Here is a 461,373-nt window from a genome sequence, read left to right on the forward strand (position 1 = left end):
CGGCTCGGCCGGCTCGTCTCGCTGAGCGAGGGCGAGTCCGTGCGCCCCGGCCCCGGCGGGGCCGCCCCCGCCCTCGCGGCCGAGGACTCGGGCGTCCCCATGGCCCCGGGCGAGATCGAGGAGCAGATCACGGTCTCGGCGGTCTTCGAACTGCTCTGACGGCTGCTTCGACGGCTGCTTCGACGACTGTTCCGACAGCCGCTTCGGAGGCTGCTCCGACAACTGCTCGGGCGGCTGCTCCTCCGGCCGCTCCGGCGAGCGCCGGGGCCCCGCCGACCGGCCCCGGCGGCTCAGGAGCCTTCCGCGCCGCCCGCTGCCCTCACCCCCGGCCCTCCCCGTCCGGGAGGCCCAGTTCCCGGACGAGGGCGGCGTCGGCCCAGCGGAGCATCGCGGTGCGGGAGAGGGAGCCGGCGTAGGCGGTGGTCTGGACGGCGAGGCCGTCGAGGAGGGCGGTGAGCCGCCAGGCCGCCTCGGCCGGGTCCGGACAGGAGAACTCCCCGGCGTCGGCCCCCTCCGCGATCACCCGGGTCAGCGCCGCCTTCCACTCCTGGTCGAGGGAGGCGGCGACCCGGCGCAGCTCCGGATCGCGCAGCGAGGCCGCCCAGCCCTCGATCCACAGCCGCCAGCCCTTGGCCTGCCCGGTCGGGGCGTACCAGCGGACCGCCGACCGCAGCCGCCGCACCGCCGTGGTGCGCCGGCCGAGCAGCCGCCGCAGATGGGCGAGATCGGCCTCGGCGGCGTGCGCGAAGGCGGCCGCGACCAGCTGCTCCTTGGAAGCGAAGTGGTAGAGCACGAGCGCGTTGCTCACGCCGAGCGCCGAGGCCACGTCGGCGATCCGCACGGCCGCGACCCCGCGCTCCTCGATCTGCTCCACGGCGGCCCGCAGCAGCTCCTCCCGCCGCTCGGCCACGCTCAACCGCACTCTCGTCACGCCCGGCAGCCTACACAGCACATGACAAGAGCATGATCAACAATGGCTCCGGTGCGTACGCGCTCCCGCACCTTCCGCGGTCGCCGCCGTCCGCCGCCTCCTGCCGGGGCCGGGGCCGGGGCTCCGGTCCGGGGCCTGGATCGGGGGCGGGGGCCCGGCACCGCCCCGTTCCCCCGCTCACGGGCCGCCCATAATGGAACGACCCCCAGAGATCAGGAGGTCCCTGTGACCGGTACAGGCCCCGACCGTTCACCGCGGACCCGGCCGCGCGTGCCGCGCCCCGAGTCCTTCGGCGCGGAACCCGCCGGTGAGCGCCTCGCCCGCATCCGCCGCTCCCCGAACTTCAGGAACGGGATCTTCCAGAACCCCGAGGAGGCGCGGCGGGGCCCGTCCGGCTCCGCCGTCGCGCTGGCCAAGGTCTACTTCGAGAAGGAGGGGCGCGCGAGCCGGGCCCCCGCCGGCCCGATCCCCGTCCACCCCACCACCGTGGCCGACCTGGCACGGCCCCCGGCCACCGGCCTGCGCCTCACCTGGATGGGACACTCCGGCGTCCTCGCGGAGATCGACGGCCACCGGGTCCTGTTCGACCCGGTCTGGGGCGACCGCTGCTCCCCGTTCCCGTTCGCGGGCCCCAAGCGGCTCCACCCGGTGCCCGCCTCGCTCGCCGCGCTCGGCCCGGTCGACGTGGTGGTGATCTCGCACGACCACTACGACCACCTGGACCTGCCGACGATCAAGGAGCTCGCCACCACCGACACCCTCTTCGCGGTGCCGCTCGGCGTCGGCGCGCACCTGGAGCGCTGGGGCGTACCGGCCTCCCGGCTGCGGGAGCTGGACTGGAACGAGTCCACGGAGATCGGCGACCTGCGCCTCACGGCCACCCCGGCCCGCCACTTCTGCGGCCGCGGCCTGCGCAACAGGCAGCACACCCTCTGGGCCTCCTGGGTCGCCGAGGGGCCCGGGCACCGGATCTTCCACAGCGGCGACACCGGGTACTTCTCCGGCTTCCGGGACATCGGCGCGGACCACGGCCCCTTCGACGCCACCATGATCCAGCTCGGCGCCTACTCGGAGTTCTGGACCGACATACACATGACCCCGGCCGAGGGCCTGCGCGCCCATCTCGACCTCCAGGGCGGGCGCCCGCACGGCGTGCTGCTGCCGATCCACTGGGGCACCTTCAACCTCGCCCCGCACCCGTGGGCCGAGCCGGGGGAGTGGACGCGGGACGCGGCCGGGGAGGTTGGGCAGGCGGTGGCGTTCCCCCGCCCCGGCGAGCCGTTCGAGCCCGCCGGGAAGCTGCCCTCGGCCCCGTGGTGGCGCGGGATCTCCCGGCCCCTCGCCCGCCCGTGGCGCCGCACCCGGCCCGTCGGGACCGCGCCCGGGCCGCGCGGCGGCGACCTCGACCTCGCGGGAGACCGCTGACACCGGCCGGAGGCGGGCCCGCGGAGGGCCGGCCCCTCGGGGCGCGGCCCGGAACGCGGGGGCGTCCGGCACCACGGCCGTGCTCATGGCCGGCCCCTCAGGGCGCGGCCCGGAAACCCAGCAGGTCGCTCACCTCGACCGACAGGGGGAGGAGGACCTCGTGGTCGGCCGGGGGGACGCGGAACCCGTTCTCGCGGGCGGCGCGCAGGAAGTCCTCGGGAAGGGCGATCCGGTGGTGCCCGACGTACTCCGCCAGGTCCGCACGCCAGACGAACGCGCCGTCGGTCAGCACGGACGAACCGCCCGGGACGCGGAACGCGCCGCCGATGACGTCGGTCGTGAGCTCGGTGACGTCGAGGAGGGGGTGGCCGGAGGCGAGGTAGCCCGCCAGTTCCGCGACCGGATACCTCCCCTCGCCGGATGCGGGCGCGGGGACGGACCCGCCCCAGGCCGCGTCGTAGTGCGCGTCCATCTCCCGGTAGAAGCCGATCGGCTTCACGCGGGCCTGCGGCGACGGGCGGGAGGGGCCGCCGGCGGCCGCCGGCGTCGCTCCGCGGCGCCCGGCCCGTGCCGGGGCGGCCTCCAGGGCCACCACGACCATCACCGGGAGGTCCGTGTCGTGCTGGACCACACCGGCGGTCAGGGTCCGGCCGTCGAGGGTCCACCTCCTCAGCGCGATGAACTCGTCCTCGTCCTCCGCCGTCCGCCCGGCCTCGGCGAGGCGGCCGGCGAAGGAGGAGCGTTCGATCGCGGGGAGGAAGCCGGCGAGGACCCGCTCCCCCTCCTCGTAGACGGCCTCCAGGTCGTCGAAGTACCCCGACTCGTCGACGTCCCGGATCCAGACGGCGAACGAGACGCTGACCGTCCCGCCGCCTGACGTCCGGATCCAGGCACCGACGCCGTCCTTGTCCCAGGAGGTCTCCACGCCGCCACGGGGCCTGCCCCCGGGCGTCCATTCCCGAGCCGAGAAGCGCGCCGCCGCTTCCTCGGCGGTCAGCGGGACGAGGGTCCCGAGCTCCTCCAGCATCACGATCACCGCAGTCATGCACCCATTCCACTTCTCGTCGGGGCGGCGGCTCATGAGCCCGGTGCCCGCTTCCTCGCGATCGTTCCGCATCGTTCCGTACCGCTCCCCACTGCGGCGACGACTTTCGGCCGCCTGTTCTCGGCCTGTTGTACGAGGGGCGATACCAGACCGGGTCGCTCTACGGGTAAGTTTGCCAACTGCGCACCGCACATGAATGGTTGACGACTACAGTGTGTGGTTGATGATCATCGGTAGGCTCACCACACTCCTGTAGACGACCCCTGTAGACGGCTCCTGTAGTCCACCCCGGTAGAACACCCAGCACGCCCCCCAGCGCCCTCCCCGCAGTACGCCGACCCCTGGGCACGTACCAAGGACACCCATGTCTCAACTTCGCGCACCCGCCTCGCGTTCCGACCGACGCGAGGGCGGGCGGCACGGCCGGCCCGGCGCCCGCTCCGCCACCGGCAACGGCAGCAACTCCACGGCGCAGCCCCCCGCGCCGCTCCCCGCGGAAGCCCGCATACGTCCCCAACTCCTGCGCACCTCCGTGCTCCCCGCCGTCGCGGTGGCCCTCGGCGGCGCGGCGGCCGTCCTCTTCACCATCCGCTCCACCGGAGCCACCCCCACCCCCGGCCTCTGGGCCGCCCTCACCGGCGCCGCCGCCCTCACCGTCGCCTCCGTCGCGGCCGCCGCGCTCGGCGCCGACCGCGCCGCCAAGGCGGTCCTCGACCGTTGCAACGCCCTGCGCCGCACCAGCGCCCGCGGCCAGAGCGAACTGCGCGCGATCGTCGAACAGCTGCGCAGGGGAGAGGGGGTCCCGCCCCGGCCCACCCCGCCGGCCGCGTCCACCACAGGTGACGAATTCGACCTCCTCACGCAGGAACTGACGCGCTCCCACGAAGCCGCCGTGGCGGCCGTCGTACAGGCGTCCCGGCTCTCCAGCAGCGTCGGCAACGAACAGAAGGTCGAGGTCTTCGTCAACCTCGCCCGGCGCCTCCAGTCCCTGGTCCACCGCGAGATCCAGCTCCTCGACGAGCTGGAGAACGAGGTCGAGGACCCGGAGCTGCTCAAGGGCCTGTTCCACGTCGACCACCTGGCCACCCGCATCCGCCGCCACGCCGAGAACCTCGCCGTGCTCGGCGGCGCCATCTCCCGCCGCCAGTGGTCGAACCCGGTCACCATGACCGAGGTGCTCCGCTCCTCCATCGCCGAGGTCGAGCAGTACCCGCGGGTGAAACTCGTACCCCCGATCGACGGTACGCTGCGGGGCCATGCCGTGGCCGACGTCATCCACCTCCTCGCCGAACTCGTCGAGAACGCGACGCTGTTCTCCGCGCCGCACACCACGGTCCTGCTGCGCGCCCAGTACGTCACGGCGGGCCTCGCGATCGAGGTCGAGGACCGCGGCCTCGGCATGCCCGCCGCCGAGCAGAACAAGATGAACGCCCTGCTGGCCGACCCCGACCAGGTCAACGTCTCGCACCTGCTCCAGGACGGCCGCATCGGACTCTTCGTCGTCTCGGCCCTCGCCCGACGGCACGGCATCGCCGTACGACTCCAGTCCAACATCTACGGCGGCGTCCAGGCCGTGCTCGTCCTCCCGCAGGGCCTCCTCGGCGCCGACCCGGAGGGCCTCGCCCAGCACGAGCGCCAGACCGCCGCGACCGCCGGGTCCTCGGCGATCCCGCCCGGCCAGGTGCAGATGCAGCCCCAGCCCCCCACCCAGCCCGCGGTCACGGCCCCGCAGACCGCACCGGCCCAGAACCCCGGCCACGCACCGGACCGGACCCCGGGCCACGCACCGGCCCAGCTCCCCGGCCACGCACCGGACCCGGGCCGGCACCCGGCTCCCGTACCGGCCGGGGCACCGTCCCACCGGATCCCGTCCCCCGCCGACCCGTCCCACCCGCAGGCCCCCGTGCCCGCACCGGCGAACGGAGCGTCCGTCCCGTACACGCCGGCGCCCGCGCCCTCCCCGGAGCGGGCCGCCGCCCACCACGAGGAAGCCGTCGCCACCGGCTCGCACGCGTACCCCCGTACGACCGAACGGCAGGGCGGATACGGGGACACCGGCCACACCCCCGCGGCCCCGGACCGTCCGGCCGACACCGGACACCCGGGCCCGCCGGCCTCCCTGGTCGCGCCGCTGCCCCCGGCACCCCCCGCCGAGGACGGCGGCCGGCCCCTGCTCCCCAAGCGGCGCGCGCAGGAGCACCTCGTCCCGCAGCTGCGGGAGGAGCCCGCGGCCCGCAGGAACGAGGAGCACGCCCTGCACGATCCGGGTCTGATGGCCGCCTTCCAGCGCGGCATCGGGCTCGCCGAGTCCCAGCCCGCCCCCCATGAGTCGCCGCGTCCCGGCGACGCCCACAAGGAGTAGATGCACCATGGCGAGCAATGCGCCGACCGGCCATTCCTCGGACCTCGACTGGCTGCTGAGCGGACTGGTCCAGCGGGTCCCGTACACCCGCAACGCCGTTCTGCTCTCCTCCGACGGCCTCGTCAAATCCGTCCACGGACTCGACCCCGACGCCGCCGACCACATGGCGGCGCTCGCCTCCGGCCTGTACTCGCTCGGCCGGAGCGCGGGTGCCCGCTTCGGCGACGGCGGCGAGGTCCGCCAGGTGGTCGTGGAGCTGGACTCCACCCTCCTGTTCGTCTCCACCGCCGGCTCCGGCACCTGCCTGGCCGTCCTCGCCGGGCGCGAGGCGGACGCCGCCGTCCTCGGCTACGAGATGGCGATGCTCGTGAAGAGCGTCCGGCCGTACCTGGTCACGCCCGCCCGGCAGGCCGCCGGCGCCCTCGGCGGCTTCGGGCAGTAACCGTGACGACCCCTCAGGAAGGACCCTGGCTCGACGACGCGGCCGGCCGGCTGATCCGCCCGTACACCGTCAGCGGCGGCCGGACCAGGCCCACCACCGCCCTCGACCTCCTGTCGATGGTGATGGCGACCGGTTCGTCCCCCCAGGCGCACATGGGTCCCGAGCACAGCCTGGCCCTCGGGCTGTGCGACGGGCCCACCTCGGTGGCCGAGGTGGCGGCGCACTTAAGGCTCCCGGCCGTCGTCACCAAGGTCCTGCTCTCCGACCTCGTGGACTGCGGGGCGCTCACCGCCCGGGCGCCCCGGTTCCACGCCAACCCAACCGACCGTTCCTTGCTGGAGGCAGTGCTCGATGGCCTACGACAACGGCTCTGAGCGCCACGAGAGCTTCGCGGCCGACTCCTTCCCCGCCGACTCCTTCCCCACCGCGGTCAAGATCCTGGTGGCGGGCGGCTTCGGCGTGGGCAAGACGACCCTCGTGGGCGCCGTCAGCGAGATCGAACCGCTCAGCACCGAGGAGCTGCTGACCTCGGTCAGCGCGGCCACCGACAGCCTGGAGGGCGTGGAGTCCAAGACCACGACCACCGTCGCCATGGACTTCGGCCGCATCACGCTCGACAACAACCACGTGCTGTACCTCTTCGGCACCCCCGGCCAGGAGCGCTTCTGGTTCATGTGGGACGAGCTCTCCGAAGGGGCGCTCGGGGCGGTCGTCCTCGCCGACACCCGCAGGCTCCAGGAGTGCTTCGCCGCCGTCGACTTCTTCGAGCGGCGCGGGATCCGCTTCGTCGTCGCGATCAACGAGTTCGACGGCGCCCACCGCTACGAGCCGGACGAGGTGCGGGCCGCGCTCGACCTCGACCCGGAGGTCCCGGTCGTCCTCTGCGACGCCCGGATCTCCAGCTCCGGCATCAGCACCCTGCTCACCCTCGTCCAGTACCTGCTCACCACCCTCCCGGACACCGTGCCGAGCTACGGAGCCACGCCATGACCTACGACCCGACCGGTCACCTCCTGCTGACCCCGAACGACAAGGACGCGCCGGCCCGGGTGCGGCGGCTGCGCGAACTCGGTCTCGGGGAGCGGCCGGAGCCGGTCTTCGACGACTTCGCGCACCGGCTCGCCGAGATGACCGGCGCCCCGTTCTCGATGGTCAACTTCATCGACGAGAACCGGCAGTTCTTCGCGGGCCTGCACACCCCCGAGGGCACCCACTCCGGCAGCGACCTGGGCGCCGCCGCCGCGGGCGGGGGCGGCGTCGGCCGCTTCATGGCCCGCGACCACGGCTACTGCCCGCACGTGGTGGTGCGGCGCAAGGCGCTCGTCCTGGAGGACGTCTGCGACTACCCGCGCTTCGCGGGCAACCCGGTCGTGGACGAGATCGGCATCCGCTCCTACATGGGGGCGCCGCTGATCGACCGCACCGGGGTCGCGCTCGGCACCATCTGCGTGGTCGACACCGACGTGCGCCCGTGGGGGCGCGCCGGCCTGGAGACGATCAAGGCGATGGCCGCGGAGCTGATGGAGCAGATCAACCGCCGTGAGGACGGCACGCTCTGACCGCGGGTGTCCCACGACGGCCCGGGGCCCGGTACGGCGATCGCCGTACCGGGCCCCGGGCCTTTCGGAACCGGTCGCGGATCAGACGGGCAGCGGCTCCGGCTCCGGCGTGCGGACCAGCTCGGACAGCCGCTCCGACCAGCTGCCCTTGTCCTGGCCGAGGGCGACCTCGGCGAGGCGCAGGAGCTGGATGTCGGAGGTCCCGGCGGGGGCGAAGATGTGGTGCGCGTCCCGGAGGTACCGCTCGATGGCCCGGTCCGTGAAGAGGCCGGCGGCGGCGTGGATCTCCATGGCGTTGCGCCCGGAGTCGAGCGCCGACTCGACGTTGACGAGCTTGGCGTTCATCAGCTCGGCGTCGCAGGAGAGGCCCTGGTCGAGCAGGTGCACGGCGTGGTACGCGGCCAGCCGGGCGGTCATCAGCCGGGACTGCATCTGGCCCAGCTTCAGCTTCACCGTGGGGAGGTCGTGGAGCGGCTTCCCGTAGCGGATGCGCTCGGAGGCGAAGCGGGTGGTCTCCTCCAGGATCGCCTGGTGGATGCCGAGGGAGACGGCGGTGAGGTTGGCCCGCCCGTACAGCACGCTGGAGGAGTACGCGACGGAGAGGCCGTCGCCCTCGTCGCCGAGCCGGTTGGCGGCCGGCACCCGGCAGTTCTCGAAGATCAGCTCGCCGAAGCTGAAGCCGTGGAGCCCCATGGCCGTCTGCTGCGGACCGGTCCTGAAACCCGGTCGATCGGATTCGACCAGAAACGCACTGAGGCCCTTCGAGCCGGGACCCGTCCTGACCACGACGCCGTGCAGGTCGCCCACGTGGCTGTTGCCGACGTAGACCTTGCTGCCGTTGAGGACGTAGTCGTCGCCGTCCCGGACCGCGCTGGCGCTCATGCCGAGGACGTGGCCGCCGGCGTCGGGCTCGGTGACCGCGATGGTCGGCAGGCACTCGCCGGCGGCGATCGCCGGGAGCCAGGTCTTGCGCTGCTCGTCGCTGCCGAAGTGAACGATCTTGGCGGTGCCCAGCTGGGAGGCCTGGACCATGGCGCCCATGGCGCCGCTGACCCGGGACAGCTCCTCGATGATGATGGTCTTGGCCAGGTGGCCCGCGCCCATGCCGCCGTACTCGGGGCTGATCGTCGCGCCCAGCCAGCCCTGCTCGGCGATCATGCGGGACAGCTCGTGGTGGACGGTCCGTGACGCCTCCATCTCGGCTATCCGCGGTCGGACCTCACGCTCCGCGAAGTCCCGGACCGTCTCCCTGAGCTCATGATGCAGCCGGCTGGTGAAGTAGTTGTCCATGACGAGTTCCTCCCGCGAAACGCCTGACCGGCGGTTGTCCGGTCAGGTGGTGCATCGGCAGTGGTCCCGTCCCGAACAGGCCGACCTCTTCATGGTGTTGATCTTTCTGTGATGGATCAATAACGGAACGAAGTTTGTCTGAAACAGGAGCGGTTGACGATCGGGAATGACTATGTTTCGGGTGGACTTGGCCTGCTCGGCCCGATCCGCCCTCCCGCGCCCGTGGACATGTTTCTGCCACATGCCAGGGGCAATGAGGTTCCGGGCATATGGCCGCGAGCCCCCTGGCTTCACCATATGAGCCGCCTCTGTCGCAGAAGAGCGGCATTCCGCCCCTCCCGCACCTCCTGTCACTCCGGGGGATGGTGCCTCCCGGGCGGGCGCCGGGCAGGCTACGGAGAGTGACCGAAACTCCTCCGACCTGCCTCCGAAACCCCTCCGATCCGCCCCCGGCGCGCCTCCGACACACCCCCGGCGCGTGCCCGCCCGCCGCCCCCGGGAAAGGCGTTCGTGACCACCGGGGAAAGTGCGGTATTGTTCTCATGCGCGTTCGGCCGGGGGAAACCCCAGGTCAGACGGGCACCGGGACGTGGCGCAGCTTGGTAGCGCACTTGACTGGGGGTCAAGGGGTCGCAGGTTCAAATCCTGTCGTCCCGACTCGTGAGAGTCGTAGCCCGAGGGGCCGCTTCGGAGAGATCCGAGGCGGCCCCTCGGGCGTTTCGGCGTCACCGCGTCCGGCCCGCGCCTACGTCAGGTGGGGCAGCAGGCGGTCCGGAGTCAGGGGCAGGTCGCGCAGGCGCACGCCGGTCGCGTGGTGGACGGCGTTGGCGATCGCCGCGGCCGTGCCGACGATGCCGATCTCCCCGATGCCCTTGCTGCCCATCGGATTCAGATGGGGGTCGTGCTCCTCCACCCAGTGCGCCTGGATCGCCGGCACGTCGGCGCAGGCCGGCACGTGATAGGAGGCCAGGTCGCGCTCCGTGTAGTCGCCGAACGCGGGATCCATGGTGCTGTGCTCGGTCAGCGCCATGCCCAGGCCCATCGTCATCCCGCCGATGAACTGGGAGCGGGCCGTACGGGGGTTGAGGATCCGCCCCGCCGCGTAGACGCCGAGCAGCCGGCTCACCCGGACCTCGCCGGTGACGGTGTCGACGCGGACCTCCGCGAAGTGGGCGCCGAAGGCGTGGCGGGCGTACGGGGAGTCCTGACCCGTCTCCTCCTCGGTGTCGGCCTCGGCGGTCACGCCCTCGGACGGCAGCGGGCCGGAACGGCCGGCCAGCTCCTCGCGCAGCGCGGTGCAGGCCTTGTGGACGGCCCAGCCCCAGGAGCCCGTGCCGGAGGAGCCGCCCGCCACGGGGGCGTCCGGCAGGGCGCTGCTGCCCAGCTCGACCCGTACGGAATCGAGCGGGACGCCCAGGGCCTCGGCGGCGATCTGGGCCAGGACGGTCCGCGCGCCCGTACCGATGTCGGTGGCGTCGACCCGTACGGTGTGCAGCCCGTCCGGCCCGGCGTGCGCCGACGCCTTGCACGGGCTCAGGAGGACCGGATAGGTGGCCGAGGCGACCCCCGTGCCCCACAGTAGGTCCCCGTCGCGGCGGACGCCCGGCCGGGGGTCGCGGCCCTCCCAGCCGAAGCGCCGCGCACCCTCCCGCAGGCAGTCGGCGAGGCCCCGGCTGCTGAACGGCTTGCCGCTGTCGGGCTCCGCGTCCGGCTCGTTGCGCAGCCGCAGCTCCACCGGGTCGACGCCCGCCGCCACGGCCAGCTCGTCCATGGCCGACTCCAGGGCGTACATGCCGGACGCCTCGCCCGGGGCGCGCATCCACGACGGCGACGGCACGTCCAGGGCCACCACCCGGTGACCGGTGAAGCTGTGCGGGGAGGTGTACATGGTGCGGGCCGGGACGGCGGCCTGCTCCACGAACTCCTTCACCGTCGACGTCTGGGTGACGACCTCGTGGGAGAGGGCACCGATCACGCCCTCCTCCGACGCGCCGATCCGCACGCGCTGGACGGTGGGCGCGCGGTGGCCCACCACCGCCGCCAGCTCGCGGCGGGGCAGGACGAGCCGCACCGGGCGGCCGGTGTGCCGGGAGGCCATCGCCGCCAGGACGCACGGGGGCCGGGGCGTGCCCTTCGAGCCGAAGCCGCCGCCGACGAAGGCGGAGACGACCGTGACCCGCTCCGGGGGCAGCTCGAAGAGGCCCGCCAGGGCGTCCCGTACCGTCGACGCCCCCTGGCTGGAGTCGTACACGGTCAGGCCGCCGTCCTCCCAGTGGGCCGTGGACGCGTGGGGCTCCATCGGATGGTTGTGCAGGGCGCTCATGGAGTACGTGGCGTCGAGCCGTACCGGTGAGGCGGCGAAGGCCGCGGGGAAGTCGCCGCGCTCGCGCACGGCCGGGTGCCCGCCGTTGGCCTCCTCCGGTGTGTAGAGGTCCGGATGGTCGGCGCGCAGCAGGACGTCGTGGTCCTCCACGGCGTAGTCGACGCCGAGGGCCTCGGCGGCCTCGCGCGCGGCCTCCGGCGTGTCGGCGACGACCACGGCCACGTACCAGCCCCGGTGCGGGACCCGGTCGTCCTGGAGCAGCAGGAGCGTCGGATCGTCCGCCTCGCCGAGCCGGGGCGCGTTCTCGTGGGTGAGCACGGCGCGCACCCCGGGGCGCTTCAGAACGGCTTCGGCGTGCACGGCGGTGACCCGGCCGCGGGCGACCGTGGCGGGCACCGGGCAGGCGTGGAGGCAGCCGGGCGGCGTCCGGTCGACGGCGTAGCGGGCCTCGCCCGTCACCTTCTGCCGGGCGTCGCGGCGGACGGCCCCCGTCGTCGGACGCACGAGCTGGCTGGTCATGGCGCGGTGCCTCCTGCAGTAGTCATCCGGTGGTGTCGGCGCGGGACGCGAGGTCGTGCAGCACGCTCACGGCGAGGTTGCGGGCGAGGGGGACCTTGAAGCCGTTGTCGCGCAGCGGCTCGGCGGCGGCGAGCTCCGCGTCGGCGGCCCGCCGGTACGTCTCGGCGGTCGCCGGGGCGCCGCGCAGCACCTCCTCAGCCGCGAGGGCCCGCCACGGCTTGTGGGCGAGACCGCCGAAGGCGAGGGCCGCGTGCCCGATCCGCCCGTCCTCGACGGTCAGGACGGCGGCGACGGAGGCGAGCGCGAAGGCGTACGAGGCGCGGTCCCGGGCCTTGCGGTAGGCGCCGCGCGCACCGGGCGGGGGAGCGGGCAGCGTCACGCCGGTGATCAGCTCGCCGTCCTCGATGACGGTGTCCCGGTCCGGGTGGTCGCCGGGCAGCCGGTGGAACTCCGCGACCGGCACCGTCCGCTCGCCCGCCGGGCCGCGCAGCCGGACCTCCGCGTCCAGGGCGGCGAGCGCGACCGCCATGTCCGACGGGTGGGTGGCGACGCAGTGGACGGAGTGGCCGAGCACCGCGAGGTCGCGGTGGACCCCCTCCCTGGCGGGGCAGCCGGAACCGGGCACGCGCTTGTTGCACGGCTTCGACGCGTCCTGGAAGTACGGGCAGCGGGTGCGCTGGAGCAGGTTGCCCCCGGTGGTGGCCGAGTTCCGCAGCTGCGGGGAGGCGCCGGCCAGGAGGGCCTGCGAGAGGACGGGGTAGCGGTCGCGCACGAGCGGATGGGCCGCCACGTCGCTGTTGCGCGCGGTCCCGCCGATGTGCAGACCGCCCGCGGCGGTCTCCTCGACGGCGTCGAGCGGCAGCCCGTTGATGTCGATGAGCAGCGGCGGCCCCGCGACCCCCAGCTTCATCAGGTCCACGAGATTGGTCCCGCCCGCGAGGAACCGGGCGCCCGGCCGGGCGGCGAACCGCTCGATCGCCTCCTCGGTGCGCTCCGGCCGGACATAGGCGAAGGGCCTCACCGCGCGGCCTCCTCGATCGCGTCGACGATGTTCGGATAGGCGCCGCAGCGGCAGATGTTCCCGCTCATGCGCTCGCGGATCTCGTCCGGCGTGAGCCGCACCGGGCCGTCCGGCCGCTGCTCCGGCGGCGTCACGTACGACGGCTGACCGGCGGCCGCCTCGTCCAGCAGGGCGACGGCCGAGCAGATCTGCCCGGGGGTGCAGTAGCCGCACTGCAGGGCGTCCCGGTCGACGAACGCCTCCTGGACCGGGTGGAGCCGGTCGCCGTCGGAGAGCCCCTCGACGGTGGTGACGGACGCGCCCGCGCAGACGACGGCGAGCAGCAGGCAGCTGTTCACCCGCCGCCCGTCGAGCAGGACGGTGCAGGCCCCGCACTGCCCGTGGTCGCACCCCTTCTTCGAACCGGTGAGGTCGAGGTGGTCGCGCAGCGCGTCCAGCAGGGTGGTGCGGTTGTCGACGGTGAGGGTACGGGCGGTGCCGTTGACCCGCAGGGTGAGGGTGGAAACGGCCTCGGCGGCGCCTTCCGGGATCTCATCCGCCGATGCGGTCCGGTCCACGGGTTCCACGGGCCTTCCTCCTCGTCCTCGGGTCATGTCTCCTCCGATGGTGCGCGAGGGGCGTCTGCCCCGCACGGGGGGAGGCATGCGACTGGTTCTTCCGGGGCCACCGGGGTCGGTGGCGGGCGGCCCCGGCGCGCGTCGTCTCGGCGCCGAGAACCTCGACCGGTCCCCCGACGGGCAGTTCTACGTCGACCTGCGCGGATCGACCGGCGAGAGCGGCCCCGAACCGGCCGCCGTGCGTGATCACGTCCGTCGACTCCAGGTCCCCGGCGTGGGCGGGGTCCGGACGATGCTCCTCCGGCGTCCGTTCCACCTGCGGACGCAGCGGCACGTACGGATCGAGCCGGGGCGCGCCGGACGAGCTCCGCGAGCGGGGCCTCGGGGCCGAGCCTCTCCCGCTCGTCCGCCGTCAGGAGCACGGCGGTGCCCAAGGCCGCCGAGTGGTAGGCCACCGCCCCGAAGTCCCCCAGGACCGGGTCCGCGGCGAGGAGGGTCTGCCGCCATCCGTGGACGGGGTCGATCAGGGTCGGTCCGCCGCGCCGGGCCCGGTCCAGCCGGGCCCGGATCTGGCCGGGGCCGTGCCAGATGTTCGGGTGGAGGACGACGGCCAACCGGTGGCCGTCCGCGGGCGGTTCGGCGGCGAGCCGGGGCGGCGGACCGGACAGGACGTCCCGGCCCCCGCCGCTGCCGAAAGAAGACCTCGGGGTTCCGGGCGGAGTTCAGGGCGACGAGCCGCTGCCCGCGCCGCACTCCCAGGACGCCCCGGTCAGCAGGGCCTCCGCCACACGTCCAGTTCCGGTCTCTTCAGCATCGACGACAGGCGGAGGGAGCGGGACTCGGGGCAGAAGGCGGACGGGGACTCCTCGTACTCCACGTGGAAGACCGCCTTGCCCGCCGCGACGAAGGGTTCGAGGAGGGCGCACTCGCCGAACTGGGCGCACTCCTCGTTGACCGCGAAGTCGAAGTGGTCCACCAGGAAAGGGATTTGAGCGAGGTCGTTCTTCAGTCCCACCGCCAGGCCGCGTGCGTGCGCGATGTCCGCGATCATGCGGTTGTAGCGGAGCTGGTCGTCCGCCGTCAGGGGGAATCCCGTGTCGTTGCCGTAGCCCTCCACCAGATCCGGTTCCACCGCGTCGAAGCCCTTGTCGCGACACATGTCGAACCGGCGCTCCATCAGGGGCCGGAGGACGTCGAGGCGGCGGATGTCCAGCCAGCGTTCGCCGTGCCAGCCGTTGGGGCCGCCCAGGACGGACTCGGGGAAGGCGTCCCGGTCGGGGCGGTAGTCCTCCCACGCCCCGACGTTGATGTAGCAGATCACCTTGCGCCCGTCCCGGTGCAGCCGGGCCACGTCGGCCGCGCTGTTCTCGAAGCCGTCGATGTCGTACACCGGCACGTCGACGGACGGCTCCACCTTGCCGTTGAGCTGCCACTGCCAGGCCAGGCCGGGGCGCGGCTGCCAGCGCGCGCCGGTCGCGGGGCGGCGGGTGGGGGTGCGGTCCGGGGAGGGCCGGCCGGCCGTGGGGCTCGGCGGGCGGGGCGTCGTCGGGCCGCCGGTCGTGGGGGCGGGAGAGGGTGCGGCGCTCGTCGGGAGGCCGATCGCGGGAGGACTCGCCGCCGCACTCGGACCCGTACCCGGGCCCGTACTCCCTCCCGCGCCCTCGGCCGGTCCCTCCGTACCCCCCGAGCAGCCCGCGAGGACCGTCAGGGCCAGGAGCGCGGTCGCCAGGGCCGCGCCCGGGCGCCGCCTCACCGGTCCGCCTCCGCCAGGGCCGGGGTCAGCCCCGCCCACGGGTTCGGCGGTTCCCCCGTCACCGGGCCGCAGACCCCCGCGCCCCGTTCGCGCGCGGTGCGCACGGCCAGCGGGACGAGCGGGGCGGGCACCCCGTACACCAGGTGGCAGAGGCGTTCGGACGGCAGGCGTGCCGTCCACGACGGGCGGCTGAACGTCGAGACGTACGTCGACCAGTGCCCCTCGAAGGTGACCGTCAGGTCCGCGAGCCGCACGTAGCCGGGCGCGGGGTGCACCCCCGGGTTGATGACCACGGGGGAGATGCCCTCCCGGCGCAGCGAGCGCACCGTGCGCCGGCAGGCCGGCAGGCCGTCGCGGCCCGCCGTCGTCTGGTCCAGGAAACAGCCGTCCACCCCGTACCACTCCCGGTGCCGGAGCGCCTCCTCGGTGATGACCTCCGCGTCGCGCATGCCGTAGTCCGTGTCCACGTAGCCGAGCAGCCGGGCCCCCGCCGACCGCAGCGCGCGGGCCGCGGCCACGAACGCCGGGTCCGGCGCGTCGCCGGGGCCGCTCGCCGGGTTGAGCACGACGGCGTACGTGTGCGCGGCGCCGGTGATCAGCCGGTGCCAGGCGTCCGGGTCCTCGGCGGGGTGGACGTACAGGGGGATGAGCAGGCTCACGGTGCCGCCACCCCGTCGGGCACGAAGGAGCGGGACCGGGCCTCCCACAGCGCCGCCACCGACGCGTCGAGCGCGTGGGCCGGGGCCCAGCCCAGGGCCGCCGCGGCCGCGCTGATGTCCGAGCACTGCCAGGACACCCGCGCGGACCGCTCCGAACCACCGCCGCCCCCGCTCCCGTTGCCGTCCCCGCCCGTCTCCGCGATCCGGCCGCGGAAGCCCGCCGCGTCCGCGAGGCGCCGTACCAGCTCCCGTACGGGAAGCGCCTCGCCGCCACCGACGTTCAGGACCGGCGGCAGCGGACCGGGTGCGGTCGCCGCCAGCTCCACCGCCCGCGCCACGTCCCGTACGTCCACGAAGTCGCGGTACGCGGAGAGGTCGCCGAGCCGCAGCTCCCCCTCCGGGTCCCCGGGGTCCGCCACCTCGGCGAGGAGCGCGGCCACCCGGCCCGGCAGGCCCGTGGCGGGCGCCCCGGCCCCCACCGGGTTCCCCACCCGCAGCACCACCGCGTCCAGACCCGACGACGCCACCGCCACCGTGCCCGCCAGCTTGGTCGCGCCGTACGGTCCCGCCGGGGCGCACGGCTCCGACTCCGCCACCCGCAGACCGGGCGTCCCCGCCCCGTACTCGGCGGCCGACCCCAGATGGACGAGGCGGGCCCCGGGCGCGGCCGCGCGCAGCGCCGCGCACAGGGCGGCGGGCCCCCGCGCGTTCACCTCCGCGAGCGTGACGGCGTCGCCGCCGGTCGCGCCCGCGCAGTTGACCACGGCGTCGGGCGCGGCCTTCGCGAGCGCCCCCGCCAGGAGGCGGGGGCGGTCGGCGGCGAGGTCGACGGCGACGTCGGCCCCCGGGGAGCGGCCGCCGACGAGGACCCGCGCGCCCGGGAGGGCGCGCAGCCGCTCGGTGACGTGGCCGCCCAGGTATCCGCCGGCGCCGAGGACGAGGATGCGCATCGCTGTTCAGGCTCCCTTGAGCAGGAGGGACTTGCGGCTGGTGAACTCCGCGTTGGCCCGGTCGTAGTCGTCGGGACGGCCGATGTCCAGCCAGTAGCCGTCGAAATCGTAGGCGTGCGGCGGGGTTTCGGCGGCGAGCAGGTCGAGCACCAGCTCGTCGAAGCCGAGGGGCAGCCCCGGTGTGTAGGCGTCGAGGGTCTTCCGGGAGACGCCGTAGACCCCCATGGACACCCGGTAGTCGATGCTGGGCTTCTCGGTGAAGGCGACCACCCGGCTGTCGTCGGTGGTCAGCACCCCGAAGTCGATGTGCACCTTGCGGGCGTACGTGGCGATGGTCAGCGGCGCGCCCGACACCTCGTGCCGGCGCAGCACGTCGGCGTAGTCGAGGTCGGTGAGCACGTCGCCGTTCATGACGAGGAAGTGCTCCGGCAGCCGGTCGCGCAGGTTGAGCAGCGGGCCCATGGTGCCGAGCGGGTTCTCCTCGGTGGCGTAGTCGATGCTCAGGCCCCACTGCGAACCGTCGCCCACGTAGGCGCGGATGATCTCGCCGAGGTGCCCGATGGCGAGGGTGCAGTGGGTGAAGCCGGCCCGGGACAGCTGGCGCAGCACGATCTCCAGGATCGCGTGCTCGTCGCCGATGGGGACGAGCGGCTTGGGCAGCGCGGTGGTGTACGGCCGCAGCCGGACGCCCTTTCCACCGGCCAGGATCACAGCGTGCATGGCATACCTCCTGCGGGACGTGCCGGACGGGTCAGATGTTGTAGATGCCGGTCTTGTAGCGGGCCAGGTTCGCGGGGTCGGTGAACCACTCGGCGGTCCGCGCGAGGCCCTCCTCCAGGGAGTGGTCCGGCTGCCAGCCGGTCGCCGCGGTCAGCCGGGAGGCGTCCGCGACCAGCCGCATCACCTCGGAGTCGGCGGGGCGCAGCCGCGCCGGGTCCTCGCGGACGTCGAGCGGGGTGTCCATGACCTTGCCGATCAGCGCGACCAGGTCGCCGACGGAGATCTCCCCGCCGGTGCCCGCGTTGAGGGTGCGGCCCACGACGTCCTCCGCCGGGGCCGTGCCCACCGCGAGGAAGGCCCGCGCGGTGTCCTTCACGTAGGTGAAGTCCCGGGTGGGGCGCAGGTCCCCGAGGGTGAGGGTGCGCTCCCCGGCCGCCACCTGGCCGATGACGGTGGGGATCACGGCCCGCATCGACTGCCGGGGGCCGAAGGTGTTGAACGGGCGGAGCGTCACCACGGGGGTGCCGAAGCTGGCGTGGTAGCTGTCCGCGAGCCGGTCGCCGCCCGCCTTCGAAGCGGCGTACGGGGACTGGGTGTTGATCGGGTGGTCCTCGGTGATCGGGACCGTCTGCGCCGTGCCGTACGTCTCGCTGGTCGAGGTGTGCACCAGGCGGGGCGTCCCGAGGGCGCGCACGGCTTCGAGGACGTTGAGGGTGCCGGTCACGTTGGTGTCCACGTAACTGTGCGGCGCCTGGTAGGAGTACGGGATCGCGATGAGCGCGGCCAGGTGGTACGCGCAGTCGGCGCCCTCCAGGAGGCCGCGCACCGAGCCCGGGTCGCGGACGTCGCCGAGCACGATCTCGACCTGGTCGAGGACGTCGGGGGAGAGGGTCTCCAGCCAGCCGTAGGAGGAGAACGAGTTGTACTGGGCCATGGCCCTGACCCGGTGGCCGGAGGCGACGAGCGCCTCCGTGAGGTGCGAGCCGATGAACCCTTCGGCCCCGGTGACGGCGGCGAGCGGTGCGGAGGTCAACTCTTCGGTCCTTTCGGAGGAGAACAGCACGGTGGTGCGGGAGAGGAGCGGTGGGCGGGCGGTCCGGTCAGGCGTGCGGGGACGGCCGGCCCAGGAGGGCGACGACGCAGGCCGCCAGACAGACCGCGGCCGCGGCGCAGACCGACGGCAGCACGCCGGCCCCGCCGGACGGCCCCGCCAGGGCGACGACCCCGGCGCCCGCGGCCGTCGCCAGACAGACCATCGCAGGCGGCCAGGCCACGCCGAACGCCTGGAGCAGGAGGGCGGTCCACAGCACCGCCGCCAGGGACAGCAGCGCGACCGGATCGGAGTCCAGGACCAGCGCCGGGACCAGCAGGAGCAGCAGGTAGCAGACGAGGCAGAGGGCCAGGACGCCCCAGGAGCGGAGCAGGAACGCCCGGAGCGTCGCGCTGGCGCGCAGCGCGGCGACCGACCAGCCCCGGTAGCGGTAGAGCAGCCACTCGGCCGGGCCCATGCTCAGGGTCAGGACGATGACCGCGTACGGGTCCTGCCGACCCTCCAGCATCACGAGCACCGCAGCCGCGAGCCCGAACAGGCCGTACGGCACGGAGCCCCGCAGCCGGGGGCGCGGGCCCTCGGCGGCCGGGGCGGCGAGGCCGGAGGCCAGGACCCGCAGGGCGACGGCGAGCGTGGCGAGGAGCGCGAGCAGCGGGAAGGTGAGCCGCAGCAGGGTGCCGGGCTCCCACCAGGGCAGCACGGCGGCGCCGGCGATCAGCGGGCTGAGCGCGGCGAGCAGCAGCCGCTCCCGGCCGAGCACGAGCAGGACGCCCGCCGCCGCCAGGTACAGCGACTGGGCCGCCGCCGCGACGGTGGCCGGGCCGCCCCCGGCGGGGACCGCGGCGAGGCCCGTGGCCACGCACGCCCCGAGCACGGACCCGGCCAGCAGCGTGCGCGCCGCCTCCCGCCGGCCCGTGGTGAGCCGCAGGTGCGCCCGGTGCCCGAGCGCCTGCCCCCACGCCCAGGAGACGATGCCCGCCGTGACCAGGACGGAGGCGTGCTCGTCGATCCGCCACAGCGGGGCGGTGAGCAGATAGGCCAGGGCCGGGAGCGCGAACAGCAGGCCGCGCAGCAGGCACCGCACGGTGTCGGGCCGCCACGGGTCCGGGGGCGCGGCCGGCTCGGGGAACGCCCGGGGCACCCGCTCGTACAGCGCCGCCGCCAGCGAGAACAGGGTGGGGTGGCCGTACCGCTCCTTGATCACGGAGGCCGACAGGCCGTCCGCCTCCAGGAGTGCCGCCACCTCGTAGGGGTGGACGGCCGGGCCGATGCGGTCGGCGAGTTCGGCGGCGAGCGCGCTGACCGCCTCCTCGTCGGGGCCCTTCGAGGGGAGCCGGATCGCGAGCGTGGCGTCGTCCAGGAACCGGCGGGGGCGCGGCACGGCCAGGCGGATGGCGAGGGTGTCCTGCTCGGCCCCGCCGGGTTCGAGGGACATCGGGCCGCTCATCCGGCGAGGCTCCCCGTGCCGCTGACCGCCGGGACGGGCAGGACGATCCTGGCCGGCTCCGGCCGCCGTACCCCGGAGGCCAGTTCGTGGTAGATCGCGCGGAAGGTGTCGACGGTCTGCCGGAGGGTGAACCGCTCGATCACCCGCAGTCGGGCCGCCTCGCCCATCGCCCGGCGCCGTGCGGCGTCGCCGAGGAGCGCGAGCGCGGCCTCGGCCATCGCGGCCGGGTCGCGCGGCGGCACCACGAGCCCGGTGTCCCCGACCGCCTCACGCACGCCCCCGACGTCGGTGGAGACGGTCGCGCGCCCGCACGACATCGCCTCGATCAGGGTGAACGGGAAGCCCTCGCTGATGCTGGACAGCATCACGACGTTCCCGGCCGCGTAGGCGTCCTTGATGTCGTCGACGCGCCCCTCGAAGGTCACGGCGTCCGCGTGGCCGAGCTCGGCCGCCAGCGCTTCGCAGCGCTCCCGGTAGGCCTCGCCGCCCCGGGGCGTGCCGCCGAAGAGCCTCAGCCGGACCTCGGGCATCCGCTCCCGGACCAGGGCGAGGGAACGTATCAGCGTCTCCAGGTCCTTGATCGGGTCCACGCGCCCGGCCCAGCTGAGGGTGGGGGCGTCCGGCTCGGGCCCGGCGGGCGGGAAGGCGGCGGGGTCGACGCCGTTGTAGACGGTCCGGATGGACTCGGGGGCGGCGCCGCCCTCCTCCTCCCACAGGCGGTTGTAGCGGTTGCCCGGGGTGATCAGGGCCGCCTTGCGGTAGCTCTCCTCGGCGAGCAGCCGGAAGAAGCCCAGGACCACGGCCTTCACCGGCCAGCGGTAGGGGGCGGTGCGGTAGCCGAGGTACCGCTCGCGCAGGTAGACGCCGTGCTCGGTGAGCAGCAGTGGCACCCCGTTCCGCTCCAGGGCCGCGAGGCCCGGCAGGGCGGCCACCCCGCCGCTGACGGCGTGCGCGACGCCCTCCGCCGGCGGCGGCGCGGACAGCGGCCGCAGCGCGTGCTCCAGCAGGGCCGTGGCGGTGATCGCGTCGTGCAGGGTCGGCCGGGCCTCCCGCACGGCGAGCCCCGGCCGCCGCCACACGGAGGTGAGCACCGAGATCGCCGCGTCGCTCCGCAGGAAGGGACTGAGCCGCCCGTCCCCGGCGGCGTGCGCGAGGGCGTACAGGGCGGGGCCGAAACCGGCCTCGGCGCCCGGGTCGAGCAGCGCCGTCGTGAACTTCTCGTAGGCGTCGGCGAGCCGCCGGGCCGCCCTGCCCCGGGGCGGCCGGCCCTCCGGCGCCGGGCCCCACATGGGCACGGAAAGGACGTGGGAGACGTGGGACGGCAGGTCCCAGGCGAGCGGCTCGCGGCCGGAGCCGGTGACGGCGAGGACGTCGAAGTCGACGTCCGGCATGCCGGTGACGAGCTGGTCGCACCAGACGCTGACACCCCCGTGGCTGTGCGGGTAGGTGCCTTCGGTCAGGAGGGTGACGCGCGGGGCGCCGGAGCGCCGCGCGCCGCGGTGAACGTGCATGGGTGTGGACTCCACGGCCGTGGTGGGAGTGGTCGTGCCGGTCCCGGCCGCCGGTGGGCGGCCGGGACCTCGCCGCCCGTACGGGGCCGGCGCCGGTGGTGCGGCGGTCAGCCGCCCGCGCCGGGGGAGACGGGCTCGGTCACACCCGCGGGGACCCGGGCGGCCGGGGCCGGAGCCGCGACCCGGGCCGGGGCGGGTCCGTCCGCCCGCAGGGCCTCGACGTAGGGCAGCTCCAGGGTCAGCCGCGCGCCCGCCAGGGACGTCCAGCCGGAGCGCCCGCCCGCGTACGCCTCGCCGAAGAGGGAGCCGGAGCCCGAGCCGGAGCCGAAGTGCAGGGTGCCCTCGGGCACGGTCACCGGGACCGCGGTGCCGCTCGGGCCCTCGACGGTCACCGTGTCGCCGACGCGGTACGCGGTGACCTGGCCGTTCTGCACGGCCGTGCGCCAGGCGGAGCGGCGCTGGAGCTCCTGCCCGATGTCCTTCATCCGCAGGTTCACCACCGGGGTGCCGGGGGCGAACAGCGCGTCGTACGCGTCGAGGACGCCGTCCAGGACCGGGTAGGCGATGCGGTCCTCGGCCAGGTTCGACTGGTGGATGAAGTGCGGCTTGGGGTCGTTGGCCAGGACGTGGCCCAGGGCGATCTGCCGCTCCAGGGGCACGATGTGGTCCGCGTAGCCGGTGGCCGGGTCGAGCGGGGCGGGCAGGCAGGTGGTGGTGGCCGGGTTGTCCTCGCAGATGCCGCTGCCGCCCTGCGCGCGGCTGGTGTAGATCCAGTTGTACTCGTCGACCTGCTCGGCTGCCCGGCCCGCGTTGTAGAAGACGTTCATCGGGTAGCGGGGGACGGTCGTGGCCGTGCCGACCTGGCGCTGGCCGGGCTCGCGGGAGTTGTCCGAGGCCAGCCAGCCGATGTTGTTGTCGCCGAGGGCCGGGCCGAGGTTCGGGTTGTCGGTGTTCTGCTGGGGCAGGACGCGCAGTCCGGAGTGCTCGCCGGTGACCAGCTCGTCGTTCTCCAGCGGGAGTCCGGCGGTCTGGCCCCACACGCGGTTGAGGGCGATCTCGTCGGAGACGTCCTGCCGGGAGACCCACTTGATCGAGCCGTCGGGGTTCGTGGCGCACTGCCACGGCACCGTGCTCGTGTTCTGCTCGCAGCCGAGGAAGGCGTGCGTGTAGGTGTGGTTGATCCAGCGGAAGTCGTTCCGCTTGGCGACGAACCGGTCGGCCAGCGGGTCCGCGCCGTTGTTGTCCGCGCGGAAGTCGACGGTGCCGGCGGCGTTGTACGCCATGTCCAGGGTGAAGTTCCGGGAGGTCTGCCAGGCGGCGGCGTGGTCCACGTCGGCGGCCGTCATCCGGATCGGGTCGGGTACGGCGTCGGGATCGGTGCAGTCCACGTCGCCGGGCGTGCAGTTGAGCGTGGAGTTCCAGCGGTCGTCCGCCGCGAACACGTCGTCGACGTGGACGGCGAAGTAGTTCCGGGAGGCGCCCAGGTGCGTCCCGCCGGTCATCCACTCCACGATGCCGCGGGCGAGGAGGCGGAACTGCTGCTGGTACTGGTTGTAGACGAAGGTGACGACCAGCTCGCGGCGCCCGTCGTGCCGGTACTCGCCGACCAGGGACCCGCGCTTGGTCGTCCCGGGTATCGCGGCCTCGACGTACGGGGTGAAGTCCGAGCCCGCCACCGGCGTCGACAGGTAGGCGTAGCTCTCGCCCACGGTCGGCGAGTTGTCCTCGAACGGCACGGCCCCTTCGAGGTAGCCGAACGGGCCCGAGAGCCCGGCCGCGGTCGTCTGCGCCGCCACCCCGTCGAGGCTCCCCGCGTACCCGCCGAGGACGGCGTACTGGAGTCCGACCTCGGGCCGGGCATAGGTGTACGCGTCGACCTGCGGGATGTCGTAGGCCCGCTCGTAGTTCACGAGGGCGGCCATCTCCGCGGAACCGGCCGGGAACGGGTTGTCGTTGGGCAGGACGACGGCCTGGAACTTGGCCCGGTTCCGGTCGCCCGAGGTGTCCGCGAGGTAGCCGGCGTCGATCACGGGACGGTCGGCACGGGTGAGGTCGATCTCCGTGTACGGCGTTCCCGCGGCGTCCAGTTCGGCGGCGATGGCGTCGGTGGCCGGGCCGCCGTCGGACACGACGAGGACCCGCAGGTCGATGCGGGGCTCCCGTTCGGACGCCTGCGCCGGGGCGCCCGGCAGGACGAGGGCGGCGACGAGCGCGCCCGTGGTGAACAGGGTGGTGCCTATGAGCCGCTTCATGCGGTGGTGTCCCCTCCCGGAGCAGGGGTGGGCACGGCTCCGAGGAGCGGACGCACCCCCTCGTGGGCGCCGGCATCCCCCTCGAAGGCCGGTCGTCCACGCATCCGTCGCGTCAAATGGTGAGGTATCTGTGGAGCTTTTGTGGTGCCGCCGCGAAAGGTGACGGAAAAACGCGGGCGCCCGGGACGGTGGTTCCGGTGTGACGATCGGACCGGAGGGCGTCCCGGGACCCGGCCACCCCTCCCACCCGGGGCTCGATGGCCAGGTGGGAGGGGGAGGAGGGGCCTCGGCGGACCGGACGGCCGCCGGGGCGGCCGTCATTGGTGTAGACCGTTGGGCCGGGCGGGGCATGGTCTGTTTCCGGACGCGCCCCGCCCGGCCGACGGGCCGTCAGGCGCAGAGGACGCGGGTCTCGGGCGTGTAGACCGGACCGCCGCTGGTGCTGGAGCTGTCGCTGAACTCGGCGTAGAAGTACGAGTAGAAGCCGATGTTGCCGTTGCAGCCGGAGTCGGCGGCGACCTGGAGCGTCAGGGTCACGGTCCTGCTCTGACCGGGCGGGACGGTGGCCCCGTAGTTGCCGCCCAGGTTGGCCGGGCCGGTGCCGGCGCAGGGGGTGCTGCCGCCGGGGCCGGCGAGCGAACAGCCGGTGAAGGAGTACTTCAGGTCCGGGCGCTGCGTGGTGAGCCAGGTGGGGTCGATCGTCTGGTAGACGAACCAGATGTCGTAGGAGTTGTTGTTCGTCAGCGTCACGGACAGGTTCACCGTGCCGCCGGGGGTGGTCGTGGCGGCGTCGGTGCTGAACGTCAGCGCGGCGGGCGGGGCCGGCTCGGCCGCGCCCGCGGCCGGGGCCAGGCCGAACACGGCGAGGAAGAGGGCGAGGACGGCGGTGAGACCCAGGCGTCTCGTGAGGTGGGATCGCATGGCCCGGGAGGCTAGGGACGGGCGCGCCCCGGCGTCTGCCCCCGCGCGGGCGCCCCGGGCGGCCGACGGCCGAAAGTGTGCTTCCCGTGAAGGAGCTGCGGGGGAGGCGTGACGGGGCCCGGCCGGCCGCATCCGCGCACGCCGTGACGGGTGCGCTCCCGCGCCGCCGGCCGGGCCCGTGCCCGGCGCGCCCGCGCGGCGTGGGCTACACCATTGGCGCGTACGCGGCAGTCCTCCGCCCCCGACGGTCCCGCCGCACGGGCCGGGCACCGGACACTCCCGGCCAGAAGGCCGACTTCCGGCCCCCGGGCGCCGGGACCTGGGTCCCGAGAAGAGGGGCCCTAAGACCCGGCCTTCGGATGAAACCTTCCCGCCGTTCCCACCGTCCTCTCACCCGGGAGAAAGACCTGATGGACAACGGGGAGCGGGCGATCTACATGCGGCGGAACAAGTACACAGCGCACATGGCCGTGGTCGCCTCCGCGGTCGGGCTCAGCCTGGCGGTGTGGGCGGCCAGTGCGGTGACGCAGTCGGAGGCGGAGGCCGACGCGGGGAGCGGGCGCCCGGCGGCCGGGCAGTCGCCGGCCGCCGACGCCGAGGGGCCCGCCCAGGCGCCGCCGAAGAAGATGCCCGAGAGCATCGCGCACGCGGCCGAGGCGGGCGGCACGGCGGTGAACATCACCATCGACGACGGGCCCGACCCGCGCTGGACGCCCCAGATGCTGGACATCCTGAAGGAGCACGGCGTCAAGGCCGTGTTCTGCATGGTGGGGCCCGAGGCGAAGCGCCACCCCGACCTGGTCGGGAAGGTCGTCGCGGACGGGCACCGGCTCTGCGACCACACGATCTCCCACGACACCACGATGGACAAGAAGTCCGTCGCGTACCAGAAGCAGCAGATCCTGGACGCGAAGAAGATGATCGAGGACGCGGCCGGGGGCGCGAAGGTCGAGTACTACCGGGCGCCCGGCGGCGCCTTCACCCCGGACAGCCGGCGGATCGCCGCCGAGGCGGGCATGCGGCCGCTCGGCTGGAACGTGGACACGAAGGACTTCGAACTGCCCGGCACGGCCGCGATCGTGAACACCGTCAAGAACGAGCTGTCCAACGGGCCGACCATCCTCTTCCACGACGGCGGCGGCGACCGCGCCCAGACCGTCGCGGCCCTGCGGCAGGTGCTGCCGTGGCTCAAGGAGCAGGGGCACACCTTCAGCTTCCCGGTGCGAACGGCTCCCTGAGGCCCGCGGCGGAAATTCGGAGCCGGTCAGTTCCGGGAAGCCCCGGAGCCGGTCCGTGCCGGAAGCTCCGGAGCCGGTCCGCACGGAGCCCCGGAAACGCGAGGAGGACCGCCCGGCCGGTGCCGGGCGGTCCTTCCGCTGTTCGGGCCGTCCTCCAGAGCGCGGTACGGCGGCCCGAGCGTTACAGGAGGTGCGAGCCTAGGAGTCGTCGCGCTTGAGGGAGTCGCGGACGCCCTCGACCTTCCCCTGGGCCTTCTCGCCCACCTCGCGGGCCTGGCCCTTCATCTGGTCCGCCTGGCCCTCGCTCTTCAGGCGCTCGTTGCCGGTCGCCTTGCCGGCGGCCTCCTTGAGCTTGCCCTTGGCCTTGTCCATGTGGCTCTCACCCATGACTGATACGCCCCTTTTCTGGTCGACTGGGGTACTTCGGTCACGTTAAGCGGGTTCCCGGAATCCCGCGCGCCAACCATCCGCTTCCGATCCCGGCGCACGGGCCCGGTCCCGGTCGAAAACCGCATGCACGTGCGTGCGGAAGAGCGGCAGTATGCCGGAATGGACCACACCCTCGAACATCTGGTCGTCCGGCACGCCCGTCGCCTCCCCGTCCCGGCCGGCCCCGCCGGAGACGGCGCCGCGGCGGCCCGGCAGCTCGACGCCGCCCTGATGTCCGTGGGGTTCAAGCTCTCGGCCGACCTCCTCGCGGCCCTCTCCGGCCTCGCCGAGGAGACGGTCCGCGCGACCGCCGCCCGCGCCCTGGACGCCGTCCGGGAACTGGTCGGCGACCACGTCCGGCACAACGCCTACTTCAAGGACTTCCCGGCCGGCGTGCCCGACACCCGCGACTTCTGGGCGCGGTGCCTCGCCGAGGCGCTCGTCGACCCCTCCGCGCGGAGGAGCGTGGCCGAGCGGCTGCGCGACGGCGTCCTGAACCTGCTCGACCTGCCGTCGTACGGCACGTACCGGCACACCTACGAGGAGATGCTCGCCGCCCACGACGAGCTGGTCGCCGCCGCCGGCGACCGCCTGACCGTCCTGCACCCCGGCCGGCCGCTCGACGAGGAGGTCACCGCCCTCTACCTGTCCCTGGCCGGAACCACCACCCCGCTCGGCGACGCCCACCTGCGCGACCTCGCCCTCCTCGCCGGGCACCGCGCCGACGGGCCCCAGCCCGGGGAGATCCCGGTCCGGGAGGTCCGCGCCGTCGTCAACCGGGCCCGCCTCGCGGCCGGCGCCGACCCGCTCCTGGACACCGTCACCGACGTCCTCCGCCTGGCCTGTGCGCTCGCCGACGGCGACGTCACCCTGCGGGAACCGACCCGCTTCCGCGCGCTGTCCCGGCCGCTCCGCCGCGCCCTGCTCGGCGGCCTGGACGCCGTCGTCGCCGCGAGCCCCGGCAAGCTCGCCGACGTCCCCGCGCACCGCGAGGCCTGGAAGCGCCTGGGCGAGCGGCTGCACCCGCACGAGTACCCCCGGTGGCCGCACGCCGCCGAGGTCTTCGCCGTCGCCCGCGGCGAGAAGGCGGCCCCCTCCTTCGACAGCCGGGTGGAGGCGTTGCTCGGCCGGAACGACGTCACCGGCGCGGCCGAACTCCTGACCTCGGCCCCCGGCCGGCTCCTGCGCGCCCTCGACCGGCTGCTGCGCACGGCGGAAGGCCCCGAGGAGCTGGAAGCCGTCGTCACCGCGTGCGAGCGGGTCCTCCCGCAGGCCTCCGGCCGCGTCGTCCTCTCCCTCCGCGAGCACTTGTGGAACCGGACGGACGAGGGCGGGAAGCGCCGGATCTTCGTCAACCGGTTCGGCGGTGCCCGGACCACCGTCGACACCAGGCCGCCGCTGCCGGACGCCGTGCGAGAGCGCCTGTGCGCCGCCCTCGACGCCGAGACCCGGCGCCGGCTCCCCGACCCGGGCCAGCTGCTCGTCGACCCCGCCGTCCTGGACGTGGCGCTCCCGCTCAGCGGCAGGGCCACCGCCGACGGCCTCGGCGTCCTGCCGCGCGGCTCCGTCTCGCCGGTGGAGGGCGACCTGCTGCGCTTCTTCACGTACTGGAAGCAGACGGCCCGGAGGACCGACTACGATCTCTCGGCCCTCGTCCTGGACGCCGACCACCAGACGGTCACCTGGCTCTCGTACACCGCCCTCACCGCCGTCGAGGGCGCGCACTCGGGCGACATCACCGACGCCCCCGAGGGCGCCTCGGAATTCATCGACCTGCGGCTCGGCGCCGTGCGCGGCACCTACGTCGTCCCGCAGGTGAACATCTACTCCGGCGAGGGCTTCGAGGAGGTCGAGGAGTCGTTCTTCGGCTTCATGCTGCGCGACGCCGAGCAGAAGGGGCGCCCGTTCGAGCCGCGCACCGTCCGGATGAAGTCGGACCTGCGCGGTCCCGGCCGGGTCGCGCTGCCGCTCGCGTTCGCACGGGACGACGACGGCCGCTGGCACGCCCGCTGGCTGCACCTCCACCTCAAGGGCGAGCCGTCGGCGAACCGCGTCGAGGAGAACCGGGTGTCGGTCACGGTCCTGCTCCGGGGGCTGCTCGCCCGTACCCCGCTGACGGTCCGCCACCTCGTGGACCTGATGGCGGACGGCACCGCCGCGCCGACCGCGTGGGACGGCACGACGTCCGTGCCGGACGGCCCCGTCACGTACATCGGTCTGGAGCGCCCCGCCGGACTGCCCCCGGGCTCGCGCGTGTTCACCCCGGAAAACCTGCGCGACCTGATCCCCGCCTGAGTGCTACGGTCGTACCGGGCGAGGCCATGAAGGGGCTTCCTTCTCACCTTCCATGAATTCAGTCCCTTCGCTTTCCTCGCCCCTCGACTTCCACAGCGGCCCCCCGTTCGAGCGGTGGGAACGGGGGCGGCCGTGTCCGCCGCCGGGCCGGGCGCGTTGGTGAGGGCATGACCTCAGCACGACGCATCTCCTCCGTCCTCGCCGTCGCCGCCGCCTTCTCGTGCCTGGGCGCGTCCGCGGCGAGCGCGGCCCCCGCGGCCGGCCCGCTCGGGCCGCCGATCAACCCCGTCACCGAGCTCGACTCCCTCGCGGCGACCGGCCTCCCCGAGGAGCAGGCCGCGCAGCTCCCCGGCATCGCCGAGCAGCTGGGCGGCCTGAACCGGATCCACGACCTCCAGCAGCTCCACCAGCTCACCGACCTGGCCGCCCCGGTCACCGGCGTGCTCCCCGCCGTCTCCGTCTGATCCGTCCCGATCCGCCCGCCCCGGGCCGGTCACGGCCCGGGGCTCACCAGCCGAAGCGGCGGTTGACCAGCGTCGCGAACTCCTCGAAGGACAGCACGCGGTCGCCGTTCATGTCGGCCTCGTCGAACAGGGCCGACGCGTCGTCGTCGGTCCCCACGCCCCAGAAGGGGATCACGCCCCGCGCGGCGAGCGTGGGGCCCTTGGACCGCAGGGCGTTGATGACCTCGGTACGGGTCAGGGTGCCGTCCCGGTCGAGGTCGAGCGCGTCGAAGAGGGTCCGGGCCTTGTCGCTCATGGGATGTCCTGGCTCCTGGGTCGGGGGCCGCCGGGCGGCGGGGGTCCTGTCCGGAAGGACGCGACGCGGACGCGACGGGTTGCCCCGCCCCTCCGGAGGCCGCGGAAAACACGTGGACCACGGAGACGTTTGCGCGGAATACTCCCGTTCCCCACCTTCAGCACGACAGAAAGGGGGTTGGGCATGGGATCACCTGAAACGGGTGAAGGATTACCGTCCAAGGGGTCGGTACTGCTCGCACTGCGTCACTACGGACGGGAGCTGCTCCGTCTGCGGTGGCTGACCGCGCCGGCCATGCTGCTGCCGGCACTCGGCAACATCGGCGTCTTCTACGTCGCGCCGCTCGTCGTCGCCAAGCTCGTCGGGCGGGTCGCCGGGGACGGCGCCGGCCCCGACGGCATCGGCGCACACCTCCCGTACGTCCTCGGGTTCGCCGGCGTGCTGCTGCTCGGCGAGGCGCTGTGGCGCGTCGGACTGCACTGCCTGCACCGGGTGGAAGCCCGGGGCATCGAGCACCTGTACATCGTCGGCATGGACGAACTGTTCGCCAAGGACTCCTCGTTCTTCCACGACAACTTCGCCGGCTCGCTGACCAAGCGGGTCCTCAGCTTCGCCTCCCGCTTCGAGGTCTTCGTCGACACGCTGACCTTCTCGGTCATGGGCAACGTCGTGCCGCTGCTCTTCGCCTCGGTGGTGCTCTGGCAGTACGACCCGCTGCTCGTCGTCGGCCTCCTGACGCTGATCGTCTTCACCGGCGTGTGCGTCACCCCGCTGATCCGCCGCCGCCAGGCGCTCGTCGCCCGGCGCGAACAGGCCATCGCCCGGGTGTCGGGCCACGTCGCCGACAGCCTGACGAACATGGACACGGTCCGGGCGTTCGCCGCCGAGGACCGGGAGGCCGCCGAACACCGCTCCCGCGTCGCGGAGTCGCGGCGGCTCACCCTGCGGTCCTGGGACTACGGCAATCTGCGCATCGACACGCTGGTCGCGCCGATGTCCGTCCTGACGAACGTCCTCGGGCTCCTTCTCGCCGTCGCCCTCGGCGGGGGAGAGCACGGCGTGGAGGCCGTCATCGTGGCCTTCACCTACTACTCCAACGCGACCCGGATCATGTTCGAGTTCAACCAGATCTACCGGCGCATGGAGAGCGCGATGACGGAGGCGGGGCAGTTCACCGAACTGCTCCTCGAACCGCCCACCGTGCTCGACCCGGAGGTCCCCGAGCCGCCGGCGCCCCGGGACGCGGGCGTCCGCTTCGAGAAGGTCACCTTCGCCCACGCGGGCGCGAAGCCCCTCTTCGAGGGACTCGACCTGGACGTGCCCGGCGGGGCGAAGGTCGGCTTCGTCGGCAGGTCCGGCGGAGGAAAGACCACCCTCACCCGACTGCTGCTGCGGATGGCGGACGTCGACGGGGGCCGGATCCTCATCGGCGGGCAGGACATCAGCCGGCTGCGCCAGGCCGACCTGCGGAGCATGATCGCCTACGTGCCGCAGGACCCGGCGATGTTCCACCGGAGCCTGCGGGACAACATCGCCTTCGCCCGGCCGGACGCCACCGAGGCCGAGATCCGGCGCGCGGCCGAGGCGGCCCACGTCACGGAGTTCACCGACGCGCTCCCCGACGGCTTCGACACCATGGTGGGCGAGCGGGGCGTGAAGCTCTCCGGGGGCCAGCGTCAGCGGGTCGCCCTCGCCCGGGCGATCCTGCGGGACGCCCCGGTCCTCCTCCTGGACGAGGCCACCAGCGCCCTGGACTCCGAGAGCGAGGTCCTCGTCCAGGAGGCGCTGTGGCGCCTCATGGAGGGGCGGACCGCGCTCGTCGTCGCCCACCGGCTGAGCACGGTGGCCGGGATGGACCGGCTCGTCGTCCTCGACCGGGGCCGGATCGTGGAGCAGGGCACGCACCGGGCACTGCTCGACGCGGACGGCGCCTACGCCAGGCTGTGGCAGCACCAGTCGGGCGGCTTCCTCGACGACAGCGGGGACGACGGCGGGGACGACCACCGGAACGGCGTCCGGGACGACGCGCGGGAGGGGGCCGACCTGCGCCGATGACTGGGCCGTCGGGTCGGCCGGGGGCGGCCCGGGAGGGCTCGCGCGGGCCTCCGGGGCCGGGCCGACCGGGTTCTCCACAGGGTGGCCGGGGCCCGGTCGGCCGGGTTTTCCACAGGTTGCGGCGGGCGGGACCGGGGTGTCGGCGCGGACGGATACGCTTCACGAATGGTCCTCTCCGACGCTTCCCCAGAGATCTCCGAGCCCGCCCGGGTGCTCCACCGTGTCTTCGGCTACAGCTCCTTCCGCGGGGAGCAGCAGGAGATCATCGAGCAGGTCGTCGGCGGTGGCGACGCGCTCGTGCTGATGCCGACCGGCGGCGGCAAGTCGCTCTGCTACCAGATCCCGGCCCTGGTCAGAGACGGCACGGGCATCGTGATCTCGCCCCTCATCGCGCTCATGCAGGACCAGGTGGACGCGCTGCGGGCCCTCGGGGTGCGGGCGGGCTTCCTGAACTCCACGCAGGACCCGTACGAGCGGCAGGCCGTCGAGCAGGCGTTCCTCGCGGACGAGCTGGACCTGCTCTACCTGGCCCCCGAGCGGCTGCGGACCGAGGGCACGCAGCGGCTCCTGGACCGGGGCCGGGTGTCGCTCTTCGCGATCGACGAGGCGCACTGCGTCGCCCAGTGGGGCCACGACTTCCGGCCCGACTACCTGGCCCTGTCCATGCTGCACGAGCGGTGGCCGAAGGTGCCGCGGATCGCCCTGACGGCGACCGCCACCGAGGCCACCCACGCCGAGATCGCGAAGCGGCTGGGCCTGGAGGACGCCCGGCACTTCGTCGCCGGCTTCGACCGGCCGAACATCCAGTACCGCATCGTCCCCAAGAACAACCCGTTCAAGCAGCTCCTGGAGCTGATCAAGACCGAGCACGCGGGGGACGCCGGGGTCGTCTACTGCCTCTCGCGCTCCTCCGTCGAGAAGACCGCCGCGCTCCTGGTGGAGCAGGGCATCGACGCCGTGCCGTACCACGCCGGCATGGACGCCCGCACGCGCGCCGCGAACCAGGCCCGCTTCCTGCGCGAGGACGGGGTCGTCGTGGTGGCGACGATCGCCTTCGGCATGGGCATCGACAAGCCGGACGTGCGGTTCGTGGCCCACCTCGACCTGCCGAAGTCCGTCGAGGGCTACTACCAGGAGACCGGCCGCGCGGGCCGCGACGGCGAGCCGGCCACGGCGTGGCTGGCCTACGGCCTCCAGGACGTGGTCCAGCAGCGCAAGCTCATCGACTCCTCCGAGGGCGACGAGCAGCACCGCCGGGGCCTCGCCAGGCACCTGGACGCCATGCTGGCGCTCTGCGAGACCGTCGACTGCCGCCGGGTGCGCCTCCTGGAGTACTTCGGGCAGAAGGGCGAGCCGTGCGGCAACTGCGACACCTGCCTGACCCCGGCCGAGTCCTGGGACGGCACGGTCCCCGCGCAGAAGCTGCTCTCCACGGTGTGGCGGCTCGCCAAGGAGCGGCGCCAGAAGTTCGGCGCCGGCCAGATCATCGACATCCTCCAGGGCAAGCGGACGGCCAAGGTCATCCAGTTCGACCACGACGCCCTCTCGGTGTTCGGCGTCGGCTCCGACCTGGGCACCGCCGAGTGGCGCGGGATCGTCCGCCAGCTCCTCGCCCAGGGGCTGATCGCCGTCGAGGGGGACTACGGGACGCTCGTCCTCACCGAGCAGAGCGGTGAGGTCCTGGGCGGCCGCCGCACCGTCCAGATGCGCAAGGAGAAGGCGGTCGCCCCGGCCCGCAAGGAGCCGGGGAGCCGTTCCGGCAAGGGCGCCCGCGTCCCGGTCGACCTGCCGGCCGAGGCCGTGCCGGTCTTCGAGGCGCTCCGCGCCTGGCGGGCCGCGACCGCCCGCGAGCAGGGCGTCCCGGCGTACGTGGTCTTCCACGACGCGACCCTGCGGGAGATCGCGACCCTGCGCCCCGGCACGGTCGAGGAGCTGGGCACCGTCGGCGGCGTCGGCGAGGCCAAGCTGACCAAGTACGCCGAGGGCGTCCTGGAGACGCTGGCGGAGGCCGGCGCCGCCGCCCCGGCCGGGCAGGACCCGGCGCCGGCCGGAAGCGCACCGGCCCCGGCCGTTCCCGCCGCCTCCGGCCCGGCCCCGGCGGCGCCCGTCCGGGGAGCCGGGGCGTCCGGGTCCGTGCCCGCGCCCGCCGCCCCGTACGACGACGAACCGCCCTTCGACTTCGACGAGCTCGAACCGCCTTGGGACGAGGAGGAGTAGGGGAGCGGCGGGGGAGGCTCACTCGGGCTGCGGAGTGAGCCGGCGCAGCCCCCTGCGGTCGTAGTAGTGGGTCATGGCGAAGCCGAACAGCAGGGCCGCGACCACACCGACCGCGATCATGATCCAGCCGCGCGCGAGACCGGCGTCGGCACGGGCGTCGAAGTACAGGATGGCCCTGACGCCCTCGCTGAGCTGGTGCATCGGCTCGAAGATCCCCAGGAAGCGGTAGAAGCCCGGGGTGGCCTCCAGGGGGACGGTCGCCCCGGAGGAGGGCAGGGCGAGGGCGATGAAGACGAACATGGAGACGAGCTGGCCGATGCCGCCGAAAGCGGCGTTGATGGCCTGGACCCCCAGTCCGACGGCGACCGTGGCGCAGTAGGAGAACAGCCACAGCGTCGGCAGGTGGGAGGCGTCCATGCCGAGGATCCCGATCGTGGCCACCATGACGAGCGTGGTGGTCAGGACCGAGATGCCGGCCGTCATCAGCATCTTCAGGAGCAGCGTCTGGGTGCGGCTGACGGGCACGGTCGCGTGGCGGGTGTGCCAGGGGCCGAGCTCGCTGTCCGCGTAGCCGAGCGCGGTGTCCACCCCGCTGCTGATCGTGTTCCCGCCGATGAAGCCGCCCAGGACGAGCAGCAGGGTGTAGTAGAAGGCGGTGAGGCCCAGGCCGCTGTGCCGGCCGATCGGATGGCCCACGCTCGTGACGACCTCCACGGGGTCGGCGAGGAGCAGTCGCGCGGTGGGGGCGGCGGCGGAGGCGGATAGCTGCTCGCCGATGTCCAGAGAGGCCCGGTGGGCGGCGGTCTGGGAGATCTGGGACGCCATGGACGAACCCAGGCTGCCGACACCGGGGTTGGTGAGCACGTCGAGCCTCGGGCGGGCCGTCGCCCGGTTCGTGGTCAGCGCCGCGACGGACGCGGTGAAGCCCTCCGGGACGACCAGCGCGCCGTACACCTTGCCGGAGGCCAGCGCGTCCCGGAGCGCCGCGCGGTCCATCCGGCGCCAGTCGACGGCGGTCTCCGAGGAGCCGGCCGCGGCGATCGTGTCGGTGATCCGCCGGCCCAGGTTCTCCCGCTGCCCGGACGGCGGGCCCTGGTCCTCGTCGACCAGGGCGATGGGCAGCCGGTGCAGGTTGTCGGACGGGTTGAGGATGCCACCCATGTAGAGGAGCGAGAGGACCAGGGCGACCAGGGCGCTCAGAACGGTCGGTACGAGCCACAGCCCGGGGCGCCGGACCAGCGTGGCGGCACGGACCTGCGGGCCGTGGGGATCGGGGTGCGGGGGGATCGCGGAGCTCATGGAGCCATCGTCGGCGGACACGACCCCGGGACCCGGGAACACCCACGGCGAGGACAGGACGGGCGTGTCGGGCCCCCGCCCCCACCGGGCCCGGACCCGCGTCCGCACCGGCGCCCGGCCCGCACCCGGCCCCGCGCCCCCACCAGGCCAGGCCCCGTCTCCCCACCGGGCCCGGACCCGCGCCCGCACCGGGCCCGGCCTCCCCGTCCGTTCCGTTTGCGGAGCGGTGGTCATGGCGTTTCAGTGAGAAGGATTCCCCCCGCGCTTCTCTGGAGCAGACATGTCGATGGCGTTCGGTTCACCTTTCGGTTCCTCCGATCCGTTCAGCGAGATGCTGAACCGGTTCTTCGGGATGTCGCCGGCCTCCTCGCCCCCGGCCGTGCAGCGCGTCCCCATCGGAAGGCTGCTCACGGAGTCCTCGCACGAACTGCTCAACCTGGCCACCCGCAAGGCGGCCGAGGACGGCACGTCCGACCTCGACACCGAGCACCTGCTGTGGGCCGCCACCCAGGTCGACCCCTCCCGCAGGCTGCTCGCCCAGGGCGGCGTGGACCCCGACGAACTCGCGAGCCGGATCGCCGAGGTGCTGCCCGGCGAGTCCGCCGAACCCTCCTCGGAGCCCGGCCTCACCCCCGCGGCCAAGCGGACCCTCGCCCTCGCCCACGCCCGCTCGCAGGCCTCCGGCGTCTCGTACATCGGCCCCGAGCACATCCTGGGCGCCCTCCTCGGCGACCCCGACTCCGGCGCCTCCCGCTTCCTGCGCGCCGAGGACCTGGACGTCTCGAAGCTGCGCGGCGCCGCCGACCAGGCGGCCTTCGGCGGCGAGGGCGCCCCCGCCGCCCCGAAGCAGCCGGCCACCACCCTGGACGAGTTCGGCCGGGACCTCACCGAGGAGGCGAAGGCCGGGAAGCTCGACCCCGTCGTCGGACGGGCCGAGGAGATCGAGCAGACCATCGAGATCCTCTCCCGGCGCTCCAAGAACAACCCGGTCCTCATCGGCGAGCCCGGCGTCGGCAAGACCGCCATCGTGGAGGGCCTCGCCCAGCGCATCGTGGCGGGCGAGGTGCCCGACACCCTCAAGGACAAGCGGGTCGTCTCCCTCGACCTCTCCGGGATGGTGGCCGGCGCCCAGTACCGGGGGCAGTTCGAGGAGCGCCTGAAGAAGGTCATCGAGGACGTCCAGGAGGCCCGGGGCGACATCGTCCTCTTCATCGACGAGCTGCACACCGTCGTCGGCGCGGGCGCCACCGGCGAGGGCTCGATGGACGCCGGCAACATGCTCAAGCCGGCCCTCGCCCGCGGCGAGCTGCACGTGGTCGGCGCGACCACCATCGACGAGTACCGCAAGCACATCGAGAAGGACGCCGCCCTCGAACGGCGCTTCCAGCCCGTCCTGATCCCCGAGCCGACCGTCGAGGAGACCGTGCAGATCCTCGAAGGGCTGCGGGACGCGTACGAGGCGCACCACCGGGTCCGCTTCGCCGACGGCGCCCTCGCCGCGGCGGCGGAGCTCTCCGACCGCTACATCAGCGACCGCTTCCTGCCCGACAAGGCCATCGACCTGATGGACCAGGCCGGGGCCCGGGTGAGGCTGCGCAGCGGCGGCCGCTCCACCGAGGTGATCAGCCGCGAGGACAGGCTGGCGAAGCTGCGCCGGGAGAAGGACCAGGCCGTCGCCGCCGAGGAGTTCGAGAAGGCCTCCGACCTCAAGCGGCAGATCGCCGAGGTCGAGGGCGAGCTCGCGGGCATCGAGGAGCGGCGCGAGGGCGTCGTCTCCGTCACGGCCGGCGACATCGCGGACATCGTGTCCCGCCGTACCGGCATCCCGGTCTCCCAGCTCACCGCCAGCGAGAAGGAGAAGCTCCTCAAGCTGGAGGAGGAGATGCACGCCAGGATCGTCGGCCAGGACGAGGCGGTCACGGCGGTCTCCGAGGCCGTGCGCCGCAACCGGGCCGGCATGGGCGACCCCAACCGCCCCGTGGGCTCCTTCCTCTTCCTCGGACCGACCGGCGTCGGCAAGACCGAACTCGCCAAGACCCTCGCCGACCTGCTCTTCGGCGACGAGGACCGGATGATCCGGTTCGACATGAGCGAGTTCCAGGAGAAGCACACGGTCGCCCGGCTCGTCGGGGCGCCTCCCGGGTACGTCGGCTACGAGGAGGCCGGGCAGCTCACCGAGAAGGTGCGCCGCCAGCCCTACAGCGTGGTCCTGTTCGACGAGATCGAGAAGGGGCACCCGGACGTCTTCAACACCCTGCTCCAGATCCTCGACGACGGGCGCCTCACCGACGGGCAGGGCCGCACGGTCGACTTCCGCCACTGCGTCGTCATCATGACGTCCAACATCGGCGCCCACCGCATCCTGGACCACCAGGGCGACGCGGCCGAGCTGAAGGACCAGCTGATGGAGGACCTGCGGGGGCGCTTCCTGCCCGAGTTCCTCAACCGCATCGACGACATCATCGTCTTCCACAGCCTCACCGAGGAGGACCTGTCGGAGATCGTCGACCACCTCCTGGACCGCAGCAAGCACCGCGTCCACGCGCAGGGCATGACCCTGGAGGTCACCGAGGCGGCCAAGAAGCTCCTCGTCGCCCACGGCTACCAGCCGGCGTTCGGCGCCCGGCCGCTGCGCCGCACCATCCAGACCGAGCTGGACAACAGGGTCGCCTCCCTGCTGCTCGGCGGCGACGCCGAGCCCGGCGACACGATCGTCGCCGACGTGGTGGACGACTCGATCCACTGCACGGTCCGCAAGGGCGACTCCGGGGGCGGCGCGCACCGCGAGGACGCGGAGAGCCCCGCCGAAGCGGCGTAGGGTCGCCGGGCGCCCGGTGGCCGGTGGCCGGTGGCCGGCCTCAGGCCACCGGCACGGTCTCCAGGCGCTCGTCCCCGCAGTACACGTTCATCGACGTGCCGCGCAGGAACCCGATCAGGGTCAGGCCGCTCTCCGCCGCCAGGTCCACGGCGAGCGAGGACGGCGCGGAGACGGCCGCGAGCATCGGGATCCCCGCCATCACCGCCTTCTGCACCAGCTCGAAGGAGGCCCGGCCGCTCACCATCAGGACCGTCTCCCGCAGCGGCAGCAGCCCCGAGCGCAGGGCGTGGCCGACGACCTTGTCCACGGCGTTGTGCCGGCCGACGTCCTCGCGCAGGCACAACAGCTCGCCCTCGGACGAGAAGAGCCCGGCCGCGTGCAGCCCGCCCGTGCTGTCGAAGACCCGCTGGGCCGCCCGCAGCCGGTCGGGGAGGGCCGTGAGCACCTCCGTCCCGATCCGCAGCGGATCCTCCGCCACCGACCAGGCGGCCGTGGTGCGCACCGCGTCCAGACTGGCCTTGCCGCACAGGCCGCACGAGGACGTCGTGTAGAAGTTCCGCTCCAGGGAGGCGTCGGGGGCGGTCACGCCGGGGGCCAGGACGACGTCGACCACGTTGTACGTGTTGCCGCCGTCGGAGGTGGCGCCCGCGCAGTACCGGATCCCGGCCACGTCCCCGGCCGCGTGCACCACGCCCTCGCTCACCAGGAACCCGGCCGCCAAGTCGAAGTCGTCGCCCGGGGTCCGCATCGTCACGGTCAGCGGACGCCCGCCGACCCGGATCTCCATCGGCTCCTCGGCGGCCAGCGTGTCCGGGCGGTAGGAGGCCCCTCCCTCCCGCACGCGCAGGACGCGCCGCCGCGCGGTCACTCGTCCCATGGTTCTTCCTCCCTCTGGCTCCGGCCGGTGGACCGGACGCCGGATCCCGGGGCCGCGGTGTCACGCCGCCCGACCGCCGACGGTAGCCGTCCGGGGAGGGACGCGCGCGACGCGGGGTGCGTCCAGGGGGCGTACCCCTGTCGTCACGCGGTCACGCGGGAGCACCCGCCGGAACGATGGTGACCCTGACGTGCTTCATGATCGGCTGGTCGCTCTGGGTGCTGTAGTCGTCCAGCGCGCACAGCACGTTCATCTCGGGCATGTAGCCGGCCGCGCACCCCCGGGGGATGTCGTACGGGACGGCGAGGTAGCCGTTGAGGCGCCGGTGGCTGCCGTCCCGCGCGGTGCTCGTGATGTCCACGGGCCCCATGTCGGCGATGCCGCGCTCGCGCATGTCGGCCCGGTTCATGAAGACGAGCGTGCGCAGGTTCTTGACGCCCCGGTAGCGGTCGTTGTCGGAGTAGATCGTGGTGTTCCACTGGTCGTGGGAGCGCATGGTGCCCAGGGCCAGTTCGCCGGGGGCGGGCACCACGTCGGGCAGCGCGGAGGAGGAGAACTCGGCCCGGCCGGACTCCGTGAGGAAGACCAGCTCGCGGGCGGGCTGCTTGATGCGGAAGCCGAGCGGCAGGCGCACCCGCCGGTTGAAGTCCTCGAAGCCGTCGAGCGCCCGGGCCATGGTGTCCCGGATGCGGTCGTAGTCCTCGACGTACCACTCCCACGGCGTGGGGCTGTCCGGCAGTGCGGCCCGGGCCATGCCCGCGATGATCGCCGGCTCGGAGAGCAGGTGCGGCGAGGCGGGGCGCTTCATGCCGACCGACATGTGCACCATGCTCATCGAGTCCTCGACCGAGGTGCTCTGGATCCCCTTGCGCTGGTGGTCCTTCTCGGTCCGGCCCAGGCAGGGCAGGATCAGCGCCCGCCGGCCGTGCACGACGTGGCTGCGGTTCAGCTTGGTGCTGACCTGGACGGTCAGCTCGCAGGTGCGCAGTGCCGCGTAGGTGGCCGGGGTGTCGGGGGCCGCGAGCGCGAAGTTGCCGCCCATGCCGACGAAGACCTTGATCTCCCCGTCGCGCATGGCCCTGATGCTCGCGACGGTGTCCTTGCCGTGCTCGCGCGGCGGGTCGATGCCGCAGACCTCGGCGAGCCGGTCGAGGAACGCCTCGCTGGGGTGGTGGTCGATGCCGCAGGTGCGGTTGCCCTGGACGTTGCTGTGCCCGCGCACGGGGGAGGGGCCGGCGCCCTCGCGGCCCAGGTTGCCGCGGAGCAGCAGCAGGTTGACGATCTCGCGGACGGTGTCCACGCCGTGCTCGTGCTGGGTGACGCCCAGGCACCAGCTGATGATCGAGCGGTCGGCCTCGCGGTAGACGCGGGCCGCCTTCAGGATGTCGTCCCGGCTCAGCCCCGACTGGGTCTCCAGCTCCTCCCACGGGGTCGCCTCGCACAGCGCCCGGTACTCCTCGAAACCGGCGGTGTGCCGCTCGATGAACTCCCGGTCCAGGGCCTTGGGGTCGGTCGCGGACTGCTCCAGGACCGCCTTGGCCATGCCCCGCAGCAGCGCCATGTCGCCGCCGATGCGCACCTGGAGGTCGAGGGTGCCGGTGCGGGTGGAGTGGAAGGTGGCCATGTCCTTGAAGTCGTGCGGGATGATCGCGCGGGTGGCCGCCGCCTCGACCAGCGGGTTGACGTGCACGATCTGCGCCCCGCGGTGGTACGCCTCCGTGAGGGCGGTCAGCATCCGGGGCGCGTTGGAGGCGGCGTTGACGCCGATGATGAACAGGGCGTCGGCGGTCTGCCAGTCCTCCAGGTCCACCGTGCCCTTGCCGGTCCCCAGCGCCGTCTGCAGGGCCCGGCCGCTGGCCTCGTGGCACATGTTGGAGCAGTCGGGCAGGTTGTTGGTGCCCAGCTCGCGGGCCATCAGCTGGTAGAGGAAGGTGGCCTCGTTGCCGAGCCGGCCGGAGGTGTAGAAGGTCGCCTCGTCCGGGTGGTCGAGGCCGCGCAGCGTCTCTCCGACGAGGGCGAAGGCGTCCTTCCAGGTGATCGGCACGTAGTGGTCGGCCTCCGGGTCGTAGACCATCGGCTCGGTGAGCCGGCCCTCGTTCTCCAGGTCGTAGTCGCTCCACCCGTCGAGCTCGGTCACCGAGTGGGCGGCGAAGAACTCGCGCCCGACCCGCTTGCGGGTCATCTCCCAGGTGACGTGCTTGATCCCGTTCTCGCAGATGTCCAGGTGCAGGCCCTTGGTGTCGTCGGGCCAGGCGCAGCCGGGACAGTCGAACCCGCCGTTCTCGTGGTTCATCTTCATGATCGCGCGGGGCCCGTCGAGCGGGAGGGCGCCCTCGCGCACCATGAAGCCGGTCACGCTCCTGGCGGCGCCCCAGCCGGCGGCGGGGTGGTGGTACGGGTGGAACTCGGGGTCGCCCTCGGGGGCAGGGCCCACGCGGGGCTCCAGGGTCTCGGAGGTGTCCTGGAGGGTCTCCGGCTTTTCCTGGTCGGTGCTCAAGGTTCCTCACCCTCTCGCCCCGCGGGGCATGGGCGGTACGGGACGGAACAGCCCCTTCGGGCAGGCTATGTCCGCCTCCGTACCCATGCCACTCGGTCCGGAGGGGCCGGCCGCGCGGGCCGCCCGGCCCCGGAGACGGCCGTCGTACGGGGCCGTACGCCGCCCGGTCCGGAGGCGGCCGCCGTGCGGGCCGCGCACCGCTCGCCCCCGGCGGGGTCGCCGCGCCGGGCTGCGCGAGGGATCACGCCCGCCTACGCTGGCGCTGTCTCCTGGGCGCCTTCTACCTGTTTGTCCTTTTGTTCGTTTGCCCGACTCGCTCGTTCTCGTTCCGCTCTGCGGAGCCGTTCTCCGGCGGGAGCGCCATGGCCGTGCCCCAGCCCGTCCTCATGCCCCCCTCCCGGGCGGCCCTCTTCCTGGTGGTGACCGTCCGCCCCGGTGCCGAGGCCGCCGTGCGGGACGCCCTCCAGGACGTGACCGGGCTGGCCCGCTCGGTCGTCTTCCGGGCCCCCGCCGACGGCCTCACCTGCGTCGTCTACGCCCGGACGCCCGCCGTCACCGAGCGCATGCTGCGCAACATGTTCCTCGGGGACCCGCCCGGCGACACGGACCGCATCCTCGACTTCTCCCGGGCCGTGACCGGCGGCCTCTTCTCCGTGCCGAGCGCCGACCTCCTCGACGCGCTCCCCGGCGCCCCGGACACCGGCGGCCTGAAAGGAGCCTGAGCCCATGACGACCCCCGAGGGCACCACCGACCCGCACCGCGAACCCGCCCGGATCAACCCGATCAACCCGACCACCCCGACCGCCCGGGCCGGGACCGGGGAGCAGGCCCACCGCACCTTCCGGCGCCACGTCACGGGCCGGCGCGCCGCGGACGCCCCCGACCCGGCGGGCCCGGCGCTCGCCGTCGTCGTCGTCCCGGAGGCCTGAGCCGTGCGCGCCCGGCTGCTCGGTGCCGTGCCCCGGCTCGTCGGGGCGGCGCTCGTCGGCGCGGCGGCCGGCGCCGTCGTCGCCGTGGCGACCCACGCGCCGCTCGGCGTCCTCGCGGGCATCGCCGCGACGGAGACCGCCTTCGTCGTCGCGGGCTGGACCGTGCTGTGGCCCATGGACGCCGCCACCACCCACCGCAACGTGCGCCGCGAGGAGTTCCGGCCCGTCGTGGAGGAGCTCGCCGTCGTCTCGACCTCCCTGGCCGGCCTGGTCGGCATCATCGTGCTGCTCCTGGTCGGCCGCACCGACCTGAGCCACGCGGCGGCCGCGACGGCCCTCTGCGGCGTCTTCATGGCCTGGGCGGCGCTCCACCTCATGTACGCCACCCGCTACGCGTACCACTACTACGTCCTGGAACCGGACGGCGGGATCGACTTCAACACCAAGGACCCGCCCCGGTACAGCGACTTCCTCTACTTCAGCTTCAACCTCGGCATGACCTACCAGGTCTCGGACACCAACGTCTCCACCGCCGGGCTCCGCGCGATCGTCCTGCGCCACTGCCTGCTGTCGTACGTCTTCGGGGCCGGCATCCTGGCCACCACCATCAACCTGGTCACCGGCATCGTCACGGGCTGAGCCCGCCCCGCCTCCGCGGAAGGCTCAGCCGCGCCGCCACGACCCGCGCGAGGCGGCTCCCCTCGGCCGCGCGGTGCCGTCAGCCGACCGAGACCACGGTCGCGGTCGCCCGGCCCTCGGGCGTCTCGTACGTGACGGTGTCGCCGGCGCCGCGGCCGAGCAGTGCCTTGCCGAGCGGGCTGTCGCCGGTCACCAGGCCGGGGTCGAGCGCGTCGGCCAGCTCGGCGATCCGTACGGTGGACTCGGTGCCGTCCTCGAACCGCACGGTCACGCTGCTGCCGACGCCGACCGTGCCGGCGGCCGGGGGCGCGGCGACGGACGCCTCCTCCAGTCGGCCCTCGATCTCCCGGATCCGCCCGTTCAGCCGGTCGGCCTCGTCGGCGCGCATCAACTCGTCGGCCTGGTCGGCCCTGTCGCCCGTCTGGTCGCCGCCGCCGTCCCGCAGGGTGGCGGCTACGGAGTCGCGTTCGGCGCGCAGCTCGGCGAGTTCCTTCTCGAGCTCCTTGCGGGCGTCGGCGTCGACGGGCTCGGGTCCACCGGTCATTCCTGCTCCTGTTCGTACAAGGGTTCATACAAGGATTCGGGTGAAGAAGCGGCATGATGCCGCAAAAGCCCCACATAAGGACTTTTCGACGTTAGCAGGCGCGGCGCGAGCCGGACGCGAGGACCGCCCGCGCGGCCTCGTACGGTGGCCCCGGCGCGATCCGCACGAGGATCCGTACGAGAGGGAGAAGCACACGATGGCCGTCATCCACCGCACCACGATGCAGCCCACCAAGATGGAACTGCTCGGCGCGTGGCTGCCCACCCGCCCCTGGTACGCCGCCGGCGCCGGCGGCCCCCTGCCGGTCAGGGCGGGCGGGTTCCGGCTCGACGACCCCGAGGGCGAGGTGGGCATCGAGTTCATGGTGGTGACCGACGGCACCGGCCCGGACGCGGTCGCCCACCACGTCCCCCTGACCTACCGCGCGCACCCGCTCCCGGGCGCCGAGCACGCCCTCGTCGGCACCTCCGAGCACGGCGTCCTGGGCAGGCGCTGGGTCTACGACGGCGCCCACGACCCCGTCCTGGCCGAGCGGTTGCACGCCCTGCTCGACGGCCGCGCCGAGCCGCAGGACCAGACCGCGACCGATGCGCCCGACCCCACCATCGCCGTCGTGCCGCTCACCCCGGACGGCACCGGCGCTGGCGTGGAACTCGTACGGGTCGAGGAGGGCCCCGACCGCACCGACGTGGTGGTGCGGCGGCCCGGCGCGCCCGCGCCGCTCGTCCTGCGGGTGCGCCGCGTCCTGCGGGCCGACGGGGACGGCGGGACGGCCGACGGCGGGACGGCCCGGGTGACCGGGGAGTGGCAGCGTCCCGACGGCACCACCGCCCGGGGCACCTACGTCACGGCGTTCACGGAGCTCGCGGCGTCCACGGATTTCACGGCCTGAGCGCCGTCGCGAGCTGTGCCCGGGAGCGGACGTCGAGCTTCTGGTAGATGCGGGTGAGCCGCGCCTCGACCGTCTTCACGCTCAGGTACAGCTTCGCCGCCGCCTCCTGGTTGCTGGCGCCCTGCCCCACCAGCCGGGCCAGGCGCAGCTCCGCCTCGGTGAGGGAGGAGAGGGCGGGGGCCGTCTCCTCGCCCCCGGGGCCGCCCGCCGGACCCTCGCCCGCCGGGGTCTCGCCCGCCAGGGCCAGCCACGGTGCCGCCCCGGCCCGCTCGAACACCGACGCCGCCTCGTGCAGGGCGCTCTGCGCCGCCGACCTGCGCCTGCGGCGCCGCTCCACCCGGGCCAGGGCGATCAGCGCCCGGCCCCGCTCAAGGGGCAGCCCGGCCCGTCCGAACTCCCCGGCCGTACGGGTCAGCAGCTCCGCCGCCTCGTCCGTACGCCCCTCGGCCGCCAGGCACAGGGCGTACGCCCTGTCGCAGCCGAGCAGGACCGTGGACCGCCCGAGGCGCTCCGCCACCGGCCGCACCTCCGCGAGCAGCGCCAGGGCCTCGTCGGCGGCGTCGTTCGCGAGCAGCGCCTCGGCCAGCTCCTCGTGCCAGCGGAGCATCGACGGGTCCACGGTCGACTGGGCGCGCTCGTCGGCCTGCACCCGGCGCAGGGTCTCCAGGGCGGCGGCCACGTCCCCGTTGACCAGCTGGACCCGGCCGAGCGCGTACCGGCTGCGGGAGAGGAAGACCCGGTCGCCCTCCTCCTCCGAGGCCTGCGCGCTGCGGCGCGCGTAGCTCGCGGCCCGCGCGAAGCTGCCGCCCGCCGTCTCCGCGAGCGCGAGCGCGTACCAGGCGGGACCGGGGGAGAGACCCGCCTCCAGGGTGAGCGCGAGGGACTGCCCGGCGTGGGCGAGGGCCGCCGAGCACGGCCCGATCCGGGACTCGATCTCGGCCAGCGTACGGAAGAGCTCGATGGCGTCCTCGACGGAGCCGCGCCGCTGCACCAGCGGCAGGAGCGCCCCCAGTTCGTCGCGGGCCTCCACCAGGCGGTCGTCGAACAGGGCGTGACGGATCGTCAGGATCTGGGCGGCGTTGCGGATGCCGAGGGGCCGCTCGGCCAGCTCCAGGGCCCGCGCCCGGTCGAGCACGGCATCCGCGTCCGGCGAGCCGAGCGCCCGCTCCATCCGCGCCTGCACGGTCAGGGCCTGCGCGGCCGTGCGCGGGTCGCCCATCGAGGCGGCCAGCGCGGCCGATTCGACCGCCGCCGTCCGCGAGCGGTGCGGATCGCCGTCCGCGAGCACGTACTTGAGGGCGAGCCGGAGCTGCACGGCGGCCCGCAGGGCGGTGTCGCCCTCGGAGTCCTCCATGGCGTGGACGTACATCTCGTCCAGGCCGGTCAGGCCCTGCCCCGCCGTGTCGAGCACGGCGAGCCGGGCCCGCACCCGGTCGGCGGGCACGGCGTCCCGGGCGAGCAGATCGGTCGCGGCCCGCATCGCGAGGTCGGCGCGGGCCGCCCGCGCGGCCTCCTCGGCCGCGTCCACGAGCCGCGCGATCCGCCGGGTGCCGTGCCGCCCCGGCGTCGACTCGGCGGCGAGCAGGGCCAGTTCGGCGGCGAGCGCGCTGTTCCCGCGCCGCCGGGCCAGATCGGCGGCGGCCGCGACCTCGGCGGCCAGCTCCTCGTCCGGACTGTCGGTGGCGAGCGCCCGGTGCCGTACGGCCTCCACGGGGTCGTCCACGACCTCCGCGAGGGCCGCGTGCCCGGCGCTCCGCTCGGCCCAACAGGCGTCGTGCACCAGGGTGGAGGGCAGCAGCCCGGCGGTGAAGGTCACCGAACCGTCCTCGGCCAGCGACACCAGATCGGCCCGCTCGGCCGCCGCCAGGTCCGCCTCCGCGTTGGGCCGCCCGGCCCGCCGCACCAGCGTCGCCGAAGGCCGCAGCGCGAGGGCCGCGAGCAACAGCGTCTCCCGTACGGCGGGCGGCGCGGCGCCCAGGAGCTGTCGGGCCAGGTCGCGGGCCCGCCCGGAGAGCGTCAGGGCCTCGGCGTGGTGCACGGGGGTCCGCGCGTCGGCCAGCGAGCGGCCCACCGCGAGCGCGAGCCGCGGATTGCCGCCGCTCGCGCGGTGGATGCGGCCGGCCATCCGGGACGGCAGCCGGTGGTGGATGAGGAGTTCGGCGATCTCGTCGGCGTGCAGCGGCGGGACGCGCAGCACGTCCGCCTCCGACGGCACCCAGAGGTGGCTGGCGTGCGGGTCCTCGGAGCGGTGGGGCTCGCCGTACGGGTCGCGGGCCTCCCCGTACGGCTCGGGGGTCTCCACGGCCACCACCCGCAGCGCGGGCGGCGCCAGGTGGAGGGCGAACCGCAGCAGGTCCGCGCTGTCCGGGTCCACGTGCTGCACCCCGTCGACGACGAGCAGCACCGGCCCCCGGCAGGTCAGGGTCCGCAGGATCTGGGCGATGCCGAGGCGCAGCGCGATCGGGTCCCAGCCGTCCGCGTCGATCGGCGCCTCGCGGCAGAGCATGGCGACGGCGGTGCGCTGGGGACCGGGCAGTTCGTCGAAGACCCCGGAGGCGAACACACCGGTGGTGTACGGGCCCGTGGCGTACGCGCCGGTGGCGTACGGATCGGTGCCGTGCGCCCCGGCGGCGTGCGCTCCGGTGCCTCCCGCGACGGGAGCCGGGGCGGGGTGCGGGGCGGCGGCCCGGTCCGCGGGGGCCCTGGGGGAGCCGAGGGCCGGGAGGACCGGGGCGGGCGCCCCGGGCACGGGCGCGTCGGACGGCTCGGGGCGGACGGACCCGGATCCGGGCGGGGCCGCCGTCGCCGCCACGGAGGCGACGAGCGCGGCGGCCGAGGCGCCGGGTATCTCGCGGTCGGACGGCAGGGACGCGAGCCACAGCACGGTCTCGCCGCGCGCCTCGGCGCGGGCCGCCGCGGCGAGCGCGACCTCGGTCTTGCCGACGCCGGCGGGCCCGGTGAGCAGGGCGCGGCCCCGGGTGTGCAGGGCGCGTTCCAGCCGCGCGAGGAGTTCTTCGCGGCCCACCGGCGCGGGGTGCGTCCCCGCGCCCGCGGGGCGCAGGGCGACGTGCGGAGCTGTCGTCACTGTCCACCACCTCCGGCCGCTCGGGCCCCCGGCCCACGAGCCCCGTGCGCAGAGAATACGGAGCCCACCGGCGGAGTCCAGGCCCCTTGTCCGGCATACGGACAGCGCGCTCCGGTCGCGCACGCTCCCACAACGCCAGGACGCGCCCGTGGTGTAGACCACGAGCGCGTCGCTGACCAGCAATGATGCTGATGTGGGGGGTGGGTCGAAGGTGGTGCGGTGGTGCTTTAGAAGGTGAGGCTCCACGCGTCGATGTAGCCGGTGTCACCCGAGGCCACATCGCGGACCCGGAGCTTCCAGGTGCCGTTGGCGACCTCGTCCGACGCGTTGACCGTGTAGGTCGTCACGACGTTGTCGGCGCTGTCCGAGGACGACGAGGTCTTCAGGTTGCGCACCGTGCCGTCGGGGGCGACCAGGTCGACGACCAGGTCCCCGCGCCAGGTGTGCTTGATGTCCACGCCGACCTTGAGGGTGGCGGGCGCGTTGCCGGTGCGGCCGGCGACGGCGATCGAGGACGTCACGGTGGTGTTGTCCGGGATCGCCACGCGGGTCGCGTTGCTGAAGACGTTGCCGGCCGGCGGCGTGGTGCTGGTGACGGCGTTCACCGTCTTCGCCGCGTCGGCGATGCCCGCGCCGCAGCCGCCGGAGCAGGTGCCCGGCAGCGGACGGGCGTTGGCCTTGATCGCGGACTCGATGTCGGCCGGGGTGAGGGTGCTCTTGGCCGACTTCAGGAGGGCGGCGAGGCCGGCGATGTGCGGCGCCGCCATCGAGGTGCCCTGGTAGGGCTTGTAGTTCTCGGTCGACTGGGTCGTCGAGCCCGAGTTCAGCGTCGAGAGGATGCCGTTCTCGGGGGTGGTGACGGTGCCGGGCGTGTCGGTGGCGCGGCGGGTCTCGCCGCCGGGCGCGGACACGTCCACGACGGTGCCGTAGTTGGAGTAGTACGACCGGTTGCCCTCGCGGCTGGTCGACGCCACGGTGATGACGTTCGAGCAGTTGGCGGGGGTGAAGCCGGAGGTGTTGGCGTTGCTGTTGCCCGCGGCCACGACGACGGTGGTGCCGCGCGCGACGGCGCCGTTGATGGCGGTCTGGTAGACGCTCGGGCAGGTCGAGCTCGCGCCGCCCAGGCTCAGGTTGACGACCTTCGCCGGGGTCGGGTTGGCCGGGACGCCCGGCACGGTGCCGCCGGAGGCCCAGGTGATGGCGTCGGCGATGTCGGCGGACGAGCCGCCGCACTTGCCGAGCACGCGCACGGGCTGGATCTTCGCGTCGTACGCGATGCCCGCGATGCCCTTGGCGTTGCTCGTGACGGCGCCGATGGTGCCGGCCACGTGGGTGCCGTGCCAGGAGGAGGTGGAGGCCTTGGAGCCGACACCGCACTCGTTGTCGGTGGCGTTCCAGTCGCCCTCGTCCTTCGCGTCCGCGTCGCGGCCGTTGCCGTCGCGGGCGTCGCCGGAGGAGGAGATGAAGTCGTAACCGGAGACGACGTTGGCCGCCAGGTCCGAGTGGGCGGCGTAGCCGGTGTCGATGACGGCGACGGTGACGCCGGAACCGGTCGTCTTGTCCCAGGCCGCCGGGACGTTCATGCCGCCGGTGGGCTCGAAGAGGTCCCACTGCTTGGCGTAGTCGGTGTCGTTCGGCGTGACCGCCATCGCGTAGGCGCGGATGTCGGGCTCGACGGAGGCGACGGCCGGGTCGGCGCGGAAGGCGTCCATGACCTTCGTCACGTCCTGCTGGGTGGTGCTGTCGCCCAGGTCGACCAGGGCGGAGCCGGCGGCCAGCCGGCGCTCGAAGGAGAGCTTCTCGCCCGTCTTCGCGGCCTTCTCGGCCGTGTCGCTCTTCGCGGCGGCGTTGGAACCGGCCTCGGCGGCCTGGGTCTTGTACGTGACGATGAGCTTCTCGACCGGGGCGCTGGGCAGCGCCTGGATCGCCTGCGAAACCGGGGCGGGCTTCGGGGTGGGAGCGGCCGGGGCGGCGGCGAACGCCCCGGAGGTGGTGGCAGCGGCACCGAGGATCGCGGCGCCCGCGACCACGGATATGACTCTCCGCCTGGAACCGTTCAAGGTGTGGCCCTTTCGATTACGACGTAACTGCGGAGCAGTGGCGGCGGCGCGGGACACAGGGGCGAAGTGGGGGTCGCGGTCCGGTGTTCCCTGGGCTTGGGGGGCCCGTGCGCCGCCACCGGCGCGACGGCCCGGGTCAAGGCCGTCACCGGCGGACGCCACCCTTCACATGCACCTGTCATGGTGCGGCGCGGAGGATGATATCTGCCGGTGCGGAGGACAGTAGGGAACGGGGGGGTGAACCCGATACGGGGAAAACCCTTGTCACCCCTCGGGGGCGGCGGGGGGTCGGTGAGGGGGAAGGGGCACGGGCCCGCCCCGGCCCCGTCGGACGCCCTTTCCTTCGCCCCTTCGCTCGTCCCCTGGCTCGCGCCCCGGGGCGCCCCTTCGCTCAGCCCAGTTCGAGCGTGGTGACGCCGAAGACCCGCTCGCGGGCGACCGGGCGGACGGGCCCGGTGTACATCCGGGCCGTCTCGAACGTCGGCTCCAGGCCGCGCTCCAGGGCCAGGCGCGCCGCAGCCGGGTTGACCTCCGGCATGTCGACCGCGATCCGGTCCGAGCCGAAGTCCCTCGCCTCGGCGGCGAGTCCGTCGAGCAGGGCCGCCGCGTCCGCCGGACCGTCCGCGAACAGTGGCCCGATCCGAGCCTCGTCCTCGGCGGGACGAACCACCCCGTACCCGGTCAGACGCCCGTCGACGACCCGGGCGAGGGCGCGGTGCCCGGGGGTGGTGAGCCAGGCGGAGAGGAACCGCGGCCGGTCGGCGTGGTGGCAGGCGCCGTCGTACGCCGCGAGGCCGGCCGGACCGATCCGCCCGGCGGGCACCAGACCGGCCGCCGGGCGCTCGGGGACCGGGACCTCGCCCACGTACCGCGCCGTGCGGTACGCGGTCGTGAAGCCGGAGCGCCGGTAGTTGTCCTGCTGCGCGGGCACGCCGTCGAGCCCGACGGCCCGGCCGCCCGCGTGGCCGAGTGCGGCCCGCCAGGTGGCCAGGCCGTGGCCGAGGCCCCGGAGTCCGGGGCGCACGAGGTAGAAGCCGAGGAAGGCGTAGGCGTCGTCGTAGTCGACCACCGAGACGGCGGAGACCGGCTCCCCGCCGATCCGGCCGAGGAAGAACCCGCCGGGATCCTGCGCGAAGAACGCCGTGACGTCGGAGACCCCGGGGTTCCACCCCTCCTCGACGGCCCAGGAGCGCACGAGCGCCCAGTCCTGCGGCGTGGCGGGGGAGACGGTCAGCGAGCCGGGGGCCATGGGGGTGTCCTTCGACGGCCGGGAGGGGCGGGGCACGGGCGGGCCGGACGGCCCGGCCGACGGGCGGATATCCGGGCAAAGCGCGCCGAGCATAACGCCGCACGGGCTGCCGCCCGGCTTGCACCGATCGGATCCGGCCGTGGTTGGCGGGACTGAGGCGCTCCCGCGCCGGGGGCCTGCGCCCGGCGCGGCTCGGGTTGATCGGACCCGGCCGCGCCCGGCAAGGCCGGAACACCCCCGTCGTGTCCCCCGTGCCCGGCCGGGGCCCGGCTCAGTGCACCAGGCGCAGGCGTGGGGCGGCGACGCCGAGGTGGATCGTCTGGCCCCACGTCAGTTCCAGCGCGTCCGACTCGACGCCGTCGCCGAAGGCGACCAGGCGGTCCGACTCGACGGTCAGGCGCAGGCCCCGGCCGGAGTCGAGGAGGCCCTCGACGCGGGTGGTGCCGGTGGTCGGCGACGGCCAGGCCTCGCGCACGAACCAGGCCAGCCGGGGGTCCGACGGCGCGGGCAGCGCGAGCGAGCTGGAGCGCTGCTCCCACAGGGAGCGCAGCCAGCCCGTGGCCCCCGTGCCGGTGCCGACGAGGACGCCCGACGACGCCTGGGCCTCGGCCGGGGCGTCCGTCCCGTCGAGCCCGAGCGTGTACCGGGCGGTCTGGTGTCCCGGCGGCCCGACGTAGACCTCGTTGAGCGCGAGGAGCCGCTGCGCGTCGTCGGTGACGGCCTCGACCATCGTCAGCTCGTCGACCGCCGCGCCCTCCCTCGCCGCGTACGGCAGCAGCCGCCGCGCCTGCGCCGCCCGGTGCCGGACCAGGACGCCCGGATTGCGCCCCGGGTCGGCGTCGATGCCGACGACGGGCTGCCCGGTCAGGTACTTCGCCGCGTTGGCGACCAGGCCGTCCTGCCCGACCACCACGACGACGTCCTCGGGCCCGAAGAGGAACCGGTCCAGATCGGCGCGCTCCACCCGGGTCTGCCGCCACGCCAGCGGCACCGCGCCCGCCACCTCGGCGAGCGCCCGGTGGGCCCGCTCGTGCCGCTCCCGCACGGCCTCGACCGAGCGGCCGCGCGCGGAGAGGAAGAACGCGGCCTGCCCGTGCGTGCCGTGCCGGGCGAGCAGCTCCTCGTACTCCGTCGTCCGGTGCACGAGCACCGCGCGCGGCGCGAGGCTCACGACCGGGCCCCGCCCGTCCCGCCCTCGCCGCCCAGCCTGGCGAGCAGCCCGGTGAGCACGTCGGGGGAGAGCGTCAGGTGCTCGATCCGGGGCAGGTTCTCGGCGGCCCGCTGCACGGCGAGGGCGTGCAGGACGGCCGGATCGGCCTCCGCGTGCGCCCGCAGCCACGCGGACTGCGCCCCGGCGCGCGCCTCGCCGACCTCGCGCGCGGCCTCCGCCTCGGCCCGGGCGAGCCGGACCTTCCGTACGGCCTCGGCCTCGGCCCGCACCGCGTCGGCGGCGGCGTTCTCCTCGGCCTCGCGGCGTGCGTTGGTGCCGCGCTGCTCGACCAGCCGCTCCTCCTGCCGGGCCAGCTCGATCTTGCTGGCCAGTTCGTTCTCGGCGATGGCGCGTTCCCGTTCGACGGCGACCGCCCGGCGCTCGTAGGTGGCCCGGTCGGCCTCCTGCTGGATCTGCTCGCGGGCGGGGGTGCGCAGGGCGCGCTCGACCTCGGGCTCGGGGCGGATCGCCACGACCCGGACGGCGACGACTTCGATGCCGGTGTCCGGCAGGCGCGGCTCGGCGGCGAGGCCGGTCGCGATGCGGTCCCGTACCGCCGCCACGCCGTCGACGAGCGCGGCGGCGAGGGTGGTGCGGGCGAGGACGTCGAGGGCGTGCTGCTGGGCGGTCTCGGTGAGGAGGGTGGCGATCTGCTCCAGCGGGGTGCCGCGCCAGGCGCCCGTGTCGGGGTCGATGGAGAAGTCGAGCCGGGTGGCCGCCGCGCCCGGGTCGCCGATCCGGTACGTGACGGTGGACTGCACGCTCACGTCCTGGAAGTCGGCCGTGCGGGCGTGGAAGGCCATCGCCAGCTCCCGGTCGTTCACCGGCACCTCGGAGAGGGCGGCGGTACGCGGCCGGAACCAGAAGCTGAGCCCCTCGCCGTCGTGGACGAGCTTGCCCCGTCGCTGGTGGCGGATGTGCGCGGTGGGCGCGGAGCGCAGATGGCGCCAGCCGGCCCGCCGGGTGATGTCGGCCATGGAAACCCCCTTGTCGTCATGCTGACGATAGGGGGTGGATTCAGTTGTCGTCAAGGTGACGAATGGAGGCGTCGTCCGCCCTCTCACCGCACGAGCGGGACGCCCGCCGGCTCGGCCTCCGGCGCGGCGAGACCGGCGATCCGGGCCGCCGGAAGGCCCCCGGACTCGGCGACGGCCCCGGTGCTCGTACCGACGACGGCCCCGGCGCCCGTCCCGGTGGCGACCCCCGCCTCTCCCGTCCCGCCGCCGCCCTTCGTCAGGAGCACCACGCCCCGCGCCGCGATCAGCGACGCGCCGCCAGCGGCGAGCCAGCCCCACGCACCGGCCCGGAAGGTCTCGCCGAGGAGGGCCACGCCGATCACCGCGGCGGCCGCCGGGTTGGAGAGGTTGACGACGGCCAGCGGCGCCGCGAGCCCGCCCCGGTAAGCGGCCTGCGAGAGCAGCAGCCCGCCCGTGGCGAAGCCGGATATGAGCACCGCGAGCAGCGCGGTCTGCCACCAGGTCGGCTCGGCGCCGGGCAGGTCGAGGGCGAGCGCGGCCGTCAGGGTCTGGGTGAGCGCCGAGGCGACGCCGGAGGCGATCCCGGAGGCCGTGGCGTGCCCGAGTCCGCGCCCGGCCCGCCCGCCGTTCCCCTGGCGGCGGCCCGAGGAGAGCGCGGCGATCAGGAGCGCCGTCGCCGCGGCGACGGCCAGCGCCTCGCGCAGGCTCAGCGCCTCGCCGGGGGCCGCGGGCCCGGTGACGGCGACCAGGCCGACGAGGCCGGCCAGGGTCCACAGGGCCCCGCGCCACTCGGTACGGGTCACCCGCCGGCGCGCGCAGTACGCGCCGAGCGGCAGCGCCGCCACCAGGGTCAGCGCACCGAGCGGCTGGACCAGCGTCAGCGGCCCGTGGTGCAGGGCGGCCACGTGGGCGAGGGCCCCGGCGGCGTTCAGGCCGACGGCCCACCACCACTGCCCCCGGGCGAGCAGCGCGCGCAGCGCCCCGCGCCCGTCGGGGGAGGCGGGCGCGGCGGCGGCGAGCCGGGACTGGGCGACGGCGGCGAGCGCGTAACCGGCGGCGGAGACGAGGGAGAGGAGCACCGCGAGCGCGGTGCCGGCGGCGGGGTTCATCGCAGGGCTCCGACCGGGAGGGCCGCCGCTCCGGGCGGGCGGCGTACGGATGGGGTCGCCGTCCGGTGGCCGGGGGCGCGGACGGCGAGCAGCGCGAGGCCGAGGAGCGCGGCGGCGGCGAGCGCGTCGAGCCAGTAGTGGTTGGCGGTCCCGACGATGACGAGCAGGGTGACCAGCGGGTGCAGCAGCCAGAGCACCCGCCACCGGGAGCGGGTGGCGGCGATCAGGCCGATCGCGACCATCAGGGCCCAGCCGAAGTGCAGCGACGGCATGGCGGCGAACTGGTTCGCCATCGAGTCCGTCTCCGGCACGGCCCCGTACACGGAGGGGCCGTAGGCCCGGGCGGTGTCGACCAGACCGGCGGCGGCGAGCATCCGGGGCGGCGCGAGCGGCACCAGCAGGTGCAGCGCGAGCGCGGCGGCGGTGAGGAGCGCGAGCACGCGGCGCGACCACAGGTAGTGCGCCGGGCGGCGCAGGTACAGCCAGACGAGGAAGGCGGCCGTGGCGGGGAAGTGCACGGCCGCGTAGTACGTGTTCGCGGCCCGGATCAGCGGCTCGCCGTGCATCAGGAGCTGCTGGACGACCCCCTCGCCCGGCAGGTGGAGCGCGCGCTCGGCGTCCCAGACGCGGTCGGCGTTGTGGAAGGCGCGGACCTCGTGGCCGTTGGCGAAGAGCCGGCCGACCTTGTAGACGAGGAACAGGGCGGTGACGAGCAGCAGCTCGCGCAGGAGGGGCGGTCGCGGGCCCCTTCCCGGGGCCGTTTCGCCCTCCCCGGCCGCCCCGGCCTCCGCGCCGACGTCGGGACGGACGGGACCGGGGGTGGGCTTCGCCCCCGGTCCCGCAGGACGTGGTCCTGGTATCCCGCGTATCCCGGCAGCCATCGTGCGGCCCTCTAATCCGTCAATCAGTCAAATCGGCAACAAACGGAGGAAGCCTAGATCCGTTCTCATCGAGACGCAAGCGTATCGATACGTTTGCGTCTCGATTGTGCGCCCCCTACTCTCGTATGTGCAGAGCCAGGCCCGCGCGGGAGGGACGCCAGACCCGCGCGGAAGAGACACAGCGGGGACACGGAGGTGTCCGTCCGGGAGGGACCGATGTCCACACAGGCCGCGACCGCCGCCGCCCGGCGCAGCAAGATCACGCCGGAGCGCGAGACCGAGCTCTACGACGCGGTGCTCCGCCTCCTCCGCGAGGGCGGCTACGACTCGGTGACCATGGAGGGCGTCGCGGCCCTCACCAAGTGCGGCAAGGCCACGCTCTACCGGCAGTGGGGGACGAAACCCCGGCTCGTCACCGCCGCCCTCGCCCGGCGGCGCTGCGTCGTCTTCGGCGGCATCGACACCGGCACCCTCGCCGGCGACCTGCGCGAGGCGGCCCGCGTCGCCGCCTCCCACCACGAGCGCGACGCCGGCCTCATGGAGGCCGTGGCCCAGGCGTACATCCAGCACCCCGACCTGCGCGCCGCGCTCCGCGAGACCGTCATCGCCCCCGAGATCGCGTCCATCGACGCGATCGTGGCGCGCGCGGTCGAGCGCGGCGAGGTCGAGGCCGGGAACCCCGCCGCCGACCTCGTGGCCCCCGCCTTCCTCGGCATGCTCCGCATCGAGCGGATCTGCGAGGAGCGCTTCACGGACACCTCGGCCATGCGGGCCTTCGTGGACGCCGTCCTCCTTCCGGCGCTGCGCGCCACCGGGTGAGCCGGGGTGCCGTCCGGCACCCCGGGCCCATGGCCGCACACACCCCCGCCGTCCGCGTCCGCCGCGTCTACGGGACCCCCTCGCCCGACGACGGGGTGCGCGTCCTGGTCGACCGCCTCCGGCCGCGCGGCCTCGCCAAGGCGGACGCGCACGTCGACGAGTGGCCCAAGGCGCTCACGCCCTCCACGGAACTCCGCCACTGGTACCACGGCCCCGAGGGCGCGTACGAGGAGTTCCGCCGCCGCTACGGGGCCGAACTCGCCGCCCCGGCCGCCGCCGAGGCCCTCGCCAGCCTGAAGGACCTCGCGACCCGGCAGACGGTCACGCTCCTCACGGCGACCAAGGACCCGTCGACCAGCCACGCGGCCGTACTGCGCGAGGAGATCGAGGGAGCGGAGGAGTAACCGGCTCAGGGGGCCGGGAACGGTCCAGGGGAGCCGGGGCCGGCCCAGGGGAGCCGGGGCCGGCCCCGGAAGGCCGATGTCGGCCCGGAGGAGCCGGGGCAGCCCAAGGAGGTCAGGGGCCGGGCCAGGAGGGCGACGTCGGCCCATGGAGCCGGGGGCCACCCCGGGGGAGCCGGAGTCGGCCCAGGGGGAGGCGAGGCCGGTTCGCCGGGGAAGCCGGAGTCAGGCGGCGTCCCGGCGCAGCCTCGGCGCCTCGGCGGCGGCGTCGACCGCGCCGGGGCCCGCGCCCCCGTCCCCCTCGCCCCCTTCCGTACGGGCGGCCAGCTCCCGCGCCCAGGAGACGAGCCCGCCGACATCGATCCCGTACGGGCCGGGGCCCGGAGAGCCGCCCGCAGGCGAGCCACCCGTCGGCACCCCGCCCGCCGCCAGCCGGTCGGCGCCGCGCCGCAGCAGCCGCGCCCCGCCCGCCGCGTTGCCGCGGGCCGCGTGCGTCAGGCCCACGGCCAACTGGGCGAGCCCTTGCCACAGGTCCCGTTCCGCCTCCGGCCCGGACTTCCAGGCGTCCTCGAAGACCTCGTGCGCGTGGAAGGGCATCCCGGCGTCGAACAGCCGCTGCGCCTCGCGCAGGGTCGCGCCGGGATCCCGTACGACCCCCTCCGGCTGCCGGGGCACCCCCTCCGCCCCGTACGGCAGCGGCCGGCCGAGCCCGTCGCGGGGGCGGGCGCTGCGGGCCCGCCCCTCCTCGTCGCGGTCCCTGCCCCGATCATGCGTGGTCCGGTTCACCCCGCCATTGTCACCCCCGGAACGATCAGGAACGCTAGGCTCGTCCGACAAGCGCTTCGTGCCGGTCCGTGTGGGTCTCACCGGCCGCGGCGCGCAAGAAGCTCGGGTAGGGGAGTGAGTCACCGGTGTCGTCGGATCCCGAACAGCCGTCGCCCGTCACGCCGTTCGCGCCCATGGTCCCGGACGGGTCCCACGGCGGGCTGCTCGAACGCGACCCGGAGCTCGCCGCGGCCGCGCACGCCGTGGACGAACTCGTCGCCGGGGCGACGGCCGGCGGCCCGGTGCGCGGCGGCATCCTCGTCTACCGGGGAGAGGCGGGCATCGGCAAGACCACCCTCCTCCGCGAGATCCAGCGCACCGCCCGGGACCGCTGCACCGTCCTGACGGCCCGGGGCGGCGAGACCCTCACCTCGGTCCCGTTCCACGTCACCCGTCAGCTCCTCCAGCCCGCGCTCGACCGCTTCGACGAGGAGGACGTACGCCTCCTCTGCGGCGGCCACTTCGACCTGCTCGCCCCCGCGCTCGGCCTCGCCCCGCCGCCTTCGGCGTCGGCCGCGCCCGCCGACCCGCAGGGCGTCCGGGACGGCCTGGCCAAGCTCCTGGAACGGCTCGCGGACCGGCTGCGGGACCGGCCTCCGGTGCTGCTCGTGGACGACGCGCACTGGGCCGACGCCGAATCCCTGGCGTGGCTCGACGCCTTCACCCGGATCCGGCGGGACCGCCGGCTGCCCGCCCTGGTCGTCCTCGCCCACCGCCCCCTGTCGGAGGGCCCGCAGCGCACCGGCGTGCCGGCCGTCCTCGCCGCGCTCGCCGACCGGGCCGTCGTGACCCTGGGCCTGCACGCCCTCACGCTCGACGCCACCGCCGCGCTCGCCCGGGAGACGCTGGGCGGCCACGCGGACGAACCGTTCTGCCGCGAACTGTGGTCGGTGACCTCGGGCAACCCGTACGAGACGGTCGAGCTCCTCGCCAAGGCCCGCGACCGGATGCTCGAACCCGTCGCGGGCTCCGCCTCCCTCCTCCGCGGCCTCGGCGCCGAAGCGCGCGGCGGCGGGCTCGTCGCCCGCCTCGAAGAACTCGGCGTCGGCCCGACCCAGCTCGCCCGGGCGATCGCCGTCCTCGGCGCGGACAGCACCCCGGGCCTCCTGGCGTCGCTCGCCGGAATGAACCCGACCGAGGTCGCCGAGCACGCCGAACTCCTCCGCCAGGCGAGGATCGTGACGACGCGGGCGGACAGGGAGGCGCAGACCGGACGGGCACAGGGGAAGCCGACCGGGCCGGACGCCGACCCCGGCACGGAGGACGCCTCCACCCCGACGACGACGCGGGAACCCACCCACCCGGAACCGGCCTTCCCGGAGCCCACCCACCCGGAATCGGCCCCTTGTGAACCGGCCCTCCCGGAGCCCGCCCACCCGGAGCCCACTCACCTGAAGCCCGTCCATCCGGGGGCCGCCAACCCGTCCCCCGCCCACCTGGAGTTCGCGCACCCCCTCATCGCGTCCGCCGTGTACGGCTCGATGTCACCGGCCGCGCGGACCGCCCTGCACGGGCAGGCGGCCTGGGTGCTCACCGCGGCGGGCCACGGGCCGGCCGCCGTCTCCCGGCACCTCCTCGAAGTGCACCCGGACGAGGACCAGGACGTCGTCGCCCAGCTGCGGGCCGCCGCCGTCGAGCACCTCGCGGTGGGCGCCCCGGACGCGGCCCGGCGCTGCCTGGAGCGGGCCCTGACCGAACCGCCGGGCCCCGACGCGTACGCCACGGTGCTCTACGAACTCGGCTGCGCCTCCCTGCTGACCGCGCCCGCCGCCACCGTCCGCCATCTGAGCTCCGCGCTCGGCCTGCCGGGCCTGGGCGACGACCTGCGCATCGACGCGACCTACCGGCTCGCCCAGGCCCTCGCCCACAACAACCAGCTCCGGGAGGCCGCCCGGGTCCTCGCCGCCGAGGCGGCCCGCACCCCGCCCGGCACCGACCGCCGCCGCCTGCAGGCCGCGAACTTCATGTACGAGGGGTTCCAGGCCGTGGAGGAGGACGGCCCCGCCCGCTCCCGCCGCCTGGCCGACCTCACCGCGCACTTCACCGGCGCGGACAACTCCGAACGGGCCCTCCTCACGGTGCGCGGGTTCGACGCCATGATGCGCGGCGAACCCGCCGACGAGGTCGTACGCCTCTGCGACCTCGCCCTCGTCGACGGCATACCGGCCCGGGGGCTCGGCTGGACCGACCCCACGTGGGGCTTCGAGATCCCGTCCCTCACCGGCATCGCGTACGCCTTCTCCGACCGTCCCGACCAGGCGGGGATCCTCTTCACGGAGGCGGTCCGCGCCTTCGAGATCTCGGGCTGGAGCGGCGCCCACCTCGCCTTCGCCCACACCCTCCTGGGCCTGGTCCACCGGCGCCGCGGCAACCTGCCGCGGGCGCAGCACTACCTGGAGGAGGGCCTGCGCCTGGCCGACCGGGTCGGCAACGGCCTCCCCGTCCACTGGGACACCGCCTGCCTCCTCTGGTCGACACGCTCGTCGCCCGGGGACGCACCGCGGAGGCGCGGAGCGTGGCCGACCACTACTCCTTCGGACCGCCGTGGCCGGGCGCGATCGTCCTGCCCGACGGCCCCAGCGTCCTCGGCCGGCTCCTGCTCGCGGAGGGCCGCGTCGAGGAGGCGGTGGACACGCTGGAGGCGGCGGCCGAGGCCCTGGTCGGCCGGGGCCGCCACCACGTCGTGTGGGCGCCCTGGCCCCTGGACCTCGCGCGGGCGCTCGCCCCCACGGACCCGGACCGCGCGGCCGGGATCGCCGCAGAGGCCCGGGCCCACGCCGAACGCATCGGCACCCCCACGGCCCTCGGCGAAGCCCTCCGCTGCACGGCCCTCGTCGCCGACCCGCCCGAGGCCCGCCGCCTCCTCACCGAGGCGGTCGCCCACCTGGCCGCGTCCCCCTCCCGCTACGAGGAGGCCCGCGCCCACCTCGACCTGGCCCGCGCCACCGGCTCCACCGCCGCCCTCGCGAAGGCCACCGAGCTGGCCGCCGCCTGCGGCGCCTCCCTCCACACCCCCGACGCCGTGACAGCCCGTGCGTCGTTCCACCCGCCGGAGTGAGGTAATGTTTTCCCTGCACGCCGACGCGGGAACAACCCGCCGAGGACGCGCATCGGGACGTGGCGCAGCTTGGTAGCGCACTTGACTGGGGGTCAAGGGGTCGCAGGTTCAAATCCTGTCGTCCCGACTTTTCGGAGTCGTGTGTCGAGGGGCCTTTCGGAGAGATCCGAAAGGCCCCTCGACCGTTTTCAGGACCGTTCGCACAGGTCGTGCAGGCCGCACAGGGCCGTCAAGATTTCGCCCCGGCGCTCCCTCCAGAGGAGCCACCGGCCTTCTGTCGTCGAGAAGCGTCAACTCGCTTGGCTCGCACTGTTGGTGATGGTTCGAAGGGGTGTCGTCCCTCGCCCGTATCACCATATGGACTAGACCAATATGGCGATCGGGCGGCCTCCACCTGGGGTGCTTCGAGCGCGACCTGCGGCGTTCGCGGCGAACCGTGAGAGGCGGGAGTGACCTGGGGAGGCTATTGGTCTAGACGTTTCGCGTGGGGCGTCGTTACATGGTCTGCGCACGATCAAGGGAGCTCCCGCACCATCGTTTTCGTCTCTCCACGCAATCGGAGGAAACTCATGGTCAAGAGTCTGTCCGCCCTCGCCGGCCGCGCCTTCGCGCGGGTTCTGCCCCAGGAGACCGCCGCCGCCGCGTGCGCGTGCCCGGCCGGCAGCTCCAGCTGGTGTTCGGGCGAGAACCTGTACACCCGTTTCTGCTGCTCCTGGAACTGCGCCGCCAAGCCCACCTGCACGGTGACCGTGGTGTACGGGGCCTGCTGACCGATCGGCCCGGCACCGGGTCCCGGTGGCGCAGGAGCCGCCGGGACCCGGCACCGCCGGCGACGAACTCCCGCCCGCACCCCGGGACGAGAAGGGGACGCGAGACATGGACTACCTGCTCTTCGGCGCCCGGTGCGCCCTGACCCTGACCCTGCTGGCCTCGGCCGTCGGCAAACTGCGCGCACCCGGCGACCTCGGCCGGACCGTCGCCGAGCTGGGCTTCGTCCCGCGACGCCTCACCGGAGCCACGGCCGCGGCCGTGATCGCCGCCGAGGTGGCGGCGGCCCTGCTGGTCTGGCTGCCCGGTACGACGGGCGTCGCCGCCTTCCTCGGCGCCGGCGCGCTCCTCGCGGCCTTCACCGCGGTGCTGGTCGTCCTGATCCGCAGGGAGGACGACGTCTCCTGCGCCTGCTTCGGCGCCTCGCGCACCCCTGTGGGACCCGCCCACCTCGTACGCAACGGCGTCCTGCTGGCCGTCTGCGCACTCGGGGTCCTCGCGGCGGCCGGCGGAGCGGGTGCCGTGGTACCGCCCGAACCGTCGGCCGCGTTCGCGGCCGGGGCGATCGCGGTCGTCGTCGGCGTCCTGGTGATCGCCACCGACACCCTGACCGGTCTCTTCGCCCGGTCGGAGTGACACCGGCCGGAGCGGCACCGCCCGGAGTGACACCGGCCCCGCCCCGCACGTACCTCCCGCGCAGGCGCACCCGTCGAGAACACCGGCACCGCGTGTGCCGCACCGGTGGCCCTCCGACCACCCCAGCACACGGAAATGAGGCACAGTTGTCCGTCACCACCACCGTCGTCGTCTGTCTGAACGCCGTCGTCGGCGTCCTCAACCTGGTCCTGCTCCTGGCGCTCGCCCGCCGCATCGCCGACTCGGGCCACGGCCACGGCGGAAGCGCCGGGGAGGCCGCCGTCACGGTGCCCGAGAACAAGCTGGCCGACGGATCGCCCGCCCCCGCCTTCCGGGTGGCGACCCGTCAGGACGGCGTGCTCACCGGGGCGGACCTCCCCGGGCCCGCGGCCGTCGGCTTCTTCTCCACGACCTGCCGCCCCTGCCGCGAGCAGGCCCCCGGCTTCGCGCGGATCGCCTCCACCGTTCCCGGCGGGCGCGACCGGGTCCTCGCCGTCATCAAGGGATCCGGGCAGATCGCCGACGACCTCGTGGAACTGCTCTCCCCCGTGGCCCGCGTCGTCGTCGAGGCCGACGACGCCAACGACCCCACCCTGCACCCCGGCATCGGCCCGGCCTCCGAGGCCTTCGGCATCGTCCGCTGGCCCAGCTACGTGGAGATCGGCGCCGACGGGCGGATCGCCAACCGGGAGTCGGCGACCGAACTGTTCGGCGACTCCGCCGCCGAACTCGCGCCCCAGACGGTCTGAGCACCGCCGTGGACACCGCACCGGACGACGGCACGCGTCGCCGCACCCTCGAAGCGCTGCGCTCCGCGGCCGCCGCCTTCGCCCTCGCCTGGCGGTCGAGCCCGGCGACGGTCGGCGCGTACGTGACGGTCAGCGTCGTCGCGGGCCTCCTGCCCACCGCGGCGGCCCTGCTGGTGAGCAGCCTCCTGGACCGGCTCACCACCCCCGGCGGCGGCTCGCTGGTGCCGGTCGCGCTGCTGCTCGTGGCCGCGACGCTCGGCACCTCGCTGATCACCCCGGTCTCGGAGTTCCTGCGCAGCGAGAGCACCCGGGCCCTGCGGGTGCGGGTGCAGCACGAGATGCTGGACGGCGTCAACCGGCTGCCGGGCATGCGCCACTTCGAGGACCCCGCCTTCCAGGACCGGCTGCGCCTCGCCCAGCAGGCCGCCGGCAACGCCCCCGACCTCCTCGTCGGTTCGGTGGTCAGCGGCCTCCAGGCGGCGGTGCTGCTCACCGGCTTCCTCGTCACCGTCTTCGTCATCAACCCCGTGCTCGGAGCGGTCACGGTCCTCCTCGCGGTACCGGCGCTGCGGACCCAGCTGGCGGCCGGCCGGCGCCGCGCCGAGGTGCTGCGCGAGACGATGGGCAACAGTCGCCGCGAGATGTTCTACGGAAGCCTGCTGTCGGACACCGACACCCTCAAGGAGGTGCGGCTCTTCAATCTCCAGCGCTACTTCACCGACCGGGCGGCGAGCGAACTGCGCACCGTCGTCCGCGCGGAACGCGGCACGGACCTGCGCAATCTGCGCGAGCGCGTACCGGACCTGGTCCTCGGCGCGGCGGTCTTCGCCGCCGGGCTGCTCTGGGCGGTCCGCGCCGCCGACCGCGGCGAACTGACCGTCGGCGACCTGTCGGTGTTCGTGACGGCCACCGCCGGCATCCAGCGCGGCGTCGCGCAGCTCGCCTCCACGGCCTCCACGGCGTACCAGGCGGCCCTCACCTTCACGTTCTTCCGGACCCTCCGCGACGTCCCCCCGGACCTGGTGCTCACCGAAAGCCCCCGCCCGGTGCCCGGCCTGGCCGGACACATCGAGCTGCGGGACGTGTGGTTCCGCTACACCCCCGAGTCCCCGTGGATCCTGCGCGGGGTCGACCTGAGCCTCCGGGCCGGCGAGGTGACGGCGCTCGTCGGCGTCAACGGCACCGGCAAGAGCACCCTGGTGAAGCTGCTCTGCCGGCTCTACGACCCGACGCGCGGCCGGATCCTGTGGGACGGGGTCGACCTGCGCGACGTCGACCCGGCCGACCTCCGGGAGCGGATCGCCGCCGTCTTCCAGGACTACGGCCGCTACGACCTGACGGCCGGGGAGAACATCGGCATCGGCCGCGTCGCCGACGCCGGACGCGAGGACCTGGTGGCCGAGGCGGCCGGCTCGGCCGGGGTGCACGAACGACTCTCACGGCTCGGACAGGGTTACGACACCCTGCTCAGCCGGATCTTCGCCTCCGCGGGCTCCGCCGGCGCGGCCGTGGGCGAACTGCTCTCCGGCGGCGAGTGGCAACGCGTCGCCATCGCACGGGCGTTCATGCGCCGCGACGCCGACCTGATGGTGCTCGACGAACCCAGTTCCGGCCTGGACGCGGCGGCGGAGCGCGAGATCCACGACAGCCTGCGCACCCTGCGCGCCGAGGCCACCGTGCTGGTCATCTCGCACCGGCTCAGCACGGTCCGGGACGCCGACCGGATCGTCGTCCTCGGCGGGGGTCGCGTCACGGAGAGCGGCACGCACGACGAACTCCTCGCCCGGGACGGCACCTACGCGAGGCTGTTCCGCCTCCAGTCGGAGGGGTACGCGCCCCAGGAGCCGCTGGACGCCCCGCTCTTGCCGCCGGGGCCGGGCGGAGTCGCTGGATCGGGCGGTGCCGGAGGGCCGGGCGGTGCCGGTGGACCGGGCGCCGACGGCGGACCCGGTACGGGCGGTGGCTCCGACGCCGCCGACCCGCCACGTACCGCCGCCATCCCCCGTACCACCGACACCGTCCCCATCGCCGACGTCCCGGTCGGCTCGCGGCCACCCGTGGACGCCCGACCGGCCGTCCCGCGATGACCGCCCCGTCCGTAGCGTCCCCGTCCGTACCGTCCCCGGGCCGGGCGCACCGGACCCCGGCGCGCGGCGGGACGCGGCCGCCGCGCACCGTACGCCCCGCCGGGCGCCCCGGCCCACCACGCGAAGGACACCCGCCGATGACCGCAGTCACCGTCGCCCTGATCGCCACCGCGGCCCTGATCGTCGGGGGCCTCGCGGCGGCACGGCACGTCCTGATCGCCGTCACGGTGCACGGCGCCAGCATGTACCCGGCCCTCGCGCCCGGAGACCGCATCCTGGTCCGGCGGGCCGCGGCGCCGGCCGCGCGCCCCCGCGTCCGCCGGGTCGTCGTCCTGCGCCGCGACCGCATCCCCGGGGCGGGCCCGGACGGCCTCGTCGTCAAGCGCGTCGCCGCGGGCCCGGGGGACCGGATGCCGTCCGCGGTCGGCGACGGCGTCGTCCCCGACGGCCACCTCGTCGTGCTGGGCGACAACCCGCACGTCAGCACCGACTCCCGCGTGTGGGGGCCGGTGCCCCTCGACAGCGTCGTCGGGACCATGGTCGGCCGCCTCGCCCGTCCCGGCCGGCCCCGCCCGGCCGGGACGGGCGAACGGACGAGGGGCTGACGCCCACCGCGTACGACGGGGGCTCCGGCCGTGGCGTCCGGAGCCCCGGCCCGGTCACGGAGGCCGGGCGGCGGCAGTCGGCGCGGGGAAAGTCTTCCCGGATCCGGCAATGAACCGGCGCCCCTCCGTGTGACACCATGATCCGGCCCGCGTCGGCGCCCCCGTGAGGGGACGTCACGGGCCGGGCCGGGAGCGGGGATCGGCGTCCGAGGGGGAGACCATGACCGTAGTGCCCCAGGCGAACGGGCGGCTGCAGACCGGCGGCCACATGGTCGTGTGCGGGGACGACGCGCTCGCGCACCGGATCGCCGCCGAGCTCGCCGACGTGTACCGGCAGGCCGTCACCCTCGTCGTACCGCCACCGGCCGGTTTCGAGGGGGCGGGGAGCCCGCCGACGAGCCTCTCCCGGGCCTCGGCGCTGCTCGGGCGGATGAGCGCGGCGGTCGGGCGGCCCGGCGGGCCGCCCCTGGACGGCGCGGACACCGGGCAGGGCGCGGGGGTGCGGGAGGTGACCGCCGCCGTCCCCGACGCGCAGGTCCTCGCGGCGGTCGGCGTGGCGCGGGCCGCCGCCCTCGCCCTCCTCTACGAGGACGACGAGGCCAACATGCGGGCCGCGTTCCTCGCCCGCCGCGTCAACCCGAGGATCCGGCTCGTCCTGCGGATGTACAACCGGAACCTCGGCCGGCGCATGGCGGAACTGCTCGACCAGGCCACCGACCTCACGGTCCCCGAGAACGTCCGCGGCCGGCACGACACCTCGACCGTCGTCCTCTCGGACGCCGACACCACCGCCCCGGCGCTCGCCGCCACCGCCGTCGTCGGCACCCGCAAGATCGTCCAGGCCGACGGACTGCTGCTGCGCGCCGCCGAACGGCTCCCCAGCAGCCCCGGGGACGTCGCCGCGCCCGGCCTCGCGACCCTCGCCCTGCTGTCCTCCACGACCAGCGACCCCGCCGGCGCCGAGGGCTCCGACCGCAGCGGCCCGCAGGCCCCCCAGCTGCTCCCCGACGACGACGCCGTACGAGCCGCCGCCGGGCGCGGCACCATCGTCCTGGAGGCCGTCACCCACGAACCGGCCACGCCCCGCAGGCGCACCAGCCGGGGCGCCTCCTTCAAGGAACTCCTCTCGCGCCGGCTGCGCTGGGCCCTCGCCGGCGTCGTCGCGGCCGTGACCGTCCTGGCCGTCGTCTCCTCGGTCATCACCGACGAGTCCCCGCCGCACGCCGTCTACGTCACCCTGCTCGACCTCTTCGCGATCGCCGAGCCCGCCGTCGAGGAATCCGCCCCCCGGCAGATCCTCCAGCTCCTCACCGGGTTCGTCGGCCTCGCCCTGCTGCCGCTGCTCGTCGCCGGCGCCCTGGAGGCCCTGGGGGCCTACCGCAGCGCCGCCGCGCTGCGCCGGCCGCCGCGCGGGCTCGCCGGCCACGTCGTCCTGCTCGGCCTCGGCAAGATCGGCACCCGCGTCCTGGCACAGCTCCGCGAGCTGGACATCCCCGTGGTGTGCGTGGAGGACGACCCCGACGCCCGGGGCGTCGCGCTCGCCCGCAGCCTGCGCGTCCCCGTCGTCCTCGGCGACGTCACCCAGGAGGGCGTACTGGAAGCGGCCAAGGTCCACCGCGCGCACGCGCTCCTCGCCCTCACCAGCGCCGACACCACCAACCTGGAGGCCGCGCTTTACGCGCGCACGCTCGCGCCGGACCTGCTCGTCGCCCTGCGCCTGTACGACGACGACTTCGCCACCGCCGTCTACCGCACCCTGCGCGCCGCCCACCCCGACGCGCTCACCCGCAGCCGCAGCGTCTCCACCCTCGCCGCGCCCGCCTTCGCCGCCGCCATGATGGGCCGTCAGATCCTCGGCGCCATCCCCGTCGAGCGGCGCGTGCTGCTCTTCGCCGCGCTCGACGTCGCCGGACAGCCCCAGCTGGAGGGGCGGACCGTCCGGGAGGCCTTCCGGCCCGGCGCCTGGCGCGTCCTCGCCCTCGACACCACCGCCCCGCAGGCCCGCCGCCCCGACCTCACCGCCGCCCACGACCGCGACGACCCGCCGGGCCTCCTGTGGGACCTCCACGCCGGCTACGTCCTGCGCCCCGAGGACCGCGTCGTGATCGCCGCGACCCGCGCCGGCCTCGCCGAACTCCTCGAAGGATCCCGTACGCCCTCCGGCCGCGGGCGGTGAGCCCGGACCGCCCCCGTCCCCGGACGGAGACCTGACGGCCGGAGACCTGACGGAGTCGGTGCGACGGGGCGCGCCACACGGCAGAATTCGTACCGGACAAGGCCGCCGTGTCCGTACCGTGATCTACGGTGGGTCTCCGAAAGGTCCCACGGGACCGGCGAGTTACCGATCGGCCTAGGCTACGGGGGAGTGTCGTGCGGACCGAGTTCGTCGACCGTGTGGAGCACATGGCGGAGCTGCGCGAGCTGGCGGCGGGCCTCTTCGCCGGGCGGGGCGGGGCCCTCGTCCTGGACAGCATCGCGGGGATGGGCAAGACCTCCCTGCTCGGCGCGTTCTCCCGGCTGTCCGCCGAGGACCCCGGGCTCCGGCGGCTGCGCCTGGTGGGCGCCCGCTGCCATCCGGGCATTGGCCCCGGCCTCGTGTACGGCCCCGTCGTGGACCTCATGCTCCCCCTCGCGAAGGGGGTGAAGCAGCCGGGCCCGGTGCGCCAGTTCCTGAGCTTCACCCGCCGGGGCGTGGTGAGGACCGCGCCCGAACTCCTGTCGGCGATGGTCCCCGGCCTCGGCATGGCCTTCACCATCGGCCAGGAGGTCACCCAGGCGTCGCTCGCCACCGGATCGATGCCCTTCGACAGCCTCCAGCCCTTCCAGCAGGGAGTGGCGCTGCAGATCGTCGAGGCCCTCGTCGACCTCGCCCGCTCGGGCGACCCGATCCTGCTCACCGTCGACGACGTCCAGCACATGGACCCCAGCAGCATGCTGGTGGTCGACCGGCTCCTGCACCAGCTCTCCGACGCCCCGATCGGCCTCGTCCTCAGCCACACCACGGACGCCGTGGCCGGCGGCGGCCACGCCGCCATGGTCGAGGAGATGCTCCAGCGCTGGGCGGACGACGGCGTCCTGACCCGCCGGCGGCTCGGCGGCCTGCCGCCCGACGCCGTCCACGAACTGGTGCGGAGCACCCACCCCACGGCCCCGGCCGCCTACTCCGAGAAGCTCACCCGGCTGACGGACGGGCACGCCGTCTTCGTACGCCTCTGCCTGGACGAATGGCGTCCGGACGCCGGCGACGAGGTCGGCCTGCCGCCGAGCCTCACCCGGATCGTGGAGACGCGCATGGGGGTCCTCCCGGCGGAGGACCGCGAACTCCTCGCCGTGGCCGCCACCCAGGGACCGGTCTTCCTCTCCCGGGTCGTGGCCGGCGCCCTGGGCGCGCGCGACGAAGACGTGATGGAGCGGCTGCGCCGGATCGCCGGCACGGGACTCGTCGAGCTGACCTCCCCGCCGGCCTGGGCGACGGAGGAGGAGTCCGACTGCTACCGGTTCCAGCACGGCGCGCTGTGGCGCGTCGTCTACGAGCGGCAGACCCCCGGACAGGCCTGGGCCCGGCACGCCGCGGTCGCCCGCGCCCTCACCCCGGAGCGGCCCCGCGACGACGTGCCGCTCCCGCTGCGCCTGGAGATCGCCGGCCATCTGCGGCGCGGCGGCCCCCGCTGCCTCGCGGCCTCCGCCGAGGCCCACGCCGAGCTGGCGAGGACCGCGGCGACCGAGGGCCTCTCCTTCGCCGAGGCGGAGCGGCACTGCGAGGAGGCCCTCCGGGCCGTCCGGGCCCTGCCCGCGGGCGACGCGGCGCGCGACCGCCTGCTGATCCAGGTCACCGAACTGCTGCTGTCCCTGACGGAAGTGCGGTGGCGCGGCAGCAGCACCCCGGCGGGAGGCCCGGACATCGACGCGCTGGCCGCCGACGCGGAGGCCGCCGCCGCCCGGTGCGGCCTGCCCGAGCTGCGCATCCGCACCGCCCTCCTGCGGGGCAAGACCCTGCTCGCGACCCGGGGCCTGGTGCCCTCGCTCACCAAGCTGCGCGAGGCGGTCGACCTGGCCGAGGAGCACGGCGACCCCGTCGCCCTGTTCGTGGCCCGGGTCGAGTACGGCCGCCAGGTCTCCAAGCGGCGCCTCTCCGACGGCCTCGCCCAGCTCCGGGAGGCCGAGCGGCTCTACGCCACCGACCCCCGGCTCGGCGACCGCGAGGACCCCGTGCTCCAGCACGCCCGGAACCTGGGCGAGATGCAGCTCGGCGTCTCCCTCTTCGACAGCGGAGACCTCGGTGAGGCCCTGGAGCGGCTGCGGCGCTGCACGGAGCGGCTCGCCGGCGAGACCCTCCGCGCCGAGCTGCCGATAGCGCTCAACTACCTCGCGCAGGTGTACACGGCGCTCGGCGAGGAGGCCGAGGCCGAGGAGGTCCTGCGCCGGGCCCTGGAATTCGAGGCCGAGCGGGGCGGGGACAGCGGCTGGCACGCCTACAACGCCGCGCTGCTCGCCCAGCTCCTCGTCCGGCACCCCGCCCGCGGCGCGGAGGGCGTCCGGCTGATGGAGCAGGCCTGGGCGGAGACCGAGCGGACCTGGCTGGCCAACCTCGTCCCGATCGTCCGGAACCTGTACGCCCAGACCCTCCTGGAAGCGGCGGAGCCGCCTGCGGACGCCCTGGAGCGGGCCGGACGGCTCGCCGTGGACACCGTCCTGGAGACCCGGAACAGCGGCATGATCCGCAGCGAGATCGCCGCGCTCTCCCTCCGCAGCCGCGTCCTCCTGGCCCAGGGCGACCGGACGGAGGCGGAGGTCTCGGCGCGCGAGGCCCTCCGCGTACTGGACGAGGTCGGCGACATGCCGGCGCTGCGCACGGAGGAGGTGCTGTACCGGGCGGCCGTCGTCCTCCGGGAGACGGGGAACCACGCCGAGGCCCGGTCCCTCCTCGGGCGGGCGCGGGCCGTGATCGCGCGCAAGGCGGAGAGCATCCCGGACGAGCGCCTGCGCGAGGGGTTCCTGCGGAACGTCCCCCTGAACCGGGCCGTCCTCGACGCCGAGTGGGGCGAGCGGTGACCCCGGGGCACCGCGACGCGGCGGCCCGGGGCCGCCGTGTGAGACTGGGGCGGCCATGCTGACCATCACCAAGGAGTTCCACTTCTCCGCGAGCCACGTGCTCGACCGGCTGCCCTCGTGGCACCCGTGCGCCCGGATGCACGGGCACAACTACGTGGTCGTCCTGGAGCTGTCCGCGCCGCGCGACGCGCTTACCGAGGCGGGGTTCGTGCGGGACTACCGGGAACTCGACGCGTTCAAGAAATGGATGGACGACACCCTCGACCACCGTCACTTGAACGAAGCGATGGGGGGTGTCTCCCCTTCCGCCGAGAATCTCGCCGTGTGGATCTTCGACCTCTGGAGTGAACGCCTGCCGGAGCTCACGGCGGTCCGGATCTCGGAGACGCCCAAGACCTGGGCCACCTACCGGCCGGCCGCCCGCGGCGGCGAGGACGCGCCGTAGGCGACGGGCACGGCCCGGTGGCTCTCGGGCCGCGGCCTTCAGGGCCTGTCACAGCTCCTGGTCCGGCCAGCCCAGGAACCGGGCGCCGATGACGGCGGTCTGGAGGGTGTAGCGCTGGGCGGGATCGCCGGGGTCGGTGCCCGTGAGGCGGTGGATCCGGTCGAGCCGGTAGGTCACCGCCCGGACGCTCAGGGAGAGCTGCCGGGCCGTCTCGGCGGCGACGCAGCCGGTGTCGAAGTACGCGGTGAGCGTGTCGAGCAGCGGCCGGGCGCCGCCCCGCGCCTCCTGGAGCGGGCCCAGGACGCTGACCACCAGGTCGGCCATGGCCTGGCGGTCGCGGGTGAGGACCGGATAGACGAGGAGGTCGGCGGCGCGCAGGACCGGGTCGTTCAGGTCCAGGCGGGCGGCCAGGTCCAGGGCGTTCAGGGCCTCCTCGTACGACTGGACGACGCCGCCCGGGCCCGAGTGGGGGCGCCCGAGGGCGACCTGTCCGCCGTCGGTCGCCGCGTACGCCTGCTTCGCGAAGAAGGACAGCACCTCCGGCTGGTCGGCCGGGGCGACGCAGACGAGGCGCCCCTCCTTCGTGGTGATCAGGATGCGCCGCTGGCCGAACCGGGCCACGAGGGACGCCTCGACGTTCCGCGTGACGGAGGCGCCGTCCTCGTACGGCTCCCTGCCCTGCGCCACGGCCACCGCGTGCGCGTGGGCGAGCAGCAGGCCGAAGCGCTCGGCGCGCTGGGCGAGGCGCCCGAGGTCGCTGCGTCCGTACAGCAGGTCGTCGATGAACTCGCGCCGGTACGCCTCCTCCTGACGCACCGCCAGGACTCCCGCCCGCTCGTGCCCCTCCGCGAAGGCGTCGACGGCCTGCTCGACGGCGGCGAGGAGGTGGTCGCCGGCGGCGCGGGGCAGCTCCGCCCGCAGCTCCCCGGCGGCCGAGAGGTGCGACCGGATCAGGGCGCGCAGCCCGATCCCGGCCTCGGCGGCCCGCTCGCCCCGGGCCCGCAGCGCCTCCAGCTCGTCGCGGGTCAGCCGTCGGCCCGTCGCCGAGGCCTCCGCCAGGATCTCCGCGTACCCCTCCAGGTACTCCCCGGACATCACTCGTTCCACCGTCGTCCTCCCCGCCCCTGTGTGCCGACCGCCCCCCCTCGACGCACGGACCCGGTCGCGGGCCGGACGCCGCCCCGGGGCGGTCACCGGCATCAAGGATGCGTCAAGATTGCCGGAAACCGGAAACGCGAACAAGTGGATGGCCGTGCCACGATGTTTCCACGGAGGGCACGTCCACCGGCGGATGCCGTGGACGGGCAGCGGCAGCCGCGCGTCGAGGGGGAGGGGAGCACGATGAGTGAGTCCCCGACCGATGCCCGCTTCCCGGCCGGCGCCCTCGCCCCGGCCCGTGAACGCTTCACGGCCGGTACCCGCTTCCCGGCCGGCCGCCGCTCCCCGACCGCGCCGGCGCGCCGTGGTCTCGCACGGCGTACGGCGAAGCTCTTCCCCGACGAACCGTAGCCGTCCCGGGAGGCTCCGGCCTCCGGGCACGGGGCCTGCCCACGCGGGACGGCCCCGGCGCGGCCGACCCTCGGCCGGCGGCGCGGACGCGGTGCCGCCACACCCCCAACCACCTTCATACACACGGGGTTTCACATGGATGCCATCACCATGGGCATCGGCGTGCTCGTCGCCGTTGTCCTGCTCTTCGCCCTCGTCCTGGTCTTCGTGGTCAGCCGGCTGTTCCGCAAGGTGGAGCAGGGCAAGGCGCTGATCGTCTCGAAGATGCGGAAGGTCGACGTCACCTTCACCGGACAGGTCGTCCTGCCCGTGCTGCACAAGGCCGAGGTCATGGACATCTCGGTCAAGACGATCGAGATCTCCCGGACCGGCCGCGACGGCCTGATCTGCCGGGACAACATCCGCGCCGACATCCGGATCTCCTTCTTCGTCCGCGTCAACAAGACCGTCGAGGACGTCATCCGGGTCGCCCAGGCCATCGGCACCGCCCGCGCCAGCGACAAGGACACCCTCCAGGAGCTGTTCAACGCCAAGTTCTCCGAGGCCCTCAAGACCGTCGGCAAGCAGCTCGACTTCACCGACCTCTACACCAAGCGCGAGGAGCTGCGCTTCCGGATCATCGAGATCATCGGCATCGACCTCAACGGCTACAGCCTGGAGGACGCGGCCATCGACTACCTGGAGCAGACCCCGCTCGCCCAGCTCGATCCCGGCAACATCCTCGACGCCCAGGGCATCCGCAAGATCACCGAGCTGACCGCCGCCGAGAACGTGCGCACCAACGAGTTCCGCCAGCACGAGCAGAAGGAGATCACCCGGCAGAACGTCGACGCCCGCGAGGCCATCCTGGAGCTGGAGCGGCGCCAGGCCGACGCCGAGATCAAGCAGAAGCGCGAGATCGACACCGTACGGGCCCGCGAGGAGGCCGAGACCGCCCGGGTGGTGGAGGAGGAGCGGCTGCGGGCGCAGAGCGCCTTCCTGAAGACCGAGGAGCAGCTCGGCATCCAGCGCGAGAACCAGGCCCGCGAGGTCGCGGTCGCGCAGAAGAACCGCGAGCGGGTCATCGCCGTCGAGAACGAGCGGATCGAGAAGGACCGCCTCCTGGAGGTCATCGCCCGCGACCGGGAGACCGAGCTGACCCGCATCTCCGCCGAGAAGGAGGTCGAGGCGGAGCGCCGGGACATCGCCGAGGTGATCCGCGAGCGGGTCGCGGTGGACCGTACGGTCGCCGAGCAGGAGGAGTCCATCAAGCGGCTGCGGGCGGTCGAGGAGGCCGAGCGCAACCGCCAGGCCGTCGTCATCGCCGCCGAGGCCGAGGCCCAGGAGAAGCTGGTCAAGGACATCAAGGCCGCGGAGGCCGCCGAGCAGGCCGCCGTGCACCGGGCCGCCGAGGAGCTGACCCTCGCCGAGGCCCGCAACAAGGCCGCCGACATGGACGCCCGCGCCAAGATGCGCCTCGCCGAGGGCATCCAGGCCGAGGCCGCCGCCGAGGGGCTCGCGGCGGTCCAGGTCCGCGACAAGGAGGCCGACGTCATCGAGAAGGCCGGCCGCGCGGAGGCCGGGGCCACCGAGGCCCGGCTGCGCGCCGAGGCCGCCGGCGCCCGCGAGAAGGCGCTCGCCGAGGCCGAGGGCGCCAGGGAGAAGGCCCTCGCCGAGGCCACCGCGATCGGCGAGAAGCTGAAGGCCGAGGCCGCGGGCCTCACCGAGAAGGCGGCGGCGATGGCCGCCCTGGACGAGGCGTCCCGCACGCACGAGGAGTTCCGCCTGCGCCTGGAGGCCGAGAAGGACGTCCGGCTCGCCGGCCTCGACGTGCAGCGCCAGGTCGCCGAGGCGCAGGCCACCGTCCTCGCCACCGGCCTGGAGAACGCCGACATCAACATCGTCGGGGGCGAGTCCGTCTTCCTCGACCGGCTCGTGCAGTCCGTCTCGCTCGGCAAGTCCGTGGACGGCTTCGTCGGCCACTCGCAGACCGCGCAGGCCCTCGCGGGGCCCTGGCTGGACGGCTCGCAGCCCTTCACCGAGGACCTGACGAACGTCCTCGGCTCGCTCTCCAGCTCCGACGTGCGCGACCTCAGCGTCTCGGCGCTGCTCGCGAAGCTCATGAAGTCCGGCGCGCTCGACGGCCACCTGCCGACGCCGTCCGCGCCGGTCGAGACCGCCGCGCTGAACGGCGCGGCCAAGGGCTGACCGCCCACGGGGGTGGCGGTCGGCACGGGTCCGGTGCCGGCGAACGGGGGAGTGGCCGGCACCGGACCCGCAGTCACTACGGTACAAGGGAGCACAGGGATGAGCGGCGGAATCGACCAGGACACGTACGCGGTGCTCCGCGACCGCCTCACCGCGCAGGCCGGCGAACTGGCCCGGCGCGCCGAGGCGCTCAACACCGCCCGTACCGCCGCCTTCGGCTCCGGCGGGCTCGCCCTCACCCGCACCGACCGGGTCCGCACCGAACGCCCCGGGGTGCTCCTCGACGTCGCCGCAGTCGGGGACGACGTCCTGCTGTTCGGCGGCCGCGCGGTCGCCACGGGCGGTGAGGGGCCGGCGGTCGCCGACGTCCTCACCCTGCACGACCGGAACCTGAACCAGCTGCCCGGGGACGCGGTCCCCGGCCTCCTGGACGACCCCGGCTTCGTCCGCGAGTTCGCCGCGCTGCACCGCTACTTCCGGGGCGCGCGGCTGCTCCGGCTGCGGCGCGTCGAGGACCGGCTCCTCGCCGTCTTCCGCACCGGGGAGAAGGCCGACGACCTGCGGGTGCTGCGCTGGGCCCTCGAACCGTCCGGCGGGGCCCGGTTCCTCGACGCCCGGGGCGAGCGCGACCACGCCTTCCCGCCCCCGCACGACCTGGACTGGACGGAGAGCACCCGGGACGACCACGTCTCCGGCCGGCACCCGCACATCTCGCTCGGCGGACGGCTGTACGTCTCCACGACCGGCGGGGCGCTCACCGTCAAGACGGAGAACGACCCCGAGACCGCCGACGGGATCCACTCGGAGCCGGTCGCCGAGCCGCTGCAGTCCCTCGCCGACGCCGAGGTCGCCCACGCCGTCGTCGGCGCCCTGACCCTGATCCGGGTCCGCCCGTACAAGGAAGACGCCGTCCGGTACCTCGTCTTCAACGCGCTGACCGGGAGCGTCGTCCGGCTCGACGGCATCGGGCAGGCCTGTCTGAGGCTGCCCGACGACGAGGGCGTCGTCTTCCCCGGCGGCTACTGCCTTTCGTCCGGGGCCGTGAAGACCTTCGACACCGACACGTCCGGCCTCGCCTTCGAGCGGGCGGTCCGCTCGCCCAACGGCGAGGACCTGCTCTTCGCCTTCCACGCCGAGGCGGAGGGCCGCGGCCTCCTCCTGCCGTACAACCTGATCCGCAAGGAGATCGCCGCCCCGCTCGCCTGCCGGGGACACGCGCTGCTGGACGACGGGACGATGGTCGTCCTGCGCGGCGAATCCGGCGAATCCGGCGAACCCGGCCGGGTCCACCCCGTGCAGGTCTGGGCGACGCCGTACGTCTCCGACACGCACGTGGCCCCCGTGAGCGACGACCCGCTGGCCCGCATCGGCAACGCGGACCTCGTCCGGGGCGTCTCCGACTGCCTGTCGATCGCCCGGCAGGCCACCGAACTCACCCCCGCCGGCGAGGTGTACGAGGCGCTCGTCGCCGCCTGCGAGCGGGCCACCGACGTCCACCACTGGCTGGGCGACCCGGAGACCGGCGACCTGCGCACCCCGCTCACCGCGCTCCGGGACACCGCCGGACAGGTCCTCGACGAGTTCGCCACCGTCACCACCCTCACCCGGCAGGCCGCCGACGCCCTCGCCGAGACCACCGAGCGGATCGCCCGGCTCGTCCGGCGCGTCCGCGGCGAGGCGCCCGCCACGGCGGAGGAGTGGATCTCCCGCATCACCGAACTCCGTCGCTCCCAGGGCCATCTGGTGACCCTGAAGGAGATGCGGTACGCCGACACGGACGCGATCGACGCCCTCGCGGCGGACGTCGAGTCCGACATCGCCGCGGCCGGCCGGCGGGCCGTCGCCTTCCTGCGCGGCGAGGACGCCTTCGTCGCGCAGCACGCCGAGGCGGAACGGCTCGCCGCCGAGGCCGGGGAGGTCGCCACCGTCGCCGGGACAGGACCGGTCGGCGACCTGATCGAGGAGCGGACCACCGGCCTGCGCACCCTCAGCGAGATCGTCGCCGGGCTCGACATCGGCGACGCCACCGTCCGCACCGCGATCCTGGGCCGCGTCGCCGACGTCCTGGGCGCCCTGAACCGCGCCCGCGCCGTCCTCGCCGCCCGGCGCGCCGAACTCCTCGACCGGGAGGGCCGGGCGGAGTTCGCCGCCGAACTCGCCCTGCTCGGCCAGGCCGTCACCGGCGCGCTCGCCGCCGCCGACACCCCCGACCACTGCGACGACCAGCTCGGCCTCCTGCTCCTCCAGCTGGAGAACCTGGAGTCCCGCTTCGCCGAGCACGACGGCTTCCTCGCGGACATCGCCGAGCGGCGCACCGAGGTCTACGACGCCTTCACCGCCCGCAAGCAGTCCCTCCAGGACGCCCGCGCCCGCCGCGCCGAGCGCCTCGCCGGTTCGGCCGACCGCGTCCTGGAGGCCGTCGCCCGCCGGGCCGCGACCCTGACCGACCTGGACGAGGTGCACACGTACTTCGCCTCCGACCCGGTGGTCGCCAAGGTCCGGCGCACCGCCGCCGAACTCCGCGAACTCGGCGACCAGGTACGGGCCGAGGAGCTGGAGGGCAGGCTCGGCGCCGCCCGCCAGGAGGCCGGGCGCGCGCTGCGCGACCGCACCGAGCTGTTCTCCGACGGCGGAGACACCCTCCGCCTCGGCAGGCACCGCTTCGCCGTCAACCGGCAGGCACCCGAACTCACCCTCGTCCCGTACGGGGACACCCTCGCCCTCGCCCTCACCGGGACCGACTACCGCGCGCCCGTCACCGATCCGGAGTTCGCCGCGACCCGCCCGTTCTGGGACCGGACGCTGCCCTCCGAGTCGCCCGCCGTCTACCGGGCCGAGCACCTGGCGGCCCGGCTGCTCGCCGAGCACGGCGCGGCCGGCCTCGCGGGCGCCGACCTGCCCGCGCTGACCCGGTCCGCCGCCGAGGCCGCCTACGACGAGGGGTACGAGCGCGGCGTCCACGACCACGACGCGGCGGCGATCCTGGACGTGCTCCTCGGCCTCCGCGAGAAGGCCGGACTGCTGCGGTACCCGGCGGCGGCCCGGGCCGCCGCCCAGCTCTTCTGGGCCCACACGGCCGACGAGGAAGCCCGCGACCAGTGGACCCGCCGCGCGGTCTCGCTGACCCGCGCCCGCGACCTCTTCGGCGCCGCGCCGGCCGTCGACGGACTGCGCGCCGAACTGGCCGGGGAGATCGGCGACCCGGTGGCCGCCGCGTACCTGGTCGAGGAGCTGGCCGCCGCCCCGAGCGGCTTCGCCGTCTCCGACGCGGCCCGCACCCTCCTCGCCGCGTTCCGCCGCGCCGTGGGCGGTTCCGCGTACGACGACGCCCTCGCCGGGCTCACGGACCTCGGCGCACGGCGCCAGCTGGTCGAGGCCTGGCTCACCGCCTACGCCTCCGCCACCACCTCCGGCGCACCGCTCGACGGGGGAACGCTCGACAGGGGAGTGCTCACCGAGGCCGTCGCCGTCGAGCTCTGCCCCGGACTCGAACGGTACGAGGTCGACGCCCCGACCGCCGCGACGGTCACCGGCCTCCTGGGCGCCCACCCCCGCGTCCGCGACCGCGCGCTCGACGTGCGGCTGGACGAATTCCTCGCCAGGACGAGGGAGTTCGCCGAAAGCGACGTGCCCGCCTTCCGCGCCTACCAGGAGCGCAGGGCCGAACTGGTCGCGGCCGAGCGCGCCCGCCTCCGCGTGGACGAGTACCGCCCCCGCGTCATGTCCTCCTTCGTCCGCAACCGGCTCGTGGACGAGGTCTACCTGCCGCTCGTCGGCGACAACCTCGCCAAGCAGCTCGGCGCCGCCGGGGACGCCAAGCGCAGCGACTCCCACGGCCTGCTGCTGCTCCTCTCCCCGCCCGGCTACGGCAAGACCACCCTGATCGAGTACGTCGCCGACCGCCTCGGCCTGCTCCTCGTCAAGGTCGACGGACCGGCCCTCGGACAGCGGACCACCTCCCTCGACCCGGCCGAGGCGCCCGACGCCACCGCCCGCCGGGAGCTGGAGAAGATCGCCTTCGCGCTGGAGGCCGCCAACAACGTCCTGCTGTACGTGGACGACATCCAGCACACGTCGCCGGAGTTCCTCCAGAAGTTCATCCCGCTCTGCGACGCCACCCGCACCCTGAACGGGCACGACCTGCGCGGCAAGCGCTTCGCCGTCTGCATGGCCGGCAACCCGTACACCGAGTCCGGGCAGGCCTTCCGGGTGCCCGACATGCTCGCCAACCGGGCCGACGTGTGGAACCTCGGCGACGTCCTGACCGGCAAGGAGGACGTCTTCGCGCTCAGCTTCGTGGAGAACGCCCTCACCTCCCACCCGGCCCTCGCCCCGCTCGCCGGCCGCGACCGGGCCGACCTGGAACTGCTCGTCCGGATCGCGGCCGGCGACCCGACCGCGCGCCGCGACCGGCTCGCCCACCCGTACGCCCCGGCCGAACTGGAGCGGATCCTCGCCGTCCTCGGCCGGCTCCTCACGGCCCGCGAGACGGTCCTCGCCGTCAACGAGGAGTACATCGCCTCCGCCGCCCGGAACGACGCGGCCCGCACCGCGCCGCCGTTCCGGCTCCAGGGCTCGTACCGCACCATGAACAAGATCGCGGCCCGGATCTCGCCCGCCATGAACGACGCCGAGCTGGCCGCCGTGATCGACGACCACTACACCGCCGAGGCGCAGACCCTCACCACCGAGGCCGAGGCCAACCTGCTCCGCCTCGCCGAACTGCGCGGCACCCTCACGCCGGAGCAGGCCGCGCGCTGGGCCGAGGTGAGCGCCGCGTACGTCCGCGAGCGGGCCCTCGGCGGCGCCGAGGACGATCCCCTCGCCCGCGCGGTCGCCGCCCTCGGGCTGCTCGCCGACCGGGTCGCCGCCGTCGAGTCGGCGATCGACCGGGTGGCCGATCCGAGGAACCTGCTGCGGGCCCCGCACCACGGATGAGGGAGACGGTCACATGAGGAGCGCGCCCGGGTCCCGGACCAGCGGAGCCGTACCGACGGAGTTGCTCACGTTGAAGGTGACGCTCCCCGCCCGGTAGCGGTCCTCGGTCCACTCGATGGGGCGGCCGTCCGGATTGCTGGTGAGGTGGCGCTGGCGCAGGAGGGGGCTGCCCCGGCGGACCCGGAGCAGCCGGGCGTCGTCGCTGCCGGCCGGCACGGCGTCGATCAGGTGCTCGCCGTAGTGGGCGACGATCCCGGCCTCCTCCGCCATGCTGTCCATGATCGAGACGCAGTCGACCGGCAGGGCCTCGACCGCGGGGGCGACCCAGGCCGCGTACGCGGTGCGCTCCACCATCACCGGCTCCCCGTCCAGGTACCGCAGCCGCAGCACGTCCAGGACCCCGGCCCCCTCCGGCAGGACGAGCCGGCGCGCCTCCTCGGGGGTGGCGGGCCGGCGCTCGCGGTGCAGGAAGCGGCTCGTGGCCCGGTAGCCCATGGCCCGCGCCCACTGGGCGAAGCTGTGCAGCTCGGCGAAGCTGTGCCGGCGCTCGCGGCGCAGCACGATCCGGCGGGCGCCCTGCCGGGAGCCGATCAGCCCCTCCGAGGTGAGGAGGGCGACGGCCTGGCGCACGGTGCCGCGCGAGGCGGACCAGCGGTCGGCGAGGTCGCTCTCGGACGGCAGGCGGGCGCCGACGGGGTACTCGCCGCTGAGGATCGAGCGGCGGAGTCCCTCCGCGATCTCCACGTAGAGCGCCGTCACGGCCTCCCCCTTCTCGCACGTGGCTGCGCACACCCGGTCACGGAGCGCGCCGTCCTTCCGTCCACCCTAACCCGAGGTACGGGAACGGGGCAGGTCGCCAGGTGTCCTCAACTCACCTCAGTTCACCTGGGGTTCACCGCCACCGGCTCTTCCGGGAGGCGTGGCGGAGCCGACACGCGCCGTTCACCCGCCGGACAGGAGGCACGGGCGAACTGGGGGCGTCTTGTCCAGACAAGTTCCATCCCCGCTCCGGACAAGCCCCACCCTCGCTCCTGGGAGAACCCGTGCGCAGAACCCCCGTCCGCGGTGCCGCCGTCCTGCTCGGCGCCGTCGTCCTCACCACCGTCACCGCCTGCGGCGCCGCCCCCGAGGGCGAGGCCGGCACGAAGGGCGACGGCGCGAAGGCCGCCACCGCGACCTCCGCCGAGGGCTTCGGCGGCCTGGACGCCCTCGCCGCGGCGGCCAAGAAGGAAGGCGCGCTCCACGTCATCGCGCTGCCGCCGGACTGGGCCAACTACGGCGAGCTGATCGAGGCGTTCGAGAGGAAGTACGGGATCAAGGTCGAGAGCGAGAACCCGGACGCCTCCAGCGCCGACGAGATCGCCGCCGTCAAGTCCCGCAAGGGCCAGAAGCGCGCCCCCGACGTCCTCGACCTGGGCATCGCCTTCGCCCGCAGCGGCGCCGACGAAGGCCTCTTCGCCCCGTACAAGGTCCAGGCCTGGGACAAGATCCCCGCGGGTCAGAAGGACGAGGCCGGCCGCTGGTACAACGACTACGGCGGCTACGTCTCCATCGGCTGCGACGCCAAGCGCATCCCGAACTGCCCGACGACCTTCGCCGACCTCCTCAAGCCCGAGTACAAGGGCAAGGTCGCCCTCAACGGCAACCCGACCAAGTCCGGCTCGGCCTTCGGCGGCGTCTACGCGGCCGCCCTCGCCAACCAGGGCTCCTTCGCCGACATCCAGCCCGGCATCGACTTCTTCGGCGAGCTGAAGAAGAGCGGCAACTTCATCCCCGTCGAGTCCACCCCGGCCACCGTCGAGAAGGGCGAGACGCCCATCAGCATCGACTGGGACTACCTCAACGCCGGCTACGCCGACCAGTTCCGCTCCAAGGGCGTCGACTGGAAGGTCGCCGTCCCCACCGACGGCGTCTACGCCCAGTACTACTCCCAGGCCATCAACAAGGACGCCCCGCACCCGGCCGCCGCCCGCCTGTGGATGGAGTTCCTCTACAGCGCCGAGGGCCAGAACCTCTGGCTCAAGGGCTACGCCCGGCCCGTGCTGCTCCCGGCCATGACCGCCGACGGCACAGCCGACAAGACCTTCGTCGCCAAGCTCCCGAAGGTCGAGGGCCCCCCGTCCTTCCCGGCCTCCGCCGAACTCGACAAGGCCAAGGCCACCCTCGCCGAGAAGTGGGACAAGGCCGTCTCCTGATGTCCTCCGCCTCCTCCACCCCGGGAAACACCGCGGAAAGCCCCACGGGAACCGCCGGCGGCACCCGCCGCCGGCGGCGCGGGCCCCGCCCCTGGCTCGCCGCCCTCCCGCTGATCGCCTTCACCGCCCTCTGCTTCGGGCTCCCGCTCGGCGCCCTCCTGTACGGGGCCGTGACCCGCACCGACCCGGCCACCGGCGCCACGACCGCGACCGGCGAGCACCTGGCCCGCTCCCTCCAGGGCCCCTACCTCGGCTCCCTGATCGGCAGCGTGCAGCTCTCCGCCCTCACCGCGCTCCTCGGCGCCGTCCTCGGCGTCCTCATCGCCCAGGCCGTCGTCACCTCCCGCTCCCGGGCCCTGCGCGGCGCGGTCCTCACCGCCTCCGGCGTCCTCGCCAACTTCGGCGGCGTCCCGCTCGCGTTCGCCTTCATCGCGACCCTCGGCATCTCCGGCGTCGTCACGCAGCTCGCCGACCTCACCTCCCTCGGCTGGAACCTGTACTCGTTCACCGGCCTCGCCGTCGTCTACCTGTACTTCCTGACCCCGCTGATGGTCCTGGTGATCACTCCCGCCCTGGACGGCCTGCGGCCCCAGTGGCGCGAGGCCGCGCGGAACGCGGGCGCCGACGGACGGCAGTACTGGCGCCACGTGGCCCTCCCGGTCCTCGCGCCCTCGCTGCTCGGCGGGTTCGTGCTGCTCTTCGGCAGCGCCTTCGCCGCCCACGCGACGGCCGCCGCGCTCGTCGGCGGCTCCGTCCCCCTGGTCACCCTGAAGATCGCCGACGCGCTCTCCGGGAACGTCCTGGTCGGCCAGGAGAACGTCGCCCTCGCCCTCGGCCTCGACATGGTCCTCGTCGCCGGACTCGTCATGGCCCTCTACCTCCCCCTCCAGCGCAGGAGCGCCCGATGGCTGCGATGACCCCCACCGCCCCGGAGACCGGGGCACGGGTGGCCCGGCCCGCCACTCCCGTACGGAGCCCCCGCCGGCGCCCCCGCGTGTGGCGCGGACTCGTCCTCGGCCTCGGCGGCGCGTACTTCCTGGTCCCGCTGATCGCCTCGTTCGTGTTCACGGTCCACACCCCCGGCCAGGGCGTCTCCTTCGCCGCGTACACCGAACTCCTGGGCGCCGAGGGCTTCCTGAGCAGCCTGCTGCTCTCCCTCGGGCTCGCGGCCGCCACCATCGCGCTGTCCCTGCTGCTCGCCGTGCCCGCCCTGGTGGCCGTCCGGCTCGGCGCGCCCCGGCTGCGCCCGGTGATCGAGGTGCTGTGCACGCTGCCGCTCGTGGTGCCGCCGATCGCCCTGGTCACCGGCATCACCACGGTCCTGCGCTGGGGCCCCGACCACCTTTCGCGGACCCCGCTCTACCAGACGTTCCTCGCCGTCCAGAACGAGGACTTCCCCGTCGTCCTGGTCCTCGCGTACACCGTCATGGCCCTGCCGTTCGTGTACCGCTCCCTCGACGCCGGGCTGCGCGCCGTCGACGTCCCGACCCTGGTCGAGGCCGCCCGGAACTGCGGGGCGGGCCGTACGTACGTGATGCTCCGCGTGATCCTGCCCAACCTGCGCCCCTCGCTCGCGGGGGCCGCCTTCCTCACCCTGGCCCTGGTCCTCGGCGAGTTCACCGTCGCCTCGCTCCTCGGCTTCCGGCCCTTCGCGGTCTGGATCGTCTCCATCTCCGGCGCCCAGGCCCGCATGTCGGTGGCCGTCTCCCTGCTCAGCCTGCTCGTCACCTGGGCCCTGCTGCTCGTCCTGTCCCGGGCGGGAACAGCGCCGACCAGCGCGCCCGGAGAGGCCCGCACCCCTCGCCGTACCTCCCGCCGTACCTCCTCCAAGGAGTCCTGACCGATCATGACCTCAGCAACAGCGGAACGGACGGGGACCGCCCCCGTCACCGGGGCCCGCGTCGAATTCCGCGGCCTGCGCCGTTCGTTCGGCGCCACCACCGCCCTCGACGGCCTCGACCTGACGGTGGAGCCGGGTGAACTCCTCGCCCTGCTCGGCCCGTCGGGCTGCGGCAAGACCACCGCCCTGCGCGTCCTCGCCGGCTTCGAGCGGCCCGACGCGGGCGAGGTCCTCGTGGACGGCGCCGACATCACCCACGTGCCGGCCCACCGCCGCGACGCCGGGATGGTCTTCCAGTCGTACAGCCTCTTCCCGCACCTCACCGCCCGCGACAACGTCGCCTTCGGCCTGCGCGTACGGAAGGCCGGGGCGGCCGAGCGGCGCGCCCGCGCCGCCGAACTCCTCGACCTGGTGGGCCTGCCGCAGCACGGCGACCGCTACCCGCACCAGATGTCGGGCGGCCAGCAGCAGCGCGTGGCCCTGGCCCGCGCCCTCGCCCTGCGCCCCCGCGTCCTGCTCCTGGACGAACCGCTCTCCGCGCTCGACGCCAAGGTCCGTCTCGGCCTCCGGGAGGAGATCCGGCGGCTCCAGCTCGACCTCGGCATCACCACGGTCTTCGTGACCCACGACCAGGAGGAGGCGCTGTCCATGGCGGACCGCGTCGCCGTCCTCAACGCCGGGCGCCTCGAACAGTGCGCGACTCCGGCCGAGTTGTACCGGCGCCCCGCGACCGCGTTCGTCGCCTCGTTCATCGGCACCATGAACCGGCTGCCGGGCCGCCTCGCGGACCCCGGGCTCGTGGAGGTCGCGGGCACCCGGCTGCCCGTCGACGGCGAGGCGCCGAAGGGCCCCGGGGTGGACGTGCTCGTGCGCCCCGAGAACCTCACCGTGGCCGAGGACCCCGACGGCGACGTGACGGTGGTCTCCACCTCCTTCCTCGGCCCGGTCACCCGCGTCCACCTCGACCATGCGGGTACGCCCGTCAAGGCCGACCTGCCGTCGCGGGACGCCGGGGCGCTCGCCCCGGGCGTGCGCGTCGCCCTCGGCGTCGTCCACCACCCCGCCCTCGTCGTGGCGAGGAGCACGGGATGAGCGAACTCGCCGCCGTCCTCCTCGACATGGACGGCACCCTCGTGGACACCGAGACCCTCTGGTGGGACGCCGCCGAGGAGGTCGCCGCCCGGCTCGGCCACCGCCTGACGGCCGCCGACGCCCCCGAGGTCGTCGGCCGCGCCGTCGAGGACACCGCCGCCCACCTCGTACGGGCCACGGGCATGGCGGGCACGGCCGGGGTCGCCTCCGCGCTCACCACCGCGTTCCGCCGGCGCGTCGACGCGGGCGCCCCGCTGCGCCCGGGAGCGGGACGGCTGCTCGCCGAACTGGAGCGCGAGGGCGTGCCGTTCGCCCTGGTCAGCGCCTCGCCCCGGTCGGTGGTCGACGCGGTGACCGGCGGCGCGCTCGCCCGCGTCCCGTTCGCCTTCACCCTCTCGGCCGACGACACCGCCCGTACGAAGCCGCACCCCGACCCGTACCGAACGGCCGCCCGGCGCCTGGGAGTTCCGGTGGAGGCCTGCGTCGCGGTCGAGGACTCGCCGGACGGAACCGCCTCGGCCGACGCGGCGGGCTGCGTCGTCCTGGTCGTCCCCTCGCTGCTCCCGGTGGAGCCGGGGCCGGGGCGGGTCTTCGCCGAGAGCCTGGAGGAGGTCTCCCTCGCCACCCTGCGCGGCCACGCCCGGCACGGCCGCTCCCCGGCCGTCAGCCCGCCCAGCGTCCCGACATGAACGTGATCGCCAGGACGGTGCTCAGTGGCGCGACCAGGCACAGGTAGGCGATCGCGACCCACCGCCGGCGCACGCTCCAGACGGCGAGGCCGACCCACAGCGGCCACCACAGGAGGGTGCTGCGGGCCACGGACATGTACCAGTACGAGGTGCCGAGCGCCCACAGCGTCAGCGCGAGGTACACGGCCTCCGGCCAGCGCCGCCGCACGAGGAGGACGCCGAGCAGCAGCAGGCCGAGCACCATGGCGAGCAGGTCCGCCTGGAACTGGGCGGCGTAGCCGGTGGCCTGGGTGCGGTCGAAGGCCTCGTGCCAGGTCTGCGACCAGGCCTCCCAGGGGGCGCGGAAGTGCCGGTACCAGCCGCGTTCCTGCGCGTGCTTCCACGCCATGGGGTCGCCGGTCCGCCCGTACAGGTACCAGAAGTAGAGGAGCGCGGGCAGCCCGGGAAGGACGAGCCAGGCGGCGTCGCGCTTCCGGCTCGTCCCTTCGTCCCGCCGCGTCGGCGGGGTCGTCGGGGTCGTCAGGAAGAGGACGACGAGCGCGGCGGCGAGGAACAGTCCGCTGATGCGGACGGTGGTGGCGCCGGCGGCGAGCACCGAGGCGAGGAGCCACCGCTGCCGCCGGGCCGCGAGCCAGGCGGGCAGGGCGAGGGCGAGGAAGAGCGCCTCGCTGTACCCGGCGGCCAGGAAGACCGCGCAGGGCGACACCAGGAGGAACAGGGCGGCGCGGCGGCCCGCGCGGGAGCCGGGCAGGTGCAGCTCGGCGATCCGGGCGAGGGCCACGGCGGCGACGGCCCCGGCGACGAGGGAGACGAGCAGCCCGGCGACGGTCCAGTGCGGTATGAGGACGTGCACGGCGCGCAGGACCAGGGGGAGGCCGGGGAAGAACGCCTCCCGGTTGTCCCCCTCGCCCGGCCCCTCGGGGAAGTAGCCGTCCCTGGCGATGTTGAGGAAGTGCCCCCAGTCCCAGTGCTCGAAGGGCGCGAGGACCGGCGCGGGCACCCGGGCGTCACCGGACGCCGGGAACAGCCAGCGGGTGCAGTACGCGGTCGTCCACACGGCCACCCGCGTCAGCAGGTACAGCCACAGGACCTCGCGGTCGGCGGGGCGGAGGCGGGGCGTCGGAGGCGGGGCCGCCACGGGCGCCGGGCGCACGGGGGAGTCCGCCCGTACGGGGGTGTGCCCGGGGGAGGGGGGTGCCGAGATCGGCATGGATGAGGTCTCTCCGTGAGGAAATGGGTACGCACGGTCACGCCCGTGGGGCGACACGGGCGGGTACGGGGGTACGGGGAAGGGCGGGGCGGCCCGGTCGGTGCGGGCCGCCCCGGGAGCGCGGACGCGGCCGGCCGTCGGGTCTCGGCCGGTCTCTCGATCTCGGCCGGGCCCGTCCGGTCTCGCCAGGGCCTGTCCGGGCCCGTCCGGAAAGGGGGAGGGGGGGCGGGTCAGTCCTGCGGAGGCGTTGTCGTCGCCGTCGCCGTCGGCGGTGTCGTCCGGCCGGAAGTCGTCGGCGGGTAGGTCCGCCGGCCCTCCGTGGTCGTCGTGCTGTCGGGGGTCGGCGGAGCGGTGCTCGCCGTCTCCTGCGGCAGGAGGTCGGAGGGGCTGGTCGCGGGCAGGGCCGGACCGGCGGGCCCGGGGGCGAGGGAGACGGCCGTCGCCAGGCCGAGGAGGGCGACGACGCCCGCCGTGGCCGTGCCGAGGGCCAGCCGACGCCGGTGGGCCCGCCTGCCCCGTTCGACGACCCGGGCGACCGGGAGCGTCGCGGCCTCCCGGCTGCCGTGCTCGGCGGCGGCCCGGAACAGGGCCCTCAGAGAGGGGTCGGAGTGCTCGTTCACCGGGATCCGGCCTCCTGCTCGGTGTCCTTGAGCCGGTCGGCGAGGGCGGCGCGCCCCCGGCCGAGGTGGGTCTTGACGGTGCTGGCGGACAGCCCGGTCTCGCCCGCGATCTGCTCGACGGTGAGGTCGCACAGGTAGTGCAGGGTGACCGTGCGCCGCTGCTGGGCCGGCAGGGTGCGCAGGGCGTCGACCAGGACCACGTGCTCCGGCCCGGGCCCGGCCGCGTGGGACGGGGTCGCCCGCCGGCTCCAGGCGTCGGCCGTACGCCTCCGGAAACGCCACCGGCTCACGGCGAGGCGCCAGGCGACCGTACGGATCCACGCCTCCGGTCCGCTGTCGCGGTCCAGCCGGCGCCGCCGGCTCCAGGCCTTGACGAACGCTTCCTGGACCACGTCTTCAGCCTCCTGCAGATCGCCGAGCATGACGTAGAGCTGCCCGGTGAGCCGCCCGACCGACTGGACGTAGAACGCTTCGAACTCTTCGACGGTCAACGGCAACTCCCGGGTCTCTCGCTTCACCGGGCATACGCCCGGCGCGGCCCCGACGGTCTACACGGTTTCCGAAGAAGGCGCGTGAGCCCGGTCACACCGCGGATCCGCGCGGTCGTCCGCCGAGCGTCGACCCTAAGGCCTGAGGGGTGTCCTGTCGCTCGGGCCTTGGGGGAGGCGTCCCGTACGGGGTGCTCGCTCGGGATCGACACGCGGTCGAAGGCGTCGACGGCGATCACCACCCGGAGCACGGCGGAGACCTCGTCGTCGGCGAGGGCCCGGCGCGTTCGCCGCTCGGGGTCCTCGGGGGCCCCGCCCTGTCCTGGAATCCGTGGGGAACGGGGAAGGTGAAGCGGATGAACTGGTTCTGGGCGGTTCTCATGCTCTTCTGGACCGGCGGCTTCGCGTGGGCGGCGGACAACGTCCGCACCGCCCTGAAGCACCGGCACGAGCGCAAGACGGAGCTGCTGGAGGCCGCCAGGCAGGAACGGCTGGCGATCGAGGCGGCGCACAGGTCGCCGGAGCCCGTGTGCGGATGCACGCACCACCTCGCCAAGCACGACAGGCAGGGCCGGTGCCACGAACGCGTCGAGGTGCCGACCGCCTGGGACGAGAACAAGAAGCCCCTGCGCTACGAGGCCGGGCGGTGCAACTGCCAGCAGTACGTGGGGCCGCAGCCCCTCTCCCGGGTGTTCGCGGAAGAGCTGACGGACCGGGCCTGACCGGATCCGGGCGTACGAGCCCCCGCCCTCAGGGGCTCGCGGGGTCGAAGCCGTGGCGCGGGCTCGCGGACCCACCGGATTCCCGTCGGTAGACGTAGACGGCGGCCGCTCGCACATCGCTGCCGGAGGCCTCGACCCGGCACGGCACGGTCACCTGGATCACGTCGGGGGACCCCCGCACCTCTATGCGTACGCCGTCGGCCGGACCGCCGACGAGAAGGGCGGACCCGTACGCGTGCTCGTCCTCGTTCCTGGGCGTGGTGGCACCTCGAAGGCCGTACGAGACGTCTCCCGCTCCCGTACGGGAGCGGGAGGGCACCGGACCGCGGCGGCCACCCCCGAGCGGCGTGGGGGTGCCGGGCGGAACGGGCGGGAACCACTCGGCGGCGGCAGGACTACTCGGCGGTGGCGGGCGCGGCGAGCGCCTGCGCCCAGCGCGCGTACTTCAGCTCCGCGAGGTCGGCGACCGTCTCGACCCCGAAGGCCTCCCGCAGCAGTTCGCCGTCCCCGTCGGACACGCCCTTGAGCGCGGCGACCGGGGCCGCGAGGATCTCGGGCAGGCTCTTGTCCGCCCACGCCTTGTCCAGCACCTCGTCCAGGTCGATCGAAGCCATGACACCCTCCCGAGGGGAACGAATGAGCACGGTGAAGGACCCGCCCGCCGACACGCGGACGCCCCGCCGCTCCCGTCGCCCCGTCGCGCCGGTCGCCCCCCGGCCCTCGATGCCCGTTCGCCTTTCCTCTACAGTTGAGTAGAGGCCTGTGTGCTTCCACGATCGTCCCCCCGGAGTGAGAAGGAGCGAGCGACCCGCGATGGGTGAGCCTCCTGGTACGCGCCGTGCTCCCACCTGCCCGGACGAGTCGTGCCGGGAAGGGGCGCGCGATGACCGAGGTGCCCTCGTCGCTTCCGGCGCCGGGCTCCGCCCCGGCGTGCGCGCTGCCGACGGCCGCCTCGCCGCCGTCACCGGCGCGACGGGCGACGTCGTCCCGGGCCACGTGACGACGAAGGACGTCCCGGGGGAGCCGGTCGGCCCCGCCGCCGTGTGATCCCGCGCCCTCGTCACGTACCCGCAGATACTCGGGTTCCGATCACCGTCCCCAGAAGGAGCACCTTCTTGTCCGCCAGAACGACCCGCCCCCACGTGCCCGGGGGCGGTGGCCGATGAACGCCGCTCTCGGCCTGCTGGCCGTCCTCGTGCTGACGGCCGGCACCGGCTACTTCGTCGCTCAGGAGTTCGCCTACGTCGCCGCCGACCGCCTCGCGCTCGCCCGGGAGGCCGAAGCGGGCGACGAGCGGGCGGCCCGCGCGCTGAAGGTCCTCGAACGCCTCTCGTTCATGCTGTCGGGCGCACAGCTCGGCATCACCGTCACCGGCCTGGTCGTCGGCTTCCTCGCCGAACCGTCCGTCTCCGCCCTCCTCAGGCCCCTTCTGGAGGGCACGGGCCTGTCCAGTGGCGCGGTCTCCGCGATCTCCGTCGTCCTCGCCTTCGCCCTGGCCACCGTCCTGCAGATGGTCCTGGGCGAACTCGCTCCCAAGAACCTGGCACTGGCGGTGCCCGAGCGGCTGGCCAAGTCGCTGGCCCCCTCCACCCTCCTCTACCTGAAGATCGTCGGCCCGGTCGTCCGCGTCTTCGACGGCGCCGCCAACAAGCTGCTGCGCAAGGTCGGCATCGAGCCGGTCGAGGAGCTGCACCACGGCGCGACGCTGGAGGAGCTGAGCCATCTGATCGGCGAGTCCCACGAGCAGGGCGAGCTGCCATCCGCCACCGCCGAGCTGCTCGACCACGCCCTGGAGTTCTCCGAGCGCACCATGGCCGAGGTCATGGTGCCGCGCGCCGACGCCGTCTTCGTACGCAAGGACGCCACCCTCGCAGAAGCCGTGGAGCTGATCGCCCGGCACGGCCACTCCAACTACCCGGTCCTCGGCGACCACCCCGACGACGTCACCGGCGTCCTCGGCGTGAACGAACTGATGCGCCTGCCGGGGATCGCCTTCGACACCACCACCGCGGGCGAGGCCGCCCGCCGCCCGCTCCTGCTGCCCGACACGCTGCCGCTGCCGAGGGCCGTGGCGCAGATGCGCGAGCGCGACGACGAGTTCGCCGTCGTCCTCGACGAACACGGCGGCGTCGCCGGCGTCGTGACCTACGAGGACATCGCCGAAGAACTCGTCGGCGACATCGCCGACGAGAACGACAGGATCGTCGCCGTCGCCGCCCGGGACGGCGAGGGGTGGCGGGTGGACGCGGGCCGGCGCCTCGACGAGATCGAGCAGGCCACCGGCATCGCCCTGCCCGAGGAGGACGACTACGACACCGTGGCCGGCCTGATCATCGACCGTCTCGGCCGCTTCCCGACCATCGGGGACCGGCTCACCGTGGACGACGTGCGGATCGAGGTCCTCGGCCTCGACCGCCACGTCCCCGAGCGCGTCCGCATCGAGAAGGTCCGCGCCGAGCAGGCCGAGGAGGCCCGGGCATGAGCTTCCCCATGGCACTCTTCGTCACCGTCCTGCTGCTGATCGGCAGCGGATTCTTCGTCGCCGCCGAGTTCGCCCTCGTCGCGGCCAAGCGCCACCGCATCGAGAAGGCCGTCGCCGAGGGGCGGCGCGGCGCCAAGGCGGCGCTCGCCGGTATGCGCGAACTGTCCCTGATGCTCGCCGGAGCCCAGCTCGGCATCACCCTGTGCACCCTCGGCCTCGGCGCGATCTCCAAGCCGGCCGTCTCCCACGAACTCGACCCCCTGCTGGTCGGGCTGGGCCTGCCCGCGGGCCTCAGCTACGGGATCTCCTTCGCCGTGGCCATGATCGTCGTGGTCTTCCTCCACATGGTCGTCGGCGAGATGGCCCCCAAGTCCTGGGCCATCGCCCGCCCGGAGCGCTCGGCCATGCTCCTCACCCCGCTCTTCAGGGCCCTGGTCAAGACCGTGCGCCCGCTGATCTGGCTCCTGAACAAGGTCAGCAACGCGCTCGTGCGCCTGTGCCGCGTCCAGCCCCGCGACGAACTGGCCGCCGTCCACAACCGCGAACAGCTCACCCACCTCGTCGTGGAGTCCGAACGGCTGGGACTGATCAACAAGACCGACTCCCAGCTCATCACCCGCTCGCTGACCGAGCCCCAGACGCCGGTGGCGAGCCTGCAGACCCCGACCGCCGACATCGTCACGGTCCCGGCCGGCGCCGGCCTCGACGCCCTCCTGGCCCGGGCCTCCGAAGCGGGCCGCTCGCGCCTCCTGGTCCGCGACGGCGACCGGTTCCTCGGCTCGGTCCACGCCCGCGACGCCCTGGTCGCCCGCACCCGAGGCCGGGACCTCACCGCCCGCGACCTCGCCCGCCCCGTACCCGAACTGACCACCGCCACCACGGTCTCCGAGGCCGTCGAGCAACTGCGCCGCCGCCGCTCCTCCCTCGCCGTCGTGCGCGACGACGAGGGGACCCTCACCGGGCTGGTCAGCCTCGACGACCTGCTGGTCCGGCTGATGGGCCCGCAGACGACCTGAGGTCCCGGGGGAGCCGGACCCCCGGCCCGTCGTCCGGCCGCGTCGCGGTGGCGGATCCGGTGAGATCACCCGAACGGGGCGTTCCCTTCGGCTGGTGAGGTCGTTGGGGAGTCTGGAATTCCGAAACCGATCACAACCGAAACCGATCACGACCGACCGTTGCTCGCCCGAGCCACCGCGATTCCCTTCGCAGGAACGTATCTGCGACTCCGCTTCGGGGTGGCTCACCGGCTGGGTTCCACACCTCGGCGTGGCGTCCCGCCGACGAGACGCCGCCGGTCGCACCGCAGGAGTGATTCCGGCGGCCCCGTCAGGCCGCGTCCGCGCGCGCGGCGATCGCGTCGAGGAGCAGCCCGAGGGTCGTCTCGAACCGGTCGTCGTCGTCGGCCTCGGCCAAGTAGGGGGCGACGGCGGCCAGATGGGGGTGGAGCGCCGGCGGGACGGCGAGGTACTCCCGGCGCCAGGCCATCCTGTCGCCCTCTCTGGAGCGGCCGTCGAGCGCGGCCGTGGCCGCCTCGTACGAGGAGAGCGCGAGGGCCGTGTCGACCAGGGAACGGTAGTAGCGGGCCGCGTCCCGCTCGTCGAAGCCCGCCGCGCGGAGCGCGCCGACGACCACGTCCGCGCCGCGGAACTCCGCGGCGCGCCGGGACACCCGGGTGGTGGAGAGGAGGGCGACCTGGGGGTGGGCGAGGCAGGCCGCGCGCATCCGTCGCGCCAGCGTCTCCAGCGTCCGCCGCCAGTCGTCCGCCGGCGCGAAGCCGTCGAGGGCCTCTTCGACCAGCCGGTCCGCGAGGCCGAGCAGGATCTCGTCCTTGCCGGAGAAGTGCCGGAGCACCGCGGTGTGGTTCGCGCCCAGCTCGGCGCCGAGACGGCGGAGCGTCAACGCGTCGGGGCCCTCGCGCTCCACCAGGGCGAGGGCGGTGTCCAGGATCCGCTTCTGGTTCAGGGCGGTGGTGGGCGGACGGCCACGGCGGGCTTTCCCCGGAGGCGCGTCCCGCCCTGTGGACTCCGTCATGGCCGCCATCCTACCGGCCGCCACCAGGGCTTCTCCGGTCCGTTCAGCCGTCCTGGGCCAGCCGGGCCGTGAGCGCGGTGAGCGCGGCCACCGTCTCGGCGTCCCGCTCCGGATCGTCGGCCGTCGGCCAGGCGCTGGTCTTCACCACCACCACGTCCGCGACGGGATCGACCCAGAGGAACTGCCCGTGGATGCCCAGGCCGGTGAAGGCCCGGTGCTCCCCGCCCAGCGTCCACCACTGGTTCGCGTACCCGTAGTGGGCGGGCAGGCCGCCGCCGAGGGCCCCGACCTCCAGGTGCGGCAGCCCCGCCCCCCGGCTGCGCTCGGCCCACGCCGCCGGTACGACCCGCCGTCCGTCCCAGATCCCGCCGTGCGCCATCAGCACCCCGAGCCGTGCCAGGTCCCGGACCGTCGCGTTGAACGAGCCGCCGCCGAGCGCCGTGCGCGGACGTCCCCGGGTCAGGAAGTAGTACGCGTCGCTCTCCGCCCCGACCGGCTCCCACAGGCGCCGAGCCGCGTAGCGGGCCAGCGGCGTGCCCGTCGCCGCCTCCAGGACCTGGCCCAGCACCTGGGTGTCCAGGGTGGAGTAGTTGAACGCGGTCCCGGGCTCGGCGGCGCGCGGCAGCGAGCGCAGGACGTCCAGGACCGACCCGCCCCCGGTCACCGCCCGTTCGAAGCGGCCGATCGGCGCGTCGGGGTCGGTGTAGTCCTCGACGCCGCCGGCGCCGCTGCACATGTCGAGGAGGTGTCCGACCGTCGCCCCGTCGTAGGCGGAGCCCGCCAGCTCGGGGAGGTGGGAGACCGCCTGGTCGTCCAGGGAGAGGGCGCCCTCCTCCAGGGCGATGCCCACCAGCATCGACGTCACCGACTTCGTCAGGGAGAACAGCTGGAACCGCGCACCGGGCGAGGCGAAGCGGCCGGGGTAGCTCTCGTGGACCAGGACGCCCCGGTGGACCACGGCGAACCCGGTCGTGTGGGTGCGGCGGTGGAGGTCCTCCAGGGTGCGCCGCCGCCCGTCGAACTCGTAGGAGCACTCCAGGGTCCGTACGCGCCGGACGAACGGCCTCGGCCGCGGGGAACGGGGCACGGTGTCCGTGGGCATCAGGGCCGACATGTGTGTGAACGTCCACTCGTTGACCGGCCGCCCGGTGGCCACCACCCCCTGGTTGCGCCAGAGCCACACCGCCCCCGCGGCCAGACCCGCCCCTGCGACCGCCGCGCCCCCGAGCCCTCGCGCGTTGAGCATCATGCCGTCCTCCACTCTCGCCCCATCATTTCGAACCAATGGTGACACCGATGGTGACGAAAGGGCGAGGAGGGGTCGTGTCGGTGGCCGGTGGCAGGATCGGGGGATGCTGATCGAGGGATACGACGACGGCCCGTTGACGGCGGGCGAACCGCTCCTCGACCGTCCGGGCTTCTGGTCGAACCACCTTCTGGTGCTGTGCGGCTACGGTGACCGCGCCGAGCGGCCGGATCCGGAGTGGTTCGGCGACGACGGCGCCGATGCCGATGCCCTGTCCGAGGTCCTCTTCGATCCCGGGCACTGGCCGGTGTTCCGGGTGCCCGCCGGGACCGGCCCCGGAGCCGTGGTGGTCTACCGCAACCTGGCCGGCGATTACGGCACCGACTACCTCCTCACCGGCCCGGACGGGAGCGGCACCCGGCGGATCGCCCGCTGGGACGCGGACTTCACGGGCGCCGGGCTGACGTGGCGCGAACTGACCGGCATCGCCGACGGCCACCTCTCCACGACCGAACCGACCGAAGAGGCCGAATCGCCCGAACCGGCCGAAGGCGTTCGGGACACCGCGTCCCGCCTCCTCCTGCTCCTCCCCCTCCTCACCGACCCGGAAGTACCGGAAGAGGCCTCGGCACGGGTCGCCACCGCCCTGACCGAGGTCGGCGCGCCCGCGTACACCGCCTCCGCCACGGCGGACCACCTGCTCGCCCACCTCGAGAGAAGATCCCGACACGACCCCGCGTGGGCGTCCCCGCTCAGCGGAGGCCGGGAATGAGCACGGGCCACCCGTCACGCACCGGCCCGCCCCCACCACCCCGGACGCCGTACGCCCCTCACCCCAGCCAGGCTCCGTCGCGCATGACGACCCTCCCGCGCAGTTCCGGCTCGCCCCGCCACGCGCGCACGGTCCCGGGGACCACGCGTACGTACAGGAAGGAACCCTCTTCCGCGCGCGGATCCCAGCCGAACTTGCCGGTGAACGCCCGTGCCGCGTCCGCGGGCACCTCCCGGTCCGGGAAGCACTCCGCCACGCCCTGCAGCAGCACCACGTCGGAGGTGTCCGGCAGTGCCAGGCGCACGCGGGGCTCCGCCCGGACGTTCCGCGCGGTCGCGGAAGCGGCGCCGGTGCACATCCACACCGCCCGCCCGTCCCACAGGAACCACAGCGGCACCTGGTGCGGCCCGTGGTCGGGGTGGGCCGTCGACACCCAGATGTCCCGCTCGGCGCCGAGCCGCTCCAGAGTGTCGCGTACGCGCTCCGCCGTCGGACGGCGGACGATTCCCGTGGTCTCCATGATCACCGACCCTAGCCGCGCGAACCCGAAGCGCGCCCGGGGCGCCGGGCCCGCTCCCCGTGACCGAGAGACACCCGCCTCTCGTCCCGGAGCGCCCGCCCCCGCCCCCGGCCGCCCCCAGGAATAGCCCCGGTCCCCACCGGAGTTGCCACGATCATGACGACCGATACGCCGCGGCCCGAGGTGCTGCGCTACACCGCCTTCTCCAGCGCCCCAGACGGCGGAAACCCCGCCGGTGTCGTTCTGGACGCCACCGGCCTGGACGACGAGGCCATGCTGGCCGTCGCGGCCGGCCTCGGATACTCGGAGACCGCCTTCCTGACCGCGCCCCCGGAGGGCCTCGGCGGCCGGGAGGAACGGGCTTACACCATCCGTTACTTCAGCCCCAGGGCCGAGGTGCCGTTCTGCGGGCACGCCACCGTCGCGACCGCCGTCGCGCTCGCCGAGCGCACGGGCCCCGGGAAGCTGGTCTTCGAGACCCCCGCCGGCACCGTGCCGGTGGAGGTGGTCCGGGAGGGCGGGACGCTCCGGGCCACGCTCACCAGCGTCGAGCCGCACGTCGAGGAGATCGCCGGCGCCGACCTCGCGGAGGCGCTCGCCGCGCTCGGCTGGCCGGCCGCCGACCTCGACCCGGTCTTCCCGCCCCGTATCGCCTTCGCCGGCGCCCGCCACCTCGTCCTGGGGGCCGCCACGCGCGCCCGTCTCGCGGACCTCGCCTACGACTTCGCGCGTCTCGAAGCCCTGATGCGGCGCCTGGATCTGACCACGGTCCAGCTGGTGTGGCGGGAGTCGGCCACCGTCTTCCACGTCCGCGACCCGTTCCCCGTCGGCGGCGTCGTCGAGGACCCCGCGACCGGCGCCGCGGCCGCCGCGTTCGGCGCCTACGCCCGTGAACTCGGCCTGGTCCCCGAGGACGCCGTCCTCACCCTGCGCCAGGGCGAGGACATGGGCCGCCCCGGCGAGCTCACGGTGACGCTGCGCGCGGGCGACCCGCGCGTCCGGGTCGGCGGCGAGGGAGCCCGTATCGGCTGAGGCGTCGAAGGCGACCGCCGCGCGGCACCCGGCGGTCGCCGTTCCCGCACGCGCGCGGTCCTGTGGGGCATGTGAGCCGGTCCGTCAAGTGTTGCGTGTACCTCACCGGCGGGTGCTGTTCAAGGAGAGGTCCCGGCGTCAAGCTGAGCGGCGTGCTCCGGATCATCGCGGGCGCACTTCTGATCGAGTCCGAACACGCCGTCGACGGCCAGAGCAGCGAACGGAGATCACTCGTGATTGTCGGAGTCCTCAAGGAAGCGCGGGCAGGTGAGAGTCGCGTTTCGGCCACGCCGGCCACGGTCGAACAGATCCGCAAACTGGGGTACGAGGTCGTGGTCGACCCGGGCGCGGGCGTCGCGGCCGGCTTCACCGACGGCGCCTACGAGGCCGCCGGCGCGACCGTCGGCGAGGCGGTGGCGGCGGACGTGGTGCTGGGGGTCAACGCCCCGGACCCCTCCCAGCTGGACCGGGTCCGGCCGGAGGCGACGGTGATCGCCCTGTTCTCCCCGGCCTTCGACCCGGCGATGGTCGAGGACCTGGGCCGCCGCCCCTTCACCGCCCTCTCGATGGATGCCGTGCCGCGCATCAGCCGCGCCCAGTCGATGGACGTGCTGTCCTCGATGGCGAACATCGCCGGCTACCGGGCCGTCATCGAGGCGGCGCACGAGTTCGGCCGGTTCTTCACCGGCCAGGTGACGGCCGCGGGCAAGGTGCCGCCCGCGAAGGTGCTCGTCGCGGGCGCCGGCGTCGCCGGCCTGGCCGCGATCGGGGCCTCGGGCTCGCTCGGCGCGATCGTCCGCGCCACCGACCCCCGGCCGGAGGTGGCCGACCAGGTCCGCTCGCTCGGCGGCGAGTACCTGTCGATCGAGTCCCCCGAGGCCGAGGTCTCCAAGACCGGCTACGCCAAGGAGATGGGCGACGACTACAAGGCGCGCGAGGCCGAGCTCTACGCGGCCCAGTGCCGCGAGTCCGACATCGTCATCACCACCGCCCTGATCCCCGGCCGCCCCGCGCCGAAGCTGATCACCGCCGAGATGGTGGCGAGCATGAAGCCGGGCTCGGTGATCGTCGACATGGCGGCCGCCAACGGCGGCAACGTCGAGGGCACCGTGAAGGGCGGGAAGACCGTCACGGAGAACGGCGTGACGATCATCGGCTACACCGACCTCGCGGGCCGACTCCCGGCGCAGGCCTCGCAGTTGTACGGCACCAACCTGGTGAACCTGCTGAAGCTGATGACCCCGGACAAGGACGCCCGCCTCGTCCTCGACTGGGAGGACCCGGTCCAGCGCTCCATCACCGTCGTACGCGAGGGGGAGACGGCCTGGCCGCCCCCGCCGGTCCAGGTGTCGGCGGCCCCGGCCCCCGCGCCCGCGGCGGCCCCCGCGCCCGCGCCGAAGAAGGCGCCGATGACGGCGGGGCAGAGGTTCGGCGGGGTGGCCCTCGGCGCCCTGGCGCTCTTCCTCCTCGCCGCGTTCGCCCCGGCGGCGCTGCTGCCCCACGTCACGGTCTTCGTCCTCGCGATCGTGATCGGCTACTACGTCATCGGCCACGTCCACCACGCGCTGCACACCCCGCTGATGTCGGTGACGAACGCGATCTCCGGGATCATCGTCGTCGGCGCGCTCCTGCAGATCGGCCACACCAGCACGGCGGTCACGGTGCTGTCGTCCGTGGCGATCCTCCTGGCCAGTATCAATGTCTTCGGCGGCTTCGCGGTGACGCGTCGCATGCTCGCCATGTTCAACCGGAGCTGACATGTCTGCGACCATTGCCGCCCAGGCGGCCTACCTCGTTGCCGCGCTGCTGTTCATCCTCGCGCTGGCAGGACTCTCCAAGCACGAGACCGCGCGGCTCGGCAACGCCTTCGGCATGCTCGGCATGGGCGTCGCGCTCGTCGCGACGGTCGTGCTCGCGGTGGACGGCGACGTCAGCACCGCCGGCCTCGGCCTGATGGGCGTCGCGATGCTGGTCGGCGCCCTGATCGGCCTCCAGCGGGCTCGCGGCGTCGAGATGACCGGCATGCCCGAACTCATCGCGCTGCTGCACTCCTTCGTCGGTCTGGCCGCCGTCCTGGTCAGCTGGAACGGCTTCCTGAACGTCGAGTACGACCCGAACGGCCACGAGGCCAAGGCCCTGGACGCCCTCGGCACCCTGGGCATCCACCACGCCGAGGTGTTCATCGGCCTGTTCATCGGTGCGGTGACCTTCACCGGCTCGATCGTGGCGTATCTGAAGCTCGCCGCGAAGATGGACTCCAAGCCGCTGGTGCTGCCGGGCAAGAACGCCCTGAACCTCGGCTCGCTCGCCCTGTTCGTCGCCCTGACGGTGTGGTTCGTCGTCACGCCGGAGCTGTGGCTGCTCATCGCCGTGACGGTCCTGGCGCTCGCCCTCGGCTGGCACCTGGTGGCCTCGATCGGCGGCGGCGACATGCCGGTCGTGGTCTCGATGCTCAACAGCTACTCCGGCTGGGCCGCGGCCGCCTCGGGCTTCCTCCTCGGCAACGACCTGCTGATCATCACCGGCGCGCTCGTCGGCTCGTCCGGCGCCTACCTGTCGTACATCATGTGCAAGGCGATGAACCGCTCCTTCTTCTCGGTCATCGCCGGCGGCTTCGGCATCGAGGCGCCGTCGGGCTCGGACGTCGACTACGGCGAGCACACCGAGATCACCGCCGAGAGCGCCGCCGAACTGCTCGGCTCGGCCCGCTCCGTGGTCATCACGCCCGGGTACGGCATGGCCGTCGCCCAGGCCCAGTACCCGGTCGCGGAGCTCACCTCGAAGCTGCGCGCCAAGGGCGTCGACGTGCGGTTCGGCATCCACCCGGTCGCCGGCCGGCTGCCCGGCCACATGAACGTGCTGCTCGCCGAGGCCAAGGTGCCGTACGACATCGTCCTCGAAATGGACGAGATCAACGAGGACTTCGCCGAGACCGACGTCGTCCTGGTGATCGGCGCCAACGACACGGTCAACCCGGCCGGCGCCGAGGACCCCAGCAGCCCGATCGCGGGCATGCCGGTCCTCACCGTCTGGGAGGCCGGGAAGGTCATCGTGTTCAAGCGCTCGATGGCCTCCGGGTACGCGGGCGTGCAGAACCCGCTCTTCTTCAAGGAGAACACCTCGATGCTCTTCGGCGACGCGAAGGCCCGGGTCGAGGACATCGTCGGCGCCCTCTGAGGCACGACGGGGAGCGGGGCCTTTCGGCTTCGGCGCGGGCGTTCCGCTCCGCGCCGGAGCCGGGAGGCCCCCGAGTCCCACCGCACCGCCCCCGGACTACTGTCACGGGCATGGTCGAACACGATGCCCCCGGAGCCACCCGCGCGGCCTACGACGCCGTCGCCGCCACCTACGAGGAGCTGTTCCGCGACAGCCTGCGGGACAGCCCCCTGGACCGCGCGATGCTCGGCGTCTTCGCCGAGGCCGTACGCGCGGACGGGGCCGGCCGGGTCGCGGACCTGGGCTGCGGACCCGGCCACGTCACCGCCCACCTGGACGGGCTCGGACTGTCGGCGTTCGGCGTCGACGCCTCTCCCGCGATGATCGAACTGGCCCGGCGGGCCCACCCGCACCTGCGGTTCGACGTGGGCTCGATGGCCGCCCTCGACATCGCCGACGGCGCGCTGGACGGCGTGCTCTCGCGCTGGTCCGTCATCCACCTCCCGCCGGGCGAACTCCCCTCCGTCCTGGCGGAGTTCCACCGCGTCCTGGCGCCCGGCGGCCACCTCCTGATCGCCTTCTCGGGGAGCGAGGGCCCGGCGCACCCGACGCAGGTCTTCGACCACACGGTCGCGCCGGCCTACCGCTGGTGGCCCGACCACCTCGCCGCGACGCTCCGCGAGTCCGGCCTCGCGGAGACGGCCCGGATGGTCCGCGAGCCGCAGCCCGCCGACCGGCGACAGTTCCAGGAGATCCATCTGCTGGCCCGCAAGGCCTGAGCGGGAGGCGCGCGGCCGGGTGCGGTGCCGGCACGGTCGCCGGTCCGTCCGCCGCCCGCGTCGAAGCCGTACCCGGTCCGCCGGGGGAGATCCGGTCGACCGGCGCGATTCCGGGCAGACGACGGGCGTACCGGGCCCCGCCCGGACCGTCGTCGACACCAGGAACGGACAGCCCCATGGACCTCCTCGACCGCATCGCCTTCCGTACGGCACGGGCCGCCGCCCGCCGTCGCGGGGACCGGCCGGCCCTGCACCCCCGCGGGACGTTCCTCGCGGGACGCCTCGCCGTGCCAGGACACCGGGACCCCTGGGGGGTGCCGTGGCTCGACGCGCCCGGCTCCCACGCGGTGACGGCCCGCTGGTCCCGGGGCGCCGGGCTGCCGCACCCGCTGCCGGACGGACTGGGCCTCGCGCTGCGGGTGGAGGACGCCGGCGGGCCGGGGCGCCCCCTGGACCTGCTCCTCACGACCGGCGGCCGCGGCCGGTGGACCCGCCACGTACCGCTTCCCCGCACGTCCGCCACGGCCGGTCCGTACTCCAGCCTCCTGTCGTACGTCGTCGGCGGACGGCGGGGGGTGGTGGCCGCGTTCCCGGCACCCGGATCCCCGCGCATCCCCGCCGACCCCGCGACGGTGGGGGCCGCCGTCGCCGGGCGGCCCGTGGTGTTCCGGCTCTGCTTCGGAGCGAGTGGAGCGGACGGAGCGGGCGTGGCCTGGCGGCCCCTGGCCCTGCTCACCCTCCACGGGGAGGCGCCCACGACCTCTCCGGACGGCGGCGCGTTCGATCCCTATCTCAATTTCCTGCCCGGCTTCCGCCCCGTCGACCGCCTCCGGTCGCTGCGCCTCGCCGCGTACGCGGGATCACGGGAAGGGCGGCACGCGGCGCCGCCTTCCTGAAGGGTCCGCACGGAGCCCGCCTCACTCGGTGTTCTTCTGCAGCAGGCAGTCGTATCCGAGCTGCAGGGCGTCGGCGAGCGCCAGGGCGGTGAGGCCGCCGGTCACGGTCCGGGTGGCGCGCGGCCACAGCAGGCGGGCGCCGGTGAAGGTGGCCGTCAGCCAGACGCTCAGGCAGAACGGACAGGTGATCAGCTCGCCCACGGTCGACCTGACGGCACCCCCGCGAGGGCTCTCGCTCACCTCTGCCGGGGCCGTCGCCGACTCGTAACGCGTGAAGGGGGCCCGGAGGGGGCTGGTGACGGACCCCTTGGCGAGCAGGCGGCTCAGCCGGAACACGGCCGCCGCCGTCAGCGGGAGGTCCCACGGGTCGTGGCGGTCGGGCAGCCCCGTTCCGTGCCTGCGGACCGCCGCGCCCCAGGCGGCCGTGTAGGCGCCGAACGCGACGACGGCCCCCAGGTGCCCGCCGAGCCGGCGGTCCTCCTGCGGCGAGTAGGCCCGGCCCAGGCTTCGGACCGCTTCCTTGAACTGGTGCACGCAGGTGCCTTTCCCGTGTACGGAAGTGGGGCGCCGCGACGGTTTTCGCCGGACGGCGGGACGTCACGCCCGGCCGGGGGAGGGGGCCGTCTCCGGAGCGCGCAGTCGCACTTCGAGGCGGCCGTCGGTGACGCGGGTGTCGAAGACGGGCTGGGGCGCGGTGGCCGGGCCGTGCACGTTCCAGCCGTCCTCCAGCCGGAAGACGCTGCCGTGCCAGGGGCAGCGCACACAGCCGTCCTCGACCGTCCCCCGGGACAGGGGGCCGGCCGCGTGGCTGCACGAGTCCGCCATGACGTGTACGCGGTCCGATTCCTCGCGTACGACCAGGACGGCCACGTCGTCGACGTGCCGCCGGACCGGCCGCCCGAGGGGAAGGTCGGCGACCTGCCCGATCCCGTGCCACCCGGGCTCCACGAGGTCCGGCACCGACGCGGCGCGGTTGACGCCGGAGCCCTGCCGGTAGGCCAGGTGGCCGCCGATCGCGCCGCCGACGCCGACGGCGGTCAGCCCCGCGAACCCCAGGGCCTTGCCCCGGAGGCCGCGGCCCCGTGCCCGTGCGGCCAGGGAGGCCGTGTAGAGGCCCACTCCCGCGATGTTCGCCGCCGCGTGCACCAGCCCGACCCGCATCTGACGGCGCCGCAGCTCGGCCCAGTCGACCCAGCCCGCCACGGCCGCCGGGGCCGCCGCCGCGAGTCCCACGCCGATCAGCACGCCCGCCGCCCGTCGCTGTCCGGGCAGCGCGTCGAGCACCGCCGCCGAGAACCAGGCCCCGATCGGCACCTGCACCATCACCGGATGGACGGGGTGACCCAGCCAGCGTCCGTGCAGCACGTCCCTCCCGCGGCCCAGGGGGAGCGCTCTGATCACGCCGCCGAGCCGTTCGGCCGGTCCGTCGAGGACGGTGGAGCGTTCCAGGCGGTCCATGGCCCGGAGGACCCTGCCGGGGCCCGAGGCCGACGGCAGGGCACGTTCCAGTAGTCGCCGCACGGGTCCGCCCGCGGGGGCGTGGCCGCCAACAATCGGGTCGTATGTCATGAATCCCGTATAACCCTCTGCAAGTAGACGAAACGAATCGTGGTCCTTCTTCAGTACGACGGACCGCGAGGGGGCGCCCGGCGTCCGGACGCCGTCGCTACGCGCTCTCGTCGTCGTCCGGATCCCGCTCCCCCTCGGCCTGCGAGGGCGTGGTGCGCTCCGGTCCGGCGTCCCGGCCTTCCGTCCCCTCCGGGCGACTCTCCTCGGGACGCTCTCCCTCGGCCTGTGACGGGGTGCTCTCCTGCATGGCGCTGATCCCTTCCTCGGCACGGTTCGTACGACTTCGCGGCAACCGGGTACGGGTGCTCCGAAGGCGAGTACCCACCGAAGCGCGGTTCACCGGCCGCAGGAGGACGTACGGGGCGGACCCCGGGCGCCAGGAGCGGACCCCGCCCCACCACATGGCCCACACCGACCGGGGTAGGGGCCGGGCATGGCAGACAAGAAGCGCTACGCGGTGGCCGCGTCGGGCAGCTGGACGGACGAGGAGGACGGCCGCCGTCTGCCCGCCGGCGAGGTCCACGCCTGGGAACAGGGCATGAACCAGACCGTCTGCGGACTCTCCTTGCACCGTTCACGGCTCACACGGCTGTCGCACGTCGCCTGGACCGACACGTTCCCCGAGTCCGGCGGCGCCGCGGACCGGGTGCGGCGGGTGTGCCCGCGCTGCGCGTCCGTCGCCGGACGCCGCGGCCCCGACGCCCGCCCGCGATGGCAGCGCGTGAATCCGCGCCCCTGACCGGGGCGGGAGCGCGTCGAGTACCGAAAAATCCAGATACTGCTCCGATGTCCGGGCGTATGAGCGGACCGGAAGGGGGCAGATGCGGGATTCAGCAAGCAGGCAGAACCCCTTCCAGCACTCAGGAGGAGCCTTGAGTGACTTCCAGGACTCGAACCGGCAGAACGAGAGCAGGGCGGCGGAAGTAGCACGGACCGCCCAGGACAAGGCGGGAGACAGCGCTTCGCTGGTGGGCGGAAAGGCCGCGGAGGTGGGCGGCACGGCGAAGGAGGAGGCCGGCAACGTCGTCGGCGAAGCCGCGGCCCAGGCCAAGGACTTGGCGGGCGAACTGCGCACCCAGCTGCAGGGCCAGGCCGAGACCCAGACCCAGCGCCTCGCGGAGAACGTACGGCGCCTGTCGCAGGAGCTGCGCGAACTGGGCGACAACGGCAAGCCCGACTCCACGATGGCCGACCTGGCCCGCCGGGCCGCCGACGGGGGCCACCAGGTGGCCTCCCACATGGAGAAGCGCGGCCCCGACGGCCTGGTGAGCGACCTGCAGAGCTTCGCCCGCCGGCGCCCGGGCGTCTTCCTCGCCGGCGCGGCGCTGGCCGGCTTCGTGGTGGCCCGCGCGGGCAAGAGCATCGGCGCGGCGTCCTCCGGCAGCACGGGCGGGGAGCCCCGCTCTCCGGAACCGCGCGCCGGGACGTACGGGACGGAGCGACCCCTCGCGGCCCCCGACCCCCTGCCGCGCACCACGCCGGGCACGTACGAGGACCCGCTCGACACCTACGGCCAGTCCCAGCCCCCGCACGTCACGCCGGCCCCGCCGAACCACCCGCCCGCGGGCGGCGGGCAGACGTACGGCGGCCCCTCGCGTCCGGCGGGAGGGATCTGACCATGGCCCTCTCCTTCCAGGAGCGCCCCACCTCGGCGGCCGTGCCGCCGGGCGAGGCGCCCGAACCGTCGATCGGCGATCTGGTCAGCGAGATCGGTCAGGACCTGTCCCGCCTCGTCCGGGACGAGATCGAGCTGGCGAAGGCCGAGGTCAAGCAGGAGTCCGTCAAGGCGGGCAAGGCGGCCGGCATGCTCGGCGGAGCGGGCTACGCGGCCCACGTCGTGGCGCTGCTCGGCAGCCTGACCGTCGTCTTCGCCCTGGGCAACGTGATGAACCTGGCCTGGGCCGCACTGATCGTCACCGTTCTGTGGGCGGTCGTGGGCGGCGTGCTCTACTCCGCCGGGCGCAAGCGCCTGCGCACCGTCAACCTCAAGCCGGAACAGACCGTGGAGACCCTGAAGGAGGACGCCAAGTGGGCACGACACCCGACGAGCTGAGGAACGACGTGGAGGAACGGCGGGCCCATCTGGCCCGCAACGTCGACCGCCTGGCCGACCGGATCACCCCGGGCAGGGTCGCCCGTCGCAAGGCCGATTCGATACGGCACCAGGTGAGCGGAGTGAAGGAGCGCGTCATGGGCAGCGCACACGACTCGGCGCACGGGGCGTCCGAGGGTCTGAACCGGGCGGCGAGCAGCGTCGCGGACACGGCGCGGGAGGCGGGCGGCAACGTGAGCGAAGCGGTCCAGCAGGCTCCGGAGCGGGTGCGCCGGCAGACCCAGGGCAGCCCGCTGGCCGCCGGCCTGATCGCCTTCGGCGCGGGCATGCTCGCCTCGGCCCTCCTGCCGACCACCGAGGCGGAGGAACGCCTGGGGCAGCAGCTCAAGGAGCACTCCGACGAACTGCTGGAACCGGTGAAGCGGACGGCCGTGGACGCGGCGCAGGAGGTCCGGGAGGAGCTGCGCGGCCCCGCCGCGGACGCCGTCGAATCGGTCAAGAGCACGGCCCAGGAGGCCGTCGGGACGACCAAGGAGCACGCGCGGGACGCGGGCCGGGAGACCGCCCGGGAACTGCGTCAGGTCGGCCGTGACGCCGCTGACGACATGAAGCACACCTCCGGCGGGGGACGGACGGGACGCTGAGAACCGCGTCGCCGCACGGAACAGGGGCGGCTGCCGACCCGTGAGGTCGGCAGCCGCCCCTGTTGTCGGGGAAGCGGCGTCCGCGGCGCGGCGCGGTCGTCGCGGTCAGCCGACGAGCGCGAAGTCGATCTCGGAACGGGCGCGGGCCAGTTGACGGCAGGAGGCGGTCAGGGCGGCGTCGATGTCACGGGTGCCGGTGGACACGCACAGGGTGTAGGTGACGTCCTCGAGCTGTCGGCGCACCTCGGCCGAACCGTTCTCGGTGTACAGGGCCCGCAGCGTCCCGTACTGCTCGACGAGGTTCTCCAGCACCATGGGGTGGGCCATCAGCATCAGCCGTCTCCTTGCTCCGAGTACTCCGAACGGGGGATATCTCGTTCGCGCGTGTGCCCCGGACCGCACGAGGGAAACCGTGCGGTCCGGGGCGTCTCGGAGCGGTTGGGGCGTTCGCGTCCAGGCCGGTGGGTCCGGCGCCGTGGTCGTGTCCGTCCGTCGATGGCGTCAGTGGTCGCCGGGCACTCCGCGGCGTCCGCGCGCGCCCGAGCCGCCGCGCGCGTCGCCGGCGTGGTCCCGGGCCGCGGAGGCGGCGGCGAGGGCGAGGAGGGTGGCGACGGCGCCGGTGATGAGGTTGCTGGTGATGGAGCGGGTGTGGGCGACGTCCCCGGCGACCACCCAGGGGGCGACACAGGTCCAGATGCCGATGGCGGCGGCGGCCCATGCCATGGAGTGGGTGCGTTCGTAGGAGTTGCCGAGGCCGCCGAGGAGCAGCATGTAGGCGATGCCGGCGATGAGGTTGGTGACGGCGAGGGTGGTGAAGCCGTTGAAGCCGGCTATCCACGGGGACGCGGCGAGGTAGAGGCCGGTGACGAGGGCCAGGGCCTCGATCATCTGGGCCCGCGGGGTTGCGGCGGCACGGTCGTGCCGGGCGCGCAGCTCCATCAGGTCGGGGTGCTCTTCGATGGGGGCGCGATGGGTTGACGCCATGATGACCTCCAGAAGGACGGTGCTTGCTCTGCACTTACCCGTAAAAGGGACATAAACCCACCGAACGGGTCATTCTTCTCGTGGTGTCGGCAGGTGTCACTCGTGGCGGGGCGTGCGGGGGGCGCGGCGAGCCGTCGTGCGCGCCCGCCGTGCGGGTACTTCTTGTCCGCCTCGACCGAAAAGCGCAGGTCGCACCTTGAGTGATGAACCTATTTAGACCGAGTGCCCGCATTTGTTCGTTTCGGTGGAAAAGTTGATCTACGGTCGCCCTGCCCGCGTGCTTTCCCCCGAGCCCTTCGCAGGAGTTTCCATGACCGTCGCCACGGAACCGCCCACCCTCGTGCCCGTGAAGGGGAGAGGTCCCGGAAGGGTCGTCGTGGACTGGATGACCACGACCGACCACAAGAAGATCGGGCACCTCTACCTGATCACGTCGTTCGTCTTCTTCCTGCTGGGAGGCCTGCTGGCGCTCGTGCTCCGGGCGGAGCTGGCGCGGCCGGGCCTGCAGATCGTCTCGCCCGAGCAGTACAACCAGGTGTTCACCCTGCACGGGACGGTGATGCTGCTGCTGTTCGCCACCCCCACGTTCGCCGGTTTCGCCAACGCGATCATGCCCCTGCAGATCGGCTCGCCCGACGTCGCCTTCCCCCGGCTGAACATGCTGTCGTACTGGCTCTTCCTCTTCGGCGGCCTGATCGCCTTCGCGGGGATCTTCACCCCCCAGGGCACGGCGGACTTCGGCTGGACCGCCTACACGCCCCTGAGCGGTGGGGAGCGCACGCCGTACGTCGGCGGTGACATGTGGATCATGGGCCTCGCGCTCGGAGGCTTCGGCACGATCCTGGGCGCTGTCAACTTCATCACCACGATCATCTGCATGCGCGCGCCGGGGATGACGATGTTCCGGATGCCGATCTTCACCTGGAACGTGCTGCTGACCTCGGTGCTCGTCCTGCTCGCCTTCCCCGTCCTCGCCGCGGCCCTGTTCGCGTTGGAGGCGGACCGGAAGTTCGGGGCGCACATCTACGATCCGGCCAACGGAGGGGCACTGCTGTGGCAGCACCTCTTCTGGTTCTTCGGGCACCCGGAGGTCTACATCATCGCGCTGCCGTTCTTCGGCATCGTCAGCGAGATCCTGCCGGTCTTCTCCCGCAAGCCGCTCTTCGGCTACATCGGCCTGGTCGCCGCGACCATCGCCATCGCGGGCCTCTCGGTGACGGTGTGGGCACACCACATGTTCGCCACCGGAGCGGTCCTGCTGCCCTTCTTCTCCTTCATGACCTTCCTGATCGCCGTCCCGACCGGAGTCAAGTTCTTCAACTGGATCGGCACGATGTGGAAGGGATCGCTCTCCTTCGAGACCCCCATGCTGTGGTCGATCGGCTTCCTCGTCACCTTCCTGTTCGGCGGACTGACCGGGATCATCCTCGCCTCACCGCCGATGGACTTCCACGTCACGGACAGCTACTTCGTCGTCGCCCACTTCCACTACGTCGTCTTCGGCACGGTCGTCTTCGCGATGTTCGCCGGGTTCTACTTCTGGTGGCCCAAGATGACCGGCACGATGCTCGACGAGCGCCTGGGCAAGGTCCACTTCTGGACCCTCTTCGTCGGCTTCCACGGCACGTTCCTCGTCCAGCACTGGCTGGGTGCCGAAGGCATGCCCCGGCGCTACGCCGACTACCTGTCGGCCGACGGCTTCACCGCCCTGAACACGGTCTCCTCCATCGGCGCGTTCCTGCTGGGGGCCTCCACCCTGCCGTTCTTCTACAACGTCTGGAAGACCGCCAAGACCGCTCCCCGCGTCACCGTCGACGACCCGTGGGGCTTCGGCCGCTCCCTGGAATGGGCCACCTCCTGCCCGCCGCCCCGGCACAACTTCGTCACCATCCCGCGCATCCGCTCCGAATCCCCCGCCTTCGACCTCAACTATCCCGAGGTCGCGGCCCTCGACCAGGGCAAGGGAGACAAGCGGGACATGATCGACGACTCCGGCGCCGCCACCCACGACGGCCCCGACGCGGGCCGGAACGCATGACCGCGCACGAAACCGGAGAACCGCAGGCCCCCGCGGGCCGGGCCGGCGACGGCGCGCGCGGGGCGGTCGCGGACGACCGCGAGAGGCCGCGCGCCCTGACGGCGGAGGCGGCCGCGGGCATCGCCCGACTGGAGGGGTACCTGCTGGCACGAAGGGCCGGGGCCGAGGCCGCGGAGGCCGGCGCCGTCTTCGCCGACCGGTTTCCGTGGCTGAGCCCCCGGGAGCGGTCGGAGATCGCCCGGGAGTTCGCGCGGGAACACCTGGCCGTACGGCGCCGCATGCTCCGGGACGCCGTGACGCGTGCGGGCGAACTCCGCCGGGAGTACGGCGACCGCTACGACCGCCTCCGCCGCCGGCTGTTCGCCGTCGCGCTGGGCGCGGCCGGCGCGACGACGGCCGTGGTGTCACTCGTGGTGAGAAGCGCCGGCTGACCCCTTCCGGCTCCCGCGGTCCGACCACCAGACCGCCGCGGACACCAGGCTCAGGACGACCAGGACACTGCCCGCCACGATGCAGAGCATGCGGTCCGCCGTGTGGACGGCGGTGTTCTGGGCGTCCAGCACGAACGGCGAGGCGATCAGCCACGCACCCGCGAGCCCCACCACGGCGTCGGACCACACGCCTCCGCCGCGGTACAGGCGCGCACCCGCGGCGAAGGCGACCACGAGCCCCACCACCAACTCGTTCACCTGGGCGTCCTTGGGACCGTCGTGCGTGGCCATCGGGAACAGCAGCACCACGACGGAGACGGCCAGCATCAACAGGCCCAGGATCTGGTCGTGCACCCCCTGACGCAGTACGTGGGTCCGGTCCGGGACGCGCGGGGTCGTTCCCCGGTCGACTTGGATCGCCATGGCGCTCATCTCCTCGGATAGGGGTCACCCGCGACTACCCGGCGGCTTGCGCCCCACTCTCCCGTACGACGGTATGAAAGCCGCGAACCCGGGCAATCGCGTACGGCGGGGACACGAGCGCACCCACGAGGAGGCCGGCATGGGCCCGTCCGGCTCGGACCGTCTCGAGATCGAGTTCATCGGCAACGCCACCCTCCTCCTGAGGTACGGCGGGGCGACCCTGCTGACCGACCCCAACTTCCTGCACAAGGGCCAGTACGCCTACCTGGGGAACGGCCTGGTGAGCCGGCGTCTGCGCGACCCGGCGCGCGAGGTCGACGCACTGCCCGCCCTGGACGCCGTCGTCCTCTCGCACCTGCACGGAGACCACTTCGATCGCGTCGCCCGGCGCGGCCTGGACCCCGGCCTCCCGTTCCTCACCACGCCCCACGCGGCCCGCCGGCTGAACACGCTGCCGGCTTCCGCCGGTGCACTACGAGGAGTACACCGTGATGAAGTCGCCCCTCTCCGCCTTCCTCGACGCCGCGCACCGCGAAGGGCTGGGCGAACGCCTCGTGCACTGCCCGCCCGGCGGCACCACCGTGCTGGCCGCAGCACCGCGCCCGGCCCCGTGACCCCCCGCGCCGAAGCCCCTTCAACCGCCCGGAGGAACCGGGCCGGGTGCGGGGCGGAGGCGGCCCCGGCGGGCCCACGCCCGCCCGGTGGAGGTGTACCACTGGACGGCCAGGACGAGGGCGAGGGCCAGTTCGGCCAGGTCCCCGCCGTAGTACATCAGCCGCGCTCCCGCGTGCAGGTCCGCGGGGGAGAAGGCCGTGCCGGGCGGGCCGTCGGCGTACAGGCCCTTGGCGAGGACGGCGTGCGCGGTCCCCCCGGCCAGCAGGGCGGCCCCGCGCACCGCGGTCCCCCCGCCCCCGCGCCGTACGGGATCGAGCCGGCAGACGGCGAAGGCGAAGAGCAGCCCGGCGGCCACGACGTGGACCTGCACCGCCGCGTGGAGGAGGGGCCGGTCCTGAGCCGCGGCGAACAGCGGCGTGCGGTGGATCAGCCACAGGCCGCCGAAGTCCAGCAGGGCGGCGACGGGAGGAAGGACCAGCAGGGCCGCGGGCCGGGAGTGCGCGACGGCCAGCAGCCCGCGGCGCCCGTGGCCCGGCGGCAGGGCCCGCAGGACCAGGGTGAGCGGACGGCCGAGGACGAGCAGGAGCGGGGCGGCCATGCCGGTGAGGAGATGGTGGACCGTGTGCGCCGTGAAGGGACCGCCGGGCAGGGGGACCAGGAACGCCGAAACGAGCACGGCCCCGCCGGCGGCGAACGACGCGTCACGGCGCCACGGCCAGGCGTCGCCGCGGCGCCGGAGCCGGACGGCGGCCGACAGGTACGCGACGACGGCGAGCAGCGCCGCCGCGGCGAAGAGGAGACCCGCGCCCCCGGCCGGACCGGGGTGGCCGTGGCCGGGCGTCACCCCCGGCCGTCCCGCCGCGCCCGGCGGCGCGCCCTCACGGCGAGACCGCAGCCGGCCAGGAGCACCATCGCGCCGAACGCGTTCCACGCCCAGTCGTACGGGGTGAGGTCCACGCCGTAACGGATCTGGTGCAGGCGCAGCAGCTTGTGGTCCACGACCCCGTCGAACAGCTGGAAGCCCCCGGCGCCGACGAGGAACCCCGCCCACGCGTGGCCGGGGGACAGCGCCCGGCGTCTGCGCAGGTCCGCGTAGAGGAAGAACCCCGCGACCAGCGCGAGGAGTTCCGCCGTGTGGAGCAGCCCGTCGGACAGGAGCCCCACCGCCGGGGTGGAACGGTCGTAGAAGTGGTGCCAGCCGAGGACCTGGTGGAAGACGATCTCGTCCACGGCCGCCATCACCGCCACCCCGATCAGGCCGCACGCCACGGCCGACCGGCGGCCGTCGCGCCGTCCGCCTCCCGGCGGGGAGTCCGTCATGGTCCGCCTCCTGGTTCCCGTTCACGTCCGTCGCTCTGCCCGGCACCCGTCCGGTCCGCGGCGCGGCCTTCCCACGGGCCCTACAGGCTGGTGAGCAGCTGCGGCGACAGGTTCTTGATCATGGTGTTGGTCCAGCGCATCTGACGCAGCGTCCGGGGGTGGCAGAACGAGGCGAGCGCGAGGAGCCGGTGGTCCCTCAGGGCCTGTGCGGCCTGGGCGAGCATCTCCCAGTGCAGCGAGTTGTACGCCGCGGCCAGATGCGTCCCGCGCAGGTCGCGCAGGAGCAGCAGCCCGGGTCCGAGGCCGTCGTCCGCACCCTCCGGCGCCTTCCTCCCGGGCGCCGCGAACGGACCGGGGGAGGGGCCGTCGGACGGGCCGTCGAGGTCCAGGCCGTAGTGGGCGGCCGTGTCGGCGAGTCGCCGGACGTGCTCCCGGGACCAGTCGGCGACGTCGGTGGCGACGTGGTGCACCTCGTGTTCGGCGCGATGGCGCTCGGACAGGGCCACGAGACCGTCGACCAGGTCGCGTTCGCCCTGGTGGAGGGCGTGCAGAACCATCGTGACGCCGTTCACCGGTCGTCCTCCTTCGTGCCCCACGCGGGGTGCGGGTCCTGGGCGACGCGCGCGGCCGCCCCGCCCGCGGTGGCCGGCACGCCGTGCGGGTCCGCCGGGGCCGAGGCGCCGGTGGTGGGCGCCGGCGACGGGGTCTCGTCGCCGCGCTCCACGAGGGTGAGCGAGGCCGCGGCGGTCTTGAACATCGGCTGCTTGGACGCGGGGTCCCAGTCGGTGATCGTGGCCTCGTTGGCCGCGCGCCCCGGAGCGGCGGGGTCCGGACCGTCGCCGGCGGGGGTGTCCCAGTACCCGTAGTGGAAGGGTACGAAGAGCACGCCCGGCCGCAGACCGGTGACGCGCAGCCGCCCCCGCAGGGCGCCGCGGGGGGTGCGGACCTCGACCAGGTCCCCCTCGCGCAGGCCGGTCCGCGCCGCGTCCTCCGCCGAGGCCTCGACCCACACGTCGGGGGCCGCCGCGTTCAGCTGGGGCGCGCGGCCGGTCTTGGTGCGGGTGTGGAACTGGTAGACGGTCCGGCCCGTGGTCAGCTGGAAGGGGTACTCCTCGCTCGGGCCCTCGTGCGGGGGCAGATAGGCGGCGGCCTTGATCACGGCCTTGCCGTCGGGGTTGAGGGCGCGGTACTCCGCCGCGCCGTCCGCCGCCCCGGTCACCAGGTCCTTGCCGTAGTCCTCGCACACGTCGGGGTGCGCCCAGTCGACGCCGTCGGCGTAGAGCCGTTCGGTGCCCCCGGGCGCCCGTTCGTTGACCGGCCACTGGACGCCGCTGCCGCCCCGCAGCATGGCGTAGGTCAGGCCGGTGTAGTCGCACGGGCGGCCGGCGCTGCACCGCTTCCACGCCTCGAACGCGCTCTCCGGGTCGTGCCAGGTGACCAGCGGACCGCCGTCCTTGTCGCGGAAGTCCATCCGCCGGGCGTAGTCGAGGAAGACGTCGAGGTCGGGCCTGGCCCCGCCCGGCGGCTCGACGGCCTTCTCCGAGAGGTGCACCGTGCGGTCGGCATTGGTGAACGTGCCGGTCTTCTCGCCCCAGGTCGCCGCGGGCAGCACCACGTCGGCGTACCGCGCCGTCTCGGTGAGGAAGAGGTCCTGGACGACGACGAACAGGCGCTCCTGGGCGAGGATCGCGCGGATGCGGGACAGCTCGGGCAGGGACACGGCGGGGTTGGTGCCGCTGATCCACAGCATGCGGATCGAACCCTGTTCGGCGTAGCGGAACATCTGCAGGGCGTGGGTGGGCGGGGCGTAGTGGGGGATCGCGGACGGTTCGACGTTCCAGACCCGCGCCAGGTCCTCGACGTGGGCGTCGTTCTGCCAGTTGCGGAAGCCGGGCAGGTCGCCGTCGGCCCCGCACTCGCGGGTGTTCTGGGCGGTGGGCTGCCCGTTCATCTGGAGCACCCCGGCGCCGGGCCTGCCCAGCATGCCCCGGATCAGGTGCAGGTTGTTGACCTGGACGGCGGCCGCCGTCGCCTGGTGGGACTGGTAGACGCCCTGCAGCACCGTGGACAGCAGCCGGTCGGCGGTGCCCAGGAGTTCGGCGGCCTCGGTGATCCGGGCGGCCGGGACGTCGCAGACGCCGGCCGCCCATTCCGGCGTGCAGTCCGCGACCCGGGCCGCCAGCTCGTCGAAGCCGACCGTGTGCGCCCGTACGTAGGAGTGGTCGACGCGGTCGGTCCTGATGATCTCGTGCAGCAGGGCGTTGAGCAGCGCCACGTTCGTGCCGATCCGGGGCGCGAGGTGCACGGCCGCCCTGCGGGCCACCGGGGTGGGCCGGGGGTCCACGCAGAGCAGCCGGGGCGGGTCGGTGCCCTCCAGGCGGTCGAGGACGCGCATCCACTGCACGGGCTGCGTCTCGGCGATGTTGTGGCCGAAGAGCGCGATGACGTCGGCGTGGTCGATGTCGTCGTAGCTCCCGGGCTGCCCGTCGCAGCCGAAGGACTCCTTCAGCGCCTCGGCCGCCGTCGAGGTGCACAGGCGCGTGTTGCCGTCGAGATGGTTCGTCCCGATGCCGGCCCGGGCCAGGACCGCGAGCGTGTAGTACTCCTCCAGGAACAGCTGCCCGCTGGTGTAGAAGCCGAGGGAGCCGGGGCCCCGCTCGCCCAGCAGCGCCCGGGAGCGGGAGACGACGCGGTCCATCGCGGTGTCCCAGTCGGTCTCCACCAGGCGCCCGCCCTCGCGGACCAGCGGACGGGTCAGCCGGTCGGGCGAGGCGTTGGCCTGCCAGCCGAAGAGGTCCTTGGGGCCGAGCCTGCCGCGGTTGACCCGGTCGACGGCCCGCCCCCGCACTCCGACCATCCGGCCGTCGACCACCGCGATGTCCATGGCGTCCCCGTCGGAGTGCAGGATCGAGGCCGCCTGCACCCAGCGCTGCACCATGTCCGGCTCCACGCCCTCGGCGAGGTGGGTGTCCACCCGGGCCGGCCACGGCTCGTGGCGCCGGTGCGGCACACGGCCACCCCAGGGATCGGCGATCCGGTCCACCGAAGAATCCATCACGACCTCCACCGGGCGACCTGCGGACCGGTCACGGGTACCCCCCGATCCCCGCCCCCTAACCCGACCGCCCGGGAAGCCACTCCGGTGCCGCGCCGCAGACCGCCGGAGCCTCCTCGGCGGCCCGATCGGCGGCCCGGCCCAACGGTTCGGCGGACCCCGACGCGCCGTCAGGAACCCGCCGCGACGGCCCGCAGCCGACGACAGTGCAGGAACACGTGCGGTTCCGGGACCGCCTCCGGGTGGGCCGGGGTGAACAGCGCCTCCTCGCGCTCCAGCACGTCGAGACCGGCCTCCTCGGCCACGGCGACGAGGTCCGGTACGGCGAAGCTGGTCACGCGCACGGGCTGCCCCATGAAGACGGCGTCCACGCCCTCCACGTCCAGCGGCACGGTGGCCAGGACCAGGTGACCGCCCGGCGCCAGCGCCCGGACCAGCCGCCGCACCGTCTCCGCCTGCTCGCGCCGGTCCAGCTGGAGCAGGGAGAAGTACACGCAGACCGCGTCGAACGAGGCCTCGTCCAGCGGCAGTTCCCGGACGTCGGCGCACCGGAAGGAGGCGGCCGGCACCTGGCGGGCCGCCAGCTCCACCATGACGGGGGAGACGTCGACGCCGAGGACCTCGTGACCGGCTTCCGCGAGCGCCTCGGCGGTGGGCCGGCCCGTGCCGCTGCCCACGTCGAGGACCCGGCTGCCCGGCGCGAGCCGCCCGAGCAGCCACGCCAGCGAGCGCCGGTGCGCCTCGGAACCGGCGAAGGCCTTCTCGTACTCCGCTCCCAGCGCGTCGAACACGACCGCCGCGGGCGGCCGCTGCTGCTCGTCGGTCACGGGGGTCCTTCCGGTCGGGTCGGGCGGATGCCGTCGCATCGTTCCACCGGCGGGAACCCGCCCACAAGAGTGCCGACGGGCGGGCAGTTTTTGGTAATGAAAACCGTTGTCATATACTGGCCGCATGGCACGCAACGAACTCCGCCCGGTCGTCAAGCTCCGCTCCACCGCGGGCACCGGCTTCACCTACGTCACCCGCAAGAACCGCCGCAACGACCCCGACCGCATGGTGCTGCGCAAGTACGACCCCGTCGCCCGCCGGCACGTCGACTTCCGCGAAGAACGCTGACCCCGCCCCGTACCCCACCGCCGAAAGGTCCCCGCCATGAAGCCCGGCATCCACCCCGCCTACGGCCCCGTCGTCTTCCGCGACTCCGCCTCCGGCACCGCCTTCCTCACCAGGTCCACCATGACCGGTGACAAGACGATCGACTGGGAGGACGGCAACACCTACCCGCTCGTGGACGTCGAGATCTCCTCGGCGAGCCACCCCTTCTACACCGGCACCGCCCGCGTCCTGGACACCGCCGGCCGCGTCGAGCGCTTCGAGCGCCGCTACGGAGCCCGCTGATGGGGCACGCGCGCGAACTCCCCGTCGTGATCGTCGCCGGGCTCCACGCGGACGCCCGCAGGGAGGTCGTCGACCGCCTCCTGCGGGACGTCCCGGGGAGCGTGGCGCTCCACCACGACCTCGCCTCGGCCCCCGAGGGCACCGTGCTCCGCCTCGTCCGGGACGCCTCCGGACCCGTCTCGCACGGCGAGACGCCGCTGGTGAACGACTGCGCCTGCTGCGCGCTGCGCGAGGACCTCGTCCCCGAGCTGGAACGCCTGGCGGACGACGGCCTCACCCGGCTCGCGGTGGTCGAACTGTGGGACTCGGTCGAGCCAAGGGCCATGGCCGAGGTCGTCGCCGCCCACGGCGGGGGCCGCCTGGCCGTGACCGGCGTGATCACCGCCGTGGACCCCGCGCTCGTCCTGCCCTGCCTGGCCAACGGCGACGACCTCGCCGAGGCCGGACTCGCCGCCGCCCCCACCGACCGGCGGACCGTCGGCGACACCTGGGCCCGCCAGCTGGAGTACGCCCCCGTCCTCGCCGTGGTCGACAGCGCCGAGGCCGACGACGAGGACCACGCCCTCCTCGCCCAGCTGCACCCCACCGCCCGCCGCGTGCGGGCCGCCTCGCCCGACCTCGCCCGGGCCGCGTTCGCGGGCTTCGACGTCGAGGCCGCCGCGGCCGCCCAGCACCCCGCCTGCGCGCTCCTGCCCCAGGACGCGGACGAGGCCGGCGTGACCACCTTCGTCTGGCACCGCCGCCGCCCGTTCCACCCCGAGCGCCTCTACGAGGCCCTGGAGGACCTGTGCTGCGCGGCGGCCCGCAGCCGCGGCCGGTTCTGGCTCGCCGACCGCCCCGACACCCTGCTCGCCTGGGACGCGGCCGGCGGGGCGCTGTGCGTGGAGAGCGCGGGCCCCTGGCTCGCCTCGCTGCCGGACGCGGCCTGGGAGATGGTCCCGCCCGTGCGCCGGGCCGCCGCCGCGCTCGACTGGCACGCCGAGCACGGCGACCGCTGCCAGCACCTCGTCTTCACCTCGCCCGGCCTCGACCGGGACGGCCTCGAACGGCTCCTCGACTCCTGCCTGCTGACCGACGCGGAGTACGCGTCGGGGCCGGAGACCTGGAAGCGCCTGCCCGCGGCCTTCGCCCCCCTGCTCGACGCCGCCTGACCCCGCCCGACCCCGCCGTACGCACGCCCACCGAAGGAGCAGCCCCCGTGGCACGCCGCCCCGAGCCCCGCAAGCCCGCCAAGTCCCGTCCCAACCCGCTGGACGCGGCCGGGATCACGTACATCGACTACAAGGACACCGACCTGCTCCGCAGGTTCCTCTCCGACCGCGGCAAGATCCGCAGCCGCCGCGTCACCCGCGTGACCGCCCGGCAGCAGCGGGCCCTCGCCGCCGCGATCAAGAACGCCCGCGAGATGGCCCTCCTGCCGTACGCGAGCCGCTGACGCGGTACGCGAGCCGCCGGCGCCGGTCGCGGTCGGGCCCGCTCATCCCCCGGCGGGGAAGCGGTCCGGTGCGAGCGCGGTGAGCAGGGAGTCCAGGGCGAGCTCGGTCGACACGGCCATATCGACCGAGCCGGGGTCGAGGAGCCACTGGACCTGGAGGCCGTCCATGACGGCGATGATCGCGTTCGCGGCCGGCTCGACCCGGGCGTCGTCCTCGGCGAGGCCGCCCGCCTCGCGCAGCGCGTCGGCCACGAAGGCCCGCAGCCCGGTGTAGCGGTCGCGGAAGTAGGTCTGCGCGGGATGGTCCTCGGTGACGGACTCGGCCGAGAGCACCGCGTACAGGCGCACGATGCCCTCGCGCTCGGCGTTGCGCCGGGCGGTGTCCACGAGGTGGCGCAGGAACTCCGTCCCGCGCGGCCGGTCCGGCCCGAGCTGCTCGATGCCGGACTGGTCGCGGAGCTCGAGGACGCCGGTGAGCAGCTGGGCCTTGGTCCGGAAGTAGTGCAGGACCCCGGCCTGGGTGAGCCCGGCGCGGTCGGCGATCTCCTGGATCGGCGCGTTGTGGTAGCCGCGGGCGGCGAACGTGTCCATGGCGATGTGCAGGATGTCCTGCCGGCGCTGCTTGGCCTCCGCGCTGCGGGGCGTACGGGGCGGACGGCTCGTCTTACCTACCGGATGGTTGCTCACGCGCGCCAGCATAGGTGTCCCCGGAAGCCGGGGGACCGGCTCCGGGGAGGCCTCGGAGCCGTGTGACCCCCACCACTTACTAAGTACTTAGCGGGTGTGCTTTCATGTGCCCGTCACCACGGCGGCACGCCGTCCTCGCCCCGGCACGTCCTCGCCGTCCGGCACGCCGTCGCCACGGCTGGAGGGAACCCCATGTCTGCCCCGTCGCCCGCACGTCCCGCCCCTCCGGCCCGGCCGGAGGCGGCGGACGAGAGCCGCTGGGCCGCGCTGATCGAGGCCCTGGACCCGGCGGCCAAGGTGCGGCTGCTGACCGGGGCGAGCCTGTGGGCGCTGCACGGCGAGCCGAGGCTCGGACTCCACCCCGTGGTCACCTCCGACGGCCCCCAGGGCGTACGCGGCACCGGCGAGGTGCCCGGCGAGACGGGCCTGCTCGCCCCGGCCCCGAGCGCCACCGGCGCCACCTGGGACACGGAACTCGCCGAGCGCCTGGGCCGCGTCTTCGCCGCCGAGGCCCGCCGCAAGAACGTGGACGTCGTCCTGGCCCCGCTGGTCAACCTCCAGCGCACCCCCGTCGCCGGCCGCCACTTCGAATGCCTCTCCGAGGACCCCCTGCTCTCCGGCGCGCTCGGCGCCGCGCTCGTGCGCGGCCTCCAGGACGAGGGCGTCGCCGCCTGCCTGAAGCACTTCGTCGCGAACGACTCCGAGACCGACCGGACCCGCTACCGCGCCAGGATCGACCCCCGTACGCTCCGCGAGGTCTACCTCGCCCCGTTCGAACGCGTCCTCGCCGAGGCCGGGCCGTGGAGCGTGATGGGCGCGTACTCGGGCCTGGACGACGGCACCGAGTCGGCCCCGGTCCTCGAACACCGGCGGATCCTCCGGGGCGTGCTGAAGGACGAGTGGGGCTACGACGGGGCGGTGATCAGCGACTGGGCCGCCGCCCGGACGACCGCGGCCACCGCCGTCGCCGGCCTCGACCTGGTGATGCCGGGCCCCGACGGCCCCTGGGGCGACGCCCTCGTGGAGGCGGTCCGCCGCGGCGAGGTGGACGAGGCGGTCGTCGACGACAAGGTCCTGCGGCTGATGCGGCTCGCCACCCGGGTCGGCAAGTTGACCGAGCCCTGGGCGCCCGGCGAGCAGCCCCCGCCGCTGCCGGCCGCGCCCGCGCCCGCCCCGGCCGGCGAGGCGGACTTCGCCGTGCTGCGCGAGGTCCTCACCCGGGGCACCGTCCTGCTGCGCGACGAGCGGGCCATGCTGCCCCTGGACGCGCACCGGCTGAACCGCGTGGCGCTGATCGGACCGAACGCCGTCGACGCCTACCTCCAGGGCGGCGGCAGCGCCTACGTCCCCGCCGTCCGCACGGTCGGGTACGCCGAGGGGCTGCGGGCCGCCCTGCCGGAGGGGGTCGAACTGACCGTGCACCGGGGCGGCTCGTCCCGGCGGCACGCGCCCTTCGTGGACCCCGCGCGCCTCACCGGCCTGCGGGCCGCGTACCTGGACGGGAACGGCACGCCGCTGGGCGAGGAGGTCCGCCGCACCGGCGACTGGGGGGCCTTCGGCGTCCCGGACGGAACCGCCGACGTGGTCCTCACCGGCCGGATCACCCTCGCCGAACCGGGCGACCACCTCCTGGAGTTCGGCTGCGCCGGGCGCTTCACGGTCTCCCTCGACGGCGAGCCGGTCCACACCGGCGAGGACGACCGGGGCGTCGAACTGATCCTGGAGTCCGGCCACCACCACCCGGAGACCCACCGCCGCACCGTGCGCGTGGGCGCCGACCCGGTCCACCTGGACCTGCGGATCGACCTCCGGGTCGTCGACGCCGACGGCTACGGCCGCTTCGTCACCGCCCACGTGCGCCACCTGCCGCCCGGCCCGGGCGTCGAGGACGAGATCGCCGGGGCCGTCGCGGCGGCCCGCGCGGCCGACGTCGCCGTGGTGGTCGTCGGCACCAACGAGGAGGTGGAGTCCGAGGGCTGGGACCGCCCCGACCTGGAGCTGACGCCGCAGCAGCACCGGCTCGTGCGCGCGGTGGCCGCCGCCAACCCCCGTACCGTGGTGGTGGTCAACGCCGGAGCCCCGGTCCTGCTGCCCTGGGCCGGCGAGGTGCCCGCCCTGCTCTGGGCGTGGCTGCCCGGCCAGGAGGCGGGGCACGCCCTCGCCGACGTCCTGTTCGGCCGCGCCGAGCCCTCCGGCCGGCTGCCGTGGACCCTGCCCGCCCGCGCCGAGGACGTCCCTGTCCCCGACGCCGTGCCCGTCGACGGCGACCTCGACTACCGCGAGGGGCTCCACATCGGGCACCGCGGCTACGACCGGGCCGGCACCGAGCCCGCCTTCCCCTTCGGCCACGGACTCGGCTGGACCACCTGGTCCTACGACCGCGTCGAGGCCCACGGAGCGTCTACCCCTGCCGATTTCACCTTCGGCCCCGCTCCCGCCGACCCCGCCCCGGCCGGCCCCGTCCTCGCGGACGGCGACGGGCCCCGGATCACCGTGACCCTCACCAACACCGGCCCCCGGACCGGACGGGAGGTCGTCCAGGCGTACCTGGACGCCCCCGACGGAGCCACCGACGACCCCGTCCGCGTCCTCGCGGGTTTCGCCGTCGCCGAGGTCCCCGCGGGCGGCACCGCGACGGTCGTCCTCACCCTGCCCCGGCGGGTCTTCCAGTCCTGGGACGAGGAGCACCGGTGCTGGCGCACGCCCACCGGACGCCGCCGCCTGCGCGTCGGCCGCTCCAGCCGCGACCTGCGCCTGATGCTCGACCTCGACCCCTATTTCGCCCCCGATCTCGACTGAAACCCGCCCCACCCCACGGTTCGCACGGACGCACCACCCCCACGTGTCAGGTCATCCCCACCGAAGGAGAGCCGCACCGTGTCCCACCGAACGACCTCACGGGCCCGCGCCGCGGGCGCCGCACTCGTCCTCGCCGTCGCGTGCCTCGGCGCCGCCGGCACCGGCAGCGCCCAGGCCGCCGACCCCACCGCCCAGGTCTGGGTCACCACCCCGGACGGCTCCAGGAAGCTCGCAGCCGAGACAGTCCCCTTCACCGGTACGGTCCAGCCCGTCGACATCCGCGTCGACGCCGGCAGCCGGGGACAGAGGTTCACCGGCGCAGGCGCCTCGGTCACCGAGGCGTCCGCCCACCTCGTCCAGAGCCTGCCCGCCGACAAGCGGGCCGACCTGATGAAGTCGCTGTTCTCCCCGGGCGAGGGCATCGGACTGAACTACCTGCGCCAGCCGCTGGGCAGCACCGACTTCAACTCCGGCGGCTTCTACACGTACGAGGACACCAAGGGCTCGTTCTCGATCGCCCGCGACCAGCAGGAGATCATCCCGGTCGTCAAGCAGGCGCTCGCCCTCAACCCCTCGATCCGGTTCATGGGCTCCCCCTGGTCGCCGCCCGCCTGGATGAAGACCGGCAACTCCCTCAACGGCGGCAGCCTGCGGACCGACCAGTACCAGGCGTACGCCGACTACCTGGTCAAGGCGGTCAAGGCGTACGGGCAGCAGGGCGTCGCCCTCACCGACCTCACGGTCCAGAACGAGCCCGAGTTCGCCACCGGTTACCCCTCCATGTCGATGACCCCGGCCGAACAGGCCGCGTTCCTCAAGGTCCTCGACCGGACCCTCACCGCCGGCGGACTGCCGACCAACGTCCTCGCCTACGACCACAACTGGGACCATCCGAACTACCCTCTGGAGGTCTTCGCCGCCACGCAGGGGATCCAGCGGGTCATCGGGGCGGCCTTCCACTGCTACGGCGGGGCCCCCTCCGCCCAGCAGCAGGTGGTCGATGCCGGGAAGCGCGTCTTCTTCACCGAGTGCTCCGGCACCGACAGCGCGAACACGGCCACCACCTTCGCCGACACCCTCCGGTGGCACGCCGAGAACCTCGTCGTGCGGAACATGCGCAACGGCGGCGAGACCGTCGTCAACTGGAACCTCGCCCTCGACCGGAACGGCGGCCCGCACCAGGGCCACTGCGCCACCCGCTGCAACGGCGTCGTGGAGATCGCGGACGGCACCGTCACCCGCAACGCCGAGTACTACGTCCTCGGCCACGTCACCAAGTTCGTCAAGCCCGGCGCCACCCGCGTCGGCTCCACCAGCCAGGGCGCCGGAGGCGTCCAGAACGTCGCCTTCCAGAACCCGGACGGCTCCTTCGCCGCCTACGTCGTCAACACCGCGGGCGGCGCGCAGCGCTTCTCCCTGACCGAGGGCGGAAAGACCCTCGCGTACACCCTCCCGGCCGGCGCCGTGGCGACCGTCGTCTGGACCGCCGCCGCCGCCCCCGGCGGCCCGATCGACCCGGCCGCCTGGTACCGCGTCGCCAACGCCCACAGCGGCGCCTGCCTGGACGCCGCCGACTGGGGTACGGCGGACGGAACCGCCCTCCAGCAGTGGGGCTGCACCACGGGCGCCAACCAGAAGTGGCAGTTCCGCCCCACGGGCGACGGCCACTACCAGGTCGTCAACCAGTACAACTCCCGCGTCTGGGACGTCGACGGCGGCCCCGGCGCCACCGCCTCCGGCACCAGGGTCCACCTGTGGAGCTACGCGGGCGGCACCAACCAGCAGTGGCGTCCCGAGCCCGCCGGCACCGACGGCCGCCACCGCTTCGTCGCCCGCCACAGCGCCCAGTGCCTCACCGTCGACAACGCCTCGACCGCCGACGGGGCCCGCCTGTCCCAGCGGCCCTGCGACGGCTCACCCGCCCAGGCGTTCACCCTGACGTGACCCCCTCCCGTTCTTCCCCGTCCCCGGAACCGGCCGTGGCGAGAATCTGTCCCTGTGGGGGGAGAGCCGCCGAACTGCCGGGGAGGGGACGGGGATGAGCGCATGGGTGGTCCCGGGGTACACGGAGACCCGGGAACTGGGGGCGGGCGCCAGTGGCCGCGTGGTGCTGGCCGTCCACGACGCGACCGGCACGCCGGTGGCCGTGAAGTACCTGGGGGAGCGGCTCCGTTCGGACGAGGCGTTCGTGCGCGGCTTCCGGGCCGAGGCCCGGCTGCTCGGCGCCCTGGACAGCCCGTACGTCGTGGGGTTCCACGAGTACGTCGAGGCGCCGTCGGGCGCGGCCATCGTGATGGAACTGGTGGACGGCGTCGCACTGCGCGCCCTCCTCGCCCGGGAGGGCGCGACCGGCCCCGAGGCCGCCCTCGTGGTGCTCAAGGGCTCGCTCCTGGGCCTCGCCGCCGCCCACCGGGCGGGCGTCGTGCACCGCGACTACAAGCCCGAGAACGTCCTGGTCGCCGCCGACGGCTCGTCCACCCTGGTCGACTTCGGGATCGCGACCGGACACGACAGCAGGCCCGGCGTCGCCGGAACGCCCGCCTACATGGCGCCCGAGCAGTGGAGCGGCGCCCCCGCCTCCCCGGCGGCCGACGTCTACGCGGCCACCGCGACCTTCTTCGAGTGCCTGACCGGCCGCAAGCCCTTCGCGGGCGGCAACTTCGCCGAACTCGCCCTCCAGCACCTGGAGGCGCCCGTCCCCGACGGACAGGCTCCGGAACCGCTGCGCCCGCTCATCCGCCGGGGCCTCGCCAAGGCCCCGCACGAACGGCCGGACGACGCGGCCGCGTTCGTCGCCGAACTGGAGGCGGTCGCCACGGCCGCGTACGGCCCGGACTGGGAGGAGCGCGGCCGCGGCCGCCTCGCGGCCCTCGCCGCGCTCCTGCCGCTGCTCTTCCCCTCCTCCGGCGGTACGGCCCAGGGCGCGACCGCCCTCGCCACGACCACGCTGCCCCGGCCGCCCGCCCCGCGCCTCCGGCGCCGGTTCCCCCGCGGACTGCCCGCCGGGGCGGCCGCGCTCCTCCTGGCGCTGCTCCTCGCCCTCGCCGCGCGGGCCGGGGGAGAGGAACCGGACGGGGACCGGGCCGCGCGGGCCTTCGCGACGACGGACACGGCGGCGACCGCGCTCCCGCCGGACCCGGGCGCGCCGCCTTCCCCCTCCTCGGCACCCCCGCCCACGGACACCCCGACCCCGACCGCGACGCCGACGGGCCCGGAGCCCTCCGCCCCGTCGGACACCCCCACCCCGACGGACGACACCCCGACCGCGACGCCCACCCCGACGGCTCCGGCCACGGAACCCCCGCCGGCCCCGCCGACCACGACTCCGCCCACCACCCCGCCGACCACGCCTCCGACGACGGAACCCCCGACGACGCCGCCCGTCTCCGTGACCTCCGTCTCCGTCACGGGCCTGCGGCAGACCGGGCCCGCGACCGCCGAGGCCACCGTCGAGATCACGACCGACGGCACGGGACCGGTGACGCTCCTCGTCGCGTGGTCCACCGGCGATGAGAAGGGGGCGCCGGGCACGCCGGACGGCTCCGAGACCCTCCGGCGCGCGGGCGACACCCGGTACACCCTCACGCTCCCGCACACCTTCCGCGGCACCGGCTGCTACTGGGGAGCGCGCGCGACCACCGACCCGGCCGCCGCGAACGGCGGTTCCCTCCAGCAGATCCTCGTCCGACGGTGCGTGATCTCGTGAACGACGACGACTACAGCGCCACCGAACTCGGCAGCCACTGGTTCCAGCGCCCGGAGCCGGACCCGGCGCCCGACCGGCGGGAGGGCGAGGTCCTGCGCTTCGGGCCGGGAGTGACCGCGGCCGCCGCCCGGCGCGCCGGGAACACCCCCACCGCCGTCCAGATCTGGCACGGCACCCTGCCCGGCACCCCGCCGCCGCGCCCGCCCCGCCCCCGGCGGCTCCGCCGCTACGCACCCGCCGCGCTGATCCTGGCCGCCGTCCTGGTCTTCCTCGCCTGGCGGGAATACGGCCCCCGGGCGGCGGTCCGGGACGTCGCAGTCACCGCCCCCGGGAGCCCGCTCGGCTGCGACGGCACGGCGGACGTCGTGGGCGTCGTCCGCACCGACGGGCGGCCCGGCACCCTGACGTACCACTGGGAGCGCAGCGACGGGACCCGGTCCGCGCCCCTGCGCGAGACCCTGGCCCGGGGGCAGGAGGAGGCCCGGCTCCACCTCCTCTGGACCTTCCACGGGCCCGGCGCCCACCGGGCCGTGGCACGCCTGGTGATCACGTCGCCCGCCACCCGCACGGCCGAGGGGACCTTCACGTACCGCTGCGGCTGAGCGGACACGCCCCGGGCGCACACCGCCGGGGCCCGGTCGCGGACCCGCGGATATCGTCGGGCGCGCGGGGAACGGACGATCGTCGGGCCGGTGGGGCGCGAACGATCGGTTCCGGCCGCCCCGCTCCTCTCCCGTCACCCGAAAGGCACCCCATGACCCAGCAGGAAGCCGCCCCCGAGGTGCGCCGCGTCGACGACCGGCACCGCTACGAGATCCTCGTCGACGGCGAACGCGCCGGTCTGACGTCCTACCGCGACCGCGACGACCGGCGGGTCTTCTTCCACACCGAGGTCGACGACGCCTACGCGGGCCGGGGCCTGGCCGGCGTCCTCGTGGAACGGGTCCTCGCCGACGTGCGCGCCTCAGGGATGCGCGTCGTCCCCGTCTGCCCGTACGTGGCGAAGTTCCTGGAGAAGCACGAGGAGTTCGCCGACATCGCCGACCCGGTGACCCCCGAGGTCCTCCAGTGGCTGGACGCCCGGCTGGGACGTTGATCCCGGCCGTTGGCCGACACGCGAACAAATGGCGCGAAAACCTATGTTCGGGCGGGTAAACCACGTTCGGATCAAGATCACTGCATGGAGGTAAAGCCCTCGTTCCGATAGGGCGGGTCGGGTGTGACGGCCGTTACTGTTCCCCGGGATCCGGGCGGATTGCCGGATCTTCGCACCCTGTTTCTCCTTTCGGCGGTGTGACGCGCCCCGGCGCCGATCACCGCCTTCGCGGAAGAGAGCTCGCCCGATGACCGTTGACGACCGCCCGGACGTACGGCTTGAGCCGCCCCGGCAGTCCAGTCTGAGCACCGCGGCCGCCCGCAAGCTCACCCACACGGCCAAGTCCGCCCCGCAGATGCAGGAGATCACCTCCCGCTGGCTGCTGCGGATGCTCCCCTGGGTGGAGACCAGGGGCGGCGCCTATCGGGTCAACCGCCGCCTGAGCCACACCGTCGGCGACGGACGCGTCGAGTTCGTCCAGGACGGCGCCCGCGTCCGGGTCGTCCCGCGCGAGCTGGGCGAACTGGCCCTCCTCCGCGGCTTCGAGGACGAGGAGGTGCTGACCGCCCTCGCCGCCCGCTGCGTCCAGCGCGACTTCCGCGCCGGCGAGGTGCTGGTCCGGCACGGCGAACCCGCCGACGGCATCCACCTGATCGCCCACGGCCGGATCAACCAGACCTCCCCCGGCAGGTACGGCGGCGAGGACGCCGTCGCCGTCCTCGCCGACGGCGACCACTTCGGCGAGCCCGCCCTCCTCGACGCCGGCGCCGCCTGGGACCGCACCGCCACCGCCGAGACCCCCGGCACCCTGCTCACCCTCTCCCGCGCCGACTTCGCCGCCGTCCTGGCCTCCGCCCCCGGACTCCGCGACCACGTACGGGAGGCGGGTTCCCGGGCGGGCCGGCCGCAGAACAAGTACGGCGAGGCCGCCATCCCGATGTCGTCCGGCCACAAGGGCGAGGCCGTCCTGCCGGGCGCCTTCGTCGACTACGAGCTCGCGCCCCGCGAGTACGAGCTCTCCGTCGCCCAGACCGTCCTCAAGGTCCACACCCGCGTCGCCGACCTCTACAACGGCCCGATGAACCAGACGGAGGAACAGCTCAGGCTCACCGTCGAGGCGCTGCGCGAGCGCCAGGAGTACGAGCTGATCAACAACCGCGAGTTCGGGCTGCTCCACAACGCCGACTTCAAGCAGCGGATCCAGCCGCACTCCGGCCCGCCCACCCCGGACGACCTGGACGAACTGCTCTGCCGCCGCCGGGGCACCAAGCTCTTCCTCGCCCACCCCCGGACGATCGCGGCGATCGGGCGCGAACTCAACGCCCGGCGGATCTACCCGGACCACGTCGACCTCGACGGACAGCGGGTCCAGACCTGGCGCGGCGTCCCGATCCTGCCCTGCGACAAGATCCCCATCAGCCCGGAGAACACCAGCTCGATCCTCGCCATGCGCCTCGGCGAGGACAACCAGGGCGTCGTCGGCCTGCGGCAGACCGGCCTGGCGGAGGAGTACGAACCGGGCGTCTCGGTCCGCTTCATGGGCATCGACGAGAAGTCGATCATCTCCTACCTGGTCACCACCTACTACTCCGCCGCCGTCCTGGTGCCCAACGCGCTCGGCGTCCTGGAGAACGTGGAGATCGCCCGCAGGCGCTAGGGCCCCCGGCGCCCGCCCACCCCTTCGGCGCGCACCCGTTCGGTACAAGCCGGTTCAGCACAAGCCCGTTCAGCACAGCCCGGAGCCCCCGGGCCGGGCGCGCACGCCCGGAGCCGGGCGGCCCGCCCATCCCTCCGAGGAGTCACGGATGCCCGATCCCGGGCCTTCCCCCCTGTGGCCGAGCCTGCCCACGGCCGCGTCCCACGCACTCACCCTGCCCACCGCCCCCGTCGTTCCCGCCGCTCCCGAAAGCGTTCCCGAAGTCGCCCCCCAGGGCGTCCCCGCGCCCACGCCCCCGCCCGCCCTCGAACGCGTCCTGCGCGGCCCCAGCGGACTGGGCACGGCGGGCCTCTCCCTGGTCCCGCGCCTGGAGGCCCCCGTACCGGAAAAGCCGACGGCGCCGGCCGATCCGGCGGAGGGCCGCCCGATCCCCGGCCTCTACTTCCACCCGGTGCCGGAGCCCGACCCCGCGCGCGTGGCGGAGGTCAGCCGCCGGATCAAGGAGTGGGCGGTGGACGAGGTCGACCTGTTCCCCGACGACTGGGAGGGACAGTTCGACGGCTTCCTGGTCGGCCGCTACATGGTCGCCTGCCACCCCGACGCCCCGACCGTCGACCACCTGATGGTCGCCACCCGGCTGATGGTCGCCGAGAACGCGGTGGACGACTGCTACTGCGAGGACCACGGCGGTTCGCCCGTCGGCCTCGGCGGCCGCCTCCTCCTCGCCCACACCGCCCTCGACCCGCTGCACACCACGGCGGCCTACCAGCCGCAGTGGGCGGAGTCGCTGCACGCGGACGCCCCCCGGCGCGCGTACCGCTCCGCCATGGAGTACTTCGTCCGGCAGGCCACCCCCTCCCAGGCCGACCGGTACCGGCACGACATGGCCCGGCTGCACCTCGGGTACCTCGCCGAGGCCGCCTGGGCCGAGACGGACCACCTGCCGGAGGTGTGGGAGTACCTCGCGATGCGGCAGTTCAACAACTTCCGCCCCTGCCCCACCATCACCGACACCGTCGGCGGCTACGAACTCCCCGCCGACCTGCACGCCCGGCCGGACATGCAGCGGGTCCTCGCACTCGCCGGCAACGCCAGCACCATCGTCAACGACCTGTACTCGTACACCAAGGAACTGGACAGTCCGGGTCGCCACCTGAACCTGCCCGTGGTGCTCGCGGAGCGCGAGTCCCTCTCCGAGAAGGACGCCTACCTGAAGGCGATCGAGGTCCACAACGACCTCATGCGCGACTTCGAGGCCGAGGCCGCCGCCCTGGCCGCCGCCTGCCCCGTCCCGAGCGTGCTCCGCTTCCTGCGGGGCGTGGCCGTGTGGGTCGACGGCAACCACCACTGGCACCGGACCAACACCTACCGCTACAGCCTGCCCGACTTCTGGTAAGAAACGGAAAACTCAGTGACCAGCACCGACACGACCACCACCCCCGCGTTCGTCCCCGGCCCCGCCACCCCCTACCAGGGCGACATCGCCCGCTACTGGAACGCCGAAGCCCGGCCCGTGAACCTGCGCCTCGGCGACGTCGACGGGCTCTACCACCACCACTACGGCGTCGGCGCCGTCGACCACGCCGCCCTCGGGGACCCGGAGGACAGCGCGTACGAGAAGAAGCTCATCGCCGAGCTGCACCGCCTGGAGTCGGCGCAGACCGACGTCCTCCTCGACCACCTCGGGGACGTCGGGCACGAGGACACGCTCGTGGACGCCGGCTGCGGCCGGGGCGGTTCGAGCGTCATGGCCCACCAGCGCTTCGGCTGCAAGGTCGAGGGCGTCACCCTCTCCTCCGCGCAGGCCGACTTCGGCAACCGGCGCGCCAAGGAGCTGGGCATCGAGGACCACGTCCGCGCCCGCGTCTGCAACATGCTGGACACCCCGTTCGAGAAGGGCAGCGTGGCCGCCTCCTGGAACAACGAGTCGAGCATGTACGTCGACCTGGACGACCTCTTCGCCGAGCACGCCCGGTTCCTGAAGGTCGGCGGCCGGTACGTCACCATCACCGGCTGCTGGAACCCGAAGTACGGCCAGCCGTCGAAGTGGGTCTCGCAGATCAACGCCCACTTCGAGTGCAACATCCACTCCCGCCGCGAGTACCTGCGGGCGATGGCCGACAACCGGCTCGTCCCGCAGGCCGTCGTGGACCTGACCCCGGAGACCCTGCCCTACTGGGAGCTGCGGGCCACGTCCTCGCTGGTCACCGGCATCGAGGAGGCGTTCATCGAGTCGTACAGGGACGGCTCCTTCCAGTACGTCCTGATCGCGGCCGACCGGGTCTGACCGCGGTCGCACCGGAAGAACCCGCCGGGGGCGACGGGACCGACCTCCTACGGTCCCGTCACCCCCGGCGTCCGTCGTTCCCGGCGCGTCCAGGGCGCGTGTCGAAAGTAGCGTCGTCTGCCCGAAGGGCAGGCGGGACTTTCGACACACGCCCTAGGGCTTGTCCCCGAACGCCTTCAGGACCCGCTCGGCGGCCAGCGTCGCCGTCAACTCGCCGTCCCTGACCTGCCGTTCGAGCAGGGGCGTGAGCTCCTGGACCGCCGGGTTCGTGCGCAGCCGGTCGAGGAGTTCCTCGCGGACCATGGTCCAGGTCCAGTCGACCTGCTGGTCCTGGCGCTTGGCCGTGAGGCGGCCGGTCGAGTCGAGCAGGGCGCGGTGCCGCTCCAGACGCCCCCACACCTCGTCGAGGCCCGAGGACTCCCGGGCGCTGCAACTGAGCACCGGCGGCGTCCAGAACGCGTCGGCGCCGTGCATCAGCCGCAGCGCGCCCGCCAGTTCGCGCGCGGCGGCCCGCGCGTCGCGCTCGTGCGGGCCGTCCGCCTTGTTGACGGCGACAACGTCCGCCAGCTCCAGGACGCCCTTCTTGATGCCCTGGAGCTGGTCGCCGGTGCGGGCCAGGGTGAGCAGCAGGAAGGAGTCGACCATGTTGGCGACGGCCGTCTCCGACTGCCCGACACCGACCGTCTCCACCAGGACCACGTCGTACCCCGCCGCCTCCATGACGACGATCGACTCCCGGGTCGCCTTCGCGACCCCGCCGAGCGTGCCGGCGGTGGGGGAGGGGCGGACGAACGCCGCCGGGTCGACGGCGAGCCGCTCCATCCGCGTCTTGTCGCCGAGGATGGAGCCGCCCGTACGGCTCGACGACGGGTCCACGGCGAGGACCGCCACCCGGTGGCCGAGCCCGGTCAGCATCGTCCCGAACGCGTCGATGAAGGTCGACTTGCCGACCCCGGGCACCCCGCTGATCCCGATCCGCACCGCCCGGCCGCTGTGCGGCAGCAGCTCGGTCAGGAGCTCCTGGGCGAGGGCCCGGTGCTGGGGCCGGGTGGACTCGACGAGGGTGATCGCCCGGGCGATCAGCGCGCGCTTCCCGTCGAGCACCCCCTTCACGTACGTGTCGAGTCCGATCACAGGTCGTGCCCGAGGCCGGCGGCGAGGCGCGTCACCAGGTCGTGGGCCGCGTCCGGGATGACGGTGCCGGGCGGGAAGACCGCCGCCGCGCCCATCTCCAGGAGCGTCGCCACGTCCTGCGGGGGAATCACCCCGCCGACCACGATCATGATGTCCTCGCGGCCCTCGGCCGCCAGCTCCTCCCGGAGCGCCGGCACGAGGGTCAGGTGACCCGCGGCCAGCGAGGAGACCCCGACGATGTGCACGTCCGCCTCGACGGCCTGGCGGGCGACCTCGGCCGGGGTCTGGAACAGCGGGCCGACGTCCACGTCGAAGCCCAGGTCGGCGAAGGCCGTGGCGATCACCTTCTGGCCGCGGTCGTGCCCGTCCTGGCCCATCTTGGCGACCAGGATGCGCGGACGGCGCCCCTCGGCCTCGCCGAAGGCGTCCACCAGGGTCCGGGTGCGCTCCACGGAGGGCGACTCCCCTGCTTCGTTGCGGTACACACCGGAAATTGTACGGATCTGGCCCGCGTGGCGCCCGTACACCTTCTCCAGGGCGTCCGAGATCTCGCCGACGGTGGCCTTCGCGCGGGCCGCGTTCACGGCCAGTTCGAGGAGGTTGCCGTCGCCGCCCGCCGCGCGGGTGAGCGCGTCGAGCGCGTCCCGGCAGGCGGTCTCGTCGCGCTCCTCGCGCAGCCGGCGCAGCTTGGCGATCTGCTGGGCGCGCACGGAGGAGTTGTCGACCTTGAGCACGTCGATCTGCTCGTCGGTCTCCACCCGGTACTTGTTGACGCCGATCACCGGCTGCCGGCCGGAGTCGATCCGGGCCTGGGTGCGGGCCGCGGCCTCCTCCACGCGCAGCTTGGGGATGCCCGCGTCGATGGCCTTCGCCATGCCGCCGGCGCCCTCGACCTCCTGGATGTGCTGCCAGGCACGGCGCGCGAGGTCGTAGGTCAGCCGCTCGACGTACGCGCTGCCGCCCCACGGGTCGATGGTCCGGCAGGTGCCCGACTCCTGCTGGAGGAGGAGCTGGGTGTTGCGGGCGATGCGCGCCGAGAAGTCGGTCGGCAGGGCGAGGGCCTCGTCGAGCGCGTTGGTGTGCAGCGACTGGGTGTGGCCCTGGGTCGCGGCCATCGCCTCCACGCAGGTGCGGGTGACGTTGTTGAACACGTCCTGCGCGGTCAGCGACCAGCCCGAGGTCTGCGAGTGGGTGCGCAGGGAGAGGGACTTGGTGTTCTTGGGGTCGAACTGCTTGACGAGCTTGGCCCACAGGAGGCGGGCCGCGCGCAGCTTGGCGACCTCCATGAAGAAGTTCATGCCGATCGCCCAGAAGAACGACAGGCGCGGTGCGAACGCGTCCACGTCGAGCCCGGCCTCGCGGCCCGCGCGGATGTACTCGACGCCGTCCGCGAGCGTGTACGCCAGCTCCAGGTCGGCCGTCGCGCCCGCCTCCTGGATGTGGTAGCCCGAGATGGAGATCGAGTTGTAGCGCGGCATCCGCTGCGAGGTGTACGCGAAGATGTCGGAGATGATCCGCATCGACGGGCCGGGCGGATAGATGTACGTGTTGCGGACCATGAACTCCTTGAGGATGTCGTTCTGGATGGTCCCGGCCAGCTTCTCGGGCGGTACGCCCTGCTCCTCGGCGGCCACGATGTAGAGCGCGAGGACCGGCAGGACGGCGCCGTTCATCGTCATCGACACCGTCATCTTGTCCAGCGGGATGCCGTCGAACAGCTGGCGCATGTCGTAGATCGAGTCGATGGCCACGCCCGCCATGCCGACGTCGCCGGTGACGCGCGGGTGGTCGCTGTCGTAGCCGCGGTGGGTCGGCAGGTCGAAGGCGACCGACAGGCCCTTCTGGCCGGCCGCCAGGTTGCGCCGGTAGAAGGCGTTGGACTCCTCGGCGGTGGAGAAGCCCGCGTACTGGCGGATCGTCCAGGGCTGGTTGACGTACATCGTCGGGTACGGGCCGCGCAGGTACGGCGCCATGCCCGGGCGGGTGTCCAGGAAGTCGAGGCCCTCCAGGTCCTGCCCGGTGTAGAGCGGCTTGACGCCGATGCCCTCGGGGGTCTCCCAGAGCAGGTCGTCGCCGCCGGCGGCCTTCTTGACGGCCGCGCGCCACTCGTCGGAGCCGGCGCCGCGGGCGGGGGACCCGAGTTCGATCCCGGAGAAGTCGGGGACGGTCATCGGGACACTCCCATGCGGTCGAGGGCGGTGGAGAGGAGGGCGACGGCGTCGCAGCCCGCGAAGAGGTACGTGTCGACACCGGAGTACCGCCCCCGGCCGGCGAGGAGGACGTGCTCCGCCCCCGCCGCGCGCAGCTCGGCCGCGGTGGCCTCGGCCCGCTCCTCGTAAAGGGCGTCGCTGGAGCAGAGGCAGACCTCGCGGGCGCCGCTCTCCTCGAACGTGCCCTCGGTGACCGGCTCGATGCCGCCCGCCTGGAAGAGGTTGGCGGCGAACGTCAGGCGGGCCGAGTGCGCGGCGGCCGGGCCGAGCGCGGCCAGGTAGACCTTCGGCCGGGCGCCGGTCGCCGCGAGGTGGGCGTCGGAGCGGGCGCGCAGCGCCTCGTACGCCTCGTCGCGGCGGACGCGGGGCAGGCCGCCGGAGGGCGGCTCGGGCGCGGGGGCGCGCTCGACGGGCTTCTCCGCGAGGTGCGGGAACTCGCTGACGCCGGTGATCGGTTCGCGGCGGGTGGCGAGCTTCTTGCTGCGGGCGGCCCAGGTCTCGGCGAGGCGCTCGCCGGTGAAGCCGGAGCGCAGGGCCGCCTCCTGGCCGCCCTCCCGCTCGATCGTACGGAAGAACTCCCAGGCGGCGTGCGCCAGTTCGTCGGTGAGCCGCTCCACGTACCAGGAGCCGCCGGCCGGGTCGATGACCCGGGCGAGGTGGGACTCCTCGATGAGGACGGTGGAGGTGTTGCGGGCGATGCGGCGGGCGAACGCGTCCGGCAGGCCGAGCGCGTCGTCGAAGGGCAGCACGGTGACGCTGTCCGCACCGCCGACCCCGGCGGCGAGCGTGGCGATCGTGGTGCGCAGCATGTTCACCCACGGGTCGCGGCGCGTCATCATCACCGGCGAGGTCACCGCGTGCTGGCGCTGCGCGCCCGCCTCCGGGGCGCCGGAGGCCTCGGCCACCCGGGCCCAGAGCCGGCGCGCCGCGCGGAACTTGGCGATCGTCAGGAACTGGTCGGCGGTGGCCGCGTAGCGGAACTCGATCTGCCCGAGCGCCTCCGTGACGCTCAGGCCCGCCTCGGTGAGCCCGCGCAGATAGGCCACGCCGGTCGCGAGGGAGCAGCCCAGCTCCTGCGCGGCCGAGCCGCCGGCCTCGTGGTACGGCAGGGCGTCCACGGTCAGGGCCCGCAGGCCCGGGTAGCCGTCGGCGCACCGGCGCGCGAGCCCGGCGACGGACGCGAGGTCGTACGTCTGCCGGCCCGTGCGGGCCTCGTGGCCCAGGGGGTCGGCGCCCAGGCTGCCCCGAGCCGCGTCCGGGGCGACGCCCCGCTCCTCGTACAGGCGGAAGAGGCGCTCGGCGGCGGCGGCCGTCTCGTCGCCCGCGTCGAGGACGACGGGCGCGAGGTCGAGGTAGACGCCGTCGAGGACCTTGTCCAGGGAGGCGACCGGGATGCCCGTGCCGCCGACGCCCAGCCACAGGGAGGTGACGCCGTTCTCCAGGTCGGAGAGGACCGCGCCGTTGTCGGCGGCCAGGTGGCGCTGGCGCACGTCCCAGCCGCCGGTGGTGTTGCCCTCGGCCCGGCCGCCGCGCACGAAGGGTGCGAAGCCGGGCAGGCCGGGGTCGGGCGCGGCGTCGCGCGCGGTGTACAGCGGGCGCGTGTCGAGGCCGTCCTCCAGCAGGGTGGACAGGGCGTCCTCGGCTTCGGGGCCGGAGACCTCCTTGCCCGATTTGCGCAGGACGCCCGCCACGAGGTTTTGCCACTGCTCATGTGGCGCGTCTGGGAATTCGGACGCCAGGGAAAGCCCGTCGTCAGGCAGGACCGTCATGTTTCGGATGCTAGGGGAGATCGACAAGAGAGCAGGAGAGCGCACGACTGTGACCTTCTTCTCTTCACCCCTTGTGGCTTAGGTTAGGCTTGCCTAAGTTTTGACTCCGGTCTTTCCGTCCCCTGCTCCGGGAGAACTCGCATGCGTCCCTTCAGCACCCGCGCCACCCGCCCCATCCCCGCCGAACGCGTGCGCTCCATCCTGACCGCGGCCCACTCCATGACCGTCGTCACCGACGGCGGCGAGCAGGAGGTGCACCGCCTCGACGGCACGGGACCCATGGGCCACATCCACCTGCACGACCCCTCCGAGGACTGCCCCGCCGGACGGGCCGCCCGCCTCCCCGTGCGCCTCGAACTCACCGACATCGCCCCCACCCCGGTCCGCGAACGCCTCCGCGCCCGCGTCACCCTCACCGGACTCCTCGACGCCCCCTACACGTCCGACGCCGGCCGGAGCACCTGCATGGAGTTCGGCCAGGCCCTCCTGGAGGACGCCGACGGGCGCACCTTCGTCGCCCTCGACGAGCTCCGGGCGACCGAGCCCGACCCGCTGGCCGGCTGCGAGGCGGCCATGCTCACCCACCTGGTCGACGACCACGCCGAACTCGTCCCCCTGCTGCTCCGCCTCGTCCGGCCGCGCCCCGACCGGGACATGGTCCGCGCCCTCCCCGTCGCCCTGGACCGCTACGGCATCACCCTGCGCCTCGAACACCCCACCGGCCACCAGGACGCCCGGCTGCCCTTCCCCACCCCCGTCAGGGACATCGAGGAGGCGGGTCCCCGCATCCACGCCCTCCTCGCCGCCGCCCGCCGCTCCTCCCACCCCAACCGCCTGCTGACCTGACCTGATCGGCCCCGGACCCCGCGCACCGCCGAGATGCCGGAGCGCCCGCACGGGCGAAGAACGGACGGGTGGACCGCACACCACCGGCGCCGGAACCGCTCGGGGACCCCTGCCCGGACGCGGCCACGCCATGAACACAGGAAGCCCGGCCGAGGGCCGGAACCGGCCCGCCCCGCCGCCGACGACCGCACCAGCGAGGCCATCGGCTTCGCCGTCCTCCTCATCGGCTTCGGCAGCCTGATCGCCGCCGTCCTGCCCCTCGTCACGGCGCTCATCGGGGCGATCTGCGGCCTCGCCCTCCTCGGCCTCATGGCCGCCGCCTTCACCGCCGTGCTCTCCGCCCTCACCCTCGTCCCCGCCCTCCTCGGACTCGTCGGCCGCCGCATCGACCGCTACCACGTCCGCAAGCCCGTCGCGGAGACCGACGCCGAACCCGGAGCGCCCGCCCACGGCACTTGGCACCGCTACGCCCAACGGGTGGAGAAGCGCCCCTGGTGGTTCCTCACCGGCGGCGTCCTGGCCCTCCTCGTCCTGGCCTTCCCGCTGCTCTTCATCCAGCTCGGCCACATCGGCGACGGAGCCGATCCCGAGTCCTTCACGGACCGGCGGGCCTACGACCTCGTCGCCACGGCCTTCGGCCCCGGCGCCAACGGCCCCCTGACCCTCGTCGTGGACCAGTCGGCCGTCTCAGAGGCCTCCTCGTCGCGCTCAAGGCCGCCGTCCTCAACGTCCTCTCCATCGCCGCCTCCTACGGCGTCGTCGTCGCCGTCTTCCAGTGGGGCTGGGGAGGACCCGCGCTCGGCGTCTCCGGCAAGGTGCCCATCGAGAGCTACGTCCCGATGATGATGTTCGCCATCGTCTTCGGCCTGAGCATGGACTACGAGATCTTCCTGCTCTCCCGCGTCCGCGAGGCCTGGCTGCGCACCGGCGACCCCAAGGCGGCGGTCGCCCACGCCCTGGAGATCACCGCCCGCGTCATCACCTGCGCCGCGCTCATCATGGTCGGCGTCTTCGCGGCCTTCGTCGTCTCCGACGACATCGTCGTCAAGATGCTCGGCCTCGGCCTCGCCGCCAGCGTCCTCATCGACGCCACCGTGGTCCGGCTGCTCCTCGTCCCCGCCGTGATGACCCTCCTCGGCAAGCACGCCTGGTGGATGCCCCGCCGCCTCGACCGGATCCTGCCCCACCTGGACACCGAGGGCGAGGGCGAACCGGAACGGACCCCGACGGGCGGCGCCCCGCCCGCGCCCTGACGGCCCGTCGGGCAGACGGAGGACCGGCCGGCCGTACGGACGCCTCTGCGAGCGGCCGGCCGTGCGTCCCGGTACCCTGTCCGGTCGCGGCGAGCGGCGCCGCCCGGAAGGAGCCAGGCCGTGATCCTCCCCGAGGTCCGTGACCCCCGCTTCGTGACGATCCGGCGCGGCGGCACCCTCACCGACGCCGACCACCGGCTCCTCGCCCTGTGGGCCGCCACCTGCGCGGAACACGTCCTCCCCCTCTTCGAGGCGGTCCGGCCCGGCGACCCCCGGCCGCGCGGGGCGATCGAGCACGCGCGCGCGTGGGTACGCGGCGAGGTCCGGATGACGGAGGCCCGTGCGGCGGGCGGCCACGCCATGGGAGCGGCCAGGGACCTGCGCGGGGCGGCCCGGCACGCCGCCTACGCCGCCGGTCAGGCCGGGGCGGTCGCCCACGTCGCCGCACACGAACTGGGCGCGGCCGCCTACGCGATCAAGGCGGCGCGCGCGGCGGCACCGGCGGACCGCGCCGAGGCCGCGGGACGCCTCGAATGCCGGTGGCAGCGCGACCGGCTCCCGGAGGAGATCCGCGCGCTCGTCCTCGACGACCAGAGGCTGCGCAACGACATCTGCTGGTCGGTCTTCGACTGCTGAGCCCCGCCTCGGCCGGTCCCGGTCGGACGGCGGATGCCGAGGGCGGGCCCGAGGCCGAGCCGAGCGTCGCTCCGAGAGCCGTGCCCCCGGCGACGGGCCCGACGCGCCCCGCGATGATGGGGGCATGAAGACTCTCGCCGAGGTGGACGCACTGGCCGACCGCGCGCACGCCGGACAGGTCGACAAGACCGGCGTCCCGTACGTCGAACACGTCCGCGCGGTCGCGGCCGGCCTGGCGCCCCTCGGCACCCACCTGGCCATGGCCGGCCTGCTGCACGACGTCGTCGAGGACACCGACTGGACGGCGGAACGGCTCCGCGCCGACGGGATCCCGGACCGGGTCGTCGCCCTCGTCGAGGCCGTCACCAACCGGGCGGACCTCACGTACGAGGAGAAGATCCGGCGCATCACCGCCGACCCCGAAGCCACCCTCGTGAAGATCGCCGACAACGCGCACAACAGCCGCGCCGACCGGTCCGCCGCGCTCCCGCCCGACCAGCGGGAACGCCTCGCCGCCAAGTACCGCGCGGCCCGCGCCGTCCTCTGGCCCGCCGCCGACCCCGACCGGATCGCGACGATCCTGCGCGTGGTCAACCCGGACCTCCTGGCCGAACTGGACGGCCGCTCTCCGGACATCGGCACGCCTTCCTGACCCGGTGTGACCCGGCTCACGGGAACCCGTTCCGGGGGCCGGACAGACGACAGACGTGAACAACGACACGCGCGCACGCATCCGGGACGGGGACCCGCCGGCCTTCGCCGAACTCTTCGACACCCACGCCCGGAGCGTCTACAACCACGCCTTCCGGCTGACCGGCGACTGGTCGGTCGCCGAGGACGTCATGGCGGCGACCTTCCTGGAGGCGTGGCGGCTCCGGAACAAGGTCGACCCCGACGGCGGATCGCTCCGCCCCTGGTTGCTCGGCGTCGCCACCAACGTGGCCCGCAACCACTGCCGGGGCAACCGCCGCTACCGGGCTGCCGCCGCCGCGTACGCCACGGCCGTCCCCGAGCCCTCCGTGCCCGACCACGCCTCCGAGGTCGCCGGACGGGTCGACGACCGCCGCCGCATCGCCGCCACCCTGCGGGCGCTCGGCACCCTCCGCCGCACCGAACGCGAAGTCCTCGTCCTCTGCCTCTGGGAGGGTCTCGCCTACACGGAGGTGGCCCGGGCCCTGCGCGTCCCCGTCGGCACCGTCCGCTCCCGGCTCTCGCGCGCCCGCGCCAAGCTGCGCGACGGCGCCGAGGCGGAACTCGCCCGGGAGGGAAGGCGATGCGACCCCCCGGGACCCGGCCCGCGGAAATCCGACCCGGAAAAACGGGAACCCGCCGCCCGCCCCCGACAGACAACAGGTGATCGCGTGAACGCGGTCCGGCCCGCGCAGGAAGGAATCCGATGAACCCCGAACCGACCAACCCCCGTACGGCGAACCGGCACGAGACCGGAGACCCTTCGGCGATCCTTCCGGTGATCGGGGAACGAGACCTTCCTCCGGGCCGCCACCAGTTCCACAAGGAGCGCCTGATGAACCGGATCCACGACGACCGCCGCGCCGCCGCCCCCCGCAACCCCTTCCTGCGGAAGGCCGTCTTCCTCCCGACCGCGCTCGCCGGGGCGCTCGCCATCGGCGTCCTCGTCCTCACGCCGGGCGGAACCCCGGACGCCGGCGACCGCGCCACCGGACCCGCCCTCACCACCACCATCGGCACCGCCGACGCCTACGGCGCCCCCCGCCTCCTCGACCGCATCTCGCTCGCCGCCGCCGGAGCCGAGGCACCGCGCCCCCACGCGGACCAGTACGTCTACATCGAGACGCGCAGCGCCTCCACGCACGTGAAGACCGTCGGCGACGTCAGCACCCTCGTCGGTGTCCCCCTGCACACCCGGCAGTCCTGGCGGTCCCCCGACGGTCGCAGGGGCTGGCTGATCGAGCCCGGCACCACCGGCCCCGAGGGCATCACCCTGGAGGGCACCGACGAGAAGGGGAACGTGCCGGAGCCGCACCTCGGCGCGCCCTCGCACGACTACCTGGCCGCCCTGCCCACCGACCCCGACGCGCTGCTGCGGAAGATCTACGAGGAGACCGAGGGCCAGGGAAACGGCAAGGAGCAGCAGGCCTTCACCACCATCGGCGACCTGCTCACCGAGAGCTGGCCGTCCCCCGAACTCACGGCCGCGCTCTACCGGGCCGCCGCGAAGATCCCCGGCGTGGTCACGGTCGACGGCGCCACCGACGCCGTCGGCCGCGAGGGTGTCGCCATCGCGCGGCTCGACGAGACCAGCGGGCAGCGCACCGAATGGATCTTCGACGACAAGACCCTGACCTTCCTCGGCGAGCGCACGGTCCAGGTCGTCGGCAGCGGCGGCGAGGAAGGCCTGATCAAGCCCGGGACCGTCGTCTTCACCCACGCGATCATGACCCGGGCCTTTGTCGACGACATCAAGGTCACGCCCTCCGGCACCGCCTCGTAGCCGCCGGAGGGGGGTGCGACCGACAGGACACCTCCTAGCCCGCGCTCCGACCCGCGGTCCAGCCGCCCAGTTCCGCCGGACGGTTGGTGATGATCCCGTCCACGCCGAGGTCGTCCATGGCCTTCCAGCGGGCCGGGGTGTCGACCGTCCAGACGTTCACGGCCACGCCCGCCGCGTGCAGCGCGCCGACCACCTCCGGGCGCCGGGCCAGGGCGACGTGGGAGACGTTGTACGCGGCGAGTCCCAGCTCCTTCGCGACCGCGACCGGATCGGGGTCCAGGGTGTCGCGCAGGAGGCCGAGCGGGAGTTCGGGAGCCAGCTCGTGCGCGTACCGCAGGGAGGGGACGTCGAAGCTCTGGACGAAGACCCGGCGCGTTATGGCCTGCTCCCCGACCTCCCGCACGATCCGGGCCACCTCGGCGCGGCTGTGCCGGCCCTTGATCTCCAGGAGCAGGTTCCCGCCGCGCTCCCGGAGGTCCGCCAGCTGGGCCGCCAGGGTCGGGACGCGGGCGCCCGCGTAGGCGGGCGCGAACCAGGAACCCGCGTCCAGGGCGTCCAGCTCGGCGGAGGTCAGCGACCGGACCGCACCCGTCCCGTCGGTCGTCCGGTCGACGGTCGCGTCGTGCAGGACGTACGGCACGCCGTCCTTGCTCGGCTGGACGTCGTTCTCGATCCACTTCGCCCCGCCCCGCCGGGCGACCTCGTCGGCGACCAGCGTGTTCTCGGGCGCGGCGGAGGAGGCCCCCCGGTGGGCGAACACGGTCGGCGGAGCCCCGGCGGGCCGGATCCAGGGGCTCTCCGACGCCTTGGCGTCCGGCTCCACGGAGCGGGGCGCGGACGGGCCGGACGGCGGGGAAGGCTCCGAGGACGGACCGGGGGCCGAGGGAGCCGCGGAGGGCGGGAACGGCGGGGACGGGGCGGTGACGAACGCGGCCGAGAGCGCCGCCACGGCGACGGCCCCGGCGGTGAACCCGGTGGTCCGGCGGCGACGCGACCGGGAAACGGGTGAAAGAGCGTCTTTCATGAGCGCACACCCTAAAGGCGATGTGTCGGACAACGTCGCGTTCGCGCCACGACGCGCGGTCCGAACCCCTTCGCCGGAACATCCGGTCTGCGGCATGGTGGGAGGCGTGCCCGGAGCCGTGCCGTCGGGGGGTCACGGCCGGGCGTGCGACGTGAGGGGGACTCATGGACACGGACACAGGCATGGACACGCATGCGGGGGCGGGAGCGGACGGCGTCGGGGTGACCGCGACGCGGGACGGGCATCGGCGGACCCCGCGCGGCCGGGGCGTGCTCGAAGGGGCCTTCGCCCTGCTCGACGCCCTCCGCCGGAACGGCGACGAGGCCGGGGTGACCGAGCTGGCCCTCGCCTGCGGGGTGCCCAAGGGCAGCGTCCACCGGCTGCTCGACCAACTGGTCGGCGTCGGCGCCGTCGAGCGGGTCGGCAACCGCTACCGGGTCGGCCCGCAGCTCTACCGCCTCGGCCAGGCCTGGGAGCCGCACCCCGGCCTCCGGCCCGCCGCCCGGCTGCCGCTCCAGCGGCTCCGGGCCGTCACCGGCGCGAGCGTGGTCCTCGTCGTCCTGCGCGAGGAGGCGGCGCTCACGGTCGGCTCGGTGCCGGGAGACCTGGAACCCCTCCTGCCCGTACGGAACGGCCTCGCGTTCCGGCTCGACACGGCCGCCGGAAAGGCCCTGCGCGGACCCCTGAGGAGCGGCGCCGTCCTCGACCGGGAGGACGTGATGGAAGGAGTGTGCTGCGCCTCGCTGCCGGTCCGCACCCCGGACGGGCGTACGGTCGCGGCCCTCGCCGCCCTGGTCCCGGCGGGCCGCCGGCTCGACGGGCTCGCCCACGCCGTCGCCGGAGCCGGAGCCGCGATCACCCGGGCGCTCGCCGGGGGCGGTGGTGGCGGCCGGCGAAGACCGCTCCCACCGACCGCCCTCGTCCCGTGAGAAGGCCGTCAGGCGGCCCCGTTCCGTCCAGTGGAACGCGCGTAGAGCCGGGCCGGGGGCGCCGGGCACAGTGGATGCCGTGCCGGGGGGAAACGGCACACCGGGACCGTCGGCACGGCGGACCGGACACCACGTCACACCCGTGACCCGATGTGTGGGGGGACACCACATGCGCAAGAACCGAGCCGCCCGACTGGCCGCCACCGCCCTGCTCGGACTCGGCACCCTCGGGGCCTTCGCCGGCACCGCGCACGCCGAGCCGATCGACTACGTGAGGATCGAACTCCTCGAACTGCACTGCCAGAAGAACAGCGAGGGCGACCACGACGAGGCCTACCTCAAGATCACCGACGCCAACGGCAACGCCGTCAAGGTCTGGCCCGGCGGCGGCCTCAAGTACCAGACCATGGGCACCGGTTACGTCCGCTCCATGGCCGACGGCAACGGCAGCGCGGCCCTGATCCTGGGCAAGCAGCAGGCCCGCACCCTGACCCTGTGGGACTACGACTCGACCAGCGGCGACGACAAGCTCGGCGCCACCCTGGTCACCGGCTCCGAGGTCGGCGCCGAGACCCAGTGGCGCACCGTCGAGGGCTCCGGCGGCGTCTACGTCATCGGCTACCGGGTGATCGACATCTGACGTCCCGTCAGGAAACCTGAGGGCCGTGCCGGATCACCGGCACGGCCCTCGTGTCACACCCGGGAGGCTCAGCCCGCGTCCGGGGCCGTCAGCTCGCCCGACCGCGCCACCCGCGCGTACCAGCGGGCGCTCGACTTGGGCGTCCGCTCCAGGGTGTCGTAGTCCACCCGGACCGCCCCGAACCGCTTCGCGTAGCCGTACGCCCACTCGAAGTTGTCCAGCAGCGACCAGAGGAAGTAGCCGCGCACGTCCACGCCGTCCGCCATCGCCCGGTGCACCGCCTCCAGGTGCGCGTGCACGTAGGCGGCCCGCTCCGGGTCGTGCACGGAGCCGTCCGGGGCGACCACGTCCTCGTACGCCGCCCCGTTCTCGCTGATCACCAGCGGAAGACCGGGGTACGCGGCGGACACCCGCTTCAGCAGGTCGTACAGCGCGCCCGCGTCGACCGGCCAGCCCATCGCCGTCCGCTCGCCCGGCGCCCGGTGGAACGCGACCCGGTCCGCCCCCGGCCACGGCGAGTGCTCGCTGTCGCCGTGCCCGTCGTCCTGCGGCTTCTCGGCGCCCTCCGTGACCTCCGACACCAGGGTCGGCGCGTAGTAGTTGATCGCGAGCAGGTCCAGCGGCTGCTTCGCCGCGGCCGCGTCCCCGTCCCGTACGAAGGACCAGTCGGTGAGGTGCGCGGTGTCGGCGAGCAGGTCCTCGGGGTAGGCGCCCTCCAGCATCGGGCCCAGCCAGATCCGGTTGCCGACGGCGTCGATGCGGCGCACCGCGTCCAGGTCCCCGGCGGAGCCGGTCAGCGGCCGCACCTCGTGCAGGTTGAGCGAGACGGAGAGCTGCTGCGGGCGGCCCGCCGGCAGCGCGGCCCGCAGCGCCTGGACCGCGAGCCCGTGCCCCAGGTTGAGGTGGTGGGCCGCGCGCAGGGCGGCCACCGGGTCGGTGCGGCCCGGCGCGTGCACCCCGGAGCCGTACCCCAGGAAGGCGCTGCACCAGGGCTCGTTGAGCGTGGTCCACCGCGAGACCCGGTCGCCGACGGCGTCCGCGACGATCCCCGCGTACTCGGCGAACCGCTCGGCGGTCGACCGCTCCGGCCAGCCCCCCGCGTCCTCCAGCTCCTGCGGCAGGTCCCAGTGGTAGAGCGTCAGGGCCGGCTCGATCCCGGCGGCCAGCAGCTCGTCCACGAGCGCCCGGTAGAAGTCCAGGCCCTTCTGGACGGCGGGGCCGCGCCCGGTGGGCTGCACCCGGGACCAGGAGACGGAGAACCGGTAGGCGTTCAGGCCCAGTTCGGACATCAGGGCGACGTCCTCGCGGAACCGGTGGTAGTGGTCCACGGCCACGTCGCCGGTGTGGCCCTCGAAGACCCTGCCCGGGGTGTGCGAGAAGGTGTCCCAGATGGACGGGGTGCGGCCGTCCTCCGCCGCAGCTCCCTCGATCTGGTACGCGGCGGTGGCCGCGCCCCAGAGGAAGCCGGGCGGGAACGAGCGGGTGGCGGTGAGCGGCCGGGTTTCGGACGCGGTCATAGGAGGGCGCTCCCAACGCTGGTGCGGGATCGGTACGTTTTGGTGGGGGAGGGGGCGGTACGTCGTGCGGGGAAGGGGCCGGTCAGCTCTTGACGGCGCCGGCCGTGATGCCGCCCACGATGTGCTTGCCGAGGAAGGCGAAGACGAGCAGCAGCGGCACGGTGGAGATCAGGGCGCCGGTCAGCACGATGGCGTGGTCCACGCTGTGGTTGCCCGCGCCGAGCCCGGCGAGCGCCACCTGGAGGGTCGGGTTGCCGTCCGGGGTGAGCGCGATGAACGGCCAGAAGAAGTCGTTCCACGACTGGACGAAGACCAGCATGCCGAGCACCGCCATCGCGGGCCGGGCCACCGGGAAGACCACGTGCCAGATCACCCGGAGGCTGTGCGCGCCGTCCATCCGGGCCGCCTCCACCAGCTCCACGGGCAGCGCCTCGACGAGGAACTGACGCATGAAGAACACGCCGAAGGCGGCGACGAGCGAGGGCAGCACGACCGACTGGAGCTGGTCGACCCAGCCCAGGTCCGTGACGATCTGATAGAGCGGGATGACGCTGAGCTGCGGCGGGATCGTCATCGTGGCGACCACCAGCGAGAGCAGCATCGTCCGTCCCCGGAAGGGGAGTTTGGCGAAGGCGAAGCCGGCGAGGGTGGAGAAGAGGACGGTGGACACGGCCACCAGGCTCGCCACGATCGTCGTGTTGATCAGGGCCTCGCCCATGTCGACCTGGTTCCAGGCGAAGGTGAGGTTGTCGAAGAGGCGGGGGCCGGGCAGCAGCGGCGCCGGGGCCTCCACGACCCGCTCGCCGGTGTGCGAGGCGGCGACCACGTTCCAGTACAGCGGGAAGAGCGAGACCACCGCGGCGAGCGCGAGCAGGACGTACGTCAGCGGTCCGGCGTGGTGCTGCCGGCCGGCCGACTGCCGGAAGCGCCGGCCGGGCGCGGGGCCCCCGGCCGCCGGGCTCGTCGGCCGGGGCGTGTCGAGTGTGCGTGCCATGGGTCAGCCCCCCAGCTTCTTGCGGTTGCGGCGGGAGACGAGCGCCTGGACGCCGCCGACGATCAGCAGGAGCAGCAGCATCACCCAGGCGATGGCGGAGGCCTGCCCGAGGGCACCGGTGATCCAGCCCTTCTCGTACATCAGCAGGCTCAGCGTCTGGAACTGGTTGCCGCTGCCGCCGCTGATGCCGACGCTGCCGCCGTAGAGCATCGGCTCGCCGAAGAGCTGGGTGGCGCCGATGGTGGAGACGATGATGGTGAAGAGGATGGTGGGCCGGATGGAGGGGATGGTGACGCTGAGGAACTGGCGCCAGCGCGAGGCCCCGTCCAGGGAGGCCGCCTCGTACAGGTCCTGCGGCACGGCCTGCATGGCGGCCAGGTAGATCAGCGCGTTGTAGCCGGTCCAGCGCCAGGTCACGATGGTCGAGATGGCGATCTGCGCGGGCCACTTGGACGACTCCCAGTCGACCGGGCCGATGCCGGTCCACTCCAGGAGGCTGTTGATCATCCCGTAGTCGGTGTTGAACAGCTGGGCGAAGACCAGGGTCGCCGCCGCGATCGAGGTGGCGTACGGGGCGAGGATGGCGACTCGGAAGAAGCCGCGGCCTCGGAGCTTGTAGTTCAGCAGGTGCGCCAGGCCCAGGGCCATGAGCAGCTGCGGGACGGTCGAGATGACCCCGATGGTGAAGGTGTTGGCGAGGGCGTTCCAGAAGAACTCGCTGGTCGCGAGGTCCGTGTAGTTCTCCAGGCCCTTCCACTCGGCTCCGCCGCCGAGCTCCACCCGGTGCAGGGAGAGCCAGCCGGTGTAGATCAGCGGGAAGAGGCCGAAGGCGGCGAAGGTGAGGAAGAAGGGAGCGATGAAGACGTACGGGATCGCCTTCAGGTCCCAGCGGTAGAGGGTGCTGCGCCAGCCGCCGGGGGCGGGGCGGCGGCCGCGCGGGCCGGGAGAGGAGGGCGGGGCGGCGGGCGGCGGGGAGCCGTCGGACCGCGCCCGGACGGAGGTGGCCACGGGGGCGTCCTTCCAGGTCGATGCGTGCGCTGGTGCGGACGGTGCCGGTCCGCCGCCCGGCAGGCGGCGGCGGACCGGCACGCGGCCCCCGCTACTGGTCGATCTTGTCGTCGACCAGCTTCTTGACGTTCTCCCAGGCCTTGGCCGGGTCGGTGCCGCGCTGCTCGATGTCGAGGATGCCGTTGTCGGTGAGGAAGGTCTTCACCTGGCCGTCCCAGCGGCTGATGCTCGCGGGCGTGATCCGGGCCGCGGCACTGGAGAAGATCTTGCCGACCGGGGTGTCGCCGAAGTACGGCAGCTTGGCCTCCTGGACGGCGACCGAGGTGAGCGTGTCCTTGGACGAGGGGATGTTGCCGTTCACCGCGAACACCTTGGCGTGCTGCTCGGGGGCGGTCAGCCAGGCGGCGAGCTCGGCCGCCTCCTTGGCGTGCTTCCCGGACTTCGGCACGGCGAGGAAGGCGCCGCCCCAGTTGCCGGCCACCGGCGGCGCGGCGATGTCCCACTTGCCCTGGTTGGCGGGCCCGGCCTGGTCCTTGATGATGCCGGTCATCCAGCTCGGGCAGGCGACGGTGGCGAACTTCGAGTTCTTGAAGGCCGCGTTCCAGGTGCCCTTCTCGTCGAACTGGCGGAGTTTGGCGGTGAGTCCGCCCTGCGCCGCCGCGACGGCGGTGTCCCAGGCCGTCTTCACGCCGGGGCTGTTCTCCCAGTCGAGCTTGCCGCTCGCGTCGGCGTACTGCACGGGGTCGCTGGAGACGACCGCGTTGAAGAGGCCGCTCGCCGAGTCGTGGAAGGCGGTGCCGGCGGGCGCGTTCTTCTGGTAGGTCCTGCCGGTCTCCAGGAACTTGGACCAGTCGCCGGACCACAGCTTCGCGACGGCGTCGCGGTCGGTGGGCAGCCCGGCCTTGGCGAAGAGGTCCTTGTTGTAGCAGACGGCCATGGGGCCGATGTCGGTGCCGAGGCCGATCACGCTGCCGTCGGCGGTGGTGGCCTGCTTCACCTTCCAGTCGAGGAAGGCGTCGAGCTTCGCGCCGCCCTCCTTGCCCAGGTCGACCCACTTGTCCGCCATGGTGGGGCCGGTCGCCTCGGCGATGTAGCCGACCTCGATCGCCTGGATGTCCGCGAGACCGCTGTTGCGGGAGAGGCGCAGCTTCAGCGTGTCCCAGTACTTCTGTCCGTCGGCGACGTTCGACTCCTCGATCTTGATGCCGGGGTGGGTCTTCTCGTACTCGGCGTAGAGCTTGGCGCCGGTCTTGTCGTCGTAGCCGAAGGAACCGAAGGTCCCGACCCGCAGCGTGATCGTGCCGCCGCTCTTGGCGTCGTCGTCGTCGCTGCCGCAGCCGGTGAGCAGGCTCGTACCGGTCATGACGACGGCGACCGCCGCGACCGCCGTGCGGCGTCCGCGTCTGCTGCTGGAAGTGCGCATTCCACTCTCCTCGTCCCAAGGTGGTGCTCGTTGTGCGCCGGGGGGTCCGGTCGGCTGGACGCGGCTCGGCGGCGGCCGGCCCGGACCCGTCGGGGTGTGCGCTCCATGTATGGGAGCGCTCCCACGTCGTTGCCGGAAGGTTGCTGCCTGCCGGGTGCGGGTGTCAAGACATGAACGCGGATTCGTTACGGGAAGGTGTTCCGGGGGTTTCGCGCCCCTCCGGCGCTCCCGGTCGCGTCACCTCCTGAACGATCTCCCGGGTGCGCCTCGTGGCGCGGAGGGGTGGGGATGATCTAATGTGGGAGCGCTCCCATACGGATGGGGGCCGGATGAACAGAGCTTTGGCCCACGAGGGGAGTCGGCAGAGTCGTGAACGGGCGGCAGAGCGGCAGACCCACCCTGGAACAGGTCGCGGCCAGGGCCGGAGTCGGCCGGGGCACGGTCTCCCGGGTCATCAACGGCTCCCCCCGGGTGAGCGAACGGGCCAGGACGGCCGTCGCCCGGGCCGTGGCGGAACTCGGCTACGTGCCCAACCAGGCCGCCCGCGCCCTGGCCGGCAGCCGCACCGACGCCATCGCGCTCGTCATCCCCGAGACCGAGGCCCGGCTCTTCGCGGAGCCCTACTTCCTCGACATCATCCGTGGAGTCAGCGCCGAACTCGCCGCATCCGACAAGCAGTTGCTGCTCACCCTGGTCCGCAGCGAGCAGGAGCGGCAGCGCTTCGAGCAGTACCTCGCGGCCCAGCGCGTCGACGGGGTGCTGCTCGCCTCCGTCCACGGAGACGACCCCCTGCCCGACCGGATCGGGGAGCTGGGCCTGCCGGTCGTCATGAACGGGCGCCGCACGGAGGCCGAACCCGTGCCGTACGTCGACTCCGACAACATCGGGGCGGGCCGGGCGGCCGTCGCCCACCTGGTGGGACGCGGCCGGAGCCGGATCGCGACCGTCACCGGGCCGCTCGACATGTACGTGGCGCGCGCCCGGCTCGGCGGCTACCGGGCCGGGCTCGCGGAGGCCGGTCTCGCCCCCGACGAGGGCCTGGTGGCCGCCGGCGACTTCACGGAGGAGGGCGGCCGGCGGGCCACGCGGCTGCTGCTCGACCGCAGACCGGACCTGGACGCGGTCTTCGCCGCCTCCGACGTGATGGCGGCCGGGGCGCGCGCGGTCCTGCGGGAGACGGGCCGCCGGGTGCCCGAGGACGTGGCCCTCGTCGGCGTCGACGACTCGCCGGTGGCACGGCTCATGGACCCGCCGCTGACCAGCGTGCGGCAGCCGATCGAGGAGATGGGCCGCACGATGGCGCGGATGCTGGTCCGGGGGATCGCGGAGGAGCGGACGGAGCCCGCCCGACGCGTGCTGCCGACGGAACTGGTGGTGCGGGGGTCGTCCTGAGCGGGCGGGACCCGCGGCCCGGTGGATTCCGGACCGCGGGCCCCGCCCTCGTACGGGGCGCCGCGGCGTGGACGCCGCGGCGCAGGCGTCACAGCGCCGGGTGGGCGTTCTTCAGGAGTTCCTGGAACTGGGCCGAGAACCAGTGGCCCGAGACCGGGGCGTCCGGCAGCGCGCCCGACATGCTGTTCCCGTTGCGGGCGTTGCCCGTGTACGTCGGGTCGCACATCCGGTCGAAGCCCTTGCCCTCGTCGTTCGGGATCTCCTTGCTGGCGCCGTCGGACTCGCCCGGGGGCTTCATCCAGACGTACGCGTCGATGCCCGCGGCGGGCGCCGCCTGGGGCCGCTCGCCGAGTCCCGCGCCGGCCTGGTTGCACCAGTTGCCGAGGTGGATGCGCCGGTCGTAGCGCCCGCCGTTCACATACGTGTCGACGTTCGTCGTCGCGCCCGGGGCGGTGGGCCGGGCGGCGCCGCCCCAGCCGTTGCGGGAGGTGTCGATCAGCATGCCGAGGTTGGCGTCGAAGCCGAGCGAGACCAGCTTGGCGCGCATGGCCTGGGCGTACGACAGCTCGTCGGTGTACCGGTTCCAGTCGACCCACTTCGACTGGCGCACGGAGACGCCGTTCACGCTGTCGCCGATCCCGAAGTGGTCCTCCTTCAGGGCGCTGTAGTTGGCGGTGTTGACGATGAAGCCGTGCACGTTCGCGACCGTGGAGCCCTCGGCGGTGGCGGCCTGCTTGAACAGTTCGGCGGAGGCGCCGAAGTTGTCGTCCCAGCCCAGCCAGCCGTGGTGGCCGGCGTCCACGTAGTTGTAGACGTTGGCGATCGAGCCCAGCTTCCGCAGGGCGTAGCCGACGCCGGTGACGTAGTTGCCGTTGGCCTTCATGACGTCGCAGTTGGCGGTGGCGGTCGGCCGTCCGCTGACGTTGGTGACCAGGTTGGGCAGCGAGTCGATCTCGACGGTGGTGACGATCCGGAGGCCCGCGTACTTGGGGTCGGCGAGGATCGCGGCGATCGGGTCGATGTACTCGGTCTTGTAGCGGCCGATCTCGGTCGGGCCCAGCTCGCCGTTGGAGGCGAGCGCCGCGCAGTCGCGGCCGGGCAGGTTGTAGACGACCAGCTGGACGACGAGCTCGCCGGAGCCCTTCTGCTTCAGGGCCTCGTCCAGGTGGGCGCGCAGGCCCATGGAGGTCGCGGAGCCGTTGATGGCGGCGATCCGGTCGAGCCAGACGCCGGTGGGCTGGTTCGCCACCTTGGTGCCGCCCGGCTCGGCGGCGGCCTTCGCGGACCACTCGGGGTTCACGTACACCTTGGCGCCGGCGTAGGGGTTGTCGGCCTTGGAACCGGCGGGCGGGGTGGTGGGCGGGTCCGTGGGAGGAGTGGTGGTCGTGTTGCAGGTGACCCCGTTGAGCTTGAAGGTCGCCGGCACCGCGTTCGTACCGCTGTGGGAACCGTTGAAGCCGAAGGAGGCCGAACCCCCGGTGGTCAGCGTCCCGTTGTAGGAGAGGCTCTTGGCGGTGACGGCGGTGCCGGACTGGGTGATCGTGGCGTTCCAGCCCTGGGTGACCTGCTGGTTCCCGGCGTAGGACCACTCGACGGTCCAGGAGGCCACCGGGTCGCCGGTGTTGGTGACGGTCACGTCGGCGCCGAAGCCGGTGTTCCACTGGTTGGTGATCCGGTAGTCGACCTTGCAGCCGGGGGCGGCGGCGCCGGCGGTGGCGGCGCCGAGGACGGTGGCGGTGGCGCCGGTGGCCGTGACGAGGCCGAGCGCCGCCAGGAGGGCGGTGCGGCTGGTGCGACGGGTGCGGTTCATGCGGGTGGGGATTCCTCTCGGACGGGAAGGGACGATCACCGGGAGGGTGATCGGGGGAGAAGGGACGATCGCCGGGAAGCGGCGATCGGGAGGGAGGGGACGATCAGGGGGCGAGGGCGCGCAGGTGGTCGCGCAGCCCGATGCCGAACGCGGTGGGAGTGCCGTCGTACGAGCTGATCAGGGCGGGCCCGGAACCGCAGTCCCAGGTGTTCCAGGTCCAGCCCAGGTACGACAGGCCGCGGTCGTCGAACCACTTCATGACGCGGTCGACGAACGCGTGTCCGCAGGTTTTCTCACCGATCTCGCCCGCGAGCAGGGGCACTCGCGCGGCCACGGGGGCGAGGGTGTCGTTCCAGCACGTCTCGGTGGAGCAGGAGTTGAAGTCGTAGACGTGCCAGGCGGCGGCCAGATTGCCCGCCGGGTCCGTGGGGGCGTGCGCGAGCCACTGGCTCAGGTCGTTGGAGTACGCGATGCCCGGCACGAGGACGAGGTTCTTCGCCCCCGTGGCGCGGACGGCGTCCACCAGGTCCTGCATGCCGGCGACCTCGTAGCCGATGCCGGGGCAGGTGCCGCCGTCGCGCCAGCAGGACCAGGCCTGCGCCGCGGTGGGGGTCGCCCGGTCGGGATAGGGCTCGTTGAACAGGTCGAAGACGATCCGCCGGTCGTGCTTGAAGGTGTTCGCGACCGAGGTCCAGAACGCCGGGGTGTACCGCGCGCCGGGCATCGGCTTCTGGCAGGAGGCGTGCACGTCGGAGCAGCCCGCCGAGTCGCCCGTGTACCGGCCGTGGGTCCAGTGCAGTTCGACGACCGGGGTCATGCCGTGGGCGAGGACCCGGCCCACCAGCTCCTCGACGGCGGCGACGTAGTGCGCGCCCCGGTACTCGGGCTCGATGTTGTCGAGGCCGAGCCAGCACTCCTCGTTGAGGGGGATGCGGACCGTGTTGGCCTTCCAGCCGGCGATGGCCGCGATCGAGGCGTCGTCGACGGGACCGTCGAAGAAGCCGTGGCCCTGGACGCACATGAACTCGCCGCCGGAGCGGTTGACGCCGAGGAGTCGGCGGACGGCGCCGTTCTGGTCGACGAACTTGTTGCCCAGGACGCCGAGTTCGGGTGCGCCGGAGACGGGGTCGGGGGCGGGGGGAGGAGAGGTCGGTCCGGTGGGTGTGGGGGTCGGGGTCGGGGTGGGGCCCGGGGGAGTGCCCGTGCCGCAGGGGACGCCGTCGAGGGTGAACGCGGTGGGGGTGGTGTTGGTCCCCGACCAGGAGGCGACGAAGCCGCCCGTGACCTTCGCTCCCGTGGCGAGGGAGCCGTTCCAGCTCTCGTTCACCACGGTCACGTCGGCGCCGGACTGGGACCACTTGCCGCCCCAGCCCTGGCCGACGACCTGGCCGGCCGGGAGGGAGAAGCCGAGGCTCCACCCGTTCAGCGCGGCGCCGTCGTTGGTGACGGTGACGGAGCCCTGGTAACCGCCGGCCCACTGGCCGACGACCGCGTACTCCACCGTGCAGGCGGGTGCGGCCGCGGCTCCGGAGGCCGTACCCATGAGGGCGAGAGCGGTGCTCGCCGTCGTGAGTGCCGCTCCTGCGAGCAGCGCGGACGGACGTAAGAGGCGTGAGCCGTACGGGAAGTGCGCGGAACGTGCGGGGCGTAAGGAGCGTGCGGGATGCGCAAGGTGTCGCATGAGCGAGTCCTCACAGCGAGGGCACACCACGAGGATGTGCCGACCGGACGGAATCGCTCCCACTGGGTCCGGCAGACCGTAGCGCCGACGGCGGCCGAGGAGAAGAGGGGCAGAGCAAATTCCTCGCCGACTGCGTTCGACTCTTCGCGCGACTTGACGCCGTTGCGTCCCGACTGCACAGTGGGAGCGCTCCCACTGGTTCAGGACTTGTCACCGAGCGCACAACCCCTCCCCTCGACACCGGCGCTTCCCCCTCTGCACCGTTCCCTCCCTCTCCGAGCCGCGAGGAGAACCGCCCCATGCCGCACCCCCACCCGCGCCATCGCCCCGGACCATGGACGCGGTGCGCCCCGACCCGCCTGGACGGCCCGTCGTGCCGCCGCCTAGGGTCGGCACCCGAAGCGTCGGGCGGCAGCCCGTGACATCGGGAACCGTCCAGGAGCGCGCACGTGGTCATCCCTCTCCACGCCCACCGGGAACGCCCGTGGACGTGAAGGAGGTCGAGGGCGACGACGCCGCGGCCGAGTTCCGGGCCTTCTTCGAGCGTCACTACGCCGAACTCGCCCGCCTGGCACACCTGTTGACCGGCGAGACGGACGCCGCCGACGACCTGGCGGCCGACGCCATGCTCGCCCTGTGGCACCGCTGGGACCGGGTCCGCGCCGCCGACCACCCCGCCGCCTACGCCCGGGGCGTCGTCGCCAACCTCGTCCGCACCCGGATCCGGAGCACCGTCCGCGAACGGCGCAGGATCACCGCCTTCTGGGACCGGCGCCCCGAACACACCGACGGCCCGGACGTGCCCGCCGTCCTCGACGTACGGACCGCGCTGCGCGCCCTGCCGTTCCGCAAGCGCGCCTGCGTCGTCCTCCGGCACGCCTTCGACCTCTCCGAGCGCGACACCGCCCTGGCGCTCGGCGTCTCGGTCGGTACGGTCAAGAGCCAGACCGCCAAGGGCATGGCGGAACTCCAGCGGCTGCTCGGCGACCGGGCCGCGACCGAACTCACCGCGGGAAGGCGCTGATGGACGACACACGGCTCCGCCACGAGCTGCGCGAGGCGGCGCTCGCCCACCGGCCCGACCACGCCCGCATCCTGGCCCGGGTGGAACGCGGCCTCGCCACGCCCGCCCCGGAGGCCCGGCCGTCGCGCCCCGCGACCCGGTGGGCCGGCCGCCGCTGGGCGGCGGTCGCGGCGGTGACCGCGGCGGTCGCGGGAGCGGTGGGCCTGGCGGGAGTGATGACGACGGCCCCGACCGACCGCGCGACGGCCCCGGCCGCCAGTGCCACCGCCCCCGCTCTGCCCGCGCCCGGCCCGGCGGCCGGGGCGGTCGGCACGATCAACCCCGGCAGCAACCGCTGGTGGGCGCAGAGCGACCTCGGCGTGACCACCGGATCGCCGGTCACGGGCCTCGTCGTCGAACTGCGGATCGCCCGCACCGCCGGCGTCGTGAGCACCGGCCACTGGCGCACCCGCCCCGCCGGGGACTTCACGGTGACGGTGACCGAGGAGCCCGGCTCCCTGGTCTACCGCTGGACCCTGAAGGAGGGCCGCACGCTGCCGCCGGGCCCGCACGTCTTCGCGGCCCAGTACAACCACGCCGAAGGGGTGCGGGACGCCTCGTCCGACACGTACCGCGTCACCCTGACGGCCCCCGACGGCGGCCTGACCACCCTGCGGGGCGGCTTCGGAACGCCACCGCCGAAGTGACCGGGGCCGCCCGCGTGGAGAGTTTGAGAGGGCCACCGGGTCGGCCACCATGGGGTCATGAGCCACGGATTCGAGACCCGCACCCTGGACGTCACCACCGGATCGTCGGAGACGGTCCACGACCTGACCCGGGAGTGCGCCGCCTTCCTGGCGGAGGTGGCCCAGGGCCGGGACGGCCTCCTCAACGTCTTCGCACCCCACGCGACCACGGGCATCGCCCTGATCGAAACGGGAGCGGGCAGCGACGACGACCTCCTGTCGGCCCTCCACCGCCTCCTCCCCGCCGACGAACGCTGGCAGCACCGCCACGGCAGCCGGGGCCACGGCCGCGACCACGTCCTCCCGGCCCTCGTCCCCCCGCACGCCACCCTCCCCGTGCTCGACGGCGAACTGGCGCTCGGCACCTGGCAGTCGGTGTGTCTGGTGGACACCAATAAGGACAATCCCGACCGGCAGGTCCGTTTGAGCTTCATCGGTCAGTGAGCCGCTGCAGTGCCCGGGACGACGGGGCCCTGGGGGTGGCCGCCGATTCCCCTTACGCGCGGGCGGAACGGGAGGAAGGCGTGCGACGCCGCCACGGACGTGATCGGGCAGCGGCCCTGTGAGCCGGGTGGGCCACGTGGGTCTGCGCCGTGGTGCGGGGTCAGACGTCCCGATCGTGTCGGGCGGGCCTTCGGGTCCGTCACGGACGAGCGTGAGGACGTCGTCCGAGCCGCGGCCTGCCCGGTGGGGGCACCAGCGGCGCGGTGGATCGTGGCGCCGTTGCCGTGTGGGCGAGACGCGCACCGGAGGAGCCGGATCGAGTTGCCGGACCGTCCCGGGACGCGACCGTCACCGCTGGGGCGGCCGCGACGACGGTCGGCCCGGGCGCGGACCGTCACAGGGGTGCCGGCTTCCGCGCCCGAGCCGGTGGTTCTACCAGTAGTGACGGCGTCCGCCGACCGCGTGACCGGCAGCCCCGAGGACCCACAGGACGACCCCGATGACGACCAGGATGATTCCAATGGTCCACAGGACGGAAATGCCGGCCACGAACCCGATGACGAGCAGGACGACCCCGAGAACGATCATGATGGCCTCCGGTCTCGCGTGCTTCTCCCTCTCAGGTTAGGCGCACCTCGGGGCGAGAGCCTGTCGTACCGGGTGGCAACGAGTCGTCGGGCGCGGATCCACTGACAGGGCGCTCGGCGGAGTGCCGCTCCGCCCGGCCGGTCCGGCGGAAACCGACGGCTTCCGCTCACGGGGCCCCGCGAGTGGGTCGCCGTCACCGGCCGACGGTCCTGGAGGCGCGAGGGGCCGAGGCGTGGTTGCGGGTGATGGTCAAGAAAGTGATGCCGGTGGAGTCACAGGAGGTGAGGCCGCCGAGGCCGAGGACGAGCTGCCCACCCGGATGCGGGACGAGGCCCGGCGGGGCGGCGTGGGCCTCGGGTGCGGTGTGGTGGTCCGGTTCTCCTCCCGGTTCTCCCGCAGCTCGATCACGGGCCCTGCGGACGGCGTGGGGCGGGGACGACACGTCGTGACGTTTCCTCCGACTCATGGGCGCAGCATGTCTCCACTGTTTGTTAGCGCTCACAAGCTTAAGGGTCAATAGCGACGTGCGATCTGCGGGCTGAAGCCCAGGGGTGAGGGAGATCGCCCCGGCCGGGCTCCCTGCCGACTGGAAGGGGGAGGGAGCTTCTGGCGTGAAGTACGGCTTTTCCCGGGCTTCGAGCCACTTCGCCATTGAGCTTCTCCTCATCAAGAACGCGTAACGGTGGTGCGAACTCTTGAGTTACGTCTGTGTTAGCGCTCACAATGTGTCGCACTCGGCGACCCACTGGTCGTCGAGGCCGACGTTGCACGTGTCTCGTTCGCCGCAACCGGCCCGACCGCACCCACACACCCGCCGGGCTCATCGCCTTCACGGCCTCCGCCCGATGGCAAGCGCCCTTCGAGAGGAAACACGACATGGCCCACAGAGCCCTCCGCACCCTCGCTGCCACTGCCCTGGTCGGCGGCCTGTTGACCGCCTGCACCACCGAACCCGTGAACAACGGCAGCACCGGGAAGGGCTCCTCCGGCGGAAAGCTGGTCCTCGGGTTCGCGCAGGTGGGGGCCGAGAGCGGTTGGCGTACCGCCAACACCAAGTCCATACGCGAGGCGGCCGAGAAGGCCGGTTTCACGCTGAAGTTCTCCGACGCGCAGCAGAAGCAGGAGAACCAGATCAAGGCGATCCGCACGTTCATCCAGCAGAAGGTCGATGTCATCGCCTTCTCCCCGGTGGTGGAGTCCGGCTGGGACACCGTCCTGAAGGAGGCCAGGAACGCCGGCATCCCGGTCATCCTCACCGACCGCGCGGTCGACTCGCAGGACACCTCCCTCTACCGGACCTTCCTCGGGTCCGACTTCGTCAAGGAGGGGGAGGAGGCCGGCAAGTGGCTCGTGAAGGAGTACGAGGGCACCTCCGAACCGGTCAACGTCGTCGAACTCCAGGGCACCACCGGCTCCGCGCCCGCCAACGATCGCAAGGCCGGCTTCGCCGCGGTCGTCGAGGGCGACCCCAAGTTCAAGGTGGTCGCCTCCCAGACCGGCGACTTCACCCGCGCCAAGGGCAAGGAGGTCATGCAGGCCTTCCTCAAGTCCCACAAGGACATCGACGTCCTCTACGCCCACAACGACGACATGGCCCTGGGCGCCATCCAGGCCATCGAGGAGGCGGGGAAGAAGCCGGGCACCGACATCAAGGTGATCTCCGTCGACGGCATCAAGGACGCCTTCGTCGCCATGCGGGAGAAGAAGATCAACGTGGTGGTCGAGTGCAACCCGCTCCTCGGCGACCAGCTGATGGAGCTCGCCAAGAAGGTCGCGGCGGGGGAGAGCGTGCCTCGACGGGTCGAGGTCGAGGAGGGTGTCTTCACCCAGGACCAGGCCGCAGCCGCCCTGCCCGGCCGCCAGTACTGACCCGACGCCCGCACCGACCGGGGCCGGCCTCAGTGCCGCCCCGGCCCCCTCAGGAGAGGAGGGCGGATGGCAGCCCCACCCACCCCCCGCGCACACACCCGTACCGACCGACCGGTCCTGGAGGCACGCGGCATCCGCAAGGCCTTCCCCGGAGTCCTCGCCCTCGACGGCGTGGACCTGCGCCTCTTCCCGGGCGAGGTCCACGCGTTGATGGGCGAGAACGGCGCCGGCAAGTCCACCCTCATCAAGGTGCTCACAGGGGTCCACCCGCCCGACGCGGGAACCATCTCCGTCGACGGCGGCCCCCGGCGATTCGTCGAACCGCTGGAAGCGCAGCACGCCGGAATCAGCACGGTCTACCAGGAGGTGAACCTGTGCCCCAACCTCTCGGTCGCCGAGAACATCCTCATCGGTCGTGAGCCCCGGCGCCTGGGACTGGTCCACTGGTCGGCCCTCCACGCGCGCGCGGCGCGGCTCATCACCGAACTGGAACTCGACCTCGACGTCCGCCTGCCGCTGAGCGCGCACTCCCTCGCCGTCCAGCAACTCGTCGCGATCGTACGGGCCGTGGACGTCAGGGCGAAGGTCCTCGTCCTCGACGAACCCACCTCCAGCCTCGACCGCGACGAAGTCGCCCAGCTGTTCGCCCTGGTGCGCCGGCTTCGGGACCGGGGTGTCGCGATCCTCTTCGTCACCCACTTCCTCGACCAGGTCTTCGACCTGTGCGACCGGGTGACCGTCCTGCGCAACGGACGTCTCGAAGGCGAATACCGGATCGACGAGCTGACTCCCGCCACCCTGGTCCACCACATGGTCGGCAGCGAACTGAGCACCCTGGACGAACTGGCCGAGACGTCCCACACCGGTACCACCGCCGCCTCGGGCTCCGCGGAAACCCCCTTCCTCAGCGCCCGCGGGCTCACCCGGACCGGCTCCGTCCAGCCGTACGACCTGGACATCCACCGCGGCGAGGTCATCGGCCTGGCCGGACTCCTCGGATCCGGACGGACCGAGGCCGCCCGGCTGCTCTTCGGAGCCGACCACGCCGACGGCGGCGAACTGCGGATCCACGGCGAACGCGCCGCCCTGCGCTCGCCGCGCACCGCGATCGCCCACAAGATCGCCTTCTGCTCGGAGAACCGCAAGGCGGAGGGCCTGATCGGCGAACTCACCGTCCGCGAGAACATCGTGCTCGCCCTCCAGGCCGCCCGCGGTTGGACCAGACCCCTCTCCCGCGCCCGGCAGGACGAGATCGCCGCCCGGTGGACCGAGGCCCTCGACATCCGCCCGGCCGACCCCGAGGCCCAGGTCCGCAACCTCAGCGGAGGCAACCAGCAGAAGGTGCTGCTCGCCCGGTGGCTGCTCACCGCCCCCGAACTGCTGATCCTGGACGAACCCACCCGGGGCATCGACATCGGTGCCAAGACGGAGATCCAGAAACTGGTCACCCGCCTGGCCTCCGAAGGCGCGGCGGTCCTCTTCATCTCCGCAGAGATCGAGGAGGTACTGCGGCTGAGCCACCGTGTGGGCGTCCTGCGCGACCGCCGGCTCGTCGCCACCCTCCGCAACGACCCTTCTCTGACGCCCGACCGGATCCTGGGCGCCATCGCCACCGGAGCCACCTCATGACACCACCTGACGACACCGGTGCCGGGGGGCGTCCGGCCCGGGCGCGCGGCGCCCGGCGGCTCACCGAGCACCGCCTGTTCTGGCCCGCCGCCGTGCTGGCCGCCCTGCTGCTGGGGAACGTCGCGCTCACCCACGATTTCTTCGCCGTCCGCGTCCAGAACGGACACCTGTACGGCAGCCTGATCGACATCCTCCAGTTCGGCGCCCCGCTGATCCTGGTCTCCCTCGGCATGACGCTCGTCATCGCCACCCGGGGCATCGACCTCTCGGTCGGCTCGACGGTCGCCATCTCCGGCGCCCTCGCGTGCGAGCACATCGCCACCGCCGAGAACCCCGGAAGCCTGTCCACGCTGACGACGGCGATCGCGCTGGCGGTCGGCGTGGCCGCCGCGATCGGCCTCCTCAACGGCTTCCTCGTCGCCCGCCTCGGCGTCCAGCCCATCGTCGCCACGCTGGTTCTCATGGTCGCCGGACGCGGCGTGGCCCAACTGATCACCGACGGCCAGATCATCAGCGTCTCCAGCAGCGCCTACAAGATGATCGGCGGCGGCTACTGGCTCACCCTGCCCTTCTCCGTCCTGCTCGCCGCGGCCCTCGTCGCCGCCACCTCCCTCGTCACCCGGCGGACCGCGCTCGGCATGCTCATCGAATCGGTGGGCGGCAATCCGGTCGCGAGCCGGCTTGTCGGCATCCGGGCGTCCGGCCTCCTCGTCACGGTGTACGTCGTCAGCGCCGTGTGCGCCGCGGTCGCCGGCCTGATGATCAGCTCCAACGTGTCCAGCGCCGACGGCAACAACGCCGGCCTGTGGATCGAACTCGACGCGATCCTCGCCGTGGTCATCGGCGGCACCGCCCTGACGGGCGGCCGCTTCTCCCTGGGCGGTACGGTCCTGGGCGCGCTGATCATCCAGACCCTCTCGACCACGATCTACACCCTCGGCGTGCCGCCGGAGACCACTCTCGTCTTCAAGGCCCTGGTCGTCATCGTCGTGTGTCTCGTCCAGTCGTCCGCGTTCCGCGCGAGATTCTCACGCCGCCGCGGACCCGCCGTCCCGACCACGGCCTCCCCGGCCGGTGGCGAGGGAGTCCGCAAGCAGGAGGCCCACCCGTGAGCACCACTCTCACCTCCCTCACCAAGCCGATCCACCGCTTCTCGGCGCGGCACTCCACCCGTCTGCCGCTCATGGTGACGGCCACCCTGCTGGTCGCGATGTTCTCGATCGGTTCCCTGCAGTACGAAGGCTTCTTCTCCGCGCAGGTCCTTCTCAACATCCTGATCGACAACGGGTTCCTGCTCGTCGTGGCGATCGGCATGACGTTCGTCATCCTCACCGGCGGCATCGACCTGTCCGTCGGCTCCATGGTCGCCCTGTCGACCATGCTGACGGCCTGGCTCGTCGAGCAGAACGGCCTTCCGCTCGCCCTGGCCGTTCCGTTGGTGCTGCTGGTGGGCACCGGGGGCGGTGCGGTGATGGGCTGGGTGATCCACGCCTTCGAGATCCAGCCCTTCATCGTCACCCTCGCGGGAATGTTCCTCGCCCGTGGCCTCTGCTACATGATCAGCACCGAGTCGATCTCCCTCACCGACCCGACGACCACGCGGATCGCCCAGACACGGGTCCTCCTGCCCGGAGGCCTGTTCGTCTCACCAGCCGTGATCATCGCCCTGGGCGTGCTCGCCCTGGCCTTCGTCGTCCTGCACCACACCCGTTTCGGCCGTACCGTCCACGCCCTGGGCGGCAACGAGTCCTCGGCCCGCCTCATGGGCCTCCCCGTGGGGCGCACCAAGGTCGCGGTGTACGCCGTGAGCGGTCTGTGCTCCGCCCTGGGCGGCCTCCTGCTGACCTTCTACATGCTGTCCGGCTACGCCCTGCACGCCGTCGGCATGGAACTCGACGCCATCGCGGCCGTCGTCATCGGAGGAACGCTGCTGACCGGGGGGTCCGGCTTCGTGCTGGGAACCGCGCTGGGAGTGACGGTCCTCGGACTGATCCAGACCGTCATCAGCTTCCAGGGCACGCTCAGTTCGTGGTGGACCCGCATCGTCATCGGTGGCCTGTTGTTCGTGTTCATCCTTCTCCAGCGCCTCTTCGGCGGATCCCGCCAGGCTCAGTAGCCCCCTCACCGCCCCCGGCGTCAAGAACCTCACGCCGGGGGCCCGAGCACCACTTCCCCGGTCGAGGGGGCGGGGTCCGACCCTGCCCCCTCGCCGGCCTTGTCCCACGTCGAACGAGGAATGTCCATGCAGCCGTCCCCACCCCCCTTCGCAGGAGGCCCGCCGATCTGCCGACCCGACGCGGAGGCCGGGCAACGATGGACCTTCGGCTTTCCCGGCGGCCTCACGGCGGAGCTGCACACCCGCGGTGCCCGCCTCCACGGCCTGTGGGTGCCGGACCGGCACGGCACCCCGGCCGACGTCGTGCTCGCCCCCCGCGACCCGGCCCGGACGTCCACCACCGCCCGGTACTTCGGCGCCACGGTCGGCCGCTACGCCAACCGCATCGCACACGGCCGGTTCACCCTGGACGGCAGGCCGTACCGGCTCACCACGCAGGACGACGGCCACTGCCTGCACGGCGGGGCCGAGGGGTTCGACGCCCGGATCTGGGAAGCCGAGGCCGTGCACACCCCCGAGCGCACCGGCGTGCTCCTGCACCTGCACAGCCCCGACGGCGACCAGGGGTTCCCGGGGAACCTGGACGTCACCCTCAGCTGTCTCATCGGCCGGAACGACGAACTGGTCCTCTCCTACGCGGCGGTGACCGACGCTGCCACTCCGGTCAACCTGACCAACCACGCCTACTTCAACCTCGAGGGCGAGGGAGCCGGTGACGTCCTCGACCACGAACTCGCCGTCGACGCGACCCATTACACGCCGGTCGACGAGGACCTCATCCCCCGGGGCGACCACCGCCCGGTCCACGGCGGCGCGTTCGACCTCCGCCGGCCGACCAGGATCGCCGAGGCGCTCGCCCGCCCCGACCGTCAGCTCGCACAGACCGGTGGCTACGACCACAACTTCGTCCTGCGTCCGCACGACGGCGACACACCGCGGCGTTGCGCCGTCCTCCACGCGCCGGCCACGGGCCGGTCCATGGAGGTGCTGACCACCGAGCCGGGGCTCCAGGTCTACACCGCGGGGCAGTTCGACGGAACCGTCATCGGCAAGAGCGGCACACGCTACCGGGCGGGTGCCGGCATCGCGCTGGAGACCCAGCACTTCCCCGACTCCCCGAACCGCCCCGCCGACCCCTCCCCGGTGCTGCGTCCCGGGGAGGAGTACCGCTCGAAGACGGTCCTGCGGTTCACCACTCTCGGCTGACCGCGACGAGAAGACACCGACACGACTGCGCCCGCCGACTCCTCGCCGGCGGGCGCAGTCGTGTCCGGAGCGGGGTCAGGCACCCGCCCTCCGCTTGTTCCACACGTCGAACCCGACCGCCGCCAGCAGTACGAGCCCCTTGATCACCTGCTGCCAGTCGGTCCCCACCCCGACCAGGTTCATGCCGTTGTTGAGCACGCCGAGGACCAGACCGCCGATGATGGCTCCCAGCACGGTGCCCACTCCACCGCTCATCGACGCCCCGCCGATGAAGGCGGCGGCGATGGCCTCCAGTTCGAAGTTCACACCGGCCTTCGGCGAGGCGGCGTTGAAGCGCGCCGCGAAGACGAGCCCGGCGAGCGCCGCGAGCATCCCCATGTTGAGGAACACCGCGAAGGTCACCTTCCTGTCCTTGACCCCGGACAGCTTCGCGGCGGACAGGTTCCCCCCGATCGCGTACACGTGGCGTCCGATCACCGCGTTGCGCATCACGTACCCGAAACCGACCAGCAGCACGGCCAGGACCAGGAGCACCACTGGCGCGCCCTTGTAGCTGGCGAGAAGCAGGGTCGTGACCAGGACCGCGGAGACCAGCGCCGTCACCTTCAGCGCGAACAGGCCCGTGGGGAGCGGCTCCAGGGCGAACTCGCGCCGGCGCCGACGGTCCCGTACTTCCTGGAACACCACGTAGGCGGCCAGTCCCAGGCCCAGGAGCAGGGTGATGTTGTGGTAGTTGGTCTCCGGCCCCACCTCGGGCAGGAAGCCGTTGGCGACCTTCTGCAGCCCGTCCGGGAACGGGCCGAGCGTCTGCCCCTTGAGGAAGATCTCCGTCAGTCCGCGGAACAGCAGCATGCCGGCGAGGGTCACGATGAACGACGGTATGCCGACGTACGCGATGAAGAAGCCCTGGAGCGCGCCGGCGACGGCTCCCAGCAGCAGGGTGAGCAACACCGCGACGGGCCAGGACAGGTGGTGCTCGACCATGAGCACCGCCCCGACGCCGCCCACCAGGGCCATCAGGGAACCCACCGACAGGTCGATGTGCCCGGAGATGATGACGATCATCATGCCGATGGCCAGGATGAGGATGTAGCTGTTCTGCAGCACCAGGTTGGAGACGTTGCGCGGCAGCAGGAGGTCGCCGCCGGTCCAGACCTGGAACAGGAGCACGATCAGGCCGAGCGCGAAGAGCATCCCGTACTGGCGCATGTTGCGCCGGACGCCGTCCAGGAGCACCCGGACCACCGGGGTCCCCGGGGACGGGGCCTTCTCGCCGCCCGGGTGCGGGGGAACGGTCGTGTTCGTGCTGACGTCGGTGCTCATGCCTGTCGTCCTTCGCTGGGGGCGGCGTCCGTGGCGGCCGCCGGTGGTGCGGGAGCGTCCCGGGTCATGTGCCGCATCAGCACTTCCTGGGTGGCGTTCTCACGGGTGACCTCGCCGGTCAGCCGCCCGGCGGCCATGGTGTAGACGCGGTCGCACATGCCGAGCAGTTCGGGCAGCTCGGAGGAGATGAGGAGGATCGCCTTCCCCTCGGCGGCGAGCCGGTCGATCACGGTGTAGATCTCGAACTTGGCTCCGACGTCGACCCCGCGCGTGGGCTCGTCGAGGATCAGGACGTCCGGGCCGGCGAGGATCCACTTGCTGAGAACGACCTTCTGCTGGTTGCCGCCGGAGAGGCGGCCGACCGGCTCGAGGACGTTCGGAGCCTTGATGTTCATGGTCCGCCGGTACCGTTCGGCCACCTTGCGTTCCTCGTGACCGTCGACGACGCCGCGCCGGGCGAGGGAGCCGAGGGAGGCGAGCGAGATGTTCCGGCTCACGGAGTCCCCGAGGTCGAGGCCGTAGCGCTTGCGGTCCTCGGTGACGTACGCGATCCCGTGGGCGACCGCCTCGGGAACCGTGCGTGTCCGTACTTCGCGGCCGTTCTTGAACACGGTGCCCTGCTCGTAGTGGCCGTAGGAACGACCGAAGACGCTCATCGCGAGTTCGGTCCGGCCGGCACCCATGAGTCCCGCGACACCGACGATCTCCCCGCGGCGGACCCGGAGCGAGACCCCGTCGACGACCTTGCGGCCGCGGTCGAGCGGATGGCGCACGGTCCAGTCCCGGATCTCCAGGACCGGCTCGGTGCCGACCGCACCCGCGTAGGGCGTTCGCTCGGGGAACCGGCTGTCGAGGTCCCGTCCCACCATGCCGCGGATGATGCGTTCCTCGGTGGTGGCCGGGTCCCTGACGTCCAGGGTCTCGATGGAGCGCCCGTCGCGCAGGATGGTGACGGAGTCGGCGATCCGCGCGATCTCGTTCAGCTTGTGCGAGATGATGATCGACGTGATGCCCTGGCTCTTCAGCTCCCGCATCAGTCGCAGCAGCTTCGCGCTGTCCTCGTCGTTGAGTGCCGCGGTGGGCTCGTCGAGGATCAGCAGGCGGACGTTCTTCGCCAGTGCCTTCGCGATCTCCACGAGTTGCTGCTTGCCGACACCGATGTCGGCGACCCGGGTCCCGGGATGCTCGTCAAGACCGACGCGCTGGAGCAGCTCGGAGGCACGGCGCAGCACTTCGCGCCAGTCGATGACCCCCCGCCGGGACGGCTCGTTGCCGAGGAAGACGTTCTCGGCGATCGACAGGTGGGGAACCAGCGCGAGCTCCTGGTGGATGATGACGATGCCGCGCTGTTCGCTGGCCCGGATGTCCTTGAAGCGGCACGGCTCGCCGTCGAAGAGGATCTCGCCCTCGTAGGTCCCGTGCGGGTGGACACCGGACAGGACCTTCATGAGCGTCGACTTGCCGGCACCGTTCTCTCCGCACAGGGCGTGCACCTCGCCGCGCTCCACGGAGAGGGTCACCTCCGACAGTGCCCTGACCCCGGGGAAGGCCTTGACGATGGACCGCATCTCGAGGACGGGGCCGGCCGGGGACGAGGCGGAGAAGGGAACCTCGGGGGAGTGGGGCACGGCGGGGTTCACCGCAGTTCCCCGGCGTCGATGTAGCCGGAGTCGACCAGGACCTTCCGGTAGTTCGACTCGTCGACGCTCACCGGGTCTAGCAGGAAGGCCGGAACCACCTTCCTGCCGTTGTCGTAGGTGGTCTCGTCGTTGGTCTCGGGCTTCTTGCCGTCGAGGACGGCGGCCACCATGTCCGCGGCGACCTGCGCGAGGGCACGCGTGTCCTTGTAGACGGTCTGCGTCTGCTGGCCCGCGATGATCGACTTCACGGAGGCGACCTCCGCGTCCTGACCGGTGACGATCGGAAGGGGCTTGGTGGCGCTTCCGTAGTCGTCGGACCTCAGGGCGGACAGGATGCCGATGGAGATGCCGTCGTAGGGGGAGAGCACGGCGTCGACCCGGGCCGTGGAGTAGGCGGAGGTCAGCAGGTCGTCCATGCGCTTCTGTGCCGTCCCTCCGTCCCAGCGCAGGGTGGTGACCTGGTTGAGCCGGGTCTGGCCGGAGCGTACGACCAACTGCCTCTTGTCGAGGTAGGGCTTCAGCACCTTCATGGCGCCGTTGAAGAAGTACTTGGTGTTGTTGTCGTCGTTGGAGCCGGCGAACAGTTCGACGTTGAAGGGGCCCTTCTTCGAACCCGTCTTCAGCCCCAGCTTCTCGACGATGTACGTGGCCTGGAGCTCGCCGACCTTCTCGTTGTCGAAGGAGGCGTAGTAGTCGACGTGCGGGGAGCCCAGGATGAGCCGGTCGTAGGAGATCACCGGGATGCGGGCGTCCGCCGCCTGCTGCAGGACGTTGGACAGGGCCTCGCCGTTGATGGCGGCCACGACCAGGGCGTCGACGCCCTGGGTGATCATGTTCTCGATCTGGGCGACCTGCTGGTCGGGGTCGTCCTCCCCGTACTGCAGGGTCGTGGAGAAACCGGCCTTCTTCAGGCTCGCGGTCATGTTCCGACCGTCGGCGATCCACCTTTCGGAGGACTTGGTGGGCATGGCGATGCCGATGGTCAGGTCCTTCTTGTCCTTCGATTCCCGGCTCCCCCCTTCGCTGTCCTGCCCGCAAGCGGTCAGGAGCAGGGCACAACCGGTGGTCAGGGCCAGGAGGGCGGATGCGGATCGGAACTTCTTCATGGGCGTTACCCGGCAATCCCGTCGTCGAGGGCGGCTCTGTCCGGAACGGCCTCGACGGCAGTACGAGGCCACGTACTGCCGGACGACGCCGTCCCGACTCCGAGGCCGGGGTCGAGGAGCCCGGCCGACCTAGATTGTTAGCGCTCACAACAGCGTGGTACAAGAGGCGCTAGGCTTTTTCTCGCATTGATACCCAGCCGTAAGCAGGGAGAAGGGAGGCAGACGTGGCGCATCCCGCGGAAGACGTTCGCCCGCCGACGATGGCCGACGTCGCGCGAGAGGCGGGCGTGTCCCACCAGACCGTCTCCCGGGTCCTCAGCGATCACCCCAACGTGCGCGCGGCCACCCGGGAGCAGGTCACCCTGGCCATCGAGCGGCTGGGCTACCGGCGCAACTCCGCCGCACGCGCGCTGGTGACGCGCCGCACCAGGACGCTGGGCGTCATCGCCGTCAACACCACCCTCTACGGACCGGCCAGCACCATGACCGGCCTGCAGGAGGCGGCCAGGGAGGAGGGTTACCTCGTCTCGACCGTCAACCTCCGCACCGGAGGAGGGCAGGGGCTCAAGGACGCCATCGACCACCTCGCGTCCTGGGGCGTCGAGGGAGTGGTCGCCATCACCCCGCAGCGATCGCACGTGCGGGCGCTCGCGGAGCTCGACGCGCCCTTCCCCGTCGTCACGGTGGAGGGCGGCCATCGGCTCGACCTGCCCGGGGTCTCCCTCGACCAGGAGCTCGGCGCCCGGATGGTCACGGAGCACCTGCTCGCCGCCGGGCACGGCACCGTCTGGCACGTGTCGGGACCCGAGGACTGGCTGGAGAGCGAGGCCCGCACCGCGGGATGGCGTGCCGTCCTGGAGGAGAGCGGCATCCGGCCTCCACGCGTACTGAAGGGCGACTGGAGCCCGCTGTCCGGATACAGGGCGGGACAGGAGCTCGCGGGGCTCGCCCTGGCCCGTCGCGGGGCGACGCCGGTCACCGCCGTCTTCGTGGCCAACGACCAGATGGCGCTCGGCGTCCTGCGGGCACTGCGCGAGGCCGGCATCCGCACTCCCTCGCAGGTGGCCGTCGCCGGCTTCGACGACATTCCCGAAGCCGAGTACTTCCCTCCGCCGCTGACGACGGTCCGCCAGGACTTCGCCGCCATCGGGCGCCGGAGCATCAGACTCCTGGTGGACCACATCGAGGGGCGCGCCGACGGGCCCGAGCACCTCCTGGTGGAACCGCAGCTCATCATGCGCGCGAGCACGCGTCCCGCGGGCGAAGCCTGACGCGACCGGCGGCTCCCGGCGTCGGCTTCCCCGCCCCCGTGGCGGGGGGTGCCCGCTCCGCCGGTCGGGTCCGGTCGCCCGACCCGATGTTCCCGCCGTCTCCTGCCGGGCGGATCCCGCCCCGGTCATCCCGCGCCGACCGCATCGGATGTGGCGTGACGGTCCGCCCCGATCCGTGAGTGAGCGCTCACTCCAGTGGTTCCGTCCCCTTTCGAATGTCAGACAGAAGCGCACGCAGCCCTTGTCGAACTCAATTGTGAGCGTTAACAATCTGCGGGAGTGCTTCTCTGCCCCTGCCCATGACGAGAGAGACCGCATCGTGACCACACACGCCCTTCCCGGTTCCTCGGATCTCCACCACCCCGAGGCCTGCACGATCGGAGTCGACTTCGGCACCCTCTCCGGGCGCGCCGTCGTGGTCAGGGTCCGGGACGGCGCCGAACTCGGTTCGGCGGTCCACGAGTACCGCCACGCGGTCGTCGAGGACCACCTCCCCTCCACCGGCGCCCCCCTGCCCCCCGACTGGGCCCTGCAGCACCCCGAGGACTGGCTCGACGTCCTCCGCACCGCCGTCCCGGCTGCGCTCGCCGAAGCCGGGATCCGTCCCACCCGCGTCATCGGCATCGCCACCGACTTCACCGCCTGCACGGTCCTGCCGACCACGCCGGACGGCACCCCGCTGGCCCTGACACCCGAGTGGGCCGCCCGCCCGCACGCCTGGCCCAAGCTGTGGAAGCACCACGCGGCCCAGGACCAGGCCGACCGCATCAACGCCCTCGCACACGCCCGGAGCGAGAAGTGGATCGCACGGTACGGAGGCAGGATCTCCGCCGAGTGGCAGTACGCCAAGGCCCTGCAGGTCCTGGAAGAGGATCCCGCCGTCTACGCCGCCTGCGCCCGCTGGATCGAGGCGGCCGACTGGATCGTCTGGCAGCTGACCGGCACCGAGTCGCGCAACACCTGCACCGCCGGCTACAAGGGCATCCATCAGGACGGCGCCTACCCCTCGCCCGACTTCCTGGCCCGGCTCCACCCGGGCTTCGCCGACTTCCCGGCCACGCGACTGGAACACCCGCTCTCACCCCTGGGCTCCCGCGTCGGCGGACTGAGCGGCCGGGCCGCGCACTGGACCGGCCTCCCCGAGGGCATCGCCGTCGCCGCCGGCAACGTCGACGCCCACGTCGCCGCGCCCGCGGCGGGCGCCGTGGAGAACGGCCGGATGCTCGCCATCATGGGAACCTCCACCTGCCACGTCCTCAACGGCGCCTCCCTCGCCGAGGTCCCCGGCATCTGCGGAGTCGTCGACGGCGGCATCGTCGACGGCGCCTACGGCTATGAGGCGGGCCAGAGCGCGGTCGGCGACATCTTCGCCTGGTGGCTCCGCCAGGGGGTCCCGGACCACTACCGCACCGAGGCCGCCGCGGCCGGCGAGGACCTGCACCAGCTCCTGACCCGCAAGGCCGCCGACCAGCCGGTCGGCGCGCACGGCCTGGTCGCCCTGGACTGGATGAACGGCAACCGTTCCACCCTGGTCGACCACCACCTCTCCGGAGTCGTCGCCGGCCTCACCCTCGACACCCGTCCCGAGGACGTCTACCGGGCCCTGCTCGAATCCACGGCCTACGGCACCCGGACGATCGTCGAGGCCTTCGAGGACGGCGGGGTCCCCGTCGAGGAGTTCATCGTCACCGGAGGCCTGAAGAAGAACGCCCTGCTCATGCAGATCCACGCCGACGTGCTCCGCCGTCCCGTCTCCCTGGGCACTTCCGAACAGGGGCCCGCCCTCGGCTCGGCCATCCACGCCGCCGTCGCCGCGGGTGCCCATCCCGACGTCCGCTCCGCCGCCGCCGCCATGGGCGGCGTCCGGCGCCACGCGTACGTGCCCGACCCCGCGCGGGCGGACGCCTACGACGCGCTGTTCCGGGAGTACCGCGCCCTGCACGACCACTTCGGCACCGGCGCGGACCTCCTCCTGCACCGCCTGCGGCGGATCCGCAACGCCGCGCGCACCGCGACCGGCGGATGACCGGGCGGCCTCCCCGGCCCTACCGGTCCGACCTCTCCACCCCAGCACCTCCGAGGAGCACACCCGACATGACGCTCGCCCAGCCCGACCGCGAGATCTGGTTTCTCACCGGCAGCCAGGCCCTCTACGGCGACGAGACCCTGGTCCAGGTCGCCGAACAGTCACGCGTCATCTGCGAAACCCTGGCCGACCGGCCGCAGATGACCGTCCGCCTCGTCTGGAAGCCGGTGCTCACCGACGCGGCCGCCATCCGCGCGGTCTGTCTCGAGGCCAACGCCGACGACCGCTGCATCGGCCTGATCGCCTGGATGCACACCTTCTCACCCGCCAAGATGTGGATCGCCGGCCTCGACGCGCTGAGCAAGCCCCTGCTGCACCTGCACACCCAGGCCAACCGTGAGCTCCCCTGGTCCACCATCGACATGGACTTCATGAACCTGAACCAGGCCGCCCACGGCGACCGCGAGTTCGGCTTCGTCCAGACCCGTCTCGGCATCCCGCGCAAGACCGTGGCCGGCCACGTCTCGACCCCCGACGTCGTCGACCGCATCGCCGGCTGGGCCCGCGCCGCCGTCGGCCGCTCAGAACTCACCACCCTCAAACTCGCCAGGTTCGGCGACAACATGCGCGACGTCGCCGTCACCGAGGGCGACAAGGTCGAGGCGCAGCTGCGGTTCGGGGTCTCGGTCAACACCTACGGCGTCAACGACCTCGTCGCCGCGGTCGACGCCGCCGACGAGGACACCGTCACCGCGCTCGTCAAGGAGTACCAGGACCTCTACGCCCTCGCGCCCGAGCTGCGGCCCGGCGGCGAGCGCCACGCTTCCCTGCGCTACGCCGCCCGCGTCGAAGCCGGCCTGCGCGCCTTCCTCACGGAAGGCGACTTCCGGGCCTTCACCACCAACTTCGAGGACCTCGGCGGCCTGCGCCAGCTGCCCGGCCTCGCCGTGCAGCGCCTGATGGCGGACGGCTACGGCTTCGGCGGCGAAGGAGACTGGAAGACCTCCGTCCTGCTGCGTGCGCTGAAGGCGACGGCCCACGGCCTGCCCGGCGGCACCTCCTTCATGGAGGACTACACCTACGACCTCACGCCGGGCCGGGAACTCATCCTCGGCGCCCACATGCTCGAGGTCTGCCCCTCCCTCACGACGGCCACGCCCAGCTGCGAGATCCACGCGCTCGGGATCGGCGGACGCGAGGACCCGGTCCGGCTCGTCTTCGACGCGGATCCCGGTCCGGCCGTCGTCGTCGGCCTCGCCGACATGGGCGACAGGTTCCGCCTCGTCGCCAACCACATCGACGTCGTCGCCCCGCCCGAGCCGCTGCCCCGGCTCCCCGTCGCCCGGGCCGTCTGGCGTCCCCGCCCCGACCTCCGCACCTCCACCGAGGCCTGGCTGACGGCCGGAGCCCCGCACCACACCGTCCTGACCACCGCGCTCGGAGGCGAGGAGCTCGAAGACCTCGCCGAGATGCTGCGTACCGAACTCGCCGTCATCGACCGGGACACCACCATCCGGCGCTTCACACGCGAGCTGCGCTGGAACCAGGCCTACCACCGTCTGGCGCAGAGCCTGTGAGCGCCCCCGCCACTCCCACCAGGACGGAGCCCTCCGTGAGCACCGCCGTTTCCAGGGACCTGCGACGAGAGGTACTGGAGGCCAACCTCCGTATCCCCCGGGCCGGCCTGGCCACCCTCACCTGGGGCAATGTGAGCGGGGTGGACCGACAAGCCGGAGTCTTCGTCATCAAGCCCTCGGGCGTGGCCTACGACGCGCTGAGCGAGGAGGACCTCGTCGTCGTCTCCCTGTCCGACGGGAAGGTCGTCGAGGGGCACCTGCGTCCGTCCACCGACACGGAGACGCACCGCAGCCTCTATCTCGCCTTCCCCTCCATCGGAGGCGTGACCCACACGCACTCCACCCACGCCGTCGCCTTCGCACAGGCCCGCCGACCCATACCGGTGCTCGGCACCACGCACGCCGACACCTTCAACGGGCCCGTCCCCGTCACCGAAGCCCTCACACCGCGGCAGTGCGCCACGGACTACGAGTACAACACCGGCCAGGTCATCGTGGACCTCCTGGACCGCGACGACACCCGGGCGGGCGAGGTCCCCGGCGCCCTGGTCGCCCACCACGGTCCCTTCACCTGGGGCGCCGACGCCACCAAGTCCCTGGAGCACGCCGTCATCTGCGAGGCGGTGGCCGAGATGGCCCTCCACACCATCGCCCTGGGGGCGGTCGAGCCCCCGCAACACCTGCTGGACCGCCACTTCACGCGCAAGCACGGGCCGGGCGCCTACTACGGCAATCCCCGAACCGTGTGAGCGCCCCGACGCGGCCGCGGCGCACCCGTCGGCGCGCCGCGCCGTGAAGGTCCCGGGGAGGCGAACGCACACACCCGGGCGACGGGAGTCCGGATGCCGACGAGCGCCAGAGCCCCACCCGTACCGCACAGCGCACCGAGAGCACGACGCCCAGAACCGTCCATCTCAGGGAGAGCCGCCTTGCGCACACGCGACCGCAGCACGAGAAGACCCGGTGTCATCGTCAGCGGCCTGCTCGCCACATCGCTGGCAGCAGGTTTCCTCACACAGGCCCCGGCGGCGGCGGACGCCGCCGTGACGGACTACACCCTCTCCGTCGACGCCGACCGCACGGGGCCGGCGATCGACCCCACCATGTACGGCGTCTTCTTCGAAGACATCAACAACGCCGCCGACGGCGGCCTCTACGCGGAGCTCGTCCAGAACCGCTCCTTCGAGTACGGCCCCGTCGACAACCGCTCCTACACCCCGCTGACCTCCTGGCAGCACACCGCGTCCGGCGGCGCCACCGGCACCCTCCAGGTCGTCGACGACGATCAGCGACTGAACGAGCGCAACCGCAACCACCTGCGTCTGAACCTCGCGGGCACGGGTGGCGGCGCCGGCCGCTTCGGCATCACCAACAGCGGCTACGGCGCGGGCATGTCCCTCAAGGACGGCGCACGCTACGACTTCTCCGTCTGGGCGCGCACGGACAACCCGACCGGCACACGCCTCACCACCGAACTGCGCACCGCCGACGGCGGCGTCCTGTCCGCGCCGGTGGACATCACCGTGCGCGGCGACCGATGGACCAAGTACACCGCCACGCTCGTCTCCGAGGTGACCACCACCACCGGGCGGCTCTCGGTGACGGCCGCGGACTCCGGAACCCTGCGCCTCGACATGGTCTCGCTCTTCCCCCGCGACACCTACAAGGGCCGCAAGAACGGACTGCGCAAGGACCTCGCCCGGAAGATCGCGGCACTGGACCCCGGCTTCCTCCGCTTCCCCGGGGGCTGCCTGGTCAACACCGGCAGCCACCACGCCTACGAGGCGCCCGACTGGGAGCGCCGCCGCTCCTACCAGTGGAAGGACACGATCGGTCCGGTCGAGCAGCGGGCCGTCAACGCCAACTTCTGGGGCTACCACCAGAGCTACGGCCTCGGCTACCACGAGTACTTCCAGTTCGCCGAGGACATCGGCGCGATGCCCCTGCCCGTCGTGCCCGCGCTCGTCACCGGCTGCGGACAGAACCGGGCGACCGACGACCCGGCCCTGCTCAAGCGCCACATCCAGGACACCCTGGACCTGATCGAGTTCGCCAACGGTCCGGTCACCTCCACCTGGGGCCGCAAGAGGGCCGAGATGGGGCACCCGAAGCCCTTCGGCCTGACCCATCTGGGCGTGGGCAACGAGGAGAACCTGCCCGACGCCTTCTTCGCCCGCTTCACGGAGTTCCGCAAGGCCATCGAGGCCAGGTACCCCGAGATCACGATCGTCTCCAACTCCGGCCCCGCCTCCGGCGGCGCCACCTTCGACCGCCTGTGGGACCTCAACCGGCGGGCGGGCGTCGACCTGGTCGACGAGCACTACTACGAGGCCCCGCAGTGGTTCCTGGAGAACAACGACCGCTACGACTCCTACGACCGCACGGGTCCCAAGGTCTTCCTCGGCGAGTACGCCTCCCGCGACAACCGCTTCTCCAACGCCCTGTCCGAGGCCGCGTTCATGACCGGTCTCGAGCGCAACGCCGATGTCGTCAAGCTCGCCTCGTACGCCCCGCTGCTGGCCGACGTGCACCAGAACCAGTGGCGACCGGACATGATCTGGTTCGACAACGACCGGTCCTGGGGTTCGGCCAGCTACGAGGTCCAGAAGCTGTTCATGAACAACACCGGTGACCGGGTCGTGCCGAGCCGCGCTTCCGCCACCCCCGCCGTCTCCGGTCCCATCACCGGCGCGGTCGGCCTGTCGACATGGGCCACCAGCGCCGCCTACGACGACGTCGAGGTCACCGCCGCGAACGGCTCCACCCTGTTGAGGGACGACTTCGCCGCCGGCGCCGCCCGGTGGACACCGGCGACCGGGCGCGGCACCTGGGCCGTCGAGGGCGGAGCGTACGTCCAGTCCGACGAGGCTGCCGAGAACACCCTGGTCACAGCCGGTGACACGCACTGGCGGGACTACGACCTCAAGGTCAGGGCCACGAAGAAGTCCGGCAAGGAAGGCTTCCTGGTCGCCTTCGGCGTACGTGACACGGGCAACCACTACTGGTGGAACCTCGGAGGCTGGGGCAACACCCGCTCCGCCGTCGAGAAGACCGCCGACGGGGGCAAGCAGACCCTGCTGGAGAACCCCACCACCATCGAGACGGGGCGCGCCTACGACGTTCACGTCCAGGTACGGGGCCGACAGGTCACCCTCTACCTCGACGGGCAGAAGTGGGGCTCCTTCACCGACGACAGGACCGCCGAACCGTTCCGCCAGGTGGTGACCAGGGACAAGGACGACCTGGTCGTCAAGGTCGTCAACGCCCAGGCCGCCGCGGCCCGTACGAGCATCGACCTCGGCACCACCCGGGTGGCCTCGACCGCCCGGCTGACGACCCTGGAAGGCGCACCGGACGCGGTGAACACCGCCGACGCCCATCCGATCCAGCCGCGTAGGTCGACGCTGGAAGGCATAGGACGGACCTTCACGTACACCTTCCCCGCCCACTCGGTCACCTTCTTGCGGATCAAGGCCAGGTAGGCCCGGCCGCAGACGGGCTCACCGGCTGCAGCGCTCCGGCCGGACAGGACGACCGTCCTGCCCGGCCGGAGCGTCGGCACGACGCAGCCCAGGGGTTCTCCTCGCGCGGGGCGACGCCCGGCGGACGAGAACGTCGACGGGACGGGCCGTCAGGTGCGGTTGAGCTTCCTCGAACAGTCCGCAAGCGGTCGCGACCGCAAGGGTTCCTCCCCGTCGTGCGGAGCGAGGGGCCCGGCGTCCCACCCGTCCGCGGGGCGGGCCCCGTCATCCCGGCTTCGCGCCCCGCGCACCGGCCACCACATCCCTCGGCCCAGCAGTGCCGCGGCCGCCGGGACGAGCAGGAGCGACAGGACGAAGGAGGACAGGAGGATGCCCAGGGCCGTGGCGAAGCCCAGCTGGCGGGTGGAGGCGTCCGCGTTCACCGCGAGGCTGCCGAAGGAGGCCGCCAGGACCACACCGGCCGTGGCGACGGCCGGCGCCGTGTGCCGTACCGCGCGGGCCACGGCGGCACGGGCGGGGCCTCCGTGGGCCATCTCCTCACGCAGGCGGTCGCTGACGAGGATGTTGTAGTCGGTGCCCAGCGCCACGACGAACAGGAACAGCACCAACGGCAGGACGAAGTTCACCCCCGGCTCACCGCCGATGTGCTGGAAGACCAGGGCGGAGGCACCGAACGTCGCCGCGAAGCACAGTCCGACCGAGAGCATCAGCACCACCGGGGCCGCCAGGCTGCGCAGCAGCACCACCAGGATCAGCGCGATCAGTGCCGCGGCCACCGGGAACACCGTCCGGAGGTCCCGGTCGACCGCGGTCGCCACGTCGGCGAACACGGCCGCGGTGCCTCCCACGTGTGCGCTGGTACCGGTCGGCGTCGCCTCCCGTACGGCCTGGCGCACGGGCCCCGTCACGAGATCCCGGGCGCGCTGGGACTGGGCGTCCACCGTCAGATAGGCGTCCAGCCGGGCGGCGGTGCGGTCGGCGTCGAGCACGGGGGCGGCCACCTCTCCCACTCCGGCCACCCCGGAGAGAGCCCGACGCAGGACGTCAAGGCCGGCGGGGTCCAGGGTCCGGCCGTCGTCGGCGGTGACGTACACCGTCGTCGGGTCGGACACCCCCGCCGGCAGGGCGTCGGAGATCTCCCGCGCCGTCGCGGCGGCCGCCGTGTCGTGCGGGGTGCCGCCGGTCCCGAAGTCCATGCGGACGCCCACCGTGCCGACCGCGAGCGCGCCGAGGAGGGCGACCGACGCCACGAGCACCAGCAGCGGACGGCGCGCCACCAGTTCGCCGGTGCGGGCGGCCGGGCCGGTCCGCTCGGCCTTCGAGAGGATCCGCGAGGGCCAGAACATCTTCCGGCCGGTCACCGCCAGCAACGCCGGCATCAGGGTCAGGCTCGCCACCAGCATCACCAGGACCGACACCGCCACCGAGGGGCCGAGGACCCGGAACTGCCCGAACGTGGCCACACCGAGCGTCGCGAAGGCCGCCACGATCGTCAGCGCCGCCGAGGTCACCGCCGTGCCCACCCGTCCGGCCACGTCCGCGGCCACCAGGCGGTGGTGTTCCTCCGGGCGCCGCCGCAGCTCCTCGCGGAAGCGGAACAGCAGGAAGAGGAAGTAGTCCACGCCGATGCCGATCAACACGGTGCCGATCATGCCCGGGGTGCCCGGGTCCAGTTCCAGACCGGTCAGGAGGGCGGCTCCCACGACCGTGCCGGTGGCGGCGCCGCCCACCACGGACACCGCGAACAGGGGGACGAAGGCGGCCAGGACGCTGCGGAACACCAGCACGTTGATCAGCACGATCAGTCCGACCATCACGAGGCCGACCACCGTCTGCGTGGTCTTCTCCGCGTCGGCGCGGTCCACCACGTCCGCCAGGCCCCCGGTGAACCCCGTGCGCAGCCCGACCTCACCGAACTCCTGCTCGGCCCGGTCGTGGAAGACCCGGTACACGGACTGCATGCCGGGATCGGTGGAGTTGCCCCGCAGCCGTGCGCCGAGCAGCGCGAACGACCTGTCGGGGGCGGTCGTCACCAGCGCCACGCGAGGGGCCTGGGAGTAGTCCTCGGAGAGCCCCCGTATCTGTTCGTCCGTCCACGGCATCTCCACGCGCGTGGCGCTCAGTTCGCGCGCCACGCCCTCCACGCGTTCCCTGTCCGCGTCCTCCAGCGGCCTGCCGTCGCGCCGCGCCACCAGCACCGTCACCGTGTCGGCGTCGGGCTCCGCGCCGAACTCCTCCCGGGCGATCCGCAGCGCCGCTGCCGCGTCGTACTCCGCGGGCAGGAAACCGGCGCTGTCGGTGTGCGTCACGCGGAAGACGAGAGCCTGGCCCATGATCGTCACGAAGACGCCGACCACCGCCCACACGACGATGACCCGCCACGGTCTGCGGGTCGAGAAACCGGTCAGGGCACGAATCACGGGAGTCCTCCGGGAAGGGTACGGGTGAGGGGGCCGCAGGACCGTGGACGTCCGGGGCGGCGCCCCGTGCCGGGGCGTTCCGGCACGTGTCCAGCACATCAGCGGCGCACGGCCCGCACCTCGGAGCCGGGGACGAGAAACCCACTGGGAGCACGGGCCCGCACCGTCCGGCCACTGGGAGCCTGCTCCCGGTCACAACTCCCTCCCGCTCCCGACGCCACGGCCCCGGCGCACCGGCACCATGGGAGACTCGGGGGACGAACCGCAGGTCATGGGCCGCTGCGGCGGCCCCGGGAAAGCATGGATGCGCAGGGGAGGCGGGGATGGGGCGGCGCGCGGACGGAACGCGCCCCGGTCGGGCGCGGGGCCGGGCGAGCACGTCCGGCGCCGGGCTTCCGGACGGCGCGAGCGGGACGGTCTCCGGCGGAGCCGGGACGGGGAGCCGACGCGGAAGGCCGGGATTGTGGAGCCGGCACGACGGACTCGTCGCCGCCGGTGCCGCGGCCGTCGACCTCGTGGGCTTCACCTTCACCAGCCAGACGGACCGGGGCCACGTGCCGGTGGCCGGGTGCCTGGTCGTGGTCGCCGCCTCGCTGTTCCTGCTGGCGCGCCGACGCGCGCCCCTGTGCGTCCTCGCGTGCGTCCTCGCGGTGAACCTGTCGCTCAACTGGTTCAGCCCCGTGGGCCAGCACTACGGGGCGGCCACCGTCGTCGCCCTCTACACCGCCGTACGTCACCACAGCGCCGCGGTCGGCGCGGCGGCCGTCGCCGGCTGCGTCGCGGTGCTCCAGTTCGTCCACCCGGGACTGCCCGCGCCCTCCCTGACGGACTTCGTCCCCAACGTCGTGTCCGCGCTGTTCGTGGCCGGCGCCGCCGTCGTGGTCGGCCGTTGGCAGCGCAACGCCGAGGCCCAGCGGCGGCTGCTCGCCGAGCGGGCCGTCTCCGACGAACGGCGCCGCATCGCCCGGGAACTGCACGACATCGTCGCCCACCACCTGACCACGATGCAGCTGCTCGCCGGAGGCGCCCGGGCCAACCTGGACCGCTCGCCGGAGGCAGCCCGCGAGGCACTCGTCACCCTCGAGGGCTCCGGTCGCACCGCCCTGCGCGAGATGCGCCACCTCCTCGACGTGCTACGGGCCGGCGACGAGAACGACGAGGGCGAGGCGACGGCGCCGCAGCCCGGCATCGGCGACCTCGACCGCATCGTCGGGGACAGTCGCCGCGCGGGCCTTCCCACCACCCTCACCACGGACGGCGATCCGCGGTCGCTTCCGCCCGGTGTCGCACTCACCGTCTTCCGCATCGTCCAGGAGGCCCTCACCAACGCCCGCAGGCACGCGGGCGACGGTGCGCACGTCGACGTGCGGCTCACCTTCGCCGTCCAGGAGGTGCGGGTCGCCGTCACCGACGACGGTCCGCGTTCCGGCCGTCCCGTCGCACGCGGCGCGGGTCACGGACTCATGGGGATGCGTGAACGCGTCGCCCTCCACGGCGGCACCCTGCGGGCCGGGCCGGAGGGCGCGGGATTCGCCGTCCGGGCCCGGCTGCCCCTGCCCGCCGACCGTCAGGAGGCGTACGCGTGAGCGCGACCGTGAAGGTCCTCATCGCCGACGACCAGCCGCTCGTCCGCCGCGGCCTCGCCCTGATGCTCGCCCCCGAACCGGGTTTCCAGGTCGTGGCCGAGGCCGCGGACGGCGCCGAGGCGGTCCGCCTCGCCCACGAGCACCGGCCCGACGTGATCGTCATGGACATCCGCATGCCGGTCCTGGACGGCATCGCCGCCACCGAGCGGCTCACCGCCGAGTTGCCGGACTGCCGGGTCCTGGCCCTGAGCACCTTCGACATGGACGAACACGTCGTGGGTGCCCTGAGGGCCGGGGCGTGCGGCTTCCTGCCCAAGGACATCTCGCCCGAGGACCTCGTCGCCGCCCTGCGCGTGGTCCGCGACGGCGAGGCGATCCTCGCACCGAGACTCCTGACCCGACTCATCTCCCGGCACGTCAGGGCCCCGGACCGCCGGGCCGTGCCCCCGGCACCCTCCGGAGCCGAGGGGCTCACGCCGCGGGAGCGGGAGGTGTGGCGGCTGATCGCCGACGGCTCGGACAACACGGAGATAGCCGACCGGCTCGGTCTGAGCGCCTCCACCGTGAAGAACCACATCACCGCCCTCTTCGCCAAGCTGCGGGTCCGCGACCGGGCCCAGGCGGTCATCGCCGCCTACGAGACGGGCCTGGTGACGGCACGACGAGAGCCGTGAGCCCACCGGCCCGGCACGAGGACCCGTACGCGCACGTACGCGGTCCACACCGCTGACTGCAACCGGGCGGCAGAGCGGGCCGAAGAACCGGGTCGTCGGCCGGACGGCTACCGTACGGGTTGTCCTTGCGGAGGTTGGTGGACACCGGCAAAGACAACCCCGACCGCCAGGTGCGGTTGAGCTTCCCCGGACAGCCCGGAGCCGGTGGTGCGAGGGGCGTCGTCGCTGCCGTCGGCAGCAGTCGGGCAGGGCCGTTCGCTCCGCGAGTGTGCGGTGTGACGGCCCGCGCGTTCTTCTTCTTGTCATGGTGTTGCACCGGAGGGGCGGGCTGTGGCCTATGTTGGGGAGATGACTACCGGGATGGCGTCGCGCCGCGCACGGATCGGTGACCCGGTGCTCCGCTGAGCGCCGTACGGCCCTGTGCGGGCCCGCTGTTCGGTCGAGGTCCTCGCGCCGCCGCGCGGGCCCCGCCCCCCGTCGTGTTGACCACAGGATCGAAACGTCGATCACGACAGGAGACTTCATGCCCATCAAGACGCTGCGGATTCCCACTGCGGACGGCCACGCCGACGCGTTCGCCGCTTTGCCCGAGGGCGGCGGACGGCACCCGGGGGTGCTGATGTACACGGACGGCTTCGGCATCCGGCCCGTGCTGAGGGAGATGGCCCGCGAACTGGCCGGGCACGGGTACTACGTGCTCGTCCCCAACATCTTCCACCGGCACGGCCCGACTCCGGTGATCGAGCTTCCCGAGCACATCGGAGACGAGACCCGGCCCGCCGTCTTCGCCCAGCTGATGCCGATGATCGAGGCACACACCACGGAACGCGCCCTGAGCGACGCCGACGCCTACCTCGCGTTCCTCGAAGCTCAGCCCGAGGTCGGCGCCGGGCCGGTCGGGGTGACCGGCTACTGCATCGGCGGCCTCCTGGCGACACGTACCGCCGCGGCCCACCCCGGCCAGGTGGCCGCCCTCGCCGCGTTCCACGGACCGGTGGCGATCGACGGGCCCGACGGCTTCTCGAAGATCACCGCCGAGGTCCACTTCGGCCACGCCGAGAGCGACTTGACGCCCGAGGCCCTCGGCAAGCTCAACCGGGCCCTGGACGTCGCGGGCGTCAGCCACACCTCCGAGATCTACCCCGGCACCGCCCATGGCTTCACCATGGCCGACACCGACGCTTTCAGCGCCTCCGGGCTGAAGCGCCATTGGGACAGCCTGCTCCCCCTTCTGCGCCGCGCCCTGGGCAGCGGCTGAGAATCCCGCGCGGAGGACGGACCCGACGTACACGGCTCCGGGCGGCGCTGCCGGGCCGTACGCCTCGGGCAGGAGGCCGGCTCCCGGAAGGTCTCCCGGCGGGTCCTGCCTGGCCCGTACGGGGCACGAAAGCGATCCGTTTCGCAGTCCGGAGGCGCGGAAGGGCGACGCTCGTGGTGCTGTCGGGACGTGCGGGTGCGGACGCTGGGAGGCGACGATGACGGACGAGCGGATCGGGCTGGCCGAGGTGCTGGCCGCTGCCGAGGACGCCTCGCCGGTGGCCTCGCTCGACGTGGTGGCGCGCAACCTGCGGGAACGGTTCGGCGCACGGTACGTGTCGTTCCTGGTCCTGGACGTCGTCGGCCGGAAGGTGGTGCGGGTCACCGAGGAGACCGAGACGCGGCAGGGCCGCCGCGCCGATCGGATCCCGCCGGCCGGCAGCGTCCACGAAGAGGTCCTGCGCACCCAGAAGTCGATCCGGGGCGAGGACGGGGGCGACGGGCGGCGGGTTCTCGTCCCGGTCACCAACCGCGGCGACGCCATCGGCATCCTGGAGCTGCCCCTGTCCGAGGTCACCGACGACGTCCTGGAGCAGGTGGAGTGGGTGGCGCACGCGCTGGCCTACATCGTCGTCACCGACCGCCGCTTCACCGACCGCCGCTTCACCGACCTCCACCACTGGGGCCGGCGCACCACCCCGGTCGCCCTGGCCGCCGAGATCCAGCGCCGGCTCCTGCCCTCCGCCTCCTCCGTGGAGGAGGCCGAGTTCGCCCTCGCCTGCGCGCTGGTCCCCGCCGACGGCGTCGCCGGCGACACCTACGACTACGCCCTCGACCAGGACACCCTGCACCTGTCGATCACCGATGCCATGGGCCACGACGTCGACGCCTCCCTCATGGCCACCCTCCTGGTCAACGCCTCCCGCGGCGCCCGCCGCACTGGGCTCGGCGAGGCCCTGAAGGAAGCCATCCCGAGCGGCGCCCCCCATGCCGGTCCGTGACCTATGCCCGGCCGGGGCGATCGAATCTCGGGTCCCGCTCGACTTCCTCCTCGTTCGGCTTCCACTCAGGGCAGAAGTCCGGGTGTGCGACATATGCCGCAACAAGGTGGCGGAGTGGGAACGCAGTCACGGAGAGCGCAACCATGGCGGGGCCGTGAACCATGAAGTCTTCGTGTCCCGCGTCCTGCTGCATCCTCTCCACGAAACGCAGGACCCCCCGCTTGGCGGCGACATCGGCGAGAACCCTGTCCTTCAGCCCTCCGGTGTCCTCGGCCGCGCCGGGCCTCACGGCCTCTGCCGCAGCTTCGTCCTCGTCGATGCGAGCCCGGAGGAAATGCGCCAGGCCCGCCACTTCATCACTTCTCATCGATGATCCCCCTCGGTGGACAGCTGAAGAGGGCATCATGCCGGACAGGTCTGACAGGGCTGCTTCCCCAACGCCGGAGGGGGAGCGGAGCGGCCGACCGGTGATGCGGACGAGCCGCTTCGGCAGGGCCGTTCCGCAGTGGACCCCTCCTGAGGAGCTGTGGGCCTACCACCTCTCCTTCGGCGGTTCACCCCGGGACGGGCGCGGGTGCGCGGTGTGGCCGTGCAACCGATAGACCATCTCGTCCGGTGCCGACAGCATGCGTGAACTGCGCCAGGCCGCGTCGAACGGCGTGCCGGGGCGCGCTCGTTGCAGACGGCGTGCCCGCCAACTGGTGACGGGGTCGAGGACCAGTCGCCACAGTGTCAGCTTCACCTCTCTCATCCTGCGCTGCGCAGATGGTTCTTTCCGGTCTGCTGAGCGGCTTCCGCCGGATTTGCTTCCTCTTGCGTGAGGGCGGCGAGGGCGTCGTGCAGGACGTGAAGCACCCGGTTCTGCATCTCGGCGTCGGTGAAGCCCCGGCCCACCTGCTCCCACTGCTCCAGGAGTGGCCGCCACCATTCCTCGGACGCGGCCACTGACCGGGCCACGCGTTGCCAGTCCGCCACCTGCCGGGGGTCCAGGGGGTCGGTGCTCCGTTCGATGCGGTCCAGGAGCAGCAAGGAGGGGTGTTCGTACAGTTCGGCCCTGAGGAAGCGCAGCCGGCGCACCCGTTCCTCGTCCTCCTGCCGCTGCGCCAGGATCCGGTGGGAAGCAGCCGTCAACCGCAGATCGGCATGGACGCGCACGAGGCGGTAGTGGGCCGTGCGGAAGCGGTGCGGTTCGCCGAGCACGGCGTTCACCGTGTCCTGCGCGGTCTGTACGTCGGTGGCCGGCAGGCGCGCCAGGACGTTCGCGGCGTCGGTGACGGTGCGCTCCCGTACCCATTCCTCGATGTTCGGCCGACTGCGCCGGGTCGGCCTCCAGGTGATGGTGAAGGTGGCCTCGAAAGGCACCCCTAAGGTCGCACTCGGCAGCTGCCGCGGAGCGGGGCAACGAGTGGTCCGCGCGGCCGGGGACCAGAATCGCCTCATGCCGGATCCTCCGATTCCCCGATGCTGATCAGGGGGCGGAACCGCTTGTCCACGAGCTGCCGGTAGAAGTCCGCCCCGGCGTTCTCTCCGTCGGTCGTGCGAACCTCCTTGAGCGCCTGCATCAGGTCCATGGACGCCTGGAACATCCGGTGCCCGCGCAGCACGGGAACGAGTCGGGCGACCACCTCGTCGTAGGCGCTCGGGTCGGAGACGGACGCCGCGATCCAGGAGGAGAGGCGGGGGATGACGTCCGGGGCCGTGCTCACGTCACCGAGAAGGTCCCGGAGCGCACGGTCCACGTCGATGCCGAGATTCTCGCCGTCCGTCATCAGGCGGGGGAGCGGCTTCTGGGGAATCGACATCAGGGCCAGGAAGGCGAGGCCCCCGGCGCGACTGCTCGCCTTCGCGTCCTGCCACGCCTGTACCTCCTCCGCGAGCCGTTCGACGCCGCCGGGCTGTCCCGACAATTCGGTGAACACCTCCAGGACGGCGTTCCCGATGTCCTCCGCGGGCGACGCGTGAACGACGCGACGCAGCCGGACCATGGCCATCTTGGCCATCGAGGCGGTCGCCTCCCGGTCGTTCAGGACGCGCCGGCAGATGGCGACGACCGAACCGGCGAACTCCTGAGTGCCCGCCCACCGGTACAGCGTGCCCCACGCCCGTCGGCCGATGTGTTCGTCGCGCACGGCCCGGAGCATCACGGCCGGCAACAGATCGCTCTTCGCTCCGCGCGCGACGCTGCCGAGCAGACCGAGGTGCTCGGTTCCTCCCTGACGCAGGACGAGAGCGGAGACGGCGTCGACGGAGTACGCGGCGGCGGAGGCCCCTCCGTCCTTGACCAGCCACTGCAGGAGGGGCCGGCGCATCACCTCGTAGTTGTCCCATACGTAGGTGAGCACCGCCTTCCCGTAACCGGGCCGGTCGAAGACGACCGCGTCATGGGAATCGACGGAACCGCCCACGTCGATGACGCGGCGGCGCAGCCCGCGGCCGGCGAAGACGGCCTGGGCGCCGGAGCCGAGCGCGGTACGCCCGGAGTCGGTCGAGGCGATGGTCTCCTGCAACGCGCGTGCCGACTGCGCGATGTCCGGGAGGGGCGAAGACTGGCGGGCTGCCAGCGACAGCAGCAGACAGCGGTCGTCGAAGGTGAGGGACGCGTCCTTCCCGGCGTGAACGGTCGCCCTCTCGCCGAAGAGACCGTCGAGCTTGTCGCGCCAGTCCGACAGGGCGTCCGTGATCCGCCCCGCGAGCTCGCTGTCGGACGCCACCGTGTGCGGGTCAGAGACGGCGACGGCGGTACGGGTGACGCGCTCGTACTCCTGCCACGCGGTGACGACGGCGCCGGCGGCGCGCACCGCCTCGACCGCGTCGAGCCCGCCGAGCGACACCCTCGCCGGGTCCAGGGCGTCCAGGTAGGGAATCAGCCCCGCACAGTCACGTGCGCGCAGATGAGCCTCGACGACCTGACGGGCGGGCGGCGGGGCATGCAGACGCACGACCTGCACGTGCGGTCCGGGCAGGGACGGCATGTGGTCGTAGAGTTCCTCCGCCACGGTGATGACCAGGTAGGAATCGCATGCTTCGAGGTCCTGTGCGTGCCGGTCCAGAGCTGAGACGAAGTCGGCCGACGGGCGATCGCGGTCGGGGTCCTTGAGGTCGAGCTGGAAGGCGACCCGCTCTGCCAGCGGCAGCCTTCCGACCCTGGGAGCGGTCCAGTCCGCGTCCAGTTTCACGAGGCCGATGTGGGGACCGGTGTGGCGTGCCAGGAGCTGGAGGGCGAAGGTGGTGGAGCCGTAGGAACCCGGTGCGACGATCAGGAGAGCGCGCTGGTTCGGACGTGACGTCGCCGGGTCGACCACCTTGTCCCAGACGTCGTTCCACTCGTCGTCGCGTACGAATGGCTGCCGACGGATGTCGTCCCGGTCGAGGCGGGCTCCGTCCAGCACGTCACGTGTGCGTTTCTCGATGTGGAGGTTGCTGACGGTGTGGGCCACGACATCGGCCTGCTGGATCGCCACGGGCGCGGTGGGGGAGGGCAGTACGACCTCGGGCGGCACCGGTGCGGACCGCCACGCGACCGTCCCGACCGGGGGCGGGGGCGGGGGAGCGGACGGGGGCGAGGAGGCGATCGTTTCGGGACCCCTGGTGGAAGCAGGCTTCGGCGTTCCCTCCCGCCGGGGGAACCAGGAGCGGTTCTCCGCGGGAGGGGCGGGTGGAGCGGTGGGAGGCGTCCGGAACTCGTCCGGGTCGGAAGCGGAGCGCACGGGATCGTCGGACATGCGGGTGGAGGTCCTTGTCTCGTCAGGGCTGAGGGGAGTGGTGACGGGCGGGGTCAGCGGCCGCGGCGGTCGATGCGCAGGTACTCGATGTCGTGCGCCACGGTCGTGTCGTGCATCTCCCCGTTGAACTGGAAGGTCGGAGCGGGCCCGTGAACGTCTCGAACCGGTGTGGAGGCCCGGCCGGACGGCTGGGTGGATCCGGGTTCCGGAGCCGCGACCGGATCCACCGTCCACGCTGCCGGAGGGGCTACAGCCGAGAGGTAGGGCGCGAGCAGTTGCGGGACCAGACGCGGTACGTAGAGGTGGCAGGGCTCGGCGAAATGGGGCTTGTCCCGGACGTGGGCCGTGGTGGCCAGGAACTGCCTCTCGGGCAGCTCCGGGGTGCGGCCGGCGCGTACGGTGCGTCGGAAGGCGGGGTCCGACACGGCGGCCGCGAGAAAGCCGTCGTGCTCGCGGGCGGCGGACAAGGCGGTGCGCAGGGCCGTGCTGTTCAGCAGCCGGCACACGTCGTTGATGGCGTCCCCGCGATGATCGGGCTGGGACAGGGGCCCGACGTGGACGGCGACGCGCAGTCTCATCGGCGGAGATGCCGCGAGGCGCTCACGGTCGTAGCGGACGAGGGCGGAGTGCAGATGTCCGAGCAGCGGGTCGACCAGCAGGGCCACGTCCTCGGCGGGCAGTACGAGGATGGCTCCGTCCCCGGTGTCCTTGAAGGCGGGGTCGTCGGTGGGAGGTGGCTTGAGCCCGCTCTGGGCGAGGGCGGTGGCGAGCACGAGGTCCAGGTCCGAGCGCACCGACGCCATGCGGGCTTCCGGGACGCGGCTGTAATCCTGCATGTCCACTGTCAGCAGGGCCCGCTCCGGTGGGACGGCGGAAGAGGGAACGAGAGGGGAGGGCACGGTGGGACCCGCCTTTCGGGTGCGGCGACGATCGGGAAGGCCCCATGCTGAAACGGCGGAGGCTTCGCCGGTGCCCAGCAGTGGGCACCGGCACCGTAAGGTCGATCACGTCGTGTGGCGCGCGTCCTGCTCGATGGCGTGGATGTCGTGGATGACCAGTCCCCCGCCGGCTTCCGTCTCCAGCCATCCGCGCTCTCGCCACGGCTTGATGGCCGAGCCCACGGCGTTTCGGGACGCCCCGATCATTTGGGAAAGCTCTACCTGGGTGAGCCGGACGCTCGGCTCGCCGGAGGCCTGCGATCCCGCCCGCACCAGTCGGCCGAGAGCCCCGGCGAGACGGAGCGGGACATCGGCGGTGGCGAACTCCAGCCGTACCGCCTCGGACTCCCTCACACGGGTGATCGCATGGCGCAGAAGCGGAGCGAGCAGGCCGTGTTCTTCGACGAAGAGGAGGAAGCTGGAGGCGGGAATGAGGTGAACGCGACAGCGTTCGGCGGCGATCACCGTGGCCGACCGGGGCTTCTCGTCCAGTACGGCGAGTTCGCCGAGCAGTTCTCCCGGTCCCCGGACCGCCAGCAGTGTGCGTTCGCCCTCCGCGCCCGACAAGGTCACGAGAGTCGACCCGGAGTCCAGCAGGATCACATGGGTCGCCGGATCTCCTTGACGCAGGAGCACGCTGCGGGCAGGGCGCAGATGGCCCGGAGCGAGCTCGCACATCGCGGTCCAGAGGTGGTCTCCGATGAGCGCACGGTGTGGCTGGTACATGTCCCCCCAAAGCGATGTGACCAAAAGTCACAACACCGTTTCAGAGCGCGAGTGCTGTGATCAACAGCGTCGTTCCGGCCATGCCGTGGGCCGTCACGACGAGGTCCACAGCCAGCCTGATCAGCCGGTACTTGCGCCGTGCCAAGGACCGGAGCATGACCAGACGTCTCACCTCGGCCAGGATCTGGTCCTGCTGGCCCAGGGGCTGGATCCGCCGAATCCAGCGAGGGGGAGTCGTACCGCTGTCGAAGTGCCTCTCTGCGCGGAGCGGCAAGCCGCACTGCCAGTCGAGCGTCGGGCGCAACGCGGTCAAGGCCATGACCACCGCGACCAGCAGCGGCAGGGACAGTACCCCCAGAGGAACGAGGAGAGGCCGTCCCGCGCGCTGGACGCTGTCCGACAGGGCGCAGGCCAGCACTGCCGCGAGGAGGCCCCCCGTCACTCCGAAGAGTGCGGCCGCCTTGGTGTCCGCTCGCTGCACCTCGACGAACATCTCCGCCGAACGGAGCCTGATGGTCTCCAGGGTTCCTTCCGGTAGCGGCATGGTGGCGTTCTGACCCGAGTGCATGGTGCCTCCAGTGACGGAAATCCGCGTCGGTGCGACCACTGTCCCGCGGGCACGCGTCCGGTGGTGCCCAGCACATGGCCCGGCACATGCGCGGAGGGCCACACCGGGGCGGCCGGGCCGGTTTCTCCACGGCGGGCCGGTGGAGAGGCCGGACATGATGCCCGCGCGGACTGGGCGGTGATTCCGTCACCGGTCACGGGCCCGGCCCGGGGCGGGCTGATCGGCCTGAGAGCACCGGAGCGCCGACCGGCGCACCAGCCCGACAGGACGCTCCGCGAAGAGCCCGGGCGACGACCGGGACGAGCGGGCGGGGCTCACGCCCTGAAGAAGTCGGCGAGCGCGCGTGCGACCTCGCCGGGCGCGTTCTCCATGGGAACGTGTCCCGCGTCCGGGATGCGCAGGAGCGTGGTGTTCGGGATCTCCGAGGCGAACCGCTCGGCGTACGCCACCTTCTGGAAGCCGTCGTCCTCGCCCCAGACCAACAGCTTGGGTGTCCCGTTCCGCCGCAGGTCGGGGAGGAGGTCCCGGGTGTAGCGGTGGTCGGCCGCCCCCACCAGGGCCATCCAGGAGCGGCGGACCCGCGCATCGGTCCACGGGTCCAGGTAGTCCGCGATCCGCTGCTCGGTGGCGGCACCGGCCAGCCCTTCGGCCACGGCCCGGCGGCGGGCGGCGAGGATCTCGTCGGCGGTGGTCGCGGCGACGACCGCCGGGTCCCGGAACCGGGCCACGCCGGACACCGGCCAGGAGTCGTAGGTGACCGAGTCGACCAGGGCCAGCCGGGACACCTCCAGTCGGCCGCGGACGAGGAGGTGCTGGGCGACGGCGCCGCCGATGTCGTGTCCCGCCACGGCGACCGGACCGGAGAGCCCGAGCGCCGAGGCGAAGCGCGCCACCCAGTCCGCGAGGGCCGGGACCGCACCCGTCTCCGGGGTGAGTTCGCCTCCCGAGCGCCCGAGTCCGGGAAGGTCCACCGCTATGGGACGCAGCCCCGCCGCGCCCAGGAGGTCCAGCACCGGAAGCCAGACCCGGCTCCAGTAGGTGCCGTGCAGCAGGAGCACGACCGGGCCGTCCCGCTCGACGGTCAGGTAGCTCGCCGGCTCGCCGTCGACCCGGACCTCGGTCCGCAGCACCGTCGATTCGACGATCTCGTTCATGGGCCCACTGTGGCCGGGCCCGTTCTCCCGGACGAGAGTCCGGAACGACTCCCTCGGGTACATTCTCGCCATGTCGCTTCACCGCGTGGTGGCCCTGGTCACCCCGCCGCAGCCGCCCTTCGAACTGGCCTGTGCCTCCGAGGTCTTCGGCATCGCCCCGCCGGACGCGCCGCCCCGCCACGACTTCCGGGTCTGCGCCGAGCACCCCGGGCCCCTGCCGACCGGCGCCGTCCGGGTCGGACTGGCCTCGGCGGTCAACCTGCGCCGCCGCTTCCGGACACGCTTCGGCGCCACCCCCGGCGCTTACCGGCGGACCTTCGGCGGGATCTGACGGCGCGGGCGGGCGGTCGGTCATGTGCCGCGTACGCCTGCGCGGGCAGGCGGTCGGTCACGTACGCGCGTACGCCCGCACGGCGGGTTGTCGGACCGAGGCCGGCGACCGGCGGCCGGAGGCGGACCGGGAAGTGGCCCAGCCGTGTGCCCGGGGGAGCTCTGCCGCATCCCCCTCGCGGGAGGGCGTCTCGTGCCAGAGTGTGAGGACGGACCGCTCCTCCGGCAGCTCCGACCTCCGGCCGGACATCGCCGTGCTCACCGCTCTCCCGGTCGAGCGGCAGGGGTTCCTCGCCGCACTCGGGCCCCGTACCGTGCACCGTTGGCACGGGCAGGACGTGCACCTCGCCGACGTGGCGGGCGAAAGAGTTCTGGTGCCTCCCGCCGGAATGGGCGACGTCGGCATGGCCGCGCTCGCCCGGCGGGTCCTCGGCGGTTGGAAGCGCGCCGCCTGCGGGGAGGCCCCCGCGCATTTCGGTCCGGCCTTCAGCGGCGAGAAGGTCCTCGCGGACGCCCGCACCGTCACGGGACTGCGCACCACGTGGAGCAAGGCCGTGCTCCGACCCGCAGGACAGGCCCCGTAGCGAGATCCTCCTTGAATCCGGCGGACCGGGTGAGGCCGGCGGCATCCGGCTCTACGATCATGCGCATGTCGATCTCTATTTCCTCCCTTCCCGTGCTCCGGGGCCGGGACGGGGCCGTTCTGTGCGTCGAGGACATCGGACTGGTCCTCGACCTCCCGCGCGAGCAGGTCACCTTCACCCCCGACGGGCTGGGCCGGATACGGGCCGAGGGCCGCTCGGTCCTGATCGAGCTGCGGGCGAAGGCCGGTGCGACGCCGCGCGTGTACCGGATCGACGACGTGGACGAGGCGGCGGCCACCGCCTTCGCCGACGGGGTCAATGCGATCCTGGCGAACCGTACGGACAGCGACGACGTCGACGGGGCCCCGTTCGCCGTGGTCCGCTCGCTCGCCCCCACCTGGCGGACGAGGTTCCACCGCCGGATGCTGCGGGGCGTGCTGGGGCACCTGCTGGCGCTCGTCGTCCTCTGTGTGGTGGCCGGCGTGCTGGACGAGTGGGGGGTGGTCGTCGTCACGATCCTGCTCGGCGGCCTGGCCTGGCTGGGCCTGTGGACGGGCCTGTACGGAGTGATCCGCGCGCGGCGGGAACGCCGGCTGCGCCGGTACGGCGTCACGGTGACCGCCACCCGGGCCACGATGTCCCGTGGGGGGTACGTCTACCCGGACGCGACCGGGACGTACCGCGGCTTTCTGCACGGCGAGGCCGGTCCCACGATCACCGTGATCCACCCCCCGGAGGACCCGGCGGACGTGCTGGTGCCGATGCCGCCGTTCACCCACCTGGTGGACACCTACGCGGGCGCCGTCCTGGTCTTCTGTTCCGGCGTCATGGTCGTCCTCCACGCCGTGATGGCGCTGATCTTCTTCCTCGACGGTTGACGAGCCCGTACCCGGCTCGCAGCGGCTCGGCCCTCGACACCTCGCACATGCGGGTTCAGGAGGCGGCGGGCCCCCGTGGGGAGCGGAGGACGAGCAGGGTGATCTCGCTGGGGGCGAAGATCCGGAAGGGCGGGCCCCAGAAGCCGGTGCCGCGGCTGGTGTAGAGGAGGGTGCGCGTGCCGTGGCGGCTGAGGCCGGCGAGGGCCGGCTGGTCGAGGCCGACCAGGTGGTGGAAGGGCCAGATCTGGCCGCCGTGGGTGTGCCCGGAGAGCTGGAGGTCGATGCCGTGTTCCGCCGCGCGGTCGACGAACTTCGGCTGGTGGGCGAGGAGGAGGACGGGGAGGTCGGGGTCGGCGCCGTCGAGGGCTCCGGCGAGGTGGGCGCGGTGGCCCGCGAGCCCGGAGGACTCGGCGGTGACGTCGTCCACACCGGCGACCACGAGGGTGTCGCCGCCGCGTTCGAGCAGTAGGTGCCGGTTGCGCAGCGGCTCCCAGCCCAGCTCGTCCATCAGATCGACCCAGCCCTGGGCCTCGCTGTAGTACTCGTGGTTCCCGGTCACGTAGACCCGGGCCCGGTTCGCCCGCACGGTACCGAGTGGGGCGGCCTGGGCGCGGCGGCGCTCGGCGGTGCCGTCCGCGATGTCGCCGGTGTGGCAGACCAGGTCGGCCTCCAGGCCGTTCACCGTCTCGCAGACCCGCGCCGACCAGCGGGCGCGGTCGAGCGGACCGTAATGGGTGTCGGTGATCAGGGCGACCCGGGTGCCGTCCAGCCCGGCTCCCAGACGGGGGAGTTCCACGTCGAGCCGGCGCACGCGGGGGACCCGCCGGGCCTCGGCGTACCCCCAGGCGAGCAGGACGGCGGTCGTGCCGAGGACGGCCCAGGTGACGATGCGGGCCCGGTCCTGGCCGTCGCCGACGCCCGCCACGGCCAGGGCGGGCCGCAGGAGGGCGCCGAGCAGCACGGACCAGGTGAACAGGACCCAGCTGCCGCCCAGCAGCGTGTCGCCGACGATCGCCGCCCCGTCCCGCTGGCGCCGGCCGTGTCCCTGCGCCATCGCGAGCGGCATGCCGACCAGACCCAGGGCGAACAGCGCGGTGCCGATCGGCGCGACGGGGGACGGCCAGTGCTGACCGGTGTGCAGGAGGATCCAGCACGGCACCGCCCACAGCAGGACGGGGGCGATCAGGGGGACGTAGCGCATCAGGCGCCACAGCCGGCTCCGTGGTGCCTCCGGTGCTTCACCGGTGTCGGATCGGGTGTCGCTGGTCTCGGTCACGCTTCCCCTCCTGAGGTTCCGTCCGGCGGATCGTTCCCGTGGCGGAACCGGACGACGGCCACGGCACGGTCGTCGTACCCGCCGTCCGCCCGCCCGTAGCCGCAACCGTGGACGCAGCCGCAGCCGCGCTCGCGGCACGATCCGTCGTGCATGCCCCGATTCTGCTCGGGCCCCGGTCTCCATGGTCCCTCGGGGCGGCTTGTGCGGGTCCGGCCGGACTCCCCGGGCCCTGTTCCGCCGGGTGCGCGGCCCGGGCCGGGTGCCCGACGTACGAGCGTTCGGTTAGGCTGGCCTTGCCGGGCTCGCCCGGCCCGGCGCCAGGCCCGGACACCGGGCCGCCATGGTGGAAGCGCAGAGGACGGAACGGGCATAGGCGGATCTCAGGTGAGAGACGGAGACCGGGCGTGTGCCCGTCGCGGGTCCGCCGGTGCGGACCCTTCGCAGCGGACGGCGGAGAACGCCTGTCCGGCGTCCTGGGCGGGCCGCCGTGGATAAGGTCGCGCTCACGGCCGGCGCCCTGTACGTCATCGTCCTCCTGCGCGCCGGAGGCACGTTCGCCGTCGGGTGGCTCGCCGGTGCCGGCGCCAGGCGCAGCAGGCTCTCCGGGCGGATCTCCTCGGCCAGGTTCCTGCGCGCGGAACGCGCCATCCAGCGCTGGGGCGCGCCGGTCGTGGCCGTCTCCTTCCTGACCATCGGGTTCCAGACCGCCGCCAACTTCCTCGCGGGCAGCATGCGCATGCCCCTGTCGCGCTACCTCCCCGCGCTGTTCGTGGGGGGAGCGGCCTGGGCGCTGATCTACGCGACCGCCGGGATCGGGGTGCTCGAAGTACTGGCGAGGCTGTTCGCCGAGCGGACGGCGTTCGGCGTCGCCGCGGTCGCCGCCCTCCTCCTCGCGGCCTGCGGCGCGGTGCTGTACCGCAGGCGCAGGGCCGCCCGGTCGGCCCGGCCCGCCCCCGCCGCAGCGGCCGAGGAGTCCTGAGGCCGGGACCGGCGGGTTCTGGGTCCGGGGCCGGGGAGCCCAGAGTCCGGGACCGGTGGAGCCTGAATCCGGGGCCGGTGGGTCCCGAGGCCAGGCCGGGCGGGGGCCCGAGACGTTGAGGCGGGCCCCGGACGCGGCGTAGCCTCGGGAAATGGTGCGGAGCGAGGCCGACGACGTCGACGGATACATGACCGGGGTCCCCGAGGAGCGCGGGGCCGCGCTGACCGAGGTGCGGCGGCTCTGCCGCGAGGAGCTGGCGGACGCGGGCTTCGAGGAGGTCATGGCGTACGGGATGCCCGCGTACGAGCGGGACGGCGTCTGCGAGATCGCGTTCGCCTCCCAGAAGCAGTACCTCTCCTTCTACCTCATGCGCAGTGACGTCCGGGCCGCCTTCGAGGAACGGCTGGCCGGGCAGGACATGGGCAAGGGCTGCCTGCGGTTCCGCAAGCCGGAGGCCATCGACCACGCCCTGTTGCGGGACCTGCTCAAGGCCACCGCGGCCCGGCCCGGAAAGATCTGCTGACACGGCCGGCACCGCTGACACCGTCCGGGCGGCCCGCGAGCCCCGTGCGCGGGCGGCCACGGCGGTCCGTCCCGTACGGCGTGCCGCGCCGCCACCCACTCGCCCCCGCTTGACCGCCCCGGGGCGGGGTAGCGAACGTGCATGGCCACCGACAACGCAACCACCACCGAGAGCGGCTACGTGCAGCCCGAGATCGACGTCCGGGCCCTCGCCGAGGTGCTCGACGGCGAGTACGCCGGGATCCGCGACCTCGTCCGCACCAACCTGGTGACCCACTCCTCCGTCCTCCAGGAGGCCGACGAGCTCGACATCGACGCGTTCCGCGAGCGGGTGCGCGAGATCGTGGTCGCGATGGCCGCGACGGGACAGACCGGCATGGGCTTCCCGGCCGAGTACGGCGGGGGCGGTGACGTCGGGGCCTCGATCGCCGCGTTCGAGACGCTGGCCTTCGGCGACCTGTCGGTCCTGGTGAAGACCGGCGTGCAGTTCGGCCTCTTCGGCGGCGCGATCCTGCACCTGGGCACCGAGCGCCACCACGACGCCCACCTGCCCGACCTGATCTCCGGGCGCCTGATGGGCTGCTTCGCGATGACCGAGACCGGCCACGGCTCCAACGTCCAGGCGCTCGGCACCGTCGCCCGGTACGATGCCGACACCCGCGAGTTCGTCCTCACCACCCCCGACGACGCGGCCCGCAAGGACTACATCGGCAACGCGGCCCGCCACGCCGAACTGGCCGTCGTCTTCGCCCAGCTGGAGGTGGACGGCACGTCCCGGGGCGTGCACGCCTTCGTCGTGCCCGTCCGGATCGGCGGCGAGACCGCGCCCGGCGTCCGGATCGAGGACGACGGGCGCAAGATGGGCCTCAACGGCGTCGACAACGGCCGCATCCGCTTCGACGGTGTACGGGTGCCGCGCGAGGCCCTGCTCAACCGGTTCGCCGACGTCACCCCCGAGGGCGTCTACACCAGCCCGATCGACAACCCCGACCGGCGCTTCTTCACCATGCTCGGCACCCTGGTGCAGGGCCGGGTCAGCGTCGGCGGCGCCGGGGTCAACGTCGCCAAGGTCGCCCTGGCGATCGCCGTGAAGTACGCCGTACGGCGCAGGCAGTTCGCGGCGACCCCCGACACGGAGGAGCGGCTGCTCCTCGACTACGGGCTCCACCAGCGCAGGCTGCTGCCGCTCGTCGCGCGCACGTACGCGCTGCACTTCGCGCAGGACGTCGTCCGCGCACAGCTCCACGAGGTCTTCTCCGGCGCCGACGACGACCCGCGGGCGCGCCGCCGCCTGGAGTCGCGGGCCGCCGGCACCAAGGCGCTCGGCACCTGGCACGCCACCCGGACCGTCCAGGAGTGCCGCGAGGCCTGCGGCGGCGCGGGCTACCTCGCCGTCAACCGGTTCGCCGCCCTCAAGGCCGACAGCGACGTCTTCACCACCTTCGAGGGCGACAACCACGTCCTGCTCCAGCTCGTGGCCAAGGGGCTGCTCACCGACCACGCGAGCGAGTTCGAGGACCTCGACCAGCTCGGCATGGTCCGCTACGTCACCGGTCTCGCCGTCGAGGCCGTCATGGAGCGCACCTCGGCCCACAAGCTGCTCGAACGGGTCCGTGACCTGCTGCCCGGCGGCGACGAGTGGGACCGCGAGGCCGGGCTGCTCGACCCGGAGTACCAGCTGGCCATGTTCCGTTACCGCGAGGAGCACATGCTCGCCGGCGTGGCCCGGCGGCTCAAGCACGGCATCGACCGGAAGCAGGACCCCGGCGCCGTCTTCTCGCAGGTCCAGGACCACGTCATCGCGCTCGCCCACGCGCACGTCGAGCGCCTCGTCCTCGAAGCGTTCGTGGAGAAGGTGCGGGCGCTGCCGGAGGGCGGCGACAAGGACGCGCTCGCCCTGCTGTGCGACCTGTTCGCCCTCTCGACCGTCGAGGCGGACCGGGCCTGGTTCATGGAGCACGGCCGGCTGACCGTCCAGCGCTCCAAGGCGATCACCCGCGAGGTGAACGACCTCTGCCGCAAGGTCCGCCCCCTCGCGGAGGATCTGGTCGACGCCTGGGGCGTCCCGCCGGAGCTGCTGCGCGCGCCGGACCTGGTGGGCTGATCCGGTGCGGCCGGCCACCGCGGGCCGCACGGGCACGGAAACGTCACGGCCGGTGGTCGTACCCCACGTGTACGGGGTACGACCACCGGCCGTGACGTTTCCGGTACGGAATCCTCAGGTCACGAGGTCACGCGCTCGCGACCACGGCGCCGAGGATCATGCCGAGGACCAGGCCCGCGGCGCTGACCACGAGGGCGACGGTGGAGAGCCGCTCGTGCCGGACGAACTTGGCGATGAGGGCGAGGATCACGCCGATCACGCCGAACACGATCGGGAAGAAGATGATCGCGATCACGCCCAGCACGATCGCGATGATGCTCAGCACGTTGCCGGTCGTCCCGGCGGCCTGCTGATCGGTGGGACGGTTTCCGTACTGCGTCGTCATGTTCCACTCCTTCGGGACGATCACCCTGAGAGCTGATCCGGAGGTGGACCGGCCCACCACCCGGCTACCCCGAAGTTCCTTGCCGACACGGTGGCTTGGAGGAGGGGGGAGAGGTGCGGGCCGGTCGGGTCCCCTCGGCGGCCCCGCTCCGGGACGCCGTCGAGGACGGGCGCGCGGCTACCGGCGCACCCCGAGCAGGTGCTCCAGGGCCAGCTGGTCCAGGCGCTCGAAGGCCATCGAGCGCGCCGCCGCCGCGTCCGCGTCGAACGTCTCGTACGCCGTGGGGTCCGCGAGCAGTCCGGCGAGTCCGTCGGCGGCCGTGGGGACGGCCAGCTCGGGCAGCCGGGAGTCGGCCAGCGCCGCCACGACGTCCGGGTCGGCGCGGAAGGCGGCCGAACGCTCCTTCAGGATCAGGTAGTTCCGCATGCAGTTCCTCGCGGACTCCCAGACGCCGTCGAAGCCGTCCGTGCGCACCGGCTTGAAGTCGAAGTGGCGCGGGCCCTCGTACCCGGCCGTCTCCAACAGGTCCACCAGCCAGAACGCCTGGCGCAGGTCGCCCGCCCCGAACCGGAAGTCCTGGTCGTACTTGATGCCCGACTGGCCGTTGAGGTCGATGTGGAACAGCTTGCCCGCCCACAGCGCCTGCGCGATGCCGTGCGGGAAGTTGAGCCCCGCCATCTGCTCGTGCCCGGTCTCCGGATTCACCCCGACGAGTTCCGGGCGCTCCAGGCGCTCGATGAAGGCGAGCGCGTGCCCGATCGTGGGCAGCAGGATGTCGCCGCGCGGCTCGTTCGGCTTGGGCTCGATCGCGAAGCGCAGGTCGTAGCCCTGCTCGGTGACGTACTGGCCGAGCAGGTCGAAGGCCTCCTTCATCCGGTCGAGCGCGACCCGCACGTCCTTCGCCGCGCCGGACTCGGCCCCCTCCCGGCCGCCCCACGCCACGTAGACGGTCGCGCCGACCTCGACGGCGAGGTCGATGTTCCGGAGGGTCTTGCGCAGGGCGAAGCGGCGCACGTCCCGGTCGTTGGCGGTGAACGCGCCGTCCTTGAAGACGGGGTGGGCGAAGAGGTTCGTGGTGGCCATCGGCACCGCGAGCCCCGTGCGGTCCAGGGCGGCCCGGAAGCGCTTCACGACCGCGTCGCGCTCGGCCTCCGGCGCGCCGAAGGGGATCAGGTCGTCGTCGTGGAAGGTGACGCCGTACGCGCCGAGGTCCGCGAGCCGTTCGACCGCCTCCACGGGGTCGAGGGCGGGCCGGGTGGCCTCGCCGAAGGGGTCGCGGCCCTGCCAGCCGACGGTCCAGAGACCGAAGGTGAAGCGGTCGGCGGGGGCGGGGGAGAAGCGCTCCGGCATGGGGTGTCCTTCTCTCGTGCGCGGTCCGGGGACTGGCCACCGGATTTGTTTTCTGCGATAACTAATACGGGACGGGGCGCCGCCGCGCCAGACCCGCCCCGGAACGGGCAGAACGAACAGAACGAACCCGAGACGAGGTGAGGGCGTGCCCGCGAGCCGCTCCGTCGTGATCGGCGTGGACAGCTCCACGCAGTCCACCAAGGCCGCCGCCGTCGACGCCGACACCGGCGCGCTCCTGGCCGTCGGCCGCGCCCCGCACACCGTCACCGGGACCGCCGGGGCGCGCGAGAGCGACCCGGAGGAGTGGTGGACGGCGCTCGTCACCGCCGTCCGCTCGGCCGTACGGGACGCGGACGTCCCCGCCGCGTCCGTCACCGGCATCGCGGTCGCGGGCCAGCAGCACGGCCTCGTCACCCTCGGCGCCGGCGGGCGGCCCCTGCGGCCCGCGCTGCTCTGGAACGACACCCGCTCCGCGCCCCAGGCCGCCGCCCTCGCCGCCCGTCTCGGCGGCCCGGAGGCCTGGGCGGCCCGGACCGGGTCCGTCCCCGTCGCCTCCATGACCGCCGCCAAGTGGCAGTGGCTGCGCGAGCACGAGCCCGAGCGGGCCGACGCCGCCACCGGCGTCCGCCTCCCGCACGACCACCTCACCGAACGCCTCTCGGGCACTGCCGTGACCGACCCCGGCGACGCCTCCGGAACCTGCTGGTACGGGACGGCCACCGGCGCCTACGACCGGGAGGTCCTCGACCTCCTCGGCCTCGACCCGGCCCTGCTGCCCGCCCTCGCCCCCACCGGCGCCACCCGCGCGGGCACCCTCGCCCCGGCCGCCGCCGAAGCCCTCGGCCTGCCCCGCACGGTCGCCGTCGCCGCCGGGACCGGCGACAACATGGCCGCCGCCGTCGGGCTCGGCCTCGGCGGCGCGGGCCTGCTCGACCACCCCGTCGTCAGCCTCGGCACCTCCGGCACGGTCTTCGCCGCGACCCGCGTCCGCCCGGCCGCCCCCGGGCTCGCCGGCTTCGCCGCCACCGACGGCGCCGGCACGTACCTCCCGCTCGGCTGCACGCTCAACTGCACCCTCGCCGTAGACCGGTTCGCCGCCCTCCTCGGCCTGGACCGGGAGGACGCCGTGCCCGGCGGCGGGGACGGGGGCGGGGTCGTCGTACTGCCGTACCTCGACGGCGAACGCACCCCCGACCTCCCGCACGCCGCCGGACTCGTCACCGGCCTCCGGCACGACACGGACCCCCGGGCGGTCCTCGGCGCCGCCTACGAGGGCGCTGCCTTCACCGTGCTCCGCGCCCTCGGCGAACTCCTCGCCGCCTGCGGCCTCGACCCGGCCGCGCCGGACGTACGGGACCGGCCGCTGCGCCTGATCGGGGGCGGCGCGCGCGGCCGGTTCTGGACCGACACCGTCCGCAGGCTCTCCGGCCGCCCCCTGGTCGTCCCCGCCGCGGGCGAACTGGTCGCCCTCGGCGCGGCCGCCCTCGCGGCGGGCGCCGCCACCGGCTCCGACCCCGTCGCCCTGGCCACCGCGTGGGGCACGGGCGCCGGGGAGGTCCTGCCCGCGCTGCCCCGCGACGAGGAGACCTGGGACCGGATCGCCGGGGTCCTGACGGCCGCGACGCCGACCCTGCTGAGCTGACGGGGCCACAGGAACCCGGGCGCGGGAGCGAAACGGACGTGATCCACTTCACCGCCGCACCCTGGCCCGGTCATGACCTCCGGGCTACCCTGCAGGTGACCACGGGGAGGGACACATGACCGCTCTGCTCATCCTGTTCGGAGTCATCATCGGTCTCGGGGTGCTGGCGTTCGTCGCCGTGCACCGCCGGGGAGCGAGCAGGACGGAGACGGTCGAGGGACTGCTCCAGGAGCAAGAGGCCCTGCGCCAGGCCCAGATCGACCGGGTCTCCTTCAACTCCCGGGCCGTCCACAACATCCCGCTGACCGGCAGCGACGTCCACCACCGCCGGGGCGGGAACCGGTACTAGGGCGTGTCCGGCGGAGCCGGGACGGAAAGGGTCCGCCGCCGTCCGAGAACATCGAGTCGTTCCGACTCCTTGACCTCAAGTCCGGTCGAGGTACGAGGCTTTCCGCATGAACACGATCACGGACACCGCACCGGCCGGGACCACCACCGAAACGGCCGCCGACATCGCCGCCGTCACCCGCCTCTTCGATCTCTACCTCCGTTCCCTCGACGACCGGGGCACCTTCGACGAGACGTGGGCGGCCGCCTTCTTCGCCGAGGACGCCACCACCTCCACTCCGGCAGGGGACGTGCGCGGGCGGGAGGCCATCGCCGCGAACGTCCGCATGGCGATGGGACTGTTCGACCGGACCGTCCACTTCTCCTCGAACCACCTGGTCGACGTGGACGGCGACCGCGCCACCCTGCTCGGCAACCAGCTCTCCACCCACGTCCTCGCGAGTGACGGCGGCCTGTTCGTCTCCGGCGGGCGAACGGAGAACGAGTTCGTCCGCACCGCCGACGGGTGGAGGCTGTCACGGGTCGCCCTTCGCATCGCCTGGAAGCAGGGAACCCCTCCGGTGATTCCCTGACCGGGCCGCGGATACCCGACGAGCGGCCCTGGGCGTCTCCGCGGAACACGCCCGTCGCGACGAGGCGGACGCGCGGCAGGATTCGTGCGGCGTCCTCCTGAAACGTCGGGGCTCCGGAGAGCGAGGCGCCGTCCTCGCCGCCCGCCTCATCGACGCCCTTCTCCACGGAGCCGGCCGTCTCGGCGTCAGGGGGCGAAGGAGAGCATGCGGGGCGCGTGCTGGGCGTCGTCTCCGCTCAGGCCGGCGGGCGTGATCACGAGTCGGTCGCCCACGTAGGCGTTCTTCCCGACGACCGCCATCCCGAACTCGATCTTCGCGGTGGAGGCGGGCAGTCGCAGCACGTCCTCGATGGTGTCCACGCCGCCGGGACCGACCCGGAAGAGCCGCCCGGCCTTGCTGCTCGTGCCCAGCTGGTAGACGATTCCCGTCCGGCCCGGTCCGACGCGCAGAGGGTAGTAGCCGTACGAGGTCTCCTCGTCCTTCACGCCCCAGACCAGCTTCCCGGTGCCCAGGTCGTACGCGCCGGCGCGGTCGGTGCCGCCGAGCAGCACGAGCCCCCCGCCGACGACGGCCTCCCGGCACTGCTGGGCGTTGGCACTGGTGTCGATGGAGTCTCCGCAGTGCTTGAACCCCTTCGGCCGGGGATCGATGGTCCGGCGGACCCTGCCGTCGGTACCGAGGGCGACGATCCGCCAGTCCTCGGCGTGGGTTTCCCGATGCGCGGTGGTGATCACGGCGGGGTCGACGGAGAGCACCTGGCCGATCCTCCGGCCCGGCTCCGTCCGGTAGCGCCAGCGGACCTTGCCCGTGGCCGGGTCGATCTCCCGGACCTGGTCGTACTCCTTCCCGAACGAGGTGATCGCGCAGTGGGCGATCACCAGGAGCCGGCTGCCGCCCGCCGTTCTGCGCGGGTAGCACTTCCCGGGGTTCTCCATGGGGATGTCGTACAGCTTCCTCCCGTCGACGACCCGGTACGCGGTGGCCTTCATGCTCTGGACGATCGCGAAGGTGCCGCCGCTGATCGCGCTGTCCACGATGATCGTGTCGTCGTTCCCCGTGCCGCTCTCGGTCAACTGCTCGTGCCAGCCCGCCTTTCCGGTGCGCAGGTCGATCATGCGGAGCTGGTTGCACCGGACTCCGGTCCAGGCCTCGGCGCTCTGGAGGACGATGACGACCTTGCCGTCGGGGGTCGGGTTGACCGGGGTCTCGCAGACGGGCGTCGGGAGGTCGACGCTCCACAACTGGGCTCCGTCACTGAGCCGGTGGGCGACGACCCGCTTGTAGATGGCCTGGACGACGGTGTCGCCGACGATCCAGAGGTCCTTGGGCGAGATGTTCCGACGGGGCAGATCGGTGCGGTCGTCGACGATCCAGGCGCTCGCCTCACCGGCCTGGCGCCGGTGCGCGATCTCCGCGGTGGTCGGGATGCGGGAGGGCGACGGGGCGGGGCGGGCGCTCGTCTTCGGCGGCGTCGTGGCCGACGGGGCGCCGCTCTCCGCTCCGGCGCGATCCGCTCCGGAGCGCTCACCGAGGACGTACGTGCCGACGCCGAGGAGCAGCAGCAGCGCGAGGACGGCGGCGACCAGAGGCCGGCGGCGGCGGGGTGGGCGAGGCGGTGGCGGGCCGTACCCCTCGGGCGCGTACGGATTGTCCGGCACGGGCCAAGGCGGCGGGCTGTGTCTGTACCAGGGCTCGTGCGACTGCGGCACGCGGTCCCCCTTCAGGGTGAGGACGGGACAGGAGGAAACAGGTCATTCATCGAACCCGACCATGAAGCCGGAAGGGAATCAGTCGTCTTCCCGGTACTTGATCGCCATCACGACGAGCGCCCCTCCGGCCAGGGTCAAGGTGCCTCCGACGGCGACGACGATCCAGCCGAAGACGTCCTTGGCCGTGTCCTGCCTGCTCGCGGCCTCCTCGGCGCCGAACGAGTCGGTCGTCTCGCCGGTGGACCGGGAGTACCTCTCGCACGTCTGGCCCTCCTCCAGGATCCGGCTGCCGCAGAGTGCCGGGGGCTCGTCGACGATCATCTCCTTGCCCACCAGCCCGATCCAGATGCCGGCCGTCAGCAACACGAGCACGACGACGGACACGCAGCCCCAATGGCTGACACTTTTCATTCTCTTCTTTCCTGCCGCGATGACGGGTGCTCTTCCCCTACGGCTCGTGAGGGGGTGCCGGAGAGTACGACGTCGTCAACCCTGTCCCGGGCCAGTGCAAAGCCGATGAAATCCTGTTGAAGGGAAGGCGCGGAACTCGTCACACGAGCACGCTCGGGCCTTCGTGCGCCGTGCGCGTCGCGCACGGCACCCGGGGGGCCGTACGGCGACGGTGGTACGCGATCGTCACCGCCAGGAGCAGCGGGGCCCAGGCGACGAGCGGCAGGTAGCAGACGGCGAACAGGGCTTCCTGGAACGGTCCTTCGACGTGGATGCCGGGGGCGCCCCGCCCGACCCCGGCGACCGCCGCGTACGTGAAACAGCCGGTCAGGGCGAAGAGGGCGCCCGCCCCGGCCGGCGCGGCGGAGGTCGTGCCCCGCACGCCGACCGGGCGCCCGCCGAGGAACGGCAGCCGGTGCGGGAACACCTCGCCCCACTCCCGGACCAGACCCAGCGTCAGGAAGGCCGGCAGCTCGGCCACCACGGTCAGGACGATCTGGTAGACGGCCAGACCGGTGCTCGGGTCGTCGATCCGGGCCACCGGCGCGCCGAACGTCAGGGCGACGCGCCAGATCCCGGACGGCAGGACGAGCGACGGCACGGCGTGAGCGGCCACGACGGCCCAACGGGGCACGTGGGGAAGGGCCTTGAGTTTCGTCATGGGGTCAGACTGTCGGCGGCCCAGGCCTTCGGGCGTCGGCCCGGAAGGCGTCCCGCCTCCGCCGCGCGGCGGAGAGGGGGTCCTCCGGGGGCGGGACCACCGGCCCGCCCCTCTCATCGGACGCCGCGCCCTGTCCGTCCCTGCTTCCCAAGCGCCCCTCAGGGGGACGGCATGCCCGAACCCGTACACGCTCTCGTCCACCGGCCGCCGACCGTCGAAGCGGTCGCCGATTCATCGGTCTGCCGACCGAGCCGCAGGTGCCCGAGGACGCCATCGAGGATGTGGTCCGGGAGGAGGACGGAGCCGGGAGCACGAGCTGGTCTGCGACGCCCTGACCACCAGGCACGGCCCTGTGCTGTGCAGCTAGGGGCTGTCCGGGCACTCCGGTGACCGGACCCTCCTGATACCTGGGCCGTGCCCCGGAGCGCACGACCGTGTCGGACGCGGCCGTCGTCACGGGCCCCGCCGGGGTGGTCGCCGCTCTCCTCCGACGGCGTCTACGACTCCCACGGGGGCGGCGACCACCTGCCCCCAGCGCCCCGTCCCCGGACGCCGTTGCCGGACGCGCGAAAGGGACGACTAGGCTCTCGCTCACCATGAACCAGCCCACGGAACCCAAGGCCGACAAGTCGGGAGTGCGCCGGCACAACCTGAGCCTCGTCCTGCGGACCGTCCACGAGGCCGGCGAGACCACCCGGGCCGCCGTCGCGGCCCGCGTCGGACTCACCCGCCCCGCCGTCTCCTCCCTCGTCGAACAGCTCCTCGACCTCGGCCTCCTGGTCGAGTCGGGCAAGACCTTCAGCGGGCAGGCGGGACGGCCGGGCACCGTCCTGAAACCGGCCGACACCGGGCCCGCCGGACTCGGCGTCGAGATCAACGTCGACTACGTCACCGCCTGCGTCGCCGACCTGACCGGCACCGACCGCGTCCGGCGCACCGAGCGCCTCGACAACCGCGCGTCCGGCGCCGGCGAGGTCCTGGCCCGCGCCGCCCGGATCGCCGCCGGGGCCCTGGACGAGGCGGCGGGCCTCGGCCTCGCCCCGGCGGGGGCCGGGCTCGCCCTGCCCGGCCTCGTCTCCGGCGGGACCGTCCGGCAGGCCCCCAACCTCGGCTGGAACGACGTCCCCGCCGAACGCCTCTTCGCCGAGGCCCTCACCGCCCTGCGGCCCGCCACCGCCGGCCTGCCCGTCGCCTCCGACAACGAGGCCAACTCGGCGGCCCTCGCCGAGCTGTGGTTCGGCTCCCTCGGCGAGGTGCGCACCTTCCTGCACCTGACGGGGGAGATCGGCGTCGGCGGCGCGATCGTCGTCCACGGCGAACTCCTGCGCGGCGCGCACGGCTTCTCGGGCGAGATCGGACACGTGGTCGTCGACGCCGAGGGCCCCCGCTGCCGCTGCGGCGCGCGCGGCTGCCTGGAACAGTACGCGGGACAGGCGGCCCTCCTCGCCTCGGCCGGGGCGGCCGGCGTCCCCGACCTGGCGCGCCGCGCCGGAGCGCGAGAACCGCGCGCCCTCGCCGCCCTCGCGGAGGCGGGCCGCATGCTCGGACGTGCCCTGTCGGGAGCCGTGAACCTCCTGGACCCCGAGGCCGTCGTCCTGGGCGGCATCTACCCGCACCTCATGCCCTGGCTGACGCCCGCCCTGACCGAGGAGCTGGCCGACCGCGTCGTCTCCGGCCTCTGGACCCCGGACGCGGGCCGGCTGCGCCCGGCCTCCGCCGCCACCGACGCGGCCCGGGGCGCCGCGGCCCTCGTCCTCCGCGACGTCCTGGCCGACCCGCTGACCCACGCCGTGGCGGCGGCGGGCGGCCGGCGGGACTGACCGTGCCCCCCCCCGGCCTCCCCGAGGGGCGTTGTCAGTGGTCACCCCTAACGTTCTCCCCATGACGACGACTTACCTGGAGCTGTCGCAGGACGGCGGCGGTGCCCACAAGTTCTACGAAGTGACCGTCGAGGACCTCGCGGTGTCGGTCCGCTACGGCCGGATCGGCACCGATGGGCAGACGCAGCGCTCGACGTTCCCGACCGCGCAGAAGGCCCAGGCCGCCGCCGCGAAGAAGATCGGGGAGAAGGTCCGCAAGGGGTACGCGCCCGCGGTGCGCGGAGCGCGCGCCGCCCGCCCGGTGACCCGCCGCGCCGTGACCTCGGCGCCCTCCACCGCGCGGGCCGTCGCCCCGGTGCTCTGGCGCTTCCGTACGGGTTCGGCGGCCTTCGGCATCCACGTCGAGGAGGAGCGCTGCTGGGTCGGCAACCAGGCGGGGGACGTCTTCACGCTCGACCGCACCGGCGAGGTGCAGGCCCGCTTCAGCCTGCCGGACGGCGTCAAGTGCCTGGTCTCCGACGACTTCTGGATCTACGCGGGCTGCGACGACGGCAAGGTGTACGACCTGTCGTCCAAGCTCCCCTTCGCCGCGTACGACATCGCCACCGACGTCGACATCTTCTGGCTCGACATCCACGAGGGCGTCCTGCACGTCGCCGACCGCTCCGGCCGGCTCACCGTCATCGACCACGAGGACGAGCACCAGTGGGCGCGCGGCGGCCAGGGCGAGCACGCCTGGATGGTCCGGGCCGACGGCGACGCCGTCTACTACGGGGACACGCGCGGCGTCGCGGCCCACGCGCCGGACGGCGGCGGCGAGCTGTGGCACACGGCCACCGACGGCGCGGTCCTCTTCGGCTGGCAGGAGGACACCGCGGTCTACGCGGGCACCGGCCGCAGGAAGGTGCAGCGCCTCGCGAAGAAGGACGGGCGCGTGGAGGCGGTGTACTCCTGCGACAGCGCGGTGTACTCCTGCGCCACCTCGCCCGGCGGCCGGTTCGTCTTCGCGGGCGACTCGTCCTCCTCCGTCTACTGCTTCGCGGAGGACGGCACCCGGCTGTGGAAGCTCGGCACCGGAGGCGGCTCGGCGCTCTCCATGCAGTACCGGGACGAGCGGCTCTACCTGGTGACCACGGACGGCTCGCTGGTCTGCGTGGACGCGAGCGAGCAGGCGATCACGGCCGCCCAGCAGGGCACGGTCCCGGTCGCCCGGGACGTCAAGCTCGCCGCCGCGATGCCGGTGTACGAGCCCGCCACGACCGCCGCCGCCGTGACCGTCGTCAGCGACGCCCCGGCCGGCGCGGTGGTCGTGGAGTGCGTGAACGAGTCGGGCCGCACCCGGGTCCGGGTCGTTTCCGGGGGCTACGACTCCTCGTGGAACGTGCAGTTCCCGCGGGCGATCCGCGAGCCCGGCGCGCGGTACGTGGTCGACGCCCTGCACCCGGCCGCGGGCGGGTTCTACCGGGTCCGCGGCGACATCCGGCGACTGCGGTGACGGTACGGGGAGCCGGCGACGGGGGCGCCGGCGGCGTCTTCGAGGCGGCCACGGGCGACGGACCGCCCCCGTCCGACGCCGAGCAGCGCTCCCGGGAGGTCCGGGCGGCCCTCGACGGGCTGCTCCAGATCAGACGGCTGACCGGGGGCCGCGGCGGGGACCCGAAGGCCGTGCCGGCCGACTGGGAGTTGCGGCAGCCGGTCCGGGCGGTGGCCCTGGTCCTGGAGGCCGGCGGCATCGCGCCCTCGTCCGTGGACGGTGCCGGGGCGCGGAGCTCCACCGGCTACCGGGTCCGGGCGGGGGAGCGGCCCGGCACGGCCGTGGTCGAGTGGCTGGGACCGCCGGGCTCGGGCGCCGCGCGGGAGGAGACGGAGGCGCTCGGCGCGTGCGTCCCCGTCCTCGCCCGGCTCGGCTGGGACGCCCTGCTCTACAAGGGGCCGCGCGGACGCCGCTTCCTGGAGGTGGAGCCGACGGGGGCCTGAGCCCCGGGGCTCAGGCGATCGAGGCGGAGACGATCGCCGAGACCGCGAGGTTGCAGGAGGCGGTGACCCAGACCGCCGGGTGCGGCTCGGGGTCCACGAGGGTGGCGCCCAGCTTCCCCGGCGTGACCAGGTCGACCACGAGGAAGGCCACCGCCATCAGGACCAGCCCCAGGAGACCGAACGCGGCGGTCGAGACGAGGCCCTTGCCGAAGTCGTCGTACGTCGTCCAGATCGAGGTGAAGACGATGCCGCCGATGCCGAGGAGCGCCGAGCTGAGCAGGATCGAGGCGTTGCGGTTGCGGTCCTCCCAGATCTGCCGCCCGAGCTTGCCGGGGGTCAGCACGTCCACGAGCACGATGCCGAGGATCAGCAGGACCACGCCGAGGGCGCCGTAGGCACTGGTCCGGCCGAGGCCGTTGACGATGTCGCTCATGGGATGCCGGCTCCGAAGGGTTCGCGATCGCGGAAGATCGGTGGTCAAGGACCGGCAAAATGTAGCGCACGCGTCAACGACGCCGCCGCCCGCCCGGAGATCCGGACGGACGGCGGAAGGCCGCAGGGTGAGGAGTTCGGGTCGGTGGCGTCCCCCTAGACCCCCGGCGGGAGGTTCTTGGCGCGCGAGCGCACCTGGAGGGCCGTGCCGATCTCGACGGCGCCGACGACGACGAGCCAGATGCCGCCGAGGAGCGTGAGCACCGCCGCCGATTCCAGCGGGGACACGATGAGCACCACCCCGGCCAGCGCGTTGACGACACCGAGGAAGACCTGCCAGCCGCGGGCCGGCATCGCCGGGTCGGAGGCCGCCGCCACGGTCTGGGTGATGCCCCGGAAGAGCCAGCCGATGCCGATCCAGAGGGCGAGCAGCAGGATCGACTGCAACGCGCCCCGGAAGCAGAGCAGACCGAGCAGGATCGAGAGGGCGCCGCTGATGAAGGCCATGACCCGCAGCGCGGTGCTCACATGGGTGCCGAAGGCGGCGACCAGCTGCATCACCCCGCTGAACAGCAGGTACAGGCCGAAGAGCACACCGGCCACGACCAGCGAGGCGCCCGGCCAGACCAGGACGAGGACGCCGAGGACCAGCGCCACGACACCGGCGAGGAGCAGGGCCTGCCAGGCGGCGCCCGCCAGCACGCCGAGGGGCCCGGCCGGGGCCTCCCGGTCCTGGGGGCGTTCATGGGATCGGTCGTGAGTCTGCGTCATGGGACGGGGTCCGTCCTTTCGTGGGGGTGGTTCGGAGGGAGAGCGCGGTTCAGAGAGGGGTGGCGTAACAGCTGAGGAAGAGCGCCTCGGTCAACGCCATGCGTTCGATCTCCGAGGGGTCCACGCTCTCGTCGGGCGCGTGGATGAGGCAGCCCGGCTCCTCGACGCCGATGAGCGCGATCTCGGCGTCCGGGAAGTGCGTGGCGAGCACGCCGCACAGCGGGATCGAACCGCCCTGCCCCGCCCGCACCATGTCCTTCCCGTACGCTTCGCGGAACGCCGTCGCCAGGGCCCGGTAGGCGGGGCCGTCGGTGCGCGCCCGGAAGGGCCGGCCCGCGCTCTCCACCTCCACCCGGGCGCCCCACGGGGCGGCCGAGGTCAGGTGGTCGGTCAGGGCGCGCAGGGCGTCGGCGGCGAACAGGTCCGGCTGGAGCGGGACGAGCTCCTCCAGACCGGCCGTCCCCTGCTCCTCCGAGCCCTCCGCCACGAACTTGAGGTTGACGGGGAAGCCCCGCCCCTCGGGCCCGCCGAGCGCACGCAGCGCCGTCAGGTGCATGGCGATGTTGCCCTTGCAGTCGGCGGCGCCGCGGCCGTACCAGCGCCCGTCGCGCTCGGTCGGCTCGAAGGGCGGGGTGCGCCAGGCGGCGTCGTCGAGCGGCGGCTGCACGTCGTAGTGGCAGTACAGCAGCACGGTCGGCGCCCCCTCGGGGCCCGGCGCGTGCCCCACGACCGCGTCCGTGCCGTCCGGGGTCGTCACCCGCCGCACGTCCCTCAGGCCGGCCTCCGTGAAGGCCCGGACGAGGAAGTCGGCGGCCTTCGCGCACTCCTCGGGCGGGAACTGGCGCGGGTCGGCAACGGAGCGCATCGCCACCAGTTCGGTCAGGTCCTCCTTCGCCCGGGGCATCAGGACCCGGACCCTCTCGCGCAGGGCTGCGGTCTCGGTGGACTCGGCGGTCATGCGCACCCACTTCCCTCGGGCCGCTTCCGGGGCGCGGCTCGCGACGGTCCCGGGACGGCGACAGCCCTCCCACTAAAGCAACGGCGGACATATGCCGCAAAAGGTGACTCGTATGGAGTACGGATCCGGAGCCCGGGCGGCGGGAGCGCCGGAGGGCGGTGACAGTGGACGGCGTACGCGTCCCCTCCCGCACCTGGAGAACCCCATGGCCCACCCCAACCGACGCGATGTCGGGCTGCTCGTGCTGAGGGTCGGCACCGGCGCCGTGCTCGCCGCGCACGGCACGCAGAAGCTCTTCGGCTGGTTCGGCGGCGGGGGAGTCGAGGGCACCAGCAAGGCGATGGAGGCGATGGGCTTCTCGCCGGGCCGGCAGAGCGCGATCGCCGCCGGTCTCGGCGAGGCGGGCGGCGGCGCCCTGCTCGCCCTCGGCCTCGCCACCCCGGCCGCCGGGGCCGCCGCGGCCGGAGCCATGACGGGCGCCGTCTCGGTGCACGCCCCGGCCGGCTTCTTCGCCCAGGGCGGCGGCTACGAGTACCCCGCCTTCCTCGGCTTCACCGCCGCCGCGATCGGCGTCACCGGCGCCGGACGGTACTCCCTCGACCACCTCACCGGGCACGTCCTCGACCGGCCCTGGGTGGTGGCCGTCGCCTTCCTCGGCACCGCGCTCGCCGCCGCCGCCGTCGTCGGCCGCCGCGCCCAGGACCAGGCGGCCCCCGAACCGGACCCCGAGCAGCCCTAGACAGGGGCCGCCGGGAACCCGCACGCGTTCGCCGCGCGGGAGGGTTAGGCTCGCCGGAGAGGAAGGGACGGGCGCCGCGCATGAAGATCGATCTGACGGACACCAATTCCAGCGAGATCAACAAGACGATCCTGAGGGGCCGCAGGGACGTCGGCACCCCCGCCGTCGGCGCCGTGCTCACCCTCGTCGTCGTCACCGACGAGGAGAACGCCTACGACTCCGTCAAGGCGGCCAACGAGGCCTCCCGGGAGCACCCCTCCCGCATCCTCGTGGTCGTCAAGCGCCACGCGCGCACCCCCCGCGAGCGGCACGAGACCCGGCTCGACGCCGAGGTCCGGCTCGGCAGCGACGCCGGCTCGGGCGAGACGGTCATGCTCCGGCTCCACGGCGAACTCTGCGCCCGCGCCGAGTCCGTGGTCCTGCCGCTGCTCCTGCCGGACGCGCCCGTCGTGGTCTGGTGGCCCGTCGACGCCCCCGAGGTCCCCTCCAAGGACCCGCTCGGCTCGCTCGCCCAGCGCCGCATCACCGACGCGTACGCGGTGGAGGACCCGCTCGGCGTCCTGGAGACCCGCGCCGCCTCGTACGCCCCCGGCGACACGGACCTCGCCTGGACGCGGCTCACCCCCTGGCGCTCGATGCTGGCCGCCGCGCTCGACCAGACGCCCCTCGCCGTGACCTCGGCCGCCGTCGAGAGCGAGGCGGAGAACCCCAGCGCCGAACTCCTCGCCCGCTGGTTCGAGGTCAGGCTCGGCGTCCCCGTCGACCGGATCGTCACCGACGGCCCCGTGATCACCGGCGTCCGCATGGGCACGGCGGACGGCGAGATCCTCATCGACCGGCCCGAGGGCCCGGTGGCCCGCCTCGCCATCCCCGGCCAGCCCCACCGCGTCCTCGCCCTGAAGGTCCGCTCCACCGCGGAGCTGATCGCCGAGGAGCTGCGCCGCCTCGACCCCGACGAGGCCTACGCGACCGCCCTGCGCGGCCGCGTCTGACCCGGGCGGACCCGCCGCCCGCCTCCGACCGCCTCCTCCGCGGGGCCGGTCGAGCCGGCGGAGGGTCAGGGGGCGCAGTCGACGATCACCACCGGGATCTCGCGGTCGGTCGCCTCCTGGTAGTCCCGGTAGGACGGTACGGCCGCCACGATCAGCTCCCACAGCCGCGGTTTCTCCTCGGGCGCGGCGGTCCTCGCGGTCACCGGGAAGGTCTCCGGGCCGATCTGGATCGTGACCTCGGGGTTCGCGGTCGGGTTGAGGTACCAGGCCGGGTGCCGGTCGGCCCCCGCGTCGGAGGCGGCGAGGATGTAGCGCTCGCCGTCCCGCACGTGCAGCAGGGCCGTGCGGCGCAGCGTCCCGGACTTGCGGCCGCGGGTGGTCAGGAGCAGGTCGTTCATGCCCGGCCCGGCCGCCCGTCGCGAGGTACTGGCGGATGTGCTCCGCCACCCACGCGTTCGGGCTGTCGGTGATCTCCTCGGTCTCCTCCCGGCCGCCCATCAGCCGGCCTCGACGCCGACGTGCGTGCGGTGGTGCCGCGGTGCGTCGATCTCGTCGAGCAGCGCGATCGCGAAGTCGGCGTAGGAGATGCGGCTGGTCGCCTCGGCCGGGGCCGTCCGGTACCCGCCGGCGCGGGCGCCGCCGTGGCCGAAGTCGCCCGCCGGGCTGAGGACCAGCCAGTCCGGGCCGGCGGCCGCGGTGTGCAGTACGTCCGTCCCCGCCGCGTGCCCCAGGTAGAAGGCGCGGTACTCCTGGGGGTAGCCGGAGGTGTCCATGAGGAGGTCTCCGGAGGCGGTCTCCAGGACCGAGGCCAGGCCGACCCCCACCAGCCGGTGCACATCGGCCCGTTCCAGACCGTCGAGGAGGGCGCGGGAAGCGCCGGCGAAGAAGGCTTCGGGCCGCGCGGCGGGGTCGTGGACCGCGCTGATCGCCGCGTCGTGCCCGGCGGACAGCCGGGCGACGTCGTCGGCGCGGGTGACGTCGCCCGCGACGGTCCGTACGCCGTCCGCGGCCGACAGACCGGCGTGCCCGGCCGGGTCGCGCACGACCGCGGTGACCCGGTGGCCACGGCTTCGGGCCTCCGTCACGGCGGCCCGTCCCGCCCTGCCGCCGGCGCCGAAGACGATGATCCGGCTCATGGTTCCCCCGTGTCCGCGGGCCGGTCCCGAACGCCGGCCGCTGTTCCCGGACGATAGGGGAGGCCCTGGTTACCGAGGAGATACCGCCTGTGGTGGGGCGGTGACCGAGCCACTGAAACCCGACATGTTCGACCCGGTCTGCCCGTCCGGCCTCTCGCCGATCCGCCTCGGCGACAAATGGGCGGGCGTGATCATCCGTTGCCTCGAACAGGGGCCGCGGCGGTTCTCGGAGCTGCGGATCCCGCTCCACGCCGTCACCGCCAAGGTCCTCACGGGGTTGCTCCGCACGCTGGAGCGCGACGGCCTCGTCGCCCGCACGGTTCACGCCGGACCGCCGCGCCGGGTCGAGTACGAACTGACCCCGCTGGGCCGCAGCCTCCTCGCCCCGATGGACACGGCGTGCACCTGGGCGGCGGAGCACTGGGACGAACTCATCGACGCGCGCGAGGCGTTCTCGTCGCCCGGCGGCGCGGCGCACCGATGAACTCCGGGGAACCGGACGAACGCCCCTCCACGGCCTCGTGATCCGCGCCCCGAGACCGTTCGGGGCCCGGGACCCGGCCCCGTGGCCGTCAGACCGGCAGAAACGGAAGCAGGGCGAGGAAGGCGCCGCCGGCCAGCAGCGGCAGCGCGCCGAGGGCGAAGGGGAGGGCCCTGCGCAGGGTGCTCCCGCCCGAGAGGTCGAAGGAGTAGTCCCGGGGGTCCTCCGGGTCGTAGGAGACGCGGGCCACCGGTCCGCGGTTCTTGCCCCGGCCGCTGCGCTCGACACCGTCGGCGTCGGTGAACTTGTACCAGGCCGCCCCGTCCTTGGTCTTGAAGTCGAAGGAGGCGGGCACGGTGATCCCGCGTCGCTTCAGCGCGAAGTGGACCAGCGTCACGTGCACCGCGAAGAACAACAGGGCCCCGCCGATGGCGAGCGGGATCGCCGCGGCGACGGGGCGGACGACCTCTTCTCCTCCGCGTGCGACGCCGACCCAGACCGTGTAGCCGACGTAGGCGAGGAAGAGACCGAGTGCGACCACCTGCCGCCGCCGGTACTTCGGGTGGTATTTCACCTCCTCCGCCTCCTCCGGGGGAGCCAGTGGGGTGACCGTGACGCGGGCGCTGCCGGCCGGGTCGCGCCGCGCGGGGAGCGCGGCGGTCAGGGCGGTGACGAAGGCGGTGGCGGCCGTCGGGTTGCCGCCGTCCACGCGGTGCACGGCGCTGTCGGTGAGCACGATCTCGACGTGCTGCCCGCCGGCGGTACGGGCCTCCTGGACCACCGCGAGGGGGATCTCCGTGCGGGCGCTCCGGTCGACGAGCCGGAGGCCGCCGTCTTCGAGCGTGGCCTCGGTGCCGTCGCCGCCGACCAGTATCTGTGAAGAGACCATCGTGTTCGCCCCCTGTTGACAAGCCACCGATACGCCACGGCGCCGTCCGCCGTCGTGCTGCCGGAAACCTACCGCGAGGAGGGACGGTCGGTCGTCCCGGTCACGACCCGGGCCTCTTCATCAGCTCCACCAGGGTGGAGAAGCTGTCCGCGGCGTGGCCGGCGTCCATGCCGCGCCGGAAGAGTTCGACGACCGAGGCCGGAAGCGCGGTGTCGACGCCCGCGTCCGCGCTGGTGCGCAGCACGTGCTCCACGCTGGCCGTCCCCATGGCGAGGCGGTCCACGTCGCCGGTGTGCCGGCCGGCGTCGATGCGCTCGGCGTAGAAGGAGAAGAACCCCGGCAGTGAGTGCGCGGTGTCCACGGCGTGCGGCAGGACGTCCGCCGCCTTCAGGCCGTTGGCGTCGGCGAGGGCGACCGCCTGCCAGTAGCCCAGCATGGAGGTCCAGAACATGGTCATGCCGATCTGGTACATCAGCGCGGCGAGCCCGGGATCCTCGCCCAGGTGGTCGGTCCGCCCCGTGATGACTTCGAGCGCGGACCGGTGCCGGTCGAAGACCCGGCGCGGTCCGCTGTAGAAGCTCGCCGACTCGGCCAGGCCGATCCCGTCGGGCGGCACGGTGACGCCGCCGGTCAGCTGGACGGCGCCCCGCTCGGCCGCCCAACGGGCCGCGGCCCGTGCCCTTTCCGGCGTGTCGGAGCTGAGGTTCACCAGGACCCGGCCGGCCGGCGCGGCCCCGGCGTGTTCGAGGACGGCGTCCACGGCGTCGTAGTCCGTGAGGCTGAGGACCACCAACTCGTTCGAGGCGAGGGCCTCCTGAACGTTCGGCGCGAGCACCGCGCCGCGCGCGACCAGGTCGCTCGCGCGTGACGCGGTGCGGTTCCAGACGGTGACGTCGTATCCGCGGTCGAGGAAGGCGCCGGCCATGGCCCGCCCCATGGGGCCGAGGCCGATGACGGTGACGGACTGCTCGGTGTTGCTCGTGACGCTCATGACGAGATCTCCACCCCTCACTAAAACGAACGATCTATCCAGAGCGTGGAGGAACGTACCACAGCACTGGAACGAACGCTCTATTCAGGGAGCCGGTACTGTGCCCGCATGCAGAGCAGCACACGGGACCGGATCGTCGTCGCCGCCTCACGCCTCCTGCAGCGGCAGGGGTACGTCGGCACGGGAATCAAGCAGATCGCGCAGGAGGCGCGGGCCACCCTCGGCTCCGTCTACCACTTCTTCCCGGGCGGCAAGGAGGCCGTCGCCGTCGCCGCGATCGAGCACGGCGCCGGGGAGTTCGCCGCGCTCCTGCGGGAGGCGCTGGACGGTGACGACGACCCGGCGGAGGCGGTGGCGGACTGCGCCCGGCAACTCGCCCACGAGCTGCGCGAGTCGGGCTGGACCGACGGCTGCCCGGTGACGGCGGCGGCGCTCGAGACCCTCGGCGCCGACTCGGAGATCCAGCGCGCCTGCGCCGCTGCGCTGCGCGGCTGGGAGCGGTTGGTCCACGACAAGCTGCTGCGCTGCGGCTTCCCCGCCCCGGACGCCCGGGAACTGGCGACCACCGTCGTCTCCGCCCTGGAGGGGGCCGAGGTCGCCGCCCAGGTCGGCCGCAGCGAGGAACCCCTCCTGGTGACGGGTCGTCAACTCGCCCGGCTGGTGCGCTCGTACGAGATCTAGGGCCTGCCCGGCGGGTCATGGTCGGGGCCGCGACGCCCGGCGCGGCGCCTCGCCGCGTCGGCGAGCCGTTACGCGGGCCCCGGCGGCAGGTGGACGGTCATGATCAGGTGGCAGGGGCCGGTGCCCGAGCCGCGGTAGGCGTGTGCGGCGTCGGCGTCGAAGGCGGCGGTCTGCCCGGCGGCGACGGGGTGCTCGACGCCGTCGACGACGAGGACCATCTCGCCCGTGGTGACGCTGACGGTCTCGGTCACGCCGGCCTGGTGCGGATGGCTCGTGTACTCCTCGCCCGGCTCCAGCGTCCATCGCCAGACCTCGGTGGCCGCCGGCCCGCCGGTGGTCAGCATCAGCCGCGCCTCGCTGCCGCGTTCGCCCCTCCACAGCGGCACGACGGCGTCGGCGCCCACCACCCGGACCCGCTGCTCGGGGCTGCCCTCCAGCAGTGCGGAGACGGAGACGCCGAGGGTGTCGGCGAGGCGGACCAGGGTGGCGAAGTTCGGGTTGCCCTGCGCCTTCTCCAGTCCGACGAGGGCGCCCTTGCTGACCTTGGCGCGGCGGCCGAGCTCGTCCAGGGAGAGCCCGGCGCGGTTGCGGGCCGCGCGGACGTTGTGCGCGAGCGTCCGCAGCGCCGCCTCGGTCTCGGCCATCGCTGTCACCCTTTCGAGCGGTAGGTCGGTGCACTGCACCACGTGGTCGTTCGGTTGACGAACCTCGGTCGGTGCGATGTACGGTGTGGTCGTTCCATTGATAGTAAGGGATGTGCCCCCCGTGATCGCTCTGCTCCTTGCCCTGGGCAGTTCCCTGGCCTACGGATGCGCCGACTTCCTCGGCGGTCTCGGCGCCCGCAAGGCCCACGTCCTGCGCACCGTGATGATCGCCGCCCCGGCCTCGCTCACCGTCGAGCTGCTGCTGTGGCCCTTCCTCGGCGCCTCCTTCGCCCCCGCCACCCTCGCCTGGGGCGCGGCGTCCGGCGTGGCGTCGGCCGCCGCGTTCGCCCTGCTCTACCGCACCCTTGCGATCGGCCCGATGAACGTCCTGTCCCCGGTCACCGCCCTGGTCTCGGCGATGCTGCCGGTCGGCGTGGGACTGGTGCAGGGCGAGCGCCCGGGGACGGCCGGGCTGATCGGCCTGCCGCTCGCACTGGCGGCGGTGGTCCTGGTCAGCGCCGGGCACGGCGCCGGCGCCGCCCGCCCGTCGCGCACCGCGCTGCTCCTGGCCTTCGGCGCCGGGGCCGCCATCGCCCTGCAACTGGTCTTCCTGCACCAGGCCCCCGCCGACAGCGGCGTCGGCCCGCTGATCGTCGGCCGCGCCGTGTCCTCCGCGGTCACCCTGGCCGCCGCCGGAGCGATGTACCGGCGTCTGGGGCCGGAGAGGCCCGCGTACGCGATGTCGGCGGCGGCCGGCGTGCTGGACTCGGTGGCCAACCTGCTGTTCCTGCTGGCCGCCCGCGGCGGCGACCTGGCCGTCGTCGCCGTGATCACCGCCCTGTACCCGGCCGGAACCGTCCTGCTCGCCCGCGGCGTCCTGGCCGAGCGCGTCCACCGCGGCCAGCTGATCGGCCTGGGCACCGCCGCCGTCGCCGTCGGCCTCCTCGCCCTCACCTGAACCACCACCTCTACAGAAAGGAGCCCGGCATGTTCATCCAGCCCTGGGACGCCGCCCTGGACGACGCCGAGTGGCAGGCCTGGATCGCCGACGGCCACGACTTCGGCATCCTCAGCGTCAACGGCCCGCCCGGCCGGGCGCCCGTCGTCGTGCCCACCCACTTCACCGCCGACGGCGGCGCGCTGCTGGTCCACCTCGCCCGCCCCAACCCCGTCTGGAAGGCGATCGAGGCCGACCCGGACGTCACCTTCACCGTCACCGGCGACTACGCCTTCGTCCCCGGCCCCTGGCGCGCCAAGCCCGGCACCCCGCCCACCGACGGCGTCCCCACCAGCTACTACGCGGCCGTCCAGTTCACCTGCCGGGCCACGATCGTCGACGAGCCCGAGGCCAAGGCCGAACTGCTGCGCCGCCAGATGGCCCACTTCCAGCCCGACGGCGACCACGCGCCCGTCGAGGTCGACCGGCCCCCCTACGGGCGGATGCTGCCCGGCATCCGCGGCCTGCGCCTGGACGTCACCGAGGTCCGCGCGAAGTTCAAGTACGACGACCACAAGCCCGTCGAGCAGCGCGCCGACACCGCCCGCCGGCTCGCCGAGCGCGGCACCGCCCTGGACGCGCCCACCGCGGCCCAGCAGCTCCGCCGCCTGGACCGCGTCGGCACCTGGAAACCCTGACGCCGCCTCCGCCTCCCGGACCTCCCTATCGGACCTCCCGCCCGAAGTCCGACGCCCCGAAACGGAAACCCCCGACGATGACCGTCTTCCGCATCAGCCCCGCCGTCGCCGACGCCTTCCCCGGCACCCTCGTCGCCGTCGTCACCGCCACCGGCCTGCACGGCCGCGAACCCTGGCCCCGCACCGCCGCCGCCCAGGAAGACCTGGAGCGGCGACTCGCCGACGGCACCTGGCGGCCCGCCGACGAGACCGATCCGCGCATCGAGGCGTGGCACACCGCGTACCGCTCCTTCGGCACCAACCCCCGCCGCGTCCGCCCCAGCGTCGACGCCCTAGGCCGCCGCCTCGCCAAGAAGGGCGCCCTGCCCCGCATCAACCCGGCCGTCGACTCCTACAACACCGTCTCCGTCCGCCACGGCCTGCCCGCCGGAGCCTTCGACCTCGACCACGTCACCGGCGACGTCGAGATCCGCCACGCCGAGGGCACCGAGACCTTCACCCCGCTCGGCGAACCCGACACGACCGAGAACCCCAAGCCCGGCGAGATCGTCTATGTCGACACCACCGACGTCCTCACCCGCCACTGGAACCACCGCGACGCCCACCGCACCCGCGTCACCGAGGACTCCACCCACGTCGCCTTCGTCCTCGAAACCCTGAACGCCACACGCGACGGCCACCTCCTCACCACCGCCGCCGACGAACTGCGGGACCTGCTCGCCGAACACTCCACCCGCACCGCCGTCCACCACCTCGACCCGGCACACCCGCAGGTCAGCGTCTAGAACCGCCGACCGGAGCCCCCCGCCGGAGCCCGCCCCGCACGCGCGTCTAGGCTGGCCGCCACCCCACGAGGAGACGCATCATGCCCGCCCGCCCCAGCATCCTGTTCGTGACCGACCTCGCCTACCAGGCCCGGGGGCGGCGTTACTGCGACGAGGACATCCTCCTGGCCTCGCGGCTGCGCGAGAGCTTCGACATCGCCCAGTGCCACCCCCTGGACGCCGCGGCGCTGATGGACGCCTTCGACGCGGTCGTGGTCCGCAACAGCGGGCCGGTGCTGCACTACCGGGAGGAGTACGACGCGTTCCGGGCGGCCGCCGTCGCCCGGGGCACCCGGGTCTACAACCCGCTGAACGGGCGCGGAGACATGGCCGGCAAGCAGTACCTGCTGGACCTGACGGCGGACGGGTACCCGGTCATCCCCACCGTCGACCGCCCCGAGGACCTGCGCGTACTGCCCCGGGCCGAGCGGTACGCGGTCAAGCCGAAGGCCGGGGCCGACTCCATCGGCCTGACCTTCGTCCCCGGGGACCGGCTCGACGGCCTCCCGTACGGCGACATCCTGGTCCAGCCGGGCATCGACTTCCGCTACGAGGTGTCCTTCTACTACGTGGACGACGCGTTCCAGTACGCCCTCCACGCCCCCGACCCCGCCCGGCGCTGGGTCCTCGAACCCTACGAGCCGACCGACGCCGACCTCGCCTTCGCGCGCCGCTTCATCGACTGGAACGCCCTCGACCACGGCATCCAGCGGGTGGACGCCTGCCGCACCGAGGAAGGCGAACTCCTCCTGGTCGAGCTGGAGGACCTCAACCCCTACCTGTCCCTCGACCGGGTCCCCGACCGCACCCGCGACGCCTTCGTGACCGCCATGACGGCCTCCCTGCACCGCTTCCTGGACACCGCACCCCGCCCCTGAGACGACACCGGGTGCCGTAGTGCACCGCGGGTCGGTCCTTTACGACTCGGTCCGCGATCGAGGTTCGGGCGTGCAGGCCCGGCGGGTCGGTTGACGGTCGATCAGCAGGCGGCCGCCTGCCGGGCGAGCACGAGCTCGCTGCTCGGCTTGCGGAGGGTCGGCCGGCGGGCTGAACGGTCCGAAACCAATGAGCGATCACCTGGTGGGTCGCGGCGTAGTCCTCGCGTGAGCCGGCCTAGCGCCGGAGCGGGCGCCACTGCCGCAACCCGGCGTTGGCGTGCTCGACGCAGATCCGCTCCGAGGACTGCCGTCGGCGCATCCCCCGCCAGGCGTACCACTCGCCGAGCGGCACATCGCCCTTCGGCTTCTTCGGCGGGGCGCTGATCCGGTCAGGGAACTCGTCGGCCGGCCCCCGGTAGCCCTCGGCGACCCCGGCCGTCACCTTCGGGCGGCGAACCCGGGTCTCGGCGCCATCGATCCGCAACCGGATCCCCGCGGCCTCGGCGTGGGCGAACACGTCCGCCAGGGTCCGAGGTCGCACGCCGGAGTGGTCGGGGACTGCGAAGCCGCGCATGGCCGGCAACGGGCGGATCTCCCTGATGGCACGGGAGACCGCGGAGCGGGCGATGCCGTACGGCGCGGCGTGCAGGAGCCTGGTGCGCAGGTGGATCAGGGTGACGAGCAGGCGGTCGGTGAAGACCAGGTCACGCTTCGGGCCGGCACCGGCTTCCCGCTGCCGCTCGGCACCACGCCGCTCACGAAGCTCCGACTCACAACGGGCGAGCCACAGATCGGCCGGCTCTTCGATCGAATCGCCGAGACGCGCAAGCGGGACGCCGCAGAAGGCAGGATGGGTCACAGTCGCACGGGCCCACTTCTTGGTCACTCTCGAAGAACCCTTGCGGCCACCGCCACGTCACGGCTGCCCGCCGACGGTCCATGGGCGTGGCTCTTCCGCAGGAACCGTCCGGGCCGGGAACTTCCCCGTGGAAGAGCAAGCCCGGCCGGCGAAGTGCCGCTCCGGGCATCAGGGCCTCAGCAGTCCGCCCACCCACCAGTCGTGCGGCTTGCCATCGTTGGCGATGCTGCGATTGCGCAGTGTCCCTTCGACGGTGAAGCCGAGTTTCTCGGCGACGGCACGCGAGCCGGTGTTCCCGACCATGGCCCACCACTCGATGCGGTGCACGTCGAGGGTGGCCCAGCCCCAGTCGCACAGGGCCCGAGCGGCCTCCACCGAGTACCCGCGTCCGCGCTGCTCCTCGACCGCCCAGTAACCGAGCTCCCAGACGCCGCGGCTGACGAGGGTCAGGCAGTACGAACCGACCAGGGCGCCGGTGTCCTTGCGGAACGCGCCGAGCGTGTAGTCCCTGTCCTCGGCCCACTGAGCGGGCAGCGTCTCGCCGACGAGCTTCTCCGCGTCCGCACGCCGGTACGGCACCGGCACCGGGGTGTAGAACTGGATGTCCTCGTCCTGGCAGGCTTCGTACACCGCATCCACGTCGGCAGGCGTGAAGGCCCGCAGCAGCAGACGGTCGGTCTCGATCGTCACCGGATCCATTGCGGCAGTATGAACACTGTCCGCAAGCAACGACCAGCGAATATCCCGACCGGGCACCGCCCGTCGCAACACCCCGGCCGGTCGACGATCGTCGCGACACCCCAGATCGGCCGCCCCCGGGACGGGGCTGCCCCCACTGTCGATCGCGGACCGAACCGTTAGGGTCGGGGCATGGCGAAACCCCTTACCGGCAGTGCCTTCGACTCGCTCCGTCTCGACGCGGTGACCGACCAGGAGGCGCTGCGCCGGGTCTACGAACTCCCCAAGGACACGGCCGTGCGCAAGCAGATGACCGAGCTCACGGAACAGACCCGGCGGTTGATCGGCTGCTCCTCGCTGGTCCTGGTCGCCAGCGCGGACGCCGAGGGCAACTGCGACGTCTCCCCGCGCGGCGGACCCGCCGGGTTCGTCTCCGTCCTGGACGCGCGGACGGTGGCGATACCGGACGCGACGGGCAACAAGCGCCTGGACACCTTGCGGAACGTCGTCGCCACCGGACGGGCCGGCCTGCTGTTCGTCGTCCCGGGGCGCACCACGACGCTCAGGGTGAACGGCCGGGCCTGCGTCTCCACCCGCCCGGAGCTGCTGGCGCGGCTGACCGCCGTGGGCAAGCCGCCGGGCAGCGCGCTGGTGGTGGGCATCGAGGAGGTCTACCCGCACTGTCCCAAGTCGCTCCTGCGCGGCGGGGCCTGGAAGCCGGAGCAGTGGCTCCCGGCGGACGCCCAGCCGACCTCGGCCGAGGTGACGCTGGCCCAGCTGCGGATGCCGGAGCTGACGATCGCGGACATCGAGCGGGCAGAGGCGGATTCGCTGAAGTACCGGTACGAGTGACGGACCGGTCCGCGACCACCGGCCCACCGGTCTCGTACGCGTCGAGATCGGTCCCCGGGGGCCCGCCGAGGAACCGGCGCTCGGCGTCGGGGTCGCGGTGACCGCCCGGGACGCTCCTCACCGTTCCTCGTGCCTGCCGTACCTCGACCTGATTCGACCACGAAGAGGACCCCACCATGAACGACCCGGACATGCCGCAGCCGGTACGGGTGCGCGAGGCGACACCGGAGGACTGGCCGCGCATCTGGCCCTTCTGGCACGAGATCGTCGCGGCCGGCGACACCTACGCCTGGGATCCCGACGCGGACGAACACACCGCGCGGACCCTGTGGATGGCGCCCGGCGCACGGGTCTTCGTGGTCGAAGAGACAGGCGGAGCGGACGCGGCGGGCCGCATCGTGGCCTCGGCCTACGTCCGCCCCAACTACGGCGGACCCGCACGGACCGTGGCCAACACCAGCTTCATGGTGGCACCGTCCTGCTCCGGCCGGGGCATCGGTCGCCTCCTGGCCGAACACGTCCTCCAGGAGGCGCGCCGCGAGGGCTACACGGCCATGGTCTTCAACGCGGTCGTGGAGACGAACCCCGCGCTCCGCCTGTGGCAGTCGCTCGGTTTCACGATCCTGGGCACGGTCCCCCAGGCGTACGCCCACCCGCGCCACGGGCGAGTGGGCCTCCACATCCTGCACCGCTTCCTGTGAGGAACCCGCCGCGGGCCCGACGAACACGGACCCGCGGGCCGCTTCACCCGGCCCACGAGCCCGTCAGCGCTCCGCGGCGGGATTCCCGTCCTCTTGCCGGGTTCGATGGACCGCCGGGCGGGTCGGCATCGGGCCGGACAGCGTCCGGCTGTACTTCGTCCACCTTGATGACTTCGACCGGCCCGGTATCGCGCCGGCGAACCGAATCGCGGATCGGCACGGAGGTGGACCGTGGCGTGTGCGAGCGTCCGACTGCAAACCGTCCTGCGGCACACCACAGATCGGCCTCACCGGCATCACCGCGGAGACGGCGGGGATGCAAGCCGGCCTCTGCCGAGAACGACCTGTGAATCGCCCTGCATGAGAAGGTGGCGCTCGATCTGCTGCTGGAGGCCCCCCGGTGAGTCCTGGCGACCTGGCGCGGTGACACCGCTGCCGGTGGGGTCAGACGGTCAGCCCGCCTGCCGCGAGCCGATCACTCATGTCGCTCACCAAACCCTTGCCCGAACCGTCGGCCGTGGTGAGCAGTTCTTCGAAGGCCCGGAGGCGACGAAACGTCTCGGCATACGTCGTCTGCTTCTCCAGGGGGAGTTGGAGCACCTGGAGACGCCGGATGTCGATCCGGGACGAGCTGGAGGCGTGAGTGCCTGCCTGGCGGCCATTGGTCGGCGCGTACAGACAGCCGGCGAGGAAGTGGGCTTCCAGCTTCTCCGCATCCACCCGCAGGAGGTAGAGCTGGGGGCCCAGGGCCATGGGAGGGCCTTCGTGGACCCATGCCTTGAAGGCCCGAGCCACGCCGGCGACCAGGACATCGCCCTCTTCGGCGACGGCTGGAGCGGAACCGGTGGGGACCACGCCGCTGGGAGTGCCGTCATGCAGAAGATCGGCGATGGTGAGGAGCGGAACGGTGCCCCCGTCACCCGTCGTGGCCGACGGCGGCGGCTGCTGGCCGGCGCGCAGCATCAGCGCACCGGCTTTGACGAGGTCCCCCACCGTCGTCGTGGTCTGGGGAGTTCCGGTCTCGAAAGCGAGTCGGGACAGGTGTCGTGAATGATCGGCCAGATCGGTCAGAAATGAATCGAACTTGTTCCACTTTCGGGCCAGTTCCTCATGGGACGGCTCGTTCGCCACTGCTGTGTAGCGCCCTGGAGTGACGTCCACCTCGTCGTCGAGAAGGTCGAGGAGGGGGACGCGTACGGCGCCCTCCGGCGGATCCTGGCCCACCTGGTCGAGGGCCGCCATCGACGCCAGGACGAACGAACCGAGGCTCCCCCAGTCGGGGCTCGGTTCGCGCGTCCCCGGCCTGGCGAAACGCGTGGCGTCCACCAGGAGGACGTGCTGACTCGGGGGAGCGGTCGCAGGGCTCTCAGGTGCCGCGCGGAGGATCCACAACTGAAGTGCCACGCTGTGCGGTTGCGCGCTGCCGGGAGGCAGGGACACAACCGCGCGAAGTGTTCCGGTGCGCAGCAGTGAGCCGCGGATACGGCGGCCCGCCTTGCGTGACGCGACAGCCGGTGGAAGGACGACCACGGCGGCCCCGCCCGGCTCGAGGTGGGCGAGCAGATGCTGCACCCAGGCCAGTTCGGGTTCGGTGCGAGGAGGCAGACCGTGCGTCCAGCGCTGGTCGGTGGCCAGCTCCTCGTAGCCCCAGTCGCGTTCGTTGAAGGGGGGATTGCACAGGGCGATGTCGGCCTTCGCGCCGGAGAAGGGGTCGTCCCGCAGGGTGTCGGCGGTAGCGATCCGCGGCCGGACGTCGTGCTTTTCCGCGAGGAACGAGAGTCGACCGGCGGCCAGCGCGGCAAGTGCCGGGTCCCGCTCGCACGCGAGTACCTCCAGCCCGGGGCCGTCGTACTCCTGCAGGGCCGCGGCGGTCAGGTGGCCGGTGCCGCTCGCCGGATCGAGGAGGGTCAGTCGGCCCCGGTCGGGGCCGAGACGGACGGTGAGAGCGACTCGGGCCATCAGCGCGGCGAGTTGTGGCGGCGTGGTGCTGAGCTGTCGGACATGGGTTTCCAGCCATCGTTGCAGCAGGAACTCGAAGGTTTCGCGCGGTCCTTCCTCCCGCCCCACCCGAGCCGCCCGGTCCGCCAGGGCCTTGGCCTGCGGGGAGAGGTCGGGATGGACTGTCCGTGCTTCGGGGGAACGCATCAGGCGAGCCGCCTCGGCGATGGCCAGCCCCGACTCGTTCCGGCTGCCGAGCGCCTCGAAGCGCGGCCAGAGGAGTTCCCGGCCGCCGATGTCCCTGAGCTTGCCGTTGTTCCGCAGCCACCGCTCCACCTCTGCCAGCGAGAACTGCGGACTGACGTCGGTGCCTCCGATCCGGGTGGGGAAGGAGTCGTGGCGGCGGCGCCAGTTGCTTACGGCCGCTCGCCCGACGCCTGCGATCCGAGCGATCTCGGCCAGGCTGACGGGGACGGCGTCATGGGCGCTCATGGTTCAGTCTCCGAGGTGCTTGGCGGCTGGCTTGTCGGCATTCCCAGTGGCCGTTCATGCAGGGAAGGCTACTACCATCATTGACTTTGTTCACAGCATGTACGTTCCATTCGGTTGTGCAGGGAATGTGGAGGTCGGCAGATATGTGGAGTCCCGCGCCGGGAATGGTGATCCATGACCGCTATCGACTGGAGTCCGTACTGGGCCGAGGTGTCATGGGTCATGTGTGGCGGGGGCGTGATCTCCCTCTTGAACGGCCCGTCGCGGTGAAGACCGTCGCCACGGAACTGCTGGCCGTGGCGAGCGGCCGTGACGCCGCGCTGACACGGTTCGGCAGGGAGACGCGGGCTGCCGCGCGTCTTGATCACCCGAACGTCGCCACGGTCTTCGACGCGTCGAGCGCGGACGACATCTGCTGCCTGGTGATGGAATTGATCGACGGCATCACGCTCGAGTACCTCTTCGACCAGCAGGAGGGCGGCCGGTTCGACGTCTCCTCCGCCGTCGCCGTCGCCGCCCAGCTGTGCGCGGGACTCTCCGCGGTTCACGCGGCGGACCTGGTGCATCGCGACCTCAAGACACAGAACGTCATGGTCCGCCGCGACGGTGTCGTGAAGATCCTCGACTTCGGTCTGGTCAAGCTGCTCAGCGACACCGACCCGCGGCTGACGGCGACCGGCGAGGGAATCGGCAACCTCATCTGCGCCTCTCCCGAGCTGCTGGCCGGCCGGGACCGGCTCGACGGCCGCAGCGACCTGTACGCCGTGGGCTGCCTGCTGCACCACATGCTCACCGGGGAGACGCCCTTTCCCGCGGATCAGCCGGCGCTGCTGGCCTCCAGCCATCTCGCCTCGACCCCGCCCCTTGTCGCCGACGTGGGGGTGCGCGTGCCCGGGGATCTCCAGGACCTGATCACGGCACTGCTGGCCAAGCGGCCCGACGACCGTCCCGCGTCGGCGGCCGAGGTCTACGCCGCTCTGGCCCCCCATCTGCCGGAGCCGGATCCCGGGCTGGCCCTCAGGAGGACTCCTCCGGAGGACCCGCGCCGCCCCTTCCTGGTCCCCCAGGGCCCGACGCCCCTGTGAGCGAAGGTGTCACCGGGCCTGGAAGCCATCCTGATCGTTGTAGTCCGCACTTTCCGGTCACGGGCGGCACCGGAGCCACGTGACCGGTGACAGAATGACCCGGTCGGCCGCTGTGCCGTGAGGCTCCCGACCGCGGGAGGCGGTGGGCGCGGCGGGTGCCGGGACTGGGGGGCGCGATGCGGTGGAGCCTGGGGCGGTACGAGCTGACGCACGAGCTGGGCCGGGGCGGCATGGGCGTCGTCTGGGCGGCACATGACCGTGACCGCGACCGCGAGGTGGCCGTCAAGCTCCTCGCGACCCGTGGCCGCGGGGCCGAACCGAGCATGCTGGAGCGCCGGTTCCTGCGCGAGATCCGCCTGACCGCTCGCCTGCGGCACCCGGGCGTTCCCGCCGTCCACGATCACGGAAACCACGAGGGCGAGCTGTATCTGGTCATGGATCTCGTCCCGGGCCGGGCCTTGGACGCCGTTCTCAAGAACGACGGCCCTCTGCGTGTCGAGCAGGCGGCGGATGTGGCCCGGCGTGTGTCCGAGGTGCTGTCCTACGCCCACGGCCAGGGGGTCGTGCATCGCGACCTGAAGCCGTCGAACCTGATGCTGGCCCCCGACGGGGAGGTCAAGGTCCTGGACTTCGGGGTCGCCGCGGCTCTGGAGCCCCAGCCGGGCGAGACCCGTTTCACCGCTGCCGACGCCACTCCCGGCACGGTCGTCTACATGGCGCCCGAGCAGGCCGTCGGGCGGACCGTGCCCGCGAGCGACCTGTACTCGTTGGGGTGCGTTCTGTACGAACTGCTCACCGGAGCTCCCCCTTTCGTGGACGCCAGTCCGTTCATGCTCTACCACCAGCACGCCAACGACCCCGTTCCGCCGCTCGCGGACCGCCGCCCCGACGTACCGGACGGCCTGCGGGTGCTGGTCGACCGGTTGCTGGAGAAGAAGCCCGAGGACCGGCCCGGCTCGGCCGAGGAGGTGGCCGGCCTGCTCGCGGCCTGGGCTCCCCGGCCGGCTCGCGCGGCGGGGACCGCGCCCGCTCACCCGCGGCTGGCCGAACTGGCCGCCCTGCGCCGGGCGGGGCGTCCCGCGCACGCCTTGGAGGAGTACCGCGAGTTGATGGACGGCCCCGGTCTCGACCGCGCGGACGTGCTCGCCGCCCGGGCCGGAGCCGCTCTGTGCGCGGGGACGCTCGGCCGCACCCGTGAGGCCCTCGACGAGCTGAAGTCCGTACTCGCCGAACAGCGCAGCCTGCTCGGGCCGGGCCACTCCGCCGTCCTCGACACCCGCTATGAGATCGCTGTCCTGCTGGTCCGCACCGGGGAAAGGCGCGCTGCCGAGGAACTGCTCCGGCGCCTGGCCGACGAGGAGGAGGCGGTCCTGCCCGAGTCCGACCCCGTGCGCGGACGGAGCCGGAGACTGCTGGAGCGACTGCGTCGCATGGGTTGAGAGCCATCGGCGGTTAGTACCACCGGCTTAATTGTTTGTAATCTCTGTTCACACGATAAGGCTCATGTTAGCCTGCCGTCACGTCGTTCCGGAGGGGAGACAGGACACGAGACACTGTCTACGGACGACGGCAGGTGAACACCGAGGGGAATAGCGCCCATGACGCCAGCAGCTCAGCGCGAGACCGAGCGGACGGGGGCGCAGTCGCTCCCCGAAGAGGGAAACCTGGTCGAGGTGCGTGGTCAGTCCTGGGTGGTCGCCCGTGTCGAGCCGTCCCCGGCCGTGTCCCACGACGAGGAGGACCGGCGCCCCGCGACTCTGGTTCATCTCCAGTCCGTCGCCGACGGCCGCTTCGGTGACACACTCTCCGTGATCTGGGAGGTCGAGCCCGGTCGCCGCGTCCTGCCCGCCGGCTCCCTGCCCGATGCCTCCACCGGCTCCTACGACCCCCCGAACCGTCTCGCCGCTTTTCTCGACGCCGTTCGCTGGTCCGCCGTCGCCTCCGCCGACGCCAAGACCCTCCAGGCCCCGTTCCGCTCCGGCGTCGCCGTCGAGCCGTACCAGCTGGAGCCGGTCTCCCGGGCGGTCGGCGCGCCCCGCGTCAACCTCCTCCTCGCCGACGACGTCGGCCTCGGCAAGACCATCGAGGCCGGCCTCGTCGTGCAGGAACTCATGCTGCGCGGCCGGGCCCGCCGCACCATGGTCGTCTGCCCGGCCGGCCTCACCCTCAAGTGGCGCGACGAGATGGCCGAGAAGTTCGGCCTGGAGTTCACCATCGTCGACTCCGAGCACTGCGCCCGTCTGCGGCGCACCCACGGCACCGCCGCCAATCCCTTCCGGGTCCACCCGCTGACCATCGTCTCCCTGCCCTGGCTGCGCGGCCAGAAGGCCCAGCGCCTCCTCGACGAGGTCATCGGTGCCCCCGAAGAGAGCTCCGACGGCGAGCACAAGCGCTTCTTCGACCTGCTCGTCCTCGACGAGGCCCACCACGTCGCCCCGGCCGCGCCCAAGCAGGTGTACGCGGTCGACTCCCAGCAGACCAAGCTGATTCGGCGCCTCGTCCCGCACTTCGAGCACCGGCTCTTCCTCTCCGCCACCCCGCACAACGGCTACCCCGAGTCGTACACAGCGCTCCTCGAGCTCATCGACGACCAGCGCTTCGCACGCGGCGTCGACCCCGACAAGGAGGCCCTCAGGGACACCGTCGTGCGACGTCTGAAGTCGACGGTCACCAACGCCGACGGCACGCCCCGCTTCCGTACCCGCAAGCAGCGTGAGCTGCCCGTCGACTACACCACCGAGGAGCGCGCGGTCCACCGGCTGCTCGGGGAGTTCGCCGAGCAGCGCCGCAGGAAGCTCACCCCGAAGGCCCGCGGCGGACGCCGGGCGGCCGACCTGGTGACGCTGCTCCTCAAGAAGCGCCTCTTCTCCTCCCCGGCCGCGTTCCTCCACACCGTGCAGGTCTACCTCTCCCACCTGGAGGACGCCGGCCCCGCCCGCGGCCGCGCCGCCGCCGCCGACGTGCCCGACTGGCTGGAGGAGTTCGCCGACCTCGTCGCCGACCTCGACGACACGGGCCTGGCCGACGCCGAGGACGACGCCCTGACCCGCTCCACCTCGCTCACACCGGCGGAGGACGGCCGGGAGCTGGACCTGCTCCAGGAGATGGAACGCTGGGCCCTCACCCACGAGGCCGCGCCCGACTCCAAGGCCGAGGCGTTGATTGCCGAACTGAAGGCCGTCTGCCGCCCCGACGGCAAGAAGTGGACCAACGAACGGGTCGTGGTCTTCACCGAGTACCGCGACACCCAGAAGTGGCTCCATGATCTCCTCCAGCAGGAGAAGCTCACGGACGGAGGCCGTGTCGAGCGTCTGCACGGCGGCCTGTCCGCCGAGGAACGTGAGCGCATCCGGCTCGGCTTCCAGGCCGATCCGTCCCGCGCGGAGGGCCAGGTCCGCATCCTCCTGGCCACCGACGCCGCCGGCGAGGGCATCGACCTCCAGAACCACTGTCACCGCCTCATCAACTACGACATCCCCTTCAACCCCAACAAGCTCGAACAGCGCATCGGCCGCATCGACCGCTGGGGCCAGAAGCACGACCCGGAGATCACCCACTTCATCGGCTCCGGCTGGCAGCAGGCGCAGGCCGGCTCGTACGAGGCCGACCTGGAGTTCCTCTCCCGGGTCGCCAAGAAGGTCGCGCGCATGGAGCGCGACCTCGGCTCCGTCAACGCCGTCCTCGCCGACGCCGTCCAGCGCCGCATGACCGGCGACACCGCGCCGATCGACATCGAGAACGCCAAGCCCCGGCCGATCAAGGGCCGCCGCACGGGCGGCGAGGTCGCCCCGGAGCAGAACGTCACCGCGCAGACGAAGCGCCTCGCCGACCAGTACGACGAGACGGTGGGCTTCCTCGGCCTCACCCCGGCCAACGTCAAGCGCGTCGTGGACACCGCGCTGGCCCTGGACAACCAGCCGCCACTGCTGCCGTCCACGCTGCGGGCGGAGGACTTCGAGCCGGGTGACCTCTTCGACGTACAGCCCCTGTCCGGCAGCTGGGAGCGAGCCACCCGCGGCCTCGCCCACAAGCTCCGCGAGGGCGAGCAGCGCCCGCTCACCTTCTCCCCGGCGGTGGCCGCCCAGGGCAGGGACGACGTGGTCCTCGCCCACCTCAAGCACCCCCTCGTGGCCCTCTCCACGCGTCTGCTGACCGCCGCCGTCTGGAACGCGGACCTGATCGACCTCCACCGCGTCACCGCCGTCGTCTCCGACGACCCGGCCGTGACCACGACCCTCGTCTCCGCCTACGCGCGGTACGTCCTCGTCGGCACCGACGGCACCCGCCTCCACGAGGAAGTGCTGTACGCGGGCGGCTGGTTCGGCGAGACGGGCCGCTTCCGCCGCTGGGAGTCGGTGGGCGAACAGGGCAGGGTCCTCTCCCGGGCACTCACCGACGGCACCGAGGCAGCCCCGCACCTGCGAGGGGAACTCACCGAGGCCTGGCCGAAGCTCCGCGACCCCCTCTACCGGTCCCTGGAGGCCCGCGCCGGTGAACTCGGCCGCCAACTGGAGAGCAGGCTCGCCGACCGCCGGGCGGAGGAGGAACGCCGCATCACCGCGACCCTCGCCCGCTTCGAGGACACCCTGCGCGCCAAGCTCAAGGAGGAGGGAGACGGCGAGGGCGAACAGCTCGCACTGCTCTCCACCCACGAGCTGACCGGCCACGAGCGCCGCCAGTTCGAGGACGACCGCCGCCGCTGGCAGGAACGCCTCGAAGGCCTCCCCGCCGAACGCGAACGCGAACTCGCCGCCATCGCCGCCCGCTACCGCGAGCCCCGCTCCCACCTCTTCCCCGCCGCCGTCGTCTTCGTGATCCCCGCAAAGGAAGCCCGCCGATGAGCCCCCGCCGCCCCATGAGCTCCGGAGTAGCCGCAGCCAAGGCCCAGGCCGTCGACGGCCGCCGGCAGCACCAGGAGTGGCTCGACCTCACCGAGGTCTCCGGCCCCTTCCTGACCATGCCCATCCTCCTGCGCGCCTGGCCCCAGCTCGACGCCCTGGAGAAGGACGAGCGCGCCCGCCTCCGCGCCCGCCACGCCGACTGGCAGACGGACACGACGGCCGGCCGCGACGAGTGGGTGGCGTACGTGCTCCGCAGCCTGCTGGGCTGGGACGACGCGCTGACGTTCCGCCAGGGCGACGCCGAACACCACGGCCTCGACCGTCTCACCCTGCGCGTCGCCGAGCACAACACCGAGGTGCGCCCCGACTTCGCGCTGATCGAACCGGGCACGGACCTCGCGGTCGAACCGGACGTGGAGTCCGCCGCCAAGCGCGTACGCCTGCTCGGCATGACGGTCCCGGCCGGTACGGCGCCCACGGCCCGCGCCGGCGGTGGTGGCGACTGGTCCGCGGCCCCCGCCGACCGCCTGGCCCGCCTCCTGCGCCACCACGGCGTACCGCTCGGCCTGGTCACCGACGGCCGCTGGTGGTGCCTGGTCTGGGCCCCGCTCGGCGGCGTCACGACCACGGCCGTCTTCGACTCCATCGGCTGGAACGAGCGCGCCGAGCGCAACGTCGTCCGCGCGTTCGTGTCCCTGCTGCGCCGCCGCCGCTTCTTCGAGTACGACGACGCCGAGACGCTGGTCGGCCTGCTGAAGGCGAGCCTCGCGGCGGGCGAGGACGTCACCGAGGCGATGGGCGTCCAGGTCCGCCAGGCCGTCGAACTCCTCGTCGACGCCATAGGGCGCGCGGACGTGCGGGCGGTCGAGCACGGGGCACCGGGCCTGCACGCCTTCGGCGTCGGCGCGGGCGAGGTCTACCGCGGCGCGGTCGCGGTCATGATGCGCGTCGTCTTCCTCCTCTTCGCGGAGGAGCGGGGCCTGCTCCCCGCCGACAACGAGGTGTACGCCCGCTCCTATTCCGCCCGCTTCCTCCGCGACGAGCTGAAGGCACGGGCGGACGAGGAGGGCGAGACGTCCCTCGAGCACACGACGTCGGCGTGGCACCGCCTGATCGCCCTCTTCCACGCCGTGCACGGGGGAGTGGACCACCCCGGCTCCGGCTTCCACCTCCCGGCGTACGACGGCTCGATCTTCGACCCCGACAAGTACCCGTGGCTGGAGCGCACCACCCCGCTCCTCCCGATCGACGACCGCACGGTCCTGCACATGCTCCAGGCCGTCCAGGAAGTCCGCGTCGGCAAGGGCAAGGACCGCGAGGTCCGCACGCTCAGCTTCCGCGCCCTGGACGTCGAGCAGATCGGTTACGTGTACGAGGGCCTGCTGTCGTTCGACGGGCGCCGGGCCACCGAGCACATGGTGGGCCTGATCGGCCCCGAAGGCCTGGAACACGAGGTCACCCTGCGGGACCTTGAGTCGCTGGCGGCGAAGGCCGGCGGCTCCGTGAAGGCACTGGCCAAGTCCGTCCACGAGAAGTGGAAGGACCCCAAGCCCCCCGCGACGGTCGGCCAGCTGGAGAAGAAGCTGGCTCCGCTCGGGGCGGAGGACGCGACGGAGGCACGACGCCGGCTGAACGCGGTGACGAAGGACCCGGCGCTGACGGAGCGGCTCCTGCCGTTCGTCGGCATCCTCCGCGACGACCTGCGGGGACTACCGACGGTCATCCCGAACGGCGCGCTGTACGTCACGGAGTCCTCCCTGCGGAAGAACACGGGCACGCACTACACGCCCCGCTTCCTCGCGGAGGAGGTCGTGCTGCACGCCCTTGAGCCCCTGGTGTACGAGCCAGGCCCGCTCCAGACGGCGGACACGGGGGAGTGGCGCCTGAAGTCGGCCGACCAGATCCTCGACCTGAAGGTCGCGGACATCGCGATGGGCTCGGCGGCGTTCCTGGTGGCGGCGTGCCGTTACCTGGCCGACCGACTGATCGAGGCGTGGGAGTCCGAGGGCCGCGCGGACGCGATGGCGTACCGGGCGGGCCGAGCCGTGGAAGCGGTGACGGCGGCGGACGCGGAGCAGGATTCGGTGGTGGTCGAGGCGCGGCGCCAGATCATCGAGCACTGCCTGTACGGCGTCGACATCAACCCGATGGCGGTCGAGATGGCCAAGCTGTCGCTGTGGCTGGTGTCGATGGACCCGGGACGACCGTTCACGTTCCTGGACGACCGGCTGGTGGCGGGTGACTCGCTGCTCGGCGTCCACAACATGGAGCAGATCCAGTCGGTTCACATGAAGCCGAACGGACAGACGGACGTCCTGGCCGAGCAGGCCCGTCAGCTGGTGGACCAGCTGACGCGGGAACGGTTGGCGATCACCGCGATCAAGGGCGTGGACCTGCCGGCGCTCCAGGAGAAGCGGGCACGGCTGGAGGAGGTCAACCGACACTCGCGGCGGCTGCGGCTGGTGGGCGACCTGATTGCGGGTGCTGCCATTGCTACTTGTGCTTCGGGACGGGTGCCTTGGTACGAGGAGGAGGGCGGGGAGCGGGTCCGGGACCTGTTCCCCCGGGCTGCTTGGATCGTGCAGCGGATCATGGAGGACGGGGTCGAGGACGACTCCGAGGTGGTGCGGGCGGCTCGGGAAACGGCGGAGGAGTGGCTGGGGGCGGAGCTGCCGCAAGGGGCGTTGGAGCGACGGCCTGTGCATTGGCCGTTGGTGTTTCCGGAGGTTTTTTCGTTGAGGGGTGGGTTTGATGCGATTGTAGGTAATCCACCGTTTTTGGGCGGGCAGAAACTTACGGGCGCAATGGGCGAAGCGTACCGTGAGTGCCTAGTGGATAACCTGGCTAACGGCAAGCGGGGTAGTGCGGACCTGGTTGCCTATTTTGAGCTACGTGCCCACGCTTTGCTGTGCAATTCTGGGCAATCAGGGCTCATCGCGACGAATACGCTAGCTCAAGGTGACACGCGAGAGGTTGGACTCGATGAGTTGGTGAGGGGCGGAGTCGTGATTCATCGCGCCATCAAGAGTGCACCATGGCCATCGCGATCTGCCGTGCTCGAATACTGTGCAGTGTGGACTAGTAAGGAGCCCATCTCGGAAAAAGCAAGCCGGTTTCTGGGTAATTCGATTGCCCCGCAGGGAATTTCTACTTCACTGAATCCCGCGACGCGTGAGGATTCGTGGGTGGAGTCGCTGAAGGAGAACGGTGGGGTGTCCTTTCAGGGATCGATCGTTCTCGGCCTTGGGTTCACGCTATCTGAAGGTGAAGCAAGGGGATGGATCGCGGAGGACGACCGCTACGCGAAAGTTCTGTTCCCGTACTTGAACGGACAGGATATCAATAATGACCCACAGCATCTCAGCGCTCGTTGGGTTATCAATTTTCGCGACTGGTCGGAAAGCCGAGCGCGTGAATTTCCGAAGGCCTTTTCGAAACTTGAGAAGGAGGTGAAACCTGAGCGTCAGCGGCGTAAGCCGGATGGTTCCTATGTTCTGCGGAAGCCACTCCCTGAACGCTATTGGCATTACGCGGAGAAGCGACCTGCTTTGACGGCGGCTCTTGCCCCTCTCGATCGCTGCATGGTCATTACTCGTCATACGCACACTGTCATGCCTGTGATGGTTCCGACTGGTGCGGTATTTAGTGAGGCAACGGTTGTGTTTGCTTCCAGTGATCCCGGGTTGCTGGCTGTCCTGAGCAGTTCTCCTCATTATTGGTGGGCGATTGATTGTGCGTCCACAATGAAGGGTGATTTGCGCTACACGTCTACAGACGTTTTCGAAACGTTCGTTCGTCCGTCGGTCCTAAATGAACTCCGTTCCGTTGGCGTCCGATTGGATTCATATCGCCGCGATCTAATGTTGACCCGTCAGGTGGGGTTGACTGCCGTCTATAATTTGCTTCATAGTCCCCAGTGTCACGATGAGGATATCGTCGAACTTCGTCACATCCACGAGGAGGCCGACAAGATCATCATCGAGGCTTACGGCTGGCATGACCTGCTGGACGATACGAGGCAGACGCCACCCTCCAACTCGACCTACGAAACGTACCCGCTCGACCACGGCTTCCACGAGACTGACCAGGGCATTCGCTACACCATCGGTCTTCTCGCCCGGACCGAGATCATCGACCGCCTGCGACAGCTGAACCACCAGGCGTACGCCGACGAGGTTCACCTCGGCCTGCACAAGGGCGTGACGGAGAAGAAGGCGCGAGAGAAGCACCCCGACCTCCCCCCGCCGTCTCCCGAGGCCGTCCGGAAGCGCAAGGAGCAGCTGGCCGCGCGAGGTGGGTCGGATTTCGGGGAGGGCGTTGAGGGCGCCCTGTTCTGAGCCGGCAGCATGACAACGGGCTCGGTCACGTCACCGCAAGTGACATGACCGAGCCCGTCGTTGCGCTCAGAAGCCGTACTCGGCCCTACTCCACGGCGAGGGCCACGAACGCCGCCCACTCGCCCCGGCCGACCCGCAGCACCGGCCCGCCGCCCACGGCCTTCGAGTCCCGTACGTACACGGCGTCCAGGCTGGTGGCCACCTCCACGCAGTTGCCGCCGTCCGATCCGCTGTAGCTGCTCTTGAACCAGCGCAGCCCGTCCACGTGCTCGGCCATCCGCTCCACGCTCATGTTTCTCCCAGCATCCGTTCGATGAGCCGCGCAGACTCATCGACGTTCAAGGCCTGTGATCGCAGCTTGCCATATCGCAAGGCGAAGGTACTGACCTCGGCGGGTTCTGAGACGACGCACCCGACGCCCTGGGACTCGAAGTACCCGAGGTGCTTGTGCTCATGCGTCTCCACCACCACGAACGGACCGTTCTTGCCCGGGTGGAAGCCTCGCTGGGCGGGCATGACCTGGACCTCTACGTTTCGCAACGCGGCCACCTCCAGTAGCCGTTGCCACTGTGCACGCATCACCTCCGGGCTGCCCACCGGATCGCGTAGCGCCTCCTCATTGATGATGAAGGACAACTCGGCGAGCGGCACTCGCGTGAGCAGCTTCTGCCGATTCAGCCGCGCCTCCGTGTGCTGGTCGATGATCTCCTCGCCGAGCGGCGGAGAGTGTCCGGCGAACACCGCCCGCGCGTATGCCTCCGTCTGCAACAGCCCCGGTACCAGCAGCGGCTCATAGTCGAACCGGCTCACCACCTCCGCCTCGATCAGCGCGAAGTTCCTGAAGAACCTCGGCAGCTTCGCCCGATCCACCTCCCCCTGAAGCGCCTCCAGCACCCCGCCCGCCTCCAGCGCCCGCTCCGCCGCCGTCGTGAACGCCGCCTTCGCCGGCCGCCGCCCCTGCTCCACCGAGGCCACCTGCTCCAGCGAGTAGCCCATGACGTCCCCGAGCTGCTGCTGGTTCAACCCGGCCCGCTTCAGCAAGTACTGCAACAGCACCCCGTACGCCGACCACTCGCCCGGCAGGTCGGGGCCCTCCTCCTTCGCCTTCGCGGCCCGCCCCGTCCGCGTGTCCCATACGTCCCGTACCGCCTTCACAGCCCCACGCCCTTCCCGTCCCGCTCCGCGCCCCGCCCACGGCCGCACTCGCCACCGGTTCATGTCCAACGCGACGCGCGGGAACCGGGACACGCACCGGACCCGTACAACGCCCGTACAAGACCCGTACAACCAAGCCCGCAGCCGCTCGCCCACTCCGTACGACGAGAACGCCGTACGGCCGTCGTACCTGGTCGGTAGGCCATCCACCCCGCCACGCTGATCCTGTGACTCACCATCAGCTCACCGGCGAGACCAAGCCGCCTCTCACACCCGTCCGCCAACTGGCCCTGCGCTTCAGCGGAACCAGGCGCGGCGCCCGCCTCGCCCGCCGGTTCGCCGTGCAGCAGTTCACCGAGTGGACAGGCCTCCCGTACGACTCCGACCCCGCCCGTGCCGTCGCTCTCGTCACCGCCGAGCTGGCGTCCAACGCGGTCCGCCACGGCAGCCTCCCCGGCCGGGACTTCCGGCTGACGCTGCTCCTCCTGCCCGGCCGCTTCCGCGTCGAGGTGACGGACACCCGCCCCGAACGCCTCCCACCGACCGGGGTGACACAGCCCGCCGACGAGACCTCGGGCCGTGGACTGCTCCTCGTCCAGGCCTACGCCGACCGCTGGGGATGCACGGTCCGCGACGCGTACACGAAGACCGTCTGGGCGGAGGTGCCGCTCAGCACTTCGGGCTCGTGACGCCCACTTCGCCTCCAGCGGAGGGGACCGTCAGCGATCGGCGTAGTGCTCCGCAAGCTTCTCGATCTCCCGGGTCCACAGCAGCACGTCGTCGCCCGCCCGCTTGTACGGTGCGCGTCGCGCCAGCTTGAAGAAGCCGCCGGACGGCCAGCCACTCTCCTTCAGCACCACGAGCGCCGACAGCAGGGGCAGCGATCCGTCCGGGCTTTCCCGGACCGAGGCGTCCTCCAGGAGGTAGGGCATGGGGCCCTCGTGGGCGGGGACATGGTGACCGAGCCGCCTCAGTTCGCTGCTCAGGTCACCGTACGGAATGAGCGCCGCGCCCTGGCGTGCCCGCGAACGCAGGATCTCGATCATGGCGTCCAGCGCCTGCTCGTACTCCAGCGTGCCCTTCTGCATGTGCCCTCCCGGCCTCGGAATCCGATGAGCGCCGAAACTACGCCACCGCCCGCCCGATCGCGGACCGAATGCCCGAACTGGGCACGCACCTCTTGTGAACTCAGTACATGGATCACATACTGGTGGCGGTCATCCATCGCCCGCCCTCTCGGCAGGCAGGCACGCGGTCCGGGGGAAAATTCATGATCGGCTCGGACGGCAGGCTCGTACAGACCGCGGTGATCGGGAGCCGGAACTCCGGACGCGCGATCATCCTGCCGACGGACGCCGACGAACTGACCCGTTGGCGCCGACGCCACCCCGCCTACACCTACTGGTGCGGCACCCAGCTCGGTGGCTGCGGCAACGAGCTGTCGGACCGTCTGTACCGCGACAAGGTGTGCCACTTCGCGCACCGACCCCACACCTCCTGCCACCGTACGGCCACCGGCGCGGCCAGCGCGGACCACCTCTTCATCAAGGACGACCTCGCGGCGTGGGCCGGGCGCAACAGGCTGAAGGGACGGGCCACTTCACGCGATCTCGGAACCGGGCCCGGAGACGCCGTCGACTTCCGGGTGGGTGAGGCCAGGCAGCATGTGCGCTTCCAGTTCAGCAAGCTCGCGCATGCCGAGTGGCAGCAGGCCCGGCAGAGGCTCTCCAGCGACGCGGCCACCCTCGACTGGGTCTTCGGCCCGGGGACGGCCCAGCCGGAGACCATGGAGGAGCTGTATGACGAGTACGGGTACCTGCTTCGCTTCCGCTTCGAGACGCACGGTGCCGTACGGCGTATCCGTCTCAGAGCGGAAGACCCGCGGCGCAGCACCGACTGGGTGCCCCTCGACGCCTGCGCGATGACTCCTGCGGGGCTCCGGGTCCCGGGAGCGGAGCCGCGCCGGCGTGCGGGCCCCGGCCCGACCGCCGAGACGGGTGCCAGGCGTGCGGCGGCGCCGGTGCGGCGGTCCCGCGAGGAGCAGGTGCTCGCGCTGAAGGAGGCGCTGGTGAGCGCGGCGGGGTTCCGGACCCGGCCCACCTGGGAGGCGCTGGCCCGAAGCGCCGGAAGCGACCTGCTCGGGCTGTCCGTCCCGGACCGTGTCGGTCTGCTGGCCGCCGTGGACCAGGCCTGCGGCAGGGAGGGGAGCCCGCTGCTGTCGGCGCTGATCAGGACCGGGGAGAGCGACCCGCCGCCCTACGTGGGGGACGTGGCTGCTGCTGTCGGTTGTGGGACTCCCGCGACGGCGGCGGTGCTCAGACGATGGTGCCAGCGTGAGGCGGACCGGGCGTTCGCCGTGTACGGCGTACCGTCCCGCACGGCTCCGCCGCGGCTGGCGCTCACGCTGGACGGTCAGCTCGCCGCACAGCAGAGTACGGAGCCCGCTCAGCGTCAGACCATCGTCCATGTCAAGGGAGGCCCGGTTCGACAGCCCACGGCCCGGCCGAAGCCGGGGGACCTCGCCAGGGCTCCCGGCGATGCCGAGATCGGGCATGCGCTGCGCGGCGCACGGCAGAGACGTGGCCCCAGACCCAGGTACGCCGCAGCCCTCATGGCGCTGGCGGAGGAGGCGCTGACGAGGTTGCCGGAACCGCAGCGCACCGAGTTGGTCGTCGAGATGACGGCCACTCGCCGCTGGCTGGACAGCCGGCCGGACACACCGGCGCAGAAGCCGAAGAAGAGTCGGCGCGCCATGAGGATCGCGGCTGCGAAGAAGACCGAGGCCGTGAAGCAGTCGGCGCGAGTCGAGAAGACTCAGCAGCGACAGCAGGGAAAGAAGGCGAAGAACCCGTTGCAGGGTGCGCGCCCCCTGCCCGGAGTCGACGACGCCCGACCGGAGAAGAAGCCGAAGTGACCGGTGTTCCCGCCGGGAGCGCCGTCGTCCGCACCGTTGGTGCGGATCGTCCCTGGGCCAGGCGCCGTGTTGCCTTCCACGTCGCACCGGCGGAGACCGGCACCACCTCGCGTTCATGGTGGACGCCGAATACCCGTCGAGTTCCGCCCGGGTGGCGCCTACCCTCCTGGCATGGCCCACGCGAAGACCTCCTACGTCTGTCTGCCCTGCCGGGCCTCGTACAAGCAGCCCTACGACAGGGACAGACAGCGGGTCTGCCCCCGCTGCGCGCAGCCGCTGATCCACGTGGGCTCCGCCTTCGCAGCACCGCGCCGCCGGGACACCGCGGCCTGGCGGACGCTGTCCGTGCTGCTGCACGCCGGCGTCCGCTTCCACAAGAGCTGCTGCGGTGGCCCCGGATACCGCCCCCGCACCCTGAGCGAGGTCCGCGAGCGGATGACGTACGCCCGGCGCAGCGGCGAGCCCTTCGCGAAGTCACTCGTACGGTACGAGGTGCCCTCGTCCCCACCGCGCGGCTGAGACGAACGGCAGCGGACGAGAACCGGTTCCGGCGCGTGTGACGGAACCCGCGACGGACGATCGCGTTCTTCTGGCTGTCGTCACCGTCGTCGTGCACGGCACGGGTCATACTGGGAACATGCTCGTTCCCAGCGGCCAGCTTTCGCCGCTCCAACAACATCTGTTGCAGGAACTGGACCTGTGTGACCTCCCGGCGCCCGAAGGCGCGCCAGAGGCCTATCTCGCCCGAGACCTCGACACGGACGAGATCCGGGACGCCCTGCCCACCCTGGTGTGGGCCGGCCTTGTGGAGCGCCGGGACGGCGACCCGGACACCCTCGCGCTCACTCCGCTGGGAGCCGCGACCCTGCGTGCGGCGGAGTGCGACGAGCTGACGGCGCGCCTGAGCGCGGTGGCGGCCTTCGCCGACACCGTGTCCATGGGCGCGGAACCCCGCTCCGCCGGACTCGCTCTGAGACGTCTCGCGGAGGGGACGTGGACCCTGGAACAGGCGAAGTCCTACGTCCGTACGGGGGAGACGGGCGCCGGGCGCTCATGACTCGTCCGGCGGGCCGAAGTCCAGGACGACGCGGCGCCGTGCGCGCGCGGCCCCGGGCTGCGGCGGGAGCACGCCCGCCGAAATGAGGTCGGTGACGGTGACGACCGGTGAACTCACGATCTTCGCGGTGAGCGCCTGCTGTACGGGCGCGAGGTCGACCACCCGCCGAAGGACTGACAACAGGTCGATCAGCTCCTCCGTCCACTCCTTCGGCCACGACGTGACGTGGAGGTCGTCGAGCGGGCTCGTCTTCCGGCTGGTGGGGGAGGCCTTCCGGTAACCGAACCACTTCTTGACGACGTTCATCCCGCCGACTTCGTAGTTCCAGACCTCCGGCGGGACACCGGTGAACACCCCCGGACCTACGCGCAGAGTGCCGGTTTCCGCGTCATGGCCGAGCGTGTCCGGCACGATGGAGCCGATCCCCGTCTCGTACCGCACCTGTCGTGGGTCTCCCACCGGAAACGCGACGCTCTCGTGGTTCGGCTCCTGCCCGCCCGGAGGGGTGCCGGCATCGCCGTAGGTCGCCGCCCACAGGAACTCGCGACCGACGCGGACCGCTTCGCTCCACAACGCCGGGTCGCGAGTGAGGGGCAACCGGACGCCAGGGGTGAGCAGGTCCTCGTCGAAGTGCTCCGTGAAGCCCCCGTGCCCGGCGACGGCCACGGCGTAGGCGGCGAGGTCGTGCGCGGTCGGCTCGTCCATGTCGAGAGCACCGGCCAGGTACCGGAGCAGCCCCGTGGGAACGTTGGCGCCGCCGTCGGGATGGAGCACGGGGTGCACCCTTCCGCCCCGGCCGTTGAAGTGATGGGTGTCCGGTAACAGCGCGGTCGCCACCAGTGCGGGACCGCTGTCGATCTCGTGGCTGCTCTGTTGGTTGAGGAATATCTGCCCTTGCTGCAAGGACTCCCACAAGTCGGGCCGCGCGAAGTCGAGGACCCGATTGTCGGCGATGAGCCACTGACGGTCGAAACTGCGCAGGGAGATCCGCAGAAGTGCTGGTTGCGCGTCCTTCTCTTCCTCCATGCTTCGGTCAGGGTGCGGGAAACCCGACAGGCTCGTCGGCCGCGTGCTGAGCCGGCGGTCTCGTGTCTCTTTGAACAGGATGGATTTGACCTCGGGATCGTCCTCTGCGACGACACGTGCCCAGCGGCGCACGAGAACTGTCGGGGACGGTGAACTCACCCAGGAACGGTTGGCCTTGATGCCGGGACTGCCCCACGGAAACAGGTCCTCCAGCGCCGGGTAGTCGTCCCACCCCGACAAGGTCGCCGGAGTGAACGGCCGTACCCCCTGCGCGTGCGCGTCCCGCCAGCCCCCGTCGTCCAGGCTCACCTCTCGGAGCCGGGCGAACTTCTCGGCCCGCTTGCCCTGGAGCGCCCGGTAGTGAATGCGCGCCGCACGGCCGGGGTCGTGATCCGCCCGCCGTACGAACACGCAGATCGACAGCGGCTGGGCGACATGCGGGAACACGCGGGTGGCCACGTCCGAGCGCTGTCCCTCCGGCGACAGGTTGATGATCCATCCCTCGTCGCACGTTCTGCGGAGATACTCGCGCATGCCCCGCCCGGCAGGGCCGGTGGCGAACGCCGACGGCGTGATGAAGCAGACGACACCGTGCCGGTCGTCCCCATGGGCGTCGAAGACCTTCCAGGTGGCCCAGCGCCAGAAGTAGACGTACAGGTTCTTCAGCGCGTGCTCGTAACGGCCGTTGCCCGGATACCGGAAGTCGTCCAGGGGCGGACGGCCCTGCCCCTTCATCCGTTTCTCGATCCAGCCGCCGCGGTTCTCCGCCTTGTCGTCGTACGGCGGATTGGAGATGACCACGGTGACGGGGACGTTGGCCTTGACGTGGTTGGCGCGGGCGCGTGACACGGAGAGGGCCGCGTACGTCGAGGCGAGTTGCTCCTCCTGGACGTAGGGGTCGTCGAGCGTGTCCGTGACGTGGAGGTTCAGGCCGCCCGGCGGGAGTGGGGCACCGTGCTTCTTCAGCAGGTCGGCCGCGCGGAGTTCGGCGACGGCGAACGGGCCCATCTGGAGCTCGAAACCGTACAGTCGCCCGGCGAGCCGGCCGATCGCGTCGGGCGCCATGGCGTCGCCGTGCCGCTCGGCAGCCTGCCGCGCCACCCGCTCGATGACGGTGTGCAGATACGTGCCGGTGCCCATCGCGGGGTCGACGATGTGCACGCTCTCGTCGCCGTAGCCGCGTGTCTTGCCCAGGCGGGTGCGCAGCACCTCTTCGGCGAGCCGGACCATCTCCTCGACGACCTGGTGCGGGGTGTAGTACGAGCCGCTGCGCTGGCGCAGGCTGTCGTCGTAGACGGAGAGGAACGACTCGTAGAGGTGGAGGTAGGCGTCACGGTTGCCCTGCCGGATGGTCTCCCAGTCGACGGCCGCGACGGTACGGGAGAGGAGGTTCAGGGTCACTTCGAACCGCTCGTTGACGTTGTCGGTGAGCAGTTGGAGGGCTTTGCCCATCAGGGCGTGACCCGCGTTGAGACGGCGACCGATCTCGTGGAAGCTCGTGCCGGTGACCGGAATGTGCTCGGTGCGGGCGAGGAGCAGCGCGAAGGTGACGGTCTGGGCGTAACCGTCGGCGAAGGTCGCGTCGTCCGCCGTGGGGAAGAGCAGTCGGCGCCAGTCGCTCCTGAGGCCGGTGAAAGGGCGCTCGACCGTCGAGTCGGCGGCGTTCAGCCCGGCTTCGGCGCGCAGTTGTTCCCGCACGGCCTCGCGCAGCAGGCGGCACAGCGGAGCGATGTGCTGGACGAGTACCGAGACGCGACGGATCTCCGGCGGCTTCCAGCAGAGCACGGCCTGTGCCAGTGCGTCGAAGGCGGCGAGGTCGAAGGCCGTGAGCTTCTCCCCGGCGCTCTTCAAGGCCCCGGACAGCGTGACCTCGTCACCGATCTGCACGCCGTACTGGAAGACGCGCCAATGGGTGCCGTTGGTGTAGAGCAGGTTCGGGAGGTCGCGCAGTCGTTCCCACTGCCGCTTGTCGTGACCGGTGAAGGAGTTCGGATCGATGCTCTTTCCGGGCCGCTTCACCTCAATGTAACCGGTCACGTCCCTGCCGGCGCGTACGGCGTAGTCGGGCCGTACCCCCAGGTGCGGGATGCGGGTCTCCGGGTACCAGCCGATCTCGGGGCGGGCGTGGTGCGCGGCTATCGTGCGGAACAGCTGCTCCAGAGGAGTGCGGATGGCCGCCTCGCGGTCACCCGGGCCCAGCAGGTTCCGTTTGCATTCCGCGCCGTAGACGGAAACGGCCTCCTGGAGCCACTGAAGACGTGCGTCAGCCATGGATCGTCCCCCCATCGCCCCGGCCCCGGACGAGATCCGGGACCGACCCCTCAGGCGAAGTATGGGACAGTGCCGTCCCCCTGGGCAGGGGCGTGCAGGAGATCGGCCGAGGTGCGCCCCCGACAGGTGTTCTACGGACGGCACCTGTCGTGCCGGACGCACGCTCGCCGGAACAGTCGCTAGTCCTCCAGGCGAACCGGCATCAGGAGCGAGAAGGCGCCCTCGTCGTCGGGCCGGCGGATCGCGAGCGGTGCCGTGGGCGCGCCCACTTCGAGGATCAGTCCGTCCCGCGCTCCGGCGGTGAGCGCGTGCAGCAGGAAATCGCGGTTGACGGCCACGTCGTTCCGGTCGTCGTCACCGTCGTCGCACACGAGCACGGCTCCTTGCTCCGTCACCCGGAGCACGCTGAGGTCAACGGGCTCGCCGTCCTGCTCACGCGTTTCGCCCGCACGGATCGGACCGGTCTCCAAGGCCTCCCTGAAGGCCGCCGTGTCGACGTGGGCCCGGCGACCGGCCGGGAGTTGGATCAGACGGCGGTAGTCGGGGAACTCGTGGCCGAGGCTCCGGCCGGATGTCTGACGGTCGTCGGTCTCCAGCGTGACGCGGTCACCGTCCACCGTGAACCGGGCGGCCCCCTCGCCGGTCAGCAGAGCCCGCATCGCGTCGGCGAGCGGAAGGGGCACGACCACCTGTGTCCCGGACCCGGCGTGCCCGGTCGTGCGCGCTCGCGCGACGGCCATCCGGTAGCGGTCGGTGGCCACCAGGTGAAGCTCCTCGCCCTCGACGTCGAACAGGATCCCGCCGAGCATCGGCAGCTCGGTGTCGGTGCCGGCGGCGAACCGGACCGCGTCCAGCGCGGCGGCCAGCTCCGGCGCGGGGACGGACAGTCGGGTGACGGTGGTGCGGGGCGCGGTCATGGGGTGCTCCCTGTGGTCGAGTAGCGCTCGGAGTGCGGAGAACTCACTGCGGGCATCGGCCAGCCCCCGTTCGAGGCGGCGCAGGTGTGCCTGGAGGAGACCGCGCACCAGGTCCCCGTCCGCGCCGGCCCAGCCGGCCAGTACGAGCCTGATGTCGGCCAGCGGCATGCCCGCCCGGCGCAACCGGGCCAGCAGACGGACCTCCTCCAACTGCCCCGGCCCGTACCAGCGGTAGCCGCTGACGGGGTCCACCCAGGCGGGGACCAGTACTCCGGCACGGTCGTAGAACCGGAGCGCGCTGACGCCCAGTCCGCCGACCCGGGCCATCTCCCCGATGCTGCGCATGTCGTTCTCCACACTCGGAACCCTGATCCCTCGACAAGGTCGAGGGTCAACCCCGGCCACGGTCCAGGAGCGTTTCGTGACCGTCCCGGTCTCGAACCGGCTTGAGAGGAAAGCGCGGGCACCGTGTCCCCTCCACGCGGGACACGGTGCCGCGCAGTCGATGCCGCGGCGGCCGGGAAGCTGGTCAGATCCCGGAGAAGTCGGGGGCCCAGACGAGACGTAGGCCGATGCTGTCGGCAAGCGCGGTCCAGCGGGCCGCGGACGGGCGTTTCTCCAGCACCAGGACCGGATGTACGTCGGTGCGCGGAAACGCGCTCCGGAGCTGCTGGGCGTAGTCGAGGACCTGGCCGACACCCAAGCGGATCTGCTGGTCCTCGCGCGCCCCGGTGAGGCTTTTGACCTCGGCGACGAAGACGTCTTCACCACGTGACCACCCGGCGTCGAATTCCGGAGCACCGGAAGCGTACGTACACGCCTCGATGCCCTGGCGGTACAGGTGTGCGACGAGGGCTCCGACCGTTGCCTCGTGCGCCGCGGTCGCCTCGTCGAGGCGGCTGAGGTCCAGCGTGAGATCACCGGAGGCACGTCGGCCGGTCCTCCGCACACGGAGGGGACCGCCGAGAATGCGCGCTTCGGCCGTGGCGGCCGGAACGGGACGAACACGTCCCTTGCGCGCCTTTCTCAGCTCCAGGCACGGTGCGGGACGCCCTCGCAGCAGCTTCGAGAAGCCGTCTCCATCCACGACGCAGACGTGCCGTCCCCGGCTGCGTTCCGCCTCGGCGTCCACAAGGGTGCTGCTGTAGGCGCGGTTGTCGTCGATCACGACCTTGCTGGCCAGATCGCCGTAGACGACGAGGGTGACCTTCCGGGAGAAGTCGCTCTTGGAAGTCGCGCCTTGCTGCCCGGCTCTCTCTGCGCAGTGCGTTCTGACCCTCCACTCGCCGTCGACGAGAACACGACCCGTGAAGCAGATCGTCCTCCCGTTGAGTCCGTGAACGGTTCCTCGGCATGGCCGGTCCGGCACGGGGACCACCTCCTCACTCGTCGTCCGGCGACAGCCAGCCGATGTGCCGCAGAACGGGCACGACCCGGAAGCGGACGAAGGCGACCACCGGTGTCTCGTCGTCCGCGGCGGGAAAGAACAAGGCGTGCTGGAGGGGCTTCTCGTGCTGCGGGTCGTCCAGATCCACAGGAGGCAGATCCGGTCGGTCGAACGCGGCCTCCAGCCTGACCCCCTCCCGAGCGGTCAGCTCTTCGAGACGGGGCAGCCCCATGACGTTCGCGAGGTCCCATGTGGTGAGGGACTTCTTGATCCGTGGCCTCTCCTGCGCGTCGACGTACGTGGGGAACACCATGACGCGCAGTTCCCCAGGCCTGGTGGAGAGGCTTATCCCGGTGCGCAGCCGGTTGTGCAGATTGGAGAGGGCCGCCGGCATCTCGGGGACGACCGTGGGCTTGTGGAGCACCAGATCGCGTTCGCCGTTCGCCCAGTGGTTGTCGTGCACCGCCAGGGAGGGCTGACCCGGGAGACGCAGCCCCCACTCGACGGCGCTCGTCCGGGACATTTCTCCGGAGCAAGTCGTTCCGTTCCTCGGCGGGACCCTTCTGGTGTTCCGGGTCAGCGTGAGGTCGTTCAATAACCGCATGAGTGATGTTTCCTCCGAAAGATTCCGATACGCATTCAGTTCCTCCGTGCCAGATCCAACGCCGCCACCCCGACGAACCAATCCAGTACTTCACGGATCTCGTCACCGTGCTCCGCGAAGACACCGACCGGGAAGGACGGGCGCAGCTCCAGCTTCGCCGCGGGCAGCTCGATGCCCGCGATCTTGTTCAGGCGGTGCAGGAGTTCCCGGCGCTGCTCCGTGTCGTCGAAGGGGCGGCGGGTCTTCAGGTGCTGGAAGACCACCTCGACCGTTCCGCTGACGGGATAGACGGCGATCGGCCACATCAGATGTGCTCGGCGGCTGGCTCCGAGGTCCAGCATGGGGAAGCAACTCGTTTCCTCGTACCGGCCGTACGTCACGTGGCCGCCCTGGCGGCGCCAGAAGTCGAGGGTCGCCACGACTCCGGCGTATGCGGCGGGCCAGTTCTCCCGCAACTGCGTATGGAACCGCTCGGCCGCCGCCGCGTCCTCCCCCTCGGGGAGCGGATCGTGGACGGCGGGCTGCGCCACGTCCCTGCCGAGGAGGGTGGCAAGCTCGGCGGCGGACAGGCGTTGGGAGGAGTGGGCCCGCCCGAGGGAGTCGAAGCGTACCCCCTCACTCGCCAGCAGCTCCTGCGGCGGCAGACGATCACTGTCGTCCGTCCAGCGGAACGAAGGGGAGACCCGCCCCTCCACGGTGAGCACCCGGTAGGCACCGAGAAGGTTCGTGTTGGCGCCGAGATAGGCTCCGACGGGCTTCGGGTGGCTGCCGATCAGCTCCGCGACGTCGCCGTACGTCGTCCAGGTGCCGCTCGGCATCGCCACCAGGGCGGCCCGCAACTCGATCCAGGCCGGCGATTCCTCGCCGGTCGGCCTGACGCCTCCGATCGGACCGGGCCACAGTTCCACGGCGCGATCGGCGAGACGGTCGGCGCGTTCCAGGATCTGCGTCTTGCCCCAGCGCTGTGCCGAGGAGATCTCGAGGTTCATGCGCAGCGCGCTGGAGTCCAGGATCTGCTGCTTGCGCTCGAAGGGGTGGTTGGAGAGCTTGGCGTTGTCGCCGGTCAGCGTCAGGTTGCCGAGCGTGTGCACCAGCAGGTCGTGCAGCTCCTGCGGGGTCTGGTTCGGCTCCGTCTCCTCGGCGAGCAGGTCGAACCACGCCGGCGCGGGACGCTGGGGCAGGACGTGCTCCACGCTGAGGGAGGCCTTGGCGAAGTCCACGGGCTCGGAGGCGGCGTAGCTCTCCTCCAGGCGGCGCAGGACGTAGCCGCGCTGGGGAGGGCGCCCGGCCCAGTAGAACGGCTTGGTACGGACCGCCCCGCGCAGTTCCTCGTCGCTCGGCCAGCGCCGCCGTCGGCCGGACAGGAACCGCCTCACCGCCTCGGGAGCCAGTCGGTCGGTCTCGAGCTCCTTCGGCGCTTCCATGAAGATGCGGTTGAGGCCGCTCGTCGGTGTCTGACAGATCAGCCGTCGCACCAGATAGGACTCGACGTAGACCAGGGCCTGCGCCACGTCGTCCGGGGTCGTCCGGCCGGCGTCGAGGAGGTCCAGCAGGTGCAGGGTGAGCGGGTAGTGCGTCTGACCACCCCAGGCGGCCAGCCGCTCGAGGACCGCCCGAAGGACGGGGGACCGCTCACGCGTGGGTTCGACGATCCGCAGGAACCGCCCGGCGCGTTCGGAGAGTTGCTCGATCTCGTGCTGCAACGCGTCCTCGTCACCGGCCAGCGGATGGAGTCGTTTCTGCTGCTCGCGGTAGATCTCACTCTGCTTGGTCTTGTAGTGGCCGCGTACCACCAGGTCGAGCCAGACCAGGGTTTCGAGGTGCTTCGGACCGAGGCTCTGCTGCATGGGCAGCCACAGCTCCTGGTAGATCCGTTCGCCCCGCTTGGGCAGCAGCATGAAGACGTAGTTGCGCAGCAGGTCGCTCTGACTGAGGCCGACGCCCGTGTTGTTGATCGACTCGAAGATCCGGTACACGTTGTCGCCCGGCTCGGCGGTGATCTCCACGATGGAGAGCAGGTCCTTGAGCGCCGTCTCGACCGTGGCGGCCCACTGCTCGCCACCCGCCTCATGGCCTTCGGTCAGCGCACCGCGGAAGAACCGGTAGGCGGCCCCGATGTTGTCGCCTCCGCCGGCGTCCGCCCGGGACCGGACACAGGCGGTGTACGCGTCCCGGTCCGCCTGGGTGGGCAGCAGCCGGTAGTGGTCCGCGCCCTCGTGGAACTCGTTGACCAGCATCTGGCGGTGCACCCGGTCCACCCCGCGCGCATCGCCCGTCTCCTTCAGGTGATCACGCAGCGCGGTGAACGCCAGCATCAGCGTGGTCAGCCGCTGCTGTCCGTCCACCACCAGCCACCTCTGCACCCCGCCCGCCTGGATCTGACCGGGTGCGAGCACCACGGAGCCGAGGAAGTGCGGCGCGGTCGGCTCACCGGCCAGGTGCTGGTCGACGAGTTCCCCGATGTCCTCCCACAGCCGTTCCAGCTGTTCCCTGCCCCAGCTGTACGTGCGCTGATAGAGCGGCACCTGGAACTGCTTGTCCCCTTGGACGAGCTTCAGGAAGCTGATTTCCTGGGCGCGCATGCGCATCCTTTCCACGCGATACCCCTGACAGGGGGCGTGAGTCGAGCCCGTCCACGTCCCGCTGTCTCGCGGCACGCCGGGAATCGCCTTGATCCGTCCATCCGGAACACTCCGGAACACGATGTTACGGAGTCGAGTCCTCTGTGTCGGTGTCAAAGGACGCATGGCCCCGGGGGGCATCGCCGTCCCAGCTCGTCGGGGGCTCACCGAAGATGACTCGTGCAGACTTGATCGTCAGGCGTCCGAGGACGTGGTTGCCGCCCGCACCGAGCGCGGCACCGATGCCGAGCGGCACCTGCTTGCTCAGCACCAGGACCCCCTGCTGCGTCCCGTACTTGGTGATGAACCGCGGGCCCAGCACCTTGTTGGCCCGGTTGATCGCGCTCATGGGGATCGCGCTGACGATGCGCCGTGCCCAATACGGGCCGGTGCGCCCGACGGCCTTGTCCAGAGCCCTTATCGCTCCGTCGCCGAGGAGGACGGTCAGGACCAGGAGCTTGCGTCGCTCGAGGTCCTCGGGGTGCGTGCCGTGAACCTCGGCCAGCGACAGCGTGTAGAGCACTGACGCCTCGGTGAAGAGCATGATGTCGGCCAGAGCCGTCGGGATCCCGGCACCGGGCACGATCCCTGCCGCGCCGGACGCTCCTCCGGACGTGGTGATACCGGTGAGGTAGTAGCGATTCAGCCGACGGATCAGCTCCTGTGGAGTGTCGTCGGGGTGGACTCGGCGCAGACGCTCGACGTTTTTCCTCGCCAGCGGTTGCTGGGCGACCAACGCCTTCTCGAAGGCCTGTTGGATCAGGCTTTTGGCGTCGTCGGCCTTGCTCATGGGGTTCTGGTCCTCTCGGATCGCGAGCGCATCGGAGGCGTCGGTATACGGCCGAGCCCGAAGTGGGCTCGACCGGTTCCGGGGCCGACCGCGCATGGTGTCGTGCAACGCCGGACGCGGCCGCCCGGTTTCAGGGCGCACCGGTGACGATTCCGTTTTCCCGTGAGGGCCGGTAGGCGCCGGGCCGGGCTCGTTGACGTCGTGGGTGAGCTGCGCTTCCGTCAACTGGGGCGACGAGCCGCTCACTTGTCTGTGTGCGGAGCTGCTGCCTTTCCCCGTGTGACGTCGGGCACCAGCTTGGTGTGTCTCGTGAACTAAGTCAACACCTAGGTGTGAGGTGGTGGGGGGCGCCTGGCTTGAAGTCGTCGACAGTCGACCGGAGGCCCGGGTGGCCCCTCTTCGGTGGCCGCCCGTGCGGATGTCGCCATGGCGGGGTGGCAGCCTCGGTTGCTGATACGCTCGCGCTGTGTGCTCAGTTCACAGTCGAGCTCTTGGCGTGGGGGCGCCATGCCGCCGGGCTCGTGGTGGTCAGGGCGGGATGGCCGGAGGGGCCACCGGATGGCCCTCGGAAGCAGTGGTGGGGTGGGCGAGTGAATCAGGATGAGCGCGGGCCGGGCGAAGGCCTGCGACCGGTCGGTTCTGTCTACCAGTACGACGACGGCTTGTACGTACGGGTGGACGACGTCGTGCCCTACGTGCCGGCGGACGCCGAGGGCGGGCAGGGGCACCGGGAAGGTGACGACCTGGTGCGCTGCACCCTGCACCTGAGCAACGGTACCGGAGGGCCGCTCGACGTCGACGGCATCACCCTTCTGGTGCGGGGAGGGCCGTACGGCAAGACGGGCCGCCAGGTGCGGGACCGCAGCGGTGACGTGCTCGACGGCGAACTCGAGGGCACCCTGCGCGCGGGGCGTAGGGTCTCCGTCACATGGGCCTACAGCATCCCGGCCGGTACCGCCGATGACCTGGACATCGAGGTCCGCTTTCCGGGCCGCGGCCGGGAGAGCGTCACGTTCGGCACGGCGTCGGCCGTTGCGGCGATGGTCGCCGAACGCCCTGAACCGATGGCGTTCGACCAGTCCGTACTGTTCGGTGAGCGGCAGGAGTCACTGTTCGCGGACCTGGACGACACCACGGAGCCCCTGGCCGGGACCGTCCACGCCGTCTCGGCCACGGGCCGGCGACGGACGACCGCCCCGACCGCGCCCGACGCGGCTCCGGCCCGGTCGGCCGCTCCTGGCCGCCCGGTCGCCCGATCGCTGGACGCGGAGGCCTCCGCCGGCGGTCTGGACGCCGCTCGCGTCCGGCAGATCTTCCGGTTCCTCGCCGAGGCCGAGGAGTCGAAGACCCGCCCCGTCCGCACGCTCGACGGGGCGGCCGGCACCGTGTGGTTCGACGAGTTGCCGGACAACGACGGCGTCGAGGTGATGATCGACGGAGCTCTCGCGGGCGACGACCCGGCCTGGCTGACCGTCGCCCGCCCCGAACGCGAGGACGCGCCGCATCCCGACGCCCTGCTCGCGCCCTGGGTGGACGAGACGCGGATCCGTGACTTCAAGGAGCCTCGAGCCCCCCACCTGCGTCGGCGGATCGAACCCGAGTTCCCCGACTGGTCCCAGGGCATCCCGCTCGGCAAGACCTACCACGAGCTGGACGAACACCCTCGGCGGGAGAAGATCGAGAAGCTGTACGCCGCCTGGGAGCAGGAATGGCTCACCTGGGCGGAACGGCGCCGCGAGATCGACCCCCTGGTCAAGCTGTACGACCGACTGCACAAGATGCACGAGGACGCCGCAGGCCTCGGTGAGGCGTACGAACTCGTACTCGGGCTGGGCCGGCTCACCTGGCAGACGACTACCGGACAGCGGGTGGAACGGCATCTCATCACCCACCGCGCCACCATCCGGCTCGACCCGTCCACCGGTACGCTCACCGCCGCACCCGACCCCACCGGCCCGGGCCTGGAACTCGAAGAAGGCATGCTCGAAGGGGCCCAGCACGTGCCGGGCACCGTGCGCGAGTCGATCGTCGAAGTGCTCGAAGGCGCCTCGGACGTGACCGACCCCGAACACCTCGATGCCGTACACACCGCCCTGCGCAGCTGGACCAACGCCGCCCACAGTGCCGGAAGCTACGCCCCGACCGTCGAGCGCGCCAAGCCGCGCAGCCTCGACGTCCCGCAGGTGGGGCTCACTCCCGCCCTCGTCCTGCGTGAGCGCAGCCGCCGCTCCACCATGGACGCGCTCAAGGCCATCGCCCGGCAGATCGACTCCGGCACGCCGCCCACCGCGCTGCTCGGTTACATCGCGGGCCGGGACGGCGTGCTGACCGCGGCGGATCTCGCGGCGGCGGAAGGCGACGAGACGGCGCAGGGTGGCGACGAGATGTACTTCGCGCTGCCCGCCAACGAGGAGCAGCGCACCATCGCCGAGCGCCTGCGCGCCAATCGGCTCGTCGTCGTTCAGGGACCGCCCGGCACCGGCAAGACGCACACCATCGCCAACCTGGTCACCGACCTGCTCGCCCAGGGCAAGCGGGTTCTCATCACCAGCCACACCTCACGCGCCCTGCGTGTGCTGCGTGACAAGCTGCCCGAATCCGTCCGAGACCTGTGCGTGAGCCGCACCGAGGACGGTACGGCCGCCCAGCGGGAGCTGGAGGCGTCCGTGCAGCGGATCCTCGGGGAGTACGCGGGTTACGACGAGAAGGCCTCGGGCAAGCAGATCCGTGCCCTTCAGACGCGGCTCGCCCAGGCCCGCACCGCTCAGCAGGCCATGCTGCGCGACCTCGCCGTGCTGCGGGAGCAGGAGACCCACCGCTTCGAGGCGGAGATCGGTGACTACAGCGGTAGCCTGCAGGAGATCGCCGAGCGCCTCACCGCGGAGGCGGGACGGTACGACTGGCTGGGCCCGGTCCCGCAGGAACAGCCCGCCCTGAGCGCTGACGAGGCCCTGCGCCTGCTGCACACCACCCGTGCGTACACCCCGCATCACCAGGCCTTGGCGGCAGAGGTGCCCGGCCCCTCCGACCTGCCGGGTCCCGGCGACTTCGAGGAGGCCGTACGCATCGTACGGTCGGCCGAGGAAGCACACGCGGCCGCGCGTCAGGACCCGCTGTGCGCGGAGTACGACACGGCCGTGAGAAGCCTCGGTGAGGGGGAACGACAGCGGTTGTCCTCGGCGCTCGACGCCTTCTCCACCGCCCGCGCCCGAGCCGCCGCCCTCGCGGCCGCGGCCGGTGATTGGGCCACGGTCCTCCTCAGGGAAGTGACCGAGGGGCAGGACTGGCAGGCACGCAGTCGGCGGGACGCCGTCAGCGAGACCTTGACCGCCGTCGACGGCTCGCTCGCCGTCCTGAGTACGGCCATGGTCAGCGGTCTGGAACAGTACGACCCGGCCACGGCACTCGCCCAGGTCACCGCACTGCACGACGGCCTCGGCCAGGGACAGAAGCTGCGCGGTCCCCTCGGCATGCGATCCAAGCTGGCGAAGACGGTCGGCGCGTTCGTGGAGAACGTGCGGGTCGACGGCCGGGCGCCGGAGGACGTCCCGACATCGGCCGTCGTCCTCGCCCGTGTCCGACTGGAACTGCGTCTGGCCCAGGTGGAGTCCGAGTGGGGAACGCCCGTCGCCGCGTGGCAGGGACTCGGGCCGCGCCTCGCGAGACTGCGGCAGGACGCGGAGGCGCTGGACGCGCTGCTCGCGGTCGTCGCCGCCCGCACCGACGTGCTGACCGCCGCGGCCACCTCCCCGGTGCTCGCGGTCGCCACCTGGCACGACCCGTCGGTCGAGAACGCCGTACGCGTCCTGCTGCGCGCGTCGTCCACGCTGTGCGCCGCCGAGCAATCACGCAAGGTCATCGCGGACGCCGAGGAACTGCTGCGCGCCTGGGGCGACCGCTCCGGTGTGTCGCCCGCCGTGGTGCGCGCTCTCGGCACCGTCCGCGACCGTGACCCCGATGGCTATCGTGCTTTCAGCGACGAGCTGGCCGAGGTGCGCGAGGCCGTCCGGCTGCGGGCCGAGCAGGACGTGGCCCTCACACGTGTCCGCGAGGCGTTTCCGATCCTCGCGGACCGTATCTCGAGCACACACGCGGACAGCGAGTGGGACAGCAGACTGCCGTCGCTCGCCCAGGCCTGGGCCTGGTCCGCGTGGCGCGACCGCATGGAGCGGCTGACCGACCCCGAGGCCGAGCGAGCTCTGCGCCGACGGCTGACGGAGGCCGACGACGAGGCCCGCATCATGCTCGCACGGCTCGCCGCCGCCCGCGCCTGGCACCGCTGCCTCGGGCTGCTCACCGGTGACCAGTCCCGGGCGCTCAGCGCCTACCAGCAGGCCGCACGCCGCATCAAGGGCAAGTACCAGCACCGCTATCGGCGCGACGCGCAGGCCGCCCTGCGCAAAGCACAGGCGGCGGTGCCGGCCTGGATCATGCCTCTGCACCAGGTCGCCGAGACCGTACCCATGGACAGGCCGGGCCTGTTCGACGTCGTCATCGTCGACGAGGCCAGCCAGTCCGGCCTTGAGGCCATGCTGCTGAGCTGGCTCGCCGATCGCATGGTCGTCGTCGGCGACAGCAAGCAGGTCAGTCCGTCCAATGTCGGCCTCAAGCAGGACGAGTACTTCCACCTCAGGGATCGCCTGCTCACCACGCTGGAACCGGACGTCCGCAGTCTGTTCGGACCCGACTCCAGCTTCTTCGACCTCACGGAAGCGCTCTCGGCGGGCCGCGGCACGCTCATGCTCAAGGAGCACTTCCGGTGCATGCCGGAGATCATCTCCTTCTCCAACGACCTCTGCTACGACCGTCGCCTGCTGCCCCTGCGGCAGTACGGCGCCGACCGGCTGCCCCCGGTCCGCACGGTGCACGTCGAGACCGGCGAAGCCGTCGGTACCAACGCCCGGCTGACCAACGTCGCCGAGGCCGAGGCCCTTGTCGACGCGATCGTGCGCTGCTGTGAGGACCCCGCCTACGACGGGAAGACCATGGGCGTCGTCAGCCTCCGTGCGAGCAAGGGGCATCTGACGGAGCTGGAGAACCTGCTTGCCGAGCGCCTCGACTACGAACAGCGCGAGGCACGGCGCATCCGGGTCGGGGATGCCGAGGACTTCCAGGGCGACGAGCGACACGTCATGTTCGTCTCGTTCGTCAACTCGGCCACCACGGCCGGCGGAGCGGTCCCGGGCGGCTTCAACGGCAAGACCTACGAGCAGCGCATCAACGTGGCGGCCTCGCGGGCACAGGACCAGGTATGGGTGTTCCACAGCGCGCGGGCCGAACAGTTCCACGAGAACGATCTGCGCCGACGGTGGCTCGATCACCTCACCCGCCCCGCGGAGGAGGACATCGTCGCGGTCGAGGGGGAGGTCCTTCCCGATGTCCGGCACGAAGCGTTCGACAGCCTGTTCCAGCAGCAGGTGTACCTGGAATTGAAGGCACGGGGGCACCGGGTCCGCCCGGGATACAAGGTGGGTCGCCATACGATCGACCTGGTCGTCGAGGGCGGAACGCGTCGCCTTGCGGTCGCCTGCGACGGGGACGCCTTCGCCGAGGGCGAGGACGCCTCCACCGCGGCCGCCAGACAGCGCGATCTGGAACGTGTCGACTGGACGTTCGTCCGGATCCGGGGCAGCCGCTTCCACCTCGACCGCGAGCAGGCGCTGGCCCCTCTGTGGACCGAGCTGGAACGGTTGGGCATCGAACCGGTCGGGCGGGAGCCGGAAGATCCCGGTGCCGCCGCCGACGCGGCGTTCGGAGGGCCGGAGACGGCCGGTGCCGCGGCGGCCGGCGGTGAGGCGGCAAAGGAGGGGCGTGTGACCCGGGCCGGCGCGGTCGCCCGGGCCGAGGCCGGTGGTGCTTCCGTGGTCGGTGACGGTGTGCCGTCTGAACTGCAGGACCCGTCGAGCCATGAGGCCGGGAGTCGGGACACGACACGGGCGCCGGCCCCCGCCGCCGCCCTGGGAACGGTGCCCGCGCCCAGGGCCACGGACCCGCGCGAGCCTCTTGGCGGTCAGGCCCGAGGAACGACGCCTGCTCCGGCGCAACCGCGTGTCGTGACGCCGGAGAGAGGGCAACCCACTACCGCGCGAAAGGCCGAAGTGGCGCCTGTCGTACAGCAGGCGGGCCCTGCCAGGCCGGTGATGTCCGCCCCGGCCGGTCAGGGTCCCCTGCCGGTCCGGGAGATTCCCGCCGCGGCCTTCCAACGGCTGGTGCGTGAAGTGCAGCAACTGCAGGCGGCGGTCGACGCTCCCTACGAGACCCCCGCGGGACCGGACGCGGCCCAGCTGGTCTTCCTCAGGAAGACCCAGGTCGAACAGCGCGACCGACGCGCCAAGCGCCTCGCCTTCCTGCGGACCTTCCTCGACGCTGTCGGCGTCGGGAGGGAAGGGGCCGTCCCCGAGATCGTGATCCCGGGCGCGCTGCTCCGTCTGGAGTTCGACGGCCAGGTGGACGAGGACACTCTGTACACGATCGCCGAACTGCCCACCGAGGAGGCGGACATCGTTTCTCCGTCCTCCCCGCTCGGCCACGCGCTGTCCTGGCAGCCGGCGGGGCGCGAGATCTCGTACGACGCGTCCCAGGGCAGGACGCGCACGGTCGTCGTGCGGGAGATCCGCGTCTGACCGCGGCAACGGCACCCCGAGCGGACGGCCCTGTCCCGCGGACCCGCCATTCGGTCCGCGGGACAGGGCCCGGTGCGAATCAGTCGGTGACCGGATCCAGCATGCGGCTCCGCTCGCCGCTCCAGGAGATCGCCAGCGCGTCACGTGCCCGCGTGCAGGCCACGAAGAGCAGGCAGTGCTCGGCCAGGAGATCCGAACGGTGCTGTACGGCGTCCTCGTCTGCCGGCGTCACCTGCGGAGCGAACGGCAGTACGTTGGACGTCACGCCGACGACGGCCACACAGCGGAACTCCAACCCCTTCATGGCGTGCATCGTCGCCACACGCACGCCCGACACCGACGGTCCCGGATCGTCCTTCACCGCGACGGCGGGGACGCCCTCCCGGCGCAGACGGGCGATGACCGCGTCGACCAGTGTGTTGAACCGGGCGCACACCGCCACCTCGGACGGCTTCACACCGTCCTGGTCGACCCATGTGCGAATCTGCTCCACCAGCGCGCGCAGTTCGTCGTCCTGATTTCCGTGGCCACGCGCCACCGGGTCGCGGCCGTGCAGTTCGGAGCGGTAGCCCCGTAGTGAGTCCCGGCCGCCGCCGTCCTCGTCGTCCTCACCGAGCCGGCCCACCGGCTGACCGTCCAGGAGGGACGCGGACCAGCGCAGAATCTCCTCCGTGCTCCGGTAGTTGAGGCGCAGCCGGGACGTTCGTCCGCGCACGTTGACACCCAAGGACCGCAGCGAGACCCGGGAGTCGTAGATGCGCTGATGGGGATCGCCGACGAGGAACAGGTCGTCGGCCTGCTCGGCCACGCAGGCTCGTAGCACCCGCCACTGGGCCGGATGGAGGTCCTGTGCCTCGTCCACCACGACGTGACGGTAGCGCGGTCCCTGCTCGGCCAGGAGCCGGGCGGCCTGATCGCACACCATGGTGTACGTCGCGGAGTCACGCGATGCCAGATCCTCCGTGAACCGCTCCATGACCCGCCACAGTCGAGCCCGTTGCACCCGTCCCACCTGGGTGCCGCGCCCCCTGCGCACACACCTCAGGTACTCCTCGGGCGTCCGCAGCCCCTGAGCCAGCACGACGTTGCGGAACTCCTGGGACAGGAAGCGCTCCGACCAGGGAAGGTCCTCGCGCGCGGCGGCACGTGTCCACGCGCTCTTCTCCGCCGCCGACGACAGCGGTTTCGGCGAGCTGCCCCTGGTTTCCCGTACGACCCGGGCGGCCAGTGAGTCCACCGTCGTGACGTCGACACGGTCGAGCAGCTGCGCGTCGGCATCACCGAGCAGAAGGGCCAGGCTGTCCCGCAGGGCGCCCGCCATGGCGTTGGTGAAGGTGGTGAGCAGGACCCGGTCGCCCTCGCGTCCGGTACGCAGCAGGTGCCGCACCCGGTGCAGGGCGACGACCGTCTTGCCGGTGCCGGGGCCGCCCGTCACCTGAGCCGGTCCGTTGAAGCCCGGATGGTAGGCGTGTCGGCGCTGGGCGGGATGCAGGAAGACACGCCAGCGAACGAAGTCCTCGGTGAGGATCCGCTCCAGCTCGCCGGGGCCGGTGACCTCCACGATGCTGTTGGGCGTGTTGAGGATCGCCTCGCTGAGCGTGACGGCCGGCCGGTCGTCCGCCGTGCGCACCGTCTGTCCGCGCGGGGCGATCAGCTGTTCCCAGACGTCCTGGGGCGAGTAGTCGGCCGCCAGGTACTCCAGCACCTCGTACTGGTCGGCAGGCATCATGGGGGGCGCCATGACCGTCAGATCGTCGGCGGTGACGCACACGCGCGCCAGTCGCATGACCTGCTCGTCGATGCCGAGGTCCCGAAGCACGGTGTCGGAGTGGTGCGCGAAGAGCCGTGCCGGGGTCCGGACCGCCTTCGTCTCGAAGTAGCTCTCCATCTGCTCGAGTGCCTCGACATTGCGAACTTCCAGGCCTCCGGTGGCGCCGTTGACCGAATAGGCGCGCTTACAGGCCCAGTTGATCGCCTCGTCATGGGGTGCCACTCTGAGGAGGGTGAACAACTCGCTGCCGTCGTCCGGGGCGAGGAGAACGCCCCGGTAGAACTTGGTGACCCGGATCGTACGGATTCGGGGGTCACGCGCCCGCTCGAGCTTCTCCAGATGTATTCCCTTGCTGGCATGGAGCTGAGGCACGGTCAGGCTCCGGAACATCTGGATCGTGTCGTTGACTTCCTTCTGGACAGGTCTCTGCAGGGAGATCAGATCCGCGACGAAGTCGTCGGAGAGGGCGAGACGGGGCATGGGAGTCCTCGGGTCGCGGACGGGCGGTGTACGCGCAGTGGGTCGGGCGGTGAGCGGGCCCCAGCCTAGAGACTCGGCGGGACGGCGAGCGACGGCACCCTCGTATTCGTTGTGTGAACTGAGTCAACGGTCTATATTTCTCGTGTTGTCACACCACCGGTGCACATCCGTGCTCCTACGGCCCTGTCCGAAGGGACCTACCGCATGCCGGCCCAGCCCGCCCAGGCAGCTGTTCCGCATCCGCTCGACGAAGTTCCCCAGACTTTCCGTGCAGGGGACTCCTACGCGGTGCGCGACGCCCTCGTGCACTACGTCCGCAGGGATCTGCTGGGGCCCTGGGACGGTGCGACGGAAACGCTGCCGAGTGCCTCCTCCGGCCCTCGTGACCGGTACCTGGTCGGCATGCTCGGCCCGCGCCCCCAGGACGTCACCGCGGACCGGATCGCCCGAGCGGCCGCCCAGGGCGCGGACGGGGAGTCGGGCGACGAGCAGGAGGGCGACGACAGCGATCTGCAGGACCGACTGACCCCCCAGGTCGCCGGGCACATCTGGGCCTCCTCCATGGGACTGTCCTTCACCGCCCCGGCGTCTGTCGGCACGCTCAGCGTCACCGTCCGCTGGGGTCGCTACAGCCAGTCGGACGAGGCCACCGAGCGGGGAACGACGCGCAGGGTCTGGTCACGCGAGCCGGTCGAGCGCCTGGTGGACATCGACGTCACCGATGGCGCCGACCGCACGGTCCAGCTCGACGGCGGCGCCGTCGTACTCGACGTGCAGGTACGCCGACACACCGGCCGCACGGGCGCCGAGGACCTGCGCATAGTGGAGCTGGCGCTGGTGAACAGGCAGTCGGACAGCGCGGACGCACGCGACGCGCACTGGCTCTTCCAGACCGAGATCGACGTCACCGCCTTCCCCGACGACCAGGCGGCCGTCTTCCTGCCGATCGACGACCCCCTCGATCCGGCGAGCCACGACAACGCACCCGAGGACGCGGAGGAGCGACGGCTGCGTCTGCTCTATCGGGACAGCCTCAGCCACGCGACGGGCCGCAACGTCGCCGTTCACGCGCACGTCCGCGACGGGGAGCGCAATGCGCATCGTCTGACCACCGTCTGGCTTCCCGAGTACGACGTCAGGGCGACCACCGCGCCGGCACTCGAGGACCAGGCTCTCCTCCAGGGGTTGGAGCTGGGCATGGACGAGCTGGCGGCACTTGCCGTGCCCGACCGCCGGGACGAGCTCAGCGCCGCTCTCGCCCCGTTGGCCGACGGGTACGGCACGTGGTTGGAGCAGCAGCGTCGCAGTGCCGCATCGCTCCCCGAGGACCTGCGGGAAGCGGCCGGGACCGCGATTGAGCAAGCGCTGGAGGTCTGCGACCGCATCACCCTCGGCATCGACCGGCTCGTGGCCGACGAGACGGCCCTGCAGGCCTTCCGGTTCGCCAACCGGGCCATGGCCCTGCAGCGCCGCAACACGGCCGTCGCAGCCGTCCGCACCGGCCGTGAGAACGATCCCCGCTCCTACCAGGAGGCCTGTGAGGAGGTGCACGACAAGGGCAAGGCGGCAGCCAGCTGGCGTCCCTTCCAGCTCGCCTTCGTCCTGCTGAACCTCGACTCCCTCACCCAGCCCGGACACCCGCACCGTGGTACCGGCCGTGAAGCCCTCGTCGATCTGCTGTTCTTCCCGACTGGTGGTGGAAAGACCGAGGCGTACCTCGGGCTCGCCGCCTACACCTTCGCCCTGAGGCGCCTCCAGGGCACCATGGGCTCGGGTGCGGAAGCCCGAAGCGGTGAGGCGGGCGTCGGTGTGCTCATGCGCTACACCCTGCGGCTGCTGACCGCCCAGCAGTTCCAGCGAGCCGCCGCCCTGGTCAGCGCCTGCGAAGTCCTGCGCCGCGAGGAGTTCGCGCAGGACCGCCGTTGGGGAGCCACCCCCTTCCGGATCGGGCTCTGGGTGGGTACCTCCGTCTCACCGAACTGGTTCGACGAGGCCAAGGAACAGATCGCCGAAGCCAAGGAGAACGCCAGCGACAAACACGCCCGGGTCCTGCAAGTCCTCACCTGCCCCTGGTGCGGCAGCGGGCTGACCGCCCGCTCGAACATGGAGTACGACGAAGGCCGCCGCAGAATCCTGCTGTACTGCCCTCGCGGCGAGGGGGAGGACCGCTGCCCCTTCTCCCGTCGCGAAGCGCTCGGTGAGGGCATCCCCGTACTCACCGTCGACGAGGAGATCTACCGGCTGGCACCCTCGCTGCTGATCGCGACGGTGGACAAGTTCGCCCAGCTTCCCTGGAACGGTTACTCCGGTCTGTTGTTCGGCAGGGTCACCGAGCTGTGCCCCCGCCACGGCTACCGCCACGACGACCTGGACGCCAAGACCGGCTGCGGTGGCCGCCACAACGCCAGGGGCGACCTGCCGGGCGTCACCGCCCGGCCCGTCACCCGCCTGCGGCCCCCGGACCTGATCATCCAGGACGAGCTTCACCTGATCTCCGGAGCCCTCGGCACCACCGTGGGCCTCTTCGAGGCGGCTGTCGACCAGCTGTGCACGTGGAGCTTCACCGACGCGCACGGAGGACGCCACGAAGTCGGCCCCAAGATCGTCGCCTCCACCGCGACCACCAAGCGGGCCGCCGACCAGGTGCGCGGTGTCTTCGGCCGCAAGGTCGCCGTCTTCCCTCCCCAGGTGCTCGACGTCGGCGACACCTTCTTCTCCCGGCAGGTGGAACTGAGCCGGGAGAACCCCGGCCGCCGCTACCTCGGTGTCTGTGCGCACGGCACTCGTCTCAAGGCCGCCGAGATCCGCGTCGCGGAGATCCTGCTGCTCGCGGCGCAGCAGCTCTTCGACGACCACGGCAGGCCGGCGGACCCGTACATGACCCTTGTGGGCTACTTCAACGCGACCCGCGAACTCGCCGGCATGCGGCGGTACATGGACGACGACATCACCACCCGGGTACGGTCCAACGGCAGCCGCAAAGGTCAGGACACGCTGTCCGACCGCATCGTCAGCAGGGCGGGGATGCTCGGCATCCAGGAACTGACCTCACGCATCTCCTCGTCGGACATCGGCGCGGCCCTGAAGCGGCTGGAGATCGAGTTCGATCCCGAGCGGGACACCTCGGAGCGCAGGCGGGCCCTCCTGCGCGAATACGCCGCCGCCATGAAGGACAAGCGTGAACCCCGTGCGTCCATGACGCCGATCGCGCGACAGGCCGTCGACGTCGTCCTCGCCACCTCTATGCTGCAGGTGGGCGTCGACGTCTCCCGCTTCGGCCTGATGCTTGTCGTGGGCCAGCCCAAGAACACCGCCGAGTACATCCAGGCGTCCTCGCGAGTCGGTCGCGACGCCGCCCGCCCGGGCCTGGTGGTGACCCTCTACAACTGGTCGCGCCCCCGCGACCTCGCCCACTACGAGGACTTCGAGCACTATCACGCGACGTTCTACCGCCAGGTGGAAGCCCTGTCCGTCACTCCGTACACGCGCCGCGCGCTCGACCGCGGTGTAGCCGCCACCTATGTGGCCGCGCTGCGCCACGCGACCTACGAATCCTCCCGCAACCTCGACGCCCACCACGTCGACCTCGACGGACCGCTCGCCCAGGACGTCGAACGGCGGCTTCTCGACCGAGCGGAACGAGTGGGAGGCGACCGGGCCCGCGAATACCTCGGCGAACGACTGGACCGGCTCAAGGACGAATGGCGCCGTAAACGCGACGAGAACAGCTCGGCCCTCGCCTACCGCAAGGAGAAGCACAAGACGACCGTCGTGAACGGGCTGCTGCGGCGAGCGGACGGATCCCGGTGGACCGAACTGACCGTCGGCATGTCGATGCGCGAGACGGAGAACGAGATCAACCTGCTCCTCCCCGGCGGCGGTGCCTTCCTGGAAGAACCCTCGGCTGACGGACCCGACTGGACGTTCGGTGCTTCCGGGGCCGGCTCCGACACCGACCCGGACACCGCGAACACCGTGGACAGCGACGAGTACGGGCCCGTCACGCCCGACCCGGTCAGGAAGGCACAACGATGAGCAGCCAGGGCAGCAACCGCAGGGTCGGCGCCGTACGGCCCAGCCACCTCATGTTCACCGCCGGAGTCGGCGCCCTCGTCGACCTGCCCAACTTCTCCGTCCTGATCCGGGGAATCGACTCCTGGAGCCACTCCGGTGTCACCGACTACGACATCGACGAACCCCGGCTGCGCGCCGCCGTCAACCGGTCGCTCCAGCGCTACGGACGCGGCCAGATCGAGCAGTTGCGTGCCGCACCCTGGCTGGAAGGCGCCGACACGGACCCGAAGGGCTGGGCGGCACAAGGGGTCGGAGTGCCCGTTACGCCATTCCCGCAGTGGCTGCGCTGCACCGCGTGCAATGTGCTGGCCGCGATCGACTCGGGCGAGTTCGCCTTCGTCAATGCCAACCCACGGACGCCGCACGAGGCGAAGTTCGTCCACGACTGCAAGCGGGGCAAGCCGCTGGCCGTGGCGGCCCGCTTCACCCTCGTGTGCACCGTCGGCCACCTCGACGAATTCCCGTACACCCCGTACGTACACCGGGGACAGGCCTGCGGCAAGACCCCGCGTCCGAAGCTCCGGATGAAGGACCACGGCGGCAACCAGGCCGCCAACGTCACCATCGAATGCGTCGCCTGCGGTGTGAAGCGCAACATCCGGGAAGCGATGGGCGAACGAGGCCGAAGCAACCTGCCCCGGTGCCGCGGACGGCATCCGCATCTCGGGGTCTACGAGACGAACGGCTGCGACCAGGAGCCGGTCCTGATGGTGGCGGGCGCGTCCAACCAGTGGTTCCCGCTCACCCTCAGCGCCCTCGCACTGCCCAAGACACAGAGCGGAGACATCGGCAAGCTCCTGGACGACCACTGGCCAGACCTCGAACTCATCGATGAACGAGGACAGTTCGACTTCATGGCGCGCATGCCCAAGTTCACCTTCCTCAAGGATTTCGACGCCGACGCGGTGGTCACGGCGATCACGGCACGCAAGCAGGGGGCCACTGGTCCGGCCCCCTCCGCCCCCGACATCCAGGCCGACCTCTTCGGACCCGAATGGGACGCGCTCTCCGGTCCGATTCCCACGCCCAGCGACGATTTCGCTCTCCGGCAAGTGCCCGTACCGGCCCGCCTGAACGAGTTCTTCGCCGACATCAGACAGGTCGAACGACTGCGTGAAGCTCGGGCGTTGATCGGGTTCACCAGACTCGACGCGCCCGACCCCGAATCGCCGGAGATCGCCAAGCGTGTCGAGCTGTCCCGCGGAGTCCGGAACTGGGTACCCGCCAGCGAGGTGCGCGGTGAGGGTGTCTTCCTGCGCGTGCGGGACGGTCTGATGGCCGAGTGGACCGCACGCATGGAGACGTCGCCGCAGATGGAGGCGCACAGACAGGCGTACGCGCGGTTCCGCGCCAACCGGAAGTCGGACCGCAAGACTAGTGACTTCGACCCCTACTACGGCTGGCCCGGAGCACGGTACATCGCTCTGCACACCCTCTCCCACCTGCTGATCCGCACCATCGCCCTGGAGTGCGGCTACAACTCGGCCTCGCTCGCCGAGCGGATCTACGCCGGGGACGAACAGAATCCGAGAACGGGCATCCTCATCTACACTGCCGTCCCGGACTCCGAGGGCACTCTGGGGGGCCTGGTGTCCCTGGCCGAAGAACGGGAGTTCGACCGGATCGTGCGTCGTGCCCTGACCGGTGCCCGCCACTGTTCGGCCGACCCCCTCTGTGCCGAGCGTCTGCCTCAGGATCCGGCCGACTTCCTCCACGGAGCAGCGTGCCATGTCTGTCTGTTCGTGTCGGAGACCACGTGCGAACGCGGAAACCGGTTCCTGGACCGTCGGTTCCTCGTTCCGCTGACCGGAGACAAGGATCCGGTGCTGACCCCCGTCGGTCTGCTGCCGTGAGTCGGCCTGCGTTCGAAGGAGCTGCCGAGGCCGCCATCGCGGTCCTCGGCCTCTCTCGCAGCAAGGACCTGGCCGGCCTGCTCGCCCAGGGACGCGCCAGGGAACGGATCCTGACCGAACTGGGGACACCCGGAGCCGGTGAAGCCCTCGCAGCGCTGCACGACGCCATGGAGTCGGAGTCGGTGTCCGCCTTCGAGGCGGCCGCCTATGTGCGCGGCTATGTCGCCGCCCGGCGACAGGCCAGGGACACGGTCCGTGTCCGCACCGTGTGGAGCGGTCCTTCGACACCGGCGGTACCGGTGCGGGCCACAGCCCAGGTGCTGGTCGAGGTCATCAACGAGGCCCAGCACGAACTGCTGGCGATGACGTATGCGGCCCGCCCCTACCCCGCCCTGACGAAGGCCCTGACAGAGGCCGCGGACAGAGGAGTCCGAACACACGTGGTGGTCGAGACCCTGGCCGGCGCGGGTGGTCTGCTTTCGGGGAGGGAGCCGGCCGAAGCGTTTGCGGCCGTGCCCGGCCTGCTGCTGTGGGTCTGGGCACGAGGCCCGGCCGAACGGGGCCGTTCGCGCCAGCACGCCAAGCTGGCTGTTGCCGACCGTCACACTCTCCTGCTCGGCAGTGCCAATCTGACCGAGTCCGCTGCTCGGCGCAACATTGAGGCGGGCGTGCTGGTGACCGGCGGTGAAGCACCGCGGCGTGCGGCAGAGCACATCGTTGAACTGCAGCGTCTCGGCGCACTCAGACCCTTGTCGCCGCATTGAGCTCCTGAGTGACAACGAAATCGGACTCGCGCTCCGACTGAAGTCCTCCCATGACGGGTGAGTGCGCCACCGCGCGGCATCCTGATGAGCGGTCAGGAATTACACGTATAGGGTCACGCCATGGTGGGGCTGAGAACACTGCGGGGGGTACCTTCTCGAAGGGGTGCTCGCCTGGCAGCTGAGGTCTAGTGGATACCGTCTGCTGACGGAGAGCGACGACACGGAGCTGTTTCCAACCTGACGGTGGTGTCCGTCAGTCGGGCGGCTCTGCGGCGCAATGAAGCTCCTGGTAGGAGGTGTCACGACCAAGATCCACCCTGCCCCACCAGGAACTTCGTGTGCTTGTCTACTTGTCGTCGATCGATCTGTCCAGCCGCACCCTGCGCTGTCTGAGCGCTCAACCGCAGGCCCGGCGGGAGGTCGGAATGCACCGGCGGCGTCTGCCCACGGACCGACAGGCCCTGCCCGCCTTGGCCCACCTGCGATGCGGCGATACCTATGCCCGGCTCGTTGCTGGGTTCTACATCGGCATCGCGGCCGTCTACCGCTACGTACGCGAGGTCATCGACGTCCTGGCCGCCTTCGCCCCGACCCTGACCGAGGCGATGAAGACCGTCCGGACCGAGGCGTTCGTGATCCTGGACGGCACCTTCCTGCCGATCGACCGGATCGCCGCCGACACCCCGTACTACTCCGGGAAGCACAAGCGCCACGGCATGAACGTCCAAGTCCTCACCGATCCGTTCGGACGGCTGCTGTGGGCGTCACCCGCCCTGCCCGGTTCCGTCCACGACCTGACCGCCGCACGGTCCCACGGGATCTACGATCTCGGTTCCGCGACGTCGAACGACGATCCGCTGCCCGCACCGGACGATCCCGGCCGCGAAGGAACGAGGCAGGATCCGGACAGACAGAGGACGAAACGTTGAGCCGAGTGACCAGCACAGCCCCGGCACCGGAAGGGAAGCGCCGGCCCGAGGGCGTGCGCAGGACGCTCATCGTCCTCGGCGTGGCACTCGCGGTCGTGGTCGGGGGAATCGTGGCCGTGCTCGGCGACCGGGCCGTGTCCGAGAAGGCGGCCAAGGAGAAGAACTGCTGCTGGGAGGAAGGAGTCACTCCCGACATCCTCAGCCTCGGCTCCCCTCTACCCTCTGGTCCTCACCGGCGGATACGCCGTGCAGGCCCATGGCCTGGTCGAACGCTTCAGCCGTGACCTCGACGTCGCCACCGAGAATCCCGCTCCGATGCGGGAGATCGTCGCCTCGCTCACAGCAGGCCTTCGCGCGCGCGGATGGCGGACCACGCACGTCCAGACCGATCCGCTCAGCGGCCGGTTCCTCGTCACCGATCCGGACACCGGCGAGGAGTGCGAGGTCGACGTCCTCAAGGAGGCGTTCTGGGCTCCGCCCGCCCAGACCCCCTACGGCCCCGTTCTTTCCCTCGACGACGTGATCGGCACCAAGGTCAGGGCCCTTGCCGACCGTGGCACCGTCCGCGACCTCATCGACGTCCAGGCCGCTTCCCGCCAGCGCTCCACCGCCGACCTCGAATCCCTGGGCCGCCGTCGCGCCCACGACGAATTCAACCTCGAAGACCTCCGGGACCGGCTGATCGGCGCGGACTGGTACGAGGACGAGGACTACACCGCGTACGGGCTCACCTCCGGGCAGATCGAAGAACTCAAGGCGTGGGCGCTGGAGTGGGCGGAGGACCTGGGCGCACGGATCCACGACGAGAACGCCTGAGAGGCGGTCACCGCGTCCGTCTCGTCCATCGCCGTTGAAAGGAAAAGGACGCGCTGTAGCCGGCACGCTCCGATCCGGAGCCCTTCATGCGCGTTGGCGTCTCGCGGTGCTGGCGTGCCGATGCGGCTCTCCTGGATCTCCACCTCCAGACAACCGCCGAGCGATCGATCGGGTCACCAGCCGTCGTTCGGTGCCGCGGGTGTTCCGTCGTGAACGGACTTGTCTCCCCCTCGACGGGAGACACGCACGTCATGCGACTACACGCGCGTCGCCATGATGTGCCCGCCGTTCGCACGTTCTGGGCCAGCCGTGGACACCGCCAACATGGCGGTCGTCTTCAGGGATGCTCCCGCCCCGGCCAGGGGCACCGGTCTCCTGCATCAACTCACCCGCCTCACGCCGAAGCGGGGCTTCACCCTCGTCGAGGGTCGGTGGGAGACCGCTGCCGGCTTCGCCGCATGCCCGAACATCACTTACGCGCCCCGCAGGCGTGGCATGGCGTCCCTGTCCTGTTCCGGTAGCAGACGCAGGGCGAAGACGGAGCCGTCGGCGTGGACGGAGACCGGACCGCCCCAGTCCTCGTCGAAGGTGAGGCGGGGGCGGACGTGGCGGCTGGCGTGGACGAGGGCGCGGTACTCCTCTACATCGCCTCTGGCGAGCAGGCGGAAGACGTCCTCGTCCATGCCGGAGAACGCCTCGACGCGAGGGCCGTTCAGGCGGAAGACGTGACCGGCGCCGATGTATTCGTTGCCGAAGAGGACATGGGCAGCGTCCTGGATGCTCATGTCGGCTGCGTGTTCGAGGCCGGTGAAGCGTTTGCGGCCCTGCCGGTCGGTCAGGTGGCGGGCGGTGGCGTGGCCGGAGCCGGCGAAGGCCATGAGGCCCGCCGCCGTGGTGCGGGCCGGGGACCCCCGGAACCAGGCGTAGTCCTTCGGCTGCACGTGGCGGCCCCGTACGGGCTCCGGTGCCACCGGGCCCTCGGTCGGCGGGCGGATGTCCGACATCACGTTCTCCTGCGCCGGTTTCGCGTCGAGGTTCGCCTCCCGGCCCTCTGCCGGGTACGACCTGCCGCCGCTGCCCGGTGCCTGGAGGGCGTGAACGGTCATCGTGCCGCCGTCCGTGGGGAGCTGCGTGCTGAACAACAGGCCGGGGGTCTCGCTCCACCGGCCGATGTGGACCGCTTCGGCGTGGGCCGAGGCGGAGGCCGGCTGCTCGGCGGAGGTGGCGGAGTCGCTGTGGTTGCCCTTGTATGCGAGGGGGATGACGAGGGACGGCTCGCCCGGCCGCCGGACCTCGGCGAAGTAGTAGGGTCGAGACCGCCTTTGACCTGCAGAAAGCAGGCAGGGAGCCGTCTCGGAGGAGTCCCGGGTGCTGCGCACTCTGTTCCAGTCCGATCCGAGATCTGACTGTTTGGCGTCGCCGCAGGTCAGGGGCGTCATGCGCCCTTCTCGGGCCAGCAGCAGGCGCCCGAGCGTGGTTCCCGGGTCGGAACGGATGGTTCACCGATGGGCCGCCCGCTCGCCCGCGGCATGGGGCCCTTCTTCGAGGACTGCGACGGCGTCGTCAGGGTGGTGACCCGTTGGGAGCCGGATCAGTCGGCGGTCGAGGAGCACGCGAAGCAGTGGCGCCCCGGCGGCGCGGGACGACGGACTGCTCCCCGGGTGAGCGCCTCGACGGCCGGGGCGGAGCCGCGGGCTTCGTGTCCTGGTTCCTCCTGCCCCGTCGAGGGGACGGACCTCGGCGGGTGTGATGACCGGAGGAGCTGCTCGACGCGTTCGCCGTTCGGGTGCCGCCGGACGTGTGCCGCGATCGCGGATCAGGGCCGGGTGGTGCCTTCGCCGTCGGGAAGGAGGGGGAAGATCCGGTCGAGGCCGGTGGTGTTCATGAGGCGGAGGGTGTGGTCGGGGACGGCGGCGAGCGCGATGTCGGCCCGGGCGGCGTGTGCGTGGTTGCGGGCGACGATCAGGGCGGTGAGGCCGCTGGAATCGCAGAACTCCAGGCCGGCCAGGTCGATCACGAGGTGCTGTCCCGGTCGGAGGGGGACGGCGGCGAGCAGGGCGCGCAGTTCGGGGGCGGTGTCGTAGTCGAGTGCGCCGAGGACCTCCAGGACGGGACCGGCCGCGGCGTCTCGGGTGGTGATCTTCAGTGGGCTCACGTCGTGTTCTTCGTCGCCGACCCGGGTGCCGGATGGGTGGGGACACCGAGGGCGAGCAGGGCGGTGTCGTCGTCCAGGCCGTCGCCGAAGCCGTCCAGGAGGCAGCTCAGTGCCTTGATGACGGCGTCCGGGGGCTCTCCGGCGTGGTCGGCGGCGAAGGCGAGGAGTGCTTCGTCGCCGTAGAGGGTGGTGCGGTCTCCACCGGTGCGGGCTTCGGTGAGGCCGTCGGTGTGGAGCAGGAGCGTGTCACCGGGGTCCAGGGTGGTGGTGGCGACGGCGAAGGGCGCGGTGGGCAGGATGCCGACGAGGAGGCCCCCGGGAGTGGAGAGGTGGCCGGCGTGGCCGTCGGCACGCAGGACGAGGGCGGGGGGATGGCCGCCCGAGGCGAGGCGGACGTCCGCCCGTCCGGTCTCCCCGTCGGGTTCGACGATGCCGAAGACGACGGTGCAGTAGCGCGGGTCCCCGGCGGTGTAGCGCTCGTGGAGGACCTTGTTGAGGGTGGTCAGGACGGCGGTGGGGTCGGGGTCGTGCAGGGCCGCGGTGCGCAGGGTGTAGCGGGTCAGGGAGGTGACCGCGGCCGCTTCGGGTCCCTTGCCGCACACGTCGCCGAGGAAGAAGGCCCAGCGTTTGCCGTCGAGGGGGAAGACGTCGTAGAAGTCGCCGCCCAAGCGGTCCGGTGAGGCGGCGCGGTAGTGGGCGGCCGTCTCCAGGCCGGGGATGGTGGGCAGGGCGTCGGGCAGCAGTGACCGCTGGAGGACGGCGAGGGCCTCTTGCAGGCGGGCGCGATCGGCCTCTGCCTGCCGGCGGGCTTGTTCGGCGGTTTTGCGGGCGAGCAGGAGCTCTTCTTCGTAGGCGCGGCGGTCGCGGGCGTCGAAGACGGTGGTACGGATGAGCAGGGGATCGCCGCCGTCGCCGTGCTTGACGACGGAGGAGACCAGCACCGGCATCCGCCCGCCGCCGGTCCGTTTCATCTCCAGGGCGATGCCGCCGATCTCCCCCCGCATCCTGAGCAGGGGCGCGAAGTGCGTCTCGTGGTAGAGCTTGCCGCCCACGGTGAGCAGGTCGGTGAACCGCATCCGGCCCACCACCGCCCCGCGTTCCAGGCCGAGCCAGTCCAGCAGGGTGGCGTTGACCTTCGCGACGGTGCCGTCCATCAAGGTGGACAGATATCCGCAGGGGGCGTTCTCGTACAGTTCCTCGACGCTGTCCTCCAGCAGCGCGGCGAACGCCGCGGCCGGCGCTTCCTCGCCGTTCTCGTGGTCCGCGTCGTACGGGCCGGACTCCCGTCCGGTGCGGCACATCATCGCAGGCCCGCCAGGAAGCCGGTGATCGCCTCGTTGGTGGCTTCCGGTGCGGACAGGTGGGGGCAGTGTCCGGTGGCGTCGAGGGTGACCAGCTTCGAGCCGGTGATCGCCCGGTGGACGAAGGCGCCCACCTCCCGGGGGGCGATGACGTCCTGGGCGCACTCCAGGACGAGCGTCGGCACCGTCACCTTCTTCAGGTCGTCGCGCGAGTCCGAGAGGAACGTGGTCCGGGCGAAGACGCGCGCCATGTGCGGGTCCGTGGCGCAGAAGCTGTTCGTCAGCTCCTCGCCGAGTTCGGGCCGCTCCGGATTGCCCATGATCACCGGAGCCGTCGCCGACGACCACCCGAGGTAGTTCGATTCCAAGGACGCGAGCAGCTCGTCGATGTCCTCGCGGCTGAATCCGCCCCGGTAGCCCTCGTCGTCGACGTACCGCGGGGACGGCGCGACCATCACCAGCGCGCCGATGCGCCCAGGCGCCGCGTCCGCGGCCAGTACGCCGGTCATCGCGCTGACCGAATGGCCCACGAACACCGCGTCACGCAGGTCGAGCGCCTCGCACACCTCGACCACGTCCCGGGCGTAGCCCTCCAGGGAGCCGTAGCGTTCCTCCGAGAACGCGGACGGGTCGGAACGCCCCGAACCCACGTAGTCGAACAGGACGACCCGGTGGTCCCGCGCCAGGGCGGGCACGGTCAGCCGCCACATGTTCTGGTCGCAACCGAACCCGTGGGCCAGCACCACCGTCCGTCCGCGCGGGTTTCCGGTGACGGTGACGTTGTTCCTGCGTTCGATGTCCATGTACCCACCCTCTCAGGCGGCATTCGATTCCCCCGCACCGCCGTGGAACCCCCACGACTCCGCGCACCACTTCCACGGCTCCCGCGTGCCCCAGGTCACCGTCCCGGCCGGAACGTCCGCCGTTCGGGGGCGGAACCGGACCGCCGCCGTGATCTTCGATCCGGCCCCCGGCCACGAGACCGGTGGAAGACCGGGCCCGGCGGGGGACGGCGAAGAGAGCCGGGTACGGCTCCGCCACGGGGCCACGGCGTTCTCCACCGGCCTCAGCAGGCGGCGGCGTCCTCCACCGTCTCCCGCACCTCGAGGACGGTGTCGACCCCTGTGATCTCCAGGATCCGCTTCACCTGCGGTGTCGGGCCGGCCAGGCGGAGATCGGTCGTCCGCTGGGTGAGGATCAGCAGGTTCAAGAAGGAGGAGTCCGCGAAGGTGACGCCGGAGACGTCCAGAACCACCTTCCGGTACTTCTCCGCCGCTGTGCTCAGGGCCGTGGCCAGGGGAGCGACGGTCTGCATGTCGTAGGAGCCGTGCGCGACGACGACCCCGGCGCCGTGTGCCTCGTACCGCGCCACCGCGGTTCGGTCCGGGAGCCGCCCGCCGACCTGCCCGTCGGTGACGGCTCCGGCGTCGCGGCTTGTCGTGACGGCCCCGTCCAGAGACATCGTCGACCCCTTCCTGTGGTTCCCGCGCAGAGTCATGCCACCTGTTACGCGAAAAGTATGTCATGCATTAGGTGTCCGGCAATGACGGTCTCTAGAATGCCGTACATGATTGGAGTGCCCGAGTCCCACAGAGGCTGGACGTTCGTCACCAACCACGCGCGCGTACTGGCCGCCATCGCCGACGACCCGAACGTCCGGATCCGCGACATCGCCGCCCACTGCAGGCTCACGGAGCGGGCCGTCCAGCGGATCATCTCCGACCTCGAACAGGACGGTTACCTCTCCCACACCCGTGACGGACGCACCAACACGTACCGCATCGAAGCGGGCAAGGTGCTCCGCCACCCCGCGGAAGCGGGCCTGACCGTGGCCTCCCTGCTCTCCCTGCTCGTCCAGGACGAGGCGCACCGCGCCGGAGGGACGGAGGCACGGTCGTCACAGCCGGCCGAAGCCCCTCACGTCGGCTAGGGCCTGTCCGGCGGATCAGGGTCGGACAGGCCCTAGGGGGAGACCGGAAGCCGACCGCGGCCTTCCGGGCCTCAAGGGGGGCGTCCCTCAGGCCACTCATGGGTTCCGTCCGACTTCGCGACGCCCCGGGGCGTCTTCCGGACGTTCCGTGGGTGCTCACCCCCGGTTCATACCTCTGAGTGAGAGACGCCGGCTTCGGATCGGGAACCGCCGCGTGATCCCTAGGGTGTGCGTGCGGGCGGCTGGTAGCTGCCCGGTCGGCACGTTTCATCTCCGGGAGTTCGCGTGGCGCAGCAGCGCACAACCCTCCACCAGCGCCTTCGGTACCGGTTCGACAACCTGGTGGCGGGAGGGACCACCGTGCTCATCGGATGGCTGGCGGCGGCCTGTCTGGCCGTGGTGATCCCGGCGAGCATGGTCCTGGTCTGGGCCGACCGGAAGGCTCCGACCACCCTGTCCGGCCGGCTCCAGGCGGTGTGGGTCAGCGTCGGCCAGACGCTCAAGATCGGTGGGGCGGTCGGCTCTCCCGTCTACGTGCTGGCGTCCGTGTCGCTCGCCCTGGTGGCCCTGCTGTTCGTGTCGACGCTGGTCAGCCTGATCACCACGGGCATCGACCGGCGCATCAGGTCGCTCCGCCTCGGGCACTCCACCGTTCTGGAAACCGGGCACACCGTCGTTCTGGGCTGGTCCGACCAGATCTTCCCCGTCATCAGGGAGTTGGTCTGTGCCAACGCCAACCGGCGACGAGCGGCCGTAGCCGTCCTCGCCCCCAAGGACAAGGTGGAGATGGAGCAGGGGATCGCCACCCGCGTCACGGACCTCGGTACGACCCGGGTCATCTGCCGCACCGGTCACACCACCGATCCCCCGGTCCTGTCCAGGGTCGGTCCGCGGACCGCCAAGTCCGTGCTCGTCCTGCCGCCCGACGGCGAGACCGGCGACGCACACGTGGTGAAGACGCTGCTCGCCCTCGGAGCGGCCGTCTCCACCGACGGGAAGGCGGTGGTGGTGGCCGCCGTCCGTGACGCCCGCAACCAGCTCACCGCCCGACTGGCCGCCGGTCCGCGCGGACACGTCCTGTGCGTCGACCACATCGTTGCCAGGCTTCTCGTCCAGACCGCGCTCCAGCCGGGCCTCTCGCTCCTGTACCAGGAACTGCTGGACTTCGAGGGTGACGAGTTCTACACCACTGACGCCGGGAACCTGACCGGACGCACTTTCGGAGAGGCCCTGCTGTCGTTCACCACGTCGTCCGTAGTGGGCTTGTTACGCGCGGACGGCGCCGTCCTCCTCAACCCCGGACCCGATTCGACGATCCGGGCGGACGACCGGATCATCGTCATCACCCAGGACGACGACACGGCCGTACCGGACGACGCCTCCTCCTGCGTGGACGAGGACGCCATCGTCCACGCCGCCCCCGGGAGGCCCGTCGCCGAACGTCTTCTCCTGCTCGGCTGGAACCGGCGGGCGCCCCTCATCGTGGAACAGCTCGACCAGTACGTGAACTCCGGAACCGTCCTGGACGTCGTGGCGCGGGGCGACGACGCCACCATGCGCGACGCCCTTCGGGCCGCTCCGGCGAGAGACCACCTCGAAGTCACCTTCCGGAGTGGGGACATCACCGATCCGCGGGTACTGGCCGGCCTGGACGTGCCCTCCTACGACGGCGTGATGGTCATCGGTGACACGGGCCTGCCCGCACACCCGGGGCGGGCCCCGGAGACGGGATCCGAGACGGACGACCGCACGCTGGTCACGTTGCTGCACCTGCGGGCGATCGGGGACGCCGCGTCCCGGGAACTCGCCCTCACCACGGAGATCTCCGACGACGGCAACCGGCTGCTCGCGCCCGCCCGGGCCGGTGCCGACTTCATCGTGAGCGGCAGGCTGATCAGCCTTCTCATGGCGCAGATCTCGGAGAGCGACTACCTCGCCGCGGTCTTCGAGGAGCTGTTCACCGCCGAAGGGAGCGAGTTCCACCTGAGACCGGTCGGGGACTACGTCCGGCTCGACCGGGAGGTCGCCTTCGCCACCGCCGTCGAATCGGCGCGTCGGCGTGGGGAGTGCGCGGTCGGATACCGGCAGCGCGCGTCGGCCGGCACGGGTCCCGACCACGGCATGAGGGTCAACCCCGACAAGGGGCGTCCGGTCCGGTTCGCCCCGGGCGACTGGCTGATCGTGCTCGCCGAAAGCTGACCCCGGCCGGCCGGTGCGGCCCGCGTGCCGTGGGACCGGGCACGCCGTGCCCGGTCCCACGGTCGCTCATCGTGCCGAGTGGACCTCCAGCGCGGTGCGCACCGCAGATTCGACGGCTCCTTCGATCCACGCGGGCTTGACGGAGGTGTGGCACCCGGCGAAGTGCAGGTTCCCCTCGGCCCCGCGGACGTGGGGGAGGAGCTCGGTGTGCTGGCCGGGCAGCAGCACGGACGCCTCGCCGTAGGCGTAGGGGTCGCGCATCCAGGACTGGGTGCGTCCGACGCCGGTGTAGAAGACCTCGATCCGCTGCCCGAACACGTCCTGGACCCCGGCGAGGGCGCGGGGATAGCGCTCCTCGTCGTCGAACGAGTCCCACTTCAGGGCGTCGTCGGACCAGCTGTAGGAGGCGAGGAGCACCCCGCCCGGGCTGCCTTCGACGGGGTGGGAGGGCTGGAACACGAAGCGGTTGGGGTTGTCGGTGGCCGAGCCGCCGCCGATGACCCCGGCCGCCTCGGGCTGGTCGCGGGAGACCAGGCGCGTGGCGGCGTAGTGGACGCGCTGGGAGTCGGAGACGTGCCCCCGGGGCACGGAGGGGTGCGCGCCGAGCAGGCTGCCGTCCGCAGGGGTCTGTCCGAGCTGGTACTTCCGGTACAGGCCGGGCCGTACCGCTTCCAGTTCCCGTTTCCAGTCGGCTTCGTCGAACTCCCACCAGCGGCGGCTGAACTCCAGCAGCACCTTGGTGGCGGCGTCGTAGTGGAGTTCGGTGACCGCGCGCCGCTTGCCGTAGGAAAGGGCGGGGACGACCGGGATGTGGCGCAGTCCGGAGAAGGGGACGGTGATGATCGCGGCGTCCCCGGTGAAGGTCTCGCGCCGTACGGGGCCGGGGCCGCGGCCCTCGGAGACGGTGTCGATGGTGACCCCGCCGTCGCCGTGCTCGATCCGCGTGGCGCGGCGGTCCAGCCGCACGAGGTCCTCGACCCGCTCGTAGAGGGCGTCGACCAGGGTGGCGGTGCCGCCGGGCAGCTCGAAGAAGGCGGTGTCGGGACTGATGAGCGAAGCCCCGATGAAGCTGTGCACGAAGGCGAGGTGGAGACGGGAGGTGAGGTTCTCGACGGTGCCGATCAGGTCGATGGTCCGCTCGTCGAGTCCCGCCTCCTCCGTCAGGTACCGGAACATGGACATGTGGCCGTAACGCTGGATGACGCGGGCCCAGCCCTCGACGAGTTCCCTGTCCTCCTTGCCCTCGATCTCCCTGCGCACGGGGGCGAAGGCGTTGCGCACGATCTGTGCGGCGGGGACGGACTCGTAGGCCGTCGGGACGCCGAAGGAGCGGTTGACGGCCTGCGGGCCACGGGCGTAGTCGGCACGGCGGACGCGGATGCCGTTGACGAAGATCCAGGTGCGGTACGCGGGGCGGCCGGCCGCGTCGACGTCGACGAGGTGGAAGGGGCGGCGCTCGAGGCCGAGACCGTCCATCAGGCCGGTGACGAGCGGGTGGCTGCCGGGGATGCGCATGGCGCCGGCCTCGGCGTACTGCTTCGGGTCGGCGAAGGGCGCGGGGGCCTTCTCGTGGCCTCCGGTGCGGAAGGTCTTGATCCGGCCCCCCACCCGGTTGCCGTTGGCCTCGATGACGGTGACGCGGTGCCCGGCCTGCCGCAGCAGATGGGCGGCGATGAGCCCGGCGGGCCCGGCGCCGACGATCAGCACCTTGCGGCCGGGGCGGCCCGCCGTCCCGCGGGGCCGGGGCAGGCCGGTCCTCAGGAGGATGTCGGCATAGCGCGGCACGAGGGGCAGGTCGTCGTCGTCCCGCACCAGAATGGCCCGGGCGACGGTCATACAGGTGTCCCAGTCGGAGGGGGAGGCCGGTCGGGCGGGTGTCTGCGAGGCTCCGGCGCCGGACGCGGTGACCGCGAGTGCGCCGGCTCCCGCCGCCGTACCGGCGATGACGGTACGGCGGGAAGGTCCACGGGCGGGCTCGGGCCCGTCGACGGGGTCGGGGCCGGAAAGCGAGTTGGTGATCACGGGGCAACTCTCGCGGTCCCGTTCCGCCCCGGTACCCGAAAACCGTGGGGGAGGAGAACTTTCACCCGGACGTGCGGCGCGGACGGTTCGTGGCTGACGAACGGGGTTCTGTGCGACCCGGGACGGCGGAGCGGTCGTGGTGATCGACGAGAACCCCGAAGGCCCTCCCGGCCGTGCGCCCCGTCAGTCTGCCGGTTGCCATGAGCGACGGCGACGGTGGACGACCCCCGGCCGAGAAGCGCGGCGAACCGGACGAACAGCGGCGGCGGGTGGACGCCCTGGAGGCCACGGGGCCGTCGCGGCCCCGAGGCGCCACCTGCTCCGCTCGTCCGGCTCGGCCCTGCTCGTCCTTCTCGCCGCGCCCCCTGTCGGCCGGTCCTTCCGCACCAGTGGTGGACGGCCCTGACATCCAGGAGAGACTGGTCCGGTGGTCCTCGACCTGGTGGTGATAGGAACGGCCATCACTCTGGGCCCCCTGCACAACACCGCCTTCATCCTGTTGCTGTTCTCGCGACGAGGTGTCCGTCAGGGCCTGGCGTTCCTGTTGTCGTGGCTGGCCAACCTGGTCGCGGTGATCGCCGTGGTGGTGCTGACCGGCGGTCGGCCTCCCGAGCGTCACAGCACGCCTTCGACCGCCGCGATCGTCGCGAAACTCGTCATCGGCCTGGCGCTGGTGCTGTACGGGGCGTACCGGCACCGCAGGCCGCCCCGCCCGCACGGGCCGCCCCGCTGGACCGCCCGGGTCGACAACGCCTCCCCGGCCACGGCAGCGGGTCTGGCGTGGCTGCTGCAGCCCCGGGGCCTTGTCGCGGCCGGCGCCGCGACCGTCGTCGACGCGGACCTCTCCACCCTCTCCGACTGGCTCGCACTGGCCGCCTACTGCCTTCTCGCGACCCTCAGCCTCATCGCCATGGAAAACTGTACGTGGTCTGCGCACCCGCGGCCGCCGACGCCCGGCTCAACGCCCTGCGGGGCCGGCTGGGCGGACATCAGGAACAACTCGTCGTCACCCTCTCCCTGGTCGTCGGCGTGTGGCTGACGGCCCGGAGCATCTATCAGCTCGTCGCTTGACACCGAGGGCCGTGGCGATCGGACGGGAGTCCTCGCGGGGGTGCCGGGGCCCATGGGGTCCACCCGTGGGCTTCAGCCGACGCGCCGCGGGCGGGGCCCAGCCGCCGGCGGGGGCGGGCAGCCGGTTGCTCTTCCGGTCGGTACCGGGCCTTCGTCCGCAAGGGCGGGGACGGTCTCCAGGAGGCGGCCGGAATCCTCGAACCCGGCGACTCCGCGGGTGTCGTCGTTTGCGAGAACGCGCGGGCCGCGGCGGCACCCCAGCGGGCGTACGGCACCCCGCCGCCCGTGTCCTCGGCACCCGATCCTTCCCGAGGCCCTTTCACGCGGCCCGCGCCCCTCCGCGCGGGCGGCGGGGCGTGAGCGGCGGACCCGGAGGAAGCAGTTCGGCGGTGGCGAAGGCCGTCACCGCCGCCAGGATCACCACCGGGATCGTCTCGGAGTTGCCGAGCAACAGGACCACCAGGGCCACGCTGCTGACCGGGAGCCGCAATGCGGCGGCCGAGGCCGCGGCCATGCCGGCGGCGACCCCCGGGATCACCCCGAGGCCCGGCAGCGGCGCGAGCAGCACGCCCGTGGCCGCGCCCAGGAAGAGGACGGGGAAGACCAGTCCGCCGCGGAGGCTGCCCAGGCACAGGGCGTAGGCGGCGCCCTTGAACAGCAGGACGGCCACCAGCGCTCCGACGCCCCATGCGTGGGGATCGGCGGCGAGTCCGGCCAGCGTCGCCTGGCCCGACGAGGCGACGTCCGCCGGGGTGCGCCCCGTGGCGACCGCGTACAGGGCGGCGCAGCCCCCGGCGGCGACCGCGCAGACCACCGTGCGTACGAAGGGGGAGGCCGCCACGAAGACGGCGGTCAGCCGGCCGCCGATGATCAGCAGGTGCACCAGCGCGCCGATGCCGACCGCCAGCAGGACCGACCACACCACGTCCCCGGTGTCCAGGCGCGGGGGAGCGGTGGGGAAACGGATGGAGAGGCTGCCCGTCTCGAGACCGGTCCAGCGTCCGAAGCCGGTGAACACCACGGCCCCGACGCCGCTGGACAGCAGCGCGGGGAGCATGACGACGAACAGCTGCGGACCGCCCACGCCCGCCACCTCGATCAGGAGGACGGCCGCGATGAGCGGATTGCCGAAGATCGCGGCGATGGCCGCCGCCGCTCCCGCCGCGCCCAGCAGCGCGGTGCTCTGCGGGGTGGCCGGGGCGCGGACGAGGTGCCGGAAGAGCAGGGCCAGACCGCCGCCGAGCGCGATCAGAGGGGCCTCCGGCCCCAGGGCGGCGCCGAGCGGCAGGCTCGCGACCGCGGCGACGATCACTCCGGGCAGGGCCGCGGCGGAGGCCCCGCCGGCGTGCAGGCCGCCGGCGGGGACGTGGCCGCCCGCGCCGGGCAGCCGGGTCACGACCAGTCCCACGACGACTCCGGCGACGGCGAGCAGCGGCAGCGGCCACCAGGCCGGAGGAGAAGCCCAGCCGAGCGCCTCCGGCAGGTCCGCCCACATCGCGTGCTCCAGCTCGTGCAGGCCGACGAGGAACCAGAACGCGGCCAGCGAGACGGGGACGCCGATCAGGGCGCTGAAGACCAGGGCCTTGAGGTACGCGGGGGTCCGCAGGAGGACCCGCAGCCGGTCGGCCTCCGAGGGCTCTTCGGGCCCCGGGGAGGAAGCCGGAACCGTTTTCGACGTGGTCATGGATGTCCGCCCTTCCGGACCTGTGGACGTGGAGGCCGGGTCATGGTTCGGGTTCCTCGGGGGACGAGGAGGACCGGCGCCGTTCCAGCCCGATCCTGACCGCCCCGACGACGGCCTTCGCGATCACCCCCACGAGGACGAGGTCCGCCACCATCTGGCACGTGGTCAACGCGCGAGCCGTCTGCGAGACGGGCACGATGTCGCCGAAGCCGACGGTGGCGAAGACGGTCACCGTGAAGTACAGGGCGTCGTTCCTGCTGAGCGGTTCGGAGAAGGAGTGCCCTCCCTCTTCCCGCGCGTACAGGAAGTAGGTGGCCGAGAACAACAGCAGGAACAGCGGAACCGCGGTGCTCAGGGTCTCGACGGCGCGGAGCCGCGGGTACGGCGACCTGACGATGCCGACCGCCTGCAGGGCCAGGAGCGCGCCGATCCCCAGCATTCCCAGGGCGAGCACGACGACGGTGTGCTGGTCGAGGGCGCTGTCGAGGGGGAGCAGGAAATAGGCCGTGGTGCTCGTCGCCACCACGGCCGCCGAACGCAGGAGGGGCAGGAGGGGCCGAACGCGTGGGGGACGCGGCCGCCGGTCCCGCCCTCCCCCTCGCGGCACGCTCATGTGGGCTGCGACTCCTTTCCGGTGGACCGCCCGTCCACCGCGCCGCAGGGAACGTCCGGCCCCACGCCGGACGCCGTCGTGCCGGGGGACACGGCGGCCGTCGGCTTCACCGGCTTCGACTGCACTGCCATGCGGATCTCCTGCGAAACGCTTCACGGGTCGTCGTGCGCGGCGGAGCGCCCGCCCTCCGTCCAGCAAAAGTGCTTCCGCCGGGTCTCGCTACCGGAGGCGAGCCGCATGCCGTCGTCCGGGTGTCGACGCGCCGCGGCGTCGAGGAAGACACGCCGGGGCCGGCCCTCGGTGCGCTGTCGGCTCGAGGACCGGCCTGGTTCCCGGCCCGGCGGGCCTCCGGCGGGCCCGTGGTGCTCGCGTCCCCGCGTCCCCGTTCTCGAGGACCTCGCCCGATGCTTCCCCGCCGCCGTCCCGGATGCTCCGGGGCCGCCGGCCGGGTGTCAGTACCTCGTCGGCCGGGGAGCGACGCACAGACCCCAGATGACGAGGGCGTCGATCACGATGAGCAGTGACGCCCACCACGGCGTGTGGGGAAGCCACATGAAGTTGGCGATCATGCTGAGCCCCGCCAGGCCCACGCCGACCGCCCTGGCCCACGTGGCGCCCTTGTACACGGCGGCGCCGGTGAGCGCGACGAGGATGCCCAGGACGAGGTGGATCCATCCCCACCCCGTCAGATCGAGCTCGTAGACGTAGTTGCGGGTGGCCAGGAAGACGTCGTCCTTGGCGATGGCCGAAATGCCCGCGAGCAGCGTCATGACGCCGCTGAAGACCATGATGACGGAGGCGAAGACCAGCCAGCCGCTGCTGTGCGTCTCCCCGTGCCGACCGGATGTGCCCGTGTGGGTCGTCATGACAGGCTCTCCTTCTGTCGCTGCCCGCCGTGACTTCCCGTCCGGCGGACCGGATACCTCCAATCTGAGCCCCGGCGCCCCCTGACGCACGTCGGAGAAGGAGCCACCCCCGCCGCCGTGACCTCGGCGTGCGGAAAGGGCGCTTTCCGGCCGTTCCGACGACCGCGGGGCCGGACAGGGGTGCTCCTGTCCGGCCCCGCCGCTCGTGTCCGCTCTCCGCCGGGGCCCGTCGTCGGAGAAGGGGAGCCCGTGGGAACCGCGGAGCACGGAACAGGAAGTCGTTCGTCGTCTCCCGTCGTCGGTCGCACGGGAAGGAGAACGGGATGCCGCCCGGGGCGCGCGCACGGGCGGACTCGGCTACCCGGCCGTCCGCGCGCGGCCGGCGGTGCCGCGGCCGAGGAGGAGGCCGAGGGCGATCATGCCGATGCCGAGGAAGAAGTGCAGCCAGTTGTCGGCAGTGTTGACGGGGACGAAGTTGGCGGCGCTGTCGTGGTCGATGAACATGCCGTACAGCCACAGCACCAGGTAGACGGCGCCGCCGACGACGAGGTAGTTGCGGGCGGTGCCGGCGCTGCGGGCCAGTGCCAGACCGGCGACGCCGAAGAGGAGGTGGACGATGTTGTGCAGCACGGACACCTGGAAGATGCCCAGGAGCTTGGCCTCGGAGTGGTGGGCGGCGAACTCCATGGTGTCGTAGTGGGTGGTGATGCCCGGGACGAAGCCGAGGACGCCGACGAGGAGGAAGACCGCTCCCACGGCCAGAGCCGCCTGCTGGACCGGCGTTCTGGCGTTGCGGGAGGAAGGGGTGTGCGTCGTCACGACATCTCTTTTCGTTCAGGAGCGAAGGCAGTCCCGGTCGCCCGGTCCGTCATGGCTTCCTGCGGGTGCCCCCGGTTGCGGCGGACATGCCGCGTCGGCCCGTACGAATCCCCTCGCGCCGGCCGCGATCGGTGTCGCGTCACATGAAGGGGCTCACGGAGCGGGCCCGCTCCCACATGCCCGCCGCCTGCTGACCGGCGCGCTGCTGCTCGCCGTGCAGGGCGTTGAGCACCACCAGGCATCCGGTGAACGCCGGCACCGCCCACTGGGCCCAGGTGAGCTGTCGGCGGGCCTTGTCCAGGTCGACGGGGTGCGTGGCCGCCTTCTCGGCGTCCTGGGGGTCGGGGGAGGAGGCCAGTTCGACCTTCTTGCCCAGGACACGGGCGTAGGCGGTGGCGGCCAGGGCCGCGGCGGTGACGGCGGTCTTGGCCGCCGTGGAGGCGGCGACGCCCTGCTGGGCGGCGACGCGGTGGGCGTTCACGGCCAGCAGCCCCCCACTGCCGAACAGGTGCGCGGCGATGGCGGCGGCGTTGACCGGTGTCCACTTCGCCCAGCCCGCTGAAGCGATCCGGTCCGTGGCCGCCTCGGTCCCGCCCTCGCTCCGGGCCGCGCCGTTGAGGCCGACCGCGCCCATCAGCGAACCGCCGAACCAGGCGGCCAGGCCCACGTCGTGCAGACTGCGGATGAGCGTGTTGCGTTCGGACATGACCGTGCTCCTTCTGGAAGGTGGGCCGCCCGACACGGGCGTCGGGCAGACAACACCCCACCTTCGTCCGCCCCGATTGCCGTCGCCATCGCGGTGGGCCGGACGGGTACGGCCGGATCACGGGCCGGACGCCGGTTTCGAAGGCGCGGTCCGGGTCCCGGGACGCCGGCCGCCCCGGTTCCTCCCCGTCCGGGGCAGCACGCCGCGGATACCCGGGAGGGAGCGCACGGGGGTGAGGACAACGGGATTTTCGGGGCAGAGAAACGTGGAGGAACGAGGGCGCTGGGAGGCGGACATGACTGACCGGATCGGTTTGGCCGACGTGCTGGCCGCGGCCGAGAACGCCGCGCCGGTGGCCTCGCTGGACGTGGTGGCGCGTGACCTGCGGGAGCGGTTCGACGCGCGTTACGCGTCCTTCCTGTTCGTCGACGTCGTCGGCCGCACGGTGGTGCGGGTCACCGAGGAGACGTCCACGCGGCAGGGCCGCAGCGCCGAGCGGATTCCGCTGGTCGGCAGCGCGTACGACGAGGTCCTGCGCTCCCAGAAGCTGCTGCGGACCGAGGACGACGACGGAGGGCAGCGGGTCCTGGCCCCGGTCACCAACCGGGGCGACACGATCGGCGTGCTGGAGCTGTTCCTGCCCGAGGCCACCGAAGAGGTGCTGGAGCAGGTGGAGCAGGCCGCGCACGCACTGGCGTACATCATCGTCACCGACCGCCGCTTCACCGACCTCTACCACTGGGGACAGCGCACCACCGAAGTCAGCCTCGGCGCCGAGATCCAGCGCCAGCTGCTGCCCTCGGCGCCCTCCATGGAGGCGGCCGAATTCTCCCTCGCCTGCGCCCTGGCCCCCGCCGACACCGTCTCGGGCGACACCTACGACTACACCCTCGACCACGACGTCCTGCACCTGTCGATCACCGACGCCATGGGCCACGACGTCGACGCCGCCCTCATCGCCACCCTCCTGATCAACGCCTCCCGCGGCGCCCGCCGTGCCGGAGCGGACCTGGCCGAACAGGCCCGGCAGGCCCACCGGGCCATGCTCACGTACGGCCGGCGCACCTTCGCCACCGGCCTGCTGCTGCGCGTCTCCCTCGACGGCAGCGGCGCGCAGCTCGTCAACGCCGGCCACCTGTGGCCGCTGCGCCTGCGCGAGGACCGGGTCGAGGAAGTCCCCCTGGCCGTCAACCTGCCCTTCGGCGTCGACGCCCCCGCCCCCCACCGGGTGCAGGACCTCGACCTGAGACCCGGCGACCGCCTCGTGCTCTACACCGACGGCGCGCAGGAACGCCGGACCGAGAACGTCGACCTGACCGGCCTGATCCACGACACCGCGGGCGAGCACCCCCGTGAGGTCGTCCGGATCCTGACCGCCGCGGTCGCCGATGCCGCCGGAGGCCACCTCCAGGACGACGCCACCGTCGTCTGCCTGGACTGGTACGGTCCCGGCGCCGGGAGGCGGCACGCCGACACGGGTGCCGACGCGTAGGGGCTGCCCTGCGGACCAGGGTCGGACGGGCCGCGGCGTCCGGTGCGGTGAACCACAGCCGCACCCGTCCCCGGGAGACCGGTTTCCCGACGAAGGCCGACACCCCGCCTCGTACAGGCCCGGCGGCCCTCAGGGCGCGGCGTGGAAGTACCGCACGCAGGTGCGCAGCAGGCCGTCGTCCGCGATCGTGAACACGTCCACGAAGCGCTGTTCGGCCGCGGTGCTCTCCGGCGCGACCCGGCGGCCCGTGGCGATCACCGTGCGGTTCTGCGCGACGACCTGGTCCACGACGTGCCGGGCGCCGGGAAGGGCGTGCAGGACGTGGGCGCGCAGTGCGTCGGTGCGGCCGCGGGCCGCCTGCCGACCCGGGAGTTCGAGGACCATCGCGTCGTGCAGGAGCGAGCCGCAGCCGTCGAGGTCGCCGCCGTCCAGGTAGTCGTAGAGCAGCCGCACGTGGTCGATGCCCGCGGCGGTCACCAGGTCCCCGCTCCCCGGGTTTCCGGTCGTCATGGTGTCTTGGCTGTTCAACGGTGCCAACCCCTTTCGCCTTCCGTCCAGGATTCTGCGAGGACCGCCCAACTTCCCGTTATCGCCGCCCTATCGCGGAGCCGGGGCCTTCACGGCATGGACAGGAGCGGGGGGGATGTGGAGACTGTCTTCACATGATCCTGACGTCCCGGCGCGGACCGGCACGTTCCGGTGTGGCGCGGTGCGGTTCCGGTGTGTCGTCTCATCTGTTGCGTGGGGGAATCAGTGGCTGCTGCCGACGGCGGGTTAGGGGACGTGGACGTTCCGGGCGGACCCCGTCTCACCTTCCGGGTCCTCGGACCGCTCCAGGTGCAGGGCACCGCCGGGCCGCTGCGCGTGCCTCCCGGCCGGCAGGAGGTGATCCTCGCCGCGCTCCTCCTGGAGACCAACAGGATCGTGAGCACGAGCCAGTTGGTCGACCTCATCTGGGAGGACAATCCGCCGGAGACCGCCAGGACCCAGGTGCAGATCTGCGTCTCCCGGCTGCGGAAGCTGCTCGTCGACGCGGACGGCGAGGTCGCCCTCACGACCCGGCCGCCCGGGTACGTGCTCCACACCGGGGCCGGCAACGTCGACGCCGCCCTCTTCACGGGTCTGGTGCGGCGCGCCCGCTCGCTCGGTGAGGGCGGCGACCGCGAGGAGGCGGTTCGGCTCCTGAGATCCGCGGTCACGCTCTGGCAGGGAGACTGCCTCACCGGACTCGACAGCGGCCCGCTCGCCAACGCGGCCCGGCAGCTCAACGAGGAGCGCCTGGCCGCCGTGGAGCTCCGCATCCGGCTCGAACTCGAACTCGGCCACCACGACCGGCTCGTGGGGGAACTCCAGCGGCTCACCCACGAACACCCCCTGCGGGAGAAGCTGCACGGTCAGCTCATCCAGGCCCTCTACTGGTCCGGCCGGCAGGCCGAGGCCCTGGAGGCCTTCCGGACCGCCCGCCGCTACCTCGCGGAGGAGCTCGGCCTCGAACCCGGCCGCGAACTGCGCGACCTCGAAGCCGCCATCCTCGCGGGTGAGCTTCCGCCGCCCCCCGCCCCCGCCCCGCCGCTCGTACGGGGTGCCACCGCGTCCGGCCCCGAGGCGCCGGACGGGGGCCCCGCCGCGCTCGACGCGGCGTCGCCCGCGCCCATTGCTGAATCGATTCGTCATGAGACCGTTCCCCATCAGCTCCCCGCCGACATCGCCGACTTCGTCGCCGACGGACAGCGGCTCGGCACCCTGGAGAAGGCCCTCAGCGGCGACGGACGCGGCACCGTCGGCCTCGCCGCCATCACCGGCAAGCCCGGAACCGGCAAGTCGACCCTCGCCGTCCACGTCGCCCACGCCCTCGCCGAGACCGGCTTCCCCGACGGGCAGCTCTACTGCGATCTGCGCGGCACCACCGCCGCCCCGGCCACCCCCGTGGAGGTCCTCGGCCGCTTCCTCCGCGCCCTGGGGATCCCCGGCCAGCTCATCCCCGAATCCCTCGACGAACGCGCCGAGATGTACCGGACCCGCCTCTCCACCCGGCGCGTCCTCGTCGTCCTCGACGACGCCGCCGGCGAGGGCCAGGTCCTCCCCCTGCTCCCCGGCAGCCGCGGCTGCGCCGTCCTCGTCACCAGCCGCGCCCGCCTCACCGCGCTTCCCGGCGCCCACCGCGTCGAGCTCGACGTCCTCGACGAGGACCGGGCCCTCGAACTCCTCGCCCGCATCGTCGGCGGCGACCGGGTCGCCGGCGAGGCCGCCGCCGCCGAGGCACTGGTCCGCACCGTCGGCCGCCTGCCGCTCGCCCTCCGGATCGTCGCCGCCCGCCTCGCCGCCCGCCCGCACTGGACCCTCGCCTCCATGGTGCAGCGGCTCGCCGACGAGCGGCACCGGCTCGACGAGCTCGCCCACGGCGAGATGACCATGCGCGCCAGCCTCTCCCTCACCTACGAAGGGCTCGCCCCCGAGGACGGGGGGCTGCTGCGGCTGCTCAGCATGGCGCAGGCGCCGACGCTCCCGAGCTGGCTCGCCGGCGCGCTCCTCGACGACCACCGGCCCTTCCCCTCCGACCTGATGGAGCCGCTGGTCGACGTGCAGATGCTCGACGTCGCCGGCGTCGAGCCCAGCGGCGGCTTCCGCTACCGCTTCCACGAGATCATCCGCGTCTACGCCCGCGAGCAGCTCGCCGCACAGCACCCCCCGGACGTCCGCCGCGCCGCCTTCGCCCGCATGGCCGGCGGCTGGATGCACCTCGCCGAGGAGGCCCACCGCAAGGTGTACGGAGGTGACTTCACCGTGCTGCACGGCACCGCGCCGCGCTGGCGGCCGCCGTCGCCGTACGCCGACGAGGCCCTCGCCGACCCGCTCGCCTGGCTCGACGCCGAACAGGCCGCGCTCTGCGGCATGGTCGGGCACGCCGCCGAAGAGGGTCTGCACGACCTCAGCTGGGACCTCGCGACCTCGCTCGTCACCCTCTTCGAGGTGCGCGGCCACTACGACCTGTGGGAGTCGACCCACCTCACCGCGCTCGCCGCCGTCCGCAAGGCCGGCAACCTCCGCGGCACCGCCGCGATCCGCGCCTCCCTCGGCTCGCTCTACATGAGCCGCAACCAGTACGACACCGCCCGGCAGTCGCTCAACTCGGCCCTCGACGTCTTCCAGGCCCTCGACGAACCGATGGGCGAGGCGCTCTGCCGTCGTGACATGGCCCTGATCGCCCGGACCAACGGGGACGACGCCGCCGCCCTGGAGCTGTACCGTCGCTCCCTCGCGGACTTCGGCCGCGCCGACGACGTCGTCGGGCGCGCCATCGTCCTCACCCAGAGCGCCCACATCCGCATGCGGCAGGGCGAGATCGACCTCGCCCAGAAGCAGCTCGACGAAGCGCTCGACATCTACGAGGGCATCGGCTACGCCGGCGGCCGGGCCCGCACCCTGCGGCGGGTCGGCCAGGTCCTCCTCGAACAGGGCAGGAACGACCTCGCGGTCCTCACCTTCACGGAAGTGCTCGAACTCTGCCGGGACTCGGGCGACGTCATCGGCGAGGGGCACCTGCTGCGCGACCTCGGCCACGCCTTCGCCATGATGGGACGGCCGGACCGGGCCCGCGACTTCTACGACCGCGCGGTCTCCTCGCGGGAGCAGGTCATGGATTTCAGCGGTGGCGCGCTGGCGCGCCTGGACCTGGCGCGGCTGCTGACGGACGAGCCGGGACGTTCGCGGAAACTGCTGGTGCCGGCGGTCGAGGTGTTCCGCGAACGGCGGATGACACGGGAACTCGCGGAGGCGGAGCGGCTGCTCGGCGCCTGCTGAACGCCTCCGCACGGAAGTCGGCGGGGCGGACGGGCCCGGGGGAGTACCGGGCGGGGAGTGCTGTGGGCCGGTGCCCGTGACGGGAGCGGGAGCGGGCAAGCCGATGCCCGCGGGACGACGGGGCGGGGCCGGTGGCCGACCGGCTTCCGGGCGTCGGGTCCGACGCGCGGCGTGCCGCGGGGGCGTGTCGTGGGGGTGCGCCGGGATGTGCTCACGACCCTGCCCGAGGGGCGTCGGGCCGAGCGGGGTGGTGCCCGGGGCGCCTCGACCGCGGAGACCGCGGGCGGTGCGTCGGGTCGCGCCGTACTTCCGGTCCGGGACGAACGGCCCGGGACCACGGGGACGTACGCGGGGACGTCAGTCCCAGGGGTTGTTGTCGGTGGTGGGGCTGGGGGTCGGGGTGGGGGCGGAGGACGTGGCCGGGGTGCCGGTGGCCGGGGCCGGGCCGTCGGCCCAGCTCGCCTGGAGGCCGAAGCCGGTCACCAGGACGACCAGGGCGGAGGTGACGGCGGCGCGGAGGGCGGTGCGGGCGGCGGTGGTCTTCTTCTGCATGGGACTCTCCGTCTCGTGTTCCGTGCGGGCCCTTCGCGGGCTCCGTCCGGGCCCCTTCCTGGCTTCGTCCGGGGCTGTCGTTTCCTTCTGGACACCAAGCTACGAAGGGGCGGATTCACCGCACCGTCCGCTGCCCTATCGCCCCGCTATCACCGCACCGCCTCCGCCCGCTCCGGGACGCGGACCGCTATCACGGGCCGCCGGACGGCCTTCCACCGCTATCTCCGCGCCCCTTCCGGAAGCCCCCGGCACGGTTAGTGACGCGATGCCCCGTCGATAGGCGCCCCCCGGAACCTGGTGCCAGCAGACGGCGAGGAGCCGCCGCACCCGGCCCCGACCAGGCCGGCCGCCCGGCCCCGCCCCAACCTGACCAGCGGGAGCACTCCATGACGACCGGTCTCTCCCCTGAGGGCACGTCGACGGCCACCGCCGCGATCGGCGCCCTCATCCGCGGACACCGCCTCCGCATCGGCCTCACCCAGCGCGAGCTCGCGGACCTCTCCACCATCAGCGTCCGCGCCATCCGCGACCTGGAGAAGGGGAAGGCCCTCCGGCCCCGCGCCGACACCGTCCGGCTGATAGCCGACGGCCTCCGCCTCGGCCCCCGCGCCCGCGCCGCCCTCGAGGACGCGGCGAGACGGGGCCCCCAGGGCGGAGCCGGCCGCCACCAGCTCCTGGAACGGTGCGCGCCTCCCGTCCCGCTGCACCCGATGATCGGCCGACAGGCCGAGGTCACCGTCCTCGCCGAGGAGCTGCGCTCCGGCGCCGAGCGCCTGATCACCGTGGTCGGACTCAGCGGCGTCGGCAAGACCAGGCTCGCCCTGGAGACCGCCGCCCGCCTCCACGACGCCGGCCTCCCCGTCCTCTGGCACACCGTCCCCGGCGCGGCCCCCGACTGCCTGCCCCACGACGGCGACCCGCTCGCCGCCCTCGCCACCACCTGCGCCGCCCACCTGCGCCTCCCGGACCGCCCCGCCGCCCCTCCGCACGCCACGGAGTCCGGTACGCGGCACCTCTACGGTCCCGAGGCCGCCGCCCCGTACGGCTTCGGCGGCCGGGACGCGCAGCCGCCCGCGGAACTGCTCGCCGTGCTCGGGGACCGCGACGCGCTCCTCGTCCTCGACGGGGCGGACTGCGCGCGCCTCGACTTCGCCCGGCTGAGCAGGCTGCTGCGCGAACTGCCCGGTCTCCGCGTCCTCGTCACCGCCGACGCTCCCTGGGACGTGCCCGGCGAGCGCCTCTTCCTCCTCGCGCCGCTGGACGCCCCGCGCCCCGACGGCACGCCGTCCGCCGACGCGCCCGCCGTACGGTTCCTCTTCAGCCGGATTCGCCGGGCGCGGCCCGACATCGTCGCGGACGAGCGGAGCCTCGGCGACGTCGCCCGCGTCGCGTACGGGCTCGACGGGCACCCCCTCGCCCTCGCCGCCGCCGCGTCCTGGCTCACCGTCTGCGACCTGTCCACCCTCCGCGGCATCGTCGAGACGGACCCGGCCCCGCTCCTGGACCACCTCTCCGACGGCACCTCCGGCCCGCACCTCCGCGACGGCGTCACCCGCGCCCTCGACGGCCTGTCGGCCGGCCCCCGGGACCTCGTCGCCCGGCTGTGCGCCACCGCCGACGCCGACTTCGACCTGGACGACGTGGTCCGGCTCACCGGCCGCCCCCTCCCGGACTGCGGACGCATGGTCCGCGCCCTGCTCATCGGCGGTGCCATCCGCCCGAGCACCGACCACGGCCGCTCCGCCTTCCGTCTCCTCCGCGTCGTCCGGGCCCTCGCCGCGACCTCGCCCGCGCCCGCCGCCCCGGCCGCCGTCGCCGCCCCCGCTGCCGCCTGACTGCCGCAGCGCCGCCGATCCGCTGCCTTACCGCCGGAGCAACTGCCGCTCCGGGGCCCCGCGGACGGGTTGTATGGCCACTGCCGGCCGGTCGCCACCAGCCGACCGGCCGGCCGGACGGAACCCGGACGGACCCGCCCGGCGATCCTCGGGCGGGTCCGCCGGACCGCTCCACCGCCCGGGACCGCGATCCGCCCGAAGGATCCCGCCCGACCCAGCTCCACTCCGATCCACGCCGATCCACCCCGATCCGCCGGGCGGCCCCCGCCGACCCGCTCCCGCCCGGCCCCCGGCCGACCCCGTACGCATCCGGTGCCGTCGGCACCCCCGCCCGACGTGACCCCACAGGAGCCTTCATGCCGTTCGACACGCCCGTCGCACCCGCACCGGCCGCCGTGCGGCTGCCGCTCTCGGTGGCCCAGCGGGACATCTGGACGGCCCACCTCCTGGACCCGACCGGCGTCAAGTACAACGTCGGCGAGTGCCGGGAGATCAACGGCCCGGTCGACCCGGAGCTCATGGCGGCCGCCTGGCGGCGGCTGGTCGACGAGGCCGACTTCCTGCGGATCCGGGGCTTCGAGGAGGACGGCGAGGAGGTCCGGCAGCTGCTCGACCCCGACGCGGGCGACCGCACGCTGCCGTTCCACGACGTCAGCGCCGCGGACGACCCGGAGGCGGCCGCCTGGCGGCTGATCGACGGCCTCATCGGCGCGCCCTTCGACCTCACCGGTGAGGCCCCCGTCCGCTGCGTGCTCGTCAAGCTCGCCGAGGACCGCTTCTTCTACTTCTACGGCTTCCACCACCTGGTCGTCGACGGCGTCGGCGTCGCCATGGCCCTTGCCCGGCTCGTCGAACTGTACGAGCGGGCCGTCGCCGGCGAGCCCTGGGGCGACTCCCCGTTCGGCTCCCTCGCCGAACTCCTCGCGGAGGACGCCGCCTACCGCTCCTCCGCCGACGCGGCCGCCGACCTCGCCGCCTGGCGCGACCACCTCGCCGGCGCCCCCGACGCCCCCACCGGGCTCGTCAGGGGCCGCGACCGCGCGCCCGCCGCCCACGGCGCCCTGCCGTTCTCCCGCCGCAGCGTCCGCGTGAGCGCCGCCGACGCGGAACGCCTCCGCACCGCCGCCCGCGCCGAGCGGGTGAACTGGTCCGTCGTCCTCATCGCCCTGTTCGGCGTCTACCTGCACCGCGTCACCGCCCGCGACGAACTCGTCCTCGCCCTCCCGGTCACCGGCCGCACCACCCGTGCCGCCCGCAGCACCCCCGGCATGGCGTCCAACATCGTCCCGCTCCGGCTGCGCATCCGCCCCGACGACACCTTCGGCGAGCTGCTGCGCGCCACGGCCGCCGCGGTCAAGCACGGGCTGCGCCACCAGCGGACCCGCTACGAGGACCTCCGCCGGGACGCCGGCGCGGACCGCCGGCTCGCCTCGCCCGTCCTCAACATCATGGGCTTCCACGCCGACCTGACCGTCGGCGGCCACCCCACGGTCAACCACAACGTCTCCAACGGCCCGGTCGACGACCTGAACGTCGCCGTTCTCGACCTCGGCGCCGCCCACGGCCTCCGCATCGACTTCGACACCCCCGTCGAGGGCGTCGACCCCGTCCTCACCGCGACCCACCAGGACCGCTTCGCCGCCTTCGTCACCGCCGTCCTCGCCGCGGAGGAGGCCCCCGGCGTCCGCCGGGTCGCCGACCTGGACGTCCTCCGCCCCGAGGAGCGCACCCTCCTCACCCGTGACTGGGCGGGACCGGTCGCGGTGCCCACCGAGACGACCCTGGTCGCCCGCTTCGAGGAGCGGGTACGGCTCCACCCCGACCGCACCGCCCTCGTCGACGCGGACGGCACCGTCACGTACGCCGCGCTCGACGCCGCCGCGAACCGGCTCGCCCGTCGTCTCGCCGACCGGGGCCTGGGCCGCGGGCAACTCGCCGGCGTCCTCCTGGAGCGCGGCGTCCCCTTCTCCGTCGCTCTCATCGCCGTCCTCAAGACGGGCGCCGCCCACGTCCTCCTGGACCCCGACTTCCCCGACGAGCGCCTCCGCTCGGCCGCCGCCGATGCCGGCATCACCCACCTCGTCACCCGCCCCGGCCTCGCGGACCGCCTCACGGGCACCTGGACCACCCACACGGACCCCGCCGCCGACGCGGCCGCCGCCCCGGACGCGCGGCCCGGCCCCGACACCGAACCCGGTCCGGGCGTCCGTATCAGCCCCGACGACCCCGCCTGCCTCATGTTCACCTCGGGTTCGACCGGCCGCCCCAAGGCGATCCTGTCCTCGCACCGCAACCTGGTCGCCACCCTCCTCGGCCAGCCCTGCCTCCCCACCGGCACCGACCAGGTCTGGCTCCAGAGCTCGCCGGTCTCCTGGGACGCGTTCAGCCTGGAGTTCTGGGGCGCCCTCCTGCACGGCGGCACCGCCGTCCTCCAGCCCGGCCAGAAGCCCGAACCCGCCCTCGTCGCCGAGCTCGCCCGTCGCCACGGCGTCACCACGCTCCTGCTCTCCGCGACGCTCTTCAACTACCTGACCGACGAGCACCCCGAGGCCTTCGAGACCGTCACCACCGCCTTCACCGTCGGCGAGGCCGCCTCCCCGGCCCACGTCCACAAGCTCCAGCGGCTCAAGCCCGGCATCACCGTCCTCAACGGGTACGGCCCCGCCGAGGTGATGATCTTCGCCACCACGCACGCCGTCGAGCCCGCCGGGGCGCCGCACGAGGTCGTCCCCGTCGGAGCCCCGCTCGTCAACAAGCCCGCCTACGTCCTCGACCCGTACCTCAACCTCTGCCCGCCGGGCGTCACCGGCGAGCTGTACGTCGGCGGCGAGGGCCTGGCCCACGGCTACCTCGGCCGCCCCGACCTCACGGCCGCCCGCTTCGTCCCCGACCCCTTCGGCCCCGCCGGCGCCCGCCTCTACCGCACCGGCGACCTCGTCCACTTCGACGCCGGAGGCCGCCTCGTCTACGAGGGCCGGGCCGACGACCAGATCAAGATCCGCGGCTTCCGAGTCGAACCCGGCGAGACCCAGGCCGCGCTCCTCGCCCACCCCGACGTCACCCAGGCCGTCGTCACCGTCCACCAGCAGCGCCTGGCCGCGTACCTCGTCCTCGACTCCGGCCCCACCGCCCCCGACACGGACGGCGGCGCCCGCCCGGACGCCGCCCCCGGCACGGCCGCGCACGCCGACGCCCACCCCGACCCGGAGGCGTTCCGCCGTCACGTCGCCGATCGCCTTCCCGAGCATCTCGTCCCCACCTACGTCACCGTCCTCGACCGCCTTCCCGTCACCCCCAACGGCAAGATCGACAAGCGCGCCCTCCCCGCCCCGGACACCACGTCCTCCGCCGCCCGGCGCGCCCCGCGCGACCGCACCGAGGCGACCCTCGCCGCCCTCTTCTCCCTCACCCTGGACACGGCGGAGGTCGGCATCGACGACAGCTTCTTCGCCCTCGGCGGGCACTCCCTCCTCGCCGCCCGGCTCACCAACCGGATCGCCGAGGCCCTCGACGTCCGCCTGACCCTGCGTGACGTCTTCGAGCGGCCCACGGTCGCGGGTCTCGCCGCGCTGATCGCCGAGCGCGGCGGCACCCCGGTCACGGAGCTTCCCCCGCTGGTCGCGGGGGAGGCGGAGGTGGAGAGCGGGTTGCCGCCGGCGTCGTTCGCGCAGCGACGGCTGTGGCTGCTGTCCCAGCTGGACGGGGGGAGCGCGGCGTACAACGTGCCGATGGTGGTCCGGCTGGAGCACGGCATCGACGCCGACGCCCTGGAGTCCGCCCTCGGCGCCGTGATCGGGAGGCACGCCCCGCTGCGCACCGTCTTCGAGGCCGTCGACGGCGAGCCGTACCAGCGCGTGCTCCCCGTCGAGCGGGCCCGCCTCACCCTGGAGCGCGTACCCGTCGCGTCCGACGCCGAGCTGGACGCGGCCCTGGACGAGGCTGCCGGCCGGGTCTTCGACCTGGCGGCCGACCTTCCGATCCGCGCCCAGCTTCTCGAACGCCCGGACGGTTCGGGGGTGTTGTCGCTCGTGCTTCATCACGTCGCGACGGACGGGCTCTCCCAGGACGCCTTTTTCGCGGATCTGGAGCGTGCTTATGCGGGTGAGGTGCTGGAGCCGCCGGCGGTGGGGTACGCGGATTACGCGGTCTGGCAGCGGCGTGTTCTCGGGGCGGCCGACGATCCGGGCTCTCTCCTCGGGCGTGAACTCGCTTATTGGCGTGAGGCGTTGACCGGTCTTCCGGAGGAGCACGGTCTGACGCTCGACCGTCCGCGTCCGGCTCGGGCCTCGCATCGGGGCGGTGGGATCGAGGTCGATTTCGGTCCCGATGTGTTCGAGCGCGTGGTCGTCCTCGCCCGTGAGGAGGGGTGTACGCCGTTCATGGTGGTGCACGCGGCGCTGGTGGCGGCGCTGTCGCGGCTGGGTGCGGGTTCGGATCTGGCGATCGGTTCGCCGGTGGCGGGCCGGAGTGACGAAGCCCTTGCCGGGTTGGTGGGGTTCTTCGTGAACACGCTGGTGCTGCGGACGGACAGTGCGGGTGATCCGACCTTCCGGGATCTCCTGGGTCGGGTGCGTGCGGCCGATCTGGACGCGTTCGCGCATCAGGAGGCACCGTTCGACCTGGTTCTGGAAGCCGTCAACCCGGCCCGGTCGCTCGCCCGACACCCCCTCTTCCAGATCTGTCTGACGCTGGAGGCCACCCCTGACGCCCCCGCCGCCGCGACCCCCGTGTTCGGGCCGGTGGAGAAGCGGGGCAACGGATCCGCCAAGTTCGACCTGGAGTTCTTCCTCCGCTCCGAGGACGGCGCCGAGCTGTCCGCCACCGTCCTCTTCGCCGCCGACGTGTTCGACGCGGAGACCGTGCGCCGCATGACCTCCCTCCTCGGCCGGGTGTGCCACCAGGTCCTCGACGACCCCGGCGTACGCCTCTCGGCCCTGGACGTCCTCACGCCCGAGGAGCGCGCGCTGCTCACCGGGTCCTGGGCCGGTTCCGCCGCCGAGACCGGTGACGCCTCGCTGGTGGTGCGGTTCGAGGAGGCGGCTGCCCGGTTCGCGGAGCGGACGGCGCTGGTGGACGGTGGGCGGAGGGTCTCGTACGCCGAGCTCAACGCCTCCGCCAACCGGCTGGCGCATCTGCTGAGGGCCCACGGCCTGGGCCGGGGCGATCTGGCGGGGGTGCTGCTCGACCGTGGTGCGGACTTCGCGGTGGCGGTGCTCGCGGTGGTGAAGGCGGGAGCCGCGTACACGCTGCTCGACCCCGACTTCCCCGACGAGCGACTGCGCTCCGCCGCCGCCGACGCCGGCATCTCCCTTCTCCTCACCGCCCCCGCCCACGCCGCACGCGTGGAAGGCGCATGGCCGACGGTCCTGTTCCCGGCCCACGAGGACCTGGCGGCCTTCCCGGCCGACGCCCTGGAGACCGGGCCGACCGGTGACGATGCCGCCTGTCTGATGTTCACCTCTGGTTCCACGGGTCGGCCGAAGGGCATCCTGTCCTCGCACCGGAACCTGGTGTCGACGGTGAGTGGGCAGTCGTACGGGCGCTTCGGTCCGGACGAGGTGTTCCTGCAGTGCTCGCCGGTGTCGTGGGACGCGTTCAGTCTGGAGTTCTGGGGCGCTCTGCTCCACGGGGGGAGCACGGTCCTCCAGCCGGGGCAGCGCCCGGAACCGGCCCTCATCAGCGAACTGTCCCGGTGCCACGGCGTCACGATGCTCCAGTTGTCCGCCAGCCTCTTCAACTTCCTCGTCGACGAGCACCCGGACGCCTTCACCACTGTCACCGTCGCGTACACGGGCGGCGAGGCCGCGTCCCCCGCGCACGTCGACAAGCTCCGGCGCGAGCGTCCCGGCGTCACGGTCGTCAACGGGTACGGACCGGCCGAGTCCATGGGCTTCACCACCACCCACCTCATCGACGACGCCGCAGGGTCGCAGGCGGCCGTCCCGATCGGGACACCACTGATGAACAAGGGCGCTTATGTCCTCGACGGCCGGCTGGACCTCTGCCCGCCCGGCGTCACCGGCGAGCTGTACCTCGCGGGGGAGGGCTTGGCCCACGGCTACCTCCGGCGTCCGGACCTCACGGCGTCCAGGTTCGTGCCCGACCCGTTCGGCCCCGCCGGCGGACGGCTGTACCGGACCGGCGACCTCGCCCGCTTCGACGCCGGAGGCCGCCTCGTCTACGAGGGCCGGGCCGACGACCAGATCAAGATCCGCGGCTTCCGCGTCGAACCCGGCGAGACCGAGACCGCGCTGCTCACCCACCCCGACGTCACCCAGGCCGTCGTCACCGTCCAGGATGAGCGGCTCGCCGCCTACCTCGTCACCGGCGGCACCGCCTCGCCGGACGAGATCCGCCGTCACGTCGCCGAACGCCTCCCCGACCACCTCGTCCCGACCCACGTCACCGTCCTCGACCGGCTGCCCCTCACCCCCAACGGCAAGATCGACAAACGGGCACTGCCCGCCCCCACCGCCCCCACCACCGACGGCCGCGCACCCCGCACCCCCCTCGAAGAGACCCTCGTCGCCCTCTTCTCCCTCACCCTGGATACGGCGGAGGTCGGCATCGACGACAGCTTCTTCGCCCTCGGCGGGCACTCCCTCCTCGCCGCCCGGCTCACCAACCGGATCGCCGGCGCCCTCGACGTCCGCCTGACCCTGCGTGACGTCTTCGAGCGGCCCACGGTCGCGGGTCTCGCCGCGCTGATCGCGGAGCAGGGTGGCACGGGCGCGGTCCTCCCTCCGCTGGTCGCGGGGGAGGCGGAGGTGGAGAGCGGGTTGCCGCCGGCGTCGTTCGCGCAGCGGCGGCTGTGGCTGCTGTCTCAGCTGGACGGGGGGAGCGCGGCGTACAACGTGCCGATGGTGGTCCGGCTGGAGCACGGCATCGACGCCGACGCCCTGGAGTCCGCCCTCGGCGCCGTGGTCGGGAGGCACGCTCCCCTCCGGACGCTCCTGGAGGCCGTCGACGGCGAGCCGCGCCAGCGGGTCCTCCCGCCCGAGCACGCCCGCCTGACCGTGGAGCGCGTACCCGTCGCGTCGGACGCGGCCCTGGACGAGGCGCTGGCCCGGTCCGCCGGCCACGTCTTCGACCTGGCGGCCGACCTCCCGATCCGCGCCCAGCTTCTCGAACGCCCCGACGGTTCCGCGGTGTTGTCGCTCGTGCTCCACCATGTCGCGACGGACGGGCTGTCGAATGGCGTGTTCTTCGGCGACCTGGAGCGTGCTTATGCGGGTGAGGTGCTGGAGCCGCCGGCGGTGGGGTACGCGGATTACGCGGTCTGGCAGCGGCGTGTTCTCGGGGCGGCCGACGATCCGGGCTCTCTCCTCGGGCGTGAACTCGCTTATTGGCGTGAGGCGTTGGCCGGTCTTCCGGAGGAGCACGGTCTGACGCTCGACCGTCCGCGTCCGGCTCGGGCCTCGCATCGGGGCGGTGGGATCGAGGTCGATTTCGGTCCCGATGTGTTCGAGCGCGTGGTCGTCCTCGCCCGTGAGGAGGGGTGTACGCCGTTCATGGTGGTGCACGCGGCGCTGGTGGCGGCGCTGTCGCGGCTGGGTGCGGGCTCGGATCTGGCGATCGGTTCGCCGGTGGCGGGCCGGAGTGACGAAGCCCTTGCCGGGTTGGTGGGGTTCTTCGTGAACACGCTGGTGCTGCGGACGGACAGTGCGGGTGATCCGACCTTCCGGGATCTCCTGGGTCGGGTGCGTGCGGCCGATCTGGACGCGTTCGCGCATCAGGAGGCACCGTTCGACCTGGTTCTGGAAGCCGTCAACCCGGCCCGGTCGCTCGCCCGGCACCCCCTCTTCCAGATCTGCCTCGGACTCGAGACCGGCGGAGTGCCCCGCCTCGCCCTCCCGGAGCTCCCGGTCGCCACCGTCGCCGGCACCGGGAACGGCGCCGCCAAGTTCGACCTCGAATTCCTGCTGCGCTCCGACGACGGACGGCGGCTGCACGGCTCGCTCCTCTACGCCGCCGAACTGTTCGACCCCGAGACCGTACGCCGCACGGCCGCGCTCCTCGGCCGCGTCCTGGACCAGGTCCTCACCGACCCAGGCCTCCGGCTCTCCGACCTCGAGGTGCTCACCGTCGAACAGCGCGCGCTGCTCACCGGGTCCTGGGCCGGTTCCGCCGCCGAGACCGGTGACGCCTCGCTGGTGGTGCGGTTCGAGGAGGCGGCTGCCCGGTTCGCGGAGCGGACGGCGCTGGTGGACGGTGGGCGGAGGGTCTCGTACGCCGAGCTCAACGCCTCCGCCAACCGGCTGGCGCATCTGCTGAGGGCCCACGGCCTGGGCCGGGGCGACTTGGCGGGGGTGCTGCTCGACCGTGGTGCGGACTTCGCGGTGGCGGTGCTCGCGGTGGTGAAGGCGGGAGCCGCGTACACGCTGCTCGACCCCGACTTCCCCGACGAGCGACTGCGCTCCGCCGCCGCCGACGCCGGCATCTCCCTTCTCCTCACCGCCCCCGCCCACGCGGCCAGGATCGAGGGGCCCTGGCGGACCGTCGGCCTCCCGTCGCGCGGCGAACTGGCGGTCTTCCCCGCTGTGAATCCGAGCGTGGACGTCAACGGCGACGACGCCGCCTGCGTGATGTTCACCTCTGGTTCCACGGGTCGGCCGAAGGGCATCCTGTCCTCGCACCGGAACCTGGTGTCGACGGTGAGTGGGCAGTCGTACGGGCGCTTCGGTCCGGACGAGGTGTTCCTGCAGTGCTCGCCGGTGTCGTGGGACGCGTTCAGTCTGGAGTTCTGGGGCGCTCTGCTCCACGGGGGGAGCACGGTCCTCCAGCCGGGGCAGCGCCCGGAACCGGCCCTCATCAGCGAACTGTCCCGGTGCCACGGCGTCACGATGCTCCAGTTGTCCGCCAGCCTCTTCAACTTCCTCGTCGACGAGCACCCGGACGCCTTCACCACCGTCACCGTCGCGTACACGGGCGGCGAGGCCGCGTCCCCCGCGCACGTCGACAAGCTCCGGCGCGAGCGTCCCGGCGTCACGGTCGTCAACGGGTACGGACCGGCCGAGTCCATGGGCTTCACCACCACCCACCTCATCGCGCCCGGCACCGTCCCGGGCCTCCCCCTCCCCATCGGCGTCCCGCTCGTCAACAAGGGTGCTTACGTCCTCGACGGCCGGCTGGACCTCTGCCCGCCCGGCGTCACCGGCGAGCTGTACCTCGCGGGGGAGGGGCTGGCCCACGGCTACCTCGGCCGCCCCGACCTCACGGCGTCCAGGTTCGTGCCCGACCCGTTCGGCCCCGCCGGCGGACGGCTGTACCGGACCGGCGACCTCGCCCGCTTCGACGCCGGAGGCCGCCTCGTCTACGAGGGCCGGGCCGACGACCAGATCAAGATCCGCGGCTTCCGCGTCGAACCCGGCGAGACCGAGACCGCGCTGCTCACCCACCCCGACGTCACCCAGGCCGTCGTCACCGTCCACGAAGAGAGACTCGCCGCCTACCTGGTGACGAACACGGACTCGTCGCCGGACGAGATCCGCCGTCACGTCGCCGAACGCCTCCCCGACCACCTCGTCCCGACCCACGTCACCGTCCTCGACCGGCTGCCCCTCACCCCCAACGGCAAGATCGACAAACGGGCACTACCCGCCCCCACCGCCCCCACCACCGACGGCCGCGCACCCCGCACCCCCCTCGAAGAGACCCTCGTCGCCCTCTTCGCCCACACCCTCGACACCACCACCCCCCTCACCATCGACGACGACTTCTTCCACCTCGGCGGGCACTCCCTCCTCGCCGCCCGCCTCACCAACCGGATCGCCGGCGCCCTCGACGTCCGCCTCACCGTGCGCGACGTCTTCCAGCACCCCACCCCCGCCCGGCTCGCCGCGCACCTCGACTCCCTCAAGACCGCACCGGCCGCCCGGAAGGCCCGACCGGCCCTCCGCCGCCGCACCGAGACAGATCGGATCAGCTCATGAGCGCCTCCTTCACCCCCGCGCCCGAGGACGTCGTCTGGGACCTGCCCGGTGACGCGCCGCACCGCCTGTCCCTGCTCGTCCTCCCGCACGCCGGCGGCAACGCCCACGCCTACAGCGCCTGGCGCGAGCACCTCCCGGCCGACGTCCGGCTCCTCATCGGCCAGTACCCCGGCCGCGGCGCCCGCTACTGCGAGGACCTGCCCGCCTCCGTCGACGACCTGGCCCTTCCCGTCGTCGACGCCCTCCCGGCGGACGTCGGCGCCCTGGTCGTCCTCGGCCACAGCATGGGTTCCCTGGTCGCCTTCGAGGTCACCCGCGCGCTCCAGGCCGCCGGCCGCACCCCGCTCGGACTCGTCGCCTCCGCCTGCCGGGCGCCCGTCCTGCCCAACCAGGCCCCCGTGCACCCGGAGCGCTTCGACGACGAGGAGCTGGTGGCCGCCATCAAGGAGCGCGGCGGCACCGACGACGGCATCCTCGACGACCCGGAGCTCCGCGAGATCGTCCTCCCGTCCATCCGGGCCGACTTCGCCATCGACGACGCCTACCGGTGCACCGCGCCCGACGTGCGGCTCGACTGCCCGGTCGCCGTCCTCGGCGGCGACGCCGACCCGATCGTCCCGGTCGAACTGCTCGACGGATGGGCCCTCGTGGCCGGCCACGCCGTCGTCCCCGAGGTCCTGCCGGGCGACCACTTCTACTTCCAGCAGGACCTGGCCGGCTTCTTCGCCCGGCTGAACCCGCTCCTGCGCTCCTTCGCCGCGGCCCCCGCCGCCACCGCCTGAGCGGTCCGGCCTCCGTCACCGCCCGAGCCACCCGGTCGCCGCCACCGCCCGAGCACCCGCCCTCCGCGCCCGCCGCCACCACCGGGCGGCTCGCACCGGCACCACCGGGCGAGCCGCCCCGGCACCGCCTCCGACCGCGCCTCCCCGGCCTCCGCGCCTGCCACCCACCGAAGACGAGGAACACGCCATGACCACCTTCGCCCCGCACCTGGCCACGACCGCCGCCGACGACGCGGTGACCGTCGTCCGGGAACCCGGCAAGCCCGCCCTGATCCAGGTGCCCCGCTTCGCCGCCATGGCCGAGGCCACCGCCTGGCTCACCGCCCGCCGCCCCGAGATCCAGGCCGAGCTGCACCGCTCCGGCGCCGTGATGCTCCGCGGCCTGCCCGTCACCGACGCCGGCACCTTCGCCGAGGCCCGGGACGCGCTGATCGCCCGTCGCGCCGGATACAAGGAGAAGGCCACCCCGCGCACCGACTTCGGCGGGGGCGTCTTCTCCTCCACCGACCTGCCGGCGATCCAGCCGATCCGCCTGCACAACGAGAACAGCTACACCCTCGACTTCCCCGGCGTCCTGCTCTTCGGCTGCGTCACCGCCCCCGAGACCGGCGGCGCCACCACCGTCGGCGACATGCGCCGCGCCCTGTCCCTCCTCCCGCCGGAGCTCGTCGCCCGCTTCGAGAAGGCCGGCTGGCTGCTGGTCCGCAACTACTCCGACCTCGCCGGAATGCCCTGGCGCAAGGCGTTCTCCGCCGACGACCCGGCCGGCGCGGAGGAGTACTGCGACGCGCACTCCATCGGGTACGAATGGCGCGACGAGGACACCCTGCGCACCCGCCAGCTCCGCTCCGCGATCGTCACCCACCCCGTCACCGGCGAGCGCGTCTGGTTCAACCACTTCGCCTTCTGGAACGCCCGCAGCCTCGACGAGGACGTCCGCGAGGTCCTCACCGAGACCTTCGGCGCCGACGGCCTGCCCTTCGACACCCGGCTCGGCGACGGCACCGCCCTCACCGACGCCGAGGTCGACGCCGTCAACGACGCCTACCGGGCCGTCACCGTCCGCGAGACCTGGCAGGCGGGCGACCTGATGCTCGTCGACAACATCCTCTGCGCGCACGGACGCGAGTCGTACACCGGCGCGCGCAAGATCCTCGTCGCCATGGGCGAGCCCGTCCCCCTGTCCGACTGCGCCCCGACCGTCGCCCCCTCCGCCCACCCGTACGGAATGTGAGCCCGCCGCCATGACCGCCACCCTCCCCGAGACCGCCGCCGCCCTCGACGCGACCGCCCCCTTCGCCGACGCCACCCCCTGCGCCTGCTCCGGCTGCGCCGCCGGCACCGGGCACGCCGACCTCCTCGCCCGGCTCGCCACCGCCCCCGGCGGGCGCACCGCGGTCGTCGCCGCCGACCGGGTCCTGACCTTCGACGAACTCCGCGCCGAGGCCGCCGCCGTCGCCGCCCGGCTCACCGCCCTCGGCATCGGCCCCGAGAGCGTCGTCGCCCTCTGCCTGCCGCGCGGCGCCGGCCTCGCCACGGCCCTCATCGGCACCCTCACCGCGGGCGCCGCCTACCTGCCCGTCGACCCCGCGCTGCCCGCCGAGCGCCGCGCCTACCTCCTCGCCGACTCCGGCGCCGACCTCGTCGTCGTCCAGGACGCGGACGCCTCCGCCGCGGCCCGCACCGGCACCCGTACCCTCACCCTGGCGGAGCTCACCGCCCGCGGAACCGCCCCCGGCGCCGTCCCGGTCGCCCCCTACCGGCCCGTCCCCGTCACCGCCGACACCCTCGCCTACGTCATCTACACCTCCGGCTCCACCGGCCGCCCCAAGGGCGTCGAGATCGGCCGCGGCGCCGCCTCGCTGCTGCTCGCGGAGCTGGAGGGCATCGGGGCCGCCACCGGAGAGGGCCGCCGGGTCGGCTGGAACGCCTCGCCGTCCTTCGACGCCTCCGTCCAGCAGTGGGTACGGCTCTGCCGCGGCGACACCCTCGTCATGATCGACGAGGAGACCCGCCGGGACCCCGCCCTCCTCGCCGCCTTCGTCGACGCCCACGGCCTCACCGACCTCGACATCACCCCCTCCCACGCCGACCCGCTGCTCGACCTGCTGACCACGGACGGCGGCCCCCGCCCGCTGACCCTGCTCATCGGCGGCGAGGCCATCGGCCCCGCCCTGTGGGACCGGTTCGCCGCCGCCCACACCTCCGGTCTGCTGCGCGCCCTCAACGTGTACGGACCCACCGAGTGCACCGTCGACGCCACCGCCGGCTGGATCGACCGCCCCGGACAGCCGCACATCGGCACCGTCCTGCCCGGCCTGTCGATGCGCCTCCTCGACGACCGGCTCGCCCCGGTCGCCCCCGGCGAGACCGGCGAGCTGTACCTCGCAGGCCCCCGCGTCGCCCGCGGCTACCGCAACCGGCCCGCCCTGACCGCCGAGCGGTTCGTCGCCGACCCCGCGTCCGACGCCGCCACCGGAACCCGCGCCTACCGCACCGGCGACCGGTGCCGCCTCCTCCCCGACGGCCGCCTCGCCTACCTCGGCCGCGCCGACGGCCAGGTCAAGCTCCGCGGCCACCGCATCGAACTCCCCGAGATCGAGGCCGCCCTCACCCGGCAGGACGGCGTCGCCGAGGCCGCCGTCGTCCTCGGCGAGGACGCCGCCGGAAGCCCCGCCCTGCTCGCCTACCACCGGGGCGGCGACGCCGGCGCCCTGCGCACCGCGCTCGCCGCGACCCTGCCCGCCTACATGCTGCCGTCCGCGTTCGTCGCCGTGGAGAGGTTCGCCACCACCCCCAGCGGCAAGCTCGACCGGGCCGCCCTGCCCACCCGCGCCGAGACGCCCGCGCCCGCCGGGGCCGCCCCCGCCGGCGGACCCGGTCTCACCGGCCCCGCCGAGGAACTCATCGCCCGCGTCTGGGCCCAGGTCCTCGGCGCCGCCTCCATCGGCCCCGACGACAACTTCTTCAAGCTCGGCGGCCACTCCCTCCTCGCCATCAAGCTCGTCTCCCGCGTCCGCGCCGAACTCTCCGTCGCCCTGCCGGTCAAGGCCGTCTACGCCCACCCCCGCCTCCGCGACCTGGCGGTCCACATCGAGGAGCTGACGGCCGCGCGGGACGCCTGACCGCCGGTCGCACCGCCGAGGCCACCGCCTCAGGCCCACCCGCCCGCCCCCGCCCCTCAAGAGAGGCAGCAACCGTGATCCCCCTGTCCTACGCCCAGCGCCGTCTGTGGTTCATGAACCGGCTGGAGGGCTCGTCCCCCGCCTACAACGCGCCCGTGGTGCTGCGCCTCGCCACCCGGCCGGACCCGGCCGTCCTGGAGGCGGCCGTGGGGGACGTGGTGGCGCGGCACGAGGTGCTCCGCACGGTCTACCCGGCCGTGGACGGGGAGCCGCACCAGCGGATCCTCGACGGCGTCCGGATCCCGGTCGAGACCATGCGGTGCGCGGCCGGCGAGGCGGCCGGGCAGGCCACGGAGTTCGCCCGCGCCCCGATCGACGTCACCCGCGAACTCCCGCTGCGCGTCGGCCTCTTCGAGACCGACGGCGAGGAGTCGGCGACCCTGGTGCTGGCCGTCCACCACATCGCCACCGACGGCTGGTCCGTCGGCTGCCTCCTCGCCGACCTCGACACCGCCTGCACCGCCCGCGCCGGGGGCCGCGCGCCGGAGTGGGAGCCGCTGCCCGTCCAGTACGCCGACTACACCCTCTGGCAGCGGGACATGCTCGGCGACCCCGACGACCCCGACAGCACCGCCCACGAACAGCTCGCCCACTGGCGCGCAGCCCTCGCCGGCGCCCCCGCCGAGACCCGGCTCCCCGCCGACCGGCCCCGCCCCACCGAGCCGACCCGCGCGGGCGCCTTCGCCACCGCCGCACTCGACGCCGCCACCCACCGGGCGCTCACCGGGATCGCCAGGGACTCCGGCGCCACCTTCTTCATGGTCGTCCGCGCCGCCCTCGCGCTCGCCCTGCGCGCCGCCGGTGCCGGCCCCGACCAGGTCGTCGGCACCCCGGTCGCCGGCCGGCCCGACGAAGCGCTCGACGGCCTCGTCGGGTTCTTCGTCAACACGCTCGCCCTGCGCACCGACCTCTCCGGCGACCCCACCCTCGCCGAGGTCGTCCGGCGGGTCCGGGACGCCGACCTCGCCGCCTTCGCCCACGACGACCTGCCCTTCGACCTCCTGGTCGAAAACCTCAACCCCGAGCGCTCCCTCGGCCGCCACCCCGTCTTCCAGGTGATGGTCGCGGCACACGCCGGGCAGGCGCGGGAACTGCGCGTCGGCGGCGTCCCCGCCGTCCTCGACGAGGCCGACCTCGCCACCGCCAAGTTCGACCTCTCCTTCCACTGCCAGGAGCGCACCGGCGCCGACGGCGAGCCCGCCGGGCTCCTCCTCGGCCTCCAGTACGCCACCGACCTGTACGACGCCGGCACCGCCGACCTCCTCCTCGGCCTCCTCCGCCACGCCCTCGCGACACTCGCCGCACAGCCCGGGGACACACCCCTGAGCACCGTCGCCTGGACCACCGAGGCCCAGCGGCGGGAGCTCGACCGACGCCACGCGGCGCTCGACGCCGCGCGCGAGACCGCCACCGGCGCCGAGGACGCACCGGGCCGCCGGGAGACCGCGTCCGCCGACCCCCGCGAGGAGATCCTCCGCGGGCTCTACGCCGAACTCCTCGACCGCGACGCCGTCCTGCCCGACGACAACTTCTTCAAGCTCGGCGGCCACTCCCTCCTCGCCGGCAAGCTCGCCAACCGGGTGCGGGGCACCCTCGGCCTCCCGGCCACCATCCGCGACGTCTTCCTCGCCCCCACCCCCGAGGCGCTGCTGCGCCGCCTCGACGAGCACGGCGACGGCCCCGCCCGCCCCGCCCTCCGCCCGGTCCCCGCCGCCCTGCGCCCCGCCCGGCTGCCGCTCTCCGCCGCCCAGCGCCGCCTCTGGTTCGTCGGCCGCCTCGACGGCCCCGGCGCCACCTACAACATCCCCGTCGTCACCCGCCTGCACCGCCCGCTCGACCCGGCCGCCCTCTCCGCCGCGCTCGCCGACACCGCCGCCCGGCACGAAGTGCTCCGCACCGTCTACCGGTACGCCGACGGAGAGCCGTACCAGCTGGTCCTCGACGACCGGGCCCCCGTCCTCGACGAGATCCGCGCCGAAGGACCCGAGGCGGTCCGCGCCGCCGTCGACGCCGCCGCGGGCCACGTCTTCGACCTCGCCGCCGAGATCCCCTTCCGGGCCACGCTCGTCACCGACGCCGACGAGCGGCAGACCCTCGTCCTCCTCGTCCACCACATCGCCGGCGACGGCTGGTCCACCTCCTGCCTCCTCGCCGATCTCGACGCCGCCTACCGCGCCCGCGCCGCCGGTCGCGCGCCCGCTCGGCCGCCGCTCCCCGTCCAGTACGCCGACTACACCCTCTGGCAGCACCACCTGCTCGACGGCACACCCGGCACCGACGACGAACCCGGCACCCCCGGCGTCGCCGCCGAACAACTCGCCCACTGGAGCACCGCCCTCGCCGGGATGCCGCCGCTCCTCGCCCTCCCCACCGACCGCCCCCGCCCGCTGGAGGCCGACGGCCGGGGCGCCCTCACCGGCTTCGAGGTGGGCGCCGCCACCCACCAGGCGCTGCTGCGCACCGCCCGCGCCCACGGCGCCACCCTCTTCATGGTCGTCCAGGCCGCCCTCGCCGCCCTGCTCACCCGGCACGGCGCCGGCACCGACATCGCCCTCGGCACCACCGTCGCCGGCCGCGCCGACCACGCCCTCCACCCGCTCGTCGGCTTCTTCGTCAACACCCTCGTCCTGCGCACCGACACGTCCGGCGACCCCGCCTTCACCGACCTCGTCCACCGGGTCCGCGAGTCCGGCCTGGCCGCCTACAGCCACCAGGACCTGCCCTTCGACCGGCTGGTCGAGCACCTCAGCCCGCAGCGCTCCGCCGCCCACGCCCCGCTCGTCCAGGTCATGCTCCAGGTCCACGCCGCCGACACCGCCGGCCGCGTCCCGTCCGTCCTCGACGGCGACCCCGTCGCCTTCACCGGTACGGGAGCCAAGAGCGACCTGACCTTCGCCCTCACCGAACTCGCCGGCCCCGACGGCGCCCCCGGGGGACTGCGCGGCGTCCTGGAGTACGCCACCGCCCTGTACGACGCCGACACCGCCCGCCTGCTCGCGGGGCGCCTCGCCGAGACCCTCGACGCCTTCGCCGCCGACCCCGCGGCCCCGCTCTCCGCCCCCCGCTACGGGACCGGCGCACCGTCACCGTCGGCGCACGGCACCGTCCTCGACGAGCGCGGACGGCCCGCACCCGTCCGCGTCCCCGGCGAGGTGCACGCCCCGGCACCCGGCGGCGGACTGCGCGCCACCGGCCTCAGGGCGTACGCCGCCGCCGACGGCACCCTGCGGCCCGTCGCCGTCCTCACCGCCGGCGGCTACGCCGTCGAACCGGGGCGCGTCGAGGAGGCCCTGCTCTCCCACCCGGCCGTCACCGGCGTCTCCGTCACCGTCCACGACGACCGGCTGCACGCCACCGTCGCCCGCGCGCCCGGCGCCGCCGTCACCGAGGAGGAGCTGCGGGCCTGGGCCGAGCGGCGGCTCCCCGAGTACCTGGCCCCCGCCCGCGTCGCGATCGGCGGCGGGGGAGAGCGGTCCGGCGCGACCACGGCCGGGCCGGAGGACGAGGCCCCGGCCCGTGCCCGGGAGGAGCGGCTGCTCGCCCTCTTCCGGGAGGTCCTCGGCGGCCGGGACGTGGGCCGCACGGACAACTTCTTCAAGACCGGCGGGCATTCGCTGCTCGCGGTGCGGCTCCTCAACCGGATCCGGGCCGAGTTCGGCCAGGACCTCACCCTGCGGGACGTCTTCCGCAACCCGACCGCCGCGACCCTCGCAAGGCTGCTCGACGACCCGGCGCCCGGCACCCGCAAGGCCCCGGACGGCACCAGGGCCGGCGGCGCCCCCCGGACCCCGGGTGAGTCCCGCGCCCACGGCCCCGCCGGGCCGCCCCGTCCCCCGGTCCCGGCCCCCGCGCTCAAGCGGCGCACCCGGGCGGGCACCCGCACCGGCCGCTGAGGCCGGCGCCCGCCCCGGGCGTGCTCCGAGACCGGCAGGGCTCGGTACGGGGCAGGTCGCCGTGCCCGTGGACGACCCGAGACGGGGGCGGGTACGGGGCCGGGCTCCGTACGGGGCGGATCGCCGCGCCGTGCCCGTCCCGCGCCCCCGACCCGCCCCCCGCCCCCCTCCGCACGCCTTCTCCCACCGGCAGCTCCGGGCGGCGCATCTGCCGCCCGGAGCTGCCGCGTCTTCTGCCCCGGGCGGGCGGGGGCCGCCCCTAGCGTGGTGGTCACGGAGGCGAGAGGAACCGTTCGCCCCGGTCTCCCGCCCCTTACCGGAGGAACTCAGCATGCCCCGCAGCAGAACGGACGACCTGCTCGACGGCGGACCCTCTCCCGCCGCCGCGCCACCGGTGCTCGACCTCATCGCCGCCCAGGAGCGCACCCGCCCCGATGCCGTGGCCCTGGTCCACGCCGACGCGCGCCTGACCTACGCCGGACTCGGCGCCGCCGTCCGCGCCCGGGCCGCCGAACTCGCCGCCCGGGGCGCCGGACCCGGCCGTCTCGTGGCGCTCCACCGGCCGCGCGGCATCGACGCGATCGTCGGCCTCCTCGCCGTCCTCACCACCGGCGCCGCCTACCTGCCGCTCGACGTGCATGCCCCCGACGCCCGCAACGCCGCCATCCTCCGGGACGCCTGCGGCGACGCCGCCCCCGAGCCCGCCGAGGTCGCCCGCCACGGCGAGCTCGTCCTCGACGGCCCCGGCGCGGGAGAGGGCGCCGCGTACGTCATCTACACCTCCGGCTCCACCGGCGTTCCCAACGGCGTCGTCGTCGCCCACGACTCCCTCGCCCACTTCATCGCCGGCGCCACCCCCGCGTACGGCATCGACGCCGACTCCCGCGTCCTGCAGTTCAGCCCGCTGCACTTCGACGCCAGCATCCAGGAGGTCTTCACCGTCCTGGGCACCGGCGGCACCCTCGTGCTCCGCACCGACGACATGCTCGACGTCGGCGAACTCCTCGCCGGCTGCGAGCGGGCCGGCATCACCCTCCTCGACCTGCCCGCCGCCTACTGGCACGAGCTGGTCCACGTCCTCACCACCGGCGCGGTCCGGCTCCCCGCGGCGCTGCGCACCGTCATCATCTACGGCGAGGCCGCCCTGCCCGAGCGGATCGCCCAGTGGCGCGGCCTCGTCGGCGACCGCGTCCGGCTGCTCAACGCCTACGGGCCCACCGAGACCACCGTCGTGGCCACCGTCGCGGACCTCACCCGGCACGACGCGGGACCCGTCCCCATCGGCCGCCCCCTCCCCGGCGTCCGCGCCGTCGTCGTCGAAGGGGAGCTCTGGCTCCTCGGCGGCGGACTGACCCGCGGCTACCTCCACCGGCCCGAGCTGAACGCACGCCGCTTCACCGAGCTCGACGGCGAACGCGCCTACCGCACCGGCGACCTGGTCACCGTCGGCGACGACCGCCAGATCCTCTACCACGGACGTCTCGACGACGAGGTCAAGATCGGAGGCCAGCGCATCGACCCCGCCGCCGTCGACTCCGTCCTCGCCGGACATCCCGCCGTCCGCGAGGCCGCCGTCGTCGCCCAGCAGGACGCCGACGGGGTCAAGCGCCTCGTCGCCTTCGTCGTCACCGACGGCGGCACCGGCGCCGAGGAGCTGCGCGACCGGGTGCGCGAGCGGATGCCCGCCGCGGCCGTGCCCGCCGTCTCGATCGTCGTCGCCCTGCCGCGCACCAGCTCAGGCAAGATCAACCGCAAGGTGCTCCGCACCACCGACCCCCGGCTCCCCGTCGTCCACGAGGACCCGCTCCCCGCCGACGAGCGGGTGCCGCTCTCCCACGCCCAGCGCCGCCTCTGGCTCGTCAACCAGCTCGACGGCCCCTCCGCCGCCTACAACATGCCGATCGTCCTCCATCTGGACACGGCCCCCGACCGCGCCGCGCTCGCCGCCGCCGTCACCGACCTCGCCGAACGCCACGAGGCGCTCCGCACCGTCCTCCTCGCCCCCGACGACGAGCCCTACCAGCACGTCCTCGCCGCGAGCGCGGTACGCCTCAGGACCGTCGACGCCCCGGCGGACGCCCTGCCCGGCCTCGTCGCCCGCTTCACCGCCGAGACCTTCGACCTCGCCCGCGAACTCCCGCTGCGCGTCGCCCTCCTCCTCCCCGAGGACGGCCCCGGCGCCACCCTCGCGGTCCTGCTCCACCACGTCGCCGGCGACGGCTGGTCGCTCACTCCGCTCATGACCGACCTCGCCACCGCCTACGCCGCCCGAGTCAGGGGCCGCGCGCCGGAGTGGGAGCCGCTGCCCGTCCAGTACGCCGACTACACCCTCTGGCAGCACGACGTGCTCGGCGCCCCCGACGACCCCGGCTCCGTCACCGGCCAGGGCCTCGCCCACTGGCGGGACGCCCTCGGCGCCCTGCCCGCCGTCACCCCGCTGCCCCTCGACCGGCCCCGGCCCGCCCTCCGCGACCACGCCGGCGGCCTCGTCGCCACCCGCCTCGAACCCGCCGTCCACGCCCGGCTCGTCCGCCTCGCCGAGGACCACGACGCCAGCCTCCTCATGGTCCTCCAGGCCGCCCTCGGCCTCGCCCTGCGCGCCGCCGGCGCCGGCGAACGGCTCGCCCTCGGCACCCCCGTCGCAGGCCGCGACGACGAAGCCCTCGACGACCTCGTCGGCTTCTTCGTCAACACCCTCGTCCTGCCCACCGACACCACCGGCGCGCCCTCCTTCGCCGACCTCCTCGACCGCGTCCGCGACACCGACCTCGCCGCCTTCGCCCACCAGCGGCTCCCCTTCGACCTGCTCGTCGAACACCTCAACCCGCCCCGCACACCCGGCGTCCACCCCCTCTTCCAGGTCATGCTCACCCTCCGCGCCGCCGGACCCGACCCGGAGGCCTTCTCCTTCGGCGGCCTCACCGGCCGCTTCCCGGCCGAGGAGGGACCCGCCACCACCAAGTTCGACCTCACCGCCGCCTGCGTCGACCACCGCGACGCCGACGGCGCGCCCGCCGGACTCGCCCTGGCCCTCGAATACGCCCGGGACGTCCTCGACGAGGACGTCCCCCGGCTCCTCCTCGCCGCCCTCGAAACCGCGCTGCGCACCGCCGCCGACGACCCGGCCGCCCCCGTCACGGACGAGCGCCTCGTCCCCGCCGCCGACCGGCGCGCCCTCGACGCCCGTCGCGACCGCGCCGCCGCCGCGCCCGACACCCCGCCGGGCGCGGACGCACCCGAGGACGATCCCGCCGACCGGGAGCTCGTCGACGCCCTGCGCGCCCTCTTCGCCGAAATCCTCGGCCTCGACGAGGTCGGCCCCCACGAGGGCTTCTTCACCATCGGCGGCCACTCCATGAGCGGCGTCCGCCTCGCCAACCGGATCCGCGCCCGGCTCGGCGCCGACGTCCAGGTCCGCGACCTCCTCCTCGCCCCCACGCCCGCCGCCCTCGCCCGGCGCATCGGCGCCGCCGGCGACGAGCCCGACGCCGCGCCGCGACTCCGGCCCGTCGCCCGCGCCGACCGCCCCGAGCGCCTTCCGCTCTCGTACGCGCAGCGCCGCCTCTGGTTCATCGACACCCTCGAAGGCCCCAGCGCCTCCTACAACATCCCGCTCGTCCTGCGTCCTGCCGCCCCCCTCGACCCGGCCGCCCTCGCCGCCGCGCTCGCCGACCTGTCCGACCGGCACGAGGTGCTGCGCACCCGCTACCGCGCCGTCGACGGCGAGCCCCACCAGGACGTCCTCACCGGCGTCCGCCCCACCCTCGACGTACGGACCGTCCCCGCGGCCCGGCTCGCCGACGCCGCCGCCGAAGCCGCGGGCCACGTCTTCGACCTCGCCGAGGAGACCCCGCTCCGGGCCGCCCTCCTCACCCCCGACGACGGCACCGGGCAGGTCCTCGTCCTCCTCCTCCACCACATCGCCGCCGACGGCTGGTCCACCGGCCCCCTCCTCGCCGACCTCGCCACCGCCTACACCGCCCGCACCGAGGGCCGCACCCCCGGCTGGGACCCGCTGCCCGTCCAGTACGCCGACTACACCCTCTGGCAGCGCGACCTCCTCGAAGGCCCCCGCGCCGAAGCCCACCGCGCCTTCTGGCACGACACCCTCGCAGGCGCCCCGGCCGTCCTCGACCTGCCCGTCGCCCGCCCCCGGCCCGCCGAGGCCGGCCACCGGGGCGCGCACGCCCCGATCAGCGTCGACGCCGCCACCCACGAGGCCCTGGAGGCCCTCGCCCGCCGGGGCGGAGCGACCCTCTTCATGGTCCTCCAGGCCGCGCTGGCCGCCGTCCTCACCCGGCACGGCGCCGGCACCGATCTGCCGCTCGCCACCATGACCGCCGGCCGCGACGACGACCACCTCGGCGGACTCGTCGGCTTCTTCGTCAACACCCTCGTCCTGCGCACCGACACCACGGGCGACCCCGCCTTCACCGAGCTCCTCGACCGCGTCCGGCGCACCGACCTCGCCGCCTACGCCCACCAGGAGCTCCCCTTCGACCGGGTCGTCGAACACCTCAACCCGGTGCGCACCACCGCCCACCACCCGCTCGCCCAGATCGTCGTCCAGCTCCACCACGACTACACCCGGGGCGTCCCCGGCGCCGCCGCCGCGCACGGTCTCTTCCGCGAGGACGGGCCCGCCCTCCTCACCACCGTCACCACCAAGTTCGACCTCACCTTCGCCCTCGCCGAGCGGCGCGGACCCGACGGCCGGCCCGCGGGCCTCGCCGGCGGACTCGAATACGCCACCGACCTCTTCGACGCCCCCACCGCCGCCCTCCTCGCCACCCACCTCGAACGCACCCTGCGCGCCGTCGCCACGGATCCCGCCGTGCGCGTCGGCGACCTGCCCCTCCTCACCGACGCCGACCGCTTCCGGCTCACCGGCGACCACAACGACACCGCCACGGTCCCGGCCGAACGGGGCACCGTGCACGACGTCATCGCCCGCCGAGCCGCCCGCGCCCCCGAGGCCCCCGCCCTCGTCGCCGACGACGAGACCCTCACCTACGGGCAGCTCGACGCCCGCGCCGACGTCCTCGCCGCACGGCTCCGCGCCGCCGGCGTCCGCCGGGGCGACACCGTCGGCGTCCTCCTCGACCGCGGCGTCCCGCTCGTCGCCACCGCGCTCGCCGTCCTCAAGAGCGGCGCCGCCTACCTGCCGCTCGACCCCAGGCTCCCCGAGGCCCGCGTCCGCCTCATGCTCGAGGACTCCGGCACCCGGCTCGTCGCCACCGACCGGCACCACACCGCCCCGGAGGGCGTGCCCGTGCTGCGCGTCGACACGGACGAGACCGGGCCCCTCGCCCCGGTCACCGTCGAGGACGCCTCCGAGGACGACCTCGCCTACGTCATGTTCACCTCCGGCTCCACCGGACGCCCCAAGGGCGTCGGCGTCACCCACCGCAACCTCGTCGAACTCGCCGCCGACCGCGACGTCTCCCTCGGCCCCGGCCGCCGGATGCTCGTCCACTCCGCGACCGGCTTCGACGCCTCCGCCTTCGAACTGTGGGTTCCGCTCCTGTCGGGCGGCAGCCTCGTCCTCATGCGCGGCGACGGCACCGACCTCGCCGAGACCGAGCGGACCGTCCGCGCGCACGGCGTGACCACGGCCTACTTCACCGTCGGCCTCTTCCACGTCATGGCCGACGAGGGGCTCGACACCCTCCGCCTGCTGCGCGAGGTGTGGACCGGCGGCGACGTCGCCTCGCCCGCCGCCGTCCAGCGGGTCCTCACCCACTGCCCCGACACCGTCCTCGTGCACTCCTACGGCCCCACCGAGACCACCTTCGCCTCGCACAACCAGTGGTTCACCACGGGGCAGCGCACCCTGACCGGCACCGGCCTCCACCTCGGCCGGCCCATGGACAACACCCGCAGCCACGTCCTCGACCACGCCCTGCGACCCGTCCCGCCCGGCGTCCCCGGCGAGCTGTACATCGCCGGCGGCCACGTCGCCCGCGGCTACACCGGCCGCCCCGGCCTCACCGCCGAACGCTTCGTGCCCGACCCCTTCGAGACCGACGGCAGCCGCATGTACCGCACCGGCGACCGCGTCCTGTGGACCCCGGACGGCGAACTGCGCTTCCTCGGCCGGGCCGACGGGCAGGTCAAGCTCCGCGGCGTCCGCATCGAACCCGGCGAGGTCGAGCGGGTTCTCGCCGCCCACCCCGCCGTCGGCCAGGCCCTCGCCGTCGTCCGCGAGGACCGCCCCGGCGACAAGCGCCTCGTCGCCTACGCCGTCCCGCGCGCCGGCGACGCCGTCACCGGGACCGAACTCCTCGCCGAAGCCCGCCGGGTCCTGCCCGAGCACCTCGTCCCCGGCGCCGTCGTCGTCCTCGACGCCCTGCCGCTCACCGTCAACGGCAAGCCCGACCGGGCCGTGCTCCCCGCCCCCGACCGCCCCGCCGCGACCCCGGGCGGACGGGCGCCCCGCAACGCCCGCGAGGAGGTCCTCTGCGCGCTCTTCGCGGAGATCCTCGACGTGCCCCGCGTCACCGTCGACGACAACTTCTTCGCCCTCGGCGGGCATTCGCTCCTCGGCGTCCGCCTCGTCAACAGGATGCGCGGCGTCCTCGGCGTCGAGCGCACCGTCCGCGACCTCTTCCGCGCGCCCACCCCCGCCGGCCTCCTCGGCGAGGACGACGGCCCGGACGCCGGCGCGACGGCCTCCGCCCTCGGCGTGCTCCTGCCCCTCAGCCCCGCCGGGTCCCGCCGCCCCCTCTTCTGCGTCCATCCCGGGACCGGCGTCGGCTGGGCCTACGCCGGCCTCGCCCGCCACCTCGGCCCCGAGCAGCCGCTGTACGCCCTCCAGGCCCGCGCGCTCAGCGACCCCGGCCACCGGCCCGGCAGCGTCGAGGAGATGGCCGACGCCTACCTGGAGCAGATCCGCCGGATCCAGCCCTGGGGCCCCTACCGGCTCCTCGGCTGGTCCTTCGGCGGCCTCGTCGCCCACACGATGGCCGTCCGGCTGCGGGAGGCAGGCGAGAGCGTCGAACTGCTCGCCCTCATGGACGTCCACCAGACCGGCCCGGGCAGCGTGTCCGTACTGCCGCCCGAGGAGACCGCGGCCCGCCCCGCCGTCGACCCGGCCGAGGCGATGGACCGGATCCGCCGCGAGGACCCCGTCCTCGCCGGGTTCTCCACCGCCGAGCTCCGCGCCGTGCTCCGCGCCTCCGAGACCCACGCCGAGCTGATGGCCCGGCACGTCCCCGGCCGCGCCGACACCGACCTCCTGTTCTTCACCGCCCGCAGGCCGGGGGAGCCCGAAGGCGCCCTCGCCGCCACCTGGATTCCCTTCACCGAAGGAATCGTGGAGAACCACACGCTCGAACACGGCCATCTCCACCTGGCCGAACCGGAACCACTCGCACGCATCGGAAACATCGTCGCGGAGAAGCTCTCCGCTCTGCAGAAGAAAGAATCGAGGACCCAGTCATGAGCGATTCCGTCAACCCCTTCGACAACGCCGAGAACCCCTTCCGCGTCGTCGTCAACGACGAGGGGCAGCACTCCCTGTGGCCGGCCTTCGCCGCCGTCCCGGCCGGCTGGACCAGCGTCTGGGGCCCCGGTGACCGGGGAGAAGCCCTGGAGTACATCACCACCAACTGGACCGACATCCGCCCCCGGAGCCTCGTCGCCCAGTACGCCTGACCCTTCTCGCGGCCTTCTCGCGAAAGGCGCCGCGCCCCGCATTCCCAGCGGGGCGCGGCGCCTTTTCCATGCCCTTCCCGGAAATCCCCTGAAAAGCGAAAGTGCCGGTCGTTGCTGCCGCTTCTCCTTCCCCTTCCGGAACCCTCCGGAAATTATTCTTCAGGCATGAAGATTCTCTTGAGCGGGACCGCCTCGGACTCCCATACGTGGAATCTGGTGTACCTCCGGCTCTTCCTGGAGGAGCTCGGGTGCGAGGTCGTCGGGCTCGGCCCCTGCGTGGACGCCGAACTCCTCGCGGACGCCTGCCGGCGGCACGCGCCGGACGTGGTGGTGCTCAGCAGCGTCAACGGCCACGGCTACCGCGACGGCCTCGCCGCCGTCCGCCGGCTGCGCGCCGAACCCGCCCTGGCCGCCCTGCCGGTCGTCCTCGGCGGCAAGCTCGGCGTCGCCGGCCACCGCCAGGACGACGATGTCGCCCAGCTCCTCGGCGCCGGCTGCGACGCGGTCCTCGGCGACGACCTCGCAGCCCTGCGCGGCTTCCTCGCCGCCAGAGCCCGTACGGAGGTCCCGGCGTGACCGCGCACCCCGCCGGCCCGGCCCCCTCCTTCGGAGCCTTCGTCACGGCCTCGGCCGCCGCCGGCCGGCTCGTCGTCCAGCCCCGCATGGGCTTCGGCGACCCCCGTGCGATGCGCGACGGCCTCGCCCGCACCCGAGCCGCCACCTCGCACACCGCCGGCACCCTGACCGTGGACAGCTACACCCGCGTCGGCGACCTGGCCGGCGCCCGTGCCGCCGTCGCCGACGGCACCCGCCTCAACGGCTACCCGATCGCCGCCCACGCGCCGGTCACCACCCGCGCCGTCCTCGACGGACTGCACGGCGCCGGCTTCCCCGTCCAGGTCCGGCACGGCTCCGCCCGTCCCGAGCCCATCGTCCGCGCCCTGCTGGCGGCCGGGCTCGACGCCACCGAGGGCGGTCCGGTCTCCTACTGCCTGCCCTACGGCCGCACCCCGCTGCGCGACTCGGTCACCGCCTGGGTCCGCGCCTGCGCCCTGCTCGCCGAGGGCGCCCGGCCCGGCTCCACTCCGCACCTGGAGAGCTTCGGCGGCTGCCTCCTCGGCCAGCTCTGCCCGCCCGGCCTGCTCGTCGCCACCAGCCTCCTGGAGTGCCTCTTCTTCGTCCGGTACGGGCTCCGCAGCGTCTCCCTCAGCTACGCCCAGCAGACCCACCCCGGCCAGGACGAGGAGGCCCTGCGTGCCCTGGGCCGGCTCGCCGCCGAGTTCCTCCCCGCCGACGTCGAACGCCACGTCGTCCTCTACACGTACATGGGCGTCTACCCGCACACCGAGCGGGGCGCGCTGCGCCTGCTGGAGGACTCCGCGCGGCTCGCGGTCCGCGCCGGGGCCGGACGGCTCATCGTCAAGACCGCCGCCGAGGCCCACCGCATCCCGACCGTCGACGAGAACGTCCGTGCCCTGGAGACCGCCGCCGCGGCCGCCGCCCTCGAAGAGGCCCCCTGCCCCGACGGCGGCGCCGACAGCGAGGTCTACCTGGAGGCCCGCGCCCTCGTGGAGGCCGTCCTCGACCTCCACCCCGATCTCGCCCGGGCACTGCCCGACGCCTTCGCCCGCGGCCTCCTCGACGTCCCCTTCTGCCTGCACCCCGACAACCCCGGCCGCTCCCTCGGCTTCATCGACCCGACCGGCCGCCTCCGCTGGGCCCGCACCGGAGCCATGCCGCTGAGCCCCGACGCCGCCGCCGACACCGCCCCGCTGACCGCCGACGGCCTGCTCACCGCCCTGCGGCACGTGGCCGGCCGCTACGACGGACGGCGCGACCCCGCCCCCGGGGGCGGTCACGACCACTCCTCCGCCACCCCGCTCACCGTCTGACACACCACCAGGCCGTCCCGCCCGCCCCCCCCGCACCCACCCCAGGCCACCCGGCCGCGAAGAGCACGACCATGGTCGCCCCGGCCGCACCGCGCACCCACGGGCCGCCCGGCCACACCGCACGCACCCCGTCCACACGGCACACGCCCCGGACCGCCCGGCCGCGAAGCACGCGTCCGGACCCCTTCCCGGCCGCCGCACACGCCACCCGCCCGCACGAAACAGGAGCCCCGACATGGACCTGACCGCCGCCACCGCCGACGAGACCGCGCCGGGCACCCCGCCGCCGCTCGGCGAGCACCTGCGCTCGCCCCGGCTGCGCACCGCCATGCTCGTCCAGCAGGAGGCCCTCCAGGCCGCCCGCGACTACCTGCGCGGCGAGGGCTTCACCGAACTCCTCCCGCCGCTCGTCGGTCCCGTCACCGACCCGGGCGGGCGCGGCGCCAAGGCCCTCGACGTCGACTACTACGGCCACCCCTACAAGCTCATGACCAGCGCCATCCTCTACAAGCAGGCGTCCCTGCGGGGCTTCCCCCGGCTCTTCTACATCGCCCCCAACGTCCGGGTGGAGCCCGAGGAGACCGCCACCACCGGCCGCCACCTCGTCGAGTTCCACCAGATCGACGTCGAGATCGCCGACGCGAGCCGCGAGGACGCCCAGGAGATCGCCGCCGGCCTCCTCACCCACGTCACCGAGCACGTCTGGACCGCCGTCCCCGAGCTGCTCACCGGACTCGGCCGCGAGGAGGCCGACTTCGCCGACGTCCGCGCCGGCAAGTACGACGTCCGCACCCACGAGGAGGCCGTCGCCCGGCTGCTCTCCCTCGGCCACCCGCAGAACCCCGACGGCGAGATCGACTGGACCGGCGAGCGGATCCTCTCCCTGGAGAGCGACCGGCCGTTCTTCGTCGACGACTACCCCAAGGGATCCCGCGGCTTCTACGACCGCGAGGACCCCGAACGCCCCGGCGTGCTGCGCAACTTCGACCTCATCGCCCCGCACGGCTACGGCGAGCTGGTATCCGGCAGCGAGCGCGAGGCCGACTACGCCACCCTCGTCACCCGGATGCGGGAGAGCGGCGAGAACCCCGCCAAGTACGCCTGGTACCTGAAGGAGGCCCGCGAGGGCATCCCGTCCAGCGCCGGCTTCGGCATGGGCCTCCAGCGGCTCGTCCGCTTCCTCACCGGCCTGGACGCCCTCTGGCAGGTCAGCGCCTACCCGAAGCTCCCCGGGGTGGTGGCCCCGTGACCACGCACCCGACCGCACCCGCCGCTCCGGCGCGGCCCACCGCCCCCGCCCTCACCGCTCCAGGCTTCCCCGAGGAACAGGTACGCGCCCGCGCCCGGCTCGGCACCGCCGCCGTCTTCCCCGACCCCGCTGCGTACGGCAGCCGTCTCTTCGGCCCGACGGCCGCGGCCGCCGGCGACGTGCTCGACCGGATGCGGATCGTGCCGCCGGTCTTCATGCCCGAGCGGCTGGAGAAGCTCATCGACCTCGCGCGGGAGCCGGAGTTCGACGACGTCGACCTCACCACCCGCGTCGGCGGTTTCACCGCCCGCCTGCCGCTCTACCTCTCCGCCTTCGGCTCCACCCGGGCCGGCAGCGGCGACCTCGCGGTCCACGCGAGCCGCCAGGCCGCACGTCTCGGCATCCCCGTGGTCATCGGGGAGAACATGGTCCCGGTGCACGGCTACCGGCGCGGTGGCGCGGGCGGAGGCGACGCCACCCGCTCCGCCCTCCTCGCCCGCGTCGAGGCGTACCTGGAGGCCGCCCCGGACGGCGTGGGCGGCATCGTCGTCCAGCAGTCCACCGAGGACGCCGACTCCGAGGTGTGGAACCTCCTCTACAGCGACCCCGCCTTCCGCCCCCTCCTGGAGACGGGCCGCCTCGCCTTCGAGCTGAAGACCGGCCAGGGCGCCAAGCCGGGCCTCGGCGGCATGACCGTCGTCGACCGGGCCGAGGCCGAGCAGCTCGCCCGCCGCTTCACCGTCCGCGAGGTCTTCGGACCGGACGCGCCGCGCAGCCTGCGCTGCGCCACCCCGGGCACGTTCACCGAGGAGATCCTCCGCCAGCAGCTCCGCTTCATGCGCAACAACTTCCCCAAGGCCCGCACCTGGGTGAAGTTCCACCCCGGCCGCGACATCGGCCACGCCGCCCGCACCGCCTGGGCGGCCGGCGCCGACGCCGTCACCGTCGACGGCGCGGAAGGCGGCACCGGCTGGGCGCCGGGCGTCTTCCTCGACCAGGTCGGCCTGCCGCTCGCGGAGGCCCTGCGCCGGATCGGCACCCCCACCGGCTGCCTGCTCGCCACCGGCGGCGTCTGGGAGGGCGGCCGCGCCGTCCGCGCGCTCGCGCTCGGCGCCGGCGCCGTCGGCCTCGGCCGCGCCGCCCTCGTCGCCGTCGACGAGGACCCCGAGCACGGCCTGGAGCGCCTGGCCGGCGCGCTCGCCCTCGAACTCCGCCTTCTCGTCAGCGCCCTCGGCAAGTACACCCCCGCCGCCCTCGCCCCCGACGACCTCTGGTCCCCGCCCCCGTTCCCCGACCCGTACGCCGATCCCGCGCCGGACCCTCACCGGGCTCCGACGCACCCCCAGGCCCCGGGCCCGGCTCCGGTCCACGCCCAGACCTCAGCACTGGCTTCGGCCCAGGCCCCTGCCCCCGTCCACGCCCCGCCGTCCGCATCCGCCGGCCCCTCCGCCCCCGGCCCCACTGCGGCCGACGGGCCGGGCCGTTCCGCGTGAACCGCCGCCGTCCGCGCGCCGCCGTCCGCGCCCGCTTCTCCGTACGGGAGGTCCCCGGCATCACCGTCACCGCCGCCGGGAGCCGTGCCCCCCTCCCGTATGGGCTCGACGGCACCGCCCGGCGCACCGCGCAGCGCGCCCTGACGGAGGCCGGCCGCGCCTACCTGGGCGGCCACGTCGAGCTCCACGCACCCCGGCGCACCCCGGCGCGCGTCCTGCGCGGGGCCGCCACCCGGGCGGTCGCGGCGGCCGTCGCCACCACCCTGCGCGCCGCCCCGGCCGGCCCCCGGGCCACCGACGCGCCCGCCCCCACTCCGGCCACCGACGTGCCCGCCCCCGCCCCGCCCTCCGGCGCCCGCCGGACCCCGGCCCGCCCCCGCTCCCGCCCGCCCACCGACCACCACCGCACAGGAAGCCGACCCCATGGCCCCGCCCACCACTGACCCGACCGCACCCGGCATCGACTGGCGCCGTCTCGGCAGCCTCGTCACCGGCCAAGCCGCCGTCCAGGCCGGCAGTTTCGCCCTCCTCATCGCCATGAGCTGGACCGCCGTGCAGCTCGGCGGCCGCGGCGCCGTCACCGCCGTCACGCTCGCCGCCACCCTGCCGCGCGCCCTCCTGCTCCTCTTCGGCGGCGCCCTCACCGATGTCCTGGGCCCCCGCGCCCTGCTGCTGCGCGCCACCGGCGTCCGGGTCCTCGTCCTCGCGGCCGGCGCGGTCGTCACGGCCACCACCCACACCCTGTGGCCGCTGGTCGTCATCGCCCTCGCCGACGGCATCCTCCTCGGACTCACCGGCCCGGCCGCCGGCGTCCTCCTGCCGTACCTGGCGTCCAAGGAGCACCTCGGCCGCGCCAACTCCCTCTTCTCGATGGTGCTGCGGCTCGCGCCGATCGCCGGCTCGCCGCTCGGCGCCTGGCTGGTGGTGGTCGGCGGCCTGCCGGTCGCCATGGGCGCGGCCGCGGCCGGCTGCGTCCTGTGGCTGGCCTGCGCCGCCCACGTCACCCGGGGCATGCCCCGGCCCGAGCCGGCCGCCCAGGGGCCCTCGCTGCTGCGCCGCTCCGGCGACGGCTTCCGGCTCCTCGCGGCCCACCCGCGCCTGCGGTGGATGTTCGTGGCCTGCTTCGCGATGGACCTGGCGTTCCTGTGGCCGGCCGAGGTGGCCCTGCCGCTGCGCGCCGCGGAGAACGGCTGGGGCGTGGGCGCGGTCGCCGTCGTCCTCGCCGCCTTCAGCACGGGGGCCCTCGCCTCCGCGGCCCTGGGCGCCGCCCTCGCGCACCGCGTCCCGGTGCCCGTGAAGCTCGTGCTGACAGGCGTCGGCCTGGCCGCCGGCACGGGCGCCATGGCGCTCGTCCCCTCGCCGGGCGTCCTCGCCGGGACCGCGGCCGCCGTCGGCCTGCTCTCGGGGCTCAACGGCCCTGCCCTGGTGACGGCCTATCAACAGGCCGTACCCGAAGGGAAGATGGGCGCGGCGATGTCGACCTTCGCGCTCTCCGGGATCGGGGCCGCACCCCTGTCCCTGGCCCTGTTCACCCCGGTCTCCCTGCACCTCGGGGTGACCGGCACCTGGCTGCTCTGCGCCGGTGTCGCCCTGGTGTCGCCGATCGCCGCCGCCGTCGCGCTGCGCGCCGCGCCCGAGAAGGCCCCGGGCCGGAGCACCCCCGACCGGATCCGTACCGCCCCGGAGTCCACCGTCACGTCCGTGTGAGGCAGACATGATCCCCCTGATCCCCGCGCCCCCGCCCGAGCTGTACGAGTCCGGGCCCGTCCTCCTCCGCCCGGCCGCCCTCCCGCCGCTGCCCGCGACACTGCCCCGGCCGCCGGGGGTCCGCCCGCTGCGGCCCCAGCTCTGGCTGGTCGCCACCGACGCGCACCGGGACACCGCCGCCCGGTACGCCTCCCTCGTGCTCGACGCGGCCGAGCTGGCCCGCGCCGAGGAGTTCCGGCGGCCCGGCGACCGCGCCACCTACCTGTGCGCCCACGTCGGCCTGCGCCGGCTGCTCGGTGCCCACCTCGGGGTCGCGCCCCGCAGCGTGACCATGGAACGGGCGCCGTGCCCCTGCTGCGGCGAGGCACACGGCCGGCCCGTCCTGCCGGACGGCCGGCTGCACTTCTCGCTCTCGCACTGCGAGGGCCTGAGCCTGATCGCCGTGGCCGCGGGTCCGGTGGGCGTGGACATCGAGCGGGTCCCACCGCCCCACCTGGTGACCGAGGCCGCCGAGGTGCTGCACCCGGCGGAGGCCGCCGAACTGGCCGCACTGGCCGAGGCGCGCGTTCCGGACGCGTTCGCCCGCGTGTGGACGCGGAAGGAGGCGTACCTGAAGGGGCTCGGCGTCGGACTCGGTGCCGATCCCGCGGCGGAGTACGTCGGGGCGGGCCCGGTCCCGGCCGCGCCTCCGGGCTGGTACCTCGCCGACGTGGCCGTCCCGGACGGCCACCACGCGGCGGTCGCCCTGCTCCGCTGATCCTGCCGTCCGCCGACGCCACGCCGGCGGACGGACCGGACCGGGCCGGGGGAGGCGGCCGGCAGGCGGGTTCCGCTCGGACCCGGCACCCCGTACCGAGGACAGGGCCTCGGCGATGCCGGCCCCGACCGGCACCCGCCTGCCGGCCCTTCGGCGCCGATGGCGTGCTGACGGCCCACGTCCAGGCCGGAACCCTCGTCGTCGTCCTGGGGCCGGCACGGCCGCTGTGGCGGCACCGGACCGGGCCGCCGCCCCGGGCGCCGACGCCGCGCCCCTTCGAACGCCGTCTCGCCCACCGTACGGAGGGAGCGCCCCTCCTCGCCTTCGGCGTCCCCGCCGCGGGCGTGGCGTTCCTCGCCTCAGGAACCGGCCCGGTCCGGGTGGCGGACGGCGAGGGAGGCGGTGACGCCGTGCAGCACCGCGGACGGCAGGACGGTGAAGGCGACGACGGCCCACAGCCGCTCCGCCTGCGCGTCGAAGCGGTCGCTGTGGCCGAGGGCGTAGGCGAGGTGGAACAGGGAGCCGATGCCGCGGATCCCGAACACGGCGGTGACCAGGCGTTCACGCGCGTCCGCGCGGCTGCCGAGCAGGCTCGCGAAGCCGGCGGCCGGCCGGATGAACAGGACGAGGAGCGCTCCGACCAGTGCGCCCTGCCAGGGGAGGGCGGGCAGGGCCCCGTCGTCGGCGGGACGATGACGCACAGCTCCGTGGTGTGTTCCACCCACAGGCGGGAGTGCGCCGGATCCACCGACGGCACGGGCAGGAGCTCGGGAAGCATCACGGCGTGAACGGCGCGGCCAAGGGCGTCGGAGCAGATTCCGCAACCTGGGCGGGTCGATCCGTGTGCGAGCGTCGACCCGTGCCGACGACCGGCCCGGTCGGCGTCGGTCCTCGGGAACCTGGTGGAAGCCGACCGGGCACGCGACTCGCCGTAAGGTAGGGAAACCGCCCTTGACCTGTAAAAACGCAGGCGGGGAGCCTATGTCCAGGAGTACCTCGGTGATACGAACGATATTCAAGTCCAAGATCTAGTATCTGGGTCTTCTTCCAGGTCAGAGGCTTGGTTGCCTTGCTCAGGTCAGCAAACGGTCAGCGTCGGGCGCGGGGGCGTCCCAGCTTGCTGACGGGTGGCCGTCATGATGGGTGACCTCGACAGGTATCTGGTTCCCACCGGGCCGCGGCCGGACCCACCGCGGCGACCCTCCGCGTGACCTGCTGCGTCACGATCGCCCGCGCCCATGATCGGGGCTGGTGCCGGGTCTGCGGGGCCGCCGGTTGCCGCGCCGCCTGGGAGTCGGCGCGGGTAGGCGATGTTGCGCTGAGCGCCCACCGGGTCGGATGTCCGAGTGAAGGGCGGGCGGTCGCCCGACCCGTACGTACGACAGGGGCCCCGTATCCGCCATGCCGCCGCCCCTCAGCAGCGATACTGGGTGCATGGACGCGACGATCACCGCCCCCCGCGCCGAGGTGCTGCGGGACCGCTACCGCAGCCGGCTGCCCGAGCGCTTGCAGGAGCTGGCGGGCCCGGTCGAGGGCGACGTCGACCTGCCGCTCCACATCGTCTGGTCCGGGCGGACGAGCTACAGCCTGGACCGCCCGAAGTCCCGCATGACGCTTTACCGGACCGTCCTCGCCGAAGGACAGAGTGAGGACCTGGTGGGCCTCCTGCACCACCGGCTGCTCACCGAGCAGTGGCCCGTGCTGCGGCGCCTGATCAGTCCCTACATCCGCGAAGTCTGGGAGGACGCCTTCCCCGAGCTGCTCCGCACCGCTTCGGCCGGCACGACCGCCGCGTGAAGCTCCCTCCGCTCCACGAGCGTCTCCTCGCCGACATCCTCGACCTCGGCTCCCTCTACCCCCTGGTCCTCACCGGCGGATACGCCGTGCAGGCCCACGGCCTGGTCGAACGCTTCAGCCGCGACCTCGACGTCGCCACCGAGAACCCCGCTCCGATGCGGGAGATCGTCGCCTCGCTCACAGCAGGTCTCGGCGCGCGCGGATGGCGGACCACGCACGTCCAGACCGATCCGCTCAGCGGCCGGTTCCTCGTCACCGATCCGGACACCGGCGAGGAGTGCGAGGTCGACGTCCTCAAGGAGGCGTTCTGGGCTCCACCCACACAGACCCCCTACGGCCCCGTTCTTTCCCTCGACGACGTGATCGGCACCAAGGTCAGGGCCCTCGCCGACCGCGGCACCGTCCGCGACCTCATCGACGTCCAGGCCGCCTCCCGTCACCGCTCCACCGCCGACCTCGAATCCCTGGGCCGCCGTCGCGCCCACGACGAGTTCAGCCTCGAAGACCTCCGGGACCGGCTGATCGGCGCGGACTGGTACGAGGACGAGGACTACACCGCGTACGGGCTCACCTCCCGGCAGATCGAAGAACTCAAGGCGTGGGCGCTGGAGTGGGCGGAGGACCTGAGCGCCCGGATCCACGACGAGAACGCCTGAGAGGCGGTCGTCGCGTCCATCTGCTCCACCGGCGGTGTAACGAGAGGATGCGGTGCAGCCGGCAAGTTCCAAACCGGAGCCGCCCTCGGTGAGAGGCTGCCCTGCACGGCGGAGTGGTCGACCGCCGGCCGGCTGATGACCGAAGAGGGACGTGTTCCGTATCCCGCCTCTTGCCTGCATGACGAAGGCGCTGACGGCCGATCACGAGGCTCTGGCGTTGGAGATCGTCATGATGACCGGGCACGGCCTGTGCGACGGCGAGGCGCGGCACCACGCAGGACGGCTACCTGCTGCGCGGCCCGGGCGGCTGCTTCACCGAAGGCATGGAACGGCGCAGGGCGAGGAAGCTCTTCGTGGACCTCCTGTCGGAGGAGGGCGTGGGGATGTACGGCTTCCGGCACTACTTCGCCTCCAACGCCCTCGGCAACGGCATACCCATCACCGATGTCGCGGAGTGGATGGGACACAAGTCCATCGAGGAGACGTACCGCACCTACCGGCACCTGATGCCGGGCAGCATCACCAAGGCCGCCCGGATCCTCGACGCCGGCCTCTGGGAAGCCGCCTGATCACACGGCGTCGGGGCAATGGAAGATTCTACGTCTGCTGGTGGTACAGGAGTTCCGAGGCGCTGGTCTGCGGGGATGGTGGCGCTGATGCTTCCGACGAGCGAGATGGTCCGGGAATGGTCCGGATCTCGGTGCTTGCTCAGGTGTCCCGTGAGGGAGCAGCAGGTGCTGGGGCCGATGTGGAGCGGGCCGTGTTGTGGTGGAACTTCGTCGGACGCACCGACGACGAGATCCGCAAGGCCCGCGAGGACTGGATGGCCACCGACCGCTTCGGCGAGGTGAAGGGGTACGACGGCGACCGGCTGGGCGCGCCCGAGGTCCCGGCGAGCCGGCTGAAGGCGCGAGGCCGAGTGCGCTGACCTGGGAATTTCCCTGTCGAGCCGATCGGGCATCGGAGATTGTCGGTTCCCTCTTCCGGATGTCGCCGCGACTGGGGGAGGGATCCTGGCGTATCTCTCCCGCGGTCGTGCAGTCGGCGGGTGTGTTTCCAGAGTGTGCTTGTGTGGGAGCAGGTCTGATCAGCCGGATGCTGACTTTTTGCTGACTTTCCTGACAGGCCGTCAGGAACCTGGCGGTACGGTGCTGGGCGTGGTGGCGGCCCGGTCATGGCGTCGCGGTCCGCGCCGCTCACGAGCTGGCGGGACGTCGTGACGCATGCGGATCGCGGAGGTGGGCGAGGGGAATGTGGTCGCCCGTCAGGGCGGGGCTGATCCCGAAGAGCTCTGGCCGGACCGCCTCTGGGCCGACTCTCCGTCACGGAACCGTTGGGAACGGCGGCCGGTGCGTGCGGACATCCCCGGGCTGGTCGCCTCTGCGGGGAGGGTGCGCTGTCGGCCACGCCGAAGAGCTGTCCCGTAAATGATCTTCATGTCGCCTCGGGCGCGCAGGGTCGCGGTGTGACCCTCTCCTCCGTCCGGCAAGGGCGAGGTCGCCGACGGTGGTCTTGGCGTCGGGTTCCTCCCGCGTCTTGCGGTCGTTGCGGTTCTCGGGCGGCAGTCGGCCGACCGCTGCGGCGTGCCGGGCATGGGCGTCGGCCTGGAAACCCCGAACGGCGGGGCGAGCCGACGCGGCGCCGAGTCGGTGTGCCAGGGGGCGGGTGGCTCGGTCCTCCAGCGGCAGGCTCCGGGGCCGGTCCTGGAGGACCGCATCCGCGCCCTCGTGCCGCAGCGCGATCACTGGCTTCCCGAACTGTCGAGGGCTCGGTCTGGTGAACGGGGGAATCCAGGACGGCTCCGACGGTGTGATCACGTCAGCCGTGCCGGTGATCATCGCTTCGACCCGGCGTGCCCCGCCGACGGGCCCTCGCCGGGGCTCACCCGAGGCGATGGCTGGGGACGAGAACCGGCGTCGGTGAGGAGGAGGGGCGAGTTTCCGCGCAGCGTGGCCGGTGCCGCTTGGCGATGTGTCGCATCGATGCCTCCGGCCCATCCGCGGCCGAGCTTGTACACGCATCGCGCCGACCGGCCTCGGATGTGCGTGGTACGTGCTGTCGGCCGACGATGAGTGAGCTGGACGAAGGCGCTAAACTCAAACTCGATTCGAGTTTCCTACTTCCATCACTCGTTCTCCGTCCCACGCGGGGAACGGGGAGACGAGGGGCATCGTGGCGAAGAACGCGTCTACCGACGGCTTGACCTACTCGGCGTTCACCGGGTGGACCGATCGGCCCACCGATCTCGCGCCGGCGCTGGAAGGTGAGGTCCGGTGCGATGTCGCTGTCGTCGGCGGTGGTCTCGTCGGGATGGCTGCGGCGCTCCGGCTGGCGGAGCGCGGCGTCGATGTGGCTCTGCTCGAAGGCGGGTACTGCGGCTGGGGTGCGAGTTCACGCAACGCGGGCTACTTGTCGAACGCCCTGGCCGGGGACCCGCAGCTCTTGCGCCTGCTGTACCGACGCCGGCTCCGCGACCTCGTCCGGTACGGTGGGAACGCGGCGGAGTTCACCGAGGGGCTGATCAGGCGCCTCGCCATCGACTGCGAGTACGACCCCACGGGTAACGTCATCGCCGCTGTCTCCACGGGACAACTCCGGCGTTTGAGGAAGAACATGGGGATCCTCCGCGACGCGGGGGCGGACGTGGAATTCGTCGACGGCCGTGACTTCGGCCTGCCGGAAACCTTCCTGGGCGGCATCTTCGAGCGGGGCGGTGGCCTGCTGAACCCCGGGAAGCTCGCACTCGGACTCAGGGCCGCACTGCTGGCGTCGAACGCGAAGGTGTTCGAGCGGACGACCGTGGAGGCTGTCGAGCCGGACAGCGCGGGCGTCGTGCTCGGCGTGCCCGGTGGGCGCGTCCATGCCGAGAGGGTCGTGCTCGCGACCAACGCCCACTCCCGCGACCTCGAGATCGCCCCGAGCGGCATCACGCCCGTCTGGACCAGCTTGGTGGAGACCGAGCCGGTCGATCCCGACCGTCTGGCGGCCATCGGCTGGACAAGCCGTACCGGCATCATCACCCCGCACACGATCCTCGAGAACTACCGGCGCACCGCTCGCGGCACGATCATGTTCGGTACCCGTCGGCTCCAGGCGGCGCCGTCGGCACTGGGTGCCCACGAGCCGGATCGCGCGGTGGTGGCGGACCTGGTCCAAGGCTTCCACGAGCGGTTCCCGTCGCTCGGTTACGTCGCGCCCCAGCGGGCGTGGGGCGGGTGGGTGGCGATGACGTCCTTCCTCCCGGTCGCCGGCGAGGCCGCGAAGAACGTCTTCTACGCCGTCAGCTGCAACGGCCACGGACTCTCCCAGTCCCCTTATGTCGGCACGCTGCTGGCCGACCGGCTCGCCGGTGACGAGATCCACGACGACCTGCGTGCGATCTGGCGGCCGCGCCCCCCCTACGTGCCCTCATTCGCTCTCGGCGCGACGGCGCTGAAGGCCGGGTGGGTGCTCGACCGCATTTCGGACCGTCTGAGCCGGCGGTCCTGACGAGCCAGGCTCAGGCGCCACGGAGGATTGACCATCACCTCCGGCGCGTCTCTGCGGACGTGACATCACGGCCGCCGACGGGCCTGTGGTCCCCGGTCGACCGCGCCTCCGGAGCGAGTTGTGCCTCCTTCGTGCGCTTCCCTCGGGCGCCACCTGCTTGCTGTGAGGCCACCGCCGACGACCGGGGCCCAGTCGGTCATCCAGGCCCGCGGTCCCGTGGACGACCGCCCTGCCGTGTCCGGCATCCATGCCTCATGGGGCGGCGGTTGCGCGGCTGTCCGGAGGGGGCGACCGAAGAGGGCCCTCCCTCGGTCGATGGCTCCGTGCGCGCACCGCATCAACCCGATGCGTCGCCATGCTCTTGACAGGCACTCGCCGCGCGACTCTAAACTCGAAGTCGATTCGAAAACGAATCTTGCTCTCGGGCCCGCCACCCCGATGGCGACACAAGACCGCCGTGCTCCTCGCGCGCGGCGACAGCGGAAGAACGGAGAGGGCCCCGGCCGGCCCCACTCATGATCTCGACCCCCTTCACCGAACTGTTCGGAGTGGACCACCCGATCGTCTGCGGCGGCATGACCGGCGTCGGAACGGCGGAGCTCATCTCCGCCGTGGCCGAGGCGGGCGCGCTCGGGTTCCTCACGGCGCTGACCCAGCCCACCCCGGAGGCGCTGACGCGGGAAATCGCGCGGTGCCGCGAGAGGACAGACCGGCCCTTCGGCGTCAACCTCACCGTCCTGCCGACCCTCAAGCCGGTGCCCTACGCGGAGTACCGGGCGGCGATCGTCGAGAGCGGCATACGGGTCGTGGAGACGGCCGGCGGCAACCCCGCCGAGCACGTGGCCGACTTCAAGGCCGCCGGAGTCAAGGTGATCCACAAGGCGGTGGCCGTACGGCACGCCCTCAAGGCGCAGGGCCTCGGCGTCGACGCGGTCAGCATCGACGGCTTCGAGTGCGCCGGACACCCCGGCGAGGAAGACATCCCCGGCCTGGTCCTCATCCCCGCCGCCGCGCGACGCCTGGACATCCCGGTCATCGCCAGCGGCGGCATCGCCACCGGCAGCGGCCTCGCCGCCGCCCTCGCCCTCGGCGCCTCCGCCGTCAACATGGGCACCCGCTTCGTCGCCAGTGCCGAGGCCCCGGTGCACCAGAACGTCAAGGATCAGATCGTCGCCAACGACGAGCGCGCCACCCAGCTCGTCTTCCGCGAGTTCGGGAACACCGGCCGCGTCGCCCGCAACGCGATCTCCGAGGAGATCGTCGCCCGCTCGCAGCGCCCCGGTGCGGCCTTCAAGGACATCGCCGAGCTGGCCTCCGGCGCCCGGGGCCGCACCCGCGTGCTCGAACAGGGGCACATGGACGACGGCCTGTGGTGGGCCGGCCAGGCGCAGGGGCTCATCGAGTCGGTGGCCACCTGCCGGGAGATCGTCAGCGGCATCGTGGCCGACGCCGAGAAGACCATCGGCCGGCTCGCCGACCTCCGCGGATGAACCCGGCCGCCCCGCCCGCCGTACGAAGCAGGAGCACCCTCCGATGACCTGGACCACCCTCCACCACCGCGTCGAGGACGGCATCCTTACCGTCACCCTCGACCGGCCGGACCGCCTGAACGCCTTCACCCCGACCATGGCCGGGGAACTGGAGCGGACCTTCACCGAGGTGAACGAGGACGACGACGTGCGGGCCGTCGTCGTCACCGGCGCGGGCACGGCGTTCTGCGCCGGCATGGACCTCGGCTCGGACGGCAACGTCTTCGGGCTCGACGAGTCCCTCACCCCCACGCTCACCGACATGAGCGACCTGAACAGCCCGGACATCAGCCGGGTCAGGGACACCGGCGGGCGGGTCACCCTGGCGATCCACGCCTGTCGCAAGCCCGTGATCGCGGCGATCAACGGTCCGGCCGTCGGGATCGGCGCGACCATGACGCTCGCGATGGACGCAAGGCTGATGTCGACGACCGCGCGCTTCGGCCTCGTCTTCGGCCGGCTCGGCATCACACCGGAGGCCGCCTCGACCTGGTTCCTGCCCCGCCTGGTCGGCCTGCCCAGGGCCCTGGACCTGCTCTACTCCGCCGAGATCCTCGACGCGGAGGCCGCCGAAGCCGCCGGCCTCGCGAACGCGGTCCACGACCCCGACCACCTCGCGAAGGAGGCTCGCGCGCTGGCGGATCGCTGGACGCTGGGCCGCTCGCGCGTGGCGACCGCGCTGACCCGTCAGATGACCGTTCGCAACGCGAGCCTCGAACGGCCCGAGGACGCCCACCGGGTGGAGTCCCTGGCGATGTTCTACTCCAGCGTCGGCGACGGAGCCGAGGGCGTCTCCGCCTTCCGCGAGAAGCGCACCCCGCGCTTCACCCGGCCGGCCTCCGCCATGCCGCCGTTCTACGGCGAGTGGATCGCCGCCATCGAGAACGCCTGACGGCGAGGACCGGCCCGTCGGCGCCGGGGAGCGCGCACCGGCGCCCGTACGGCGGGAGGGCGCTTCCCCGCCGACCCGGCCGCGCCCACCACCGACGCACCCGGCGGGAGGCCGAGGCCCGGCGCGCCGCGACCGCGACCGCGAGCGCGGTCCGCGCCGGGCGGCGCCGCACCTGGGCGCGGCGGCAGTGGCGAGCCGGTGGGGACGAAGGCGCAGGCGTGCGGGTGTCGCGCTTCCCCGTTGCCCGCTGTAAACTCGAAGTCGATTCGAAATTGAGTAATCCGTTCGTCGGGATCGGACCGGAGCCGCCCTCAGGAGGGCCGCTCGCGGAAGCCGCGATGTCTCGTGCCGTTCCCGTCGAGCCCTCCCGGAAGCTTGTTGCGCACGACGAAGAGAGGAACTGGGATGACGAACGCGGAGCCCGAGTCGGACGCGGTCAACGCCGCGCCCTCCGTACGCGAGGAGACCTGCGACGTCGTGGTAGTCGGGGCGGGAATGGCGGGCCTGATGGCCGCCACGACGCTTGCCCGGGAGGCCGACGTCGTCGTGCTGGAAGCGGCCGATCGCGCGGGCGGACGCGTCGAGACGGTTCGGAAGGGCGACTACTGGATCAACCTCGGCACGCAGTTCACCGAGGGGACCGGGCCGCTGATCGACGCTCTCCACCGCCACGGCATCGAGATGGGATCGTTGGCCGGCAAGGGCGTGGCACTGGCCCTCAACGGCCGGTTGGTCGACACGGCCGATCCCTTCGCGCTCATGTTCCGCACGCGCATGCGTCTCGTGGACCAGGTCGGCATGGCCGTGGTCGGTGCCCGCGTCCTCGCCGCGGTGCCGTTCCTCGCATCGGACAGCGGCCTGGCGAAGCGGGTGCGGGCCGGGCTCGACCGGCGTCTCGCCTCCGACCTCCTGCGCGGTGTCCGCTCCGAGCTGGCCCGGGACATGGTCCGGTCGTGGTCGGGCCAGTGGATGGGCTGCGAGCCCGGCGAAACGGCCGCGACCCAGCTGGTGACGTCCGTGGGAATCGCCCTGACGGATCCGGCGAAGGTGCCGAACTTCGCGCTGCCGGTCGGGGGGAACCAGACGCTGACCGACGTTCTCGCCGCCGATCTCGGCGAACGTCTCCGTCTCCGGGCAGCCGTCAGGTCGGTGAGGCCGGAGGGTGACGGGGTCGTCGTGGAGTACGTCGCAGCGGGCCACGGAGTACGGGTGCGCGCGAAGCGGGCCGTCGTCGCGGTGCCCAGCGACGTCGCGCCGAGGATCCTCCCGGCGCTTCCGCAGACGTACCGCAACGCGTTCCAGGACATCCGCTACGGCCGGTACGTGATCGTCGGCTTCTTCACCGAGGAGAAGGGGCCTCAGCCCTGGGACGAGCTCCTGGCCGTCTCCACGCCGCAGCTCTCGTTCCAGGCGGTGTTCAACCACGCCGCCGCCACCCGGAGGGGAGGCGAGCGGAAGCCCGGCGGCGCGCTGGCGTGTTTCGCCGGCGGAGCGATGGCCGACGACCTCTTCGAACTCTCCGACGAAGCGATCGTCACCCGGTTCGCCGCGGACCTCATCTCGGTCTACCCCCAGCTCGAAGGGAAGCTCGACGAGGGGATCGTGCGGCGGCACCGCCGTGTGGTGCCCTTCTGGGCGCCCGGAAGGCGTGCGTCGCTGCCCGTGCTGAGGAACCCCCTCGGACCGATCCACCTGGCCGGCGACTACCAGCTCGACATGCCCTCGCTCGCTGACGCGGCGAGCTCGGGCGTGAACGCGGGCAAGGCAGTGCTCGCGAGCATGAGGCGGTGACCTCGGCGGTGGCGATGAACAGGGGCCCGGCGTTGTCCGCGCCGAACGACGCCATGTCCGACGGCGTCGTACAACACACAATGCTGTTCGACCGGGCCCCTGAGGAGTCACCGGTGATCCTCTTCGTCACCCGTCCGAGGCGATGACGCACGTGGTCGCCGTCCTCGCCCTCCTGTCCCTGCTCTTCGTGTGGTCGCTGGTGTCGAGCCGCATGTCGCGCTGGAGCGTCACCGCGCCGATCGCGTTCGCCGTGGCGGGCGCGGCGCTGGCGGGAGGCGCCCGGTCCGCGATCGGTTTCGACCTCGACGCCCACACCTTCCAGAGGTGTGTCGAGGTCGTTCTGGCCGTCATGCTGTTCACGGACGCCACCGAGGCCCGGGGCTACGAACGGCTGGGCCGGTCGGTGGGGGAGGGACGTCTGCTGGGCCTGGCGCTGCCCGCCTCGGTTCTGCTCGGAACTCTCCTGGGGGTCGTGCTCTTTCCCGGCACGGGCTGGTGGTTGGCGGCGGTGGCCGCCCTCGTCGTGATGCCCGCGGACCTCGCCCCCGTACTGAGCCTGCTGCGTGACGAACGCGTGCCCCTGCGGGTGCGGGCCGCCCTGAACGTCGAGGGCGGTTTCAACGACGGCCTGGTCTCGCCGTTCTTCGTGTTCTGCGTGGCCAACCTCGTCTCGACGGACGGGGACACGTTCACCGACCTGTTGCTGAACGCCGCCCGGGGCGCGGCGTACGCGGTGCTCGTCGGTGCGGTCCTCGGCTTCCTGGCGTCGTGGCTGGTGCGCAGGTCCCGGGAAGCCGGCTGGACGGGGCCCACCGGCCTGCGCATGGCCGGCCTCGCCCTCCCCTTCCTCGCCTATACGGCCTCGTCGGAAGTCGGTGGCAACGGCTTCGTCGCGGCGTTCGTGACGGGCCTGTGTTACGCCCGCACCGCGCGTCCGGCGGGGGGCGACCACCTCCGGCTCGTCCACGACGTCAGCCACCTGATGGCGCTGGCGGTGTGGTTCACCTTCGGGGTGCTGATCGCGGACGAGTTCGCGGACGGCGTCAGCCTCGCGGTCGTGGTCTACGCGGTGTTCGCCCTCACTCTCGCCCGCTTCGTTCCGGTGGTCACCGCGCTCACCGGTAGCGGGTTCAGCGGGGTCGAACGCGCCGCCGTCGGCTGGCTGGGCTCGCGCGGCGTCACCTCCATCGTCTTCGCCGTCCTCGCGTACACGCAACTGCCGGACGGAGAAGCGGCGTTCGTGGTCGAGACGGCCTGCGCGACCGTCCTGCTGAGCGTCGTCGCGCACGGTGTCACCGCGGAGCCGATCGCCCGCTGGTTCGCCCGCGGTGCCCCGCGGGAAGCGGGCGGGACAGGAGGCTCGCCGCCGACGACGGCCGCGCGTGACACCGAGTGATGCGGACCGCTACGTGGCGCGGAACCGCCCTGCCTCGACCTCGACGATCATTCCCCTGTCCACCAGCCGGCTCAGGTGCCGTGCCGCGATCCGCCGTTCCACCGGCCGGACGTGGGGGCCTTCGACGTGCGGCCGGTAGACCAGTCGGCGCTCGGCGATCTCCTCGACGGTCCGCGGTTCGTCGAGGTACGTCAGAAGGGTCGCGTCCCGCCGCTCCACCACGCCGACGAAGGCGTCGAGCCGTCGGCCGAACCCCTCGGCACCCTCGATCACGCCCTTCTGGTGGGCCGTCCCGTACCAGCGGGCCCCGATCTCCCGGCATCGGCGCAGGGACGCCTCGAAATCCGTCAGGCTGCTGCCGACGTCTCCGTAGAACGGGCCGAACGAGGTCAGGTCGATGTCCGCCACGAACAGGAATCCGTCCGGCTCGATCAGGAAACCGCAATGACCGGCGGTGTGGCCGGGAAGGTGCACGACCGTCACGGTGCGTCCACCGAGGTCGAACACGGCTCCGTCGGTGAACCCCGTCGCGTCGGGGCGGTCACGCACGTGGAACCGGTCGCGCAGCATCGTCTCCGTCTGCTCCGTGGCGTCCGGCGGGAGGCCGTAGCCGGCGGCCATGACCGCACGGGACCGCAGAGCGGCGAGGTCCTTCTCGTGGGTGTGGACGGGCACGTCGTACTGGCCGAGACCCGCGACGTGGTCCTCGTGCGCGTGGCTCACGAGGACGAGGTCCGCGGGGGGCGCCGACTCGACGAGCGACAGCGACGGGTCGATGATCAGCGTCTCGGCGGTGCCGCGCACGAGGACGGAGTTGGCGTACGGGTAAGCGCCTCGCTCGGGGCCGACCAGTACGGTGACTCCGCCGTACTCCGCTTCCGTGTATCCCGTCGTGTGCACGGTCGGCACTCCTTCGTCGGCGAGTGGCGTGGTGGTCGTCGGATCACGTGGCGGCCGTCGCGGCCCTGCGTGGGGTGGTTCGCGCGGGTGATCCGCAAGCCCACGACGCGAGGGTAACGGTCCACCGATTCGGCCGACACCCCACGGTGACGGCCGCGGCACACCGTCGACGGAGCGCCGTGATGTCGTAGCGTCGGGCCTCGAACGGGTCGGTAGCCGCTGCTTCCTGAGGAGTTCTTCCGTGCCGCAGTCACGTCCCCGGGGCCGCCGTCGGAACCAGTGGCTCTCCGAGCGTCGCCGGTCGGCGGTGAGCTTCGTCATCGCTGTGTGCACGGCGGTGCTTCTCCTCGGTCTCGACCGCAGCTGGGCGGAGATCTCGGTGGCGGACGTGTGCGTGCTGATGCTGCTCGCCCATCTCTTTCCCTATCTCTTGATCACGACGATCGCCTTCTCGACCGCCTCTCCCGATCGTGTGCGCGACTGGGCGGACCGGGAGACACGGGGCACGACCCTCCAGCGGTACGTGTACGGAACGGCGCCGGGGCCAGGGGTCTCCATCTTCATCGCGGCCGCCGCGCTCGTGGTGGCGGTGGTGTGGCGCCCCGGCCACATCGGCTCCGCGTTCGAGCCGGTCGCCCGGGCGGCGGTGGCACTCACGCTGGTCGCCGTCGCCTGGGTCTGCGTGGCCGTGTCCTTCGCCGTCGCCTTCCAGGCCGACAACCTCGTGGAGGGCGAACGGGCACTGGACGTGCCCGGCGAGGAGGCCCCGATCTGGAGCGACTACCTCTATTTCGCCTTTTCGGTCATGACGACGTTCGGCACGACCGATGTCACCGTGGTGTCCCGGGAGATGCGCCGTACGGTGACGGTCAACGCCTGTATCGCCTTCGTCTTCAACACCGTCACGGTGGCCAGCCTCGTCTCCGCCCTGGACAGCCTGTGACGAAGCCACCTGGGAACCGGGCGTCCCCTCAGATCCGCTCCCACCATCCCAGCGTCAGAACGATGCCCTTCTTGACCGCGCACCCGAGCGTATGCCCCCTGAGGGAGAACACGATCGAGGAGAGCGCCGCCGAGGACGCGGTCGCCATCACGAGGGCGATGCCGATCTCCCACGACATGAAGAAGCCGAGGAGGAGGGTGGGTACGAGCATGATCAGGCATCCGACGGCCGTCTCACGCAGAACCCGGCTCCAGCTCGCCTTCCGCCACGTCCGCGCCCTGCCGGAGTACCCCTCAAGGGGAACGTGACGAGTGGAGCCGCAGACGTCGGTGTTCATTTCGGTGTGCTCCGGAAGGGTGTGAGGGGCCGGCGCGGCTACTCCTGGGCCTGCGCGGCCAGGTGGCCCACCACGGTGAAGAACAGGTAGGTGCCGACGACGTAGAAGAACACCCGTAGACCGATGCCCTTCGCTTTCCATCTCTCGTTCGTCCGGTCCGCGTCGTGGTCCTCGTCGCGCACGGCAGTCCCCTCTCAGGGTGTGGTGGTCGGAAGCGGTGACTGGTCCCCGCTACTGCTGCCGGCCGGCGGCGGAGTCGCCCCCGGCGACCTGTGCCAGGGCGTAGAAGCCCGACCGGCCCAGCCCCGCGGCCTCGGCCGTCTTGAGATTGCGTACGGCGGCTTCCAGCACGTTCGCGGCGAAGCCGGCGCCCCTCATGCCGTCGAGGCACGTCTCGCCTCCGTGGGTGAACACCGACAGCGTGGCCTGGTCCGTCGTGAAATCACCGCTGCCGATCGCCGCCACCGCCTCCTTGGCCCCGTCCTTCAGCGCCGCGAGGACCTTGTCCGTGGCCTCGTCGAGGACGTCGCCCGAAACCCCCTGGCTGTGGGCGTACGCCGCGGCGTCGACGTAGGCGGCCAGCGCGGCGACGTACACCCCGCCGACGATCGTGAGGTCGACCGCGCTCGCGGCCTGCGCCTGCTCGGAGATGAACCGCGTCGCCGGACCGAGCGCGGCGATCAACTCCTCGTGCCGCGCCCAGGCTTCGGGGTTCCCTGAGAAGAGGACGTAGCCCCGCTCGGTGCCGATGTCCTGGGGGAAGCAGAGGATCGCGGCGTCCAGGTAGGGGACGCCCTTCCGGGCAGCCCACGCGGCGGCGTGCTCCGCCTCCGCCGTCGAGCTCGTCCCCGTGTTGACGAGCGTCTTGCCGTTCCAGTCGCCGACGCACTCCAGGCTTCGGAGTACGGCTTCGTAGGACGGGGCGCAGGTCAGGACCAGGGGGGCGGACGCGACCGCCGTTCCGAGGTCCGCCTCGGCCCTGATCCCCGGCAGCTCGGTCGCCAACACCCGAGCCCGTGCCGTGTCCGGGTCGTACGCGGTGACCCTCCAGCCGGAACGCGCCAGGGCACGGGCGATCGACGCCCCCATGAGCCCATTGCCGATCACCGCGACGTCGCGCTCGGTGTATGTGGCCATGCCGGTTCCTCTCGTAGTGGCGGGTTTCGGCGCCAGGGACGAACCCTGAAGTCAAACTCGATTCGAGTTTAAGTTTTGATGATGCGCGTAGTCAATCCGGGGTGTGGTGATCGGCGTCGGTTGCGGCAGGGGCCTGCCACCTCGCTTCACCCGGGAGAGGCCGGTGCGCGGCTGATACGATCTCGAATTGTGTTCGAGAAGAAGTCCGCATCCCCGGCGTCGGCCCGTCCGGCCGTGCAGCGCCGTGGCATGGAGCGGAGACGCGCCATCCTGGACGCCGCCGAGGCGCTGCTCCGGGAGCAGGGCTACGAAGCGGCCACCCTGAAGGCCGTCGGCGAGCGGGCGGGCATCCCGGTCGCCTCGATGTACCACTACTTCCCCGACCGGCACCAGGTCGACGCCGAGCTCCTGCGCCGGCATCTGCGGGCGATCGAGGAACTCGTCACCGCCGCGCTGGAAGGCTCCCCGCTGTCCACGCTGCGGGAGGCCGCGGACGCCGTCATCGACCCCCTGCGCGACTACTTCCGTGAGCATCCGAGCTGCGTCGAGCTGTGGTTCTCGGGCCGCAGCGAGGCGCTCGCCGTCCTGGTCCGGGAGTTCGACGCCGTGCAGGCGGACCGGTTCTGGCGCCTTCTCGTCGAGCGCGGCCTGGTGTCCGGCGACACCCCCCGGCTCGCCCTGCAGCTCGCCTTCGAGGTGGGCAACCGCCTTTTCGACGTCGCGTTCCGGCAGTCGCCGGCCGGCGACGACGCCACGATCGACGAAGTGCGCCGCATGGTGATCGCGTACCTCAAGACGTACGCGGCCTGACCTGACCCGGCCGGCCGGCCCGGACCTTCCCACGGCCACGCGGGTGGGGAGTCAGGTCGCCGGGAGAGTGAGGAGACCGTCCGCGGGCAGGGCCTGTTCCGCCCAGATCACCTTTCCCTCGCGGTGGTGGCGGGTGCCCCAGCGTTCCGCGAGCTGGGCGACGAGGAGCAGTCCGCGGCCGCCCTCGTCGTAGGTGCGGGCGCGGCGCAGGTGCGGAGCGGTGCTGTTGGCGTCGGAGACCTCGCAGGTCAGCGTGGACTGACGGATCATCCGCAGCCGGATCGGACTTCTGCCGTAGCGGATCGCGTTCGTCACCAGCTCGCTGACGATGAGTTCGGTGGTGAAGGAGAGCGCGTCGAGGCCCCAGGCGGTCAGCGTGTCGGCGGCGAAGCGGCGTGCCCCGGCGACGGCCGCCGGGTCGGAGGGAAGGTCGAGGGTGGCCACGTGACCGGGGTCGAGCGACAGGGTGCGGGCCACGAGGAGGGCGATGTCGTCGACGGCCCGCTCCGGCACCAGCGCGGCGATCAGACGGTCGCAGACCTCGTCCGGTGACGGGGACCCCTGGGCCAGGCCGTCGCGCAGCAGCTCGCGAGCGGTGTCGACGTCCCGCGCCCGGCTCTGGACGAGACCGTCGGTGAACAGGGCAAGCAGGCTCCCCTCGGCCAGTTCGAACTGCACGGTCTCGAAGGGGAGTCCGCCCAGGCCCAGCGGCGGGCCGATCGGCATCTCCGGAAACTCGACCGACCGGGAGCCCGGCGCGTCGCCCGCTCCGTCCGGGGGAGTGGCCACGGCGGGCAGGACGTGTCCGGCGCTGGCCAGCGAGCACACGCGGGAGATCGGGTCGTAGACCGCGTACAGGCAGGTGGCGCTGGTCTCGCCCGCTTCCTCCCCCTCCTCGTGCTGGAGCCGGATGACCACGTCGTCCAGGTGGGTGAGCAGCTCGTCGGGCATGAGGTCGATGTCCGCGAAGGCGCGCACGGCCATCCGGAGGCGGCCCATGGTGGCGGCGGCACGCAGTCCGCGCCCGACGACGTCGCCCACGACGAGGGCCACGCGGGCTCCGGACAGCGGGATCACGTCGTACCAGTCGCCCCCCACGCCCGCGCGGGAGCCACTGGGCAGGTAGCGGGAGGCCGTGACGACGGCGGACTGCTCCACGGCGTGCCGCGGCAGCAGGCTGCGCTGGAGGGCGAGCGCGGTGGAACGCTCGTGGGTGTACCGGCGGGCGTTGTCGATGGAGACCGCCGCTCTGGCCGCGATCTCCTGGGCGAGGAGGAGGTCGTCCTCGTCGAAGGGCGCGCCGCTCCCCGTACGGAGGAACCGGACGAGCCCCAGCGTTTCCCCGCGGGCCACCAGGGGGAGGAGCAGGGCCGAGTGGAACCCGTCACCACCCGCGGGGCCCCCGCTCGCTCCGGCACGGCGCAGAACGGGCGTGCCGGTCGCCAGCGCGCGGGCCGGCTCCGAACCGGCGGGGTAGCTGTGCGTCCGTCCGATCCGTACGGGAAGCTCCGCGGCGTCGCCGCCCGGTACGGATCGCCGGGCGACGCGACGGAGCGACGGCGGCGAGACGTCCTCGTCGTCGAGGACGGAGGAGACGAGGTCGACGGTGACGAGGTCGGCGAAGCCGTCGGCGCCGACGTCCGCCAGCTCCTGCGCGGTGCGGTCGATGTCCAGTGCGGTCCCGATCCGGCGACCGGCCTCGTTGGCCAGCAGGAGCCGCCGTTGCAGCCGGCGGTCGCGCTCCTCCTGGTAGGCCGCGACCACGTGGGCGGAACTGCGGTCCACGTACCCGAAACCCGCCGCCATCAGGCGCAGTGCCGCGGCGTTGACCAGCTCGGGATCGTCGGTGAGCGTGAGGACCTCGGTCTGGACCAGCTGGAGCAGGGCGACGTGGCCGAGCCGGTAGCCGCGCAGGAGCGTGCTGATCGGGACCCCGCTCCGGGCGAGCCTGCGGGCGAGCTCCAGGGACTGCGGCGGCGGCGCGGCCTCCGCGGCGTCGGCGCCGTGTTCCAGCAGGTCCAGGAACGCGACGACGTGCCCGGCCGTCTCCTCGGCCACGAGATCCGCGACCTCGTCGTACCCCCATGGCTCGGAAAGCTCGCCGCGGGTGTACCGCAGCAGGGTCTCGACCGATTCCTCCGTCCGCGGCCCGAGCTGCTGGGCCAGACGGTGGAGGAGGGTGTCGACGTCGGTCCTCATAAGGGCATTGTCCGGAAGGGGAAGGACCCCTGCCACCGGGTGAGCGGGGAGCGGGGCGTCGGAGACGACGGACGGTTCGCGGTCACGCATGCCTCAGCTCGGAGCGGCGCCGCGCCGGGCGTTCCGTCGGCTCCCGTTGATCAGGTCGTTGAAGCGGTCGACCGTCCAGATGGTCCGCAGTCCCACGGCGCCCATCATCAGCGGGCGGGGGAAGTCGGGCTTCTTCGCCCAGAGCGTCTTCAGGTCCTCGTGCTGCTCGCCGTCCACGATCAGGTCCGCGATGAGGGAGCCGACATACGGAGCCTGGGCCAGACCGTGGCCGTTGCAGGCGACCGAGTAGTAGACGCCGTCGCGGGTCGTGCCGGCGACCGGGAGCCAGGACGGGGTGATCGCGATCCATCCGCCCCAGGCCCGGGCGGCCGCGACGTCGGCAAGCGCGGGGAAGCGCCTTTCGAAGGCGTGCGCGAGTTCGGCGACGACGGCCTCGTCCGGCTTCCTCGGAGGGAGGGGACAGGTCCTGCCCCGCTGGAGCCGGCGGACCCCGAACACGATGGTGTCGCGCGAGGTCAGCCGGTAGTTCTCCATGATGTTGTGCTGGGTCACCACACCCGACCGGCTGGTCCACCCCAGTGCGGCCAGGCGGTCGGGGTCGATCGGCTCGGTCTCCACCTCGCTGACCCAGATCGGCACGGAGAGCCGCTTCGGGGCGATGGCCAGGTCGCCGCCGAAGGCGTTCGTCGCGAGTACGGCCCGCCGCGTCCGCACCTCGCCCCCGGGCGTGCTGATCACCACGTGATCGCCGGTCGGACGGACCTCGGAGACCCGCGTCCGCTCGAAGACCCGGGCGCCGGACGCGAGGACCGCACGGCGGATGCCGAGGCTGAACTTGCCCGGATTCATCATTCCGCCGACGGACTCGCGCATGCCGCCGAGGAATCCGCGCGGGATGCCGAGCTCCGCGCTCGTACCGAGCTCGACGTCCGCGCCGGCCTTGCGCAGGAGCTTCGTCACACGGCGCACGCGGCCCATCTGCCCACGGGACACGGCGGCGCAGACGTTGCCCGTGGCCTCGTAGTCGCAGTCGATGGCCAGCCGCTCGATCAGCCGCTCCAGGAAGTGAGCGGAGTTCTCCGCGAACCGGACGATGCCGGGAAACGTCTTGCGGTGGAGCATGCTCAGGAGCTGGATGTCGCCCCCCGGGGCGCCCGCCACCTGCCCGGCGTTGCGCGAGGCGGAGCCGTGCCCGCAGAACTCCGCCTCCAGCAGCACCACGTCCCGGCCGCGTTCGGCCAGTCGCAGGGCGGTCGACATGCCCGCCAGGCCGCCGCCGACGACCGCGACCTCGCAGGTGACGTCGTCGTCCAGGGCGGGCCGGACGTCGCCAGGAGGGTCGATCCACCCGGTGAAGGTGGTGTACTCGACGTGGTCCGTCTTCATCTCGCTGTTCCTCCTGGGCGGTGACGGGTACGACGGCGGCTGAGGGGTGGGACCGCCTCGGGGGGTCCGGGGTTCGTGGGGGCTTCAGACGAGCCGGCGCTTGAGGATCTTGCCGGTGGAGGTCATCGGCAGGCTCGACACGAGTTCGACGACGCGGGGGTACTTGTAGGAGGCCATCTGCTCCCTGCTCCAGGCGACGAGCTCGTCGGCGGTGACGACGGCGTCCTTCGCGGGGATCACGAAAGCCTTGATCTCTTCGCCGTGGCTGTCGTGCGGGACACCGACCACCGCCGCGAGACTCACCGCGGGATGGGTGAGCAGCACCTCCTCGATCTCGCGGGGGTAGACGTTGTAACCCCCGCGGATGATGAGGTCCTTCGCGCGGTCGACGATGGAGTAGAAGCCGTCCTCGTCGCGCCGCGCGAGGTCTCCGGTGCGGAACCAGCCGTCGCGGATCACCTCGGCCGTCTCCTCCGGGCGGTTGTAGTAGCCCTTCATGACGTTGTGACCTCTGATCGCGATCTCGCCGACCTCCCCGGCCCGGTTGACCTCCGTCCAGTCCGGCCGGATCAGCTTCAGCTGCACGCCCCAGATCGGGACGCCGATCGAGCCCGGCCGGGGTGCGAGCCGGGGATCGCTGAACGTGGCCACGGGCGACGTCTCGGACAGCCCGTACCCTTCGAGCACGGTGATGCCGAGGCGCTGCTCGACCTGGTGGAGGATCTCGACCGGCAGGGCCGCGCCGCCGGAGATCCCGATCCGCAGGTTCCCGGCGATGCGGTGGACGTCGACGTCCTCGGTGAGGGCGTCGAGCAGCCCCCACCACATGGTCGGAACACCCGCGAAGAACGTGATGGTCTCGCGGCTCATCAGCTCGACCACCTCACGCGCGGCGAAGCGCGGCACGAGGTACAAGGTCGCGGCGACCGAGAACCCGGCGTGCATCTGCACCGTCGCGCCGAAGGTGTGGAAGAGGGGGAGGCACACCACGTGGCTGTCGGTGGCGGGCTCGTTGCGGAACAGCCGGTTGTCGGCCAGCACGTTCATCATGATGTTCGCGTGGGAGAGTTCGGCTCCCTTGGGCCGCCCCGTCGTCCCCGAGGTGTACAGGATCACCGCGGTGTCGTCCGGCTCGGTGACCACCGGTGCGAACGCGGTGCTCATACCGGCGAGAGCCCGGCCGAGCGTCTCGGCGCCGGCGATCGGGCAGGGAGCCTCCGGGTCGGCGGTGATGACGAAGAAGTGCTCGACCGTTCCGGCCTCCTGGTATCCGGCATGGCCCTCCGCGGCCATGGCCAGCTCAGGGGTCCCCTCGAAGCAGAAGTACGCCGAGACGTCCGCGTCGGCCAGGTGATAGGCGATCTCGCGGCCCTTGAGCAGGACGTTGAGCGGCACCACGACCGCCCCCGCCTTGAGCACGCCGTAGTAGACGATCGGGAAGGCGGGCAGGTTGGGGCAGCTGAGGGCGACCTTGTCGCCGCGCCGGATGCCCCGGGACACCAGCAGGTTGGCGACCTGGTTCGCCGCCTCGTCCACCTGCCGGTACGACAGCCGGTGCGGGCCGAGCACGAGCGCGTCCCGGTCCGGGAACGTGCGGGCGGAGTCTTCGAGGAGGATCGAGAGGTTGAGCATGAGGGTTCTCCAGCGGCTCTGGGTGTGCGTCGGGTGATCTCGACGGCTGGGTCCGGAGACGTCAGCCCTCAGCCGCTGCGTCCTTCACCCGTGTTCGGTCCATGGCAGCGGCTCGTTTCACGGGCTTTTCACAGCGGAAGGTCCGGCGCGTCCACACCGACGACCCGGTCCCCGCAGAACACGCGCACCGACTCGGCCGGACCGTGACCGCCGATGCCGGACGGTCCCCAGAAGCTCTGCGCGGAATCGTCGCCGAGATCGGCGATCTTCGCGCCGTTGATCCGCACCTCACCGGCCAGGACCCGCGCGCCGACGTCGATGGCGCGTTCGGTGTCGCCGCCGAAGACGTAGGCGTCGAGTCCCGAGGGGTGGGCGTTCGCGACGCGCAGCGCCTCCTCGTCGGAGTCGACGGCGTGCACGGAGACGAGGGGGCCGAACAACTCCGCGGTGGCCTTCGCCGGGTCGGCCCCGGCGGCGACGGCCGGTGAGAGGAAGAAGCCGTCGAGCTCGGGCAGCCGGGCCGGCTGGTGGACGGTGGCCCCCAGGGCGCGCAGTCCCTCGATCCGGCTCTGCAGGGTCGCGAAGTGCGGCGCGTTCGAGATCGGGCCGAGCTCGGCGCCCTCGTCGAGCGAATGACCGACCACGACCTTGGAGATGCGTTCGGCCAGCGCTTCGACCAGCGGCCCCACCAGGCGTCTGGGCGCGAGGACCTTGCCCGGTCCCTCGCACCACTGGCCGTTCAGCTTGGTCATGCCCTCGAAGATCCCGTCGGCGGCGACCTCGACGTCGGCGTCGTCGAGGACGAGCACGGGGTTGTTGCCGCCGAGCTCCAGCTGGAGGACCTTGAAGTCCTCCGCACCGGCCCGGGCGATCGCGCGACCGGCCGCCGGGCCCCCGGTGAAGGACACGACCTTGACGCGCGGGTCACCGGTCAGCGCGGCGCCCACGTCGCCCCGGCCGTGCACGAGCTGCAGGGCACCGGCGGGCAGCCCCGCTGCGACGAAGCACTCGACGACGATCTGCGCGCTGCCCGGAGCGTGCTCCGACGGCTTGAGGATCACCGGGCAGCCGGCCGCGACCGCGCTCACGACCTTCGCCGCCGGGATGAAGCTCGGTCCGTTCCACGGCGTGAGGATCGCGGCCGGTCCCCACGGGACCTTGTACAGGCGGACGTCACGGCCACCCGCCGCCAGGGCCCTCACCCGGGGAATGCTCCGCAGATCCGCCGCCGTCGCCCGGATCCTCGCGGGCAGGAACGCCGCCACCTTCCGGGTGACGCCGATCGGCACGCCGCTGGTCAGGGAGTCGGTGCGCGCGATGTCCTCGACCCGGGTCTCGACGAGCGCGGCCACGCGTTCGAGGGTGTCCGCGCGCTCGTGGCGGGCCTCGTCGTCCCAGCGGCCGACGCCGTACACCCGCTCGGCGTGCTTCAGAGCCTGTTCGACGTCGCCGGGTCCCGTCGTGACCGTGCGGTGCACCGGTTCCCGGGTGTTCGGGTCGACGTTCCACTCGCCCGGGACCGTCTCGCAGTCGCTCCAGGCGTCCGCGATGTAGTTCACCGGCTGGGGGGTCGACGTCTCGCCACTCGTCATGTGATTCACCTCTGCATCCGTGGTCGGTCAGGCCTGGAAATCGAGGACGATCCGCGTCACGTCACCGCTCCGCATCGCCTTGAAGCCCTCGTTGATCTCGCCGAACGGGATCACCTGCGTGACCATCTCGTCGAGCAGCAACCGCCCCTGCTGGTAGAGGCGCGCGAGCTGGGTGATGTCCTGGCGCACCTGACCCGAGCCCATGTACGAGCCGATGAGGCGCTTCTCGCCGAAGAAGAAGTCCGAAGCGGGCAGCGCGAGCTCGGTGCCTTCCGGGGCGATGCCCACCAGACACGCGGTGCCGGTCGGCCGCAGCACCGCGAGTGCCGTGGCCGCGGTGCGCGCCGAGCCGACGGCCTCGAAGGAGTAGTCGACACCGTCGCCCAGCAGGCTCCGCACCTCGGCGGCGACGTCCCCGACGCCGCCGTTCACGACGTGGGTCGCGCCGTAGCCGCGCGCGGCCTCCAGACGTGCCTCGTCCAGGTCGATCGCGACGACCGCCGACGCCCCCGCCAGCCTGGCTCCCTGGACGACGGCCGACCCGACACCGCCGCAGCCGATCACCGCGACCGTGCTTCCCGGACGCACCCGGGCGCCGCGGAAGACGGCGCCGACGCCGGTGATGACGCAGCACGCCAGGAGACACCCCACGTGGAGCGGCACCGCGTCGTCCAGCTTCACCAGGGCGTTCTCCCGCATGAGCGTGTGGCGCGAGAAGGCGCCGACGTCGCCGAGCCGCTCGACCGGCTCGCCGTCCGTCAGCCGGAACGCGGGACGCGGACGGCGCCGGACCTCCGCCACACGCTGACACTGGGTCGACCGGCCGGCCTCGCAGTTGGCGCACCGGCCGCACGACGGCGTCAGCGCCCCGACCACGCGGTCGCCGACGCGCAGTCCGGTCACGGCCGAGCCGATCGCCTCCACCACCCCCGCCACCTCGTGCCCCACCACCACGGGCAGGCCGGTCGGCACCGTGCCGGTCATGTAGTGCAGGTCGCTGTGGCACAGACCCACGTGCGTGACCGCGACGCGCACCTCGTCGGGCTCGGGGTCGTCCACCTGGATCGTGGTCAGCTCAAGCGGTTCGTTCACCGCGGTGAGTACCGCGGCCTCCGTCTCGATCACGTCGTCTCCTCTGTCGTTCTTCAGGGAAGGGCCGTTCCGACCCCTGTGGCGCAGCTATTCCCGAGCGTCCTTGGCGGTCCAGAAGCCCTCGATGCCGGCGCTGAACACCCCGCTCTCCCATGTCTTCCGGGCGGCGTCGTCCTCCCGGGCGAAGGCCTGCTCGATCTCGTCGAGCCGCGGCCGCAGGAGCGCCAGGTGGAGCGCCGTCGTGTTGTTCTCCGGCGTCCACTCGACGACCAGGTCGACGGCGCGGTCGAGCAGTTCGTCGGGCGCGACGATCTCGTCCAGGAGGCCGATCCGCAGGGCCTCCTCGGCTCCGATCCGCGGCGAGCCGAGGACCGTGCGCATCGCGTGGTTCCGGACGATCCGGGGCAGGAGCAGGCTCGACGCGTTCGAGATCGTGATGCCGCGGCCGTTCTCCGGCTGGTAGTACTCCGTCTCCGGGGTTCCGATCCGCGCGTCGCAGCAGAGGGTGATCTCCGAGGCGCCGCCCACCGCCAGACCGTTGACCGCCGCGATGACGGGTACCCGCGCCTGGACGATGGCCCGGGTGATGTCGTGGAAGCTCTCGAAGGCCGTACGGAGCTCCGCGTACGAGGTGGGCACGGACCGGAGGTCCTCGCCCGCGGAGAAGGCCCGGCCCTCGCCGGTCAGGACGATTCCGCGCACGTTCTCGCCGGTGCCCGCCTCCCGGACGGCGCTCGCCAGCCGCAGCCGCGTGGCGACGTCCAGGGCGTTCAGCTTCTCCGGACGGCGCAAGGTCAGGACCGCCACGCCTCGGACGACGTCGATGCCGAGGAAGTCCGTGGGCGCGGCGGACCCGCCGCCGGTCCCGCGCCGGCCGCCCAGGTCGAAGGTGATGCCGGGCTCTGCCTCGGCGCGGGCCTTGAGCGCCGGTTTGGACACGCGCTCGGAGGGCGTCCGCGGGAAGTCGGCGACGAACTCGACGTAGCGCGGGACCTTGAAGCGGGCGAGCTGACGGCCGGCCCGGTCGACGATCCGCGCGGCGGTCGTACGGTCCGCCGCCACCCCGGCGGACAACTGGACGAATGCCTTGACCTCCTCCCCGAAGATCTCGTCGGGTTCGGCGACGACGGCGGCTGCCGTGACCTCCCCGTCACGTTCGAGGGCGGCCTCGACCTCGGCGCTCGCGATGTTCTCGCCGCCCCGGCGCACCATGTCCTTGATCCGGCCGACCAGCCGGATGCCGCCGTCCGGCCGGCGGACGACGACGTCGCCGGTGTGCAGCCAGCCGTCCCGCAGCACCCTGGCGGTGTCCTCCGGCCGGTTCCAGTAGCCGCGCATCATCGGCTCGCCCGAGACGATCAGCTCTCCGGGCTCGCCGTCGGGGAGATCGCCCCCCTGCGGATCGACCACACGGACCCGCTTCGTCGGCACCGGAATCCCGAGGTTCCCGCTCCCGACGCAGCTCGTGTCCCCGACGGGACCGAACAGGTCGACGCCGGACTCGGTCATGCCGTAGATCTCCCGCCAGGGCGCGCCCCAGCGTTCCTCCAGTTGGGCGTGGATCCCGGTCGGGATGCCCGAACAGAGCACCAGGCGCAGCTGGTTGTCCAGGTCGTCGGGGCCGGGCGGTTGCTTGAAGAGCAGTGTCGGCATGGATCCGAGGACGTAGAAGAACGTCGCTCGGTGGCGGCGGACATCGGTGAGGAAGCCCGACGCGGAGAAGCGCGGCAGGACGACCAGCGGGGCCCCGACCGTCAGGGCGAGCGCGGTGTTCCACTGCGGATCCATGTAGGAGAACGGCTGGGCGGTGAGCAGGACGTCGTCGGGCCCGAGGCCGGTCCCCGCCGCGCAGGTCCAGCCCAGCCGCACCCAGTAGTCGTGGGTGAGCATGCAGGCCTTGGGGAAACCGGTGGTGCCGGACGTGTACTGCAGGTTCGCCAGGGTCTCGGCGGTGAGGCGCACCGCCGGAGCGGTCGCCGGGAAGGCCGCGGACCCGTCGTCGGCGACGTCGACGACGCGGAGGTCCGTCAAGTCGGCCTCGGCGTCGACGACCTCCTTCAGGAGGCCCACCCGCTCGTGGTCGGTGAACACGACCCGGGCTCCCGAGTCCCGCAGGAGAAAGGTGAGATCCGCCCGCTTGTACGAGGAGTTGACCGGTACCGCCACGGCGCCGGCCTTCAGCGCGGAGAGCCACACGACCGGCCACTGCACGACGTTCGGGAGCATGATCGCGACACGGTCACCCGGCTGGACGCCGTCGACCTCGATCAACCGGTGCGCCAGCCTGGAGGTCCAGGCGTCGATCTCCGCGAAGGTCCACGACGCGTCTTCGAAACGGAGGAACTCACGGGCAGGTGATCGCCGCGTCCGCTCCGCCAGCAATTCGGTCAGCGTCGCGGTGGGCGGGGCCTCTCCCATCCGCTCGGGCCTGACGGCCGGCTGCGGACGGCGAGAAGCCGTGTTTTCCTTCCGCTGAGGTGTTTCTTTCACGACCACGGCTGCTTTCTCTGCATGGGACGTTGTCCGTCGTTTCGCCGCCTTGAACGCGGATGGTCAGGCGTCGGCTCGGCTCGGCTCGCGCAGGTCCGGTTCGGCACCGACCGACTCGTCGTGGCGGTGCAGGGCGCGGTAGGCGAAGTAGTACGTGAACATCTGGAAGCCCCAGGTGCTCAGCGCGCCGATGTAGAAGAGGGTGTGCGCCTCGTCGTCGCCCGGGATGTGGACGAAGTCGTACGTCGACGCGATGACGCAGCCGGCGGCGGTCGCCAGCCCCGCGCCGACGGCCCACCCCTTCGCGCCGATCGCCCAGAGGCGCTTCGAGAAATAGATCAGGAACAGGGTGGTCAGGACGTTGACGGCGATCAGGGAGATCGCGACCCCCGTGCCGAGCCGCTCGCCGAAGAGCAGCAGAGCGAGGCCGACCGCGGTGGCGAACGCGAACACCCCGACGTCCGTCCCCACGGACGGCTTGTACCGGTGCGTCACGCGCATCAGGCCCAGGACGAGGATCAGCGTGATGCCGACCGACCGGGAGAACTGGTCGAAGAAGAAGGCCAGGGTGTACATCGGGCTTTCCTCGGTGCCCCCCAGGGCCGCGTAGAGGAAGAAGTTCGACCCGGAGGTGGCGACGATGATCCATTCGAGGCCGAGAAGATAGTTCCCGTAGTTCCGGATGAACTTCCACCCGAAGGTGAATCCGACGGCGATCATCCAGACGTCGGCGAGCAGGAAGAGCAGTTCTCTGAGTGCCATTTTCCTCGGTTCCTTGAGGTCTCTTCGGTATCCGGATCTCCGCCGAAGGCTGCGAGGCGGGGTGTCGCCCCACGGGGCCCGAGCCGGGCGATTCGAACGAGTCGGAACGTGGCGAGCGGTCCGCCGCCGCTCGCCGGGCGCAGATGGCTGCCGGCGAGCCCTCGTCGTGTGAGCTGATGGCCGCACGGGGTCTTCGCGAGGGGTGGGAGCCATGCTTCTTCATTGTGGTCGCACGATCAAGTCATATGAACAACTATTTTGCGGAGGGGGTGGCGCGCGGGTCGATATGGACTTACCGCCTGGTAACCTGGACGCTGACTTGATCGATCGTCCAACTTCACCAGGGGGTAGATGTGGCACGCGTACCGGCGGCCGAACGGCGGGATGAGCTGGTGAACGCCGCCATCCGGGTGATCGCGAGCCACGGCGTCGACGGTGCCACGACCCGCCGGATCGCCGAACAGGCGAACGCTCCGCTTGCGACCCTGCACTACTGCTTCCAGACCAAGGAGCTGCTGTTCACGGCCGTCTTCGAGAGGCTGACGGAGCGGTACCGCGAGGTTCTGATCGAGAGCGACGTGCACGGCGACCTGGTCGCCACCGCGCGTGCGATGCTCCGGGGCGTCCTTGACTGGTATCTCGAGTCCGACCCGGAATTCGCGTCCGCGAGCTTCGAGCTGATCAGCTGGGCGCAGCGCCAGGAAGAGCATCCGGCGGTGACCGTCTACAACGAGGCGTTCAACGTGGTGCGATCGATCCTCGCGAGAGCGGCCGCCGGACAGGACGTCCCGCCCGAGACCATCGACGAGATCGGCTATGTCATCAGTACCCTTTCCGATGGGTTCGTCGTGAACTGGTTGACGTACGGCAACCGTTCCCGGGCCGTGCAGCAGGCGCAGACCGTCGTCGACGTGTTCGACGCGTGGCTGGCCGTGAAGCTCGCCTGAGCGCTGACCGCGCCGTGCCCCGCCCGGACCCGAGTGCGTCATCCGTCGGCGCGCACTCGGGTCGGCCTCCTCACAGGTGTTTGAGGGATTCCTCGACGATCCACGTCATCGTCGGATCGTCGCTCTCCATCCATTCGGGGTGCCACTGGACTCCCAGCACCGGCGCGTCCGGAAGCTCCACCGCCTCGACCACCCCGTCGGCCGCCCGGCCCGTGACGAGAAGTCCCGTACCGCAGCGGTCGACGGCCTGGTGGTGCCACGAGTTGGTGACGGCCCGCGCTCCGAAGAGTCCCGCCACGATCGAGCCGGCCTCGAAGGTCACGACGTGATCGTCCGTGCCGTCGGTGAGCGCGGCCTCCTGTGACAGGTGCCGCACCTCACCGGGAGGAAGGTCGGCGACGAGCGTGCCGCCCAGCGCGACGTTGAGGACCTGCATGCCCCGGCACACGGCGAGCACCGGAATCCCGCGGTCGAGCGCGGCGCGCACGAGCGCCAGCTCGTACGCGTCCCGCTCGGCGTCGTGGGCCATCGGGTCCGTGCGGGGGTCGACGTCGCGCACCACGGAGGTGTCCCCTCCCCAGCACGCCGGGTGCAGGTCCTGCCCTCCGGTGACGACCACGCCGGCCAGCCAGTGGCAGACCGCCTCCGCGTCCGTCTCGTACGAGAGGTGCACGGGGAGGCCGCCGGCCCGCGCGATCCGGACCGCGTAGTCGGCCATGTAGCTGTCGGCGCAGCGGTCGCCGTACCGCCGGTCCGCTCCCTTGATGAGGTCCAGCCGGATCCGCCGGCCGGTGATGCCGATCAGCGGCCGTACCGCGACCGACCCCTCGCCTGCGGCGCTCACGGCAGCTCGAAGTAGCGGGCGGACTCCCACGCGGAGAGCTCGGCGGACGGATCGCCGCCCGCGGTGTGGAACTGCATCCACTCCCACCGGCGCGAACCGGTCCAGTAGTCGACGAACTCGGAGCCGAGGAGGTCGCGCAGGATCGGGTCCGCTTCGAGGGCGGCGGCGGCCTTCGTGATGGTGTCCGGCAGCCGGGTGATCTCCCCGGGCGGCATGCACCAGGCCATCTCCGCGACCGGCTCCGGCGGTTCGATCTCGCGTTCCAGACCCGCGATCGCACCGGCCAGCACACCGGCGAGCGCGAGGTACAGGTTGGCGTCGGCGCCGGGGACCCGGTACTCCAGACGGGAGTACGACGGGTGTCCGCACACCGCCCGGATCGCGGTGGTCTTGTTGCTGATGCCCCAGCTGGCGGTGACCGGCGGGCCGCTGAGGTCCACCAGGCGCCGGTACGAGGTGATCTGCGGGAGCGCGATCGAGGTGTTGCCCTCGATCGTCGCGAGCAGACCGCCGACAGCATGGCGCATCGTCTCCGACGGCCCCTCCTCCGCGTAGAACGCGTTGACGCCGTCGCGCTGGAGGGACAGGTTGATGTGCGAGGCCTGCCCGTAGCCCGCGGTGGGCTTGGCCATGAAGGTGACCGTGCGGCCGAGGTCGAACGCGACCTCGCGCATGATCTGGCGAGTCCGTGCCCAGGCGTCGCAGACCGTGAGCGGGTCGCCGGGCGCCAGGTTGATCTCGATCTGTCCGGCGGCGTCCTCGTCGCTCCAGGCCTCCCACTCGATGCCCACCGCGGAGAGCCGATCGGCGACGGCGTTCATGTAACCGGTCCAGTCCTTGGACTTCGCCAGGTGATAGGCCGTGCCCGCGCTCCCGCCGAGCGGTGTCAGGTCGCGGTATCCGCGGGCACGCGCCTCGTGGACGGTCTCCTCGAAGACGGTCGCCTCGATCTCGACGGCGACCGTCGCGGTGAAGCCGAGCGAGGCGAGCCGCGAGGTCATCTTCTTCGTCAGGTTGCGCGGACAGATCGGAACCGGCCTGCCGTCCTTCAGCCAGTAGTCGCCGATCACGGCCTGGCGCCCGGGCTCCCACTCGACCAGCGTCGACATGTCGGGACGGAAGTAGACGTCGTTCAGGTGTCCGCGCCAGTCGGGGAAGGCGAACCCGAGGACCGGCGCGTTGCCGAGGTCGAGCCCGAAGAGGAGATCGGCGAAGGCGAAACCCGAGTCCATGCCGGAGGCGAACTTCTTCGGGGTCAGCGTCTTGCCGAGGAACGATCCCTCGTGGTTCGTCGCCTCCAGTCGAACGGCTCGCACGGCCTCCTCGCCGCGGTCGACGCCGTTGGCGGGCATGGTGAGTTCAGACATCGAAACGAACCTTCCAGGAAGCGCCGACCATGACCGACAGCTGGGACATGGTGCCTTGGATGCCGAGCGCACCCGTGGAGAGCACGGCGAGCAGGTCGTCGGTTCCGGAGAACACTCCGGCGAGCGCCTCGGGGGCTCCGGCGATCAGGTAGTGCGTCGCGCCCTCGCCGAGTACGAGCTGTTCCAGGCCGTCGGGGCCCTCGGCGACCGCGATGAGCACGTCCGGAATGCCCGGCACGGAGCGCGCGGCACTCCAGAAGTGCGCGGCCGCCGTCTGCCAGTTCGGCACCGGGGGCGACAGCGCGAGCAGCGCGTCCGCGGCGAGCTCGGCGTCACCCGACGGGGCGGCGACGGGGGCGAACCGGGCGTTCAGATCGACGGTGATCGTGGCATCGGGTTCGGCGAGGACTTCGCTGGAGACCGAGACGCCGTCGCCGAAGGTGATCGTCGCCGCCTGGGGCGTGTCATGCGACCGGATCGCCACGGTGCCGGCCGGCCTCCGCAGCACCGGGAGGGCGTGCCCCGCACGGGCGGAGTCGCGCAGGGTGCGGCCGATCAGCCGGACGAGGGGAGTCGCGTCGTCCTCGATCCTTACGTCGACCTCGGTTGCCGCTGGTGTGCCGGGCGCCGCGGGAGCCGTCGTGGTTTCGGTCATCCGTCGGTCCTTTCGACTTCGGGAGATCACGTGCGCCGTGCATCGGCCGCTTCGGATCTCGGATGGACCGTGATCGTCATGGTCAATTGACTAGATCAGGTGACTAGGATGGTGGGGTACAGGTCGCGACCTGTCAATGACTTCGGAGAGGCCACACAGTGAATGAAGCGAAGCCCCCGTACTGGGAGCGGCTGGACCCCGATGCGCGGTCGGTAGCGCGATTCATCGCCGAGACCCTCAGGGAACCCGTACGTGAACTGGGCGCCGAAGTGGCGCGGAAAACCCTGGCGACGCCCCCGTCCGAACAACCGCTCACCCCTCTCGACCAGGTCGAATCCCTGACCGTTGCCACCCGTTCCGGCGGGATCGGTGCACGCCTGTACCACCCGGACGGTCCGCCGCCGGCCGCCGGCCCACGGCCGACGCTGGTCTATCTGCACGGTGGCGGCTTCGTCCTGGGAACCCTCGACGGGGTGGACGAGGTCTGCCGCGCGATCGCCGCCCGATCGGGCTGGGCGGTGTTCTCGCTGGAGTACCGACTCGCACCGGAGAATCCCTATCCCGCGGCGTTGGACGACTGCTTCGACGCGTTCGCCTGGCTGCGGCGGTCGGCCCCGGCCCTCGGCCTCGATCCGGACACGATCGCCGTGGGGGGTGATTCGGCGGGAGGCGGTCTCGCCGCCGCGCTGTGCCTCAAGCTCCGCGATCTCGGACTCGTCCGGCCCGTGTCACAGGTGCTGGTCTACCCCGCCGTCGACGACACGTTCGCCCGCCCGTCCTGGACGGAGTTCGCCGACGCACCCTTGCTGACCAGTAAGGATGCCCGCTGGTGTTGGGAGCAGTACATCGGCCCGGATCGCACCGGGGAGGTCGACCACTACGCGGCCCCGATGCGCGCCGCGTCGTTGCGGGACCTCCCCCCGGCGCTCGTCCTCACCGCCGAGGTCGATCCGCTGCGCGACGACGCCGAGGCGTACGCCGAAAGGCTGCGGCGCGACGGCGTCGAGGTGACCCTGACCCACTATGCGGGCGTGTTCCACGGCTTCTTCACCGAAGTGGGCGTGTTCGCCAAGACGGACGAGGCGGTTGCGCAGGTGGCGCGTCACCTGCGGGGCGTCGCCGACGCCTGACGCGTGCAGCGGGCAGGAACTCGATCGCCATTCGACTATTGACGGCGAGCGCGCTCATGTCTAGATTCACGTGGTCATACGACTAAGTCGGATGACCGACACATGCATGTCGATGCATCGAGGGGTTGTGGACCCCCGCCCAGGGCGAGGCCCTGACGGCCGGATGCCAGCCGCATTTCGACTAACCGAAGGCACACGCATGACCGAGACCGCTCCATCCACCGCCCCCGTCGTCGACCTCCTCTGCGTCGGCGCGGGGTTCTCCGGCCTGTACGCGGCGTACAAGGCCGCCGAGAAGGGCTGGACCTTCGCCGGATTCGAAGCCGCGCCCGACGTCGGCGGCACCTGGTTCTGGAACACGTACCCCGGCGCACGCTGCGACGTCGAGAGCGTCTACTACTCCTACTCGTTCAGCCAGGAGCTCCTGCAGGAGTGGACGTGGAGCGAGCGCTTCGCTCCCCAGGCCGAGATCCTGAGCTACATCCAGCACGTCGCGGACCGCTTCGACCTGCGCCGGCACTTCACCTTCGGCACCCGGGTGACGTCCGCGACGTGGCTCCCGGAGGAGCGGCTCTGGGAGGTGTCCCTCGACTCCGGCGAGACCCGGCGGGGCCGCCACCTGCTCGCCGCCTCGGGCGGCCTCTCGGCGCCCAAGGACTTCGACGTGCCGGGCCTGGAGAACTTCACCGGGACCACGGTCTCGACGAGCCGGTGGAACATTCCGCTGAGCGATCTGGCGGGCAAGCGCGTCGCCGTGATCGGCACCGGGTCGTCCGCCGTCCAGTGCATTCCGCTCATCGCCGAGGTGGCCGAGCACCTCACCGTGTTCCAGCGCACCCCCAACTACGTGTTCCCCGCCCGGAACACCCCGCTGTCGGCGGAGTACGTCGACGAGATCAAGAGCAACTACGCGGCGATCCGCGAGGAGTGCCGTCACTCGCTCGGCGGCATCCCCGACCGCATCCCGGACGCCGCCGCATTCGACGTCTCCGACGAGGAACGGCGCGACCGCTACGAACGGGCTTACCAGCGCAGCGGGTTCAACGGTGTCGGCGGCGAGTTCTCCGACCTCCTGACCGACGCGAGGGCCAACGAGACCGCGGCCGAGTTCGTCCGCGAGAAGATCCGCCGGATCGTCCGTGACCCGCAGACCGCCGCGGTCCTCGAACCCCGCTTCCACCCGCTCGGCGCCAAGCGCAGCTGCTTCGGCACCGACTACTACGAGACCTTCAACCGCCCCAACGTCTCGGTGGTCTCCCTTCGTGACGAACCCATCGAAACCATGACGAGCGACAGCATCGTCACGCGCGCCGGCTCCCACGAGGTCGACGCCATCGTCCTGGCGATCGGATTCGACGCCTTCACCGGCCCGCTGTACGCGCTCGGCGTCTCCACCCCGGAGACCGGCGGACTGCAGGACGCGTGGAGCGACGGAGTCCGGACCTACCTGGGCATCATGACCGCCGGATTCCCCAACTTCTTCATGATCGGAGGACCGCAGAGCCCCGCGCTCGCGAGCAACGTCGTCGTCACGATCGAGCAGGCCGTGGACTGGATCGCCGATCTGATCGGCCACGCGAAGGCCGGCGGTGCCGAGGTCATCGAGCCGACGATCGAGGCTCAGGACGACTGGGTGAAGATCACCGAGGACACGGTCGCCCGGACCCTCTACGCCACCACCGACTCCTGGTACCGGGGCTCGAACGTGACCGGCAAGCCGACGACCTTCCTCGGCTACGTGGGCGGGGTCGGCAAGTACCGCCGCATGTGTACCGAACTCGCCAAGCGCGGCTACCCGGGCATCGCGCTGGACGGCGAGACCGTAGCCCGCCGCCTCGGCCGTATCCACGAGGAGATCGCGTGAAGGTCGTGCACCAGCGCTACGTCGCGTACTCCGAGGCGCACTACGCGGGGAACCTGGTCGACGGGGCCTTCGGCCTGAAGCTGTTCGGGGACGCCGGAACGCACCTGGCGATCACCCTCGACGGCCACGAGAGCCTGTTCGCCGGATACGCGTCGGTCGAGTTCCTCGCCCCGGTCCGCGGCGGCGACGTCGTCGAGGCGGAAGCACGCCTGGCGGCGAAGGGAAGGCGGAGCCGGACCGTCGACTTCGAGCTGCGGATCATCTGCCGAGCCGTCGACGACAGCGGCCGGGCCGAGGTGCTCCCCGAACCCATCGTGGCCACCCGGGCGCGCGGCACGGCGGTCGTTCCGGCCGACGCGGCGACGACGGCCCCGTGACCGCCCGGGCGGGAGACGTCGGTCGGCGCTGAGCAGCCCGAGCGGCGTGCCCCTACGAGCGACCGGCCCGCTGTCGGCGGCGGGCCGGTCTCGGATCTCGCGGTTGTGTACGGCGCCGAAGCACGGGCGTCGGAACGAGCGCGCGCCGACACGGCAACCCCGGGTTTACTGGTTGCCCTCGGAGTGACAACGGCCGGGGGGAAGGAACTGTCACGACCGTCAGGCTGATTTCGGACTTGCCGCCGTGATGCGTTTCGGCATCCCGACGGCTGGACAGCCGCGCGCCGTCGACGGGGGTGGCGTGCCTGGTGATGCGGTTCCACGCTGTCGCGTGGGCACACATTGTGCGTGTGCGCAGAGCGATCTCCCGCACGCCTGATGGCCCATCAGGTAGGTCGGCGTTCGGTCAGCATGAGTCCCTGAGCCTTCCCGGGTGATGGTCCCAACAGGCGCCGGTGCTAAGGGAATCCCCAGGTGGGAAGCCGTCCAGCCCGACGGGAGCGATGTTCCTCACAAACATCGGACGGGGGCGCCGGTGTAAGCTCGAAATCGCCCTTGACCTGCACAAAGCAGGCAGGGAGCCGTTTCGGAGGAGTCCCAAGTGCTGCGCACTCTGTTCAAGTCCAAGATCCACCGCGCCACCGTCACCCAGGCCGACCTGCACTACGTCGGCTCGGTCACCGTCGACGCGGAGTTGATGGAGGCGGCCGACCTGCTTCCCGGTGAGCTGGTGCACATCGTCGACATCGACAACGGCGCCCGTCTGGAGACGTACGTCATCGAGGGCGAGCGGGGGTCCGGTGTCATCGGGATCAACGGCGCCGCCGCGCACCTCGTGCACCCCGGTGACCTCGTCATCCTCATCAGTTACGCGCAGATGGAGGACGCGGAGGCGCGGACGTTCGTGCCGCGCGTCGTGCACGTCGACGGGGAGAACCGCATCGTGGAGCTGGGGGCCGACGCGTCCGCGCCCGTCCCCGGCACCGACACGGTGCGGCCCCCGCACGCCGTGCCCGCCCACGGCTGAGCACGCCCCGGCGGGCCGGAGCCGGCCCGAGGAAGGACGGCACGCGCATGACCGACCCGCTGATCCGTGACGACCGGGCGAACGGACGCCTGGAGGGGTTCCAGGAGGGCGCCCCCGTCGGCGTCGTCGTCTACTTCGTCCTCGACGCCGCGCCCCACGCCCTGGTGGCCGTGCACACCGTCGTCGAGGAGGCGCACGAGGGGAAGGGGATCGCCGGGGCGCTCGTGCGCGAGCTCTACGCGACCGCCGCCCGCGAGGGCGTCCCCGTCGTCCCCCTCTGCTCGTACGCCGCGCAGTGGGCCGAGCGCCACCCCGACGAGGCACCCGTGCCGTCCGACGAGGTGGTCCGCGTGGCGAAGGAGCAGCTCAGGGCCACCCCCGGCCTGTGGTGACCCCCGCCGGCACCCTGGCCCTGCTGCACACCTCGCCGGTCCACGTCCCCGTCTTCGACGCCCTGCGCGACCGCCACCACCCCGGGCTCGTCCTGCGGCACCTCGTCCACGAGGAACTGCTCGTACGGGCCCGGGAGGCGGGCCCCGGGGCCGTCGCCGGTCACGTGGCCGCCGTGCTCGCCGGGGCCGTCGCGGCCGGCGCCGACGCCGTGCTCTGCACCTGCTCCACCCTCGGCGCAGTGGCCGAGGGCGCCGCGGCCTCCCTCGGCGTACCCGTCCTCAGGGTGGACCGGCCGATGGCCGCCGAGGCCGCCCGGTACGGCAGCGTCCTCGTCGTCGCCGCACTGCGCTCCACCCTGGAGCCCACGCTCGCCCTCCTCGCGGAGGAATCGGGGCCGCGCCCCCGCTCCGTGACCACGGTGGTCGTGGAAGGGGCCTGGGAGCGGTTCGAGGCGGGGGACCGGGAGGGGTACCTCGACGCCGTCGCCGCGGCCGTGGACCGGGCGCCCGTCACGGAGGACGGCGTCGTCGTCCTCGCCCAGGCCTCCATGGCCGACGCCGCCGAACGGACCTCCGTCCCTCTGCCCGTCCTGTCCAGCCCCCGCCCCGGCCTCGCGGCGGCCGCCAGGGCAACGCGAGGAGCGGGCGGCCGGGGCTGACCCGAAGGACCGGCCCGACGGGCGCCGGACGCCCCGCCGCGCCACCCTGGGAAGCGATCGACCCGACGAGCGAGAGGCCCGTGATGACCCACCCCCACCCCGACCCGCTGCCCCCGTCGCCCATCCCGCCCCCCGTACCCGGCCCGAACCCCGTGCCCCCACCGAGCCCCAGCCCGGTCCCGTCCCCTCCGGACCCCGGGCCGAGCCCGGCCCCGCAGCCCGGCGGGCCCGTACCGGAACCCGAGCCCCAGCCCCAGCCCGGCCCCGCCGGCGGGGGCCCCGTGCCCGTGCGGAGGTGACGGAAGACGGCCGGGATTCCGTGAACCGCTTGTCACGGAGCGTGCGCCACCCCTAACTTGGCGGCTGTCGCTGTGTTCTAGGGGGGCCCATGGCCGTACGTGGACGTCACCGCCGTCACCAGCCGAGCCGCGTCAACCGCGCCTCGCTCACCCTCACGGCGGGGGGCGCCGGCATGGCGCTGCCGCTGATGGGCGCGGGCACGGCGCAGGCCGCCTCGCTGAACGTCTGGGAGAAGGTCGCGGCCTGCGAATCCTCCTCCAACTGGCACATCAACACGGGGAACGGCTACTTCGGCGGCCTCCAGTTCACCCAGTCCACCTGGGAGGAGTACGGCGGCACGCACTACGCGCCGCGCGCCGACCTCGCCTCCAGGGACCAGCAGATCCTGATCGCCGAGCGCGTCCTGAAGGGACAGGGCCCCGGCGCCTGGCCGTCCTGCGGCCCCCGCGCGGGCCTAGCCCGGGGCGGTGCGGCGCCCGACGTCTCCACCCGGGCCGCCACGGCGAAGCCGTCCGGCGGCAACCAGCCGCGCACCGCCTCCCTGCCCGGCCAACGCGCCTTACCGGAGCGTCCGGCGCGGAACACCGGCCCGACCGCCGTCCCCACCGTGCGCGAGATGTACACCGTGACGCCCGGCGACTCCCTGTCGAAGATCGCCCGCGAGGAGAACGTCCGGGGCGGCTGGCAGCGGCTGTACGAGGCGAACCGGCCCGTCGTCGGCGACGACCCCGACCTCATCCTCCCCGGCCAGCGCCTCACCCTGCGCATCGCCGCTCCCAAGAAGCCCCCGCAGCCGAGCGGGACCGGGCAGGGACCGGGAGGAAAAGCCGGACAGACCGCGAAGGCACCCGCGCCCGCCGCCAGGACCGCCCCGCCGGTCACGACGCCTCCCAAGGCCGTCGCCCCCCGGCCCGCCGTCAAACCGACGACCGCACCCTCCGCGAAGCCCGCCACCAAGCCCGTGGCCGAGTCCGCCGTCAGGCCGGTCACCGGGCCGACCGCGAAACCGGCCGCGAGGCCCGCGGCCAAACCGGCCGCCAAGCCCGCCGTCGCGAAGCCCGCGACCAAGCCCGCCGCCAAGCCGCGACCCGCCGCCGCGCCGCAGGCCCGCTACTCCGCCCCCGTCGCCGCCGGCATCGGCACCCGCTACGGCAAGCCCGGCTCCTCCTGGTCCAGCGGCTACCACACGGGCGTCGACTTCCCCGTCCCCACCGGCACCTCCGTCAAGGCCGTGGCAGGCGGCCGGATCGTCTCGGCCGGCTGGGCGGGCGCGTACGGCTACCAGATCGTCCTCCGCCACGACGACGGCCGCTACAGCCAGTACGCGCACCTCTCCGCCCTCACCGTCCGCGAGGGCCAGCGGGTGACCGCCGGGCAGCGCATCGCCCGCTCAGGATCGACCGGCAACAGCTCGGGACCGCACCTCCACTTCGAGGTCCGCACGGGTCCCGGGTACGGCTCCGACATCGACCCCCTGGCCTATCTCAGGGCCCGCGGCGTCTCCGTCTGACCCCCTCGGCCCCTTCCCGCGCGCCGGCGCGGACGGAGGGGCCGGGGCCTCCGGCGCGGGCGTCATCCGGTCGAGCGTCAGCTCCACCAGACCGCCCGCGGCGACCGCCCCGCACAGCAGCGCCGCCACGGTCCCCGCCGCGCCGTAGCGGAAGCCCTCGCCGAACAGCGTCACGCCCACCGCCGCCGCGACCACCGGATTGACCACCGTGAGGGTGGCGAGCGGGGCGGCGAGCCCCGCGCCCCGGTACGAGGCCTGGGAGAGCAGCAGCCCGCCCACGGCGAACACCGAGAGGACCAGGAGCGCCGTCCACTCGGCCAGCGGCGCCCGGGCCGTCCACTCCCCGGCCACCGCCTTGGTGAACACCGACGCGGCGCCGAAGGAGACGCCCGCCGCCGTCGCCAGCAGGACGCTGCGCAGCGCCGGCCGGCCCACCAGGTGCGCGCCCGCGAAGAGCAGGCCCACCGTGCCGAAGGCGGCGCCCGTGAGCAGCCACCGGTCCCCGTCGCCCAGGGACCGCGCGTCGGCCCCGGTCGTCAGGCTCAGCAGGCCCGCCAGACCCGCCGTGGCCATGAGGGCGCCGTGCCGGGCCCGCCGTCCGGCCCCCCGGCCGACGAAGAGCGCCGCCATGGGCAGCGCGAACACGATCGTGAGCGCGCCCAGCGGCTGGACCAGACTGAGCGGCCCGTACGCGAGGGCGGCGACGTGCAGGGCCGCCCCGGCGCCGTTGAGCGCCACCGCCCCCCACCAGGCCGGGCGGCGCAGCGGTGCGTAGCGCGGGCCGGCGGCGGAGGCCGCGACCCGCTCCTGGACGATCGCCGCGGCCGCGTAGGCCACCGCGGAGACCAGGGCCAGGACGACGGACAGCACGAGGGGACTCATGCCTTCCACGATCCTCCTTCCCGGCCGTTCGCGTCGTCGTACCGGAGGACCCTTCGCCCGTACCCCTTCCGCAGTACGGGCCTCCCGCGTACATCCACGGGTGTACGCCCCGCAGGTCGGAACCGGTGCGAACCGGTCCTCCGGCCCCCGCCGGGGGCGCTACCGTGGGCGCCGGCCCGGGATCGGGCCCCGGGGCGGACGACGGTGCGGGACAGGAGCGTGGGGCGGGATGGACCTTGTCGAGAGCGGATCGGTGGGCGGGTTCTTCGCCCTGCGGACCGCCCCGCCGGAGACCGGCGGGGCCCATCTGCCGCTCGCCCGGATCTACGCGGGGGAGGGCGGCCCCCTCGCCGCGCGCGTGGACCGGGTCGCCGCCCGGCTCGGGGCCCCCGAACGGCGCGTCGGCGCCTCCGTCGCCCACCTGGGGCTCGCGGCCCGCCTCTGGTCCACCGCCCTCGGTCCCGCCGCCCTGTACGGCCGCTTCCCCGGCCTCGACCCCGCCGAGCTGTACTGGGACGGGGCCCTGACCTCGCCCGACGACCTGTGGTGGGCCGGTTCGGCGACCCGCCCCGCCACCGCCGCCGACCTCCGCGCGGCCGTCCAGGAGGCCCACCTCGCCCCGCTCCACGCGGCCCTGCGCCGCGACGGCCGCATGGCGCCCCGGCTGCTCTGGGGCAACGCCGGCTCCGCCCTCGCCGGCGCCCTGCGCGAACTGACCCGCTGGGCCCGCGCCCACGGCAGGCCCGACGCGGCCGACCGGGCCGCCGCCCTGGTCGCGGAGCTCCTCGACCACCCCGACCTCGCCGGCACGGTCCGCGGCCCCCGGCTGCGCCGCGCGAGCTGCTGCCTCTACTACCGCTGCCCCGGCGGCGGGCTGTGCGGCGACTGTGTCTTCGACCACGCCCCCCGAACGGGTTTGGAGGCGCGGCCCCCCGCTCCGTAAACTCCCCCTTTCGAAAGCCCGCGCAGGCGAGAGCCCGGGGGCGGCGAAACTCCGAGAGCGGCGACGCACGAGCGAACGAGGAACCCGAAGGCCATGACGGTGACCGAAGAAAACCAGGACTACGGGCCGGGCATCGACCCCGAGCGCCTGGCCGTCTGCCTCGCCGTCCTCGACGAGCTCGACGAACTGGAGATAGACCACCCGGACGCGATCCGCGTCCGCCGGGCCACCGCCGGGATCTACCGGACCGTGAAGCAGCGCCGCCGCCAGGAGCGCCGGGCCGCCAAGACCGCCAACGACAAGGCGGTCACCGAGGCCACGGCCACCGGCTCCGCGCAGCGCATCGACGACGAGACCGAGGGCATCCTGCCCACCTCCGTCACCGAGGAGGGCCGGATCGCGGGCATCCTCCAGCGCCCCCGCTCCTGCTACGTCTGCAAGACGCGGTTCGTGGAGGTCGACTACTTCTACCACCAGCTCTGCCAGCCGTGCGCCGCCGAGAACCGCGCCAAGCGGGAGGCCCGCGCCGACCTCACCGGCAAGCGCGCGCTGCTCACCGGTGGCCGCGCCAAGATCGGCATGTACATCGCGCTGCGGCTGTTGCGCGACGGCGCCCACACCACGATCACCACCCGCTTCCCCAAGGACGCCATCCGCCGCTTCAAGGCGATGGAGGACTCCGCGGACTGGCTGCACCGCCTGGAGGTCGTCGGCATCGACCTGCGCGACCCGGCCCAGGCCGTGGCCCTCGCGGACCGGATGACCGAGGCCGGCCCGCTGGACGTCCTCATCAACAACGCGACCCAGACCGTGCGCCGGCTGCCCTCCGCGTACGCCGCCCTGGTCGAGGGCGAGGGCGCCCCGCTGCCCGCCGGCGAGCTGCCCGCCCACGACGTCATCGGCGCCTTCAACTCGGGCGCGGTGGACGGCATCGCCGCGCTGCCGCTCGGCACGAGCGGTCTGGAGGCCCAGAAGGTCGCGGACCTCGCCCTGGTCGCGGGCAACGCCAGCATCGCCCGGCACCTCGACGGCACCGCCATCGACGCGGGCGGCCTGCTGCCGGACGTCGTCGAGAGCAACACCTGGGTGCAGAGCATCGACCAGATCTCCCCGGTGGAGCTCCTGGAGACGCAGCTGTGCAACTACACGGCGCCGTTCATCCTGATCAGCAAGTTGCGGCCGGTGATGGCCGAGGCCGCGCGCAAGGCGTCCAGCGGGCGCTCCTACGTCGTGAACGTCTCCGCGATGGAGGGCGTCTTCGGCCGCGGCTACAAGGGCGCCGGGCACCCGAACACCAACGCGGCGAAGGCCGCGATGAACATGGTGACGCGGACCAGCGCCCAGGAGATGTTCCAGACCGACGGCATCCTGATGACCTCCGTCGACACCGGCTGGATCACCGACGAGCGTCCGCACTTCGACAAGCTGCGCCTCGCGGAGGAGGGCTTCCACGCCCCGCTCGACCTGGTCGACGGCGCGGCCCGGGTCTACGACCCGGTCGTGCGCGGCGAGGCGGGCGAGGACCTGTACGGCGTGTTCCTCAAGGACTACGCCCCCGGCAACTGGTAGACACCGTCCCTTTTCGGTTTTCGGCAAGAGCGCCCCACCGGCCGGGTGGGGCGCTTTTTCGGCTCGTTTCACCCGAACGCGTCACACTTCCGAGCCCGGTAGAGCGCGGGCGCGCTCATTTGGTTACTCTGATGTTCACGGTCGGCCACCGAGGAGACACACCTTCCCCACGGTCGGCCCGGGACTGGCCCGCCACCAAGGCCGCGGTCCCGCCCGACGAACGGCGCCACCGCGACCGCACGGCACTTGTCCTACAGGTAGCGCGACACTAAGGAGTGCGCGGTGACACCCGAACTGACCAAGCAGGAACCGCGACCGACCGAATCCACCGAGCGGCCGCGCCGGAAGGGCGAGCTGGGAAGCCTCGAGGTCTGGGCCCGCTCGGCCCCGATCCGGCTCGCGGGCTACGAGGAGGACCTCGCCGAGCCCCACATCCTGCCGGGCATCGACTGAGCCGACGCCCCGGAGTGATGCCCCCCGGTGCCCCGGCCGAACCCTCGGCCGGGGCACCGGCACGTCCGGACCCCCTCAGGGCTCGCCGACGGGCTTCCGCAGCCGGGTCGGCGGCAGGTACTCCCGCAGCAGGGCCCGGTGCCACCACGCGCCGGTCGCGCGCAGCTCGCGCCAGGTCGTGTAGCGGTAGCGGTACAGCCGGGCGCGGACGTGGACCGGCGGCGCGTCCGGGAACGGGTTGTGGGCGAGCAGCCGCAGGGTGTCCCGGTCGCCGTCGAGCAGCCGTTCCACGAAGGGCCCGAACCACGCGCGCGCGTACCCGGGGGAGAGCGCGGCGAACCACATCAGCCAGTCGAGCCGCAGATGGTACGGGGCGAACTGGCGCGGCAGCCGGCGCGGATCGCCCGGCTTGCCCTTGAAGCCGTACTCGCGCCAGACGGTGCCCTCGTGCGGCGCCGGGTCGTCGGTGCCCTCGACCACGATCTCGTCCCGGACCCGGCCGACCGTGCCGAACGCTCCGTAGCTGTTGACCAGGTGGAACGGGTCGTACGAGCGGTTCATGGCCTGGTTCCGGGAGAGCAGGTTGCGCACCGGGCGGTAGCTGCGGACCAGGACGAGGACGGTCACCGCGACGACCAGGACGACGTACCAGAGCGGCGGGTCCGGCAGCGGACGGTCGCCGGTGAGCGGGGAGGCGTCCACGGCGGAGAGGGCGAGCACGACGGTGATCCAGTTCAGCCAGGCGAAGTTGCCCGAGAGCACCAGCCACAGCTGGGTGACCACCATCAGACCGGCCGCCGCCGTGGCCACCGGCTGCGGGGCGAAGAGGAAGAACGGCACGACGAGCTGGACGACGTGGTTGGCCGCCGCCTCCGCCTTGTGCAGCGGGCGGGGGAGGTGGTGGAAGAACCAGCTCAGCGGGCCGGGCATCGGCTGGGTCTCGTGGTGGTGGTACAGGCAGGTCAGGTCCCGCCAGCAGCGGTCGCCGCGGATCTTGATGAGCCCGGCCCCGAACTCGACCCGGAAGAGCAGCCAGCGCAGCAGCAGGAGCACCGGGAGGGGCGGGGCCGTGTCGTCGTTGCCGAGGAAGACGGCCAGGAACCCGGCCTCCAGGAGCAGCGACTCCCACCCGAAGGCGTACCAGGTCTGGCCCACGTTCACGATCGACAGGTAGAGCGCCCAGAGCACCAGCCACAGGAGCATCGACACCGGCAGCGGCACGGCGTCCCCGGCGCCCGCCACCAGGGCGAGCGCCAGCGCGGCGCCGGTCCACGAGACCGTCGCGAACAGGCGGTCGGAGTAGCGCCAGTGGAAGAGCGAGGGCGTGTGGCGCGGCCGGGTGCGGCGCACGTACTCCGGCACCGGGAGCATGCCGCGCTCCCCGATCAGCGCCCGGAACTGGAGGGCCGCCGACAGGAACGCCACGAAGTACAGTCCGGCCAGACCGCGCTGGAAGACGATCCGGCTCAGCCAGAGGTCGGGCGCCGTGAACCACTCCATCGCCTCCAGTATCGGCCCGGGATCAGCTCCTGACGAGACGCCGCAGGGTCCGGGCGAGTCGGCGGGCGTACGCGCGCTGGAGGAACGGCACCAGGGGGCCGGCGAGCCGGGTGTACCAGACGGCCGGACGGCTGAAGGCGGTGACCGTGAACCGGACGGCGCCGTCCGGTTCCAGCGTCACGAGGAAGGACTCCTCGCCGCACTCCGGATGGCCGGCGAGGGTGCCGTACGCGAAGCCGGTGCGGTCCTCCTCGTACGCCGTCCAGATCACCGCGCAGGGGACGGCGATCCGGAACCGGCCGACGCCCGCCGACACCTCCACGCGGACGCCGGGGCCCGCGCGGTCGGCGTCGGCCGTGAGGCCCGCGCCGGAGCGGCGGTGCATCCGCCAGGCGGTGACGGCGGTGCCGGCCGCCGCGAAGGCGGCCCGGCCGTGGCCGACGACCGTGCTGTACCGCAGGTGGTGGTAGCCCTCGGGGAGCGCTTCGGGGGTGCGGGTGGCGCCGACCTCGCGGTAGGTCGGGCCGCCGGGGTGGTGGCGGTCGGGCCGGGAGAGGTCCTTCAGGAGGCGGGTCATGCCGGGGACTCCGTTCGCGGGTGGGCGGGGGCGGCGGCCGGGACGGCGGGGACGCCGCCGGCGCGCAGACGGCGGCGGGCGAGGAGGGCGCAGACGGCGAAGCCGAGGGCGTTGCCCAGGCCGTGGGTCGCGGCCATCCAGGTCAGGTCGAGGTGGGGGAGGCCGGTGGCCTCGCCGAGCGCCCAGTCCAGGGCGAGCAGCATGGTGGCGGCGAGGACCAGGGCCGAGACGGCGAGCAGGGTACGGGTGGGGCGGTCGGCCGCGAGGTCGCGGCGCTCGCGCAGGGTCAGGACGGCGACCGCCGCCATGCCGGCGGTGAGGACGACGGCGCCGGCCAGCTCGGCCCAGTCGTCCACGAAGTAGCCGATCAGGACGAGCAGGGTGCCGGCGGGGACGCTGAGCGCGGCGAAGCGGGCGGTGGGGCCGTCCTCGGAGGCGCGGCAGACGAGACCGGCGACCAGGGCGGCGGCGAAGCCCGCGAAGTGGAAGTGCGGGACGGTGAGCGCGAGGATGTCCAGGTCGAAGCCGAAGAGCGGGTACGAGGCCCGCTCCGCGACGAGCGCGAGGCCCGCGACCGAGGGTGAGGCCAGGGCGGTCAGGACGGCGACCTCCCGGGGCCGGAGCGAGCGGGTCAGCATGAGCCGGGCCGGCGCCTGGTACGCGAGCGCCAGGGTGGCGAGGGCGTAGACGGCGGCGAGGCCGGCCGAGAGGCCGGAGCGGGGCAACCAGAGGGAGAGCGCCCCGGGGACGGCGAGCAGCGGCCAGGCGCGCCGGAGCCGGTCCAGACCGGGGGGTCTGGGGCCGTCGAGGAGCGAGAGCCCCGTCGGGACCACCCAGAACATCCCGATCATCACGACCGATGCCACCAGGATCGACAGCGCGGTCATGCCATCACCCCCATTTGAACGCGTTCAAGCAACGGTTCGAGCGTAGGGCTTTTCTTGAACGTGTTCAAGTGGCGTGCTCCGGCGGGCGACCCGGTCGGCCCCCCTCCGCTTGCGCGTGCCCGCGCGCTGCGACAGACATGAGGAGACACGAGGGACTTGGCCGGAACCGGGCTCCGGGCCCGGGGGAGAGAAAGTCGGGAGTACCAGGTGCGCTCACCCCTTCGCCGGACGCGGCGAAACCCCACCCCCACCCCCACCTCTACCCCCACCCCCGTCCCTCCCCCCGGCGACGCGATCGCTCCTCGCGACGGCGCGCGTCTCGCCGGGGTCGCGTTCGCCTCCGTCCTGCTGCTCGCCGGCTGTTCCTCCGGCGGGACCGGTGCCGGGGGCGCGGGGCGGCCCGTCGCGGCCCCCGCCCAGGACGTCCTCCTCCAGTCGGCCGCCGCCCCGGGGCCCGACCCCTTCACCGCCTCCACCGTCCGCAACACCGCCCGCCCCTCCGACCCGCCCCGGCCCCCCGAGGGGCAGCGTGCCCGCGAGGTCGCCGGCTCCACCCCGGGCCTCTACGGCGGCACCCGCGCCGTCGGCAGCTGCGACGTCGAACGGCAGGTCTCCCTCCTCACCGGGGACACGAAGAAGGCGCGGGCCTTCGCCGAGGCCGCCGGAGTCCCCGAGGCCGGCGTCGCCGACTGGCTGCGCGGCCTCACCCCGGTCGCCCTGCGCGTGGACACCCGCGTCACCGGCCACGGCTACCGCGGCGGCCGGGCCACCGCCCACCAGGCCGTCCTCCAGACCGGTACGGCCGTCCTCGTCGACCAGTACGGTTCCCCGCGCGTCCGCTGCGCCGGCGGCAACCCGCTCCGCGCCCCCGCCGGGGACCGGGGCGGCGTCTACGTGGGCGTCCCCTGGGACGCCTTCGACCCCGACCACGTGGTCGTCGTCCGCCCGACCGGCACCGTCGTCACCAGCCTGGTCATCGTGAACGCCACCGACCGCAGCTGGATCGAGCGCCGGACGGGCAGCGACGGCGAGGAGGACCGCAAGCCCGCCGTGGAGCCCTCCTGCGACCCGGACGCGTGCATCCTGGAGGGCTCCGGCACACCGGAACCGGACGCCTCCGGCCCGGCCACGCCCGCCCCCAGCACCCCCGACCGCTCCACCCCGCCGGAGCCCGTGCCGCCGCCGCAGGACCCGCCGGTCCCCGACGCCCCGACGGGCCCCGACCCGTACACGGAACCGGCCCCCGACCCGTACACCGACCCCGACACCGAACCCCTCCCCGACCCCTCCGCCGAGCCACCCGTCCCGCCGGACGGGGAGCTGCCGCCCGAGGAACTCTTCCCGCCCGAGCCGGTGCCGGACCAGCCCGACACCTTCGAGGCCTTCGAGGGGTGAGTCCGAGAAGTGGAGCGGATCTTCGTGGTGCGTACGGGCGGGGCTGCGCCTAGCGTGGCCCCATGAGCGCGGGCAACGGGGGCGGGGAGGCGAACGGCCCGGTCCGCCGTGCGCAGGGCGGGCCGCGGAGCGAGTCACCAGGTGGGCCGCCGGACGGGGCTCCGATCCTGTCCGAGTACGGCTCCGCCTTCCGCATGGGCGGCTTCGACTGGGACCTGCTCACCGGGACCATGCAGATGGACGACGCCGCCCTCGCCGTCTTCGACCTGGACCGCGAGGAGTACGACGGACGCCCCGAGTCCCTGGGCTCACGGGTGCTCCCGGACGAGAGCAGCCGCCTCGACGCCCTGGTGGCGCAGGCGCTCAAGGACGGCAGCGACCAGTACGGCGCGTACTTCCGCATCCGCCGCCGCGACGGCCGCCACCAGTGGACCCACACCCAGGGGATCGTCCACCGCGACGCCACCGGTCGCCCCGTGCGGATCATCGGCGTGCTGCGCGACGCCACCCACGAACTCACCGAGTCCGCCGCCCGGCTCGGCCTCGACGAGGGGCGCCGCAAGCGCGCCGGCGTCGTCGAGGGCACCACGGCCGCCCTCGCCCACGCCCGGACCGTCAAGGACGTCATCGACCTCCTCAACGACTCCCACGCCCTCGAACACTTCGGCGCCGCCAGCCTCGTCATGGGCCTCCTGGAGGCGGGCCGCATCCACCTGGTCGCCGAGGGCCCCGAGGGCGCCTTCGTGCCCGGCACCCGCTTCACCCGAGTGGACGAGCCGTACCCGATGAGCGAGGTGATCCGCACCCTGCGCCCCCGGTTCATCGACTCGCCGCGCGACTTCTCCGACTCCTACCCGGTGCTCTGGCCGCACATCAGCGGACTCGGCGTCACCGCCGCCGCCTACCTCCCGCTCATCGCCCAGGCCCGCCCGATCGGCGCGCTCGGACTGCTCTACAGCGACCGGACCGGCTTCAGCGAGGACGAGCGGACCCTGCTCGTCGCCCTCAGCAGCAGCATCGCCCAGAGCCTCCAGCGGGCCATGCTGTACGAGCAGGAGCACGACCTCGCCGAAGGGCTCCAGCAGGCCATGCTGCCGCGCCGGATCCCGGAGGTGCCCGGCGCCCGGACGGCCGTCCGCTACCGCTCGGCCCGGCTCGGCCGGGACATCGGCGGCGACTGGTACGACGTCATCGCGCTGCCCGGCGGCCGGGTCGGCGCCGTCATCGGCGACGTGCAGGGCCACGACACCCACGCCGCCGCCGTCATGGGCCAGCTCCGGATCGTGCTGCGCGCCTACGCCGCCGAGGGCCACACCCCGGCCACCGTGATGGCGCGGGCCTCCGTCTTCCTCCACGAACTCGACACCGAGCGCTTCGCCACCTGCACGTACGCCGAGGTCGACCTCCGCACCGGGGTCGTCCAGCTGGTCCGCGCCGGCCACGTCGACCCGCTGATCAGGGAGTCCGACGGCCGCTGCCGCAGGCTGCCGGTGGAGGGCGGACTGCCGCTCGGACTCTCCGCGGAGTTCGGCCGCCTCGACTACCCGGTCACCACCCTCGAACTCGACCCCGGGCAGACCCTGCTGCTCTACACCGACGGCCTGGTGGAGAAGCCGGGCGCCGACCTCGACGAAGGCCTCCAGTGGCTCTCCTCCCTCGTCCGGCGCGGCCCCGACGACCTCCAGGAGCTCGCCGACCACCTGTGCGACGTGGTCGCCGAGCGGGGCGGCGAGGACGACGTCGCGATCCTGCTGCTGCGCCGCCACGGCACGTACGCCGCGCCGGGGGCCGGCCGGTTCCAGCAGCACGTGGCCCAGAGCGACCCGGAGGCGCTCCGCTCCGCCCGCCACATGATCAGGGCCGCGGTCCGGGCCTGGGGCGCGGGGGAGAGGGCGGACGAGATCGAGCTGGTCGCCGACGAGCTGATGACCAACGCCCTGATGCACACCGACGGCGGGGCGATCGTGACCCTGCGGGTCCTCCCCGGGCCCACGCGGCGGCTGCGGGTGGAGGTCGAGGACCGCTCCAGCGCCCTGCCCCGGCGCCGCGAGGCCGGCGAGGCGGGCGTGTCCGGCCGGGGGCTGCTCCTGGTCGACCAGCTCTCCGACGCGTGGGGGGTGGAGTCGCGGGGCGGCGGCAAGTGCGTGTGGTGCGAGTTCGTCGTGGAGAGCGTCGTCCCGGAGACTTGAGCCTGAGGCGTTCTCCGGAGGCCTGAGGTGTTCTCCGGAGGCCCGAAAAGATTTTCCGGACACCCGCGGCACACAGACGACCGAGGGTATTTACGGAGCGTTAACTGACCGTACTTGACCGTAACTGTCAGTGCGCGATTGACTGCGGTCTCCACCCCTCCGCGCAGGACGTGAGGACACCCGTGACCACCGAGCTCCTGGCCCCGCTGGACCTGGCCTTCTGGCACCTGGAATCCACCGCCCACCCCCTGCACCTCGGTGCCCTCGCCCACTTCGGCCCGCTGCCCGCCGCGCCCGGCGAGGACCCGGCCGACGTCCTGGACCTCCTCGCCCGCCGCGCCGCCGCCGTTCCCCGGCTCCGGATGCGCGTCCGCGACGTCCTCCTCCCCGTCGGCGGCGCCGCCTGGAGCGCCGACCCCGACTTCGACGTGCGCCGGCACGTCCGCGAGGTCACCCTCCCCGGCGCCGACTTCCCCGCCGAGGCCGCCCGGCTCGCCGCCGAACTCATGGAACGCCCCGTCGAGCGGGGCCTGCCGCCCTGGGAGATGTACCTGCTCAGCGGCGCCCCCGACGGCTCCTTCGCCGTCCTCGTCAAGCTCCACCACGCCCTCGCCGACGGCATGCGGGCCGTCGCCATCGGCGCCGGGATCTTCGACGAGATCGCCGCCGGCCACCGCCCCGCGCGCCGCCCCCGCCCCGTCCCCCCGCGCTCCCTGCTGTCGGGACTCCCCGGCCCAGGGCGCCTCCTCGGCCTCGCCCGGGACCGCCTCGGCGACCTCGGCCGGGCCGTCGAGGTCGGCGCCTCCGTCGTCCGCGCCAGCCGCCTCGACGGACGCCCCACCGCCGCCCTCGCCGCCCACTCCAGCGGCACCCGCCGGATCGCCACCGCGACCCTCTCCCTCGACCGGGTCCACCGCGTCCGCCGCACCACCGGCGGCACCGCCAACGACGTCCTCCTGGCCGTCGTCGCCGGAGCCCTCCGACGCTGGTTCGACGAGCGCGGCCTGCCGCTGCCCGGCGCCGACCCCCGGGCCCTCGTCCCCGTCTCGCGCCGCCGCCCCGGCGCCCCGCCCGGCCCCGGCAACAGCCTCTCCGGCTACCTCCTCGACCTGCCCGTCACCGAGCCCGACCCGGCCGCCCGGCTCGCCGCCGTCCGGCGCGCCATGGACCGCAACAAGGCGGCGGGCCCCTTCCGCGGCGCCGGGGCCGTCGCCCTCCTCGCCGACCAGCTCCCCCCGCTCGCCCACCGCTTCGGCGCCCCCTTCGCCTCCGGCGCCGCCCGCCTCCTCTTCGACCTCCTGGTCACCCAGGTGCCGCTGCCCCGCTCCGCGCTCTCCCTCGGCGGCGCCCCGCTGCGCGCCCTCTTCCCCATGGCGCCGCTGGCCCGGGGCCAGTCCCTCGCCGTCGCCATGTCCCCGTACGACGGCCGGGTCCACATCGGCCTCGTCGCCGACGGCGCGGCCGTCCCCGACCTCGACGCCCTCGCCACCGCCCTCACCGCCGAACTCGACCTCCTCGACCCGCCGGGGGACGACGACGCGAGGGCGTGACGCCCCCGGGGCACGACCCTCGCCGGAGACCGACGCCCCCGGGGCACGACACCCCCCGCCGGGCAACCCCTAGACTCCGCCGCATGCTGCGCGTACTGGCCGTCGACGACGAGGAGCCCGCCCTCGGGGAACTGCTCTACCTGCTGCGCGCCGACCCCCGCGTCCGCACCGCCGAGGGCGCGGGCGACGCGACCGCGGCGCTCCGCAGGATCGGCCGCGCCCTGGAGTCGGGGCCCGACGGCGAGGACGCCGTCGACGTCGTCTTCCTCGACATCCACATGCCCGGCCTCACCGGCCTCGACGTCGCCCGGCTGCTCGCCGGCTTCGCCCGGCCCCCGCTCGTCGTCTTCGTCACCGCGCACGAGGGCTTCGCCCTCCAGGCCTTCGACCTGAAGGCCGTCGACTACGTCCTCAAGCCGGTGCGCCGCGAACGCCTCGCCGAGGCCGTCCGCCGCGTCCACGAACTGGTCCACGCCACCACGGCCCCCACCCCCACTGCCGCGCCCGAGCAGATCCCCGTCGAACTCGGCGGCGTCACCCGCTTCGTCCCCGTCGACGACATCGCCTACGTCGAGGCCCACGGCGACTACGCCCGCCTCCACACCGACCAGGGCAGCCACCTCGTCCGCATCCCGCTCTCCGCCCTGGAGGAACGCTGGGCGGACCGGGGCTTCGTCCGCATCCACCGCAGCCACCTCGTGGCCCTCGCCCGGATCGACGAACTGCGGCTCGACGGCGGCGCCACCTCGGTGCGGATCGGCGACACCGACCTCGCCGTCAGCCGCCGCCACGCCCGCCAGCTCCGGGACCTCCTGATGCGCCGGGCCGACGGCTGACCCACGCGCCCGCCCGCGCCCGCCCGCACCTCCGTCGCCGCAGGTCTACCGCCGTACGACCCCGCTGCGTAGACTCCACGCGTCCCGGGCCGCACCGCCCGCGCACCACCGCGAAAGAGCCCGCGAGAACCGTCCGAGGTCGAGAGATGCCGGAGCGGACGCCGATGTCCGAGCACCACCCGCCGCGCAGACCCCGGCGCGAGACCGTCACCTACGCCTCCGCCCACGGCGCCGCCGGCGCCCCCGGCCCCGCCGGACGCCGCCCCGCCCACCCACCGGCCCGCTCCGAGATCGACGAGCAGACCACCCTCGGGCACACCTACGTCCGCTCCCTGATGCGCAGCCAGCTCCGCGCCGCGCTCACCGCCCTCGGCGCGCTCGCCCTGCTCGTCGGCTCCCTGCCGCTCGTCCTCGCGCTGCCCGCCCCCGAGGCCCTGGTCTGGCTCGCCCTCGGCGTCGGCGTGTACCCGGTCGTCTGGGGCATCGCCCACTGGTACGTCCGCCGCGCGGAGCGCAACGAACGCGACTTCACCGGCCTCGTCGAACGATGACCCCCTCCGTACGGACGCCCGCATGAACCAGACCCACGCCGTCGTCGCCGTCACCGCCGTCGTCCTCGCCACCGTCCTCATCGGCGCCCTCGGCCTGCGGATCTCCCGCACCACCTCCGACTTCTACGTCGCCTCGCGGACCGTCCGGCCGGGCCTCAACGCCGCCGCCATCAGCGGCGAGTACCTCTCCGCCGCCTCCTTCCTCGGCATCGCCGGACTCGTCCTCGTCCAGGGCCCCGCCATGCTCTGGTACCCGGTCGGCTACACCGCCGGCTACCTCGTCCTGCTGGTCCTCGTCGCCGCCCCGCTGCGCCGCTCCGGCGCGTACACCCTCTCCGACTTCGCCGAGGCCCGGCTCGAATCCCGGCGCGCCCGGCGGCTCGCCAGCCTCTTCGTCGTCGGCATCGGCTGGCTGTACCTGCTGCCGCAGCTCCAGGGCGCCGGGCTCACCCTGGAGATCCTCACCGGCGCCCCCGACTGGGTCGGCGGCCTGCTCGTCGCCCTCGTCGTCACGGGGACGGTCGCCGCCGGCGGGATGCGCAGCATCACCTTCGTCCAGGCCTTCCAGTACTGGCTGAAACTGACCGCCCTGCTCGTCCCCGCCCTCTTCCTGCTCGCCGCCTGGCACGGCGACGGGGCGCCCCGCGCCCGCTTCGACGCCCCCGCCGTGCTGCGCGACCACACCGTCGTCCGGGTCGCCGACACGGTACGGATCGGGCTCGACGCCCCGCTGACCGTCACCGTCACCGGCCGCGTCGACTCCGTCCCGTACACCGGACGGACCGTCACCCTCGGCCCCGGCACCCACCACGTCCTCGGCGGCACCACGCTCGCCTTCGCCCCCGGCGCGCCCCTGCCCGAGCGGCTGGCCGGCGGCACCGACCCCCTCGGCTGGTCCCAGCCGCTGGCCGGCGGGCGCGACGGACACCAGCTGTACGCCACGTACGGACTGATCCTCGCGACCTTCCTCGGCACCATGGGCCTGCCGCACGTCGCCGTCCGCTTCTACACCAGCCCGCACGGCCGCGCCGCCCGCCGCACCACCCTCGTCGTCCTCGGGCTCGTCGGCGCCTTCTACCTCCTGCCGCCGCTCTACGGCTTCCTCGGCCGGATCTACGCCCCCGAGCTGGCCCTCACCGGCTCCGCCGACGCCGCCGTCCTCGTCCTGCCCGACCGGATCCTCGGCGGGCTCCCCGGCGACCTGCTCGGGGCGCTCCTCGCGGGCGGCGCCTTCGCCGCCTTCCTCTCCACCGCCTCCGGGCTCACCATGTCCGTCGCCGGGGTCCTCACCCAGGACGTGCTGCCCTCCCGGGGCGTCCGGCACTTCCGGCTCGCGACCCTGCTGGCCACCGCCGTCCCGCTCGGCGTCGGGGTGGTCGCCTCCAAGGTGCCGGTCGCCGACGCCGTCGGCCTCGCCTTCGCGGTCTCCGCCTCCTCCTTCTGCCCGCTGCTCGTCCTCGGCATCTGGTGGCGGCGGCTCACCCCGCCCGGCGCGATGGCCGGGCTCCTGCTCGGCGGCGGCTCCGCCCTCGCCGCCGTCATGGCCACCCGCGCCGGACTCGCCCCCGGCGGCTGGCCGCACACCCTGATGGCCTGGCCCGCGGTCTGGTCGGTCCCGCTCGGCTTCCTCACCATGGTCCTGGTCTCCCTCGCCACCCCCCGCCGGATCCCGCCCGGCACCCCGGCCCTCCTCGCCCGCCTCCACCTCCCGGAGGAGATCACGGGGACCGTCCCCGCGCAGGAGACCCGTCCGGACTCCCGCCCGCCCCACCGGCCGGACCCCGGCCCGGCCCTCCACCCGGACTCCCGTACGGCCCTCCGTACGGACCCCGGCCCGGCCCCCCGGCCGGACTCCCGTCCGGGCCGCCGCCCGGATTCCCGCCCCGGCCCCCGTCCAGGAGCGCGCCGATGAGCGGCATCGCCCTCGCCGCCGCGGTCGCCGCCGGGGCCGTGCTGCTCGCCGTCGGCTTCGTCCTCGGCCGGTTCGCCGCCCGGCGCGGGGGCCGGGACGCCGACCCCGACCTCGGTACGCCCGTCGAGCGGGCCACCTTCCACACCCTGCACACCGCCTCGCTCGCCGCGCCCCCGCTGCGCGCCGGTCTCACCGAGGAGACCGCGCGCAGGGCCGCCCGCACGCTCCGCTCGCTGCTCGGCACCGAGGCGCTCTGCCTCACCGACCGGGGCGCGGTCCTCGCCTGGGACGGCCCCGGCGAGGACCACCACCGCGCGCACGTCCCCGCGCAGGCCGCCGAGACCCTGGAGACCGGCCGCAGCCGCTCCGCCGACTCCGGCTGCGCCGACCCTGTCTGCCCGCTGCGCTGGGCGGTGATCGCCCCGCTCACCGGCGAGGACGGGGTCCTCGGCGCGCTCGTCGCCTACGGCTCGCGGGAGTCGGCCGTCCTGGTGCGGGCCGCCACCGAGGTGGCCCGCTGGGTCTCCGTCCAGCTCGAACTGGCCGAGCTCGACCGCTCCCGCACCCGGATGGTGGAGGCCGAGATCAAGGCCCTGCGCGCCCAGATCTCCCCGCACTTCATCTTCAACTCCCTCGCCGCCATCGCCTCGTTCGTCCGCACCGACCCCGAGCGGGCCAGGGAACTCCTCCTGGAGTTCGCCGACTTCACCCGCTACTCCTTCCGCAGGCACGGCGAGTTCGCCCAGCTCGCCGACGAACTGCGGTCCATCGAGCAGTATTTGGCGCTCGCCGGGGCCCGGTTCGGCGACCGGCTCAAGGTGACCCTCCAGATCGCGCCCGAGGTGCTGCCGGTGACCCTGCCGTTCCTCTGCCTCCAGCCGCTGGTGGAGAACGCGGTCAAGCACGGCCTCCAGGAGCGCGAGAAGGGCTGCCGGGTCACGATCGCCGCCCGGGACGCGGGCGCCGAGGCCGTGGTGACCGTCGAGGACGACGGCATCGGCATGGACCCGGAGCTGCTGCGCGCCGTCCTGCGCGGGGAGCACCCGGCGGGCGCCGGCATCGGCCTCTCCAACGTGGACGAGCGGCTGCGCCAGGTGTACGGGACGGAGTACGGCCTCGTCATCGAGACGGGCGTCGGCGCCGGGATGAAGGTGACGGTGCGGATCCCCAAGTACCGTCCCGGGGTGCATCCTTCGGCCCCGTGAGCCCCGGCCGCGAGCCCGGTCGTGAGCCCGGTCAGCGCAGGTGGAGCGAGAGGTGCGCGAGCGGCAGGCCCAGCTTCCAGGCGGGCAGCCAGATCTGCTCGTCCTCGTCGACCGGGCACCCCGGGTCGGCGTCCGCCCGGCCGTCGAGGTCGGCGGCGAGGATCCAGGTGTCCCGCAGCCGCCGCCACGCGGTCTCCGCGAGCGCCAGGTCGGGCCCTTCGCCGCCGGCCGCCCGCCGCTCGGCGAGCCGCTCCTCGACCCAGGGCGGCCAGGGCCGGTCGTACGCCGTGTGCCGCAGCCACTCGTCGATCCGGCCGGCGGGCGGCCGGTCCGGGTCCTCCGCGAGGTGGACGGTGAGGGCCAGGGCCCGGAGGCCCGCCCGGTACTCCAGCGAGCCGGGCGCGACGAGCGCGGCGGCCCGCAGCACCTCGTCGGCCAGGTACTCGGCGCACAGCCAGGCCATCGGGACGGCCAGGCCGCCGCTCGTGCCGCCGGCGCCGTTCGTGCTCTCGGGCCGCAACGCTCCCACCTTCTCCCGGACATGACCGCGCGTGAGGGGCCGTGTGAGGGGCCCGGACGACGGGGCCCGGGGAAGAGCCTCCTCCGTACGGGGCGCCCGTGGGTCCCGCTTTGCTCAACTCGCCCGAGCGGTTTCGGACACGTCCTCCGGCCGGATCGGTACGGGTGGGATTCCCGGCGCCGGGGTGACGCGGGGGACTGCCGGGGCGGCCCGGAGCCGGAATCAGCGCCCCGCCGCCCTCGCGAGGCTCCGGCGCGGCCGGTAGCCGGGCAGCGACCGGCCGAGCTGCCGCAGGGCGTAGTGGGAACGGGACTTGACGGTCCCGGCGGGGATGCCGAGTTCCACGGCGGCCTCGTTGACGGTGAGGCCGTGGAAGTAGAGCCGGACGAGCACCGCCCGGTGCTCGGGGCTCAGCCCCCGGACGGCCGCCCGCACGTCGAGCGCGGCCTCGGCGGAGGCGGTGGCGTCGGCGGGATCGGGCGTCACGGCGAGGACGCCGTCGCCGACCTCGGCGGGCCGGGCGAGGCGCGAGCGGCGCGCGTCGATGGCGAGCCGGCGGGCCACGGTGAAGAGCCAGGGGCGCATGGAGTCGTAGGGGCCGTCGAAGGCCTCCGGGTGCTGCCAGGCCCGTACGAGGGTCTCCTGGGCGAGGTCCTCGGCCCGCTGCCGGTCCCCGTAGGTGAGGCCGAGCAGGAAGGAGAGCAGCGCGGGGCCGTGGTCCCGCTGCAGCTCCTCCAGGGTCCGTTCGTCGGTCGTCGCCGTCGTCATGCTGCCCACCTCTCCCGCGGCTCGTCGTCGGCCCGTATACGAACGCATCCGGACGGCGAGGGACAGGGAACGGACATCGGTCTGCGACGAACGGTCGCACCGAGCGGCGAATGGCACGGCGAACGGTCGGACGGAGTCGTTGCGTCCGTTTCAGTGTGGTTCGTGGCCTTGTGCGGCCTTGACCCTTGACTGCGGCTTCTCTCCGGGATCAATTCTTCAGAACAGATGTTCATCACATGATCCGGGTGGAGTGCCGCACATGACCTCACGCACCAGGCCCGCGGGCGTGGCGGCGCTCGCCGCCGTCCTGCTCGCGGCGGCGACCGGCTGCACGGGCGGAAACGGTGGAAACGGCGGAAGCGGCGGGGGCGGTTCAGCCGCGGGCGACGCCACCCCGAAGGCCACCGTCCCAGGGGCCACCGCTCCGGGGGCCGCCGGGCGCCCCACGGCTCCCTCCGCCGCCCCCGGCGCGGCCTCCGCGCCCGCCGGATTCACCCTCGTGGCCTCCGGGGACGTCCTCCCGCACGACTCCATCATCCGCAGGGCGGCCGAGGACTCCCCCGGCGGCGGCTACGACTTCCGCCCCATGCTCGCCGGCGTGAAGTCCGTCGTCTCCGGCGCCGACCTCGCCATCTGCCACATGGAGACCGTGTACGGGGAGAAGGGCGGGCCCTACACCGGCTACCCCGCCTTCAAGTCCCCGCCCGAGGTCGCCGCCGGGCTCAGGGAGACCGGGTACGACTCCTGCTCCACCGCCTCCAACCACACCCTCGACGACGGGGCGGCGGGCCTCGGCCGGACCCTCGACGCCCTGGACAAGGCCGGCATCCGCCACGCCGGATCGGCCCGTACGGCCGAGGAGGCGGCCCGGCCCACCCTGATGAAGGCGGGCGGCGCCACCGTCGCCCAGCTCGCCTACACCTACGACACCAACGGCTACCCGCTCCCGAAGGGACGGCCCTGGGCGGTCGACCTGCTCGACGAGCGGCGGGTGGTCGCCGACGCGCGCGCGGCCCGCGCGGCCGGCGCCGACGTGGTCGTGGTCAGCGTCCACTGGGGCACCGAGTGGCAGACCGAGCCGGACGAGCGGCAGCTCTCCCTCGGCCGGGCGCTGACCGCCTCGCGGACGGACGGCCGCCCGGACATCGACCTTCTCCTGGGTACACATGCCCACGTCCCTCAGGCTTACGAAAAGGTCAACGGCACCTGGGTGGTCTACGGGATGGGCGACCAGATCGCCGGCGACATGATCAACCATCAGGGCGTCCACGACCCGCGGGGCAACCAGGGCAGCATCGGACGCTTCACCTTCGCCCCGCCCCGGACCCCCGGCGGGCGCTGGGAGGTCACCCGGGCCGAGTTCGTCCCCCAGTGGTTCGACACCGGGCGCGGCCGGGTGGTCAACCTCGGCGCCGACGCCGGAGCGGACCCGCGCCTGGTCTCGATCCGCGACACGATCCGGCGGGTGGTGCTCAGCCGGGGCGCCGGCGAGGACGGCCTCGTGATGGGCAAGTAGACGGGCGAACGGGCGGGCGCGCAGGGGCGGGCGGCGGTACGGGGGAGGGGGCGCCGGTCGGGGCACCACGGTGACCGGTCACCCTTCGCGACTGTCCGCCCAACGGGTGCTTTCGGGCGGGCGGCCGGTGTCGCTGAGCTGCGCCGCCCCTCATCCGTACGAACCATTGGTCATGAAAAAGGATCAGATGCCCAGCGGGCGTCGAGCGGTGCTGCGCCTCGCCGCCGCACTCGGCGCCACCGCCACCGTCGGAGTCTTCGCCGCGGACCGGCTCGCTGCCCCCGACCGGGCCACCGGAGCCGCCCCCGCGCCCCGGAGCACCCCGGGAAGCGGGGCCGGGAGCGGGGCCGGGCCCGGAGCCGCGGGCCCGGCCGCCGGTTCGCAGGCGGGGGCCACCCGGCTGAACCCGAACGCGTACCGCCTCCAGCCGATGACCGCCTACGCGCCCCCGGCGTACCGACGCGCGCTGCCGCCCGTGCGGCAGCGGCCCTTCCTCAGCGTCTCCGGAGCCGGCCGCTCGATGGTGCTGACCTTCGACGACGGGCCCGACCCCCGCTACACCCCCGGCATCCTCGACACCCTGCGCCGGTACGAATGCCGGGCGATGTTCTTCGTCTGCGGCGAGATGGCCGTCGAGAACCAGGACCTGCTGCGGCGGATGGCCGACGAGGGGCACGTCGTCGGCAACCACTCCTGGTCCCACCCCCTGATCCCCAAGCTGCGGCCCTCCCTGATCCGCGACGAACTGGGCTCCACCAGCGAGGTCGTCGAGCGGGCCCTCGGCACGGCCCCGCTCTGGTACCGCGCCCCTTACGGCGCCTGGAACCGGCACTCCTTCGAGATCGGCGCCGAACTCGGCATGGAGCCGCTCGCCTGGACCGTCGACACCCTGGACTGGAAGGAGCCCGGGACCGACTCCATCGTCCGCCGGGTCCTGGACGGCGCCGCCCCCGGCGTCGTCGTCCTCAACCACGACGCGGGCGGCGACCGCTCCCAGAGCGTGACCGCGCTCCGCCGCTACCTGCCCGAACTCCTCGACGCCGGCTACCACATCACCGTCCCCCGGCGCTGACCGGCCATCACGGAAGAGGGGCCCGGCACCTGGAGTGCCGGGCCCCTTCTCCTCCGTGTCGGCGGGTCAGCGGGAGCCGACCATCCGGGCGTAGACGACGACGTTCCCGTCGTAGCCGCGCGCGCGCGTGTAACCGCCGCCGCAGGTGATGACCCGCAGCTCCGGCTGACCGGTGTCGGCGTAGACCTGCACGCCGGGGAAGTTGTCCTTCGCGTACACCTCGACGCCGTAGATCTCGAAGACCGCGACCCGGCCGTCGTACCGCTCGACCTCGATGTGCTGGCCCTTCTCCAGGGAGCCGAGGCCGTAGAAGACCGCCGGGCCCTGGGTGTTGTCGACGTGGCCGACGACGACGGCGGTTCCCCGCTGGCCGGGGGCGATGCCGTTCTGGTACCAGCCGGCGAGGTTGGCGTCCTGCGGCGGGGGCGCCGCCACCCAGCCGTCCGGGTCCAGGCCCACGTCCATGATCGGGGCCGCGACCCGGATCGCCGGGATCTTGATCCGGGAGGCCGGGGCGAAGGGCAGCGGCTCCAGGCCGGTGGCCGCCGAGGGGGCCGCCGGGGCGGTCGGGAGCGCCGCCGGCCGCGCGGCCGCGGCGGGCTGCGGCGGGCCGGAGGCGACGTCCACCCCGTTGCGCATCATCGCGAGCCCGGACAGCATGGCGAGGGCCAGGACACCCCAGGGTTGGAGTCTCCTGCGCTCGGAGACGCGGAAGTCCTTCGGGGGCATGGTTCTCCCTTCGTGGCGTCGTCAGAACGGTAAGGGCGGCCCGGCGGCACGTCGCGCCGGACGGTCCGAACGGGTGGGTGCCGCCTCCGAACCGCCTCCGGACGGCCTCCGAACGGGCGGCGCACGGACCGCCGGACCGACCGGTGGAGGGACGATGGACGGCCACCGGACGCGCGGCGGACGGGCCGACAGGTGGGTGACGCCGGGCTGACCCATCCGAGTAATCGTCAGATAAGCGTTCCGGAAGCCTCTGACCTGCGCGTACGGCACGTCCGGCACTCTCCGCCCCGGCGTGTCGCCTCACCGGAGTGGCCCAGTGCCGACATGCGTGGTCCGTCACGAATGGTGATGGTTCGTCATGGAAGGCGTACTCGTCGAAACTCCCGGAGCACCGCTTTGGGGCGTCTTCCACTGGAGGTTCAACCATGCGTGCTGCACGCACTCTGGCGGTGACCGCCACCGCGATCGCGGCGGTCGGGCTCGCGGCCCCCCTCGCCGCCGCCACCAACGGGCCGACCACCGTCCTCAGCGGCGGCAACAGCGGTGGGAACGGCGGCGGCAACGGCGGTCCGACCGACGTCACCGTCAACCCCTACGACGTCCACCCCGGTTCGACGCTCACGATCACCGCGCGTGGCTGCAACCGCGGCGGCACGGTCACGTCCAACGCCTTCCCGGAGACCAACCTGTCGGGCAACAACAACGGAGTCTCCACCGCCGTCGCCCGCGTCTACAACCACGCCACCCCGGGCAACTACAACCTGGCCGTCCGGTGCAACGGCAGCTCCTCCGTGGTCACCCAGTCGTTCCGGGTCCTCCCGGGCCGCGGCGCGCAGGGCGGTCTCGGCGGCTCGCTGGCCCCCAGCTCCACCGAGATGGCCATCGGCGGCAGCCTGGTCGCCGCGGCCGCGCTCGGCGGCGGTCTCTTCGTCGCCCGCCGCCGCCGTGTGACCGGCGCGGGGGTCTGACCGGCCGAACCTCCCGGTCGGCCCGCCGTGCCCGTCGCCCCCGGGTCCTCGTCAGGACCCGGGGGCGACGGGCGTCCGAGGACGCCCGCGCGCCCCTGCGTCCCGCCGCACCTCAGTGGCGCCGGGAGTCGGCGGTGCGGCGGCGCACCACGTAGAAGACGCCGCCCGCGGCGGCCAGGACGAGCGCTCCGCCCGCGGCCAGTTCGACGGGTCCGACCCCGTCGTCCACCGAGCCGCCGAGGCCGCCCTGCACGCCCCGCGGGGGAGTGAGGATCGTGGAGAGGATCGTCGGGGTGGCGGTGGGAGTGGCCGTGGCACCGCCGGCGATCGTGAGGTCGACGGTGTCCTGGACGCCGCCCGTGCAGTTGAACGCGACCGTGTAGACGCTGCCGGGCCGCACGTCCAGGTCCACGGTGGCGGTCGCCGTCGCCCCGGGGGCGATGACGGCGGTGTCGAAGACACCGGCCGCGGCCGTCGCCGTGCTGGCGCAGCCGGGGGCGCTCAGGGTCACCCGGCCGCCGGGCGAGACGACCGAGGGCGAAACGACGAAATCGCCCGGGGCCTTGGCGCCCCGCGCCTGCGGCCGGGGTGCCGGGGCACCTTCCGTCGCGACGGCGAAGGGGGCGGCCAGGGCGAAGGCGGCCACCCCCAGCAGGGCGGTGGATGCGGCACGTATCGCGCGCATGGTGAATCCTCCGGGTCCCGAGGGGCAGCCGCGGAAGGGGGTTTCCGCGAAGGGCCTGCGTGCACCTCGATGCCCGAAACGCTAGGAGCGCGCCACCACCCCCGCGATCCCAGAGGTGCGAACGGGTCACGCGTGTCCCCCGTGCGGCCCACCCGGGTGGCGCTTCTCATCCGCCGAGCCGCGGGAACAGGTCGGTGAACGGCGTGGAGGTGGCCGACATGCCCCGGCCGTACGGGGCGTCGAAGTCCCAGATGAGGAACAGCAGGAAGGCGATGAGGGCGCTGAAGAGCCCGGCGAGCAGCAGCTCCCGCCCGGTCCTGCGGATCTGGAGCGTGAAGATCAGGCCGACCGTCACCAGGGCGCCGACGATCAGGCCGAACCACACCACCCCCGGCATGGTCTCGCCCGCGTTCTGCCCGCGCGCGTTCCGGGCGTCGTCGACGACGGCCACCTGGTCCACCAGCGGCTGGTACGCCTGCCCCTCGAAGTCGTTCGCCGGCCGGTAGTCGGTGACGCTCCGCCGCACCTTCTCCAGGAGCGCGGTGCCCTCGTCGCTCAGCTCGCCGGTCTCGGACATGTGCTTCCACTCGTCGTGGACCACGTAGGAGGCGTACGCGTCGACGTCGGCGCGGATGCGGGCGCGGACCTCCTGCGGGTACACCTCGGCGCGGGCCGAGATCTCGTGCAGCGCCTGGGCCTCCTGCCGCACGGTCTCCTGGGCGGCCCCCCGCGCCTCCCAGACGCCGGCGATGGCCAGGCCGAGGACGATGGCGTAGATCACGCCGATCATCATCGTCATGTACTCGATGACGTCCGGGGTCTCGCTGGGGTCGTCGTCGTCGGGGATCCGGCGGTGGTTGATGACGACGATGGTGAGCACGACGGCACAGGCCGCCGCCATGGCGAGGGACAGGACGAGCCATTCGGACACGGATTCCTCCGGTGGGATCGGTGGGGCGGGCGGGATCAGCGGGAGCGGGAGCGCAGGATCGCGGTCGCCAGGACCGCCGGGGCGATGATCATCAGCGTCGTGGTGAGGACGGACGTGCCGCCCTTCGGCTGGGGCCGGGTGACGGGCCGGTAGTGGGGGAGCGCGACGGGGGCGGGGGACGGGGGCGCCGGCCGCGCGGAGGTCGGTGGCGGGGGAGGGGGAGCGGCGGCGGACGTCGGCTCGGGCGCCGGGGTGCGCTCCGGCGCCTTTGTGGCGGGCGGCGCGGGCCGCGGTGCCGGCGGAACGGTCCGGGGCGGCGGCTTCGGTACGGGCGGCGGTGTCGTCCGTACGGGAGGAGGCGGCGTCGTCACGGGCGGCGGCACCGTCGGTACGGGCACCGGGGGCGGCGTCGGGGAGGGCCGGGGCGGCGCGGACGTCGTGGGCGGCGGAGTGGGGGCGGGCGTCGGCGTGGGAGTGGGGGACGGGCACGCGGGTGGCGTGGGGGTGGGGGTCGGCGTCGGCGTGGGGCTGGGCTCGTGCGGGTGCGGGTGCGGGTGCGGGTGCGGGTGCGGGGGACGGTGAGGGTGCGGGTGGTGGTGATGGCACCGGCCCGACCCGGCGGACGCCACCGCGAGGTGTGTACCGCCGGGACCGGTCACGGCGTGGGCGCAGGCGTCGGCGGAGGCGGGCGCGGGGGCGGCGAGCAGCCACACGAGCGCCAGGGCCGCCAGCGGCCGCGCGAGGAGTGATCCGTACAGAGACACGCCGTCGAGCTTGATCGCGGGTGGCGTGCGCCGGGGCGGAATCCCGGTGGATTCGCCGGATGGAGGGGATGTTCGAGTGCACGGACTTGACGTTCTATCGGACAGTAGGCGGATTCGGCGCAATGCCCGGGTATCGCCGCGCGGCGCGATTCACGGCGGGAACCGTTCCGGCCGCCGGAGGAAGAACTGTCCGGTTGTCGCCCTGTCGGACGGTGCGGCCGACGGGGCATTCTGCACCGGCGGCGGAGCCCCGATCCCGGCAACACCCCAGCGGGGAAAGGGATTCGGCTCCTCCTCCGGGCGCGTACGGAACCGTGCACGGAACCGACGCACGGTCATATGCACGTGAAAGTGCACGGTCCGAAGGCGAGAACTCGGCGTTCCGTACGTACGTGCCAATGACGTGTGACCAAGAACGGACCGCGAATTTCCGTTTCTACTCGCCCTCCCGGCGGGCGATCAGTAGCCTCACCTCGAACACCGGCCGCGAACACATGGCCGTATCCCCACGGCGACTTGTTGGAGACAATGATGGAGCGTCCCGCCTGGGCTCCGCCGGGTATCGACATCTCGGTGCCGAGCGTGTCCCGAATGTACGACTTCTACCTGGGCGGTTCGCACAATTTCGAGGTCGACCGGGAAGCGGCCCGCAAGGCCATGGAGTTCATGCCCGGCCTCCCCAAGATCATGCAGGCGAACCGGGCGTTCATGCGGCGCGCCGTCCGGCACGCCGTTGACAACGACGTCACCCAGTTCCTGGACATCGGCTCCGGCATACCCACCTTCGGCAACGTGCACGAGGTCGCCCGCGCCGCCGACCCGGCCGCGCGGGTCGTCTACGTCGACCACGACCCGGTCGCCGTCGCCCACAGCCGCGCCGTCCTGGAGGACGTCGAGGGCACCGCCGTCGTCTCCGCCGACCTGCGCAAGCCGGCCGACATCCTGCGCAGCCCCGAGGTGACCCGACTCCTCGACCCGGAACGGCCGGTGGCCCTCCTCCTCGTCGCCGTCCTCCACTTCCTGGAGGACCACGACCGTCCGTACGAGGCCGTCGCCGAGCTGATCGACGCCCTCGCGCCCGGCAGCTTCCTGATCCTCACCCACGCCTCGTACGAGGGCATCCCGTCCCTGGAGGAGCAGGCCGGCGGCACCGTCGGGGTCTACCGGAACATCAGCAACCCCCTGGTGATGCGGTCGGGCGCGGAGGTCGTCCGCTTCTTCGAGGGCACCGAGCTGATCGAGCCCGGTCTCGTCCCGCTGCCCGTCTGGCGACCGGAGAGCCCGGTCGAGGAGGAGGATCCCCACACCTTCTCCGGCCTCGCAGGGGTGGGGCGCAAGGCGTGAAGGTCCCGTCCCAGCCGGCCGGTTCCGGCGCCGAGGCCGACGGCCCGGAGGACAGACTCAGGCGGTTCGTCACCATCTGGAGCCGCGCGATCTTCCCGGTGACCGCCACGTCGCTCACCCGGGCCGAGTTCGAGGTGCACCTGCTGCCGCCGGCCCGCGCCCTGTACGACGCCCTGCACGCCCGGCCCTTCGACACGGCGCCGGCCCAGCGCGCCGGCGCGGCCCTGGTCGCCGCCCACTGCACCGACCCGGACGCGCTCGGCCGCAGCCTCGGCGTCGTCGACTCGTACCTGGTGCTCTACTGCGGTACGGAGTCGGACCTGTCGGCCGAGGAGCTGCGGGCCCGCTGCGCCCGGCTCCAGCACGCCATGGCCACCGGCTACGCCCAGGCCCTGCGCGAGCGGACCCTCGCCGAGCAGGAGGCCATCGCCCGCTCCGCGCTCGCCGCCCGCACCGCCGCCGAGATCGCCCTGCACGCCACCGAGAGCCGCTTCCGCGCGGTCTTCGACGGGGCGGCGATCGGCATCGGCATCGCCGACCTCGACGGCAACCTCCTGGAGGTCAACGAGACCCTCACCCGCATGTTCGGCGGGATGGAGGGCCGGCTGCGCAGCCGCAAGGTCAGCGAGTGGGTCCACCCGGAGGACGGGCCGCACGTCTGGAAGCTGTACGAGGAGCTGGTCCGCGGCGAGCGGGAGCACTACCGGGTCGAGAAGCCGTACTACCGGGGTGACGGAACGGTTCTGTGGACCAACCTGACCGTCTCGCTCCTCCGGGACGCCGACGGCCGCCCCCAGTACCAGCTGGCCCTCCTGGAGGACACCACCGAGCGGCGCCTGCTCCATCTGCGCCTGCGGTACGAGGCCACCCACGACGCCCTCACCGGACTGCCCAACCGGACCCTGTTCTTCGAGCGCCTGGAGAAGGCGCTCGCCCCCGGCGACAACGCCCGCTTCGGCCTCTGCTACCTCGACCTCGACGGCTTCAAGGTCATCAACGACAGCCTCGGCCACTCCACCGGCGACCGGCTCCTCGTCGAGGTCGCGGACCGGCTGCAGAGCTGCGTCACCGGGGCCAACGAGATGGTGGCCCGGCTCGGCGGGGACGAGTTCGTCGCCCTCACCACCGGCTCCGGCGGCGAGCGGGACGTCACCGACCTGGCCGACCGCATCCTCGCCGCGCTCGCCACCCCGCTGCGCATCGACGGCCGCGAGCTGACCGTGCGCGGCAGCCTCGGTGTGGTCGAGGGCCCGGCGGGGGAGCGGACCCCGGCCGAGGTGCTGCGCAGCGCCGACATCACCATGTACCGGGCCAAGTCGGCGGGCGGCAACCGCTTCGAGCTCGCCGACCCCGAGGCCGACGCCCGCGCCATCACCCGGCACGGCCTCACCACCGCCCTGCCGGCCGCCCTGGAGCGCGGCGAGTTCTTCATCGAGTACCAGCCGCTCGTCCACCTCGGCGACGGCAGCGTGCACGGTGCGGAGGCGCTGGTCCGCTGGTGCCACCCGCAGCACGGGGTGCTCGGCCCCGACCGCTTCATCCCGCTCGCCGAGGACACCGGCCTGATCGTGCCGCTCGGCCGCTGGGTGCTCCAGGAGGCCGTGCGCCAGGCCCGCTTCTGGCAGGCCCGGCACACCGACGGCGGCCCGCTGCGCATCAACGTCAACCTCTCCCCGACGCAGCTCCACCACCCGCGCCTGGTCGCCGACACCGTCGACGTCCTGGAGCGCTCCGGGCTCGAACCGGGCGCGCTCTGCCTGGAGGTGACCGAATCGGCCCTGATCGGCGCCGACGAGGGGCTTCTGAAGCCGCTGCGGCAGCTCGCCGAGATGGGCGTCGACATCGCGCTCGACGACTTCGGCACGGGCTACTCGAACCTGGCCAACCTGCGGCGGCTCCCGGTGAGCGTCCTCAAGCTGGACCGCTCCTTCACCCGGGGCATGCAGCAGCACCCGGTCGACCCGGTCGACCTGAAGATCGTCGAGGGGATCGTCTCGCTCGCCCACAGCCTGGAGCTGGCGGTCACCGTCGAGGGCGTGGAGACGGGCGCGCAGGCGCGCCAGCTCCGCGAGCTCGGCTGCGACACGGCGCAGGGCTGGTACTACGCCCGCCCCGGCGCCCCGGACCGCATCCACTCCCTGCTCCTGGCGGACGCGGTGTGACGAGGACGGTGTGACGGGGCAGGTCAGACGGACGTGCCCCCCGGCCGCACCTTCCGGGAGGTCAGCAGGATCCGCTGGAGCTCCCGCGCGGCCCTCGGCGGTGCCACGTCGCTGCGGTGGGCCAGGGCGATGGTGCGGCGCAGGCCCGGCCGGGCGAGGGCGGTCACCCGCAGGTCGCGGCCGGCCCGCGCGGCGACCATCGCCGGGACCACCGCGACCCCGAGCCCGGCCCGTACGAAACCGAGCACCGCGTCCAGCTCCCCGCCCTCGACGGTGAACGAGGGCTCGAACCCCTCCGCCCGGCAGGCCGCCACCGTCAGCTCCCGCAGGTCGTAGCCGTGCCGGAACATCACGAGCGGCTGGTCGCGCAGGTCCGTGATCCGCACCGGCCGCCGGGGCGCCGGCTCCGAGGCGGCCGAGACCACCACCAGGTCCTCCCGCAGCAGCTCGATCGTGGTCAGGGCGGGCGACGGGGTCGGCAGCGGCAGCACCACGAGCGCGAGGTCGAGCGCGCCGCGCGCCAGCTCCCGCACCAGGTCGTGCGAGCCGCTCTCCTCGATCAGGAGCTCGATCCCCGGGTGCAGGTCGTGGAAGGCCCGCAGCACGTCCGGCAGGAGCCCCGTGCACAGGCTCGGGGTCGCGCCCAGCCGCACCCGGCCCCGCTTGAGCTGGGCCAGCTCCTGCACCTCCAGACGGGCCGTCTCCGTGTCGGCGAGGATCCGGCGGGCCAGCGGCAGCAGGGCCTCCCCGGCGTCGGTCAGCGTGATGTTCCCCCGGGCCCGGCTGAACAGCTCCGCGCCCAGCTCCTGCTCCAGGGCCTTGATCTGCTGGGAGAGCGAGGGCTGCGAGACGTGGACGCGCTCGGCGGCCCGGGTGAAGTGCCGGGTCTCGGCCACGGCGACGAAGTAGAGGAGCTGCTGGAACTGCATGGGCCCAGCGTAGGCGATACGAATAGGGAGAGCCTATCGAGATCAGCCGGACCATGTCTTGGACCTCTCGGGTCCTTCGGCCCTAGCCTCGACGGCATGGCTCTGGCACCCACGGGGAACCGGACGACGGACCGCCCGCCGTCCCCCACACCGTCACGCGGATTCCTCTCCTCGACGCTCGGCAAGAAGACGGTCATGGCCGTCAGCGGGCTGATCATGCTCGGCTACCTCGTCGCCCACGTCGCCGGAAACCTCAAGGTCTTCTTCGGCCCCGAGGAGTTCAACGAGTACGCCCACTGGCTGCGCGTCATGGGCGCCCCGCTCCTGCACCACGAGTGGGCCCTCTGGATCGTCCGGATCGTGCTCCTCGCGGCCGTCGGCGCCCACGCCGTCTCCGCGTACCAGCTCAGCCGGCGCGACATCAAGGCGCGCCCCACCGCGTACGTGCACCGCCGCAGGCGGGCCTCGTACGCCACCCGCACCATGCGCTGGGGCGGGATCATCCTCGCCCTGTTCATCGTCTGGCACATCCTCGACCTGACCACGGGCACCGTCCACACCGGCGGTTTCGAGGAGGGCAAGCCCTACCAGAACGTCGTGGACACCTTCTCCACCTGGTACGGCAACGTCATCTACATCGTCGCCATGCTCGCCGTCGGCCTCCACGTCCGCCACGGCTTCTGGAGCGCCGCCCAGACCCTGGGCGTCGGCAACGCACGCCGCGAACGCCTCCTCCGGGGCCTCGCCAACGGCCTCGCGGTCGCCCTGACCGCGGGCTTCGTCTCCGTCCCCGTCGCCGTCATGACCGGAGTGGTGAGCTGACCGTGAACTTCGCCGACTACGCCCTCGGTGAGCCGATCACCGACACCAAGGCCCCCGCCGGACCCGTCGCCGAACGCTGGGACACCCGCCGCTTCGAGGCCAAGCTGGTCAACCCCGCCAACCGCCGCAAGCACCGCGTCATCGTCGTCGGCACCGGTCTCGCCGGCGGCTCCGCCGGCGCCACCCTGGCCGAACAGGGCTACCAGGTCGTCCAGTTCTGCTTCCAGGACTCCCCGCGCCGCGCCCACTCCATCGCCGCCCAGGGCGGCATCAACGCCGCCAAGAACTACCGCAACGACGGCGACTCGGTGCACCGCCTCTTCTACGACACCGTCAAGGGCGGCGACTTCCGGGCCCGCGAGTCCAACGTCCACCGCCTCGCCCAGATCTCCGTCGAGATCATCGACCAGTGCGTCGCCCAGGGCGTCCCCTTCGCCCGCGAGTACGGCGGCCTCCTCGACACCCGCTCCTTCGGCGGCGTCCAGGTCTCCCGCACCTTCTACGCCCGCGGCCAGACCGGCCAGCAGCTCCTCCTCGGCGCCTACCAGGCGCTCTCCCGGCAGATCGCCGCCGGACACGTCGAGATGCACGCCCGCACCGAGATGCTCGACCTGATCGTGGTCGACGGGCGGGCCCGGGGCATCGTCGCCCGGGACCTCGTCACCGGCGAGATCTCCACCCACTACGCCGACGCAGTCGTCCTGGCCACCGGCGGCTACGGGAACGTCTTCTACCTCTCCACCAACGCGATGAACTCCAACGCCACCGCCGTCTGGCGGGCCCACCGGCGCGGCGCGTACTTCGCCAACCCCTGCTTCACCCAGATCCACCCCACCTGCATCCCGCGCACCGGCGACCACCAGTCGAAGCTGACCCTGATGAGCGAGTCGCTGCGCAACGACGGACGCATCTGGGTCCCGAAGGCGAAGGGCGACACCCGCCCGGCCGCCGAGATCCCCGAGGACGAGCGCGACTACTACCTGGAGCGCATCTACCCCTCCTTCGGCAACCTCGTCCCCCGCGACATCGCCTCCCGCGCCGCCAAGAACGTCTGCGACGAGGGCCGCGGCGTCGGCCCCGGCGGCCAGGGCGTCTACCTGGACTTCGCCGACGCCATCCGGCGGATGGGCCGCGGGGCCGTCGAGGAGAAGTACGGCAACCTCTTCGACATGTACGAGCGGATCACCGCCGAGAACCCGTACGAGGTCCCCATGCGGATCTACCCCGCCGTGCACTACACGATGGGCGGACTCTGGGTCGACTACGACCTCCAGACCACCGTCCCCGGCCTCTTCGCGATCGGCGAGGCCAACTTCTCCGACCACGGGGCCAACCGGCTCGGCGCCTCCGCCCTCATGCAGGGCCTGGCCGACGGCTACTTCGTCCTGCCCGCCACCATCAACGACTACCTCGCCCGCCACCCGCACGCCGAACCGGTCACCGACGACCACCCGGCCGTCCGCGAGGTGCTCGCCGAGACCGAGGACCGGCTGGCGCTCCTGCTCTCCGTCGACGGCGACCGCACCCCCGACTCCTTCCACCGCGAACTCGGCGAACTCATGTGGGAGCACTGCGGCATGGCCCGCACCGAGGAGGGGCTGCGCGAGGCCCTCGCCCGCATCCCCGGCATCCGCGAGGAGTTCTGGCGCCGGATCAAGGTCCCCGGCACCGGCGAGGAGTTCAACCAGTCCCTGGAGAAGGCCAACCGGATCGTCGACTACCTGGAGCTCGCCGAGCTGATGTGCCTCGACGCGCTCCACCGCGCCGAGTCCTGCGGCGGCCACTTCCGCGAGGAGTCCCAGACCCCCGACGGCGAAGCGGCCCGCCGGGACGACGAGTTCGCCTACGCGGCGGCCTGGGAGTTCAACGACGGCGCCGCACCGGTCCTCCACAAGGAGGAACTGACCTTCGAGTACGTCCACCCCACCCAGCGGAGCTACGCATGAAGCTCAACCTGCGCGTCTGGCGCCAGCGGAACGCCGACGCCGACGGCGCCATGGCCACCTACGAGGTGGACGGCATCTCCCCCGACATGTCGTTCCTGGAGATGCTCGACACCCTCAACGAGGAACTCATCGTGCGCGGCGAGGACCCCGTGGCCTTCGACCACGACTGCCGCGAGGGCATCTGCGGCGCGTGCAGCCTCGTCATCAACGGCGACGCCCACGGCCCCGAGCGCACCACGACCTGCCAGCTGCACATGCGCTCCTTCCGCGACGGCGACACCATCGACGTCGAACCCTGGCGCGCCTCCGCCTTCCCCGTCGTCAAGGACCTGGTGGTCGACCGCTCGGCCTTCGACCGGGTCATCCAGGCCGGCGGCTACATCTCCGTGCCCACGGGCGCTGCCCCCGAGGCCCACGCCACGCCGGTCCCCAAGGCCGACGCCGACTCCGCCTTCGAGCACGCCGAGTGCATCGGCTGCGGCGCGTGCGTGGCCGCCTGCCCCAACGGCTCGGCCATGCTCTTCACCTCGGCCAAGGTCAACCACCTCAACGTCCTGCCGCAGGGCTCCCCGGAGCGCGAGACCCGGGTCCTCGACATGGTCGCCCAGATGGACGCGGAGGGCTTCGGCGGCTGCACCCTGACGGGCGAGTGCGCGACGGCCTGCCCGAAGGGGATCCCACTGCCGTCGATCTCCGCGATGAACCGGGAGTGGCTGAGGGCGCGGAGGAAGGCGGGCCGCGGCTGAGGCCCGATCCGGACAATCCGGGGGCGTGGGCCCCGCCACACCTCGCACCCCGGAGCGAAAGATCATTCACGGAAAGGCCACTTTCTCCGTAAGATCTTCGCTCCGGGGTGTTTTCGTGTCCGCGAACAGCAAGATCAACTCCGTTCAAACCTGCACTTTCCGTGGCAAGTTGACCACTTCGCGGCCAACCGCCCCCCGGCGATTTCCGCCGCGCCGACACCCCCGGGTACTGATGACCCCTGCCGGGGGCATATGACCAAACCCCCGGTCGCACAGACCACTTGGGGGTATCTCATGTCCAGCATCACCCGCCGCCGGGCCCTCGGCGTCGCGGCAGGCGCCGCGGGCGCCGTGGCGGTCCTCGCGCAGACCGGTTCGGCCGGGGCCGCCGCGCCCCGCGCCGCCGCCACCGACCCGGCCTCCTTCGACGAGGTCTACCAGGGCCGCCGCATCAAGGGCGGGCCCGCGCACGGCGGCGGCCACCACGGGGGACACCACGGAGGTCACGGAGGCGGCTACACCGTCACCGTCGACGGCCGGGAACTGCACGTCATGCGGAACGCCGACGGCACCTGGATCAGCGTGATCCACCACTACGAGCCCGTCGCCACGCCCAGGGAGCTGGCCCGCGCGGCCGTCCGCGAACTGCGCGGCGCCCCGCTCGTCCCCCTCGCCCTCGGCTGACCGATCCAGGAGCACGCACCACCATGACCGTACGCAAGAACCAGGCCGCCCTCACCGCCGACGAGAAGCGGCGCTTCGTCGACGCCCTCCTGGAGCTCAAGCGCTCCGGACGGTACGACGCCTTCGTCACCACCCACAACGCCTTCATCATGGGCGACACCGACGACGGCGACCGCGTCGGCCACCGCTCGCCGTCCTTCCTGCCCTGGCACCGGCGCTTCCTCCTGGAGTTCGAGGCCGCCCTGAAGGCCGTCGACGCGACCGTCACCCTGCCCTACTGGGACTGGACCGCCGACCGCACCCCCCGCTCCTCGCTCTGGGCGCCCGACTTCCTCGGCGGCACCGGACGCGCCCGCGACGGCCAGGTCACCGACGGCCCCTTCGCCCGGTCCGGCGGCCGCTGGCCGATCACCGTCCGGGTCGACGGGCGCGACTTCCTCCGCCGCGACCTCGGCGCCGGCGGCCGGCAGCTCCCCACCCGTGCCGAGGTGGACTCCGTCCTCGCCCTGGAGACCTACGACACCGCCCCCTGGAACAGCGCCTCCGACGGCTTCCGCAACCACCTGGAGGGCTGGCGCGGGGTGAACCTCCACAACCGCGTCCACGTCTGGGTCGGCGGCCAGATGGCCACCGGCGTCTCGCCCAACGACCCCGTCTTCTGGCTGCACCACGCCTTCGTGGACAAGCTGTGGGCCGACTGGCAGGCCCGCCACCCCGGCTCCCCGTACCTGCCGACCGCGGGCACCCGGAACGTCGTGGACCTCCACGACACCATGCGCCCGTGGAACGACGTGACCCCGGCGGACATGCTGGACCACACCCCCCACTACACCTTCGACACGGCGGCCTGACGGGCCCGGCGCCTTCCGGGACCGCCTCCCCGGCCCGGGTGCCCCGCGCGGGCACCCGGGCATTTGCCCACATCAACGGATGATCGGGGAGAAAAGGAGGAATCGGGAGGGCGCCCGCCGGGTACCCGGGTCTTCGCGGGCCGGGAGGCGCGCACGGCCCGTGACGCGCGCCGTCCACCGGGCCGCACCCGAGGGAACCAGGAGGACACGTGACCCGGCAAGAGTCGGCGCAGGCCCCGCACCGGGGGCAGGACGAACCGGACCCGAACCGGTGGAAGGCGCTCGGCGTCTGCCTCGTGGCGGGGTTCATGACCCTGCTCGACGTGTCGATCGTGAACGTCGCCCTGCCCTCCATCCGCTCCGGCCTCGAGACCCCCGAGTCGGACCTCCAATGGGTGCTCTCCGGCTACGCGCTCGCCTTCGGGCTCTTCCTCATCCCGGCCGGACGCCTCGGCGACGCGCGCGGCAGGCGCAGCGTCTTCATCGTCGGCCTCGTGCTCTTCACCCTCGCCTCGGCCTCCTGCGGAGCGGCCCAGTCGAGCACGTGGCTGGTGATCTCCCGGCTGGCCCAGGGCGTGGCCGGCGGCCTCGTCTCGCCCCAGATCTCCGCGCTCATCCAGCAGATGTTCCGGGGGCGCGAGCGCGGCCGGGCCTTCGGGCTGTTCGGCACCGTCGTCGGCATCTCCACCGCCGTCGGCCCCCTCCTCGGCGGACTCCTGATCCAGGCGGCGGGCCCCGAGGAGGGCTGGCGCTGGGTCTTCTACGTCAACCTCCCGATCGGGATCGTGTGCCTGCTGCTCGCCCGCCGCCTGCTGCCCGACACCCCGGGCGCCGGACCGGTACGGCTCCGCCGCCTCGACCCGGTCGGCGTCCTGCTCCTCGGCGCCGCCGTGCTCGCCCTGCTGCTGCCCTTCGTGCAGTCCCAGCAGTGGCCCGGGAACGGCAAGTACCTGCTCGTCCCCGTCTCCGCCGTGCTCCTCGCGGTCTTCGTGCGGTGGGAGCGCCGCTGCGCCCGGTCGGGCAACGAACCCCTCATCGACCTGGAACTCTTCCGCGTCCGGTCCTACTGGCTCGGCTCGCTCCTCATCCTGCTCTACTTCGCGGGCTTCACCTCGATCTTCTTCGTCAGCACGCTCTACCTCCAGAGCGGACTGCACTACACCGCGCTCCAGGCCGGGCTCACCATCACCCCCTTCGCCCTGGGCTCGGGCATCGCGGCCGGGATCGGCGGCCGGCTCGTGGACCGCTTCGGCCGGCCGCTCGTGGTGGTCGGCCTGGCGATGGTGGCGATCGGCCTCGCCGGGACGGCGTTCGCCGTGCACCAGGTGCCCGGCCGGGGCGCGGGCTGGGCCATGCTCGCCCCGCTGCTCCTCGCGGGGCTCGGCAGCGGCCTGGTGATCGCCCCGAACCAGACCCTCACCCTCTCGGAGGTGCCGGTGCCCCGCGCGGGCAGCGCCGGCGGCACCCTGCAGACCGGCCAGCGGGTCGGCTCGGCGGTCGGCATCGCCGCGGTCGGCGCCGTCTTCTTCGGCCAGGTGGCCCAGGACGGCTGGGCCACCGCCTACGACCACGGCCTCCTCGTCTCGATCGCCTTCGTCGGGGCCGCGCTCGCCGTCGCCGTCGCCGACGTGGTGGCGGGCCGGCGGGCCGCCTCGCGCGACCGGGCCGCCGCACGCGACGAGGCCGCACCGCGCCGCTGATCCGCCCGCCCCTCCACCTCTTCGCAGCGGCATTATTCGGCCAATATCCCGACGAATTCGGCGCCCCGGACAACCGGGCGCCGGGTCCCCTCCTCTCACCGCACGGGCGCGGCGAACGCCTCGCACCGCACCGGCCGGACGGTCACCCCGTTCCGCCGGACCGGTTTTCCCACAGCGTCGAGAACGAGGGCACGATGACCACTACGCGCACCGACCGGCTGCGGCGACCGCTGCTCGCCGGAACCACGGCCGTCGCCGCCATGGCCGTGACGGCCGGCTTCATGACCGCCGCACCGGAGCGGGCGAAGGCCGCGACCGGACCGAAGCTGAGCCTCGTCGCGGCGACCGGCTCGGTCACGCTCACCTCCTGGAAGGAGGACCCGGGCGTCTACCTGGACCTGGGCACCTACCTGACCGCGGAGGGGACACCGCTGGAGCTCAAGGTGACCCGGAAGTCCTACAAGGACCCGGTGACCGTCACCCAGACCGTGTACGAGGGCGGCAAGGCCAGGACCAAGGCGCTGCCCGCGGGCACCGTGAAGGACTTCTCCGGGCTGCCCGGCTTCGCCGAGATCACCCTCACCGACAAGGCGGGCAAGAAGGTCCTCAGCCGTACGGAGGGCTTCTGCCCGAACAACGCCAGCGGCCGGATCCGGCCCGACGCGCCCGCCACCTCGAAGTATCCGGAGAGCTGCCCCACCAACCCCTTCACCCTCGGCTCCGTGTGGGGCGTCGAGAAGGGGTGGGCCTCCAACACCTACGCCGGTTCCTACACCCAGCCGGTGAAGCTCCCCGCCGGGACGTACACGGCCAGGGTCGGGGTCGCCAAGAAGTACCGGGACCTCTTCGGCATCGCCGACAAGCCCGCGACGGTGAAGGTCACCGTCCAGGAGCGCAGCTGGGAGGAGGGCGACGGGGTCTCGGCGCGGTCGGCGGCGGCCGGGGAGCACGCCGGGCACGGTACGGCCGGAGGGCACGGTGCCGCCCACCAGGCCCCCGCCGGTCACGCCGGTCACGGCGGCCAGGTGAAGCCCGCCCAGGCCGGCGCCCCCGAGACCAGCGGCGCCGCCCCCTCGTACAACGTGGGCCACGGCCCGCTGAAGGCCGCCCCGCCGGCCCTGCCGTGGGCGCTGAAGAAGCAGCAGGCCGCCCTCGCCGGCGCGCAGGGCGCCGACGCGGCCGGCGCGCGGGCCGGCGACACCACCGGGCGGACCGACGGCTCGCGCAAGGCGCCCGCCCTCGGCCCGGCCGCCGAGCGGCCCACCGGCACGCCCTCCGTCCCGGACGTCCCCAAGCCCGACCTGCGCTCGCTGCCCGCGTACGGCATCACCATCAGCGACGGCACGGAGAACATCCCCGGCAAGGACTACCTGGCCTTCAGCGCCAACGTCTGGAACGCCGGACCGGCCCAGCTCGTCGTGGACGGCTTCCGCTCGCCGGGCAAGGCCACGATGGACGCCTACCAGTACTTCTACGACGCCAAGGGCAAGCAGGTCGGCTACACCCCGACCGGCACCATGGAGTGGGACCCGCGCCCCGGCCACGTCCACTGGCACTTCACCGACTTCGCCAGCTACCGGCTCCTGAAGGCCGACAAGAAGGAGGCGGTCCGCAGCGGCAAGGAGGCCTTCTGCCTGGCCAACACCGACGCCGTCGACTACACGGTGAAGAACGCCAACTGGCACCCGAACAACACCGACCTGGCCACCGCCTGCGGCCAGGAGAACTCGATCTCCGTCCGCGAGGTCCTCGACGTCGGCTCCGGCGACACCTACACCCAGGACCTGCCGGGCCAGTCGTTCGACATCACGGACGTGCCCAACGGCACCTACTACATCCAGGTCCTGGCCAACCCGGCCAAGCGGCTGAAGGAGACGAACCTGAACAACAACAGCGCCCTGCGCAAGGTCGTCCTCGGCGGCAAGCCGGGGAAGCGGACCGTGACGGTCCCGGCGCACGACCTGGTGGACGCGAACTGACCGCAGACACCGCGTACGCCGAGGGGCGCGGTCACGGGGTGCGGAAGCCCCGGAAGGTCACGTGCTTGCGGCTGGTGAAGCCGAGCCGTTCGTAGAGCGCGATCGCCGCCGCGTTCTTCTCGGCCACGTGCAGGAAGGGGCGCTCGCCCCGGGCCAGGACGCGGTCGGCGAGCGCCCCCACCAGACGGGCGGCGTGCCCCCGGCCCCGTACCTCGGGGTCCGTGCAGACGGCGCTGATCTCGGTCCAGCCCGGGGGCCGCAGGCGCTCGCCCGCCATGGCCACCAGTCGGCCGCCGTCGCGGATCCCGAGGTACGTGCCCAGCTCGCGGGTGCGCGGCCGGAACGGCCCCGGCCGCGTGCGCGCGACCAGGTCGAGCATCTCGGGCACGTCGGCCGCGCCGAGTTCGACCACGCCCGCGTCGGCGGTACCGGACGCTTCGCCGCCGGACCGGAGCATCTGCCGGCCTTCGAGCACGAAGACCGGCTCCCAGTCCGGCGGCGGGACGGCCGCGCAGCTGAACATGTCGGCGAAGGCCTCCCGGCCGAGGAGCCGTGCGAGGTCGGCCCAGTCCGCCGCGTCCGCGTCGGCGGGCACCGCCGAGAAGGTCGCCACCTCCGGCCGGTACGTAGCGGCCCGGCCGTGCCGGCGCCCGAGCCCCGCGTGACGGCCGCGCAGCGACTCGCCCACCGGGTCGTCGAGCACCGCGAGGCCGTCGCCCCCGTCGTTCGTCATCGTGTGTCGCCTCTCCTCGGGACCGCCACTGTTCCACAGGGCCCGGGGAGCGCCGCCGAGAGGTCCGGGATCCGGTCAGCCGGTGCGGTTGTAGAGCGCGGTGCCGGGGCAGGCGGTGACGCCGAGGCGGGTGCCGCAGCCGGAGTACTGGCCGGAGCCGTTCCACCACGTCCAGCCGCCGATGGTGCGGCCGTTCAGCCAGGTGTACTGGCCGTTGTAGTTGGCGTCGTAGGTGCGCAGGCTCCAGTGCACGTGGGGCCCGGTCGCGGAACCGCCGGCGCAGGTGTCGGTGCCGATGCTGCCGAGCAGGGCGCTGCGGGAGATCGCCGTTCCGTTGTAGTAGGTCGCGTTCCGCATGTGGTAGTAGTCCGTGGAGAAGCCGCCGGGGTGGATGACCCGGGTCCAGCCGCCGCCCGCGCCGCACATCGAGGTCGCCGTGCCCTCGCGGGACGAGCGGACGAGACCGCTCGCGTTGCCGCCGGCGAAGTCGAGGGCGCTCCAGTGCCCGGTCGCGCTGTCGTGGGCGTGCGGGCCGCCGGTCAGCGTCATGTAGTGGTCGGGCATCCAGGGCAGCAGCAGGCCGTTGGTGTTGGCCTGGGCCCCGGCCGGCGACACCTGTGCCCCATGCGCCTCCGGGGTCCGCGGTGCCGCCGCGCGCTCGGCGTACGCCGTCATGCTTTGCCGTTCCGCCGCGCCGACCAGCGGGGACCCGGCCACGTGGGCGGCGAACTCGCGGTCCCCTTCGAGGCCGGAGACCCATCGCCCGTTCTCGCGGTGGGCGAGGTAGAGCCAGCCCTCCGGCGCACCGTGCCGTGCGCGCGAGGCCTCGACGTAGGCGACGCCGCGGGCCCAGTCGCGCGAGGCGCTGCGCACGTCGACGACCACCTTGCGGCCCTCGGCGGCGAGCCTGCCGGTGGCGGTCGCCGGGGCGAGGCCCCCGGTGTCGCTGGCCCGGGAGAGGACGTCCGCGGTGACGGCGTCCACCAGGGCCTTCCGGTCGGTGCCGAGGTGGTCGGCGACGGCGGCCGGCATCTTCACGGTGACGCCGGAGGACGACGGGTCGGCGGCGGTCGCGGAGACCGCGGCCGGGACCCGGGGGGCCGTCTGCGCGGACGGCGCGGCGGCGAGCAGGCCGGTGACGGCGAGGGCGGTGACGGCGATTCTCGCGGGGAGGCCGGAGAGCACGGCGGTGTTCCTTTCGCGGGGGGACGGGCCCGCCGGAAGGCGGGCTCCGGAACGGCGGTGCCGGAACGAGCGGGAACCCGGGAGGCGAGAGCGCGGAACGCGTCCGCGCACGACACGACCCCCCGTCACTTTGTCGTGTACCTGCCCGAGTTTGGCGTCCCTGGTCAACGCGCGTCAACCGCGTCAAGACGTCGTCATTGATCGGACCAATGGCGGTGGCCGACCGCCCGCGCCGGGACCGCCCCCCCCGGACCGACCGCCGGCCCTCACCCCCCTCAGGGACGGTCCGGGGCACCTCCGGAGAGGGCCCGGGCCAGATACGGCGCGGTGCGGCTGTCCGCCGCCCCCGCCACCCGCTCCGGCGGGCCCTCGGCCACGATCCGGCCGCCCCGGTCGCCGCCGTCCGGGCCGAGGTCGATCACCCAGTCGGCGGTGGCGACCACGTCCATGTCGTGCTCGACCACGACCACCGAGTGCCCCGCGTCCACCAGCCCGTGGAGCTGGCGCATCAGGACCTCCACGTCGGCCGGGTGGAGCCCGGTCGTCGGCTCGTCCAGGACGTACAGGGTGGGGGAGCGGTGCGGCCGCTGGAGCTCCGAGGCCAGCTTGACGCGCTGGGCCTCGCCGCCGGAGAGCTCCGTGGCGGGCTGGCCCAGCCGCAGATAACCGAGGCCCACGTCGAGGAGGGCGCGCAGGCTCCGGGCGGCGGCCGGGACGTCCTCGAAGAAGGCGGCGGCGGACTCCACGGTCAGGTCCAGGACCTCGGCGACGGTGCGGCCGCGCAGCCGCACCCGCAGGGTCTCGGGGTTGTAGCGGGCGCCGTGGCAGTCGGGGCAGGGCGCGTACGTACTGGGCAGGAAGAGCAGCTCGACCGAGACGAACCCCTCGCCCTGGCAGGTCTCGCAGCGCCCGCCGGGCACGTTGAAGGAGAAGCGGCCCGCCTTGTACCCGTACCCCTTCGCCTCCTCGGTCTCCGCGAACAGCCTGCGGACGACGTCGAACAGGCCCGTGTACGTGGCGAGGTTGGAGCGCGGGGTGCGGCCGATGGGCCGCTGGTCCACCGTCACCAGGCGCCCGGAACCCTCCACCTGCCCGGTGAACGCGTCCACGAGCGCGTCCACGAGGGTGGACTTGCCGGAGCCGGAGACGCCCGTGACGGCGGTGAACACCCCGAGCGGGAAGGCCGCGTCCACCCCCCGCAGGTTGTGCCGGGTGACCGGACCCGTCCGCAGCCGTCCCGCCGGCTCGCGCACGGTCCGCGCGGGCGCGGGCTCCCGGTCGAAGAGGAACCGGCGGGTCACGGACTCCTCGACACCGGCAAGGTCGCGCGGCGGACCGCTGTGCAGCACCCGCCCGCCGTGCACCCCGGCCCCCGGCCCGACGTCCACCAGCCAGTCGGCGTGCCGCACCACGTCGAGGTGGTGCTCGACCACGAAGACCGAGTTCCCCGCCGCCCTGAGCCGGTCGAGGACCACGAGCAGGGCCTCGGTGTCGGCCGGGTGCAGCCCCGCCGACGGCTCGTCCAGGACGTACACCACGCCGAAGAGCCCCGAGCGCAGCTGGGTGGCGAGCCGCAGCCGCTGGAGCTCGCCGTCGGAAAGGGTGGGGGTGGCGCGGTCCAGGCTCAGATAGCCGAGGCCGAGTTCGGTCACCGTCCCGATCCGGGCGACGAGGTCCCCGGTGAGCACCCGCGCGGTCTCCGTCGCGTCCGCCCCGGCCGCCGCCGTCGAGAGGACCCCGGCCAGGGCCGTCAGCGGCAGGGCGGCCAGCTCGGCGACGGTCCGGCCCGCGAAGGTGACCGCGAGCGCCTCGGGCCGCAGCCGGCCGCCGCCGCACACCGGGCAGGGCGCACTGGTGAGGAACCGTTCCGCCTTGGCGCGCAGGGCCGGGCTCTTCGAATCGGAGAAGGTGCGCAGGACGAGCCGCCGGGCGCCGGTGTACGTGCCCTGGTACGGGCGCTGGATCCGCCCCGCCTCCCGTACCGGATGCACCGTGACGACCGGCTGCTCGTCCGTGAACAGGATCCACTCCCGGTCCTTCGCGGCCAGCTCCCGCCACGGCCGGTCGACGTCGTACCCCAGGGCGTCGAGGACGTCCCGCAGGTTCTTCCCCTGCCACGCGCCCGGCCAGGCGGCGACGGCCCCCTGACGGATCGACAGCCCGGGGTCCGGTACGAGGAGTTCCTCGCTGGTCTCGTGGATCCGCCCGAGCCCGTGGCACGAGGGGCAGGCGCCCGCCGCCGTGTTGGGGGAGAAGGCGTCGGAGTCCAGCCGCTCGGCCCCCTCCGGGTAGTGCCCGGCCCGCGAGAACAGCATCCGCAGCGAGTTGGAGAGGGTGGTGACCGTGCCGACGGACGAGCGGGCGTTCGGCGACGACCGCCGCTGCTCCAGGGAGACCGCCGGCGGCAGCCCGGTGATCTCGCCGACCGAGGGCGCTCCCACCTGGTGGATCAGCCGCCGCGCGTACGGCGCCACCGACTCGAAGTAGCGCCGCTGCGCCTCGGCGTAGAGCGTGCCGAAGGCGAGCGACGACTTGCCGGAGCCGGAGACCCCGGTGAAGACGACGAGCGCGTCACGGGGGATGTCGACGTCGACCCCGGCGAGATTGTGCTCACGGGCACCGCGGACGCGGACGTACGGATCGTGGGGGCTGGCGTGCATGATCCGACTTTATCCATTATCCGGTGTTTGCTCCGGGCGGGTGGGGCCGACCGGGCGCACCGGGAGGGTGCGGTCGGCCGGGCCTTCCGGAAGGGTGCGGGGCCGCAGCCCCACCGCCCGTGCCAGCCGCCGGTACGACGCGCTCAGCGCCTCCCGGTCGTACGTGCTCGTGGTCACCAGGACCTCCCGCGCCCCGGTCTGCTCCACCGCCCGCTCCAGGGCCTCGGCCACCTGCTCCTCCGTGCCGTGCACGTGCCCCCGCAGCCCCGCCTCGTAGAAACCGCGCTGCTTCTCCGTCATCGCCAGCGCCTCGATCCGCTCCGGCGCGTCGAGCGGCGGGAAGACGCCCCGGGTGCGCGAGTACGCCATCGCCCACGCCTCCGGGACGAGGAGCCGCCGCGCCTCCTCCTCGGTGGCGGCCACCGCGACCGTCCCGGCGACGGCCACGTACGGCTCGGCGGCCCACCGGGACGGGCGGAAGTTGGTGCGGTACGCGTCGACGGCGGCGAGCAGCCGGTCCCGGCCGCGCAGGTCGCCGACGACCAGCGGCAGCCCGGCCGCCGCCGCGACCGCCGCGCCCTCGCCCGTAGCGAGCACGAAGGGCGGGATCCGCAGGCCCTCGGCGGGCCGCGCGTGCACCCCGGGGTGGGCCGTCTGCCCGCCGGTGAACCAGCCGAGCAGTTCGGCGAGCTGTTCCCCGAACCGGCCGGCGTCGTCCTTGTCCCGGCCCAGGGCCCGGCGGACGCCGTCGGTGAAGCCCACCGAGCGGCCGACGCCCATGTCGATCCGGCCGGGGAAGAGGGACTCCAGGACGCCGAACTGCTCGGCCACGACCAGGGGGCGGTGGTTCGGGAGCATCACCCCGCCCGTGCCGACGCGGACGGCGGAGGTCGCGGCGGCGACGGCCGCGGCGAGGACCGTGGGCGCCGATCCCGCGACCCCGGGCACCCCGTGGTGCTCCGACACCCAGAAGCGGTGGTAGCCGAGGGCCTCGACCTCCCGGGCCAGCCGCACGGTCTCGCGCAGCGCCCGGGAGGCGTCCTCGCCCTCCCGGGTGCGGGAGCGGTCGAGGACGGAGAACCGGACGTCGCCGGGGAAGCTGCTCACGGAGGGTTCAACGCCGTGGAGTACGGGAGATTCCCGGCCGCCCCCCCGGCGCGAGGGCCCCGCCTCCTACCCTGGCCCCGTGAACCAGGACAACAGACCCCTCGCCGTCTTCGACCTCGACAACACCCTCGCCGCGACCGCGCACCGCCAGCACTTCCTGGAGCGCAGGCCCAAGGACTGGAACGCGTTCTTCGCGGCGGCGCCGGACGACCCGCCGCTGGAGGAGGGCGTCGCGCTGTGCCGCGAGGCGGCCGGGGAGTGCGAGGTCGTCTACCTCACCGGGCGGCCGGAGCGGTGCCGTCGCGCGACCGTGGACTGGCTGGCGGAGCAGGGGCTCCCGGCCGGGCCGGTCCACATGCGGCGCGACCGCGACTTCCGGCCGGCCCGGGTGACCAAGGTGGAGATCCTGCGCCGGCTCGCCGCCGACCGCCCGGTCAGGATGCTGGTCGACGACGACGCGGCGGTCTGCGACGCGGCCGAGGCCGCCGGCTTCACCGTCGTACGGGCCCGCTGGGCGACCCCTTCCGAGGCGCTGCGGGAGGCGCAGGAGGTGGAGGGGCGGACCTGACGCCGGTGTGCGGAGTCAGGTCCCGGCCCCGGCGGTCAGGTCCGGCGCCCGGCGGTCAGGTCTCGTCCTCCAGGCGGAAGCCGACCTTCAGGCCGACCTGGTAGTGCTCGATCGTGCCGTCGACGAGGTGGCCGCGCACCTGCGTCACCTCGAACCAGTCGAGGCCCCTCAGGGTCTGCGAGGCGCGTTCGATGCCGTTGCGGATGGCCTGGTCGACTCCCTCGGTGGAGGTGCCGACGATCTCGGTGACGCGGTAGGTGTGGTTCGACATGGGGGACGGACTCCTCTCGGTGCGTTCCCTCCACCGTGCCCCAGGGCGCGCCGGGGCGCGACACGACGACCTCCCCACGGCCCACGGGGAATTACCGGCGGTAAGGGAACAGATCGGCCTTCCGGGGGGCGGAACGGGATGGTCAAGGACTTGACCATCCCGTTGGTCCAGACCAGAATCCAGGCCACATACCCGCGCGAACACCCCGTTCGGTCCCCCCATGCCGGGTCAGCCCCCATACCGCACGACCCTGTGCTGAACCGCAGAAGGTGACCCACGTGAAGAACCGCCGTCTCGTCTGCCCCCTGGCAGCCGCCACCGCGCTCGCGCTCTCGGGCTGCGGGATGCTGCCGGGCGGAGAGGGCACGAAGACCGTCAACATCTGGCTGATGAGGGACAGTGCCAGCGAGGACTTCGTCGAACGCTTCAAGAAGGCGTACGAGGAGGAGCACGACGGCGTCGAGCTCCGGTTCACCGTCCAGGAGTGGACCGGCATCGGCAAGAAGGTCACCGAGGCGATCGAGGGCTCCGGCGGACCCGACGTCATCGAGGTCGGCAACACCCAGGTCGCCCAGTACGCCGACACCGACAAGCTCTACGACCTCACCCTGGAGTCGGTCCGCGACCTCGGCAGCGAGGACTGGCTGCCCGGCCTCGCCGAGCCCGGCAGCATCGGCGGCTCCCAGTACGGCATCCCCTGGTACGCCGCCAACCGGATCGTCATCTACAACAAGGACCTCTTCCGGGACGCCGGCATCGACAAGCCGCCGGCCACCCGCGACCAGTGGCTCGCCGACACCGAGAAGCTCAACAAGAACGGCTCCCAGGGCATCTACCTCGCCGGCCAGGACTGGTACACCCTCTCCGGCTTCATCTGGGACGAGGGCGGCGAACTGGCCGTCGACAAGGGCGGCCAGTGGACGGGCGCCCTGGAGAGCCCGGCCGCCCAGCGCGGCATGGCGTTCTACAAGGAACTCCAGTCCCTCGGCTCCGGCCCCAAGAACGCCGACGAGCAGAACCCGCCGCAGGCCGACGTCTTCGCCAAGGGCGACGTGGCCCAGCTCATCGCCACCCCCAGCGCCGTCGCCGCCATCCTCAAGACCAACCCGGGGCTCAAGAACAAGCTCGGCTACTTCCCGATACCCGGCAAGAAGGCCGACCAGCCCTGCGCCGTCTTCACCGGCGGCTCCGACCTCATCATCCCGGAGAACGCGCCCCAGCGCACCGCCGCCCTCGACGTCGTCAAGGCGATGGCCGGCGAGAAGTGGCAGACCGAACTCGCCCGCGCCATGGGCTACGTCCCCAACAAGAAGGGCCTCGCCTCCGTCGTCGCCGGCCAGGAGGCCACCGCCGTCATGGCCCGGGGCGCCGCGCGCGGCCGCGCCACCCCCAACTCCCCGCAGTGGGCGAACGTCGAGGCGGACAACCCGATCAAGCCCTACATGACGGCGGTCCTCCAGGGCGAGGACCCGATGAAGGCGGCGCAGAAGGCCTCCGAGGCGATCACCGACACCCTCGCCGAATAGCATTCAGCGTTCGCACACCCGCGGGCCCCCGGACGGTCACGTCGAATCCAGCCGGTCACGGAAGAAGTGAAGGAGCAAGGAGCCGGGCCACCGCGCGAGCGGCCCCGGCCCTCCCTTCCCTTCCGTCCGGAGGCGCCCGTCATGTCCGCACCGACGCACACGCTCGCCGTCCCCGCACAGCCCCGGGCCCGGGCCCGGGCCGAGCAGCCCGCCCCCCGGTACGCCGTCGGCCTCGCCCGCCACCAGGAGGACGTGCGCGCCGCCCAGCGGCTGCGCCACCAGGTCTTCGCCGGAGAGCTGGGGGCCCGGCTCGACGGCCCCGAGCCCGGCCTCGACTCCGACGCCTTCGACGCGTACTGCGACCACCTCCTCGTACGGGAGGAGAACACCGGCGAGGTCGTCGGCACCTACCGGCTCCTGCCGCCCGAGCGGGCCGCCGTCGCCGGACGCCTCTACTCCGAGGGCGAGTTCGACCTCACCCGGCTCGCCCCCGTCCGGCCCGACCTGGTGGAGGTCGGCCGCTCCTGCGTCCATCCCGCCCACCGCAACGGCGCCGTCATCGCCCTCGTCTGGGCCGGACTCGCCCGCTACATGGCCGAGACCGGCCACAACTGGCTCGCCGGCTGCTGCTCGGTCCCGCTCGCCGACGGCGGCGCCCTCGCCGCCGCCACCTGGGACGCCGTCCGGGCCAAGCACCTCGCCCCGGAGGAGTACTGGGTCACCCCGCACCGCCTGTGGAACGCCGAGGGCGTCGCCCGCCCCGAGGGCCGCACCGAACTGCCCCCGCTGCTGCGCGGCTACCTCCGGCTCGGCGCCTGGGTCTGCGGCGCCCCCGCGCACGACCCCGACTTCGGCACCGCCGACCTCTACGTCCTCCTCTCGCTGCGCCGCACCAATCCGCGCTACCTCAACCACTTCCTGTCGCTCGCCCCGGCCCGGTGAACGGCCCCACGGCCCTCCCGCCGTGGCTCCCCACGGCGCCCTGCACCCCGGGCCGCTGCACCGCCCACCCGGACGGCCCCGACCCGGACTCCGGAGCCGGCCCCCTGCGGGCCGCGGCCCGGCTCGCCGCCGGCACCGCCGTCGTCCTCCTCGGCGTCCTCCTCGCCCCGGCCGCCGCCCTGTTCCCGCCCGCCGCCCGGCCCGCCCTCGTCCGCCTCTGGACCCGGACGGTGGTCCGCGCCTTCGGCGTCCGCGTCCGGTACGAGGGGAGCCCCGCCGCCCCCGGCCCCCTCCTCGTCGTCGCCAACCACGTCTCCTGGCTGGACGTACCGCTCCTCGCGGCCGTGCTGCCCGCCCGCATGGTCGCCAAGGCCGAGGTCCGCCACTGGCCGGTCCTCGGCCTCCTCGCCGCCCTCGGCGGCACCCTCTTCATCGAGCGGGACCGGCTGCGGGCCCTGCCCGGCACCGTCCGCGCGATGACCGGGGTCCTCGCGGCCGGCGGCCGGGTGGCCGTCTTCCCCGAGGGCTCCACCTGGTGCGGCCGGGAGCGGGGGCGGTTCCGGCCCGCCGCCTTCCAGGCAGCCCTGGACGCTGGCTGCGCCGTGCAGCCCGTACGGATCGACTACCGGCCCGCCGACGCCGCCGCGTACGTCGGGGACGACCCGCTCGGCGCCTCCCTGTGGCGGGTCGTCACCACCCGGCGCCCCACCGCCGAGGTCCGGCTCATGGACCCCCTGCCGAGCGGCCGCCACCCGGACCGGCGCGCCCTCGCGGCCGCCGCCCAGCGGGCCGTGGCCCGACGGGAGACCACCCGGCACGAAACCACCCCGCGGGTCCCGGCTCAGCGGGCCGTCGCCAGCGACAGCGCGAACCTGTCCCCGTCGTCCGTCCACCAGCGGGCCAGTTCGAGGCCCGCCGCCGCCAGCTCCTCCCGTACGCCCTCCTGACGGAACTTCGCCGACACCTCCGTCCGCAGCTCCTCGCCCGCCGCGAACGGCACCACGAGGTCCAGCTCCGGGATCTTCACGGTGAGCGCGCGGCGGGCGCGCAGCCGCATCTCGATCCACTCCCGCCCGGCGTCCCACACCGCCACGTGCTCGAAGTCCGCCGGATCGGCGTCCGCCCCCAGCTCGCGGTCGATCACGGACAGCACGTTCTTGTTGAACGCCCCGGTCACCCCGGCCGCGTCGTCGTAGGCGGCCAGCAGCGTCGCCTCGTCCTTCACCAGGTCCGTGCCGAGCAGCAGCGAGTCGCCCGGCGCGAGCATCGAGCGGACCGAGCGCAGGAAGGTCCGCCGCTCGCCGGGCAGCAGGTTGCCGATCGTGCCGCCGAGGAAGGCCACCAGGCGCGGCCCCGGCGTCCCGGGCAGCGCGAGGCCCCGGGTGAAGTCCGCGACCAGGGCGTGCACCCGCAGCTCAGGACGCTCGGCGAGCAGCGACTCCGCCGCCCCGGTCAGCGCCGACTCGCTCACGTCCACGGGCACGTAACCGTCCAGACCGGGCAGCAGCGCGTCGATCAGGAACCGGGTCTTCTCGGACGACCCCGAGCCCAGCTCCACCAGGGTCCTGGCCCCCGTCTCCGCGGCGATCTCCGGCGCCCGCGCGGCCAGGATCTCCCGCTCCGCCCGCGTCGGGTAGTACTCGGGCAGCCGGGTGATCTCCTCGAACAGCTCGCTGCCCCGGGCGTCGTAGAACCACTTGGGCGGCAGCTCCTTGGGGGAGCGGGTCAGACCGTGGACGACGTCGGCGCGCAGATCGGCGCCGGCGGCGTCCGGGTCGAGGGTGCGGGTCAGCTGGTACGGGCTCACGCGGGCGGCTCCTTGAGCGGGGTGAGGGCGACGTCGGTGCGGTCGGCGACCACGAGCGTCCGCTCGGGCACCTCCCGCCAGTGGGGGTCGTCGTCGTACGGTTCGGAGGCCACGACCGCCCGGCCGGGACCCGTCAGGTACCAGAGGCTGTTGCCCCAGGCGGTGGCGGCGATCCGGTCGCCGTCGGTGATCAGCAGGTTCAGCCGGGAGCCGGGGGCCGCCTGCGCGACCTCCCGCACGGTGGCGGCGAGCGCGTCCCCGGGCGCGTCCCCGGTCCGCAACCGGTGCAGGACGAGCGCCCACACCAGGGCCGAGTCGGTACGGGCCTCCAGGCGCAGCAGTTCCCCGGCGGACAGCGTCGCGGCGAGCGGGTTCAGCGTGTCCGGCCAGCCCGGCACCGCGCCGTTGTGGCTGAACAGCCAGCGCCCGGAGGCGAACGGCGTCGCCGCCGCCTCCCCGTCCGCGCCGGGCAGCGTGGCCCCCCGGACCGCCGCGAGCAGCGCCCCGGAGCGCACCACCCGGGCGAGGTCCGCGAAGGAGAGGTCGCCCCAGATCGGCCCGGCGCGCCGGTAGCGCGCGGGCACCGGGTCCCCCTCGGCGTACCAGCCGACCCCGAACCCGTCGGCGTTCACCACCCCGCTGGACTGCGTACGGGGCTCCCAGGACTGGCGCAGCAGGCCGTGCTCCGGTCGCACGACCAGCTCGCCGAGCGCCACCGGCTCGCCCACGTAGGCGATGTGACGGCACATCAGTCGAGCTCCGCGGAGCGGGCCGTACGGAAGCCGGCGAAGATCTGGCGCCGCACCGGCAGGTCCCAGTTCCGGAAGGTGCCCCGGCAGGCGACCGCGTCCACCGCGAACGAACCGCCCCGCAGCACCTTGTGCTCCGGCCCGAAGAACACCTCCGAGTACTCCTTGTACGGGAAGGCCGTGAAGCCCGGGTACGGCAGGAAGTCGCTCGCCGTCCACTCCCACACGTCCCCGATCAACTGCCGCACGCCCAGCGGCGAGGCGCCCTCCGGGTAGCTCCCGGCCGCCGCCGGGCCCAGGTGCCGCTGCCCCAGGTTCGCGTGCTCGGGCCCAGGGTCCGCGTCGCCCCACGGGTGGCGGCGGGAGCGGCCGGTGGCCGGATCGTACCGGGCCGCCTTCTCCCACTCGGCCTCCGTCGGCAGCCTGCGCCCCGCCCAGCGCGCGTAGGCGTCCGCCTCGTACCAGCTCACGTGCAGGACCGGCTCCTCCTCCGGTACGGGCTCGGTCACCCCGAACCGGCGGCGCAGCCACTGCCCGCCGTCCCGGCGCCAGAACAGCGGCGCCCCGATGCCGTGCTCGCGGATCTGCGCCCACCCCTCGGGGTGCCACCAGCGCCGGTCCGTGTAGCCGCCGTCCGCGACGAAGGCCCGGTACGCGCCGTTGGTGACCGGGACGGTGTCGATGTGGAAGGCGGGCACGTCCCGGCGGTGGGCCGGGCGCTCGTTGTCCAGGGCCCACGGCTCGTCCGAGGTCCCCATGGTGAACGGGCCGCCGGGGACCAGGACTTCGGCGGGCAGCGGGCCGGACCGGTGGACCGGTGGCGGGGGAGCGGACAGGACGGGCGGCCCCTTCCGCAGCTGATGGGTGATCAGCATCGTCTCGTCGTGCTGCTGCTCGTGCTGGGCGACCATCCCGAAGACGAACCCCGCGTCCAGCAGCGGCCGGCCCTCCAGGGGCGCCCGCTCCAGCACGTCGAGGATCCGGAGCCGTACGTCCGCCGCGTAGGCGCGGGCCTCGCCCGGCGGGAGCAGCGGCAGCGACGGGCGCTCGGCGCGCGGGTGCTCGAAGGCGTCGTAGAGGGAGTCGATCTCGGGCCGCAGCGCGTCGCGCCCCGCGACGGCCCGCCACAGCCACTGCTCCTCCTGGTTGCCGATGTGTGCCAGGTCCCAGACGAGCGGCGACATCAGGGGGGAGTGCTGGGCGGTGAGGTCGTCGTCCGCCACGCAGGAGGTGAGGCGCAGGGTCCGGTCCCGCGCCGCGACGAGGGCGTCCAGGGCCCGCGCGCGCAGCGCCTCCGCACCGGCGGTCCCGGCCGTGCCCGCGGTCCCGGAGCCGCTGCCGGCCGTGTCCGTGTCCGTGCTCCCGGTGGTTCCGGTGGTTCCGGTCATGACGTCACCGCCTCGGGGGTGTCGGCCGGGGAGCCCCCGGGGACCACGTACCGCTCCCGGAAGGCGGCGACCGCCCGCCGCACCTCCTCGCCCGCCCCGATCCGGGGCAGCGCCTCCAGGGCGGCGGAGAACACCGTCCGCGCGGCGGCGTGCAGGTCCGGGTCGGCCAGACCGTCACGGGCCGCCGCCACCCACAGCGGATTGCGCGGCGCGGGATCGTCGCCGGCCCGCTCCGCGAGCGGCTTCACGGCCCGGTACACGGTCTCCGCCGCCTCCGGGTCGTCGAACACCGCCGTCGTCACGGCCGCCGGCACCATCCAGCCGTCCCGCCCCGGCTGCGCGTCGACCATCCGCAGCTCCAGATGGCCGCGCGGCCGCACCGGCGGGAAGAGCGTCGTCATGTGGTAGCGCAGGTCGTCGGCGTCGGCCGGCCGGGGGAGGCCCGTGCGCAGCCACTCCCGGAAGGTCAGCCCCTCCGGCACCGCCCACGGCCCCTCGTCGGTCCGGACGCACAGCACCGGGGTGTCGAGGACGTGCGCCGCCCACTCCGCCCGCGGGTCCCCGTCCGGCGGGGGCGGGGGCGTCCGCCGGGGCGCGAGCGTCCGCAGCGGGTCGAGCTCCGCCCACAGGGCCTGCCGGGTCGAGCGCCAGCCGGTGCGGCGTCCGCCGTGCACCGGGGAGTTCGCGAAGGCGGCCACCAGGACCGCGCCCAGGAGGTGGGCCAGCCGCCACCGCCGCCGGTAGTTCAGCGGGCCCGGCCCGTCGACCCCGGCGTCGAGGCAGATCTGCACCGAGGCCGACTCGCACATCATCGCCCGCCCGGCCGGACCCGTCCGGTCGAGCGCGGCCTCCATCGCGTCGTACCGCGGCTCGTGGAGCACCCGGTCGCGCGACGCCTGCCAGGGGTCCACCCCGTAACCGCTGAGGGCGAGGCCGAGCGGACCGAGCGCGCCCCGCACCGCCCGCAGGTCGGCGGCGAGCGAGTCCAGGCACTCCATGAGGGACCCGGCGGGCCGCGAGCTGAGCTCCAGCTGACCGCCGGGTTCGAACGTCAGGGCCGACACCAGGGGCAGGGCCCGTACGGTGTCGAGGGCCGCCGCGAGCCGCTGCGGCCGTACGGGCAGCCGGGGGTCCCGCAGCTCGTGCACCAGCCACTCCAGCTCCACCCCCACGGTGCGGGGCGGGCCGGTCTTGAAACAGATACACCGCAGCAGTTCCTCCGCCTCCGCCTCGGTGAGAGGGGGGCCGCCACGCGGTATGCCGCTCGGCGACATCCGTGCACCTCCTGGTCCTCTGGGGACCGGTCCCGGGACGGTCCGTCCCGCGAGCGCGATCCCGGACGCACCGGAAAACAGGCGTCCGGGGACGGAGCCCCCGGAACGCCACTGGTTCCACCTAAAGCCACCACCGAGCGGCGTGCAAGAGCGCCCCGTACGGGCCCCGCGCGCTCCCCGCGCCCCCGTCCGTCCGGATTTCCCCGCCGCCGCGGAAACATTCGCCCCCGTTCGCGGACCGGCGAAAACCCGTTGTCCCGAACCGGACGAAACGATCATGCTGACGCCCATGAGCACACGACTGCGCGAGATCGCTCGGCGGACCGAGGAGATCGTCGCCGCGGGCCACTACCGCACCCGGGACGGCCGGACCGTCTCCGTCGCCGACGACCTGGCCGCCGCCCTGGCCGGAACCCGGCTCCACGGACCCGGCCCCGTCGCCGTCACCCCCGACACCGACCGCACGCCGGCCCTGGAGGTCACCGGCGAGAGCAGTCTGGCCGCCGCCCGCCGGATGACCGCGGCCGACCCCGCCCGTCCGGTGGCCGTCCTGAACTTCGCCTCCGCCCGCAACCCCGGCGGCGGCTACCTCAACGGCGCCCAGGCCCAGGAGGAGGCCCTCTGCCGCTCCTCCGCCCTGTACGCCACCCTGCTGCGCGCCCCCGAGTACTACGAGCACCACCGCGCCGACCGGGACGTCCTCTACACCGACCGCGTCATCCACTCGCCCCGGGTGCCGGTCTTCCGCGACGACCGGGGCGAACTGCTCGCCGAGCCCTTCACCGTCGGCTTCCTCACCTCGCCCGCCCCCAACGCGGGCGTCGTCCGCCGCACCGCCCCCGAGCGCGCCGACCGGCTGCCCGCGGTCCTCGCCTCCCGCGCCGAACGGGTCCTGGAGACGGCCGCCGCGGCCGAATACCGGCGGCTCGTCCTCGGTGCCTGGGGCTGCGGGGTCTTCCGGAACGACCCGGAGCAGGTGGCCGGCGCGTTCAAGGCGCTGCTCACCGGCGACGGCCGGTTCGCCGGCCACTTCGAGGAGGTCGTCTTCGCCGTCCTGGACCGCGCCTCCGGCACCCCGACGCTCGCCGCCTTCACCCGGATCCTCGGCCGTACGCCCTGACGTGCGGGTCCTGTGCCCGCGTGCCACGCTGAGGGGATACGGACCGATGTCCGAAACCCGTCATCCGTCACGGGAGGCACGACCGTGGGCAAGAAACAGACCCGTGTGAACAAGGGGGCCCGCACCGGCGGCCACGAACACCGCGCCGACGCGGCGGCGAAGGAGAAGTCCTCCCGGGCCACCGCGCGGGAGGCGCCGCTCCAGGCGGTGGAACACGCCCATCGCAAGGAACGCAGGTTCGGCCACAACTGAGATCACCGCCGATGCGCCGTCCGCGACGGACGGCGCGTCAGATCCAGCCGTCCAGCGCGGACATGAACCCGTCGAAGTCGTCCCGGTGGACGGTGTGCCCGGTCCCCGCCACCGTACGGACCTCGAAGCCGCGCTCCGCCAGCATCCGGGCGCTCGCGGGCGGGACCAGGAGGCTCGGGTCGGCGAGGGCGACGAGCGAGGGGACGACGGGCCGGACCGGCCACAGGTCGGTGCCCGCGAGCGGCGTCAGACCGTACGCCGTCCGCTCGTCCCACACCCGTACCGCCGCCATCTCGTCCTCGACGTCCTCCTCCGACCAGGACGGATTGAGCCCCCGGACCATCTCGCGGTTCAACTCCTTGGCCCGGACGAAGAGTTCGGCCCGGTAGCCGGCGGGCCCCGACCTCAGCTGCCAGGCCGGGTCGGAGTACACCGCGCGGGCGGGCTTGAGCCGCTCCACCGCGCGGGAGAGCACGAGCGCCCCCAGCGAGTGGCCGACGGCCAGGTCGAGGCCGTCCGGCACGGTCTCCAGGAGGTCGTCGGCGTAGTCCTCCGGCCGGTACTCCTCCGGGCCCGCGCCCCGCCCGCTCGCCCCGTGCCCCCGCAGGTCCACCGCGACCACCCGGTAACCGCGCTCCGCGAGCGCCGGCCCCACCCGACGCCAGGTGCGGTGGTCGGCCATGATCCCGTGGACGAGCAGGGCCGTCCGGTCCCCGGACCCCCACGTGGTGGTGTGCAGACGCACGGCGCCGCCCCTCCGTCTCCTCGCGGCCGGCGCGCCCCGTCGGCGCGCCCGGTACCGACACAGTACGGCCGCGGTGAGGAACGGCGGCGCAGGGCTCCGAGCAGGGCCGCCGGCCGCGCGGGTCGTCCGGCGCGAGCCCCGCCGAGCGCTTAGCGTCGACACATGAGCACAGTTCCGAAGCGATTCGAGGTCCTGCTGGTGCCCGAGCACGTCGAGGACCGCCACGGCGCCTCCGTCGCGGACAGCGCCGTCCGCTCGGCCGTCGTGGAGGCCACCGGCCACCACGGCGAGTCCGGGTACCCGATCTACGAGGGGCACGGCATCAGGGCCGACATCGACCCCGAGACGGGCACGGTCGAGGCGCTGCTGGTCGACGGCCGGGAGCTCGACTACGCCCTCACGCCCCTGGTCCGCCCGGCCCCCTGAACCCGGCCTCCTCCCGCCGAAGTGCCCCGGGACGCCCCCATGCGTCCCGAAACGGTCCGTTGACAGGGCGCGCCGCCGGACGGAGACTCTGCGGCGCCCGGTGGGACGAAAACGGTTCCACCGGGCGAACACGCGAACAGAGTCGTTCCGAAGGTCACGTGGGAGAGAACCGATGAGCATCCGCGACGTCTACATCGTCGACGCCGTCCGCACCCCGATCGGGAAGTTCGGTGGCGCTCTCGCCCCCGTGCGCCCCGACGACCTCGCGGCCCATGTCGTACGGTCGCTCGTCGACCGCTCGCCCGCGCTCGACCCGGCCCGCGTCGACGACGTCTACTTCGGCGACGCCAACGGCGCGGGCGAGGACAACCGGGACGTGGCGCGGATGGCCGTCCTGCTCGCCGGACTGCCCGTCACCGTCCCCGGCGTCACCCTCAACCGCCTCTGCGGCTCCGGCCTGGAGGCCGTGATCCAGGCGGCCCGCGCCGTCGCCCTCGGGGACGCCTCCGTGGTGATCGCCGGCGGCGTCGAGTCGATGTCCCGCGCCCCCTGGGTCCTCCAGAAGCCCGAGCGGGCCTTCCCCGCCGGCCACCAGCAGCTCCACTCCACGACGCTCGGCTGGCGCATGACCAACCCGCGGATGCCCGCCGAGTGGACGGTCTCCCTCGGCGAGGGCGCCGAACTGGTCGCCGACAAGCACGGCATCACCCGCGAGCGGCAGGACGCCTTCGCCCTCGCCAGCCACCGCAAGGCCGCCGAGGCCTGGGCGAAGGGCCTGTACGACGACGAGGTCGTGCCCTACCCCGGCGTGGACCTGACCCGCGACGAGTCGATCCGGGACAACACGTCCCCGGAGGCCCTGGCCCGGCTCAAGCCCTCCTTCCGTCCCGAGGGCGGCACCGTCACGGCGGGCAACTCCTCCCCGCTCAACGACGGCGCGGCCGCCCTGCTCCTGGTGGACGAGGAGGGGTTGCGCGAGACCGGCCGCGAACCGCTCGCCCGGATCCGCACCTCCGCCGTCACCGGCATCGAGCCGCAGCTCTTCGGCCTCGGCCCGGTCGAGGCGGCCCGCCGGGCCCTGGGGAAGGCGGGGCGCTCCTTCGCCGACCTGAGGACCTTCGAGCTCAACGAGGCCTTCGCGGCCCAGGCCCTCGGCTGCCTCGCCGAGTGGCCGGAACTCGACCCGGAGATCGTCAACCCGCGCGGCGGGGCCGTCGCGATCGGCCACCCCCTCGGCGCGTCCGGCGCCCGCCTGGCCGGGTCCGTGGCGCACCAGCTCGCGGCGGCCGGCTCGGGCACGGGCCTCGCCGCGCTCTGCATCGGCGTCGGCCAGGGCCTGGCGCTGGTCCTGGAGCGCTGAGACCGCGCGGACGTGCGACGGAGGGGTACGGGAAGCCTCCCGTACCCCTCTCGTGTCCGCGCGGGACCCCTACTGCTGTGCGTTCCCCTGCGCGTCCGCGATGGACTTGCGGACCTCGTCCATGTCCAGCTTCCGCGCCTGGCCGATGAGGTCCTCCAGGGCGGCCTCCGGCAGCGCGCCCGGCTGCGCGAACACGGCCACCTTGTCGCGCACGATCATCAGGGTCGGGATCGACTGGATCTCGAACGCCGCCGCCAGCTCCTGCTGCGCCTCGGTGTCCACCTTGGCGAAGACGAGGTCCTCGTGGCGCTCGGACGCCGCCTCGAAGACCGGCCCGAACTGACGGCAGGGACCGCACCACGAAGCCCAGAAATCGATCAGAACGAACTCGTTGTCGCTCACGATCTCGTCGAAGTTGTCCTTGGTGAGCTCTACGGTGCTCATGCCTGCCTGCCTTTCGGGGTCTCCTGGTGGTGTCCTCACGGTCCCCGGGGGACTCGCCGGGCACAACGGCGTATCGAGCCGCACTATTCCGGGCCCCTGCCCGCAGACTGGGATCATGACACATACCGTGGAAGACGAGCAGGTCCACGACGTGGTGGTACTGGGCGCGGGACCGGTCGGGGAGAACGTCGCCGACCGGGTGCGGGCGGCCGGCCTGAGCGCCGCGATCGTCGAGGGCGAGCTGATCGGCGGCGAGTGCTCGTACTGGGCCTGCATGCCCAGCAAGGCGCTCCTGTGCCCCGGGATCGCCCGCTCCGACGCCCGCGCGCTCCCCGGACTGCGCGGGGCGGTCGACGGCCCCCTGGACGCGGCGGCGGTCCTCGCCCACCGGAACGAGGTCGTCGGCGACTGGAAGGACGGGAGCCAGCTCGACTGGCTGGACTCGATCGGCGTCCGGGTCCTGCGCGGCCACGGCCGCCTCGCCGGACCGCGCCGGGTCGAGGTCGTGAACCCCGAGGGCGAGCGCCACGTGCTCACCGCCCGGCACGCGGTCGCCGTCTGCACCGGCAGCCGCGCCGTCCTGCCGGAGCTGCCCGGACTGCCCGGCGCGCACCCCTGGACCAGCCGCGAGGCGACCTCCTCGCAGGAGGTGCCCGGGCGGCTCGCCGTGGTGGGCGGGGGAGTGGTGGGCGCGGAGATGGCCACCGCCTGGCAGGCCCTCGGCTCGAAGGTGACCGTGCTCGTACGGGGCGGGGGCCTGCTCCCCCGCATGGAGCCCTTCGTCGGCGAGCACGTCGCCGAGGCCCTGAGGCAGCGTGGCGCGGACATCCGCGACGGCGCGTCCGTCACCGCGGTGGTACGGGACGGGAGCACCGGACCGGTCACGGTGCTCCTGGAGGGCGGCGACCACGTCGAGGCCGACGAGGTGCTGTTCGCGACCGGCCGGGCCCCGCGCACCGAGGACGTCGGCCTGGAGACGGTCGGCCTGGAGCCCGGCTCCTGGCTGGACGTCGACGACAGCCTCCGGGTCCTCGGCACCGACTGGCTCTACGCCGTCGGGGACGTCAACCGCCGCGCGCTCCTGACCCACCAGGGCAAGTACCAGGCCCGGATCGCGGGCGCCGCCATCGCCGCCCGCGCGCGGGGGGAGGCCCTTCCGGACGCCGGGAGCTGGAGCGCGTACGCCGCCACGGCCGACCACGCGGCCGTGCCGCAGGTGGTCTTCACCGACCCGGAGGCGGCGGCCGTCGGGCTGACGCTCGCGGAGGCGGAGCGGGCCGGACTGCGGGTCCGGGCCGTGGACCTCGACATGACGCAGGTCGCGGGGGCCGGCCTCTACGCGCCGGGCTACCGGGGCCACGCCCGGATGGTCGTGGACCTGGACCGGGAGGTCGTCGTCGGCGCCACGTTCGTCGGCCCGGGGATCGGCGAACTCCTCCACTCGGCGACGGTCGCGGTCGTCGGCGAGGTCCCGATCCCCCGCCTGTGGCACGCCGTCCCCTCGTACCCCACCCTGAGCGAGGCGTGGCTGCGGCTCCTGGAGGCCTACCGGGGGTGAGGCCCCGCCGGGGACCACCGGGACCACCGGGGCCGAGGGCTCGCCACCGGCCCCGTCACCGCTCGGCGGGAGCCCCCCGCGGGACCAGGGCCAGCGCCGCCGAGCGGGCCACCTCCAGCGCGCCCTCCGGGGCCTGGCCCAGGACCACCCGGGTGCTCAACCCGTCGAGCAGGGCGAGGAGTTCGGAGGCGCGGGCGGTGGTGTCCAGGGGGGCGAAGCGGCCCCGGGCCACGCCCGTCGCGAGCAGGGCCTCCAGGTCCTCCTGCCAGCCCCGGTCCAGCTCGACCTGGGCCTCGCGCAGCGCGTCGTTCCCGGCCGCGCGGGCCCAGAGCTCGATCCACAGCGTCCAGCGCGGGTCGCGGGGCCCGCGCGGCAGGTAGAGGCGCAGGAAGAGGTCCAGTTTGCGTTCCGCCGTGACCCGCCGGGCGAGCAGGGCCCGGCGCTCCTCGGCGAGCGTCGCCTCGCTCCAGCGGAGGGCGGCGAGCAGCAGCAGGTCCTTGCTGCCGAAGTAGTACAGGATGTGGCCGCCGCTCGTGCCGAGCCGCTCCGCGAGCGCCGACATGGTGAGGGAGGCGAGGCCGTCCTCGGCGATCGCCGCCATGGCCTCCTCCAGCATCCGTTCCTGGGTGACGTGCCCGTCCCGCCGTCGTGCCGTGCCTGCCACCGCCGCCGTCCCCGTCCCGCTCTTCCGCCCGTTGCGCCGCGCACGGATCCGTCGTGCGCGTATCCGCCCTGTACGGACCGACCCTAACCGCAACCTCCGAAGGTCTTGACGTGGCCGGAACCTTTCGCACATCTTGAATGCCGTTCTAAAACTTAGAACGGCATTCAAGACAGGAGTGCGGTGTGCTCGGACACGAGACGGCGACCGCGGCCCCCGGGACCGCGAGGACCACGGGCCGCGACGAGGTGTTCCAGGTCGAGGAACACGGGATCGACCCCATACCCGACGCCGAACGCCACGGCAGCGCCAAGGACGTCTTCTGGCTCTGGTTCGGCTCCAACCTCACCTTCACCTACGTCATCAACGGCGCCCTCGCCGTCGCCTTCGGACTCTCCTTCTGGCAGGCCACCGCCGTCGTCGTGATCGGCGGCCTCGCCTTCCTCGCCATCGGCGCGGCCGGCCTCAGCGGCGTGCGCACCGGCACCGCCACCCTCGTCGTCTCCCGCGCCGCCTTCGGCCGCCGCGGCAACTGGCCCGCAGGCCTGCTCAACTGGATCGTCGGCATCGGCTACACCGTCGTGAACACGGTGGTCGGCACCCTCGCCCTCGAAGCCTTCCTCGCCGACCTCGGCTGGAGCGGCGGCCACGCCCCCCGCGCCCTGGCTCTCGCCGTCACCCTCACGCTGACCTTCGCCGTCGCCCTCTGGGGTCACGCCACCGTCCAGTTCGCCGAACGCTGGATGGCGTACGTCCTCGCCGTCGGCTTCGCCGCCCTGGTCGTCCTCGTCCTGCCCGGCGCCGACACCTCCGCCCCCGCCGCCGCGCCCGGCGCCCAGGCCTGGAGCCTCGCCTTCGTCGTCGTGCTCGCGGGTCCCTTCTCGTACCTCCCGATGCCCGCCGACTACACCCGCTACCTGCCCCGTACGACCTCCCTCAAGGCCGTCACCCGCAGCGCGGCCCTCGGCGGCTTCCTCTCCTCCGTCGCCCTGGGCGTCGCCGGCGCGGCCGCCGCGACCCAGGCCGACATGACCGACGCCGTCGCGGGCACCGAGAGCCTGTTGCCCGGCTGGTTCCAGCCGCTCTTCCTCGCCCTGGTCCTCGGCGGCTCCGTCACCAACTCGATCATCACGCTCTATTCGTCCAGCCTGAACCTCCAGGTCCTCGGCATCCCCTGGAGCCGGGCCCGCGCCATCGTCATCAGCGCCGCCGTCACCGCCGCCGGCTCCCTCGGCGCCCTCTTCCTCACCGACTTCACCACCTCGCTCCTCTCCTTCCTCTCCCTCCTGATCATCGTCTTCGCCCCCTGGGGCGGGGTCTTCCTCGCCGACATGGTGCTGCGCCGCTGCGCCTACGACTCCGCCGGGCTGCACGCGGACGCCGGCGGCCCCTACTGGTACCGCTCCGGCTGGCACCCGGCCGGCCTCACCGCCCTCCTCGCGGGCCTCGTCTTCTCGGCCCTCACCTGCGACTCCGAACTGTGGACCGGCCCCCTCGTCGCCCCGCTCGGCGGCGCGGACCTCACCCTGCTCGGCGCGGCCGTCTCCGCCCTGGTGTACGTGCTCCTCGCCCGCGGGCACGTCACCCCGCACCGCCCCTGACCACCCCCGCACCCCCGCCCCTCCCGTACGTCCTGGAGCCACCCCGCATGAACAGCACCGCCCCCGTCCCCGCCGACCTCGTCCTCACCGGCGCCCGGATCCACACCGTCGACCCCGGCCTCCCCGAGGCCCAGGCCCTCGCCGTCCGCGGCGGCCGCATCGTCTGGGTCGGCTCCGACGACGGGGCCGCCGCCTGGACCGGCCCCGGCACCCGCGTCCTCGACGCCGGCGGACGGCTCGTCCTGCCCGGCTTCGTGGACGCCCACAACCACGTCCGCCTCGGCTCCGACGACGCCTGCGTCCAGCTCGCCGGCGCCCGCACCCTCCACGAGATCCACGAACGCGTCCGCACCTGGCACGTGGCCCACCCGGACGCCGAGTGGATCGAGGCCGAGGCCTTCGACTACTCGGCCGTCCCCGGCGGACGCATGCCCACCGCCGCCGACCTCGACCCGGCCACCGGCGACACCCCCGCCCTCGTCCTCAGCTACGACGTGCACACCGCCTGGCTGAACACCGCCGCCCTCAAGCGCCTCGGCGTCGACCGCGACCACACCGACCTGCCCTTCGGCCGGGCCGTCACCGACCCGGCGACCGGCGAACCCACCGGATTCGTCAAGGACTTCGCGATCAAGGGCCTCTCCCGCGAGGGCCACCGCGCCCTGCGCGACCTCGGCCTGCCCTGGGCCTCGCCCGACCGCCAGTACGGCCGGCTCGCCAAGAGCCTGGACGACGCCATCGGCTTCGGCATCACCACCGTCGTCGAACCGCAGAACTCCCTGGACGACCTCGCCCTCTTCGAGCGCGCCCGCGCCGAGGGCCGGCTGCGCTCCCGGATCGTCGCCGCCCTCTTCCACCCGCGCGGCACCACCGAGGCGGACCTCGACGCCTTCGCGGCGGCGGCCGACGCGTACGACGACGACCGGCTGCGGGTCGGCCCGCTCAAGCTGTACATCGACGACGTCGTGGAGCCCCGCACCGCCGCCCTCCTGGAGCCGTACGCGGGCTGCTCCCACCACCGCGGCGACACCTTCTACCCGCCGGAGGAGTTCGCCGAGCTGCTCACCCGCCTCGACGCGCGCGGCTTCCAGTGCTTCGTCCACGCCACCGGCGACCGGGGCATCCGCACCGTCCTCGACGCCGTCGAGCGCGCCCGCGCCGCCAACGGGCCGCGCGACGCGCGCCACCAGGTCGTCCACGTCGAGTGCCTGGACCCGGACGACACCCCGCGCTTCGCCGCACTCGGCGTCGTCGCCTGCATGCAGCCCCGGCACGCCGCCCCCGACATCGCGGGACCGGGCCAGGACTGGGCCGAGAACGTCGGCCCCGACCGCTGGCACAAGGCCTGGCCGCTGCGCAGCCTGCACGCGGCCGGCGCGGTCCTCGCCCTCTCCAGCGACTGGAACGTCGCCGAGATGGACCCCATGGTCGGCATCCACGCCGCCGTCACCCGCCGCCCGCCCGGCGGCGGCGAGGCCTGGACGGCCGGCGAGACCATCGACGTCGCCACCGCCGTCGAGGGCTACACGATGGGCTCGGCGTACGCCAACTTCCTGGAGCACGAGCGCGGTTCCCTGACCGTCGGCAAGCTGGCCGACTTCGTCGTCCTCTCCCGCGACATCCTCCGCGTCGCCCCCGAGGACATCCCCGGCACCGTCGCGGAGACGGTCGTGGTCGGCGGCGAGGTGGTCGTGGAGCGCCGCGCGGGGGAGTGACCCGGACACCAGAGGGGGGGGCGAACGCCGGTGGAACGGACCGTCGTTCGCCCCTCCCGGTTATTCGCTGGCGCGCGCTCCGGCGGACCGTCTACGGTGTCGGTGCGCCCGCGCTCCCGGTGCGCTCGGCCGCGGCTCCTTCCTTCTGACACAAAGCGACGCCGCCGCCACCTCTGATCTCGGGAAGCGCGGTCGTCCCCGCCCCGGCGCCCCTCCGGCCCGGGGCCCTCCGCCTTCCTCGGATCCTGGGGGATTCACTGCCTCGTCGTCACTTCCGGCACGTGTCCAAGGTCTGGCCCGAGATGCTCGTGGCCCCGCACGTCTCGGCGACCGCCCGCGCCATGCCCCGACCGGTCCAGCACTACGACCCCCTCCCGAGGGGCCCGCGCACCCACGAGGGCGGCCCGGCCTTCGTACGGGAGCCCCGCGAGGAACTGTTCCTCCTCGCCGTCGGCAACTTCGTCTCCCAGCGGACCTTCTACGAGAGCGGCGAGGAGCGCGACGACCGGTACGCGCGGCTCGTGGGCGAACTCGCCGTCGAGGACCCGGACTGGACGGCCGGCCTGCTGCGCTGGCTGCGCGACGAGGGCAACGTGCGCACCGCCTCCCTGGTGGGCGCCGCCGCGTACGTACGGGCCCGGCTCCTGGCCGGGGCGACCGGCGGCCCGTCCAACCGGTCCGTGATCGACTCCGTGCTCCGGCGGGCCGACGAGCCCGGGGAACTGCTCGCCCGCTGGACGGCGGCGTACGGGCGGAACGTGCCGCAGCCCGTGAAGCGGGGCGTCGCCGACGCCGTACGGCGGCTGTACACGTCCCGCTCCCTCCTCAAGTACGACACCGCGTCCAGGGAGTTCCGCTTCGGCGACGTGCTCAACCTGACGCACGCCGCCCCCGACCCCGAGAAGCCCTGGCAGGGCGCCCTCTTCCGGTACGCCCTGGACCGCCGCCACCACCCCGCGCGGGCGCTCCCGCCGGCCTCCGACCGGCTGCTCACCGCGCACCGGGAGCTGATGGAGCTGCCGGTGAGGGAGCGGCGGGCCGTGGTGACCGGGCCCGGCGGCGCCGAGCGCCTGGCGGCGGCGGGCATGACCTGGGAGGCCCTGGCGGGCTGGCTCCAGGGACCCCTGGACGCAGCCGCCTGGGAGGCCGTGATCCCCTCCATGGGGCCGATGGCCCTCCTGCGGAACCTGCGCAACTTCGACGGGGCGGGCGTCTCGGACGAGACCGCGGCCGGGGTCGCCGCGCGCCTCGCGGACCCCGCCGAGGTCGCCCGCTCCCGGCAGTTCCCCTTCCGCTACCTGGCCGCCCACCGGCACGCCCCCTCGGAGCGCTGGACGGCCGCGCTCGAACAGGCCCTGGGGCACTCCCTGGCGAACGTACCGGCCCTGCCCGGCCGGACGCTGATCCTGGTGGACCGGTCCGGCTCCATGTTCTGGAGCACCGTCTCCGAGCGGTCGCGGCTGACCCGGGCGGACGCGGCCGCCGTCTTCGGCGCCGCCCTCGCCCTGCGCGCCGAGCGGGCGGACCTGGTGGAGTTCGGCTGGAACAGCAGGGCGGTGCCGTTCACGCCGGGCGAGCCCGTGCTCGGCGTCCTCGAACGGTTCCACGACCTCGGCGGCACCTACACCGACAAGGCGGTGCGCGCCCACTACCGGGGGCACGACCGGGTCCTGATCGTCACCGACGAGCAGACCGCGCACCACGACCCCGGCGACCCGGCCGCGTCGGTCCCCGCCGAGGTCCCGGTCTACACCTGGAACCTGGCGGGATACCGGTCCGCCCACGGTCCCGCGGGCCCGCACCGGCACACCTTCGGCGGCCTCACGGACGCCGGGTTCCGGACGGTCGGCCTCGTCGAGGCCGGCCGCCGGGCCGCCTGGCCGTGGACCGCCCCCGACCCGGCGCAGTAGCCGGACCGGGGCGGCGGAAGGTGCGGGCGACGGAAGGTGCGGTCAGAGCCGGTCGAGGACCTTCCGCAGTTCGGCGACCTCGGCGGACTGGGTCCGTACGACGTCGTCGGCGAGCTTCTTGGCCGTGGCGTTGAGGCCGTCCTTCCGCTCGTCCTCCGCCATGGCCACCGCACCCTCGTGGTGGGCGATCATCAGCTCGGCGAAGGCACGGTCGAACTCCTTGCCCTCGGCGGCCGCCAGGCGCTTCATGTCCCGCTCGGACATCATCCCGGCCATGCCGGAACCGGAGCCGTGGCCGCTCCCGTGACCGCCTCCGTGGTCGCTTCCGTTGTCGGCGGACTCGGGCCTGTCCCAGCCCTTGAGCCAGGCCCGCATCGTGCGGATCTCCGGGTCCTGGGCCCGCTCGATCGCGGCGACCAGCTTCCTGACGTCGGCGTCCTCGGCCCGCCCGTCGGCGAGCCGCGCCATCTCCAGGGCCTGCTCGTGGTGGGGGATCATCATCTGCGCGAACAGGACGTCCGCGTCGTTGAAGGGGCCCGGGGCGGGCGCCGGGGAGGCGGCGGACCCGGGGGCCGCCGCGGTGGCGGACGGGGAGGCGGTGGCGGACGCCGACGGGGCGGCGCCGTCCCCGCCGCAGGCGGTGAGCAGGAGCCCGGCCGCGGCGACGGCGCCGACGAGGGCGGACGTCCGGGCGGCGCGGTTCGTGAAGGCGCGCATGCGCATGGTGGTACCTCGTGTGCTGTTCGTACGGACCCTCTCGGTCCCGTACGGGTGGGAAAAGGGCAGGTCGAAGCGGCTCACGGGCGGCATGGAGCACCCGTGGGCGGGACGGCCGGCCTATATCCGCAGGACGGACAGCAGGGTGAGGTCGGGGGGACGGCGGGGCGGGGCGTGCGGGGCCCGTACGTGTGCGAGGCGCGCCAGGAAGGGGACGAGCCGTTCGGGGCCGTGCCCCAGCGCGGCCAGGACGAGCCGGGCCAGCAGCCAGACACCGAGGACGGCCACGCACAGGGTGCTCATGTCCGTACTCGTGCCGGGACCGTGCGAGGCGTCGGAGTCCCCGCCGTCGTGCGCGGCCGGGGCGATGGCGGCGGTGGTGTGGTGCGAGCCGCCGCCGGAGCCCTCGGGGTGGCCCAGGGTGTGCATCAGGAACACGCCGAGCGCGAGCACGACGACGAGCAGGAGGTGCGCCAGGGCACCTCCCGCCTGTCGACGGCGTTCCGCTCGATGTGTTCGCACAGCCAGGACCTCCGGCCGCCGAATATACCGTGTGGGGGTATCAGGAACGCGTCAGGACACCGGCTCGCCCGTCATGGCGGCGGCCATCCGCAGATGCGGCGCGGCCTCCTCCGGGCGCCCCTGGCGCTCCAGCGTGCGGCCGAGCATCAGCCGGGCGTAGTGCTCGACCGGGTCGCGCTCCAGGATCGCGCGCAGCTCGGTCTCGGCCCGGGAGAGCCGGGCGGAGTGGTAGTACGCGCGGGCGAGGAGGAGCCGCTGGGCCGTCTGCTCCGGGTGCTCGGCGACGAGACCGCTCAGGATGCGGACGGCGGTCCCGTACTCCTTCGCGTCGAAGAACAGCCGCGCCCGCTCCCAGCGCTCCCCGGCCGTGCCGAACTCGTAGTACGTGTCGCTCACTCGCTTCTTCCTTTCAGGAGCCCGATCCGCCGCCGAGGGGGGCGGTCACTCGATCCAACAACCCGAGATGATTTAATATTCCACTAATTCTTCCGGGTGGCTCCCGACTTCTCGGGGCTCCGCCGGAGCGTCACTCCCCAAGGTCCCCGGACCGGAATAGGTTGGGCAGCATGAGCAACCTCGATCGCCAGGCCGTGCCGACCGTCTGCGGCGGACGCGGCTTCGTCGCCGCCGAGCCGGTACGGGAACTCCTCAGCCCCCGCCACGTCCGGCTCGGCGAATCGACCGAGGTCCGCCGACTGCTCCCGAACCTGGGCCGGCGGATGGTCGGAGCCTGGGCCTTCGTGGACCACTACGGGCCCGACGACATCGCCGACGAGCCCGGCATGCAGGTCCCGCCCCACCCCCACATGGGGCTCCAGACCGTCAGCTGGCTCCACGAGGGCGAGGTGCTGCACCGCGACTCCACCGGCAGCCTCCAGACCATCCGCCCGCGCGAGCTGGGCCTGATGACCTCCGGCCGGGCGATCTCCCACTCGGAGGAGAGCCCCCGGCCGCACGCCCGCTTCCTGCACGGCGCCCAGCTCTGGGTCGCCCTCCCCGACGCCCACCGGCACGTCGAACCCCACTTCGAGCACCACGCCGACCTGCCCCGGGCCACCGCCCCCGGCCTCACGGCCACGGTGATCCTGGGCTCCCTCGACGGCGCCGCCTCGCCGGGCACCGCGTACACCCCGATCGTCGGCGCCGACCTCGCCCTCACGGCCGGCACCGAGACGCGCCTCCCGCTGGAACCCGACTTCGAGTACGCGGTCCTCGCCATGTCCGGCGAGGCCCGCGTCGACGGCGTACCCGTCCTGCCCGGCTCGATGCTCTACCTCGGCTGCGGCCGCACCGAACTCCCCCTCCACGCCCTCTCGGACGCGGGCCTGATGCTCCTCGGCGGCGAACCCTTCGCCGAGGAGATCGTCATGTGGTGGAACTTCGTCGGCCGATCCGGTGAGGAGATCGTACAGGCGCGAAACGACTGGGAGAAGGGCAAACGGTTCGGCGAGGTGCACGGTTACGACGGTGCCCGGCTGCCCGCTCCGGTGCTGCCCACCACTCCGCTGAAGCCGCGTGGGCGGGTGCGCTGACCTGGGGAGATCTAGAGTCGGTCCGGCCATGCCCCTGCTGACTGCCGCCATGCCGGGAACCTTGATCCGCACCCTGTCCTGTACTCGAGCTCGGGGGGTCTGCTGGGCTCGAGAGGAGGCGTGTCGAGTCTCGTGTTCGGGCTTGTGCGTCAAGGTTCGATCGGATCGATGCTGGCCTTTTGCCGACTTTCCTGACGTGGCGACAGCCTCGCATCCGGCGGATCAGCCTTGCATGTGCGCGGCATGGCGAAGTTATCGACGCCGAAGGTGTACGCGCACGGGTGCGGACGCTGCTGAGGGCGTGTCGGCGTTCAGTGACGCGGTTGGCCGGGAGGGTCCTTCCCGTGGGGGTGGTGTCATGTCGCCCGGTTCTTCGGTTTGGCCCGCCTCGTCCACGTGGCCCGGGACGCGAACTCCGGCGCCTCGGCCGACTCGCATTCCTTCCCGTTGTGTGACGGGAAAAGCGGTTTGTCCTCTGCTGCTGGGTTTGGTGTCCAACCTTCTGTACAGACCCGCCCGAGGGGCTTCCAGTGCGTTCCGGAACCTTTCTTAATTGCTTCAGCCGCCGGAAAGGTTCCGAGGCGCAACCCCCCTGAGGTGAGAATTCCCGTGAGTCTTTTCAAGAATGCCGCTGCAGGAAACCGAGGGCGCGGCACGGCGCCCCGACGCTCGACCCGGAACGCGTTCACCGCGTCGGCCGTCGCCGCGCTCGCCGCAACCACCCTGCTGACGCCGAGCACCGCGGTGGGTGCGCCGTCCGCCGGACTGTTCTCCTCCGGCACCCAGTCGTCCTCGCTCAGCGCGGGCGCCCCCGGTCGTTTCATGCTCGTCGGCAGCACCGGAAGCGGCCACATCGCGGTGTACGGCGTCTCCCGCGACGGCGCGCTGACCAAGGTGGCGGGCTCCCCGTTCGCCGCCGACGCCGGCTTCTCGGTCGTCGTCTCCCCCGACGGCAAGAGGGCCTACGTCACCAGCCTGTCGAAGAAGTGGGTCAAGGGCTTCGCCATCGGCACCAACGGCGCCCTGTCCGCCATCCCCGGGGCCGTCGCCCAGTACGACGCGGCGGTCCTCGGCGTGGCCTTCTCCCCCGACGGCACCCGGCTCTACGCCACCGTCGGCGGTCAGACCAGCGGCACCATGAACAGCATCGCCGTCGCCCAGGACGGCACCCTGGCCAAGATCGGCCAGCCCGCCACCATCCCGGGCACCAGCTACATGAGCCTCCCGGTCGTGTCCACCGACGGCCGCACCGTGTACGCGTCCAACTTCAACTCCAGCAATGTCACCCCCTACCGCACGGCCGCGGACGGCTCCCTCACCCAGCTCAGCGAGCCGGTCCCCACGGGCAACGGGCCCGCCCTGCCCAACGTCACCCCCGACGGCCGCTTCCTGTACACGACCAACGAGCAGGGCAACAACATCTCCGGGTTCGCCATCGCGGCCGACGGCACCCTGACCCCGACGCCCGGTTCCCCCTACAAGTCGGGCAACCTGCCGCACGGTGGAGCCGTCACCCCGGACTCCAAGCGGATGTACCTCCCCGAGGCCGGCAGCAACAAGATCTCCGGTTACTCGATCGCGGACGACGGCTCGCTCACCCCGCTCGCCGGCTCGCCCTACCCCGGCCCGGCCAACACCATGCCCGGCCGCGTCGTGCTCAGCCCGGACGCCCGCCGCCTCTTCGACGTCGACGTCCTGGCGCTCAGCCTGACCACGAAGGTCCACAGCTTCGCGATCGACCCGGTGGACGGCAGCCTGGCCCGGACCAGCCACCCGGCCACGGACACCGGCATCTTCTTCGCCGACGGTCCGACCAGCGTCATCACCCCGAACCAGGGGCCGGTCGCCAAGATCAACACCCTCTACAGCGGCGGTCGGACCGGCGTCTTCACCGCCTCGGGCTCCACCGACTCCGACGGTTCGGTCGTCCGCTACGAGTGGAACTTCGGCGACGGCACCACCGCCACCACGACCGGCCCGGAGATCACCCACACCTTCGCGCAGGCCGGCTCGCGGACCGTCACCGTCACCGTCGTCGACGACGAGGGCTGCTCGGACGACCGGATCTTCAACGGCCAGGTCGTGTCCTGCAACGGCGGTACGAAGGCCGCCGCGTCGACGGTCGTCAACCTCGGCTGACTGTCGTCGCGAACTGAATTCCAGCGGCACCGAAAGGTTTCCGCTGAATTCTGAAAAACGAAAAATCACTCTGTTCCCCCGTCATGCGACGACGGGGGAACAGAGTGCTTTGTGAGGGTCAAGCCCTCCGCCTCACAACTTTTCAGCGGGTGAGGTGGGTGGTGTAGAAGTCGGTGAGCTTGGTGGTGGCGGGGGTGACGTGTTCGTCCTGGTCGTAGAGGGCGACGTGGGTGGCGCCGTCGATGACGAAGAGTTCGGCGTTGGCGCCGGCCTTGGTGACGGCTTCGCGGCTGAAGTAGGCGGTGTCGGCTTCGGAGCCGATGATCATCAGCAGCGGGCGGGGGGCGATGAGGTGGATCATGGCGTAGGAGTCGTACTGGGCGATCTGGTCGATGCTGCGCAGGACCCACTGGTTGGTGGAGTTGCAGTGGCCGCCGCGGGGGGTGCGGTAGTAGTCCTGGGCCTCGCGGTAGAGGACCGGGGCTTCTTCGAGGCCTTCGGGGCTCTCGGGGGCCCAGGTGAGGGTGGCGGGCGCCTCGCCGGCGGCCTCGGCGGTGCGCAGGGCACCGGCCTGCTCGAGGAGGGACTGCAGGACCTCGGGGCCCTGGGTGCGGCCCAGGCCGTTGACGAGCAGGTCGCGGATGTCGACGGCGGAGACGGTGGCGACGGCCTTGATGCGGTGGTCGGTCTGGGCGGCGAAGGGGACGTAGCCGCCGGAGGCGCAGATGCCGAGCGCGCCGATCCGGGAGGCGTCGATGTCGTCGCGGGTGGTCAGGTAGGTGACCGCGGCCCGGACGTCCTCGGCGCGCTGGAAGGGGTTCTCCAGACCGCGCGGCAGGCCCTCGGAGTCGCCCTGATGGGCGGCGTCGAAGACCAGGGCGGCGAAACCCTCACGCGCCAGACGCTCGGCGTAGACGCTGGCGGTCTGCTCCTTCACCCCGCCACCGGGATGGGAGACCACGACCGCAGGGATCGCCTGGCCGGTGTGGGAGTCGGGAGTGAACAGGATGCCGGCCAGGTTCAGACCCGCACTGGGGAAGGTGACGTTCGTCTTCATGAGCTGTGCTGTGTCCTTAACGTCCGTGGACGATGTATTGGGGAAGAGGACCGTCCGGCCGAGCGCCTGGGGTGTCGCTTCCGGACCGGACGGCCACACATCGAGACTCACATGCCCCACGAGAACGGAAAAGGGGCGGAACGTGTCCTGGGACACGGCGGGCCCCCCATGCATGGCATGGAGGGCCGTTCACCTGTCGAACGTACGCGTACGAGCCGATCCGGCGCCCCTCCCCCGGGACGACCGGATCGGCTCGTCGGGCGGGAGCCGGCCGGCGTGACGGCTCCTCACCGCACGACGTCGCCCTTCCCCAGTGCGACGCCGTGGTCAAATAGCCTGTAGAAGCGGCCACTTGCCATTGTTTCGATGGCAAGCGAGCCTGTTCTTTCAGGCGTTGGGCGGCGTGCCGAGAACCAGGCCGTAGGCACGGCGGTCCACCCGACCAGTCAGGTCGATCGTGATGGCCTTCTGCTCCGTGAAATCGTCGAGGGCGTCCGCACCGAGCTCACGACCCACGCCGCTCTGCTTGAAGCCACCGAACGGCATGTGCTGCGAGATGTTGTGCCAGTCGTTGATCCAGACCGAACCGGCCTGGAGCCGGCCGGCCACCTCCAGGGCGCGCGGCACGTCCTGGCTCCACACGCCGGCGGACAGGCCGTACTCCGTGTCATTGGCGATCTTGACGGCTTCGTCGACGGAGTCGTACGAGATCACGGACAGCACCGGGCCGAAGATCTCCTCGCGCGCGATGCACATGTCGTTGCGGACACCGGTGAACACGGTCGGCTCGACCCAGAAGCCCTTCTCGTAACCCGGCCCCTGCGGAGTTCCGCCGCCGTGGGCCACGGTGGCGCCCTCCTGCTTGCCGCTCTCGATGTAACCCAGGATCCGGTCGCGCTGCACGGCGGACATCACGGGGCCGATGTCGGTCGCCGGGTCGAACGGATCACCCACCTTCAGCGTCTTCAGACGCGCGGTCAGCCGCTCCACGAACTCGTCGTGCAGGGACGAGGGGAGCAGCAGCCGGGTGCCGGACTCGCAGGCCTGGCCGGCGTGGAGCAGGAACGCGTAGATCGAGCCGTCGACCGCCGCGTCCAGGTCGGCGTCGTCGAGGACGATGTTCGGTCCCTTGCCGCCGAGTTCGAGGGTGACCTTCTTGATGGTGTCCGACGCGTCGCGCATCACCTGACGGCCAACGGCGGTGGAGCCGGTGAAGGACACCTTCCGCACGTCCGGGTGACGGACGAGGTGGGCGCCGACCGTCTCGCCGTCACCGGTGACCACGTTGAACGCACCGGCCGGAAGCCCCGCGTCGCGCAGGATGGCGGCCATCTCGAGAGCGGCGACGGGCGTCTTCTCGTCCACCTTGAGCACCACGCTGTTGCCGGCGGCGAGCGCGGGGAACGTCTTCCAGACCGCGATGATCAGGGGGAAGTTCCACGGCACGATGCCGACACAGACTCCGATCGGCTCCCGGCGGACGAGCTGGGTGCTCAGCACCATGCCGGTGACGGGGCCCGGGCGCTCCCAGGCGTACGTACGGGTCAGGTCCGCGTAGTGCTGCATGTGCGCGAGCGGGAAGCCTACGCAGATGGCCTGCGACAGGCGCTGGGGGAAGCCGCACTCACGGACGCCGATCTCCGTGAACTCGTCCATGCGCGCGGTGACGGCCGCGATCACCCGGTCCAGGACTGCGGCCCGTTCGAGCGGAGGCGTGTTGCGCCACGTCCCCTCCTCGAAAGCCCGGCTCGCAGCGGCGACCGCCGCGTCCGCGTGGCCCGTGCCGCCCTTGGCGGCGGTGGCGAAGACTTCCTCGGTGGCGGGGCTGATCAGCTCGTACCGATCGTCCGAGTCCACCCATTCGCCGCCGATGTGCATGCGGTAGTGAGGGGTGCCCTCCCGGTCCACGGAGGGACCCCCGGTCATCACAGTGGCCACCATGCGCTCCTGTCTGGTCGTGCAGTCGTGCCGTCGAGCGTCCTGCCGGCGGCTTCGCCCCCACGCTAGGAACGAATCCTTCGCTTCGGTGTCCAGGAATCTGTACAGCCGGATGCCTCAGGCCGAAGGGACCTGCTGCGGAGGGCCCCTTCCGGAGCGCACGCGGGAAGGTGTACAGATTCCTGGACACTCGCGCTCCCGGTCCTTCCCAACGGAGGACGTCCCGGGTCCAATGACCCGACCAGGGCGTGGGAGGTCAGGGCCTGCCACGCGCCGAGGCACGGGGGAACGGACCAGAGGAGGCCTCGAGTGCACAGCACTTCCCAGAAACCGAATGCCGGGCAGGTCAGGCCCGACATCGAGTCCTCGTGGGCGAGGTCGCGGTTGAGCGGCCTCTGCGAGGACGACAAGCCGTCTCTCGCACGCGGCCCGGTGGCCAGGGACGGCGGCCTGGCCCGCGCGGCCGGACCGGTCCTCGCACAGGCGCGGGCCGAACTGGCCGACACCGCGATGACCCTCGTCCTCGCCGACCGCGAGGCGCGCCTGCTGTCCCTCCACTCGGCGGACAGGTCGATGCGGGACGCCATCGACGGCATGGGGATCACCCCGGGCGCAGGCTTGGGCGAGGACCGGGTCGGCACCAACGCGGTCGGTACACCGCTGGAGACCCGGGAGCCGCTGATGCTCCGCAGTCACGAGCACTTCATGGAAGCGTTCCGGCGATTCGACTGTTACGGACATCCGGTCGTCCACCCGATCACCCGCCGACTCGAAGGCGTCCTCAACCTCGGCGGAATCCGGGGAGACGAACATGGGCTGGTCCCACCGTTCGTGCGGCGCATGGTCCGGGACATCGAGGAACGTCTCCTTCTCGACGCGACCCGCCACCAACAGCGGCTCCTCGCGGCCTTCCAGGAGGCTTCGCACAACCCGCGGCGCAGAGTGCTCGTGGTCGGGCACGGTCTGGTCCTTGCCACCCCACCGGCCCTTTCCCTGCTCGAACCGGCCGATCACGCCGCCGTGCAGGCCTGTGTGGAGGGGACGCGGGCGAAGGGCGGGGCGACGCATCGGCTGCCCCTGCTCTCCGGCCGAACGGTCACCCTCCGCTGCACTCCGGTCGAAGGCGCCGACGGCGTGCTCGTCGACATCGTCCCGGAGGAGGCCGGATCCTCACGTGCGAGCGGGAAGCGAGCGGCGCTCGGCTGGCCGCTGCTCGTCGTGGGGGAGCCGGGCAGCGGACGGACCACCGAGGCACGGCAGGCCGCAGGGCGGGACGCGAGTACCCTGGACGCGATGGACGTCCTCCGCCAGGGGGAGCCGGACTGGATCACCGGCATGACGGAGCTCTTGGCAGGCGAAGGTCCGCCGCTGATCGTCGAGAACATCCAGCTCCTGTCCGAGCCGGTGACGGCGCTGCTCGCCACCCGCCTGCGTCACACACGGCGCAGGACGGCCCTGACCTCGACGCCCGGCGAGCACTTGGACAAGGCACACGCCTCGCTGGTCGCGCTGTGCAACGCACGCCGCGATCTCATCCCGCTGCGCCGCCGGCCGTACGAGGTTCCCCGGCTGGCGGAGCGGATGCTGGCGGACCTGGGCGCACCCGGCCGTCCCCGTCTGACCGCGGACAGTTTGCGCGTACTCGCGATGCAGCCGTGGCCGGGCAACCTTGCCGAGCTGCGTCGGGTGATCCAGACCGTCGCCGGGGCCCGCACGGCGGGGGACATCGTTCCCGCGGACCTGCCCGCCTCGCACCGGGACGCACCCGCACCCGCCTCGCCGTTCCGCCAGGCGGAGAGGGAGGTCATCGTCGCCGCCATCGAGGCTGCGGGTGGGAACAAGCTGCAGGCGGCCCGCGCGCTCGGAGTGAGCCGGTCGACGCTCTACAACAGGATGCGGGCGCTGCGCATCAGCTGATCGTCACAGCCGTCCCGGCAAGATCAGGAGCGGCTTCCTCCCGCTCCTCCTGCCAGAGGCCGCGGGCCTCCAGCGTCTCGATGAGGTGATCGGCGCTCTCCAGGATGTGCTGTTCCATCAGGGAGCGTGCCATCTTCGCGCTGCGCCTGCGGAGCGCCTCGAGGATGAGCGGGTGCTCCTCGCTGGTGGCCTCCACCCGGCCTTCGATGGAGATGTAGAAGCGGTTCGGCAGGTGCCGGACGACGGAGCGGAGCAGCAGGGCAAGGCGGTGGGAGTCAGCGGCGAGGTTGATCAGGCGGTGGAAGGCGTGGCCGTACTCGACCATGGCGTCCTCGTCGCCGTCCTTGACGGCCGCGTCCTGTTTCTTGACGATCGCCTCAAGTTCGTCGAGCTGCTCGGGGGTGATGTTCTTCGCGGCCCGGGCAGCCAGCTCGCCGCCGAGCTGGGCCTGAACCCAGAACAGGTCGCGCACGTCCTGCTGGGTGAACGGGGTGACGACGAAGCCGCGGCGCGGGACCAGCTCGACGAAACCTTCGCTACTCAGGGCGAGCAGGCCCTCGCGGACCGGGGTGTTGCTGACGCCGACGGCCTCGGCGATGGGCTCCATGCGCAGGAACTCGCCCGGCCGCACCTTGCCGGAGATGATCAGCTCGCGGACATAGCTCGCCACCTCTTCCGAGAGTTGCTGCCGTTTGGAGTCGCCGCGTGCCATGAGTGCCCCGTCCGCCTGTGCCCGCCGATCTTCGTGCACACATCATATAGGCAGCCCCTTCATCGTCGTCCCGGACGGTGAGGAGCGTTCTTCAGGCAGGGGCGCCGTCGGCGCTCCGGAGCGCGTCGGCCAGTCGGCGGTGTGCCCGGGAGAGAACGACGGCCGTCGTCACCAGGATCAGGTCGAGCAGCACGAGCGAGACCAGGGACGGCAGCCAGAGGCTGGCGACGGCGGCGGGAACGCAGACGGCACAGGCCATCAGGCGTTGGGCCCAGGCTTGCCTGGTGGTGGCGTGGTAGTACCAGGCCTGAGATGCGAGATAGAGGACGGGGCCGCCGAACAGGACCAGGGCCAGTCGGACGGAGCCCTGGTCGAGGGGGTGAGAGATGACGAGTTCGCTGGCGACGGCGACGGTAACGAGGGCGGCCAGTGCGCAGTAGGTGACGTTGATGCCCCAGCGCACCGAGCGGATGGGGTCGCTGGTGCGGGCGACGTGCACGGCGACGACGTCCTCGCCGCCTCCGAAGTACACGGCCCACAGGGAGACCAGCGCGACGAAGACGCCGGCGGAGGCCAGGACGGCCGGGGCGTCGACGGGCACCACCGCCATCGTCCGGCCGATGGTGAGGACGGTCTCGCCGAGCAGGAGGATGAGGAAGAGCCGGAGCCTTTCGAGCATGTGCTCGGCGTCGAAGTCGAGGTGCGTGGAATGCAGCACCCGGCCGGGCAGCGGGTGGGCGAGCCAGGTCCCGGTCAGGTCGATGAGTGCGGCCGCGGCCCACCACCACAGTCGAGGTCCTGGAGCTTGGGTGGCCCCGACCACCCACAGCGGGGCGGAGGTCGCCGTCCAGACCAGGCCGCGCTGGTAGTGGCGGCGCATGTCCTTGGTGGGGGCGCCGAAGGCCGCGAGGGCCTGGACACCGATCATGATCAGCAGGAGCGGCACCACGAACAGCCAGGCGGAGCCGGCGAACGCGCGGGAGATCGCCGCGTTCATGAAGAGGCCGAGGCCCATGACGGCGAGCACGGTGAACCGGGTCCGCGGTCGGGTGATGTCGAGCAGGGTGGCCTCGAAGCTGGTGAACGCCCACGTGCCGAAGACCGCCACCAGCAGGACGGCGGTCTCGGCGGCTCCCCTCCACGTCAGGTGCTCGACCAGGTGATGGGCGAGTTGGGAGACGGCGAAGACGAAGACCAGATCGAAGAAGAGCTCCAGAGGGGAGACCTGTCTCCGGATCGCCTTTTCGCGGGGGGTGTCGCTGTCGGACATGCGCCTCACGATAGGTCGGCCGGGCCTGCGGGAACGGGAGCTGAAGCGGCATGTTTCGGGAAGGCTATCGCGACGACTACATCTTACGTATTATATACAAAATATTAATTGTCGTCGCTGCGCCGAGACCGGCGTGCGGCGAGATGCGAGTGTCGAGGGAGCGTGGGCAGTGACGGTCGATGGAGCGGCGCGGGGGCTCGACTCGCTGGTGGTGCCGGGACGCATGCTGGTCAACGGAGCGTGGGTCCCGGCGCGGTCCGGGCAGACCTTCGCGGTGGTGGATCCCGGCAGGGGGGAAGTGGTCGCCCGGGTTCCGGAGGGCGGGACCGAGGATGTCGACAGGGCGGTGGCGGTCGCTCGCCAGGCGTTCCGGGACGAGCGTTGGCTGCGGCTCTCCGGAGCTCAGAGGGCGGTGGTGCTGTGGCGCGTCTCCGAACTCCTCGAAGCCCATGCGGACGAACTCGCCTGCCTGGAGAGCCTGGACGTGGGGATGCCGGTGGCTCAGGCGCGGTTGATGCTGGGCGAGGCGGTGAATCAGTTCCGCTACTTCGCCGGCTGGGCCGACAAGATCCACGGCAGGAGCGTGGAGATCGGGCCTGCCGAGCGCCGCTTCCAAGGGGTCACCCTCAAAGAGCCCGTCGGCGTCGTCGGCATGATCGTTCCCTGGAACGCGCCGATGATCGCGACCTCGCAGAAGCTGGCACCCGCGCTGGCGGCGGGCTGTGCCTGTGTGGTCAAGCCGTCGGAGGAGGCGCCCCTCACGACCCTGGCGATCGGTCGCCTGCTCCTGGAGGCCGGAATCCCCGAGGGCGTGGTGAACGTCGTGACCGGCAAGGCGGCTGCGGGTGCGGCGCTGGCCGCGCACCCGGACGTCGACAAGGTCTCCTTCACCGGGTCCACCCAGGTGGGCCGCATGATCGTCGAGGCGGCGGCGGGCAACCTCAAGAAGCTCCAGCTCGAACTGGGCGGCAAGTCACCGGTGATCGTGCTGCCGGACGCGGACCTGTCGGAGGTGATCCCGGGGGTCGCCATGGGCGTCTTCTGGAACACCGGCCAGATCTGCACGTCGGGGACGCGCCTCTTCGCGCACGAGGACGTCTTCGACAAGGTCGTCGAGGGAGTGGCCGAGTACGGCCGGTCCCTCCGGATCGGCTATGGCACCGAGCCGGACGTGGACCTCGGACCGCTGATCTCACAGCGGCACCTCGACCGGGTGAGCCGGCACGTGGACGGTGCCGTCAAGGACGGCGCCTGGCTGGTGGGCGGGGGGTCCCGGGTAGGGGAGAAGGGGTACTTCTACGAGCCGACGGTCCTGGCCGACGTCGACCCGTCGATGGCCGTCGTCCGCGAGGAGGTCTTCGGGCCGGTGCTCGCCGCCATGCCCTTCACCGATGTGGCCGAGGCCGTCGCCGGAGCCAACGACTCGGTCTACGGTCTCGCGGGCAGTGTGTGGACCAGGGACGTGGCGCGGGCCCACACGATCGCCCGCAGGCTCCGGGCCGGGCGGATCGGGATCAACGTGCACCGTGCCGGTGGCGTCCAGATGCCCATCGGCGGCTACAAGCAGTCCGGCTGGGGCCGTGAGAACGGCCCCGAAGCGGTCGAGGAGTACCTGGAGACCAAGTCGGTCGTCACCCTGCTCGACCGCTGAGCGGAACAGTGAGGGCCGGACGCCTCGCGGTCTTCGACGACCGTCGCCGGTGGGGCGAGCATTCCTGGGATGCTCGCGTGCTCCGACCGCGCGCCCAGGGCCCGTGTTCGCCCATGAGCGTGCCCAGTCGGCCTGACGAGTCATCCGGCGGACGGCTCGTGTCGTGCACGGGACGGCGCCAGGTGCTGGCTCAGCCCCTCGACGAGCGGTTGGTTGTCACTGAACACCTGACCCGTCGCAAGGCCACGCCCGTACTGTGCGACCGCCAGGCGGCGGGCGGGCCGAGGCCGGGTGCCTTCGCGGCGTTCACGAATTCGGGCAGCTCGACGTCCACGACATTCATCGCTTCGAGGACTCCGGTGCCGCCTCCTGCTCCGCGAGTCCCCAGCCTGGACCCGGATCTGTCGTGCCTCTCCGGGCGACGCCTCGGCCTCGACGAGCTGTCCAGGCGCTGACGGACCGCCCGGTCGACTCCCCGCTCCTCCTGGGCCGAACGCCAGGCCTCCGGACACGCGTGTCCTGCTGTGAACACGTTCGCGTCGGTCCCGCGTCGGCATTCCCCTACTGATGGGTGCCGGCGCGGGACCGAGTCGTCTTACAGGTTGTCCTTGAAGAACGGCGTGATCTTCTCGAAGGCCTGGTCGACGGCGAACGGCTGGTCATACAGGTCGTAGTGGCTCGCGCCCTCGACGACGAAGATGTTCTTGTTCTGGGAGGCGGCCTTGCCGAAGAGCTCGAAGCCGTCCCGGTAGGAGCCGAAGCCGCCCGGGACGCCGCCCACGATGACCTGGAGCGGTTGCGTGAGCAGGTACTCGGCCAGGTGGAACGCGTCCCAGCCGACCGCGGCCGACAGGCCGGAGAGGCGCAGCTTGTTCGGAGAGTTGGGGTTGGCCCCGCGGGGGGTTTTGTAGTAGTCGATCGCCTGTTCGATGTCGATGTCGGCGATGCCGGCGGACTCCCGCTCCTCCTGGCTGTTGGGGATGTAGGTCGTGATGACCGGGTCCGCCCCGCGCGCTTCGGCTGTCCGCTGCCTGCCGACGGCTTCGAGCATGCCGATCGCGGCGCCGGCGCTGAAATCGCCCTCACGTACGAGCCGGCCGTAGTTGGCCGCGACGACGGTGACCAGTGCCTTGATGCGGTGCTCGGTCATCGTGGCGTTGGCGGCGTAGCCGCCTCCGCCGCAGACGCCGAGGCAGCCGATGCGGTTCTCGTCGACGTAGTCGAGGGTGACCAGGTGGTCCACGGCGCAGCGGAAGTCCTCCACGCGGGTGGCGGGGTCTTCGAGGTACCGCGGCTCGCCGCCGCTCTCGCCCTGGTGCGAGGCGTCGAAGGCGAGCGTGACGTAGCCCTGCTCGGTCAGGCGCTCGCCGTAGATGCTGCCGGACGTCTGCTCCTTGCAGCTGCTGATCGGGTGGGCACAGATGATCGCCGGGTACTTCTTCGACGGGTCGAAATCCTTGGGCAGCCGAAGATCGGCTGCGACGTCCCAGGAACGGTTCTTGAACCGCACGTGCTCCATGAGCTGCTCCTCACCGTACGCGTCACCTCGTCGGCGGCGCCTCTGCGATCCGTGCACTTCTCATATCGGACAATTTCACGGAGTCGCTCGAGTATCCAGGGACAGAATCGGCCCCCTCGGTTCGAGTCGCGCGGGAGGACGTGCCGGGGTGGTGACCCGACACGCCCGAGGCGTCAGGATCGTACGGCGTACAGGGAAGCGGCCGTGATCTCGTTGCCCGTGGCACGCAGCGTCGCCCAGTCCTGAGGATCGTGGTTGACCCACACGGTCACGTCCGGCCTGGTACCGAGCAGCTTCAGCTTGCGCAGCGAATCGAGCTTGCGCACGACGTCGGCGTCGAACGGCATGCCCACGGTGTGACCGATGTTCTCGCGCAGATGCGCGGCGTCCCCGGTCAGGATCAGCGTGTGGCCGTCCTCGAAGCGGAGCTGGAGGCCGAGGGCCCCGGGAGTGTGGCCGGGCAGGGAGAGCAGCGTGACGCTGCCGTCGCCGAACATGTCGTGGTCGTAGCCGGCCGGGAGCTCGTTCCACTTGATCCTTCCGGCCGCCTCGAGGTCCTTGCTCCGGAAGAACCCGGCCGTGTGCGGGTCGGCGTTGTGGGCGTAGCGCAGTTCTCCGGAGCCGACGAAGCCCTCGGCGTGCGTGAAATGGTGCAGTCCGCCGGTGTGGTCGAAGTGTGCGTGCGAGAGCACCACGCGCTTCACGTCCGTCGTGCGGAATCCGAGGGCTTCGATCTGCCGGTCCAGGCGGCATTCCTCGGGGAACGTCATCTCGAACATGGCCGCCAGCGGTCCGTACGCGGCCGCCGGATCACCCGCCGCCTCGGAGGCCAGCCCGGTGTCGAACAGCACCAGCCCTTCGTCGTGCTCGACCAGGAAACACGGAGCGGGCAGGGTCACGGTCTCGCCACCGCCGCCCAGCAGCAGAATGCTCTTGTCCACGGTGATGGTGGGGGCATCGAGCGCCCACATGCGCCTTACCGATCTCGATCTCGACATGCGTTTCTCCGTCCTACGGGGGTGGGTTCTCCGGGAAGCGAATGTCCGCGCTCGCCGCGTGCCTCGTGTCCCGGCCGTCTCGGCAGGCGGCAGCCGTCAGAACTCGAAGACGCCCTTGCCGTCGGTCTGGCGGTCGAACCACTCGTAGGCCTCGGCGGCCTGGTCGAGGCTCCAGCTCCTGGTGAAGAGGCGGTCCACCGGCAGGTCGCGAGCGGCGATGAAGTCGGCGCAGCGGCGCTGTTCGATCGAGGAGAGCGTCCAGGACGTCATGAGGGTCCACTGGTTCTTGTAGACGTCCTCCGTCTTGAACTCGATCGGCCCCGGGAGCCCGATGAAGCACGCGCGCCCCCACTTGCCGAGGACCTTCAGCGCGTCGGCGTTGGCCACGCCCGAGGTCTCCAGCACGGCGTTCGCCCCCCGGCCTCCGGTGAGGTCGAGGACGGCTTCACGAATGTCGGCCTCGGCGGAGTTGACGACCTCGCTCGCGCCGAACTCGCGTGCGCGGTCCAGTCGCGTGTCGTTGATGTCCACGGCGATGACCCTCGCGCCGAGGGCGGACGCCAGCATGGTGCCGGAGAGGCCGACGGGGCCCTGGCCGAGGACAACCAGCGTCGTACCGCCGACGTCGCCCAGTCGCTTGAGCCCGCCCCACGCCGTTCCGGTGCCGCAGCCGATGGCGGCGCCGGCCTTGTAGCTGAGTTTGTCTGGGAGCGGAAGCAGCGTACGGACCGGGACCACCATGTACGGGGCGTGTCCACCGGGCTCGTTGATGCACGGTATGCGCACATCGCCGCCGTCGCACATCTGCGGCCAGCCCGACCGGCAGTGTTCGCAGGTCTCGCAGCCCCAGTAGTGGTGGATCATGACGCGGTCGCCGACAGCCGCCTTCTCCCGCGGCACCCCGGCGCCCACGGCGTGCACGTCACCACAGGGTTCGTGCCCCTGTACGGTGTCCGCGCCCCCACCGAAGGACGCAGACCCGCGGTAGAAGTGCAGATCGCTTCCGCACATGCCCGAGGCGCGCATGCGGACGACGACCTCCCCGGGACCGGGCAGCGGGTCGGGGAATTCCTTCAGAACCGCACGACGATCACCCGGAAACGTGATTCCCTGCACAGCCCACTCCTTTGGCGTCGTCACGGAGCAGTACCCTGAAATAGGCTTTGTCCCGGCCTCGGGGCTCCGTCGTGCGGACGTTACACCCGCGTTACGCTCGACCCAATTGAAGATTTTCGAATGACCGATTCGAGATTTGGAAATTGAAGCAGCGGATGCGATCCGATAGCCTCCCGGCTCACTTGACCGGAAGTCGAAGAATGACCTGAGGAGCTGTCCGGAGTGGTCATCACATCCGAGTCCCACCACATCGACGGTTCCTTCCGTCCCTCCCACTCGCGGGAACGCATCCCTGTCGTCGACCCGGCGACGGAGGAGACCTTCGCCACCATCGTCGACGGAGACGCGGCGGACATCGATGCCGCAGTCCGCGCCGCGGCCGCCGCGGGATCCGATTGGGCGGCGCTCGAACCTTCCGAACGGGCTGGACACCTGCGGCAGTTGGCCGACGCTTTCGAGGGGCGTGCCGAGGAGATGTCCCGGCTCGTCACCCGTCAGAACGGAACGCCCATCAGCGTCTCCAGGGCGATGCAGGCCCAGGTTCCGCTCAACTACCGCTACTTCGCCTCGCTCGCGGACCGGCTCGTGACGGAGGAGCCGCTGAGCACTTCGGTCGGTGACACCCTGCTGCGCCGTGAACCCGTCGGAGTGGTCGGTGCCATCACCCCGTGGAACGGGCCCCAGCCCCTGATCGCCTGGAAGGTGGGTCCCGCCCTCGCGGCCGGCTGCACCGCGGTGATCAAGCCGGCTCCGGAGACCACCCTCGATGCCTTCTTCTTCGCAGAGATCGCCACCGAGGCGGGTATCCCCGCCGGCGTGCTGAACGTCGTCAGTGGCGGCCGAGAGACGGGTGCCACCCTGGTCGGGCACCCCCTCGTGCGCAAGGTCGCCTTCACCGGTTCCACGGCCGCGGGCAGGGCCATCGCCGCTGCCTGCGGCCGGGAACTGAAGCGGGTGACCTTGGAGTTGGGCGGAAAGTCCGCCGCGATCCTCCTCGACGACATCGACCTGGACGCCTTCCGCCCGTTCGTGGCCTCGGCCTGTTCACCCAACACCGGCCAGACCTGCCGGTCCCTCACCCGGGTACTGGCTCCCCGGTCGCGGTACGACGAGGTGGTCGAGGCGGTCGCCGACGCTCTGCGCGGGATACCGCAGGGCGACCCCAACGACCCCGCCAACTTCTTCGGCCCGCTGGTCTCCGCACGACAGCGGGACCGCGTGGAGACCTACATCGAGCTGGGACGGCGCGAGGGGGCCAGGGTGGTCGTCGGCGGGGGACGCCCGGACATCACCATCGGTTTCTACGTGCAGCCGACGGTCTTCCGCGATGTCACCAACAACATGCGCATCGCCCGCGAGGAGATCTTCGGGCCGGTCCTCGTCGTCATCCCCTACGAGACCGAGGACGAGGCCGTGGCCCTCGCCAACGACTCGGAGTACGGGTTGGGAGGAGGGGTCTTCTCAACCGACCGCGACCGGGCCACAGCCGTCGCCCGCCGGATCGAGACCGGCACCATCGGGGTCAACAGCGCCTCCTTCCCGATGGAGGCGCCGTTCGGCGGTGTCAAGAACAGCGGCATCGGCAGGGAGCTCGGACCCGCCAGTCTCGACCCGTACCTCGAACTCAAGACGATCTTCCGGAGCACCTAGAGGTTCTCGCCGAAGAAGGACTCCAGCTTCCGCAACGCCTGGTCGGTGTACTCCGGCCGGTCATACAGGTCGTAGTGGCTCGCACCCTGGACGACCAGGATGTCCTTCTTCTCGGAGCGGGCCCGGTTGAAGAGCTCGAAGCCGTCCCGGTAGGAGCCGAAGGCACCGGGGACGTCGCCGACGATGACCTGCAGCGGCTGCGTCAGCAGCACCTCCGCCAGGTGGAAGGCGTCGAAGCCGACCGCCGCGTCCAGGCCGGAGAAACGCAGTCTGTTCGGCGAGTTGGGGTCCTGGCTCCGGGGCGTCCGGTAGTACTCGACGGCGTCGACGATGTCGATGTCCGTCGCGCCGGCCTGTTCCCGCTCCTCCGGCGACCCGGGGATGTAGGTGGTGATCAGCGGCTCGGCGCCGCGTGCCTCGGCGGTGCGCTGCCTGCTGATCGCCTCGAGCGTGTCGATCGCGCCGCTCTCACGCATGATCCGCCCGTAGTTGGCCGCGACGACGGTGACCAGTGCCTTGATGCGGTGCTCGGTCATCGTGGCGTTGGCGGCGTAGCCGCCTCCGCCGCAGACGCCGAGGCAGCCGATGCGGTTCTCGTCGACGTAGTCGAGGGTGACCAGGTGGTCCACGGCGCAGCGGAAGTCCTCCACGCGGGTGGCGGGGTCTTCGAGGTACCGCGGCTCGCCGCCGCTCTCGCCCTGGTGCGAGGCGTCGAAGGCGAGCGTGACGTAGCCCTGCTCGGTCAGGCGCTCGCCGTAGATGCTGCCGGACGTCTGCTCCTTGCAGCTGCTGATCGGGTGGGCACAGATGATCGCCGGGTACTTCTTCGACGGGTCGAAATCCTTGGGCAGCCGAAGATCGGCTGCGACGTCCCAGGAACGGTTCTTGAACCGCACGGATTGCATTGTGCTTACTCCTGAAGGTGCGTCCCGCCGCAGACCTGCGGCGGGGATGGTGGTGGGATTGACCGGCCAAAGAGGTTTCCGTAAGGGAAAACCGGAGGTGTGGAAAACGAAAATGATGGTTCTGCGCTTTCCGGTGGGCGGCAATATCCGAGCCACGGAAAGGAGTATGGTGCTACTCGCTGCTGCGCACCATGGGCCGTTCTCGTCCCCGGACGGGACTGTCCCATGACATTTCTGCCCCCCTGCCGGGCGCTCTTGATGAAAGGGAGCGTCGGGGCGAGCCCAGGCCAGGAGCGGCCCTTCCTCGCGCATCCGAGCGATGGCCGCCTGCCGGGGGTGCTCGTTCACGGGCGTGGTGGCAGCGCCCGCCTGCGGACGCTCACGCGCAGACCTCGATGACCGGCGCGGGCTTCGAGGGGGTCGTATCCGACGCGATGGCGCTCGGGGAAGTGCTCTCCGACGCAACTCCGCCCGAGTCGGTGGACCACGGGGGACGCTCGTCTCAGGACCGGCACCTCTGGTGAGAATTTTAAATAAGATATATTATCGCGTGCATCCAATGAACCTCGCACCCAGCGTGCGACGGATATCTAGACGCCTGGCAGGCATTCCGGTGAGTTCGGCATTCGTGCGATCACCGACGAGCCGGGGCGAGAGGGAGAAGGCGTCATGGCAGTTGCCCCATTCTCGGAGAAGTACTGGAGCGAGATCGAGACCGTCTCCGCCGCGGAGGCACGAGCGGTCCAGAACGAACGGCTGCGGGAACAGGTCGACCATCTGGCCGCGAACAGCGCCTTCTACCGGGAGAAGTTCGCCCGGCACCGCATCGACCCGGCGAGGATCAGGTCGGTCGACGACCTGGCCGGTCTCCCCTTCACGGAGAAGCAGGAACTCCGCGACAGCCTCGCCGCGACACCGCCTCTGGGTTCCCACGTCGGCGTCGACAGTGCCGAGATCGTGCAGATCCAGGCTTCCTCGGGCACCACCGGCAGCCCGTCGTACGTGGGCCTGACCGCCTCCGACATCGTCACCTGGTCGGAGCTCGGGGCACGTGCCCTCTACGCGAACGGGTTCCGGCCCGGCGACCGGCTGCTCCATGCCTTCGGCATGAGCAAGGGTTTTGTCGGCGGGCTGCCCATCGTGCAGATCATGCAGTACATGGGCATCGTCGACATCCCGATCGGTGCGGAGGCCGGCGCGGAGCGGCTGCTGCGGATCCAGGCCGACCAGCGGCCGAACGCCCTCATCGGCACTCCGCACTTCCTCGCCCACCTCGCCGAGCAGGCCCCGAAGATCGTCGGCCGCCCCGCCCACGAGCTGGGCGTCCGTGCCATCAGCGTCGGCGGTGAGCCGGGCGGCGGCCTCCCGGCCGTACGGGAGAAGCTGGAATCGCTGTGGGGCGCGACCTCGCGGGAGATGCTGGGCGGGACCGACATCGCCTGTACGTACTGGGGCGAGTGCGAGGCGGCCGACGGCATGCACTTCCTGTCGCCCGACCTCATGATCGCCGAGCTGATCGACCCCGAGAGCGGTGCCCGGATCGAGCCGGTGGAAGGAGCCCAGGGCGAGCTCGTCTACACGGCGCTGCGCCGTCGGGCCTCGGCCCTGCTGCGCTTCCGCACCAGGGACCACGTCGTCGTCACCGGGACCGACTGCCCGTGCGGACGGACCGGCTTCAAGGTCCGGTGCATCGGACGCACCGACGACATGCTGATCGTGCGCGGGATCAACCTGTTCCCCTCGGCGGTCAAGCAGCTCGTCGCCGAGCTGGCGCCGGCGACGACCGGGGAGATGCGCATCCGCGTCGACTTCGAGGGCCACTCGACGCAGCGACCGCTGCCCCTGGTCGTGGAACACTCCGCGGGCATGGGGTCCGAGGCGCAGAGCGATCTGCGAGCCACGATCGAGCAGCGGGTCCGTTCCGCCCTCAACGTGAAGACGGTCGTCGAGCTCGTCCCGGACGGGACCCTGAAGCGACCGGACCACGTCAAGGTCTCGTTGATCGAGCGCGTCGCACCGTAGCGCCGCCCACGACGTCAGGGGCCGGTGGACACGGGAAAGGCAGTGTCCACCGGCCCCTGACGGGTTCGGGGCGCGGCCGGTGCGGCGCAACGCCGAGAACTCCATGGTCCCGGGAGGCGTCCCGGGGCCATGGAGTTCTCGTTGTCCTGCCGCGCCGGCCGCCGCTCAGGAGTGGGGTGCGGCCCTGTGGTCGTCCGAAGGACGGTCGAGCAGCTGGCCGAGGAAGGCGCGCGCCGCGGGCCCCAGGGCCCGGCCGTGAGGAGTGGCGATGTGGATCTTCCGGACCGCCCACGGCTCGTCGAGCCGCACCATGGCCACGCCGGACGCCATCTCCTGGCTGACCAGGCATTCTGGCTGCACGGTGACACCGAGCCCCGCCCGGACGAGACTGATCGCCACGCTCGCGCTCCGCACGGTGTACCCCGGCTCGAAGTCCCGCTCGAGCCGACGGGCAGCGGCGCGGAAAGCCCCGAGCATCGAATTGACCGCGATCAGCTTCTCCGGCAGAAGATCCCGGAAGGTCACGCTGAGCTGGTCGCTCAGCCAGTGGTCCTGCCGCACGACCGCGACCAGACGGTCGCGCCGGTAGGGAGTGACGTCGACGCCGTCGAGATCGAGTTCGTAAGCCGTCGCGAACACGCCGATGTCGGCCTGACCATGGGCGACCTGCTGCACGATGTCGGCGTTCTCGACATCGTGCACGGCGAGGTTCACACGGGGGTACTCGCGGCTGTACTCGCCGAGCTCCCGCGCGAGGAAGGGGACGAGGAGAGTGCGCGCCGACGCGATGGTGAGGTCACCGCGTACCCCCTCGGTGAAGGAGGCGATCTCGGAGCGCATGTCCTCGAGGCTGTCGAAGATCTGGCGCACGTAGCGTGCGAGCACCGCGCCGGCCGGGCTGGGCACGACCCCCCTGGGGCCGCGTTCGAGCAGCTGGATCCCGGCGATGTCCTCCAGGACCTGAATGCGCTTGGTGGCCGTGGACGCGGCGATGTTCTCGCGGATCGCCGCCCGGCCGATCTGCTGCTCCTCGATCGCGGAGAGGAAGAGCCGCAGTGTGAACAGATCGACCTGACGGATCAAGTGCAGTCGGTTGAAGGTTCCCATGTCGCCACCCAAGTGTTGCCACGCGTGCCTGGACCGGAGGGCCCCCGGACCAGGGGCCCGTGTCCGAGGTGCTCACCGGCGGTCCTTGAGCACCCTTTCGATCCCGTCATTGTCCGCCCCGATGTCACGAGCCGCGTGCAGCGGTGGCGGGCGCTTTCCGTCGAAGGACAGCGGCAGGCCCACAAGGCCCAGCTCGTCGTCCGCCGGCGTTCCGATGATGCCGAGGGCACGGGTCTGCTCGTGGGCGACGAGTTCGGCGGTCGTCTGGATCGGAGCAACGGGTATGCCCGCGGACCGGAGTCTCTTCTGCCAGTGCTCCCGGGTCTCGCCGGCCAGACGTTCGCCGATCAGCCGGTCGATCTCGGACCGGTTCCGCAGTCGGCCGGCGTTCGTGGCGAACCGGTCGTCCGCAGCCCACTCCGGTGCCCCGAGCGCCTCGCAGAGCCGGGCGAACAGGGCATCGTTGGCACAGCTCACGACGAGGTCCCCATCGGAGGCGGAGAAGGCCCGGTGCGGCACGATGAAGGCCACCCCCGAACCGTGCCGCCCGCCGGGCTCGCCGTCCGCGCCGTGATTCGCGATGCCGACGGACATCCAGGCGATGGCCGTCTCCAGGAGCGACCCGTTCACCGTCGCTCCGGCGTGCTTGGTGCCGCGCCGGTGGAGGGCCGCCAGAATCCCGATGGCGGCCCACATCCCGGCTCCGAAGTCGACGATGGAGACACCGGCGCGGACGGGCGCCCCGTCCTCCTCACCGGTAATGCTCATGATCCCGGAGAAGGCCTGCATCAGCGGGTCGTATCCCGGGAGTGTGTTCAGGGGCCCGGTGTGGCCGAACGCGCCGATCTCGCAGCAGATCAGTTCGGGCTTGGTCACCCGGAGGCTGTCCGCGTCCAAGCCGTAGGCGGCGGCGGCACCCGGGCGGAGGTTGTGCACGAACACGTCGGCCCGCTCGGCGATCAACTGGTGCAGGGCGGTCAGCTGGTCGCGGTCCTTGATGTCTATGCTGATGCACCGCTTGCCCCGGTTGAGGGCATGGAAGGCGGCCCCACTGCCCCTCCACGTGCTCGGCCCCCACCCGCGCGCGGAGTCGCCCGTCGGGCGCTCCACCTTCCAGACTTCCGCGCCGAGCTCGGCGAGGATCTTCCCGGTGAACGGCGCCGACGCGCTGTCGCTCAGCTCCACCACCACGACGCCCGACAAGGGCAGATCACGCAGCATGTTGTCTCCTGTCCCTGTCTCAGCCGGCCGGCGGCGTCGCCGCGTCCTGCGCCGCACCGGAGCTCAGCAGGTCGTCGATCTCGCTCCCGCTGAAGCCGTACTCCGTGAGGAGCTCCGTCGAGTGCTCGCCCAGGCGGGGCGCGGGGTAGCGCAGTTCCGGCGCGGTCTCGCTCCATTGCTGCGGGATGCCCAGCGTCCGCAACGGTCCCTCGGTCGGGTGCTCCTGGTCGACGAAGAAGCCGACCTCCTTCATATGGGGGTCGTCGAGCAGCGTCTCCGGCGTATTGACCTCGATGATCGGGATGTCTGCCTCGACCAGCAGGGCGAGCCACTCGGCGGTCGTCCTGGTCGGGAAGACACCGGCCACGAACTCGTTGACCACCGCGATGTTCTCGGTACGGGCCTGGACGGTGGCGAACCTCGGATCGTCGGCTCGTTCCGGGTGATCGGTGATCTCGCAGAACCGCCGCCAGTGCCGGTCGGTGTAGATGTTCGTCCCCACATACCCGTCGAGCGTGCGGTACGGACGGCGGTCCGGGTTCATCATCCGCGCGTACCCCCAGTCCCCGATCGGAGGGGAGAAGGTGTGGCCGTACAGGTGATCGCCGAGAACGAAATGGGCGAACGTCTCGAACATCGGCACCTGGACCTCCTGGCCGTGGCCGGTCCGCTCCCGCCTGTACAGGGCCATCGAGACGGCCGAGGTGGCGGCCATGCCGACCACACGGTCCGCGATCGCCGTCGCCACGTATTCGGGCGGGCCGGCCTTGCGGCTCTGCAGGACCGGCATCCCCACCGCGGCCTGGATCAGGTCGTCGTAGGCGGGGCGGTCCGCGTACGGTCCGTTCTGGCCGAAGCCGTGGACACCGCAGTAGACGATCCCGGGGTTGATCTCCCGGGCGTTTTCGTACGAGAGTCCCAGCCTGGCCATGGACTTGGGGCGCAGGCTGTACAGCAGCACGTCGGCGGAGCGGATCATCCGCTTCAGCGCGGCGTTGCCGCTCTCGCTCTTGAGGTCGAGGACGAGGCTGCGCTTGTTGCGGTTGAGGTGGAGGAAGATGGCGCTCATCCCCGGGTTCCGACAGGGGCCGATGCCCCGGGTCGTGTCGCCCTCCGGCGACTCGACCTTCGAGACGTCGGCGCCCATGTCGGCGAGCAGCAGCGTCGCGTACGGTCCCATGAAGTTCGACGACAGATCGAGGATGCGCACGCCGTCGAGGGGGCCGGTCATCTCATGCCTCCCGTCCGGGTGCCACCCGCGCGAACACGGGCAGCACCTGCTCGCCGCGCCGGACGAAGCGCACCGACACCTCCATGCCGATCTCGACGGTGTCCGGTGCCTCGTCGATCTGCGTGAAGAGGAAGTAGCCCTCGTCCAGGCGGACGAAGCCCACGGTGTACGGCGCGATCCCGGCCCAGACCGGCGTCGGTCCGCGCATGATCGTGCTGTGCGAGTAGACGGTGCCGTGTCCGGCGGACCGCACCCATGCCAGCTCCGCCGACCCGCAGTGCGTGCAGAAGGAGTGCGCCGGCCAGACGGCCTGCTCGCAGTCGCCACAGCGCTGGTATGTCAGGCGCTCGTCCGCCAAGGCCTCCCAGTAGGGCTCGGCGTCCAGCAGGCGGTACGGCTGTGGCCAGTCGTGCGTCTTTGTCGTCTCGCTCATCGGGTGCTCCCCATCGTGTGTCAGGTCGAGGAGGCCAGCAGCATCACGCTGCCCGCCGCCAGCATGCCGCCCGCGCCCTGCACCAGTGCCGTCCGCGGCCGGCGCGCCGGCGCCAGTCCCAGGGCCCGGCCGCGCAGCTGACGGACCGCCTCGACCAGGCTGTCCATGTTGCAGGAGATCCCCGGCTGGCCGAACGACAGCCAGCCGCCGTTCGTGTCGGTCGGGAGATCTCCGTCGATGCCCGTGCGTCCCTCGCGGTAGACGTCGATGCCGTGGCCCTTCTTCGCGAAGCCCAGGTCCTCCATGACGATGGGCCCCATGTGGGCGAAGTTGACCGAGATCTGCATCATCTCGATGTCGGAGGGGCCGAGCCCGGACCTCGTGTACGCCTGGCGAGCGGCCTCCGCCGTCGCCGTGTGCGTCAGGTTGGGGAACGCGCCCAGGCCCGGAAAGCGGCACTCGCGCATGTTCATGCGGTCGCCCAGGTACTCGTGGGTCGTGGCCGAGCCGTAGCCGAGGACGTACACGGGATCGCGGGCGTCCTTCGCCCTCTCCGGAGAGGTGACGACCAGCGCGCCCCCGGTGCCGCCACCCCAGGTGGAGCACATCCACCGGCGCAGCGGCGTGGCGACGTACGGCGAGGCGAGCACCGTGGCGCGGTCGATCTCGCCGTGCTTGCGCTTGGCCGCGTGAGGGTGGTGCGCTCCCCAGCGCTGGTTGGCCACGGCCACGTCCGCGAGGTCCTCCTCGGTGAGGCTGAACTCGTGGAAGTAGCGGTGTGCGGCCTGGGCGTACAGCGCGGGGATGGTCGGACCGTACGGGACCTCGAACTGGGGGTCGGCATCGGCCTCCGCACCCATCGCCACCGCGTCGACGAACAGCTGGGTCGCGTCGCTCTGCAGACACAGCACGTACTCGGCGGCGCCGGCGGCGATCATCTGGGACGCGACGGCGATCGTCGAGGTCAGACCGGCGCCGTGCATGGTGAGTTCACTCGTCAGGGTCACCGGCATCTGCATGTGCGAGATGAAGATGTTGCTCCACTGCGACCGCTTGTCGGCCCATGGAGAGCGGCCGGTGAACACCGCGTCCACCTGGCCCTTGCGGATCCCGGCGTCGGCGAGTGCCCGGTGGGTCGCCTCCGCGGCGAGCTGCAGCGGATCCTTCCGGTCGTCGAGCGAGGCGTAGGCGTCGCCCATGCCGATGACGGCGGCGACGGGTGCGGTTGACATCGGGCTGACCTCAGGCCTTCTTGCGCGGCTTCTCGGTGGGGACCGACGCGGATACGAGGGCGTCGAGGTCCTCGCGCCTGCGCAGCATGAGCAGGCTCCACTCGGACTTCTGACACACGTCGCCGTGCTGGTTGAGTGCCTTCATCAGGAAGGTGATGACGCCGTACTTGTCGTCCTTCTCCTTCTTGGCGACGACCTCGCAGGTCACGTAGATCGTGTCGTCGATGTGCACCGGAGTGAGGTAACGCAGGTTGTCGATACCGTAGTTGGCCTGGATCGAGGGACCGAAAGTGATCAGGCCGGTCATGATCGAGTAGGTGAGCGAGCCCTGGACGAGGCGCTTGCCGAAACGGGTCTGCGCCGCGTAGTGGACGTTCGAGTGGATCTCGATCCAGTTGCCGGTCAGCGCGCAGTAGTTGACGACGTCGGTCTCGGTGATCGTCCGGCCGCCCGAGCGGAAGACGCGGCCGACCTCGATCTCGTCGAACGGCATGTCGATGCGGTTGTCGATGAGGGGCATGAGGGGTTTCCTTCCCGGAGGTCTCAGGCGCCGGCGGGCAGGCGCATGGACCTGGCGATGATGGTGCGCTGGATCTGCGAGGTGCCGCCGCCGATGGTGGACTGGACGCTCTCGCGCAGATAGCGCTCCATGTCGGCCTCGGGGAGGTTGGCGTAGCCGCCGAGGATCTGCATGCCGTCGAGGGCGCACTGCTTGAGCGTCTCCGAGCCGTAGAGCTTGGCCATCGACGTCTCGCGGGCGGCGGGCAGGCCCTGTGCCTTCATCTGGGCGGCGCGGTAGCAGAGCAGCCGGGCCGCGTCGACGCGGGTCTGGTTCTCGGCGAGCATGTGCTTGAGCACCTGGAACTCGTAGATCGGCTTGCCGAACTGGATGCGCTGCTGGGCGTAGCGGTTGGCCGCGTTGACGGCCTCCTGCGCGTTGCCGGTGTACGCGGCGGCGACGGCGCAGCGTTCCAGCTCCAGGTGGTCGGTGATGATCTTCCAGCCCTGGCCGACCTCGCCGAGGAGGTTCTCGGCGGGGACCCGGACGTCGTCGAGGAAGATCTCGGTGGTGCCGGTCGCGTGACGCGACAGGGTCGGCAGCTTGCGGATGTCGAGGCCCGGGGTGTCGTTCGGGATCAGGAGGACGGAGAGGCCGCCGTGCTTGTCCTCGTTGTCCGTGCGGACCAGCATCGCGATGACGGTGTCGTCGGCGGCGGCGCCGCTGCACCACAGCTTGGAACCGTTGACGATCCAGTCGCCGTTCTCGTCACGGCGGGCGTGGGTCTTGGTGTTCGAGGCGTCCGAGCCGGCGTCGGGCTCGGAAATGGAGACGGAGAAGCGGATCTCGCCGTCGATGAACGGCCTGACGTACTTCGCCTTCTGTTCGGCCGAGCCGAACTTGATGATGTTCATCGCCGTGAAGGTCGGCACGAGAACCGAGCAGGCGAAGTCGAAGCCGAACTTGCCGAGGCCCTCGGCCATCAGTGAGTAGTCGAAGATGTCACCGCCCGAGCCGCCTTCCTCATCGGGAATCATGATGCCGAGCCACCCCTGGGCTGCGATCTTCTTGTACGCCTCGTACGGGTACTGGCGCTCGGTGTCGCATTTGCGGACGTATTCGACGGTGACTTCCTTGTCCATGAAGTCATTAACCGTCTTCAGCCAGTCCACCTGGGAGTCATTGAGGAAATTCGAAGTCATTTGTCCCGCACTCCAAAATTTTGATCCGTGGAATTCCTGGGGTGTCCACACGTTAAGGCGGGGTTGCGAGTGATCCAAGTGGGAAGTTTCGAATCCGCGATTCGCGAGCGTCGAAGCACTTGGCCGCGCGGATTCGTCCCGCTGCGGAGGCCGCCCTTCAGGAGATCGCGCCCGCGGCGCGCAGCGCGGCCAGGTCGGCAGGCGTGAAGCCCCAGTCGACGAGGACTTCCCCTGTGTCCTGACCGGGGTGCGAAGGCGGCCCCTGGATCGCGCCGGGAGTCCGGCTGAAGCGCGGTGCCGGCGCCGGCTGGACGACACCGTCGACCTCCACGAACGTGCCCCGCTCGCGTAGATGCGGATGGTGCGGCGCTTCGGCCATCGACAGGACCGGAGCGAAGCAGACCTCCTGGCCGATCGCCAGGTCGCTCCACTCGTCCCGGGTGCGGGTCCGGAACGCCGCGGCCAGCGTGGTGCGCATCTCCGCCCACCGGGACCGGTCGTGCTGCTCGGGCACGTCGTCCTCGGACAGGCCGAGAACCCGCAGCGTGTTGCGCCAGAACCGCGCCTCGTTGGAGCCGACGCTGAGCCAGCGTCCGTCGGCCGTCTCGTACACGTCGTACCAGGGCGCGCCGGAGTCGAGCCTGTTCGTGCCGCGTTCGTCGCTCCAGTAGCCGGCGGCACGGAGCCCGTAGAAGAGGGTCATCAGAGAGGCGGACCCGTCCACCATGGCGGCGTCGACCACCTGCCCCCGTCCGGAGCCGCGCGATTCCAGGAGTGCCGACAGCACGCCGAGCGCGAGGTAGAGGGAGCCTCCGCCCAGATCGCCGGCGAGGTTGAGGGGGATGGTCGGCGGTCCGCCCGCCGGGCCGATGGAGTGCAGTACGCCGGTGAGCGCGACGTAGTTGACGTCGTGGCCGGGGTCGTGGGCCAGCGGCCCTTCCTGGCCCCAACCGGTCATGCGTCCGTAGACGAGGGCGGGATTCACGGCGAAGCATTCGTCGGGTCCGAGTCCCAGTTTCTCCACGACACCGGGGCGGAATCCCTCGACCAGGATGTCGGCGTCACGCACCAGTTTCAGGACCGTCTCGACGGCCTCGTGCTTCTTCAGATCGAGTCCCGCACTGCGTCGTCCGCGGTTCAGCAGATTGAATCGGGGGTCGACCGGTGCGCCGCCGTCGTACCCTGCGAGGCGGTCGATGCGAATGATGTCCGCGCCCATGTCGGAGAGAAGCATGCAGCAGAATGGAACAGGTCCGACGCCCCCCAGTTCGACGATTTTCACGCCGGTGAGCGGGCCGCTGGCTCGGCTTTTCATCGGTGGCCTCCCTTACTGTTCGCGGAGCGTATCCCCGGCTCGAACGGCGGACCAATACCCGTTCGCTTGCAAAGTTTCGAAGTGACGATTCGAAGATTTCGCATCGGATGACGGGGCCGGGGAACGGCGAGGGGTGGCACGCGGGACCGTCCCTCGTGCCACCCCTTGGCACCATGTGCCCCTCCGGGAGAGGTCCGGCGGGTCAGACCGCACAGCCGCGCAGGGTCTGGCCGCCGTCCACGACGACCTGCGTTCCGGTCATGTAGGAGGCGAGGTCGGACGAGAGGAAGAGGACGACCCTGGCGATGTCGTCCGGCACCGCGATCCGCCCCTTCGGGATCCGCTTCTCCAGCTCCACGATGGCGTCCTCGTCGAGGAGAGGGGCGAGTCCCGGCGTACGGACGCCGCCGGGGCAGACGTTGTTGACCGAGATGCCGTGGGGTGCGAGCTCCAGGGCCATCGTCTTGATCAGCCCCGCCACAGCGTGCTTCGAGGCGCCGTAGTGCGCGAGACCGAGCACGGACGGGTTCACTCCCTCGACGGAGTTCACGTTCACGATCCTGCCGCCGCGCCCCTGGACGATCATCTGCCGGGCCGCTGCCTGCGAACAGAGCATCACGCCCAGGAGATTGACGTCCAGCGTGCGCTGTGCGAGGTCCAGGCTCGTCTCCAGGAAGGCCGAGCCCCGGTAGATGCCCGCGTTGTTCACCATGATGTCGAGGGCGCCGAACGCGTCGACAGCGGTGCGAACCATCGTCTCGGCGTCCTCCGCCTTGCTGACATCCGCAGCGACCGTACGTACGCGCGTGGTGTCGGACAGCTCCTGTGCGGCCTTGTCGGCGGCGGCCTCGGCGATGTCCGCGATGACGATGTTGGCGCCGGCCTCGTGAAGGCGGTGGACGATGCCGAGGCCGATGCCCATGGCGCCACCGGTGACGAGGGCTGTCCTGCCGCTGAGGTCCAGCAGCTCACCGATGGGCGCGGGCTGGGGGGAGAGAAGTTCAGTCATGCGGCACTCATATCATACATAAAATATTCTGCATACCCATGGTGTCAGGGGGGCCACCGTGGCAGGATCGCGGCGCGGTCGCCCCGAGGCCGGCCGGTCGGAGTGCGCCCTGCGCCATTCCCCGGCGGCGCGCGACCGAATTCATGGTGAGGGATCCCGCGCGGATCCCCACCCTCTCCGAGCGCACACGCATGGTGCGCACCTGACTCCCAGACCCGCATCCGGAGGAAGCCATGCCGAGGTACACCTACGTCGTGTTGACCAATCCCGTCGAAGGGAAGGAAGAGCAATTCAACGACTGGTACACGAACACGCACGTGCACGACGCGCTGAAGGTGCCCGGGTTCGTCTCCGCGCAGCGGTTCGAGCTGGCCCCCGCGCAGCGCGCCGCGACCCCGTACCCGTGGCGTTACCTCGCGATCTACGAGCTGGAGACCGAGAACCTGCAGGAATCGGTCGACGCCCTAGCCGCGCGCTACAACACGCCGGAAATGATCATCAGCGAGGCGCTTCACCCGGAGCGGCTCGGACTCCTCTTCGAGGCCATGGGGCCCCGCCTCGAGGCGAAGGCCTGATCCCCCGGCCCTCCGGCTGATCGTCGACCCGGAAGGATGCGGGTCGGCATCGGCTGCCGGCCCGCATCTGGTCACCCTTGCCTTCCCGGCGCACGGCACCCCCTCGTACCGCGTTCCCCCACGCATGGTCTCCGCTGCTTGCGGCATGCCGTCTGGTCCGGCCGCGCGCGATCGGCCTGCCGGTGCCTTCCCCACCCGTGGCACTCGGGGGCCGACCGCCCCCGCGCGACGCCCTGCCCCCACACCCTCGCGTCGTCGTGCCCCGGTTCCGTCCGTGCTCCGTCCGACTCCCTTGAGATCCGCTCCGGAACGAGGAGAACATGAGTATCCCGGAAAGCCGCCAGACCCTCACCGAGAAGGCGCCTCCGCGGCGAGGTCGCGTCCTCTTCGCCACCGTCGCCGCGCAGTCGATCGAGTACTACGACTTCCTCATCTACGGCACGGCCGCGTCGCTGGTCCTCAACGATCTCTTCTTTCCCTCGGGGAATCCGCTCCTGAGCACCCTTGCCGCCTTCGCCACCTTCGCGGTCGGCTTCGCCGGCCGACCCATCGGCGCGGCGATCTTCGGGCACTTCGGTGACAAGCTCGGCCGCAAGCCCGCGCTGCTCGCGGCGATGGTCCTGATGGCGGTTTCCTCGACACTCATCGGCCTTCTGCCCACATACGGAGCGATCGGCGCGGTGGCCCCCCTCCTCCTCGTGATCCTGCGTATCGCCCAGGGGATATCGGTGGGCGGCCACTTCGGCGGTGCCACCCTGCTGGCCCTGGAGAGCGCACCGCCGAACCGCCGGGGGCTCTTCGGGGCCCTTCCCCAACTCGGGGTAGTCGTCGGCATGGTCGCCGGCACGCTGGTCTTCCTGCTCGTCAGCAACGTGACGACGGCGAGTCAGTTCTCGGCGTGGGGGTGGCGGGTCCCGTTCCTCCTCAGCGTGCTGATGTTCCCTCTCGCCTACTTCGTGCACCGGCACATCGAGGACAGCCCGGAGTTCCGCGACGCGGACCGCAGGAGTGCGGACAAGAAGCGCTCCGCACCCCGCTCGTCCGTGGTGCAGGTGCTGCGTCGGCCCCGGCAGATCCTGCTGGTCGCGTGCGTCTTCCTCCCCGCGGGCATCAACTTCTACGTGATCGTCACCGGAGTGCTCCACCACGCGACACACGACCTGGAGATCTCGCAGAACGCCATGCTCGCCGCGCTCATGCTGTCGATGCTGGCATTTGCGGCCGGCACCGTCGGTTTCGCGTGGCTCTCCGACATCGTGGGCCGTCGCAGGGTCTACGCCGCAGGTGCGGCCTTCGCCGGGCTGTGGGCCTTCGTCCTCTTCCCCCTAGTGGAGACGAGGAGCTTCCTCCTCATCCTGGTGGCCGCGTCCGTTGGGCAGCTCGGCGTGGGCGCGATGTTCGGGCCGGGCACCGCACTCTTCGCCGAGGCGTTCCCGCCGAAGATCCGCTTCGCGGGCTCCTCCATCGGCAACCAGCTGGCCAACATCGTCGGTGCGGGGCTCGCCCCCTTCGTGATGGTCGGGCTCATGGCCGTGACGCACACCTCGGTGGCGGTGTCGGCTTACATGGCCGCGGCCTCCGTCGTCAGTCTGATCGCGCTCGCGGCCGTCAGGATCCCGAAGGACGACACCGACGGGCCCGTGGCATCGGAGTAGTGGCGGGTCATACGCACGGTGGGGCCCGGCCTGCAGGCCGGGCCCCACCGTGCGTATGACCCGCCGCACGCAAGGATCGGACGGGCGGCTACGGGGAAGGAAACGGCGCACGAACTATCGACATAATATTTTATGCATGATAATTCTTGGTCATGACCACTTCTTCCTCTTCTGAGACGGCGTCCATCGGTGAACTGATGGACCTCAGCGGCAAGACCGCCCTCGTCACCGGTGGCGCCATGGGCATCGGCCTCGGCATCGTGCGGCGCCTCCACGAGGCCGGCGCGAACGTCGTGATCGCGGACGTCAACAAGGAGGCGGCCGAGACCGCCGCCGCCGGGTTCGACTCGGACCGGATCCACACCGCCGTCGGCGATGTCAGCAGCGCGGACGACGCGGCCGCCATGGTGCGCGTCGCCGTCGAGGCCTTCGGCGGCCTGGACGTCCTGGTGAACAACGCCGGCGTCTACAAGATCTCGCCCTTCCTGGAGACGAGCCTCGACCTCGCGCGCCGCACGATCGAGGTCAACCTCCTCGGTGTGATGGCCTGTTCCCAGGCAGCCGCCCGCCAGATGATCGAACAGGGCCGCGGCGGCCGGATCCTCACGGTCTCCTCCATCGAGTCCCTGACCCCGTCGCTGGAGGGCATGGCTCACTACGGCGCCTCCAAGCACGGCGTCGCCGGACTGATCAAGACCATGGCCCTGGAGCTCGCACCCCACGGCATCCAGGTCAACAACGTCGCCCCCGGCGGCATCCTCACCCCCGGCCTCGGCCCCCTCGACGACGACGTGCTCGCCCAGTTCGCGGCGAGCGTTCCGATGGGGCGCATGGGTGCGTCGGACGAGATCGGGAAGGCGGTCCTGTTCCTGGCCTCCGACCTCGCCTCGTACATGACCGGCACCCAGATCGTCGTCGACGGCGGCCGGACGCTCCGCGGTGCCATGATCTGACCGGAGCGGGGTCGTCACCACGACGCGGGCCGGGCGCACCTGAGGGGCGCCCGGCCCGCGTCTCCTCGTTTTCCGAGGGTCGGACGAACCGTACGGGAAGAGCGTCCGCCGTCGGCACGGGCCGGCGGCGAACGCTCTTGTCGGGGGAGGAATCCGTCCCTTCGTCAGGACGGGGAACGCATGGGCGGAGTGGGTGTGAAGGCCACCGGCAGTGCCGTGAGCCCCCGCAGCCACACCGACGGGCGTCGTGCGAGGCTCTCGGCCGGTACGGCCAGATCGATGTCCGGCAGCCGGTCCAGGAGCACCTCGATGGCCGTTCCCGCGATGACCTCCGCCATCTCCTGGGCGCGGAGCGGGCAGCGGTGCTCACCGTGGCTGAAGGAGAAGTGGGCGTTGTTGCCGCCGGTCTGCGCGATGCCCGGCGTACGTACATGGGGATCGTGGTTGGCGCCCTGGACACCGAGCAGCAGCAGGTCGCCGGCGCGGATGTGCCGGCCGCCGAGCTGGGTGTCGCGCGAGGCCCAGCGTCCGGGCCAGTTCTGCAGTGGGGTGTCCTCCCACAGGACCTCGTTCATCGCCTCCGTGACGCTGCTGCGACCGCCGAAGAGGGAGGCCGCGAACCGTTCCTCCGTGAGCATCAGCCGCAGGGAGTTGCCGATCCAGTCGGCGGTCGACTGATGACCCGCGACCACGATCTCGAGGATGACCTCGACGAGCTCCTGGTCGCTGAATCCGGTGTCCTGCGTGATCATCCGCGAGACCATGTCGTCCGCCGGGCGGGCCCGGCGCGCCGTCAGGAGTTCGGTCGTGGAATCGATCAGGTGGGTCAGGCTGTCGTTCGCCCGCTCCTGCCCGTCCATCAGGTCGGCGAGCGCGCTCACCAGGCCGGGACCCTGCTCCGCCGGGAATCCGCAGAGGGCCACGATGACCCGCAGCGGCAGCCGCACCGCGTAGTCGGTGACGAGGTCGGCCCGGCCCCGACCGCACACCGCGTCGATCAGCTCGTCGGCGAGCCGCTCGGTGAGGACGCGCAGCGCTACGAGGTCCACGCCGTCCAAGGCGCGGCTGCTCACCCGGGAGCGCTCCCGCAACCGGTCCGCGGTGGGCGGTTCACCCAACGGGATCCTGCGCAGGATGATCGGCAGCAACGGCCAGTCGGTGGGAAGGACGGCCAGTTGGTTCCACAGCCCGGAGTCGCGGCTGAACAACGCCGGATCGCCGGTGAGCCGGTGCAGCTCGCGATACCCGATCACCAGCCAGGCCGGTACGCCGCCGTCGAGCACGATCGGGACCACGGGACCGTGGTCACGCCGTAGCTCCCGGTAGAGGGCGATGGGATCCGTCTGGAACCGGGATCCGCTCAGTGGTACGGGGGGAAGGGTCACACCGGCTCCTCGGTCGGGGCGGTGAGGAGGTGCCGTACGTGTTCGACCAGGGTGATCAGCACTTCCTTGCCGGACTCACGCGTGCGTGCGTCGCAGTCGACCAGTGGTACGTACGGTTCGAGGTCGAGGGCCTCGCGCACCTCGGCGGCCGAGTGGCGCGGGCCGCCGAAGTCGTTGCAGGCGACCACGAACGGCAGACCGAGGCGTTCCAGCCGGTCGATCGCGTACCACGAGTCGTCGATGCGCCGGGTGTCGACGAGGACGACCGCGCCCAGCGCGCCGGCGAACAGCCGGTCCCACAGGAACCAGAACCGTTCCTGTCCCGGCGCGCCGAACAGGTACAGCACGTTGCGGGCGTCCAGCGTGATGCGGCCGAAGTCGAACGCGACCGTGGTCGCGGTCTTGCCGCTGACACCGGTCAGGTCGTCGACCTCCTCGCCGGCCTGCGTCATGGTCTCCTCGGTGCTGAGGGGACGGATCTCGCTCACCGAGCGGACCAGCGTGGTCTTGCCCACGCCGAACCCGCCGACGACCACGATTTTCAGACCGTTGTCGGCCTGACTGCCGAGCGGCTTGCGGATGTCAGAGGTTACGGAGTCCAACGAGCACCTGTTCCAGGATCTGGGGGTCGGGCAGCGCGGCTGCCCGGGGGTGGCGGGCGCTCACCCGGCCCGCCGTGAGGAGGTCGGAGAGCAGGATCTTCGTGATGTTCACCGGCAGCCGCAGCTCGGCGGCGACCTCGACGACCGCCGCGGGGCGGTCGCACATCCGCAGGATGGCCGCGTGCTCCGACTGCATGCCGGGCGACGGCGCGCACTCGGCGACCACCAGGGTCACCAGGTCGAACCGGTGCGCCGAGTCGGCCCGGCTGCGTCCGCCCGTGAGCATGTACAGCCGGTCGGGCGAGTCGTCCCTGCCCGGGCGGCTCATGACGCGCGCGGGGGTGCCGTCAGGTGCTCGCCGAGCTGTTCGACGAGTTCACTCATGTTGTGTCCGACGAGTCCGGCGTCGGCCTCCTCCGCGGCGATCAGGGCGAGATGGGCACCCTGGCCGGCCTCGACGATGAAGAGGACCCCGCCGTAGAACTCGGTCATGGCGGAGCGGACCCCACCGCTGCCGTCGCCGAACTCGACGGACGCGCCGTGGGACAGCGCCTGGATGCCGGCGGCGATCGCGGAGAGCTGGTCGGCCTGATCCGCGGAGAGACCGGAGGTACGACACAGCTTCAGGCCGTCCCGCGACAGTACGAGCGCGTGCCGGGCGCCGGGGGTGCGCTCCAGGAGGCCTTCGACGAGCCAGGTCAGCCTCTGGTCGGCGGTGGTGGGGAGGGTCATGACGTGTGCTGCCTTCCGGATGGGAGGGGTACGACGGAGCCCGGCTGGGGATCCGGGCGGCCGGGGCGAGGAGCCGCTGCCGGACGACGGGCGGTCCGGCGGAGCCGCTGGACACCGATCGCGGGAGAGGGCCTCAACGACCGGCCGTCTCGGGGCTGTCGGGTGACGGCGGCGTGCGGCGGACTCCTTGGCGGAAGCTGCCGAAGCGGGCGGTGCGGGCCTTGGGCGCGGTCGGCTGTTCGTCCCGTTCGGCGGCCGTGCGGGCACGGTTCCCGTCGGCCGCGGCGAGGGACTGACCGCGCCGTCGGCGCGGCAGACCTCCGGAGACAGGGCCGTCCCCGGAGGATTCGGGACCGAGGGCCTCCGGAGGCGAGAGGACGATGTGCGGGGGACGGCGTCCGGCATCGGCAGGCGACCCACCGGGGACCGGCGGTACGCCAGGAGGCGCTGCGGCGGGAGTCCGCGCCGGGGTCTCCGGCGTGCCCGCCGGATGCCGGGTCAGGATCTCCTGCGGAACCCTCATCAGCGCGCTCGTACCGCCGCGGGCCGACGGCCGGAAGGAGACGGTGAGTCCGTGCTTGTGCGCGAGCCGGCCCACGACCGTCAGACCGAGCCGGGTGCCGCTGAGCCCGCCAAGGCCGCCGACCTCGCTGGAGACCGCGTGCTCGGCGCGCCGCAGCTGGGCGTCGCTCATGACCAGGCCCGCGTCCTCCACGGAGACCACGATTCCCGAGGAGACCTCTTCGACGTAGACGTGGACCTCGGCATTGGGCGGGGAGAAGTTCGCCGCGTTGTCGATCAGTTCGGCGAGGGCGTGCATCACGCCTTCGGCGGCGTGCCCGGCGACCGCCGCCTCGCTGGTGGAGTGGACGCGGACGCGCTGGTAGCCGCTGATGCGGCCCATGGCACCGCGCAGGATCGACTCCATGCCGATGGGACGCGCCCAGCGGCGGCCGGACCGGGCCCCCGTCAGGACGGCCACCGAGTCGGCGAGGCGGCCGCCCTGAGCGGTGCTGTGGTCGAGGCGGAGCAGGTCGGCCAGTACCTCCTCGTCCGTGTACCGCTCCTCCATCGCGCGCAGATCGGCGAGCAGGGCGGTGAACAGGGCCTGCAGGCGTCCTGCGACACCGGCGATGGCGGTGACGGTGGCGTCCCGGGCGGCCGTCGCCCGCTGGGAGTGCTCGGTGAGGCGGGTGTTCTCCTCGGCGAGCCGGTCGATCTCGGTGGTGAACCGCTCGCGCTCGACAAGGAGTTCGCGGGAATGCCCGGCGCGTTCCGAGGCGATCTCACCGACGATCCTGTTGCGGTCCTGGGCGAACTCCTCGACGAGCCGGGCGCGTTCCCGGCCGAACTCCTCGAAGAGTTCCGCGCGTTCTCGTCCGAACGCTTCGGCGGACCGGCTCTGTTCGCGCCGGAGCCGTGCCACTTCCTGCTTCGCCGCGCCCAGCCGGCGACGGGTGAGCCGGGCCGAGCGGGAGCTGTGTGCGGTCACCGCGACCGCGACGCTCAACAGCAGGGCGGCGGCTCCGCCGCCCCAGGCCAGCGGTGTGCGGAACCCGCTCGGCGCCGTCACGACCGCGGCCGTGACGGAGAGACCGGCCGTCACGGCCGCGAGGAGGGCGGGTAGACCGACGGCTGACAGGGAAGAGCGTTCGCCGGTCGGCAGGGGGGCGGTCATGGAGGATGTCCTCGATCGTTCTCGGGGTGGTCCGGAGCGTGTGGCGCACAAGCCCTCGGGGCCCGGGGCGGCGCCACCGCCGGGGACCCGATGGGAATGCACTATATAAAATATGTCTCAAAGGCGCCATGGCGGCTCCCTGCTCGCTCGGTTTCCGCACGGCGGCCGCGGGTCATTCGTCCCCCCGGGAGATCTCCCGGACCAGCTGCCTGAAGCGCTCGTAGAAGTACGGCACGTTGGCCTCGGCCTCCGGGGTGTCCGGATGCGTGACCTTGACGTACGTGCGGTCCCAACGGCGGTTCACCCACATCAGGACCTCGTTGGTCGGACTCGAGTCGTACAGGCCGTTGCAGTCGGTGGAGTCCCAGTCGCGGGAGCCCGGGACGAGCCTGCCGTCGATGTACGAGACGATCGGCAGTACCGAGGAGTCGTCGCCCTGCAGAGGTATCCCGGCCAGCTCTGCGACCCGCAACGGGGAGACCCTCGCCAGCTTGCAGGCGGCGCGGAAGGCGGCGCCGGCCGCGTCCAGGACCTCGGCCCGTGTCAGGTCCCGGCCCTCCCGGACGAGCGGGAAGGACACCGGTACCAGGTTGATGAACCAGCCCTGGGCGGCGTGCCAGCGGGGTTCGTTGCGGGTGT

379 protein-coding genes, 2 tRNA genes and 9 pseudogenes (2 of these 390 cut by a window edge) are annotated in these 461,373 nt (G+C 72.8%); 212 read left to right on the forward strand and 178 right to left on the reverse strand.

What is annotated here, in order from left to right:
• A protein-coding gene (locus CP977_RS28985; protein ID WP_062751185.1) for an SIMPL domain-containing protein crosses the window boundary here: on the forward strand, nt 1-159 show its 3' portion. It extends 615 nt beyond the left edge of the window; 159 of the gene's 774 nt are visible here — the last part of the coding sequence; the start codon falls outside the window, past its left edge; it ends in the stop codon at nt 157-159.
• Nucleotides 160-319: 160 nt separating this feature from the next.
• On the opposite strand, the gene CP977_RS28990 is transcribed toward CP977_RS28985, so the two are convergent.
• Complete coding sequence (locus CP977_RS28990; protein WP_152371055.1) at nt 320-931, reverse strand: TetR/AcrR family transcriptional regulator; 612 nt, start codon at nt 929-931, stop codon at nt 320-322.
• A gap of 225 nt (nt 932-1,156) precedes the next feature.
• Here CP977_RS28990 and CP977_RS28995 point away from each other — a divergent pair, with 225 nt between their 5' ends.
• On the forward strand, nt 1,157-2,356 hold the full coding sequence (locus tag CP977_RS28995; protein ID WP_152371056.1) for an MBL fold metallo-hydrolase: 1,200 nt from the start codon (nt 1,157-1,159) through the stop codon (nt 2,354-2,356).
• A 97-nt stretch (nt 2,357-2,453) separates the two neighbouring features.
• Here CP977_RS28995 and CP977_RS35380 read toward each other — a convergent pair whose 3' ends face one another.
• The gene (locus tag CP977_RS35380) at nt 2,454-3,401 is read right to left on the reverse strand and encodes a hypothetical protein (RefSeq protein ID WP_308017201.1); all 948 of its coding nucleotides are present in this window, start codon (nt 3,399-3,401) and stop codon (nt 2,454-2,456) included.
• Nucleotides 3,402-3,765: 364 nt separating this feature from the next.
• Here CP977_RS35380 and CP977_RS29005 point away from each other — a divergent pair, with 364 nt between their 5' ends.
• Genes CP977_RS29005 through CP977_RS29025 form a run of 5 tightly spaced genes read left to right on the forward strand, consistent with a single transcriptional unit; the run spans nt 3,766 to nt 7,764 of the window.
• Nucleotides 3,766-5,763 carry a sensor histidine kinase gene (locus CP977_RS29005; protein ID WP_152371057.1) on the forward strand — a complete coding sequence of 666 codons (1,998 nt, stop codon included), beginning with the start codon at nt 3,766-3,768 and terminating at the stop codon, nt 5,761-5,763.
• Between the two features lie 7 nt (nt 5,764-5,770).
• The gene (locus CP977_RS29010; protein ID WP_030215496.1) at nt 5,771-6,205 is read left to right on the forward strand and encodes a roadblock/LC7 domain-containing protein; all 435 of its coding nucleotides are present in this window, start codon (nt 5,771-5,773) and stop codon (nt 6,203-6,205) included.
• A 2-nt stretch (nt 6,206-6,207) separates the two neighbouring features.
• Complete coding sequence (locus CP977_RS29015) at nt 6,208-6,579, forward strand: DUF742 domain-containing protein (protein ID WP_062751177.1); 372 nt, start codon at nt 6,208-6,210, stop codon at nt 6,577-6,579.
• Entirely contained in the window at nt 6,557-7,195 is a 639-nt protein-coding gene (locus CP977_RS29020; RefSeq protein WP_062751175.1) for a GTP-binding protein, read from the forward strand. The genes CP977_RS29015 and CP977_RS29020 overlap by 23 nt, the downstream gene beginning before the upstream one ends.
• Entirely contained in the window at nt 7,192-7,764 is a 573-nt protein-coding gene (locus CP977_RS29025; protein WP_062751173.1) for a GAF domain-containing protein, read from the forward strand. The genes CP977_RS29020 and CP977_RS29025 overlap by 4 nt, the downstream gene beginning before the upstream one ends.
• 81 nt (nt 7,765-7,845) lie before the next feature.
• On the opposite strand, the gene CP977_RS29030 is transcribed toward CP977_RS29025, so the two are convergent.
• The gene (locus CP977_RS29030) at nt 7,846-9,054 is read right to left on the reverse strand and encodes an acyl-CoA dehydrogenase family protein (protein WP_109184442.1); all 1,209 of its coding nucleotides are present in this window, start codon (nt 9,052-9,054) and stop codon (nt 7,846-7,848) included.
• A 583-nt stretch (nt 9,055-9,637) separates the two neighbouring features.
• Here CP977_RS29030 and CP977_RS29035 point away from each other — a divergent pair.
• A tRNA-Pro gene (locus CP977_RS29035) sits at nt 9,638-9,711 on the forward strand.
• Nucleotides 9,712-9,799: 88 nt separating this feature from the next.
• Here CP977_RS29035 and CP977_RS29040 read toward each other — a convergent pair.
• The 12 genes from CP977_RS29040 to CP977_RS29100 all read right to left on the reverse strand — a co-directional run bounded on the left by CP977_RS29040 (nt 9,800) and on the right by CP977_RS29100 (nt 24,738).
• Nucleotides 9,800-11,896 (reverse strand): xanthine dehydrogenase family protein molybdopterin-binding subunit, encoded by a 2,097-nt coding sequence (locus CP977_RS29040; RefSeq protein ID WP_062751169.1) that lies wholly within the window; start codon nt 11,894-11,896, stop codon nt 9,800-9,802.
• Nucleotides 11,897-11,918: 22 nt separating this feature from the next.
• Entirely contained in the window at nt 11,919-12,917 is a 999-nt protein-coding gene (locus tag CP977_RS29045; protein ID WP_152371058.1) for an FAD binding domain-containing protein, read from the reverse strand.
• Nucleotides 12,914-13,474: a 2Fe-2S iron-sulfur cluster-binding protein gene (locus CP977_RS29050; RefSeq protein WP_062756746.1), complete on the reverse strand. Its 561-nt coding sequence runs from the start codon at nt 13,472-13,474 to the stop codon at nt 12,914-12,916. Before CP977_RS29050 ends, CP977_RS29045 begins: the two co-directional genes overlap by 4 nt.
• Nucleotides 13,475-14,243: 769 nt before the next feature.
• Nucleotides 14,244-15,074: an endo alpha-1,4 polygalactosaminidase gene (locus CP977_RS29060; protein ID WP_079131262.1), complete on the reverse strand. Its 831-nt coding sequence runs from the start codon at nt 15,072-15,074 to the stop codon at nt 14,244-14,246.
• A 149-nt stretch (nt 15,075-15,223) separates the two neighbouring features.
• Nucleotides 15,224-15,886 (reverse strand): spherulation-specific family 4 protein, encoded by a 663-nt coding sequence (locus tag CP977_RS29065; RefSeq protein WP_062751163.1) that lies wholly within the window; start codon nt 15,884-15,886, stop codon nt 15,224-15,226.
• Complete coding sequence (locus tag CP977_RS29070; protein WP_152371059.1) at nt 15,883-16,836, reverse strand: NAD-dependent epimerase/dehydratase family protein; 954 nt, start codon at nt 16,834-16,836, stop codon at nt 15,883-15,885. Before CP977_RS29070 ends, CP977_RS29065 begins: the two co-directional genes overlap by 4 nt.
• A gap of 6 nt (nt 16,837-16,842) precedes the next feature.
• The gene (locus tag CP977_RS29075; RefSeq protein WP_030215453.1) at nt 16,843-17,556 is read right to left on the reverse strand and encodes a nucleotidyltransferase family protein; all 714 of its coding nucleotides are present in this window, start codon (nt 17,554-17,556) and stop codon (nt 16,843-16,845) included.
• 31 nt (nt 17,557-17,587) lie between these two features.
• Complete coding sequence (locus CP977_RS29080; RefSeq protein WP_062751159.1) at nt 17,588-18,589, reverse strand: GDP-mannose 4,6-dehydratase; 1,002 nt, start codon at nt 18,587-18,589, stop codon at nt 17,588-17,590.
• A gap of 67 nt (nt 18,590-18,656) precedes the next feature.
• Nucleotides 18,657-20,054: a hypothetical protein gene (locus tag CP977_RS29085; protein ID WP_152371060.1), complete on the reverse strand. Its 1,398-nt coding sequence runs from the start codon at nt 20,052-20,054 to the stop codon at nt 18,657-18,659.
• On the reverse strand, nt 20,051-21,565 hold the full coding sequence (gene pelF, locus CP977_RS29090) for a GT4 family glycosyltransferase PelF (RefSeq protein WP_062751155.1): 1,515 nt from the start codon (nt 21,563-21,565) through the stop codon (nt 20,051-20,053). The genes CP977_RS29085 and pelF overlap by 4 nt, the downstream gene beginning before the upstream one ends.
• 107 nt (nt 21,566-21,672) lie before the next feature.
• On the reverse strand, nt 21,673-23,817 hold the full coding sequence (locus tag CP977_RS29095; RefSeq protein ID WP_152371061.1) for a hypothetical protein: 2,145 nt from the start codon (nt 23,815-23,817) through the stop codon (nt 21,673-21,675).
• Between the two features lie 390 nt (nt 23,818-24,207).
• The gene (locus tag CP977_RS29100) at nt 24,208-24,738 is read right to left on the reverse strand and encodes a COG1361 family protein (protein WP_062751150.1); all 531 of its coding nucleotides are present in this window, start codon (nt 24,736-24,738) and stop codon (nt 24,208-24,210) included.
• A gap of 437 nt (nt 24,739-25,175) precedes the next feature.
• On the opposite strand from CP977_RS29100, the gene CP977_RS29105 reads away from it, so the two are divergent.
• The gene (locus CP977_RS29105) at nt 25,176-25,976 is read left to right on the forward strand and encodes a polysaccharide deacetylase family protein (protein WP_062756745.1); all 801 of its coding nucleotides are present in this window, start codon (nt 25,176-25,178) and stop codon (nt 25,974-25,976) included.
• A 198-nt stretch (nt 25,977-26,174) separates the two neighbouring features.
• Here CP977_RS29105 and CP977_RS29110 read toward each other — a convergent pair whose 3' ends face one another.
• The gene (locus tag CP977_RS29110) at nt 26,175-26,363 is read right to left on the reverse strand and encodes a CsbD family protein (RefSeq protein WP_062751148.1); all 189 of its coding nucleotides are present in this window, start codon (nt 26,361-26,363) and stop codon (nt 26,175-26,177) included.
• A 162-nt stretch (nt 26,364-26,525) separates the two neighbouring features.
• Here CP977_RS29110 and CP977_RS29115 point away from each other — a divergent pair, with 162 nt between their 5' ends.
• Both CP977_RS29115 and CP977_RS29120 read left to right on the forward strand, forming a co-directional pair.
• Nucleotides 26,526-28,700, forward strand: a complete 2,175-nt coding sequence (locus tag CP977_RS29115; protein ID WP_152371062.1) for a TerD family protein — start codon at nt 26,526-26,528, stop codon at nt 28,698-28,700.
• Between the two features lie 167 nt (nt 28,701-28,867).
• Complete coding sequence (locus tag CP977_RS29120; protein ID WP_104860350.1) at nt 28,868-29,164, forward strand: hypothetical protein; 297 nt, start codon at nt 28,868-28,870, stop codon at nt 29,162-29,164.
• 43 nt (nt 29,165-29,207) lie between these two features.
• Here the strand turns inward: CP977_RS29120 and CP977_RS29125 are convergent, their stop codons facing one another.
• Complete coding sequence (locus CP977_RS29125) at nt 29,208-29,459, reverse strand: EF-hand domain-containing protein (protein WP_062751144.1); 252 nt, start codon at nt 29,457-29,459, stop codon at nt 29,208-29,210.
• Nucleotides 29,460-29,642: 183 nt separating this feature from the next.
• On the opposite strand from CP977_RS29125, the gene CP977_RS29130 reads away from it, so the two are divergent.
• Together CP977_RS29130 and recQ are read left to right on the forward strand one after the other, a co-directional pair.
• Nucleotides 29,643-31,514, forward strand: a complete 1,872-nt coding sequence (locus CP977_RS29130) for an ABC transporter ATP-binding protein (protein ID WP_079130945.1) — start codon at nt 29,643-29,645, stop codon at nt 31,512-31,514.
• 165 nt (nt 31,515-31,679) lie between these two features.
• On the forward strand, nt 31,680-33,731 hold the full coding sequence (recQ, locus tag CP977_RS29135; protein ID WP_152371063.1) for a DNA helicase RecQ: 2,052 nt from the start codon (nt 31,680-31,682) through the stop codon (nt 33,729-33,731).
• Nucleotides 33,732-33,749: 18 nt separating this feature from the next.
• Here recQ and CP977_RS29140 read toward each other — a convergent pair whose 3' ends face one another.
• Entirely contained in the window at nt 33,750-35,030 is a 1,281-nt protein-coding gene (locus CP977_RS29140; RefSeq protein WP_152371064.1) for a YhgE/Pip domain-containing protein, read from the reverse strand.
• A 280-nt stretch (nt 35,031-35,310) separates the two neighbouring features.
• On the opposite strand from CP977_RS29140, the gene CP977_RS29145 reads away from it, so the two are divergent.
• Nucleotides 35,311-37,848: an ATP-dependent Clp protease ATP-binding subunit gene (locus CP977_RS29145; RefSeq protein WP_062751136.1), complete on the forward strand. Its 2,538-nt coding sequence runs from the start codon at nt 35,311-35,313 to the stop codon at nt 37,846-37,848.
• Nucleotides 37,849-37,888: 40 nt separating this feature from the next.
• Here CP977_RS29145 and fdhD read toward each other — a convergent pair whose 3' ends face one another.
• Together fdhD and CP977_RS29155 are read right to left on the reverse strand one after the other, a co-directional pair.
• Complete coding sequence (fdhD, locus tag CP977_RS29150) at nt 37,889-38,725, reverse strand: formate dehydrogenase accessory sulfurtransferase FdhD (RefSeq protein ID WP_062751134.1); 837 nt, start codon at nt 38,723-38,725, stop codon at nt 37,889-37,891.
• A 151-nt stretch (nt 38,726-38,876) separates the two neighbouring features.
• The gene (locus CP977_RS29155) at nt 38,877-41,171 is read right to left on the reverse strand and encodes an FdhF/YdeP family oxidoreductase (protein WP_268934016.1); all 2,295 of its coding nucleotides are present in this window, start codon (nt 41,169-41,171) and stop codon (nt 38,877-38,879) included.
• A 566-nt stretch (nt 41,172-41,737) separates the two neighbouring features.
• On the opposite strand from CP977_RS29155, the pseudogene CP977_RS35580 reads away from it, so the two are divergent.
• The 3 genes and pseudogenes from CP977_RS35580 to CP977_RS29170 form a co-directional block, all read left to right on the forward strand.
• Nucleotides 41,738-41,944 (forward strand): annotated as a pseudogene (locus tag CP977_RS35580) (Dyp-type peroxidase); the annotation flags it as partial.
• Nucleotides 41,945-41,948: 4 nt separating this feature from the next.
• The gene (locus CP977_RS29165; RefSeq protein WP_152371067.1) at nt 41,949-42,152 is read left to right on the forward strand and encodes a hypothetical protein; all 204 of its coding nucleotides are present in this window, start codon (nt 41,949-41,951) and stop codon (nt 42,150-42,152) included.
• Nucleotides 42,153-42,155: 3 nt separating this feature from the next.
• Entirely contained in the window at nt 42,156-42,791 is a 636-nt protein-coding gene (locus tag CP977_RS29170; RefSeq protein WP_183953251.1) for a DUF1345 domain-containing protein, read from the forward strand.
• Between the two features lie 79 nt (nt 42,792-42,870).
• On the opposite strand, the gene CP977_RS29175 is transcribed toward CP977_RS29170, so the two are convergent.
• Nucleotides 42,871-43,335: a GreA/GreB family elongation factor gene (locus CP977_RS29175; RefSeq protein ID WP_062751125.1), complete on the reverse strand. Its 465-nt coding sequence runs from the start codon at nt 43,333-43,335 to the stop codon at nt 42,871-42,873.
• Between the two features lie 196 nt (nt 43,336-43,531).
• Between CP977_RS29175 and CP977_RS29180 the strand changes: the two genes are divergently transcribed.
• Nucleotides 43,532-44,227 (forward strand): maltokinase N-terminal cap-like domain-containing protein, encoded by a 696-nt coding sequence (locus CP977_RS29180; RefSeq protein WP_152371068.1) that lies wholly within the window; start codon nt 43,532-43,534, stop codon nt 44,225-44,227.
• On the opposite strand, the gene CP977_RS29185 is transcribed toward CP977_RS29180, so the two are convergent.
• From CP977_RS29185 to CP977_RS29220, 7 genes are all read right to left on the reverse strand, one after another.
• Nucleotides 44,217-47,312: a helix-turn-helix domain-containing protein gene (locus tag CP977_RS29185; RefSeq protein ID WP_152371069.1), complete on the reverse strand. Its 3,096-nt coding sequence runs from the start codon at nt 47,310-47,312 to the stop codon at nt 44,217-44,219. The genes CP977_RS29180 and CP977_RS29185 overlap by 11 nt on opposite strands.
• Before the next feature lie 227 nt (nt 47,313-47,539).
• Nucleotides 47,540-49,342, reverse strand: a complete 1,803-nt coding sequence (locus CP977_RS29190; protein WP_183953252.1) for a S8 family peptidase — start codon at nt 49,340-49,342, stop codon at nt 47,540-47,542.
• 421 nt (nt 49,343-49,763) lie between these two features.
• On the reverse strand, nt 49,764-50,621 hold the full coding sequence (locus tag CP977_RS29200) for a GNAT family N-acetyltransferase (RefSeq protein ID WP_109184457.1): 858 nt from the start codon (nt 50,619-50,621) through the stop codon (nt 49,764-49,766).
• A gap of 271 nt (nt 50,622-50,892) precedes the next feature.
• Complete coding sequence (locus tag CP977_RS29205; RefSeq protein ID WP_152371070.1) at nt 50,893-51,792, reverse strand: diacylglycerol kinase catalytic domain-containing protein; 900 nt, start codon at nt 51,790-51,792, stop codon at nt 50,893-50,895.
• On the reverse strand, nt 51,789-52,808 hold the full coding sequence (locus CP977_RS29210) for an SPFH domain-containing protein (protein ID WP_062751113.1): 1,020 nt from the start codon (nt 52,806-52,808) through the stop codon (nt 51,789-51,791). The genes CP977_RS29205 and CP977_RS29210 overlap by 4 nt, the downstream gene beginning before the upstream one ends.
• Nucleotides 52,809-52,891: 83 nt before the next feature.
• Entirely contained in the window at nt 52,892-53,917 is a 1,026-nt protein-coding gene (locus CP977_RS29215; protein WP_167308968.1) for a DMT family transporter, read from the reverse strand.
• A complete protein-coding gene (locus CP977_RS29220) occupies nt 53,914-54,798 on the reverse strand; it encodes a phosphatase PAP2 family protein (RefSeq protein ID WP_152371071.1) in 885 nt (294 codons plus the stop codon). Before CP977_RS29220 ends, CP977_RS29215 begins: the two co-directional genes overlap by 4 nt.
• Before the next feature lie 216 nt (nt 54,799-55,014).
• Here CP977_RS29220 and CP977_RS29225 point away from each other — a divergent pair, with 216 nt between their 5' ends.
• Both CP977_RS29225 and CP977_RS29230 read left to right on the forward strand, forming a co-directional pair.
• A complete protein-coding gene (locus tag CP977_RS29225; protein ID WP_062751111.1) occupies nt 55,015-55,617 on the forward strand; it encodes a TetR/AcrR family transcriptional regulator in 603 nt (200 codons plus the stop codon).
• 29 nt (nt 55,618-55,646) lie between these two features.
• On the forward strand, nt 55,647-56,021 hold the full coding sequence (locus tag CP977_RS29230; RefSeq protein WP_152371072.1) for a DUF488 domain-containing protein: 375 nt from the start codon (nt 55,647-55,649) through the stop codon (nt 56,019-56,021).
• 222 nt (nt 56,022-56,243) lie between these two features.
• On the opposite strand, the gene CP977_RS29235 is transcribed toward CP977_RS29230, so the two are convergent.
• Entirely contained in the window at nt 56,244-56,804 is a 561-nt protein-coding gene (locus CP977_RS29235) for a DUF309 domain-containing protein (protein WP_062751107.1), read from the reverse strand.
• A 173-nt stretch (nt 56,805-56,977) separates the two neighbouring features.
• Between CP977_RS29235 and CP977_RS34980 the strand changes: the two are divergent.
• From CP977_RS34980 to CP977_RS29285, 11 genes and pseudogenes are all read left to right on the forward strand, one after another.
• Nucleotides 56,978-57,532: pseudogene (locus tag CP977_RS34980) on the forward strand (ATP-binding protein); the annotation flags it as partial.
• Nucleotides 57,533-58,279: 747 nt separating this feature from the next.
• A pseudogene (locus CP977_RS34985) lies at nt 58,280-59,901 on the forward strand (ATP-binding protein); the annotation flags it as partial.
• Between the two features lie 53 nt (nt 59,902-59,954).
• Nucleotides 59,955-60,028: transfer RNA gene (locus CP977_RS29245), tRNA-Pro, on the forward strand.
• A gap of 442 nt (nt 60,029-60,470) precedes the next feature.
• Nucleotides 60,471-60,671 (forward strand): hypothetical protein, encoded by a 201-nt coding sequence (locus CP977_RS29250; protein ID WP_062751105.1) that lies wholly within the window; start codon nt 60,471-60,473, stop codon nt 60,669-60,671.
• A 106-nt stretch (nt 60,672-60,777) separates the two neighbouring features.
• A complete protein-coding gene (locus CP977_RS29255) occupies nt 60,778-61,305 on the forward strand; it encodes a MauE/DoxX family redox-associated membrane protein (RefSeq protein ID WP_063915183.1) in 528 nt (175 codons plus the stop codon).
• Between the two features lie 146 nt (nt 61,306-61,451).
• Nucleotides 61,452-62,054, forward strand: a complete 603-nt coding sequence (locus CP977_RS34990; protein ID WP_229991465.1) for a TlpA family protein disulfide reductase — start codon at nt 61,452-61,454, stop codon at nt 62,052-62,054.
• Between the two features lie 8 nt (nt 62,055-62,062).
• Nucleotides 62,063-64,141: an ABC transporter ATP-binding protein gene (locus CP977_RS29265; protein WP_229991464.1), complete on the forward strand. Its 2,079-nt coding sequence runs from the start codon at nt 62,063-62,065 to the stop codon at nt 64,139-64,141.
• Nucleotides 64,142-64,278: 137 nt separating this feature from the next.
• Nucleotides 64,279-64,746 carry a S26 family signal peptidase gene (locus CP977_RS29270; protein ID WP_167308967.1) on the forward strand — a complete coding sequence of 156 codons (468 nt, stop codon included), beginning with the start codon at nt 64,279-64,281 and terminating at the stop codon, nt 64,744-64,746.
• A gap of 220 nt (nt 64,747-64,966) precedes the next feature.
• Nucleotides 64,967-66,922, forward strand: coding sequence for a potassium channel family protein (locus tag CP977_RS29275; protein WP_229991463.1), 1,956 nt, complete (start codon nt 64,967-64,969; stop codon nt 66,920-66,922).
• A gap of 194 nt (nt 66,923-67,116) precedes the next feature.
• Entirely contained in the window at nt 67,117-69,798 is a 2,682-nt protein-coding gene (locus CP977_RS29280; RefSeq protein ID WP_152371074.1) for an AAA family ATPase, read from the forward strand.
• Between the two features lie 55 nt (nt 69,799-69,853).
• Complete coding sequence (locus CP977_RS29285; protein WP_109184465.1) at nt 69,854-70,243, forward strand: 6-pyruvoyl trahydropterin synthase family protein; 390 nt, start codon at nt 69,854-69,856, stop codon at nt 70,241-70,243.
• Nucleotides 70,244-70,291: 48 nt separating this feature from the next.
• On the opposite strand, the gene CP977_RS29290 is transcribed toward CP977_RS29285, so the two are convergent.
• Nucleotides 70,292-71,338, reverse strand: a complete 1,047-nt coding sequence (locus CP977_RS29290; protein ID WP_104860348.1) for a PucR family transcriptional regulator — start codon at nt 71,336-71,338, stop codon at nt 70,292-70,294.
• Between the two features lie 246 nt (nt 71,339-71,584).
• Here CP977_RS29290 and CP977_RS34240 point away from each other — a divergent pair, with 246 nt between their 5' ends.
• The 3 genes from CP977_RS34240 (at nt 71,585) to CP977_RS29300 (ending at nt 78,877) form a co-directional block, all read left to right on the forward strand.
• Nucleotides 71,585-71,752 carry a hypothetical protein gene (locus CP977_RS34240; RefSeq protein WP_167308966.1) on the forward strand — a complete coding sequence of 56 codons (168 nt, stop codon included), beginning with the start codon at nt 71,585-71,587 and terminating at the stop codon, nt 71,750-71,752.
• Nucleotides 71,753-71,887: 135 nt separating this feature from the next.
• A complete protein-coding gene (locus CP977_RS29295) occupies nt 71,888-73,939 on the forward strand; it encodes a flotillin family protein (protein ID WP_079130940.1) in 2,052 nt (683 codons plus the stop codon).
• 99 nt (nt 73,940-74,038) lie between these two features.
• Nucleotides 74,039-78,877 (forward strand): DNA repair ATPase, encoded by a 4,839-nt coding sequence (locus tag CP977_RS29300; protein ID WP_152371075.1) that lies wholly within the window; start codon nt 74,039-74,041, stop codon nt 78,875-78,877.
• 9 nt (nt 78,878-78,886) lie between these two features.
• Here CP977_RS29300 and CP977_RS29305 read toward each other — a convergent pair whose 3' ends face one another.
• Nucleotides 78,887-79,636, reverse strand: a complete 750-nt coding sequence (locus tag CP977_RS29305) for a GntR family transcriptional regulator (protein WP_062756738.1) — start codon at nt 79,634-79,636, stop codon at nt 78,887-78,889.
• Between the two features lie 317 nt (nt 79,637-79,953).
• Between CP977_RS29305 and CP977_RS29310 the strand changes: the two genes are divergently transcribed.
• Genes CP977_RS29310 through CP977_RS29330 form a run of 5 tightly spaced genes read left to right on the forward strand, consistent with a single transcriptional unit; the run spans nt 79,954 to nt 84,693 of the window.
• Entirely contained in the window at nt 79,954-81,072 is a 1,119-nt protein-coding gene (locus tag CP977_RS29310) for an ABC transporter substrate-binding protein (RefSeq protein WP_183953265.1), read from the forward strand.
• On the forward strand, nt 81,072-81,989 hold the full coding sequence (locus tag CP977_RS29315; RefSeq protein ID WP_062751086.1) for an ABC transporter permease: 918 nt from the start codon (nt 81,072-81,074) through the stop codon (nt 81,987-81,989). The genes CP977_RS29310 and CP977_RS29315 overlap by 1 nt, the downstream gene beginning before the upstream one ends.
• Nucleotides 81,977-82,912, forward strand: coding sequence for an ABC transporter permease (locus tag CP977_RS29320; protein ID WP_152371076.1), 936 nt, complete (start codon nt 81,977-81,979; stop codon nt 82,910-82,912). Before CP977_RS29315 ends, CP977_RS29320 begins: the two co-directional genes overlap by 13 nt.
• Before the next feature lie 6 nt (nt 82,913-82,918).
• Nucleotides 82,919-84,004: an ABC transporter ATP-binding protein gene (locus CP977_RS29325; protein WP_062751084.1), complete on the forward strand. Its 1,086-nt coding sequence runs from the start codon at nt 82,919-82,921 to the stop codon at nt 84,002-84,004.
• Nucleotides 84,001-84,693, forward strand: coding sequence for an HAD family hydrolase (locus tag CP977_RS29330; RefSeq protein ID WP_152371077.1), 693 nt, complete (start codon nt 84,001-84,003; stop codon nt 84,691-84,693). The genes CP977_RS29325 and CP977_RS29330 overlap by 4 nt, the downstream gene beginning before the upstream one ends.
• Here the strand turns inward: CP977_RS29330 and CP977_RS29335 are convergent.
• The 3 genes from CP977_RS29335 to CP977_RS29345 all read right to left on the reverse strand — a co-directional run bounded on the left by CP977_RS29335 (nt 84,668) and on the right by CP977_RS29345 (nt 87,014).
• Nucleotides 84,668-85,903, reverse strand: coding sequence for a mannosyltransferase family protein (locus tag CP977_RS29335; protein ID WP_152371078.1), 1,236 nt, complete (start codon nt 85,901-85,903; stop codon nt 84,668-84,670). The two genes, CP977_RS29330 and CP977_RS29335, sit on opposite strands and share 26 nt — an antisense overlap.
• Nucleotides 85,904-86,133: 230 nt before the next feature.
• Nucleotides 86,134-86,523 carry a hypothetical protein gene (locus tag CP977_RS29340; protein WP_152371079.1) on the reverse strand — a complete coding sequence of 130 codons (390 nt, stop codon included), beginning with the start codon at nt 86,521-86,523 and terminating at the stop codon, nt 86,134-86,136.
• A complete protein-coding gene (locus tag CP977_RS29345; protein WP_062751076.1) occupies nt 86,520-87,014 on the reverse strand; it encodes a SigE family RNA polymerase sigma factor in 495 nt (164 codons plus the stop codon). Before CP977_RS29345 ends, CP977_RS29340 begins: the two co-directional genes overlap by 4 nt.
• Nucleotides 87,015-87,367: 353 nt before the next feature.
• Here CP977_RS29345 and CP977_RS29350 point away from each other — a divergent pair, with 353 nt between their 5' ends.
• Nucleotides 87,368-87,733 (forward strand): hypothetical protein, encoded by a 366-nt coding sequence (locus CP977_RS29350; RefSeq protein WP_152371080.1) that lies wholly within the window; start codon nt 87,368-87,370, stop codon nt 87,731-87,733.
• Between the two features lie 395 nt (nt 87,734-88,128).
• Here the strand turns inward: CP977_RS29350 and CP977_RS29360 are convergent, their stop codons facing one another.
• Complete coding sequence (locus tag CP977_RS29360) at nt 88,129-88,347, reverse strand: hypothetical protein (protein ID WP_152371082.1); 219 nt, start codon at nt 88,345-88,347, stop codon at nt 88,129-88,131.
• Nucleotides 88,348-88,895: 548 nt separating this feature from the next.
• Between CP977_RS29360 and CP977_RS29365 the strand changes: the two genes are divergently transcribed.
• Nucleotides 88,896-90,215 carry a hemolysin family protein gene (locus CP977_RS29365; RefSeq protein ID WP_152371083.1) on the forward strand — a complete coding sequence of 440 codons (1,320 nt, stop codon included), beginning with the start codon at nt 88,896-88,898 and terminating at the stop codon, nt 90,213-90,215.
• Nucleotides 90,212-91,231, forward strand: a complete 1,020-nt coding sequence (locus tag CP977_RS29370; protein ID WP_062751068.1) for a hemolysin family protein — start codon at nt 90,212-90,214, stop codon at nt 91,229-91,231. Before CP977_RS29365 ends, CP977_RS29370 begins: the two co-directional genes overlap by 4 nt.
• A gap of 310 nt (nt 91,232-91,541) precedes the next feature.
• On the opposite strand, the gene CP977_RS29375 is transcribed toward CP977_RS29370, so the two are convergent.
• Both CP977_RS29375 and CP977_RS29380 read right to left on the reverse strand, forming a co-directional pair.
• Nucleotides 91,542-92,246 carry a TetR/AcrR family transcriptional regulator gene (locus CP977_RS29375; protein WP_063915137.1) on the reverse strand — a complete coding sequence of 235 codons (705 nt, stop codon included), beginning with the start codon at nt 92,244-92,246 and terminating at the stop codon, nt 91,542-91,544.
• Between the two features lie 43 nt (nt 92,247-92,289).
• Nucleotides 92,290-93,495, reverse strand: a complete 1,206-nt coding sequence (locus tag CP977_RS29380; RefSeq protein ID WP_062756735.1) for a serine hydrolase domain-containing protein — start codon at nt 93,493-93,495, stop codon at nt 92,290-92,292.
• Between the two features lie 103 nt (nt 93,496-93,598).
• Here CP977_RS29380 and CP977_RS29385 point away from each other — a divergent pair, with 103 nt between their 5' ends.
• Nucleotides 93,599-94,264, forward strand: coding sequence for a hypothetical protein (locus tag CP977_RS29385; protein ID WP_152371084.1), 666 nt, complete (start codon nt 93,599-93,601; stop codon nt 94,262-94,264).
• Between the two features lie 58 nt (nt 94,265-94,322).
• On the opposite strand, the gene CP977_RS29390 is transcribed toward CP977_RS29385, so the two are convergent.
• Nucleotides 94,323-94,784, reverse strand: coding sequence for a pyridoxamine 5'-phosphate oxidase family protein (locus CP977_RS29390; RefSeq protein ID WP_062751062.1), 462 nt, complete (start codon nt 94,782-94,784; stop codon nt 94,323-94,325).
• Between the two features lie 156 nt (nt 94,785-94,940).
• Here CP977_RS29390 and CP977_RS29395 point away from each other — a divergent pair, with 156 nt between their 5' ends.
• The 5 genes from CP977_RS29395 (at nt 94,941) to CP977_RS29415 (ending at nt 100,647) form a co-directional block, all read left to right on the forward strand.
• Nucleotides 94,941-95,816 (forward strand): PhzF family phenazine biosynthesis protein, encoded by an 876-nt coding sequence (locus CP977_RS29395; protein ID WP_062751060.1) that lies wholly within the window; start codon nt 94,941-94,943, stop codon nt 95,814-95,816.
• 233 nt (nt 95,817-96,049) lie between these two features.
• The gene (locus CP977_RS29400) at nt 96,050-97,573 is read left to right on the forward strand and encodes a Re/Si-specific NAD(P)(+) transhydrogenase subunit alpha (protein ID WP_062756734.1); all 1,524 of its coding nucleotides are present in this window, start codon (nt 96,050-96,052) and stop codon (nt 97,571-97,573) included.
• A gap of 1 nt (nt 97,574) precedes the next feature.
• Entirely contained in the window at nt 97,575-98,993 is a 1,419-nt protein-coding gene (gene pntB / locus CP977_RS29405) for a Re/Si-specific NAD(P)(+) transhydrogenase subunit beta (protein ID WP_062751058.1), read from the forward strand.
• A 110-nt stretch (nt 98,994-99,103) separates the two neighbouring features.
• Nucleotides 99,104-99,751 carry a class I SAM-dependent DNA methyltransferase gene (locus tag CP977_RS29410; RefSeq protein ID WP_109184479.1) on the forward strand — a complete coding sequence of 216 codons (648 nt, stop codon included), beginning with the start codon at nt 99,104-99,106 and terminating at the stop codon, nt 99,749-99,751.
• 176 nt (nt 99,752-99,927) lie between these two features.
• Nucleotides 99,928-100,647: a phosphodiesterase gene (locus tag CP977_RS29415; protein WP_152371085.1), complete on the forward strand. Its 720-nt coding sequence runs from the start codon at nt 99,928-99,930 to the stop codon at nt 100,645-100,647.
• Nucleotides 100,648-100,668: 21 nt separating this feature from the next.
• Here CP977_RS29415 and CP977_RS29420 read toward each other — a convergent pair whose 3' ends face one another.
• From CP977_RS29420 to CP977_RS34245, 3 genes are all read right to left on the reverse strand, one after another.
• The gene (locus tag CP977_RS29420; protein WP_109184480.1) at nt 100,669-101,181 is read right to left on the reverse strand and encodes a DUF1360 domain-containing protein; all 513 of its coding nucleotides are present in this window, start codon (nt 101,179-101,181) and stop codon (nt 100,669-100,671) included.
• Nucleotides 101,182-101,244: 63 nt separating this feature from the next.
• Nucleotides 101,245-102,105, reverse strand: a complete 861-nt coding sequence (locus tag CP977_RS29425) for a Rieske (2Fe-2S) protein (RefSeq protein ID WP_109184481.1) — start codon at nt 102,103-102,105, stop codon at nt 101,245-101,247.
• Between the two features lie 208 nt (nt 102,106-102,313).
• Nucleotides 102,314-102,463, reverse strand: a complete 150-nt coding sequence (locus CP977_RS34245) for a hypothetical protein (protein WP_167308965.1) — start codon at nt 102,461-102,463, stop codon at nt 102,314-102,316.
• Between the two features lie 186 nt (nt 102,464-102,649).
• Here CP977_RS34245 and CP977_RS29430 point away from each other — a divergent pair, with 186 nt between their 5' ends.
• The 4 genes from CP977_RS29430 (at nt 102,650) to CP977_RS29445 (ending at nt 104,913) form a co-directional block, all read left to right on the forward strand.
• Nucleotides 102,650-102,955: a hypothetical protein gene (locus tag CP977_RS29430; protein ID WP_109184482.1), complete on the forward strand. Its 306-nt coding sequence runs from the start codon at nt 102,650-102,652 to the stop codon at nt 102,953-102,955.
• Between the two features lie 133 nt (nt 102,956-103,088).
• A complete protein-coding gene (locus CP977_RS29435; protein WP_152371086.1) occupies nt 103,089-103,832 on the forward strand; it encodes a hypothetical protein in 744 nt (247 codons plus the stop codon).
• Between the two features lie 2 nt (nt 103,833-103,834).
• The gene (locus CP977_RS29440) at nt 103,835-104,269 is read left to right on the forward strand and encodes a phage holin family protein (RefSeq protein ID WP_062751043.1); all 435 of its coding nucleotides are present in this window, start codon (nt 103,835-103,837) and stop codon (nt 104,267-104,269) included.
• Nucleotides 104,245-104,913 carry a DUF3618 domain-containing protein gene (locus CP977_RS29445; protein WP_152371087.1) on the forward strand — a complete coding sequence of 223 codons (669 nt, stop codon included), beginning with the start codon at nt 104,245-104,247 and terminating at the stop codon, nt 104,911-104,913. Before CP977_RS29440 ends, CP977_RS29445 begins: the two co-directional genes overlap by 25 nt.
• Before the next feature lie 105 nt (nt 104,914-105,018).
• On the opposite strand, the gene CP977_RS29450 is transcribed toward CP977_RS29445, so the two are convergent.
• Both CP977_RS29450 and CP977_RS29455 read right to left on the reverse strand, forming a co-directional pair.
• Nucleotides 105,019-105,246 (reverse strand): DUF5133 domain-containing protein, encoded by a 228-nt coding sequence (locus tag CP977_RS29450; RefSeq protein WP_062751039.1) that lies wholly within the window; start codon nt 105,244-105,246, stop codon nt 105,019-105,021.
• A 168-nt stretch (nt 105,247-105,414) separates the two neighbouring features.
• Nucleotides 105,415-105,897 (reverse strand): SPW repeat protein, encoded by a 483-nt coding sequence (locus CP977_RS29455; RefSeq protein ID WP_183953254.1) that lies wholly within the window; start codon nt 105,895-105,897, stop codon nt 105,415-105,417.
• A gap of 310 nt (nt 105,898-106,207) precedes the next feature.
• On the opposite strand from CP977_RS29455, the gene ctaD reads away from it, so the two are divergent.
• Nucleotides 106,208-107,935, forward strand: a complete 1,728-nt coding sequence (gene ctaD, locus CP977_RS29460) for an aa3-type cytochrome oxidase subunit I (RefSeq protein WP_152371088.1) — start codon at nt 106,208-106,210, stop codon at nt 107,933-107,935.
• Complete coding sequence (locus tag CP977_RS29465; protein ID WP_062750756.1) at nt 107,932-108,366, forward strand: hypothetical protein; 435 nt, start codon at nt 107,932-107,934, stop codon at nt 108,364-108,366. Before ctaD ends, CP977_RS29465 begins: the two co-directional genes overlap by 4 nt.
• On the opposite strand, the gene CP977_RS29470 is transcribed toward CP977_RS29465, so the two are convergent.
• On the reverse strand, nt 108,340-108,789 hold the full coding sequence (locus CP977_RS29470; RefSeq protein ID WP_152371089.1) for an SPW repeat domain-containing protein: 450 nt from the start codon (nt 108,787-108,789) through the stop codon (nt 108,340-108,342). The two genes, CP977_RS29465 and CP977_RS29470, sit on opposite strands and share 27 nt — an antisense overlap.
• A gap of 139 nt (nt 108,790-108,928) precedes the next feature.
• Here CP977_RS29470 and CP977_RS29475 point away from each other — a divergent pair.
• A pseudogene (locus CP977_RS29475) lies at nt 108,929-109,243 on the forward strand (MBL fold metallo-hydrolase); the annotation flags it as partial.
• 34 nt (nt 109,244-109,277) lie between these two features.
• Entirely contained in the window at nt 109,278-109,403 is a 126-nt protein-coding gene (locus CP977_RS35265; protein WP_260321781.1) for a hypothetical protein, read from the forward strand.
• A 20-nt stretch (nt 109,404-109,423) separates the two neighbouring features.
• On the opposite strand, the gene CP977_RS29480 is transcribed toward CP977_RS35265, so the two are convergent.
• From CP977_RS29480 to CP977_RS29500, 5 genes are all read right to left on the reverse strand, one after another.
• Nucleotides 109,424-110,248: a cytochrome c oxidase assembly protein gene (locus CP977_RS29480; protein ID WP_062750750.1), complete on the reverse strand. Its 825-nt coding sequence runs from the start codon at nt 110,246-110,248 to the stop codon at nt 109,424-109,426.
• Complete coding sequence (locus CP977_RS29485) at nt 110,245-110,724, reverse strand: DUF2243 domain-containing protein (protein ID WP_062750748.1); 480 nt, start codon at nt 110,722-110,724, stop codon at nt 110,245-110,247. The genes CP977_RS29480 and CP977_RS29485 overlap by 4 nt, the downstream gene beginning before the upstream one ends.
• A gap of 80 nt (nt 110,725-110,804) precedes the next feature.
• Nucleotides 110,805-111,296, reverse strand: coding sequence for a hypothetical protein (locus CP977_RS29490; protein ID WP_152371090.1), 492 nt, complete (start codon nt 111,294-111,296; stop codon nt 110,805-110,807).
• The gene (locus tag CP977_RS29495; RefSeq protein ID WP_152371091.1) at nt 111,293-113,779 is read right to left on the reverse strand and encodes a molybdopterin oxidoreductase family protein; all 2,487 of its coding nucleotides are present in this window, start codon (nt 113,777-113,779) and stop codon (nt 111,293-111,295) included. The genes CP977_RS29490 and CP977_RS29495 overlap by 4 nt, the downstream gene beginning before the upstream one ends.
• 170 nt (nt 113,780-113,949) lie before the next feature.
• On the reverse strand, nt 113,950-114,645 hold the full coding sequence (locus CP977_RS29500) for a class I SAM-dependent methyltransferase (RefSeq protein WP_062750744.1): 696 nt from the start codon (nt 114,643-114,645) through the stop codon (nt 113,950-113,952).
• A gap of 85 nt (nt 114,646-114,730) precedes the next feature.
• Here CP977_RS29500 and rpmG point away from each other — a divergent pair, with 85 nt between their 5' ends.
• Genes rpmG through rpsR form a run of 4 tightly spaced genes read left to right on the forward strand, consistent with a single transcriptional unit; the run spans nt 114,731 to nt 116,612 of the window.
• A complete protein-coding gene (gene rpmG, locus CP977_RS29505) occupies nt 114,731-114,895 on the forward strand; it encodes a 50S ribosomal protein L33 (protein WP_062750742.1) in 165 nt (54 codons plus the stop codon).
• Nucleotides 114,896-114,931: 36 nt separating this feature from the next.
• Nucleotides 114,932-115,177 (forward strand): type B 50S ribosomal protein L31, encoded by a 246-nt coding sequence (locus CP977_RS29510; RefSeq protein WP_062750740.1) that lies wholly within the window; start codon nt 114,932-114,934, stop codon nt 115,175-115,177.
• The gene (locus CP977_RS29515; RefSeq protein ID WP_062750738.1) at nt 115,177-116,328 is read left to right on the forward strand and encodes a CobW family GTP-binding protein; all 1,152 of its coding nucleotides are present in this window, start codon (nt 115,177-115,179) and stop codon (nt 116,326-116,328) included. The genes CP977_RS29510 and CP977_RS29515 overlap by 1 nt, the downstream gene beginning before the upstream one ends.
• Before the next feature lie 47 nt (nt 116,329-116,375).
• Complete coding sequence (rpsR, locus tag CP977_RS29520; protein ID WP_062750736.1) at nt 116,376-116,612, forward strand: 30S ribosomal protein S18; 237 nt, start codon at nt 116,376-116,378, stop codon at nt 116,610-116,612.
• Nucleotides 116,613-116,654: 42 nt separating this feature from the next.
• Here rpsR and CP977_RS29525 read toward each other — a convergent pair whose 3' ends face one another.
• Nucleotides 116,655-117,218, reverse strand: a complete 564-nt coding sequence (locus tag CP977_RS29525; protein ID WP_269145153.1) for a TetR/AcrR family transcriptional regulator — start codon at nt 117,216-117,218, stop codon at nt 116,655-116,657.
• Nucleotides 117,219-117,491: 273 nt separating this feature from the next.
• Here CP977_RS29525 and CP977_RS29530 point away from each other — a divergent pair, with 273 nt between their 5' ends.
• The 8 genes from CP977_RS29530 to CP977_RS29565 all read left to right on the forward strand — a co-directional run bounded on the left by CP977_RS29530 (nt 117,492) and on the right by CP977_RS29565 (nt 128,844).
• Nucleotides 117,492-120,098: a beta-glucosidase family protein gene (locus CP977_RS29530; protein ID WP_152371092.1), complete on the forward strand. Its 2,607-nt coding sequence runs from the start codon at nt 117,492-117,494 to the stop codon at nt 120,096-120,098.
• Between the two features lie 78 nt (nt 120,099-120,176).
• Nucleotides 120,177-122,042, forward strand: a complete 1,866-nt coding sequence (locus tag CP977_RS29535) for an RICIN domain-containing protein (protein WP_152371093.1) — start codon at nt 120,177-120,179, stop codon at nt 122,040-122,042.
• Between the two features lie 94 nt (nt 122,043-122,136).
• A complete protein-coding gene (locus CP977_RS29540) occupies nt 122,137-123,804 on the forward strand; it encodes a serine/threonine-protein kinase (RefSeq protein WP_109184493.1) in 1,668 nt (555 codons plus the stop codon).
• Nucleotides 123,789-124,406 (forward strand): hypothetical protein, encoded by a 618-nt coding sequence (locus CP977_RS29545; protein WP_229991462.1) that lies wholly within the window; start codon nt 123,789-123,791, stop codon nt 124,404-124,406. The genes CP977_RS29540 and CP977_RS29545 overlap by 16 nt, the downstream gene beginning before the upstream one ends.
• 152 nt (nt 124,407-124,558) lie before the next feature.
• On the forward strand, nt 124,559-124,900 hold the full coding sequence (locus tag CP977_RS29550; RefSeq protein ID WP_152371094.1) for a GNAT family N-acetyltransferase: 342 nt from the start codon (nt 124,559-124,561) through the stop codon (nt 124,898-124,900).
• A 247-nt stretch (nt 124,901-125,147) separates the two neighbouring features.
• Complete coding sequence (locus CP977_RS29555) at nt 125,148-126,557, forward strand: family 2B encapsulin nanocompartment shell protein (protein ID WP_062750726.1); 1,410 nt, start codon at nt 125,148-125,150, stop codon at nt 126,555-126,557.
• Nucleotides 126,558-126,705: 148 nt separating this feature from the next.
• On the forward strand, nt 126,706-127,953 hold the full coding sequence (locus tag CP977_RS29560) for a family 2 encapsulin nanocompartment cargo protein terpene cyclase (RefSeq protein WP_152371095.1): 1,248 nt from the start codon (nt 126,706-126,708) through the stop codon (nt 127,951-127,953).
• A gap of 15 nt (nt 127,954-127,968) precedes the next feature.
• Nucleotides 127,969-128,844, forward strand: coding sequence for a geranyl diphosphate 2-C-methyltransferase (locus CP977_RS29565; RefSeq protein WP_062750722.1), 876 nt, complete (start codon nt 127,969-127,971; stop codon nt 128,842-128,844).
• Between the two features lie 153 nt (nt 128,845-128,997).
• Here the strand turns inward: CP977_RS29565 and meaB are convergent, their stop codons facing one another.
• Genes meaB through CP977_RS29580 form a run of 3 tightly spaced genes read right to left on the reverse strand, consistent with a single transcriptional unit; the run spans nt 128,998 to nt 133,957 of the window.
• Nucleotides 128,998-129,978, reverse strand: a complete 981-nt coding sequence (gene meaB, locus CP977_RS29570; RefSeq protein WP_062750636.1) for a methylmalonyl Co-A mutase-associated GTPase MeaB — start codon at nt 129,976-129,978, stop codon at nt 128,998-129,000.
• Entirely contained in the window at nt 129,975-132,149 is a 2,175-nt protein-coding gene (scpA, locus tag CP977_RS29575) for a methylmalonyl-CoA mutase (RefSeq protein ID WP_062750634.1), read from the reverse strand. The genes meaB and scpA overlap by 4 nt, the downstream gene beginning before the upstream one ends.
• Nucleotides 132,146-133,957 (reverse strand): methylmalonyl-CoA mutase family protein, encoded by a 1,812-nt coding sequence (locus CP977_RS29580; RefSeq protein WP_109184495.1) that lies wholly within the window; start codon nt 133,955-133,957, stop codon nt 132,146-132,148. Before CP977_RS29580 ends, scpA begins: the two co-directional genes overlap by 4 nt.
• A gap of 141 nt (nt 133,958-134,098) precedes the next feature.
• Between CP977_RS29580 and CP977_RS29585 the strand changes: the two genes are divergently transcribed.
• The 6 genes and pseudogenes from CP977_RS29585 to CP977_RS29610 all read left to right on the forward strand — a co-directional run bounded on the left by CP977_RS29585 (nt 134,099) and on the right by CP977_RS29610 (nt 139,165).
• Complete coding sequence (locus tag CP977_RS29585; protein ID WP_152371096.1) at nt 134,099-134,803, forward strand: DUF2470 domain-containing protein; 705 nt, start codon at nt 134,099-134,101, stop codon at nt 134,801-134,803.
• Nucleotides 134,804-134,995: 192 nt separating this feature from the next.
• Nucleotides 134,996-136,056 (forward strand): annotated as a pseudogene (locus CP977_RS29590) (MMPL family transporter); the annotation flags it as partial.
• A 120-nt stretch (nt 136,057-136,176) separates the two neighbouring features.
• Nucleotides 136,177-136,692: a putative immunity protein gene (locus CP977_RS29595; protein ID WP_109184497.1), complete on the forward strand. Its 516-nt coding sequence runs from the start codon at nt 136,177-136,179 to the stop codon at nt 136,690-136,692.
• A gap of 124 nt (nt 136,693-136,816) precedes the next feature.
• A complete protein-coding gene (locus CP977_RS29600; protein WP_062750621.1) occupies nt 136,817-137,344 on the forward strand; it encodes an HD domain-containing protein in 528 nt (175 codons plus the stop codon).
• Nucleotides 137,345-137,399: 55 nt separating this feature from the next.
• Nucleotides 137,400-138,092, forward strand: a complete 693-nt coding sequence (locus CP977_RS29605) for an RNA polymerase sigma factor (RefSeq protein ID WP_152371097.1) — start codon at nt 137,400-137,402, stop codon at nt 138,090-138,092.
• Nucleotides 138,089-139,165: a CU044_5270 family protein gene (locus CP977_RS29610; protein WP_152371098.1), complete on the forward strand. Its 1,077-nt coding sequence runs from the start codon at nt 138,089-138,091 to the stop codon at nt 139,163-139,165. The genes CP977_RS29605 and CP977_RS29610 overlap by 4 nt, the downstream gene beginning before the upstream one ends.
• Nucleotides 139,166-139,199: 34 nt before the next feature.
• On the opposite strand, the gene CP977_RS29615 is transcribed toward CP977_RS29610, so the two are convergent.
• Nucleotides 139,200-140,189, reverse strand: a complete 990-nt coding sequence (locus CP977_RS29615; RefSeq protein ID WP_104860346.1) for a glycerophosphodiester phosphodiesterase — start codon at nt 140,187-140,189, stop codon at nt 139,200-139,202.
• Between the two features lie 164 nt (nt 140,190-140,353).
• Between CP977_RS29615 and CP977_RS29620 the strand changes: the two genes are divergently transcribed.
• Together CP977_RS29620 and CP977_RS29625 are read left to right on the forward strand one after the other, a co-directional pair.
• Nucleotides 140,354-141,118: a helix-turn-helix domain-containing protein gene (locus CP977_RS29620; RefSeq protein WP_062750613.1), complete on the forward strand. Its 765-nt coding sequence runs from the start codon at nt 140,354-140,356 to the stop codon at nt 141,116-141,118.
• A 169-nt stretch (nt 141,119-141,287) separates the two neighbouring features.
• A complete protein-coding gene (locus CP977_RS29625; RefSeq protein ID WP_208421191.1) occupies nt 141,288-141,758 on the forward strand; it encodes a hypothetical protein in 471 nt (156 codons plus the stop codon).
• Between the two features lie 68 nt (nt 141,759-141,826).
• Here CP977_RS29625 and CP977_RS29630 read toward each other — a convergent pair whose 3' ends face one another.
• From CP977_RS29630 to CP977_RS29645, 4 genes are all read right to left on the reverse strand, one after another.
• Nucleotides 141,827-143,275 (reverse strand): GH1 family beta-glucosidase, encoded by a 1,449-nt coding sequence (locus tag CP977_RS29630; RefSeq protein ID WP_109184500.1) that lies wholly within the window; start codon nt 143,273-143,275, stop codon nt 141,827-141,829.
• Nucleotides 143,276-143,357: 82 nt separating this feature from the next.
• Nucleotides 143,358-144,269, reverse strand: coding sequence for a carbohydrate ABC transporter permease (locus CP977_RS29635; RefSeq protein WP_062750607.1), 912 nt, complete (start codon nt 144,267-144,269; stop codon nt 143,358-143,360).
• A 3-nt stretch (nt 144,270-144,272) separates the two neighbouring features.
• Entirely contained in the window at nt 144,273-145,277 is a 1,005-nt protein-coding gene (locus CP977_RS29640) for a carbohydrate ABC transporter permease (protein WP_152371099.1), read from the reverse strand.
• Nucleotides 145,278-145,368: 91 nt separating this feature from the next.
• Nucleotides 145,369-146,700: an ABC transporter substrate-binding protein gene (locus CP977_RS29645; protein WP_062750603.1), complete on the reverse strand. Its 1,332-nt coding sequence runs from the start codon at nt 146,698-146,700 to the stop codon at nt 145,369-145,371.
• Nucleotides 146,701-147,069: 369 nt separating this feature from the next.
• On the opposite strand from CP977_RS29645, the gene CP977_RS29650 reads away from it, so the two are divergent.
• Complete coding sequence (locus CP977_RS29650) at nt 147,070-148,092, forward strand: LacI family DNA-binding transcriptional regulator (protein WP_062750601.1); 1,023 nt, start codon at nt 147,070-147,072, stop codon at nt 148,090-148,092.
• 88 nt (nt 148,093-148,180) lie between these two features.
• On the opposite strand, the gene CP977_RS29655 is transcribed toward CP977_RS29650, so the two are convergent.
• Both CP977_RS29655 and CP977_RS29660 read right to left on the reverse strand, forming a co-directional pair.
• On the reverse strand, nt 148,181-149,902 hold the full coding sequence (locus CP977_RS29655) for a glycoside hydrolase family 6 protein (RefSeq protein ID WP_152371100.1): 1,722 nt from the start codon (nt 149,900-149,902) through the stop codon (nt 148,181-148,183).
• Nucleotides 149,903-150,005: 103 nt separating this feature from the next.
• Nucleotides 150,006-151,445: a cellulase family glycosylhydrolase gene (locus CP977_RS29660; RefSeq protein ID WP_152371101.1), complete on the reverse strand. Its 1,440-nt coding sequence runs from the start codon at nt 151,443-151,445 to the stop codon at nt 150,006-150,008.
• A 628-nt stretch (nt 151,446-152,073) separates the two neighbouring features.
• Between CP977_RS29660 and CP977_RS29665 the strand changes: the two genes are divergently transcribed.
• From CP977_RS29665 to CP977_RS29675, 3 genes are read left to right on the forward strand one after another with little or no spacing between them, the layout of a single operon-like run.
• Nucleotides 152,074-152,607 (forward strand): SigE family RNA polymerase sigma factor, encoded by a 534-nt coding sequence (locus tag CP977_RS29665; protein ID WP_109184959.1) that lies wholly within the window; start codon nt 152,074-152,076, stop codon nt 152,605-152,607.
• On the forward strand, nt 152,607-153,293 hold the full coding sequence (locus CP977_RS29670) for a hypothetical protein (RefSeq protein WP_062750595.1): 687 nt from the start codon (nt 152,607-152,609) through the stop codon (nt 153,291-153,293). Before CP977_RS29665 ends, CP977_RS29670 begins: the two co-directional genes overlap by 1 nt.
• 57 nt (nt 153,294-153,350) lie before the next feature.
• A complete protein-coding gene (locus CP977_RS29675; RefSeq protein WP_152371102.1) occupies nt 153,351-153,776 on the forward strand; it encodes a secondary thiamine-phosphate synthase enzyme YjbQ in 426 nt (141 codons plus the stop codon).
• A 432-nt stretch (nt 153,777-154,208) separates the two neighbouring features.
• On the opposite strand, the gene CP977_RS34250 is transcribed toward CP977_RS29675, so the two are convergent.
• Nucleotides 154,209-154,364, reverse strand: a complete 156-nt coding sequence (locus CP977_RS34250) for a DUF6131 family protein (RefSeq protein ID WP_167308964.1) — start codon at nt 154,362-154,364, stop codon at nt 154,209-154,211.
• An 876-nt stretch (nt 154,365-155,240) separates the two neighbouring features.
• Between CP977_RS34250 and CP977_RS29680 the strand changes: the two genes are divergently transcribed.
• From CP977_RS29680 to CP977_RS29700, 5 genes are all read left to right on the forward strand, one after another.
• Complete coding sequence (locus tag CP977_RS29680) at nt 155,241-156,233, forward strand: ABC transporter substrate-binding protein (RefSeq protein ID WP_062750591.1); 993 nt, start codon at nt 155,241-155,243, stop codon at nt 156,231-156,233.
• A 66-nt stretch (nt 156,234-156,299) separates the two neighbouring features.
• The gene (locus CP977_RS29685; protein ID WP_062750588.1) at nt 156,300-157,862 is read left to right on the forward strand and encodes a sugar ABC transporter ATP-binding protein; all 1,563 of its coding nucleotides are present in this window, start codon (nt 156,300-156,302) and stop codon (nt 157,860-157,862) included.
• A complete protein-coding gene (locus CP977_RS29690; RefSeq protein WP_062750586.1) occupies nt 157,859-158,974 on the forward strand; it encodes an ABC transporter permease in 1,116 nt (371 codons plus the stop codon). Before CP977_RS29685 ends, CP977_RS29690 begins: the two co-directional genes overlap by 4 nt.
• Entirely contained in the window at nt 158,971-159,978 is a 1,008-nt protein-coding gene (gene yjfF, locus CP977_RS29695) for a galactofuranose ABC transporter, permease protein YjfF (RefSeq protein WP_109184506.1), read from the forward strand. The genes CP977_RS29690 and yjfF overlap by 4 nt, the downstream gene beginning before the upstream one ends.
• Before the next feature lie 126 nt (nt 159,979-160,104).
• Nucleotides 160,105-161,184 carry an aldose epimerase family protein gene (locus CP977_RS29700; protein WP_152371103.1) on the forward strand — a complete coding sequence of 360 codons (1,080 nt, stop codon included), beginning with the start codon at nt 160,105-160,107 and terminating at the stop codon, nt 161,182-161,184.
• 75 nt (nt 161,185-161,259) lie between these two features.
• Here CP977_RS29700 and mmsB read toward each other — a convergent pair whose 3' ends face one another.
• The 3 genes from mmsB to chvE all read right to left on the reverse strand — a co-directional run bounded on the left by mmsB (nt 161,260) and on the right by chvE (nt 165,253).
• The gene (gene mmsB / locus CP977_RS29705) at nt 161,260-162,507 is read right to left on the reverse strand and encodes a multiple monosaccharide ABC transporter permease (protein WP_062750580.1); all 1,248 of its coding nucleotides are present in this window, start codon (nt 162,505-162,507) and stop codon (nt 161,260-161,262) included.
• Complete coding sequence (gene mmsA, locus CP977_RS29710; protein ID WP_062756726.1) at nt 162,504-164,075, reverse strand: multiple monosaccharide ABC transporter ATP-binding protein; 1,572 nt, start codon at nt 164,073-164,075, stop codon at nt 162,504-162,506. Before mmsA ends, mmsB begins: the two co-directional genes overlap by 4 nt.
• Nucleotides 164,076-164,143: 68 nt before the next feature.
• On the reverse strand, nt 164,144-165,253 hold the full coding sequence (chvE, locus tag CP977_RS29715) for a multiple monosaccharide ABC transporter substrate-binding protein (RefSeq protein ID WP_062750578.1): 1,110 nt from the start codon (nt 165,251-165,253) through the stop codon (nt 164,144-164,146).
• A gap of 224 nt (nt 165,254-165,477) precedes the next feature.
• Here chvE and CP977_RS29720 point away from each other — a divergent pair, with 224 nt between their 5' ends.
• From CP977_RS29720 to CP977_RS29740, 5 genes are all read left to right on the forward strand, one after another.
• On the forward strand, nt 165,478-166,524 hold the full coding sequence (locus CP977_RS29720) for a LacI family DNA-binding transcriptional regulator (RefSeq protein ID WP_062750576.1): 1,047 nt from the start codon (nt 165,478-165,480) through the stop codon (nt 166,522-166,524).
• A 319-nt stretch (nt 166,525-166,843) separates the two neighbouring features.
• Nucleotides 166,844-168,550, forward strand: a complete 1,707-nt coding sequence (gene araB, locus CP977_RS29725) for a ribulokinase (RefSeq protein WP_062750574.1) — start codon at nt 166,844-166,846, stop codon at nt 168,548-168,550.
• Nucleotides 168,551-168,618: 68 nt separating this feature from the next.
• Complete coding sequence (araA, locus tag CP977_RS29730) at nt 168,619-170,127, forward strand: L-arabinose isomerase (protein WP_062750572.1); 1,509 nt, start codon at nt 168,619-168,621, stop codon at nt 170,125-170,127.
• A 35-nt stretch (nt 170,128-170,162) separates the two neighbouring features.
• Entirely contained in the window at nt 170,163-170,876 is a 714-nt protein-coding gene (araD, locus tag CP977_RS29735; protein WP_062750570.1) for an L-ribulose-5-phosphate 4-epimerase AraD, read from the forward strand.
• 180 nt (nt 170,877-171,056) lie between these two features.
• Complete coding sequence (locus tag CP977_RS29740) at nt 171,057-173,609, forward strand: alpha-L-arabinofuranosidase C-terminal domain-containing protein (protein WP_229991461.1); 2,553 nt, start codon at nt 171,057-171,059, stop codon at nt 173,607-173,609.
• 149 nt (nt 173,610-173,758) lie between these two features.
• Here CP977_RS29740 and CP977_RS29745 read toward each other — a convergent pair whose 3' ends face one another.
• Complete coding sequence (locus CP977_RS29745) at nt 173,759-176,029, reverse strand: MMPL family transporter (protein WP_152371105.1); 2,271 nt, start codon at nt 176,027-176,029, stop codon at nt 173,759-173,761.
• A gap of 461 nt (nt 176,030-176,490) precedes the next feature.
• On the opposite strand from CP977_RS29745, the gene CP977_RS29750 reads away from it, so the two are divergent.
• The 4 genes and pseudogenes from CP977_RS29750 to CP977_RS29765 form a co-directional block, all read left to right on the forward strand.
• Nucleotides 176,491-177,615, forward strand: a complete 1,125-nt coding sequence (locus CP977_RS29750) for a sensor histidine kinase (RefSeq protein ID WP_062750564.1) — start codon at nt 176,491-176,493, stop codon at nt 177,613-177,615.
• On the forward strand, nt 177,612-178,289 hold the full coding sequence (locus CP977_RS29755; protein WP_062750562.1) for a response regulator: 678 nt from the start codon (nt 177,612-177,614) through the stop codon (nt 178,287-178,289). The genes CP977_RS29750 and CP977_RS29755 overlap by 4 nt, the downstream gene beginning before the upstream one ends.
• A gap of 523 nt (nt 178,290-178,812) precedes the next feature.
• Nucleotides 178,813-179,547 carry a dienelactone hydrolase family protein gene (locus tag CP977_RS29760; RefSeq protein WP_152371107.1) on the forward strand — a complete coding sequence of 245 codons (735 nt, stop codon included), beginning with the start codon at nt 178,813-178,815 and terminating at the stop codon, nt 179,545-179,547.
• Nucleotides 179,548-179,764: 217 nt separating this feature from the next.
• Nucleotides 179,765-180,514, forward strand: a pseudogene (locus CP977_RS29765) (serine/threonine-protein phosphatase); the annotation flags it as partial.
• Between the two features lie 34 nt (nt 180,515-180,548).
• On the opposite strand, the gene CP977_RS29770 reads toward CP977_RS29765, so the two are convergent.
• The 7 genes from CP977_RS29770 to CP977_RS29805 all read right to left on the reverse strand — a co-directional run bounded on the left by CP977_RS29770 (nt 180,549) and on the right by CP977_RS29805 (nt 187,655).
• Nucleotides 180,549-180,914 (reverse strand): DUF6221 family protein, encoded by a 366-nt coding sequence (locus CP977_RS29770; protein WP_152371108.1) that lies wholly within the window; start codon nt 180,912-180,914, stop codon nt 180,549-180,551.
• A gap of 380 nt (nt 180,915-181,294) precedes the next feature.
• Entirely contained in the window at nt 181,295-181,909 is a 615-nt protein-coding gene (locus CP977_RS29780) for a hypothetical protein (protein ID WP_062750555.1), read from the reverse strand.
• Nucleotides 181,910-181,983: 74 nt separating this feature from the next.
• Nucleotides 181,984-184,269, reverse strand: coding sequence for a hypothetical protein (locus CP977_RS29785; protein ID WP_152371109.1), 2,286 nt, complete (start codon nt 184,267-184,269; stop codon nt 181,984-181,986).
• Between the two features lie 53 nt (nt 184,270-184,322).
• Nucleotides 184,323-185,105, reverse strand: coding sequence for a hypothetical protein (locus CP977_RS29790; RefSeq protein ID WP_208421189.1), 783 nt, complete (start codon nt 185,103-185,105; stop codon nt 184,323-184,325).
• 168 nt (nt 185,106-185,273) lie between these two features.
• The gene (locus CP977_RS29795) at nt 185,274-185,933 is read right to left on the reverse strand and encodes a Crp/Fnr family transcriptional regulator (RefSeq protein ID WP_152371110.1); all 660 of its coding nucleotides are present in this window, start codon (nt 185,931-185,933) and stop codon (nt 185,274-185,276) included.
• 40 nt (nt 185,934-185,973) lie between these two features.
• Complete coding sequence (locus tag CP977_RS29800; protein WP_062750547.1) at nt 185,974-186,501, reverse strand: Pycsar system effector family protein; 528 nt, start codon at nt 186,499-186,501, stop codon at nt 185,974-185,976.
• Between the two features lie 314 nt (nt 186,502-186,815).
• A complete protein-coding gene (locus CP977_RS29805) occupies nt 186,816-187,655 on the reverse strand; it encodes an alpha/beta fold hydrolase (protein WP_104860344.1) in 840 nt (279 codons plus the stop codon).
• 70 nt (nt 187,656-187,725) lie between these two features.
• Here CP977_RS29805 and CP977_RS35585 point away from each other — a divergent pair, with 70 nt between their 5' ends.
• The 3 genes from CP977_RS35585 to CP977_RS29820 all read left to right on the forward strand — a co-directional run bounded on the left by CP977_RS35585 (nt 187,726) and on the right by CP977_RS29820 (nt 189,447).
• The gene (locus CP977_RS35585; RefSeq protein ID WP_372460654.1) at nt 187,726-187,986 is read left to right on the forward strand and encodes a type 1 glutamine amidotransferase family protein; all 261 of its coding nucleotides are present in this window, start codon (nt 187,726-187,728) and stop codon (nt 187,984-187,986) included.
• Between the two features lie 202 nt (nt 187,987-188,188).
• Nucleotides 188,189-188,569, forward strand: coding sequence for a hypothetical protein (locus CP977_RS29815; protein ID WP_062750543.1), 381 nt, complete (start codon nt 188,189-188,191; stop codon nt 188,567-188,569).
• Nucleotides 188,570-188,634: 65 nt separating this feature from the next.
• Entirely contained in the window at nt 188,635-189,447 is an 813-nt protein-coding gene (locus tag CP977_RS29820; protein ID WP_152371111.1) for a hypothetical protein, read from the forward strand.
• A 55-nt stretch (nt 189,448-189,502) separates the two neighbouring features.
• Here CP977_RS29820 and CP977_RS29825 read toward each other — a convergent pair whose 3' ends face one another.
• Complete coding sequence (locus CP977_RS29825) at nt 189,503-190,723, reverse strand: metallophosphoesterase (RefSeq protein WP_062750539.1); 1,221 nt, start codon at nt 190,721-190,723, stop codon at nt 189,503-189,505.
• Entirely contained in the window at nt 190,720-190,875 is a 156-nt protein-coding gene (locus CP977_RS34255) for a hypothetical protein (protein WP_167308963.1), read from the reverse strand. The genes CP977_RS29825 and CP977_RS34255 overlap by 4 nt, the downstream gene beginning before the upstream one ends.
• 335 nt (nt 190,876-191,210) lie before the next feature.
• Here CP977_RS34255 and CP977_RS29830 point away from each other — a divergent pair, with 335 nt between their 5' ends.
• The 3 genes from CP977_RS29830 (at nt 191,211) to CP977_RS29840 (ending at nt 194,328) form a co-directional block, all read left to right on the forward strand.
• Nucleotides 191,211-191,702: a DedA family protein gene (locus tag CP977_RS29830; RefSeq protein WP_062750537.1), complete on the forward strand. Its 492-nt coding sequence runs from the start codon at nt 191,211-191,213 to the stop codon at nt 191,700-191,702.
• A 151-nt stretch (nt 191,703-191,853) separates the two neighbouring features.
• The gene (locus CP977_RS29835; RefSeq protein ID WP_109184542.1) at nt 191,854-192,225 is read left to right on the forward strand and encodes an iron chaperone; all 372 of its coding nucleotides are present in this window, start codon (nt 191,854-191,856) and stop codon (nt 192,223-192,225) included.
• Between the two features lie 141 nt (nt 192,226-192,366).
• Complete coding sequence (locus CP977_RS29840; RefSeq protein WP_062750533.1) at nt 192,367-194,328, forward strand: acyl-CoA dehydrogenase family protein; 1,962 nt, start codon at nt 192,367-192,369, stop codon at nt 194,326-194,328.
• A 127-nt stretch (nt 194,329-194,455) separates the two neighbouring features.
• On the opposite strand, the gene CP977_RS29845 is transcribed toward CP977_RS29840, so the two are convergent.
• Nucleotides 194,456-194,713, reverse strand: a complete 258-nt coding sequence (locus tag CP977_RS29845; protein ID WP_062756724.1) for a hypothetical protein — start codon at nt 194,711-194,713, stop codon at nt 194,456-194,458.
• A 177-nt stretch (nt 194,714-194,890) separates the two neighbouring features.
• The gene (gene xylA / locus CP977_RS29850) at nt 194,891-196,063 is read right to left on the reverse strand and encodes a xylose isomerase (RefSeq protein WP_062750530.1); all 1,173 of its coding nucleotides are present in this window, start codon (nt 196,061-196,063) and stop codon (nt 194,891-194,893) included.
• 145 nt (nt 196,064-196,208) lie between these two features.
• On the opposite strand from xylA, the gene xylB reads away from it, so the two are divergent.
• The 3 genes from xylB to CP977_RS29865 all read left to right on the forward strand — a co-directional run bounded on the left by xylB (nt 196,209) and on the right by CP977_RS29865 (nt 198,625).
• On the forward strand, nt 196,209-197,705 hold the full coding sequence (xylB, locus tag CP977_RS29855; RefSeq protein ID WP_152371112.1) for a xylulokinase: 1,497 nt from the start codon (nt 196,209-196,211) through the stop codon (nt 197,703-197,705).
• A 115-nt stretch (nt 197,706-197,820) separates the two neighbouring features.
• Complete coding sequence (locus tag CP977_RS29860; protein WP_152371113.1) at nt 197,821-198,054, forward strand: hypothetical protein; 234 nt, start codon at nt 197,821-197,823, stop codon at nt 198,052-198,054.
• 106 nt (nt 198,055-198,160) lie between these two features.
• A complete protein-coding gene (locus CP977_RS29865; RefSeq protein WP_062750524.1) occupies nt 198,161-198,625 on the forward strand; it encodes a nuclear transport factor 2 family protein in 465 nt (154 codons plus the stop codon).
• Between the two features lie 185 nt (nt 198,626-198,810).
• Here the strand turns inward: CP977_RS29865 and CP977_RS29870 are convergent, their stop codons facing one another.
• From CP977_RS29870 to CP977_RS29880, 3 genes are all read right to left on the reverse strand, one after another.
• On the reverse strand, nt 198,811-200,283 hold the full coding sequence (locus tag CP977_RS29870; RefSeq protein ID WP_229991459.1) for an outer membrane protein assembly factor BamB family protein: 1,473 nt from the start codon (nt 200,281-200,283) through the stop codon (nt 198,811-198,813).
• A gap of 129 nt (nt 200,284-200,412) precedes the next feature.
• Nucleotides 200,413-200,745 (reverse strand): hypothetical protein, encoded by a 333-nt coding sequence (locus tag CP977_RS29875; protein ID WP_152371114.1) that lies wholly within the window; start codon nt 200,743-200,745, stop codon nt 200,413-200,415.
• 139 nt (nt 200,746-200,884) lie between these two features.
• A complete protein-coding gene (locus CP977_RS29880) occupies nt 200,885-201,445 on the reverse strand; it encodes a hypothetical protein (protein WP_152371115.1) in 561 nt (186 codons plus the stop codon).
• A 596-nt stretch (nt 201,446-202,041) separates the two neighbouring features.
• Here CP977_RS29880 and CP977_RS29885 point away from each other — a divergent pair.
• The 3 genes from CP977_RS29885 (at nt 202,042) to CP977_RS29895 (ending at nt 205,242) form a co-directional block, all read left to right on the forward strand.
• Nucleotides 202,042-203,265, forward strand: a complete 1,224-nt coding sequence (locus tag CP977_RS29885; protein ID WP_152371116.1) for an ROK family transcriptional regulator — start codon at nt 202,042-202,044, stop codon at nt 203,263-203,265.
• 61 nt (nt 203,266-203,326) lie between these two features.
• On the forward strand, nt 203,327-204,760 hold the full coding sequence (locus CP977_RS29890) for a WGR domain-containing protein (RefSeq protein ID WP_062750515.1): 1,434 nt from the start codon (nt 203,327-203,329) through the stop codon (nt 204,758-204,760).
• On the forward strand, nt 204,757-205,242 hold the full coding sequence (locus CP977_RS29895) for a hypothetical protein (RefSeq protein ID WP_062750512.1): 486 nt from the start codon (nt 204,757-204,759) through the stop codon (nt 205,240-205,242). The genes CP977_RS29890 and CP977_RS29895 overlap by 4 nt, the downstream gene beginning before the upstream one ends.
• A 10-nt stretch (nt 205,243-205,252) precedes the next feature.
• Here the strand turns inward: CP977_RS29895 and CP977_RS29900 are convergent, their stop codons facing one another.
• From CP977_RS29900 to CP977_RS29910, 3 genes are all read right to left on the reverse strand, one after another.
• Nucleotides 205,253-205,675 (reverse strand): DUF350 domain-containing protein, encoded by a 423-nt coding sequence (locus tag CP977_RS29900; protein WP_062750510.1) that lies wholly within the window; start codon nt 205,673-205,675, stop codon nt 205,253-205,255.
• Nucleotides 205,676-205,830: 155 nt separating this feature from the next.
• Nucleotides 205,831-206,445 (reverse strand): HdeD family acid-resistance protein, encoded by a 615-nt coding sequence (locus tag CP977_RS29905; protein WP_152371117.1) that lies wholly within the window; start codon nt 206,443-206,445, stop codon nt 205,831-205,833.
• A 49-nt stretch (nt 206,446-206,494) separates the two neighbouring features.
• Nucleotides 206,495-207,403, reverse strand: a complete 909-nt coding sequence (locus CP977_RS29910) for a M20/M25/M40 family metallo-hydrolase (protein ID WP_152371118.1) — start codon at nt 207,401-207,403, stop codon at nt 206,495-206,497.
• 205 nt (nt 207,404-207,608) lie between these two features.
• Here CP977_RS29910 and CP977_RS29915 point away from each other — a divergent pair, with 205 nt between their 5' ends.
• On the forward strand, nt 207,609-208,142 hold the full coding sequence (locus CP977_RS29915; protein WP_062750504.1) for a DoxX family protein: 534 nt from the start codon (nt 207,609-207,611) through the stop codon (nt 208,140-208,142).
• A gap of 80 nt (nt 208,143-208,222) precedes the next feature.
• On the forward strand, nt 208,223-209,134 hold the full coding sequence (gene opcA / locus CP977_RS29920; protein WP_062750502.1) for a glucose-6-phosphate dehydrogenase assembly protein OpcA: 912 nt from the start codon (nt 208,223-208,225) through the stop codon (nt 209,132-209,134).
• A gap of 65 nt (nt 209,135-209,199) precedes the next feature.
• Here opcA and CP977_RS29925 read toward each other — a convergent pair whose 3' ends face one another.
• A complete protein-coding gene (locus CP977_RS29925; protein ID WP_229991458.1) occupies nt 209,200-209,532 on the reverse strand; it encodes a nitroreductase family deazaflavin-dependent oxidoreductase in 333 nt (110 codons plus the stop codon).
• 99 nt (nt 209,533-209,631) lie between these two features.
• Nucleotides 209,632-210,270 (reverse strand): NAD(P)-dependent oxidoreductase, encoded by a 639-nt coding sequence (locus CP977_RS29930; RefSeq protein WP_152371119.1) that lies wholly within the window; start codon nt 210,268-210,270, stop codon nt 209,632-209,634.
• A gap of 100 nt (nt 210,271-210,370) precedes the next feature.
• Here CP977_RS29930 and CP977_RS29935 point away from each other — a divergent pair, with 100 nt between their 5' ends.
• On the forward strand, nt 210,371-210,754 hold the full coding sequence (locus tag CP977_RS29935; protein WP_152371120.1) for a winged helix-turn-helix transcriptional regulator: 384 nt from the start codon (nt 210,371-210,373) through the stop codon (nt 210,752-210,754).
• Nucleotides 210,755-210,842: 88 nt separating this feature from the next.
• Here the strand turns inward: CP977_RS29935 and CP977_RS29940 are convergent, their stop codons facing one another.
• Together CP977_RS29940 and CP977_RS29945 are read right to left on the reverse strand one after the other, a co-directional pair.
• Nucleotides 210,843-211,640 carry a DUF3592 domain-containing protein gene (locus CP977_RS29940; RefSeq protein ID WP_152371121.1) on the reverse strand — a complete coding sequence of 266 codons (798 nt, stop codon included), beginning with the start codon at nt 211,638-211,640 and terminating at the stop codon, nt 210,843-210,845.
• A 100-nt stretch (nt 211,641-211,740) separates the two neighbouring features.
• On the reverse strand, nt 211,741-212,631 hold the full coding sequence (locus CP977_RS29945; RefSeq protein WP_152371122.1) for an NAD(P)-dependent oxidoreductase: 891 nt from the start codon (nt 212,629-212,631) through the stop codon (nt 211,741-211,743).
• A gap of 108 nt (nt 212,632-212,739) precedes the next feature.
• Here CP977_RS29945 and CP977_RS29950 point away from each other — a divergent pair, with 108 nt between their 5' ends.
• Complete coding sequence (locus tag CP977_RS29950) at nt 212,740-213,312, forward strand: TetR/AcrR family transcriptional regulator (protein WP_062750489.1); 573 nt, start codon at nt 212,740-212,742, stop codon at nt 213,310-213,312.
• Between the two features lie 68 nt (nt 213,313-213,380).
• On the opposite strand, the gene CP977_RS29955 is transcribed toward CP977_RS29950, so the two are convergent.
• Nucleotides 213,381-213,956 carry a helix-turn-helix transcriptional regulator gene (locus tag CP977_RS29955; RefSeq protein ID WP_062750487.1) on the reverse strand — a complete coding sequence of 192 codons (576 nt, stop codon included), beginning with the start codon at nt 213,954-213,956 and terminating at the stop codon, nt 213,381-213,383.
• A gap of 121 nt (nt 213,957-214,077) precedes the next feature.
• Between CP977_RS29955 and CP977_RS29960 the strand changes: the two genes are divergently transcribed.
• The 4 genes from CP977_RS29960 (at nt 214,078) to CP977_RS29975 (ending at nt 217,293) form a co-directional block, all read left to right on the forward strand.
• Nucleotides 214,078-214,914 (forward strand): DMT family transporter, encoded by an 837-nt coding sequence (locus CP977_RS29960; RefSeq protein ID WP_152371123.1) that lies wholly within the window; start codon nt 214,078-214,080, stop codon nt 214,912-214,914.
• Between the two features lie 29 nt (nt 214,915-214,943).
• Nucleotides 214,944-215,591: an FMN-binding negative transcriptional regulator gene (locus tag CP977_RS29965; protein ID WP_152371124.1), complete on the forward strand. Its 648-nt coding sequence runs from the start codon at nt 214,944-214,946 to the stop codon at nt 215,589-215,591.
• A gap of 77 nt (nt 215,592-215,668) precedes the next feature.
• Nucleotides 215,669-216,376: a B3/B4 domain-containing protein gene (locus CP977_RS29970; RefSeq protein ID WP_152371125.1), complete on the forward strand. Its 708-nt coding sequence runs from the start codon at nt 215,669-215,671 to the stop codon at nt 216,374-216,376.
• An 80-nt stretch (nt 216,377-216,456) separates the two neighbouring features.
• Entirely contained in the window at nt 216,457-217,293 is an 837-nt protein-coding gene (locus CP977_RS29975) for an ATP-grasp domain-containing protein (protein WP_062750479.1), read from the forward strand.
• A 235-nt stretch (nt 217,294-217,528) separates the two neighbouring features.
• Here CP977_RS29975 and CP977_RS29980 read toward each other — a convergent pair whose 3' ends face one another.
• Together CP977_RS29980 and CP977_RS29985 are read right to left on the reverse strand one after the other, a co-directional pair.
• Nucleotides 217,529-218,179 (reverse strand): transposase family protein, encoded by a 651-nt coding sequence (locus CP977_RS29980; RefSeq protein ID WP_229991457.1) that lies wholly within the window; start codon nt 218,177-218,179, stop codon nt 217,529-217,531.
• Between the two features lie 141 nt (nt 218,180-218,320).
• The gene (locus CP977_RS29985; RefSeq protein ID WP_062750474.1) at nt 218,321-218,851 is read right to left on the reverse strand and encodes a GNAT family N-acetyltransferase; all 531 of its coding nucleotides are present in this window, start codon (nt 218,849-218,851) and stop codon (nt 218,321-218,323) included.
• A gap of 171 nt (nt 218,852-219,022) precedes the next feature.
• On the opposite strand from CP977_RS29985, the gene CP977_RS29990 reads away from it, so the two are divergent.
• The gene (locus tag CP977_RS29990) at nt 219,023-219,682 is read left to right on the forward strand and encodes an MSMEG_1061 family FMN-dependent PPOX-type flavoprotein (protein ID WP_062750471.1); all 660 of its coding nucleotides are present in this window, start codon (nt 219,023-219,025) and stop codon (nt 219,680-219,682) included.
• A 176-nt stretch (nt 219,683-219,858) separates the two neighbouring features.
• Entirely contained in the window at nt 219,859-220,383 is a 525-nt protein-coding gene (locus CP977_RS29995) for a GNAT family N-acetyltransferase (RefSeq protein WP_229991456.1), read from the forward strand.
• Nucleotides 220,384-220,827: 444 nt separating this feature from the next.
• Here CP977_RS29995 and CP977_RS30000 read toward each other — a convergent pair whose 3' ends face one another.
• Nucleotides 220,828-222,813, reverse strand: a complete 1,986-nt coding sequence (locus tag CP977_RS30000; RefSeq protein WP_152371126.1) for an N-6 DNA methylase — start codon at nt 222,811-222,813, stop codon at nt 220,828-220,830.
• Nucleotides 222,814-222,977: 164 nt separating this feature from the next.
• On the opposite strand from CP977_RS30000, the gene CP977_RS30005 reads away from it, so the two are divergent.
• The 4 genes from CP977_RS30005 (at nt 222,978) to CP977_RS30020 (ending at nt 233,076) form a co-directional block, all read left to right on the forward strand.
• Nucleotides 222,978-223,898 carry a serine/threonine-protein kinase gene (locus tag CP977_RS30005; protein ID WP_152371127.1) on the forward strand — a complete coding sequence of 307 codons (921 nt, stop codon included), beginning with the start codon at nt 222,978-222,980 and terminating at the stop codon, nt 223,896-223,898.
• A gap of 176 nt (nt 223,899-224,074) precedes the next feature.
• Nucleotides 224,075-225,337: a serine/threonine-protein kinase gene (locus CP977_RS30010; protein ID WP_152371128.1), complete on the forward strand. Its 1,263-nt coding sequence runs from the start codon at nt 224,075-224,077 to the stop codon at nt 225,335-225,337.
• Nucleotides 225,338-225,496: 159 nt separating this feature from the next.
• Nucleotides 225,497-228,739, forward strand: coding sequence for a DISARM system SNF2-like helicase DrmD (drmD, locus tag CP977_RS30015; RefSeq protein ID WP_183953257.1), 3,243 nt, complete (start codon nt 225,497-225,499; stop codon nt 228,737-228,739).
• The gene (locus CP977_RS30020; RefSeq protein ID WP_152371130.1) at nt 228,736-233,076 is read left to right on the forward strand and encodes an Eco57I restriction-modification methylase domain-containing protein; all 4,341 of its coding nucleotides are present in this window, start codon (nt 228,736-228,738) and stop codon (nt 233,074-233,076) included. The genes drmD and CP977_RS30020 overlap by 4 nt, the downstream gene beginning before the upstream one ends.
• A gap of 85 nt (nt 233,077-233,161) precedes the next feature.
• Here CP977_RS30020 and CP977_RS30025 read toward each other — a convergent pair whose 3' ends face one another.
• The gene (locus tag CP977_RS30025; RefSeq protein ID WP_152371131.1) at nt 233,162-233,368 is read right to left on the reverse strand and encodes a DUF397 domain-containing protein; all 207 of its coding nucleotides are present in this window, start codon (nt 233,366-233,368) and stop codon (nt 233,162-233,164) included.
• A complete protein-coding gene (locus CP977_RS34505; RefSeq protein WP_483025171.1) occupies nt 233,365-234,099 on the reverse strand; it encodes a DUF5753 domain-containing protein in 735 nt (244 codons plus the stop codon). The genes CP977_RS30025 and CP977_RS34505 overlap by 4 nt, the downstream gene beginning before the upstream one ends.
• 359 nt (nt 234,100-234,458) lie before the next feature.
• Between CP977_RS34505 and CP977_RS30035 the strand changes: the two genes are divergently transcribed.
• The gene (locus CP977_RS30035) at nt 234,459-234,920 is read left to right on the forward strand and encodes an ATP-binding protein (protein WP_183953258.1); all 462 of its coding nucleotides are present in this window, start codon (nt 234,459-234,461) and stop codon (nt 234,918-234,920) included.
• 30 nt (nt 234,921-234,950) lie between these two features.
• Here CP977_RS30035 and CP977_RS30040 read toward each other — a convergent pair whose 3' ends face one another.
• Nucleotides 234,951-235,319, reverse strand: coding sequence for a hypothetical protein (locus tag CP977_RS30040; protein WP_152371133.1), 369 nt, complete (start codon nt 235,317-235,319; stop codon nt 234,951-234,953).
• Between the two features lie 107 nt (nt 235,320-235,426).
• Between CP977_RS30040 and CP977_RS30045 the strand changes: the two genes are divergently transcribed.
• From CP977_RS30045 to CP977_RS30055, 3 genes are all read left to right on the forward strand, one after another.
• The gene (locus CP977_RS30045; protein WP_229991455.1) at nt 235,427-237,145 is read left to right on the forward strand and encodes a competence protein CoiA family protein; all 1,719 of its coding nucleotides are present in this window, start codon (nt 235,427-235,429) and stop codon (nt 237,143-237,145) included.
• 171 nt (nt 237,146-237,316) lie between these two features.
• Nucleotides 237,317-237,664, forward strand: coding sequence for a deoxyxylulose-5-phosphate synthase (locus tag CP977_RS30050; RefSeq protein ID WP_152371135.1), 348 nt, complete (start codon nt 237,317-237,319; stop codon nt 237,662-237,664).
• 118 nt (nt 237,665-237,782) lie between these two features.
• Entirely contained in the window at nt 237,783-238,202 is a 420-nt protein-coding gene (locus CP977_RS30055; protein WP_152371136.1) for a hypothetical protein, read from the forward strand.
• On the opposite strand, the gene CP977_RS34510 is transcribed toward CP977_RS30055, so the two are convergent.
• From CP977_RS34510 to CP977_RS30090, 6 genes are all read right to left on the reverse strand, one after another.
• Nucleotides 238,197-241,499 (reverse strand): type ISP restriction/modification enzyme, encoded by a 3,303-nt coding sequence (locus tag CP977_RS34510; protein WP_183953259.1) that lies wholly within the window; start codon nt 241,497-241,499, stop codon nt 238,197-238,199. The two genes, CP977_RS30055 and CP977_RS34510, sit on opposite strands and share 6 nt — an antisense overlap.
• A 179-nt stretch (nt 241,500-241,678) precedes the next feature.
• Nucleotides 241,679-242,761, reverse strand: a complete 1,083-nt coding sequence (locus CP977_RS30070) for a DNA polymerase III subunit beta family protein (protein ID WP_152371137.1) — start codon at nt 242,759-242,761, stop codon at nt 241,679-241,681.
• A 184-nt stretch (nt 242,762-242,945) separates the two neighbouring features.
• Nucleotides 242,946-243,785, reverse strand: coding sequence for a BRCT domain-containing protein (locus CP977_RS30075; RefSeq protein WP_229991454.1), 840 nt, complete (start codon nt 243,783-243,785; stop codon nt 242,946-242,948).
• Nucleotides 243,786-243,798: 13 nt separating this feature from the next.
• The gene (locus CP977_RS30080; RefSeq protein WP_229991453.1) at nt 243,799-244,326 is read right to left on the reverse strand and encodes a hypothetical protein; all 528 of its coding nucleotides are present in this window, start codon (nt 244,324-244,326) and stop codon (nt 243,799-243,801) included.
• Nucleotides 244,327-244,442: 116 nt separating this feature from the next.
• Complete coding sequence (locus CP977_RS30085) at nt 244,443-246,989, reverse strand: GmrSD restriction endonuclease domain-containing protein (protein ID WP_152371139.1); 2,547 nt, start codon at nt 246,987-246,989, stop codon at nt 244,443-244,445.
• A 124-nt stretch (nt 246,990-247,113) separates the two neighbouring features.
• On the reverse strand, nt 247,114-247,818 hold the full coding sequence (locus tag CP977_RS30090; protein WP_152371140.1) for a hypothetical protein: 705 nt from the start codon (nt 247,816-247,818) through the stop codon (nt 247,114-247,116).
• A gap of 590 nt (nt 247,819-248,408) precedes the next feature.
• Here CP977_RS30090 and CP977_RS30095 point away from each other — a divergent pair.
• Nucleotides 248,409-254,441 (forward strand): AAA domain-containing protein, encoded by a 6,033-nt coding sequence (locus CP977_RS30095; protein WP_152371141.1) that lies wholly within the window; start codon nt 248,409-248,411, stop codon nt 254,439-254,441.
• Nucleotides 254,442-254,520: 79 nt separating this feature from the next.
• Here the strand turns inward: CP977_RS30095 and CP977_RS30100 are convergent, their stop codons facing one another.
• A complete protein-coding gene (locus CP977_RS30100; protein ID WP_152371142.1) occupies nt 254,521-256,692 on the reverse strand; it encodes a UvrD-helicase domain-containing protein in 2,172 nt (723 codons plus the stop codon).
• 204 nt (nt 256,693-256,896) lie between these two features.
• On the opposite strand from CP977_RS30100, the gene drmA reads away from it, so the two are divergent.
• The 5 genes and pseudogenes from drmA (at nt 256,897) to CP977_RS30125 (ending at nt 265,128) form a co-directional block, all read left to right on the forward strand.
• A complete protein-coding gene (gene drmA / locus CP977_RS30105; protein ID WP_208421186.1) occupies nt 256,897-260,727 on the forward strand; it encodes a DISARM system helicase DrmA in 3,831 nt (1,276 codons plus the stop codon).
• Nucleotides 260,724-262,619, forward strand: coding sequence for a DUF1998 domain-containing protein (gene drmB, locus CP977_RS30110; protein WP_152371143.1), 1,896 nt, complete (start codon nt 260,724-260,726; stop codon nt 262,617-262,619). Before drmA ends, drmB begins: the two co-directional genes overlap by 4 nt.
• On the forward strand, nt 262,616-263,383 hold the full coding sequence (gene drmC / locus CP977_RS30115; RefSeq protein WP_152371144.1) for a DISARM system phospholipase D-like protein DrmC: 768 nt from the start codon (nt 262,616-262,618) through the stop codon (nt 263,381-263,383). Before drmB ends, drmC begins: the two co-directional genes overlap by 4 nt.
• Before the next feature lie 338 nt (nt 263,384-263,721).
• Nucleotides 263,722-264,210, forward strand: a pseudogene (locus tag CP977_RS30120) (transposase family protein); the annotation flags it as partial.
• Nucleotides 264,211-264,506: 296 nt separating this feature from the next.
• Nucleotides 264,507-265,128: pseudogene (locus CP977_RS30125) on the forward strand (nucleotidyl transferase AbiEii/AbiGii toxin family protein).
• Between the two features lie 473 nt (nt 265,129-265,601).
• Here the strand turns inward: CP977_RS30125 and CP977_RS30130 are convergent.
• The 5 genes from CP977_RS30130 to CP977_RS30150 all read right to left on the reverse strand — a co-directional run bounded on the left by CP977_RS30130 (nt 265,602) and on the right by CP977_RS30150 (nt 270,046).
• Entirely contained in the window at nt 265,602-266,567 is a 966-nt protein-coding gene (locus CP977_RS30130) for a hypothetical protein (RefSeq protein ID WP_183953260.1), read from the reverse strand.
• A gap of 377 nt (nt 266,568-266,944) precedes the next feature.
• Nucleotides 266,945-267,283 (reverse strand): STAS domain-containing protein, encoded by a 339-nt coding sequence (locus CP977_RS30135; RefSeq protein WP_152371146.1) that lies wholly within the window; start codon nt 267,281-267,283, stop codon nt 266,945-266,947.
• On the reverse strand, nt 267,280-268,584 hold the full coding sequence (locus CP977_RS30140) for a PP2C family protein-serine/threonine phosphatase (protein WP_152371675.1): 1,305 nt from the start codon (nt 268,582-268,584) through the stop codon (nt 267,280-267,282). Before CP977_RS30140 ends, CP977_RS30135 begins: the two co-directional genes overlap by 4 nt.
• The gene (locus CP977_RS30145; RefSeq protein ID WP_109184559.1) at nt 268,584-269,387 is read right to left on the reverse strand and encodes an alpha/beta fold hydrolase; all 804 of its coding nucleotides are present in this window, start codon (nt 269,385-269,387) and stop codon (nt 268,584-268,586) included. Before CP977_RS30145 ends, CP977_RS30140 begins: the two co-directional genes overlap by 1 nt.
• Before the next feature lie 263 nt (nt 269,388-269,650).
• Nucleotides 269,651-270,046 (reverse strand): STAS domain-containing protein, encoded by a 396-nt coding sequence (locus CP977_RS30150; RefSeq protein ID WP_152371147.1) that lies wholly within the window; start codon nt 270,044-270,046, stop codon nt 269,651-269,653.
• A gap of 105 nt (nt 270,047-270,151) precedes the next feature.
• Between CP977_RS30150 and CP977_RS30155 the strand changes: the two genes are divergently transcribed.
• Both CP977_RS30155 and CP977_RS30160 read left to right on the forward strand, forming a co-directional pair.
• Entirely contained in the window at nt 270,152-270,514 is a 363-nt protein-coding gene (locus CP977_RS30155; RefSeq protein ID WP_062756721.1) for a helix-turn-helix transcriptional regulator, read from the forward strand.
• 285 nt (nt 270,515-270,799) lie between these two features.
• Nucleotides 270,800-272,713, forward strand: a complete 1,914-nt coding sequence (locus CP977_RS30160; RefSeq protein ID WP_152371148.1) for a CASTOR/POLLUX-related putative ion channel — start codon at nt 270,800-270,802, stop codon at nt 272,711-272,713.
• A 66-nt stretch (nt 272,714-272,779) separates the two neighbouring features.
• Here the strand turns inward: CP977_RS30160 and CP977_RS30165 are convergent, their stop codons facing one another.
• Nucleotides 272,780-274,732: a flavin monoamine oxidase family protein gene (locus CP977_RS30165; protein ID WP_109184964.1), complete on the reverse strand. Its 1,953-nt coding sequence runs from the start codon at nt 274,730-274,732 to the stop codon at nt 272,780-272,782.
• A 430-nt stretch (nt 274,733-275,162) separates the two neighbouring features.
• Here CP977_RS30165 and CP977_RS30170 point away from each other — a divergent pair, with 430 nt between their 5' ends.
• Nucleotides 275,163-275,774 (forward strand): GAP family protein, encoded by a 612-nt coding sequence (locus CP977_RS30170; protein WP_308017200.1) that lies wholly within the window; start codon nt 275,163-275,165, stop codon nt 275,772-275,774.
• A 351-nt stretch (nt 275,775-276,125) separates the two neighbouring features.
• On the opposite strand, the gene CP977_RS30175 is transcribed toward CP977_RS30170, so the two are convergent.
• The 6 genes from CP977_RS30175 to CP977_RS30195 form a co-directional block, all read right to left on the reverse strand.
• The gene (locus CP977_RS30175; RefSeq protein WP_152371149.1) at nt 276,126-277,490 is read right to left on the reverse strand and encodes a chloride channel protein; all 1,365 of its coding nucleotides are present in this window, start codon (nt 277,488-277,490) and stop codon (nt 276,126-276,128) included.
• A 40-nt stretch (nt 277,491-277,530) separates the two neighbouring features.
• Nucleotides 277,531-278,013: a potassium channel family protein gene (locus tag CP977_RS30180; protein WP_234363720.1), complete on the reverse strand. Its 483-nt coding sequence runs from the start codon at nt 278,011-278,013 to the stop codon at nt 277,531-277,533.
• An 86-nt stretch (nt 278,014-278,099) separates the two neighbouring features.
• Nucleotides 278,100-278,234 carry a hypothetical protein gene (locus tag CP977_RS35270; protein ID WP_260321782.1) on the reverse strand — a complete coding sequence of 45 codons (135 nt, stop codon included), beginning with the start codon at nt 278,232-278,234 and terminating at the stop codon, nt 278,100-278,102.
• A gap of 321 nt (nt 278,235-278,555) precedes the next feature.
• On the reverse strand, nt 278,556-278,969 hold the full coding sequence (locus CP977_RS30185; RefSeq protein WP_062750457.1) for a DUF7144 family membrane protein: 414 nt from the start codon (nt 278,967-278,969) through the stop codon (nt 278,556-278,558).
• A gap of 357 nt (nt 278,970-279,326) precedes the next feature.
• Entirely contained in the window at nt 279,327-279,788 is a 462-nt protein-coding gene (locus CP977_RS30190) for a DUF4383 domain-containing protein (RefSeq protein ID WP_062750455.1), read from the reverse strand.
• A gap of 139 nt (nt 279,789-279,927) precedes the next feature.
• On the reverse strand, nt 279,928-280,494 hold the full coding sequence (locus CP977_RS30195) for a hypothetical protein (RefSeq protein ID WP_062750453.1): 567 nt from the start codon (nt 280,492-280,494) through the stop codon (nt 279,928-279,930).
• Between the two features lie 295 nt (nt 280,495-280,789).
• Between CP977_RS30195 and CP977_RS30200 the strand changes: the two genes are divergently transcribed.
• Nucleotides 280,790-281,986 (forward strand): PP2C family protein-serine/threonine phosphatase, encoded by a 1,197-nt coding sequence (locus CP977_RS30200; RefSeq protein ID WP_152371150.1) that lies wholly within the window; start codon nt 280,790-280,792, stop codon nt 281,984-281,986.
• 129 nt (nt 281,987-282,115) lie between these two features.
• Here CP977_RS30200 and CP977_RS30205 read toward each other — a convergent pair whose 3' ends face one another.
• A complete protein-coding gene (locus tag CP977_RS30205) occupies nt 282,116-282,496 on the reverse strand; it encodes a nuclear transport factor 2 family protein (RefSeq protein WP_109184565.1) in 381 nt (126 codons plus the stop codon).
• A 273-nt stretch (nt 282,497-282,769) separates the two neighbouring features.
• On the opposite strand from CP977_RS30205, the gene CP977_RS30210 reads away from it, so the two are divergent.
• Entirely contained in the window at nt 282,770-285,787 is a 3,018-nt protein-coding gene (locus tag CP977_RS30210; protein ID WP_062750447.1) for an AfsR/SARP family transcriptional regulator, read from the forward strand.
• 357 nt (nt 285,788-286,144) lie between these two features.
• Here CP977_RS30210 and CP977_RS30215 read toward each other — a convergent pair whose 3' ends face one another.
• Nucleotides 286,145-286,339 (reverse strand): hypothetical protein, encoded by a 195-nt coding sequence (locus tag CP977_RS30215; protein WP_062750445.1) that lies wholly within the window; start codon nt 286,337-286,339, stop codon nt 286,145-286,147.
• Nucleotides 286,340-286,725: 386 nt separating this feature from the next.
• Between CP977_RS30215 and CP977_RS30220 the strand changes: the two genes are divergently transcribed.
• From CP977_RS30220 to CP977_RS30290, 15 genes are all read left to right on the forward strand, one after another.
• On the forward strand, nt 286,726-288,174 hold the full coding sequence (locus CP977_RS30220; RefSeq protein WP_152371151.1) for a helix-turn-helix domain-containing protein: 1,449 nt from the start codon (nt 286,726-286,728) through the stop codon (nt 288,172-288,174).
• Between the two features lie 356 nt (nt 288,175-288,530).
• Nucleotides 288,531-298,106 carry a non-ribosomal peptide synthetase gene (locus CP977_RS30225; protein ID WP_152371152.1) on the forward strand — a complete coding sequence of 3,192 codons (9,576 nt, stop codon included), beginning with the start codon at nt 288,531-288,533 and terminating at the stop codon, nt 298,104-298,106.
• Complete coding sequence (locus tag CP977_RS30230; RefSeq protein WP_062750442.1) at nt 298,103-298,888, forward strand: thioesterase II family protein; 786 nt, start codon at nt 298,103-298,105, stop codon at nt 298,886-298,888. Before CP977_RS30225 ends, CP977_RS30230 begins: the two co-directional genes overlap by 4 nt.
• Nucleotides 298,889-299,075: 187 nt before the next feature.
• The gene (locus CP977_RS30235) at nt 299,076-300,122 is read left to right on the forward strand and encodes a TauD/TfdA family dioxygenase (protein ID WP_152371153.1); all 1,047 of its coding nucleotides are present in this window, start codon (nt 299,076-299,078) and stop codon (nt 300,120-300,122) included.
• Between the two features lie 10 nt (nt 300,123-300,132).
• On the forward strand, nt 300,133-302,013 hold the full coding sequence (locus tag CP977_RS30240; protein ID WP_152371154.1) for a non-ribosomal peptide synthetase: 1,881 nt from the start codon (nt 300,133-300,135) through the stop codon (nt 302,011-302,013).
• A 74-nt stretch (nt 302,014-302,087) separates the two neighbouring features.
• On the forward strand, nt 302,088-305,966 hold the full coding sequence (locus CP977_RS30245) for a condensation domain-containing protein (RefSeq protein WP_152371155.1): 3,879 nt from the start codon (nt 302,088-302,090) through the stop codon (nt 305,964-305,966).
• A gap of 331 nt (nt 305,967-306,297) precedes the next feature.
• The gene (locus tag CP977_RS30250) at nt 306,298-313,410 is read left to right on the forward strand and encodes a non-ribosomal peptide synthetase (RefSeq protein WP_152371156.1); all 7,113 of its coding nucleotides are present in this window, start codon (nt 306,298-306,300) and stop codon (nt 313,408-313,410) included.
• Nucleotides 313,407-313,622, forward strand: coding sequence for an MbtH family protein (locus CP977_RS30255; RefSeq protein ID WP_062759718.1), 216 nt, complete (start codon nt 313,407-313,409; stop codon nt 313,620-313,622). The genes CP977_RS30250 and CP977_RS30255 overlap by 4 nt, the downstream gene beginning before the upstream one ends.
• A 165-nt stretch (nt 313,623-313,787) precedes the next feature.
• Entirely contained in the window at nt 313,788-314,198 is a 411-nt protein-coding gene (locus CP977_RS30260; RefSeq protein WP_062759719.1) for a cobalamin B12-binding domain-containing protein, read from the forward strand.
• On the forward strand, nt 314,195-315,514 hold the full coding sequence (locus CP977_RS30265; protein WP_152371157.1) for a methylaspartate mutase: 1,320 nt from the start codon (nt 314,195-314,197) through the stop codon (nt 315,512-315,514). The genes CP977_RS30260 and CP977_RS30265 overlap by 4 nt, the downstream gene beginning before the upstream one ends.
• Before the next feature lie 235 nt (nt 315,515-315,749).
• Nucleotides 315,750-316,763, forward strand: coding sequence for an asparagine synthetase A (locus CP977_RS30270; protein WP_030222825.1), 1,014 nt, complete (start codon nt 315,750-315,752; stop codon nt 316,761-316,763).
• Complete coding sequence (locus CP977_RS30275) at nt 316,760-318,256, forward strand: glutamate synthase-related protein (RefSeq protein WP_229991764.1); 1,497 nt, start codon at nt 316,760-316,762, stop codon at nt 318,254-318,256. Before CP977_RS30270 ends, CP977_RS30275 begins: the two co-directional genes overlap by 4 nt.
• On the forward strand, nt 318,253-318,699 hold the full coding sequence (locus CP977_RS30280; RefSeq protein ID WP_152371158.1) for a hypothetical protein: 447 nt from the start codon (nt 318,253-318,255) through the stop codon (nt 318,697-318,699). The genes CP977_RS30275 and CP977_RS30280 overlap by 4 nt, the downstream gene beginning before the upstream one ends.
• Nucleotides 318,680-319,963: an MFS transporter gene (locus CP977_RS30285; RefSeq protein WP_062760437.1), complete on the forward strand. Its 1,284-nt coding sequence runs from the start codon at nt 318,680-318,682 to the stop codon at nt 319,961-319,963. Before CP977_RS30280 ends, CP977_RS30285 begins: the two co-directional genes overlap by 20 nt.
• Before the next feature lie 7 nt (nt 319,964-319,970).
• Nucleotides 319,971-320,720, forward strand: coding sequence for a 4'-phosphopantetheinyl transferase family protein (locus CP977_RS30290; RefSeq protein ID WP_062759722.1), 750 nt, complete (start codon nt 319,971-319,973; stop codon nt 320,718-320,720).
• Between the two features lie 359 nt (nt 320,721-321,079).
• Here CP977_RS30290 and CP977_RS30295 read toward each other — a convergent pair whose 3' ends face one another.
• Entirely contained in the window at nt 321,080-321,421 is a 342-nt protein-coding gene (locus CP977_RS30295) for a hypothetical protein (RefSeq protein WP_152371159.1), read from the reverse strand.
• A 733-nt stretch (nt 321,422-322,154) separates the two neighbouring features.
• Between CP977_RS30295 and CP977_RS30300 the strand changes: the two genes are divergently transcribed.
• The 9 genes and pseudogenes from CP977_RS30300 to CP977_RS30345 all read left to right on the forward strand — a co-directional run bounded on the left by CP977_RS30300 (nt 322,155) and on the right by CP977_RS30345 (nt 332,270).
• Nucleotides 322,155-322,517 (forward strand): hypothetical protein, encoded by a 363-nt coding sequence (locus tag CP977_RS30300; RefSeq protein ID WP_152371160.1) that lies wholly within the window; start codon nt 322,155-322,157, stop codon nt 322,515-322,517.
• A complete protein-coding gene (locus CP977_RS30305) occupies nt 322,514-323,173 on the forward strand; it encodes a nucleotidyl transferase AbiEii/AbiGii toxin family protein (protein ID WP_152371161.1) in 660 nt (219 codons plus the stop codon). The genes CP977_RS30300 and CP977_RS30305 overlap by 4 nt, the downstream gene beginning before the upstream one ends.
• A gap of 260 nt (nt 323,174-323,433) precedes the next feature.
• Nucleotides 323,434-323,742: pseudogene (locus CP977_RS30310) on the forward strand (tyrosine-type recombinase/integrase); the annotation flags it as partial.
• 191 nt (nt 323,743-323,933) lie between these two features.
• Nucleotides 323,934-324,101, forward strand: coding sequence for a pirin (locus CP977_RS30315; RefSeq protein ID WP_372460746.1), 168 nt, complete (start codon nt 323,934-323,936; stop codon nt 324,099-324,101).
• A 1,244-nt stretch (nt 324,102-325,345) separates the two neighbouring features.
• Entirely contained in the window at nt 325,346-326,662 is a 1,317-nt protein-coding gene (locus CP977_RS30325; protein ID WP_229991766.1) for an NAD(P)/FAD-dependent oxidoreductase, read from the forward strand.
• 515 nt (nt 326,663-327,177) lie between these two features.
• Nucleotides 327,178-328,152 (forward strand): NAD(P)H-dependent flavin oxidoreductase, encoded by a 975-nt coding sequence (locus CP977_RS30330; protein WP_152371163.1) that lies wholly within the window; start codon nt 327,178-327,180, stop codon nt 328,150-328,152.
• Between the two features lie 43 nt (nt 328,153-328,195).
• The gene (locus CP977_RS30335; RefSeq protein WP_152371164.1) at nt 328,196-329,083 is read left to right on the forward strand and encodes an enoyl-CoA hydratase-related protein; all 888 of its coding nucleotides are present in this window, start codon (nt 328,196-328,198) and stop codon (nt 329,081-329,083) included.
• Between the two features lie 405 nt (nt 329,084-329,488).
• A complete protein-coding gene (locus CP977_RS30340) occupies nt 329,489-330,874 on the forward strand; it encodes a flavin monoamine oxidase family protein (protein WP_152371165.1) in 1,386 nt (461 codons plus the stop codon).
• Nucleotides 330,875-331,016: 142 nt separating this feature from the next.
• Nucleotides 331,017-332,270 (forward strand): cation:proton antiporter, encoded by a 1,254-nt coding sequence (locus CP977_RS30345; protein ID WP_208421185.1) that lies wholly within the window; start codon nt 331,017-331,019, stop codon nt 332,268-332,270.
• A gap of 9 nt (nt 332,271-332,279) precedes the next feature.
• Here CP977_RS30345 and CP977_RS30350 read toward each other — a convergent pair whose 3' ends face one another.
• Nucleotides 332,280-333,170: an MBL fold metallo-hydrolase gene (locus CP977_RS30350; RefSeq protein WP_152371166.1), complete on the reverse strand. Its 891-nt coding sequence runs from the start codon at nt 333,168-333,170 to the stop codon at nt 332,280-332,282.
• A gap of 241 nt (nt 333,171-333,411) precedes the next feature.
• Between CP977_RS30350 and CP977_RS30355 the strand changes: the two genes are divergently transcribed.
• On the forward strand, nt 333,412-334,113 hold the full coding sequence (locus CP977_RS30355) for a DUF1345 domain-containing protein (RefSeq protein ID WP_372460745.1): 702 nt from the start codon (nt 333,412-333,414) through the stop codon (nt 334,111-334,113).
• Nucleotides 334,114-334,141: 28 nt separating this feature from the next.
• On the opposite strand, the gene CP977_RS30360 is transcribed toward CP977_RS30355, so the two are convergent.
• From CP977_RS30360 to CP977_RS30365, 3 genes are all read right to left on the reverse strand, one after another.
• Complete coding sequence (locus tag CP977_RS30360; RefSeq protein WP_152371167.1) at nt 334,142-334,324, reverse strand: hypothetical protein; 183 nt, start codon at nt 334,322-334,324, stop codon at nt 334,142-334,144.
• A 164-nt stretch (nt 334,325-334,488) separates the two neighbouring features.
• Nucleotides 334,489-334,632 (reverse strand): hypothetical protein, encoded by a 144-nt coding sequence (locus tag CP977_RS34265; RefSeq protein ID WP_167308962.1) that lies wholly within the window; start codon nt 334,630-334,632, stop codon nt 334,489-334,491.
• A 49-nt stretch (nt 334,633-334,681) separates the two neighbouring features.
• A complete protein-coding gene (locus tag CP977_RS30365; RefSeq protein WP_152371168.1) occupies nt 334,682-335,587 on the reverse strand; it encodes an FAD-dependent oxidoreductase in 906 nt (301 codons plus the stop codon).
• A 249-nt stretch (nt 335,588-335,836) separates the two neighbouring features.
• On the opposite strand from CP977_RS30365, the gene CP977_RS30370 reads away from it, so the two are divergent.
• Nucleotides 335,837-336,397, forward strand: coding sequence for a TetR/AcrR family transcriptional regulator (locus tag CP977_RS30370; protein WP_167308961.1), 561 nt, complete (start codon nt 335,837-335,839; stop codon nt 336,395-336,397).
• A gap of 51 nt (nt 336,398-336,448) precedes the next feature.
• Here CP977_RS30370 and CP977_RS30375 read toward each other — a convergent pair whose 3' ends face one another.
• The 7 genes from CP977_RS30375 to CP977_RS30405 form a co-directional block, all read right to left on the reverse strand.
• Entirely contained in the window at nt 336,449-338,596 is a 2,148-nt protein-coding gene (locus CP977_RS30375) for an ATP-binding SpoIIE family protein phosphatase (protein WP_152371170.1), read from the reverse strand.
• Between the two features lie 93 nt (nt 338,597-338,689).
• The gene (locus CP977_RS30380) at nt 338,690-340,033 is read right to left on the reverse strand and encodes an NAD(P)/FAD-dependent oxidoreductase (RefSeq protein WP_152371171.1); all 1,344 of its coding nucleotides are present in this window, start codon (nt 340,031-340,033) and stop codon (nt 338,690-338,692) included.
• An 84-nt stretch (nt 340,034-340,117) separates the two neighbouring features.
• Nucleotides 340,118-341,665 carry a long-chain-fatty-acid--CoA ligase gene (locus tag CP977_RS30385; RefSeq protein WP_152371172.1) on the reverse strand — a complete coding sequence of 516 codons (1,548 nt, stop codon included), beginning with the start codon at nt 341,663-341,665 and terminating at the stop codon, nt 340,118-340,120.
• Nucleotides 341,666-341,793: 128 nt separating this feature from the next.
• Entirely contained in the window at nt 341,794-343,257 is a 1,464-nt protein-coding gene (locus CP977_RS30390) for an aldehyde dehydrogenase family protein (protein WP_152371173.1), read from the reverse strand.
• A 27-nt stretch (nt 343,258-343,284) separates the two neighbouring features.
• On the reverse strand, nt 343,285-344,382 hold the full coding sequence (locus tag CP977_RS30395) for a Zn-dependent alcohol dehydrogenase (protein ID WP_152371174.1): 1,098 nt from the start codon (nt 344,380-344,382) through the stop codon (nt 343,285-343,287).
• A 54-nt stretch (nt 344,383-344,436) separates the two neighbouring features.
• Nucleotides 344,437-346,767: an AMP-binding protein gene (locus tag CP977_RS30400; protein ID WP_152371175.1), complete on the reverse strand. Its 2,331-nt coding sequence runs from the start codon at nt 346,765-346,767 to the stop codon at nt 344,437-344,439.
• Nucleotides 346,768-346,902: 135 nt separating this feature from the next.
• On the reverse strand, nt 346,903-347,601 hold the full coding sequence (locus CP977_RS30405; RefSeq protein WP_152371176.1) for a transporter: 699 nt from the start codon (nt 347,599-347,601) through the stop codon (nt 346,903-346,905).
• A gap of 353 nt (nt 347,602-347,954) precedes the next feature.
• Between CP977_RS30405 and CP977_RS30410 the strand changes: the two genes are divergently transcribed.
• Complete coding sequence (locus CP977_RS30410; RefSeq protein ID WP_152371177.1) at nt 347,955-348,548, forward strand: TetR/AcrR family transcriptional regulator; 594 nt, start codon at nt 347,955-347,957, stop codon at nt 348,546-348,548.
• A 70-nt stretch (nt 348,549-348,618) separates the two neighbouring features.
• On the opposite strand, the gene CP977_RS30415 is transcribed toward CP977_RS30410, so the two are convergent.
• From CP977_RS30415 to CP977_RS30425, 3 genes are read right to left on the reverse strand one after another with little or no spacing between them, the layout of a single operon-like run.
• Nucleotides 348,619-349,392, reverse strand: coding sequence for a gamma-glutamyl-gamma-aminobutyrate hydrolase family protein (locus tag CP977_RS30415; RefSeq protein WP_152371178.1), 774 nt, complete (start codon nt 349,390-349,392; stop codon nt 348,619-348,621).
• A complete protein-coding gene (locus CP977_RS30420; RefSeq protein WP_152371179.1) occupies nt 349,389-350,759 on the reverse strand; it encodes a glutamine synthetase family protein in 1,371 nt (456 codons plus the stop codon). The genes CP977_RS30415 and CP977_RS30420 overlap by 4 nt, the downstream gene beginning before the upstream one ends.
• Nucleotides 350,752-351,414 carry a hypothetical protein gene (locus CP977_RS30425; RefSeq protein WP_152371180.1) on the reverse strand — a complete coding sequence of 221 codons (663 nt, stop codon included), beginning with the start codon at nt 351,412-351,414 and terminating at the stop codon, nt 350,752-350,754. Before CP977_RS30425 ends, CP977_RS30420 begins: the two co-directional genes overlap by 8 nt.
• A 158-nt stretch (nt 351,415-351,572) precedes the next feature.
• Here CP977_RS30425 and CP977_RS30430 point away from each other — a divergent pair, with 158 nt between their 5' ends.
• From CP977_RS30430 to CP977_RS30460, 7 genes are all read left to right on the forward strand, one after another.
• Entirely contained in the window at nt 351,573-352,544 is a 972-nt protein-coding gene (locus CP977_RS30430) for an alpha/beta hydrolase (protein WP_152371181.1), read from the forward strand.
• Between the two features lie 199 nt (nt 352,545-352,743).
• On the forward strand, nt 352,744-354,408 hold the full coding sequence (locus tag CP977_RS30435) for a flavin-containing monooxygenase (RefSeq protein WP_152371182.1): 1,665 nt from the start codon (nt 352,744-352,746) through the stop codon (nt 354,406-354,408).
• Nucleotides 354,405-354,785 (forward strand): hotdog fold domain-containing protein, encoded by a 381-nt coding sequence (locus CP977_RS30440; RefSeq protein ID WP_152371183.1) that lies wholly within the window; start codon nt 354,405-354,407, stop codon nt 354,783-354,785. The genes CP977_RS30435 and CP977_RS30440 overlap by 4 nt, the downstream gene beginning before the upstream one ends.
• A 601-nt stretch (nt 354,786-355,386) precedes the next feature.
• Nucleotides 355,387-355,812 (forward strand): aspartate 1-decarboxylase, encoded by a 426-nt coding sequence (panD, locus tag CP977_RS30445; RefSeq protein WP_062759768.1) that lies wholly within the window; start codon nt 355,387-355,389, stop codon nt 355,810-355,812.
• A gap of 47 nt (nt 355,813-355,859) precedes the next feature.
• Complete coding sequence (locus CP977_RS30450) at nt 355,860-356,204, forward strand: GNAT family N-acetyltransferase (RefSeq protein ID WP_152371184.1); 345 nt, start codon at nt 355,860-355,862, stop codon at nt 356,202-356,204.
• The gene (locus CP977_RS30455; RefSeq protein WP_229991773.1) at nt 356,198-356,863 is read left to right on the forward strand and encodes an aspartate/glutamate racemase family protein; all 666 of its coding nucleotides are present in this window, start codon (nt 356,198-356,200) and stop codon (nt 356,861-356,863) included. The genes CP977_RS30450 and CP977_RS30455 overlap by 7 nt, the downstream gene beginning before the upstream one ends.
• 388 nt (nt 356,864-357,251) lie before the next feature.
• Nucleotides 357,252-358,673: a transglycosylase family protein gene (locus tag CP977_RS30460; protein WP_152371185.1), complete on the forward strand. Its 1,422-nt coding sequence runs from the start codon at nt 357,252-357,254 to the stop codon at nt 358,671-358,673.
• On the opposite strand, the gene CP977_RS30465 is transcribed toward CP977_RS30460, so the two are convergent.
• Nucleotides 358,554-359,555 (reverse strand): DMT family transporter, encoded by a 1,002-nt coding sequence (locus CP977_RS30465; RefSeq protein ID WP_152371186.1) that lies wholly within the window; start codon nt 359,553-359,555, stop codon nt 358,554-358,556. The two genes, CP977_RS30460 and CP977_RS30465, sit on opposite strands and share 120 nt — an antisense overlap.
• A 229-nt stretch (nt 359,556-359,784) precedes the next feature.
• Between CP977_RS30465 and CP977_RS30470 the strand changes: the two genes are divergently transcribed.
• The 3 genes from CP977_RS30470 (at nt 359,785) to CP977_RS34270 (ending at nt 362,520) form a co-directional block, all read left to right on the forward strand.
• Nucleotides 359,785-360,498, forward strand: coding sequence for a (2Fe-2S)-binding protein (locus tag CP977_RS30470; protein WP_152371187.1), 714 nt, complete (start codon nt 359,785-359,787; stop codon nt 360,496-360,498).
• Between the two features lie 93 nt (nt 360,499-360,591).
• Nucleotides 360,592-362,067 (forward strand): SDR family NAD(P)-dependent oxidoreductase, encoded by a 1,476-nt coding sequence (locus CP977_RS30475; protein WP_109184616.1) that lies wholly within the window; start codon nt 360,592-360,594, stop codon nt 362,065-362,067.
• A gap of 282 nt (nt 362,068-362,349) precedes the next feature.
• Nucleotides 362,350-362,520: a hypothetical protein gene (locus CP977_RS34270; RefSeq protein WP_163013712.1), complete on the forward strand. Its 171-nt coding sequence runs from the start codon at nt 362,350-362,352 to the stop codon at nt 362,518-362,520.
• Between the two features lie 75 nt (nt 362,521-362,595).
• Here CP977_RS34270 and CP977_RS30480 read toward each other — a convergent pair whose 3' ends face one another.
• From CP977_RS30480 to CP977_RS30490, 3 genes are read right to left on the reverse strand one after another with little or no spacing between them, the layout of a single operon-like run.
• A complete protein-coding gene (locus CP977_RS30480) occupies nt 362,596-364,020 on the reverse strand; it encodes a lipase maturation factor family protein (RefSeq protein ID WP_152371188.1) in 1,425 nt (474 codons plus the stop codon).
• 22 nt (nt 364,021-364,042) lie between these two features.
• Nucleotides 364,043-364,597, reverse strand: a complete 555-nt coding sequence (locus tag CP977_RS30485) for a DUF1990 family protein (protein ID WP_062759774.1) — start codon at nt 364,595-364,597, stop codon at nt 364,043-364,045.
• Nucleotides 364,594-365,475 (reverse strand): YndJ family protein, encoded by an 882-nt coding sequence (locus tag CP977_RS30490; RefSeq protein WP_152371679.1) that lies wholly within the window; start codon nt 365,473-365,475, stop codon nt 364,594-364,596. Before CP977_RS30490 ends, CP977_RS30485 begins: the two co-directional genes overlap by 4 nt.
• Before the next feature lie 216 nt (nt 365,476-365,691).
• On the opposite strand from CP977_RS30490, the gene CP977_RS30495 reads away from it, so the two are divergent.
• The 7 genes from CP977_RS30495 (at nt 365,692) to CP977_RS30525 (ending at nt 375,122) form a co-directional block, all read left to right on the forward strand.
• A complete protein-coding gene (locus tag CP977_RS30495; RefSeq protein WP_229991776.1) occupies nt 365,692-366,879 on the forward strand; it encodes a DUF6777 domain-containing protein in 1,188 nt (395 codons plus the stop codon).
• Nucleotides 366,880-366,941: 62 nt separating this feature from the next.
• Complete coding sequence (locus tag CP977_RS30500) at nt 366,942-369,068, forward strand: SpoIIE family protein phosphatase (protein ID WP_152371189.1); 2,127 nt, start codon at nt 366,942-366,944, stop codon at nt 369,066-369,068.
• A gap of 182 nt (nt 369,069-369,250) precedes the next feature.
• Entirely contained in the window at nt 369,251-370,618 is a 1,368-nt protein-coding gene (locus tag CP977_RS30505; RefSeq protein ID WP_104860337.1) for a wax ester/triacylglycerol synthase family O-acyltransferase, read from the forward strand.
• An 83-nt stretch (nt 370,619-370,701) separates the two neighbouring features.
• The gene (locus CP977_RS30510; protein WP_062759775.1) at nt 370,702-371,454 is read left to right on the forward strand and encodes a LytR/AlgR family response regulator transcription factor; all 753 of its coding nucleotides are present in this window, start codon (nt 370,702-370,704) and stop codon (nt 371,452-371,454) included.
• A 164-nt stretch (nt 371,455-371,618) separates the two neighbouring features.
• Nucleotides 371,619-372,005 (forward strand): DUF485 domain-containing protein, encoded by a 387-nt coding sequence (locus CP977_RS30515; protein ID WP_183953261.1) that lies wholly within the window; start codon nt 371,619-371,621, stop codon nt 372,003-372,005.
• A gap of 22 nt (nt 372,006-372,027) precedes the next feature.
• Nucleotides 372,028-373,917 carry a sodium:solute symporter family transporter gene (locus tag CP977_RS30520; RefSeq protein ID WP_229991778.1) on the forward strand — a complete coding sequence of 630 codons (1,890 nt, stop codon included), beginning with the start codon at nt 372,028-372,030 and terminating at the stop codon, nt 373,915-373,917.
• On the forward strand, nt 373,914-375,122 hold the full coding sequence (locus tag CP977_RS30525) for a histidine kinase (protein WP_109184622.1): 1,209 nt from the start codon (nt 373,914-373,916) through the stop codon (nt 375,120-375,122). Before CP977_RS30520 ends, CP977_RS30525 begins: the two co-directional genes overlap by 4 nt.
• Nucleotides 375,123-375,153: 31 nt before the next feature.
• On the opposite strand, the gene CP977_RS30530 is transcribed toward CP977_RS30525, so the two are convergent.
• Both CP977_RS30530 and CP977_RS30535 read right to left on the reverse strand, forming a co-directional pair.
• Nucleotides 375,154-375,642 (reverse strand): hypothetical protein, encoded by a 489-nt coding sequence (locus CP977_RS30530; protein WP_062759779.1) that lies wholly within the window; start codon nt 375,640-375,642, stop codon nt 375,154-375,156.
• Nucleotides 375,643-375,864: 222 nt separating this feature from the next.
• Nucleotides 375,865-376,410, reverse strand: coding sequence for a sigma-70 family RNA polymerase sigma factor (locus CP977_RS30535; protein WP_062759780.1), 546 nt, complete (start codon nt 376,408-376,410; stop codon nt 375,865-375,867).
• Nucleotides 376,411-376,669: 259 nt separating this feature from the next.
• Here CP977_RS30535 and CP977_RS30540 point away from each other — a divergent pair, with 259 nt between their 5' ends.
• Both CP977_RS30540 and CP977_RS30545 read left to right on the forward strand, forming a co-directional pair.
• Nucleotides 376,670-377,926, forward strand: a complete 1,257-nt coding sequence (locus tag CP977_RS30540) for a CapA family protein (protein ID WP_109184624.1) — start codon at nt 376,670-376,672, stop codon at nt 377,924-377,926.
• Between the two features lie 187 nt (nt 377,927-378,113).
• On the forward strand, nt 378,114-378,998 hold the full coding sequence (locus tag CP977_RS30545) for a polysaccharide deacetylase family protein (protein ID WP_167308977.1): 885 nt from the start codon (nt 378,114-378,116) through the stop codon (nt 378,996-378,998).
• A 66-nt stretch (nt 378,999-379,064) separates the two neighbouring features.
• On the opposite strand, the gene CP977_RS30550 is transcribed toward CP977_RS30545, so the two are convergent.
• Nucleotides 379,065-379,727 (reverse strand): class F sortase, encoded by a 663-nt coding sequence (locus CP977_RS30550; RefSeq protein ID WP_062759783.1) that lies wholly within the window; start codon nt 379,725-379,727, stop codon nt 379,065-379,067.
• A gap of 425 nt (nt 379,728-380,152) precedes the next feature.
• On the opposite strand from CP977_RS30550, the gene CP977_RS30555 reads away from it, so the two are divergent.
• Nucleotides 380,153-380,695 carry a hypothetical protein gene (locus tag CP977_RS30555; RefSeq protein ID WP_062759784.1) on the forward strand — a complete coding sequence of 181 codons (543 nt, stop codon included), beginning with the start codon at nt 380,153-380,155 and terminating at the stop codon, nt 380,693-380,695.
• A gap of 112 nt (nt 380,696-380,807) precedes the next feature.
• On the opposite strand, the gene CP977_RS30560 is transcribed toward CP977_RS30555, so the two are convergent.
• From CP977_RS30560 to CP977_RS30570, 3 genes are all read right to left on the reverse strand, one after another.
• Nucleotides 380,808-381,380 (reverse strand): hypothetical protein, encoded by a 573-nt coding sequence (locus tag CP977_RS30560; protein ID WP_062759785.1) that lies wholly within the window; start codon nt 381,378-381,380, stop codon nt 380,808-380,810.
• Nucleotides 381,381-381,546: 166 nt separating this feature from the next.
• Nucleotides 381,547-382,311, reverse strand: coding sequence for a bestrophin-like domain (locus CP977_RS30565; protein WP_062759786.1), 765 nt, complete (start codon nt 382,309-382,311; stop codon nt 381,547-381,549).
• 35 nt (nt 382,312-382,346) lie between these two features.
• Entirely contained in the window at nt 382,347-383,075 is a 729-nt protein-coding gene (locus tag CP977_RS30570) for a hypothetical protein (RefSeq protein ID WP_152371190.1), read from the reverse strand.
• Nucleotides 383,076-383,606: 531 nt separating this feature from the next.
• Here CP977_RS30570 and CP977_RS30575 point away from each other — a divergent pair.
• Both CP977_RS30575 and CP977_RS30580 read left to right on the forward strand, forming a co-directional pair.
• Nucleotides 383,607-384,419 carry an SAM-dependent methyltransferase gene (locus tag CP977_RS30575; RefSeq protein ID WP_062759787.1) on the forward strand — a complete coding sequence of 271 codons (813 nt, stop codon included), beginning with the start codon at nt 383,607-383,609 and terminating at the stop codon, nt 384,417-384,419.
• Nucleotides 384,416-386,581, forward strand: coding sequence for a putative bifunctional diguanylate cyclase/phosphodiesterase (locus tag CP977_RS30580; protein ID WP_062759788.1), 2,166 nt, complete (start codon nt 384,416-384,418; stop codon nt 386,579-386,581). The genes CP977_RS30575 and CP977_RS30580 overlap by 4 nt, the downstream gene beginning before the upstream one ends.
• A 23-nt stretch (nt 386,582-386,604) precedes the next feature.
• Here CP977_RS30580 and CP977_RS30585 read toward each other — a convergent pair whose 3' ends face one another.
• A complete protein-coding gene (locus CP977_RS30585) occupies nt 386,605-387,510 on the reverse strand; it encodes a LysR family transcriptional regulator (RefSeq protein ID WP_062759789.1) in 906 nt (301 codons plus the stop codon).
• A 96-nt stretch (nt 387,511-387,606) separates the two neighbouring features.
• On the opposite strand from CP977_RS30585, the gene CP977_RS30590 reads away from it, so the two are divergent.
• The 7 genes from CP977_RS30590 to CP977_RS30620 all read left to right on the forward strand — a co-directional run bounded on the left by CP977_RS30590 (nt 387,607) and on the right by CP977_RS30620 (nt 396,238).
• Nucleotides 387,607-388,332 (forward strand): succinate dehydrogenase cytochrome b subunit, encoded by a 726-nt coding sequence (locus CP977_RS30590; protein WP_079131489.1) that lies wholly within the window; start codon nt 387,607-387,609, stop codon nt 388,330-388,332.
• A gap of 2 nt (nt 388,333-388,334) precedes the next feature.
• The gene (locus CP977_RS30595) at nt 388,335-390,278 is read left to right on the forward strand and encodes a fumarate reductase/succinate dehydrogenase flavoprotein subunit (protein WP_152371191.1); all 1,944 of its coding nucleotides are present in this window, start codon (nt 388,335-388,337) and stop codon (nt 390,276-390,278) included.
• The gene (locus CP977_RS30600; protein WP_062759792.1) at nt 390,275-391,024 is read left to right on the forward strand and encodes a succinate dehydrogenase/fumarate reductase iron-sulfur subunit; all 750 of its coding nucleotides are present in this window, start codon (nt 390,275-390,277) and stop codon (nt 391,022-391,024) included. Before CP977_RS30595 ends, CP977_RS30600 begins: the two co-directional genes overlap by 4 nt.
• Before the next feature lie 294 nt (nt 391,025-391,318).
• On the forward strand, nt 391,319-391,708 hold the full coding sequence (melC1, locus tag CP977_RS30605; RefSeq protein WP_062759793.1) for an apotyrosinase chaperone MelC1: 390 nt from the start codon (nt 391,319-391,321) through the stop codon (nt 391,706-391,708).
• A 23-nt stretch (nt 391,709-391,731) separates the two neighbouring features.
• A complete protein-coding gene (gene melC2 / locus CP977_RS30610; protein WP_152371192.1) occupies nt 391,732-392,559 on the forward strand; it encodes a tyrosinase MelC2 in 828 nt (275 codons plus the stop codon).
• 209 nt (nt 392,560-392,768) lie between these two features.
• Nucleotides 392,769-394,259, forward strand: coding sequence for an MFS transporter (locus CP977_RS30615; protein WP_152371193.1), 1,491 nt, complete (start codon nt 392,769-392,771; stop codon nt 394,257-394,259).
• 194 nt (nt 394,260-394,453) lie between these two features.
• The gene (locus CP977_RS30620; protein ID WP_152371194.1) at nt 394,454-396,238 is read left to right on the forward strand and encodes a lysyl oxidase family protein; all 1,785 of its coding nucleotides are present in this window, start codon (nt 394,454-394,456) and stop codon (nt 396,236-396,238) included.
• 31 nt (nt 396,239-396,269) lie between these two features.
• Here the strand turns inward: CP977_RS30620 and CP977_RS30625 are convergent, their stop codons facing one another.
• The 4 genes from CP977_RS30625 to CP977_RS30640 all read right to left on the reverse strand — a co-directional run bounded on the left by CP977_RS30625 (nt 396,270) and on the right by CP977_RS30640 (nt 401,923).
• A complete protein-coding gene (locus tag CP977_RS30625) occupies nt 396,270-396,971 on the reverse strand; it encodes a GNAT family N-acetyltransferase (RefSeq protein WP_062759797.1) in 702 nt (233 codons plus the stop codon).
• Nucleotides 396,972-397,046: 75 nt separating this feature from the next.
• Complete coding sequence (locus CP977_RS30630) at nt 397,047-398,156, reverse strand: M23 family metallopeptidase (RefSeq protein WP_152371195.1); 1,110 nt, start codon at nt 398,154-398,156, stop codon at nt 397,047-397,049.
• Nucleotides 398,157-398,431: 275 nt separating this feature from the next.
• Nucleotides 398,432-400,816 carry an ATP-binding cassette domain-containing protein gene (locus CP977_RS30635; protein WP_062759799.1) on the reverse strand — a complete coding sequence of 795 codons (2,385 nt, stop codon included), beginning with the start codon at nt 400,814-400,816 and terminating at the stop codon, nt 398,432-398,434.
• A gap of 9 nt (nt 400,817-400,825) precedes the next feature.
• Nucleotides 400,826-401,923 (reverse strand): MsnO8 family LLM class oxidoreductase, encoded by a 1,098-nt coding sequence (locus CP977_RS30640; protein WP_062759800.1) that lies wholly within the window; start codon nt 401,921-401,923, stop codon nt 400,826-400,828.
• A gap of 79 nt (nt 401,924-402,002) precedes the next feature.
• Here CP977_RS30640 and CP977_RS30645 point away from each other — a divergent pair, with 79 nt between their 5' ends.
• A complete protein-coding gene (locus tag CP977_RS30645) occupies nt 402,003-402,491 on the forward strand; it encodes a phosphatase domain-containing protein (RefSeq protein WP_062759801.1) in 489 nt (162 codons plus the stop codon).
• A gap of 55 nt (nt 402,492-402,546) precedes the next feature.
• On the opposite strand, the gene CP977_RS30650 is transcribed toward CP977_RS30645, so the two are convergent.
• On the reverse strand, nt 402,547-402,762 hold the full coding sequence (locus tag CP977_RS30650) for a dodecin (protein ID WP_062759802.1): 216 nt from the start codon (nt 402,760-402,762) through the stop codon (nt 402,547-402,549).
• A 278-nt stretch (nt 402,763-403,040) separates the two neighbouring features.
• Here CP977_RS30650 and CP977_RS30655 point away from each other — a divergent pair, with 278 nt between their 5' ends.
• From CP977_RS30655 to CP977_RS30665, 3 genes are all read left to right on the forward strand, one after another.
• The gene (locus CP977_RS30655; RefSeq protein WP_062759803.1) at nt 403,041-404,288 is read left to right on the forward strand and encodes an extracellular solute-binding protein; all 1,248 of its coding nucleotides are present in this window, start codon (nt 403,041-403,043) and stop codon (nt 404,286-404,288) included.
• Nucleotides 404,289-404,429: 141 nt separating this feature from the next.
• Nucleotides 404,430-405,230 carry a GNAT family N-acetyltransferase gene (locus CP977_RS30660; protein ID WP_062759804.1) on the forward strand — a complete coding sequence of 267 codons (801 nt, stop codon included), beginning with the start codon at nt 404,430-404,432 and terminating at the stop codon, nt 405,228-405,230.
• The gene (locus CP977_RS30665) at nt 405,227-406,177 is read left to right on the forward strand and encodes a lysophospholipid acyltransferase family protein (protein WP_152371196.1); all 951 of its coding nucleotides are present in this window, start codon (nt 405,227-405,229) and stop codon (nt 406,175-406,177) included. Before CP977_RS30660 ends, CP977_RS30665 begins: the two co-directional genes overlap by 4 nt.
• Here CP977_RS30665 and egtD read toward each other — a convergent pair.
• Genes egtD through egtA form a run of 4 tightly spaced genes read right to left on the reverse strand, consistent with a single transcriptional unit; the run spans nt 406,072 to nt 410,448 of the window.
• Nucleotides 406,072-407,037 (reverse strand): L-histidine N(alpha)-methyltransferase, encoded by a 966-nt coding sequence (gene egtD, locus CP977_RS30670; RefSeq protein WP_062759806.1) that lies wholly within the window; start codon nt 407,035-407,037, stop codon nt 406,072-406,074. The two genes, CP977_RS30665 and egtD, sit on opposite strands and share 106 nt — an antisense overlap.
• Nucleotides 407,034-407,786 carry an ergothioneine biosynthesis protein EgtC gene (egtC, locus tag CP977_RS30675; RefSeq protein ID WP_152371197.1) on the reverse strand — a complete coding sequence of 251 codons (753 nt, stop codon included), beginning with the start codon at nt 407,784-407,786 and terminating at the stop codon, nt 407,034-407,036. The genes egtD and egtC overlap by 4 nt, the downstream gene beginning before the upstream one ends.
• A complete protein-coding gene (gene egtB / locus CP977_RS30680; protein ID WP_109184632.1) occupies nt 407,786-409,174 on the reverse strand; it encodes an ergothioneine biosynthesis protein EgtB in 1,389 nt (462 codons plus the stop codon). The genes egtC and egtB overlap by 1 nt, the downstream gene beginning before the upstream one ends.
• Complete coding sequence (egtA, locus tag CP977_RS30685) at nt 409,171-410,448, reverse strand: ergothioneine biosynthesis glutamate--cysteine ligase EgtA (RefSeq protein ID WP_062759808.1); 1,278 nt, start codon at nt 410,446-410,448, stop codon at nt 409,171-409,173. The genes egtB and egtA overlap by 4 nt, the downstream gene beginning before the upstream one ends.
• A gap of 289 nt (nt 410,449-410,737) precedes the next feature.
• Between egtA and CP977_RS30690 the strand changes: the two genes are divergently transcribed.
• Both CP977_RS30690 and CP977_RS34275 read left to right on the forward strand, forming a co-directional pair.
• Nucleotides 410,738-411,568 (forward strand): TIGR02452 family protein, encoded by an 831-nt coding sequence (locus CP977_RS30690; protein WP_152371198.1) that lies wholly within the window; start codon nt 410,738-410,740, stop codon nt 411,566-411,568.
• An 84-nt stretch (nt 411,569-411,652) separates the two neighbouring features.
• Nucleotides 411,653-411,820, forward strand: coding sequence for a hypothetical protein (locus CP977_RS34275; RefSeq protein ID WP_167308960.1), 168 nt, complete (start codon nt 411,653-411,655; stop codon nt 411,818-411,820).
• Between the two features lie 37 nt (nt 411,821-411,857).
• Here CP977_RS34275 and CP977_RS30695 read toward each other — a convergent pair whose 3' ends face one another.
• Nucleotides 411,858-412,565 (reverse strand): alpha/beta fold hydrolase, encoded by a 708-nt coding sequence (locus CP977_RS30695; protein ID WP_062759809.1) that lies wholly within the window; start codon nt 412,563-412,565, stop codon nt 411,858-411,860.
• A gap of 162 nt (nt 412,566-412,727) precedes the next feature.
• Between CP977_RS30695 and CP977_RS30700 the strand changes: the two genes are divergently transcribed.
• Nucleotides 412,728-412,991 (forward strand): hypothetical protein, encoded by a 264-nt coding sequence (locus CP977_RS30700; RefSeq protein ID WP_109184634.1) that lies wholly within the window; start codon nt 412,728-412,730, stop codon nt 412,989-412,991.
• A 172-nt stretch (nt 412,992-413,163) separates the two neighbouring features.
• A complete protein-coding gene (locus CP977_RS30705) occupies nt 413,164-414,351 on the forward strand; it encodes a thiolase family protein (protein WP_062759811.1) in 1,188 nt (395 codons plus the stop codon).
• A 69-nt stretch (nt 414,352-414,420) separates the two neighbouring features.
• Here CP977_RS30705 and trxA read toward each other — a convergent pair whose 3' ends face one another.
• Nucleotides 414,421-414,795, reverse strand: coding sequence for a thioredoxin (trxA, locus tag CP977_RS30710; RefSeq protein ID WP_062759812.1), 375 nt, complete (start codon nt 414,793-414,795; stop codon nt 414,421-414,423).
• Nucleotides 414,796-414,910: 115 nt separating this feature from the next.
• Between trxA and CP977_RS30715 the strand changes: the two genes are divergently transcribed.
• Entirely contained in the window at nt 414,911-416,353 is a 1,443-nt protein-coding gene (locus CP977_RS30715) for a dihydrolipoyl dehydrogenase family protein (protein ID WP_152371199.1), read from the forward strand.
• 55 nt (nt 416,354-416,408) lie between these two features.
• On the opposite strand, the gene CP977_RS30720 is transcribed toward CP977_RS30715, so the two are convergent.
• The gene (locus CP977_RS30720; protein ID WP_062759813.1) at nt 416,409-417,017 is read right to left on the reverse strand and encodes a TetR/AcrR family transcriptional regulator; all 609 of its coding nucleotides are present in this window, start codon (nt 417,015-417,017) and stop codon (nt 416,409-416,411) included.
• Between the two features lie 182 nt (nt 417,018-417,199).
• Between CP977_RS30720 and CP977_RS30725 the strand changes: the two genes are divergently transcribed.
• The 3 genes from CP977_RS30725 to CP977_RS30735 all read left to right on the forward strand — a co-directional run bounded on the left by CP977_RS30725 (nt 417,200) and on the right by CP977_RS30735 (nt 422,240).
• Nucleotides 417,200-418,615: a purine-cytosine permease family protein gene (locus tag CP977_RS30725; RefSeq protein ID WP_152371200.1), complete on the forward strand. Its 1,416-nt coding sequence runs from the start codon at nt 417,200-417,202 to the stop codon at nt 418,613-418,615.
• 47 nt (nt 418,616-418,662) lie between these two features.
• Complete coding sequence (locus tag CP977_RS30730) at nt 418,663-420,330, forward strand: amidohydrolase (RefSeq protein ID WP_152371201.1); 1,668 nt, start codon at nt 418,663-418,665, stop codon at nt 420,328-420,330.
• Nucleotides 420,331-420,671: 341 nt separating this feature from the next.
• Entirely contained in the window at nt 420,672-422,240 is a 1,569-nt protein-coding gene (locus CP977_RS30735; protein WP_229991785.1) for a TROVE domain-containing protein, read from the forward strand.
• A 42-nt stretch (nt 422,241-422,282) separates the two neighbouring features.
• Here CP977_RS30735 and CP977_RS30740 read toward each other — a convergent pair whose 3' ends face one another.
• From CP977_RS30740 to CP977_RS30750, 3 genes are all read right to left on the reverse strand, one after another.
• Nucleotides 422,283-422,957, reverse strand: a complete 675-nt coding sequence (locus CP977_RS30740; protein WP_152371202.1) for a DUF305 domain-containing protein — start codon at nt 422,955-422,957, stop codon at nt 422,283-422,285.
• 120 nt (nt 422,958-423,077) lie between these two features.
• Complete coding sequence (locus tag CP977_RS30745; protein WP_152371203.1) at nt 423,078-423,479, reverse strand: DUF6153 family protein; 402 nt, start codon at nt 423,477-423,479, stop codon at nt 423,078-423,080.
• Nucleotides 423,480-423,530: 51 nt separating this feature from the next.
• Entirely contained in the window at nt 423,531-423,875 is a 345-nt protein-coding gene (locus CP977_RS30750) for a tetratricopeptide repeat protein (RefSeq protein WP_062759817.1), read from the reverse strand.
• A gap of 170 nt (nt 423,876-424,045) precedes the next feature.
• On the opposite strand from CP977_RS30750, the gene CP977_RS30755 reads away from it, so the two are divergent.
• Complete coding sequence (locus tag CP977_RS30755; protein WP_152371204.1) at nt 424,046-425,011, forward strand: pirin family protein; 966 nt, start codon at nt 424,046-424,048, stop codon at nt 425,009-425,011.
• A 609-nt stretch (nt 425,012-425,620) separates the two neighbouring features.
• Nucleotides 425,621-427,150, forward strand: coding sequence for a beta-propeller fold lactonase family protein (locus tag CP977_RS30760; protein WP_152371205.1), 1,530 nt, complete (start codon nt 425,621-425,623; stop codon nt 427,148-427,150).
• 142 nt (nt 427,151-427,292) lie between these two features.
• On the opposite strand, the gene CP977_RS30765 is transcribed toward CP977_RS30760, so the two are convergent.
• Complete coding sequence (locus CP977_RS30765; RefSeq protein ID WP_062759820.1) at nt 427,293-428,207, reverse strand: alpha/beta hydrolase; 915 nt, start codon at nt 428,205-428,207, stop codon at nt 427,293-427,295.
• 387 nt (nt 428,208-428,594) lie between these two features.
• Complete coding sequence (locus CP977_RS30770) at nt 428,595-430,148, reverse strand: aldehyde dehydrogenase family protein (protein ID WP_229991780.1); 1,554 nt, start codon at nt 430,146-430,148, stop codon at nt 428,595-428,597.
• A 306-nt stretch (nt 430,149-430,454) separates the two neighbouring features.
• Here CP977_RS30770 and CP977_RS30775 point away from each other — a divergent pair, with 306 nt between their 5' ends.
• Nucleotides 430,455-432,062 carry a sigma-54-dependent Fis family transcriptional regulator gene (locus tag CP977_RS30775; RefSeq protein ID WP_152371206.1) on the forward strand — a complete coding sequence of 536 codons (1,608 nt, stop codon included), beginning with the start codon at nt 430,455-430,457 and terminating at the stop codon, nt 432,060-432,062.
• Here the strand turns inward: CP977_RS30775 and CP977_RS30780 are convergent.
• A complete protein-coding gene (locus CP977_RS30780) occupies nt 432,055-432,774 on the reverse strand; it encodes a GntR family transcriptional regulator (RefSeq protein WP_152371207.1) in 720 nt (239 codons plus the stop codon). The genes CP977_RS30775 and CP977_RS30780 overlap by 8 nt on opposite strands.
• 91 nt (nt 432,775-432,865) lie before the next feature.
• Complete coding sequence (locus CP977_RS30785; protein ID WP_152371208.1) at nt 432,866-434,044, reverse strand: low temperature requirement protein A; 1,179 nt, start codon at nt 434,042-434,044, stop codon at nt 432,866-432,868.
• Between the two features lie 169 nt (nt 434,045-434,213).
• Between CP977_RS30785 and CP977_RS30790 the strand changes: the two genes are divergently transcribed.
• Complete coding sequence (locus CP977_RS30790; RefSeq protein ID WP_229991782.1) at nt 434,214-435,695, forward strand: aldehyde dehydrogenase family protein; 1,482 nt, start codon at nt 434,214-434,216, stop codon at nt 435,693-435,695.
• 595 nt (nt 435,696-436,290) lie between these two features.
• Here the strand turns inward: CP977_RS30790 and CP977_RS30795 are convergent.
• The 3 genes from CP977_RS30795 to CP977_RS30805 form a co-directional block, all read right to left on the reverse strand.
• On the reverse strand, nt 436,291-437,214 hold the full coding sequence (locus CP977_RS30795) for an alpha/beta hydrolase (protein WP_152371209.1): 924 nt from the start codon (nt 437,212-437,214) through the stop codon (nt 436,291-436,293).
• Nucleotides 437,215-437,387: 173 nt separating this feature from the next.
• Entirely contained in the window at nt 437,388-438,212 is an 825-nt protein-coding gene (locus tag CP977_RS30800) for an N-acyl homoserine lactonase family protein (RefSeq protein ID WP_152371210.1), read from the reverse strand.
• Between the two features lie 96 nt (nt 438,213-438,308).
• Nucleotides 438,309-439,352, reverse strand: a complete 1,044-nt coding sequence (locus CP977_RS30805; RefSeq protein WP_311736878.1) for a zinc-dependent alcohol dehydrogenase family protein — start codon at nt 439,350-439,352, stop codon at nt 438,309-438,311.
• A gap of 198 nt (nt 439,353-439,550) precedes the next feature.
• Here CP977_RS30805 and CP977_RS30810 point away from each other — a divergent pair, with 198 nt between their 5' ends.
• Nucleotides 439,551-440,978 carry an aldehyde dehydrogenase gene (locus CP977_RS30810; RefSeq protein ID WP_152371212.1) on the forward strand — a complete coding sequence of 476 codons (1,428 nt, stop codon included), beginning with the start codon at nt 439,551-439,553 and terminating at the stop codon, nt 440,976-440,978.
• Here the strand turns inward: CP977_RS30810 and CP977_RS30815 are convergent.
• Nucleotides 440,975-441,883 (reverse strand): alpha/beta hydrolase, encoded by a 909-nt coding sequence (locus tag CP977_RS30815; protein ID WP_152371213.1) that lies wholly within the window; start codon nt 441,881-441,883, stop codon nt 440,975-440,977. The two genes, CP977_RS30810 and CP977_RS30815, sit on opposite strands and share 4 nt — an antisense overlap.
• A gap of 669 nt (nt 441,884-442,552) precedes the next feature.
• On the opposite strand from CP977_RS30815, the gene CP977_RS30820 reads away from it, so the two are divergent.
• Complete coding sequence (locus CP977_RS30820) at nt 442,553-443,905, forward strand: phenylacetate--CoA ligase family protein (protein WP_152371214.1); 1,353 nt, start codon at nt 442,553-442,555, stop codon at nt 443,903-443,905.
• 165 nt (nt 443,906-444,070) lie between these two features.
• On the opposite strand, the gene CP977_RS30825 is transcribed toward CP977_RS30820, so the two are convergent.
• From CP977_RS30825 to CP977_RS30865, 9 genes are all read right to left on the reverse strand, one after another.
• Nucleotides 444,071-445,012 (reverse strand): LysR family transcriptional regulator, encoded by a 942-nt coding sequence (locus CP977_RS30825; protein WP_152371215.1) that lies wholly within the window; start codon nt 445,010-445,012, stop codon nt 444,071-444,073.
• 72 nt (nt 445,013-445,084) lie between these two features.
• Nucleotides 445,085-446,233 carry a CaiB/BaiF CoA transferase family protein gene (locus CP977_RS30830; RefSeq protein ID WP_152371216.1) on the reverse strand — a complete coding sequence of 383 codons (1,149 nt, stop codon included), beginning with the start codon at nt 446,231-446,233 and terminating at the stop codon, nt 445,085-445,087.
• 19 nt (nt 446,234-446,252) lie between these two features.
• Complete coding sequence (locus CP977_RS30835) at nt 446,253-447,464, reverse strand: CaiB/BaiF CoA transferase family protein (RefSeq protein ID WP_152371217.1); 1,212 nt, start codon at nt 447,462-447,464, stop codon at nt 446,253-446,255.
• A 1-nt stretch (nt 447,465) separates the two neighbouring features.
• A complete protein-coding gene (locus CP977_RS30840; RefSeq protein ID WP_152371218.1) occupies nt 447,466-447,897 on the reverse strand; it encodes a Zn-ribbon domain-containing OB-fold protein in 432 nt (143 codons plus the stop codon).
• 20 nt (nt 447,898-447,917) lie between these two features.
• Entirely contained in the window at nt 447,918-449,129 is a 1,212-nt protein-coding gene (locus CP977_RS30845; RefSeq protein WP_152371219.1) for a thiolase family protein, read from the reverse strand.
• A 10-nt stretch (nt 449,130-449,139) separates the two neighbouring features.
• Nucleotides 449,140-449,649, reverse strand: a complete 510-nt coding sequence (locus CP977_RS30850) for a MaoC family dehydratase (RefSeq protein WP_152371220.1) — start codon at nt 449,647-449,649, stop codon at nt 449,140-449,142.
• Between the two features lie 23 nt (nt 449,650-449,672).
• Nucleotides 449,673-450,830: an acyl-CoA dehydrogenase family protein gene (locus CP977_RS30855; RefSeq protein WP_152371221.1), complete on the reverse strand. Its 1,158-nt coding sequence runs from the start codon at nt 450,828-450,830 to the stop codon at nt 449,673-449,675.
• Between the two features lie 157 nt (nt 450,831-450,987).
• On the reverse strand, nt 450,988-452,064 hold the full coding sequence (locus CP977_RS30860) for a CaiB/BaiF CoA transferase family protein (RefSeq protein WP_372460743.1): 1,077 nt from the start codon (nt 452,062-452,064) through the stop codon (nt 450,988-450,990).
• A 283-nt stretch (nt 452,065-452,347) separates the two neighbouring features.
• Entirely contained in the window at nt 452,348-453,154 is an 807-nt protein-coding gene (locus tag CP977_RS30865) for an SDR family NAD(P)-dependent oxidoreductase (RefSeq protein WP_152371223.1), read from the reverse strand.
• A 254-nt stretch (nt 453,155-453,408) separates the two neighbouring features.
• Here CP977_RS30865 and CP977_RS30870 point away from each other — a divergent pair, with 254 nt between their 5' ends.
• From CP977_RS30870 to CP977_RS30880, 3 genes are all read left to right on the forward strand, one after another.
• Complete coding sequence (locus tag CP977_RS30870) at nt 453,409-453,729, forward strand: DUF4286 family protein (protein ID WP_208421507.1); 321 nt, start codon at nt 453,409-453,411, stop codon at nt 453,727-453,729.
• 320 nt (nt 453,730-454,049) lie between these two features.
• Nucleotides 454,050-455,384: an MFS transporter gene (locus CP977_RS30875; protein ID WP_152371225.1), complete on the forward strand. Its 1,335-nt coding sequence runs from the start codon at nt 454,050-454,052 to the stop codon at nt 455,382-455,384.
• Nucleotides 455,385-455,536: 152 nt separating this feature from the next.
• Nucleotides 455,537-456,337: an SDR family NAD(P)-dependent oxidoreductase gene (locus CP977_RS30880; RefSeq protein WP_152371226.1), complete on the forward strand. Its 801-nt coding sequence runs from the start codon at nt 455,537-455,539 to the stop codon at nt 456,335-456,337.
• A gap of 164 nt (nt 456,338-456,501) precedes the next feature.
• Here CP977_RS30880 and CP977_RS30885 read toward each other — a convergent pair whose 3' ends face one another.
• The 6 genes from CP977_RS30885 to CP977_RS30910 all read right to left on the reverse strand — a co-directional run.
• Nucleotides 456,502-457,722, reverse strand: a complete 1,221-nt coding sequence (locus CP977_RS30885) for a cytochrome P450 (protein WP_152371227.1) — start codon at nt 457,720-457,722, stop codon at nt 456,502-456,504.
• Entirely contained in the window at nt 457,719-458,324 is a 606-nt protein-coding gene (locus CP977_RS30890) for a GTP-binding protein (protein ID WP_152371228.1), read from the reverse strand. Before CP977_RS30890 ends, CP977_RS30885 begins: the two co-directional genes overlap by 4 nt.
• The gene (locus CP977_RS30895; protein ID WP_152371229.1) at nt 458,305-458,652 is read right to left on the reverse strand and encodes a DUF742 domain-containing protein; all 348 of its coding nucleotides are present in this window, start codon (nt 458,650-458,652) and stop codon (nt 458,305-458,307) included. The genes CP977_RS30890 and CP977_RS30895 overlap by 20 nt, the downstream gene beginning before the upstream one ends.
• Nucleotides 458,649-459,056, reverse strand: coding sequence for a roadblock/LC7 domain-containing protein (locus tag CP977_RS30900; protein ID WP_152371230.1), 408 nt, complete (start codon nt 459,054-459,056; stop codon nt 458,649-458,651). Before CP977_RS30900 ends, CP977_RS30895 begins: the two co-directional genes overlap by 4 nt.
• A gap of 133 nt (nt 459,057-459,189) precedes the next feature.
• The gene (locus CP977_RS30905) at nt 459,190-460,734 is read right to left on the reverse strand and encodes a sensor histidine kinase (protein WP_152371231.1); all 1,545 of its coding nucleotides are present in this window, start codon (nt 460,732-460,734) and stop codon (nt 459,190-459,192) included.
• A gap of 172 nt (nt 460,735-460,906) precedes the next feature.
• A protein-coding gene (locus tag CP977_RS30910; RefSeq protein ID WP_152371232.1) for a condensation domain-containing protein crosses the window boundary here: on the reverse strand, nt 460,907-461,373 show its final stretch. 943 nt of this gene lie beyond the right edge of the window; the window shows 467 of its 1,410 coding nt (coding positions 944-1,410); its start codon lies off the right edge, out of view; its stop codon occupies nt 460,907-460,909.

The sequence above is a fragment of the Streptomyces cinereoruber genome (genome assembly GCF_009299385.1).
GTDB lineage: Bacteria > Actinomycetota > Actinomycetes > Streptomycetales > Streptomycetaceae > Streptomyces > Streptomyces bikiniensis.

What these genes read in the sequence shown, in the direction of transcription:
- CP977_RS35380 (WP_308017201.1), bottom strand. Translation starts at nt 3,401, where the DNA reads ATGACTGCGGTGATCGTGATGCTGGAGGAGCTCGGGACCCTCGTCCCG.
- CP977_RS29005 (WP_152371057.1), top strand. Translation starts at nt 3,766, where the DNA reads ATGTCTCAACTTCGCGCACCCGCCTCGCGTTCCGACCGACGCGAGGGC.
- CP977_RS29010 (WP_030215496.1), top strand. Translation starts at nt 5,771, where the DNA reads ATGGCGAGCAATGCGCCGACCGGCCATTCCTCGGACCTCGACTGGCTG.
- CP977_RS29020 (WP_062751175.1), top strand. Translation starts at nt 6,557, where the DNA reads ATGGCCTACGACAACGGCTCTGAGCGCCACGAGAGCTTCGCGGCCGAC.
- CP977_RS29025 (WP_062751173.1), top strand. Translation starts at nt 7,192, where the DNA reads ATGACCTACGACCCGACCGGTCACCTCCTGCTGACCCCGAACGACAAG.
- CP977_RS29030 (WP_109184442.1), bottom strand. Translation starts at nt 9,054, where the DNA reads ATGGACAACTACTTCACCAGCCGGCTGCATCATGAGCTCAGGGAGACG.
- CP977_RS29040 (WP_062751169.1), bottom strand. Translation starts at nt 11,896, where the DNA reads ATGACCAGCCAGCTCGTGCGTCCGACGACGGGGGCCGTCCGCCGCGAC.
- CP977_RS29070 (WP_152371059.1), bottom strand. Translation starts at nt 16,836, where the DNA reads ATGCGCATCCTCGTCCTCGGCGCCGGCGGATACCTGGGCGGCCACGTC.
- CP977_RS29075 (WP_030215453.1), bottom strand. Translation starts at nt 17,556, where the DNA reads ATGCACGCTGTGATCCTGGCCGGTGGAAAGGGCGTCCGGCTGCGGCCG.
- CP977_RS29085 (WP_152371060.1), bottom strand. Translation starts at nt 20,054, where the DNA reads ATGAGCGGCCCGATGTCCCTCGAACCCGGCGGGGCCGAGCAGGACACC.
- pelF (WP_062751155.1), bottom strand. Translation starts at nt 21,565, where the DNA reads ATGCACGTTCACCGCGGCGCGCGGCGCTCCGGCGCCCCGCGCGTCACC.
- CP977_RS29095 (WP_152371061.1), bottom strand. Translation starts at nt 23,817, where the DNA reads ATGAAGCGGCTCATAGGCACCACCCTGTTCACCACGGGCGCGCTCGTC.
- CP977_RS29100 (WP_062751150.1), bottom strand. Translation starts at nt 24,738, where the DNA reads ATGCGATCCCACCTCACGAGACGCCTGGGTCTCACCGCCGTCCTCGCC.
- CP977_RS29105 (WP_062756745.1), top strand. Translation starts at nt 25,176, where the DNA reads ATGCGGCGGAACAAGTACACAGCGCACATGGCCGTGGTCGCCTCCGCG.
- CP977_RS29110 (WP_062751148.1), bottom strand. Translation starts at nt 26,363, where the DNA reads ATGGGTGAGAGCCACATGGACAAGGCCAAGGGCAAGCTCAAGGAGGCC.
- CP977_RS29115 (WP_152371062.1), top strand. Translation starts at nt 26,526, where the DNA reads ATGGACCACACCCTCGAACATCTGGTCGTCCGGCACGCCCGTCGCCTC.
- CP977_RS29120 (WP_104860350.1), top strand. Translation starts at nt 28,868, where the DNA reads ATGACCTCAGCACGACGCATCTCCTCCGTCCTCGCCGTCGCCGCCGCC.
- CP977_RS29125 (WP_062751144.1), bottom strand. Translation starts at nt 29,459, where the DNA reads ATGAGCGACAAGGCCCGGACCCTCTTCGACGCGCTCGACCTCGACCGG.
- CP977_RS29130 (WP_079130945.1), top strand. Translation starts at nt 29,643, where the DNA reads ATGGGATCACCTGAAACGGGTGAAGGATTACCGTCCAAGGGGTCGGTA.
- recQ (WP_152371063.1), top strand. Translation starts at nt 31,680, where the DNA reads ATGGTCCTCTCCGACGCTTCCCCAGAGATCTCCGAGCCCGCCCGGGTG.
- CP977_RS29140 (WP_152371064.1), bottom strand. Translation starts at nt 35,030, where the DNA reads ATGAGCTCCGCGATCCCCCCGCACCCCGATCCCCACGGCCCGCAGGTC.
- CP977_RS29145 (WP_062751136.1), top strand. Translation starts at nt 35,311, where the DNA reads ATGTCGATGGCGTTCGGTTCACCTTTCGGTTCCTCCGATCCGTTCAGC.
- fdhD (WP_062751134.1), bottom strand. Translation starts at nt 38,725, where the DNA reads ATGGGACGAGTGACCGCGCGGCGGCGCGTCCTGCGCGTGCGGGAGGGA.
- CP977_RS29165 (WP_152371067.1), top strand. Translation starts at nt 41,949, where the DNA reads ATGACGACCCCCGAGGGCACCACCGACCCGCACCGCGAACCCGCCCGG.
- CP977_RS29175 (WP_062751125.1), bottom strand. Translation starts at nt 43,335, where the DNA reads ATGACCGGTGGACCCGAGCCCGTCGACGCCGACGCCCGCAAGGAGCTC.
- CP977_RS29180 (WP_152371068.1), top strand. Translation starts at nt 43,532, where the DNA reads ATGGCCGTCATCCACCGCACCACGATGCAGCCCACCAAGATGGAACTG.
- CP977_RS29200 (WP_109184457.1), bottom strand. Translation starts at nt 50,621, where the DNA reads ATGGCCCCCGGCTCGCTGACCGTCTCCCCCGCCACGCCGCAGGACTGG.
- CP977_RS29210 (WP_062751113.1), bottom strand. Translation starts at nt 52,808, where the DNA reads ATGGCCGACATCACCCGGCGGGCCGGCTGGCGCCATCTGCGCTCCGCG.
- CP977_RS29215 (WP_167308968.1), bottom strand. Translation starts at nt 53,917, where the DNA reads ATGAACCCCGCCGCCGGCACCGCGCTCGCGGTGCTCCTCTCCCTCGTC.
- CP977_RS29220 (WP_152371071.1), bottom strand. Translation starts at nt 54,798, where the DNA reads ATGGCTGCCGGGATACGCGGGATACCAGGACCACGTCCTGCGGGACCG.
- CP977_RS29225 (WP_062751111.1), top strand. Translation starts at nt 55,015, where the DNA reads ATGTCCACACAGGCCGCGACCGCCGCCGCCCGGCGCAGCAAGATCACG.
- CP977_RS29230 (WP_152371072.1), top strand. Translation starts at nt 55,647, where the DNA reads ATGGCCGCACACACCCCCGCCGTCCGCGTCCGCCGCGTCTACGGGACC.
- CP977_RS29250 (WP_062751105.1), top strand. Translation starts at nt 60,471, where the DNA reads ATGGTCAAGAGTCTGTCCGCCCTCGCCGGCCGCGCCTTCGCGCGGGTT.
- CP977_RS29255 (WP_063915183.1), top strand. Translation starts at nt 60,778, where the DNA reads ATGGACTACCTGCTCTTCGGCGCCCGGTGCGCCCTGACCCTGACCCTG.
- CP977_RS29270 (WP_167308967.1), top strand. Translation starts at nt 64,279, where the DNA reads ATGACCGCAGTCACCGTCGCCCTGATCGCCACCGCGGCCCTGATCGTC.
- CP977_RS29275 (WP_229991463.1), top strand. Translation starts at nt 64,967, where the DNA reads ATGACCGTAGTGCCCCAGGCGAACGGGCGGCTGCAGACCGGCGGCCAC.
- CP977_RS29285 (WP_109184465.1), top strand. Translation starts at nt 69,854, where the DNA reads ATGCTGACCATCACCAAGGAGTTCCACTTCTCCGCGAGCCACGTGCTC.
- CP977_RS29290 (WP_104860348.1), bottom strand. Translation starts at nt 71,338, where the DNA reads ATGTCCGGGGAGTACCTGGAGGGGTACGCGGAGATCCTGGCGGAGGCC.
- CP977_RS34240 (WP_167308966.1), top strand. Translation starts at nt 71,585, where the DNA reads ATGAGTGAGTCCCCGACCGATGCCCGCTTCCCGGCCGGCGCCCTCGCC.
- CP977_RS29295 (WP_079130940.1), top strand. Translation starts at nt 71,888, where the DNA reads ATGGATGCCATCACCATGGGCATCGGCGTGCTCGTCGCCGTTGTCCTG.
- CP977_RS29300 (WP_152371075.1), top strand. Translation starts at nt 74,039, where the DNA reads ATGAGCGGCGGAATCGACCAGGACACGTACGCGGTGCTCCGCGACCGC.
- CP977_RS29315 (WP_062751086.1), top strand. Translation starts at nt 81,072, where the DNA reads ATGTCCTCCGCCTCCTCCACCCCGGGAAACACCGCGGAAAGCCCCACG.
- CP977_RS29320 (WP_152371076.1), top strand. Translation starts at nt 81,977, where the DNA reads ATGGCTGCGATGACCCCCACCGCCCCGGAGACCGGGGCACGGGTGGCC.
- CP977_RS29325 (WP_062751084.1), top strand. Translation starts at nt 82,919, where the DNA reads ATGACCTCAGCAACAGCGGAACGGACGGGGACCGCCCCCGTCACCGGG.
- CP977_RS29330 (WP_152371077.1), top strand. Translation starts at nt 84,001, where the DNA reads ATGAGCGAACTCGCCGCCGTCCTCCTCGACATGGACGGCACCCTCGTG.
- CP977_RS29335 (WP_152371078.1), bottom strand. Translation starts at nt 85,903, where the DNA reads ATGCCGATCTCGGCACCCCCCTCCCCCGGGCACACCCCCGTACGGGCG.
- CP977_RS29350 (WP_152371080.1), top strand. Translation starts at nt 87,368, where the DNA reads ATGAACTGGTTCTGGGCGGTTCTCATGCTCTTCTGGACCGGCGGCTTC.
- CP977_RS29360 (WP_152371082.1), bottom strand. Translation starts at nt 88,347, where the DNA reads ATGGCTTCGATCGACCTGGACGAGGTGCTGGACAAGGCGTGGGCGGAC.
- CP977_RS29365 (WP_152371083.1), top strand. Translation starts at nt 88,896, where the DNA reads ATGAACGCCGCTCTCGGCCTGCTGGCCGTCCTCGTGCTGACGGCCGGC.
- CP977_RS29370 (WP_062751068.1), top strand. Translation starts at nt 90,212, where the DNA reads ATGAGCTTCCCCATGGCACTCTTCGTCACCGTCCTGCTGCTGATCGGC.
- CP977_RS29375 (WP_063915137.1), bottom strand. Translation starts at nt 92,246, where the DNA reads ATGACGGAGTCCACAGGGCGGGACGCGCCTCCGGGGAAAGCCCGCCGT.
- CP977_RS29380 (WP_062756735.1), bottom strand. Translation starts at nt 93,495, where the DNA reads ATGATGCTCAACGCGCGAGGGCTCGGGGGCGCGGCGGTCGCAGGGGCG.
- CP977_RS29385 (WP_152371084.1), top strand. Translation starts at nt 93,599, where the DNA reads ATGCTGATCGAGGGATACGACGACGGCCCGTTGACGGCGGGCGAACCG.
- CP977_RS29390 (WP_062751062.1), bottom strand. Translation starts at nt 94,784, where the DNA reads ATGGAGACCACGGGAATCGTCCGCCGTCCGACGGCGGAGCGCGTACGC.
- CP977_RS29395 (WP_062751060.1), top strand. Translation starts at nt 94,941, where the DNA reads ATGACGACCGATACGCCGCGGCCCGAGGTGCTGCGCTACACCGCCTTC.
- pntB (WP_062751058.1), top strand. Translation starts at nt 97,575, where the DNA reads ATGTCTGCGACCATTGCCGCCCAGGCGGCCTACCTCGTTGCCGCGCTG.
- CP977_RS29410 (WP_109184479.1), top strand. Translation starts at nt 99,104, where the DNA reads ATGGTCGAACACGATGCCCCCGGAGCCACCCGCGCGGCCTACGACGCC.
- CP977_RS29415 (WP_152371085.1), top strand. Translation starts at nt 99,928, where the DNA reads ATGGACCTCCTCGACCGCATCGCCTTCCGTACGGCACGGGCCGCCGCC.
- CP977_RS29425 (WP_109184481.1), bottom strand. Translation starts at nt 102,105, where the DNA reads ATGGACCGCCTGGAACGCTCCACCGTCCTCGACGGACCGGCCGAACGG.
- CP977_RS34245 (WP_167308965.1), bottom strand. Translation starts at nt 102,463, where the DNA reads ATGCAGGAGAGCACCCCGTCACAGGCCGAGGGAGAGCGTCCCGAGGAG.
- CP977_RS29430 (WP_109184482.1), top strand. Translation starts at nt 102,650, where the DNA reads ATGGCAGACAAGAAGCGCTACGCGGTGGCCGCGTCGGGCAGCTGGACG.
- CP977_RS29440 (WP_062751043.1), top strand. Translation starts at nt 103,835, where the DNA reads ATGGCCCTCTCCTTCCAGGAGCGCCCCACCTCGGCGGCCGTGCCGCCG.
- CP977_RS29450 (WP_062751039.1), bottom strand. Translation starts at nt 105,246, where the DNA reads ATGCTGATGGCCCACCCCATGGTGCTGGAGAACCTCGTCGAGCAGTAC.
- CP977_RS29455 (WP_183953254.1), bottom strand. Translation starts at nt 105,897, where the DNA reads ATGGCGTCAACCCATCGCGCCCCCATCGAAGAGCACCCCGACCTGATG.
- ctaD (WP_152371088.1), top strand. Translation starts at nt 106,208, where the DNA reads ATGACCGTCGCCACGGAACCGCCCACCCTCGTGCCCGTGAAGGGGAGA.
- CP977_RS29465 (WP_062750756.1), top strand. Translation starts at nt 107,932, where the DNA reads ATGACCGCGCACGAAACCGGAGAACCGCAGGCCCCCGCGGGCCGGGCC.
- CP977_RS29470 (WP_152371089.1), bottom strand. Translation starts at nt 108,789, where the DNA reads ATGGCGATCCAAGTCGACCGGGGAACGACCCCGCGCGTCCCGGACCGG.
- CP977_RS29485 (WP_062750748.1), bottom strand. Translation starts at nt 110,724, where the DNA reads ATGACGGACTCCCCGCCGGGAGGCGGACGGCGCGACGGCCGCCGGTCG.
- CP977_RS29495 (WP_152371091.1), bottom strand. Translation starts at nt 113,779, where the DNA reads ATGGATTCTTCGGTGGACCGGATCGCCGATCCCTGGGGTGGCCGTGTG.
- CP977_RS29500 (WP_062750744.1), bottom strand. Translation starts at nt 114,645, where the DNA reads ATGCGACGGCATCCGCCCGACCCGACCGGAAGGACCCCCGTGACCGAC.
- rpmG (WP_062750742.1), top strand. Translation starts at nt 114,731, where the DNA reads ATGGCACGCAACGAACTCCGCCCGGTCGTCAAGCTCCGCTCCACCGCG.
- CP977_RS29510 (WP_062750740.1), top strand. Translation starts at nt 114,932, where the DNA reads ATGAAGCCCGGCATCCACCCCGCCTACGGCCCCGTCGTCTTCCGCGAC.
- CP977_RS29515 (WP_062750738.1), top strand. Translation starts at nt 115,177, where the DNA reads ATGGGGCACGCGCGCGAACTCCCCGTCGTGATCGTCGCCGGGCTCCAC.
- CP977_RS29530 (WP_152371092.1), top strand. Translation starts at nt 117,492, where the DNA reads ATGTCTGCCCCGTCGCCCGCACGTCCCGCCCCTCCGGCCCGGCCGGAG.
- CP977_RS29540 (WP_109184493.1), top strand. Translation starts at nt 122,137, where the DNA reads ATGAGCGCATGGGTGGTCCCGGGGTACACGGAGACCCGGGAACTGGGG.
- CP977_RS29550 (WP_152371094.1), top strand. Translation starts at nt 124,559, where the DNA reads ATGACCCAGCAGGAAGCCGCCCCCGAGGTGCGCCGCGTCGACGACCGG.
- CP977_RS29555 (WP_062750726.1), top strand. Translation starts at nt 125,148, where the DNA reads ATGACCGTTGACGACCGCCCGGACGTACGGCTTGAGCCGCCCCGGCAG.
- CP977_RS29560 (WP_152371095.1), top strand. Translation starts at nt 126,706, where the DNA reads ATGCCCGATCCCGGGCCTTCCCCCCTGTGGCCGAGCCTGCCCACGGCC.
- scpA (WP_062750634.1), bottom strand. Translation starts at nt 132,149, where the DNA reads ATGACCGTCCCCGACTTCTCCGGGATCGAACTCGGGTCCCCCGCCCGC.
- CP977_RS29580 (WP_109184495.1), bottom strand. Translation starts at nt 133,957, where the DNA reads ATGACGGTCCTGCCTGACGACGGGCTTTCCCTGGCGTCCGAATTCCCA.
- CP977_RS29585 (WP_152371096.1), top strand. Translation starts at nt 134,099, where the DNA reads ATGCGTCCCTTCAGCACCCGCGCCACCCGCCCCATCCCCGCCGAACGC.
- CP977_RS29600 (WP_062750621.1), top strand. Translation starts at nt 136,817, where the DNA reads ATGAAGACTCTCGCCGAGGTGGACGCACTGGCCGACCGCGCGCACGCC.
- CP977_RS29610 (WP_152371098.1), top strand. Translation starts at nt 138,089, where the DNA reads ATGAACCCCGAACCGACCAACCCCCGTACGGCGAACCGGCACGAGACC.
- CP977_RS29615 (WP_104860346.1), bottom strand. Translation starts at nt 140,189, where the DNA reads ATGAAAGACGCTCTTTCACCCGTTTCCCGGTCGCGTCGCCGCCGGACC.
- CP977_RS29620 (WP_062750613.1), top strand. Translation starts at nt 140,354, where the DNA reads ATGGACACGGACACAGGCATGGACACGCATGCGGGGGCGGGAGCGGAC.
- CP977_RS29625 (WP_208421191.1), top strand. Translation starts at nt 141,288, where the DNA reads ATGCGCAAGAACCGAGCCGCCCGACTGGCCGCCACCGCCCTGCTCGGA.
- CP977_RS29630 (WP_109184500.1), bottom strand. Translation starts at nt 143,275, where the DNA reads ATGACCGCGTCCGAAACCCGGCCGCTCACCGCCACCCGCTCGTTCCCG.
- CP977_RS29635 (WP_062750607.1), bottom strand. Translation starts at nt 144,269, where the DNA reads ATGGCACGCACACTCGACACGCCCCGGCCGACGAGCCCGGCGGCCGGG.
- CP977_RS29645 (WP_062750603.1), bottom strand. Translation starts at nt 146,700, where the DNA reads ATGCGCACTTCCAGCAGCAGACGCGGACGCCGCACGGCGGTCGCGGCG.
- CP977_RS29655 (WP_152371100.1), bottom strand. Translation starts at nt 149,902, where the DNA reads ATGAACCGCACCCGTCGCACCAGCCGCACCGCCCTCCTGGCGGCGCTC.
- CP977_RS29660 (WP_152371101.1), bottom strand. Translation starts at nt 151,445, where the DNA reads ATGGGTACGGCCTCCGGAGCCGCGGCCGCACCCGCCTGCACGGTGGAG.
- CP977_RS29670 (WP_062750595.1), top strand. Translation starts at nt 152,607, where the DNA reads ATGGACGACACACGGCTCCGCCACGAGCTGCGCGAGGCGGCGCTCGCC.
- CP977_RS29675 (WP_152371102.1), top strand. Translation starts at nt 153,351, where the DNA reads ATGAGCCACGGATTCGAGACCCGCACCCTGGACGTCACCACCGGATCG.
- CP977_RS34250 (WP_167308964.1), bottom strand. Translation starts at nt 154,364, where the DNA reads ATGATCGTTCTCGGGGTCGTCCTGCTCGTCATCGGGTTCGTGGCCGGC.
- CP977_RS29680 (WP_062750591.1), top strand. Translation starts at nt 155,241, where the DNA reads ATGGCCCACAGAGCCCTCCGCACCCTCGCTGCCACTGCCCTGGTCGGC.
- CP977_RS29685 (WP_062750588.1), top strand. Translation starts at nt 156,300, where the DNA reads ATGGCAGCCCCACCCACCCCCCGCGCACACACCCGTACCGACCGACCG.
- CP977_RS29690 (WP_062750586.1), top strand. Translation starts at nt 157,859, where the DNA reads ATGACACCACCTGACGACACCGGTGCCGGGGGGCGTCCGGCCCGGGCG.
- CP977_RS29700 (WP_152371103.1), top strand. Translation starts at nt 160,105, where the DNA reads ATGCAGCCGTCCCCACCCCCCTTCGCAGGAGGCCCGCCGATCTGCCGA.
- mmsB (WP_062750580.1), bottom strand. Translation starts at nt 162,507, where the DNA reads ATGAGCACCGACGTCAGCACGAACACGACCGTTCCCCCGCACCCGGGC.
- mmsA (WP_062756726.1), bottom strand. Translation starts at nt 164,075, where the DNA reads ATGCGGTCCATCGTCAAGGCCTTCCCCGGGGTCAGGGCACTGTCGGAG.
- chvE (WP_062750578.1), bottom strand. Translation starts at nt 165,253, where the DNA reads ATGAAGAAGTTCCGATCCGCATCCGCCCTCCTGGCCCTGACCACCGGT.
- araA (WP_062750572.1), top strand. Translation starts at nt 168,619, where the DNA reads ATGACGCTCGCCCAGCCCGACCGCGAGATCTGGTTTCTCACCGGCAGC.
- CP977_RS29760 (WP_152371107.1), top strand. Translation starts at nt 178,813, where the DNA reads ATGCCCATCAAGACGCTGCGGATTCCCACTGCGGACGGCCACGCCGAC.
- CP977_RS29770 (WP_152371108.1), bottom strand. Translation starts at nt 180,914, where the DNA reads ATGAGAAGTGATGAAGTGGCGGGCCTGGCGCATTTCCTCCGGGCTCGC.
- CP977_RS29785 (WP_152371109.1), bottom strand. Translation starts at nt 184,269, where the DNA reads ATGTCCGACGATCCCGTGCGCTCCGCTTCCGACCCGGACGAGTTCCGG.
- CP977_RS29790 (WP_208421189.1), bottom strand. Translation starts at nt 185,105, where the DNA reads ATGCAGGATTACAGCCGCGTCCCGGAAGCCCGCATGGCGTCGGTGCGC.
- CP977_RS29795 (WP_152371110.1), bottom strand. Translation starts at nt 185,933, where the DNA reads ATGTACCAGCCACACCGTGCGCTCATCGGAGACCACCTCTGGACCGCG.
- CP977_RS29800 (WP_062750547.1), bottom strand. Translation starts at nt 186,501, where the DNA reads ATGCACTCGGGTCAGAACGCCACCATGCCGCTACCGGAAGGAACCCTG.
- CP977_RS29805 (WP_104860344.1), bottom strand. Translation starts at nt 187,655, where the DNA reads ATGAACGAGATCGTCGAATCGACGGTGCTGCGGACCGAGGTCCGGGTC.
- CP977_RS35585 (WP_372460654.1), top strand. Translation starts at nt 187,726, where the DNA reads ATGTCGCTTCACCGCGTGGTGGCCCTGGTCACCCCGCCGCAGCCGCCC.
- CP977_RS29820 (WP_152371111.1), top strand. Translation starts at nt 188,635, where the DNA reads ATGTCGATCTCTATTTCCTCCCTTCCCGTGCTCCGGGGCCGGGACGGG.
- CP977_RS34255 (WP_167308963.1), bottom strand. Translation starts at nt 190,875, where the DNA reads ATGCACGACGGATCGTGCCGCGAGCGCGGCTGCGGCTGCGTCCACGGT.
- CP977_RS29835 (WP_109184542.1), top strand. Translation starts at nt 191,854, where the DNA reads ATGGTGCGGAGCGAGGCCGACGACGTCGACGGATACATGACCGGGGTC.
- CP977_RS29840 (WP_062750533.1), top strand. Translation starts at nt 192,367, where the DNA reads ATGGCCACCGACAACGCAACCACCACCGAGAGCGGCTACGTGCAGCCC.
- CP977_RS29845 (WP_062756724.1), bottom strand. Translation starts at nt 194,713, where the DNA reads ATGACGACGCAGTACGGAAACCGTCCCACCGATCAGCAGGCCGCCGGG.
- xylA (WP_062750530.1), bottom strand. Translation starts at nt 196,063, where the DNA reads ATGCCGGAGCGCTTCTCCCCCGCCCCCGCCGACCGCTTCACCTTCGGT.
- CP977_RS29860 (WP_152371113.1), top strand. Translation starts at nt 197,821, where the DNA reads ATGACCGCTCTGCTCATCCTGTTCGGAGTCATCATCGGTCTCGGGGTG.
- CP977_RS29865 (WP_062750524.1), top strand. Translation starts at nt 198,161, where the DNA reads ATGAACACGATCACGGACACCGCACCGGCCGGGACCACCACCGAAACG.
- CP977_RS29875 (WP_152371114.1), bottom strand. Translation starts at nt 200,745, where the DNA reads ATGAAAAGTGTCAGCCATTGGGGCTGCGTGTCCGTCGTCGTGCTCGTG.
- CP977_RS29880 (WP_152371115.1), bottom strand. Translation starts at nt 201,445, where the DNA reads ATGACGAAACTCAAGGCCCTTCCCCACGTGCCCCGTTGGGCCGTCGTG.
- CP977_RS29885 (WP_152371116.1), top strand. Translation starts at nt 202,042, where the DNA reads ATGAACCAGCCCACGGAACCCAAGGCCGACAAGTCGGGAGTGCGCCGG.
- CP977_RS29890 (WP_062750515.1), top strand. Translation starts at nt 203,327, where the DNA reads ATGACGACGACTTACCTGGAGCTGTCGCAGGACGGCGGCGGTGCCCAC.
- CP977_RS29900 (WP_062750510.1), bottom strand. Translation starts at nt 205,675, where the DNA reads ATGAGCGACATCGTCAACGGCCTCGGCCGGACCAGTGCCTACGGCGCC.
- CP977_RS29905 (WP_152371117.1), bottom strand. Translation starts at nt 206,445, where the DNA reads ATGACGCAGACTCACGACCGATCCCATGAACGCCCCCAGGACCGGGAG.
- CP977_RS29910 (WP_152371118.1), bottom strand. Translation starts at nt 207,403, where the DNA reads ATGACCGCCGAGTCCACCGAGACCGCAGCCCTGCGCGAGAGGGTCCGG.
- CP977_RS29915 (WP_062750504.1), top strand. Translation starts at nt 207,609, where the DNA reads ATGGCCCACCCCAACCGACGCGATGTCGGGCTGCTCGTGCTGAGGGTC.
- opcA (WP_062750502.1), top strand. Translation starts at nt 208,223, where the DNA reads ATGAAGATCGATCTGACGGACACCAATTCCAGCGAGATCAACAAGACG.
- CP977_RS29925 (WP_229991458.1), bottom strand. Translation starts at nt 209,532, where the DNA reads ATGAACGACCTGCTCCTGACCACCCGCGGCCGCAAGTCCGGGACGCTG.
- CP977_RS29930 (WP_152371119.1), bottom strand. Translation starts at nt 210,270, where the DNA reads ATGAGCCGGATCATCGTCTTCGGCGCCGGCGGCAGGGCGGGACGGGCC.
- CP977_RS29940 (WP_152371121.1), bottom strand. Translation starts at nt 211,640, where the DNA reads ATGGTCTCTTCACAGATACTGGTCGGCGGCGACGGCACCGAGGCCACG.
- CP977_RS29945 (WP_152371122.1), bottom strand. Translation starts at nt 212,631, where the DNA reads ATGAGCGTCACGAGCAACACCGAGCAGTCCGTCACCGTCATCGGCCTC.
- CP977_RS29950 (WP_062750489.1), top strand. Translation starts at nt 212,740, where the DNA reads ATGCAGAGCAGCACACGGGACCGGATCGTCGTCGCCGCCTCACGCCTC.
- CP977_RS29955 (WP_062750487.1), bottom strand. Translation starts at nt 213,956, where the DNA reads ATGGCCGAGACCGAGGCGGCGCTGCGGACGCTCGCGCACAACGTCCGC.
- CP977_RS29965 (WP_152371124.1), top strand. Translation starts at nt 214,944, where the DNA reads ATGTTCATCCAGCCCTGGGACGCCGCCCTGGACGACGCCGAGTGGCAG.
- CP977_RS29970 (WP_152371125.1), top strand. Translation starts at nt 215,669, where the DNA reads ATGACCGTCTTCCGCATCAGCCCCGCCGTCGCCGACGCCTTCCCCGGC.
- CP977_RS29975 (WP_062750479.1), top strand. Translation starts at nt 216,457, where the DNA reads ATGCCCGCCCGCCCCAGCATCCTGTTCGTGACCGACCTCGCCTACCAG.
- CP977_RS29985 (WP_062750474.1), bottom strand. Translation starts at nt 218,851, where the DNA reads ATGGATCCGGTGACGATCGAGACCGACCGTCTGCTGCTGCGGGCCTTC.
- CP977_RS29990 (WP_062750471.1), top strand. Translation starts at nt 219,023, where the DNA reads ATGGCGAAACCCCTTACCGGCAGTGCCTTCGACTCGCTCCGTCTCGAC.
- CP977_RS29995 (WP_229991456.1), top strand. Translation starts at nt 219,859, where the DNA reads ATGAACGACCCGGACATGCCGCAGCCGGTACGGGTGCGCGAGGCGACA.
- CP977_RS30000 (WP_152371126.1), bottom strand. Translation starts at nt 222,813, where the DNA reads ATGAGCGCCCATGACGCCGTCCCCGTCAGCCTGGCCGAGATCGCTCGG.
- CP977_RS30005 (WP_152371127.1), top strand. Translation starts at nt 222,978, where the DNA reads ATGGTGATCCATGACCGCTATCGACTGGAGTCCGTACTGGGCCGAGGT.
- CP977_RS30010 (WP_152371128.1), top strand. Translation starts at nt 224,075, where the DNA reads ATGCGGTGGAGCCTGGGGCGGTACGAGCTGACGCACGAGCTGGGCCGG.
- drmD (WP_183953257.1), top strand. Translation starts at nt 225,497, where the DNA reads ATGACGCCAGCAGCTCAGCGCGAGACCGAGCGGACGGGGGCGCAGTCG.
- CP977_RS30020 (WP_152371130.1), top strand. Translation starts at nt 228,736, where the DNA reads ATGAGCCCCCGCCGCCCCATGAGCTCCGGAGTAGCCGCAGCCAAGGCC.
- CP977_RS30025 (WP_152371131.1), bottom strand. Translation starts at nt 233,368, where the DNA reads ATGAGCGTGGAGCGGATGGCCGAGCACGTGGACGGGCTGCGCTGGTTC.
- CP977_RS30040 (WP_152371133.1), bottom strand. Translation starts at nt 235,319, where the DNA reads ATGCAGAAGGGCACGCTGGAGTACGAGCAGGCGCTGGACGCCATGATC.
- CP977_RS30045 (WP_229991455.1), top strand. Translation starts at nt 235,427, where the DNA reads ATGGATCACATACTGGTGGCGGTCATCCATCGCCCGCCCTCTCGGCAG.
- CP977_RS30050 (WP_152371135.1), top strand. Translation starts at nt 237,317, where the DNA reads ATGGCCCACGCGAAGACCTCCTACGTCTGTCTGCCCTGCCGGGCCTCG.
- CP977_RS30055 (WP_152371136.1), top strand. Translation starts at nt 237,783, where the DNA reads ATGCTCGTTCCCAGCGGCCAGCTTTCGCCGCTCCAACAACATCTGTTG.
- CP977_RS34510 (WP_183953259.1), bottom strand. Translation starts at nt 241,499, where the DNA reads ATGGCTGACGCACGTCTTCAGTGGCTCCAGGAGGCCGTTTCCGTCTAC.
- CP977_RS30070 (WP_152371137.1), bottom strand. Translation starts at nt 242,761, where the DNA reads ATGCGCAGCATCGGGGAGATGGCCCGGGTCGGCGGACTGGGCGTCAGC.
- CP977_RS30080 (WP_229991453.1), bottom strand. Translation starts at nt 244,326, where the DNA reads ATGTCCCGGACGAGCGCCGTCGAGTGGGGGCTGCGTCTCCCGGGTCAG.
- CP977_RS30085 (WP_152371139.1), bottom strand. Translation starts at nt 246,989, where the DNA reads ATGCGCGCCCAGGAAATCAGCTTCCTGAAGCTCGTCCAAGGGGACAAG.
- CP977_RS30090 (WP_152371140.1), bottom strand. Translation starts at nt 247,818, where the DNA reads ATGAGCAAGGCCGACGACGCCAAAAGCCTGATCCAACAGGCCTTCGAG.
- CP977_RS30100 (WP_152371142.1), bottom strand. Translation starts at nt 256,692, where the DNA reads ATGCCCCGTCTCGCCCTCTCCGACGACTTCGTCGCGGATCTGATCTCC.
- drmA (WP_208421186.1), top strand. Translation starts at nt 256,897, where the DNA reads ATGCCGGCCCAGCCCGCCCAGGCAGCTGTTCCGCATCCGCTCGACGAA.
- drmB (WP_152371143.1), top strand. Translation starts at nt 260,724, where the DNA reads ATGAGCAGCCAGGGCAGCAACCGCAGGGTCGGCGCCGTACGGCCCAGC.
- CP977_RS30130 (WP_183953260.1), bottom strand. Translation starts at nt 266,567, where the DNA reads ATGACGCCCCTGACCTGCGGCGACGCCAAACAGTCAGATCTCGGATCG.
- CP977_RS30140 (WP_152371675.1), bottom strand. Translation starts at nt 268,584, where the DNA reads ATGTGCCGCACCGGACGGGAGTCCGGCCCGTACGACGCGGACCACGAG.
- CP977_RS30145 (WP_109184559.1), bottom strand. Translation starts at nt 269,387, where the DNA reads ATGGACATCGAACGCAGGAACAACGTCACCGTCACCGGAAACCCGCGC.
- CP977_RS30150 (WP_152371147.1), bottom strand. Translation starts at nt 270,046, where the DNA reads ATGTCTCTGGACGGGGCCGTCACGACAAGCCGCGACGCCGGAGCCGTC.
- CP977_RS30155 (WP_062756721.1), top strand. Translation starts at nt 270,152, where the DNA reads ATGATTGGAGTGCCCGAGTCCCACAGAGGCTGGACGTTCGTCACCAAC.
- CP977_RS30175 (WP_152371149.1), bottom strand. Translation starts at nt 277,490, where the DNA reads ATGACCACGTCGAAAACGGTTCCGGCTTCCTCCCCGGGGCCCGAAGAG.
- CP977_RS35270 (WP_260321782.1), bottom strand. Translation starts at nt 278,234, where the DNA reads ATGGCAGTGCAGTCGAAGCCGGTGAAGCCGACGGCCGCCGTGTCCCCC.
- CP977_RS30185 (WP_062750457.1), bottom strand. Translation starts at nt 278,969, where the DNA reads ATGACGACCCACACGGGCACATCCGGTCGGCACGGGGAGACGCACAGC.
- CP977_RS30195 (WP_062750453.1), bottom strand. Translation starts at nt 280,494, where the DNA reads ATGTCCGAACGCAACACGCTCATCCGCAGTCTGCACGACGTGGGCCTG.
- CP977_RS30200 (WP_152371150.1), top strand. Translation starts at nt 280,790, where the DNA reads ATGACTGACCGGATCGGTTTGGCCGACGTGCTGGCCGCGGCCGAGAAC.
- CP977_RS30205 (WP_109184565.1), bottom strand. Translation starts at nt 282,496, where the DNA reads ATGACGACCGGAAACCCGGGGAGCGGGGACCTGGTGACCGCCGCGGGC.
- CP977_RS30215 (WP_062750445.1), bottom strand. Translation starts at nt 286,339, where the DNA reads ATGCAGAAGAAGACCACCGCCGCCCGCACCGCCCTCCGCGCCGCCGTC.
- CP977_RS30220 (WP_152371151.1), top strand. Translation starts at nt 286,726, where the DNA reads ATGACGACCGGTCTCTCCCCTGAGGGCACGTCGACGGCCACCGCCGCG.
- CP977_RS30225 (WP_152371152.1), top strand. Translation starts at nt 288,531, where the DNA reads ATGCCGTTCGACACGCCCGTCGCACCCGCACCGGCCGCCGTGCGGCTG.
- CP977_RS30230 (WP_062750442.1), top strand. Translation starts at nt 298,103, where the DNA reads ATGAGCGCCTCCTTCACCCCCGCGCCCGAGGACGTCGTCTGGGACCTG.
- CP977_RS30235 (WP_152371153.1), top strand. Translation starts at nt 299,076, where the DNA reads ATGACCACCTTCGCCCCGCACCTGGCCACGACCGCCGCCGACGACGCG.
- CP977_RS30240 (WP_152371154.1), top strand. Translation starts at nt 300,133, where the DNA reads ATGACCGCCACCCTCCCCGAGACCGCCGCCGCCCTCGACGCGACCGCC.
- CP977_RS30250 (WP_152371156.1), top strand. Translation starts at nt 306,298, where the DNA reads ATGCCCCGCAGCAGAACGGACGACCTGCTCGACGGCGGACCCTCTCCC.
- CP977_RS30255 (WP_062759718.1), top strand. Translation starts at nt 313,407, where the DNA reads ATGAGCGATTCCGTCAACCCCTTCGACAACGCCGAGAACCCCTTCCGC.
- CP977_RS30260 (WP_062759719.1), top strand. Translation starts at nt 313,788, where the DNA reads ATGAAGATTCTCTTGAGCGGGACCGCCTCGGACTCCCATACGTGGAAT.
- CP977_RS30270 (WP_030222825.1), top strand. Translation starts at nt 315,750, where the DNA reads ATGGACCTGACCGCCGCCACCGCCGACGAGACCGCGCCGGGCACCCCG.
- CP977_RS30285 (WP_062760437.1), top strand. Translation starts at nt 318,680, where the DNA reads ATGGCCCCGCCCACCACTGACCCGACCGCACCCGGCATCGACTGGCGC.
- CP977_RS30290 (WP_062759722.1), top strand. Translation starts at nt 319,971, where the DNA reads ATGATCCCCCTGATCCCCGCGCCCCCGCCCGAGCTGTACGAGTCCGGG.
- CP977_RS30300 (WP_152371160.1), top strand. Translation starts at nt 322,155, where the DNA reads ATGGACGCGACGATCACCGCCCCCCGCGCCGAGGTGCTGCGGGACCGC.
- CP977_RS30330 (WP_152371163.1), top strand. Translation starts at nt 327,178, where the DNA reads ATGATCTCGACCCCCTTCACCGAACTGTTCGGAGTGGACCACCCGATC.
- CP977_RS30335 (WP_152371164.1), top strand. Translation starts at nt 328,196, where the DNA reads ATGACCTGGACCACCCTCCACCACCGCGTCGAGGACGGCATCCTTACC.
- CP977_RS30340 (WP_152371165.1), top strand. Translation starts at nt 329,489, where the DNA reads ATGACGAACGCGGAGCCCGAGTCGGACGCGGTCAACGCCGCGCCCTCC.
- CP977_RS30345 (WP_208421185.1), top strand. Translation starts at nt 331,017, where the DNA reads ATGACGCACGTGGTCGCCGTCCTCGCCCTCCTGTCCCTGCTCTTCGTG.
- CP977_RS30360 (WP_152371167.1), bottom strand. Translation starts at nt 334,324, where the DNA reads ATGCTCGTACCCACCCTCCTCCTCGGCTTCTTCATGTCGTGGGAGATC.
- CP977_RS30365 (WP_152371168.1), bottom strand. Translation starts at nt 335,587, where the DNA reads ATGGCCACATACACCGAGCGCGACGTCGCGGTGATCGGCAATGGGCTC.
- CP977_RS30370 (WP_167308961.1), top strand. Translation starts at nt 335,837, where the DNA reads ATGGAGCGGAGACGCGCCATCCTGGACGCCGCCGAGGCGCTGCTCCGG.
- CP977_RS30375 (WP_152371170.1), bottom strand. Translation starts at nt 338,596, where the DNA reads ATGAGGACCGACGTCGACACCCTCCTCCACCGTCTGGCCCAGCAGCTC.
- CP977_RS30380 (WP_152371171.1), bottom strand. Translation starts at nt 340,033, where the DNA reads ATGAAGACGGACCACGTCGAGTACACCACCTTCACCGGGTGGATCGAC.
- CP977_RS30385 (WP_152371172.1), bottom strand. Translation starts at nt 341,665, where the DNA reads ATGCTCAACCTCTCGATCCTCCTCGAAGACTCCGCCCGCACGTTCCCG.
- CP977_RS30390 (WP_152371173.1), bottom strand. Translation starts at nt 343,257, where the DNA reads ATGACGAGTGGCGAGACGTCGACCCCCCAGCCGGTGAACTACATCGCG.
- CP977_RS30400 (WP_152371175.1), bottom strand. Translation starts at nt 346,767, where the DNA reads ATGGGAGAGGCCCCGCCCACCGCGACGCTGACCGAATTGCTGGCGGAG.
- CP977_RS30405 (WP_152371176.1), bottom strand. Translation starts at nt 347,601, where the DNA reads ATGGCACTCAGAGAACTGCTCTTCCTGCTCGCCGACGTCTGGATGATC.
- CP977_RS30420 (WP_152371179.1), bottom strand. Translation starts at nt 350,759, where the DNA reads ATGTCTGAACTCACCATGCCCGCCAACGGCGTCGACCGCGGCGAGGAG.
- CP977_RS30425 (WP_152371180.1), bottom strand. Translation starts at nt 351,414, where the DNA reads ATGACCGAAACCACGACGGCTCCCGCGGCGCCCGGCACACCAGCGGCA.
- CP977_RS30435 (WP_152371182.1), top strand. Translation starts at nt 352,744, where the DNA reads ATGACCGAGACCGCTCCATCCACCGCCCCCGTCGTCGACCTCCTCTGC.
- CP977_RS30450 (WP_152371184.1), top strand. Translation starts at nt 355,860, where the DNA reads ATGACCGACCCGCTGATCCGTGACGACCGGGCGAACGGACGCCTGGAG.
- CP977_RS30460 (WP_152371185.1), top strand. Translation starts at nt 357,252, where the DNA reads ATGGCCGTACGTGGACGTCACCGCCGTCACCAGCCGAGCCGCGTCAAC.
- CP977_RS30465 (WP_152371186.1), bottom strand. Translation starts at nt 359,555, where the DNA reads ATGAGTCCCCTCGTGCTGTCCGTCGTCCTGGCCCTGGTCTCCGCGGTG.
- CP977_RS30470 (WP_152371187.1), top strand. Translation starts at nt 359,785, where the DNA reads ATGGACCTTGTCGAGAGCGGATCGGTGGGCGGGTTCTTCGCCCTGCGG.
- CP977_RS30475 (WP_109184616.1), top strand. Translation starts at nt 360,592, where the DNA reads ATGACGGTGACCGAAGAAAACCAGGACTACGGGCCGGGCATCGACCCC.
- CP977_RS30480 (WP_152371188.1), bottom strand. Translation starts at nt 364,020, where the DNA reads ATGGAGTGGTTCACGGCGCCCGACCTCTGGCTGAGCCGGATCGTCTTC.
- CP977_RS30485 (WP_062759774.1), bottom strand. Translation starts at nt 364,597, where the DNA reads ATGACCCGCCTCCTGAAGGACCTCTCCCGGCCCGACCGCCACCACCCC.
- CP977_RS30500 (WP_152371189.1), top strand. Translation starts at nt 366,942, where the DNA reads ATGAGCGCGGGCAACGGGGGCGGGGAGGCGAACGGCCCGGTCCGCCGT.
- CP977_RS30510 (WP_062759775.1), top strand. Translation starts at nt 370,702, where the DNA reads ATGCTGCGCGTACTGGCCGTCGACGACGAGGAGCCCGCCCTCGGGGAA.
- CP977_RS30515 (WP_183953261.1), top strand. Translation starts at nt 371,619, where the DNA reads ATGTCCGAGCACCACCCGCCGCGCAGACCCCGGCGCGAGACCGTCACC.
- CP977_RS30520 (WP_229991778.1), top strand. Translation starts at nt 372,028, where the DNA reads ATGAACCAGACCCACGCCGTCGTCGCCGTCACCGCCGTCGTCCTCGCC.
- CP977_RS30525 (WP_109184622.1), top strand. Translation starts at nt 373,914, where the DNA reads ATGAGCGGCATCGCCCTCGCCGCCGCGGTCGCCGCCGGGGCCGTGCTG.
- CP977_RS30535 (WP_062759780.1), bottom strand. Translation starts at nt 376,410, where the DNA reads ATGACGACGGCGACGACCGACGAACGGACCCTGGAGGAGCTGCAGCGG.
- CP977_RS30540 (WP_109184624.1), top strand. Translation starts at nt 376,670, where the DNA reads ATGACCTCACGCACCAGGCCCGCGGGCGTGGCGGCGCTCGCCGCCGTC.
- CP977_RS30545 (WP_167308977.1), top strand. Translation starts at nt 378,114, where the DNA reads ATGCCCAGCGGGCGTCGAGCGGTGCTGCGCCTCGCCGCCGCACTCGGC.
- CP977_RS30550 (WP_062759783.1), bottom strand. Translation starts at nt 379,727, where the DNA reads ATGCCCCCGAAGGACTTCCGCGTCTCCGAGCGCAGGAGACTCCAACCC.
- CP977_RS30555 (WP_062759784.1), top strand. Translation starts at nt 380,153, where the DNA reads ATGCGTGCTGCACGCACTCTGGCGGTGACCGCCACCGCGATCGCGGCG.
- CP977_RS30560 (WP_062759785.1), bottom strand. Translation starts at nt 381,380, where the DNA reads ATGCGCGCGATACGTGCCGCATCCACCGCCCTGCTGGGGGTGGCCGCC.
- CP977_RS30575 (WP_062759787.1), top strand. Translation starts at nt 383,607, where the DNA reads ATGGAGCGTCCCGCCTGGGCTCCGCCGGGTATCGACATCTCGGTGCCG.
- CP977_RS30585 (WP_062759789.1), bottom strand. Translation starts at nt 387,510, where the DNA reads ATGCAGTTCCAGCAGCTCCTCTACTTCGTCGCCGTGGCCGAGACCCGG.
- CP977_RS30590 (WP_079131489.1), top strand. Translation starts at nt 387,607, where the DNA reads ATGGCTCTGGCACCCACGGGGAACCGGACGACGGACCGCCCGCCGTCC.
- CP977_RS30600 (WP_062759792.1), top strand. Translation starts at nt 390,275, where the DNA reads ATGAAGCTCAACCTGCGCGTCTGGCGCCAGCGGAACGCCGACGCCGAC.
- melC1 (WP_062759793.1), top strand. Translation starts at nt 391,319, where the DNA reads ATGTCCAGCATCACCCGCCGCCGGGCCCTCGGCGTCGCGGCAGGCGCC.
- melC2 (WP_152371192.1), top strand. Translation starts at nt 391,732, where the DNA reads ATGACCGTACGCAAGAACCAGGCCGCCCTCACCGCCGACGAGAAGCGG.
- CP977_RS30620 (WP_152371194.1), top strand. Translation starts at nt 394,454, where the DNA reads ATGACCACTACGCGCACCGACCGGCTGCGGCGACCGCTGCTCGCCGGA.
- CP977_RS30625 (WP_062759797.1), bottom strand. Translation starts at nt 396,971, where the DNA reads ATGACGAACGACGGGGGCGACGGCCTCGCGGTGCTCGACGACCCGGTG.
- CP977_RS30635 (WP_062759799.1), bottom strand. Translation starts at nt 400,816, where the DNA reads ATGCACGCCAGCCCCCACGATCCGTACGTCCGCGTCCGCGGTGCCCGT.
- CP977_RS30650 (WP_062759802.1), bottom strand. Translation starts at nt 402,762, where the DNA reads ATGTCGAACCACACCTACCGCGTCACCGAGATCGTCGGCACCTCCACC.
- CP977_RS30660 (WP_062759804.1), top strand. Translation starts at nt 404,430, where the DNA reads ATGTCCGCACCGACGCACACGCTCGCCGTCCCCGCACAGCCCCGGGCC.
- egtC (WP_152371197.1), bottom strand. Translation starts at nt 407,786, where the DNA reads ATGTGCCGTCACATCGCCTACGTGGGCGAGCCGGTGGCGCTCGGCGAG.
- egtB (WP_109184632.1), bottom strand. Translation starts at nt 409,174, where the DNA reads ATGACCGGAACCACCGGAACCACCGGGAGCACGGACACGGACACGGCC.
- egtA (WP_062759808.1), bottom strand. Translation starts at nt 410,448, where the DNA reads ATGTCGCCGAGCGGCATACCGCGTGGCGGCCCCCCTCTCACCGAGGCG.
- CP977_RS30690 (WP_152371198.1), top strand. Translation starts at nt 410,738, where the DNA reads ATGAGCACACGACTGCGCGAGATCGCTCGGCGGACCGAGGAGATCGTC.
- CP977_RS30700 (WP_109184634.1), top strand. Translation starts at nt 412,728, where the DNA reads ATGAGCACAGTTCCGAAGCGATTCGAGGTCCTGCTGGTGCCCGAGCAC.
- CP977_RS30705 (WP_062759811.1), top strand. Translation starts at nt 413,164, where the DNA reads ATGAGCATCCGCGACGTCTACATCGTCGACGCCGTCCGCACCCCGATC.
- trxA (WP_062759812.1), bottom strand. Translation starts at nt 414,795, where the DNA reads ATGAGCACCGTAGAGCTCACCAAGGACAACTTCGACGAGATCGTGAGC.
- CP977_RS30715 (WP_152371199.1), top strand. Translation starts at nt 414,911, where the DNA reads ATGACACATACCGTGGAAGACGAGCAGGTCCACGACGTGGTGGTACTG.
- CP977_RS30730 (WP_152371201.1), top strand. Translation starts at nt 418,663, where the DNA reads ATGAACAGCACCGCCCCCGTCCCCGCCGACCTCGTCCTCACCGGCGCC.
- CP977_RS30735 (WP_229991785.1), top strand. Translation starts at nt 420,672, where the DNA reads ATGCCCCGACCGGTCCAGCACTACGACCCCCTCCCGAGGGGCCCGCGC.
- CP977_RS30740 (WP_152371202.1), bottom strand. Translation starts at nt 422,957, where the DNA reads ATGCGCGCCTTCACGAACCGCGCCGCCCGGACGTCCGCCCTCGTCGGC.
- CP977_RS30755 (WP_152371204.1), top strand. Translation starts at nt 424,046, where the DNA reads ATGAGCAACCTCGATCGCCAGGCCGTGCCGACCGTCTGCGGCGGACGC.
- CP977_RS30765 (WP_062759820.1), bottom strand. Translation starts at nt 428,207, where the DNA reads ATGAAGACGAACGTCACCTTCCCCAGTGCGGGTCTGAACCTGGCCGGC.
- CP977_RS30770 (WP_229991780.1), bottom strand. Translation starts at nt 430,148, where the DNA reads ATGGTGGCCACTGTGATGACCGGGGGTCCCTCCGTGGACCGGGAGGGC.
- CP977_RS30780 (WP_152371207.1), bottom strand. Translation starts at nt 432,774, where the DNA reads ATGGCACGCGGCGACTCCAAACGGCAGCAACTCTCGGAAGAGGTGGCG.
- CP977_RS30785 (WP_152371208.1), bottom strand. Translation starts at nt 434,044, where the DNA reads ATGTCCGACAGCGACACCCCCCGCGAAAAGGCGATCCGGAGACAGGTC.
- CP977_RS30795 (WP_152371209.1), bottom strand. Translation starts at nt 437,214, where the DNA reads ATGGAGCACGTGCGGTTCAAGAACCGTTCCTGGGACGTCGCAGCCGAT.
- CP977_RS30800 (WP_152371210.1), bottom strand. Translation starts at nt 438,212, where the DNA reads ATGTCGAGATCGAGATCGGTAAGGCGCATGTGGGCGCTCGATGCCCCC.
- CP977_RS30815 (WP_152371213.1), bottom strand. Translation starts at nt 441,883, where the DNA reads ATGCAATCCGTGCGGTTCAAGAACCGTTCCTGGGACGTCGCAGCCGAT.
- CP977_RS30820 (WP_152371214.1), top strand. Translation starts at nt 442,553, where the DNA reads ATGGCAGTTGCCCCATTCTCGGAGAAGTACTGGAGCGAGATCGAGACC.
- CP977_RS30825 (WP_152371215.1), bottom strand. Translation starts at nt 445,012, where the DNA reads ATGGGAACCTTCAACCGACTGCACTTGATCCGTCAGGTCGATCTGTTC.
- CP977_RS30830 (WP_152371216.1), bottom strand. Translation starts at nt 446,233, where the DNA reads ATGCTGCGTGATCTGCCCTTGTCGGGCGTCGTGGTGGTGGAGCTGAGC.
- CP977_RS30835 (WP_152371217.1), bottom strand. Translation starts at nt 447,464, where the DNA reads ATGACCGGCCCCCTCGACGGCGTGCGCATCCTCGATCTGTCGTCGAAC.
- CP977_RS30840 (WP_152371218.1), bottom strand. Translation starts at nt 447,897, where the DNA reads ATGAGCGAGACGACAAAGACGCACGACTGGCCACAGCCGTACCGCCTG.
- CP977_RS30845 (WP_152371219.1), bottom strand. Translation starts at nt 449,129, where the DNA reads ATGTCAACCGCACCCGTCGCCGCCGTCATCGGCATGGGCGACGCCTAC.
- CP977_RS30850 (WP_152371220.1), bottom strand. Translation starts at nt 449,649, where the DNA reads ATGCCCCTCATCGACAACCGCATCGACATGCCGTTCGACGAGATCGAG.
- CP977_RS30855 (WP_152371221.1), bottom strand. Translation starts at nt 450,830, where the DNA reads ATGACTTCGAATTTCCTCAATGACTCCCAGGTGGACTGGCTGAAGACG.
- CP977_RS30860 (WP_372460743.1), bottom strand. Translation starts at nt 452,064, where the DNA reads ATGCTTCTCTCCGACATGGGCGCGGACATCATTCGCATCGACCGCCTC.
- CP977_RS30865 (WP_152371223.1), bottom strand. Translation starts at nt 453,154, where the DNA reads ATGACTGAACTTCTCTCCCCCCAGCCCGCGCCCATCGGTGAGCTGCTG.
- CP977_RS30875 (WP_152371225.1), top strand. Translation starts at nt 454,050, where the DNA reads ATGAGTATCCCGGAAAGCCGCCAGACCCTCACCGAGAAGGCGCCTCCG.
- CP977_RS30880 (WP_152371226.1), top strand. Translation starts at nt 455,537, where the DNA reads ATGACCACTTCTTCCTCTTCTGAGACGGCGTCCATCGGTGAACTGATG.
- CP977_RS30895 (WP_152371229.1), bottom strand. Translation starts at nt 458,652, where the DNA reads ATGAGCCGCCCGGGCAGGGACGACTCGCCCGACCGGCTGTACATGCTC.
- CP977_RS30900 (WP_152371230.1), bottom strand. Translation starts at nt 459,056, where the DNA reads ATGACCCTCCCCACCACCGCCGACCAGAGGCTGACCTGGCTCGTCGAA.
- CP977_RS30905 (WP_152371231.1), bottom strand. Translation starts at nt 460,734, where the DNA reads ATGACCGCCCCCCTGCCGACCGGCGAACGCTCTTCCCTGTCAGCCGTC.